Source organism: Stutzerimonas stutzeri, from assembly GCF_000590475.1.
GTDB classification, from domain to species: domain Bacteria; phylum Pseudomonadota; class Gammaproteobacteria; order Pseudomonadales; family Pseudomonadaceae; genus Stutzerimonas; species Stutzerimonas stutzeri_D.
Genome location: NZ_CP007441.1, coordinates 2,063,820 through 2,525,192, shown reverse-complemented (window position 1 = coordinate 2,525,192; position 461,373 = coordinate 2,063,820). Strand labels below are relative to the sequence as shown.

The window sequence follows — 461,373 nt, the reverse complement described above, 5'->3', positions numbered from 1 at the left end:
ATAGCGGCTAGGAAGCCGGCCTTGACATAGGCCGCTTCATCCACACCTGCCGGCACGCGGTTGGTGATCAGATCAAGGAGAAATTGTTCTTCGCCGGCTGGCGGGTTTTTCAGGAGCTCGACCAGGCCTGCGGTCTGCTCGGCGTTCAGCGGTTGGGGCACGACGCCCTGGGCGGCACGCTCTTCTACGTGTTTGCGATAGGCTTCAAGCACAGTTTTATACCCTCATCATTGGTCCCTTGGATGTCTCGGGACGCGCATCCGGAAGCTGTTTTCAAAGTTTTACGGCGGGATTGATGCCGGGTGCGCAGGTGAGAGGGATCTGCGCACCCGGTAGGTAGCCGGTTAACTGTGCTCGTGACGCTTTGAAAACAGCTTCTTACGGATTGTGGCGCCTAAAACGGCGGGCTGATTCTACTGGAACGGGCCCGTAAAGTTAAGTGAAACGCCGTGGCCACTGAATTTAGCGCGTCCTGCCGGGTTGTCGCGAAAGCACGTTGGAGTACCGCGAGGTGCGGGCCGCGCAGACAAGAAGCTGGTGTGTGGCTGGATTGTTCCGTGACCCGGCTTGGACAAAAGTCTAAGATACGGCGCTGTTCTTCGGTCCACCGTCCGTTATGTCCAATCAGCGCATCAAAACCCCTTGCGTGGGCCTCTGTTCCACTGTTTACGGTGATCTCGTCTGCCGTGGCTGCAAACGCTTCCATCATGAAGTGGTCAGCTGGAATGCCTATGACGAGGCAAGCAAACGCTCCGTTTGGCGGCGGTTGGAGCTGCTCCTGGCGCAGGTGATGGCGGCTAAGCTGGAAATTTTCGATGAGGAGCTGTTGCGCCGCCAACTGGAAAGCAGGCAGATCCGTTTCGTTGCGGAACAGTCGCCGTACTGTTGGGCCTATCAGCTTATCGCCCGGGGAGCGCGGGTGATCCAGCAGCTCGAGGCATACGGCGTGGTGTTGCTTCCGGAGTTCCGCGACTGGTCACTGCCCGAACTTCGCGACGCTATCGACCGGGAGTTCTTTCTTCTTTCAGAGGCGCACTATCAGCGCTATATCGCACCAGGGTTGCTGAGCGAGACGAGCGGCTAGGCCTGCGCCGTAGCGGCAGTAACAGGCGGCGAGCTTGGTTATCGACGTGCCAGCTGTTCCAGGTGGCCGATGATGTCGTCCGGTTTGAGTACCAGAACATCGCTCTCCAACGCATCAAGCACTACCTCCGCGGTGTTGCCCATCAGCGCGCCCGAGAATCCGGTGCGGGCTACCGTACCCATAACGGTCACAACGGCCCGCAATTCATGGCACACACGAGGAATCAGGGCATCGGCTGGACCCTCCTCGATATGTAGATGGCTATCTGGAATGTCGAATTCGGCCTGGAACTGTTTACAGGCATCGCGATAGCGCGCCTCGATGGTTTCCTTGAGCTGAAAAGCGGGGTCGGCCGCCGAGAGCATGGCCGACGGATGGGCGCTGATAACGTGCAAGCTGCCTTCAGCAAGCGAGGCAATTTCGAAGCCATGATTGACGATGCTGGCGTGGAGCGTGCGATGTTCGAGATCCGCGTTGCCCACATCGACCGCGGCGAGCACCGTGCCGCCGGTCCAGGGCGCTTCGGTTTTGACCATCAGCACGGGGCAGGGGCAGTAACGCAGCAGTTTCCAGTCGTCCGGCGTCAGCAGTGCCCGCTTCAAGGGTGTGTCGACGATGTGCTGCTTTATCACCAGGCCACAGCCTTCGGCTTGCTGTACCGCGATGATCGTCTGGTGAAGATTGTCATGCCAGGCCTGATGGACGGCTACGGTGTGCCCCTGATTCTCCAGTTCTGCGCGAAGCCTGGCGAGGTATCCGCTGTGCTCATGCTTGCCGTCGCAGACTAGAAGATGCAGTTGTGCCTGACTGACGCTGCCGATCAGGCGCGCTCGTTTCAATGCCAGGTTATAGGGCAGGTTTGGATCAATTACCACGAGGATGCTGCGAATGGCTTGCATGATCGGCTCCATTCCGGTTGCGTATGACTTCACTATAGCCAAGGCAACGCATTTGGTTTTGATGCAGGTCAAACTGCGCTGGCCGCAGAAAAAACGGCTCGTATAATGCACGTCGTCCGCGGCTTCGAATCGCGGTGTTACCGCCGTTCACCTCTTATGCGAATACACCTCACCATGCTCCCCGAATTGAATGAATTTCTCGGCTGTGCAACGCCGGATGCCTGGGTCGACGTTGCGCTACGGAACCAGGACGTGATGCTCATCGATCACGGTAATTGCGAGAAGAAGGCCGCTGGCGCTGCCTTTCAGCTGATGTTCCGATATATCGACAAGCCCGATCTGCAGAACAAGATGTCGCGTCTGGCGAGAGAAGAATTGCGGCACTTCGAGCAGGTGCTGTCGATTATCCGCAAGCGCGATATCGGCCTGCGCAACATCGGCTCGTCACGTTACGCCGCCGGATTGCGGGAATTGGTGCGCAACCATGAGCCTTATCGACTCACCGATACTCTGGTGATAGGGGCCTTTATCGAGGCGCGGTCTTGCGAGCGCTTTGCGATGCTCGTGCCGCACCTGGATGAAGAGCTGGGCAAGTTCTATCACGGTTTGCTGAAGTCCGAGGCGAGGCATTTCCAGGATTACCTGAAGCTGGCGTATCTCTACGGCGATGCGGCAGATATCGACGCGACCATCGTTCGGGTCCGTGAGCGCGAGTGCGAGCTGATCGAAAGCCCGGATAACGAGTTTCGCTTTCACAGCGGTGTACCGAGCGCCGCCTGATTCGTTTCAGTCCAAGTCGAACGGAGCTTGGTGAAAGCCTGACTCATCGATTTGCAGGGCCCAGCCCTGGCGGTCCCAGTCCCCCAGGACGATGCGCCTGGCGGGTTGATCATCGATTTCGAGTGAATGCGTTGCAGGGCGGTGAGTGTGACCGTGGATCAGGGTTCTGACTTTGTGGCGCTGCATGACCCGGATCACTTCGTCGGGCGTCACGTCGACGATATCGCTGGCTTTCATGCGCGTCTCTTCCTTACTGCTCGAGCGCAGCTTTTGCGCCAGTTTCTGACGCTTGGCCAGCGAGAGATGGTGCAAGATGAACAGGCTGACCGGGTTGCGCAGCCAGCGCCGTAGCCGCATGTAACCTTCGTCTCGCGTGCACAGATTGTCGCCGTGCATCAGCAGTATTCGCTCTCCGCCAAACTGCGCAATATGCGGGTCGGCCAGAAGCGTACACCCGGCTTCCCGGCAGAACGCCTTGCCGATCATGAAGTCGCGGTTACCGTGCATCAGGTAAATTCGCGTTCCACGTTGACTCAATGCCTTCAGCGCCTCAGCTATCTCGTGCTGATAGGGCGTCATGCCGTCGTCGCCGACCCACACCTCAAAGAAATCACCCAGTATATAAAGCGCCTCGGCCTGGGGCGCTCGTGTATCAAGGAAACGAAGAAACGCCCGCGTGATGTCCGCGCGTCGTTCTTCCAGGTGCAGGTCGGAAATCAGCAGGATCAATGCGATTACTCGACGATCTCGGCTTTCTCGATGACCACATCTTCCACTGGCACGTCCTGATGACCTGACTTCATTGTGGTCGGAACGCCCTTGATCTTCTCGACCACGTCCATGCCTTCGACCACTTCGCCGAACACGGCGTAGCCCCAACCTTGAACGGTCGGCGCGGTGTGATCCAGGAAGTCGTTATCCTTGACGTTGATGAAGAACTGCGCGGACGCCGAATGAGGCTCCATGGTGCGTGCCATGGCCAGAGTGCCGGTCTTGTTGGAAAGACCATTGTTGGCTTCGTTCTTGATCTGAGCACGGGTGGCTTTTTGCTTCATGCCTGGCTCGAAGCCGCCGCCCTGAATCATGAAATTACTAATCACGCGGTGAAAGACGGTACCGTCGTAGTGACCGCTCTTCACATACTCCTTGAAGTTGGCGGTGGTTTCCGGGGCTTTGTCTTCAAACAGCTTGACGGTGATGACGCCATGATTGGTGTGGAGTTTGATCATTGGAAGCCTTCCTTAATTAGAAGCGGGAGAATTCGTGCCATGACGGCCCAACCGGCGCCTGGCGAGAATGGACGTCGCCATTGCAGGCATCGCGCGCTGGGCGCTTTGCTCTGTCAGGGGGTTGACGGGTCCGCTATGATAGGCGCTTTGATTTGGCCGGCCTACCCTGAGAGAGATTTGCAAATTACTGCGCTCGGCGATGCCGTGTTGAAACCAGTCTCGAAATGCTCATGTGCAAACCGTACATTCCGCTCTTTCGACTGGTTTCGCCTTGCCTGGCCATCCTCGTTAATTTGTAAACCGCTCTCTGAGCCGCACACTCGCAGATCGTTAAGGACATCATGAGCAAGCCTGAGACCACCGCAGCCACCAACTTTCTCCGCCCCATCGTCCAGGCCGATCTGGAATCGGGCAAGCATGCCAAGATCGTCACGCGCTTTCCGCCCGAGCCCAACGGTTATCTGCATATCGGCCATGCCAAGTCGATCTGCCTGAACTTCGGCCTGGCCAAGGAGTTCGGGGGTGAGTGCAACCTGCGTTTTGACGACACCAACCCGGCCAAGGAAGATCAGGAATACATCGACGCCATCAAGAATGATGTGCAGTGGCTTGGCTTCCAGTGGGCGGGTGAAGAGCGCTACGCCTCCAACTATTTCGACCAGTTACACGCCTGGGCCGTTGAGCTGATCATGGCAGGCAAAGCCTACGTCTGCGATCTGACGCCTGATCAGGCTCGGGAATACCGTGGCAGCCTGACCGAACCGGGCAAGAACAGCCCATTCCGTGATCGCTCGGTCGAAGAGAACCTGGATCTGTTCGCACGGATGAAGGCAGGTGAATTTCCAGAGGGCGCCAAGGCGCTGCGCGCGAAAATCGATATGGCCTCGCCGAACATGAATCTGCGCGACCCGATTCTCTATCGTATTCGCCATGCGCATCATCACCAGACCGGCAACGACTGGTGCATCTACCCGAGCTATGACTTCACTCATGGCCAGTCGGATGCCATCGAAGGCATCACCCATTCGATCTGCACCCTGGAGTTCGAAGATCATCGCCCGCTCTACGAGTGGTTTCTCGAGAATCTGCCGGTGCCGGCGCGTCCGCGCCAGTATGAATTTGCCCGTCTCAACCTGAACTTCACCATCACCAGCAAGCGCAAGCTCAAGCAGCTGGTCGATGAAAAGCATGTCAGCGGCTGGGACGACCCGCGCATGTCGACGCTCACCGGCTATCGTCGACGCGGTTATACCCCCGCGTCGATTCGTGCCTTCTGCGACATGATCGGGGTGAACCGCGCGGGTGGCGTGGTCGATATCGGCATGCTCGAGTTTGCGATTCGCGAGGACCTGGACGCCAATGCGCCGCGAGCCATGTGCGTGCTCAAGCCATTGAAGGTTGTGATCACTAACTATCCCGAAGGCCAGACCGAGAATCTGGAGCTGCCTCGTCATCCAAAACAGGACATGGGCATGCGTCAGTTGCCGTTTTCCCGCGAGATCTACATCGACGCCAGCGATTTCGAAGAGGTTCCGCCAGCAGGCTTTAAGCGCCTGGTCCCGGGCGGTGAAGTGCGGCTGCGCGGCAGCTACGTGATCCGTGCCGACGAAACGGTGAAGGACGCACAAGGCAATATCGTTGAGTTGCGCTGTTCCTACGATGAGAACACGCTGGGCAAAAACCCGGAAGGTCGTAAGGTCAAGGGCGTCGTTCATTGGGTGCCGGCCGCCGAGAGTGTGGAGTGCGAAGTGCGTCTGTACGACCGCCTGTTCCGCTCGGCTAATCCCGAGAAAGACGAGGAAGGCGGCAGCTTCCTGGACAACATCAATCCCGAGTCGCTGGTGGTGCTCAAGGGCTGCCGAGCCGAGCCATCGCTGGCTTCGGCCGAAGCCGAAGCCGAAGGCCGTTTTCAATTCGAGCGCGAGGGCTATTTCTGCGTCGACCGCAAAGACAGCCGTCCGGACGCCATGGTGTTCAACCGTACCGTGACGCTGCGTGACTCCTGGGGAGGCCAGTAATGGCGCTGTCGATCTACAACACCCTGACCAAGGCCAAGGAGCCCCTCAAGCCGCTGATTGATAACCAGGTGCGCATGTACGTATGTGGCATGACGGTCTATGACTTCTGCCACATCGGCCATGCGCGGGTCATGGTGGCGTTCGACGTGGTCTCGCGTTGGCTGCGCCAGCGCGGCTATGACCTGACCTACGTGCGCAACATTACCGATATCGACGACAAGATCATCCGCCGCGCCCAGGAAAACGGTGAAAGCTTCGACGCGCTCACCGGGCGTATGATCGCTGCGATGCATGAGGACGAGGCTAGGCTCAGCGTCTTGCGTCCGGATCTCGAGCCGCGTGCGACCGAGCACATCGCCGGCATGCACAGCATGATCCAGACCTTGATCGACAAGGGCTTCGCCTACGCGCCGGGTAATGGCGATGTCTATTACCGAGTCGGCAAGTTCGTCGGCTACGGCAAACTGTCACGGCGCAAGATCGAAGACCTGAAGATCGGAGCTCGCATCGAAGTTGACGAAGCCAAGCAAGACCCGCTGGATTTCGTGCTTTGGAAGGCGGCCAAGCCGGGCGAACCGAGCTGGGATTCGCCGTGGGGAGCGGGGCGTCCGGGTTGGCATATCGAATGCTCGGTCATGTCCACCTGCTGCCTGGGTGAGACCTTCGACATCCATGGTGGGGGCCCCGATCTCGTGTTTCCGCACCACGAAAACGAAATCGCACAGAGCGAAGCGGCGACCGGCAAGCTGTACGCCAACGCCTGGATGCACGCTGGAGCGGTCCGTGTCGATGGGGAGAAGATGTCCAAGTCGCTGGGCAATTTCTTCACCATCCGCGAGGTGCTGGAAAAGTATCAGCCGGAAGTGGTTCGCTATCTGTTGGTTTCCAGCCACTACCGCAGCCCGATCAACTATTCCGAAGACAGCCTGAAAGAAGCCAAAGGCGCGCTTGAGCGCTTCTACCATGCCTTAAAGGGCCTGCCTGACGCGGCGCCCATAGGCGGTGAGGCTTTCATTGAACGTTTCTCGGCGGCGATGGACGACGACTTCAATACCCCGGAAGCCTGCGCTGTGCTCTTTGAATTGGCTCGCGAGGTCAACCGTCTGCGCGTGTCCGATCCGCAGGCCGCTGCTGGCTTGGCGGCGCGCCTAAAGGCGCTGGCCGAACCGCTTGGTGTGCTGCATCTGGAGCCGGACGACTTCCTGCAAGCCGGTGCCGCAGGCAAGGTAGACGCAGCTGAGGTGGAGGCGCTGATCGCCGCTCGCCTGCAGGCTCGCGTCGAGAAAAACTGGGCAGAGTCCGACCGCATCCGCGATCAGCTCACCGCGATGAACGTGGTCTTGGAAGACGGCAAGGGCGGGACGACCTGGCGGCTGGCTGACTGACTGCCGCCGATAAGATATAGGCCGCTGCGTGCGGCCTTTTTCGTTCGTGGGCAACGACTCCTTCTAACGGGCTCGTTGACGCGCAGCATTCAATCCAGACGCTTCTGATACGGGACACCGAAAGGCCAACAGGATGGCGCAAAAAACCAACAGCAGACCGGTGCCCATGAATGGCAGGTTCTTGGCGATCCTCAATCCCCGGGCGGAACCAGTGTGGCAATCAGTAATTAACATTGCCGCGCTCGCCTGCGAGAGCGACCGCGGTGTACAGCACCTTGGTCATGGCAGGTCTTCAAACCTTCAGCCCTTGCTCGCGTAGGCGTTTGTACAGGGTGTTGCGGCTCATCCCCAGGTTGCGGGCCAAGTGCGAAATGTTTCCGCGGCAGGCGTGGTAATGGCTGGCCAGATCGTCGCTCGGGGAGGGATTGGTTTCTAGAACGCGCGACGGCGATGAGATCGGAGCGCGTTCCAGGTCATCGAAGAAGTCGTCCGGCAGGTGCTCGGGGCGGATCGGTTGATCGTCGGCCAGGGCTAACGCGACCTGGATAACGCTGCTCAACTGGCGAATATTCCCTGGCCAAGGGTGGCTATCGAACAGGCGACGCACTTCGGCGCTCAACCCGGTCCATTGCTGGGGTTCTCGATACTGCTCCCAAACTCGTTGGAATAGCGCCTGCTTGTCGCGACGGGCTCGTAACGGCGGCAGCTCAACATTTAGCCCGCTGACGCGATAGAACAGGTCCTGGCGAAAACGACCGCTTTCGACTTCCTGGCGTAGCGAGCGGTTTGTTGCGCAGATCAGGCGAAAGTCGACGGGGAAGGGCTCTCCGCCACCGAGCGGCTGGACGCTGCGGTCCTGCAGTACGCGTAGCAGGCGCGCCTGGAGATTCAGCGGCATATCGCCGATTTCGTCGAGGAACAGCACACCTCGATCCGCCTTGCGGATCAAGCCGAGGCTGCCTTTCTGATGAGCACCAGTGAACGCACCTTTCTCGTAGCCGAATAGTTCGGACTCGATCAGTTCGCCGGGTATGGCCGCGCAGTTCACTGCGATCAGTGGTGCCTTGGCCCGCGAGCTGGCTGCATGCAGCGCCTTGACCAGGACTTCCTTGCCGACACCCGTTTCACCGTGCACCAGAATCGGAACGTCCTTTTCCAGCATGAGCCTGGCCTGGCGAATCACCTTGTGGACTTGCGGGTCGCCCTGATCGATGCCAGCTAGGTCGATGGGTTGTTCCGATCGAGCCGCCGTGCGGAAGTCGCGCGGCTGAATGCGAGGTTTTTGTGGACGTCGCACGATGCCGTGAAAGCGATGGCGGCCCATTGCTCGCAACAGCAAGGGCTGATCTTCCGGTTGATTGAGCAGCTGTAATAACGGGACGTCGAAGAGCATGTCGATGCGGGTCCGCGTCAGCGTCACCCCGAGCAGATTGTCGGCGCGCCGGTTGGCCGAGACGATCAGTCCGGACTCGTCAAATAGCAGTAACCCGGCCCATTGACTGTCGAGATTGTCCTGTCCGGTGTTGAAGGTCAGCTGGAAATAGTCGTCATGGAACAGATTGAGGATCAGCCGGTTCTCCACCGATTGGCTCATCATCTTGACCATGCCGAGCGTGTGCGAAGGAGGGAGATAGCTGTCGCTGGAGACGTCGAGTACCGCGATCAGTTGGCGCTGCGCATCGAAGATGGGGGAAGCCGCGCCGGAAAGATAGCGATTGGCCTTGAGAAAATGCTCGTCGCGCTGAATATGCACGGCCTGCCCGCTGGCCAGTGCAGTGCCGATCGCATTGGTTCCGGTGTCGCGCTCCATCCAGCTCGCGCCGGGCCTGAATCCACGCTGCTGGGAAGGTTCGACAAAGCGTCGATCGCCCCAGGATTCGAGCAGCTGTCCGCCACTGTCCGCCAGGAGTATCAGACAGCTCGAATTCGAAAGGATGTTTTCGTAGTACGGGAGCACCTCGCGCTGGGTGGTTTGCACCAGGCTGCGTTGGCGTTCCAGCAGTGCATTGACGTCCTGCTCTGCGGGTTGGCCAAAACTGGGAATGCTGAGCGGATTCAGCCCGTAGCGCTCGCAGCGGTTCCACGAATCTTCTACCAGGGCCTGATGTGAGATGGACTGGGCTGGGTCGGCCATGTTGCCTCTTTGGATGTGCAGATTATTGTTGTTATCGGCCGTTGACGCGGCGGTCGGCTTTGAACAGTCTTGTTCATTTCTGTTCGCTGTCAATGTTCACAATTGTTCATTTTGAACACTCGAGAACAACGCTTTCTGCGGAAAACAATGAGCTAGAGCCTTTTCCCAACGCTGGCACGGATATCGCTTTTCACCCTTCATAACAATAGAAGGATGAGACATGTCCCTCACGCTGGAACACATCACCAAGTCAGTCGATGGGCAGCTGCATATCGACGACGCCAGCCTTAACTTCGAGCCAGGCTCATTCAACGTTCTGATCGGGCGCACCCTGTCGGGCAAGACCTCGCTGATGCGACTCATGGCGGGGCTCGACAAGCCGAATCAGGGACGAATCCTGATGAACGGCGCCGACGTAACCGGCGTACCGGTGCGCAAGCGCAACGTGTCGATGGTGTATCAACAGTTCATCAATTACCCGACGCTGAGCGTCTTCGAGAACATTGCCTCACCGTTGCGACAGGCTGGCATGAGCAAGGCGGAAATCGAACGTAAGGTGCGCGAAACCGCTGAAATGCTGCACATCGAAGGCTTTCTTCAACGGCACCCGCTGGAGCTCTCGGGCGGGCAGCAGCAACGCACCGCGATGGCCCGGGCGCTGGTAAAAGACGCGGATCTAATCCTGTTCGACGAGCCGCTGGTCAATCTCGACTACAAGCTGCGCGAAGAACTCCGCCAGGAAATGCGCGAGCTGTTCAAGACGCGGCGCAGCATTGCTGTCTATGCCACTACCGAGCCCAACGAGGCGCTGGCGCTGGGTGGAACGGCCACTGTCCTGCATGAAGGTCGCGTGATTCAGAGCGGACCGACGTCCGAGGTATACCACCGGCCTAGCCAGATGCTCAGTGCCGAGCTGTTTTCCGAGCCACCAATAAATCTGTTGCCGGGGCGGATCGGCGCTAACGAGGTGAGCTTTCAGGACTGCATGCACTTTCCCCTCAATGCCGACCTGCGCGCATTGAGCGAGGGGGAATACCGGTTCGGCATCCGACCCAGCCATATCGGGCTCGTGCCGTCCAATGACGACGACCTTGAGGTGGCCGGTATGGTCGAGTTGGCGGAAATCAGCGGTTCGGAAACGTTCCTGCACGTGCGCAACGAACATTTCAGCTTGGTGCTGCATCTGCAAGGCGTGCATGACTACGCCGTTGACTCGCCAATCCGGGTGTACATCCCGACCCACAAGTTGTTTGTGTTCGATGCTGCCGGGCAGTTGGCCCAGGCACCGGCCCGACGCGTCTGAGGAGAGCGCCATGGCGGAGATTCGCTTGCAGAACCTTGCTCACAGTTACAGCCCGCAGCCGAGTGGTGCGGCGGACTATGCCATTCGCGAGATGGACCACGTGTGGGAGCAGGGCGGCGCCTATGCGCTGCTGGGTCCCTCCGGCTGCGGCAAATCGACCTTGCTCAACATCATTTCAGGATTGCTCAGCCCATCCGAGGGGCAGGTGCTGTTCGACGCGCGCGAAGTCAACAGGATGTCGCCAGAGCAACGCAACATCGCCCAGGTTTTCCAGTTCCCGGTCGTCTACGACACCATGACCGTCTTCGATAATCTGGCTTTCCCGTTGCGCAATCAGGGCGTTCCGGAAGCGCGGGTTACCAGTAAGGTGCACGAGATCGCCGAGGTGCTCGATCTCCATCCATTGCTCAAGCGAAAGGCTCGCAACCTGACCGCGGACGAGAAACAGAAGGTGTCCATGGGACGTGGCCTGGTACGCGATGACGTGTCGGCAATTCTCTTCGACGAGCCGCTCACCGTCATCGATCCGCATCTGAAATGGAAACTGCGGCGCAAGCTCAAGCAGATCCACGAACAGTTCAATATCACCATGATTTACGTCACCCACGATCAGCTGGAGGCATCGACCTTCGCTGACAAGATTGCGGTGATGCATGGCGGGCAGATCGTCCAGTTCGGCACGCCAAGGGAGTTGTTCGAGCGACCACAGCACACCTTTGTCGGGTTCTTCGTTGGCAGTCCGGGAATGAACCTGATCGACGTGCGGGCCGAGGAGGGCGGCGTCGGGTTCGGCGATCTGCATCTACCCCTTTCCGATGCCTTGCTTGCGCGATTGCCCGACGTAGCTGGGTGTCGCTTGCAGATCGGCGTTCGTCCGGAGTTCGTTCAGGTTTCCGACGAGGCTGCTGTGGGCGGAATGCAGGCCGACGTGGTGCGCGTGGAGGATCTGGGAACCTACAAAATCCTCACGCTGCGCCTGCAAGGGCATTTGCTCAAGGCGCGACTGCCTGAAGATCATCCCGTCCCGAAAAGCCAGGCCTGGCTAGGCTTCCCTGCCCAGTGGCTGATGCTCTACGCCGATGATCGGCTGGTGGAGGACATGCCATGACCAAGATTCAGGACAATCGCGCGTGGTGGCTGGTGTTACCGGTGTTTCTGCTGGTCGCCTTCAGCGCCATTCTGCCGATGATGACCGTGGTGAACTATTCAGTTCAGGACATCTTCGATTCCTCGACTCGGTTCTTCGTCGGCGCGGATTGGTACCGCCAGATTCTTCACGACCCTCGCCTGCATGACTCACTGCTGCGGCAGTTCATCTATTCCGGTTGCGTGCTGTTGATCGAAATACCCTTGGGCATCGCGGTCGCGCTGACCATGCCAACCCGAGGGCGCTGGGCTTCCCTGTGCCTGATCGTGATGGCGATTCCATTGCTGATTCCATGGAACGTAGTCGGGACAATCTGGCAGATCTTCGGGCGGGCAGACATTGGCCTGCTGGGCTATAGCCTTCGAGAGATGGGTATCCACTACAACTATGCATCCAATACCCGCGATGCCTGGGTAACAGTATTGGTCATGGATGTCTGGCACTGGACCTCCTTGGTCGCGCTGCTGTGCTACTCGGGTTTGCGGGCGATCCCGGATGCCTATTACCAGGCCGCGCGCATCGACAGGGCCTCGAGCTGGGCAGTGTTTCGCTACATCCAGTTGCCCAAGCTCAAGAGCGTGCTGCTGATCGCCGTGATGCTGCGCTTCATGGACAGCTTCATGATCTACACCGAGCCGTTCGTGCTCACTGGTGGCGGTCCGGGCAATGCCACCACCTTCCTCAGTCAGACGCTGACCAAGATGGCGGTAGGGCAGTTCGATCTTGGCCCGGCGGCGGCGTTCTCCCTGATCTATTTCCTGATCATCCTGCTGGTGTCCTGGCTGTTCTATACGGCCATGACCCATGGCGACCAGAACTGAAGAGGACCCACTGATGAACCTGCGCAAGCGAGTGGTACTGATCCTCTATATCGCCTTTCTGATGGTGCCGATCTACTGGCTGGTCAACATGTCGTTCAAGAGCAATACCGAGATTCTCGGTGGCCTTACGCTCTGGCCTCGGGACCTCACGCTGGACAACTACAAGGTGATCTTCACTGATCGCAGCTGGTACAGCGGCTACATCAACTCGTTGTACTACGTGTGCCTGAACACGGTCATTTCGCTGACCGTAGCGCTGCCGGCCGCCTATGCTTTTTCGCGCTTCCGCTTTCTCGGCGACAAGCATCTGTTCTTCTGGCTCTTGACCAACCGCATGGCGCCCCCGGCGGTCTTCCTGCTGCCATTTTTCCAGCTCTATTCGTCGATTGGACTGTTCGACACGCACATCGCGGTGGCCTTGGCGCACTGCCTGTTCAACGTCCCGCTGGCGGTCTGGATTCTCGAAGGCTTCATGTCTGGCGTGCCCAAGGAAATCGATGAAACCGCCTATATCGATGGTTACAGCTTTCCCAAGTTCTTCGTGAAGATTTTCATTCCGTTGATCGGCTCGGGCATTGGCGTGACAGCCTTCTTCTGCTTCATGTTTTCGTGGGTCGAGCTGCTGTTGGCTCGCACGCTGACCTCGGTTGACGCCAAACCCATTGTGTCGGTGATGACTCGGACCGTTTCCGCTTCAGGGATTGACTGGGGTGTGCTGGCAGCCGCCGGGGTGCTGACCATCCTGCCGGGCATGCTGGTGATCTGGTTCGTTCGCAATCACGTGGCCAAGGGCTTCGCCCTGGGTCGGGTATAGGAGATCACGCATGAACTGGATGGCCTGGACCACCCCTACTGCATCCTTCTTCGCGGTAATTGGCGTGATGCTGGCGGTGATGAGCGCGTGGGAGCTGAAGCGGCCTTGTGTGCCGCGCAAGGGCTTTCTGCCCATCGTCACCACGCGCGGCGATCGATTGTTCATTGGACTTCTGGGCAGCGCCTATTGGCACCTTCTGCTGATAGGGCTGACCGACTGGAGCATCTGGATAGCGTCCGCGCTGTCTCTCGTCTGGTTGTTTGCAGTGATGCGCTGGGGTTGAGCCTCGTGGCCCATCCCTCCGAAAAACCCAAAGGAGGTGTTTATGTTCGAGAATAAAAACAACACCCGACATGGCATGGCGATCGCGGCCTTGCTGACGTTGTCCGGCATTGCAGGAACGGCATGGGCCGATGCCTATGAAGATGCGGCCAAGAAATGGGTCGAGTCGGAATTCAATCCCTCGACCCTGTCGCCGGAACAGCAGATGGAGGAGTTGCGCTGGTTCATCAAGGCCGCCGAGCCTTTCCGTGGGATGGAAATCAACGTCGCATCGGAAACCATCACAACCCATGAGTATGAGTCCAAGACCCTGGCGCGGGCTTTCAGCGAAATTACCGGTATCAAGCTGCGCCACGACTTGATGCAGGAGGGTGATGTTGTCGAGAAGCTGCAGACGCAAATGCAATCCGGCAAGAACATTTACGATGGCTATATCAATGACTCCGACCTGATCGGCACCCATTTCCGTTACGGCAAGGCGGTCGCGATCAGCGACATGATCAAGAACGAGGGCAAGGACGTGACCTTGCCGACGCTCGACCTCGATGATTTCATCGGGATTTCCTTTACCACCGGCCCAGACGGCAAGCTCTATCAGCTACCCGACCAGCAATTCGCCAACCTCTACTGGTTTCGCGCCGACTGGTTCGAGCGGCCCGAGCTGAAAAAGCAATTCAAGGAGCGCTATGGCTATGAGCTCGGCGTGCCGGTGAACTGGTCCGCCTACGAAGACATCGCCGAGTTTTTCAGCAAGTACGTCAAGGAAATCGACGGCCAGCGGGTCTACGGCCACATGGATTACGGCAAGAAAGACCCATCGCTCGGCTGGCGCTTCACCGACGCCTGGTTCTCCATGGCAGGAGCCGGCGACAAGGGCCTGCCAAACGGCTTGCCAGTGGACGAGTGGGGCATCCGCGTCGAGGATTGCCATCCAGTCGGCTCGAGTGTCTCTCGCGGCGGCGCCACGAACGGTCCGGCCGCGGTCTACGCGACGCAGAAATACGTCGACTGGATGCGCCAGTACGCACCGCCAGAAGCCCAGGGCATGACATTCTCCGAGTCCGGCCCGGTTCCGGCGCAGGGCAACATCGCGCAGCAGATATTCTGGTACACCGCCTTTACCGCCGACATGACCAAGCCAGGTCTGCCAGTGGTCAACGAGGACGGCACGCCGAAATGGCGAATGGCGCCGTCCCCCAAAGGACCGTATTGGGAAGAGGGCATGAAGCTCGGCTATCAAGACACCGGCTCCTGGACCTTCCTCAACTCGACACCGGAGAAACGCCGTCTGGCTGCATGGCTCTACGCGCAGTTCACCGTGTCGAAAACCGTGTCGCTGAAGAAGACGCTGGTCGGTCTGACGCCGATCCGTGAATCCGACATCAATTCCAATGCCATGACCGAAGCGGCGCCGAAGTTAGGTGGTCTGGTCGAGTTCTACCGCAGCCCGGCGCGGGTACAGTGGACGCCAACCGGAACCAACGTGCCGGATTATCCACGTCTGGCGCAGCTCTGGTGGCAGTACATTGCCGAAGCGGCCAGCGGCGACAAGTCCCCTCAAGAGGCGCTGGATGGTCTTGCCGAAGCGCAGGACACCATGATGGCGCGGCTGGAGCGGGCCAACGTCCAGCCCAAGTGCGGTCCAAAGCTTAACGAGCCGCGTGATCCAGAGTACTGGCTGAAGCAGGCCGGATCGCCGAAACCCAAACTGGAAAATGAAAAGCCTCAGGGTCAAACCATCAGCTATGACGAGCTGATCAAGTCCTGGGAGCAGAAGCGCTAAGCGTCGCTGCATTTGTGAACGCGTCATAGAAAACGGCACCTCAGGGTGCCGTTTTTTTGTATCACGCTGGCTCAGGGCAGCGCCTGACGCTCAGGCTTCGTTCAGATCAGCCGTGCAAATGTTCCGCGGCGTGCAGCGTATTTTCCAGCAGGCAGGCGCGGGTCATCGGGCCGACACCACCCGGCACCGGGGTAATCCAGCTGGCGCGTTGTACCGCCACCTCGAACTCGACGTCCCCGACCAGCTTGCCGTCAGCTTGGCGGTTGATCCCGACATCGATGACGATGGCGCCTTCCTTGATCCAGTCGCCTTTTACCAGGCCAGTAATGCCCGTCGCGACCACGATCAAATCGGCGCGCTTGACGTGGTCGGCCAGATCATGGGTAAAACGGTGGGTGACGGTTGTCGTACAGCCTGCCAGCAGCAATTCCAGCGCCATCGGGCGACCGACAATATTGGACGCACCGACCACCACTGCATTGAGCCCGTGCAGATCCACACCGGTGCTTTCGAGCAGCGCCATGATGCCTTTCGGTGTGCAGGGGCGTAGCAGCGGCATACGCTGCGCGAGTCGGCCGATATTGTATGGGTGGAAACCATCGACGTCCTTGTCCGGACGGATGCGCTCAAGCAACTGCGAAGCATCCAGGTGCTTAGGTAGGGGCAGCTGAACAAGAATGCCATCAATAAGCGGATCTTCATTGAGCTGATCGATAAGCGCCAGCAGGTCCGTCTGGCTGGTCGTTGCCGGTAGGTCATGGGCAGTGGACTTGAACCCAACTTCCTCGCAGTCCTTGCGCTTATGCGCTACATAAACCTGAGAGGCCGGGTCTTTGCCCACCAGGATCACTGCCAGCCCCGGTATCCTGAGGCCCTGCTTAGATCGCTCGGCAACCCTGCCGGCAATCTGTTGGCGAATATTGGCAGCGATCTTTTTACCGTCGATCAGTTTTGCGGTCATGACGCTTAATTAACCATCGAGAAGGATTGAAAAAGGAGGCGCATTCTCGCACGGTGGCACCGTCCGGCAAAGGCAATGCGATGACGGATTCCCGTAACCCCTTTACCAGGCTGAATTTTTTTCGGTTTGGCTGTTGACGACATGCCGGCAGGCCATTAAGATTCGCCCCGCTTGTCGAGCACAGCTTGCTGCTGGGTAAGACGGCTTTTGAAGGTCGAGGCCTTCATTGGCTGAAGCTTGAAGTCTGCGCTCTGATAGGTTGCAGATAAAAGCGCCCGTAGCTCAGCTGGATAGAGCATCCGCCTTCTAAGCGGATGGTCGCAGGTTCGAGTCCTGCCGGGTGCGCCATTTCGGGCTCTGGCACAAGCAAGGCAATATGGTGGGCGTAGCTCAGTTGGTAGAGCACAGGATTGTGGCTCCTGCGGTCGTGGGTTCGAACCCCATCGTCCACCCCATATTCCGAAACGCCAGGCAGTGCCTGGCGTTTTCGTTTAGCAGTTTGCGGACGTGGTGAAATTGGTAGACACACCAGATTTAGGTTCTGGCGCCGCAAGGTGTGAGAGTTCGAGTCTCTCCGTCCGCACCATTACATGATTTCGAGAGCTCTCTGGAGCAATCGAAAATCCCTGAAAGCCCCGTAACAGGGGCTTTTTTGTGCCTTGCGTTTATCTGCTCTGCTCAGGAGCTACCCTACCAGCGCCGATCGAGGTGCATAGATGTGTCTCTAACGCGTATACCTGAGTTTTTTACACCTGGCGCTTCAGGCACTGCTGTACGGCAAGCAAAGCAGCGGAGACGGATTACACGATCGGCGACAGCTACGGCTTGGCGCTCCTCGCGCAACGCAAGCAGCCGGTACTGGATTTCGCTGAAGCTACCAAGGCAAAAAGCGGAAAATGTCTTTAGGCATATACCTATTTCCCATAGGCGTGCTCGCGAAACGCGGAATTGCTGCCGGATCCGGCTCGCCGACGGCTTGGACCACGCCAATCTGGCGCTGGCACTGAGGGGTCCAAAAAGCGTTTCCGTAAGGTCGCTGACGAGTGGGACGCCTTCGAAAATCCAAGGCTTACCCAAGGCTGCAAAAGCTTTGGGGCACAGACACGACGTTGTCTAGCAAAGATATTCTTCCGCTTCTGGCGAAATGCCGACGGCGACAGAGCCTACCGGCACGCCGAAGGCGTTGAACAGCCTCACCGCATCCTCACCCGGGCGCGCAAGAGGAAAGGGGATCGGTACCGAGGGCCTCTTGAAGTGCTTCGGCCAACGTCTGGCTGGTGAAGGGCTTTGGCAGCACGCGAAATCCGTGCTCGGCGGCGATGCGCTCGGTGTAGCCGGTCGCCAGTATGATGCGCAACGTGGGATACAAGTGTCGCACTTGCTCGGCGAGTCCTATGCCATCCATCCGCCCAGGCATCACGATATCCGACAGGAGCAGATGGATTGTTGGCTGATCCGCATCGCTCAGCCTCGCCAGGGCGGCCTCTGCATTGGCGGCCTCGTCGATCTGATATCCCAGCGACTCGATCATCGACACCATGACCTCTCGAACCTCGGCATCGTCGTCGACCAGCAATACGCGCGCCGTTCGAGCCGCGCACGCTGGCGGGAGCTGAACCGTAGGTGGAGCTTCCGCCAGATGCTCGATGCGCGGTACCACGAGGGTGATACGCGTGCCCTTACCGACTTCACTCTCTATCGACACCGCACCGCCGGATTGTCGAGCGAAACCATAGACCTGGGCGAGTCCAAGACCTGTGCCTTCGCCTACCGCCTTGGTGGTGAAGAACGGCTCGAATGCTCGGGCCTGGACCGTCTTGCTCATGCCGCAGCCCGCGTCGGCAACCTCCACACATAGGTAGGGGCCTTCAGGCAGCTCCAGGCGGTTGTCATGTGAGAGCGACAGATCGTACAGGCTAATGACTAGCGGGCCGCCACTGGGCATCGCGTCGCGCGCGTTTATTGCCAGGTTGAGAATGGCCAGTTCACACTGCACGGGGTCCAGCACGGTTGGCCACGCTCCTTCAGGAAGCGTGAGTTTCAGCGCCACGTGATTGGGAAGCGCCCCAGTCAAAAGCTCGTTCATGCCAATGATCAACGCTCGAACGTCCACCTGTTCGGCATCGGCGGTACGGCTGCGGCTGAAGATCATGAGATGTCGCGTAAGCCGGGTGGCGCGTTGTGCTGATCGCTGGCAGGCCTCGATCGCGCGCTTGGCCCTCGGGTGCGTGCTCAGCATGTCCGCTAGCTGCAACCCCGTGGTCATGCTCTGCAGAATATTATTGAATTCATGCGAGATGCCGGCAGTCAGGTTCCCCAGCGCTTCGAGCTTCTGGCCTTGAAGTAAGGCCCGATGGGAGCGTTCGGCCTGGGCCAGGGCACCTTGCACCCGTTCGGCCATCTCCTGATTTGCCCGATGAATGGTGACACTGGCCTGGGCAAGGACCTGTGCGGTCCGGTCGGTCTCGTCCACGCCGGTCCGAGGCGCTTCGATTATCTCGCCACGGGCCATGGCCCCTGCGGCAAGATCAAGTTGCGCGAGCGGACGGGTGATCGTGCGACCCACCGCGATGGCGAGTCCGATCGCCAAGGCCAGCACACCGACAATACCGAATGCGACGGTCACGATGGGCGCCAGTACGCTGGTGAGCAGGTCATGCCTGGGGATCGCGATCAAAATCGTCCAGCCCGAGGCCTCGGCTCGGCTGAAGAAGGTCGCCACGTCCTCACCGTCGCGGGTAATGGACTTCACCTTCCCGTCACGGACGGCGGAGGCGCGTAGCATTTCGACGAAGTCGGCGCTGGCATGCTTGCCAACATGACTATCTGGATCGCGGGTGCGGGCGACGATGGTATGTCGCTGGTCCAGAATCACGCCGAGCCAGCGCTTGGGGAGGTCTTGCGCTTCGAGTAGCGCGCTAAGCGAAGTCACCGGGAACTTCATGGTGAGGAAATAGATGACCCGGCCGTCGCGTAGTACCGGCCGGTGGATCGCGATGCTGTCGGTCTGGGTAATGGGGTCGTGAAACAGTGGGCTGACCTGGAGCCGGAGATCGGATCCAGGCGCCGGATAAACCGGCAGACTTGGTGGCATCGGCAGGGGTTCGCCAAAGGGGTAATCCGAATCAGCCAAGGGAATTCCGTCAGGATCGAAAATTGTCACGCCCGAGCCCGTCGGGTGTCTGGTCTGCCGCAGGCGTTCGTGGAAGATGCGCAGGTCCCCTTTTATGAGGGTTGGCGAGGCCGCTAAGGTGGTTACGATCGCTCCGTACCGGGCCAGTTCACGATCGACCGATAGCGCCACTGCGCGGGTGGCTTCCTGCATGCCCCGATCGACCTGGACGGACTGCGCCTGGTAAACCGAATAGGTGGCGAAGAGCGCAAAGATCAATGCCGGTGCGATAACAGCTATTACAAGCCAGACCAGACGAGCGCGGATAGTCACTTAAGCGGGAGTTCCTGCGTGCGGGTGCTGCGGTATGTGCGCGGCACGTATTGCTTAGAACACGTGGCAGCGCGTGATTGCGTTGCATTGTAGATGGATTCGATCAACGCAAGGTTCACACCGGAACCGCGTATTCGCGCCACCACCAGGCCTGAGAACGCTTCGATTCGAATGCCGACGTACAAGCCGGCAGCTGCCTTAGCTATAGAGCGTAACGACGACGAACTTGGGAAGCCGGACGATAATGCATACCCCTGTCCGCGTTGGTCAAATGATCCGATCTACAAGGCTTGTTTTTATCGTGGACACGATTCACAGCTACGAGATGATCCGCCGCAGCCGCCAGTTAGCGATCAACGTCCCCACCGCCGGTTTGGTCGAAACGATCGTCGCGATTGGCAACAGTTCGGGACGTGCGGCGGACACGTTCGAGGCGTGCGGGTGACCGCCGCGTGTGCCAGCCGGCAGTACGCAGTGCTATCGGATTCGAATGCCGCCAAGCCGACGACCGCCGGATCGACGTCTACGGCCTGTTCATATGGGAAATGGTGAAAAGCCATGCGCCATCGCCGTCTGCGCCCCGGCCGCCTTACATTACTTTTGGAAAAGGCCGCTTCCGCCTGGCAGGCCAAGCACCGATATGGCTGAGCGCTTCACAATGCAGAACCTTTAGTGCAGTCGTCACGCCTGGCGATAAGCGCTGGGCGTAACGCCCACCTCGCGGCGGAACACCTGAGAAAAATGGCTCGGGCTCGAGTAACCAACCTCTAGTCCAATGTCGATGACGCTACGATCCGTCTCGAGCAGCAGATGCCGGGCGCGGCTCGTGCGCAGGCGGATGAAATACCGCGAGGGCGAGAATCCCGTGGCGCGCTTGAACATCCGGCTGAAGTGATACTCGCTAAGCTCCGCGCGCCGGGCCAGATCGGCGAGGCTGAAGTCTTCGGCCAGACCCTCCTTCATCGCCTCGATGACGCGGCGCAGTTTGTAGGCCTGTAGCGCGTTGCTTCGCCGAGCGCCGCTGCGTGGGTCGAGGTAGCGGCGCACCAAGTGCACCGACAGCGCCTGGGCCAAGCTGTGGGTGAACAGCGGGCTGGGCTGGTGTTCATCAATGAGTTCATGGCGAAGTTGTTCCAGCATGAAGCTGACCCGTTCATCCTGCGCGCCGGAAATATCGCGAAATGTAATCGGAGCGGTGCGTTCGCCCAGTACGTCGCGCGCAGCCTGGTCGATTAACGGCAAGCCCAGATACAGATGCATTACCTCAAAGCTGTCGCCACCTTGCGCCTGCCAGCGCATCTCGTAAGGTTCGCTGGTGTTGGTAAGAAAGAAGTCACCGGCCTTCACGTAGGCTGCTTCCCATTCCCCGCCAAGGGCGCGTTCCTCGACCCGAGCCGCGCCCGCCAGCACCCAAACCAGAAGAGGCTCGACCGCGGCGGGCACGAGGATCGGCTCGACGATGCTCTGGTGGCTGAACAACTGCACGACCACGTCCTGCAACGGCGACCGCGAGGGTAGGACCTGCGACGTCCCCGGCAGGTAATGAGGCATCGATTCGCCCGTGATGCGCAGAGCATCGTTTGCAGGGAGGCTTTGGGGCTCAGCTTGGCGCACAGGATGCTCCCTCGACAGAGCCCTCTGGCGAGGGCTGGTGTCGATAGGGTAACGCAGCGGCGTCGGCTTTGAGCGAAGTCGCCGGCAGGCCAGCCGGCAAAACGCCGGGATGGCCGCATCCAGGGGCCAGGCCCCCGACTGGGTCGGATTATTCGTATATGCGCGCTAGCTTGTCGTTCTCGTCGCGCATGAACAGCACGCATCCAGAAGTGGACTGGCGCGCGCTGCTTTCCCGATATGCGGGGCGATGAGAATTTACCCGCTGCCACCAGATTCTCGGGTGTGCTGGCGTTGGTCCGCGCCTGCTGATCAGTGCGTTGGCGCAAAACTCCGACAGCCTCGGCAAATCAGCAAAAGCTCCGCTCAACGCTTTGCGAGAGATTACAGCTGTCGATAACGACAGCGCCTCACGGGCGCCGAGCCGGCGAATGTCTCTTCGGCTCGCAACGCAGGAGAGCACCATGACTGATTTCACGCACAGCATTCCCCACGAAGTCGAAGGCAAAGTTGCACTGGTCACCGGCGCCGCCAGTGGCATAGGCAAGGCGATCGCCCTGTTGCTGCATGCACGAGGCGCCAAGGTCGTTGCCGAAGACCTGAACCCCGCCGTCGAAGATCTCGCCCGTCCCGGGCTGGTCCCGCTGGTGGCCGACATCAGCGAAGACGGCGCCGCCGAGCGCGCGGTGGGGCTGGCCGTCGAGCAGTTCGGCCGGCTGGACATCCTGGTCAACAACGCCGGGATCATCATCAACAAGCTGGTCGTCGACATGACACGCGAGGACTGGGAGCGCATCCAGGCGGTCAATGCCACCGCGGCATTCCTGCATTGCCGCGAGGCGGTCAAGGCAATGATGCCCAACAAATCCGGCGCCATCGTCAACATCGCCTCCTATGCGTCCTACTTCGCCTTTCCGACCATCGCCGCCTACACCGCGTCCAAGGGCGCGCTGGCCCAGCTGACCCGCACGCTGGCGCTCGAAGTCATCGAGCATGGCATTCGCGTCAATGCCATCGGCGTCGGTGACGTGGTTACCAACATCCTCAATGACGTGGTCGAGGACGGTCCGGGCTTTCTCGCCCAACACGGCGAAGCGGCGCCCATCGGTCGTGCTGCGCAGCCAGAAGAAATTGCAGAGATCGTCGCCTTTCTGGCCTCGGACCGCGCAAGCTTCATGGTCGGCTTGGTCGTCATGGCCGATGGCGGCATGACCGTCACCGCCGGGTGAGCGAGCCGTGATTGATACAGGAGAATCCGCAGGGGCATGCTGACCTACCTGGCCTTCTTCATCGCTCGGTCTGGCAAAGCAAAGCGCTCGGCCAGCGCTTGTTTGCGCTGGTCGGGAGGCCAGGCGCTTAGTGCTGTCGCGTCGAAAGCAGTCAGTATTTGCGCTCCAGATACTCCCTCTTCATGCAAAGCGGAACGTATCTGGGAGGGTGCCGTGCTCGTGGAGCACCGCTGCAAAATAATGTTCGGGACAGCCTGATGTCCCCGCTTAAACGTCTGGAAATCCTCCGCGGGCCGCATCGGTGAGCCGCACGATGACGGCCGGGCGCGAGCGTGACTTGGGCTGCCGATAATCATCTGGCGGAATTGACCGTATCAGGCAACAACGCGCAATCATCATCCGCCTAAAAAATGCCGCAACCCCCTGTAACGGTCAGGGTGCGTTGGTTCAGTCACGGCGCGCCGAAGATAGATTTAGGCTCAGCCAGCGAGGCGGTGGTCCCGAATGCGTATCGACGCGCGCAGCCGATAGACCCCATCAACGGCGCCAGCAGGCGGGCGGGATAACGCAAGCGCTAGAGGGTCAGCGGAGCTGACGGAATACGATCGGGACGATGCGAATCGCATCCGTTACGTAGCGCTTCACCAGGCGCCGCGGTTCCGTGCACATGCGATGCAGCCATTCAAGTGACATACGCTGCATCCATTTGGGCGCGCGCTTGACCTTGCCGGACAAAAAGTTGATTGACGCGCCCACGCACAGTCCTACGCCCCGTGACCGTCCATTTGCATGGATCAACTGACCCAGAAGTTCCTGCCGTGGGCACCCGACGGCCAGCACCACGAGTTGGGCGGGGTGACAGGTAACGAAATCCAGACACGCTTGAATTTCCTCTGGACGATCCATGAACCCCATGGGCGGGCTGTGATGGAAGAAAGTCACATTTCGGTAGAGCTGGCGCATCGTTCGTATGTCCGCCACATCACAGCCGATGACCGTCACCCGCCATTTCCTCGCCTGAGCGATGCTCATGAGTTCTTCGGTGAGATTGCTGCCGGGAATGACCTCACGCACATGGATGCGCATGAACTTCATCAGGCCTTTCAAGACTTGGCTGTCGCAAACCCGGTGGCTGGCGTTGGCATAGGCGCGACGCAGCTCGGGATCGTCTTCGAGTCGTACCACATGGTTAACATTTGGCGTGACGATATAGCTGAACTCGCTGTCGCTCGCCTCAATGACGTGCGAGATGAGTTCGGCGTTTGATCCATTGTAGAAATCGATATCGAATACTCTGAGGGTGCTGTGTCTGTCGTAGCAACAGGACGATCCTTCGTCTGCACGAGGCTCATTCCATCGCGGGTGCTTTTGCAAACTGTGCCTCCTCGATCGGCGCATGGGGTGCATCAAGCCAAGACCTGCGGTATCGCTGCAGTTCTTTCGTTGTTCTTAAACTGAACCCAGTCGAACGAAGAGGTTCGAGCGAGGTGCCGAGAGGCTAGACACAGGAGTCGAACCAGATCAGTGGGCAGGCGCGACCGTCGTCCAGAATGCTTAGCAGCAGCCCGCTGCATGTCGCTCCGGCCACATTGCGGACTTCCTGAGCCCGGCGACCAGATTCGCTCGATCTGCTATGGGAACACCGCGCTGGCCATGGCGGAAAATGGACATGGCTCATCAGCATTGCTTTGGGCGGTTCGGATCACGCCTGCAGGTGTGCGCGGACGCGATCTCAGCTTGGCAGCCGGCTCTGGGTTCAGCTCCGTTCGCGATGCATCAACCAAAGAAAATAGGGGCAGCCGATAAATGCGGCCAGCAGCCCGCGGAGACCGGCCAGGGGTAGGCGATGCTGCGCCCCATCCAATCGGCGATGAGCATGATCAAAGTGCCGATTAGCGCGGCGAGGACAAGTTGCGGCACGGCATGACGTACGCCGAGCTGGCGAACGATGTGAGGCGCGATCAGCCCGACGAAGCTGAGCGGGCCGACCGCCAGCGTCCCGGCCGCCGTAAGCAGCGCCGCGAGCATCAGGGTCGTCAGCTGGCTCAGACGCAGGCGCAGCCCCAGTGCCGAGGCGGGTCCCGTCCCTAGCGTGAGCAGCTCGAGCGGGCGCGCTAGCAGTAGGCATAGCGGCAGCAAACCGACACTAGCGATCAATTGCCTAGTGGACGCTACACGGCGACCGATGCCGGCGCGTGCCGGACGAATACCACCGGCACGCTGACGGCTCAGCAGCCAAAGCAACCGCGGCACGCTGAACACCGAAGTGAGAATGCCAGCGGGCACTTCGCCTACGAAGCGCGAGATTTCGCGGGCACTGATCCACCAGACAGAGCAGTACGGCGCCCAGTATCGGCGCCCAGATCAGTCGCTGGCGCAGCGTGCGGGCCCCGGTCAGACGAGCGATGGCCGGTGCGGCGAGCCCGACGAAGCCGATGATGCCAAAGCAACTGGTGACGAAGGCGCTCAACGCCACCGCGCTGAGCAGTGCCAAGCTGCGCGTAGTGCGCAGCGAGACGCCAAGGCTGGAGGCGCTTTCATCGTCCAGGCCGAGCGCCGGTAGTGGGCGCAGCAGGAGCCCAGCGAACAGCGCCGCACCGAGCAGGAGGGGCAGCAGATAGGTGACGCCGTCCCAGCCACTCTGGTTCAGCGAGCCGGCCTGCCAGAGCAGCAAGTCGATCAGATAGTTGTGGTTGAACAGCTCGAGCAAGGCGTTGATCGCGTTGCAGTAGAGGCTGATGACCATGCCGGCAAGTATGAAACGCAATGGCGAAAGCGTCCGTCCCCAGGCAATGGCGAACCGCGCCAGGGTCGCCATCCCTGCACCCAACAGCGTGGCCCACTCAACACCGAAGCGGGCCAGTAATCCAGGCGCGCCGATGGTGAACACCGGCAACGCGAGGTTGGCGCCGCCCGCCACACCCAGCGTCACCGGTTCGGCCAGCGGGTTGCGCAGCACCTGCTGGAACAGCGTGCCGGCCAATCCAAGGGCGGCGCCGGCCAGCAGGCTGACCAGCAGCCAAGGCGCGAAGCTGTAGTGCAGCATGACCTGGCGCGCATCGTCGAGATCCGGGCTCCACAGCGCTTGCCACCAGAATTCGCGAGGGAGCAGCCCTTGCAGGCCATGGACCGCCAGAGACAAAGCTACCAGCCCGAGTGCCAGGGCCCAGGGCCCAGGGCCCAGGGCCACGGGTTGCGGTAAGGCTCGCCGCGTCTGGCGGGCAGGGCAGTAAGGGAATCAGACATGCGGATGGCTCTGCAGAAGATAGCTGGCGATGCGTTGTGCCAGGCTGAGGGCGGAAGCAATGCCACCGTAGGGGTAGAACTTGCCAAGAGGCTGGCTCTGGCCGTTACGCACGGACGGCAGGTTGTCCCACAGCGCGTTGGGCTGGCGCAGGTTCTGCAGGCGCGCCGACGTGGTCGGGATTTCGATATAGAGCAAGTGAGTGTCAGGCGTTTCGGCGAGTCGATCGACGCCGGTCAAGCTGAAACCCATGGCATTGCTCGGACCCTGCCAAGCGTTGATTAGACCGAGCCGATCGAGCACATCCTGAGCCATGCTGTTGCGTCCTTAGACCGTCGCGTGACGGCCGTCCTGGTTGAGCACCACGATACACAACGGCGGCCGGGGGCGGCTTGCCAATCGTTTGGCCAAGGCCTCGAGACGTTCATTGGCTACTTGGAGATCGGCGATGGCTCGTGACTCCAGCTCCAGGCGCGCGGCGAGCCGCAAGGTGAAGGCGCTGGCGCTGTGCCAGACGCCTTGTTCGGTGGGATAGATGTCCACCACCTCGGATGGCGCGATGCTGCGTAGCGCGCGGTCGACGGTGGGATCGCAAAGGATCAGCTCTGGCGCCAATTGCTGAAGCAACTCCAGATTCGGCTGCCAATAGGGCAAGATCCGAGTTAGCGCGCCTTGACGCTATTTGCGTACGTCCGTCCAAACAGCACTACCGAGTCTTCAGTAAACCGCTACGCTGCCGAAAGATTAAAATGGCATATGCGAATGGCCACGGGGATAACGTCAGGTCGCTCTTGAGGACTGGCGAACGGCCGTGCGCGCTGACACTTCGAGTGAGCGTGCCGCCTCGAATGCACACACATGACATCCACACAAAGAAGGGCGGGGAGCATGGTGGATCTTGAGAAAACCGGGTTGCCACAGCAGGGTACGCCGCACGTACTGGTGATCGACGATACGCCGGATGAGATCAGAGGACTGCTTACGCTGCTCAGAGCACAGGCATGGAAGGTCTCGGTGGCAACCGAAGCCTACCAGGGCTATCAGCGGGCGCTGACCACTCGACCGGATCTCATTGTGCTGGACGTCCGGATGCCCCAGATGGACGGCTTTAGCCTGTGCCGTCTATTGCGCGAGGCCTCGGTGACACGCCGCGTTCCGATTCTGTTTCTGACCTCCTCGGGTTCTCTGGACGAGCGCCTGGAGGGTTTGACCTTGGGCGGAGTCGATTACGTACTCAAGAGCTGTGAACCTGAAGAGGTGCTCGCTCGGATCCGCATCCACCTGCAACTGACGTGGCGTGATGAACTGCCTGCCGCACCTTGTCTTGAGACGGCCGACGGTGACCAACCCGATCAGGTGATTCTCCGGGCGGCGATGCGCCTGGTTGACGAGAAACTGGATGATCTGCCGTCGCTGTCCGTCATCTCGCGAATGGTAGGGACACACGAGAAACGCTTATCGATGATCTTTCGTGAGCATTTGGGCACGACCGTTTTCGGTTACATCCGCGAAGCTCGTTTGCGTCGCGGTCAGAAACTGCTCACCGACGGATCCATGAGCATTCAGGATATAGCCGAACTGGTCGGGTTTCGCAGTGCATGCAATTTCACCACAGCGTTTCGCCAGTGGTCGGGGATTACCCCCACACAGTTCCGTCAACAGATCCACGGCGCCTGCGAGGCCGGCTCGGTTCGTTTCGCATGATCGGACGGCGGTTGAGTTGCCTGCTGTTTGGGTTCTGCCTTTCGATCTCGGGCCTCGCACAAGCCGCGGTTCCCGTGGATGTATGTAAAGACGAGCATTTCGAGTTGCCCGTTGCGCAGGTGATCGAAGATCGTAGCGGGGCGTTGAGTCTGGCCCGCGTTCTGGCCCGTTTTGAAAGTGGTTCCGGGGCCCAGGCAGGTCTGCCACCTGCCGGATATACACATTCGGCGTTTTGGCTCCGTCTGGAATTGAACAATGGAGGATCGAGCACTTGCTCGCGCTGGCTGACGGTGGGCGCGCCGCGTCTGGAAGACGTTCGCGTCTATAAAATGGTGCCGGGTGGCTGGAAATCGATGCGGGCGGGAAGCCTTTATCCGCTCCAAGAATGGTCGTATCCGGCGCGGCAGCCGCTCTTCCCTGTGTCGATGCCGGCTGGTGAATCGGTTGTGTTGATTGTGCGGGTCGCCAGCGGCACGCAGATGTTAATTAATCCCGAACTCTGGTCCGATCTGGCGCGCTTCCAACATCGTCAGTCCACGGACCTGTGGGACGGAATCACGCTTGGCATCGTATGCCTGGTTGCCCTGTTCAGCCTGATGATTGGCGCGATCTTCCGCTCCTGTCTGGTCGTGGTGCATGCCTTCGCCGTAAGTTCTTACATCCTGCTGACGTGTGTCCTGAATGGATATCTGGTGCTCTGGCCGGCGGCGCTCAGTTGGACGCGAGAGCTGACCGTGCTGGCCAGTGTGGTCTCGTTTGCATGCTTTCTGGGCTACGCCGCGGTGGTGCTGCGTGTCAGTCAGCTACCCAGAGTCATCGGTGTCTTGTTCGGCCTGCAGTTCGTCGCGCATGCAGGCGCGCGCCTATGGACGCTGATAGACCCGGTCCAGGGAGGTGACGCCGCTCTGATGATGATGAAAGGCATTTACTTGCTTTTTCCGCTGACGCTGTTGGTCGGTTGGCGCAGGGGTGTCCGCTACGACTGGCTGGCCTGGTTGCTGCCGTTGCTTTTCATGTTGCTGCTGGCTGCTCGCTATTTTCTCGAACTGAGTGGCATACCCTGGCAGTCGCCTGAACAGCGCTTCAGCCTGTCTTCAACCTTACCGGGCGTCCTGTTGCTGTTATGTACGCTTGCCGTCGAGGTGAGCCGCGCCAGATCTCGGGAGAAGCGAGCGCTGCTCGACCTCGATCATCTGAAACAGGCCGAGCACGAACGCCTCGAGCAGACGGTGGCCCTGCGTACCGAACAGCTGCGCGAATCGCTACGGGCGCGTAGCGGGCTGATCGCTCGGATCAGTCATGATCTGCGTTCGCCTCTGGTCAGCGTGATTAACTACGCTCGTTTGCTACAGACGGGGCCGGTACATGACTATCCGCAGAAGATCGAGCGCAACACGCGGCGACAGCTTGAGCTGATTGATGATCTGCTGGAGTTTTCTTCTGGCGAGCTGCAGCAAATGGAGTTGTCGCTGGCGCCCGGCTATCTTTACGGCTTCCTGCGTGAAGTGGAGGACGAGGCCGCTTTTCTGGCCACCCGCCAGCACAACGCGTTCGATGCCCGCTTCGCCCAAGACCTCCCGATGCTGGTGCATGCCGATTTTCGGCGGCTGCGTCAGGTGCTTATCAACTTGCTGGCCAATGCAGCCAAGTTCACCACTGAGGGACACATTCGTTTCGAGGTCAGCTGCGTTGACAGCCACCATCCGAAGGTGCAACTGCGCTTCTGCGTGGCCGACAGCGGCATAGGACTCGACCCAAAGGATCGCGAGCAACTGATGCGACCGTTTGGGCGTGGCCGCAATGCCCAGCAGTACGAGGGAAGCGGGCTGGGATTGTCCATCGTCCAGGAATTGCTGCAGCGCATGGATAGCGAACTGAAGATCGAGGCGCCTGCAGAAGGTGGAACTCGAGTGAGCTTTACTGTGCAGCTCGCCTGCGCGACCGAGCAGGACATCGATTTTACCGCTTCGAATGGTCCGTTAACTGCAGTGGACGGAGCTGGGCGGCACGTCCTGCTGGTCGACGATGTGGAGCAGAACGTGGAGTGGCTGGCGGATCTACTGGGCGGCTATGGCTTTGAAATTTCTACTGCGACCAGCGCTGCTCAAGCGATTGCATGCCTTTCGGACGACCCCGTTGATCTGATCGTCACCGACCAGATGATGCCTGACCTGGACGGCTGGGAGTTTCTGCGCCAGGTACGCAGCGCCTGGCCAAAAGTTCCCGTGGTGCTTTATTCGGCGGCACCGGCCCAACGTCCGTCTGGTTATCCAGAGCACCTGGAGTTCGACAACGTGCTGATCAAGCCGGCTTCGAACAGCGACATGCTTTTGTGTATTGATGAGCGAGCGTGCTTTAAGCCGCAAACCACCATTGGCGAGGTCGGAGCTTGACTCTTCTGCGCGCAGTGATGCATCTCGCGATGCTTGCAACGTCATCTACCGCGATAGCGGATGTCGCACTCACAGGTAATGTTGAATATCCCCGACCACCGGAGCTGTTGCTCGACGACATGACGGTCACGGCAAACGCTGACAACCCCCTGCGTAAAGCCGTGCAGCGTGGGGTGGTCTTGGTCGAGGGGGAGGCTGTGGAGCGTCCAGGTGAGCACGCGCCCGGCCTCCTCGAGCAACGCGTCCCCGGACTGGTGCTGTCCGGTCATAACGCGCGCTTCGCCGGCATTGGGCTACGTGGCTATGGCGCTACGGCCTTTAACGATGGGCTGGAAGGCAGCGTCGGGGTATTCGTTGACGGCGTCTATCTCGGCCGTCAGGGCATGGCGCTCGGCGACTGGCTGGATATCGATCGTATCGAGGTGCTGCGCGGCCCGCAGAACACAGCTTTTGGCAAAAACAGCAGTGCGGGCGCGCTGAACATCGTGACGCGGCAACCGAGTTCGGAGTTTGAAGCACGTGGCGAAACGAGTGTCGGCTCACAGGGCTTGCGCCAATATCGGGGCAGCATTTCCGGGCCTTTGCAGAATGGCGTGCTTGCCGGTCGGCTGAGCGCCTTCCAGACCGAGCGTGATGCGCTCGTGGAGAATCACTACAACGGCGCAAGCCTGAACGACAAGAATGAACAAGGATTGCGTGGGCAGCTGCTATGGACGCCCAACGATGTTTTCAGTGCACGCTTAGTAGGCGAGTACGGGAAGCAGGATGAGTCGGGCAACGCACTGATGGCCAGCCATTACAGCGATCAGACGCGTCGCCGGGCGGCTTTCGTCGGCTACGACCTACCGGTGACCGATCCGAAGCAGGGCGAGGTCCAGCATGACGCGCCGACCAGCAGTCGGGTTTCGCAGGATGCCGTCTCATTGGAGCTGAATTGGGCGCTGGCGCCGACGATGAGGCTGACCAGCATCAGTGCGCATCGCGACTGGGCTTATGTCGATAAGCGTGACGGTGACAGCACCCCGCTTAAAGTCGCCGAAAGTAATGTCGATCTGCAGCACCGGCAGTTCAGCCAGGAGCTGCGCCTGAGCGGTTCTGCCGGCAAACGCCTGGATTATTCACTAGGGATTTACTACCTGACCCAGCGCTCCCAGCGTGAGACCGACGTCCGCTTCGGAGACGAGGCCGCAGCCTGGTTCATCGGTGATCGTCTGGACGAAATCGAGCAATTGTTCGGCATTCGTTTTAACGACCCTGCCCAAATCCCGAAATCCTTGCTCGACGGGGCGCAGCAGCAGTTTGCCGGTGCGCAGGAATCCGACAGCCGCGCAATTTTTGGACAGCTCGCATGGCGTCCCCTTGAGCGCATCGAGTTGACAGGGGGTCTTCGCTACGGGCGCGAACGCAAGCAAGGTTGGATGTCGCGAGAAGTGGTGGATCTGGCTTCCCTGGACAGCCTGCCGGCGGTAATCCAAGGCGGCGGTCAGTTACTGCGACAAATTGCGCTCGGCGATGTGTATTACCGACGTGACTCGATCAAAGAGCGACACCTAACCGGTCAGCTCGGGTTCAGCTACCAGTTCTCCGATGCCGTTACGGGCCGGGTTGGTTGGTCGCGCGGCTATCGAACTGGCGGGATTAACTTCGATGTTGTGGGTCCCACAGCCGCGCCAACGTTCGATTCCGAGCGGGCCACCTCGCTCGAAGTGGGGCTTGAAAGTCGCTTCTGGAACGACCGTGCACGGGTCGACCTAACGCTTTACCAGACGGATATCGACAACTATCAGGCGCTGACGTACAGCCCTCCAGCCACGCTTTTCGCGCCTCCGTTACGCGACAACCTGATCAATGTCGGAGAGGTGCGTCTGCGGGGTATCGAGCTGGACTCCGCCTGGCGCCTGCATTCTCGCACCTCCCTGCGACTGGGCGTCGCTTGGAGCGATGCACGTTATGGCGCGTTTCGCAACGCACCATGCCCGCCTGGTGAAGGTCAATGGGTGTGCGACCTGAGTGGCAAACGCCTCTACAACGCACCCGAATGGAATGTGTCGACCGGGCTCGATTACTGGCAACCGCTGGTGCCGGGGCTGGAAGGCTTCGGCGGCATCGATTACAGCTTCCGGAGTGGCTATTACGGCACCCTCGAAGGTGGTAAGGGCAGCTATCAGCCGAGCTACGGACTGACGCATCTGCGCTTCGGAATGCGCCGGTCGGACCATGGCTGGGAGGTAGAAGGCTGCGTGCGCAACCTGTTCGACCGCCACTCTGTCACCGCAGTCTATGCCCTGCTTGGCGCAGGCGATTACGGCGTGCTGACCGGCGAGCCCCGCATGGCGGGAGTTACGGTCAGAGCGCGCTACTGAGATTGGCCACCGCGTTACGCCCGAGTACAGCCGTTCGTCAGGCCACAGCGGATTAATCCATGGGCGTCCGCTATAGCAAAGCCGGCGTCTGCTCTCGCAAACTTTTCGCCTCTGAACTCTACGCATAATTCGGCAACTGACCGGCAGAACACGCGGGCCGGGCATTTACTAGGTTTTTTCGGAGTTTGGCGATGGCAGTCCGTGAACAGGATTTCTTTAATTTGGGCAAGCATCTGCTGCGTTGGGCCGTTGCGCTGGCCGGATCGGCTACTGCTCCCTGGATTTTTGCTCAAAGCCTGCCGGACGCCGGTCAGTTGCTGAACGAGCATCAGCAGAGCCAGCCGTCCGCACCGCAATCCACCGAGCCGCCACCTGCGTTCGAGCTGCCATCCGACGCCGTGCGCGAAGGGCGGTCCGGATTGCGCGTGACCCTGCGCTCGATTCGTTTTTCCGGCGACACGGAGCTGGCCGCGGCTGAAGACCTGCAGCGCTTGGTCAGCCCCATGGTCGGCAAAGCCCTCGATCATGCCGGGCTTCAGCAGCTAACCGACAGTCTGACCCGTTATTTGCGCGGCCGCGGCTATGTGTTGGCTAGAGCGTACCTGCCGCGTCAGGACCTGACCGAAGGAAATCTGGAAATCGCCCTTATCAAAGGAAAGTTGCAATCGGACGCAGCGCGTATCGAGGTTGGCGGAGCGACTCGCAGCTCGACCGGTCGCCTGCGTGACATCGCCGATGCGGCGCTGCCCCAAGGCAAAGCACTGCGTGCCGAAGATCTGGAGCGTGCGCTGCTGCTTATCAACGACCAACCGGGGATAACCGCGCAGTCCGCCCTTGAGCGCGGCACCGAGCCCGGCAGCAGCCGGTTACTGATCAGTGCTAAGCAAGGCCCCGTGCTTAGTGGCGGCCTGTCAGCCGACAACTACGGAAACCGGAGCACGGGCAGCGCCCGCGGCAATGCCCAATTCAATCTCGCTGATCCGCTGGGGATCGGCGACCAGTTTTCCCTCGGCCTCAGCAAGACCACCGGCAGTACCGTGGTGGGTGCAGGCTATAGCCTGCCGCTGACGGCGAGCGGATTGCGCCTGAATGCCGCTGGGTCTTACCTGCGCTATCACGTCGACCAGGAGCAATTCCGCCCGCTGAACCTGCGGGGCACCGCCAAGAGCGGATCGCTGGGCCTGAGCTACCCGCTGATCCGCTCGCGCCTGCAAAACCTCAATGTCTCCGGGACCTACGAATACAAGGCGTTGGAGGACGAGGCGCTGGGTATCAACCTGCGCGACCGGGAGCTGAACAACTTCACAGTCGCGCTTTCTGGCAACCGCTTCGATGGATTGGGCGGTGGCGGCGTTACCGACGCTGGAATCGCTCTGACTGTTGGTCAGCTTGATCTATCTGGCAACCGTGGCGATGAATTCGCCGACCGCATGGGGGCCCAGAGCGATGGCGGTTTCCATAAGCTCAATCTGCGACTGTCGCGCCTGCAGAACCTCGGAACGGCAAGCGACTGGACGCTGTTCGCCGGCGCTTCCGCGCAATGGGCCAGCGACAACCTGGACTCATCGGAAAAATTCCTCCTCGGCGGCCCTGCCGGGGTCCGCGCCTATCCGGTGGGGGAGGCATCCGGTGACCACGGCTGGTTAGCCACTGTCGAGCTACGGCGCAATCTCGATCTTGGACTGCCTGCCGTCAAGCTGCAAACGCTTGGTTTCGTCGATACCGGTCGTATCTGGCTTCACGAGGACGCATGGGCGGGTTCGATCAGCAACACGGGTGATACCAACCGCTACGACCTGCACGCTGTGGGGCTGGGGGCCAATGTGTGGGTGGGCAACTTCAGCGTTCGCACCGCTGTGGCGCGCACCCTGGACAACAACCCAGGCCGTGGTCTCTCCGGACTAGACGCCGACGGGCGCTCTAGCGACTGGCGCGCCTGGCTACAGGCATCGCTGGCCTTCTGATAACCACCGTATCGGTCCTTTTTCGAACAGGAACACCTCATGAAGAGCGCTTCGCTGAACCATGTTTACCGCCTTGTCTGGAGCGATGCCGACCAGGCTTTTGTCGCCGTTGCCGAACATACCGCTGCCCGTGGCAAGCGCGGCGGTGTCGTTGGCGCTCTAGCCGCCCTGGGTTTGCTGACCATGGGCGCCGCACATGCCGCCGATTTGCCTACCGGAGGGACGATAGTTGCCGGTAGCGGTGCTATTTCCCAAAACGGCGATCAGATGGTGATCAACCAGTCCAGCGGTAAGCTGGTAACCAACTGGAATAGTTTCGATGTGGGCGCCAGCTCGGGCGTCACCTTCCACCAGCCGGGCGCCGACAGCATCGCCTTGAACCGGGTGATAGGTGGCGGTAGCGCCAGTCAGATCTTGGGCAAGCTCGATGCCAATGGCCAGGTCTGGTTGCTCAACCCCAACGGGGTTGTGATCGGTAAGGGCGCCGAGGTCAACGTTGGCGGCCTCGTGGCTTCGTCACTTCAGATCAGCGACGAGGATTTCCTCGCCGGTAAGACTGCATTGAGCGCCGGGGCGGGTGCCGGTGCCGTGATCAACCAAGGCTCCATCAAGGCTGCAGAGGGCGGCGTCGTCGCATTGATCGGCCCACAGGTCAGCAACAGCGGCAACATCCATACCCCCGGCGGCAGCACTGTATTGGCCGCCGGCGACAAGGTCGCCCTCGACTTCAATGGCGACGGTTTGGTGAGTGTCAACATCGAGCGTGGCGTGCTCGACGCGCTGGTGCAGAACGAAGGACACATCAGCGCCGACGGCGGCGTGGTTGCGCTGAGTGCCCGATCGGCTGACGCCGCGCTAAGCAGCGTTATCAACAATACCGGCATTATCGAGGCCAAAGGGCTCGTCGAGCGTGGGGGACGCATTCTGCTCGATGGCGACGCCGATGGCGGGCTCACGCAGGTCGCGGGCGTGCTCGATGTGTCTTCCGAGCATGGCCAGGGCGGCGATATCACAGTGACTGGCGAGCGCATCGCGCTTAGCGACGCGACCCTGGACGCCGGCGGCGCAACTGGCGGCGGCACTATCAAGGTCGGCGGCGGCTGGCAGGGTAAAGACGCCAGTGTCGCCAACGCTAGCGAGGTGACTGTCGAAAAGAACGTCACGGTGAAGGCTGACGCCACCGAAAACGGCGATGGTGGCACCGTCGTGTTCTGGTCCGACAAAGACAATCGGTTTGCCGGCAACATCTCTGTCCGCGGTGGTAAGCAGGGCGGCAACGGCGGCAAGGCCGAAGTGTCCGGCAAACAGACGCTACAGTATGCCGGTGTGACCGATGCCCGCGCGGCCAAGGGTCGCACGGGCGATCTGCTGCTCGATCCGACCACCGTCACCGTGTCTGGCGGCAGCGGCACCGGCGGCGATTGGTCCAGCGGCACCGGCGATGTGACGGTCTACGAGAAGACGTTGGAAGAGCAGACCGCCAACGTGCTGATGCAGGCAACCAATAGCATCAGATTTGGGGATCTGACGCAGAACGGTGGTGATGGCGTAATCACCATGCAGGAGGATGTCAGCTTCCGGGCCGAGGTGATTCGGAATAACACGTCGGGTTCCTCCAGCCGAGGCGATATGTTCTTCGACAATGCCCAGAACGAGCTGGTGGTGTCGGGGACCGGTAGCATCTATCTGCAGGCTGGCGGTGGCGGCACGGGCTCGATCAGTAACGTATTCAACCTTACCGCGACGGGACCGGGTGAGAATCCGGCGGTAGCTGACCTGCCGGACCATACTGTATCTATCATTGGCAGCGGCACTCCTGGAGCAGGTAGCGTCACCCTGCTCGGCGCTGACGGGTTGACCATCGGCGGAGCGATCACCACTCACGGAGGATATGTCCGACTTTCCGGTGACTCGGACGTTGGCGGGCAGGGTCACTTCACTCTGAATACACCTGTCACTACCAATGGCGGAAACCTCTACATTTCCTTCGGTAATGGCAATACCGGCAGTGCAACCCTGCTGGGCGATATGGTACTTGGCAACGGCCGGCTGTATTTCGGCGATGCGATAAACGCGGCAGGAGGGCAGGGACTAGGCGCCTCGACTGGAGAGAAGGTCCTGGCTGGCCTGCTCAGCCTGAGTGGAGACGTCAATTTCTCCACGCCGCTGACCATGAAGGGCGGCGCGTCCATATACACCAACGGCGCGATCAACTTCACCAGCACGGTCAATCTGGACACGGGAAATGACCTCCTGACGCTCAGGGCCAACAATGTCGATTTCACCAACGCAACCCTGCAGAACTTGTCCACTGCCAGCATTCGTCTGGAACCCTATGACGAGGCCACCGACATTACGTTGGATAGCAGCAGCGGAAACGCTGGCGGCGGAATTCTTCTCGATGCCTATTCCCCTGCGACGGATATCAGTGATCTGGTCGGTATCAAGAACCTGACCATTGGCCGCGCGGATGGCACCGGCACCACTACTGTTGATGCTTCAGGATTCGGCTTCAGTGCGAACAACAACCTGACCTTGCTCAATGGCGACATCGTGGTCGACGGTACGCTGAGCAATACCCATGCCTCCGGTCATGTCATTGCTCAGGCTGGAGAGGGTGACGTGGTCATCAACAATAACGGTCGCGTGTCCGCTCAGGGCAGTGGCGATGCCGTAGTACTGGTGGCTGCGCGCAATTTCGTCAACAACGCTGGCGCTAATGCGCTGCTTGCTGGCAATGGCCGTTGGCTGACCTACTCCACTAGCCCGCTGGACGATACTCGCGGTGGGTTGGACGTTGACTTCAAACAGTACGCCGCGCAATACGGCGACACGGTGCTAGGGACTGGCAATGGCCATCTCTACACATATGCGCCCAAGGTAAAGGTCGAGCTGACTGGCGAGGTCCGCAAGACCTATGACGGAAACGCTGTTGCTACCGTCGCCAACAGCAACTTCGATATGAGCGGCGCCATCGATGGCGACACCATCGACGTCATATCTTTCGGCGACGCCTATTACGCTGACAAGAACGCGGCTTCGGGCAAGCTGGTTACCGTGGATGACGTCGAGGTCTCGGAAGCCACCAACGGCAGCGTCAAGGTCTACGGCTATCAGGTCGACGCATCGAGCGTCAGCGGTGAGGTTGGAGTCATCGACAAAAAAGCCCTGACTGCCACCGCCAATGTAGTCGACAAGGTTTACGACGGCACTACTGCGGCCGACCTCAGCAACGTGCAGTTGGTGGGCGTGGTGGCCGGCGACGCCGGTAAGGTGAACGCCAGCGGCTCGACCGGCAGCTTCGTCGACAAGAATTCCGGCCAGGATAAATCGGTGAGCGGCTCGGGCATCGCGCTAAGCGGCGACGAGGCGAACAACTACAGCTTCGACACGACCGCGCAGGTCGGGACCGCCGACATCGGCAAGAAAGCGCTGACCGCAACGGCGGACGTGGCCGACAAAACCTATGACGGCACCACCGCAGCAGAACTGAGCAATATTGTCCTGGGCGGCATCGTCAGCGGCGACGCCGGCAAAGTGATCACCAGCGGTAGCACGGGTTCGTTCGTCGACAAAAACGCCGGTAATAACAAGTCGGTGAGCGGTTCGGGCATCGCGCTGACTGGAGACGAAGCCGCTAACTACAGCTTCGACACGAGCGCGCAGATCGGCACCGCTGACATTGAGAAGAAAGCGCTGACCGCAACGGCGGATGTAGCCGACAAGACTTATGATGGCACTACCGGTGCACAGCTGAGCAATATCGTCCTGAGCGGTATTGTCGGCGGCGACGAGGGCAAGGTCGGCACCAGCGGTAGTAGCGGTTCGTTCAGCGACAAGAACGCTGGCCTGGACAAGTCGGTGAGCGGTTCGGGCATTGCCCTGACCGGAGGCGAGGCCGATAATTACAGCTTCGACACCAATGCGCAGGTCGGCACAGCGGACATCGGCAAGAAAACCCTGACCGCTACCGCCGACGTGGCCGACAAGGTTTACGACGGTTCCACTGCGGCCGATCTCAGCAATGTGCAGCTGATCGGCGTGGTGGCCGGTGATACCAGCAAGGTGAACACCAGTGGCTCGACCGGCAGCTTCGTCGACAAGAACGCAGGCCAGGACAAATCGGTGAGTGGCTCCGGCATCGCCCTGACCGGCGACGAGGCGAATAACTACGCCTTCGATACCGGCGCGCAGATCGGCACCGCCGACATCGACAAGAAGACCCTGACCGCCACGGCTGATGTGGCCGACAAAGTCTACGGCGGTACCGCCGCCGCAGACCTCAGCAATGTGCAGCTGATCGGCGTGGTGGCCAGTGATGCTGGCAAGGTCAACACCAGTGGCAGCACGGGCTCGTTCGTCGACAAGAACGCTGGCCAGGACAAGTCGGTAAGCGGCTCGGGCATCGCCCTGACCGGCGACGAGGCGAGTAACTATACCTTCGACACCGGTGCGCAGATCGGCACCGCGGATATCGACAAGAAGACCCTGACCGCCACGGCCGACGTCGCCGACAAGGTCTACGACGGCACCACCGCAGCAGACCTCAGCAACATCCAGTTGGTAGGCGTGGTGGCCGGTGACGCTGGCAAAGTAAATTCCAGCGGGGCCGCCGGTAGCTTTATCGACAAAAACGCCGGTCAGGATAAATCGGTAAGCGGCTCTGGCATTGCGCTGAGCGGCGACGAGGCGGGTAACTACAGCTTCGACACGAGCGCGCAGATCGGCACCGCCGACATCGGCAAGAAAGCGCTGACCGCAACGGCGGACGTGGCCGACAAAACCTATGACGGCACCACCGCAGCAGAACTGAGCAATATTGTCCTGGGCGGCATCGTCAGCGGCGACGCCGGCAAAGTGATCACCAGCGGTAGCACGGGTTCGTTCGTCGACAAAAACGCCGGTAATAACAAGTCGGTGAGCGGTTCGGGCATCGCGCTGACTGGAGACGAAGCCGCTAACTACAGCTTCGACACGAGCGCGCAGATCGGCACCGCTGACATTGAGAAGAAAGCGCTGACCGCAACGGCGGATGTAGCCGACAAGACTTATGATGGCACTACCGGTGCACAGCTGAGCAATATCGTCCTGAGCGGTATTGTCGGCGGCGACGAGGGCAAGGTCGGCACCAGCGGTAGTAGCGGTTCGTTCAGCGACAAGAACGCTGGCCTGGACAAGTCGGTGAGCGGTTCGGGCATCGCCCTGACCGGAGGCGAGGCCGATAATTACAGCTTCGACACCAATGCGCAGGTCGGCACAGCGGACATCGGCAAGAAAACCCTGACCGCTACCGCCGACGTGGCCGACAAGGTTTATGACGCTTCTACTGCGGCAGATCTCAGCAATGTACAGCTGATCGGGGTGGTAGCCGGTGACGCCGGCAAAGTGCACACCAGCGGCAGCACCGGTTCGTTCAGCGACAAGAACGCCGGTCAGGACAAATCTGTGAGCGGCTCGGGCATCGGCCTGACGGGTGACGAAGCGAACAACTATGCCTTCGATACCGATGGGCAGATCGGCACCGCCGACATTAATAAGAAAGCGCTGACCGCAACGGCGGACGTGGCCGACAAGATCTATGACGGCACTACCGGTGCACAGCTGAGCAACATCGTCCTGAGCGGTATTGTCAGCGGCGACGAAGGCCATGTGATCACCAGCGGCAGCACGGGTTCCTTCGTCGACAAAAACGCCGGTCAGGATAAATCGGTGAGCGGCTCTGGCATCGCGCTGAGCGGCGACGAGGCGGACAATTACGCCTTCGATACCGGCGCTCAGATCGGCACTGCCGACATCGACAAAAAGACCCTGACGGCCACCGCTGATGTAGCCGACAAGGTTTACGATGGCACTACCGCGGCCGACCTCAGCAACGTGCAGTTGGTGGGCGTGGTGGCTGGCGACGCCGGCAAGGTGAACACCAGCGGCAACACGGGTTCCTTCTTCGATAAAAACGCTGGTCAGGATAAATCGGTGAGGGGCTCGGGCATCGGCCTGACCGGTGACGAGGCGAATAACTACGCTTTCGATACCGGCGCACAGATCGGCACTGCCGATATCGACCGGAAGACCATCACGGCGGTGGTCAATATTGCCGATAAGGTCTACGACGGGAATGGCACTGCGGTTATCCGCGATACGAAGCTCAATGGTGTGATTACCGGCGACGATATCGGCGCTTCAGGTACAGCGGCGTTCACCGACCCAGCAGCAGGACAGAGCAAAACGGTCGCTGTAGAACTGCAACTGGTTGGCGAGGATGCTGAAAACTATGCATTGGCCGATTCGCCCGTATTTGGCGAGGCAACGATCCAGGCGCCGTACTACGAGCCGGCGGGCCTGATTGCAGAGCCGAGCGGTGCCAACGGCACGGAACTGTCGCGTGATCGTTCCACCAATCGACCGGTACTGGAGACGTCAATCGGTCCTTGGCCGGTGCTTGCGGATGCGTTGTATAGCATCGTCCCGGAACGTTCCGAGCCGCCGCAGGGCTCAGGCGAGGCTGCTACGGTTGTGAGAGGGTCCTCCCTCAGCATGGGGGGAATCATGAGCCTAGCGCTCGAGGATTCCCGACTTGAACCGGCCTCCACGAACACCTTGGCGCTCTATGACCGCGACCCTGGACAACCGCTGAGAGGGCAGGGGCTGTATTCAGCGACGGACCTGGGCAGCAGCATTACGCTGGAGCGGGAAGCGTCGCTTGCCGGTCAGTCTCCCTTGTTGGAGCGATCCAGCATTGTCAGCTCGAAAGGTATTGTCCCGGTCGTCGGCGGCACGTGGCTTAACTTGCAGGTCGCTCTGCTGAAAGGCGGGGCTCTGCTGATCGAGGTGGGTCAGGAGGGCGAGGAACTGTCCAGTGAAGAAATTGCGGCGTATGGGTTGGCCGTGTCGAAAAAACGCTTGGGTGTGAGTGTTCAGGCGCTTAGAACCGTCGTGATTGAAAGGACTCGCCATTTGGCGAGCAGCGAAGGGGGACCGCAGATCGACTTGTGACGTAACGCAGACAAGACGCTATGCAAAACAGCAAAAAGCGCCCAGTGATCTGGGCGCTTTTGATTTCATCAGTTAAGCCGCGTCTGGAAGAAGGTGTGCGCGGCGAGCCTATGACTGCTTGCGCTTGCGTCACCGCACCGAGGTGGCCCGCCACCGTTCTGGTGATCTGCCATCCCGCACGTGCCATCGATAAACAAAGCCGCCCTTTTTGTAACGCATTGGTTGTTATGTTTTCATCAGTTTGTATCGAGGGAAGTCCGCTTCATCTTTCCTCATTCGAGATCGTCGAAACGTCGGTGGACTGTTATCTGGATACGCTTTGCGATCTGGCAAGGCGCCTGCTGTCGGTCGATACGGTATTGCTTTCAATCTTCGGTGACGAGCTGGAGGGGTTGGCGGCAGGGATGACGCTCAAAGGCGTTGGCGACAACGACAGAATCGCCAGATGGCTGCGGAGCGAGCTGAAGGATGGAGCGCTCGTGATCGCTGATGGCGCGGTTGACGATCGTTTAGCCAATAGCCCGTTCACGGCGCCAGGCCACAGCGTTCGCTTTTTTGCGGGGCAGCCGCTCATCGTCGCCGGTCGCCGTATCGGCGCATTCTGCCTGCTCGATTCGAAGGCACGGAGCCCGGACGCCCTGAGCATCGATCATCTGCAGCAGTGGGTGCATCTGGCGGAAGGTTACATTCGGGTGTCCAGCCAAAAAGCACAGATTGCCGAGCTTCGTGAAGCGCTTCGACACGAGCAGCGCCGCGCCATGATCGACCCATTGACGGGCGCCTGGAACCGCCTGGGCTTGACGCGATTGTTCGACGTCATTCGTTCGAACCTGCCGAAAAACCACGAGGTCGCTATTGCGTACTGCGATTTGGACAACTTCAAAAGGATCAACGAACGGTACGGTCATGCCACCGGAGATGAAGCGCTGAAGCTGACAGCGCAAGCGATGACCAGCGTGTTGCGTGAAGGAGACATCCTCTGTCGGTTGGGGGGCGAAGAGTTCGTGGTATTGGCGCCGGTGAGGAGCGAGAGTGAGATTACGTCCATCGCCGAAAGTCTTCGTAGTGCGGTATGCAGCGCATCGGTGAGTTTTCCGTCGCGCTTGTCAATCAGCATCGGAACTTCGGTGCTGAGCGCAGGCGAGATGCTTCGAGAGGGGCTTCATCGAGCAGATGTCGCCTTGTTGCTCGCCAAGGCGGCAGGCAAGAATAGAGTTATCGCCGCTGCTACGTAGCGCTCACGAACTCGCTCTAAGAGTACCGATCGCTGATCCGGTCTGCGCTCTGGTGCGCGGAAAAAATCCGATAAGGGCGGCTAGCGGACAAATAAAAACTGCGTCCGGTATCAGCCATTGAAGGTTGGCCAAGGTAAAGAGTCCATTGGTTTGGCTATATTCGTCGTCGCTGGCCAGCTTCGCTTGGCGCTGTATCGCGGCCAAGGGCAGCACACGGACCAGTGTGACCCCAGCCAGCAGCAGATTCAGCTCAGTGACTTCTTGGCGATGCGCCCGAAGATCGTCGAGGCAATTGTCGCGACGATATAGCAGGTCGAGGCGTTCTTGTAATCCCACCCGCGCATGTAAGCCGCTCGGCGATCACACGCCCAAAAAAAATTGGAAAAAGTACTTGGAATATCGTTCAAGCCCAAGGCCAAAGTTCTTCGCCGGTGGCGGCACGGTACGGTTCCAGGGTCGTTAAACCCGTAATTCGGATAGCCCACAGGCCGCTACCACGCGGTTTGCGGTTCGAGGTAACAAAAATCTGGCTCCAGGCAATGGCCACCAGACGGCCTCCGAGGCCCCGATGAACACCCGCCGCAGAGCACGGCGCGACCTTGACAACAGCGGGACGCTTCTATCAAATGTTATGATATAACATCGATTGGAAGCGTTATGAGCAACAGCAAGGTTTCAACGGGACTTGTCGGCATTGCGGCGATGGCAGGCCTGGCCGCCATGCCGGCGTGGGCGCAAGAGGCGGAAACCGCCGTCCTCGAAGAGGTGGTGGTCACAGCGGATCGAGAAGAGGAAGACGCCCGGGGCTATCGCACTCGGCGTTCGACCAGTGCAACCAAAACGAACAGCCCGCTGGAGGAGGTCCCACAGGCGGTCAGCGTCATTCCCGCCACGGTTCTCGACGACCTCGACAGCCCGCGGATCGAGAAGGCGCTGGATTACGCAGGAGGCGTGGCGCGCCAGAACGACTTCGGCGGCTTGACAATGTACGAGTACAGCATCCGGGGTCTCACCACCTCGGAGTTCTACAAGGACGGCTTCAGCGTCAACCGCGGCTACATGAATCCCCAGGATCCATCTAACGTTGAGCGCATCGACGTACTCAAGGGGCCGGCGTCCAGCCTATACGGCCGTGGCGACCCAGGCGGCACCATCAATATCGTCAGCAAACGCCCGGAATACGATCGGTTCGCCCGTCTGGATCTGAGCGCTGGTCGCTGGGATCGCTACCGCAGCAGCCTGGACGTGAATACGCCACTGGAGGAAGACGGCAAGATGCTCTACCGCATGAACCTCGCGGTGGAAGACAACAAGAGTTTTCGCGATTACCGCTCCAGCGAACGCCAGTTCATCGCGCCTGCATTCAGCTGGGAACTGACGCCGCAGACTCGCCTGTTGATCCAAGCCGAGCTAATCCGCAGCAGCCAGGTGTTTGACCGCGGCGTGGCGGCGCCGGGGGACCGGCTCGGCAGCGTGTCACGCTCGACGTTCCTGGGTGAGCCTGGCGACGGGGATATTCGCAATAACAATGAGAGCTTGCAGGCCGAGCTCGAGCACGACCTGAACACCAGCTGGACGGTTCGGCTTGCCAGTCACTACAAGCAGGGGCGTCTGAGCGGTGGCGCCACCGAGGCGATCAGCTTCGCCGATGCCCGTACGATTAACCGTGAGTACCGCTATCGCGATTTCGATTGGCAGGACAGCATCACCCAGCTCGAATTACGTGGCCTGGTCTATACCGGCAGCGTCGAGCACAACTTGCTGATCGGCACGGAATACGAGCGCTACGCCAAGAGTGAGCAACTGCTGCGTTCCCAGCCGATTTCGCAGATCGACATATACGAGCCGGTCTACGGGCAACCACGACCGTCGTTCAGCGTGGGCCCTGATGGGCGCAGCACCGATCGCCACGAGCTGGTTTATTCCCGCTCGCTGAACCTGCAGGACCAGATGCGCTTCAGCGAAAAGCTCTTTGGTGTTATCGGCGCACGTTACGACCATTACGAGCATCGGCTGGACGATGAAGTAGCCGGCACCCGCGCCGAGCAGACCCATGAAAAGGTCACGCCGCGCATTGGCGCGCTCTACCAGCTCACGCCCGAGATCGGCGTATTCGCTAACGCCTCGCAGTCATTCAAGCCCAACAGTGGCGCGGATGCGTCGGGTGCTGCATTCGACCCGGAAGAAGGCGTCGGCTACGAAGCGGGCTTCAAGCTGGATCTGCTCGACAGCCGCCTAGGCATGACCATCGCTGCCTTCCACCTAACGAAGGAGAACGTACTCACTGCGGACCCTGCCCCCGGTTCGACGACGCAGATCGCCGCCGGCGAGGTCCGTAGCCGCGGGATCGACCTGCAGCTGACCGGTCAGCTGACAGACGAGATTCGGGTAATCGGTGCCTATGCCTACGTGGACGCCGAGATCACCAAGGCCACCGAGGGATCCACCCCTGCGGTTGGTAGCCGTCTGCTCAACGTGCCCGAACACAGCGGCAGCCTGCTTGGCGTGTACGAATTCCTCGACGGCGGCTTGCGAGGTTTGGAGCTCGGTGGTGGCGTGAACTACGTCGGCGAGCGCTCCGGCAATGTGTCGGACAGCGGCTTCGAACTGCCGGGTTACACCACGGTGGACCTACTCGCGCGCTACAAGGCCACGCAGGATCTGACCCTGGGCGTAAACCTCAACAACGCCTTCGATCGTACCTACTACGAGCGCTCCTACAGCAACGTCTGGGTGATGCCGGGCGACCCGCGCAACCTCAGTTTAAGCCTGTCGCTGAATTTGTAACGACCGACCCGGCTCGATCCGCGAGTCGGATATCCACCCGTCCGTAAGGAAACAGAATGAACAAGCAACACGCAAAAATCGCCGCTGCGTTGATGACCATAATGATGGCTGCACAGGCCTCGGCTCATGGGATGTGGACCGAGGAGCGCCGCGGCAATATCGAGGTCATTTACGGCCATGGCGCCGAAGACGACGCCTATGACGCCAAGAAAATCTCCGGCGCCTGGGCAACCGATCTGCACGGTGGGCGCATTCCGGTCACGGTCGAACGCCTCGACGATCATGCACGTCTGCAACCGGTAAAGCCGCCAGCGGTAATCGCCGTCGCGCTGGACAATGGCTACTGGACGCAAGCGCCGGACAAGAAATGGGTCAACGCCGGTGAGACCCAGGTACCTGGCGCGCTGGACTCCGGACGCTATTACAAATACAGCCTGGCGCTGCTCGAAGAGGGCGCGAAGTTGCCGGCGCTGGACAAGCTCAAGCTGGTGATCGTGCCCCAGGTCGATCCGTTAGCCCTGGCCATGGGCGATGCGTTGCCCGTACAAGTGCTCGTCGATGGCGAACCCGCCGAAGGCATCGAGCTGATCGGCGATTACATCAACGATCCGGAACAGGTCGTTGCGACCACCGACGCGCAGGGCAAGGCTGTCGTTCCGGTACGCAACCGGGAGTTCAACGTAATTGGCGCATCGACGAACGTTCCCAGCAAAGACCCGGACGCTCGCGTTCGCGGCATGTTCACCTCGCTGAGCTTCGGCAAAGCGCATCATCACCACTGATCCGGATGCCGTCCCGATGGGGCGGCGTTTCAGGGTGAGAGCCTTACTTGGGTAGATCGGACGGGTAACTGTCCACGACCCGGCGGTATTGGCTCGGCGAGGCACCGATGTGTTGTTGAAAGAATCGCGTGAAATGCCCTTGCTCGGAAAACCCAAGATTCTCGGCGAGTTTACCGAGCGTTCCGCTTCGTTCGCGTTCCAGCCAGGAGAAGGCTTGCCGCATGCGTGCATCGTTGAGCATCAGCATGGGCGTCATACCGGTGTTCTGCCGGAACAAGGTAAAAAAATGTGCACGCGACAAGCCGCCAGCCAACGCGGCGTTGGCGATGCAATCGGGGTCGTCCAGGTGTGTCTGCAGGTATTCGCAGGCTCGGCGGATGCGCGCATCGGCGAACCCTTGTCGAGGCGGCAATCCCAATCGGCGAAGGTGTTGCCATTGAGAAAAGTCCTCAATCAGTTCGATCAGAAAGTCGAACAGTAGAAACTCGATACGCTCCAGTGGAACGAGGCCGGACGAGTAGGCCTCGGCGATCAGCCGGTCGGCCATCGCACGGTTCTTGCCACTGAGCTCGATACACGGCTGGGAGAAGAACTCGGGATGGCCGCTGAGCGCCAATGATTGCTGAGCGTCCGCCAGCCACGCCGGTTCGATGTAGAGGGCCATGATCTGTGTGTGTTCAGCGCCCTGCTGGAAATCGTAATAGTGCGGCTGCCAGGCGTTGACCAACACTGCACTGCGGTCGGTGAGCGGGACCTGGCGGCCGTTCACGTTGAAAAAGGTATCCGCACCGGCTGCCTTCACCAGAACATGGCATTCGTGATGCGAGTGGGTGACCAGTGGTTTATCCATGTCGAGGAGCGCAACCCGGCCGAACTTTCCATGAAATACACGTTGGGCAATGGACATCCTTAGCACCTCGATGTAATGCCGGGACCTGGATCGTCGGCGGGGTTGATTTGATCGGCGATCGTGAAAGTTGTTGCACGCCCGATCTCCTTACTGTCGGCTGGCGATGCGATCACGCGTGCCCGGTACGCTTCAGAGCGCATCACGCGCCTTGCCTCGGTAAACGCGCAGTACATCGGCCATAACCGATAGGGCAATCTCGGCGGGCGTCTTGCTGCCGAGGTCGAGTCCGATGGGCATATGGATGCGCTCGATTTCGTCCTGGGTCAGGCCGCCAACGCGTTGCAGCCGTTCGGCCCGTTTGGCTGAGGTGAGTCGTGAGCCCATGGCACCGATATAAAACGCCGGGGTCCGTACGGCCTCCATCAGGGCGAGATCATCGATGCGGGGGTCATGGGTCAGCGCGACGACTGCTGTGGCTTCGTGGCATCCGCCGGAAGCGATGAACACGGACGGTAACACCGGTTGCACGTCTATGCCTTCGATCAGCGTGCCTTGCATGTCCTCGCGCGGGTCGCAGGCGATCACTTCGCAGCCCATTGCGCGGGCAAATCCTGCGCAGGCTTGCGCCACTGGCGATACGCCGGCCAGTAGCAATCGGAGCGCCGGTCCGACGCGGATCTCCACGTGTTCGCCCTTGATGCAGGTCTGTTCGCCGCCGTGGTCCGGCAGCAGTTCCGCGAGTCCGCTGGTGAGATCCACGCGACGCAGCAAGCGCCGTTGACCCTGCAGCGTTTCCTGGAGGGTTAACAGGTGAGTTCGCCATGCCTCGCTAGGCGCGTGGTGTTCCACCAGCACCTGCAAGATGCCCCCGCAGGGCAAGCGCAGGCGGAGCCGGTCATCATCGGACTCCCCATAGCGCACGATTTGCGCGGGTGCTTGCAACTCGCCCAGCGCCAGGCTGGCAAGAAATTCTTCCTCGACGCAGCCGCCAGACAGCGAGCCCGCATGGGCTCCATCGGCGCGGGCAACGAGGAGGGCGCCCGGTGCTCGGGGTGCCGAGCCATAGGTCGACAGCACCGAGCAGAACCACACATCCTGCCCTTGCGCTACCCATTGCAGGGCCTGTTCGATCACCTGCATATCAAGATGTTGCATGTCTTATCCCCTGGCTGCTGACAACTCACTGGCGGGCCGCGGCAATCGGTTACCCTTCGGGTTCGTTGTGTTAAGGAAGCCTGTGAAATGCCGTCCTGCTCTCTTCTCGATATCGGTACCGCGAAACTCGAGTACCGACTGCTGCCCGCTACGGATCCGACCCGCCCGACGCTCGTTCTGCTGCATGAAGGATTGGGCAGCGTCGCGCTGTGGAAGGATTTCCCCGAGGTGCTGGCTGCAAGAACGGGCTGGCCAGTACTCGTCTACAGCCGCCAGGGGTACGGCGGGTCGAGCCCGGTACAATTGCCGCGTGGGCTGGACTACCTGAGCGTGGCCGGGCCGAACGAGTTGGGACGCGTACTCGATGCTCTTGCGCTGGAGCATGTCGTGCTCGTCGGCCATAGCGATGGCGCCTCGATCGCGCTGGCTTATGCGGCCCGCAATGATTCCCGCGTTCGAGGGGCAGTGGCGCTGGCGCCGCACGTGACCGTCGAACAGGCGAGCCTCGCCGCCATCCGGCGAACCCTCGACGCGTATCGCACTGGCGATCTCCATGAGCGGCTCGCCGTCCATCATGGCGACAACACCGATTGCGCATTCCATGGCTGGAGCGATACCTGGCTGCAACCAGCCTTCAGCGGCTGGAGTCTGCTCGATCAACTGCCGCGCATCGCGCTGCCGGTTCTGGCGTTGCAAGGCCGCGATGACGAATACGCCACCGCCGAGCAACTGGAACTGATCGACCAGCTTGTGCGCAACAGCCGCGTCGAATTTCTCGACAATTGCCGGCACTTTCCGCAGAACCAGGCCCGGGAACGCACCCTCGAGCTGATCGAGGAATTCCTGGGAGGCCTCCAAACCTAGCCTGGCGGTGTCCGCTCGGATGGCTGGTGACAGCGGCATTTCACGCATTCTCGGCGGCATCAGCTGCCTCAATCTCGTCGAGCGTCGGGACGACTTCGGGCTCGTCACGCCAGCGCCGCACGATGCCCAATTCGATATCGAACATATCCAGGACACGTCCGAGCGTGTGATTGACCATGTCGTCGATCGAAGCGGGGCGCGCATAGAACGCCGGAACCGGCGGCGCAATGACGGCACCCAGCTCAGCCAATTCGGTCATGGTGCGCAAGTGATTACGGTGCAACGGCGTTTCGCGCACCATCAGTACCAATCGACGTTGTTCCTTCAGGATCACGTCCGCGGCGCGGGTGAGTAGCGATGAAGTTACGCCGCTGGCGATTTCAGACATCGTGCGCACCGAACACGGCGCGACGATCATGCCCATCGTCTTGAACGAACCGCTGGCGATGGCGGCCCCGATGTCCTGGTTGGAATAAGCGACCGTGGCCATGGCCTTGAGCTGCGTCCAGGAAAGTCCGGTTTCATGGGCAAGGGTGATCAGCGCTGACTTGGTAACCATCAGGTGCGTTTCAATTGGCGTGTCGCGCAGCAGTTCGAGCAGACGCACGCCGTATATCGCGCCGGAGGCCCCGGATATGCCGATAATGAGCCGTTGGGGGCGCGGGTTAGCTGATGTCATGGTCGGTGTCCTGTATCGCGCCTTCCTTGTAAAAATGGATGGCGTTGAGAGCGGTGCCCAGCGTCTTGCTGATGATGTCGATGAACAGCGTGGCGGCAGGCGTCAGGGGGCGGCGGCTGTCATGCACGCAGACCATACGGCGGGTGATGCCAGGGGTGGCGAGCGGATAGGCGCGCAGTGCGCCTTCTTCGAGGCCGCGCTGCAAGACGGTAGCCGGTAGCAGGCTGATCCAGTCGCTGCGGCGCAGGAAGCTCTCGATCACCGTCAGATCGTCGAGTTCGAGGTGCGGGGCCAACTCGATTCCATGCACCGCGAGTGCTTGATCGATGACGATGCGCAGGCCGTGCCGGCGGGAGGGCAGTACCAACTTCAGTTGAGCCAGCTCCGCGAGCGGCACGGGCGTCGGCATGCGCAGCCGGGTCGTTGCGCCGGTGGCGACGAGCAGCTCTTCGTCGAGGATATCGACTCGGTTCAGGTGCTCCTGCTGAAAGCTCTGATTGATCACGGCGAAATCCAGGACGCCGGACAGCACGCGATCGATCAGATCCTGACTATAGCCGTAACTGATCTGCAGCTCGACGTCCGGGTGGTGCTCGACGAAATAGGCAAGGGTGCTGGCCAGCGCCTGGTTGGCGGCCGACGCGATCAGCCCGGCGTTGATGCGTCCACCGATCTTGCCGCTGCGGTCGATCAATGTCTGCCGCGCTTCGAGCAGCTCGCTGAGAATCGGCATGAACAGGCGGTAGGCCTGCACGCCCGCTTCGGTCGGGATCATGCCTTTGGGCGTGCGATCGAACAGCGGTTGTCCGAGCTCCTCTTCGAGTTTGGCAATCTGCATCGAGAGCGCTGGCTGAACGATGTTCAGGCGCTGCGCCGCCTTGGTGACCGAGCCCTCCTCATAGAGGGTGGTGAAATACTTCAGTTGGCGCAGTTCCATGTGAACCTCGGCGAGTGGATTGCCTACAGGGTGCCAACATTCTGGTAGACGTGCTTGAGCTCTGTAAAATCCAGCAAGGCATCGTAGCCGTGCAGTCGTCCCAGTCCGCTTTTGCGATAGCCGCCCGTTTCCGCCTCGGCAAACAATTTGTTGTGATCGTTGATCCACACCGTACCGTTGCGCAACGCACGGGCCAGACGCATCGCTCGGGCGCCGTCTTGGGTCCAGACGCTGGCCGAGAGACCGAATTCGGTGTGGTTGGCGCGGCGCACGGCCTCGGCCTCGTCCTCGAAGGTTTCCAGCACCAGCAGCGGGCCGAAGATTTCCTCCTGGCAGAAGAACGCGCTGCTGTCCTGGTGAGCGATCAGCGTCGGCGAGAGGAATGCGCCGCTGCCCAGCGCATCGCCAGGACGACTGCCCGCTAGCAGCACCTCGTCGCAGCTGTCCATCGACTCGCGGATGCGCTGCTCGACCCGGTCGCGCGAGCCGTGGTCGATCAGCGGGCCCATTTGCGTTGCCGCCTCCAGGCCGTGGCCGAGACGGATCTCTGCCAGTGCGGTGACTAGTGCCTTCTTCATGTCCGCTGCGCGGCTGGCATGCACCAGCACCCGGCGGGCGGCGGTGCACTGCTGGCCGGAGATGATGGTCGCAGCCGCCGCCAGTTTGGGCGCCACCGCCGCCACGTCGGCGTCGTCCAGCACCAGGCAGCAGGACTTGCCGCCGAGCTCCAGCGACAGCTTTTTCATGGTCGGCGCGGCGTCCTGCATGATCCGTGTGCCGGTCGCCGTGGAGCCGGTGAAACTGAGCACGTCGACCTTCGGCGTGGCGACCAGATGGGCCGCGCCGGCATGGCCGGTCTCGGCGAACAGGTTGACCACGCCGGGTGCGAGATCGGGCAGTTCCAGCAGCGGGGCGAGAAAGGCCGCGTTGAACAATGCCGTCTGCGGTGCCGGCTTGATCACGCAGGTGCAGCCTGCCGCCAGTGCCGGCGCCAGCGCACGCACCAGTAGCACCGCCGGTGCGTTCCACGGGATGATAAGCGCGGCCACGCCGGCCGGCTCGCGCAGCATCGTGGAAAACTCGCCCGGTGCGACTTCCAGCACATGGCCGGGATTGTGCCGCGCGAGGCCGGCGTAATAGAGGATTTCCGAGATGGCGCCGCCGATCTCGCCGCGCGACTGCGCCAGCGCCTTGCCGTTTTCCCGGGTGAGCAGTTCGGCGAGCGCTTCCTGGCGGCCTTTCAGCGCGCTCGCCCAGTCGAGCATCAGCTGCTGGCGCAGGCGAGGGTTCTGCGACCATTGCGGGTTGTCGAATGCCTGGGCGGCGGCCTCGACCGCGGCGCGCGCCTGGGCCTGGCCGCCATCGGCGAAGCGTCCGATGAGTTCGCCGTTGGCGGGGTCGAGGCTGTCGGCCCATTGGCCGTCGTCGCACCACTGGCCGTCGATGAAGTGTCGTGCCTGCTGCATCTGTATCTCCTGTCCGACGAAGCGGTTGTCGTGGTCGTGCCGGGCACGGCGCTGCCCGTGATGACTGGATGGGAAGGGGCCGGAAGCGGAGCCTTGTGGGCCGCCGCGGGCGCGTCCTGGAACCTGTAACGAGAGAAGGCGGTTGCCGGCGGACCTGCCGCGGCATCCATGCGCTGGCTCACGGCGCCGAGGTCGACTTCGGTCTCGCCCGGCACGCGGATGCGCTTGAAGCGCATCGGCGGCGCCGACAGCGGCACGGTGGCATCGAAGCCCATCTTCGAGCCGACACCGTCGCGGGTCGACGGATCGAGCTTGGAGCCCTGCGATTCGTGGATCAGCACCAGGTCGCGGTCGGCCTGGAAGCGCGTCGCCACCGCCCACTCGACCTCGGTCGGGTCGTGGATGTCGACATCGGTGTCGACTACCACGACGTGCTTGATGTCGTAGTGGCCGCCGAGCGCGCCGAGGATGACGTTCTTCGCCTCGCCCTCCGAGCGCTTGTCGATCTGCACGTAGAGGTGGTAGCGGCACACACCGCCACGCGCCAGGTGAACGTCGCGCACCGAGGGAAAGCTGCGGCGCAGGTGCGCGAGCATGGTCGCCTCGCGCGGGATGCCGCCGAGCAGCAGATGCTCCAGGCCGCCACCGACAATGGTGTGGAACATCGGCGCCTGGCGATGGGTAATGGCATCTACCTCAATCACATGGCGCTCGGCACGCTCGCCGTAGTACTGCGGAAATTCGCCGAACGGACCTTCTTCCTCACGTGCGTTGGCCAGCAGGCGGCCCTCGATGACGATTTCCGCCTCGGCCGGTACGCGAATGCGGTTGGTCACGCACTTGGCCACCGGCAGCGGGCGGCCGTGCAGCGCGCCGGCAATCTCCAGCTCGTCGTGGTCGATCGGCACGATGGCCTGCGACGCCATCAGTGTCAGCGGGTCGCAACCGACCACGACGGCGACTTCCAGGTCCTCGTTCTCACGTTCGGTCTCCTGAAAGTACGCCAGCGCATGACGCGGCAGTAACAACGCGCCGAGACGATTCGGTCCGCTGACCTGCAGGCGGTGAATGGACACGTTCTGCACGCCGGTACGCGGGTTGCGGGTGATCAGCAGGCCGGCGGTGATGTAGGCGCCGCTGTCGTGCTCGTTGTGCGTGGGGATCGGCAGCTGGCTGAGCAAGTCGACCTCGTGGTGGACCACCTGCTGGCAGGGCGCGTCGGCGGTTTCCTGCCAGGCCAGCGGTTCGAGGCTGGCGTGTTCGAAGCGAGCCAGCACCTGGCTCGGCTCGACGCCCATCGCGTCGGCCATCCACTGGCGATCCGAGAGCAAGCCGGAGATCACCGGAATCTCGTGCCCACCCGGTTGCAGGAACAGCGAGGCACTCTGACCGTCCAGTCGGTTGGCGATCGCCGCAACGCCGAAGCGCAGGTCGGTGCCCGGGCGGATGACGCTCAGTCGCTGGCTTTGCTGCAGATGATCCAGCCAGCCGCGCAGGCTGGCACCGACCGGCAGGGCGGTTGGCGCGGAAGCGGCCGGGGAGGAGGGCATGGACGGCATGGCGCGTTCTCTCGTGGTTATTGTTTTGGCCATGCTAGGAGCGCCATGCCGGCCTGCCTATTAAGGTTTTCTGATGTGCGCCATCAGTACCGGCGATGCCCTGCGCTGTCCGTTGCGCTGGCAAGGCGGGCTCCGTCGTTAGCCATGCGCAGTCACGCTCGTCGGACCATAACGATCCCTGATCCTCGGCATCACTAATCCCTAATGGCTGTACCGAGCGGCCGTGCGCTAGGTTTCTGTTGAATCCGCTGGACCGCCGCTCCAGGGCGGGCCGGTAAACAAAAACAAAAAAGGTGAGCCATGAAGAAAACGACCCGACTGCTGTGTGCGCTGTGTTCCGTCGTTACCCTGTTGGGCAGCGCCGCTGCCATGGCCAAGGACCTGCGTCTGGGGCTGATCGTCCCCGGCACCCATGCCTGGACGCAAGCGGCACAGGCCATGGGCGACGAGCTCAAGGCGCGCTCCGGTGGCAAGTACAACCTCGTGGTGTTTCCCGCCGGCCAGCTCGGCAGCGAGGCGCGCATGCTGCAGCAGTTGCAGACCGGCGCGCTGGACATGGCCTTCATGACCACCGCCGAAGTGGCCAACCGGGTCCCTGATTTCGGCGCGCTGTTCGCCCCTTATCTCGTGCATGACGTGGCCCAGGCCGGCCAGCTGCTCAACGGCAAGACGGCGCAGGGCATGCTCGCCCAGCTGCCGGCCAAGGCTGGGGTGGTCGGGCTCGGTTACGGGGTGGCCGGCATGCGCCTGATGCTCAACGCCTTTCCCACCGAGAACGTCAAGGCGATCGACGGGCGCAAGATCCGCATCACGCCGTTCCCGCCGGTGCAGGACTTCTACCGTATGCTCGGCGCCGCCTCGACGCCGATGCCGGTCACCGATGTGTACGACGCACTGGCCAACGGGCAGGTCGACGGCGTCGATGCCGACCTCGAGCTGATCTGGAAGCTACGCCTCTACGAGCGCGCCAATACGGTGCTGCAGAGCAACCACATGATGTTTCCGGTCATCGGCCTGATGTCCGGCCGCGTCTGGGCGCAAACGAGCGAAGATGACCGTGCGCTGATTCGCGAGCTGACCCGCAAGCACCTCGACAGCCTGACCGCGCATTACCAGAAGTCCGAGGCCGACACCCAGGCGAGCATCGAGCAGGCCGGCGTCAAGGTGACGCCGGTGGGCCCCGAGTTCTTCGGCGACACGCTGCAGCAGTGGGAAGACATCTGGCTGAAGAAGGCCCCGGTGCTGGCCGACCTGCGCCGCGAAGCGGCCGAGCTCAAACCCTGACGCCTCGCCGTTAGCCCTGTCCTGCGAGCGTGGGTCCAGCCGGGCACCGCGCCGCCTTTTCGTCGGAGGAACATCCATGATCCGGATGCTGAGCAACCTCATCGGCCGCGGCGAGCGCGCCGCACTGCGCGCGTTGGTGCTGATTCTGCCGCTGATGATTCTGGTCAACGTCGCCGGTCGCGCGCTCAAGGCACCGATCTTCTGGCTCGACGAGCTGGCGGTACTGACCATGGTCTGGCTGGCCATGCTCGGCCTGGCGGTCACGCTGCAGACGCGCGAGGCGGTGGCCGTGACGCTGCTGACCGACGCCGTTCCGGAGGCTGCGCGCAAGCTGCTGCGCTGCGCCGCCGACCTGGTGGTGCTGGGGTTTGCCGTGGCGCTGCTGGTGCTCTGCTGGTTGTGGTTCGACCCGCTGGCGCTGTGGCGCCACGGCTTCGACATCGAGGCGTTCGCCGGTGACTCCTTCAACTTCGTCTACCAGGAGCCGACCGCGACGCTGGGTGTGCCCAAGTTCTGGTTCTGGCTGATTCTGCCGCTGGTGGCCTTGACCAGCAGCATCCACGCCCTGGCCAACCTGCTCGACAGCCTGCGCGCGCCGCATCCGGCGCCGGGCACCGGGCCGGCGGCCGCGGCCGGCTCGGGGGAATAATCGATGATCATCGGACTCTTCGCGGTGCTGCTGTTCATCGGCGTGCCGATCGCGCTGGTGCTGGCGGTCAGCGCCATGGTGTACATCCAGTCCAGCGGCAACGGCGTGCTGTTCCTGTCCTATCCGCAGCAGTTTTTCGGCGGGCTGGACAACTACGGGCTGCTGGCCATCCCGCTGTTCATGCTGGTCGGTGAGCTGATGAACGAGGGCGGCATCACCCGCCGCCTGGTCGCCTTCGCCTCGGTGTTCCTCGGTTCGGTGAAGGGCGGGCTGGCCTATATCAACATCCTCGCCAACATGATGCTGGCCTCGATCGTCGGCTCGGCCAATGCGCAGGTCGCGGTGATGGCGCAGGTGATGGTGCCGGAGATGCATCAGAAGGGTTACGACCGCAATTTCGCCACCGCCACCACCGCGGCCGGCGCGTTGCTGGCGCCGGTGATTCCACCATCGATGCTGTTCGTGATCTTCGGCGTGCTGGCGCAGATCTCCATCGGCGACCTGTTCATCGCCGGCATCGTCCCCGGCCTGCTGATGGCCGCCGGCTTCATCCTGGTCATCGCGCTGCTCGGCTTCTTCTACCAATACCCGCCGAGCGAGCGCCTGAGCCGCGCGCAGAAGCTGCGCAATGTGGTGCGCAGCCTGCCGTCGCTGAGCGTGCCGGTGGTGATGATCGGCTCGATCATCGGCGGCATCGCCACGCCGACCGAGGCCGCCGCCGTGGGCGCGGCGATGGCGGTCCTGGTCGGCCGCTTCGCGCATGGCGAGATGAAATTCGAGCGCATGGGCGACATGCTGCTGCGCGTCGGTATCAACAGCGGAGTGGTGCTGGCGCTGGTGGCCGCGGCGGCGGTGTTCGGCTGGGTGATCGTTTACGAACAGATCCCGCAGCAGCTCGGCGCCATCATGCAGGGCATGACCGCCGACCCGTTCGTCTACATGCTGTTGCTCATCGCGCTGCTGCTAGTGGTCGGCATGGTGCTCGACGGCATCGCCGCGCTGATCCTGCTGGTGCCGATCGTGCTGCCGGTGGCCGAGTCGGTCTACGGCATCAACGCCTATCACCTGGGCGTGGTGATGTGCATCAACCTCACCCTCGGCCTGCTGACCCCGCCGGTCGGCGCGGCCCTCTACGTCGCCTCGCGTGTCACCGGCTGCCGGCCGGGCGAAATCATGCGACCGCTGCTGCCGTTCCTGCTGGTCACCCTGCTGGTCATGGTGCTGATCTCCTGGCAGCCGGGCCTGGTCACCGCCTTCATTTCCTGAGACCTGCGTAAGGTCGCAACGCCAACCCCCGGCCACCGGGTCGGGTTCGACTGGAGACGTATATGAACCGCATGAAAGACAAGGTCGTAATCATCACCGGCGCCGCCCAGGGGATCGGGGCGACCTACGCCCGCGCGCTGGCCGCCGAGGGTGCCAGCATCGTCGTCGCCGACGTGCTAGACGGCTCGGGCCTGGTGGCCGAACTGGAGGGCATGGGTGGCAAGGCCATCGCGCTGAAGACAGACGTGTCCGACGAGGCGTCGGCAGCGACCATGGCCGCCGCGGCGATGGAGCGCTTCGGGCAGATCGACGTCCTGGTGAACAACGCGGCGATCTACGCCTCGCTGAAAATGAAGGGCTTCGAGGACATCGACCTCGGCGAGTGGGACAAGGTGATGGCGGTCAACGTACGCGGCCCCTTCGTCTGTGCCCGCGCCGTGGTGCCGCACATGAAGTCGCGCGGTTACGGGCGAATCATCAACATCTCGTCCGGCACGCCGTTCAAGGGCACCCCAGGGCTGCTGCACTACGTGACCTCCAAGGGCGCCGTGCTCGCGCTGACCCGGGCGCTGGCGCGCGAGCTCGGCGAGCACGGCATTTCGGTCAATACGCTCGCACCGGGCCTGGTGCTAAGCGAGGGCGTGGTGGCCAACGCCGAGATGCGCGAGCGGCTAACTGCGCCGGTGATCGCCAGCCGGGCGATCAAGCGCGACCAGATGCCGGGCGACCTGATCGGCCCACTACTGTTCCTCGCCTGCGACGACAGCGCCTTCATGACCGGAGAAACGGTGGTGGTCGACGGCGGCTCGGTGATGCACTGAGCCCGGACGGCCGGCGTGCACGGCCAACTAGGCGCACCGAGGCCGTGCATACAGCCTGCAGGCAAAACACGACGGGGTGATGGTTCTGCCAGTAGGCGTGAGCGCTTTCGCGAATGACTCGCCGCCGAAGCAGCCTGTTTGCGGTCAAGACCGCTACCACGGGCGGGGGAGGTTGACGGGCCCGCCCCCGGCTCACCTCCGCACCGGGCGCCGTTTCTGCTCCTGATGGAGTTGCGGTGTTACCCCATCCATGGCTTGTCCGATCGGACGGCGGCTCGGTAACGCGCCGCAAGGCCGGTGCGCGTTATGGCCAGGCGCTGTCCCGCGGGGCGCTCACCGGCCGGTATGGCTCCGGATGTCGGAGCGACCTTGGTCGTGAAGGGAACCCGCTGCCGTGGAAACCTGTTCGCGATCGAGACCGTTCCCACCAGAGCCTCGGCCGAGGCGCGCTCCCACACGGCGGGACACTGCCGATGCTGTGGGAGGCCCGCGCTCGGGCCGATCGGTTCAGGGCCGCAGGATCGCCGGATCCATCACCAGTTCGATCAGGTACGGCCGGTCGGCGGCCAAGGCCTGTTCGAATACTTCGGCGAACTGCTCGGTGCGCTCCACGCGCGCGGCGCCGGCACCGTAGGCGTGGGCGAGGGCAACCATGTCCGGATTGACCAAGTCGGTGCCGTAGCGGCGGCCAGGGTAGTGCTTGTCCTGGTGCATGCGGATTGAGCCGTAGGAGCCATTGTTGACCACGATAACGATCACGTGGGCGTCGTATTGCACGGCGGTCGCCAGCTCCTGACAGGTCATTTGGAAGCAGCCGTCTCCGGCGAAACACACCGCGGGGCGCGACGGGTCGGCGAGCTTGGCGGCGATCGCCGCGGGCAGCCCGTAGCCCATCGAGCCGGAGGTCGGTGCCAGCTGGCTGCCGAACGCACGGAAGGGATAGAAGCGGTGCACCCAGAGTGTGTAATTACCGGCGCCGTTGCTGATCACTGCTTCTGGCGGCAGGCGCTGGCCGAGCCAGGCGACAATCTCGCCGAGCTGCAGCGGCCCGGACAGCTCGGTCGGCCGTTGCCAGGCCTCGCGGCTTTCACGTGCGCGTGCCAGCCAGCTTTGACGCTCAGCGGAGACGTCGGCCGGTTCGAGCGCGGCGGTCGCCTCGGCGAAACCTTGCACCGCGGCGCAGATCGCCAGATCCGGGACCCGTACACGGCCGGGCTCTTGCGGATCGGGATGAATATGGATCAGTTGCTGCCGTGGTTTCGGCACATCCACCAATTCGTAATGACGGGTGGTGATGTCGCCGAGACGGGTGCCGACGGCGATCAGCAGGTCGGCCTCGTCGATCAGTTTGGCGAGTCCGGGGTTCATGCCCAGGCCCGCATCGCCGGCGTAGTTGGAATGACCGTTATCGAAACGATCCTGGCGCCGGAAGGCGGTGGCCACTGGCAGCCCCTGGGCTTCGGCGAACGTTTGTAATTGCTGACGGGTCTCGGCGCTCCAGCCGGAGCCACCGAAGATCGCCAATGGCCGCCGGGCCTCGGCGAGCAGGGTGCGCAGCCGGGCCATGGCTTGCGGGGCCGGGTAGCCCTGGCTGATTGGCGCGGGGCCGACCTCGATCGGCACGGTGCGCTCGAACAGCACATCTTCGGGTAGGCCAAGCACTACCGGGCCCTGACGGCCGGAACGGGCGGTGCTGAAGGCACGGGAGATGTATTCCGGCAGGCGCGCGGCGTCCTGGATATCGGCGGCCCACTTGGCCACTGAGCCGAACAGCGCGCCGACATCGACCTCCTGCCAGGCCTCGCGCTGCTGGAAGCCGCGCGGCACCTGGCCGACGAACACCGCGTCGAATCCTGCGCCGCGACATGCAGCCCGGCCAGCGCGTTGGCGCTGCCGGGGCCGCGGGTGACGAAGCACACGCCGGGGCGACCGGTGGCCTTGGCATAGGCTTCGGCCATCATCGAGGCGCCGCCTTCCTGGCGGCACACCACCAGGGCGATGTCCGGCGCGTCGTGCAGCGCATCGAGCACCGGCAAAAAGCTCTCCCCGGGGACCGTGAACACCCGGTCCACACCGTTGCGTCTGAGCAGTTCGACGATGGCCTGGCCGCCATCGGGCTGGGTATCGGCTGTCATCGGTTCCTCGCTGAATAGAGGCGAAAAAAAGCGCCGCACGGAGGCGGCGCGGCAGGGGCGGGTTACTTGAGCAGGCCGGCTTCGCGGTAGTACTTCTCGGCGCCCGGATGCAGCGGCGCGGCCAGGTTGGCCGGCTCGGCAGATCCTTCGGCGGTCCAGCCCTTCATCGAACCGAACGAGCGCTGCAGTGCTTCGCGGCCTTCCATCACCGCCTTGGTAATGGCGTAGGCGTCTTCATTGGACATGGTCTCGGTGGCATACAGCGAGGTGCTGAAGCCGACGCCTTCGACGGTTTTATCCTGACCTTCGAACATCTTGGCCGGCATGGTGGCGCGGACGAAGCCGAACTTCTCCAGGTAGGCCGTAGCTTCTTCGCTGAGGCTGAGGAAGCGCTGGCCAGGGGTGATCGACAACTGCGCGGTATTCGGGTGGCCCGCGGTGGTGATGCCGATGATCATGTCGAGTTTCTTGTCGCCGAACTGGTCCTGCAGGATGCTCAGGTTCGATTTGCCGATGCTGCCGCCGTAGGACTCGATGTCCTCATAGGACAGGCCGTTGGCTTCCAGGATCAGCTTGGCAATGTACTCGTTCAAGCTGCCCTGCGGGCCGGTACCGATGCGCACCGGCAACTTCTTCTCCTTGATCTCGGCGATCGACTGGATTTCGCTGTCGGTCTGCACGGTGATGCGCTGGTAATACTGGTCGATGCCGCCAACCAACCCGCGCACGTTTTCGATCTTGCGGTCAAATGGCCCGAACGGCTGTTGGGCCCAGGCGGCCACCGGGGGAAAGATCAGGCCAATGTCGGCACGCTTGGCCGCCAGCAACTTTGTGTTGGCGATCGCCATGGGCGTGCCTTGGATATCTACCGTTGAGCCGTCCGGCAGGCGCTGAAGCATTTCGCCGCGCAATGCGCCGGCATAGGCGTACCAGGTGGTGCCAGTCGGGCCGGCGGCGAACTTGACGTTCACCGGTTCAGCGGCCAGTGCGCTGCCGCAGAGTCCGACGCCGCCCAGCAGGGCGATGGCGGCGTATTTGGTGAGAATCTTCTTCATCTTGTTGTTCTCCTTGGTTGAATTCAGTTGATCCGCGCCGCTAGGCCCCGGATCGTTCCAGCACACAATTGCCGTGCGGGTGGCGCGCCTTGCGGCTCTGCCAGGCCCAGACCGCGCAGAGCAGGACCAGCCCGCCCAGCGAGGCCTTGATCACCGGTGCGATCAGCAGGGCGGCGGCGATCAGCAGCAGCGCCGATTCCAGCAGCGAATTGCGTGCGCGCAGGTAGCCGGCCACGCAACCGGCCAGGGCGTAGCAGCCGATCACCGCGGTGGCAACCGCCGGGATGATGGCCTGCCAGTCGCCTTGCAGCAGCAACGCTGGGCTGAAGACGAAGGCGAAGGCCACCAGAAACCCGGCCAGGCTGTAGCGGAACGCCACCCAGCCGGTCTTCCAGACATCCGCCTTGGCGATGCCGCCGGCGACGAAGGCGGCCAGGGCCACCGGTGGCGTGACCATCGACAGCGCGGCGAAATACAGCACGAAGAAGTGCGACGACAGCGCCGGGATGCCGAGCTTGTCGAGCGCCGGAATGGCGAGGATGGCGCCCATGATGTACGCCGCGGTGGTTGGCATGCCCATGCCCATCACGATGACCATGAACATCACCAGCAGCAGTGCCGGGATCAGCATGCCGCCGGACAGCGCGGTAACGAAGCTGCCGAAGGTCAGGCCGAGGTTGGTCATCGAGGCGATGCCGACCACGATGCCGGCACCGGCGCAGGGGATGGCTACGGCGATGGCGCCGCGAGCACCGGAATCCAACGCCTGTATCGAGTCGCTCAATACCGAGCCCGCAGCCTTCAGTACGCCGTTGCCGCCTTCGGTGCGAAAGCCTTCCCAGGCGCGGGTGCAGAGGCCGAACACCAAGGTGATCCAGATCGCCTGCAGGGTCGACGAGCTCAGCGCGCGCCCGGCCATGATCTGATAGACCAGCACGAACACTGGGATCAACAAGTACAGGCGCTTGAGCACGCTGTTCCAGTTGGTGCCCAGCTCGTCGCGCTTGAGGCCGGCCAGGCCCTTGCGCCGTGCCAGCAGGTCAACCACGAAATACAGCGCGACGTAGAACAGCAGCGCCGGAATCAACGCGGCAATCGCCACCTCGGCGTAGGGAATGCCCATGAACTGGGCGATCAGGAAGGCCGCAGCGCCCATCACTGGTGGCATCAGCTGGCCGCCGGTGGAGGAGGCCGCTTCGACCGCTGCGGATTCCTCTGCGCTCATGCCCGACTTCTTCATCGCCGGGATGGTGAACATGCCCATCACCGCGGCATTGGCCGTGGCGCTGCCGCTGACCGAGCCGAACAGCGTCGAGGAGACGATCGAGACCTTTGCCATGCCGCCGCGGAAACGTCCGACCAGCAGTACCGACAGGTCCATGAACAACTGGCCGCCGCCGAACAGCTGCAGGAAGGCGCCGAACAGCAGGAAGTAGAACACCTGGCCGTAGGAGACGATGCTGGGGATGCCGAACACGCCTTCATTCTGCAGCACCTGCACGTCGAGGAAGGTTTCGAGGAACAGGCGGGTCGGCTCGCCATCGTGGCCAATGATGCCGAGCATCGGTATGTCACGCAGCTGCGGGCCGATGAACTGGTAGACCAGAAACACCACTATCACCACGGTCAGGCCCATGCCGAGCGCACGGCGCACCGCCTCGATCACCAGGGCGATGGTCACGATGCCCACCACCAGGTCGATCGGCCGCAGCGGGTCGACCATGGCGATGCGCATCGTCAGCTGTTCAGCGTTGAGCAGGTAGAACAGGCCGATGGCGACCGCCACGGCGGCCAGCAGGTAGTCCGAGGCGCGCACCACGTTGAAATGACCGAGGTCCTGCTTGCGCAGTGGGTGGGTGATGAAGGTCAGCACCAGGCCGAACATGATATGGATCGGCACGGCGACGATCAGGTCGAGCGGCGTGCCGTAGACCATGTAGATCTGGAACGCCGACCAGCAGAGTGCGACGAGAGAGGCCGGGTTGATGAATTTTTTCATGGTTCAGCCCTGCGGGTAGGCGGCCGGAATCCGGCGCGTGACGGTGCACTGCGCCAGGTCAGCGACGGGCGCGGCGAGGATTGCTGATAGGCGCATGGGGAGCATGGACTGCAGAGGGCGCTTGGCAGCGCTGGCCTGCAGGCCACGCGGGCACCACGCGCAGCCGAGAGAGCCGGGGGCGGCAAAGGCGGCGAGACGGGCCGGCGACCCGAAGGTCTGGCTGAGGATCATGGCGGTTCACCGTTGTTGTTTTTATTGGTCGTACGCTCAGCCGACGCAGGCGTCGGCGGCAGCTTCATCTTGGCCGCTGACGGACAGCGTGGCCATTAACGATTTTTGATACAGGCCATCAGGCACAGCTCTAGCTTGCCTGGGTGCTCTGGCCGGCGGCTGTCGTGCGGATTTCACCGAGCAGCGCGGACACCGCGACGCCGAACAGCAGCGCCCAGAACGGCGAGCTGATGCCCAGCAGCGAGAACTGACTCATCGCCACGGCCAGCGCCACGAAGGCGCCGATCTGGCAGGCGCCGCCCTTCTGGAAGGCCTGCTGCAACGCGCCGATCAGCACGCCGATCATCGCCAGCCCGGCCACCACTACGATCAGCGCCTTGGGGAAGGCGAGGATGAAGGGCACCGCGAGCCCGGCGAACAGCCCGAACAGGGCGAATAACACGCCATTGACCAGCGCCGCGCCGTAGCGCAGCCGCGGATCGTCGCCGGCCTGTTCGGACGAGCAGATCGCGGTCATCGGCCCGGCGATATTGGCGTTGTGCCCGCCGAGCAGCCCGGCCAGCACCCCGCCGATGCCGCTGATCACGGTCATCGCGTTGACTGGTGGGCGATACCCCTCGGCCAGCAGGACACCGGTTGCCTGCGCGTTTTCCGCGCCGATCACCAGCGCAGTGAGCGGAATGGTGATGGCCAGAAACGCATCGAGCGAAAAGCTCGGCACGGTAAACGCCGGCATGACCCAGGCGATGTTCACGTCGGCCGGTTGCAACTGGCCAAAGGCGAAGGCCAGCACCAGACCGACCACTCCAGCAACCAGCACCGGCGGCACCGCGCGGGTGAAACGGGTGACCAGGAAGAAGCTCAGCGCGGCGACGCCGGCGATCAGTGGCGCGCTGACGATGGCGTCGATGGCGCCGGTGGCGAAGCGGATCAGCGCCCCGGCAATCATCGCCATGACGATCGGCATCGGCAGCCAGCGCATCAGGCGTCCGATCAGCCCGGTGATGCCGAGCAGCAGGACCAGCACGCCGCTCATGATAAAGGCGCCCACCGCATCACTGAACGGAATGACCGTGAGCGAGGCGGCAAGGATTGCGGCGCCGGGAATGGTGTAAGCGCCGCAGATCGGCTGTCGGTACCGCAGCGCCAGGAACAGGCTGATCAGCCCGCCGAGTACGTAGATCGCGAACAGCCAGGCGACCGTCTGAGCGTTGCTCAGACGGCCGGCTTCGGCGGCGTTGATGACCACCAGCGCCGGGCCGGTGCAGCCGAACAGAGCGGCGACCACGCCGGCGCTGATGGATTTGGAATTGAACGCCCGACGCAGCGTTGGCTCGCCGGTAGCAGCGGGCAGGTCGACCGTCGGTTGTGACAGGTTCTGGGACATGGCTACGCCTTCGCTTTGTTGTTGTGCGTTCGACGAGCGCCGCCCGCAGTGGGCGGCACACGTTCAGGCGACAGAGTTATCCGCCGCGGCGCTATTCCCCACGGAACACTGCAGGGCGTTTGCCGTGAAAGGCTTCGACGCCTTCCTTGAAGTCCGCTGAGCTGCGCAGGCGGCTGTAGCAATGGCCTTCCATCTCGATGGCGACGGTCAGCGGCGCGTCCTCGTTGTCATTGATCAGCTTCTTGGCGGTGCGCTGAGCCAACGGCGAGAAACGGCGCAGTTCGTCGACCAGCGCATCTACGGTGCTTTCCAGTTCGCTGTCCGGTACGCATTCCGTGGCGATGCCCCAGTCGTAAGCCTGCTGACCGGTAATGCGCTTGGCGCGCATCACCATGTGCTTGGTGCGAGTGATGCCAATGATTTTTTGCAGGCGAGCGGAGCCGCCCGAACCTGGGATTTGCCCAAGGTTCTGCTCGGGAAGGGCATAGCGGGTCGTCTCGGAGGCGATGCGGAAATCACAGGCCAGTGACAGTTCGAAACCTACGCCGAAGGTATAGCCACGGTTGGCCACGATGACCGGCTTGGTGCAGCGCGCCGGGGCCGCGACGTTCCAGGCCAGCTTGGAGACATGCTCCGGAGACGCTTCGAGGAAGCCTTTGATATCTCCACCGCTGGAGAAATGTTCGCCCTGCGCACGCAGCACGATGACGCGAATTCCGTCGTGGGCATCCAGGGCCTCGAATACTGCGCGCAACGTGTCACGTTGGCTCATGGCGATCACGTTGAAGGGCGGGCGACCCAGAATCACATCGGCGCGTTCGCGGTCGACGCTGAGTTCAACGGTGAAGCCGTCGAATTCGGTTTCCAGGAATTGTTCGATCTGCTGGTTATTCATCGTGTTTCCTCACTGTAAAAGGTGCGATCAGCTGGCGGTTTCGGAACTGCCGTATTGGGCCACCAGCATGCGGCGCAAAATCTTGCCGACCGGTGACTTGGGGATCTGGTCAATGAATTCGTAACGGCGGGGCCGTTTGAAACGGGCGAGGCCGGAGGACACGCAATGAGCGTCCAGTTCGGCCTCGGTCACCGGATGGCGCAATTTGATGAAGGCCGCGATCAACTTGCCCCACTGCTCATCGGGGAGCCCGACGACCGCGACTTCTTCGACTGCGGGGTGCAGCGACAGCGCGTTTTCTATTTCGGCGGGGCTGACATTCTCGCCGCCGGTGATGATCAAATCATCGACTCGGCCGGTTACGAACAGGTCGCCGTCTTCATCGAAAAAACCGGTGTCGCTGGTGAAGTACCATCCCGCCTGGATCGCCTTGGCATCTGAGTCGGGACGCTTCCAGTAGCCCTCAAACGCCTCATCGCTGGCGAGGTCGGCAATGATCTGACCTTCCTCGTTCGGCTTGCAGAGGTCGTCCGGCGAGGCGCTGCCCAGTGCGACGACACGGATGCGCTGATTGAGCGCGCTGCGCCCGGATGATCCCGGCTTGCTGCTGGCCTTCTGGTCGATGGTGAAGGTGTAGATTTCGGAGCTGCCGTAGTGGTTGACGAACAGCTCCGGCTTGAACGCCTGTTCGACGCGCTGCATCAGTCCATCACTCATCGGCGCGCCGGCAAAGCCGAGCTTGGTCACGCTGGCCACGCGCTCGGGGCTGAAGGCAGGGTGCTCGATGAGCATGTGGTAGAGCGTTGGAACCAGATACAGATTGGTGATTCGCTCGCGCTCGATGGCGTCCAGCGTCGCTTCGACATCGAACTTGGGTACGCAGACGAAGTGACCATCGAGCAGGGCCATCGACAGCAGGGAACGCACACCCATTGTGTGATACAGCGGCATGACGCCGAGGGTGCGCTCCTCATGACCGTAGAGATTCTGCGCCACATGCGCCACGGCGGAAGCACGCTCGGCGCGATGGCGGCGAGGCACGCCCTTGGGCCGGCTGGTCGTGCCTGATGTGTACAGCATGAGCGACCAGTCTTCAGGGGAAGCACGCAGAATCGTTTCGTTCGGTCGCTGGGCGCAGAGCTGCTGGAAACTCATGGCATCGTCGCCCACGGGCCCGCCGACACTGATGCAACGGATATTCTCGACGGCGCACCCTTCCACGGCGCTCCGCCCCGAGTCGTCATACGCCAGCACGCGAGCCTCGGCATCTTCGAGGCACCACATCAGGTCTTCCGTGGTGCAACGCCAGTTCAGGGGCGTCATGATGATGCCGCTGAACTGGCAGGCCCAGTGCAACGTGGCCATTTCCCAGCGGTTCTGCATGACGGTAACCAGATGGTCACCTTTGGTCAGGCCCAACTGCTCGAGACCATGGCTCGCGCGCTGGATGTCTTCGAACCAGGTCTCGTAGGTTTTCCTGAGCGCGCCATCGCTGATTGCTGTCGCGTGTGGTCGGCGCTCGACCGCGGCGAGAAAGCTGCGTCCAAGGTCAAACATGGTTGTTGTTCTCCACGGTGTTTTCTTGTCGTTGTCGTGCCACTTCCAGTACCGCCTGAACCATGCCGGTGTAGCCAGTGCAGCGGCACAGATGCCCGGAAAGCATGTCGCGGACCTGTGTCTCATCTGGGTTCGGCATACGCTCCAGAAATTCGACGCAGGACATGAGGATGCCGGCGGTGCAGAACCCGCATTGCAAGGCGTGATGGCGGCTGAACGCCTGTTGCAGGTCGTTCATGATGTCGTCGCGGGCCAGCGATTCCACGGTGTCCACGCGGCGCTCATGAGCCTGTACCGCCAGCATCAGGCATGAGCGAGAGGCCACGCCGTCTACCAGTACCGTGCAAGCCCCGCACACGCCGTGCTCGCAGCCTACGTGCACCCCGGTAGCGCCCAGTTCGTGGCGTAGAAAGTCGCACAGCTGCATGCGAGGCTCGGCCAGGGCTTTACGCTGGCGGCCGTTGAGTTCCACTTTGACGGGGAAGCGCTGGTCAGCTGGCGCGTGCATGGTCGGTACCTTCGATAAGTTGTTGGCCCAGCTCGCGCACCAGCTGACGCCGGTACGCCGCGCTGGCGTGTACATCGTCCTGCGCGCCAAGCGACCAGGCGAACGAGTTGAGTGCATCCTTGAGCTCTGCACCCAGTGGCAGCCGGCGCAAGACCGAGCGGTCGGCCACACCGCCAATGCCGAGGTCTACCCGGTCCTGACGGATGCAGGCAGCCAGCGCGACCAGTGCGAAGTCGCCATGACGCATCGCGATCTCACGGAAGCGATAGGTCACATCAGGCTCGCGCAGCGGAAAGTGCACTTCGACGACCAGCTCGTCAGGACGCTTATCAGTGGTCAGTACACCTTGAAAAAACTGCTCGGCTGGCAGCTCCCGGCGTTTGCCCTTGAGTGATTCCAGCACTACCGTGCCGCCCAGCGTGACGAGGCACAGCGGGATTTCGGCGCTCGGGTCGGCATGGGCGACCGAACCACAGACGGTTCCGCGGTTGCGGGTCTGGAAATGACCGATCCACGGCATGGCCTGGGCCAGCAGCGGCACTTCATCGATCAGGCTGGAGCGGTCCAGGAGCTCTACCTGGCGCACGGCCGCGCCCACGATCAGGCGGTTTTTTTCCAATCTCTGATAGTGCAGATCGCTGGCGTGGTTGATGTCGATCAGGACTTTGGGTTGTGCCAGGCGCATGTTCAGCACCGCCATGAGCGACTGACCGCCGGCGATGATGCGAGCCTGCTCGCCGTGTTCGGCCAGCAACTGAAGTACTTCGCGCTTGTCAGTGGCGCGGATGTAATCGAATGCAGCGGGTTTCATTTCGCACCTCCGAGTCCCAGCAATGCGCGCAGCCGCTGCCACAGGCTGGTCTCCACTGGCTTGCCGGTCAGGCGAAGCGCCAGCCGTGTGAATATCTGGCCGATGATCACTTTCGAAGCGCTCTGCAACATGCGCCCGCCCACGGCGGCGACCTTGCCACTGACCGCCGCGTCGTAGGCGTAATCCAGGCGCGTATGGCCGTTTTCCAGCTCGACGAAAGTCACTTTTGCACTGCCTGTGGCAGAGCCCATCGGGCTGTTGCCAGAACCGGACAGCCGCAATGAATGCGGTGGCTCCAGGTCCGTGAGCCCGACGCGGGCGGCGAAGCGCGCGCGAATCATGCCAACGCCCACCGTTACGTCGGCGCGGTAGTGGTTCTCGCTTTCCAGCTCGAGGGCGTGGCAACCGGGGATAATCGCCTTGAGTGTCTCGGGATCGAGCAGAGCGTCGAACACCGCCTGTGGCGGAGCCGGAATCTCGACCGAATCCTGGGCCTGCAGGGCAGAGCCACCGGCAACCCGCGGGGCTTCCAGCGTGACGCCCTCAGGTGGGGGCGGCTCGTCGATGCCGATCATGGTGCGCACGCGTGAAGGCGTCAGCGGGAGCTTGATGTCGGAGCGTCCCAGCGCATCGGCCATGGCATTGGCGATGCACACCGGTGTGCTCATGTTGTTGCCTTCTCCCACGCCTTTGGCGCCAAGGGGCGTGAAGGGCGAGGGCGTTTCCATATGCAGGATCAGCGGCTCGACGGCCTCGGGGGCGGTTGGTACGAGGTAGTCGGCAAAGGTGCCCGACAGGAAGCTGCCGTCCTCGCCATACGCGAACTCTTCCATCAGGGCTACACCGAGCGCCTGCGTGAAGCCTCCCCGGATCTGCCCATCGACCAGCATCGGGTTGAGAATGCGCCCGGCGTCGTGGCAGGTGACGTAGCGGTCGATATGTACCTCGCCCGTAACGCGGTCGACCTCAAGGCCGCAATAGTCGAAGATGAAGCCGTAGCACAGCGAGCTATTGACGCAGTCGTTGTCGTCCGGAGCGGTCAGCTGTGGTGGCGTCCAGAATGCGGTTTCGCGCAGCCCACCTTCCTCGCTTTCGGGAAGCAGGCCTGGCGACCAATGGGTGGATCCGGCGATCCGATGGAAGGCCTGATTGGGGCCGTCTTCGACGAACACCTTGCCGTTGGCGAAGCGCACCTGGTCGACTGGCACGTCCCACATCGACGCCGCAATATTGGCCATGCGCTCGCGAATTCTCACGGCGGCCTTGTAGACAGAACCGGCAACTGCACCGGCAAAGCGGCTGGAATAGTTGCCTGATGCGATCGACCAGGCGTCCTTGCCCGTGTCCAGCTCGACATTGACGTTGATGCTGTCGAGCGCCACGCCCAGCACTTGCGAAATGATTTGCGCAACGACGGTCTGATGCCCCTGGCCCTGGGGCGTAGATGAAATATGCACGGTGACGCCACCAAGCGGGTCGACGCTGACCGTGGCGGTGCTGACCGCACCGTTCTTCGGGCCGCTTTTGCGCCGCTCCTCAGGCGTCATCGCCGTGGTGATATAGCCCATGTTGGATATCGAAGGTTCGACCACCGCGGTGTAGCCGATGCCGTAGAGGCGGCCTTCGGCACGGGCCTGTTCGCGGCGTTGCAACAATTCATCGAGCCCTCCCTCACGAACGGCGAGATCGACCGTCGCGGGGTAGTCACCGGAATCGAGCAGGGCACCGGCCGCTGCCCGGTAGGGGAATACGCCTGCCGGCACCAGATTGCGGCGAATGACCTGTAACGGGTCCAGACCCAGCTGGGTGGCGACCTCGTGCATCAGGCGCTCAAGGGCGAAATACACCTGGCCGCCGCCAAATCCGCGGTTGAGTCCGCTTGGGACCTTATTGGTGAGCACGACGCGATTACGCACCGACAGGTTGCGGATGGCATAGGCGCCCGACAGATTGCCGTGCATGCGATAGAAGGTGGCCGGTTCCGGCGCGCGCAGGTAGCCACCACAGTCGTCGATCTGGTCATAGTGCAGGGCGGTCACGCGTCCGTCGCTTTCGACGGCGGCCTGAATCTCGCAGACCCGATTGGTTGCGCTGGACGAGGCCTGCAAGTGTTCCAACCGGTCCTCGACCCACTTCACCGGTGCGCCGACCTTGCGCGCCGCCAGGCCCATCAGCACCACGTACGGGAAAACCCCCTGCTTGATGCCGAAGCTGCCACCCGAGTCTGGCGGCGTACGTAAGCGCAGGCGATTGCCGGGTACGTTCAATGCACGCGCCATCACCGAGTGCAGCGCGTAGGGGCCCTGGAAATTGGAGAGCACGTCGTAAGTGCCGGTGGCGGGCAGGTATTGCCCCAGCACCACGTAACATTCGATGGGTGTGCAGGAGTTGCGCGGGTAATGGACCTTGATCGTTACCCGGTGAGGGGCTGTTTCGAAGGCTTGCTCAGGCTCCCCGTAATGAAAGTGCCGCTCGTTGACCACGTTGCTGCCGACCGCTTCATGAAGCACGGGTGCACCGTCTGCGGCTGCGGCTTCCGGATCGATGATCGGCGGTAGCGGTTCGTATTCGACCCGCACGGCATCCAGCGCATCCTCGGCCAGGTAGCGGTCTTCGGCAATTACTACGCAGACCGGCTCGCCAACATAGCGGGCTTTGTCGACCGCCAGGCACCAATGTTCCATAGGCGCTCGCACGCCCACCGGAAACGGGTTTGCCCAGCGTTTGATGTCTTCACCCGTGAGGACGCCATGCACGCCCTTCATGGCTAGCGCAGCGTCGACATCTACCGAAGTGATGCGGGCATGCGCATGGGGAGAGCGGACAATGGCAGCGTGCAACGTGCCGGGTGGGACAGCGACATCGTCGGCATAGCGGCCCAGCCCGCGCAGTAACGCCGCATCCTCGACACGACTCTGGGATCGTCCTATCTGGCCGACCCCGTTCTTGGCAGTGGGTTGGTAGGTGTTCATACGGGACTCTTGTTCTGATGTGTCCCGAGTATTGAAGAACGCCCACCCAGGCCGCCTTGCCTGTGGCTATGAAGTTTTGCCTATGGATTGTCAGATTTACCTTTGAGTCTGATTCCGACGACAAAGGGGCGCGCCAGAACGGTTTAGGCGATGTGCATGACCCCGATCAGTTGCGGCTTCGGTCGGGGCAATACGGCAGGAAGGCAGGATGAATGTGCGAATTTACTGAATGCTGCGCAGAGGGCAGTGCTCAGATCGCGCTGATTTTGCTGATGCTGGAAATTCGGCCGTTCCAGATCATTTCGTAATGAGCGGTCTGGACCATGGACAGCACCACGCCTGGTGTCATGAGTGCCCAGCAACACTGGTCCGCTTTGCGTACCGAGCGGTACCGCAGGCCGGGCTTACCGGACGACTTCACCATGCGTCCGAGGCGACGGCCATGGGAATAGTCATCGGGATCGTAGATAGGGTCGCTCATCGGGATCGACGTTGCGTCGAGCATCCCGGTTTCGTTGAATCGGCACGACAAACCGCGAAAAACGAACCGATCGTAGTTCAGTTCTTCCACGTGCGACCAATACTGGTCCTGGTGGTGACGGACTTCGGCAAGCGCCGTGTCCATCGTACTGGCGAGGTAAAGCACACCATAGGTGCCGTCGCTGAATCGCGACCCCGCTGGATTCACGTGGGTAAACGGACTGGTGGCGTATGAGCAACCTGGGATGCCGAAGGGGATTTGATCGCGCGGTATCAGCTCGAGCCGTCCGGTCTCGTTGCGCAGCCTTGGATTCGTCAGCGCCTGCAGCTGATACAGCGTGTCGAACTCGGACGCGTCAGCAACATCATCGAACAAGGCAATAGGCGGAAACTTCGAGTTCACCAGGCGATAAGCCTGTAATTGAGCGTCGGCCCGTTCTGGCAGCTCGCCAAGCTCTACCACTGGGCGCCCCGTAAGCTATCGATGCGCCGAAATGATTCGTACAGGGAAATCATGTCGCCCTGGGACATGACCTCGAGCGGAGATCGGCCATTGAAGAATTCGTTGTGGTTGGGCATCGCAGGGAAGCCGTACACGTTGTCCGGGTTGTCGAACAGCAGCCTTAGAGCCGCATGAATATTTAAAACGAAACTGATGCGTTGCATCTGGTCCGGGTCAAGACTTACAGACCAGTTCGCGTCACCCAACTTGGCGCGCGCATGCGTGCTGCGCGATATTCGCAGGATGTTGCAAGCCTGTTCAGTAGTTGCCTGCCACTTATCGAGGATAGTTACCGCTGCCCTCAGGCCCGTTGCGCATTGATCCTTCGAGAATGCCTGTGCTTGGAGAATTGCTGGCATAGCTGATGCGCCTGTTTTGACTCTGTAGACACAAAAGTAGCACTTATCGTGTCCACAGACAAACAGATGTCAGCGAGAAACGCGCTCCGGGTTCGCGGATCGAGCCGTTAGGCCTTCTTCATCGACCAATAGGCCGGCTTGAACAGGTCCCGCTCACCCAGCAGCACTACGCCGACGGCAAAGGCACAAAGTACCAGCGCGATATATAGGCATAGCTGGATCAGGCCGTGCGGTGTGGGCAGCCAGTGCAGGGCAGTGGCGACTGCCGCGGCTGTGGCGATCCAGCGCAGCAGAACACCCGGTGCCAGACCTGTAGGCGACGCACGATAGACGTACAGCCCCATGAACAATGCCTGCACCGCAGCGCCGCAGGAGAAGGCAAACGCCAGGCCTTCGGCACCGTATGGACCATAAAGCAGCGCGTCGAGGCCGATCGTCAGCGCAGAGCTGACCAGCGTGATCACGAGAAACAACCGTGACTGATGCTGGGCCAGGAGTGCGCGTCCCCAGAGCAGAGCCAATCCCATCGCAGGAAGGCCCAGGGCATACAGGACCACCAGCGAAGCCGTGGCATCGGTTTGCGGTGCACCGAATTGGCCTCGTTCAAGCAGGATTGCTACTACGGTTTGTGGGAAGGAGCAGAGCACGACGGCGGCCGGCACCAGGAACAGCAGCGTGGCCAGCAGGCCCTTGCGGATCACTGCGGCGTGACCGCTGAGATCGTCGTCGTTCCAGCTCGAGACGAAGCGTGGGAAGAGCACCGACAACACCGACAGCGCGTAGAGCGTGAGCGGAATGGTGACGATGCGGAACGCAAAGGACAGCATGGTGATGCTGCCCTCATCCAGAAAGGAAGCGAACATGCGCTCGGCAAGAATGCAACCCTGTTGCGCCCCGGCGGCCAGCAGAACCGGCGCGAACGCGAGGCCGAAGCCGCCCGCGTGCCCCTTCGTCTCGACGCTCTTGTCCCCGCGCAGATAGGCGATGCGCCGGTGCTGCACCACAATCAGCATCAGTTGGGGCAGCAGCATGCCGATAAAGATCACCATGCCGGTGGGCTGGAACAACAGAATCCCGACGATCGCGCCGGCGTTGAGCAGCACGGTGCGCGTCATCGGCAGGATGAATACCTCATCCATGTTGAGCAGTGCGCCCTGGCAATACAGGACCGCCTGAACCGCGATGAGCGCGGCGCCGACGCAGAACACGATCTGGCCGGACGCGACCTGAGCGTCGGTCCAGCCGGGCGCAAGCAGGTTGAGAATCCAGTAGCTGCCAACAACGGCCACGGCGCTGACCGCCGCACCCATGAGCATCACCCGCCAGTAAAGCCAGCGGCTGACGGTCTCGAACAGGGCTTCGGACTGGCTGCGCAACTTTTGCAGGTACGGAATCATCGCATCGCGCAGGGCGAGGCCGAGGAAGTTCTCGAAGAACATCGGCAGGATCAATGCGACGAAAATAAGGTCCGCTTCCCAGCTCAGGCCGAAGGCCTTGGCAATGAACAGGTCGCGTAGAAAACCGAGGAGAAAGCTGGCGACAGTCAGCGCCAGGATAACCAGTGATGCGTTCATTCCTTGATCCTGTGCAGGCCATGATCGGGTGGCCTGGTGAATAGCGGCATGTCGAGCGGAAGGATGGATTGCCAGTGGCAGTTCCTGATAGCAGCTTCGCCAGGTGACCGACGAACGATACATAGACTGGAAGGCTCAAGCATGGTTCCTGGGCCGTGATGCCAGGTTTTGCGATCTGTTTTGGTCGAGACAAGCCCGGATACGTAAAAATGCCGTAAATCCCCTTTGCGAGCGGAGCGCGACTGCTTATGGTTCACGCTCATTTTCAGGCGAACCCAGTTCATGTCCGATGCAAACACTTCTTCTGCCGGCTCCGTGCGGCGCTGGCTGATCATTGGTGGAGTGATCGTAGCGATCGCGCTGCTGCTGTGGTGGCTGTGGCCCACTGCAGCCGAAAAACCGCAACAGCAGCGGGGCGGTCGCCCGGCGTTCGGCGCGTTCGGTGGTCCGACGCCGGTGCGGGTGGCCACGGTTGAGCAAGGCGTCTTCGAGGTCTATACCAAAGCGCTGGGCACCGTAACGCCGCTCAATACGGTAAACGTCCGCAGCCGTGTGGCCGGAGAGTTGGTCGAGGTGCGCTTCGAAGAAGGTCAGCGGGTCCAGGCGGGTGATCTGTTGGCCGTGATCGATCCTCGCCCATACGAGGTCGCGCTACAGCAGGCTGAAGGGACGCTCCAGCAGAACCGCGCGCTGCTCCAGAATGCACAGGTGGATCTCAAGCGATATCAGGGCTTGTTCGCCGACGACAGTATCGCCAAGCAGACCCTGGACACCCAGCAGGCGCTGGTCAACCAATACCAGGGAACGCTGGCCGCGAACCAGGCAGCGGTCAACGAGGCCAAGCTGAACCTGAAATTCACTCAGATTCGCGCGCCAATCGATGGGCGTGTCGGCCTTCGTCAGCTGGATCAAGGCAACCTGGTCGCGGCGAACGACACGACACCGCTGGTGGTCATCACCCAGACCCAGCCCATGGCGATCAGTTTCACCCTGCCTGAAAGCGACCTGCCGCCGGTCATCTCACGTTTTCGTCGCGGCGACGAACTGTCGGTGCAGGCTTGGGATCGTGGCGAGCGGGTGCTCTTCGGCGAAGGCGTACTCGAAAGCCTCGACAACCTGATCGACGCGACAACCGGCACGCTGAAAATGAAGGCACGCTTCGATAACGAAGCGGAGCTGCTGATACCCAACCAGTTCGTCAATATCCGTCTACGTGTGGAAACTCTTGAAGACGCCATCCTGATTCCTTCAGCGGCGTTGCAGTTCGGCTCGCGCGGCAATTACGCATATATCGTGGGCGAGGATTCGAAGGTGGAGTTGCGTGTCCTTGAAGTGGGACCGAGCAATGGCGAGAAGACGGTCATCACCAAGGGGCTGAGTGTTGGCGAGCGAATCGTCATGGAGGGCACCGATCGTTTGCGTGATGGCAGCGAAGTCGAGGTGGTGGATCGCCAGAAACTCGCCGAAGAGGCCGCCGAGAATCCGAAGGTCGATACCCCCAGCGCCAAGGGACGCCCAGCGCGATGAACATGTCGCGGTTGTTCATTCTTCGGCCGGTGGCGACCACCCTGACGATGATTGCGATCTTGCTGGCCGGCCTGATTGCCTACCGCATGTTGCCGGTTTCCGCGTTGCCTCAGGTGGATTACCCGACCATTCGGGTCATGACGCTGTACCCCGGCGCCAGCCCGGAAGTCATGACGAGCGCGGTAACCGCTCCGCTTGAGCGGCAGTTCGGGCAGATGCCGGGGCTGACCCAGATGTCCTCGACCAGCTCGGGTGGCGCTTCGGTGATCACCCTGCGTTTCTCGCTTGAAGTCGAATTGGATGTGGCCGAGCAGGAAGTCCAGGCGGCCATCAATGCCGGAAGCAATCTGCTACCGAACGACCTCCCTGCGCCGCCTGTGTACAACAAGGTCAACCCGGCGGACACACCGGTGATGACCCTCGCTATAACCTCTGAAAGTCTCGCGCTGCCGGAGCTTCATGACCTGGTCGATACGCGCATGGCGCAGAAACTGGCGCAGATCAGTGGCGTGGGCATGGTCAGCATCGCCGGGGGTCAGCGGCCTGCGGTACGCATCCGCGTGAACCCGGAGGCACTGGCGTCCTACGGGTTGTCACTCGCAGACGTACGTACGTTGGTGACCAGCTCCAACGTCAACCAGCCCAAAGGCAATTTCGACGGCCCGACACGCGTATCGATGCTCGATGCCAACGATCAGCTGAAAACACCCGAGGAATACGCGAATCTCATTTTGGCCTATGAGGAAGGGGCAACGTTGCGCTTGAAGGATGTCGCCGACATCATCGATGGTGCCGAGAACGAACGCCTCGCCGCCTGGGCCAATCACAGCCAGGCCGTGCTGCTGAATATCCAGCGCCAGCCCGGCGCCAACGTGATCGAGGTGGTGGAGCGCATCAAGGCGCTGCTGCCCGAAGTCACCGCCAGCATGCCCGCCGGCCTCGATGTGGTGGTGCTCACCGACCGCACGCAGACCATTCGGGCCGCCATCACCGATGTGCAGCATGAGCTGCTGCTGGCGACATTTCTCGTGGTGATGGTCACCTTCGTTTTCCTCAAGCGATTGTCAGCAACGATCATTCCCTCCATCGCCGTGCCACTGTCGCTTATCGGCACCTTTGCGGTAATGCATCTGGCCGGGTTTTCCCTGAACAACCTGACATTGATGGCGCTGACTATTGCGACTGGCTTCGTGGTCGACGATGCCATCGTCATGCTTGAGAACATTGCCCGCCATGTGGAGGAGGGTGAGACGCCGCTCCAGGCAGCGCTCAAAGGTGCCAGACAAATCGGTTTCACTTTGATCTCGCTGACGCTGTCGCTGATCGCCGTGCTGATTCCACTGCTGTTCATGCAGGACGTAGTAGGGCGACTGTTCCGCGAATTTGCGATCACCTTGGCGGTCGCCATCCTGATCTCGCTGGTGGTATCCCTGACCCTTACTCCGATGATGTGCGCCAAGTTGCTCAAGCCTGCCGCAGCGGAAAAATCCGAGCCGGACTGGGTTGAGCGGCTCATCGGTGGCTACGCCCGCTGGCTGACCTGGGTGCTGGGGCACCAGGCGCTGACCTTGCTGGTGGCCGTCGTGACTCTGGGATTGACGGTCGTGCTGTACCTGGCCGTGCCGAAAGGCTTCTTCCCGGTGCAGGATACCGGCGTAATCCAAGGCATCAGCGAGGCGCCTCAATCCATTTCGTTCCAGGCGATGAGTGAGCGGCAGCAATCGCTGTCCCGGGTGATACTCGCTGATCCGGCAGTTGCCAGCCTGTCATCCTATATCGGCGTCGATGGCGACAACGTGACGCTCAACAGCGGGCGCGTGCTGATCAACCTGAAGCCTCATGCTGAGCGGGACGTCACGGCGAGTCAGGTCATCGATCGATTACGTCCGGAATTGGCGAAACTGCCCGGGATCGAGTTGTACATGCAGCCGGTTCAGGACCTCTCCATTGAGGACCGGGTCAGTCGGACGCAATTCCAATTCAGCCTCGAGTCACCGGATGGCGAACTGTTGCAAGAGTGGACTCCACGCCTGGTTGCGGCATTGCGCGAGCGTCCGGAACTGACCGACATCGCCAGCGATCTGCAAAGTAATGGACTTCAGATCTATCTGGATATCGACCGTGACGCGGCGGCACGGTTGGGCATTCAGATCTCGGCGATCACCGATGCGCTATACGACGCATTCGGCCAACGGCAAATCTCGACCATTTTCACCCAAGCCAGCCAATACCGCGTCGTGCTGGAAGCCGAAGCGGGGAACCGCCTCGGCGCACAGGCGCTGGAGCAGCTGTTCGTGCAGAGTGAGGGTGGCACACCGGTGCGGTTGTCGAGTCTGGCGACGCTTGAACAGCGAAATGCACCGCTGTTGATCAACCACATTGGTCAGTTTCCGGCGGTGACGCTGTCATTCAACCTGGCCGAAGGGGTGTCGCTCGGCGAAGCGGTGGATGTCATCGAAGGCGTCCAGACAGCGATTGGAATGCCGGCCGGTATCCAGAGCCGGTTCCAGGGCGCCGCCGAGGCGTTCCGCGCATCGCTGTCGAGCACCTTGTTGCTGATCCTGGCGGCAGTCGTGACGATGTACATCGTGCTCGGCGTGCTTTACGAAAGCTATATTCATCCGATCACCATTCTCTCGACGTTGCCGTCGGCGGCGGTCGGCGCCTTGCTCGCGCTGCTGCTGACCGGTAATGACCTGGGATTGATCGCCATCATCGGCATCATTTTGCTGATCGGTATCGTCAAAAAGAACGCGATCATGATGATCGACTTCGCTCTAGAGGCTGAACGCCAGCAAGGCATGAGTCCGCGCGATGCCATTTACCGAGCGGCGTTGCTGCGCTTCCGTCCGATCCTGATGACGACCCTGGCTGCGCTGTTCGGTGCAGTACCGCTGATGCTGGCCTCAGGTTCAGGTGCAGAACTGCGCCAGCCGCTGGGGCTGGTGCTGGTTGGCGGGCTGCTGGTCAGCCAGTTGCTGACCCTGTTCACCACGCCAGTGATCTATCTGTTTTTTGACCGGCTCGGTCAGCGGTTTGCCCGTAAGGATGCTATTCGGCAGGAGGCTCAGGTATGAGAACTGAGTTGGAAGCTCGAAGCTCGAAGCTCGAAGCAGAGCACTCGGCGCATGCTGAAGAGAACCGCATATCGGCTGAATCGGGGAACCATGCTGCTCTGCCGAACGCAGGCATTGCAGCGAATTGCCCCTTTCGCTTCCGGTTTGCGGCTTCCGGCTTCAAGCGCGCTACCGGCTTTCGGCTATGAACCTTTCCGCGCCTTTCATTGCACGCCCGGTTGCAACCATGCTGCTGAGCCTGGCGATCCTGCTATTGGGCGGGGTCAGCTTCGGACTGCTGCCGGTGTCGCCCTTGCCGAACATGGATTTTCCGGTCATTACAGTGCAGGCCAGCCTGCCAGGCGCGAGCCCGGAAATCATGGCATCGAGCGTGGCTACGCCTCTGGAACGCTCGCTGGGCAGCATTGCGGGTGTTAGCCAGATGAGCAGTCGGAGCAGTCAGGGCTCGACGCGGATCATCATCCAGTTCGATCTTGAGCGCGACATCAATGGTGCCGCGAGAGATGTTCAGGCGGCGATCAATGCCTCGCGCAACCTGTTGCCAAGTGGGATGCGCAGCATGCCCAGCTACCGCAAGGTCAACCCGGCGCAAGCACCGATCATGGTGTTGTCGCTGACTTCGGACGTGCTGGACAAGGGCCAACTCTACGACATTGGTTCAACGATCCTGGCGCAGAAGCTGTCGCAGGTCCCCGGCGTGGGTGAGGTACAGGTGGGTGGCAGTTCGCTGCCCGCGGTGCGCGTCGAGTTGCAGCCACAGCAGCTGGAGCAATACGGCGTGTCGCTCGACGAGGTTCGCCAGACCATCGCCTCGGCCAATGTGCGTCGCCCCAAAGGCATGGTCGAAGATGATGATCGGCATTGGCAGGTGCAGGCCAACGATCAGCTGCACGAAGCGGCCGACTACTTGCCTCTGGTCATTCGCTATCAGGACGGTGCGGCACTGCGCCTGAGCGATGTCGCCCATGTTCGGGACGGTGTAGAGGACCGCTACAACGACGGTTTCTTCAACAACGAACGTGCCGTACTGCTGGTCATCAACCGCCAGGCGGGCGCCAATATCATCGAAACCATCGAAGGTATTCGCAACGAGCTGCCTGCCTTGCAGGCCATCGTCCCGGGCAGCGTCAACATGGCAGTGGCGATGGATCGGTCCCCGGTCATTCGCGCAACGCTTCATGAGGCCGAGCGCACCCTGTTGATCGCGGTGGGTCTGGTCATCGTCCTGGTGTTTCTCTTTCTCGGCCGGCTGCGCACTGCGCTGATACCGGCGTTGGCGGTTCCGGTATCGCTGGTCGGCACGTTTGCGGTGATGTACCTGTTTGGCTTTTCCCTCAACGTGCTATCGCTGATGGCGTTGATCCTGGCCGCTGGCCTGGTGGTGGACGATGCCATCGTGGTACTGGAAAACATCGCTCGGCACATCGATGAAGGTGTTCCGCCGATGCGTGCTGCCTATATAGGTACCCGTGAGGTGGGGTTCACCCTGCTCTCGATGAACCTGTCGCTGGTCGTGGTGTTCGTCTCGATTCTATTCATGGGTGGCATCATCGAGCGGCTGTTCCGCGAGTTTTCCATCACCCTGGCGGCTGCAATTCTCGTGTCGCTATTGGTGTCGTTGACGCTGACGCCGATGCTCTGCGCTCGTTGGCTGAAGCCTCATCAGCCCGAGCACGATGGCCGCCTGCATCGTTGGAGTCACGACGCCCATCAATGGATTCTGCATCGTTATGACCGGTCTCTGGGTTGGGCGCTGCGACATCACCGCATTACGCTGTTCACGCTATTGGCGACCATTGGGCTCAATGTCTTTCTCTACATCGAGGTTCCCAAAACTTTTCTTCCCCAACAGGACACTGGGCAACTGACCGGCTTCATACGCGGCGACGACGGGCTGTCGTTTCAGGTCATGCAGCCAAAGATGGAGGTCTTCCGCAAAGCGGTGCTGGCCGATCCAGCCGTGGAAAGCGTGGCGGGCTTCATTGGCGGGCAGGGTGGCATCAACAATGCCTTCATGATCGTTCGACTCAAGCCTCTGGCGGAACGCAAGATATCCGCTCAGAAAGTGATCGAGCGCATTCGCGAGAACCAGCCGAAAGTGCCAGGCGGCCGCATGTTCCTCATGGCTGACCAGGACCTGCAGTTTGGCGGAGGCCGGCAGAGCAGTTCGGCGTACGCCTACAACCTGTTGGCCAGTGATCTGGCCGACCTGCGTACCTGGCTGCCGCAGGTGACCCGAGCGCTGATGGCTTTGCCTGAACTGACCAGCATCGATGCCAACGAAGGCGAGGGTGCGCAGCAGATCAGCCTGAAAATCGATCGCGACGCGGCCAAGCGGCTTGGCATCGACATGAGCACGGTCACCACCTTACTGAACAATGCCTTCAGCCAGCGCCAGATATCCACCATCTACGAGTCGCTTAACCAGTATCAGGTTGTGATGGAAATCGACCCGAGCTATGCCCAGCACCCGGAAGTGCTGGAGCAAATCCAGGTGATCACCAGTGACGGTCGCCGCGTGCCATTGGCGGCTTTCGCGCGATACGAACGTAGCCTCGAAGAGGATAGCGTCAGTCATGACGGGCAGTTCGCTTCCGAGAATATCGATTTCGATCTGGCACCCGACGTCAGTCTCGACCAGGCGACGCGCGCCATTGAACGCGCAGTCGCCGCCATCGGCATGCCGAGCGAGGTCCAAGGGCGTCTGGGCGGTACCGGCGATATATTCAAGTCCACTCAGGAAGGGCAGCCGCTGATGATCCTTGGTGCGCTCCTGCTGGTGTATATCGTGCTTGGCATTCTCTATGAAAGTTACATCCACCCATTGACGATTCTGTCGACGCTGCCGTCGGCCGGGGTCGGTGCACTGCTGGCGATCATCCTCACCCGTGAGCAGTTCAGCTTGATTTCCCTGCTTGGACTGTTCCTGCTGATCGGCGTAGTAAAAAAGAATGCCATTCTGATGATCGATCTGGCGCTGCAGTTCGAGCGTAACGAGGGAATGTCTCCGGCTGAATCGATCCGCCGGGCCTGCCTGTTGCGCTTCCGTCCGATTCTGATGACGACCATGGCTGCCATCCTTGGCGCGCTGCCATTGCTGATGGGCGGCGCCGAGGGTGCCGAAATGCGTCAGCCGCTGGGCCTGACCATCATCGGCGGCTTGATGCTCAGCCAGATTCTCACGCTCTACACGACGCCGGTGGTCTATCTCTACCTGGACCGTGCGCGTCATCGTTTCAACAGCTGGCGCGGTATTCGTACCGACGCCGCACTGGAAAATCCGCTATGAGTTCGTTGCGTTTGAAGTACCCCTTGCGTCCATTGGTTGTATTGATCACGGCGTTTTCCCTGGGCGCCTGCACCCTTGGTCCCGATTACAAGCGTCCGGATCTGCCCGTGGCGTCCGAGTTCAAACAGGCCGAAGGCTGGAAGGCCGCCTCACCCGCTGACGTGTTGCAACTTGGTGATTGGTGGGCACTCTACGGCGATGCCGAGCTGAACGGCCTGGTCGAACGTCTGAACGTTTCCAACCAGAATCTCGCGGCGGCGGAAGCGCAGTACCGTCAGGCCCGTGCCCTGGTGCGCGGTGCGCGTTCTCAACTGTTTCCAGTGGTCGGAGCCAGCGGCGGCGCAACACGAGGCGGACAGGGGAGTTCATCCAGCAGCACGCAAAATGTCACCAGTGGAAGTGGTGTGAGCGAGAGCTATGAAGCAGGACTCGATGCGTCTTGGGAGCTGGATATCTGGGGACGGCTGCGTCGTAATCTGGAAGCCAATCGGGCCAATATGCAGGCGAGTGAAGCGGATCTCGCCGCGGTTCGCCTGAGTCTGCAATCCGAACTGGTTCAGACTTACCTGCAACTGCGTGTGATGGATGAGCAGCAGCGGTTGCTGGATCAGACCGTAGAAGCCTTCGCCCGCTCGCTGCGCTTGACAGAAAACCAGTACCAGGCGGGCATTGTGCCAAAATCGGACGCCAGCCAGGCGCTGACGCAACTGAAAAGCACGCAGGCTCAGGCCATCGACCTGCGCTGGCAACGCGCGCAGCTGGAGCACGCCATTGCAGTGCTGATCGGTGTACCGCCATCGGAGCTGAACATCGCCGAGCGTCTTGATATCCCGCTATTGCCAGACGTGCCCCTGGCATTGCCATCGCAGCTGCTGGAGCGCCGCCCCGACATCGCTTCGGCCGAGCGCCAGGTGATAGCCGCCAACGCGCAGATTGGCGTGGCCGAAGCGGCCTGGTATCCGGACCTGACCCTGAGCGCCAGCGGCGGTTATCGCAACAGCAGTTTCAGCAACCTAATCAGTTTGCCCAATCGCTTCTGGTCGCTGGGCCCGCAACTGGCGGTCACTCTGCTGGATTTCGGTAGCCGCCGGGCCGATCTGGAACAGGCCGAAGCCAGCTACGACCAGACCGTGGCCATCTATCGGCAGACGGTGCTCGACAGTTTCCGCGAGGTCGAGGACAACCTTGTGCAGTTGCGTGTCCTGGCTGAGGAAGCAGTTGTGCAGCGCGAAGCACTGGAAGCGGCGCAGGAGTCGCTACGGCTGATCGAAAACCAGTATCGCGCCGGGACGGTCGATTTCCTCAGCGTGGCAACGGTGCAGACGACCGCGCTGAACAACGAGCGCACCAACCTGACGTTGCTGGGCGATCGCCTGACGGCCAGCGTGCAGCTGATTGCGGCGCTGGGTGGCGGTTGGGACGTCCAGCAGTTGGATACCGAGCCGGATCCGCAATAAATCCCAGGCAAAAAAAACCAGGCAGGGGCCTGGTTTTTTTGCTGAGCTCGATCAGTGGCGCTGCTTGCGATTCACCGTCTGTGCCGCCTTGATGATGTCGGCACCGATTACCGGTTCGAATTCCTTCCATACCGGCCGCATGGCTTCTCGCCAGGCTTCACGCTCTTCGGGCGTAAGCTCGATGATCTCCGAGGTGCCCGCCTTGCGGATGCGCTCGCGGTCAGCCTGGTTGGCTTCCTCGGCGGCGCGGTTCACCTCATAGGTCACCTCATCGATGATGCCTTCCAGCTCGGTACGGATCAGGTGCGGAATGCCGAACCAGAAACGCGCATTGCTCACCAGCATGTAGTCGAGCACGCCGTGATTACTCTCAGTAACGTAAGGCTGCACCGTATGCATCTTCTTGCTGTAGATGTTCGACCAGGGGTTTTCCGCGCCCTGGACCGTGCCGTTCTGCAGCGAGGCGAAGACCTCCGCGAAGGGGAGCTTTTTCGTGGTCGCGCTCACTTGGGAGAATTGTGACTCCAACACCGCCGAAGGCTGGATGCGGAACGCCAGGCCGTTTGCATCGCTCGGCAGACGCAGTGCCTTGGTCGCCGACAGCTGCTTCATGCCGTTGTGCCAATACGCCAGGCCGGTGATGTTCTCCTTCTCCATCGACCGCAGTAGCTGACGGCCCTTGGCGCGTTTCTGGAAGCGGTTGACGGCTTCCAGGTCGTCGAACAGGAACGGCAGGTCGAATACCTGCACCTGCTTGGTGTACTTCTCGAACTTGGCCAACGAGGGGGCCAGCAGTTGAACGTCGTTGTTACTCAGGGCTTCCAGCTCATTGGCGTCGCCATACAGCGTGGAGTTGGGATAGACCTCGACGGTCACCTGGCCTGGCAGGCGCTCCTCGACCAGTCGCTTGAACAACAGCGCGCCTTTGCCCTTGGGGGTGTCTTCAGCGACGACATGGGAAAACTTGATGACTATCGGCTCGGCCTCGACGGCGGTCGCGGTTAGCGCTAGCACCAGACCGGCGAGGGTGATGATCGGCTTGATCATTGAAAGGCTCTTTATTTTGGTTGGTTGGCATTGCGTCCGAGGACGCGATTGAGCTTCAACGGGACGTTATGCCAAATAAGCCGAACCACCTAAAGCGCTTTCTCGCAAAATTCATGTTTGGATGAGCGGGAGCGGGCATGGATCACAGTTTGCCGATTGCCCCGCAGCTCTGCGCCGACGCAACGGCGCAGAGCCATTTCAGGTCAGCTGCTGGCCAGCTGCCAGCCGCCACCCAGCGCTTTGTAAAGCGAGACGATTCCACGGTATAGATCCACTTCGGCCAGCGCTTGGGCGTCCTCGGCGGTGAGGCGCTCACGCTCGGCATCCAGCAGTACCAGGAAATCCACGGTGCCTTCACGGTAGCGAATCTGAGCCTGTTGTGCGGCGGCACGGCTGGCGCTGGACTGGCGTAACAACGACAGCAGTCGCTCCTGGGCACGGGCATAGTCACTGAACGCGTTTTCCGACTCCTCCAGTGCGAGCAAAACCTGCTGCTCGTAGTTCGCCACTGCGCCCTCGGCATCCGCTTCGGCACCGCGCAGTCGAGCTCGAACGCTGCCCATATCGAACGCCGCCCAGCTGATGCTCGGCGCCACGCCCCAAGCCTGTGCAGCGCTCGAACCGATCTGCGAGCCGCGGCCGGCAATGAACCCGAGGAAGCCCGAGAGGCTCACCCGCGGGAACAGGTCGGCCGTTGCCACGCCGACATTGGCGGTGGCAGCCGCCAATTGCCGTTCGGCGGCAAGAATGTCCGGGCGGCGGCGCAACAGTTCACCGGGATCACCGATCGGCAATGCTTTGGCTATTGCCGGCAGCTCGCGAGGCGAAAGATCGACGCTGAGCTGGTCCGGACGCTGGCCGAGGAGGCTAGCGATGCGGTTGCGCGCGCGGGTCTGTGTCGCCTGCAGCTGCGGCAGGCTGGCTTCGGTAGCGGCCAGCCGAGCATCTGCACGCAATACATCCAGCTCACTGCCCATGCCGGCGTCGCGCAGCTGTTCGGTCAGTTGATGCGACTCGCGTTGATTGTCGAGGTTCTCCCGGGCGATACGCTCGCGCAGCTGTGCGCCACGCAGTTGGCCATAGGCATCCACCAGTTCGGCGATCAGGCTGACCTGCAGTTGGTAGAGCTCTGCTTCCGCGGCTTCGCTCTGCGCTTCGCTGGACTCGATTCGGCGTTGGATGCGCCCGAACAGATCAAGCTCCCAGGCCATGTCCAGACCCAGGTCATAACGCTCGATATTGCTGCGCTCCTCGCTGGTGCCGGGCTGCTGAGCCTTGCCGTACTCGGCGGTCGCACCGGCAGTTACGGTCGGAAAACGATCATTGGCCGCGTCGTCACGGATCGACCGCGCCGCACGCAACCTGGCGAAAGCAATACGCAATTCCCGGTTTTCCGCCAGCGCCTCGCTGACCAGCGTATCGAGTGTCGTGTCGTCGAACTGACGCCACCAGGCGGATTCGAAGCGCGAGCGGTCGAAGCCCTCGGCGCTGGCCCGCTCGATCCTTGCAGGCGCCGTTTCCGGCGTTTGGTAGTCCGGGCCTACGGCGCAAGCGCTCAACGTGATGATCGCGGCAAGCAGTAACGGGGTGGTGATTAAAGCCTTCATATATGGACCTCCTTGGACAGACTGTTTGGAAACTACTGCGCTCGGTTATGCCGCGTTAAAAACAGGCTCGGATGCGAGCTCAGTCGGAATGCTCATTTACAATCCGTAAACTCCGCTTCCTCGCCTGTTTTTGCCTTGCTTAACCTTCGCTCGCTACGTTTCCACGCAGTCTGTTAAATACAGCCTTTTTCTCCTCGCGCTTCTCGACGAAGGCGCGAATCACCAGGTAAAACACCGGCGTCAGCAGCAGGCCGAAGAAGGTCACTCCGAGCATTCCGCTGAATACCGCAACACCCATTGCGTGGCGCATTTCCGACCCGGCACCGCTGGACAGCACCAGTGGCACCACGCCCATGATGAACGCGAAGCTGGTCATCAGAATGGGGCGCAGCCGCAGCCGGCAGGCTTCTAGAATCGCCGCCAGCCGATCCATTCCTTCTTCCTGTTTGTCCTTGGCGAACTCGACGATGAGGATGGCGTTCTTGCACGCCAGGCCCACCAGCACGATGAGGCCGATCTGGGTGAACACATTGTTATCGCCACCCGACAGGATCACGCCGGTAATGGCCGCGAGCAGTGTCGTCGGTACGATCAGGATCACCGCCAGCGGCAGGCTCCAGCTCTCGTATTGCGCCGCCAGTACCAGGAAGGCCAGCAGTACGCACAGCGGGAAGACGAACATCGCGGTGTTGCCAGCCAGAATTTGCTGATAGGTAAGTTCGGTCCATTCGTAGCTCATGCCGTTCGGCAGCTCGGCTTTGAGCAGACGCTCCATGGCGTCCTCGGCCTGGCCGGAGCTATAACCGGGAGCCGCCGCGCCGTTGATCTCGGCGGTGAGGAAGCCGTTGTAGTGCATGACGCGATCGGGGCCGGCGCTGTCGCTGACCTTGACGAAGGTCGACAGCGGAACCATCTCACCCCGATCGTTGCGCACCTTCAGCTGGCCGATCTGGTCGGGCGACAGGCGAAACTTCTGTTCGGCCTGGACGTTGACCTGATAGGTGCGGCCGAACCGGTTGAAATCGTTCGCGTACAGCGAGCCAAGGTAGACCTGCATGGTGTCGAAGATCTGATCGATTGCCACGCCGTGGGTCTTGGCCTTTTCCCGATCGATATCGGCGTCCACCTGCGGCACATTGACCTGATAGCTGGTAAACAAACCGGCCAGCTCCGGATAATCGGCGCTCTTGGCAATGACATTCTGTACCTGCTTGTACAGCTCCTCGTAACCGAGGCTGCCGCGATCCTGCACCTGCACACGGAAGCCGCCGATGGTGCCCAGACCTTGTACAGGGGGCGGCGGGAAGATTGCCAGGTAGGCTTCCTGAATGCCCGAGAACTGACCGTTCAGCTCACCGGCAATGGCCCCGGCCGACAAGTTCGGGTCCTTGCGCTCGTCGAAGTCCTTCAGGGTGACGAACACGATGCCGCTGTTCGGGCTGTTGGTGAAGCCGTTGATCGACAGGCCCGGAAAGGCGACCGTATTCGCCACGCCAGGGTGCTTGCCGGCGATTTCCGACATTTGCTTGATCACATCCTCGGTGCGGTCGAGGGTCGCGGCGTCGGGCAATTGCGCGAAGGCCACCAGGTACTGCTTGTCCTGCGGCGGTACGAAGCCGGTCGGGGTGCTGGCGAAGCCCATGTAGCCCAGGCCTACCAGGCCGACATACACCACCAATGCGATGCCACTGCCGCGCAGGATGCGCTTCACCGCACCGACATAGCCATGGCTGGCACGGTCGAACACGCGGTTGAATGGTGCGAACAACCAGCCGCCGAACAGCTTGTCCAGCAACCGCGAGAAGCCATCCTTCGGGGCATCGTGGCTGCGCAACAGGGCGGCGGCCAAAGCAGGCGAGAGGGTCAGCGAGTTGAAAGCCGAAATCACCGTGGAGATCGCGATGGTCAGCGCGAACTGTTGATAGAACTGCCCGGTGAGACCGGAAATGAAGGCGGTGGGGATAAACACTGCGCAGAGCACCAGCGCGGTGGCGACGATCGGACCGGTCACTTCCTTCATCGCCTGCTTGGTGGCTTCCACCGGCGACTTGCCGAGGCCGATATTACGCTCCACGTTTTCCACTACGACGATGGCATCGTCCACAACGATACCGATCGCGAGGACCAGCCCGAACAGCGACAGCGCATTGAGCGAGAAGCCGAGCATGTGCATTACAGCGAAGGTGCCGATCAGCGATACGGGCACGGCGGCCAGCGGGATGATCGATGCACGCCAGGTCTGCAGGAACAGGACCACCACCAGCACGACGAGCACGATGGCTTCGAGCAGGGTATGCACCACCGCCTCGATGGAGCCACGCACGAAGATGGTCGGGTCGTAAACGATCTCGTAGTCCACGCCTTCGGGGAAGTCCTTCTTCAGCTCGGCCATACGGGCACGGACCGAATCGGAAATCTCGATGGCATTGGAGCCCGGACGCTGGAAAACCGGGATGGCGACAGCCGGTTGATTGTTCAGCAACGAGCGCAACGCATATTGGCTGGAGCCCAGCTCGATGCGTGCAATATCTTTCAAACGGGTGATCTCGCCATCGGCACCAGCCCGCACGATAATGTTTTCGAACTCTTCTTCGCTGACCAGGCGACCCTGGGTGTTGATCGACAGTTGGAAGTCAGTCGCGCCCGGTGCTGGCGGAGCGCCGAGCGAGCCGGCAGCAACCTGGCGGTTCTGCTCACGAATCGCATTGACCACGTCGCTCGCGGTGAGATTACGCGAGGCCACCTTGTTCGGGTCGAGCCAGACGCGCAACGAGTAGTCGCCCATGCCGAACAACTGCACATCACCGATGCCGTCCAGCCGCGCCAGCTCATCCTTGACGTTGAGGGCGGCGTAGTTGGACAGATAGAGCATGTCGTAGCGCTCATCCGGCGAGGTCAGGTGCACCACCATGGTGAGGTCCGGCGAAGCCTTGTCCACCGTCACGCCGAGCCGCTGCACCTCGGTGGGCAGAGTCGGCATGGTGCGGGTCACCCGGTTCTGTACCTGGACTTGGGCGTTGTCCAGCTCGGTGCCGAGGGCGAAGGTGATAGTCAGAGTCAGCTTGCCATCGGCGGTCGCCTGGGACGACATATACAGCATCCCCTCGACACCGGTGATGGCCTGCTCCAGTGGGGAAGCCACCGTTTCACCGATTACCTTGGGGTTGGCGCCGGGGAAGTTCGCACGCACCACCACCGTGGGCGGGACGACTTCGGGGTATTCGCTGATCGGCAGTTGAAACAGAGAGATGGCGCCGCCGATCAGGATGATCAGCGACAGCACCGCGGCGAAGATCGGCCGTTGAATGAAGAACTGGGAAAAATTCATGACGCACTCCGGGGGGCAGGGCGCGCGTGACGCGCCCTGACGGAATCGGTTTCTGGCGGTGCGCCGAGGCGCACGATCGACGGGTATCTGCGTAGGGCTCAGCTGTTCGGGCTGCGCGCCACGCTGCGATCAACGACCTGTGGCTTGAAGGCTGCGGTGATGGCGCGATTTTGTTCCTTGAGTGCGGCGAGGGTATCGGCGTCTGCCATCGGCACGCTTTGCGGCGCGACCGCTGCGCCTGGGCGAACACGCTGCAGGCCGTTGACGACGATTGTTTCACCCTGTTCGAGGCCGTTACGCACGATGCGCAAGCCTTCGAGCTTCGGGCCCAGCTCGACGGAGCGATAACTGACCTTGCCGTCACCGCCCAGGACCAGCACGAACTTCTTGCCAAGATCGGTTCCCACCGCGACGTCCTTGATCAGTACCGCCTCGTAGGTGGCGCTGCCGACCAGCTTCAGCCGCGCGTAAAGCCCTGGAGTGAAGCGCCCGTCACGGTTATCGAACACGGCGCGCCCGCGGATGGTGCCTGTACGTGGATCGACCTGATTGTCGATGAAGTCCATGTGGCCCAGGTGCGGATGACCGTCCTCGCTGGACAGCCCGAGGTAGACAGGCGTTGCTTCACCGCGCTCGCCTTCGCGCGCCAGCTCACGGTACTTGAGGTAGGTGCGTTCATCAGCTTCGAAGTAGGCGTAGACCTTGTCGGTGGAGACCAGTGTGGTCAGCAAGGCATCGCCTGCATTGACCAGGTTGCCCGCAGTGATCAGGGCCCGCCCAACTCGGCCATCGATGGGCGCGGTAACGCGGGTGAAGCTGAGGTCCAGCTTGGCTGCATCCAGTTGAGCCTGGATGGCTGCAACGGCGGACTTCGCTTCGCTGGCGGCGCTGACGCGCGCATCGGCGAGTTCGGCGGAAATGGCGTTGTTGGCACGTAGACGCTCACCACGCTGAGCTTCGCTGGCGGTGCGTTGCTGGGTGGCGCGCGCTTGCTGCAGCTCGGCTTGCAGGCGCTTCACCTGCGCCTCGAACGGCCTCGGGTCGATCTGGAACAAGAGATCGCCTTTCTTGACCAATGCGCCTTCCTCAAAGGCGACCTTGTCGATGAAGCCGGACACCCGCGGACGAATCTCCACCGACTCCGGAGCCTCCAGGCGCCCGGTGAGCTCGTCCCATTCGGTGACCTGCTGCTCGATGACTTCAGCGACGCTGACCTGTGGGGCTGGCATTGCCGCTTCGGTGGCCTCTGGCGCTTGTCCGCATGCGCCAACGACGGCAGCGGCAACCGCAACCAGTGGGTAACGCAAGGCTTTGAGTGAACGTTCCATGCTTGACTCCGCAACTCGGGTTTTTATCGATGGCGGGAGTGTGACGGGTGGCCTCAGGATGCAGAAATCGAACAAGGCGAATGTGAATATCATTCGGGATGATGTTGCCGACGGCTCCATCGATGGTGAGCGAGGCGCAAAAAGGTATCTGCGGGGGCGGTCGCACCCCGCCAACGATCAGAGGCTGTCGGGGTCGCCGACGAACATCTGGATACGTGAGCGAAGCCAGCGCTCGGCGGGGTCGTTGTCCTGCGCGCCACGCCAGGCCATGGAAAGCTCGAAGTCCTGGCTGGTCTCGAATGGCAGCGGCTCGGCGCGCACGCCACCATTGGCGGCGAGAGCAGATGCGGCATAGTCCGGCAAGGTTGCGACCAGGTCGGTCCCTGCGAGCAGACTTGCCAGCCCGTTGAACTGCGGTACCGCCAGCACCACCTTGCGCTTGCAGCCATGCAGCGCCAGCTCCTCGTCGATATAACCGTTCAGGTCGCCCGCGAAAGACACCATGGCATGAGGACGCGAGCAGTAGTCTTCCATGCTCATGCGGCCCGGAATGCTGTCGGCACGCAGCAGCATCGGTTTCGGCCGGCGCAAGACCTTGCGCTTGGCGTTCGCAGGCAGCTCCTGGGTGTAGCAGACGCCTACCGATATCTCACCGGACGCCAGCAGTCCCGGCATCAACAAATAATTGGCACGTCTAACCACCAGCACCACGCCTGGCGCCTCGGCGCGTATGCGCCGGAGCAACTGAGGCAGTAAGGCAAATTCGACTTCGTCAGTCAGGCCGACGCGAAACACCAGCTCGCTGGTGGCCGGATCGAAGCTCGAGGCGCGGCTGACCGCGGTGGAAATCGAATCCAGCGCGGGGGAGAGCAGGCTGGCGATTTCCTGCGCTCGGGCGGTCGGTTCCATGCTGCGGCCCGTGCGCACGAACAGCGGATCGTCGAACAAGGTGCGCAGGCGTGCCAGTGCGGCACTGATCGCCGGCTGGCCGAGAAACAGCTTTTCGGCCGCTCGGGTCACACTGCGCTCGTGCATCAGCGTTTCGAAGACAATAAGCAGGTTCAGATCCACACGGCGAAGGTCGTTGCGATTCATGCCTTTCACTTCAAGCGAGGGTCAGACGAAGGGCGCGGCTGACTTCAGGGTGCGACTGCATTCTAGACAGAACGGCGTGACGTCGGCATGTCCATTTCCGCTTTGCAATTACACAAAGCTGCAGGTTGTGATGCGGCTTTACATACAGGGCATCATCATTCCCGCGCATGGCGACTATCGAGCGGAATGCGGGAATCACGGCTGGAGTTGTGTCGAAGGTGCAGATAGAGTCACTAACACAGTAGTAATCGAGGGGTCTTTCTAATGTCCCGTATCATTCGTTTCCATCAGTTCGGCCCTGCCGAAGTCCTGTGCTATGAGCGGCAGGACGTGCCACGGCCAGGCCCCGGCGAGGTCCTGATCGGCGTTCGTGCTATTGGCATCAGCTGGAACGACGTGCTCTGGCGACAAGACCTTGCACCGCGCCATGCAAGAATTCCGTCCGGGCTTGGTAGTGAAATAGCGGGCGAAGTGCTGGCGGTGGGCGACGAGGTGGACGGTTTCGCCGTCGGTGATCAAGTGGCGAGCTTTCCCGCTCATGACCTCAATCAGTACCCCCTTTACGGTGAACATGCGCTGCTGCCGCATACTTCGCTCGTCCACTATCCCGACATGCTCAGTCCGATCGAAGCCTCCACTCACTACACGCCCGCGCTGGTGGCTTACTTTGCGCTGGTCGAGCTGGCGCAGCTCGAACCCGGGCAATATGTGCTTGTGACCCAGGCGCGCCATTGCACCGGCCCGACCGCCGTGCAGGTGGCGAAGGCACTGGGCGCGCGAGTGATCGCCACGTGCGAGACGGCTGAGGATCGCGACTTCCTGCGCGAACTGGGTGCCGAAACGGTGATCGTCACCGAAGAGGAAGACCTGGTCGGGCGCTTGCAGAAAATCACTGGCGGTGCGGGCGTCGAAGTGGTGCTGGACGCTTGCGGCGGCTCGCAGATGAAGCTCCTTGGCGATGTCATCGCGCCGCGCGGCAAACTCATCCTTTACGGACTCAATGGGGGCAACGAAACGGCGTTTCCGGCGTGCGCGGCCTTCAAGAAAAACTTCAAGTTCTTCCTTCATTGCTTATGCGATTTCACCGGCCAGCCGGAGTTGGGCATCAAGCAGAATCGCGAGGCGGTTGAGCGCGCGCTGTTGCATATCAACCAGCTCACGGCCGATCGGTTGATCACGCCTCAGGTCGATAAGGTGTTTGGCTTCGATGACGTAGTCGAAGCGCATCGGTACGTTGAAAGTGGCATACCGCGCGGACGAGTCGTGCTTCGCGTCGACTGAACAGGGCCCGCAGCCCGGGCCCTCTCGTCGCTTCACAGAAACTTTTCCCTAGCGGCTCAAGTCCTCCGAAGACAGGTTATTTACCTTGACGGAGGATTTTTGCATGGCCGACGAAAACCAGACCCTGCCACCTCAAGAACAACCCGAGCCCGGCAAAGAGGGCTTGATGAATCCGCGTCCTGAGTTCCGCGGCGAAGATTACAAGGCTGCCGGGAAGCTACAAGGCAAGGTCGCAATCATCACCGGCGGCGACAGCGGCATAGGTCGCTCAGTCGCGGTGCTTTTTGCCCGAGAGGGCGCAGACGTGGCGATTCTGTATCTCGACCAGCATCAGGACGCTGACGAAACGCGGCGGGTGGTGGAAGAGCAAGGCCGCCAGTGCCTGACATTCGCAGGCGATGTGGCCGATCGCGACGTGTGCCGCAAGGTTATAGACGAAACGCTGGCCAAGTTCGGCAAGCTCGACATTCTGGTCAACAACGCCGCCGAACAGCACCCGCAGAAAGGCTTGGAAGACATCAGCGAAGAGCAATGGGAGCAAACCTTCCGTACCAATATCTTCGGCATGTTCCAGATGACCAAGGCCGCGCTACCGCACCTTAAAGAAGGTGCTTCGATCATCAATACCACTTCAGTGACGGCCTACAAGGGCAGCCCCCAACTGTTGGACTATTCCGCAACAAAGGGTGCGATCACCGCCTTCACCCGTTCGCTGTCGATGAACCTTGCCGAACGCGGCATCAGGGTCAATGGCGTGGCGCCTGGTCCCATATGGACCCCCTTGATTCCGTCGACTTTCGACGAGGAGAAGGTACAGAAATTCGGCGCGAACGTACCGATGGAGCGCCCCGGCCAGCCTGATGAAGTCGCTCCGGCTTACGTTTATCTGGCCAGTAGCGACGCATCCTACGTCAGCGGTCAGGTAATCCACGTGAACGGCGGTACGGTAGTCAACGGCTGATCGTCGGTCGACAGGAGAGAAGGTTATGCCTCGCACGATCTGGAAGGGTGCCGTCAGTTTCGGTCTGGTTCATATCCCAGTCGCCCTGGTCCCGGCGACCACCAGGCAAGGGATCGATTTCGATTGGCTGGACAAACGCAGCATGGACCGGGTCGGCTACAAGCGCATCAACAAGACCACCGGCGAAGACATCGACAGCGAAAACATCGTCAAGGGCGTGGAATACGAGAAGGGTCACTATGTCGTGATCAGCGACGACGAGATCAAGTCAGCGCATCCAAAAGCGACGCAGACCGTGGATATCGTCGCCTTCGTCGACGCCAAGGACATTTCGTTTCTTTATATCGACACGCCTTATTACCTGACGCCCGACCGCCGCGGCGAGAAAGTCTACGCGCTGCTGCGCGAGACGCTGCTCCAGACCGGCAAGGTCGGCATTGCTAACGTGGTGCTGCGCAACAAGCAGCACCTGGCGGTAGTGATGCCTTTGGGCAAGGCTTTGGTGATGAATACGCTGCGCTGGGCCGATGAGGTGCGCGGCGTCGAGTACCTCGAGATGAAGGACGAGGCGCTCAATGCCGACCTCAACCCGCGCGAGCTGGACATGGCCAAGCGACTGGTCGAAGACATGACCGAAGAATGGAATCCCGAACAATACAAAGATACCTTCCAGGACCAGATCATGGATCTGGTCGAGACCAAGGCTCGCGAAGGCAAGCTCGAGGCCGTCGGCGGGCCGGAAGAGGCGGTCGATCGCCGCAGCGCCGATGTCATCGACCTCACCGAACTGCTCAAGCGCAGCCTGGCGGGCAAGACCGCCAAGAAAGCCGCGCCTGCGGCTGAGGTCGATGACGAGGAGGAAGCCGACGAAGAACCGGCCGCACCGGCTAAACGCACAACGAGTAAAAGCACCCCCAGCAAGGCCAAGACCACGAGCAAGTCGACCGCAAGCAAATCCTCCGGCGCCAAGGCCCCGGCTGCACGTAAGAGCACGGCCAGCAAGTCCAACAGCAAGAAGGCCAGCTGACTCTGCGAGGTGACCATGTCTGCAAAGTCCGGCAAGGGCGGCCGCCCCGACGTGGGCGGCATTGGTATCAGCAATCCGCAGCGGGTCATCGATGCGCGAAGCGGCGGCACCAAGCTGCAGTTGGCTGAGTACTACCTGTCGGTGGGCGACTGGCTGACGCCGCATCTGAGCAACCGGCCGCTGTCCATCGTCCGCGCACCGGATGGGGTGGACGGTGAAAGTTTTTTTCAACGCCATTGCGGACGTCTGAAGATGCCGCACATGCGCGTCCTGGACAAATCACTGGACCCTGAACATGCGCGTCTGATCCAGGCGGACAACATCACCGCTGTGGTCGAGGCGGTGCAGATGGGCACCGTCGAATTCCACACCTGGAACGCCCGTAGCGATCGTATTGATCGCCCGGACCGGATCGTTTTCGATCTCGATCCGGACCCCGCACTGCCTTGGTCGAACATGATCGAAGCGACATTGATGACCCTGGAGCTGCTCGCCGGGCTGGGCCTCAAGGCGTTTCTCAAGACCAGCGGTGGGCGTGGTATGCACGTGGTGGTGCCGATCGACCGTCGTCAGGGCTGGGACTGCATCAACGAATTTGCACGCGGCGTGACGGCGCGCCTCGCCTTGCAGGCGCCCGAAAAGATCGCGGCGAAGATGGGGCCGAAGAATCGCGTCGGCAAAATCTTCGTCGATTACCTGCGCAATCAGCGCGGCGCCAGCACCGTGGCGGCGTACTCGGTTCGCGCGCGACCGGGGCTGCCGGTTTCCGTGCCTATCAGGCGCGAAGAGCTGGAGCAGATCACCGGGGCAAACCAATGGACCATTCACAACCTGTATGAGCGCCTGGAGCAGATGCGAGAGGATCCCTGGACCGAATATTCGTCGACGCGCCAGACGATTTCGGCGCGCCTGCTCAAAGCACTCAACGCCGACACCTGAGACGACAGGTGACCTTCCCATTATCCAAACTGCAGCTAGCCTAGAACTGGCGCAGCGAACATGCGCCACGCCCATCGTCGACCTGCAGGAACCATCGTAGAGCGGTTGCAGTCGACTTCTTCGATGAGCAGAACATAACAATGCAGACAGGAGATACCGATGACCGTGCGAGTATCCCGGCGACAGTTCCTGAAGTTCGGTGCGGCAGGTGTAGGCGCATCGAGCATGGCCATGATGGGGTTTGCGCCTGATGAAGCCGTCGCGTCGATTCGTCACTTCAAACTGACCGGCGCAAAAATAGCCCGCAATATCTGCACCTACTGCTCAGTGGGCTGCGGCATGTTGCTCTACTCCCGCGGCGATGGCGCCGCCAACGTCATCGACGATATCTATCATGTCGAAGGCGATCCGGATCACCCCGTCAGCCGCGGCTCGCTCTGTCCGCGTGGAGCGGGTGTGCTGGACTTCATCAAGAGCGAGTCCCGGGTCAAATACCCGGAAGTGCGCGAGCCGTTCACCAACGAATGGAAGCGCATCAGCTGGGACGAGGCCTTCACGCGCATCGCGCGCCACATGAAGGACGATCGCGACAAGAATTTCGAAACGCACGACGAGCAGGGACGGCTGGTCAATCGCTGGTTGACCACCTCGATGGTGGCGGCGTCAGCCTGCACCAACGAGACGGCCTATCTCACGCAGAAGATCACACGAGCACTCGGCATCCTTCAGATCGACAACCAGGCGCGCGTTTGACACGGACCAACGGTGGCAGGTCTTGCCCCAACATTTGGTCGCGGTGCCATGACGAACCACTGGGTCGACATTGCCAACGCTAACGTCATCCTGTCGATGGGCGGCAACTCGGCCGAAGCGCATCCGGTGGGCTTCCGTTGGGTCATGCATGCCAAGGAGCGCAGCAACGCGATCCTGATTTCCATCGACCCTCGCTACAACCGAACCACAGCGGTTGCCGATTATCACGCCTGGCTCCGGACCGGTACGGACATCGTGTTCCTCGGCGGTTTCATCAACTACCTGATCGAATCCGACCGCTACGCTCACGAGTACGTCCGCGAGTACACCGATGCTCGCCTGATCGTCAAAGAAGGCTTCGGTTTCGAGGAAGGACTGTTCACCGGCTACAACCCTGAAGACCGGACCTACAACCGCGAGACCTGGAATTTCGAGCTGGATGAGCGGGGCTTCGCGCGCGCCGACCCGACGCTTGAGCACCCGCGCTGCGTGTTCCAGCTGATGCGCCAGCATTACAGCCGTTACACCGTTGAGCAGGTCGAGAATGTCTGCGGCATGCCGCGGGACAAAGTGATGGAGATCTGGGATTTGATGGCGCAGACCTCGGCGCCGGACAAGACCATGACCATCCTCTATGCGCTGGGATGGACGCAACACACCATCGGCTCGCAGATCATTCGCTGCGGCGCCATGGTGCAGCTGCTGCTTGGCAACATGGGCATGCCCGGCGGCGGCGTGAACGCATTGCGTGGCCATTCGAACATTCAGGGCCTGACGGATATCGGCTTGCTATCCAATCTGCTGCCGGGCTACCTCAACCTGCCGTCGGTGAACCTGCAAAGTTACGCCGACTACATGAAGACGCGGATCAAACAGCCGCTGGTCGAAGGTGAGGTGTCCTACTGGAAATTCTATGAGCGGTTCTTCGTCAGCCTGATGAAGGATTGGTACGGCGATGTCGCTACAGCCGAAAACGACTGGTGCTACGACTGGCTGCCGAAACTCTCCGTGCCAATCTATGACGTGCTCTATGCCATCAACGACATGACACTGGGCAAGATGACCGGGGCCTTCTGCCAGGGTTTCAACATCCTGGCGGCGTTTCCCAACAAGGCCAAGGTCATGGATGGCCTGTCGAAGCTCAAGTACTTCGTGATCATGGATCCTTTGACCGTGGAGACCGGCGAGTTCTGGAAAAACTTCGGCGAATACCATGACGTGGACCCGTCGAAGATCGGCACTGAGGTCTTCCGCTTGCCCACGACTTGCTTCGCCGAGGACGACGGCTCCATCACCAACAGTTCGCGCTGGTTGCAATGGCACGAGAAGGCCGCACCAGGCCCTGGCGAGTCGATGACCGATACCGAGATTCTCGGCGAGGTCATGTTGCGTCTGAAACATCTGTACCAGGAGGAAGGTGGAGCATTCCCGGAGCCCATTTTGAATCTCGCCTGGAACTACAAGGATCCGAAATTCCCCAAGGCGGCGGAACTGGCACAGGAATACAACGGCAGAGCGCTGATCGACCTGACCGACGAGGCGGGTAATGTCGTTCGCCGCAAGGGCGAGCTGCTCAAGGATTTCAGCGAGCTGCGCGCCGACGGTTCGACCGCCTGCGGGTGTTGGATCTATTCAGGCGCCTGGACGGAAGAGGGCAACATGATGGCCCGGCGCGACAACTCTGACCCCTACAACACCGGGAACACGCTGGAGTGGGCCTGGTCCTGGCCGATGAACCGACGGTTGCTCTACAACCGTGCTTCGGCACGGCCCGACGGCACTCCCTGGGCGCCCAACAAGGCGTTCGTCTGGTGGAACGGCGAGCGCTGGACGGGGGCCGACGTGCCGGACTTCCCGCTGACGTCGCCACCATCGCAAGGCGTCCGGCCCTTCATCGTCACGCAGACAGGGGTCGGGCAGCTGTTTGCCTCGGAATGGTTGAACGAGGGACCGTTTCCGGAACATTACGAACCGATGGAGACCCCCATCGATCGCAACCCGATGAGCCCGAACAATCCGTTGGCCCTGAACAATCCCATCGCCCGTGTGTTCGAGCAGGATCGCGATTCGTTCGGCTCCAACAAGGATTTCCCTTACGCAGCGACGACCTATCGCCTCACCGAGCACTTCCATTACTGGACGACACACGCGCGGCTCAACGCGATTGCCCAGCCGGAGAAGTTCATCGAGATCAGCGCCGTGCTTGCCGAGGAGTTGGGTATCGCGGCTGGCGAGCGAGTACGAGTGACCTCCAAACGGGGCTTCATCACGGCAGTTGCGGTGGTGACCAAGCGGCTGGTTCCGCTGCAGATCGATGGTCGGACGGTGCACCAGATCGGCATCCCCATCCATTGGGGCTTCAAGGGTGTGGCCAAGAAGGCACACCTGACCAACACCCTCACGCCATTCGTGGGTGACGGAAACACCCAGACACCGGAGTTCAAGTCGTTTCTGGTGAACGTGGAGAAGATTGGAGGAGCCGCCTGATGCGTGGAGATCAGATCAACCTGCAAAACATCATCGCTCGCTCAGCGACCACCACGCCATCGCCGCAGGTGCGGCATGGGGGCGTGAATGCCGTCACGAAGCTGATCGATGTATCGGTGTGTATCGGCTGCAAGGCGTGCCAGGTCGCCTGTTCCGAATGGAACGACCTGCGAGACGAGGTCGGCGAATGCGACGGCACCTACAACAACCCGCAGGACCTGTCGCCAGAGTCGTTCGAGGTCATGCGCTTCAGCGAGTACGAGGATGAGCAGGGCAATCTCGAGTGGCTGATCCGCAAGGACAACTGCATGCATTGCGCCGAGCCGGGCTGCCTCAAGGCCTGTCCATCGCCCGGTGCGATCGTGCAGTACGCCAATGGCATCGTCGATTTCAATTCCGAGCACTGCATCGGCTGCGGCTACTGCGTGGCTGGGTGTCCTTTCGACATTCCTCGGATCTCGAAAAAGGACAACAAGGCCTACAAATGCACGCTGTGCTCGGATCGGGTGTTCAACGGGCTCGAGCCAGCTTGCGTGAAGAGCTGCCCGACCTCGGCCATCATGTTCGGCACCAAAGAGGACATGCTCGATTACGGCTCGCACCGGGTCGCGCATCTCAAGGGCCGCGGTTACGACAATGCCGGGATCTACGATCCGCCCGGTGTGGGCGGCACCCATGTCGTCTACGTGCTGCAACACGCGGACAGGCCTGAGCTCTACAGCGGCTTGCCGAAGGATCCGCACATCAGCCCGACCGTAGAGCTGTGGAAGGGCGTGACCAAGCCGATCATGTCCGTGGCGCTGGGCGTGTCGGTGCTGGCCGGTTTCTTCCACTACGTGATGAAGGGGCCAAAGGAAGAGCCGGAAGACGATCCGGATCCTGAGTTGGCGGCGGACGATCGAGCGCTCGATCGGCGTGGGGAGGACCGGCTATGAGTCATTCCAACATCAACCACGGCATCCTGCGGTACGGCTGGTGGACGCGGGTCAATCACTGGCTCATCTCGATCAGCTTCGTGCTGCTCACATTGAGCGGGCTGGCGTTGTTCTATCCGGCGTTCTTCGGGCTTACCACGTTGTTCGGTGGGCCGGAGCCGACGCGAATCGTACACCCCTATATCGGTGTGTTCATGTCGCTGTTCTTCGTCATTCAGGCCGTACGTTTTTTCGGCGATAACCTGATTCGGCGACACGACGTGCAATGGGTGCGGCAGATCGGCGATGTGCTCAGCAACCGTGACGAGCGGCTTCCCCCGGTGGGCAAGAACAACGCCGGACAGAAGCTGGTGTACTGGCTCTTTCTGGCCACCGTGCCGGTGCTGCTGATTACCGGCATCGTGCTTTGGCGCCCCTGGATCGCCGACGGCATGCCGGTCTGGGCGTTGCGGTGGGCGGTGATGATCCATGCAATCGCGGCCTTCATCGCGATTATCACGCTGATCATTCATATCTACGCGGCCATCTGGGTCAAAGGGTCGGTGCGGGCCATGACGCAGGGCCGCGTCAGCCATGCCTGGGCAAGACACCATCACGGGCTGTGGTACGAGGACGTCATGCGCAACCGCAAAACCGATTCGCAAAGCGCGTCACCTACCAGCGAAGTACAGGATCGCCGCCGATGAAAGGAGCTGCAGTGAACCACGCCTATGGAAGCGCGCCTTCCGGAATCATGGAGGCACCCCACGTGGTGTTGCCGGATGCCAAGGTTTTCAGCAAGCGGGCGACCCGATTGAGAGAGCTGGTTGTGCAGGTGCCGGCGCTGGACGAGTTTCTCGCCTTCATGGCACGCCTGGTACAGGCCCAGCACCAGGTCCTGTCCGAACGCGAACCTGACTGGCGTCCCGCGCCGGATGCGTTCGACCAGGCGCTAAAGCACGGCATGCCGCCGCTGGGTTTCCAGGCATTGCGCCGAGATGTGATTTGGCAGAAGGACCTGCTTGCCATTCTCGCTGCGGTGGAGCTGCACGTGGGAGAACATCAGCGACCGTTGCTCGCTCAACTGCGCGAAATGCCTACCGACCAGCTCGATGCTTTGGCTGATGATGTGTTGGAGATGCGCGCCGGCAACGAAGCGACCCGTGCTTTGCTGCCCCTAGTGGCCGCGGCGTTGCAGGTCGCCTGGGTGCGTCTGGCCATCGGTCTGTCCGGTGTGCCGGCGCGTCCCACGGGCGAGGCGAAGGCGCTATGCCCATGTTGCGGCGCTGCACCCGTGGCCAGCGTGGTTCACAACGAGCGCCATCGCAGTGGTGTGCGCTATCTGCACTGCGCGCTGTGTGCGACCGAATGGCATCTGGAACGCGTAACCTGCAGCGCATGCGATACGGGCGGCAAGCTGCTCTATCTGACCCTCGACGATGAGCAGGGCAAGCCGTTCCTGCCGGTCCAGGCGGAGGCCTGCAACGAGTGCCATAGCTATCTGAAAATCATGCAGCGCGAGCTACACGGTCGCGCCGACCCGGTTGCTGACGACCTCGCCAGTCTTGCACTGGACATGCTGCTGGCCGAGCAGGATGAGTACGCGCGCAGCGGCTATAACCCGCTGCTGATCATGGGAGCGTGAGCACTCAAGTAGGTTCTGGCTCCTCGTCGGCTACGGCCTGACCACCGAACGGCGTGCCAGGTTTGTAGTTCTCGATATCGTCAGGGCAAGGCACTGCAGTACATCCCCCGGTTTGTCGTGAACGACAGGGTCGGGTTGGGGCACATCGGGGCGGGCATGCGGCGTCATGGCGGCTTTTCCATCAATCGGAATCTTTGATCGGCATTATTCAGGGACGAGCGGGCGTCAGGTTGCCGGCGGTGTTTCCCGCATCGCTCCTCGCTCTGGAGTACAGACCTTTCTTGGATCCCGCGTTGCAGTTTCCGACAGCCGTCGTACCGCGACATTCAGCTGCACCGCAGCGGTCTGTTCTGCTGAACTTTACAGCCTCCGTTGGTTCGGAAGAACAGAGCCCATGAAAGCCTGCAGTGCGGGTTTTCACACGGCAAATTCAACCCGAACGGTCGCCGCCTCCGCCGCGGTTGGTTTGCCGTATCGCAACGACTCAGGCCGCAGGAGCCCGCTCGATGACCGATACACAGCCCCACGCAACGATTCACCCTCGATTGGAACAAGCATTGAAAATGCCGCGCATCGCCATCGAGTCGACCGAGCCGGTGCTCGACGGTGGGCGTTTCGCTGCGAAGGCCATCATCGGCCATCCGGTGAATGTGACCAGCAAGATATTCGCCGACGGCCACGACCAGCTCGCCGCCGCGATCTGCTGGCGGACCAAGGAAGAAGACAGCTGGCGCCGTGCCAGGCTCAAGCTGATCGGCAATGACAGCTGGGAAGGGCATTTCACCCCGACGCAGGTCGCCGGCCATGAATTCATGATCGAAGCCTGGTGGGACATCTACGAGACCTATCGTTACGAGCTGTCCAAGAAGCATGCCGCCGGTGTGCCGGTGCAGTTGGAGTTGGAAGAGGGACGCTTGCTGCTGGAGCGGGCCAGCGGCCGTACTCACGGCGAAATCAAGGCCATCATCGATGATCTGTTGCACCGTCTGAGCACGGCGCACCTGGACGACGAGCGCGTGTCGGTTCTGCTGGCTGAAGAGACCGCCGCCGTCATGGCCGATGCCGATCCACGGGAGCATTGCAGTCAGAGCCAGGTATTCCCCCTCGAAGTCGAACGGCCGCTGGCCCAGTTCGCCAGCTGGTACGAGTTGTTTCCGCGCTCCGAAACCGATGACCCGAATCGCCACGGTACCTTCCGTGATGTGCACAAGCGTCTGCCATCGATCCGCGACATGGGCTTCGATGTGCTCTATTTCACGCCGATTCATCCCATTGGACGGCAGCACCGTAAAGGCCGCAACAACACGCTGAACGCCGGCCCAAACGATCCGGGCAGTCCTTATGCCATTGGCAGCGAGGAGGGCGGCCACGACGCCGTGCATCCACAGCTGGGCACGCTCGAAGACTTCCGCGAGCTGGTGGCCGCTGCGCGCGAGCACGGCCTGGAAATCGCGCTCGATTTCGCCATTCAATGCTCCCAGGACCATCCCTGGCTGAAGGAACATCCGGGCTGGTTCTCATGGCGACCGGACGGGACGATCCGCTACGCGGAAAACCCACCCAAGAAATACCAGGACATCGTCAACGTCGATTTCTACGCCGAAGATGCCATGCCGGACCTGTGGATCGCTTTGCGCGACGTGGTCTGGCACTGGGTGCAGCAAGGCGTGAAGATCTTCCGTGTCGACAATCCGCATACCAAGCCGCTGCCGTTCTGGGAGTGGATGATCGCGGACATCCGTGAGCGCGATCCGGACGTCATGTTCCTCTCCGAGGCGTTCACTCGCCCCGCGATGATGGCGCGTCTGGGCAAGGTTGGCTTCAACCAGAGCTACACCTATTTCACCTGGCGCAACAACAAGGCGGAGCTGAGCGAGTACCTCACCGAACTCAACGAGCCGCCACTGCGCGACTGTTACCGGCCGAACTTCTTCGTCAACACGCCGGATATCAATCCGTTCTTCCTGCACGACTCCGGTCGCCCCGGCTTCCTCATTCGTGCGGCATTGGCGACCATGGGCTCAGGGCTCTGGGGCATGTATTCGGGCTTCGAGCTGTGCGAATCCGCCGCGATTCCCGGCAAGGAGGAATACCTCGACTCGGAGAAGTACGAGATCCGTCCGCGCGACTATCACGCGCCGGGTAACATCGTTGCCGAGATCGCTCAGCTCAACCGCATCCGCCGGCAAAACCCTGCGCTGCAGACTCACCTCGGCTTCAGCGCGTACACCGCTTATAACGACAACATCCTGTTTTTCGGCAAACGTACGCCGGATCGCTCCAATTTCATTTTGATCGCCATCAGCCTCGATCCTCACAACGCTCAGGAAGCCCATTTCGAACTTCCACTGTGGGAATTGGGACTGCCCGACAATGCCGAAACCCGAGGCGAAGACCTTATGAACGGGCATCGCTGGACTTGGTACGGCAAGTCGCAGTGGATGCGTATCGAGCCTTGGCACCTACCGTTCGGCATCTGGCGACTCACTGCTGACGCCCCAGACCCTGACTTAAGGTAAATTCTAGAACATGTTTAATTGCCTTTAAGTATCAGCAGGTTATATGGATTAGCTAATCCATATTCTAGTGCCGGTGCACTTTTTAAGTCTCCACCCGGTGCCTTGATGTAACGGGTTCTGGAGGTCGTGAAAGGAACGAGAACATGGCCAAAGCGCGTAAACCAGCCGCCTTTATCAAGGATCCTCTCTGGTACAAGGACGCGGTGGTCTATCAGGTCCACCTCAAATCGTTCTACGACTCGAACAACGACGGCGTCGGCGATTTTCAGGGCCTGATCGAGAAGCTCGATTACATAGCCGATCTCGGCGTCAACACCATTTGGCTGTTGCCATTCTATCCCTCGCCACGCCGTGATGACGGCTACGACATCGCCGAATACCGCGGTGTGCATCCCGACTACGGGACCATGGCCGACGCCAAGCGATTCATTGCAGAAGCGCACAAACGCGGGCTGCGGGTGATAACCGAATTGGTCATCAACCACACCTCGGACCAGCACCCTTGGTTCCAACGCGCGCGTAAGGCGAAGAAGGGTTCGGCTGCCCGGGACTTCTACGTCTGGTCGGATACGGACGAAAAGTACGACGGCACGCGGATCATCTTCCTCGACACTGAGGTCTCGAACTGGACCTGGGACCCCGTCGCCCAGCAGTACTTCTGGCACCGCTTCTATTCCCATCAGCCGGATCTCAATTTCGATAACCCGCAGGTTATGAAAGCGGTGCTCAGTGTGATGCGTTACTGGCTCGACCTGGGTATCGATGGGTTGCGGCTGGACGCGATCCCGTATCTCGTAGAGCGCGACGGCACTAACAACGAGAACCTGCCGGAAACCCATGTGGTGCTGAAGCAGATTCGCGCCGAGATCGATGCCAATTACCCGGACCGCATGCTCCTGGCAGAAGCCAACCAATGGCCGGAAGACACCCAGCTGTACTTTGGCGGCGAAGATGGCGGACTTGGCGATGAGTGCCACATGGCATTCCACTTTCCGCTGATGCCGCGCATGTACATGGCGCTGGCCCAGGAAGACCGTTTCCCGATTACCGATATTCTGCGCCAGACCCCGGACATTCCAGAGAACTGTCAGTGGGCGATCTTCCTGCGTAACCATGACGAACTGACGCTTGAAATGGTGACCGACAAGGAGCGCGACTACCTCTGGAACTACTACGCCTCGGACAAGCGCGCGCGGATCAATCTTGGCATTCGTCGGCGCCTGGCACCGTTGCTGGAGCGCGATCGCCGGCGCATCGAATTGCTCAACAGCCTGTTGCTGTCGATGCCTGGTACGCCGGTGATCTATTACGGTGACGAGATCGGCATGGGCGACAACATCTTCCTTGGTGATCGCGACGGGGTGCGCACGCCAATGCAGTGGTCGGTGGACCGCAACGGTGGTTTTTCTCGCGCCGACCCGCCAAGCCTGGTGCTGCCGCCGATCATGGACCCCTTGTATGGCTATCAGGCGATCAACGTCGAAGCGCAGCAGCGCGATCCGCATTCCTTGCTCAACTGGACGCGGCGTCTGCTGTCAATTCGTAAGCAATTCAAGGCGTTCGGCCGTGGCACGCTGAAAATGCTCGCACCCAGCAACCGCCGAATTCTCGCCTACGTCCGTGAGTTCACGACAGGTACCGGTGAAACCGAAACGATTTTCTGTGTCGCCAACGTTTCGCGATCTGCCCAAGCGGCAGAACTGGAACTGTCGCACTACGCCGGCATGGTGCCGGTGGAAATGGTCGGCGGCAGTGCGTTCCCGCCTATCGGCCAGTTGCCTTATCTTCTGACGTTGCCACCGTTCGGCTTCTACTGGTTCCAATTGGCGACCAGTCATCAGATGCCCAGCTGGCACCAGGAACCGGTGGAAACCATGCCTGACTTCCAAACTCTTGTGCTCAAGCGTCTGGACACGCTGACAACGGCGAACAAACGTATTCTTGAAACCGAGTCGCTTCCGGCTTACCTGCCGAAGCGGCGTTGGTTCGCCAGCAAGGATGCATCGATCAACTCGATCAAGATTTGCTACAGCGTGCCGTTTGGCGATCCCCAAAAGCCCGTGTTGCTGAGCGAAATCGCGGTCGATGCAGGCGGGCGCACTGACCTCTACCAACTGCCGCTGGGTTTCCTCGGCGAGGCGGATTTCGATATCGCGCTGCCGCAGCAACTGGCAATGGCGCGTGTCCGCCGCGGCCCACAGGTCGGTCTGCTGACCGATGCGTTCGCCCTCAACCAGTTCGTCCTGGGAGTCATCCAGGGGCTGCGCGAAGAGCAAGTGCTGCCATGTGGCGACGGCGAGATCCGCTTCCAGCCTATGGCACAGCTCGCCGAGATGGAATTGCCGGCCGATGCCGAGGTGCGTTACCTCACTGCAGAACAATCGAACAGCTCTGCGATCATCGGTGGCAGCATGATGATCAAAGTGCTTCGCCGAGTATCGGCCGGCATGCACCCTGAACTGGAAATGGGCGGCTTCCTGACCGAGCAGGGCTTCACGCATATCTCTGCGATGCTGGGCCAGGTGAGCCGCTTCGATAAGAGCGGCGAGCAGTACGCATTGATGGTTGTGCAACGCTTCCTCGACAACCAGGGCGATGCCTGGGAGTGGACGCTCAACACGCTGGATCGCGCAGTGCGCGACCAGATTGCCGGTGGCGTTTCGCTGCATGAGAACCAGTTCAGTGCGCTGGAAGAACTCGAGGCCTTCAATAGGTTGCTTGGCCAGCGTCTCGGCGAAATGCACATGACCTTGGCGGTGCAGACCGACAACCAGGCGTTTGCCGCCGAACCCACCAAAGCGGCCGACGCGAAGGAGTGGACTCAGTTGATCTCTGCGCAGGTCGAGCATGCGCTTGATCTGCTGCAGGCTCGTCGGGGCGATCTGGATCGTAAATCCACAGCGCTGGTGGATCAGCTGCTTGGCCAGCGCAAGGGGTTGGTGGCCGAGGTCAAGCGACTCGCTGATCGAACCCTCGGCGGGTTGCGTACACGCGTCCACGGCGACTTGCACCTCGGCCAGATCCTGGTTGCGCAGGGCGACGCGTATTTCATCGACTTCGAAGGCGAACCTGCGCGTTCGCTAGAAGAGCGGCGTAGCAAGCTGAGCCCGTTCAAAGACGTTGCGGGCGTACTGCGCTCTTTCGAGTACGCCACGGCAATGACCCTGCGCAACGCTCAATCCAGCGACAGCTCAGAAGCGGCTGACCTGGCGCGACGCAATATTTCCGACACCTACCAACAGAGCGCACGTAACGTCTTTCTCGAGGCCTATCGCGAGGCAACAGCGCAAATGCCGCACGCCTGGAAAGATGACGCCGGTGCCGATGCTGCGCTGGCACTCTTCAGCCTGGAAAAGACCGCGTATGAAGTGGCCTATGAAGCAGAGAACCGCCCGGCCTGGCTGTCTGTCCCATTGCAAGGGCTCGCAGTTCTGGCACAACAGATTTCCAATGGAGGTTCCTAATGATTGATCGACCGGTCGTAACCATGCCCGGGGAAACCCTGCTGCCCAGCGATGCCGACGTGGATGCGCTGGTTCGCGCCGAACACGGCGATCCGTTTTCCATACTCGGCCCACACCCGGACGGGGATGGGCTGGTGGTGCGGGCCTATCTGCCCAACGCGCTCGGCGTGGAGGTGCTGGAGCGCTCCGGTGGCCGCGTACTGGCCGCAATGGAGCAGGGCCAAGTGCCTGGGTTCTTCTTTACCCGGCTGACCAATCCGCAGCCGTATTTGTTGAAGGTCCGCTGGGCAGGCGGCGAGCAGGTGACCGAAGACCCGTTCAGCTTCGGGCCACAGCTCGGCGAGATGGACATGTACCTGTTCTCCGAAGGCAACCATCGGGAGATCGGTCGCGTGTTCGGTGCACAGCCGATGGACGTCGACGGCGTGCAGGGTGTGCGCTTCGCTGTTTGGGCACCCAACGCCCGACGAGTCTCCGTAGTTGGCAGTTTCAACGACTGGGACGGGCGACGGCATCCGATGCGTCTGCGTTTCCCATCCGGGGTTTGGGAAATTTTCATCCCGCGTCTGCAACCCGGCGACCGCTACAAATTCGAGATTCTCGGACCGGACGGGATCCTACCGCTCAAGGCCGACCCCGTGGCGTTGGCCACCGAGCTGCCGCCGGGAACCGCTTCGGTTATCTCGCATCCGCTGGAATACGAATGGAAAGATGACGCCTGGTTGCAGCAGCGGGTTGCGCGGCAATCGCTGCAGGCACCGATGTCCATCTACGAATTGCATGCGGGCTCCTGGCGCCGGGAAGGCGGTGACGATGGCCGGCTGTACGACTGGCACGAACTGGCCGAACGGCTGATTCCCTATGTCGTGGACCTGGGCTTCACCCATATCGAGCTGATGCCGATCATGGAACACCCGTTCGGTGGCTCCTGGGGGTATCAACTGCTGTCGCAATTCGCGCCCAGCGCTCGTTACGGTACGGCACATGATTTCGCCGCGTTCGTCGATGCCTGCCACAACGCCGGCATCGGCGTGATCCTCGACTGGGTTCCTGCGCATTTCCCGACCGACGCCCACGGCCTGGGCGAGTTCGATGGCACGGCGCTGTACGAATACGAGCACCCCTTCGAAGGCTTCCATCAGGATTGGGACACCTACATCTATAACCTCGGACGGACCGAGGTGCACGGCTTCATGTTGGCCTCGGCGTTGCATTGGCTGCGTGAATTCCACGTCGACGCATTGCGTGTCGACGCAGTGGCTTCGATGCTCTATCGCGACTACTCACGCAAGGAAGGCGAGTGGATTCCCAATCGTCACGGCGGTCGCGAGAATTTGGAAGCGATCGAATTCCTGCGCCACTTGAACGACGTGGTAGCCACCGAGACGCCTGGGGCCCTGGTCATCGCTGAGGAGTCCACGGCGTTTCCGGGCGTTAGCAAGCCGACCGCCGAAGACGGACTGGGCTTTGCCTACAAGTGGAACATGGGCTGGATGCACGACACCCTCAAATACATTCAAGAGGATCCAATCAACCGCCAGTATCACCATGACAAGCTGACGTTCGGCATGGTCTACGCCTACTCGGAGCACTTCGTGCTGCCGATTTCCCACGACGAGGTGGTACATGGCAAGGGCTCGCTGATCGACAAGATGCCTGGGGATCGCTGGCAGAAATTCGCCAATCTGCGCGCGTACCTGTCGTTCATGTGGACGCATCCGGGCAAGAAGCTGCTGTTCATGGGCAGCGAGTTCGGCCAATGGCGCGAATGGAGCCATGACCGCGAGCTGGACTGGCATCTACTCGAGGAGGCCGATCATCGGGGTGCGCAGAACCTGGTGCGTGACCTCAACCGTCTATACAGCCAGGAGCCGGCGTTGCATGAGCTGGACAGCGACCCGCAGGGCTTCCAGTGGCTGATCGGAGATGATCGCGCCAACAGCGTGTTCGCCTGGCTGCGCAAGAGCGCGACGGGGCATCCTCTGCTGGTCGTGGGCAACTTTACCCCGGTGGTGCGCGAGGGCTATCGGGTCGGTGTGCCGGTGAACAGCCGCTGGCTGGAAATCTTCAACAGCGACGCCGAGTGCTACGGCGGCTCGAACGTGGGCAATGGGGGTGGCATGCTGGCCGAGTCGGTGCCGACGCATGGGCAGGACGTATCGCTCTCGCTGACATTGCCACCGCTTGGAGTGATCATCCTGCGGCCGCAGGTGTAACGACCAGGCGTCCAACCGGGCGCCGAAAAGACAAAAGCCGGGACGATGTTATCGTCCCGGCTTTTTTGTCTTCGTCCGTCTAGCGACTGACCGCTTTCTGGGCGCCAGAAGGATGCTCTTCCGACGCCTTTTCTTCGCTGGGTTGAGCCTCGTTGCCGGCGCGCAGCTTCTTCGCCCGGGCTTCGAGCACGACGTAGAGAATAGTGGCCAAGCACAGCGGCACCAGGAAATAGACGACACGGTAGCCGATCAGGCCGGCAACGATCGCGCCTTTGCTGAGTTCGTTGCCCAGGGCGGCCACGAACACCGCTTCGATCACACCCAAGCCCGCCGGAATGTGAGCAATTACACCCGCGATGCTGCTGATCATGAGGATCCCCAGCACCGTGGGGTAGGGGACCTGCTGCGACAACATGAAATAGACCACGAGTGCCATCAGCGCCCAGTTCGCAGCGCCCAGCAGCATTTGCAAGACGGCCAGTCGCAGCGATGGCAGATGAATCTCGTGCTTGCGTATCGTCCAGTGACGTCGCTTGGAGAAGCCGCACGCCCAGAGATATGCCAGCGCGACCACCAGCAAACCGGCACCGAGCGCCCGCAGCGCCGTATGGCCGATCTCCCAGTTGTTCGGTGGGGTGATCCAACCCAACGAAAAGATTAGCCCGGCCAGCCAGATATAGCCGAGCCAATTGGTGAGCACGCTCAGGGTAAACACGCGAGTGATCTGCGAGGCGCGCAAACCAAACCGTGAATACAGCCGGTAGCGCAGAGCTATACCACCCACCCAGGCGCTCAGGTTGAGGTTGAATGCGTAGCAAACGAAGGTCACCGGCACAATCTGTCGAACCGGCAGATCGTGCTGCGCGTACCGCTTGCCGAGCACATCGAAGCAGCAATACACGGCATAGCTGCCAAAGGTAGCGGCACCCGCGAGCCAGAGCGTTCGCGCGTTGTAGTTGCTCAGCGTCCGGTAGACCTCGTTCCAGTCGACATTGCGTGCCAGACCCACCAGCAGCCCGGCGACCAGCACGAAGAAGACGTACGTAAGGACTTTTTTGATCAGCGGCCAGCGCCCTCGCCAACCAGCGCGGGACGCGTCATGGGGCCCGCTCATTGATGGTCTCGTTGCAAGGGAGCCGGAGGATTGGGCTCGAGCGGCTCCGGGTCGATCAGTTGCAGCCTGGGGCGGTGTGCAGGGAACAGGCCGACCAGCTGGGGAAAATGACGCAGGAAGTGGAAGATGAAAAAGGCCAACGGTGCACGCCACCAATAACCGCGAATGATGCGTTCCAGTGGGATGCGCCGGCAATCCTCTTGCAGCAAGCGGTCCAGGTTCTCGTGCAGCTGACGGTTGAACGCATGGTCACGAATAATCAGGTTCGCCTCGAGGTTGAGCGACAAACTGAGCGGATCGAGGTTGCTCGAACCCACCGTCGACCATTCGTAATCGGCCAGCGCGACCTTGCCGTGCAACGGCCGACGGCAGTACTCGTGGATCTCGACGCCGTCGTTCATCAGGTAGTTGTAAAGCATGCGCGCGCCGAACTTGGCGATCGGCATATCCGGTTGGCCCTGAAGGATCAGTCGCACCCGCACGCCGCGCCGGGCGGCGTTGCGGATTTCGCGCAGTACCCGATAGCCGGGAAAGAAATAGGCATTGGCGATCACCAGCCGCGAGCGAGCGTCACGGATCGCCTGTAGATAGTGCTGCTCGATATCGTTGCGGTGGTTATGGTTGTCTCGGGTCACGAATAGCGCACGCGCTTCGCCCCGGCTGACGCCGACGTAACCGTTGCTTTGCGTACGCACCCGTCGATGCCACCAGCGCCGATTCGCCTGGTTCGGCGCGATGGTGCTAAGGGCGAAGCGATGGATGTCGTGAACGATCGGACCCTCGACCTGCAGCGCGTAGTCCTGCTTGGCTGCCGGGCCGAAGTCACCCAGGTGATCGGCAGAGAAATTGATCCCCCCGATGAAGGCGACCTGACCGTCGACCACAACGATCTTGCGGTGCATGCGGCGGAACACGTTGACGCGCTTGCCGAGCAGCCGTTTGCCTGGGTCGAACATGTGGATGCGTACGCCGGCCCGCGCCATTGCCGATGCGAAATCGCCGTTCAGGTCAGCCGAGCCATAACCGTCTACGGTGACATCGACGCTGACACCACGTTCGGCTGCGGCGATCAGGACTTTCTGCAGCTCCTGGCCCACCTTGTCCTTGAAGAAAATGAAGGTTTCCAGCAGGACTTCCTTTTCTGCGGCCGCAATGGCCTCGAACACGGCGGGGAAGAACTCCTCGCCGTTTTCCAGCAACTGAAGGCGATTCCCGTCTCTCCAGTGAAAATTCATAGGTGTATCTCCACCGCCAAGGGCAGATGATCGGACAAGTGCGTCCAAGGTTTGTTACCGAGGATCCGCGCTTTGTGACTCGTGGCATTGCGTACATAGATGCGATCCAGGCGCAGCATCGGCCAGCGCGCCGGAAAGGTCTTGGCCACCTTGCCCTGTGCTACGGCGAAGACCTCGTGCATACCGGCGCAACGGTCAAGGATCTGCGCACCCTTCAGCCGCCAGTCGTTGAAGTCGCCGGCGACCACCACCGGGGCGTCCTGGTGCAGCGAATCGAGGAGCTCGCACAGCAGGCCGAGCTGTTGCTGTCGATGCGATTCGCGCAGGCCCAGGTGCACACAGATGGCATGAAACTCCTCATGTCCCGGTACCTGCAGCACGCTGTGCAACAAGCCCCGGCGCTCGGGCCCGGCGATAGAAATGTCGAGGTTCTCGTAGCGCGTGATCGGAAACTTCGACAGCAAGGCATTGCCGTGATCGCCGTCCGGGTAGACCGCGTTGCGGCCATAGGCGAAGTCGGTCCAGATGCTGTCGGCGAGGAATTCGTACTGCGACATCTTTGGCCAGTCGTGAAAACGCAGGGCATGCTTCTCGTGCGTGCCCAGCACCTCCTGCAGGAACACGACATCGGCCGATACTGCCCGGACCGCCTCGCGCAGCTCCGGCAGGATGAATCGCCGGTTGAGCGCGGTGAATCCCTTGTGCGTGTTGACGGTCAGCAGACGAACCGCGTTGACCGCCGTGGACAGATGCGCGTCCAGATCGCTGCTGTCGAGAGGGTGATTTTTGTCCAGATTCAAGCCAATGCTCCTTCCAGGTGGCCCGGAGTGGTCTCCAGGTTTTCCTCCAGTCCGAGCCGGCGCAACAACTGTCGCGCATCGTAGGGCGCTCGGACCTTCACGTCGTTGTCGAAATAGCAGTACACCTCCCGTGCCTTGCGTGACGCGGGCTTGTCGTCGGTAATGAGGTGGGCGTCGTCGGGTTGCCGGCCTTGGTTCCAGAGCGTGATGCGCTGGCACCAGTTGTCCAGCGCTTCTTCGCTGTAGCCGCTGGTGTATAGCTCCTCGGCGCCGTGCAGGCGGATATAGACGAAATCGCTGGTGAGGTCTTCACGGTAGGGCCATTTGCCGGCAGTGTCGGCCACCACCAGAGCGACCTTGTACTTGCGCAGCAGCGCAACGAACGCGGGGTCGACGAAGCTTTGATTGCGAATCTCCAAGGCGTGGCGCAGCCGGCGCTTGCGGTCGATCTGCAGATAACTGCGGTCGTCCATTCGCGCCTCGCATCCTTTGGCCATTTCCAGCGCGGCCTCGGTGTCGTGTGGCAGTAATCCGAGAAAGGTTTCGAACAGCTCGGCGTCGAACTTGAGCGAAGGGGGAAATTGCCAGAGCATCGGCCCGAGCTTGTCCTTGAGTGCCAGTACGCCGGAGGCGAGGAAGTTGGCGATGGGCTTCTCCACATCGCGCAAGCGCAGGACATGCGTGATGTAGCGCGGCGCCTTGACGCTGAAGACGAAGCCCTGCGGGGTGTCGTCGTACCAGGCGGCGTACAGTTCAGGGCGCTGGAGCGCGTAGAAGGAGCCGTTGATCTCGATGCTGTTGACCGCACGCGAGGCGAATCTGAGTTCGTTCTTCTGGGTAAGGCCCTTGGGATAGAAATCGCCTCGCCAGGGTGCGTAGCGCCAGCCCGAAATTCCGATATGGATGGCCGCCATCGCCTGCTCCTGTTATTACCGCGGGTTCTGCATGCTGGTCGGATCGCTGGCGGGGAAGGTGTCGGCAACCGCCTGGTCGACCACGTTCTCCTCCGATCCGGCCCCTGCCGAGTGGCCGCGCTGTGGCTGCAACTCCACCTTGATCCAGCCGCGTTCGCGCCGATCGAACGCCTCGAAGGCGGCGATAGCGTCAGTCATCGGCTTGATCTGGGTGAGAATCTTTGCCGGGTCGATGCGCCGCGCCTGGATCATTTCGATCAGCCGCGGGATGTACTTGCGGTGGTGACAGTTGCCCATGTTCATGGTGATGTTCTTGTTCATCGCCATGCCGATGGGAAAGGTCATAGCGTCCGGTGGATAGACACCGATGATCGACAGCGTGCCGGCCTTCGCCAGGCTTTGCACCGCCCATTCCAGCGCCTGTGCCGGCCCATCGCCGGGCTGCCATTGCCCACCCTGACCGGACTGCGCTCCATCGGCCGGTTTGCCGCCGCAGCAACCGTGCTCGGCGTCGATGCCAACCGCGTCGATCACGCGGTCGACGCCGATTCCGGAAGTGAGCCGCTTCAACGTTTCGACGGGATCCTCGCGATTGAAATCGATGATTTCCGCGCCTTGATGCTGAGCCATACGCAGTCGATCCTCGAACTGGTCGATAGCGAACACGCGCCCGGCACCCAATAGTTTGGCGCTGGCAATGGCGAACTGGCCGACCGGCCCGCAGCCGAACACCGCCACGGTGTCGCCCGAGCGGATCTCGGCCATTTCCGCGCCGAAATAACCGGTCGGGAAAATGTCGGAAAGCAGAATGGCCTGATCGTCACTGACGTCCGCAGGCAGCTTGACCAGACCGATATTGGCGAAGGGGATACGCGCTTTCTCGGCCTGCAAGCCGTGAAATGGCCCCGTCTGGGATGGGCCGCCATAAAAGGACGTGCCAGCTTCTTTGCCGTTCGGGTTGGCGACGTCGCACTGGGCGAAATAGCCGGAACGGCAATAGGAGCAGTTGCCACAGGCGATGGTCGACGGAATCACCACCCGATCACCGATTTGCAGGTTACGGACGTCTTCGCCCAACTCCTCGACGATACCTACGGCCTCGTGGCCGAGAATGGTGCCAGGCTTCATTCCGCCGACGGTCCCGCGAACGAAATGCAGATCGGTTCCGCAGATGGCTGAGGCGGTGATGCGAACAATGGCGTCGGTAGGCGCTTCGATGCGTGGCTCGGCTACGTCCTCAAGTCGGATATCGCCGACACCGTGGTATACGACAGCTTTCATGGCTACTCCCGCACCGTTCAAGCCTGGAGGCTCGAACGGTGTGAATGGTTGTGACGTCCTGTTAGTGGGTCAGCCGGACGGCGTTCCTGCGGATCGGCCCGGCGGTAGCCGGCGAGTCGTCCAGCGGCACGCTGCGCCGAACAGGTGCACCTTCATTCGGACTGATCGTGGCTTTCGCGGTTCATCTTTTTTTCAATCAGACGCGCATGCGCGCCCGCTGCGCCGGTGTTTGGGGCGATGGGGCTACATGGCAGGTGTGGGTTGCTGCGACCGGAAGGGAAGGGTGAGGCGAGATATCAGGGGCGCGCTGCAGCCCAGGGCACCTCGCCGGAGAAAGCATCGACAAGGTAGTCGATCATCGCGCGCACCTTGGCCGGCGGGCGGCGGTCGGGTGGATACACCACATGGATGCCGCCGAGCCCAAGCGATGGCTGATCCAGCTCTACCGTTACCAGTTCGCCTCGGCTCAACGCGGCGGCGACGATGAACTGCGGTTGGTAGATCAGGCCCTGATCGCCTGCTGCGGCGGCCACCAGCGCCGCCCCGTTGTTCGCGACCAGATTGCCCTGGATGGGCACCCGGAACTCACCGGCGGGGCCAAACGCCCACTCGCGACCACCCGACAGCGTCGACAGGCTGTAGCCGAGGCAATTGTGCCGGGACAGGTCGCTGACCCGCTTCGGTACACCATGCTGCGCCAGATAGCCGGGTGAAGCGCACACCAGCATTGGGCAGTCCGCCAGGCGCCTGGCCTGTAGAGGGCTGTCGGTGAGACGGCCGATGCGTACGGCCATATCCCAGCTGCCTTCGATCAGATCCACCTGGCTATCGGTCAGCCCCAGCTCGACTTTCACCGCAGGGTGGCGCCGGCTGAACCCCGGCATCAGCGGAGCGATGAAGCGAGTGCCGAACGATAGCGGCACGTTCATCCGCAGAAGGCCAGAGGCGTCGACCCGCTGCGAGGCGATGCTCGCTTCGGCCTCGTCTATCTCCGGCAGCAGTCGCAGGCATGCTTCAAGATAGCTGCTGCCAGCTGCCGTGAGGCTCAGGCGCCGCGTGCTGCGATGGAACAGTTTGACGCCGAGCCGGGCTTCCAGGGCATCGACGTGCTTGGTTGCCATCGCAGGTGAAAGCCCGAGATGCCGCGCCGCGGCGGAGAGGCTGCCAGCGCTGGCGGCCCGGGCGAACACGCGCATTCCGGTGATTCGGTCGAGCATCTCGGTTCCTACTCTCAGTTGGAACTGTTGAGGCGTTTTGCCTTGTTAAAGCCAAACGAAGTGTAATCCATACTTGTCACCTCATTCGCGAGGAAGACGATGACATGAGCCGCCAGCACGACAGCACGCCAGCACCGGAGCGCATGCCGACCTTGTTCGTGCCGCACGGCGCCGGCCCCTGTTTCTTCATGCAATGGGACCCGGTCGATGCCTGGGACAGGATGGCGGGGTTCCTCAAGGGCATCGCTGCGACGCTGCCGCAGCGACCGCGTGCCATCGTGCTGGTGTCCGGCCACTGGCTGGAGCGCCAGGTGACGGTGACCGCTAGCGTCAGTCCGGAGCTGATCTACGATTACGGCGGTTTCCCAGCACACACCTACCAATTGCGTTATCCGGCGCCAGGCGATCCTGCGTTGGCGGCACGCCTGGTAGAACTGCTTGGCCAGGCGGGGGTTGCCGCTGGCGAAGACCCGAAGCGCGGTTATGACCACGGTGTATTCATCCCGTTGAAGCTGATGTTTCCGGATGCGGACGTGCAGGTCGTGCAGTTGTCGTTGCGCAGCGACCTGAATGCTCAGGCCCATCTCGATATCGGCCACGCCATCGCGCCATTGCGTGACGAAGGCGTGCTGATCGTTGGCAGCGGTATGAGCTTTCACAACATGCGGGGCTACGGCGACCCGCGTTTCGCGGCGATCTCGGACGTATTCGATCATTGGCTGAGCGAAGCCGTCAGCGCCTCGCCAGCCCGGCGCGACGCGCTGTTGCAGCAGTGGGCCGATGCTCCATCGGCACGTCAGTGCCATCCGCCACGCGGCGAAGAACACCTGTTGCCGCTCATGGTGGCCGCTGGCGCCGGCGCAAACAGTCCGGGACGCAAAATATTCTCCGACCGGGTCATGCAAACGACCTTGTCGGCCTACCAGTTCGGCTGAGTGATCAGCCTTTGAGTCAGGAACTCACATGCTTAATTCCACTGCACAGATCGAAACATCCAACCCCAGCCGCCTGATCCGCCGGCTTTGCAAACACTGGAGCCACAAGTTCGAGGTCAGCTTCGACGATCAACAGGGCCGTATTGCCTTCGGCGAAGCCCAGTGCCTGCTGACTGCTGGCACTGGGAGCCTGACCGCGCAAGTGCAAACCGAAGACGAAGCGCAGCTGACGCGAATGGAAACCGTGGTGGCCGACCACCTCCAGCGCATGTCAGCGGACGAGACCTTCAACTTCGTCTGGCAGCGCTGATCGCGTCGGCGCTTACGGGTCGTTGCGGGCGAAGTTCGGCAGGGCACTGACCGGTTGGGAGAAGCGGAAGGGGATCGATACCATCGAATCGCCATAGGCTCTTTGCACCACGAAGTGCAGATGCGGGCCGGTGCTGCGCCCGGTGCTGCCAGAACGGCCAAGCAGGGCGCCAGCCTTGATTTGCTGTCCCGCTTTCACCTGCACTGAGCCGCGCTTGAGATGCAGATAGGCACTGTGGGTGCCGTCATCATGAAGAATGCGCACATGGTTGCCCGCCGGATCAGGCAGGCGGCCGCCTTGGTTATTGCGCACCTCGAGTACCGTACCTGCGCGCGCGGCAACGATCGGCGTGCCCACCGGCATGGCTATATCGACGGCATAGCGGCCTTTTGGCGAGTTGTGGCTGTAATCCCCGCCGGCACCCTGGGAAATGCGGAACGGCCCACCTTTCCAGGGTAAGGCATAGGCGTAGCCACCCACCGAGCCTTTTTTGCCTGGCTCTGGCGAGTAGATCAGGGAGTAGCTGAACGACTGCTGATACATCAGCGGGTAACCGGGTTGCCGTTTGCGCAAGGTGGCGACACGCATGCGGGTGCGTGCGGGCACGGTCTGGCGAACGACGCCCTTGCCGACGCCCGCGACATTGACCAGACGCGTCAGGCGTAACACCACTTCTACCGGCACGTCCGTATCGTTGTGCACGTCCATCGCCTTGCCGGAGCCGGCTCGATTCACAAGCAATCGCACGCTCCCGGGTTTGGCAGCCGGTAGCGTCGCGTTGGTGATGGTGCCACCAGCCTGGGCGGGCAGGGCAGTGGCGGAACAGAAGGTCAGCAGAGCAACTGAAATGGTCAGCCGAGTCGAAGCCATAAGGTGTGATCCGTCACGGATGGGACAACCTGCCTGCGGCGGGCAGGACAAATCCGTCGGGTTTCATGGATGCCGCGCTGGGGTTGGGACTAAAGGAAGGGAATGGCGTTCACTACCGCACGTCGATATCCAACGAACGATTGAGCGTCGATGACGCGCCCCGCCACGACGGTCGTGCAGAGGCGTCCGGGCCCCGTAAACCAGGGCCCGGACGTCTCGTGAGCGAAGCTTGGCCGCCAGTCGACGCTATTCCTCTTCCTTGATCAGCTCGAATAGCAGTAGCGAACGGCCGGTCAATGCGTACTCATCGCTGAACTCGAACCGCTCGGCCCGTGCGTTGGGGGTATTCGTGTCGATCAGGCGGTTCCAGTAGATGCCCTGGGGCACTTCCGGCAGGGTGAAGTTCACGATGTCGTGATGCGAGTTGACGATGATCAGCAGCGTCGCGTCCGAACCGGCCCGGCGGATGCCCGTCGGCTGCGCACGGCCATCGAGCAGCATGCCCATGCAGCGGTTATTGCCGTCTTGCCAATGCTCGACGGTCATTTCCTCGGCGTGCGGAGCCAGCCAAGTGACGTCTTTTACACCCAGCTCCTCGTGATAAGCACCGACCAGGAAACGCCCGCGACGTAGCATCGGATAACGTTGGCGCAGACGAATCAGCTTGCGCACGAAAGCCTGCAACGAGCGACTGTCTTCGGGTATATCCCAGTTGACCCAGCCGATTTCGCTGTCCTGGCAATAAGCATTGTTGTTGCCGTGCTGAGTCCGGGCGAATTCATCGCCCGCTACGATCATCGGCGTGCCCTGAGAGAACAGCAGCGTGGCGAAGAAGTTGCGCATCTGCCGGAAGCGCAGCTCATTGATCTCTGGATCGTCCGTGGAGCCTTCGACACCATGGTTCCAGGAGATGTTGTTGTCGCTGCCGTCGCGGTTGTCCTCGTCGTTGTCTTCGTTGTGCTTCTCGTTGTACGACACCAGATCCCTGAGGGTGAAGCCGTCATGGGCGGTGATGAAGTTGACCGAGCTGAATGGTCGCCGGCCGCGCTGGTTGAACAGATCGCCGGAACCGGTGAGGCGGCTGGCGAAATCGGGCAATTGGCCTTCGTCACCTTTCCAGAACGCGCGCACTGTGTCGCGGTACTGGTCGTTCCACTCCGCCCAGCCTGGAGGGAAGCCACCAACTTGATAGCCACCCGGACCGCAGTCCCAGGGCTCGGCGATGAGTTTGGTCTTGGCCAGCACAGGATCCTGACGACAGGCCACCAGGAAGCCATGGCGCTCATCGTAGCCGTCGTGCTGACGTCCGAGGATGGTCGCCAGATCGAAACGGAAGCCATCGACGTGCATTTCCTGCGCCCAGTAGCGCAGCGAATCGGTGACCATCTGCACGACGCAGGGATGGCTCATGTCCAGCGTATTGCCGGTCCCGGAGTCGTTGATGTAGTAGCGTTTTTCATCCGGCATCAGGCGGTAATAGGAGGCGTTGTCGATGCCGCGCATGGACAGCGTCGGGCCCAGCTCGTTGCCTTCGGCGGTGTGGTTGTAGACCACATCGAGAATGACCTCCAGATCGGCATTGTGCAGGTGCGCGACCATTTCCTTGAACTCGCTGATCTTGCCGCTGGCCAGATACTTAGGGTGCGGCGCGAAGAAGGCGATGCTGTTGTAGCCCCAGTAGTTGCTCATGCCCTTTTCCAGCAGGTGCTGGTCCTGGACGAAGGCATGGATCGGCAGGAATTCGATCGACGAGACGCCAAGCTTGCGCACGTAATCGATCACTTCCGGCGCTTTGAAACCACCGAAAGTGCCGCGCATGTCGTCGGCCACCGAGGGATGGCGCATGGTGAAGCCGCGCACGTGAATCTCGTAGATGATGGTTTGGTCCCAGGGCACTTGCACGGGACGGTCGTGCCCCCAGGTGAATGCCGGGTCGATGATCTTGGATTTCGGTACGAAGGGCGCGCTGTCGCGCTCGTCGTAGCTGAGGTCGGCGTCAGCGTGTCCGATGGTGTAGCCGAACAGGGCCTCGGACCATTTCAGCTCACCCACCAATTGCTTGGCGTAAGGGTCGATCAGCAGTTTATTGGGGTTGAAACGATGACCGGCGTCGGGCTCGTACGGGCCGTGCACGCGATAGCCGTAGATCTGACCCGGATGCGCGTCGGGCAAGTAACCATGCCAGATCTCGTCGGTGTATTCGGGTAGCTCGATGCGTTCGAGCTCGGTTTCGCCATCGGTATCGAACAGGCACAGCTCAACCTTGGTCGCGTTCGCGGAAAAGATCGCGAAATTGACGCCCAGCCCATCCCAGGTGGCGCCAAGCGGGAAGGGAAGCCCTTCGCGAATGCGTGAAGGGATCAGAATCTGAGGCGCCGCAGGTTTTTTTCTACTCATGAAATCTCCGATGGCAGCTCTTGGTTGGGCTGTTCAAGGCACTAAAACGCCGCGGCCGCGATTGGTGTCATAGCCAAATCGGGGCCGCGGCGTCGGGTTCAGCTATCTTTCTTGGCGCGTGGCGCGCGGGTTTTCTTCACACCCGCGGGGGTGCCTTCAGCCGCTTCAGTGCCAGCTTTGGCTTTGGGGCGCGCGGTGCTCTTGGCCGCAGTGGCTGGCTTGGCCGGCTTGAGGTCCGTGGGTTGCTTGGCATCCTGTGCGGGCTTCGCGACCTTGGCGGCCTTGCCAGGTTTTGCTGCGGGGGTCGCATCGGTCGGTTTGGTGGCCGTCTTGCGCGAGCGGCTTGCAGGCTTTTCCATCGACTTGCCATTCTCCGCTTCGACCAGTTTGCAAGCCATTTGCCAATGACGTTCGTCCTGACCGTCCGGGCGCCCCTCCGATACCCAAATGTCGTAAGCGAATTCGCGGATGCGTTTCTCGTCTTTATTCATCGTTCTGATTCTCCTGTTGAACTGATAGATAACTGTAAAAGCGCCAAGGGCAGTGATTTCAAAATTTCTGTCGCACGTAAGCCCGCTTGTGTGGGTGTGACTGTCATTCCGTCAAAAAGTCGCTCCATTGCGTGACCGCTCAGCGCATCGGGCAATTGCACGACGGTGTCGCCCCAGCGCTCAGGCGGAATCTGCGGCGAAGGGCTGTCGGCAAGCAGGCTGCTGGCAAGCCGTGCGGCGACGACAATGAGCCAGGAACCACCCAGCTCCCGCGCGAAGGCGATCAGTCGATCGGCGTGCTCGCCCTCGACTTTCAACGGCAGGTAACGACCTTCGGTAAAAAGCCGTGGTTGCGCACGGCGCAGCTCGAGAGTTCGCGCGATCAGCCATTGCTTGAGGCGGGCATCCTTCCAGCTGGCCAGCAGCTCGGTGGGTTGCGCCTGCAGGGCGAACGTGGCGCGGCGCTGGTCGAAGTCCACGGGCCGCCGGTTGTCGGGGTCGACCAGGCTGAAGTCCCAGTAATCGGCGCCCTGATAGAGGTCAGGGACACCGGGCGTGGTCATGCGCAGCAAGGTCTGGGTCAGGCTGTTCAGGGCGCCGGCCGGCGCGAGTTCTGCCGCAGCGGCAGCGATCTCGGTGCGCAGCGTCTTGCATTGCTCGTCAAGCAGCAGGGACCTGATGTACTGCTGGCAAGCGCCTTCGTATTCACTGTTGGGATCGGTCCAGGTGCTGCGCAGTTTGGCTTCACGTACGGCCTTTTCGTGCCACTTGACGATCCGCTCGCCGTACGCCTCGACGGATTTGCGATCCTCCGCATCCAGGTCCAGCGGCCAGCTTCCAAGCAGAATCTGGAACAGCAGCATTTCATCCCCTGCAGATGGAGCGGGTCCGTCGGCAAGTTCCTGTCGCTGTCCATAGGCAAGTTGTCGCCAATGACGCACCTTGGCGGCGAACCAATCAGCGCGCTCGCTGATCACCGTCATGCGGGCGCGGGTGTCTTCGCCGCGCTTGTGGTCGTGGGTAGCGGTGGCCAGCAGATTGCGCGGGAAATGCTCTGCACGGGCCAGACACTCGGCGTGAAACGCATCCACCGGCGCGCTGAAGGTCTGCGGATCGAAGCCAACATCGTTGCGCGATAGCAAGGCGCCGGAGCGATAACAGGCCGTGTCTTCCACGGCCTTGGCGGCGGCCGGTGAGGTGAGCTGTTGGAAGCGCGTGCAGGCGTAGCGACGAATTCGCCGTGCTGGCCCCGGCGGCAGGGAGCGCAAGCTCTCGCCACCGAGCCAGCGATCGAGCAAATCCAGCAACGGCCAGTCCGCCTCGCCGAGGGTGGTGCGCGCACCCGCCAGCGCCTGCTGGAAAAACGGCTCGTCGGTCTCTCGTCGTCCATGGGCGCCGATATAGGTTCGGTACACCGGGAAGTGCACGATCAGCTCCAGCAACGCCCGGCGAATGGCGCCCAGGGTGATATCACGGGTCATCACGTCGTAGCGCGCCACCTGCAGCAGCGCCTGCGCCACGGTTTCGAAATCGCCGGCCAGGGGCCCGGTAAGCACCAGTTGCCGTGCCAGGCGGACTTCTTCCATAAAGTCTTCCGGGCGCTCGGCCACTTCGCTCCATAGCGAGCAAAGCACCGACTTGCCGGCCGGATCGTGCTGCAGCAGCGACACCTGATTCATGAATTCATATCCGGTGGTGCCGTCGACACCCCAGTCATCTTGCAGGCGTTCGCCCTCGGCGAGGATCTTCTCGACATAGATGGGTACGTGCGCCTGCGCGGCTTCAGCAGGCCGCGCCGCGTTGAGCCGGTCCACCCGGCGCCGCAGCTGTCGGCAGTAACCCCGCGGGTTGGCCAGGCCATCGACATGGTCGATGCGCAGCCCGTCGACCAGGCCTTCGCTGATCAGCTCGAAGATCTTCGCGTGGGTTTCCTCGAAGACCACCGGGCGCTCGACCCGCAGGCCGCCCAGCTCGTTGATGTCGAAGAATCGGCGCCAGTTGATGTCATCGCCAGCGGTACGCCAGCTGGCGAGACGGTAGTTCTGGCGTTCCAGCAGGCCGTGAAGCCGCTTGAAACCCTCTTCGGTGGTCGAGTCGTAGTGTTTGAGTGCTGCTTCGAGGAGCTGCCGGATTGCGTTGTCTTCGAGCAGCCGGGCCAGGTCGGCGCGCAGCTGGCGGGCCGTCTGATAGGGCGCCGGTTCGGTTTTCAACGCATCGAAATGCTGCGCCAGGGCGCGCAACTCGTGGTTATCCGTGAGCCGCAGGACTTCGCCATAACTGGGCGGTGTAATGGGGAACCGATGTTCGTAGTGCTCGGCGTAGAGCGCACCGGTTTCGGCGTCCAGGCACAGCGGAATCTTGCCCTCCTGCAGCGCCTCGCCGTAATCGCTGCCAAGGAAGGGCACCAGCAGCTGGCCTTCGAGTAGGGGATCGGGCGAATTCCACTGGATATCGAAGAACTGCGCATAAGGGCTGCGACGGCCCCATTCGAGCACGTCCAGCCACCACGGGTTGCCCGAACCGCCGACGGCCATGTGGTTAGAGACGATATCGAGGATCAGGCCCATGCCTTTGGCACGCAGCGCGGCGACAAGACGACGCAGCGCCGGCTCGCCGCCGAGCTCGGGATTGATGTGTGTCGGGTCGATGACGTCGTAACCATGCATCGAGCCGGGGCGTGCCGTCAGCAGGGGCGATGCGTAGATGTGGCTGATCCCGAGGTCGGCGAAGTAATCGACCAGCGCCGTCGCGTCGTCGAGGGTGAAGTCACGATGAAATTGCAATCGCAGCGTGGCGCTAAGGTCTCTCATCGATGGTTATTTCCAATGGTCTGCTTGCGAGCGTTTGCCAGGATTTTCAGGCGACGCGCGCAGGCCGCATCGTCAAGTAGCGTGGCGCTGTCGCCGGGATAACGGCGGCGCCAGTTGGGGTGGGTGTCGGTGGTGCCGGGCAGGTTCGGCTGTTCCAGCAGGCACAGCGCGTCCTCCACCGGAAGCAACACCAGCGGCGCCGGTGTTTGACCAATGAATGCGCTGCAGGCGTCCGCCAAGACCTCCGGGGCGGCGAGGTCGCCATCAACCTCCGGCGTGTATTCATGCAGGAGACGAAGCAACCCAGCGCGTTCTCGCTCGCGCTCCTCTAACTGGCCGGGTCGCTCTTGTTCCTGGTGCTGGCCGACACGGATACGCCAGTCAATGTCGTGGGCTTGCCACCAGCCGCTGATGGTCGGCAGGTCATGGGTCGTGGAGGTGGTAATGGCGCTGCGCGGATAGTGTGAAGGCGGTTTGAAAGTGCCTTGGTGGTCGCGCTCGAAGAACAGCACACGCATGCCCAGCAGACCGCGATCAGCCAGTTTTTCGCGAAGTCCTTCGGGGACGGTGCCCAAATCCTCGCCCAGGATCACCGCATTACGTCGCCAGGCTTCGAGCGACAGCAGTCGCAGCAAGTCATCGAAGGGGTAGTTGAGGTAGGCGCCTTCCATCGGACCGGCGCCGGAGGGCATGACCCACAGACGCATCAGGCCCATGACGTGGTCGATCCGCATACCGCCAGCGTGTGCCAGGTTGGCGCGAACCATCTCGATGAATGCCCGATAGCCGTGAGTTTTTAGCCCCCACGGAGAAAACGCGGAGATGCCCCAGCTTTGCCCCTGGCGATTGATGATGTCCGGTGGGGCGCCGACGCTAAGTGCAGCCAGCACCTCGTCCTGCCGGCTCCAGGCCTGGCTGCCGCCGCCGTCGGCGCCCACCGCCAGGTCACTGATCAGACCGATCTTCATCCCGGCGCTACGCGCCGCCGTCTGGGCGCGCTCCAAACCACGCGCGATCAGCCACTGGCAAAAGGCGTGGTAGCTGATGTCCTCGGCATGTTCCTGGGCGAACTGCTCGACCGCAGGGCTTTGCGGTTTGCGGTATTGCTCCGGCCAGTCGCGCCAGTGTTGCGGATAGCCTTCGGCGCTAAGTAAGGACGCGTGCAGCGCTTCGAAGCGGCAATGGTTTTCCAGCGCTTCGCCGCCGGCTTCGCGGAAACTCTCGAAGTCGGCCCGCTGGGCATTGCCACCGGTGACGAAGTCGTCATAGAGCGCCCGCAGCAAGCACTGACGGGTTCTGGACACCGCGTCCCAGTCGATCAGTTCCAGCTGCTCCAGTCGCTCGAGCTCTTCGGCCAGCCCACAGGACTCGATGGCGATGCGCAGCGGTGTATCGCCGAGTATTGCCTCCGGTGCGCTATGAAGAATGTTGTAGAACAAACGGCTCGAAGGCGAATAGGGGCTGTATTGGCGGCTATTGCCGGTGAACATTGCATGGATAGGACTGATGCCGAGCGCATCGGCACCCTGGGCGGCCGCGCTGCGCACGAGGGTTTCGAGGGCCAGGGTATCGCCCAGCCCGCCGTCACCGGGGCGACGCAGGCCATACAACTGTACGGTCAGGCCCCAGGCGCTGGGGCCGGCGACGTCTTCGACGCTTGGACAGGCGTGCGGTGCCACCGCGAGCGTCAGGTGTTGCCCGCCGATTTCCAAGTGGTGGTAGCCCGGTGTATGGATCGCTGCCAGACGTGCCTGATCATCCAGCGTACCCTGATGATCAGGGCCGTCTTCGAGCGTCAAGCTATAGGCTGTCCCCGGCTCGAAATATTGCTTCAGTTCCAGTGGCGCTCCCTGGTCCAGCGTCAACAAGGGGGGCAGGTGAGAAGTACCGTTGATGGCGTCGAGTTTTTCAAGGCTGGTTTCGACGTCGGTCTCGCTGTCGGCGGCGAGGCCCAGCCCGCCAAGGACCGCCCGCAACACGTCGGGGCTTACCCGCTGATCGCGGCCATCAGCATCGACCCAGTCGATGGACAGACCCGCTGCCTTGGCCAGACGGTTCAGTCGTTCATCGCTCATTAACAGTCTCCAGATACAACTTGGCGGAACGCGCTTGCAGCGTGCTTGAATGGGGTTCGGTTTCAGTGGCACGGCTGGCATGCAGCAGACGCGCCCCGGCATTTGCTGGCTCGACCGCGACGTCGGCATCGCTGAGGTTCAGTTCTAGACGCAGCTCGCTACCGTCACCCAGACGCCAGCGGGCGAGAGCTGCAGCTGTTCCAAGCGCCTGTGCACCCAGGAACCGCGAGCCCTCAAGTCGCGGCACGATTTCGCGGTGACGGATTTCCAGCAATTGGCGATACAACGCCAGCCACTCGGTGTGTTCCGGTCGATCCCGCTTGCCGAAGTCGGGTTTCGATGCCTCGAAGGTTTCCACCGCGTTAGGGTCCGGGATGCGCTCGCGGGTGTGCTCGTCGGCGAACTCGGAAAACTCGGCGAACTCACCACGGCGGCCTTCTCGCACGGCATCGGCCAGCTCACCGTGGTGGCTGGTGAAGAACAGAAAGGGCTCGCGAGCGCCCCATTCTTCGCCCATGAACAACAGCGGGATCATCGGCGAGAGCAACAGAACGGTGGTCGCCGCCTTCAACGCATCGGGATCGGTGAGGTTGATCAGCCGGTCGCCAAATGCTCGATTGCCGGTCTGGTCATGGTTCTGCAGAAACAGCACGAACGATGTCGGCGGCAGATGCCCGCTGGGCTCGCCCCGTGATTCGCCACGACGGTTCTGGTGGCCCTGATAGATGAAGCCTTCCCCGAGGAAACGGACCAGTTTGGTCGTCGAGTCCTGGTGATAATCGGCGTAATAGCCCTGACGCTCGTCGGTCAGCAGCGCGTGCAGGACGTTGTGGCCATCGTCGTTCCACTGGGCAGTGAAACCCTGAGTGAGCAGGCTGGCGCGGTTGTCCTCGTTTTCCAGGACCAGATGCACATGCCGGCCAGGCTCGGCTTCGGCATGCACTCGCTCGGCCAGCTCAGTCAGAAACGAGCGATCCGGAATGGCATGCACGGCATCCATGCGCAAGCCATCGAAGCGGTATTCCATCAGCCACATCAGCGCGTTGTCGATAAAGAAATCGCGCACTTCGCGGCGACGAAAATCGATGGCATCGCCCCAAGGCGTCTGCTGGTCGTGGCGGAAGAAGTGTTTGGCGTAACGGTGCAGGTAATTGCCGTCCGGCCCGAAGTGGTTGTAGACCACGTCGATGAAAACCATCAGGCCGAGGCCATGAGCGGTGTCGATCAGATGCTTGAGCTGTTCGGGCGTGCCGTAGGCAGCCTCGGGTGCATAGAGCTGAACGCCGTCGTAGCCCCAGTTGCGATCGCCGGGAAATTCGGCGAGCGGCATCAGCTCGATCGCGGTGATGCCGAGGTCGGCCAACGCCGGGAGCCGCTGCTCGATATGCGCGTAGCCGCCGTAGGCGCCGACATGCAGCTCGTATAGAACCGTTTCGTGCCATGGGCGACCCTGCCAATCACGGTTGCGCCATGTATAGGCGTCGGGATCGACCACGACGCTCGGGTCGTGGACATCGGCTGACTGCGCGCGAGACGCTGGGTCAGGCACGGTCAGTTCATCATCGATGAGAAAGCTGTAATGCGTTCCGGGTCCGACGTCTGCCTCGATGCTGTACCACCCGTTTTCGCCTTCCTGCATGGGCAGCGTATTGCCGCCGACTAATACTAGGCTGACGCTTTGCGCGTCTGGCGCCCAGAGCCTGAACCGGGTACGCGACGTATCGAGTAATACCGGTCCGTGTTGCCCGTTGCGGGCAGGCCTGTTGTGCATTGATGACCCTCGTTAAAAAACGGCATGAACCTCGCGTCGCCCGCCCAGTAACCGCTGATACAACCGGTCATAGGGTTCGATCGCGTGGCGCCAGAAAAATCCACTGCCCATCGCACGGCAGCGCATCGCATTGAGCAGCTGCGGCCGCTGATACACCGCCAGTGCGCGCTCCACGGCAACGCGGTAACTTTGTGCGGTGGCCTCGTTGAACAGGAAGCCGGTCACGCCGTCGTCGATACTGTCGGCAAGGCCACCTGTGCGGTGCGCGATGGGCAGCGAGGCGAAGCGTTGGGCGTACATCTGGCTCAAGCCACAAGGCTCGTAGCGCGATGGCATGAGCAAGAAGTCGCTGCCGGCGAACAGCCGGCGGGCATCGGTTTCGTTGAAACCGATATGCGCGCCCACTCGCCCGGGGAAGCGTTCGGTGAGCCGACGCACTTCGTCTTCGATATGCGAATCGCCACGACCCAGAATGGCCAACTGGCCACCGTGCTGGACGATCGTCTCGGCGACCTCGATGGTCAGGTCGATGCCTTTCTGGTGCACCAACCGGGACACTACGGCGAACAGTGGGCCGTCACCTTGCTCCAGGCCGAACAGTTCGCGGACGTGAGTGGCATTGGCGTGTTTGCCCACCCAGTCATTCGCGCCGAACTGGCTGATCAGGTGGGAGCAATGCTGCGGCTCCCAGCTTTCGTCGATACCGTTCAGCAACCCGCTGAGCAAACCTTGACGCGCTTTCAAGGCAAGAAAGCCCTCCATCCCGCAACCGAACTCGGGCGTGGTGATTTCTTCGGCATAGGTCGCGCTGACGGTCGTCACGTGATTGGCATAGGCGATACCGGCTTTGAGCAGCGACAGCGCGCCGTAGAACTCCATCCGTTCAGGCCCGCAAGCCTCGAGCGGAATGCTCAGCGCGCGGCGCAGGCTCATGTCGATGTTGCCCTGGTAGGCCAGGTTGTGAATGGTGAAGATGCTGGGCGTATGCAAGCCCCGCCAATGCATGTACGCCGGTGTCAGCCCGGTTGGCCAGTCATGGGCATGGACCAGATCGGGCGTCCAGCGGATGCAGGCCGTGCCGGCGGCGATATCCGCGGCGGCCATGCACAAGCGCGCGAAGCGCACTGGGTTGTCCGGCCAGTCATGGCCCTGCTCGTCGCTGTAGGGCAGACCATCGCGCTCGTAAAGTTCGGGGCAGATCAGCACGTAGATGATCAGCCCGTCGGGCATGTCGAGTCGACCGATCCGGCAAGAGGGCAGATCGCCGTGCGAGAGCACGCTGCCGACGATGCGGATCGGTTCTGCGCATTGCATGACCTGGGTGTAGCCGGGGATCAGCACCCGCACATCGTGCCGATCTCCCAATGCGCGGGGCAGGGCGGCGGACACGTCCGCGAGCCCGCCCGTCTTGACCAGATCGGTCAATTCCGAGGTGACGAAGAGGATCTTCTTCTTCTCGTCTTGCGTGCTGCGAAGTTGCAGCACCGGGCGCTCGACCGGCGCCTCCAGACGTTGGGTTGTGTTGATGTGGACAGGCCGGGCATTCACTGCAGCAATACTCATAAGAATCTTCCCCAAGTGACCGGCGTCTGCGCCAAGGTGGTCACGAGCACGTTTGTTTCCACGCAGCGCCCGTTGAGGAGCTGCAAACCATGAGCACGGCAAGAGTGTTTTTTCTTGTTAGAGCCGCTTGTTCCGCGGCGTAGGGCTCGCATGGCCCTACCTTGAAAAAGACCGGGTCGCTATGAATTAGTTCTCGATTTCCGACGGAAACCATCCGGGGGAACTTTGAGAAGGGACGCCGGTTCCGAAAATTGACTGAACCCAGGTGTATTCCCGCTGCCAGTCGGAGCCAAGACCATGCGAGACCTTGCTGAAATCGTGCAGTTTTTTAGCGACAAACAAATGAAATTGACCACTGCCGAATCCTGTACCTGTGGCCTGATGGCCTCGTTGTTAGGCGACATTCCTGGCTGCGGTAAGGTGCTCGATAGCGGTTTCGTCGTGTATTCACCGAAGGCGAAGAATCGGCTGCTTCACGTCAGTTTCGAAACCATCGAGACCTTTGGCCTGACCAGCGAAGAAGTCGCCACCGAGATGGCGATCGGCGCACTGAATGCCAGCGTCGCGGACCTTGCGATTGCCAACACCGGAGTGGCCGACGACGGAGAAGAAGATCCAGGCGGCACTCAGTGCTACGCCTTTGCGCTGATGCAAGGCGAACGCCAAGTGAGCATCAGCGAGACGGTTCAGTTCGAAGGCGATCGGGTGGCGATTCGCAAACAGGCTGCGCGTTACGGGCTAGAGCAGTTGCCAAGCAAATACGAGCAATTGCTGCGCAAGCTGCGTGAGCATGAATGAGAGCCGCCGCAACCGCTGTTACGCACCGAGAGGCGACAACCCGCTGCGCAATGCCCTGTATGGCGGCGCGGATTCGGTAGTAGACGACGCGGCGCATCACACCGGAGGCTGGCGCTCGGGTTCCACGCGTTCCGGCACCGAATGATCCACGCTGGGCTTGTGCCCAACGCTCAGATCGGCGCGCAGCTGCGGCAGGCTATGAGGGTATTTGCGCTGGATGAAGCCGATGAGGTTCTCGCGCAGATGACAGCGCAAATCCCAGTTGCGCGAGGAGTCCGGCGAACTGACCAGCACCCGCAACTGGATGGATTTCTCACTGGTATCGGTTACCTGCAATACGATGACGCGCCCATCCCAGAGCTCCGGTACCTCTTGGCAGAGCCGCCGTAATTCCTCGCGCAATGGCTCCAGCGGCAGCGAGTAGTCGACCCAGAAAAACACTGATCCGATGATGCTGGAGTTACGCCGCGTCCAGTTCTGGAATGGCTTCTCAATGAAGTACTGCAGCGGTACCACCAGCCGACGATCGTCCCAGATCCGCACGATGACGTAGGTGCCGGTGATCTCCTCGATACGGCCCCATTCGTTCTCGACGATCACCACGTCATCCATGCGAATGGGTTGGGTGATCGCGATCTGAATGCCGGCGATCAGGTTGGCCAGCACCGGTCTCGCGGCGAAACCGACTGCAAGCCCGGCCAGGCCCGCGGAGGCCAGCAAGCTGGCACCAAATTGGCGTGCGGCGGGAAAAGTCATGAGCATGCCTGCGGCGCCAATCAGCAGAATGAAAAAGCCCAGTGTGCGCAGCAGCACCCGTGATTGCGTCTGAATCTGCCGGGCGCGCAGGTTATCGGTGACGTCTACCGGGTTCTTCAATCGCACGGCGTGCTCCACGCCGCGTAGCAGGCGCAAGGCCAGCCAGGTGAAGCAGCCGATGATCAATAGCGTGGTGATTCGCCGCGCCGCGTCCATCAACGCCAGTTCATCACTGGCGGCTGCCAGCACGGCCTGCAGACCCAGCAGCGGTAACAGCAACCGAATGGGCTTTTCCAGCTGCTCGGAGACGGCCTTGGTGAACAGAAAGCTTCGCCCCAGTCGCAACATCACAGCGGTCAGTACACGGCTGAATACGCTCAACAGCACTACGACGGAAGCAGCCGCCAGCACAGTGCGCAGGGCAGGTTCGGTTATATAGGCTTCCCATTGCAGAGGAATGGTGAGGAATTCGATAACGCCAGCTCCGTTTCGTTGGTGCATTAAATGACTGATGTCGTCGTTGCAAAGTTCATGTCCCACGTGCAGCCAGTCGGATGCGTGGAACTCCCATGAAAGGCTCGTTTCACACTTACAAGAGGTGCAAAACCTGATTGGTATTCGAACCACTGGGAGACAGCCATGCAAAGTGCACAAACTGGTAGTGATGTCCGCGTCGAACGTTTGATCGAGTGGTTGCGTGATGCTCACGCGATGGAAGCGCAGGCCGAGTCCATGCTTACCAAGCAGGCCGGCCGTATCGAGCACTATCCCGAGCTGAAGGCGCGTATCGAGCAGCACATCACCGAGACTCAGAATCAGGCCAAGTTGATCGAAGGCTGTCTACAGCGGTACGACAAATCCTACTCGGGCTTCAAGGATCTGGGCGGCAAGATGATGGCGATGGGGCAAGCCATGGGCGGCATGATGGTCAATGACGAAATCGTCAAAGGCGCTCAGATGGGCTACGTCTTCGAGAATCTCGAAATTGCGTCTTACGAAATTCTGATCGCAGCTGCCAAGGCCATCGGCGATACCGAGACTGCAGAAACCTGCACCCGCATCCTGGCTGAAGAGGTCGCCATGGCCGAATGGATGCGCAGCCACCTGGCTGAGCTCACTCAGGCCTATCTGACTCGCTCACAAGCTCCGAACACCGAGGCCAAACGCTGATAGAAAAGATGGATGGATCGTCGAGCGGCGGCTACCGCTCGGCGACTTTTGCCGGAAGCGAAGCGTTCATCAGTCCGCCCCGGGTGGCGTAAAGCTCGAAGCGCAGCTCTTGGGCCAGCCGCACCAGATTCGCCGCGTCGCGGCATTGATCGTCCGTGATGCCGAACACGGTCAGCTCCTCACCGTCCAGATGCTCCTCATAGAGGCGAACGGTGACTCGGCTGTCCTGCTGCGCATGGCAGTCGCAGTGGAAGGGATGAAGGTAGTTGCGAAGGATGTTTTCGATCGTCAACAGGGGCAGACGTGAAGCCATGATCCTTCCTCCTATCGTATGTCCAGTTCCAGCGAGATTGCTCGCAGCCAGCCGTCGCAGCTGTACGCCGACCTTTCTCAACGCTAGCAGGACCTGCTCCGTTGTAAATACCCAGTTGTCACCGCTCGGCAGAAGATCGGTTCGTGGAGCAAATCCTGCCGTTGGGCTTGCAGGCAGCGTTCGCTACGCGATCGGCGGGATAGACAGCATTCACACGTCGCGCCGGTTAGAGCGCGGCGGGAATCACAAAGAGGAAACCTCATGAAATCGATAACGACATTAGTGTTGGCGAGCCTTATGGCCTCTTCACCCGTATTCGCTCAATGGCCGGCCGGCACGCCCGAAGATGAGAAGGGCGCCCGGCCCAGCCCCATGGGCAACCCGACACCGCAGGAGACGCTTGAGACGCACAAGGACAGCAAGGGCCGCACGGTGACGGAGGATGGCGACGTCGTCAGTACTCCGCCCAAAACCGAAGGCGAATCGGATCCAGACGTGAACGACTCTTCGGTGAACCCAGACCGCCATTCCAGCCACGGCGGGCCGACCGACCCTGCGTCAGATCCGGGCACGCTTGAATAACTGCCCGCTTGCGCAACCACGGAGCGTGCCATGGCCCTCGATGAATACAACCGAAAGCGAGATTTCGCCGCGACACCCGAACCTGGTGGAGAGTCGAAGACGAAGGGCAAGCGCGGCGCCAGCCACGCACTGCAATACTGCATCCAGAAGCACGATGCGAGCCGCTTGCATTACGATTTCCGGCTTGAACTCGACGGCACGCTGAAAAGCTGGGCGGTGCCCAAGGGGCCATCACTGGACCCCAAATCGCGCCGACTGGCCGTACACGTCGAAGACCATCCGCTGGATTACGCGACCTTTGAGGGCACCATTCCGGCAGGTCATTACGGTGCGGGTGATGTGATCGTGTGGGACCGAGGGGTCTGGATTCCACAGGGGGATCCAGAGGAGGGCTATCGCAAGGGCAAACTTAAATTCACGCTGGAAGGGGAAAAGCTCAGCGGCACTTGGAATTTGGTGCGCACCCGCATGGACGGCGGCAAGGAACAGTGGTTTCTGATCAAATCAAACGACGACGCGGCGCGGCCCGAGCAGGAATACGACGTCGTCAAGGAGCAGCCCGACAGCGTGCTCAGCGACCGCACACTGATTCCGCGCAAGCGCGGCAAGGCGAAGCTCGAAACCGACGCCAAGCCGGTCAAGGCGCCCGCCGCACGAACGCGCACGAAGACGACGCACACCGCCCTGTCGGGAGCTTGTTCCGCACCCATACCCGACACCATCAAACCGCAGCTGGCCACGCTGGTCGATTCGGTGCCCGACGGTGATTGGCGTTATGAGATCAAGTTCGACGGCTACCGGATCATGGCCAGGATCGAATCCGGCAAGGTGCAGCTGTTCACTCGCAACGGCCACGACTGGACGGCCAAGATGCCGCAGCAAGCCGAAGCCCTGGCCGCGCTCGGGTTGGAATCGGCCTGGCTGGACGGCGAAGTGGTGGTGCCCAACGAGGACGGCACGCCCGATTTCCAGGCGCTGCAGAACGCCTTCGAGGTCGGGCGCAGCGGAACCATCGTCTACTACCTGTTCGATATGCCGTACCTGAACGGCATGGATCTACGCGAAGTTCCTCTGGAACAGCGTCGAGCGGCGCTGGAACAGCTATTCCAGAAGAACGACAGCGAGCTGCTGCGGTTTTCCGCCGATTTCACAGAGGAACCGGAAAGCGTGCTGGAGAGCGCCTGCCAGATGAAGCTCGAAGGCCTGATTGGCAAACGCGCCGGCAGCACTTACGTCTCCAAACGCAGCAACAGCTGGGTGAAGATCAAGTGCAAGAATCGCCAGGAGTTCGTCATTGTCGGTTTCACCGACCCCAAGGGCTCGCGCAGTGGTTTCGGTGCCTTGTTGCTGGGGCTGCATAACGAAGAAGGCGAATTGCACTACGCGGGCAAGGTGGGCACCGGTTTCAACCAGGTCACGCTAAAGAGCCTTCACGCCAAGCTCAAACCACTGGAAATCGACAAGAGCCCCCTGGCCAAGGCACCACCCGCTGCGGATGTGCGGGGCGCGCATTGGCTCGAGCCGAAGCTGATGTGTGAAGTCGCTTACGCGGAAATGACCCGGCAGGGTGTGATTCGCCATTCGGTATTTCACGGGCTGCGTTCCGACAAGCCCGCTGAAGCCATCACTCAAGAACGCCCGGCGAAGGCAGATAAGGCGGCGACGTCACACCAGCCCAAGAGCAGCACGACGAAGAACACCGCCGGCAAGATCAAGATCTCGAATCCAGAGCGCATCATCGATAAATCCATTGGCGCGACCAAGATGGAGCTGGCGCGCTTCTACGCCGAGGTGGCGCCCTGGGCGCTGCCGCAACTGCGCCATAGGCCGCTGGCGCTGGTGAGGGCGCCGGAAGGCATCGATGGCGAGCTGTTCTTCCAGAAACACACCGAGAAACTGAGCATCCCGCACATTACCCAGCTGGACACCGCGCTATTCCCCGATCATGCCGCGCTGATGACCATCGACACGCCGGAGGCGTTGGTCAGCGCCGCCCAGATGGGCACCATCGAACTGCACACCTGGAATGCGGTGGCGCCGGTGCTCGATCATCCGGATCGGTTCGTTCTGGACCTGGACCCCGACCCGGCGCTGCCATGGAAACGCATGATCGAAGCCACCCAGCTGACCCAGACCCTGCTGGACGAAATCGGTCTGCAATCCTTCCTCAAGACCAGCGGCGGCAAGGGCCTGCACATTCTGGTGCCGCTCGAACCGGTGCATGGTTGGAGCGAGGTGAAGGCGTTCAGCCAAGCCATCGCGCAATACATGGCGAAGCTGTTGCCGCAGCATTTCTCTGCGGTGAGCGGGCCAAAGAACCGCGTTGGGCGAATTTTCATCGACTATCTGCGCAACAGTCAGGGCGCCAGTACCGTTGCCGCGTACTCGGTACGAGCACGTGAGGGGCTGGGGGTCTCAGTGCCGATTCACCGTGACGAGCTCGCCGAGCTCAAGGGGGCGAATCTCTGGACCATCCGCAATCTCATGCCACGGCTGGAAGAGCAGGGCGATGACGACCCCTGGACCGGCATCAACGAGACGGGGCAACGAATTACTGCGGACATGCGCGAGCGGCTGGGGATGAAATAGCACTTCGGTTGTTGCGGACGACCCGTCAGTGATCGATGCAGTCGGCGCCTTGGCGCAGGTAGCTCATCACGTGGGTTTCACCCTTGGAATCGAGGTAGGTCATCTTGGCTTCGACCACCGCGCAGCCGCCGTTCGGCACGTCCATCGAAATCACCTTAGCAATGTCGAGATCGTCGCCGTATTGATAATGCGTGGCCTGCGGGGCGGCCGTGGCCAGTTGAGCGAACAGGGACAAGCCGGCAATCCAGAACAGATTTTTCATATACACCTCTTTGCGTTGAAGTCTCGCCAGTGGGCGAAAGCTCGGAATAAAACTGGCTGCACAACGAGGGAAGGCAGCCAAAGGTGGCAGGGCATCGAGGGATTCAAGGAGCAACATCGATCGATACGGGGCGGGAATCGAATCAACCGCCGCGCTACCACGGAACAAAGAGTACCGAGCGCCGGGTAAAGGAAAAATGGCATTTCACGAGAGGGTTCGTTACCACTCGGGTAACAATATTCAGGCCCAGTATTCGGGGTTTTGCAGTACCTGGTGATAGCCAAAGAAGGCGTGTGGCAGCTCCTGTTTCAGGAATTCGACCCAGGTCTTGATTTTGGCATCGAGGAAGCGACGCGAAGGATAAAGCGCGTAAATGGACTTTTCCTGCAAGCGGAACTGCGGCAGCAACCGCACCAGAGAGCCGCGCTGCAGGGCGGGCACTGCCACGTAGTCCGGCAACAGGCAGATGCCCATTCCTGCCTCGGCCGCACTGCTCATGGCTTCGGCCACATTTACCTTGAAGGTTTCGCCTGGCAGGATCGTCTGTTCGGTACCGTTGCCAACGAAGCTCCAGCTGTCGGCGAACACCGGATCAGCGAGGCGCAGACAGCGATGTTGTTTAAGGTCGGCCGGTACCTTCGGCGCACCGTGCTGCCTGAGGTAGATCGGCGAGGCGCAGACGACATGGAACACCGTGCCCAGCTTTTGCGCGATCAGTTCAGAATTCGGCAGCTCGCGCGACAGCGTGATGACCACGTCGAGGTTGTCTTCCAGCAGGTCGGGCTGTCGCTGAGACAGAACCAGGTCCAGGTTCACATCCGGATAGGTGGTGTTGTAGTGGCCGGCCAGCGTCGCCAGCAGCTGGATGCCCAGACCGATGGTCGAGTGCACCCGCAGCCGGCCCCTGGGTACCAGATGCGCGCCACTGGCCTCGACCCGAGCCAGTTCCACTTGCCCGAGGATTTCACGGCTTTGCTCGAGATAACGCTGTCCCGCCTCGGTGAGAGCCAGGCGTCGGGTGGTGCGGTGCAGCAGGCGAGCTTGCAGGTGGTTCTCCAGCTCTGACACCAGCCGGGAAACCTGCGCGGTGGAGGTATCGAATTGCTGCGCCGCCGCCGTGAAGCTGCCGGCGTCGACAACCCGCACAAAGGTCCGCATCGCGTGAAGAATGTCCATCATCACTACCTGGACGCCAACGGCGTCGTCGCAGCCGTAATAACGGCTGATTGAATGTTGAGCGCTGGAGGCCCGCCTCGTGAATGCTGGCTCGCGCTGCAGCCCACATAAAACGCCGGACCACTGTGGTTGGCGGCGTGCGCGCTCCAAGTCGAAACACGGCATGCACCGCCACGCACGCTTTCCCGGTTTCGGGATTGTTCACATCGTCTTAACGGTTTGCTCACGAGCAGCAGGGCTCTGCCAGCCGCCACCCAACGCAAGAAACAGGTCGACCTGATCCTGTGACAAGCGGGCTTCGGAAGCGGCCAGCGTCGACTCCGCGCTGGCCAGGGTGCGCTCGGTATCGAGGCTGTCGAGATAGGCCAACCGGCCTTCCTTATATAGCCGGCGGGTGTGATCCGCAGCGTGGCTCGCGGCGTCGCGGGAATCACGCAGGGCGCGGTTGCGACGCAGATCGTCGGCGTACCGCGCCAACAGCGTCTGGGTTTCACGCAGGGCGTTAAGGACCACGCCGTCGAAGCGGGCAAGGGCGGCGTCGGCCCCGGCTTCCACGGTGCGTACACGGGCGCGGTCGACTTGCGTTGGGATGTGCCAGGCAATGGACGGCCCGAACGCCCAACGGCGAGTGATGGGGTCGGTGATATGTTCAAGCATGCCGGTGTAGCCGGCCGAAGCGCCGAGATCGATCTGTGGGTACATCATCGCCGTGGCGACACCGATGTCTGCGGTGGCCGCAGCGAGCATGCGTTCCGCCGCGCGAATGTCGGGACGGCGTTTGAGCAGCGTGGCGCCATCGCCAACCGGGACCGGATGAGTTAGTTGCGGCGCGTGATCGCAGGCGGCGACCGCTTCTGGCAGATCGCCCGGCGCTCGGCCAAGCAGGGCGGCAATCTGGTACAGCGCTGCGGATTTCTTCGATTCGAACGGCGGCAATTCGGCACGCAACGCTTCGACCTGCGCCCGTGCGCGAGCGACGTCCACTTCATTGCCACGTCCACCGTTCAACAGGCGCATGGCCACATTCAGTTGACGGCGCTGAATGTCCAGCGACCGCTCGGCGATAGCCAGCTCTGCACTCGCATGGCAGGCCGCGACATAGTTGCGCACGACCTGAGCCACTACGGTAATGCGAGCGGAGTCCAGCGCCGCTGCGCTGGCGTCGGCACTGGCGCCGGCTGATTCAGCGGCGCGTTTGAGCTTGCCGAACAGGTCTAGCTGATAGCCGACCGAAAGCCCTGCGTCAGCGAGATTCATCACCGGGATTTTTTCCTGCAGCGCCAGTGATTCGCTGGACAGCTGACCACGGGCGAGCGAGCCGGCGGCACCCGCCTCGACCTCCTGGGCGTGATGAGCCATCTGAAAGCCTTCATAGGCGCGTCGGAGGTTGTGATAGGCAAGTCGAACGTCAGTGTTGCCAGCCAGCGCCTCGCTCACCAGGCGGTTGAGCATGGAGTCTTCATATAGCGTCCACCAATCGTCCGGCAGCTCGGCTTGCTGGACCTGCGCGTTGCCCGCGAGATCGAACGGCGCCTGAACTTCGGCACGCTGAATCACGGCATCCTCAGGCATCCGATAGTCGGGGCCGACGGTGGTACAGGCGTTCAGGGTGCCGGCCAAGACCAGCACGGCGATCAGGCTTTGACGGCTCATAGGGCTGCCGAGCCTGCCGCGTCGGCGGATGACCAGGGCTGCACCGATAATGTCGCGGTGCGGCCGATGACCAGTCGGATATCGGTTTTCTGATTCTCGTCCAGAACCACACGCACTGGAATCCGCTGGGCCAGGCGCACCCAGTTGAAGCTCGGATTGATATTCGGCAGCAGCGAATTACCGCGTGCGCGGTCGCGGTCCTCAATGCCAGCAGCGATGCTCTGGACATGGCCGTGCAGGTGCTGCGATTCGCCCATGATCCGAATGTCGACCGGTTGGCCGATCTCAATGGCGTGCAGTTTGGTTTCTTCGAAGTAGCCTTCGACGCGCAGCGAGCGGGTATCGACGATCGACAACATGGGCGTCCCGGTTCTGACGTAATCCCCAACCCGCATGGTCTGGTCGCTGAGGTAGCCGTCCACCGGGCTGCGCACAGTGGTGCGTTGGAGGTCGAGACGGGCCACGCCGAGGGCGGCTTCGGCGGTTTTCAGTGCTGCTTCGGCACGTTTAACCTGGGTGTCACCGATTTCCACGGTTTCCGCGGCGATCAGGTCCTTCAATACACGGTTGCGCTTGGCCTCCCGACGCGCCTGATCAAGCAGTGCTCGGCGCTCTAGGACCGTCGCTTCGGCTTCGTCGACGGCCAATTCAAAGCGTGCCTGATCGATCACGAACAGGACCTGGCCGCGGCTGACCTGCTGGTTGTCCCGCACGTGCAGTTCGGTGACCAGCCCGGACACATCGGGCGCAACTTGGATGATGTCGGCATGAACATGGCCGTCGCGGGTCCAGGGCGAATTCATGTAGTACTCCCAGAGGTGCAGGCTTACGACGCAGGCGATGGCTACGGCGAGCAAAGTCAGCACCACTGAGCCGGTGGCGGGTATCCATTTCTTCATCGTTCGGCTCATAGCTCGATTCCCGGTGTAAACGTGAACAGGGCGCCCAGCACCATGACGTACAGGGCAAGGTTGAACAGCGGCGGATGCCAGACCCAGCGATACAGACCCAACTTTGTCAGGACCATGCCGAGCAGGTTCTTAAGCAGGTAGGCGATGAGCATCATCACCAGCAGCACGGGAACATAGACGCCATAAACGTTCAGTTGACCGGTCATGCGGAGGCTCCCAAGGTCTCGTGCCCAGTAGCGGCGGGGCCGGGTGGGGTAAAGGTGATATCGAACAGCGCCAAGCGCAGGCCATACAGCGCCTGACAGGCTTCGTCCGTGGCGTAATCCGGCTGGAGCGAAAGGCGCTGTAGGCTGTTGTCCAGTAGTTGACGCAGGCTCTCCGGCGGCGGCTCGGGATGACGGGACCTAGCGCAGCGCTTGAAGAAGTCGTGCGCGGCCAGAAGAGCCGGTTGCAGTTGCTGCTCAGTGCTGGCGGGTAGCCGCGCTTGCTTGAGCTCCAGCAGGCGAAAGCAGATACGCAATTCGCGGGTGGCGTCGTGCAACGCGAGCCCCTTGTCATTCAACTGGCCAAGGCGTGGCAACAGTTGCGCGGTGCGGTCGATGACTTCGGAGGCGACCTCGTCATAGTTCTGTCCAGGCTTGGCCAGGGCCAATCGCGACAGGCTGAGCCAGCCGCTGCGGGCCAGCCGACGCGCAGCCCACTGCGTACCGAATGGCCGGGTCAGACGGGCCCAGATCAGGGCGAGCACCACGCCGAGAGCGGAAGACAGGGCAGCATCGGCAAACAGTGAAAAATCGGCGCTGTAACGAGCCTGAATGGTGAGTGTGGAGAGGGTCTGCACCGCCAGCAAAATTGTCGTGCCGGCATATTGCGGACGACCGGAGAAGGTGCCCAGCAATAACAAAGGCCCTGCGAGAAGGATGGCCAGACTGCCGAAGTCCTGCACGTTGGGCATCAGCGCAAAGAGGTAAATGGCGGCCGCTGCGATGGATGCCAGCGTGGCCACCAGAAATGACTTGATGAACGGTGCCGGGTTGTCCTGGCTGGCGAAAAAACAACTGGCGACCGTGGCGATGAATACGCCGGTATATCCATGCTGCCATCCAGACAGCTGCCACAGCAGGCTGATCAGCAGCACGAGCGTCCCGGTGGAGAGAGCCGTAAACGCCAGTAACGGATAATCGTAATGACGTGGTGCACCGATCAGCTGGCGTACACGATAGCGCAGCACTGGCGGCAGCTCGGGATGCCCTTCGGCGAAGCACTGATGCAGGCTCAAGGCGTCCTGCCAGAGATCAATCAGGCCGCGCAGTTGCCTGAATGCATTGGCTAACGCCAGCCGTTGCGGCGGGTAGCTGACGCTCAGCCAGGTTTGCAATTCCCAACAGCGCGCTACCAGTTGCTCGGCATCGATGGGCGAATCATCGCCTTGCATCCAACGGTCAACGCGCTGCAGATGCGCTTCCAGTTCCGGCACTGGTTCGGGTAGATCCCGTCGCAGCTCGCGCAACGCATCCCCCATGGAAATCAGCTGCGGGGCGAGCATCGCGATGCGCGCACGGAACTCACGGGCATGCCTGGCCGGCAGGTGGCTGCTGCTGTCGTAGTCGAGATGCACGATCATGCCGTCGAGCGCCATCACATCGATCATCAACCGGTGCAACCCGCGCTGATCGAGGGCGGCGGGAGCCGTTGCGTTGAGCATCTGACGCGCCCCTTGGCGGGCGTCCTCAAGCAGTATCGCCATGCGCCCGCTTAGCACCGGTGCAATACGGGCGGGGAACAGCACCGCATTGACCAGGCCGGCGCAGACGATGCCCAGCAGAATCTCCTCGAAGCGGGCCAGCGCCACATCGAAGATGTCTTGCGGATGGCTGACCGTGGCCAGACTGATCAGCGGCACGGTATAGGCCGCCAACATGAAGACGTAACTGCGTGGCGAGCGATCGAGCAAGGAAAGATAGAGGAGGGCGGCAATCCACAGCGAGATGGCCAAACTCAGCATCACCGGCCGCTGGGAAAACAGCGGCAACATCGCGACCGATGCCGCGGCGCCGAGCAGCGTTCCCAGTGCCCGGTAGATCGCCTTTGACCGCGTCGCCCCTGAAAGCGGATGCGAGACGATATAGACCGAGGCCATCGCCCAGTAAGGGTTGTCCAGAGGTATGGCCAAGGCTATATAAAGCGCGAGCAGGGCAGCAATCAGCGCTTTGACTGAGAACAGCCATTCGCGCCAAGTAGGGATATTCATAAAGGGTTCGTTTCTTGGGGTCGAAGCGGCGAAAAAATTACAGAGCGCCAAGGCGAATCGCACAATTGGTTACATTTAACGGCAACCAGGTGTGACAAATCGAACAACCAATAGGACAATTTGAACTTTCCATCTTTGCCGTGCGCGATCGCCAGTCGAAGCGGAGCGTGCGATACAGCTGTCAAAACCGTGCGAGGCGCGATGAAACGAATTCCCAATTACGGCCTTTATGGCGAAACGGCCGAGCCCGCCTGGCGGGACATGCTGCACTGCGAGTGGATCAACGAGCGCAGCGCGCAGTACCAATGGGAAATCAAGCCCCATCAGCACGATGCATTGCTGCAGTTGTTTTACATCCGCAGTGGCGGTGGTGAGGTTTCGCTGGAAAACCAGCGCCTGCCGTTCGCTGGCCCGAGCATCCTGGTCCTGCCGAATCGCACCGTGCATGCGTTCAGTTATCAGCGCGACACCGACGGTCCCGTCTTTACGGCAGCACAACGCCCTCTGGAATCGATGGCCCGGATCGTCGCACCCGGGCTGCTGGGCTTTCTGCAGCGACCCAGCGTCGTGCCGCTGCCCTGGGCCGCCGATGGCAGCGAACCGATCTGGCCATTGATCCAGTTGATCGAGGAAGAAGCGCGGAGCAAGGCCCGTGGCAACATTGCGGCAGGCCATGCACTGTTGCTGACGTTGCTGATTCACGCCGCGCGGCTGGACGCTTCGATCAACACGGCCCCACGCCCTGGCAAAAGCCGCCGTGCCGCGGTGCTGAAGCAGTTTCGTGAATTGGTGAACCAGCATTTTCGCAATCACTGGACCCTTGGGCGCTATAGCGAAGCCCTGGGCATGACCACGGCCACGCTCGGCCGTGTTTGCCGGGAGGAGGCGGGCGTCGCGCCCAGCGCCATCATCAGCGAGCGCATCGTGCGCGAGGCGCAGCGCCAACTTGCCTACACCAGTTTGCACATCCAGCAGATCGCCCATGAACTCGGCTTTGCCGATACCGCTTACTTCAGCCGGTTCTTCCGTAAACATGCCGGTCTCAAGCCCAGTGAGTTCCGGGCTTCGTTCAAACGGTGAGCAAAACGGCTATCGCCGTTTCTCGCCGACTGTTGCGTCACCAGTAACAGTGCATCATGCGCAGTTGTCTGTTTCCGCTCGGGCCCCAGTCCTAAGCTTTGCCTCAGGTTTCAAGTCACCACGCTTCTGAGGTAAATCATATGTATCGCATCATCATCGCCGCAGCGCTTGCTGCCAGCACAACCGCGCTTTCGCCAATGTCGTTCGCCGAGGAGTCACCTGCCTTCGCGGCTCGTTTCGCTGCACTGCAGGACTCCGCCACTAGCAGCGTCTCCGAGCGAGCCGCAACCAGCCAGCATACAGCTGCATCGCAGCCGGCCGAGACTCAGCCAGAAAAGGACAGCTGAACCTGATTCGATCGCTGAGCTCGGTGATCGATGCATGACGCTATGCAGAATTTTTATCGCTGCCAGATCAAAGGCGTTGTTCTGATTTGGGTAAAGCGTCGGTAAGCTCCGAGAACATGAGCAGGCCTTAAAGCACGGTTACTGCGCCGCCGGTACAGCCGAGCGTTGCTAAAGTCGCAACCAAACGGACGATGCCAACGTTCCGGTTATATCGTCGTGGCGGTAACGGTCGGCATATGGACCCAGCCCGCCAGTACTGGATACGCATAATCTATATTATGTTAAATAGAGGATATCTAAGCGGAAGACGTTAAGCCAGCGGATTTCGTTAGCCGAACGTACAAACCTTCAGAGCATGTTCGTACTCCTGTCGATTCATCGGAACATCCCGCTTCAGCCATCCTCCCATGCAATGTCACGCCGTCTTCGGCTTCATCTGCATCAGGAGGCATCATGCGTATCACTCTTCCTCGTCTCGGTTTTGGCGGCGCGCCCTTGGGCAACATGTTCACACCTCTAGACGAAGCAACCGCTGACGCCACACTCAAGGCTGCCTGGGAAGCTGGCATTCGTTATTACGACACTTCACCGCATTACGGGGCTGGTTTGGCTGAACAGCGCTTCGGCCGTTTGCTCAGCAACAAACCACGCAACGACTTCGTGTTGAGTACGAAGGTAGGTCGTTTGTTGCAGCCGGCAAACGCGCCGGAAAACGCAAAGCCCTTTGTCGATGAACTGCCCAACAAACGCATCGTGGACTACTCCGCGGACGGCGCGCGCCGCTCCATTGAGGACAGTCTCGAGCGAATGGGCGTCGACCGTATCGACGTCGCGTTCATTCACGATGTGTCCGAAGATCAATGGGGCCCGCAATGGACCGAGTATTTTCAGCAAGCAATGCAAGGGGCTGCAAAAGCGCTCACGCAAATGCGTGAAGAAGGCATGATCCGTGGCTGGGGCTTGGGTGTGAATCTCGTTGAGCCCTGCCGCATGGCGCTTGAGCAGTCCGATCCAGATGTGTTTTTGCTTGCCGGTCGATATTCCCTTCTCGATCAGCGCGAAGCGCTGGACACACTGTTCCCGCAATGCGTAGAGCGCGGCGTGGGTATCGTTGTCGGCGGCCCGTTCAACTCCGGTGTACTGGCCGGTGGTGAACACTACGATTATGCCCAGGCACCCGACGAGATCCGTCAGAAAACTCAGCAAATCGAGGCTGTGTGCAAGGAGTTCGATGTCGATCTGCGGGCCGCCGCGCTGCAGTTTTGCCTTGCCCATCCTGCGGTGCTATCGGTCATTCCCGGCACCAGCAATCCAAAGCGCCCAGCGCAATATGTGCAGCAATTCGAAGCGCAGATACCAACCGAGTTCTGGCGCGCCTTGAAGGCTAAGCAACTTCTGATGGAGGACGTGCCGGTTCCGGACTAATAATCTCGACGCCTTCACAACGAGGCGCAGGCTGACGTGTTCAGGCCTGCGCGCTACCGTTGCGAAACTACCGTGTTAGTCATCCGTCATGCTAAATCTGCTGGATTGGCACGAGCAATGATCGTCCCTAGCTCGCTTGGCGCGTTATTCAACCTCGGCACCGCTACCTCATTGGTTCTGAATAACGACGCTGCGTATGTCATCTGCCAACTGGCGCACCCGCTCTTCGCTGGTATCCCAGGAGCACATGAAGCGCGCGCCGCCGACGCCGATGAAGGTGTAGAACATCCAACCGCGGCTTCTGAGTGCCTCGAGCGCCAACGGCGGAATACTCACGAAAACGCCGTTGGCTTCAACCGGAAACATAAGCTCCACATCCGGCACATCGCTGATCAGCTCGGCCAGCAAATGGGCACAGCGATTGGCGTGCTCGGCGTATTTCATCCAGGCATTGTTTTCCAGCAAGCCGACCCAAGGCGCCGACAGAAAACGCATCTTGGATGCCAGCTGGCCAGCCTGCTTGCAGCGGTATTCGAAATCTTCAGCCAGGTCCCGGTTGAAAAACAGAATGGCTTCGCCCACCGCCATACCGTTCTTGGTACCACCGAAACACAGCACGTCCACGCCAGCCTTCCAGCTCAGCTCCGCTGGTGACAGGCCAAGGAATGCGCAGGCATTGGCGAAACGTGCGCCGTCCATGTGCAGGTGCAGCCCCAGTTCTTTGCAGGTATCGCTGATGGCTCTGAGTTCGTCGGGCCGGTATACGGTGCCTATTTCAGTGGCCTGGGTGATGCTGACGACGCGCGGTTTGGGGTAATGGATGTCCTTGCGCTTCAGTGCAATTTCGCGGATCGCCGTGGGTGTGAGCTTGCCCTGCTCGGTCCGCGCCACCAGCAGCTTGGAGCCGTTGGAGAAGAACTCCGGGGCGCCGCATTCGTCAGTTTCGATATGTGCGATATCGCCGCAGATTACGCTGTGATAGCTCTGGCAGAGCGAAGACAGCGCCAGGGAGTTGGCTGCGGTGCCATTGAACGCGAAGAACACCTCGCAATCGGTTTCGAACAGCTGGCGGAAATGGTCCGCGGCACGGGTCGTCCATTGGTCGTCGCCGTAAGCCCGATCATGGCCCTGGTTCGCCCGGGCCATGGCTTCCCAAGCTTCTGGACAGATACCCGAATAGTTGTCGCTGGCGAATTGCTGATTGGCGGTGGTCATCTAAGCCTCTTCTAATTGCTGCCTCAGCTACTGATCGGCAAAAAAATAACGGTGTAGAGCCCTAACAAGGCGAGTATGGAAACCGAGGCGCCCAGCCATAGTACCGACACCGCATCGGCTTGAATGCGCCCGCTCTTCAGGCCGCTGGCACTGCGGGTGTAGCGATGCCGCTGGGTGGTCCAGATGCCCAGCGCCGTGATCAACGAAAGCGCAACCAGCATGGCGACAAAAGCCCCGTGATATGGCATCCAGCGCAAGAAAAGTGAGCTGACGGTGAGCATGGTGAGCAGCGTTCGACCCCAGGCCAGCGACGTGCGCTCCGGCTGCAGACCCGGATCTTCGTGCAGCGGCGGTGGCGGCGGTTTGGGCTCCAGGCGACGACGAAAGGATATATGCATGTCAGCCGCGCAGTGCGATGAAGCTGATCAGGACCAATGTAACCAGGGTGCCGCCGATCGACAGAATCGGAATCAGCAGTGGAAACGGCAATGGACCGCTGTGGCGCATGGCTCGTTCGATGCTCAACCAGCGAATACAGGCCGTTGAGCTGATGAACATGGCCAGCAATAACAACGAAACCGCTAGCACCTTGCGCAACTCCAGGCTAAAGATGCCGCCGGCAAAGGCTTCGACGGCCACGCCGCCGGCCAGTAGCGCCAGAGACGTGCGGATCCAGGCGAGAAAGGTTCGTTCGTTGGCTAGAGTGAAACGCGGATCGGGCTCTTTTCCTCCGGGTAATAACCGGTGACTCCAGCGACTTCGTTCCATTGGGTAATGCATCTCCGATCAGATGGGGCCTAGACCTGTCCCCGTTTCGTTGTAAACAGCGTTTGGCATCAGACTGCAGGTTTATTCAAACAGAAACGCAGCAGCTCTGCAGATCCCATTGCGACACCAGCACCGCTAGTGCGATTGCCTGTGCTCACGGTAGATGTTGAAGCGCCCATGTTAATGTTCGGCATCGAAAACAACCTGGAGAAACACATGCTGCTTCGCCTGATCACCGCTCTCGTACTTGGCACGGCTTCTATGACCACCATGGCAGACGACCATGCGCACAGTCATCAGATGAACAATGGAAGGCCGATCATTACCCAGGTATGGTCCCGTGCTATGCCGCCGAGCGCCCCTACCGGCGCGGTGTATTTCACCTTGAGCAATCCCGGCGATACGCCTGATCGACTGATGAATGTACAGACTCCCCGTGCCGAAAAGGCCGAGTTGCATACCCATGTCCATAAGGGCGACGTGATGAGTATGGAGCGTATCGATTCGGTTGAGGTGCCAGCTGGCGGCGAAGTGGAATTCAAACCGGGAAGCAGCCATGTGATGCTTTTCAAACTGAGTGAGCCGCTGGTAGCCGGAGAGCATTTCCCCCTTACGCTGACTTTCGAGAACGCCGGTGAGGTAACCGTTGACGTCGCTATTCAGGAGCAGGCGCCTGAGTCGAACGGCAACGCCCATCAGCATCACTGATCCTCGATGACGCCGGAGCGGTGCAACTGTCGCTCAGCTGCCAGTGGTGCACATCGCCGCCCTCCTCCACGCTACCTCGCCTGGCCGGCTATGAACTCGCAGGCCGACCGGGCGTGCTCAAGGCGGTGCCTCGATCAGATTCCCGTTGGCGTGCGCATGGTGACGAATTCTTCAGCCGCTGTCGGGTGGATGCCCACCGTATCGTCGAAGATGCGTTTGGTGGCGCCGGCCTTCAAGGCCACGGCCATGCCCTGCATGATCTCACCGGCATCCGGCCCGGCCATATGGCACCCCAGCACCTTGTCGGTTTCGGCATCGACCACCAGCTTCATCAGGCTGCGCTCGAGGCTGCCGGTCATGGTCAGTTTCATGGGCCTGAAGCGACTCTCGAACACCACCACCTTGTGCCCCTGCTTACGCGCTTCTTCTTCGGTCAGCCCGACCGTCGCCATGTTCGGCAGGCTGAACACCGCGGTGGCGATGGTGTTGTAATCAACCGGCCGGTACTCCTCCGGTTTGAACAGCTGACGCGCCACCGCCATGCCCTCGGCAAGCGCTACGGGGGTTAGCTGAATGCGGCCGATCACGTCGCCGAGCGCCAGAATGGAAGACGTTGAGGTTCGAAACTGCTCGTCAACCGCGACGAAACCGCGCTTGTCCAGCGCGACGTCGACGTTCTCGAGTCCCAGGCCGTCCAGCATCGGACGCCGGCCCGTGGCGTACAGGATGCAATCTGCTTCCAATACCCGCCCGTCTTTTAAAGTGGCGAGCAAGCTACCGTCCGCCTGCTTGTCGATGCGCGCGATATCGGCATTGAACTGCAGGTCGATGTCCTTCTTGATCAATTCATCTTTGAGGTGATCGCGTAGCGAACCATCGAAGCCGCGCAGGAACAGCTCGCCTCGATACAGCAGCTTGGTGTCGGCACCGCAGCCATGGAAGATGGAGGCGAACTCCACGGCAATGTAGCCGCCCCCGACCACCAGCACGCGGCGCGGCAGCTGGTCGAGATAAAAGGCTTCGTTAGAGGTAATGGCGTGTTCACGGCCCGGGACGTCCGGCACGAAGGGCCAGCCGCCGGTCGCGATCAGAATATGCTCGGCACTGTAGTGGCGGCCTTCGACTTCAACGGTATGGGCATCGACCAGCCGCGCATGCGCTTGCAACAAGGTGACGCCGCTGTCGACCAGGAGATTCTTGTAGATACCGTTGAGGCGTTGAATCTCGCGGTCCTTGTTGGCGATCAGGGCCTTCCAGTCGAAGGTTGCACCGTCGATGGTCCAGCCATAGCCTTGGGCCTGGCCGATGTCCTCGGCATAGTGAGCGCCGTAGACCAGCAGTTTCTTCGGTACGCAGCCGACGTTTACGCAGGTGCCACCCAGATAGCGGCTTTCCGCAACCGCGACGCGGGCACCATAGCCCGCGGCGAATCGAGCGGCACGGACGCCACCGGAGCCAGCACCGATGACGAATAAATCGAAGTCGTAAGCCATGAACTGTTGTCTCCCATGTAGTACGCAAAGCATAACCCATGGCCGTTGGCCCGATCACCGAAGGAATGCCGCATGCGCCCTACCCTGACTCACCTCGCCCTGCATGTTCCCGACCTCGACGCATGCATCGCGTTTTATGCACAGTTCTGCGGGATGCATGTGTTCCACGAGCGCGCCGGAAAAGGTTCGCGAATCGTCTGGATGGCCGAGCCCGGCAAGGAGCGGGAGTTTATCTTCGTGATCATGCCGGGGGGCCAGGATCGTGAACTGGCGGAAAACGACTACAGCCATTTCGGCTTTGCGTTGTCGAGTCGCGGCGAAGTCGATGCGATTGCCGCTCGTGCTCGTCAGGCTGGCTGCCTGATCTGGGAGCCACGCGATGAACCCTACCCGGTCGGCTACTACTGCGGCCTGCGAGATCCCGCGGGTAATTACGTCGAGTTCAGCTATGGGCAGCCATTGGGACCAGGTGCCGAGGACATGCCGTCCCCATGAAACGAACAAAGCCACCCAAGGGTGGCTTTGTGCTCGACGTGACGTGAATCAGAACGCCTTGCCGGTGAGGTAGAAATTCTCGTAGCAGAAGTTGGTCGCCGCGATATAGCCCTCGGCGCTGCCGCAGTCGAAACGCTGCCCCTTGAACTTGTATGCCAGGACGCAGCCGTCCTGAGCCTGACGCATCAGGGCGTCGGTAATCTGGATCTCGCCGCCCTTGCCCGGCTCGGTCTGCTCGATCAGATTGAAGATATCCGGGGTCAGGATGTAGCGGCCGATGATCGCCAGGTTGGACGGCGCGTCCTCCGGCTTGGGCTTCTCGACCATGTGGCTGACGCGGAAAATGTCATCACGGATCATTTCACCGGCGATCACACCGTACTTGCTGGTCTCTTCCGGCGGCACTTCCTGGATGGCCACGATCGAGCAACGGAACTGGTTGTACAGCTTGACCATCTGCGCCAGCACGGGATCGCCATTGAGGTTGATGCACAGGTCGTCGGCCAGAACCACGGCAAAGGGCTCGTCACCGATCAACGGGCGGCCGCTGAGAATGGCGTGGCCAAGACCCTTCATTTCGACTTGGCGGGTGTAGGAAAAGCTGCACTCGTCGATCAATTTGCGGATGCCGACCAGGTACTTTTCCTTGTCGGTGTTGCGGATCTGATGTTCCAGCTCGTAGCTAATGTCGAAGTGGTCTTCCAGGGAACGCTTGCCGCGACCGGTAACAATCGAGATCTGGCTCAGCCCAGCGGCCAGTGCCTCTTCAACCCCGTACTGAATCAGGGGCTTGTTCACTACCGGCAACATCTCCTTGGGCATGGCCTTGGTCGCAGGGAGGAAGCGCGTGCCATATCCGGCCGCAGGAAAAAGGCATTTCTTGATCATGTGAGTCCTTGAAAAGATAGTTCCGGTTGATGCACTGCGCCTGGATCGGTCAACAGCCATACCCTGCATGTCCCGCCGACAGCGGCTGACTAGAGGCTACGACCGCCGAAACGACAAGGGGTTCGCAGCTTCCCACAGCTAAATTCGCGCCGGTAAACGAAGCCGCCAACTGACTGGTGGTCGTTGACTTGTGTGCGAAGCATAGAGTGCTCGGTGGCGAGTAACTTGCCAAGTAGCCGATTGAAGTCGGTGCGACTCAAATTCATGGGCGCCCGTACCCGGAAGAACCGCACTGCCAAACGGTCCGCCGCATATTGAAGTACCGCCGTTTTTCCTCAACGAAACTAAGCGATTGACTGACTCAGATCAGGGACACATCAACCAGCGCCCTATACGGTGCGAGCCGCAAAGCCGCAGCCAGTCGCAGCCTTTCGCATATGCGACCTGATTGCCTGGCTGATCGAACGGAGCGAACGCTTTGGTTGGATCGCCTGTTTGTAGCCCCCACGCCTATAGCGCCTGCTTTCAGGCGGATTCGTTTCCGAGCAGTAGTAATGATCATGAGCAGCGCTCCCGCTAACCGCCAGATGTCCGTCCAGGCGAAGATCAACCTGGCCCTGGTGCTGGTTTTCGCACTGGTGCTTTCCGCCTCGTTGCTCCATGCCGCCAGCACCGAGAAACGACTGGTGTTGCAGGTCGTTGAACAGCAAACCAAGGATGCCGCCGACTCTTACTTCGATAGCATCAACACGATGATGCTGACCGGCACCATGGCCCAGCGCGAAGTGCTGAGAGACAAGATACTGGCAAGGCCCGGCGTCATTGACGCGCGCATCGTTCGTGGCGAGCCGGTGACCAAGGTCTTCGGCCCCGGGTTCGCACACGAGGCGGCGGCCGATCAGATGGACCGCGACGCGCTGGCAGGTAAGGCCACGATGGACGTCAGCGAGGGCAAGAACGGCCGAGTGCTAACCGTCATCAACCCGATCCTTGCTCACCAGGACCACCGCGGCACCAATTGCCTTTCATGCCACCACGTTGCCGAAAATTCGGTGATGGGGGCTGTGCGGATCAGCTACGACCTGTCGGTTCTCGACGGTGAAATAAATCGCAATGTCATGACCTCCGCCGGCATCCAGCTTCTGCTTCTGCTGGCCGGCCTGATCGTGATGAGCTACATCATTCGCCGCGTAATCATCAGTCGCGTCAACGACATGCGCCACACCATGGAGGCGATGACGGATGACGAGGACCTCAGCCGCATCGTATCCGTCCATGCCGAGGATGAAGTCGGCGCCATGGGGCACTCGTTTAACCGCATGATTGGCAAGTTTCGCCATAGTCTGGAAGCGGTTGCGGGTGTCACCCGTCAACTGGGCGAAGTGTCGGACCGTGTCGCCAACCTGGCCGAAAAGACCCACTCGGCGGTAATGGCGCAGCGCAGCGAAACCGACATGGTGGCCTCGGCGATGAACGAGATGAGCGCGACAGTGCAGGAAGTGGCGCGGCATGCCAGCCAGACGGCCACGGCCTCGAACGATGCGGACGAGCAATCCAGAGCTGGCGTCACCCTGGCTACCGAGGCGCTGGACGGCATCGACGGACTGATTCGGGAAATCGAACGGGGCGCACAGGTGATCAAGCAGGTCGAGGCGGACAGCGCCTCCATCGGCATGGTGCTGGGCGTTATCAACGGCATCGCCGAACAGACCAATCTGCTCGCACTTAACGCCGCCATCGAAGCAGCACGCGCAGGCGAACAGGGCCGTGGATTCGCAGTGGTCGCCGACGAGGTGCGCACTCTGGCGTCGCGTACACAACAATCCACCCGTGATATCCAGGCGATCATCGAGCAATTGCAGAGCGGTGTGCACGATGCGGTCACGGTCATGCAGGACGCGCAAATCCGCGCTCACGCTGGTTCCAAATGCGTCGCCAAGGCTGCCCAGAGCCTCAACGTGATTGCCAGTGAAGTGGGCACGATCAGCGACATGAACATGCAGATCGCCACGGCGGCAGAAGAGCAAAGCGCGGTCGCCGAGGAAATCAACCGCAACATCACCACCATCAGCAACATTGCCGACGCGACCTCGACGGATGCCAGCCAGACCTCGCAGATCAGCGATGAGCTGGTGCGCCTGGCGGCCGAGCTGAACCGCCTGGTTGGGCAGTTCCGTCTCTGTTAAAAGCGCGAGGCAAGGCCGAATTAGCATATCCAGGACGTTCTTGATGGCGAGGGCGTACTTCCTGACGGCCCTTGGAGCCGCGCCAGTCGCCGAGTTCTTGATTTAAGACATCCGAACCGTGATTGGAAACGGAGATAATCGCGTCACCAAGTCGCTGGTTGGCGACGGGGCACCGCCTCCCCCTCTCCATTAACTTGTAAGGTGAACTCCACACATGGACCAAACGCCGAGCTTTAACCGCGCCCTGGTCGAAAAATATGACCGTCCGGGTCCTCGCTACACCTCCTACCCCACCGCGCCCCAGTTCCATCAGGCCTTCGCCATCGACGACTATCGCAGCGCCGCGCAAAAGACCAACGAGGCCCCGACACCCAAGCCGCTATCGGTGTATATCCACATCCCCTTCTGCAAGAGCCTTTGCTACTACTGCGCCTGCAACAAGATCATCACCCACAAGACCGAACGTGCCGTCGAGTATCTGGAATACCTCAAGCGTGAGATCCAGATGCAGGCTGCACTGTTCGATGGTTCGCGCAAGCTGACCCAGCTGCATCTGGGCGGCGGCACGCCGACCTATTTCACCAGCGAGCAACTGGCCGATCTGATGGGCGCGTTGCACGACGCTTTCAATATGGATGACAGCGACAACCACGAATTCTCGCTGGAGGTCGATCCGCGAACCGTCACGCCCGGACAAATTCATGGACTGCACAAGCTCGGCTTCAATCGTCTGAGTTTTGGTGTGCAGGACTTCGATGAACAGGTGCAGATTGCGGTCAACCGCATCCAGACCGAAGAGCAGACCCGAGAGTTGGTTCAGGCTGCACGCGAAGCGAACTTCAAGTCGATCAGTGTCGACCTGATCTACGGGTTGCCGCTGCAGACAGTCGAGAGTTTCAACACCACCCTGAACAAGATCATCGAGATCCGCCCGGATCGCATCGCCGCTTACAGTTACGCGCATCTGCCGGATATGGTGCGTGCGCAGAAGCTGATCCGCCCGGACGACATGCCACCACCGGAACGCAAACTGGAACTGCTGGAGCTGACCATCAAGCGCCTGACAGACGCCGGCTACGTCCATATCGGCATGGATCACTTCTCCCTGCCTGATGATGAGCTGACGCTGGCCCGCGCCAACGGCACGCTGCAGCGCAACTTCCAGGGCTATTCGACCCACGCCGATTACGACCTGATCGGGCTCGGCATTTCCTCCATCGGCAAGGTCGGCAACAGCTACAGCCAGAACGTGAAGGAGTTGTCGCAGTACTACGCACGGCTGAACGAAGGCATGCTGCCGGTGCATCGCGGTTACACACTCAGCGAGGACGACCGGTTACGCCGCGACGTGATCATCTCCCTGATGTGCCATGGACGCGTCGATTTCTCCGAGATCGAAGTGCGCTACGGCATCGGCTTCTGCGATTACTTCGCCGATTCGTTGGCCAAGCTCGACGAGCAGGTGGCCGACGGTTTGGTGGAGATCCGCGGCGATGCGGTAGTGCTGATGCCTCAGGGGCACTTGATGATGCGCAACGTCGCCATGGCCTTTGACGCCTACCTCGGCGGCGAGCAGCGCGGCCGGTTCTCGCGCACGGTGTGACGACCTGACGCGCCCAGCTATTGTCCGGCGCATTCCGCGGTGAGTATTCCACGAAGCGTTCGGCACCGCGGCGCATAGGCGGGTGGCGCCGCGCCTGGGACTTGCCAAGTCCAACGAAACGACCACCAGGCGAACCCGCAAACAACCGGTCTCGAAAAGACGGCACTGCCCTTCCGCCTTATCCTGCTCTATAGCCCGCCAAACCACTGATCGTCCCGGCGTTGCGAAATCCTCCGACAACTGTATAAATACACAGCCAAGCGGGCGGGTGCGCCCGTGCATGACCGAACCGGACGTTCGATGCGCCAGGCCCTGGAAAACCCCTTCTATTACCTCGACAACTTTCGCCAGGTGCTTGCCTGGGTCGGCGAACGCCATGGCGATCTGCTGGCCGACCATGAGCGCGCGTTTCTGGACCGCTTCAACGAAGTCCCGCAAGCCTCGCAGGCATTGCTGGTTCGCATGGTGATGCGTAAGGGGACGTTGTTTCGTGCCAGCAAGCTGCGTTATGCCGAGATCGGCTGCCCGCTGGAAGCCTCCGCCGCGCTGATCGATCAGGGCTGGATCGACGCGGATCCGACGCTGGATCTGGTTCAACTATTCGCCCTGCTCAATAAAGACGAGCTGATCCGGGTCTTCGGCCCCATGGCGGGCCGCAGCCAGCGTAAAACTGATCTGCTGCAGACTCTGTTGGCCGAGCATGTTCAGCCACGGCCGTTCCGCAATTGGTGCGAGGCGCTCGGTGAAGTCGCGTTCGGGCTCAACATCAGCGAGTTGTGTGACCGGCTACGGTTGATGTTCTTTGGCAATATTCACCAGGACTGGACCGAATTCGTGCTAGCCGACCTGGGTATCTTCCGCTACGAGCAGGTGAGTTTCTCTCCCGCCTCGCGCGCGTTCCACAGTCGTGACGACGTCGACGCCTATTTGCACCTGCATTGCTGCCGCGAACGTTTCGAGGCGGGCGAGGCGCTGGAGGAGGTGCTCACCGACATTCCTCACCTGCCCTACGCCAACGAATGGCTGGAGCATCGGCGCGGCAAGCTGCTGCTAAGCATTGGCCGCCAATGCGAACGTGTTGGCGACCTGAGCCAGGCCCTGCGCCTGCACGCGGCAAACAATTATCCCGGTGCGCGCGAACGGGCGGTCAGAGTGCTCGAGCGCTGCGACCAGCCCGAGGCCGCGTTGCAGCTGGCAAGCGAAGCCAATGCCGCGCCGGAAAGCGAACACGAAGCGCAGCAGCTGCAGCGAATCCTGCCACGCCTGCGTCGTGCGCTCGGCGAGCCCGTGGCACGCCGCCGCGTTGTGGTCGAAGCGGGACGCATCGATCTTGCCATTGCCAGGCAATCTGGCCTGAGCGTCGAGCACGCCGTGCGGGAGCATCTGTCGCGCAGCGAGGCGCCGGTCTACTACGTCGAGAATGCGCTGATCAACTCGCTGCTCGGTCTGCTGTGCTGGGATGCGATCTTCGCGCCGTTGCCGGGTGCATTTTTCCATCCCTTCCACGCGGCACCGGCGGATCTGGCTCGGCCGGATTTCTATTCCCGCCGCGCCGGAATGTTCGATGAATGCCTGGCCAAGTTGGGCACCGACGAATACCGCGATTGCATTCGTCGAGTGTTTCGGAGCAAGTTCGGCATTCAGTCGCAATTCGTCAGCTGGGGTCTGCTGGATGAGCAACTGCTGGAAGACGCGCTGTCCTGCGTTTCCGCCGAGCATCTTGGCCTATGCTTTCAGCGCATTCTGCGGGACGTGCCGAGCCACCGCAGCGGATTGCCGGACCTGATCCAATTCTGGCCCGGCGAACGGCGCTACCGGCTGATCGAGGTGAAAGGCCCCGGAGACCGCCTGCAGGATAACCAGAAGCGCTGGATCGATTTCGCCCTGCAGCACGACATACCTATCGCCGTCTGCTACGTGCAATGGACCGAGGGCACCCCTTGAGCTACCGGGTTGCAGTCCGTGCATTGTGCGAATTCACCGCCAACGAAGGCGATCTGGATCTTCGCTTCACACCCTCGCCCACGGCGATCGAAGGCATGGCCGGACATGCCACCGTTACGGCACGCCGGGCGGAGGTTTACGAACGCGAAGTCACGCTCGAAGGCCAATACCTTGATTTGCTGGTCCGTGGCCGTGCGGATGGTTACGACCCCGAGCAGAATCGACTGGAAGAGATCAAGACCCACCGCGGCGACCTGTCACGGCAGCCAGCCAATCACCGCCAGTTGCACTGGGCCCAGGCGAAAATGTACGGCGCGCTGCTGTGTACGTCACGCGGACTGGCGTCGCTGAACGTCGCCCTGGTGTATTTCGATGTGGGCAGCCAGAAGGAAACGGTGCTGCTCGAGACGTTCAGCGCTGCTGCACTGCAAGGATTCTTTGAGGACCAATGTCAGCGCTTTATCGCCTGGGCCGAGCAAGAACTGGCCCATCGGCACGCACGCGATCAGGCACTGACGACGCTGAAGTTCCCTTATGGTGAGTTTCGACGGGGGCAGCGTCAGCTGGCCGAAGCCGTGTATAAGGCCGCCTGCACCGGAACGCACCTCATGGCTCAGGCTCCGACAGGCATCGGCAAGACGCTCGCCACGTTGTTTCCTCAACTGAAAGCCTTCCCCGGTCAACAACTGGACAAGCTGTTCTTTCTTGCAGCGAAAACCTCAGGAAGACAACTGGCACTGGATGCGCTGGCGAGTCTGACGACGGAAGCAATACCGCTGCGTGTGCTGGAACTGACCGCGCGGGACAAGGCCTGCGAGCACCCGGACAAGGCTTGTCACGGCGAGTCCTGCCCGCTCGCCCGTGGCTTCTACGACCGCCTCCCGGCTGCGCGCGCAGAAGCAATCACCCGCCCGGTGCTTGACCGTGTGACGTTACGCGAGGTGGCGTTGGCGCACGAGGTTTGCCCTTACTACCTCAGCCAGGAACTGGCGCGTTGGGTTGATGTGGTAGTCGGTGACTACAACTATTACTTCGACCTGAGTGCCCTGCTCTACAGCCTGACGCTCGCCAATCAATGGCGGGTCAGCGTGTTGGTAGACGAAGCGCACAACCTGCTGGAACGCGGTCGAGGTATGTATACCGCCGAGCTTGATATAAGGAATTTCAAAGGGTTAAAGAAGCTATCTCCAAATAGTGTGAAGAGACATGTCGAGCGCATTTTGCGTTGCTGGGGTGAATTGCACAGCGCGCAGATCGCCAGTTACCAGGTCCAGTCGGAACTGCCCCACAAGCTCATCGGCGCGTTGCAGCAAGCCATCAGCGCCATCACCGACTACCTGGCGGAGCATCCTGCAGGCGTCGATCCGGCCCTGCTGAATGTGTACTTCGACGCGATGCATTTCTGTCGTCTGGCGGAACTGTTCGGAGCACATTCGCTATTTGATTGCACGTTGCTGCCGCAGCGAGCATCGCGTGGCCGAAGCTCAGTCATTTGTATCCGCAATGTATTGCCCGCCCCCTTTCTCGGTCCTCGTTTGCTCCAGGCACGGTCCTGTGTCCTGTTCTCTGCCACGCTCAGCCCCAGGCAGTTCTATGCCGACACCCTGGGCCTGCCGTCCAATCAGGTCTGGATCGACGTCGAGTCGCCTTTCCGCGCCGAGCAACTGGAGGTTCGCCTGGCGCGACACATCTCCACTCGCTATCAGGATCGCGCTGCCTCGTTGGAAGCGATCGTCGATCTGCTTGCGCAGCAGTATCACCAGCGCCCTGGCAATTACCTCGCGTTCTTCAGCAGTTTCGATTACCTGCAACAGGTGACTACGCTGCTAGCGGCCAAGTACCCGGCGCTCCCCTTCTGGGAACAGACTCGCGGTATGGACGAAGTGGCTCGTAGGACGTTTCTCGAGCGTTTCACGAGTGAGAGCCGAGGCATCGGCTTTGCCGTATTGGGTGGCGCTTTTTCCGAGGGGATTGACCTACCCGGCAATCGGCTGATTGGCGCGTTCATCGCGACCCTGGGTTTGCCGCAAGTCAACTCGATCAATGAGCAAATGAAGGCCCGGATGAATCAACTGTTTGGAACCGGCTACGACTACACCTACCTCTATCCCGGCTTGCAGAAGGTCGTCCAGGCTGCGGGCCGGGTGATCCGCACCACCGATGACCAGGGCGTAGTCCACCTTATGGACGACCGCTTCGCGCGGCCACAGGTCAGATCTCTGCTGCCCAGCTGGTGGAGCGACGCGCGCTAATTACATAGTCATCAGATCTCCTGTGTATTGGCGTTTGTTGTAGCAACGCCACAGTTCTTTTTACCTCAGCCCCTCTAGGCGCCACATACGAACACTTTAGACATTAGTCTGACGCCTAACAGTTCTTTACAAATTGAATTGACAAGCGCTGTCCTCTGGCCATAATCCCGAATGTCGTATGACAACTGATAACAGATTTCGAGTCGCGACACGTGGTCGCCTGCGAGCGGCCACGCTACACCCCACTTTGTTTTTTTGGCCACTGGCCGCGCGGAGTGGGACTACTTAAAAAAGGGAGCACAACAACAATGACCCCACGCAACCCCCTATCTGCCGCCGTATTCGCGGGCACGCTGTCGCTGGCGCTTGGCATTCCTGCTGTTGCAAACGCGGCGGAAGGCTTTGTCGACGGCACTACGATCACGGTGAACGCGCGTAACTTCTACATTGGCCGTGAATTCCGCGACGACGCGATCACCGATCGCAGCAAGGCCGAGGAATGGACCCAGAGCTTCATCCTCAACATCCAGTCCGGCTACACCCCGGGCCCGGTCGGCTTTGGCGTCGACGTGCTCGCCGGCCTGGCGGTCAAACTCGACGGCGGTGGCGGCACCTACGGCACCGCTTTGCTGCCTGTGCATGACGCCGCCACCGATCCACATCCTGCCGATGACTATGGCCGCCTCGGCGTGGCCGCCAAGGCCAAGATCTCCAACACCGAGCTCAAGATCGGCGAGATGATGCCCGTGCTGCCGATCTTGCGCTCAGACGATGGCCGCTCGCTGCCGCAGACGTTCGAAGGCGGCATGATCACCTCCCGCGAGTTCGACGGGCTGATGCTCACAGCCGGTCAGTTCCGCCAGAACAGCCCGCGCGACGACGCCAGCATGGAAGACATGAGCTTCGGCGGCGGCGCCTCGGATCGCTTCAATTACATCGGCGGCGAGTACGCCTTCAACAAGCAGACAACCGTGGGCCTTTGGACAGCCGAGCTGAAGGACGTTTACGAGCAGCAGTATGTGCAGCTGCTGCACACTCAGCCGCTGGGCGATGACCTGGCCTTGACCGTCAACCTTGGCTACTTCCAGGGTGACGAAGAAGGCAGCGCGCTGGCCGGCAATCTGGACAACAAGACCTACTCCGGTCTGTTCGGCCTGAAAACCGGTGGCAACACCTTCTACGTCGGCCTGCAGAAGGTCAGCGGCGACACTTGGATGCGCGTCAACGGTACCAGCGGCGGCACCCTGGCCAACGACAGCTTCAACAACAGCTACGACAACGCTGAAGAGCGTTCCTGGCAGCTGCGCCACGACTACAACTTCGCCGCTGTTGGCGTGCCCGGCCTGACGTTGATGAACCGCTACATCAGCGGCGACAACATCGAGACAGCCACTGTCGACGACGGTAAAGAGTGGGGTCGCGAAACCGAGGTGGCCTACACCATCCAGAACGGACCGGCGAAGAACCTCAACATCAAATGGCGTAACTCGAGCTTCCGCTCTCAGGTCAACACCCGCGACCTGGACGAGAACCGCATCATCATTCAGTACCCATTGTCGATTCTGTAAGCGGCATCCACCACGCTGGACGCAACGCTCCTCGCTCCTGTTGCGGAAACTTTCGCCCGTCCTCGTGACGGGCTTTTTTTTGCTTGGGGTTCTTAAACAGGGCGAGACAGGCATCAAGTAACGTGAAAATCCGTAAACAACCGCTTTCTATTGACAGGCGCGCCTATACTGTGATTTCCGCTGACGAAATGCTGATCATGGGCTGCTGTGAGGCATGGACTTATCGCCAGACTGGTCGTAGTCCTCACATCCCGCCGAGGGCCGTGTTATCCGTGCCCTCCGGCATACCTAACGGTGATCGTCATGAACCGGCTTTCCCATACCGCGATTGAGGCATTCAAGGCCGAATTCGCAGGCCCAATAATTTTCCCCGAAGATCCGCAATACAACGAAGTTCGCCAGATCTGGAACGCCATGATCGATCGCAGGCCGTCAATGATCGCCCGCTGCATATCGCCCGAGGACGTGGTCCGGTCTGTAGACCTCGTCCGCCAACACGAGGTGCCGTTCTCCGTACGCGGCGGCGGGCACAACATCGCCGGGAATGCCGTCTGCGACGATGGCCTGATGATCGATCTCTCGCTTATGAAGGGGGTCAAAATCGATCAGGAGCAACGCCGAGGTTATGTTGAGCCAGGCTGCACGCTTTCTGATTTCGATGCCGCCGCGCAAGCGCACGGCTTAGCCACGCCCCTTGGCATAAACTCCACTACGGGAGTTGCCGGGCTGACGCTCGGGGGCGGCTTCGGCTGGCTCAGTCGAAAATACGGCATGACCATAGACAACCTGCTAGGCATGGACGTGATCGTAGCCGACGGCCGTCAGTTGCACGCCAGTGAAACGGAAAACGCCGATCTGTTCTGGGGGCTTCGCGGCGGGGGTGGCAACTTCGGCATCGTCACCCGCTTCGAGTTTCAACTGCATCCGGTGGGGCCGGACGTGCTTTGTGGCCTCATCGTCTTCCCTTTCGAGCAAGCGAAATCGGTAATGACGCAGTTCGCCCGTTTCACCGAAACGATGCCGGACGAACTCAACCTTTGGATGATCACTCGCAAGGCGCCGCCTTTGCCGTTCCTGCCCGAGGAGGTCCACGGGAAAGAAATCGTGGCGATGGCTGTTTGTTACGCAGGCGATCCTGGCGAGGGCGAGAAATATATCGAGGCGCTGAGAGAATTTGGTTCTGCCTACGGCGAGCACATCGGTGTGCAGCCGTATGTCGCCTGGCAGCAGGCGTTCGATCCATTGTTGACAGCAGGCGCCCGGAACTACTGGAAATCCCACAATTTCTCGATGCTTGATGAGGGGGCGATTGATGCCATCATCGAATACGCCGGTGCACTACCTTCCTCACAATGCGAGATATTCGTTGCCACGATAGGTGGCCAGACGGGGCGAATCCAACCTGAGGTCATGGCTTACTCGAATCGCGATGCCAACTATGTGCTGAACGTACATGCTCGGTGGGAAACGGCTGCCGAAGATGCACGCTGCATTGCCTGGGCGCGTGAGTTCTTTACACGAACCCAGTCCTTTGCCAGTGGTGGCGCCTACGTAAACTTCCTTACCGGTGATGAAACTGATCGCATCGCCTTCGCCTATGGTGCGAGCTATCAGCGACTGGTAGACCTGAAAAGGAAATTCGACCCGGCGAACCTCTTTCGCATCAACCAGAACATCAATCCGGCGTGACCTGCCCGAGCGCCCTTGGACGGGCGCTCGCCCTCCTCCACGACATATTCAGACATTGCAGCGATTCAACACTCTTTGTTGCGTCAGTGAGACGCTAAGAATCGCTACGAGCCGTTCGCTGAATTTGCATCTGGCAACTGACCTGCATCGTTTCGCCGGGCAACAGCTCCCGCATTCCGTTCGCGACCGGATCGTCCATGCCAAGCGCATTATTGGCATGGGATACCGGCTCCACTGCGAAGAAGCCCATATCGGCAGGTGGCGTGAACACCACCAAATGAGCGAGTGCTTCGCTGGCGTTCATGCTCAGCTCGATGCCCTGCCTTGGCCAGCGGATCAGTACCGGCGCGGTAAGGCCGACAAAGCAATGGTCAAGTCCTGGTTCCTGTAATGACCTGGTTGTCGAAAAATCCCATTTCTCAGGGATTGGCAAAAGTCGTGAAGGCAGGTTTCGCGTGTCGTTCTGCCATACGGCTTGTGCCGCGAATCGCAGCTGGCAAGCCTCATGGCGCAGGAAGTACGGATGCCAACCGAGCCCGGCGGGCATCGAGCGGGTGTCTATGTTGCGCAGTTTCAAAACGAGCGACACGCCCTCCTCGCCGAGCCGCAGCCGATGCTCCAGCTCGAAGGCGAATGGCCAATCCAGCGCCGCGGCGCCTTCCGGACGGTGTGAGATGTTAAGGACCAAGCTGCTCGAATCCTGCTCAGCAACCTCCCATAGGCGTTTCCAGGCGAGGCCATGAATAGGCAGCGGATGATCAGGCGACAATCTGTTCAGCGGATAGCGCTGCCCGTCATGCTCGAAGGCATCGTCGATCCGATTGGAAAATGGCGCCAGGACGAAACAGCCGGTACGGCGGACACTGTCGGAGCCGTCCCAGGGCCGCAACAGATCGACACCGTCGACGCTCAGGCGTGTGATGGCGCCGCCTAGTGCCGGGCATACCGACAGCCGGAGCGGGCCATGCTGTAGCTGGATCTCGTTCAGGTTCGATTGATGCTCAGACATGTCCAGCTGTCCTTATGCGCGCCGGGATGGCTCGCACTGGTGAAATGAAGCGGCGCGCCTTACCGAGGTGCTTGTGGCACGCGGTTCGGCTACGCCACGGGTCAAACGCGAAAAGAGGTCGGCTCTGAGCTTTTGGCTGAGTACCGTCGCGGCTGTGGCAGCCGTCAATCTGCAGCGCACTGGTAAGTGCGCTCAGACCGCTGTCAGTACCTCTCCGCGTTCGAGAAACGCACGCAGATTGGCCAACAGCAATTCTTCCATCGCCAGCCGGGTTTCCTCGGTGGCGCTACCGATATGAGGCAGCAGGACGACATTGGGAAGGTCGAGCAAGGCTTGCGGCACGTTCGGTTCCTGGGCGTAAACGTCCAGACCGGCGCCGCCCAGACGGCCTTCGAGCAACGCTTCGACCAGTGCCGGTTCGTCCACCACTGAGCCGCGCGATACGTTGATCAGCGTACCTTTCGCGCCCAGTGCATCCAGAACCTCGCGATGGATGAGATTGCGGGTGCTTTCTCCGCCTGGGCAGGTCAGCACCAGAAAATCGCTCCAGCGTGCCAATTCGATCAGGTCCGATTCATAGCCGTACTCACAACCTTCCACCGGTCGACGATTGTGGTAGCGCACCTGCATGTCGAAACCGCTGGAGCGCTTAGCGACAGCCTCGCCGATGCGCCCAAGACCGACGATGCCGAGCCGTTTGCCGTAGACCTTGCGCGCCAGAGGCAGGCCACCTGAGAGCCACTCGCCGTTACGAACGAAACGGTCGGCCCGGGAAATCTGGCGAGCGCAGTCGATGACCAAGCCGAAGACGAGGTCCGCAACGCAGTCGTTGAGCACATCTGGCGTATTGCTGACTGGAATGCCCCGTGCCCGCGCCACCGCTACGGCGATGGAGTCATAGCCGACACCGGAGCTGATGATCGCCCTGAGGTTGGGCAGCCGCTCGATCAATTCCGCGCTGCAGCCGAAGCGCGCCGAGGTGACCACGATATCGATGCGCTGGGCGTGCTGATCGAGCAAGGCATTGGCGTCCTGCTCCCAGATACGCAGTACCTCATACTCCGCGGCCAGGTTGCGGTTGAAGCGTTCGGTCAGGGCACCGAGCTGGAGAATACAGGTCACGGGATTACCTCTATGGAGTGAGGGGTTCGGTTAAAGCACCTTGCCGGGATTCATCAACCCCTTGGGGTCGAACGTCGCCTTGATCGCACGCATCAGCTCGAATTCCAGCGGATCTTTGTAGTGCTTGGCCGCAGCGCGCTTGGCTTGGCCAAGCCCATGCTCGGCGCTGATGCTGCCATGCAGTTCCATGGTGACGTCATAGATCACCCGCATGATCGGCTCCTGTTGCGCCTTGAAATCTGCATCTTCGGAGTCGATCGGTTTGCTGATGTTGTAGTGCAGGTTGCCATCGCCGACATGACCATAGGCGACGATGCGTACGCCGGGAAAATGCTCGAGCAGGCGCTGATTGGCAGCGTCGATGAATGCCGGAATCGAGCTCACCGGCACGCTGATGTCGTGCTTGAGGCTTGGACCTTCATGGTTCTGCGCCTCTGAAATACCTTCGCGCATGGCCCACAACGCCGCCACCTGGGCTTCACTCCCGGCCAGCACGGCATCGATCACCAGTTCCCGCTCCAGCGCTTCCCCGATGCCCACTTCCAGCAGTTGGTTGAGCGGCGCATCCGGCTGGGTATCGCTGAGTTCGATCAGTACGTACCAGGGGTGCGGCTCGACGAACGGATCGTTGCATCCAGCGACATGGCTCAGCACGAACTCGACGCTTTGCCGAGACATCAGCTCGAAACCGGTCGACCGATCGCCACAGAGCCCGCGGATGATGCCGATCAGCTCAACCGCGGCCCGGGCGTTGGGCAATGCGACCCAGGCGGTGGTCGTGCTTCGCACGGCTGGATACAGTTTGAGTACCGCCGCGGTGATGATTCCTAGTGTGCCTTCCGAGCCGATGAACAGGTGTTTGAGGTCGTAGCCGGTATTGTCCTTGCGCAACCCGCGCAGACCGTTCCAGATCCGTCCGTCCGGCAGCACCACTTCCAAGCCAAGGGTGAGGTCGCGCATGTTGCCGTAGCGCAACACCGCGGTGCCGCCGGCGTTGGTGGCGAGGTTGCCACCCACGGTGCAGCTGCCTTCTGCGCCCAGGGACAACGGAAACAATCGCCCTGCTTCGGCTGCGGCCTCTTGCAACTTTTGCAGGATGACCCCCGCCTCGACGGTGATGGTCTCGTTGGCCGGATCGACTTCGCGGATACGAGTCATGCGGGTCAAGGACAGGACCACCTGGGTGCCGCTTGCATCCGGGATCGAGCCACCACACAAACCCGTATTGCCGCCCTGCGGAACCAGTGCGACCTCGTATTGGTGGCAGAGCCGTACGACTGATGCGACCTCTTCGGTGCTGGCCGGGCGCACCACCAGGGCGGCTTTGCCACGGTAGGCGTTGCGCCAGTCGCTCAGATAGCTCTGCATGCGCTCGGCATCACGAACGATGCCGGGCGCACCGACGATGCGTTCAATCCCGCGGATGAATTCATCCGGCAGTGTGCTCATCTCGACCTCCCGCAGTTGAATCACTCGATGCCGCGCATCACCGGGATGCGCAGAGTCACTTTCGCGCAGTGGTCAGGTGATGGGCGCCGGATTGAACAGGACGATGTCGTTGTGCAGTCGGTGCTGCTCGGCCCAGGTCTGTTTGCGGCCGCTGGCAACGTCCAGGTAGTAATGGAACAGCTCCCAACCCAGCTGTTCGATGGTCGCACGGCCGCTGGCAATACGCCCGGCATCGATATCGATCAGGTCCGGCCAGCGTTCGGCCAGCTCGGTACGGGTCGCCACCTTGACCACAGGTGCCATCGCCAGGCCGTACGGGGTGCCGCGGCCGGTGGTGAACACGTGCAGGTTCATGCCGGCCGCCAGCTGAAGCGTTCCACAAACGAAATCACTGGCCGGCGTGGCACAAAAGATCAGACCTTTGCGCTCAACCCGTTCGCCCGGCCCAACCACGCCATTGATGGCGCCGCTGCCGGATTTGACGATGGAGCCCAGCGACTTTTCGACGATATTGGATAGCCCGCCTTTCTTGTTGCCGGGCGTGGTGTTGGCGCTGCGATCCGCAGCCCCGCGCTCCAGGTATTGGTCGTACCAGTCCATCTCGGCGATCAGCGCGTCGGCGACTTCGGTCGACTCGGCGCGGGCGGTGAGCATGTACACCGCGTCGCGGACCTCGGTGTTTTCCGAGAACATCACGGTGGCCCCGGCACGCACCAGCAGGTCGGAGGCATAGCCCAGCGCCGGGTTGGCAGTGATGCCCGAGAATGCATCGCTACCGCCGCATTGCATGCCCAGCACCAGTTCGGATGCCGGCACCGTCTCGCGGCGGCGCTGGTCGAGCTTCTTCAGTCGTACTTCGGCCATGTCCATGATCTGTTCGATCATTTCGCCGAACCCGGTATTGGACTCCTGCAGGCGATAGAGCCACGGGTCACGCAGGTCCACCGAAGGATCGCCCTCGTGCATCACCTGCTCGGCCTGGAGTTTCTCGCAGCCGAGGCTGATGACCAGCGCCTCGCCACCCAGGTTCGGGTTGCGCGCCAGGTTGCGCACGGTGCGGATCGGGATGTAGGCGTCGCGCGCATTGATCGCAACGCCGCAGCCGTAGCTGTGGGTCAGCGCGACCACGTCGTCGACGTTGGGGTATTTAGGCAGCAATTCATCGCGGATGCGCTTGACCGCATGCTCCAGCACGCCGGTCACGCATTGCACGGTAGTGCTGATGCCAAGGATATTGCGGGTGCCCACCGTGCCGTCGGCGTTGCGATAACCCTCGAAGGTGTAGCCCTCCAGCGGGGCGAGCTTGTCCGGAACGGCGTTGGCACGCGGCAGGCTGTCAAGTGGCGGCGCGCTGGGCATCTTCAGTTGGGTTTCTTTCACCCATGAGCCGCGACGCAGTGGTTCGAGCGCGTAACCGATGATCTGACCATAGCGTCGCACCGGCTCACCCTCCGGAATATCGACCAGCGCGACCTTGTGACTTTGGGGCACGCTTTCAACCGTGACCAGGCCGTCCTGGAACCGGGCGCCGGTTGGCACACCACCGTCATTGACCACCACGGCCACGTTGTCAGCCTCGTTGAGACGGATGTAGCGCGGCGAATCTTGATGCTGAATCAGTTCCACGGTGTCGTTCATTTGAGTCTCCGGAGCAAGCCGGTTGTTGTTCGTGTCGGGGAGCTGGGCGTTGGGATTTGGTGGGCTGAAGCCCACCCTACAGATGCCATGGGTGAGCGTATCAGACGCAGGGTGGGCTTCAGCCCACCGAACTAGCAGGCCGCCTACCCTACTGGTCAGCGCACCATGCACGGCCGCTTGTTGTTGAAGGTCCATTCCGGAATCAGGTACTGCATGGCGATGGCATCGTCGCGCGCGCCGAGGCCTTTTTCCAGGTAAAGCTCGTGCGCCTTCTGCAGCGCATCTTCATCCAGCTCCACACCCAGGCCCGCCTTGGCCGGTACGGCGACCTTGCCGCCGACGATCTGCAGTGGTTCGCGGGTGAGGTATTGGCCGTCTTGCCAGATCCAATGGGTGTCGATCGCGGTGATCTTGCCCGGCGCAGCTGCGGCCACGTGGGTGAACATGGCCAGCGAGATATCGAAATGGTTGTTGGAATGCGAGCCCCAGGTCAGGCCCCAGTCGTTGCACATCTGCGCGACGCGTACCGAACCGCTCATGGTCCAGAAATGCGGATCCGCCAGCGGAATGTCTACAGATTGCAGCGAAATGGTATGACCCATCTGCCGCCAGTCGGTCGCGATCATGTTGGTCGCGGTTGGCAGGCCAGTAGCACGGCGGAATTCGGCCATGACTTCACGGCCGGAATAGCCGTTTTCGGCGCCACAGGGGTCTTCGGCATATGCGAGCACGCCGTGCAGGTCTTTGCACAGGTCGATGGCTTCAGCCAGAGACCAGGCGCCGTTGGGGTCCAGGGTGATCCGGGCATCGGGGAAACGCTCGGCCAGCGCGCGAATCGCCTTAACCTCTTCGCTGCCCGGCAGTACGCCGCCCTTGAGTTTGAAATCCTTGAAGCCGTAACGCTCATAGGCCGCCTCGGCTTGGCGTACGACTGTCTCGGGGGTCAGTGCTTCTTCGTTGCGCACGCGGAACCAGCTGTCGCTGGCGTTGGACTCATCGCGGTAGCCGAGGTCGGTCTTGTTGCGATCGGCAATGAAGAACAGATAGCCGAGCATTTCGACTTCGTCGCGCTGTTGCCCGTCGCCGAGCAGCGCGGCAACCGGCACGCCGAGATGCTGGCCGAGCAGGTCGAGCAGTGCCGACTCGATTGCGGTAATGGCATGAATGGCGATACGCAGATCGAACGTCTGCAGGCCGCGGCCCGCGACGTCGCGGTCGGCGAAGGCCTTGCGCGCTTGATTGAGCAAGCCGTTGAAATTGCCGACCGATTGGCCGACCAGAATGGCGCGAGCGTCGTCCAGCGTCTTGCGGATCGCCTCGCCACCTGGGACTTCGCCGACACCTGTGTTGCCGGCGCTGTCCTTGAGAATGAGGATGTTGCGGGTGAAGTACGGACCATGGGCGCCACTCAGATTGAGCAGCATGCTGTCCTGACCTGCGACCGGAACCACTCGAAGTTCGGTGATGACCGGAGCACCTTGATTCACAGAATCGTTCATATGCGTCTCTCTTTTGTTCTTATGGTCCGCGTTGCGGTGTAGCAATCTGGTTGCCGGGCGCGAACCGCCGAGCCGCCAAGCGGCTCAGTCGGATCGCGCCCGTGAAGCAGCAGGCTGATCAGCCGATGTAGGTGGTCTTCACCGTGGTGTAGAACTCCTGGGCGTAGCGGCCCTGCTCACGCGGGCCGTATGACGAGCCTTTTCGACCGCCGAACGGTACGTGGTAATCCACGCCGGCGGTCGGCAGGTTGACCATCACCATCCCGGCCTGGGAGTGACGCTTGAAGTGATTGGCGTACTTCAGCGAGGTGGTGCAGATGCCCGCCGACAGCCCGAATTCGGTGTCGTTCGCCATCGCCAGCGCTTCGTCGTAGTCCTTGACCTTCACCACGTTGGCGACCGGCCCAAAGATCTCTTCGCGGCTGATGCGCATATCCGGTGTGCTGTCGACGAACAGCGTCGGCGCGAGATAGAAGCCTTCGGTACCGCAGCTGACACGCTCACCGCCACAGGCCAGACGTGCACCCTCTTCCTTGCCGATTTCGATGTATTTCAGGTCTTGGTCCAGCTGCGCCTGGGATACCACCGGACCGACATCGACGCCCTGTTCCAGTGCCGAACCGACCTTGATCTTCTTGATGCGCTCGACCATCGCTTCGACGAAGCGGTCGTAGATGCCTTCGGTCACGATGATGCGGCTGGAGGCGGTGCAACGCTGGCCGGTCGAATAAAACGCGCTTTGGGCGGCCAGTTCGACGGCAGTGTTGAGATCCGCATCATCCAGGATGATTTGCGGATTCTTGCCGCCCATTTCCAGCTGGACTTTGGCCTGGCGGCCTACGCAGGTCGCCGCGATACCACGGCCGACACCCACCGAACCGGTGAAGCTGACGCCATCGACACGCTTGTCGTTGACGATGGCTTCGCCGACTTCACGGCCCTTGCCCATCACCAGGTTGAAAACACCCGCCGGGAAGCCCGCACGCGAGATGATTTCTGCAATGGCCCAGGCGCAGCCAGGGACGAGGTCAGCCGGCTTGATGACCACGCAGTTGCCGTAGGCCAGCGCCGGGGCGATCTTCCAGGCGGGAATCGCGATCGGGAAGTTCCACGGAGTGATCAGACCGATCACTCCCAAGGGCTCACGGGTGACTTCGACGCTAACGCCCGGGCGGACCGACTGCAGGGTTTCGCCCGCCTGGCGCAGGCATTCACCAGCGAAATACTTGAAGATGTTGCCGGCACGGGACACTTCACCGATGGCTTCTGGCAGGGTCTTGCCTTCTTCACGAGCGAGCAGATTACCCAGCTCTTCGCGGCGCGCGAGGATTTCCAGTCCTACTTTTTCCAGGGCATCGGCACGGGCCTGGATACCGGAAGTCGACCAAGCCGGAAATGCCTTGCGAGCTGCGGCGATGGCCGCCTCGACCTGCGAAGCGTCCGCCTGAGCGTATTCGCCGATAACGTCCGACAGATCGGATGGATTGATGTTGGCCTGGTAATTCTTGCCAGCTACCCATTGGCCATCGATGTAGTTGTCATAACGCTTTGCTTCTGCCACGGAACTCTCCTTCGTGAGGTCCGCCGCCGGTGCTCTGACGATGATGACAGGCACCTGAATCGGCGGGTGGGGCGAGTGATAGGTCGGGCGGGCCTTTATTGAGCGCCCTGCTTCGCGATCAGTGCGGCGAGCGCTTCGTACTCGTCCGGGCGCAGGTCGGTCAACGGTGCGCGGACGGGGCCGGCGTCGTAACCGGCGATCTTTGCGCCCGCCTTAACGATGCTGACTGCATAGCCTTTGCACTTGTTACGGATGTCGAGATACGGCAGGAAGAAATCATCGATCAGCTTGCCAACGGTTTCATGATCGTCACGGGAAATAGCCCCGTAGAAATCCATTGCCAGCTTCGGCACAAAGTTGAATACGGCGGAGGAATAAACCGGTACGCCGAGTGCCTTATAGGCGGCGGCATAGACTTCTGCGGTAGGCAGACCGCCAAGATAAGTCAGGCGATCGCCCAAGCGACGGCGAATGGAGACCATCAGCTCGATGTCGCCGAGGCCATCCTTATAGCCCACAAGGTTCGGACAACGCTCGGCCAGTTGCTGTAGCAGCGGCGCGGTCAGGCGGCATACGTTGCGGTTATAAACCACGACGCCGATGTTGACCGACTTACAGACTTCTTCTACGTGACGTGCCACACCTTCCTGGCTGGCTTCGGTCAGGTAGTGCGGCAACAGCAGCAGCCCCTTTGCGCCAAGGCGCTCGGCTTCCTGCGCATAAGCAATGGCCTGACGGGTCGGGCCGCCAACGCCTGCAAGGATTGGCACCTGGCCGGCACAGGTATCGACGGCGGTCTTGATGACGTCAGGGTATTCCTGCGGGGTCAGGGAGAAGAACTCACCCGTACCGCCCGCAGCGAACAGCGCCGTCGCGCCATAGGGCGCCAGCCATTCCAGGCGCTTGATATAGCCGGCGCGATTGAAGTCGCCTTGCTGGTCAAAATCGGTGACCGGAAAAGACAGCAGACCAGAAGAGAGGATGGCTTTCAGTTCTTGTGGATTCATTGTTTGAGCATCCTGTGAATTTATCGATATGGAGGTAGGGGCCGCAGCCTTGGAGATACGTTATCGTACAACACCAACAGATTCTACTGTTTAGTTTAAAATTCAACTCAACGTTACCACCCAAGGCGTATGAGGAGTACGAAGCTCAGTTGGCTAATGTCTGTCTTCGGCTAATTACGCCTCGTCTGTGGTGTTCCTGCTGTCGAGCAACCAAGTGATGACCGGCGGGTCATAGAGTCGATTACGGGGCTTTCAATCGTTTGACATCCCGCAGTCACACTGCTAAAAAATAGCCAAGTCATATGACAACGTATGACAAAACAAACAGAGCTTTTAAAAGCCATGATTTCAACCATTCCCCGCGCTGTCTCGCATTTGCCCTCCTCCGAGCTGAATCGTTTCTCGCCGCGGGTGTATGGCGATTGGCTGCTGCTTGCCGCGGACAGGCCAGCGCTACATCTAAAGAAATCGGCTCCATCACATTACAGACCACACCGCCTTCATCGCCCGCATTCGGTCAATCCGGCAGCGGGAAAAGCAAAGCTATTGACCAGCCAGGTCATTAGCGTCTGATTGCCCCGGTCATAACAATAAGCAGGAGCTATGCAGCACATGCTAAACGCTAAAACGGCGACCCCGACGGTTACGGAGATGCAGGTCATCCCGGTTGCAGGTTATGACAGCATGCTGTTGAACCTGTGTGGCGCTCATGCTCCGTATTTCACCCGCAACCTGGTGATCCTCAAAGACAGCGCCGGGCGTACCGGTATCGGCGAAGTGCCCGGCGGTGAAGGCATCCGCCACGCGCTGGAGCGCACAAAGGGCTTGGTGATCGGCCAACCGATTGGGCGCTACAACGGAATACTCAACGCATTGCGCCGCGGCATTGCCGGCGGATCAGCGAAGGGCCCGCAGGCTACGCAGCATGAGGTCACGTCCGAAGCGGAAGCCGCCGTGCTGAAGCAGCCACACGAGATCAATCTGCGCCTGGACAATGTCATCACCGCGGTCGAAGCCGCCCTCTTCGATCTACTCGGGCAGCACCTCGACGTGCCAGTAGCGGAATTGCTCGGCAGTGGCCAGCAGCGCGACAGCGTGCCGATGCTGGCCTACCTCTTCTATATAGGTGATCGCACCCGTACCGACCTGCCCTACCTGGCCGGCTCCGGGTCGGCTGATGATTGGTACCACATCCGTCATCAGGAAGCGGTCACTCCGGCTGCCATCGTACGGCTTGCCGAAGCCGCCACGGCGCGCTACGGCTTCAAGGATTTCAAGCTCAAGGGCGGCGTCATGCGTGGCAGCGAGGAGATGCAGGCGATTGCAGGCATCAAGGCGCGTTTCCCCGACGCACGTGTGACGCTGGACCCCAACGGGGCGTGGTCACTGGCCGAGGCCATCGATCTGTGTAAAGGCCAGGGGCATATTCTGTCCTACGCAGAAGATCCCTGCGGCCCTGAGAACGGCTACTCGGGTCGCGAAATCATGGCCGAATTCAAGCGCGCCACGGGTATTCCCACCGCCACCAACATGGTTGCGACCGACTGGCGCCAAATGGGCCACTCGCTGCGCCTCGAGGCAGTCGACATCCCCCTGGCCGACCCGCATTTCTGGACCATGCAGGGTTCGGTGCGCCTCGCTCAGATGTGCGAGCAGTTCGGCCTCACCTGGGGTTCGCATTCGAACAACCACTTTGACGTCTCGCTGGCGATGTTCACCCATGCCGCGGCCGCAGCGCCAGGCAACATCACCGCGATCGATACCCACTGGATCTGGCAAGAAGGCCAGGAGCGGCTGACCCGCGAACCGCTGCAGATCGTCGGTGGCGCCGTTCAGGTTCCGGACAAACCGGGCCTCGGTATCGAGCCGGATCTGGACCGGATCATGTCCGCACATGAGCTTTATAACAAGGTCGCCGCCGGCGCCCGAGACGATGCCATGGCCATGCAGTACCTGGTGCCTGGCTGGAAGTACGACCCCAAGCAACCCAGCCTGGGCCGCTAATAGAAGAAAAGAAAAAGAAGCGCCGCAACCCAACCACCGGAGAGACAAACAATGAAAAAAGCTATCAGCGCCTCCCTCGTTTCCGCCTTGTTGGCAACCGCTGTCAGCGGTGCGTTCGCTGCCGAAACCGACTGGCCCACTCGCCCAGTCCAGGTCGTCGTGATCGCCAACGCCGGCGGCGACACCGATTTCAACGCCCGCACGATGGCCAAGTACTTCACCAAGATCACTGGCGAAGCGATGGTCATCACCAACGTCGCGGGCGGCGGCGGTACCTTGGCCGCCGAGCAGGTCAAACAGGCCGATCCGGACGGCAACACCATTCTCTTCACCCATACCGGGCAAATGATCGTCAACGAGGTGGCCGGCCTGTCCGAAGACAGCCTGGATGCCTTCGATATCTGCTGCATCGCTGGCGTCGACAAGGGCACCGTATTCGTCGCCTCGAAGAGCTCAGGCCTGAAATCGCTGGAAGACCTGATCTCCAAGTCCAAGGCAGAGCCAAGCAGCGTGACCTACGGTACCGAGATGGGCAGCTACTCGCACCTGCAAGGTCTGATGTTCGAAGGCCTGACCGACACCAAGCTGAAGATGGTCGACGCCGGGACGGTATCGGAGAAAGTCGTCGCGCTGCTGGGTGACCGCATCGACCTTGCTGCGATCAGCTACGGTTCGGTGCAGGATTACGTAACCAGCGGCGAAATGGTCGCTCTGGGTCAGCCCAACGACGCGCGCAATCCGTTGCTCGGCGACGTGCCGACGTTCAAGGAGCAAGGTGTCGATTTCGTTATGGAGAAGCCGTACATCGTGGCCTTCCCGGACGGCACTGATCCGGCCATCATCGAAAAGATGGCCGGCATCGTCAAACAGATCACCGAGACGCCTGAATACGAGGAAGAGCTGCGCAAGACCTTCAAGCAACCGGTCAGCTACTTCGGCACCGATGCGTCCATCGACCGCCTGAAGAACACCCGTGAGCAATTCATGGAATACAAGGACGACCTGCGCCAAAGCAAGTAAGCCTGCGACACGATGCCGGGTGCAGTCGCTGCGCCCGGCAGCCTTTCCTCTGAATCGAGAGCCGTCCCATGGATACCTACAAGAGAAAGGAGTTACTGGTCGGAGCCCTGATGCTGGGTGCCGGCCTGTTCTACCTGTTCCTGACCATCAACCTTCCGCGCAAAGGTTTCATCGACGCTTCTACCGTTCCCTATGTGTTGTCCGTCGGGCTCTGCCTGCTGGGCATCCTGCAATTGCTGACGGCCACCAAGGCGACGCAACCACAGGCTGATCCCGATGCGGATGCCGACCCATCTGCAGGAACGCCGCCTGACTATCCCACAGTGTTCAAAACGCTCGGGCTGATCGCTGTATATGTCGCGCTGCTGCAAAAGATCGGCTTTCCGATCATGACCGTCCTTTATCTGTATGCACAGTTCATCGTGATCACACCGCGCGAACAGAAGATCAACCACATCTCCTATATCGTCATCGCAGTCGTGACCTCCGCTGCGATCTTCTTCATCTTCCGGCAGGGCTTCGATCTGATGCTCCCGACCGGCTTTCTGAAATTCTAGGAGGCGGCCATGTTCGAACTTCTGCAGGCCGGTTTCGGTGCGGTTTTCTCTCCGTATATCTTCATCCTGATCACCCTTGGCGTCGCCGTCGGCATCGTCTTTGGCGCTGTCCCCGGGCTCTCGGCGACCATGGCCATCGCTTTGTGTTTACCGCTGACCTACACGATGGGGCCAGCCGCAGGCTTGTCGCTGTTGGTCGCTCTGTTCATCGGCGCGACATCCGGTGGCCTGATCTCGGCCATTCTGCTGAAGATCCCAGGCACTCCAGCATCTATTGCCACGACGTTCGACGGCGGGCCGATGATGGAAAAAGGCGAAGGTCTGAAGGCGCTCGGCATCGGCGTGGTGTTTTCCTTCATCGGTACCGTGTTCAGCATCATCGCACTGATGTCCATCGCGCCCTCGCTGGCCAAGATAGCCTTGCGCTTCGGGCCGCACGAGTATTTCTCCATTGCGATTTTCTCGCTGACGCTGATCGCCACACTGTCCACCGGTTCGCTGCTCAAGGGCATCTATGCAGGGACCCTGGGTTTCGCATTTTCCACCGTCGGCATCGCACCCGTCGACGCCATCCGCCGCTTCACCTTCGACTCGCCCAACCTCAACGGCGGTTTCGCGATGCTGACGGTGATGATCGGCATGTTCGCCGTGGCCGAAGTGATCAAGATTGCTGAGACAGGCAGGGCCGCGCACAAGAGCAAGATCGCGTCGGTAAGCATGAAGGGCGTCAAGGGCTTCGGATTTTCCCTGAAGGAATTCTTCGGACAGATTCCCAATGCCTTTCGCTCTTCGCTGATCGGCATCGGGATCGGCATCTTGCCGGGCATCGGGGCTGGCACCTCGAACATCGTCTCCTACATCATCGCCAAGAAGCGCTCCAAGCATCCCGAGATGTTCGGCAAGGGTGCGGTCGAAGGCGTGGTCGCCAGTGAAACCGCTAACAACGCCGGCATCGGCAGCGCGATGATTCCGCTGATGACCCTCGGTATTCCCGGGGATACCGTGACGGCGATTCTGTTGGGTGGCTTCATGATCCACGGCATCCAGCCCGGCCCGCTGTTGTTCATCAGCCAGGGCGCGTTGGTCTACACCATCTTCGCGGCGCTGATCCTGGCCTCAGTGATGATGCTGGTGCTGGAGTTTTATGGACTGCGGATCTTCATCAAGCTGCTGGCGGTGCCTAAGCACATCCTGCTGCCGATCATCCTTGTACTGTGCGTGGTCGGCGCGTTCGGCCTGAGCAGTCGCGTGTTCGATGTCTGGACCATCCTCTTGTTCGGCCTAATCGGCTATGGCTTCGTCAAAGGCGGTATGCCCGCAGCGCCGTTCATCATCGGTTTCATTCTCGGACCGATGGCCGAGACTAACCTGCGTCGCGGCCTGATGCTGTCTGACGGTCACTTCATGGGCTTTCTCACGAACCCCATCTCGGCTGCTTTCCTGGCGCTGGCCCTGCTGTCGGTGCTCTGGCATCTGTTCAGCGCATTGCGCGGTCGTAAGAGCGCAGTGGAAAAGCTGCAGAGGGCTTGATATCACGACATCCGCGCAGGCGGGTACCGAGAAGCAAAACCGCGCCTTGTCGCGGTTTTGCGTTCAGCCGCGCTTACCTATTTCCATCTTTGCCAGCGTCCAGCCAGCCACCCGCTCGTGCAGGCTCAGGCCCAGGCCTGGCCGATCTGGCACGATCATGTGGCCGTCGCGTATTTCCAACCGTTCGTTGAAGGCCGGCTCCAACCACTCGAAATGTTCTACCCAGGTCGGGTGCTCGTAAGCAGCCGCCAGGTGCAAATGGATTTCCATGACGAAATGCGGCGCCATGATCATGCCTCGTTGTTCGGCTGCTTGGGCGACCTTCAGAAACGGCGTGATGCCGCCCATGCGCGGCGCATCGTGCATGATCACATCGACCGCGCCAGTATCGACATAGCCCAAGGCCTCGGCGGCGCTGGTAAGCATCTCGCCGGTACCGATGGGCGTATCCAGTTGCGCGGCCAAAACGGCGTGCCCCGCAACGTCATGCGCATCGAGCGGCTCTTCGATCCATTCCAACTGGTACTGCTCCAGCACGCGTCCCATGCGTAACGCGGTGGTGCGATCCCACTGCTGGTTGACATCCACCATCAGTGGCACTTCATCGCCCAAATGCTTGCGCACGGCCTCGACGCGCTGGAGATCGAGTCGCCTGTCCGGTTGCCCGACCTTCATCTTCACGCCGCCAATGCCGCGCTCGCGAGACTGCGTCGCCTTGTCGATGAGCTCTTCAGTCGAGGCCTGCAGATAGCCGCCAGAGGTGTTATAGCAGCGCACCGAGCCGCGCTGCGCACCTAACAGTTTGGATAGCGGCAATGCCGCGCGCCGTGCCTTGAGGTCCCATAAGGCGGTGTCGATCGCGGCAATGGCCTGCGCCGCGACGCCGCCCCGCCCTACCGAAGCACTTGCCCAGGCCAGCTTGTTCCATAGTCGGGCAATGTCGTTGGGGTCTTCACCGATCAGCAACGGTGCGAGTTCCTGGGCGTGGGCATATTGTGCCGGCCCTCCGGTGCGCAGGCTGTAGCTGAAGCCTATGCCGGCATGCCCCTGTGCGGTTTGAATTTCGGCAAATAACAGACTGACCGATGTCAATGCGGCTTGCCGGCCGGTTGCCACTTTGGCATCGCTGACGGCATGCGCCAGCGGCAGTTCTACCGCACGCAGGCCGATCCAGGTAATGCGATCGGGACTGTACATTTTCATACCCACCTTCATGGCTCGCAGTGTGAAAGGCATGATGGACGTTGCGATTGATGCAGGTCTAATCTAATCAACCACTTGATTGATACCGGAAATGGATCAATGTTCGACCTGGCGCAACTGCGATGCTTTACCGCTCTCGCGACGGAGTTGAATTTTCGTCGCGCCGCCGAGCGCCTGCACATGACCCAGCCGCCGCTGAGCCGGCAGATCCAGCTGCTAGAGCACCAACTGGGCATCGCCTTGTTCACCCGCAATACCCGGGCAGTGGCCTTGACCGCCGCGGGTCGTGCTTTCTTCGTCGAAGCCCAGGCGCTGCTCGAGCAAGCCCACCGAGCGGCGCAGACCGCACGTCTGATTGCGTTCGGCGAAAGCGGGACCGTAAGCATCGGCTTCGTCGCCAGTGCGGTTTATGACTTCTTGCCTCGGGTGGTGGCACAAGCCAGGCGCGACCGCCCCGGTGTGCAGATTGCGCTCCAGGAGATGACCACGTTCGAGCAGCTTCAGGCCCTGCGTATGCGGCGCATCGACCTGGGCATCGTGCGGGCGCCGCTGAACCAGCCGGGCCTGATCAGCGAGCGCCTCGTATGCGAGCCCTTCATTCTGGCCGTGCACGACGAGCATCCGTTGGCACGACTCGAACCGCTTGAACTGGCCGCATTGCACGGCCAGTCGTTCATCCTTTATTCGCATGCCGCCTGGCAGCCGTTCAATGAGCTGCTCACCGGCATGTTCCGCTCCAGCGGCGTGCAACCAGACTACGTACAGTCGCTTGGCAACACCTTGACCATCCTGTCACTGGTCAACGTCGGCATGGGCCTGGCATTGGTGCCTCGCAGCGCCAGTGCGGTGAGCTTCGAGCGGGTGCGTTGGCGGGCGCTCGAGCTGCCATCAGGTGTACACAGCGAGTTGCATCTGGCCTGGCGCGACGACAATGACAACCCCGCTGTCGCCGCGCTTCGCGAAGCGGTGCGGCACGCAGCCAGCGAGCCCGCTCAGGCGCGCTGACCCACTTCGGCCTGTTGCACCGTCCAACCGGCCACCCGCTCGCTCAGGCTCAAGCCCAGCCCGGGCCTGTTAGGCACCAGCATCCGTCCATCACGAATCTCCAGTCGCTCCTCGAACAAGGGCTCCAGCCATTCGAAATGCTCGACCCAAGGCTCACGAATATGGGTCGCTGCTAGGTGCACATGCAGCTCCATGGCGAAGTGCGGCGCCAATGTCATGCCCGCCTGCTCGGCCAGGGTCTGTATCCGGAGATAGGGCGTGATCCCGCCGACGCGTGGGGCGTCCGGCATCAGAAAGTCGGCAGCACGCTGACGAATGAACTCCCAGTGCTCAGCCGGGCTGGTGAGCATCTCGCCCGTCGCGATTGGCGTGTCGAACTGGCGCACCAGCTCGGCGTGCCCCTCGGCGTCGTAACAGTCCAGTGGTTCCTCGATCCACACCAGATCGAAAGGCTCCAGGCGCCGACACATGCGCCGAGCCATCGGCCGATCCCATTGCTGGTTGGCATCGACCATCAGTGGAAACGCCTCGCCTAAGTGTTGGCGCACCGTGCCGACCCGATGCAGGTCCAGCGCCCAGTCCGGCTGGCCGACTTTGAGCTTGATCCCGCCGATGCCCTTCTCTCGCGACACATCGGTGTTTTTCAGCAATTGATCCAGCGGTGTGTGCAAAAAACCACCAGACGTGTTGTAGCAGCGCACCGAGTCTCGCTGGGCACCGAGCAGGCGCGCCAGCGACAGCCCCGCACGACGTGCTTTGAGATCCCACAGCGCCACGTCGAAGGCGCCGATCGCTTGAGTCGCGACGCCGCTGCGACCTACCGAAGCGCCTGCCCAGCACAGCTTGTCCCATAGCTTGGAGATGTCGCTGGGGTTTTCACCGATCAGGTTGGGCGCCACCTCCAGAGCATGGGCAAACTGCCCCGCGCCCCCGGCGCGCTTGGAGTAACTGAAGCCAAGTCCTTGATGGCCATCGCGGGTCTCGATCTCAGCGATCAGAATGGCGATTTCGGTCATCGGCTTCTGCCGGCCGGTGAGCACCTTCGCATCGCTGATCGGGTTGGCGAGCGGCAGTGCCACCGAGCGCAGGCGCAACCAGGCGATACGGTCTTCGTCGGCACAGATGATTGTGGGCGTGTCGTTCATGGAACCTCCGGGTGATAGACCGACTACCTGCATGGAGCCATGTGCAACTGCACATCACATAGACCCGCGAGAAGGCCGAAAAATGGGCAGCCTGAATCAGCCTATGGTGGGTGACTGCGCAACACTCAAGTCCTGAACCTTTCAGGTGCTGTCTCGTACGATCAGCTCGAATTCGACATTCAGCCGCAGCGGATTGCAAACCGAGCAGGCTCGGCGGCACGCGCCAGTATCGCGAAAAATCGAGTCGACGTCGCTTGGTCATCATACAACCACGCATACTTCGTCCGTCATGCCCGTCCGTTTCCGAGGCAGGAGCCTCACTCGACTTTAGTGGTATGTAATTACCTGGCTGTGACCGCTAGCGTGATGCTCTGCGATCACTTCTGAAACGTACGGAATCCAGAGACTACGCTAGTTACAGGAAGAGCGAGCGGGACTTTCCGAAGCAGGAACCAGCATTTGGACACCGGTAAGAAGATCGCACTTTGCGGTTGACAAAGTTTGAGGGCGACAGAAATAATCAATCCAAGTCATCCGACAACCGATGACATCAAAACAATAAGCGACGGGCAGACCCAAAATGACAAGCACGACGATCACCCCCACACCCTTCAATCGCCTCCTGCTGACCGGAGCGGCGGGAGGTTTGGGCAAGGTGCTACGCGAAACGCTTCGCCCCTATGCCAACATTATTCGTCTCTCCGATATTGCCTCGATGGCGCCCGCCGCCGGCCCGCATGAAGAGGTGATGCCTTGCGATCTCTCCGATAAAGCAGCCGTACACGCACTTTGCGACGGCGTCGATGCGATTGCGCATTTTGGCGGCGTCTCTGTCGAGCGACCCTTCGAGGAAATCCTCGAAGCCAACATCCGCGGCGTATTCCATATCTACGAAGCCGCACGCAAGCACGGCATCAAGCGCGTAGTCTTTGCCAGCTCCAACCATGTCATCGGTTTCCACAAGCAGACCGAAACCATCGATGCCAGCGCACCGCGCCGCCCAGACAGCTATTACGGTCTGTCCAAATCCTACGGCGAGGACATGGCGAGCTTCTATTTCGATCGCTACGGCATCGAGACCGTCAGCATCCGCATCGGCTCCTCCTTCCCCGAGCCGCTCAATCGCCGAATGATGGCCACCTACCTCAGCTACCGCGATCTGACCAACCTGATCGAGCGTTCGCTGTTTACTCCGAATGTGAAGCACACCGTTGTGTACGGTGCCTCGGCGAACCGTGACGCCTGGTGGGACAACCACATGGCAGCGCACCTCGGTTTCGAGCCCAAGGACACCTCCGAAGTTTTCCGCGACAAGATCGAAACACAGCCGCCCTACGCGCCCAATGATCCAGCCTTGATCTATCAGGGCGGCGCCTTCTGCGAAGCGGGCCCGTTCGACGACTGACAAGCTTTCCGCCACGCCGCGAACAACTACAAGAGAATCGCCATGGCAACTAACGCAGAACTGATAGTCGAAGCGCAGAACGCAACGGGAGAAAGTCCGGTCTGGGTCGCCTCAGAGCAGGCACTCTACTGGGTCGACATCCCCAATCGCCAACTGCTGCGCTGGAAGGCCGCGGATGCTTCGATTACCCGCTGGACTGGCGAGCAGATGATTGCCTGTATCGCGCGTTGCGAGGCAGGTCCGAATCGCTGGATCGCCGGCATGGAAGACGGCCTCTTCGAAATAGCTCCGCAAGATGACGGCACGCTTGGCTCCCACCGGCTGGCAGGCGCGCAACATGCTCATGCCGGCATGCGTTTCAACGACGGTCGTTGCGACCGCCAAGGGCGCTTCTGGGCTGGAACCATGGTCCTGGATATGGCTGCCGGCATCCCAGCTGGCGCGCTGTACCGGTTCGACGGTTCGTCGCGCGACGATTCACTCAGTGCGCAGCTAAATGACTTCATCGTGCCCAACGGGCTGGGCTTCAGTCCGGACGGTCGGACGATGTATCTCTCCGACTCGCACCCCAGCGTGCAACGCATCTGGGCTTTCGATTACGACATCGACAGCGGCACCCCGAGCAATCGCCGGCTGTTCGTCGACATGAATCACTATGCTGGGCGTCCCGACGGCGCAGCGGTGGACGTTGACGGCTGCTACTGGATTTGTGGCAACGACGCCGGACTGATCCACCGCTTCACGCCCGATGGCCGTCTTGACCGTTCGCTACAGGTGCCGGTGAAGAAACCCGCGATGTGCGCCTTTGGTGGCGCTGGCCTCGACACCCTGTTCGTCACTTCCATTCGTCCCGGTGGCGATCTGTCCGATCAGCCGTTAGCAGGCGGTGTGTTCGCACTGCAGCCTGGCGTCCGTGGACTGGAGGAAACCCCTTTTCGTCAATGATTCACCCACACTGGGACCGGCTCGTAGTTATCCGGCCTTGACGCTCCAACGCTGCACACCAACAACAACAAGATGGAGATCCACATGAACTTCAAACGAAAGTTGCTCATCGCTGCACTTCCCTTCGCCTTCTGCCTGTCCAGCACGGCCCACGCCGCCATGACTCTGAAGATCGCCGAAATCCATCCAGCCGGTTACCCGACGGTCGTGGCCCAGGAACACATGGGTCAGAAGATTGAAGAAGCCACGAACGGCGAACTCACGTTCCGCATGTTCTCCGGTGGCGTGCTTGGCTCGGAGAAGGAAGTCGTCGAGCAGGTCCAGATCGGTGCGGTGCAGATGACCCGCGTCAGTCTGGGGACCCTCGGTCCGGTAGTTCCGGATGTCAACGCATTCAACATGCCCTTCGTGTTCCGTGACAATGCCCATATGCGCAAGGTCATCGATGGCGAAATCGGCCAGGAGATCCTCGACAAGATCACCAACTCCGAATTCAACATGGTTGGTCTGGCGTGGATGGACGGTGGCGTGCGCAACCTCTATACCAAGAAGCCAGTGCACAACCTTGAAGACCTCAAGGGCATGAAGATTCGTGTAATGGGTAACCCGCTGTTCATCGACACACTGAACGCCATGGGCGCCCAGGGCGTGGCGATGGATACCGGTGAGATCTTCAGCGCCCTGCAGACCGGCGTGGTCGACGGCGCCGAAAACAACCCGCCAACCATGCTTGAGCACAACCACTTCCGCGCTGCGAAGAACTACTCGCTAACGGGCCACCTGATTCTTCCCGAGCCGATCGTGATGTCCAAGACGACCTGGAACAAGCTCACCCCCGAGCAGCAGGAAATCGTCAAGAAATACGCCAAGGAAGCGCAGATGGAAGAGCGCAAGCTGTGGGATGAGAAAACCGCCAGCAGTGAGGCCAAACTCAAGGAAGAAGGCGTCACCTTCATCAAAGTCGACAAGAAGCCCTTCTACGATGCTACCGCTCCGGTACGTGAAAAATACGGCGCGCCTTACGCCGAACTGATCAAGCGTATCGAAGCCGTCCAGTAATTCGTTCTCTCTGAAAAACCTCGCGGTGGCGGGCCTGCGCCCGTCACCGCGCTTGTGGTGAAGTCTGATGAAAAACACGCTGCTGCGCGTCAACGACGCGATCTACATGACCTGTATCTGGGTCGCGGGATTGGCCATCGTGGTCATGTCCATGATCATCCCTTGGGGGATCTTCGCGCGCTACGTGCTGGGCTCCGGTGGCGGCTGGCCTGAACCCGTGGCCATTCTGCTGATGGTGATCTTTACATTTTTCGGCGCTGCGGCGAGTTATCGAGCCGGCGCGCATATGGCGGTGACGATGTTCACCGACCGCCTGCCTGAGTATCTGCACCGCCATGTCGAGCTGCTGGTGCAAATCCTGATGGGGGTCATCTGCCTGTTCATGACTATCTGGGGGATCAAGCTGTGCATGGCCACCTGGAATCAATTCATGAGCACATTGCCGACGCTACGCGTTGGTGTCACCTACTCCCCTATTCCGATTGGCGGCCTTATCACGCTGCTGTTCGTGCTCGAGCGAATCATTTTCGGTGACCAGAGCCATCGGCGAGCGGTCAACTACGAGCTGGTTGAAGACAGCAAGGAGGCAGTGTAATGGATGCGCTGATACTACTCGGCAGCTTCGCTGTGTTGTTCCTTCTGCGGATGCCGGTCGCCTATGCGCTTGGATTGTCAGCCCTGATCGGCGCCTGGTGGATCGATATCCCATTCGACGCGGTGATGATTCAGGTCGCGGGCGGGGTCAACAAGTTCTCGTTGCTGGCGATCCCGTTCTTCGTGTTGGCTGGAGCCATCATGGCCGAAGGCGGGATGTCTCGGCGGCTGGTTGCTTTCGCCGCGGTATTGGTCGGTTTCGTACGCGGTGGCCTGTCCCTGGTCAATATCATGGCCTCCACCTTCTTCGGTGCCATCTCCGGCTCGTCACTGGCCGACACTGCTTCGGTAGGTTCGGTGCTGATCCCGGAAATGGAGAAGAAAGGCTATCCGCGTGAATTTTCCACGGCTGTAACGGTAAGCGGATCGGTTCAGGCACTGCTGACCCCGCCCAGCCATAACTCGGTTCTTTATTCACTGGCTGCCGGCGGTACGGTCTCGATCTCCTCGCTGTTCATCGCCGGTATCGGCCCTGGGCTGCTGCTGAGCGCGGTCATGATGACCATGTGCCTGATCTTCGCTCGGATACGCAATTACCCCAAAGGTGAGGTCGTCCCGCTCAAGCAGGCGCTGAAGATTTGTGTCGAAGCGCTCTGGGGCCTGATGACCATGGTCATCATCCTCGGCGGCATCCTTTCCGGGGTTTTTACCGCAACCGAATCCGCCTCGATTGCCGTCGTCTGGGCATTCTTCGTGACTATGTTCATCTACCGCGACTATAAGTGGCGCGAGCTACCTAAGTTGCTGCACCGGACGGTGCGCACGCTGTCGGTGGTGATGATCCTGATCGCATTCGCCGCCAGCTTCGGCTACATCATGACGCTGATGCAGATTCCGTCGAAGATCACCACGATGTTCCTGACCCTGTCGGACAACCGCTACGTGATCCTCATGTGCATCAATATGATGCTGCTGGTGCTCGGCACGCTGATGGACATGGCACCGCTGATCCTGATCCTGACGCCGATTCTGATGCCGGTGATTACCGGCATTGGTGTGGACCCGGTGCACTTCGGCATGATCATGCTCGTCAACCTCGGGATCGGCCTGATCACCCCACCGGTAGGTGCGGTATTGTTTGTCGGTGCTGCGGTTGGCAAGGTGACCATTGAAAATACCGTCAAGGCGCTGCTGCCCTTCTACGGCGCTCTGTTCCTGGTTCTGATGGCCGTGACCTATATCCCTGCGATCTCGCTCTGGTTGCCAAGCATGGTGCTTTGACAGTCCTCAGCGCACGAACGAGGACGCCGCCCACCCGGGCGGCGTTTTGCTTTGCAAGCCAGCGACATTCGCCAACCATAGACATTAAAAACGGCGCCGGTGCCCACGCAGGCTCGGCCGAACGGAACGGATTCCACCCAGGACAGGACTGACCCCATGCAAGCTGCTGCACCATTTCCACGCCATATCGCCGTACTGATTCTGGCCACCCTGGCCTGCTCGTTCGCAGGCAACCATATCGCTGCGCGGATTGCCTTCGATCACGACACCGGCCTGCTGCTGGCCATGCTCTGTCGCGCCGGCGTTACCCTAATTGCCTTGGGTGCCTTGGTTTTCTGGCGGCGCGAATCCCTGCGCCTGAGCGGTGCCACCTGGCGCTGGCAGATCCTGCTCGGCCTGTTGATCGCGGTACAGAGCTTCTGCATCTATTCAGCCGTCGCGCGCATTCCCGTGGCACTGGCGCTGCTGGTGGTGAATCTGTCGCCCATCATGCTGGCGCTGCTGACCTGGTTGCTAGGCGGTCCAAGACCGACCGGTCAAGCGCTGGCGATCATGGGCATGATCCTGTTCGGTCTGGTGCTGGTACTGGATGTCCCGGCACGCCTGATCAGCAGCGAGGCGCCGGACGGCCAATGGATCGCCGGCATCCTCTTCAGCCTGACCGCAGCCGCGGTATTCGCAATTGCACTGTGGGTCACCGAGCACAAGCTGTCGAAGATGGCCGGTTCTGTGCGCAGTATGCTGACGCTAATCGTCGTGTTCGGCAGCTCCGCCCTGCTTGGTGCTAGCGGCCTGATACCGGGTGGTCTGAGCCTGCCCAGCGCGAGCGCCGGCTGGATTGCCCTGGGCTGCCTGGTATTGCTCTATGGGGCGGCTTTTTCGACATTGTTCATCTGCATGCCGCGCCTGAATATTGCGCGCAATGCGCCGGTCATGAATGTGGAGCCGGTCGCTGGCATGCTCCTGGGCTGGTTGGTGCTCGGCCAGTTGCTCGGGCCCTGGCAGGTGTTGGGCGGCCTGATAGTGGTCAGTGGCATCGCTCTGCTGGCTTACCGCAAGCAGTGAAGAGAGCAACAAGCGGCGTAGTGCTCAGCACTCTGAGGATAGCGATCTTGGCGCAACGCCCACCTTGTCGTTTCAGCCAAGTCGCTCATCACAACGGAACGCTTGAGCTGCCAGATAGGGTTGAAAAAAAGCGTGTGCTTGACGTTAAAGGAACAGCTGATTGCCAGCTGGACATTCTCCATGACCCCGACACAGCGCTACTGCACGCGAGCCGCTCGCCGCGGTATGCGTCACGGCCTTAAGTCGGGGGTAGATGTTCACTCGGCCTTGTCGGTTTCGGCCTCTTCATGCGCCTGGCGCAGCCGCTCGCGACTGTTGGTCAGATGCAACCGCATCGCGGCCCGGGCAGATTCGGCATCCTGGCGGGCGATGGCGTCGTAAATCTGCTCATGCTCACGACCGAGGCGCTGCTGGTAGTGCGGCTGGTCATCGTGGGCCAGGCGTGCCGAGTTGAGCCGACTGCGCGGGATGATGGCGGTGCCCAGATGATTCATGATGTCAGTGAAATAACGATTGCCTGTCGCCTCGGCAATCTGCAAGTGAAACTGAAAATCCGATACCGCAGCTTCGCTGGACAAAGCCGCGCTCTGCTGCAGCGAATCCAGGAACGCTCGCATCGCCGCCAGCTGCTCCGGGGTGCGACGCATCGCCGCCAACCCGGCCGACTCGACCTCAAGACTGATACGCAGCTCCAGAATCGACAACACGTCACGCAGCGTGCCAATGGTTGCCGGGTCGATGCGAAGGCCTGTGGTGCTGGGCGTGTCGAGTACAAATGTGCCGATGCCGTGGCGCGTTTCTACCAGGCCGGACGCCTGTAACCGAGAGATCGCCTCGCGCACCACTGTCCTGCTTACACCCTGGGCCTGCATGATTGCAGACTCGGTAGGCAGCTTGTCACCACGCTTGATGAGGCCGTCGCGGATCTGCTGGGACAGCTCCGTAACCAGCTCCTGCGCAAGACTGCGGTGCTTTCGGCGGACGCGTGGTTGGACGCTCTGGTTTTCCATGGACACATCAATCTCTTTGAAGCGAAGTAACCCGTATCATAGCCCAGTGGTTGTACGATGACTATACGAGCAGCACGATCCAAATCTTTGGCATAGCGGCAGTGTCCGGCGATTGCAAATTGGCCGAACCAGCCTTGTATCCGAAAACCGCACGGTTGCTAGGTGACTTCTATACTGGACTGGCGGGCCACTCACAGGAGATCAAATCATGCGTCGCATATTGCTACTCATCGCAGCCGCTGTCGTCAGCACGCCGCTCTGGGCAATGCATTGTCCAATGGACATGGCAAAGATCGATGACCAACTGGCAACGAATCCACCGAGCGATCCAGCCATTCTGACGCGAGTCAAAGAGCTTCGCGCCGAGGGGGAAGAACTGCACAAGGCTGGCAAGCATGAACAATCGCTTGAAGCCCTTGGAGAAGCACAAGAATTACTTGGCATGAAACAGTAACTATTGTCACCGTGCCCTACCGAGCAGGCGCCACAACAGTTGTCGCTCGGTGGGTTCGATCAGCTGTCTCCGTTGTCTTCCTCAATGCAGCGAACACGTAGCTCCTTACGATCGAAAGTCTCTTCGCTACTCAGGGTTTCGTAGCCTTGCGGGCAAACCGCACGTGCTCGGGCTTCACAGCCCGGTTGTCCGGCGGCCTTGGTGCAAGCGAATACATATTCATCGGTACCGTCTGCAGGAGGCACCGTTTCTATCCCATTGCAGCCAGCTATGAGCGCTGTCAGTCCGGCGATCACGGCGTATTGCTTGGTGAGTTTATTCATCGTCAGTCCGAACATGATGCGATGGAACGAGACGCCTTGGCCAAACACTACACCGATGCGGCTGAACGCCAGAGGCGCAACGTCTGAATGCCGAGGTGCGGCAGCACTGCCTGGTGGGAGCCAATAGACGAGACAGATCTCGAAGAATACCCGCCGGGGCGCAGCCTAACGACGACAACCCAGTCACCGCGACAAGCGCCGTGGCGCTATTCCAGGCGTATAGCGCACAAGCGTTAGCGCGGGTTGGGTGCGTCATCCATTTCGGCGTTATCGACATCAATGTCGGGCGTTTGGCGTTCCATGGGCACGCCGTCGGCGCCATCCCGTGGGCGTTCCAACTCATTACCCGGCAACTCGTCAACGCCCGGTTGGTCATCCGGGTTCACGTCGGTGCGGCCTGGGCTCAACGGCGGTGCCGAGCCGGGAATAACCACCCCGTCGTCTTCGCTCTCAGCGCGAGTGCCCGGAAGGGATTCAGCCTGCGGCTGCCGATCGTCGCGTTCGATAGTCATCTCTACCTCTCCGTTGCCCTGTACAGATAAGAGGTTCGACCAGCGTATGCGTTCAAGTAGACAGGTTGCCATTGGTCCCTGTACGAGCCTGCCGGCCGCGCAGAAACGAAAAAACCGGCTGCAAAGGCCGGCTTTCAATATGTCGCAACTGTCAGATAAGCCACGCCCTTGGTGCCCGGAGCGGGAATCGAACCCGCATACCCTTTCGGATGAGGGATTTTAAGTCCCTTGCGTCTACCAGTTTCGCCATCCGGGCAGGACGGAGCGCGATGCTCGATCGCGGCGCAGGACTATAACCAGCCACCCGCCGAGGTGCAAGCCGAACGGCACGCCAGAGTGCCAGAGGTTTGCTAAACGCGTAGGCACGACGACCGATGATCACTCCAGCGCAGCGCTTGGATGCGGTTGCGTAATGGCTAGACCGGAAATCTCAATGCCGTCGACGTATGCCTGCGAGCAACCAGAACACCAGACCGAGAATGGGAAATAACGCGATGCCAATGGCCCAGAGCGCCTTGGCACCTACCGTTCGGTCGCTTTTGAATACGCTGACGATGGCAAGTAAATCCAGGGCAATCACAATCACCGCTATGGCAATTGCGAAGTAACTCATCGCGTCAGACATGCAGCTCTCCTCGCAGGGTTCATAAGATATGAGTCCTGAGCGCCTAGCTGCAGTTCCGTTGGCGCGGGCGCCCCAAGCAGGCTGTAGTCGATTGGCCGGCTACGGCTGTATCGGAACGCCGGCAGAACACACAGCCACTGAATCGAATGCATAAAAAAACCGCAAGCTTGCGCTTGCGGTTTCTTCACTGATGGAGGCCGATGTCGGAATCGAACCGGCGTACACGGATTTGCAATCCGCTGCATAACCACTCTGCCAACCGGCCTCAGAACGATAACGCCGCGAACTGCGGCGTCATCGTCAACAAACTGGAGCGGGAAACGAGACTCGAACTCGCGACCCCGACCTTGGCAAGGTCGTGCTCTACCAACTGAGCTATTCCCGCATAGTCTTGGTGACGGGCGCCATTTTATAGTTTCAGCGTCACCCGTCAAGCCTTTGATTAAAAAAGTTTTTTATTTCTTTTCTGTAGGGCTGAGGTGGGGCCAGGCAGCCATCAGGTAATTGATCATCGACCACAACGTCAACGCGGCCGCGATGATCAGCAACGCGTAGCCGAGCCCTACCCACACGGTCGCCAGCGGTGGGTTGGCTAACAGAATCACGAGCGCCACCATCTGCGCCGCGGTTTTCCACTTACCCAGGCTGGAGACCGCCACGTGAGCCCGCGCGCCCAGTTCCGCCATCCATTCGCGCAGGGCCGATACCACGATCTCCCGCCCGATGATGATGGCCGCCGGCAAGGTCAGCCAAAGGTTCGAATGTTCTTCGACCAGCAATACCAGTGCCACCGCGACCATCAGTTTGTCCGCGACAGGATCGAGGAAGGCACCGAATGGCGTACTCTGCTGGAGCTTGCGGGCGAGGTAGCCATCCAGCCAATCGGTAAGCGCAGCTACGGTGAATACCGCACTCGAAGCCAGATAGCTCCAATGAAAGGGAAGATAAAACAACAGGACGATGATCGGTATCAGCAGTACACGTAGCACGGTGAGAATGTTTGGAATGTTCATCGATACCACTGATCCGCAGATTTAGGAGGCGATTCTACTCACTGTGCAGAGCGGCATAAATCGATTCGGCGAGCTTTTTACTGATTCCTGGCGCCTTGGCGATTTCATCGAGGCTGGCGCGGCAGAGTTCCTGAAGACCGCCAAAATGCATGAGCAGTTCGCGGCGACGTTTCGGTCCGATACCCGGCACGCCCTCCAATGTCGAGGTCGTCCGCGCTTTTCCGCGGCGCGCACGGTGCCCGGTGATGGCGAAACGGTGAGCCTCGTCGCGCACTTGCTGGATCAGATGCAAGGCTGGGGAGTCGCCCGGCAGCGTGAATTCATGCGCTGCGTCGTTGAGATAGAGCGTCTCCAAACCAGGTTTGCGCGTCACGCCTTTGGCCACGCCCAGCAGGATCAACTCCGGCACGGCAAGTTCCTGTAATACCTCGCGGGCCATGTTCAGCTGCCCCTTGCCGCCATCCACCAGCAATATATCGGGAAGCTTGCCCTCCCCCTCGGCGGCTTTCTTGAAACGGCGCGAGAGTGCCTGGTGCATCGCTGCATAGTCATCACCCGCGGTGACACCTTCGATGTTGTAGCGCCGGTAATCGGACTTTAACGGCCCTTCCGGGCCGAATACTACGCAGGACGCGACCGTTGCCTCGCCGCTGGAATGGCTGATATCAAAACATTCCAGGCGTGTCGGTAGCTCGTCCAGGTTCAGCGCCTCGGCCAGTGCATGGAAGCGTGCGGCCAGGTGCTGACGACTCGCCAGACGCGCACCCAATGCCTGTTCGGCATTGGTCAGCGCCAATTGCTGCCAGCGTGCCCGGGTGCCACGGACGCGGTGAGTGATCGTCAGCTCGACGTCACGCAGTTCGACAACCGCGCTGATCAAGGTATCGAAGTCTTCGTGAACTGTATTGACGATCAGTTCGGACGGCAGGTCGCGCTCCATGGAGCTGAGGTAATACTGTTCCAGGAACGCCTGCAGAACGTCACTCACGCTCTCTTCGATGGCGACCTGTGGGAAGAAATTCTTGCTGCCGAGCACCCGCCCGCCGCGCACGCTGATCAGATGCACACAGGCACCACCCGGGCTCACCACGGCGGCGACGATATCGACGTTGCCGCTGCCGCCTTCCATGCTCTGTTGATCCTGCACACGCCGCAGGATACCGATCTGATCGCGAATCTGCGCGGCGCGCTCGAAATCGAGCGCCATCGCAGCCTTTTCCATGTTTTTCGACAGTTCTTCGGCCAGTGCATTGCTGCGTCCTTCCAGGAACATCACCGAATGCCGGACATCTTCAGCGTATTCGTTGGGGTCGACGAGATTCACACATGGCGCCTTGCAGCGTTTGATCTGATATTGCAAGCAAGGCCGGGTGCGATTGCGGTAATAGCTGTCTTCGCATTGGCGGACGAAGAACGCCTTCTGTAGCAGGCCCAGGCTCTCGCGAATGGCGCCCGCGCTGGGGTACGGGCCGAAGTAGCGCCCCGGCTCCTTTTTTGCGCCTCGGTGAATGCTGAGCCGGGGAAATTCTCCGCTCGAAAGAAACACGTAGGGATACGATTTATCGTCGCGCAGCAGGATATTGTAAGGCGGGCGCCACTGCTTGATCAGCGTCTGCTCAAGCAGCAGGGCTTCAGTTTCGTTCGCCGTGATTGTGGTTTCGACTTGAGCGATCCTGGCGACCAGCGCGGCGGTTTTCGGCGCCTGCCCGGTCTTGCGGAAATAACTCGCCAGACGTTTCTTGAGATTCTTCGCCTTGCCCACGTAGAGCAGCTTGGCGTCGGCATCGAACATCCGGTAGACACCAGGACGTCCGCTGCAGGAAGCCAGGAATGCGGAAGAATCGAAGCCGCTCATCAATTGATGGTGTCGACCATGCCGTGACGGACAGCGAGCAACGCCAGCTCGACGTCGCTGGTGACCGAAAGCTTTTCGTAGATGCGGTAACGGTAGGTATTGACCGTCTTCGGTGACAGGCAAAGCTTGTCGGAAATGGTCTGGACCTTCTGGCAGTTGGCAATCATCAGGGCGATCTGGATTTCCCGTTCGGAGAGCAGATCGAAAGGTGAGCCGTTGACCTTCGGCTGGAAGGATTTCAGCGCTAATTGCTGGGCGATTTGCGGGCTGATGTAACGCTGCCCGGCAAACACCATACGAATCGCCTGGATCATTTCGTCAAGCGCCGCGCCCTTGGTCAGGTAGCCGGCGGCACCGGCTTGTAGCAGTCGCGTTGGGAAGGGATCTTCCTCACAAATGGTGACCGCGATGACCTTGATATCCGGGTGGCTGCGCAGGAGCTTGCGAGTAGCCTCGAGACCGCCGATGCCTGGCATCTTGACATCCATCAGCACTACGTCCGGCTTGAGCTCACGAGACTTCTTCAGAGCGATTTCGCCGGATTCTGCCTGCCCGATTACCTGCAGGCCATCGATATCGGCAAGCATTCGGGAAATGCCTGTGCGCACTAGATCGTGGTCATCGACCACAAGCACCCTAATCAAGCAGACACCTCTTTCTGTGCAAATTCAAAGCTGGCTGACTGCTCGCTTCACAAGCGACGGACTTTAACAAAAACTCATCTGCTTACCCAGACCATACATCGCGAATGGCCATATGGCATCACCTGCTCGCCCTACAGTCTGACCTGTACGGCGGGATGAGAGCCAGACACTAGCCTGACTCATTGATCAACATAGCCTCTAACCGGTGGTCCCGCTTTTTAGTTTGCCAGCCTCATCGCAGCCTTGCGTTTGATGTCCGATTACTTTGTTACCTCGGGCAGCACGCGGGATGCTGACTTTGTGGTGCCCCGAACTCGTCATGGCTGGCTCAGAGCCCGGCTGTACCAAACGCGACTGCAGTTGACTATGCGAACCAGCCAGAGCATGACCGGTACTTCGATCAGCACGCCCACGACCGTGGCGAGCGCCGCCCCCGAATTGAATCCGTACAGCACGATCGCGACCGCCACCGCCAGCTCGAAGAAGTTAGATGCACCGATCATCGCCGAAGGGCCGGCCACTTCATGGCGAACTCGCCATTTACGGTTCAGCCAGTACCCGAGGCCGGCGATAAGCAGCGTTTGCAGGAAGATGGGCACTGCAAGCATGGCGATGATCATCGGCTGCTCGACGATCGCCTCGCCCTGGAACGAGAACAGCAGAAACAGCGTGGCGAGCAGTGCCACGATGGAAAATGGTGCGCTTCTGGCCAATGCCACCTGGAATGCCGCCTCACCTCGTCGAATCAGTCGGGTGCGGATGAACTGAGCGATGGCCAGCGGAATCACGATATACATCAGCACCGAGAGCAGCAGCGTATTCCAGGGCACGGGTATCGACGAGACGCCCAGCAGCAATGCAACGATTGGCGCGAACGCGAACACCATTACCACATCATTCAGCGCGACCTGGGCCAGGGTGAAGTTTGCGTTGCCGTTACACAGGTTGCTCCAGACAAACACCATTGCGGTGCAGGGTGCTGCACCCAACAGGATCAACCCGGCCATATAGCTATCCAGCTCGGCGGCAGGCAGCCAGGCGGAGAATATGTGTTTGATGAACACCCAGCCGAGGAACGCCATGGTGAAAGGCTTCACGGCCCAGTTGACGAACAAGGTGATACCCATGCTTGCTCTCTCGGCATACACCTCACGCAACGATGAAAAATCAATCTTCATCAGCATCGGAATGATCATCACCCAGATCAGCAAACCAACCGGGATGTTCACGTGCGCCAGCTCGAGCGCACCCACCGCCTGGGCGGCGGTTGGCGCGTACAGTCCCAGCAGCGTTCCGGCGATGATGCAGGAAAATACCCAGAGCGTCAGGTAACGCTCGAAGAAGCCGAGCGGTGCTCCCGTAGCGGGCTTGCTGATGACTTCTCTTTGGCAGGACATCTGGATCAATTCCTTCGCAGCTATCAATTGATATACGCTAATTCATATGTTTATGACCGTAAACCGTTGCGATGCTTCACATGCTTATGACAGCTTGTTGACCACCTCAAAGATGATCAATCCGAACCGATTCTTTACCTCATATACATATCTCGATATATTCGCCAAATCGTATTTTCCCGACGGACCTCTCGATGATCGAGCACTTGACACCGACTGTTGTCTTCAAATGCTTGGCAGACGAGACCCGTGCTCGCATAACCCTACTCGTCGCCCGCGAAGGTGAGCTATGCGTCTGCGAGCTGACTTGCGCCTTGGACGAAATCCAGCCAAAAGTGTCGCGGCACCTGGCGCAGCTTCGGAGCTGCGGGCTGCTGGCGGACCGGCGTCAGGGCCAATGGGTGTACTACCGTCTCCACCCGCATCTACCCGACTGGGTCCACCAGGTTTTACAAACGGTCCTGGGCGCCAACAAGAACTGGCTCGCCCCCGATAGCCAGCGACTCGAGGCCATGCGTAACCGGCCCGACCGAACCGCCGTGTGTGGCTGAACGACCAAGGAGTCTCCATGAGCGATCGCGATTCATTTCAGACCGAGCTGCCCAACATCGAGCGCGAGCTGTTCGCCCTGCCCGATCTGGAGCGGCTCGGCAGCCTACATGATATGTCTCATCCCCCGCGAATATTGCTGCTCTACGGTTCTAACCGCGAGCGTTCATTCAGTCGCCTGATGGTGGAGGAAGCCTCGCGGCTGCTGCAGCTACTTGGCGCCGAAACGCGCACTTTCGATCCGTCCGGCTTGCCGCTGCCGGATGATGCGCCCGACACGCACCCTAAGGTGAAGGAGCTGCGCGAGCTGATGACCTGGTCCGAAGGGCAAGTCTGGTGCTCGCCTGAGCGGCACGGTTCGATTAGCGCGGTATTCAAGGCGCAGATTGACTGGGTACCTCTGGCGCTCGGCGCCGTTCGGCCGACGCAAGGCAAGACGCTGGCTGTAATGCAGGTCTGTGGCGGCTCGCAGTCATTCAACGTGGTCAATCAGCTTCGCGTTCTGGGACGTTGGATGCGCATGTTCACCATCCCCAACCAGTCTTCGGTGCCTAAGGCGTTTCTCGAATTCGACGAGGCAGGTCGCATGAAGCCTTCTGCTTTTTACGACCGACTGGTCGACGTCATGGAAGAGCTGATGAAATTCACCCTGTTGTTGCGTGGCCGGCAGGATTATCTGGTCGATCGCTACTCGGAACGCAAGGAAACGGCTGAGGCGCTGTCCCGACGCGTCAACCAGCGCTCAATCTAGTCGCATGCAGACTCAGCGAGATTCGAATGCTTAAGACCTTCGCCCTGTTCGCCGCCACCGCCGTGGCCGAGATCCTCGGCTGCTACCTGCCCTATCTCTGGCTCAAGCAGGGCAAAAGCATCTGGCTGCTGGTGCCGGCGGCTCTTTCTCTGGCGCTGTTCGCCTGGCTGTTAACGCTGCACCCGACCGCCGCAGGCCGCGTGTATGCCGCTTACGGTGGGGTCTACGTGGGCGTGGCGGTGCTCTGGTTGTGGCTGGTCGAGGGCGTTCGGCCGACTCACTGGGACCTACTCGGCTGCGCAGTGGCCTTGCTCGGCATGGCAATCATTATGTTCGCGCCGCGCACCACATGAATTCATCATCTCGGAGTGATCTGCAATGACCGTGAAGGTGGGCATCAATGGCTTTGGCCGCATCGGACGCCTGGCGCTTCGTGCCGCATGGAACTGGCCGGAGCTGGAATTCGTCCACATCAACGATCCGGCCGGCGACGCGGCTACCCATGCTCACCTGCTGAACTTCGATTCGGTCCATGGTCGCTGGCAGCACGAAGCCGGCAGCGAGGGTGATCAGGTGGTGATCGAGGGTAAACGAATCCAAGTCACGGCAAACAAGGTGATCGCTGAAACCGACTGGTCCGACTGCGATCTGGTGATCGAAGCCAGCGGCAAGATGAAGACGGTTGCGGCGCTGCAAGATTATCTGGATCAAGGCATCAAACGTGTCGTCGTCAGCGCGCCAGTCAAAGAAGCCGGCGCGCTCAACATCGTCATGGGCGTCAACGACCAGCGGTTCGATCCGGCACAACACCGCATCGTCACGGCGGCGTCCTGCACCACCAACTGCTTGGCGCCAGTGGTCAAGGTGATCCATGAGCAGCTGGGCATTCGCCATGGCTCGATTACCACTATCCATGACCTGACCAACACCCAGAGCATCCTCGATCAGCCACACAAAGACCTGCGACGTGCTCGCGCCTCGGGCATGAGTCTGATTCCGACCACCACCGGTTCAGCGACTGCCATCGCGGAGATATTTCCCGAGCTGCGCGGCAAGCTCAACGGCCACGCCGTGCGCGTGCCACTGGCCAACGCCTCGCTGACCGACTGCGTTTTCGAGGTCGAGCGCGCAACCAGCGTCGATGAGGTCAACCAACTGCTGAAAGCCGCCGCGAGCGAGGGCCCGCTCAAGGGCATTCTCGGCTACGAAGAACGCCCGCTGGTTTCGATCGACTACCGCACCGATCCGCGCTCCTCGATCATCGACGCGCTGTCGACCATGGTCGTCGATGGGACGCAGGTAAAACTTTACGCCTGGTACGACAACGAGTGGGGTTACGCCAATCGCACCGTGGATCTGGCGCGAAAAGTCGGGCTGGCCGGCTGACGCGGGTCATCATCTCATCGAGAAAGGATCACCCCATGCATGCCCTCTCCCGCCTGGCGCCCGAGGTGCGCCAGTATCTGCTGGTGACCGGCAACTATTGGACGTTCACCCTGACCGATGGTGCGCTGCGGATGCTGGTCGTCCTGCACTTCCATGCGCTGGGCTATACGCCGCTGCAGATTGCCGCGCTGTTTCTCTTCTACGAGATATTCGGTGTGATCACCAATCTGGTTGGCGGCTACCTGGGCGCACGGCTCGGCCTCAACCGCACCATGAACGTCGGCCTTGCAATGCAAGTCGTGGCGCTGCTCATGCTGACGGTGCCTACAACGTGGTTGACGATTCCCTGGGTGATGGGCGCGCAAGCGCTGTCCGGCATCGCCAAAGATCTGAACAAGATGAGCGCCAAGAGCTCGATCAAGCTTCTGGTGTCGGATGCCCAGCAAAGCACGCTGTACCGATGGATAGCTGTTCTCACCGGGTCGAAGAATGCGCTCAAGGGCGTGGGCTTTTTCCTGGGCGGCGCGTTGCTTGCAGGCATCGGTTTCCGCGGCGCGTTGCTGACCATGGCCGCTGTATTGGCATTGATCTGGGTTGCCAGCCTGTGCCTGTTGAAGAAGGATCTGGGCAAGGCCAAGGCGAAGCCGAAGTTCCGTGAACTGCTGTCCAAGAGCCGAGCTATCAATGTTCTGTCGGCCGCGCGACTGTTCCTGTTCGGCGCGCGCGATGTCTGGTTCGTGGTGGCGCTGCCGGTTTATCTGTCGTCCGTGTTTGGATGGGACTTCTGGCAGGTTGGCGGCTTTCTCGCGCTCTGGGTAATCGGTTACGGCATCGCTCAGACCCTCGTCCCGGCCATCACGTGCAAGACGCGTGGCGAGGTGCCGGACGGCCATGCGGCAGTTATCTGGGCACTGCTGTTGGCAGGCCTGCCGGCAGCGATTGCATTGGGGCTGGGCTGGGATGTCGCGCCCGAAGCGGTGTTGCTCGGCGGTCTATTGCTGTTCGGTGCGCTGTTCGCGGTGAACTCATCACTGCACAGCTACCTCATCGTTTCCTACGCCAAGGCCGATGGCGTGTCGTTGGATGTGGGTTTCTATTACATGTCCAACGCGCTCGGTCGATTGCTGGGGACGCTGCTGTCCGGCTGGGTTTACCAGCGCTACGGTTTGGAAGCCTGCCTGTGGATCTCAAGCGGCTTCGTGCTACTGGCGGCGTTGATATCGATGGGCCTGCCTCGACACCCGCCGGCAACTGACGCACGGTGACGCTAACCTAGCGTTGATTCTCGTCCTTACTACTACCGTCCACGCGTTTCAATGAGGAGATGGTTCAGGACCGAGCGCATCCTTTCCGCTTGGTCCCGCTTGGAGACGTTTGCCAAACCTGACGTACGCTCAGCCAAGCATGCCCTGATAAAAACGGCATTCGCGCGCCAACGCATCCGCCAGATTATCCGCCTGTCGAAACCCGTGACGCTCTTGTGGATAAAGGCAGTACTCGACTCGGATGCCGCGCTGGCGAAGCGCTGACACCATCGATTCTGTCTGTGCCGGAAGCACTACGGCATCCAGCCCGCCCTGAAAGAAAATCACCGGGGCCTTGATCTGTCCCGCATGGTGCAGCGGGGTGCGCTGACGATAGCGATCGGCATGGCGCTGCGGATCACCGATCAGCCAGTCCAGATAATCCGCCTCGAACTTGTGGGTGGCATGTCGCAGGGCGAGTGGATCACTGACACCATAAAGACTGGCGCCGCCACTGAAGCCAGCGTCGGCCATCAGGGCGCATAGCGCGGTATAACCGCCGGCGCTCGAGCCGCGGACGAAGGTGCGGGTCGAGTCGATCTGCCCACGCAATGCCAACGCCGTGACGGCGGCGCGGGTATCTTCCACGTCCACTACGCCCCATTGCTCGTGGAGGCGCTGCCGGTAGGCGCGACCGAAACCGCTACTGCCGCGGTAGTTGATGTCGGCTACGGCAAATCCCCGCTGAGTCCAGTATTGAATACGCGGATCGAATACCGGGTAGCAGGCCGAAGTCGGCCCGCCGTGCAGGAAGACCACCAACGGAGGTCTCTCGCCTTCCAGGCTTCGGCAGTTGGCATTACAGGGCGGATAGAAGAACGCATGCGCGGTTTCGTCGTGCCCGGTGGCGAAGCTGAGCGGCTGAGGGCGCGACAGCTGATCAGCCGGTAGCGGCTGCTCGCCGCCTGCAAGGATCGAGGTCCGGCCTGTCCGACGGTTTATCGCCAGCACGGCTGGTACCCGGTCGACGGCGGAGGCGATGCAGTAGTAATGCTGCTCATCGGCAGCCAGTTGCCGACAGCGGGTGAAGGCCGTTGCCAGCTGACGTTCGCGGCCCTTGTCGTTCCGTTCCAGCAACAGACCGTAACCATCGACCATACGCGTCAGCAGCAGACCGCCCTCGCTCAGCGGCAGATAGCTGGTCGTACCCAGTTGCCAGGGCGCCGGCGCATGGTCGAACGACGCCTGCGCAGCTCCTTTTTCGGGCGCGGATACGTCGTTCGCAAGCGCGAGCACCGAAACGAGTCGGCCACCCTCCTCCCGCCAGGGCTGCCACCAGCCGGCCCTGTCACTCAGACAGTAGAGAGTCCCGTCCGCGGCAAAGCGTGGCTGCTGCAGGGACTCGTCGCCTTCCGTGCCGGCCAGGCATCTCGGCGTTTGCCAGGTACCGTCCGCATCGCGCTCGGCCAGCCACAGGCTGGTCGCGGTCCAGGGTTGTTCGGGACGCTGCCATTGGATCCAGGCCATACGCCGAGCTTCGGCATCGAGCGCTGGCGACGAGTAGAAATCCGCGCCCTCAACGAGGACGCTGCGCCTGCCGGACTTCACCGAGAAACTGACCAGTCGGTGCTCCACCCGCTCTTCGATATGTGCTTCTTCGACCGCCACGATAGCCATCTGGCCGGGGTCGAATTGCAGGTCGCCGTAGCGGCAATCGGTCCGCAGAGTCAGTACAGTGGGTTCGGCGGCATGGTCGACGATGGATTGAAGGTGGATCTGCTGATCCTTCTCATTGACGAAGGCCACTGCTCGATCCGTCAGGCAGAAGGCCCCTCCGCCATACTCGTAGACCCGGCTGCGCAGGGATCCGCCAGCTGGCGTGATACAGACGGCCTGACCGGCTCGCCAGTGCCACAGAGTGCATCGAGCATCCTCCGGCTGGTATTCGATCCAGAACACGCCACCATGGCCGGCGCGAGTCTCGGCAAAATCACGGCTCGCCGATGCGGCTTTCTCGGCGCTCCAGTCGCTGGGCCAGAAGCCGTAGGGGATTGCGGTCTTGGTCATCTCGATCTCGCTCAACAGGCATCGCTCGGAGGGCACGACCTTACACCTTGAGGATTAGCTTCGATGCCTTCTCGTTGCGAAACGTCAGTTCATCCAGCTCGCGAGGCGCCTGCTCGGCTTCGGTCCGCGCGGCGAGAATAGTGCCGTGATTGGGCGACTTGCTGCATACCGGGTCGGCATTGGCGGCGTCGCCGGTGAGCATGAACGCTTGACAGCGACAGCCACCGAAATCCTTCTCCTTTTCGTCGCAGGATCGGCACGGCTCGGGCATCCAGTCGAAGCCGCGGAATTTGTTGAAGCCAAACGAGTGTTTCCAGATCTGCTCGATGCTTTGCTCACGCACGTTAGGAAAGCTGATCGGCAATTGCCGCGCGCTGTGACAAGGCAGTGCCGTGCCGTCCGGGGTGATGTCGAGAAACAGGTTGCCCCAGCCGTTCATGCAGCCCTTGGGGCGCTCTTCGTAGTAATCCGGGGTGACGAAGATCAGCTTGCAGGGGTGATTTTGCTCGGCGAGCCTGGCACGCCACTCATTGGTGATGCGCTCGGCACGCACCAGCTGGGCTTTGCTCGGCAGCAATCCCGCGCGGTTGAGTTCGGCCCAGCCGTAGAACTGACAGGTGGCTAATTCGACAAAGTCGGCTTCCAGTTCCAGACATAGCTGAATGATGCGCTCGATGTCGTCGATATTGTGCCGATGGGTCACGAAGTTGAGCACCATCGGGTAGCCGTGCGCTTTCACTGCTCGCGCCATGGCGAGCTTCTGCGCGAAGGCCTTTTTGGAGCCGGCGAGCAAATTGTTCACATCTTCATCGGCGGCCTGGAAGCTGATCTGGATATGGTCGAGCCCAGCGTCGGCGAACGAAGCGATCTTCTCTTCGGTCAGGCCGATGCCCGACGTGATCAGATTGGTGTAGTAGCCGAGCTCCCGCGCGCCTTTTATCAGCTCGGCCAGGTCTTGGCGGACCAGCGGCTCGCCGCCGGAAAAGCCCAGTTGCGCCGCCCCCATCTCCCGCGCCTGGCGGAACACCTCGATCCACTCTGCGGTACTCAGCTCATCCTGGCTGCGGGCGAAATCCAGCGGGTTGGAGCAGTACGGGCATTGCAGCGGGCAACGATAGGTGAGCTCGGCCAGCAACCACAACGGCGGACCGGGCGCGAACCCCGGTTTAGCGAAGCTCGATCCAGAACCGTTCAACGGCCACCTCCAGGAACGCGACGATGTCTTCCTCGATGCCTTCAGCATCGGGGAAGCGCGCCTGCAGATCGGCGACGATAGCGCCCACCGTGCGCGCACCGTCGACCTCGCCGAGCACCGCAGCGGCGCTTTCGTTGAGTTTGATCATGCCCTCCGGGTAAAGCAGTACGTGGCAGTTCTGCGCGGGCTCCCACTGAAAACGGAAGCCGCGGCGGAAGGCCGGGATCTTGGGCAGTAGGTCGGTCATTGTCCTTGTCTCGCCAGTGGCCAGGCGGGTGGCCTCGCCGGGTTTGGGTTGGTTCTGTCGTTTGTAGGGGCTTCATAATGGGCTGAAGCGGAGCGCCGCCCGGCCCACCCTTATGGGATAGCCGGTCACCTGGGTGTCCAAGCGTAGGGTGGATCGGGCGGCGTTCCGCCTGCCATAGGTTCCACCTAGAAGGTTATGCCTTTGTGCCAAACGCGCTCACGGGTCACCGTGTGATACGGCGGGCGGTCCAATTCGTACGCCATGCTTATGGCATCCAGCATGCTCCACAAGACGTCCAGCTTGAACTGAAGAATATTCAGCATGCGCTCCTGGCCTTCGCGCGTGGTGTAGTGCTCAAGCGTAATGCGCAGGCCGTGCTCGACATCCCGGCGCGCTTCCGTCAGACGCTTACGGAAATAGTCGTAGCCGGCCGCATCGATCCAACTGTAGTGCCGTGGCCAGGCATCCAGGCGCGACTGATGGATCGTCGGTGCGAACAGCTCGGTGAGTGAGCTGCTGGTCGCCTCCTGCCAGACAGCGCGGCGGGCAAAATTGACGTAGGCGTCGACTGCGAAGCGTACCCCGGGCAGCACCAGCTCCTGCGACAGGACCTGTTCGCGATCCAACCCCACCGCTTCGGCCAGTCGCAGCCACGCCTCGATACCGCCCTCTTCGCCCGGCGTACCATCGTGATCGATGATGCGCTGGATCCACTCGCGGCGAGTCTCGCGATCCGGGCAGTTGGCCATGATCGCGGCGTCCTTCACCGGTATGCATATTTGATAGTAGAAGCGGTTCGCCACCCAGCCCTGGATCTGTTCGCGGGTCGAGCGGCCTTCGTACATGGCGCGGTGGAAAGGGTGATGGATATGGTAATAGTCGCCCTTGGCGCGCAGCGCCTGTTCGAATTCGGAACGGGTCATGGCCAGCAGGGTCATGGAGCTTCCTTACGATTGGTATGGGTTGTTTGCCCGGGCTGCGCCCGGCGAGTTTTCAAGTACTGGTTATGCAGGGCGTCGACCGCCGCTTGCGTTACAGCTCGATGCTCATTCCATCGAACGAGACCTCGATTCCATGCTCGCCCAGCTCCGCCCGCTCGGGGGAGTCCTCGTCAAGGATCGGGTTGGTATTGTTGATGTGGATGAGAATCTTGCGCGCGGTCGGCATGCCATCGAGCACTTCGATCATCCCGCCCGGGCCGCTCTGCTGGAGATGGCCCATTTCGCTGCCGAGCTTGGTGCCCACTTCACGCACGCGCATTTCGTCATCGCGCCAGAGCGTGCCGTCGACCAACAGGCAATCGGCACCGCGCATGATGTCCAGCAAGTCGTCGCTGACCTTGCCCAGGCCCGGCGCATAAAACAGCGTACCGCCGGTTTTCTGGTCGTCGATCAGCAGACCGATGTTGTCGCCCGGATGCGGATCATTGCGGTGCGGGGAATATGGCGGTGCCGAGCTGCGCAGTGGAATCGGCGTGATTCGAAGATTCGGGCAGGTCGGGATACGGAAGCTGCCGTCCAGGGCAATGGGGTTCCAGCGCAGGCCACCGTTCCAGTGCTCAAGCATTTTGAACAGCGGAAAGCCGGTGCTGAGGTCCTGGTGGACCATCTCGGTACACCAGACTTCGTGCGGGCAGCCTTCACGCAAGGTCAGCAGACCGGTGGTATGGTCGATCTGGCTGTCCAGCAGAATGATCGCGCCGATAGCCGTGTCACGCGGCGCACGGGCCGGCTGCAGTGTCGGAAAGGATTCCAGTTGGGCACGTATATCAGGCGATGCGTTGCAGAGTATCCAGTTTTTACCGTCATCGCTGATGGCGATGGACGATTGGGTACGGGCCCGCGCGCGTATGGTGCCGGCACGCAGCCCTGCGCAATTGACGCAATTGCAGTTCCATTGAGGAAAGCCGCCGCCAGCAGCCGAACCGAGAATCTGGATGAACATGGGCAGCTCCCTGAAAGTGAAGCCCCGGCTTGAGCCGGGGCGGACAAATCAACGATTGGCGAAGTACATCGTGACTTCGAAACCGATACGCAGGTCAGTAAAAGCGGGTTTGGTCCACATGGTTCGATCCTCTTCGTATGGCTGACGGGGTGTCCCGACGACTCGTTAAGCACCCTATTCCGCCAAAAGCAGAATGGTGCTTTGGAAGGAGACAACGCCCTGCCTGGGTAGTGCCTTGGACCTGGACATCCTGCATTCTTCCAACCGTCGGAACGGCTATCGCGGCATGCTGCCGGTCGACATTCAAGTCGAAGCGATTCGTTACTGCGATAATCCGTGTCCGGTACGCCCGGCGCCTGTCGTCTGTACAGGGGCTGACGAACCGAACCGTTTTATATCGTGGGCGCGGCGTCAGGCTTCCCAGTCAATCCAATTGTTTCCATACACGACACGGGACCGGATCAGTTCCCGCTGTGCAGGCATCTTTAAATGAAAGGAAAGTGGTCAGCGTTTCCCTGGGTGTGCTTCGCCATGTGCGTAGGCGTGATGGGCACCGCACTGATTTCGCCGCTGTACCCGTTGTACAAGGCGGCATGGCAACTGCGCACCAGCGACATCTCGCTGATCTATGTGGTGTACATGGTCGGTGCGCTGTTCGGGCTGCTGTTCATGGGCCGGTTGTCGGACACCTTGGGGTTTCGCCGGGTGATGCTGGCGGGCCTGTTGCTGGGCTGGGGCGGGACGCTGCTGACCATGCTCGCCTGGAGCCTGCCGAGCCTGAATGTGGGTCGCTTTGCGGTAGGGCTGTCTTCCAGCCTGATCGTGACCAGCGCTTCGGTGGGCCTGGTACAGATTTCCCGCGACGGAGCGTCCCAGCGGATATCGATGATCACCAGCTTTCTGCTCGCGTTCGGCTTTGGCCTGGGCCCGCTGATCGGAGGCTTCATCGGTCATTGGTTGCCTCATCCGCTGATGATCACGTACGTACCTTCGCTAGTGCTCGGAGTGCTGGCCGTCTATGCCTTGATGCGTGTGCAACTGAAGCATCACGAGGCCAGCATGAGCGCAGCGCTCGGTTGGCGAACCTTTATTCCGCGCATGGCCTGGGCGAGCCGCAGCGATTCGCTGGCCTTCATGCTGACCTGTGCCTGCCCGTTCTTCGCCTTCGGCGTGTTCGGGATCTACGCGTCCATGGCCCCGTTGTTTCTGGAAACAATGATTCCCTGGCACGGACCAGTGGTGAGCGGGACGTCCATTGGGGTCATCCTGCTGGCTTCGGCCATGACGCAGCTGGCGTGCGCGCGAATGAGCCTGCGCTGGTGCGGGCTGCTTGGTCTGCTCGCAGTGGTGCTCAGCAACGCCATGCTCGTGCTCAATTTCAAGCTCGGCTCGCCGGCTGTGTTCATCATCGGTGTCTGCGCCACAGCGTCCGGACATGGTCTGTGTCTGTTGGCGGGGATCAGTATGGTCAACCGAATCGCCTCACCCACCGAACGTTCCGGATTGATTTCAACCTATCTGGTGTGCGGCTATGTCGGCAGTATCGTGCCGTTGATCGGCGTCGGCTGGCTTGCTGATCACCATGGATTACCCGTCGCAATCTCGGCACTGGGCCTAGGCGTCATCGCGGCCGCCACACCGCTGGCGGTGTGGTTTTTTCAGCATCCGCGGATGCGTGAGGCCTGAGCGCTGGGCTATATCCGCCCCCTGTGATGACCTTTTCAGATGAAATTGCCTGGTTGAGATAGTCGGCCAGGCAGGTATGTAGACGGCGCCGTCACGAACCGCACCGTTGATCACGCGCTCGGCGGTATCATGCGGCACTGAAGGCTGGTCTCGCTTAGACCGGCCATCCTCGCGTGCGCAGCGCCCTGTCACTCCCAGACAACAAGAGCCGACGACGAATGACCATCGTGCACATCGCCCCGTGTGTGGATATCGACGCCCTACCCCGATTCGACGGACTCGCCCTCGACCGCATCGTCATCCCCTCGACGCCAGAGCAGTTCCACCAGGCCGCTGACGAAATCAACACCTTCGCCGAGATCGGCTTCGATACGGAATCCAAGCCCACCTTCCGCGTTGGCGAGCTGTCTACCGGGCCGCATCTGATTCAGTTCGCTACTCCGGAAAAGACCTATCTGTTTCAGGTCGAGCGAGAAGGATGCATCGAGGCGGCAAAGGCGGTTCTGGAGTCCGATCGGCTGCTGAAGGTTGGTTTTGGGCTGAGCTCCGACCGCAGCCGTCTGCGCAGCAAGCTGGGCGTCGAGCTACGGCGTTACCTGGACCTGGGGACGGCGCTGCGTTATCCCGGCAAAAAGGGTCAGGTCGGGCTGCGCGGCGCCGTCGCAGCGGTGTTGGGCGCCGGCATTCGCAAATCGCGCCGGGTGTCGACCTCCAATTGGGCGAGCCGATCGCTGAGCGAAGCGCAGCAGCACTATGCGGCCAATGATGCCTATGCGGCACTGAGGGTCTTTCTGGCGCTGGACGGCGAGGCGCGAGCTTCGCTGCAGGAGCGAATCGTCAACTCTCCGCATCGCTAGCCTCGCTCCTGCCCGCCATCTGTTTGGCGGTCGTTCCTGCAACCCGCCTACGTCGATGACGTCTATTCAACAGACGCCATAATCGGAGGTGAATGTGGAAGGCATGTTTTTCAGTGGTTGGTCGACCCTGTTTCGGACATTGGTGGTCGGCGTACTGGCCTATATCAACCTGATCGTCCTGCTGCGCTTTTCCGGGAGGCGCACGCTATCGAAGATGAATGCCTTCGATTTGGTGGTCACGGTGGCACTGGGCTCCACCTTCGCCACCATTCTGCTCAACCGCAATGTCTCTCTGGCAGAGGGCACGCTGGCTCTGGCGCTGCTGATCGGCCTGCAGTACTTGGTGACCTGGTCGAGCGTCCGTGCCGGCTGGGTCCGTAAAGTGGTGACCGGCGAGCCGGCGCTGTTGTTTTACCAGGGACAGATGCTGAGTGGTGCGATGCGCGCCTCACGTGTGACGGAGGATGAGATCCGCTCGGCCATCCGCTCCAGTGGTTTCGCCGCGACGGATGAAGTCGAAGCGGTGGTGCTGGAAACCGACGGCAGCTTCAGCGTGGTCAAGGCTGGCTCCGGCGACAGCCGTTCCAGCCTGTCAGACGTGATGACGCCCAACGCGCAAGAGGTGGAAATCCAGTCGACCTAGATGCCTGGGCGCGGGCCAAGGGGAGCGGAGCATGCAGGTTCTGTTGAACATTGACGTTGCCAATCTGGATCGTGCCATCGCCTTCTATCGTGATGCGGTCGGTCTGCGTCACGCGCGCACGCTGTTCGAGGGATCGGTAGCCGAGATGCTGGGCGGGTGCTGCCGGGTTTATCTGATCGAGCAGCCAGAAGGCGGGCCCGCTACCGCGACCTACCCGGCCTCACGCGACTATGGGCGGCACTGGACGCCGACCCATCCGGACTTCGTCGTGGACGACATCGTTACAGCCTGCGGGAATGCGGTCGCCGCAGGAGCGCGCCAGGAGACACCCATCCGCGACTTCCCGTGGGGCAAGTTGGTGACGCTGAGCGATCCTTTCGGCAACGGCTTGTGCCTGATCCAGTTTCCCGGTGAACCATACGAATGACCGCGTGGTTCGCCCCCACGAGTCCCGCTACACTCCGAGCTCCTCACTGACCGAGAACAACGACCATGACCCAGCGGGGCAGCTGCCTATGCAGACGCGTGACTTACGAAATCAACGGGCCGCTGACCGACGTCCTGAATTGCCATTGCAGCATGTGCCGCAAGTTGCACGCCGCGGCGTTTCGCACCCGCGCACGGATCGCGAGCCGCGACTGGAAAACCCTGAGCGGTGTCGAATCGATCAAGTTCTACGAGTCTTCATCCGGTGAGCACAAAGCCTTCTGCTCGACATGCGGGTCGAGCCTGTTCACCCGTTTCGATGCCTATCCCGAAGTGCTCGGCTTTCCGTTGGGCACGCTCGACACCGACCCTGGCGTCAAGCCCACCCGCAACGTATATGTCGCCAACAAGGCGCCCTGGTTCGATATCACCGACGACCTGCCCTGCCATGACCAGATGTAACTACGGCGCTGTCTACCGGCCCACCTCGGCACGTTGATCGGCACCAAACACGTCATCCCAGCTCCAGCCATCAGCCTCGAGCAATGCGCCAAGGAGTTTGCGCCGTTCATCCAGCCTAGGGGGTTGCTCATCACCTGGTTCGATTAGCGGAATGCCGGCCTGTTCCAGCGGCTCCAGCGTGACTACCGGGGCTGGTACCGTGGGCGAAACACGGCGCAGGTAATTGGATCGGAGCATCTCTAGATGCTGGTCGATTGCCGTCTTCAGCATCTTGCGCTTGAGCCGGTCCTGGGGCACATCCGATGAGATCCGATCCAGCAAGCGCAGTGTTTCATCGAGCGTCACGATCGCCGGAATGATGCTCTTGCTGGCCTCGCTGTTGTGAAAGCAATGCACGACCGGGTGGGAATGGTGATTGAGCGTATGCTGTACCAGCATCTGGCTCAGTTTGCTGGCACCGTCATAGAACCAGGCGAAATCCGTACCGCTCCAGCTGTTGAGCAGAATCTGCTGCGGCGTGCGCCCCATGCTCGTGACGAGAATGCTCAGCTGGTTTTGCAGCCCGACGGCTGATAGCACCGGCACCAAATAAGTAATCGCCACAGTGATGAACGCGAGCCCGCAGAACGCGGCGGCACTGGTTAGCACGCGCCAACCATTGGCAGAAGCCGAGTAATCGCCGACGCCGAGGGTCGAGAGTGTGAAACCGGCGTAGTAAAAGGTTTCCCACAGATTGGCAGCGAGCTTGGTGGTACCGTCGACCACCGAGCCGGGGTGCGACGCGAGCACCAGAAACAGGCTCAGCCACAGGCCGGCGATCCAGCAGAGCAGGATCGACAGCAACACACACTGGCCGGCATATTCGAGCAGCTTCGACTCCCCTCGCCGGCCCGCTGCAAGAAAGAAGGCACGCCATACCCCGCGCGACAGGCCATTGGTGATCTTGCCCCCGCCGCGCATCGACAGCGTGGTCTTGTTATGTCTAGAACCACTGCGAGAAACAGCAGGACACCGAGAACAAGAATAACCATAGAGCGCCGAGCCACTCCCATACCGAGAAAGTCTCAGTGTGAGAAGACGCGGCGATCGGAGGTTCAGACCCAACGCGCCATTCATCGCGCCGAATGGCAAGAACGCAAAACGCCACTACATCCACAGCTGCCAGCTACGGCGCATTCAGGTATCGTCGCCGCTTGAATCTGACCCCTATCTCGGGTATCGATTTGCCAGAGGACGGCCCGATGTTCGCCTGCGTAAGCTCAGGTTGGAGTGTTTCAGCCCCGGTATTAATGACCTTGCTGGTTGGCCTGGGCGTCACGTTGTTGGCGCGTTGGGTCATGCATCAGCAACGATTTGCCGGCAGCGCGGCCTTTGCCTGGCTGCACCTTGCGATCTTCTGGTGGCTAGGCGCAGCAGCGCTGGAGATGAGCGTCCAGCAGCCGGACTGCAAAATGCTCTGGGCGAGCATGGCGTGGCCCGCGATTCTCGGTGTGCCCACCTTCTGGGCGGTGTTTCTCTGGCAGTACGTCAACAGCATCCGCACCCGCCTCAAGCCCGTGTCAATCGCCGCCTGGTCGGTAATGCCGCTGGTGTTCTGGCTGATGGCGTTGAGCAACCCCTGGCACGGGCACTTCTATGGCGCCGGCAGTGCGCCTGTCTCTTCCGAACCCGGTGCGCCGATCGCCTACCAGCACGGCCCGCTGTTCTACCTAGCGGCCGCCTATGGCTACCCGTTCATGCTCTTCTGCATAGGCATCACATTGCGCGCGGCCGCGCAAAGCAAGGGTTTACATTTACGGCACTATTTGACCTTCCTGATTCTGACGACCGTTCCCTGGCTCGCCAATATCAGCTACGTCGCCTTCGACTGGACACTGTTCGGCTTTGACCCGACGCCGTTCAGCTTTGCGATCGCCCTTGCCGGCTTCGGCTGGTTGATCAGCGGCTTGCGGCTGTTCGATCTACTGCCGGTCGCACGTCACCTACTGCTCGATGCCTTGATCGACCCGGTCCTGGTCATCGATCCGCAGCGCAGGGTGATCGAGGTGAATCCTGCCGGGCTCAAGCTGGCGAACCTGGAGCGCGACTGGCAAGGTCTCGCGCTGGTCGACTGGCCACTAATCGGCGCCGAGCTGGACGGCATGCTGCGCCAGGCAGACCCCGGCGACGCGCCGCAACTATTGAGCGTCGCTGCACGCCAGTATTTCGAGGTGCGTGTGCGCGAGATTTCCCGGGTTTCGAGCGAAGGCATAGTGGTGCTCGGGCAGATGCTTTACTTGCGCGACGTCACCGAATTCCAACGCAGCCAGTTGCAACTGGCCGAGGCCCTGGCGCTCAGCAAGCAGCAGTTGGAAACCATCTCCAGTCTGCACGAGACGCTGCAGAACCAGGCGCTGCGCGATCCCTTGACGGGTTTGTACAACCGTCGATACCTGGAAGAGTTCTTCGCTCGCGAATTGGCCCACGCCCAGCGCGATGCAACGCCGATCGCACTCGCGATGATCGATCTCGACCACTTCAAGCAGTTGAACGACACCCACGGCCATGCTGCCGGTGATGATGCCCTTAAAAGCGTCGCCGCATTTCTACTAGGCGAGCTGCGTACGACAGATGTCGCGTTCCGAATTGGTGGAGAAGAGTTTCTGCTCGTGTTGCCCCGCACTCGACCCGAGATGGCTTTGGAAAAGCTCGAACAGCTATGTCGCCAGTTCGCCGTACACCTAATGGTGACGCGCGCCGGCCCCTTGCAGCTAACCATGTCGATTGGCTTGGCACATTACCCAGGGCAAGCCGAAGACCTGGACGGTTTGATGCAGCAAGCCGACGTCCAACTCTATCGTGCCAAGGATTGCGGCCGAAACCGCGTTGCTGCCGCTTCCATGACGCCGAAGCAGGTTATTCGTGACCGACTAGCACCTCGTTAATCTTTTGGGGTCGTCGTTGATAGTCCGGGAGTAGGCGATCCCCTGGGTTTCGTAATCCAGAACGGACGGCTTGAATCGTTCGAGGATGTCGCCCCGTGATGCGGAATCAAGACCAGTGCAGGTCCGGCGCGGACGCGTTGGCGAACGCTACCCAGCCCCCGGTCGCGGCACGCAGGGTATCCAGGGCAGCGGTCAGATCGTCGCGTTGCAGACTGCTCATGGCGGCGGCAACCTGCATGGGGTGCGCGACATCATGCCCCGCCAAGAGGCTCTGCCAGGCCTGTTCGGCACGGGCGTGCAGTTCGCCTGGGCCAGCGACATGCCTGTCGCTCGCTGCGCGGGCGGCATGCTCGACAATCTCCGCGGGCTCGTTCGCCAGCTTCATGGCGAAGTTCAGGAGGAAGGTCTCAATATGGTCAAGAATCGCTTCGGCCGATGCCGAGGGCGACTGCACCGCGAAGAGCATGCCGGCATGGCCACCGAGCTGGCAGAAGCGACTAAAGACCGCATAGCCCAACTGCAACTCGCTGCGCAGACAGCGAAAGAAATCCCCCTCGAGCAGCCGCGCCAGAACCCGCCAGGCCGCTTCGCATGCAGCAGTGCGTTCCGGTAGCGGGCAAAACAGCAGAAAGGCCGTTTCGGCCATAGGCGCCCCGCCGCCAATGGCGTGCCAACGCTTGCCTGTCGACTTGCCGACCACCGCGCCGGGCGATGTCGTGGGGGTCCCCGGCAGTGTCGTGATCGCGCCCGCGAGCGAGCCGCTCAAGGCTGGCGCAAAGCCTATCGCCAGGCCGTGCCATTGCGCTAACTGCCAGTGCCGATGCAAGGCTGACGGCTCAGCCGGCGCAGCGACGTAATCCTTGTTGTGCGTCGCGCTCGCGAGTAGCCGAGGCAACCGTCTGAGCAATTGACGAATCAGCATCTCACCGTCACCGAGCGCCGCCTCACGCTCGGCAAGCTGGTCACCCAAGGGGAAGGATTCGGCTGGCGGCTCGAGCAGCAGCTGCGATATGTCGCCGAGAATCGTTGGAATCGCCTCGGCGAAGCCTACGAGCGACAGGCACCAACCGTCCCCGAGCTCCTCGAAACGCAACGTCACGCCGGCCTGCCGGGCGGCCCAAGTACTGGAACTCAAGGCGTGCGAAAGCGTGTGCCAGAGCCCCGACCAGGGTTGACCGGCAGCGAACCGCCAATGCAGGAACAGCGCCCCTCGGCTACTTGCGTCTTCCAGCCCAAGGCAGCGCAGCGCTGGTATCACCGGGCTCATCGCGCGCAGCGGCGCACAGGGTTGCAGCCACGGATTGGGCACCGGCTGTTGCCAGCCCCACGAGTGCAAGACTGTTGGATGCGGCGACTCAAGCGCCAGGCGCAGCGGAAAGCCGCCGATTTCGATGGGTTCGCAGGCGGCGGTGTCAGCGGTTAACACCAGCGGGCCGTCGTCGATCATCTGCGTCAACAGTGTGCCCAGCGCCTCGCGGATTGCGGCTTCGTCGCTGTCGTTGCCCCAGGCCAGCGGGTCCACCCAATGGCGCAGCCTGGCCAGCGGCTCGGCACTTTGCAGGCTTCGCTGACGGATGCACCGATATTCTTCGCGACAGGGTTGCCAGCGCGCCTCGCCCGAGAAGAAACGCAGCCAGTCGAGCACCGCCCCGACAATCCGGGCTCGCTCGGCCAAGCCACGATCGGTCAGCAACAGCTCGACTACCACCGCGCCTTGCCCTGCATGCCAATAAGGCACGCGCAACTTCAGCGATTGGCACAGGCCTGCTGTGCGCAGCCGCTGGACCAGTCCATCAGGTGCCTCGGACGTTATCCAACTAGCAAGATGGTCCAGTGACGTCACGCCATGCTCCGGCATATCGGCGAAGGCGAACAGAAGGTTCAGCCGTGGCTGAGCGCTGCCGAGCTGTAACCGAAGCCAGACATCACGATTGCACCGCAAAGACGGTACGGCGCGAGTAACGGTGTCGCCAGCTGCGAGCGCGTCGTCCGCCAAGGCAGCGAGCCGCTGCAGCTCGGCAGCGCTCTGCGGCCCAGCCAACAGCAGCTCGATCTGTCCGCTCTGGTAGAAGCGCTGATGAAAATCGCGTAGCGCCTGCTGAAATTGCGCATCTTCCACCGGTAGCGTGTCCCGGTTGCCGGCGTGAAAGCCACTGAACGGGTGAGCAGGTTCGAAAGCCGTGCTCAATGCGGCATCGCAGAGCGTTTCGATGTCCTGCGCGCGGGCGCGGTATTCGGCATGCAACACCTCTCGCTCACCCACCTGTGCGGTGGGATCGAGCAGTGGATGCGCCAGCATGTCCAGAAGACGCCACAAAGCTGCTTCGAGCTGGCTGGCTGGAAGCTGGAAGAAGAAGTCGGTATGTCGTTCGCGAGTCGAGGCGTTCAATTGGCCGCCGCAACCCTGAACGAAAGGCATCAGGCTTTGCGCCGCGTCATAGTCGCGGCTGCCGAGAAAGAGCAGATGTTCGAGGAAATGGGCCAGCCCTGGATAGGCCGCCGGAGCGTCATGAGAACCGGCATGAATCCGCACCAGGGCGGCGGCTTGCGTGCCTTGCGACAGCGCTAACAGCCGTACCCGCAGTCCCTTGTTCAGGGTCACTTGCGGCGGACGCTGGGTCGGATCGGAAGACTGGAGCATGGCGGCATCGTGTTCCGGCTAAAGGTCGCTTAGCATCGCGCCGAGTCGCGGCCGACACAATGATGCTATGCATCGAACCCTATGCGCGGTTCGGCAAGGCCGGATGAATGGCCGTGCAGGCAGGTGTCAGGTGTCCAGATGCTCGTCAAGAAGCTGCAGCAGGCGGCGCTGCATCAGCTTGTCCGAAGTGCCGAGGTAGGCAATCGGTGATCCTCCAAGGCCTTCTTCTGCAAATATCGTCCCCTCACCGACCATCGCCAGCGGACAATCGAGCCCCAGCGAGAGCTTGGCCATTTGGCGCAGTAACACCGCGCTCGGTGGGGCATTGGAATAGAGCACCAACGCACGCGGGCGAGCCTTTTCGCAAACCAGCGGAAGCTCATCGAGGGGCTGGCCGAGCCCCAGCACACTGATCGCCACGGTGTCGCTGGACAGCAACAGGCCGGTGATCAACAGCTCGAGTTCTCGGCACGGCCCCGGCATTGCGGCCAGCAAAACCCGACCCTCCGCCTGACTGCTGGCAAGCTGCAGCCGCTGCAGTACACGGGCGCGGAGGAAGGCGTCGAGAAATAACCATTCGCTGGTCTGGCCATAGTCGCCCTGGCGCAGCAGCAGCTGTTGCCACACAGGCAGCATGATGTCCTGAAAGACCACCGCTTGCGGATAGAGGGAAAAGATTTGTCCGTAAATCTGATCCAGCCGGGCCCCATCGAAGCTACTCACGGCAAGCTGCACCTGCGTCATCCATTCGGTCCATTCACCTATCGGCGCGTGGTGCTGCTCCACGGGTAAGGCGGCTCTGGTCGCCGCACGGCGGGAAAGAATACTGCCCACCTTGCTGACCGCGACGCCACGATCAGTCCAAGACCGAATGCTGCGAATGGATTCGATATCGGCCAGGGAATAAAGCCGATGGCCGCTTTCGGTACGAGTGGGTTGGATCAGGCCATAGCGTCGCTCCCATGCGCGCAGGGTGACCGGATTGACGCCAGTCAGACGCGAAACCTCCCGAATCGGGTACAGCTCCTCCTGCCGAAGCGCTTCAGAGGTGAGCAGCGTGGATACGTGGGCAGGTTCGGTCATGACGCGGGCAGCTCATGCAGATGGTCGGCGCATTGTAGCCCAGGGTTAAGTCGTAAAAACCATGCAGAAATGCGCAGTTCGGCTCGCTCGAGTACCGGCCGGGACCTCTGCAACGCGCCAGGCTATGCCGCCTCGTCCGAAGTTGTTCTAGAATGCCGCGACCATGAACAAGGGCTCCGAGATGATCAATGCCAAGCTGCTGCAACGGGTAATCGACGCCTCCAACGACGGGATCGTGGTTGCCGAGCAGGAAGGCGAAGACACTATCCTCATCTATGCCAACCCTGCCTTCGAACGCCTGACCGGTTACGCCGTGGACAATATTCTTTATCAGGATTGCCGCTTCCTGCAGGCAAACGACCGTGACCAACCCGGCGTCGCAACGATTCGCGAGGCGATCAGGAACAACCTGCCCTGCCGCCAGATCATCCGCAATTACCGCAAGGATGGCAGTGCGTTCTGGAACGAGCTTTCGATCACGCCGGTATTCAACGAGGCTGACCAACTCACCTATTTCATCGGCATTCAAAAGGACGTCAGCCTCGAGGTCGAGGCCAAGCAGCGGGTCCTTGAGCTGGAAACCGAAGTACAGCAACTCAAGAACCAGCTTGCCGCACTGAAACGCTAAACACCTCCGGTCGCCCTTCTATCCTGTTGGCCTTCAGCCTGCCAACCTGTCGCCGATACGCTTTGGTGCGAGGCCGGTGCGTCAGATCGGCTCCTGCGAACAATCGTCATATGCCATTAACCACCGCCAAGCTGAACGGCGGCTGCATTCGGATCCGCATCTTTGACCCTCTACGCTTTAGCCGAAAACGCAACGGTGATTCTCGCGCTCTGCTGGCTGTTGTCCTATACCGCGCGCCGGTGGGGGCAGAGCCATCACCTATGTGCAAAGTACATGGCGGGCCTGTGGTTCGGGGGCGCCTGCATCGTCGGCATGCTGATGCCGCTTTCCACACCGGCGGGAATCATCTTCGATGCGCGCACCGTCGTGCTAAGCATGGGTGCGCTGTTCGGCGGCCCAATCGTCGCTGGGATTGCCGGCGCGTTGGCGGGCGGCTACCGACTGTGGATCGGCGGCTCGGGTGTCTGGGTCGGGTTGCTCAACGTCCTGTTGCCGATCAGTCTCGGGCTCGTCTATCGATATCTCCATCACCGCGGACAATTGGCAATCGATCTCCGGTCACTGCTCCTGTTTGGCCTGTTGCTTCATGCCTGCGTCCTCGCCACCCTGCTGCTGTTGCCAGCACCGTTCGTGACGCCCACCTTGGATCAGGTCGCGTTTCCGATGTTGCTGGTAATGCCGACTGCGGTAGTGCTGCTCGGCCTGTTGCTGGCCGATCTGCTCAATCGCGCCCAGATCGAACACGCGATGCACCTCAGCGAAGCTCGCTTGCGGGCTATTACCCTGGCTATCCCCGACACGCTGATGGTGCTCGATGAGGATGGTCGCTATCTCGAAGTGATCGCCAACGACGCCGTCCCGTTTCATGGCACTGACCCAGCATTGGTCGGCAAGACAATAGACGACGTGCTTCCAGCATCGCAGGCACAGCCTTTTCGCGAATTGATCCTCAGTACCCTCGCCAGCGATTCGCCCGGCCTTCTCGAATATTCCGTCCAGACCGCGAGCGGGCTGAATGTCTTCGAAGTACGGGCGCAACGCCTGGTATTGGCGCAACCGTACAAGCCGGCAGTGGTCTGTCTGAGCCGAGATATCAGCGAGCGTGCCAATGCCGAGCAGGAACGCCGCATCGCCTCAATCGCATTCGAAAGCCAGCAAGGCATGATCATCGCCGACGCGGAAAATCGTATTCTCCGAGTGAACCAGGCATTTAGCGATATCAGTGGTTACAGCGCAGCGGAGGCCATCGGCCAAGACACCCGCCTGCTCGCATCCGGACGCCACACGCCCGACTTCTACCAGGCCATGTGGCGCAGCATCGAGCAGACCGGCGCCTGGCAAGGCGAAATCTGGAACCGGCGCAAGAGCGGTGAGGTATACCCGGAATGGCTGTCGATCACTACGGTGCTCGACGCGCATGGCAAGGTGACGCACTACGTAGCGGCCTTCACCGATATCACCGAGCGCAAGGAAGCGGAAGAGCGCATTCATCATCTCGCCTTTTACGATCCTCTGAGCGGATTGCCCAACCGCCGTCTGTTGCTTGACCGTCTCAAACAGGCGCTAGCGGCGACCGCGCGCAGCCAGCAGTACGGCGCGCTGATGTTCATCGACCTCGACAACTTCAAGAACGTCAATGATCTGCACGGCCATCAGGCCGGCGACCAGCTGCTTTGCCAGGTCGCCGAGCGACTGGGCACCGAGGTCCGCGCCATCGACACCATTGCTCGCCTCGGCGGCGACGAATTCGTGGTCATGCTCGAGGACCTGGACGTGCGGGCGGAATATGCGGCCGCCCAGGCCGAGCAGATCGGCGAGAAACTGCTCTCGGCGCTTAGCGAGCCTTACCGGCTGGAGTCGCTGCTGCTGCACAGCAGCGCCAGTATTGGTGTGGTGCTGCTCAACGCCGACGAAGGTGACGCCGATGAGCTGATGAAGCGCGCCGACATGTCCCTGTACGAAGCCAAACAAGCGGGAAGGAACGCGTTGCGCTTCTTCGACCCGCGCATGCAACAGGCGGTGCAGGAACGCTTACGTCTGGAAGAAGAAATTCGTCGCGGGCTCGAGACCGGCGAGTTCGTGATTCATTTTCAAGCCCAGATCGAGCGGCATCGGGGGATCGTCGGGGCCGAAGTGCTGGTTCGATGGCAGCATCCGCAACGCGGCCTGCTTGCTCCCTGCCATTTCATCGGACCGGCCGAACGCGCCGGGCTGATCGAAATGCTGGATTTCATCGTGTTGACGCAGGCTTGCGAGCAGCTTGCCGCATGGGCCCAACAGCCGCGCCGGGGCGAACTGACGCTGGCGGTCAACCTCAGCGCGAGCCTGCTGTATCAGACCGACTTCGCTCATCGCTTGCTTGAGCTGCTGAAACGCACCGGTGCCGATCCGAAATTACTCAAGCTCGAAATCACCGAATCATTGCTGCTGGACGACATGGAAGAAGCTGTCGTGCGGATGAACATACTGAAACAGCATGGCATCCGTTTCTCCATCGACGATTTCGGCACCGGTTATTCGTCCATGGCCTACCTGCAACGGTTGCCGCTCGATCAGTTGAAGATCGACCAGTCGTTTGTCCGGCAGTTGGCGGAGAACACCAGCAGCCAGACGATCGTGCGTGCCACCTGCGCGCTCGCCGCGGGGCTCAATCTGGAAGTCATCGCTGAAGGCGTCGAGACCGAGGCGCAACGCTCGCTGCTGATTGCCAACGGTTGCGAGCGATTCCAGGGCTACCTGTTCAGCCGCCCGGTCCCGCTGGCCGAATTCGAAGCGCTGGTGCTTGAAGTCGTGGCGTGATTGCAGGCGTTCGTAGCCAGACCGTCACTCGCACGTGCCGGGCCGAGCCAAACAGCGGGCCGTTGCACGCCTACAAGGCCTGCGGAGCCCTCCGGCAGAGCGCGACCAATGCCTGTACCCAGCTTTCGTGCGTATTCAGGCAGGGAACCAGCTGCAGCTCTTCCCCCCCTGCGGCAATGAACTGCTCGCGGCCGCGGTCGCCGATTTCCTCCAGTGTTTCGATGCAGTCCGCAACGAATGCCGGGCACATCACCAGCAGCTTTTTCACGCCCTTGGCCGCGAGTTCCTCCAAGTGTGCTTCGGTATAGGGCTCGATCCATTTGGCTCGGCCTAGCCGTGACTGGAACGACACCGACCACTGTTCCGGGCGCAGCCCGGCGCGCGTGGCGAATGCCGCGCCACTCTGCAGACATTGGGCGCGGTAGCAAGTCGCGAGTACAGCGCCTTCGGCTCGCTGGCAGCAGTCTGCGGTTTTCAGGCAATGCGAGCCCGTCGGATCGGTCTTGTGCAGGTGACGTTCGGGCAAGCCGTGAAAGCTCAACAGTAGGTGATCGAATTCCTGCGCCAAGTGCGGCTTGACGCTGTCGACCAGCGCGTCGAGATATTCGGGCTGGTCGTAGAACGGCTGCAGGATCGACAGCTTGATCTCGAGGCGCTTCTCGCGGATCACCCGCTGCGCCTCGTCAATGGCGGTAGTCGTGGTGCTATCGGCGAACTGCGGATACAGCGGCGCGAACGTCACCTGTTTGATGCCCTGCTTCGCAAGCTTGACCAGCTTGTTCTCGATCGATGGGTCGCCGTAGCGCATTGCCAGTTCCACTGGGCCTTCCGTCCAGTACGGGCGTACCGCATCGGTCAGGCGCTGACTGAGCACGACCAGTGGCGACCCTTCTGGCCACCAGATCGATGCGTAGGCATGAGCGGACTGCGCCGGGCGTTTGACCAGAATCAGCGAGACCAACAAGCGGCGGATGGGCCATGGCAGGTCGACCACGTAAGGATCCATCAGAAATTGATTGAGATAGCGGCGCACATCCGCGACCTCGGTAGAAGCCGGTGAACCCAGGTTGACCAATAACAACGCCTGCTCAGTCATGCATATTCCTGACTACTGATTAAAGAATCACGCCGCCACCCATCCGCGGGCGACGCATTTTCACACAGCTGACTGCGGCTTGCGCAGGTCCGCCAATGCCGCATCCAGCTCGACGAAGCGAAAATGAAACCCTGCCGCCTGCAACCGCGCCGGGATCGCCTTCTGCCCACCAAGGATCAACCCGGACAACTCGCCCAGCATGCTTCGCAAGGCCAGCGCGGGAACCGGTAATACCGCTGGGCGTCCCAGGCTGCGCCCCAGCGCCTTGGCGAATTCGGCGTTGCGCACCTGTTGCGGCGAGCAGGCATTGTAGGGGCCGTGAGCGGCCGGCTGCCGCAACAGAAAATCTATCAAGGCGATTTCATCATCTATGTGAATCCATGACATCCATTGCCGACCGCTGCCCTGACGGCCACCCAGTCCCAAGCGAAACAGCGGCATCAGGCGCTGCAGGAACCCGCCTTCTCGAGCCAGCACCAGACCGGTACGCACCAGGACGACGCGAATGCCGAGGCGCTTCGCACGCATGGCGCTTTCTTCCCAGGCTCCGCACAGCTGGCTAGCGAAATCGTTGCCGGCCGGGCCATCATCTTCGCTAAGCTCGCGTTCGCCGCCGTCGCCGTACCAACCCACTGCCGAACCGGATATCAACACCTGCGGCTGCTTCAATTGCCCGGACAGCCATTCGATCAGCTGCTCGGTGAGGCTGATCCGGCTGTTCCAAAGCAGCAGGCGTCGCGAGCGAGTCCAAGGCCGATCCGCGATCGGTGCACCGGCCAGATTGATGACGGCATCCAGCGGCACCTGATCGATCTCCTGCAGTTGACTGACGCCCGTCACCCCTTCGCCACAGAGATGGGCCACTCGCTCGGGCGTCCGGCTCCAAACCCAAAGGTTATGTCTCTCTGCCAGCCAGTACTGGCAGAGCTTTCGCCCAATCAGGCCGGTCCCGCCGGTCAGCAATATATTCATGATGGCGACCTCCTTGGTTCAGGGAAGGACCGGCCCTGCCACGGAGGCTGGACGGGCATGTGTTGATCATAGCCTTGTACAGGCAGGGTTAAGATGCATAGCTTTCCGCCGCCCCTGGGGTGCGCCGCAGTGATAACGTTCGCCTCGGCGCCACATGAGCCTCGACATGAATCCTGCATGAGTACGCATGATCATTCGTGTGAGGTGATTGAGACGATTGACTTGTACAAAGGCGAACCTAGAATGACGAAAATTGTACATACATATGTGTTTGTACAATAAATGGTTGAGGCCAGTCCGATGCTTACTTCGTCACGCCCTCTCATCAAAATCGGTATCAGTGCCTGCCTGCTTGGCAGCCCGGTGCGTTTCAATGGTGGTCACAAAGAGTCGCGGTTGTGCAGCGAAACGCTGGCTCGTCATTTCGAGTTCGTGCCGATCTGCCCCGAAGTGGCCATCGGTCTAGGTACACCGCGCGAGCCCATTCGGTTGGTCGGCGACCCAGCCAGCCCCCGCGCCGTCGGCACCGTGCACCCTGAGCTGGACGTCAGCGACGCGCTGACCGCTTATGGCAAGCACATCGCGGCCGAACTGGATGATCTCAGCGGCTATATCCTGATGCAGAAATCACCTTCCTGCGGCATGGAACGCGTGAAGGTCTATCAGGCCAATGGCCATCCGATCGATGGCGGCGGTTCCGGTCTGTTTGCCCACGCGCTGATGCAGGCGCTGCCGGATCTGCCTGTGGAGGAAGACGGCAGGCTCAACGATCCGGTGCTGCGAGAAAATTTCCTGACTCGGGTCTTCGCACATGCCGAATGGCAGCGCCTGCTGAGTGCGGGACTGACACGCAAGGCCGTGGTCGATTTTCACTCGCGTTACAAATACCAGCTGATGGCGACCGATCCATTGCAATACAAGGCGCTCGGCCGGATGGTCGCGACCATCGGCAACACGCCGTTGGACGAATTCACTCCGCGCTACTTCCGCCAATTGATGGCGGCGTTGAGAAAAACCGCATCGCGCGGCAACCACAGCAACGTGCTGCAACACCTGAGCGGCTACCTCAAGCACGACATCGGCAGCGAAGACAAACGGGAGCTGCAACACCTGATCGCCCAATATCGCGAGGGCGTCGTGCCGCTGGTGGTGCCGCTGACGCTGCTCAAACATCACTTCCGCCGGCATCCGGATCGCTACGTTGCCAATCAGGCGTATCTGCAGCCGCACCCCGAGAATCTCAGCCTGCGTAACGCAATCTGACGCGACTGGAAACCCAATCTGAAATGACTCAACTGCTTTGGCTGCGCAGCGATCTGCGCGTTGCCGACAATACCGCTCTGGCCGCCGCTATGAACGCCGGCCCGACCATCGCTCTTTACTTGATCACGCCCGCGCAATGGCTCGCCCATGACGACGCCGCGTGCAAGATCGACTTTTGGTTGCGCAACCTGAGCGTGCTCTCGGCGCGCCTCGCCGCGCTGAACGTACCGTTGTTAGTCCGCCGTGTGGAACAGTGGCAGGCGGTGCCTGCGCTGATGGTCGACCTGTGTCATCAGTACAAGATCGACACCGTGCATATCAACGATGAGTGCGGGGTGAATGAGCAACGCCGTGACGATGCCACCTCCGAAGCACTTCGCCATACCCCTACGAGACTTCAGCGGCACCTGGATCAGTTGCTCTTTGCGCCAGGCAGCGTGAAAACCCTGGCGGGTGATTGCTTCAAGGTCTTCAGCCAGTTCCGCAAGGTGTGCTATTCGCGGCTGAGTCATTCGCTGCCGCGCTGCCTGCCAGTACCCGCTTCGCAGTCATGGATGCCCGTTCCAAGCAATCCGGTGCCGACGACCGTGGAGGCTTTCGCCTCGCCTGGCGACGCGCTACGTGGATACTGGCCTGCAGGTGAAGAGGCGGCACACAAGCGCTTAGTTTGGTTTGCCGAGCATGGCCTGGCCGAGTATCAGGAGCGTCGCGACTTTCCCGCCGAACCCGGCACCAGTCAGCTGTCGGCGTATCTGGCCGCAGGAGTCATTTCGCCGCGGCAGTGCCTGCACGCCGCGTTGGCAATGAACCAGGGCGAACTGGACAGCGGTAATCCGGGCGTCGTCACCTGGATCAACGAACTGCTCTGGCGGGAGTTTTACAAACACATCCTCCAGGGCTATCCGCGGGTGTCGATGGGTCGGGCCTTCCGTAGCCAAACCGAGGCCCTGCCCTGGCGCCACGCACCTGACGAGCTGGTGGCCTGGCAACAAGGCCGCACCGGCTTTCCGATCATCGACGCGGCCATGCGTCAGCTGTTGGCGACCGGCTGGATGCACAATCGATTACGCATGGTCGTCGCCATGTTTCTGAGCAAGAATCTGCTGATCGACTGGCGCGAAGGCGAGCGCTGGTTCATGCGGCACCTGATCGACGGCGACCTTGCCGCGAATAATGGCGGCTGGCAGTGGAGCGCCTCGACCGGCACCGATTCTGTGCCCTACTTCCGCCTGTTCAACCCGCTCAGCCAATCGGCCAAATTCGATCCGCAAGGCCACTATCTGCGCCGATGGCTGCCGGAGCTGGCTCACCTGAGCAACCGAGACATTCATGATCCGCGTGCTGTCAGCGGGCTCTTCGGCGCTTCCGGGTATCCGCTGCCGATCGTTGATCTGGCAGCGAGCCGTGAGCGCGCCCTGTCCGCCTTCAGGAATCTGGGCGAGCGACTGTGATTTATCCGTTCTCGCCGAGCTGAAGCGAATGCTGGTTTGTCGCACCGATTGGAATCGCCGCGACGCGGTGCTTTGATAGCGCCTTGAGAAGCGAAGAGCTTCACCATGAATATTCGACAGGAGCCGAGCCCATTATCCCTGCCCCGCTGATCGAGGCACTGCGCCAAGCCCGCCACGTGGTGGTATTTACCGGTGCTGGCGTCTCGGCAGAGAGTGGCATTCCGACCTTCCGCGATTCGCTGACTGGTCTATGGGCGCGTTTCGATGCCGCTTCGCTGGCTACACCCGAAGCTTTCCAAGCGGACCCCATGCTGGTCTGGGGCTGGTACGAATGGCGCCGCATGAAGGTCCTGCAAGCGCAGCCGAATTCGGCCCACCTGGCCGTCGCCGAATTAGCCCGACAGGTACCGCGTCTCACCCTGGTGTCACAGAACGTCGACGATCTGCATGAGCGTGCCGGTAGCGCAGAGGTGGTTCATCTTCACGGCAGTTTGCATCAGCCGCGCTGTTTCAAATGTGGCGAGCCCCCGAAACAGCCGCTGAGCATGCCCGACGAGCCGGAAGGCGGCCGTCGGCTGCAACCGCCAAGCTGCGACAATTGCAATGGGCTGTTGCGTCCCGGCGTCGTCTGGTTTGGCGAATGCCTTCCTGCTGGCGCCTTGAACGCCGCCTTCGAGGCCGCCGAGACGTGCGACCTGCTGATTTCGGTCGGCACCTCCGGCATGGTTTATCCCGCCGCAGAAATCCCTGGGCTTGCCTGGCGTGCCGGGGCGGTCATCGTCCACGTCAATCCCCTGCCCCATACCCAACACCGCGAACGGGAATACACCTTGGCTGGCCCAGCGGGCGAACAGCTGCCAGCACTGGTCGCGCAGGCGTTCGGGAATCGCTGATCGGCGGCGCCGTTAAAGGCTGACCGAGCCGATAAACTGCTGCAGCTCGGCTGTTTGCGGATTGGCGAACAGCTCGCGCGGATCGCCCACCTCATGCACCTTGCCGTGGTGCATGAACACCAGCTTGCTGCCCACCTCACGGGCAAAGCGCATCTCATGAGTCACCATCACCAGCGTCATGCCTTCGCTCGCCAGCCGCTTCACCACTGCCAGCACCTCGTTGACCAATTCCGGGTCTAGCGCCGAGGTGATTTCATCGCAGAGCAGCACCGTTGGTGACATGGCCAGCGCTCGTGCGATCGCTACGCGTTGTTGCTGACCACCGGACAAGCGTTCGGGATAGGCATCGAACTTCTCCGCCAGCCCGACTTTGTCCAGCATTTGCCGCGCCAAACGCTCAGCATCGGCGTGGGGCATCTTCTTCACGACCTTGACGGCCAGCATCACGTTCTCCCCCGCCGTCAGGTGCGGAAAGAGGTTGAACTGCTGGAACACCATGCCGACTTTCTGCCGCAGCCTGCGCAAGTCAGCGCGGGCAGCATCCAGGTATTCGCCGTCAACCTCGATGACACCGTCATTGATCGTCTCCAAGCCGTTCAGCGTACGCAGCAAGGTGCTCTTGCCCGAGCCGCTGCGCCCGATGATGGCGATCACTTCGCCCTCCTCGACCCGCAGATCGACGCCCTTGAGCACATGGTTCTCGCCGTAATACTTGTGCAGCGCCGATACGTTAAGCAGTGACATTCAGCCTCCTTTCCAGGCGATACGCCGCGAGTGACAGCGGATAGCAGAGTGCGAAGTAACCCAGCGCGACCAGGCCGTAAACCATGAACGGCTCGAAGGTGGCGTTGGCGAGCATGCTGCCGGTCTTGGTGAGCTCGGTAAAACCGATGATCGAGGTGACCGCCGTGCCCTTCACCACCTGCACCGAAAACCCCACGGTGGGCGCTACCGCGATCTTCAATGCCTGAGGCAACACGACGTAGCGCAGCGTCTCCAGCCGGGTCATGGCCAGGCATTCGGAGGCTTCCCATTGCCCGCGGGAGACCGACTCGACGCAGCCACGCCAGATTTCCGCGAGAAAGGCACTGGTGAACAACGTCAGCGCCACCGCCGCAGCGAGCCAGGCGGACACCTCCACGCCCAGCAATGCGACGCCAAAGAACACGATGAACAGCTGCATCAACAGGGGTGTGCCCTGAAACAGCTCGATGTAGCCGTAGGCCAGGATGCGCAGCCAGCGGACCGGTGCGATCCGCGCCAGCATCACCAGCAGCCCGACCACGCCGCCACAGACGAACGCGACCAAGGACAGCACCAACGTCCACTGCAGGCCGACCAACAGATTTCTCGCGATATCCCAGAAAGTGAATTCCATCAGCGCGCCCCCACGATGTAACGCCGGCCGATCCACCCAAGCAATTGCCTGATCAGGATCGCCATCGCCAGATACAGCAAGGTGGTCACCAGATAGGTTTCGAAGGCGCGGAAGTTGCGCGACTGGATGAAGTTGGCGGCGAAGGTCAGCTCTTCGGTGGAAATCTGCGAACAAACCGCCGATCCGAGCATGACGATGATGATCTGGCTCGACAGCGCCGGCCAGACCTTGGCCAGTGCTGGGCGCAGCACCACATGGCGGAAGGTCTCCATGCGGGTCAGCGCCAGCGCTGATGCCGCTTCGATTTGCCCGTAGGGAATCGCCTGGATTCCGGCCCGGATAATCTCGGTGGAATACGCGCCCAGATTGATCACCATCGCCAGCACCGCGGCTTCCCATTCATTGAGACGAAACCCCAACGCCGGCAATCCGAAAAAGATGAAGAACAGCTGGACGATGAAGGGAGTGTTGCGGATCAGCTCGACGTAGAGCCCGAACAGATAGTTGAACGGCCGGATCTGCCAGCCGCTCACCAGCGCCCCAACGATCCCCAGTCCCACGCCCAGCAAGGTGCCAATGGCGGTCAGGCCCAGGGTGAACAATGCGCCCTGTAGCAGCACGTCGGCGTTCACCAGGACCGGTCCGAATTCCAGCTGATAAGCCATGGTCGATCTCCCGCTCCGGTAAGTGTCCTTACAGGTCGGACGGAAGGGGTTGCTTCAGCCATTTCTCGCTGATCGCGCTCAGGCTACCGTCCTGTTTGGCGGTCGCGATGATGGCGTTGACCTTCGCCAGCAAGGCCGGCTCGTTCTTGTTCATGCCGACATAGGTGGGCGAGTTCTTGAGGTTGAGCTTCATTACCGGAAGTCGCTTGGGATTGCGCTCGGCGATCGCTGCCATGACCACGTTGCCGCTGGCAATCAGGTCGACCTGCCCGGAGAGGTAGGCTGCGATGGTCGAATTGTTGTCTTCGAAGCGTTTGAGGGTCGCACCCTTCGGTGCAGCGTCGCTCAGCTCGATGTCTTCGACCGAGCCACGGGTGACGCTGATCGTCTTGCCATCCAGGTCGCCGATGCTCGCCACTTCGGTCTCCTCCGGTCCGAACACACCCAGGTAGAACGGCGCATAGGCATTGGAGAAATCGATCACCTGCTCACGCTCGGCATTCTTGCCGAGGCTCGACACCACCAGATCGACTTTGCCGGTCGTGAGAAATGGGATCCGGTTGGTGCTATTGAGCGCGGTCAGCTCGAGCTTGACGTTCAGCTTGTCTGCCAGCAGCTGCGCGGTATCAATATCCAGGCCGCGCGGCTGCAGGTCGGGGCCTACCGAACCGAACGGCGGGAAATCCTGCGGCACTGCCACCTTCAGCACACCGCGCTGGGTGATGTCCTCCAGGCCGTCCGCAGCGGCCGCGGCGCTTGCCAGCGTGATGCCCAGGCACAGGGCGGTGATCAATGAGCGGGTCGCGTTGAGCATGATGGAGCTCCGATGGTATGGAAGACGGCATCGGCTTTGCACGCGTCATGCCAGCGGAGCAGCGACGCCCTTGCCAGCGGGGGGGGCGCGCCCCAGCTGGTACGACTGGTCTGAACAGTTAAGGCCCGACTTACTGGTGTTTCGCCCCGTTGCGGCGCGGTGTCGCCTTATTGCGGTGCGGTATGACGGTACAAACAAGCAGCTGACGCCAACCATTGAATATCCGTCCTTGAATAGAGCCTTGCCCATGCAATCCATCAACCGAGCAGTCCCCGAGTATGCGTTTGCCTCGATCCGCCGGCTGATCGAAGACGATGCCTATCAACCTGGGGATGCCCTGCCGTCGCAGCGTGAGTTGGCCGTGCGCTTCGGCGTCAGTCGCGCCTCGCTGCGTGAAGCGCTTTCTTCGCTCAGTGCGCTTGGGCTGGTGCGCATCCAGCCGGGCAAAGGCGTGTTCATTCAGGAGCAGCCAGGCCGTGAGGCCAATACTGAACCGGCTGTGGGATGGCCGTTTGCAACACAGGTTTCAGCAGCGGATACCTTCCAGCTGCGCTTCGCTCTGGAGGGTTTCGCAGCGAGTCTCGCCGCTCTGGTGCTGAGCAGCGACGAACTGGACGCTTTGAGCGATAACGTCGGAGCAATGCGTCTGGAATTGCTCGCTCAAGCATTCGAACCTGCAGCGGCGCTGGATTTCGATTTTCATCGGCTGATTCTCCGTGCCGCCGGCAACCAGGCAATTCTCGATATCCTGACCAGTCGCTCCGACATCTACCTGGAAAGCCAGAAGCTGCCTTTCATCCGCCCCGAACGGGCCATGGAAACCTGGCAGGAACATCGCAGGATTCTCCGCGCCCTGTCGCGCCACGCACCGGCCACCGCACAGAAAGCGATGCAGGCTCACATACGAGCGGCCGCCTCGCGCACCGGCATCAGCTTTGCCGGACCGGCCGCGTGAATGCAGTCAGCAATCGCTGCCCTACTTGAGTCCGGCGATGCCCGCCACGATCAGCGCGACCGACACGAGCTTCAGCGGTGTCAGCGCCTCGCCCAGTAGCAAGGCGCCCAGCAACACCGTGCCGAGCGTGCCGATACCGGTCCAGATGGGATAGGCGATGCTGACCGGCAGATCGCGCAACGCCAAGGTCAGGAAATAAATCCCCGCGCTAGCGCCGACGACCACCAAGCCACTGGGAAGCAGCCGAGTGAAACCCTCGGCATACTTCATCGACATCGCGAACAGCACCTCGAAGCCCGCTGCCAGCAGGAGGAATGCCCAGCCGCTGGCCATCAGAAGTCCATCGCCAATTGAGCCAGACGTCGCTGCGCAGCCCGGTAGGAATCTTCGAATGCCATCCCACCGAATTCATCATTCTCCACCGCAACCACTTCGACGTCGGTAATGCCGATCAGCCCCAGCACATCGCGCAGATGGGTGTCGGCATGGTTGAGGTGCGCGTTCACACCGTCCGGACCGTAGCCGCGATCACCTCGGGTGGTAATGATCAATCCGCGCTTACCCAGGACCCGCGATTTGTACTGGCTCGCCGGATCCTCCGGGGTGAAGTCGAAGGTCCGGCCGATGCGCACGATCTGGTCGATCCAGGCCTTCACCCCGCTGGGAACACCGAAGTTGTACATGGGTGCGGCGATGACCAGGCGATCCGTGGCGAGCAGCTCATCGACCAGTTCATCGCTGAGAGCGAGGTCCGCCTGCATCGTCGCGGAACGGGTATGCGGATCGTGAAAGGCGGATGCAACCCAGCCCTCGGTTACCGCGGGCAATGTAACGCGGCCCACCTCCCGACGAGTAATTTCGGCGCCATGCTGCTCGGCTGTCAGCGCCTCGATGAAGTGATCGAGCAAGCGCCGTGAATGTGAGCGATCGCCTCGCGGACTACCTTGTACAGCTAGAATTTTTTTCATCAATGACCTCCGTACGCCGCGCCGGTGCGGCTGCAGAAGCCAAGTTATTGGCTGTCGTCGTGAGCGACAAATGAGCAATACTCTTGCGAGATGAATTCAATTCAGCTGAGCATCGATATGTTTGCGAATCTGCCACTTACCGCATTGCGCACCTTCGAATCGGCGGCGCGGCTGAAGAGCTTCAAGGCGGCCGCCGAGGAGCTCGCGGTAACACCCACTGCCGTTTCCCATCAGATCAAGCTGCTCGAAGGCTGGCTGGGCGTGCCGTTGTTTCAGCGAATGGCCCGCGGCGTGCGGTTGACCGATTGCGGTGAGCGGCTGTTTCGCAGTCTGCACGGGGCGCTGCTGGAGGTCGTGCAGACGGTCGACCATCTGCGTCCCCAGCCCAGTACCGGCAGCCTGACGCTGTCCACGACGCCGGCCTTCGCCGCGCTCTGGTTGATCCCGCGGCTCGGCCACTTCTATCAGGCTCATCCCGGCATCAAGGTGCGTGTCGAGACCAGCACCGAATTGCTCGATCTGAATCAGGATGCCAGCATCGATCTGGTGATCCGCTATGGCTATAACGATCGCCCTAGCTTGCACAGCCAATGCCTGCTCGACGAGTGTTTCGGCGTCTATGGCGCACCGGGTTTGCTGGCCTCGCTCGACCCCGAGCGGCTGACCCTGATTACCGTGCGCTGGCGCAATTCACAGCTCTACGATCGCAGCTGGAAAGCCTGGTGCGAGGCTGCGGGCGAGCCATGGATGGACACCGCCGAGCTGCGTGAATATGACGAGGAGCACTACGCCCTGCAAGCTGCCATTGCCGGACAGGGCTTGGTGCTGGCGAGCAACGTGCTGGTATCACAAAGTCTGGCAATGGGGCTGTTACAGCCCTACCGCGGTGACATTACCGTGCCCGGCGCGTCCTACACGGCGCTCTGCGTCCCCGGCCGCGAGCGCCACCCGCCGGTGAAGGCCTTCCTGGATTGGTTGACCAACGAATCCTGCGGTCGTTGAGCCCGATCAGGTCAGCGGCGTCGCCACCGCGGCCTGATACGCCGGACGCTGCTGTAGGCGCTCATACCAGTTGCGCAGGTGCGGCAGGTCCGGTCGCTCGATCGGCATCTCGAACCACGCATAGGTGAAGCATCCCAACGGAATGTCGCCCATGCCGAGTGAGGCACCGGACAGATAGGGTTGCTCGGAGAGCGTCTGATCGGCAATCGCCAGCAGCTTGCCGCATTCCGCCAGCGCCGCCTGTACCGCTGCCATGTCGCGTTGTTCCGGAGCGGTGCGCACGATGTTCCAGAACAGCGGGCGGAAGGCTGCGGCCAAGGATGAGGTCACCCAGTCCATCCATTTATCCGCTTCGGCACGCCGGCGCGGGTCGGCATTCCATAGCGCTTCTTGACCATATTGCGCCGCGAGGTAGCGGACGATGGCGTTGGACTCCCACAGCACCAGTTCGCCATCCTGCAGGCAAGGCACCAGCCGATTCGGGTTCATCGCAGCATAATCGGCCTCACCCACTACACCGAACGCGCCACCGGCGTCGACGCGTGTATAGGGCACACCGAGTTCTTCCAGACACCACAGCGCCTTTTTCACGTTGGTTGAATTGACCCGACCCCAGAGCTTCACCATTCATCTACCCTCTCGTCTGCCAGCGCTGCGCGCCAAAACCTGCACGCTAGCTGTAAACCGGTGACATCAGCTAGCGTTGCGATGCTATTGAACGATCATCGCTACCGGCTCTTTGCTCGGCCGGCCAGCAGCCGGGTTGCGCCCTGGGGTTTGTGCGTGTACCAGAACACCCGGCTAACGCCACGGGTGATCGCCACGTAGGCCAGGCGCAGCCCCTCGTCGGCCATGGCTTGGTCGTAGCTGTTACGAAAGAACCCGCAGTAGGCATACAGCGCATTGCGCAGTGGATGACGCTCTGCCGGCAGGCAATCATCGACGATGATCGCGACCTCGGCTTGCAGGCCCTTGGCGCGATGGATGGTGTATGTCTTGACCGGCAACTTGCGGTCCAGCAGCGCCTCGATGGCCCGCAAGGGCTCGTTACGTCGGCTAAGCACCAATACCGCGTTGCGGTCCGCGTTCGGGCGCTTGGCGACGTGTTCACACTGGGCGTTGATCTCACGGATCAGATCCGGCAGTTGCGCCTTCACGTCGAAGCGGGTCACCAGCTTCACGCCATGGTCCCCTGGCTGTATCGCCTTGGCGGCCTGGCTGGTCTTCGCCTGCTTGGATGCCACGCCGCTCAGCACCGCTTCGCCATCGCGAATGACCGGTTCGATCGAGCGATAGTTGGTCTCGAGCATCATCACCCGGCTCTTCTTCGATGCGCCGCGACCGGGAAAGTACTTGTCGAAATCCATGAACAGTTCCGGCGAACTGCCACGCCAGCCATAGATCGACTGCCAGTCATCGCCGATGGCCATCAGACTCACGGTTTCGCCCTGGCGCGCCAGTGCACGATGCAGCGCCTGCAGCCACTGTACGATCTGCGGCGAGATGTCCTGGAATTCATCGATCAGCAGATGGCTGAACGGTGCCAGCGCGGCGGACGACAGGTTGCGATCGGATGTCGCCAAGCGCTGGGTCAACGTCTGAAAAGCTCCGTTGAAGGTCGTCAACCCTTGACTGTCCAGAAGCGCCTGGAAATGCTTCCAGAACAGCCCTAGCGCTTCGATGAAAACACGTTCAGCCCCAGAGCAATCCATCCGCTCCGGTTGCATCTGTTCGATCCGGATGCCAATGCTCTCGATGAAGCCGGCTTGCACGTAGAAGGCCTCGAACAGCGGCACCGGGGTGAACTCGCCAGCCAGTTTGAAGCTGTCTAGCGGCGCTTTGGGAACGCGCTTGTTCTTCGAGGCGTCCGGCAGCGGCAACTGCAGCAACTCGTGCACGCGCAAGCGGAAATCCTGATCTTCGGCGTAGCAGCTCTGGTAGGCCTGTTTCAGCAGGCGCTGCTGAGCAGGCCGTAAGCGCGAGGAGGTCAATGGATTGTCCAGGTCGATGGGTGACGCGCCCTTCTCGTCCAATTGCTCGAACCAGACCGGCCTGCCCAGCACGTCCTTGGCCAATACCGCCATCGCCGAATGGAAGGTCCGCACGCATTGGCGCGCGCTGGCCGGGTCGAAATCGAAGTTCCAGAACCCCAGCACCCGAATCAGTTGCTCGCGCAGTTGCGCACAGGAGGCGTTGGTAAAGGAAATTACCGTCAGCCGCTCCGGCGCGACGCCCAGATGGCAGAGCATGAAGACCACCCGCAGCACCAGCGTGGTGGACTTGCCTGAGCCGGCACCGGCAAAGATCCGCGTCACAGGGCTGTCGCTGAGTATCATTGCCCATTGTTCGTCTGAAGGGGCACAGATCACACCCGCATCGACTGCACGACCGACTCGCAAGCGCATTGCCTGGACCTGCTGGTCGTCTACCGCCAGCTTCGCCGGTCCATAAATGCCTTCGCTGGGAGCCTTGCGTGGTGTTGTCGACCGGGGTTTGGCAGCCTTCGTCCCGGCTGATTGCTTGGGTGTGCGACTGACCTTGCCCGACGGGATGCCAGCTTGCTTGGCCGTCCGCTTGACGGTGTTGGGCGTAGCGCTGGGCCAGCGCCGCAACACCAACTCATCCTCTGACTGCAAATAGGCTGATGTACGAGGGAAGCAACGCGCCAGGGCTCCAGACAGCAGAAGCTTGTAGCGCTTGACGGCAGACAACATGAAAAACCAACCGGGGCATCAACAGATGGTTGATATGGTAAGGGTTTTTCACCGGCGACTGACCGTAGAACGAAGAACGGTCAGCGCCTGAGAGGCCCACGCGCCTGCAAAGCTCGGCATGCCTTGCTGCAAGCGAACCGTATTTGCGCAGTGGCAATACCACGTGTCTTAGCTGATGCCGATTGAGTGCCACGCGCCTCATGCCGCAGCCGCAAACGTCCAGCACGAGAGCAGCGTCTCGCGCTCGGCGCTGCCGATGGGATCAGTTGTGGTGCCTGCATTACCGTTGACGTTCGTCAGATTCACGGCACGCCGTGCACCGTCTGAGCACTAACCAGAACAGCCATCTGCAACACCCGCTCACGGGGGTGCTGCTCAATAAGGTCGTTATGTTCAGAATCGGTTTTGCTTGCATGTACCGCCATCCCAGCCACAGCGAGTCGTTGAAGGAGCTGGAAACCATCGAGCGTGCGTTCAATCCGCGCTCGACCACGCTGCGTTGGCTCAACAGCGTGTCGAAGGAGGTGGCGCGGGAAAAGCTCAACGGCATCATCGAGCACAACCTGGCGGCACAACTGCGCCTGCTCGACTATGTTGGCACCCTACCGCCGCCCTTGCGCATGCTTCGCCTGAGCAGCGACCTGCTGCCCTTTTACAGCCACCCCGAAGTCGCGGACTTCTACAACCAGCCCGACGTGCGCCAGGTGATCGAAAGTGGGTTTTCCAAGATTGGTGCCCATGCCAGAACACTGGGCATCCGCCTTTCGCTGCACCCGGGCCAGTACTGCGTACTCGGCTCGGACAAGCCGCAGGTAGTGGAAAACAGCCTGGCGGAGTTTGAGTACCACGCCGACATGATCCGCATGATGGGCTTCGGGCGGCAGTTTCAGGACTTCAAATGTAACGTCCATATCGCCGGCCGCCTGGGTGCAGACGGCATACGCGCAATATGGTCGCGCTTGTCTCTGGAGGCCCGCCGCTGCATCACATTCGAAAACGAGGAGAAAACCTACGGCGTCGACGACTGCCTGTCGCTGGCCGATCTCGCGCCAGTGGTGCTGGACATTCACCATTGTTGGATCAACGAGAACGACTACATCGACCCGCACGATGCGCGAGTGGCTCGAATCATCGACAGCTGGCGCGGCGTTCGGCCGACCATGCATTATTCGCAGCCGCCTGAAAGCTTGATGGCGTTGGGTTTTTCCGCCAACGACAAGCTGGAAATGCCCGCCCTGCTGGAAAGGGTCAACAAGCGCGACCTCTACAGTCACAGCAAGCGCATGTGGAACCGCTGGACCAACCTCTACGCCCGCGAGTTTCTCGACCGATTCGACATTATGTTCGAGGCCAAAGACAAGAATCTTGCGACCCTTGATTACTACACTGATTACCTGGCAGACGGGGGCAGCGGCACAAAGCCTTAACGCTGCTGCAACGCTGGGATCGGAGGGAAATTGCGGGTGGGATTTGCGGATTGCACGACTAGCGTTGACCGCCTGGACGGCGCGAAACGTCTTGAGTGAATCCCTGCGCAAACCCCGTGACGGTTTGCGCAGGGTGTCGCAGTCAGGAGTTTCTGACTTGAATGCCCTGCTCCGTGCGCTTGGCCAATACGTCAGCCGCAACAAGCGCCAATAGCGGCAGGACACCGACCTTTAGCGCAAGCTCCCATGATCCAAGGAAACCGATAAGTACCGCTCCTACAACTACGATTATGGCTATGCAATGCGCACAGAAGCGCCACAATTCGAGTGCAACGACCTGAGCATTCTGGTTGTTGATCATACTGAGCCCCTCTTTGTTGTTGTAGTAAGCCTTGTATAAGGTTCAGCGTAGCCACCCTGACCACATGCGCAACCACAATTTTGTTTCAATAATGTGTCTAGGACGCAGGTTCCAGCGATTTTTCCCCACCGCTCGCATAAACCAAACAGCTTGATCAGGGCTTTTCTTGATCATGTCGCTGTTCACCCTTGGCACACGCGGCAGCGCGCCCATGATCAAACGAGTCGTCTTTGGTTATCGAAGAATCTTCTCTAATGCGCGCTGCAGAATCTCGACGGTACGGTCCAGGTTTCTCAGCTTTTCCAGCCCGAACAGGCCGATGCGGAAGGTCTGGAAATCAGCCGGTTCATCGCACTGTAACGGTACGCCCGCGGCGATCTGCAGCCCCTGCTCCGCAAACTTGCTGCCATTCTTGATGCCGCTGTCGGTGGTGTAACACACCACCACGCCAGGCGCCTCGAAGCCATGGGTCGCAACGCTATTGAAACCTTTGTCGGCAAGCAACGCTCGCACTCGCCGGCCCAGTTCCTGCTGTTGCGAACGAAGGAGTTCGAAACCATAGCCACTGGTTTCAAGCATGACGTCACGAAAACGCGCCAAGGCGTCGCTCGGCATGGTTGCGTGATAGGCATGCCCGCCCTGCTCATAGGCCTGCATGATCTGCAGCCATTTCTTCAGATCGCATGCAAAGCTGCTGCTCTGGGTTGCCTCGACGCGCAACTGGGCAGCCTCGCTGAGCATCACCAGGGCGCAGCACGGCGACGCGCTCCACCCTTTTTGCGGCGCACTGATCAGGACATCGACGCCGCTGGCCTGCATGTCCACCCAGAGCGCGCCGGAGGCGATGCAATCCAACACGAACAAACCGCCAACCGCATGCACCGCCTCGCCCACCGCCCGTAGATAGTCGTCCGGCAGAATCATCCCGGACGAGGTTTCCACATGAGGAGCAAATACCAGGTCGGGTTTCTGCGCTGCAATGGCTGCAATCACCTCATCAATCGGAGGAGGTGCGAACCCTGCCTCGGCGCTCTGGTTTTGCGGTCGCGCTTTAAGCACGGTGGAGTGCGCCGGAATCCCACCCATCTCGAAGATCTGAGTCCAGCGGTAACTGAACCAGCCATTGCGAATGACCAGGCACCTGCGGCCATGCGCCAGCTGGCGTGCCACCGCCTCCATGCCGAATGTTCCGCTGCCGGGTACCACGGCCACGGCGTGGGCGTTGTAAACGGATTTAAGGGTGGCGGAAATATCGTTCATCACGGCCTGGAACGACCGGGACATGTGATTAAGCGATCGGTCAGTGAAAACAACCGAGTATTCGATCAGCCCATCGGGATCGACGAGAGGATAAAGGTCCGACATGAGATGACTCCGCAGCAAGAGCGCTGGCTTCGACCCTGCCCGAAGCCCGAGCGCTTTACAAGCGCTACCAATTCTCGCTTCTTCCTCCCTGCCACGCTGCACCGAAACGGCGGAACGCCTCTTGCCGCAGTATCTCGCGCGTTATGTAAAAGCGGCCGGTACGGGATGAATTAATTGAACTCCAATAAGTTCGATTAAGCAGGCTACCGCTTGTCGGATATATATCGGCTGATAAAAAGCAGAGCCCGCCTAACGATCAAAAAACTGGCGCCAGAAAATATATAACCCCTTGCAGTTAGCGGACTTCAGCGTTGCTTTTTTAGTGGCTATTTAATATCAAGTCAGAACACGCAACTAATAAGACGTATTATTGACGGCGGTATTCGGTCATTTTTAGTTTTCAGTATTTGAAAAACAAATTATAAAGCTCCCAGCGAAGCGGGACTCCAGATATCCGCTCTTCCGTTTCGCCCGAGGGTTCGTTCTGCCTGCGGGATTTCAACTGCTGTGACAGCGCCGCGCTTGATGCCCCTTCGCTTCCTCGAAACGCCGCGTTTTTTCGCGTTTGAAAGTTCATTGTCATGGTGAGTCGAATGCCCATCACAGCTTTTCCGAGAGCCCGCAAAGGCTTTATGCCCGTCATCGCCCTAACCGCGCTGTTGGGGTTGTTCCCGGCTGCCAGCGATGCTCACGCAGCCTCTGTTAGTGGCACCAGCGCATCGACGATTTCCTACTCGGCGCTGATCAACAAATTCACCAATTCATACTGGCTGAATGGCTCCTGGCGTGCCTCGGCGGGAGTTTCGGTCGCTGCTACCGCACAGAACATCGCGGCATTTCGTGTCGGAACCTCGGTACGGACAGTCGATGGTCAGATACGTACCGTCACGTCGGTGAAGCCTGCCAGCGGTGCGCTGACGGTCTTCATGGACGGTCCCGTACTCAACGGCGCGGTGATCGGCTATCCCAACAGGCTCAGCGTAAGCAACGTGCCTGCCCCAACGCCGATCACCACCGAGCCGAGCGACACGGTGGTCGCTGCACCCAGCTACTCGGCGCTGATCAACAAATTCACCAATACATACTGGCTGAACGGCTCCTGGCGTGCCTCAGCTGGCGTTTCGGTCGCGGCTACCACGCAGAACAAGGCTGCTTTCGTGGTGGGGGCATCTGTCCGCACGGCTGACGGTCAGGTCCGCACAATTACCTCGGTCGAGCCCGCCAGTAGCGCCCTGAGCGTGTTCATGAGCGGTCCGGTGCTCGACGGCAATGTTATTGGCTACCCGAACAAGCTCAGCCTGGTGGCAGCCCCAACGATTCTGCCTGCCGCCCCTTCCGCTCCGGTAGTAGAGGTGACGCTCCCTGGGTCCAGTCCGGTGCAACTGGTAGGCGTTGCGCTGTCCGGTGCAGCCTTCGGGCCTTCAGTGCTGCCCGGCAAGCACGGCACCAATTACATCTATCCAGCCGAGTCGTATTACAAAAAATACGCCGAGCAAGGCCTGAAGCTGGTTCGCCTGCCGTTCCTCTGGGAGCGTATGCAGCCGCAGTTGGACACAGAACTAGATGCCGCGCAGCTGGCACTGCTGACCCAGTCGCTCGATTTCGCGCAGAAGTACGGGGTCAAGGTCGTGCTGGACATGCATAACTATTACCGTTACTACAAGCAGCCGATTGGCTCCGAAACGGTGCCCATCCCGTCGTTCGCTAACACCTGGAAACGCATCGCGCAGAAAGTCGGCAACCATCCGGCGCTCAGCGGGTACGGCCTGATGAACGAGCCGAACACCAAAGGACTTTGGCCCGAAGCGGCCCTGGCCGCGGCCAAAGAGATTCGCAAAGTCGACCAGACCCACTGGATTTACGTCGCTGGCGACCGATTCTCCAGTGCATGGCACTGGCCGCAGTCCAATACTCAGCTGATTGCCGACCCTTGGATGCGCGACCCCGCGAACAAGCTGATCTTCGAAGCTCACATGTATCTGGACCGCGACACCTCGGGCCTGTACATCGACAAGACCGAAACCTTCGCACCGGACTTGGGGATCAATCGCGCCAAACCGTTCGTGGAGTGGCTGCGAGCGAACAACTTGCGCGGTTTCATCGGCGAGATGGGCGTGCCGAACTACGCGCCCGATGCGATCGTTGCCATGGACAATCTGCTCGGTTATCTTCACGAAAATTGTGTGCCACTCACCTATTGGGCCGGCGGCCCCTGGTGGGGCAATTACATTCTTGCGCTGGACGTATCGGGAGGCGCCGAGCAGCCTCAGCTACCGATTCTGCGCAAGCACGCTGCCACGCCGAATAGTTGCGTTGCGATCGGCGAGCCGTTGTAACCCTTAGCGAGCGCTTCACCGAAGGTCTGGCACGCATTGCGTGCCAGACCTTTTCTGCTTTTGATCCCACCTCGCCTCAAGCCACCCTCGCTCCACCAACGCCAAGCAAACGGAACCATTCGACCGTCAACGGGACGAATTCTTTGGGCCTGGTTTCAGGTGCCCGAAGGGTTGGCATGACGTCGATCTGAAAAAACGCCGAGGATCGGGAATGACGGAAGGCATCTTGTTGGGCGCGACGGCGCTGCTCGTTGTGCTGACTTTTTTGCCACTTTGGAAGAACCCCGTCTGGTGGGTGCGAGCGCTGGATTTTCCCCGCTTGCAGCTGTGCGCACTGGCCCTGGTACTGCTAGTGGCTCAGGCGTTGTTTTTGTCTTACTCCGAGCCGCTGCAGTTTCTGATTTCCTTTATCGCAGCCGTCTGTCTCGCCTATCAGGCTTGGTGGGTCATTCCGTACACGCGGCTATGGCGGCCCGAAGTGAAATCCGCCGACACGAGCCGCGACAGGCCCCGGATTCGCATCATGGCGGCCAATGTCCTGATGCCGAACCGTCAGGCCGACACCTTCAAGACCTTGGTCCGCGAGCATCGACCCGATGTACTGGTCACCCTTGAGACCGATGCTTGGTGGGAGGCGCAGCTCGACGAACTGACGGCGGAGTACCCCCACTGCATACGGTGTCCGCTCGACAATCTGTACGGCATGCACGTCTGGTCGCGGCTGCCGTTGGAAAATGCCGAAACCTGTTTTCTGGTAGAAGAGGACGTCCCCTCGATGCATGCGCGGGTCCGGCTGAATGAGCAACTGACGATTCGCATGCACTTCCTGCATCCAGCGCCACCCAGCCCTACGGAGAATGACGAATCCACCGAGCGCGATATCGAGCTGCTGTTGGTAGCCAAAAGTGTTCAGGACGACGAACCCGACACACCGATCATCGTTACCGGTGACCTCAACGACGTCGCCTGGTCAGCCAACACACGCCTGTTCCGCAAAATCAGCGGGCTGCTCGATCCACGAGTCGGTCGCTGCATGGTCAACAGTTTCCATGCTCAGCACTGGTTTCTGCGATGGCCGCTTGACCACCTGTTTCATAGCCACCATTTCCAGCTGATACGCATCCAGCGGTTGCCAGCGTTCGGCTCCGACCATTTTCCCGTATTGGTCGAATTGCAGTACGACCCCGCCTCCGAGCAGCAGAGCCTGCAGCGTGACGGGGAAGATGAGCACGAGGCAGCGCAAAAGATCGGTGAGAAAGATGTCAGCGAATCGGATGTGCCGGAGCCGGAGAAGCGTTGAAATCGGGTGCTCAGAAATTTGCATCGGCGTTCGGCTCGCCCGAATCGCCTTAAGGCCATGATCGAAGACCAGCCAGGACTGGCTGAACCCGCCGGCAGCGAAGCCATGCCGGCCTGTACCAGGGTTTTACCGCTCGCCGCCACGGACCGATTGCAGTGCCCCCAGGGTCTACGCTCATAGAAGGCAGTGCGACGCTACGACCATCACGATACGGCTGGTGAACGCCACCAGATCGCATGACAGAGGGCAGGCAACATGGTGACCACCACACTCGGCATCAAGCTAGACGAGGCAGCCCGCGATCGGCTCGAGGCAGCCGCCCGGCAAATCGACCGTACGCCACAGTGGGTGATAAAACAGGCGCTGCTGCATTACCTCGAACAGTTGGAAAGCGGCACAGCCCCGCTCGGCGCCGCTACCGTGGAGCACGTCGTCGATCATGTTGACGTCGAAATCACGCCTAACAATCAACCGTTTCTCGAATTTGCCGAAAGCGTGCTGCCGCAGTCAGTGCCACGCGCGGCCATTACTGCCGCCTATCGCCGTCCGGAGCCGGACGCGGTGCCGGTGTTGCTGGAGCAAGCGCGACTGTCGCCGGAAAGGGCCGAAGCCACGCACCGGCTGGCCTTACGTATCGCCGAGAAGCTGCGCAATCAGAAAAGCGCTGGCGGGCGTCAAGGTCTGGTGCAGGGGCTGCTGCAGGAGTTCTCGCTGTCGTCCCAGGAAGGCGTGGCACTGATGTGTCTGGCTGAAGCCCTGCTGCGCGTGCCGGACAAAGGCACGCGCGATGCGCTGATCCGCGACAAGATCAGCACCGGCAACTGGCAGCCGCACCTGGGCAACAGCCAATCGGTGTTCGTCAACGCGGCAACCTGGGGTTTGATGCTCACCGGTCGGCTGGTGGCCACGCACAACGAATCCAACCTCTCCTCCTCGCTCAATCGCCTGATCGGCAAGGGCGGCGAGCCATTGATCCGCAAAGGCGTAGACATGGCGATGCGGCTGATGGGCGAGCAGTTCGTCACCGGCGAAACCATCAATGAAGCCCTGAGCAATGCGCAGACCATGGAAGCCAAAGGCTTCCGCTATTCCTACGACATGCTCGGCGAAGCGGCCCTGACCAGCGCAGATGCGCGGCGCTATCTGGCCTCGTACGAGCAGGCGATCCATTCAATCGGCATGGCCTCGCGCGGGCGCGGCATCTATGAAGGTCCGGGAATCTCGATCAAGTTGTCGGCGCTGCACCCGCGCTACAGCCGTGCGCAATATGACCGCGTGATGGACGAGCTTTACCCGACCTTGCTGTCCTTGACTGAACTGGCGCGGCGCTACGACATCGGCATCAATATTGATGCCGAAGAAGCGGATCGCCTGGAGCTGTCGCTGGATCTGCTGGAGCGGCTTTGCTTCGAGCCCTCGCTGAGCGATTGGAACGGCATCGGTTTCGTCATCCAGGCCTATCAGAAGCGCTGCCCCTATGTGGTGGATTTCCTGATCGATCTGGCCAAGCGCAGCCGTCACCGGCTGATGATCCGCCTGGTCAAGGGCGCCTACTGGGACAGCGAAATCAAGCTGGCCCAGATCAATGGCCTCGAGGGTTATCCGGTTTACACCCGCAAGGCCTATACCGATGTGTCCTTCATTGCTTGCGCGCGCAAGCTGCTCGCCGCGCCGGAAGCGATCTACCCGCAGTTCGCCACCCACAATGCCCACACGTTGGCCGCGGTGTACCACCTTGCCGGACAGAACTATTACCCCGGTCAGTATGAGTTCCAGTGCCTGCACGGCATGGGCGAGCCGCTTTACGAGCAGGTGGTCGGCAAGGGCGAAGGCCGACTCAACCGCCCGTGCCGCATCTACGCGCCAGTGGGTAGCCATGAAACGCTGCTGGCCTATCTGGTGCGGCGCTTGCTGGAAAACGGCGCCAATACCTCTTTCGTCAACCGCATCGCCGACAAGAGCATATCGCTGGAAGAGCTGGTAGCCGATCCGGTGGTAACGGTCGAACAGATGCTCGCGGCGGAAGGCACGCTTGGACTGCCTCACCCGCGAATCCCGCTTCCGCGCAATCTATACGGTGAAGGTCGCCTCAATTCGTGCGGCATCGACCTTTCCAACGAACAGCGCCTGGCCTCGCTCTCCTCCGCCCTACTCGCCAGCGCGCATCAGCGCCATACAGCGGCGCCTCAGCTCGGCTGCGAGACGGTTTCGACGATGCCGGTCGAGCCGCTGCTCAATCCAGCGGATCACCGAGACGTGGTCGGTCAGGTTCAGGAAGCCAGTGAAGAGGATGTCGATAACGCCCTGCGTTGTGCAGTGGAAAATGCCTCTACCTGGCAAACCACCGCGCCGAAAGAACGTGCCGCGGCGCTGTTGAGGGCTGCCGATCTGATGGAACAGCGCATGCAGACACTGATGGGCGTGCTCATTCGTGAAGCGGGGAAGTCCTACGTCAACGCCATCGCCGAGGTCCGCGAGGCAGTGGATTTTCTGCGTTTCTATGGCGCCGAAGTGAGCCGCAATTTCGATAACGACACCCACCGCCCGGTCGGCCCGGTGGTTTGCATCAGCCCCTGGAATTTCCCGTTGGCGATCTTCACCGGGCAAGTCTGCGCCGCACTCGGTGCTGGCAATACGGTGTTGGCCAAGCCCGCTGAGCAGACCCCGCTGATCGCCGCGCTGGGCGTTCAGATACTGCATGATGCGGGCATTCCCAAAGGCGCCTTGCAACTGCTGCCCGGGCGCGGCGAAACCGTCGGTGCCCGCCTGGTCGGTGATGAGCGCGTCCGCGGTGTGATGTTCACCGGCTCCACGGCGGTCGCCTCGATCCTCCAGCGCAGCATTGCCGGACGGCTGGATGAGCGCGGCCGGAGCATTCCTTTGATCGCCGAAACCGGCGGCCAGAACGCGATGATCGTCGACTCATCGGCATTGGCCGAGCAGGTGGTGATGGATGTGATGAACTCCGCCTTCGACAGCGCCGGTCAGCGCTGCTCGGCATTGCGTGTGCTCTGCGTACAGGAGGACGTTGCCGAGCGGGTCATCGGCATGCTCAAAGGTGCGATGGCCGAGGCACGCATGGGCGATCCGCAGCGGCTCGCAGTGGATGTCGGTCCGGTTATCGATGCCGAGGCGCGGAATAATATCGAACGACACCTACAGGCGATGCGTGACAAGGGCCGCCGGGTGCATCAGATGGCGCGCGTCGATGAACAGGGATGTGCCCACGGCACCTACGTGACACCCACGCTGATCGAACTGGAACGCCTGGACGAGCTGCAGCAGGAAATTTTCGGTCCGGTGTTGCATGTGCTGCGCTATCGCCGCGCCGATCTGGACCAGTTGCTGGATCAGATCAACGCCGCCGGGTACGGACTGACCCTGGGCGTGCATACCCGTATCGACGAAACCATCGCCAAAGTTATCGACCGCGCCAAGGTCGGCAATCTATACGTCAACCGCAACATTGTCGGCGCCGTGGTGGGTGTGCAGCCATTCGGCGGCGAGGGGCTTTCCGGTACTGGCCCCAAAGCTGGCGGCCCGCTGTATCTGTATCGCCTGCTGTCGGAGCGGCCCTACGATGTACTGCTGCGCGCGCTGGACTTCGGTGGCGCGCAGACATTGCCGGAGGTGCAGCAGTCTCCTGCGCAAACCGCTGCCGCCAAGCAGTTCAGGCAATGGGCGCAGGATAATGGTCGAGGCGCGCTGGCAGCGCTGTGCGACCGCTACGCCGAGCAATCCCAAAGTGGCACGACACGACTGCTCAACGGGCCTACCGGCGAACGCAACAGCTACAGCCTGCTACCCCGCGAATATGTGCTGTGCCTGGCCGAAGATGAAAAGGACCTGCTCACGCAGTTGGCGGCGGTGCTGACCGTCGGCAGCGAAGCGGTGGTGTTGGATACCCCGCTCGGCAACACCCTGATCGACCAGCTGCCGCAAGCCGTACAAGCTCGAATCATCCGCGTCACGGACTGGACCAGTGACACGGCACGCTTCGATGCGGTACTGCAACATGGCGAGCCCGATCAACTGAGTGACGTCAACCAGCGACTGGCCCAGCGCAGCGGTCCTATCGTCGGCGTGCAAGGTCTGGCGGGAGGCGAAACCGATATTCCATTGGAGCGCCTGTTGATCGAGCGTGCACTGAGCATCAATACCGCAGCGGCCGGCGGCAACGCCAGCCTGATGACCATTGGCTGAGCCTGAACATACCGCGGCCTGTTGAGGGAGGCGCGCCCTTTCGGCAAGCGTGGGCCTTATGTCTCTCGCAAAGCCAAAATTTCGCTCCGACGCAAGTCTCTCATGCAGGCCCAGACATGTAATAAACCGGGTTCGAAGCGTAATGTAAGTGTTTGATTATTGACGTTATATTCAGCGCATCGAAGCGTCGTAAAAGCCTAATACACCATCTATGCCTGGCGCTCTCTTTTCAATAGATCGTCAGCACGCCGTATTGCTGGGGTCGGCCATCTACCAGCAGCTCGCCCTCGTCGCCCTCACGGCAGCCGAGCAAGGCCCGGCCCAGCGGCGAGTGTGGAGAAATGACCAGCACCTCGGCTTGGTCTACCTTTACGCTCATCCCAGCAGCGTCTGGACCAAGAAAAACCCAGCGGAAACCACTCGCCAATTCAAGCGAAACCAGCGCACCCAGCCGAATCGGCTCGCCCGTCAGATCGCGCACAGACAGATTGCGATAGCTCGCCAGCGCCGCTTCGATTTCCGCAACCCTGCGGCGCTGGCCGTCGGCCAGGTACGCCGCTTCCAGCCCGCGGGTGTCGTATTTGTTTTCCGCCTTGCTTTCGGCATGCGTGGCCGCCTCGTGAGACGCCTTCAGCGCGTCCTTGGCGATCCTCAGATCGGTGAGCAGTTTGTCGATGATCAGCGTCTGCAGATGAGTCTTGTCCATGCGGGCTCGGGTGAGAGAGGTGGCCGCCTAGCATGGCATCGCCCGCTGCGGAGAGCCATGGCGTGGTGCTGTCGTAACGCGCCGGGCTGGCCGTTCGGGCGCAACAACGCCACTATGGCACGCCCGATCCGCAGCGCGCCGGAGTCGCCGCGTGCGGATCGCTGGAGCTAGATGATGCCAGTCGAACAACCGGAGCTTATCGATGACATTACGTGCACTATTTCTGCTGCTTGCCGTTTCGGCGAGCGGTGCGGCATTTGCCGACGGCCAGACGCTGACCGTCAGGCTCAACGACGTCAAGCACGACCACGGGTCCGTCCGGATCGCGCTGTTTTCCGACCCGAAGAGCTTTCGCAAGGTCGACGAGGCTTTCGCCACACAGGAGGTCCCGGCGGCAAAGGGCACGGTCACACTGCTGTTCGACGGCGTGCCCGCCGGCCAGTACGCCATCATGGCCTACCACGATGAGAACGCTAACGGAGAGTTGGACCGCCGCTTCGGCATGTTTCCCACGGAGGGCTACGGGCTGTCCAACAACCCCAAGGTGATGGGCCCGCCGGCGTTCGAAGACAGCGAGTTCGTGGTCAGCGGCACAGCACCGACCGAAGTGGATATCAGTATTCGCTACTAGCCCCTGCCGGTCTCGGCGGGCAGATCGGCGTGCCGGTTCGGGCCGGAGCGAGTCACGACGGACTGCCAGCCACACGCATGCATGGCCGCCCAAACCACGGCCGCACCGTCACAAAACGCCTGCAACGAGCGTCGCAGACAGCGATCGGCGGAACAGCCGATGGTCGGGCAGGCAATGAACCGATGCCGAAAAGCAACTGTCCAGACAGAAGCGTCCGGATCAGCTGCAACATGCGATTTTGTCGGCCCGCCAAAATATTTTTTTTACAAAAGAGGAAATTTGCCGCAGGCGGCAGAGCGAGACGCTGCTTATACTGACCACCCAACCCAATCTGGAGCCACACCCGTGAATAAAGCCGAGTTGATTGAAGCTATCGCCGCCTCCGCCGATGTTCCGAAGAGCACTGCCACCCGTGTGCTGGATGCCTTCACTGAAAGCGTGACCAACACCTTGCAGAATGGCGACAGCGTGACGCTGGTTGGCTTCGGCACTTTTGCCGTTAAGGAACGTGCCGCGCGTGATGGTCGCAACCCGCAGACCGGCGCGACGATCAAGATCTCCGCAGCCAAGCTGCCAGGCTTCAAGCCGGGCAAGTCGCTGAAAGATGCAGTGAACTAAAGCATCTCATTCGAATACCGGGCCGCTGACGTCCCTCGTGGACGCAGCGCCTGATCTAAACGCCCGCTCCATCCCTCGTCGTTTACCTTCGCAAAATCGCTCTGCAGTGCATCTCTTGACTTTGCTTTTTACCCTGCCGTCCCCTGAGGCGCAGTCCTTGCGTCTTTATGGGCACCCTGCTGCTGTGCAAAAGACGTAGCGTCTACGGAGGCGGGCTGAAGCCCACTCTACGGAACACAGTTCCAACACAGCGATGTCAGCCAATGCCGAGCGAAGCAGTATGACGCCAGCCTGAAAGACCAGCGCCACCGCCCCTCCTCGTTTGGACTATTTGTCCCGATCGATCGCGAAACCTGACCAAGCCTGGCGCGACGGCATGATTTCCAGCCGATTGATATTGATATGCGCGGGCAGCGTGGCGACGTAGAAAATCTGCTCGGCGATGTCTTCGGCCGTCAACGGCGTAGTGGTGCTGTAAAGGGCATCGGACGCCGCCTGATTGCCCTTGGTGCGGACCAGCGTAAACTCGGTCTCGGCCATCCCTGGTGCGATGTCTGTAACGCGCACGCCGGTGGCGATCAGGTCGCAACGCAGGTTGTAGCTGAATTGCTGGACGAAGGCTTTACTGGCGCCATATACGTGGCTGCCGGGATACGGCCACTGCCCGGCAACCGAACCGATATTGACGATACTGGCGCCCTTGCCCGTGTCGATCAGCGTTGGCAGCAGCGCATGGGTGACATTGACCAAGCCGGTAATATTGGTATCGATCATGGTGTGCCAGTCGTTCAGATCGGTCTTTTGCGCAGGCTGAGGTGCGAGCGCCAAACCTGCGTTGTTAACCAGGCAGGTCACAGCCCTGAAGGCTTCGGGCAGCTGGGTAACAACCTCTTTCACCGCTTCAGCCTTGCGCACATCGAGCGTGGCGATATGCACCGGTACTTTGGCGTCCAACTCGGCTTTTAACGCCTCCAGACGCTCCGTGCGACGCCCGGTCAGTACCAGCGACCATCCCGCTTCGGCAAAACGGCGAGCCGTAGCACGCCCGAACCCGGACGTAGCGCCGGTGATGAAAACGACCTTGCTGTTCATGCTGTTCCTCTTTCGATTGGCGGTGCTCGTAGAAGCGCCGCGGTGGTAATCGGTGATCTATGGTCTGTCGATCGGTGAAAAAATTCGAGTGGTTTCCACGCTGTACGGCAACTCCGATGCGTCACTGTTCAGCCGAAAGTCGCTAATGCCGAGCGCTTGTCATGCAAAACGGGCATCGAGAAAGTGGTGATCGATAGCGAAACTGCCGCAGCGCAACCGTTTTTTTCTGGGCTCAAAGTCTGATGAGTACGCGCCAAACTGTTCAACCCAGGTCGCCAGCGCAACTGAACAGACCTGACACCTTTCCCGTTCCGCACTGGTTCATCCGCCGGTTATCGCGAACTAATACAAAGCAAAACGCTGGCACCATCGCGCCAGAGGCCAGCGTCTTCGGGTGAACTTTATGATCATGGTAAGGATTAATTCTCCACCGACGCAGGATCAGCTTTTCGGCGGATACACAGGGACAAACACGCCAGCTAGAAACTCAGGACTCCTTCATTCAAGGGATTCTGAAATGCAAACAAGAATAACAATCCTGGCAGCGGCCATTTCAGTCTTACTGGCGAACCACGCCTACGCCGTCAGTGAGTCGACGCAGGACCAGACTGGTACCGACAACTACGCCGATGTGATGCAGCAAGGCGACGACAGCAGCATCACGCAAGTACAGAACGGTTCAGGCAATGTCGCGTACACCGACCAGAACGGAGTCGGCATTACGGCCAACAGCGACCAGACCGGCAACGGCAATATCTCCACCATCGAGCAGGCAGGCTTCAATAGCGAAATAACTGTCAGCCAGGCCGGTGACTACAACCTCGCTACCGTGCTTCAGTCTTCGATAGAGGTAGGCCATTCGGCCTCCATCTCGCAGGAGGGTACGAGCAATCTGGCTTATATCGAACAGCTGGACTTCAACGGGAACAGCGCAGCAATCAGCCAGAACGGAGAGAACAACGCCATCGAGGTGTTTCAGGAAGGTTTCCTCGCCAAGAGTTACAGCGGCATGCAGAACGGTACTGGGAACACCGCCTACATCGAACAGCTAGGGGATGCCCATGCGCAGACCGATCAGATCGGCACGGATAACGTCATAACCCTCACTCAGGATGGTTTCCCTTTCGGTGCCAGCGTATCGATCAGTCAGAACGGTACGGCTAACCAAGCAACGCTCGACCAGCGTTCACCCGGTCGCTATTCCTCGGGCGATGTCGAACTGATTCAGATCGGCACAGATAATGTCGCGGATGTCGTGGAGTCTGCCGGCTTCGGCTCGTTCTCCTACACCCAGAACGGCACCGGCAACGAGCTGACCGCACAGCAAAGCGGGCGCTCGACCAGCGTAGAGGGAAGCTCCACTGGCGATTACAACCGGGTGGATATCCGGCAAGACTACGATGGCAGCAGCCTGGTCATCGATCAGAACGGAACCGCCAACGAAATCGATGTGGATCAGTCAGGCTATTACGGTACTGCCAACATCGGGCAGATCGGCACCGAGAATTACGCGTCCGTCGTGCAAACCGGCACCCTGGAGAGCGTGTCGACATACGACGCAGCGATCATGCAGAACGGTACGGGGAACTCCGCGTTCGTCACTCAGGGACCATGAGGCGCTACCGTCTGATCCAACCTCGACAAGCCCGCTGGATGCGGGCTTTTTCTGCACGTGCCTAGCTCGGGCGAACCTCCCGCGATTCAAGCCCCGTCCAACGCCTGGAAGACGACTCGCTCCAGATCGTTAAAGAAGAACGGCTTCTGCAACGTGGGAACGTTGGAGAAGCGCGGATCCATTCCACTGGCTCCATAGCCTGTGGCAAACACCAGCGGGATGTTGCGGGCAATCAGTTGTTCGGCAATCGGAAAACTGGCGACGCCATCGAGGTTCACGTCCAGCACGGCCAGATCGAAAGACCCTGTCTCGGCCGCCAGCAGCCCATCGGCGAAGCGCGACAGAACTTCCACGTGTGCGCAGCCGATGTCGTTCAACATGTCCTCCAGCAACATGCCTACCAGCGCCTCGTCTTCCACGACCAGAACCCGGAGGTGCTCGAGACGTCTATGGCCCCCGGCGTTCGAGTTGTCATCGATCACGGTAGCGGAACCTCGATATCACAGGCCGCGCCGTCGACCGGATAAGCCAGCCGTACGTCGGCATCGAGCTCATCCGCCAAGCCGTATTCAAGCAGGCGAGACCCGAAACCCTTGCGCACCGGCGGCGAAACCGGAGGGCCGCCGGATTCCTTCCAGTGCAAATTCACGCACTCGCCTGTGCTGCAAGGAGGGATTTCCCAATGAATACGAACACAGCCTTTATCATTGCTCAGCGCACCAAACTTTGCGGCGTTGGTGCACAACTCGTGAATGGCCATCGCCAGCGCCAGCGCAGCTTTGGGTCTCAGGCGCTGAGGCGGGCCCTCGATGACGAAGCGCTGCTGACCGGGAGCCTGAAATGCCGCCGCCGCCTGATCAATGATGTCGTTCAGGCTGGCCGCCTGCCAATTCTCCCTTGAGAGCACGTCATGCGCCTTGGACAGCGCGATCAGCCGCCCTTCGAACCAGCGATAGCCTTCGCTGATCTCGTTCCGACGAAAGCTTTGCGCGGCAATCGACTGTACGGTTGCCAGGGTGTTCTTGACCCGATGATTCAATTCGTTGAGCAACAACTGACGATGATTCTCGGCGACCTTGCGCTCCGTGATGTCCACCAGCATGTTCACCGCGCCGATCAGCTCGTCAGCCTCGTTACGTAACGGTGCAGGGTACGCCAGGAACGGAACCCGGGTTCCATCCGGTCGCTCGGCCACCGCCTCGGCACCATGAATGGCTCGGTTCTCGGTGAGCGCAATGGCCATCGGACAGGTCGCGTGGGGCATCGGCGTGCCGTCTGGCCAATACAGCCGCCAGGTAATACACCATTCGTCGGTGCCGATAGCCGGAACGCGTCCCGCCAGCTTTACGCAGGCCTGGTTGAAGTACGTGACCTTGCCGTTCGCGTCTGTGGTATAGACGGCGCTGGGCAGCGCATCGAGAAGATCGGTCAGCCGACGCTCCGCCTCGCGGGTCGCCGCCTCCAGACGCTTGCGATCGGTGATATCGCGCGTCACCGCCAGTTGCACGAAACCGCCCGGAAGGCCAGGCATGGCCATGGGAACGGCATGGGTCTCCATGTGCCGACGGATACCGCTCAGGCTGGTGATATCGAATTCCCAGTTGAGCTTCTCGCCTTCACAAACACGCCGGTGCTGCTCCCGCCAGTATTGACGGTGCTCCGGTACGATCAGATCGAAGACGCTGAGCCCCTCCACATCGGATGAGGTTTTCGCGTCCAGCATGCGCAACCCTGCCGGGTTCATCTGTACCAGCGTCCCGTCCTGATCGACTACCTTCACGCACTCAGGGGTATTTTCGACGATAGCGCTCAGCCATTCGACGCTGCGTCGACGGTCGGCATTGCACTGCCGGGACGGTGTATTGCCCTGGAAACAGATGACCGCCCCGGTGATCTGCCCGGTATCGCTGCGCACTGCCTGAATATTGGCGAGGACCGGTAGCGGCTCTTCATCGAACCGTTCGATCAGCAAAGTAATGTCCCGGCTGGTACGCCCTGTACGGATCGTATCCGCCAGCGGCGTATCGGCGAATGTCAGCGCACCTCCATCCGGACGCAAGTTACGAAGCTGTCCGTACTTCCGTAGGCCGCTACCGCACAGCTGACCGGCGACTCGGTTGTAACGCAGCACCGCACCATCGGCATCAAGCGTGCAGACACCGATCGGCAGCGTGTCCAGTAGCGCTTCATCGAAGGGCAACGGGCAATCGGGTCGGTCGACGACCTGTTTCACGCCGGGACTATCTGTACTCAACATCTATAGTTGTTCCAAGGTCACAGTTGGGCCTCGCTCTGCCAGTGAACCAGTCGCCACGATGGCGCGCTTTAACTTCGGCGTAGTACGCGAGCTCAGCCAACGCTGTGCATTTATGCAGACCTGGTATGCGGCAACCCGCATTGATATGGATAAATTTGCACTCTAGGATCAAGGAAAGCTCAATAGACCCGCCTTTATTCAATAACAACAATCGGTAGGACCCACCATGACCCAGTCAAGTGCCATCCCCACAGTCAAACTCCTGATCGGCGGTGAGCTGGTCGAGTCCTCCACCCGCGAGTGGCGGGACATCATCAACCCGGCGACTCAGGAAGTACTGGCCCGCGTACCGTTCGCCACTGAATCAGAAATGAACGCCGCTGTCGCCAGCGCCAAGGAAGCCTTCAAAACGTGGCGCAAAACGCCCATCGGCACGCGCTCCCGGATCTTCCTCAAATACCAGCAGCTGATTCGGGAAAACATGAAAGAGCTGGCCGCGATCCTCACCGCCGAACAGGGCAAGACCCTGCCTGACGCCGAGGGCGACGTGTTCCGCGGCCTGGAAGTGGTGGAACACGCTGCCGGGATTGGCAATCTGCAGCTGGGCGAACTGGCCAACAACGTCGCCAACGGTGTCGACACCTTTACCCTGCTGCAGCCGCTGGGCGTGTGCGCGGGTATCACGCCGTTCAACTTCCCGGCGATGATTCCGCTGTGGATGTTCCCGATGGCCATCGCCACCGGCAATACCTTCGTTCTCAAGCCGTCCGAACAGGATCCGATGGTGACCATGCGGCTGGCCGAACTGGCGCTGGAAGCCGGCGTACCGCCGGGTGTGCTCAACATCATCCATGGCGGCGCCGATGCAGTGAACATGATCTGCGACCACCCGGATATCAAAGCCGTCTCTTTCGTCGGCTCGACCAAAGTCGGCACTCATGTCTACAACCGCGCCAGCCAGGCCGGCAAGCGCGTGCAGTGCATGATGGGCGCAAAGAACCACGGCATCATCCTGCCCGACGCGCACAAGGAGCAGACGCTCAATAACCTTCTTGGTGCAGCGTTCGGCGCGGCGGGTCAACGTTGCATGGCATTGTCGGTGCTGATCCTGGTCGGCGAGGCGCGGAACTGGTTGCCGGATCTGGTGGCCAAGGCCAAGACGCTGAAAGTCAACGCGGGTGCCGAAAACGATACCGATCTCGGTCCGGTTGTCTCTTGCGCAGCGCTTGATCGCATCAGCTCGCTGATCGAACGCGGCGTTTCGGAAGGTGCCGAGTTGGTACTCGACGGGCGCAATCCACAGATCGCCGGTTACGAAAAAGGCAACTTCGTTGCGCCGACTATCTTCTCCGGCGTGAAGCCTGAGATGAGTATCTACCGCGAAGAAATCTTCGGCCCGGTGCTCTGTGTGATGCAGGTCGATACCCTCGACGAGGCCATCGAGCTGATCAATGCCAACCCCAACGGCAACGGTACCGCCCTCTTCACCCGCTCCGGCGCGGCGGCGCGGCACTTCCAGGAAGAAATCGACGTGGGCCAAGTCGGCATCAACGTGCCGATTCCGGTGCCGGTGCCCATGTTCTCCTTTACCGGCTCGCGTGCCTCGAAGCTTGGCGACCTCGGTCCGTACGGCAAACAGGTGGTTCAGTTCTACACTCAGACCAAGACCGTCATCCAGCGTTGGTTCGACGAGAGCGAAGTAGGCGGGCCGGTTAACACCACTATCAATCTCAAGTAACCCAATCGGCGCCGCGGCATCAGCGGCGCCAGCTTTTAGCCAACAGCAACCAGTCGCCACTAACAAAAAGAAGGAACGGCCATGCATATCGGTTTTCTCGGACTCGGCAACATGGGCGGGCCCATGGCCCATAACCTGCTCAAGGCCGGTCATCAGGTCTGTGTATTCGACCTTTCCGCCGCGGCGGTCTCCAACCTGGTGGAGGGTGGCGCGAAGGAAGCCACCTCTCTCGCCGCCGTCGCTCAGGCCGGCGTAGAGATGATCATCACCATGCTCCCAGCGGCCACCCACGTGAAGCAGGTCTATCTCGGCGAGGACGGCTTGCTCGCTCACGTGCCGGCCGACGTGCTGCTCATCGACTCGTCCACCATCGATCCGATGAGTGCCCGCGAAGTCGCCGCCGCTGCGGCAAAGAAGGGCAACCCGATGCTCGACGCCCCTGTCTCCGGCGGTACCGTCGGCGCGGCAGCCGGCACCTTGACCTTTATGGTCGGCGGCAACGAGGCGGACTTTCAGAAAGCTCAGCCGATTCTCGCGACGATGGGCAAGAACATCGTCCACTGCGGCGGCAGCGGAAATGGGCAGGTGGCCAAGGTCGCCAACAATCTGCTACTCGGCATTTCCATGATAGGCGCTGCCGAGGCCATGTCGCTGGGCGTCGCGCTGGGGATGGACCCCAAGGTTCTGGCCGGCGTGATCAACTCGTCCAGCGGACGCTGCTGGAGTTCCGAAATTTACAATCCGTTCCCCGGGGTGGTGGAAAACAGCCCGGCCTCTCGCGACTACAGCGGCGGCTTCGGCACCGACCTGATGCTCAAGGATCTGGGCCTTGCCAGTGAAGCGGCCAAACAGGTGCGCCAGCCGGTTATCCTCGGTGCTCTCGCGCAGCAGCTGTACCAGGCCTTCAGCATGCAGGGCAACGGTACGCTGGACTTCTCCGCGATCATCAAACTCTACCGTCAGGAGCATTGAGCATGACCCAGGCAGAAGCGCCGGTATTGATCGAGGTTCGTAATCGCGTCGGCTACCTCACCCTCAACCGTCCGGCCGGGCTGAACGCCGTAACCCTGCCGATGGTCCGCAGCCTTCATCGTCAATTGCAGGACTGGTCCGACGATCAAGCCGTGGTCGCCGTAATATTGCGCGCCGCCGGCGAAAAAGCCTTTTGCGCCGGCGGCGACATCCGCTCGCTATACGACAGCTACCAGAACGGCGGTGACCTTCACCGCCTCTTCTTCGAGGAAGAGTACGCGCTGGATCAGTACATCCACGCCTACAGCAAGCCGCTGCTGGCACTGATGAACGGCTTCGTGCTCGGCGGTGGCATGGGGCTGGCGCAGGGCGCGTCGCTGCGGGTGATTTCCGAGCGCACGCGCATGGGCATGCCGGAAGTCGGCATCGGTTATTTTCCGGATGTCGGCGGCAGCTATTTCCTGCCGCGCCTGCCTGGCAACCTCGGCATCTACATGGGGCTGACCGGCAACCATATCGATTCGGCCAATGCGCTCTATGCCGGACTAGCCGATTACTGCGTGCGCCATGAACACTTCGCTGAACTGGAACAGCGACTGGATGAGCAAGACTGGAGCGCCCCCCCGGTGCAGGCGCTAGCCAATCTGCTGGTATCGATGGGTTGCACCGAATTGCCGGATGCCTCGTTCAAAACGCTTTTCCCGGCCATAGAAAAACACTTCGGTCATGACAACGTCGCGGCGATCCGCGAATCGCTGGCGGGTGAAAACCGTCCGGAATATCGCGACTGGGCGGCCGAGACGCTCAAAATCATCGACAGCCGCTCGCCCCTTTCGCTCAGCGTCACGCTGGAAATGCTCCGCCGCGGGCGCACGCTGTCGCTGGCCGAATGCTTTCGCATGGAGCTGCATCTGGACCGTCAATGGTTCGATCGGGGCGACATAATCGAAGGCGTTCGCGCATTGATCGTCGACAAGGACAAGACCCCGCGCTGGAACCCGCCTACGCTGACTGAGGTGGCTCCGCAGCGGGTTGCCGATTTCTTCGCGGGCGTCTGAGAGGAACGATCCATGCAAGACATCGAACTGAGCGAAGAACAACGGATGATCCGCGACATGGCGCGCGACTTCGCCCGCGCCGAGATCGCACCGAAAGCCCAGGCCTGGGAAAAGGCAGGCTGGATCGGCGATGACACCGTGACACAACTGGGCGAGCTCGGCATGCTAGGCATGATCGTGCCCGAGCAATGGGGCGGCACCTATATCGATTACGTCGCCTACGCGCTGGCCGTCGAGGAAATCTCAGCCGGCGACGGCGCCATCGGTGCGCTGATGAGCATTCACAGCTCGGTCGGCTGCGGTCCGATTCTCAAATACGGCACACCGGAACAGCAGGATGAATGGCTGCCCGATCTGGCGGCCGGTCGCGCCATCGGCTGCTTTGCCCTCACCGAACCCCAGGCCGGCTCCGAAGCGCACAACCTGCGCACCCGCGCCGTGCTGGAAAATGGCGAGTGGATGATCAACGGTGCCAAGCAGTTCGTCAGCAACGGCAAGCGCGCCAAGATCGCCATCGTCTTCGCGGTCACCGATCCGGAGCTGGGCAAGAAGGGCCTTTCTGCCTTTCTGGTACCCACCGACAACCCCGGTTTCGTCGTCGACCGCCTGGAAAGCAAGATGGGCATCCGCGCCTCGGATACCTGCGGCGTGACCTTGCGCGACTGCCGTATTCCCGAAGCCAATCTGCTCGGCCCGCGTGGTAAGGGGCTGGCGATAGCACTGTCGAATCTCGAAGGCGGGCGCATCGGCATCGCCGCGCAGGCGCTGGGCATCGCCCGCGCGGCGTTCGAGGCGGCGCTGGGTTACGCCCGCGAGCGCATCCAGTTCGACAAGCCAATCATCGAACACCAGAGCGTGGCCAACATGCTGGCCGACATGCACACCCGCCTCAACGCCGCGCGCCTGCTGATCCTGCATGCGGCGCGCCTGCGCAGCGCCAATCTGCCGTGCCTGTCCGAAGCCTCCCAAGCCAAGCTGTTCGCCTCGGAAGTTGCCGAGTACGTCTGCTCCAAAGCCATGCAGATCCATGGTGGCTACGGTTATCTGGAGGACTATCCCGTCGAGCGCTACTACCGCGACGCGCGCATCACCCAGATCTACGAGGGCTCCAGCGAGATCCAGCGCCTGTTGATCGCACGGGAGCTGAACAACTACGGCCTGTGATCGGGAGACGTTCATTGGCCATATGGAAACGGGAGGGCGAATACTTCAAGCGACATAGGGCGGGTGAAGCTCGCCTGCAACGGGCCGTCGACGTGCGGAGACATTACGAGTAGCGACACGGGCTTCAGGCGCCTTATCGGATACTCATCGAAGCCCGGACGCGCCGCACAGTGATCCAAACTCGCCGTGCGACCGGTCAAAGACAGCAAGCAGTATTCCGAACCAATGGACGCCGAGCCCGCCAGCTGGCGCCAGAGACAACAATAAGAAGGATACGAAGATGCTCAAAGGTACGATGCAGCAGACCCCGCTGATGATCAGCGGCATCCTGACTCACGCCGCCCTCGCCCACGGTGACCGGGAAATCGTGTCGCGGCTGGTAGACGAACCCATCTGGCGTTACGACTATGCGGGCTTGGCTACACGTGCTGGCCAGGCGGCTTCAATGCTGCGCATGCTGGGGGTCAAGCCTGGCGACCTAGTGTCGTCGATGGCCTGGAATACCCATCGGCACTTCGAGCTGTTCTTTGCCGTACCCGGGATTGGCGCTGTGTTGCATACCGCCAATCCACGCCTTTCGGACGAGCAGATCATCTACACGCTGAACCACGCCGGCAGCGGCGTGCTGCTGTTCGATCGCAGCTTTCTCGCGGTTGTCGAGCGGGTTCGCCCCCGACTCGAGCACATCCATACCTTCATCATGCTGTCGGATGCTCAACGCAGCGAGCCTGGCGAAGTGGGTGCGTTGAGCTACGAAACCCTGATTGCCGATGAGCAACCAATCACCGACTGGCCGCAGTTCGACGAACACGCCGGCGCTATGCTCTGCTACACGTCCGGCACTACCGGTAACCCGAAGGGTGTGGTCTACAGCCACCGTTCCGTCGTCCTGCACGCCATGGCGGCAGGCCTCACGGGCGCCTTCGGCTTCTCCGCGTTCGATTGCATCATGCCCTGCTCCTCGCTCTACCATGCCACCGCCTGGGGCGTGCCTTTCACCGCGGCCATTAGTGGCAGCAAGTTCGTCCTGCCGTGCGACAAGATGGACGGCGCCAGTCTGCAGGAACTTATCCAAAGCGAGGGCGTGACCTTCTCTGGAGGCGTCCCGACTATCTGGACCATGTACCTCAACTACCTGGAGCGCACCGGCGAGAGCACCGGTCAGCTCAAGTGTCTGGTGATCGCCGGCTCGGCGGTGCCCCGTGCGCTGGCCGAGAAATTCGAGACCCGCTATAGCGTGAGCGTCCGGCAACTCTGGGGCATGACCGAAACCAGCCCGCTCGGTGTGGTCGCCACCCCGACGCCCAAACTCGCCGCCATGGGCGAAGCGGCCACCAACGAGGCCATCTGGACCCGCCAGGGCCGCCTGCAATTCGGTATCGAGCTGAAGATCATCGACGAAGCGGGCAATGACCTGCCCCATGACGGAACCAGTTCCGGCGCGCTCCTGGTACGTGGCCCCTGGACCGTCGAGCGCTACTTCCGCAGCGAAACCAGCGCATTGGACGAAGACGGCTGGTTCGATACCGGCGACATCGCCACCCTCGACCCCAACGGCTACATGCGCATCACCGACCGCAGCAAAGACGTGATCAAGTCCGGCGGGGAATGGATCAGCTCTATCGATATCGAGAACGTCGCGGTGGGCTGCCCCGGTGTGCGTATCGCCGCGGTGGTCGGTGTAACGCACGAGAAATGGGAAGAACGCCCGGTGCTCATTATCGAACCGCATGACGACACCGAACTGACCGCCGAGGGGGTACTCGCCTATCTCGAACCTCAGATCGTCAAATGGTGGATGCCCGACGCGGTGATTTTCGACAGCGTGCCTCTTACCGCCACCGGCAAAATCGACAAGAAAGTGCTGCGCGACCGCTATCGCAGCTATTTGATGGATATGACCGCAAGCGCGGCGAGCGTATAGCCGATCCGTGCTGACCGAAGAAAGTGCTGAGCCAGCCGGATCGTTGGGCTGCGCTGCGCTCAAACCGGGCTTTGCGCCGCATGCGACCAGCGTCCTGCATTGCGCTAATTCGTAGGCTGGGTGCAAACCATCAGCGAGCCTCCCGCAGTTAGTGCGTCCCATAATCCGGATGGCCTGGTTACCCAACGGGGTTATGACTCGAAGGTTCCGATGGGTCTCAATACGCGCGACGCGCCACGCCCGCTACGCTTCAGGAGCTATTCATGCAAACCGAAAATCCCCAACCCCGCCAAGGCCCCTTGCTAGGCCTGCGTGTCCTGGAATTCACCAGCATCGGCCCCGGCCCGCATTGCGCAATGCTGCTGGCCGATCTGGGCGCCGAGGTGCTGCGAGTTGAACGTGACGGAGGCAACGGCTGGCCAAATCCCGTGGTGGATCGCGGTCGCAAACGGCTGACGCTGAATATCCGCACCGACGCCGGGCGTGAACAGTGCCTTGCGCTGGCAGAAAAGGCAGATGTATTGATCGAAGGATTTCGCCCCGGTGTGATGGAACGGCTAGGCCTCGGTCCGGAACAGGTTCACGCAAGGAATTCTAGGCTGGTCTACGGCCGCATGACCGGCTGGGGCCAGACCGGGCCATTGGCAAAAAGCGCCGGGCACGACATCAACTACCTGGCCCTCACCGGCGCGCTGGCGGCCATTGGTGGCCGCGAAGGCCCGGCAATCCCGCCGCTCAACCTGGTCGGCGACTTCGGCGGCGGCTCGTTGTATCTGGCGTTCGGCATCATGGCCGCGCTGTGGGAGCGAGAACGATCAGGCCAGGGACAAGTAGTCGACGCGGCTATCGTCGATGGCGTGTCCTCAATGATGAGCTTCTTCGCCGGGCTCTTGCCCAGCGGCGCCATCTCCCTCGAACGCGACCGCAATCTGCTCTCCGGTGCCGCCCCGCATTACCGCTGCTACACGTGCGCCGACGGCCGCGACATCGCCATTGGGCCGCTGGAGCCGCAATTCCTTGCCGAACTGATGCAGCGCATCGATGCGCCCGAATCCTTACGCGAAGGCTGCAACGACCCGGCGCTCTGGCCGGCGTTAAGCGAACAGCTCGCCACGATGTTCATCAACCGGACCCAGGCCCAATGGTGCACCCTGCTGGAAGGCACCGATGCCTGCTTCGCCCCAGTGCTCACGCTGGAAGAAGCCTCGCAGCATCCGCATATGCAGCAACGCGGGGTGTACCGCAATATCGACGGAGCCCTGCACGCCGCACCTGCACCGCGCTTTTCACGGACGCCGGGCGCGATCCGGAATTCAACAAACGCCGCCGGCTGGGACTGACCAATAGGATGGGTTAAAGCCACCCTACGAGCTGAAGCAGGTGTGCGACGGGTGAACAAGTTTCGCCCCTACAAAGGCGGCGCTGCGGTTCAGGTGCGGATGCGGCTTGTAGGGGCGAATTTATTCGTCCGCGGTCCGTGCCCCTAACCCGACACGGCCACGCCGGGGTTGGCAAATTCACAGGATTCGCCCCGAAAGAACGCCGCCACATTGGCGAAGGCATCGCCGAAGTACAGCTCATAGCTCTGCCGCTCCACATCGCCCAGATGCGGCGTGCACAACACGTGGGATGGCTGAAGCAGGTGCGCGACGGGCGAACAAGTTCGCCCCTACAAAGGCGGCGCTGCGGTTCGGGTGCGGATGCGGCTTGTAGGGGCGAATTTATTCGCCCGCAGTCCGTGCCCCTAACGCGACACGGTCACGCCGGGGTTGGCAAACTCACAGGGCTCGCCCCGAAAGAACGCCGCCACGTTGGCGAAGGCATCGCCAAAGTAAAGCTCATAGCCCTGGCGCTCGACATAGCCCAAATGTGGCGCGCACAACACGTTGGGATGCTGAAGCAGTGGGTGCTCCGGATCGATCACCGGTTCCTGCTCGAATACATCGAGGGCGGCGAATCCGGGGCGGCCGGCATCGAGCGCTTCGAGCAAGGCGCCGGGTGCGATCAGCTCGGCACGACTGATGTTGACCAGCAGCGCGTTGGGCTTCATCCGCGCCAGGTCATCGGCGGTCACGATGTGCCGGGTCGCCTCGACCAGACGCAGGTTCAGGCTCAGAACATCGGCTTCCTCAAAAAACGCCTCGCGGTTGCCAGCAGCACGGTGCCCATCGCGTTCGGCGGCCTGTCGCGAGCCCTCGCTGCCCCACACCAGCACCGGCATTTCGAACGCCTGAGCGTAGCGCGCCAGTCGTTGCCCGATCTTGCCGTAGCCCCAGATACCCAGTGTCTGCCCGTACAGGCGATCGCCTAGATTGACCTGCCACTGCCCGGCGTACAGCGCCTGCATCGCCGGTAGCAACCGCCGCCGCGCCATCATGATCAGCGCCCAGGCCAGTTCGGCGGGCGCGATGGGTGAGCCGCGGCCCTCCATCACAGCCACGCCATGGCGCGTGCATGCCTCTAGGTCAAGGTGAGCGGCAACTTTGCCGGTCTGACTGATCAGCTTCAAGTTGGGCAAGCGAGCCAACAGCGCTTCGTCAATGATCGTGCGCTCGCGGGTCAGTACCAGGGCGTCAGCGTCGGCGAAGCGCTCGGCCAACTGCTGGGGATCGGTCGTCAGGTCGTGATAAACGCTGACCTGATGGCCATCGAGCAACTCGAAACACGCCAGCGAGCGGACCACGTCCTGATAATCATCGGGAATGACGATGTGCATTGGGGGTTCTCCAGAAGAACGGCGAATCGCCGGCAAGCCAGCTGATGTCTAGGCGAAGAGAGTATCAGTCAAGACACGCACGCCATCCATCTGTAGGAGCGAACTTGCTCGCGAACTGCTCCCGATCTGCCGCTGAATCCTTTGGATAACTCCCCGCACCTCACTCCCCGAGATTGCGCGCAATTACCAACCGCTGGATGTCGCTAGTGCCCTCGTATATCTGACAGACCCGCACATCGCGGTAGATGCGCTCCACCGGAAAATCCTTGAGATAGCCATAACCACCCAGCGTCTGAATCGCCGCCGAGCAGACCTTCTCCGCCATTTCCGAAGCGAACAGTTTGGCCATGGACGCTTCGACCAGGGCTGGCTGGCCGGCCTCTCGCAATGCGGCGGCGTGCAGCACCATCTGCCGGGCGACGGCGATCTGCGTCGCCATGTCGGCCAGCCGAAACGCGACGGCCTGGTGTTCGCTGATCGCCTTTCCGAATGCCTCGCGCTCACGCGCATAGTCGCGTGCCGCCTCGAACGCTGCACGGGCCATGCCGACCGCTTGGGCCGCGATGCCGATGCGCCCGCCTTCCAGGTTTGCCAGGGCGATGCGATATCCCTCGCCCTCCTCACCCAATCGCTGCGACTCATGCACCCGCATGTCTTCGAACGCCAGTTGGCAGGTATCCGAGGCGTGCTGGCCGAGCTTGTCCTCAATCCGCACTACCTGATAGCCCGGTGTATCAGTCGGCACGATGAAGGCACTAATGCCGCGCTTGCCTGCGTCCGGATCAGTCACAGCAAACACGATCACCGTGCCGGCGTGCTGACCCGAAGTGATGAACTGCTTGGCGCCGTTGAGCACGTAACCATCTCCGTCACGCCGGGCGCGGGTACGCAGGCTGCTGGCGTCGGAGCCGGCATGCGGCTCGGTCAGCGCGAAGGCGCCAATCTGCGCGCCGCTGGCCAGTGGCGTCAGGTAGCGTTGCTTCTGTTCTTCAGTGCCAAAACGCAGGATCGGCACGCAGCCGACCGAGTTATGCACGCTCATGATGGTCGAGCAGGCGCCGTCTCCAGCCGCGATCTCTTCGAGGGCCAGCGCATAGGCGATATAGCCGGTGTCGCTGCCGCCCCACTGTTCCGGGCAGAGCATGCCGAAGAAGCCGAGCTCAGCCATCTCAGCAATCGCCTCGGCCGGGTAACGATGCTCGCGGTCCCAGTCGGCGGCGAAGGGTTTCAGCCGCTCCTGGGCGAACTGCCGAGCCATGTCGCGAATACTGGTCTGGTCATCATTGAGCAGCATGGCAATTCCTCAATCGAGCAGTTCGACGGCCATGGCGGTCGCTTCGCCACCGCCGATGCAGATGGCCGCAATGCCCTTGCGCAGCCCACGGTCGCGCAGCGCGGCAATCAGCGTCACGAGAATGCGCGCACCAGACGCACCGATCGGGTGGCCGAGGGCGCAGGCACCACCGTTGACGTTGACCTTGGCGTGATCCAGACCGAGCTCGCGCATGGTGACCATGCTGACTACGGCGAAGGCCTCGTTGATCTCGAACAGATCCACCTCGTCGAGACGCCAGCCGGTGCGCTCCAACAGCTTGTGAATGGCGCCGATAGGCGCAGTCGGGAACAGGTTCGGTGCGTCGGCAAACACCGCGTGGCCATGGATGAGCGCCTGAGGCTTCAAGCCGCGACGCTCGGCCTCGGAACGCCGCGTCAGCACCAGCGCCGCGGCGCCATCGGATATCGAGCTGGAGTTGGCTGCGGTAACAGTGCCGCCGTCGCGGAACGCCGGCTTGAGGGACGGAATCTTCTCCGGCATCGACTTGGGCGGCTGTTCATCGTCGCGAATGGTGCGCTGCTCGCGCCCTTGGGTGACATCCAGCGGGACGATCTCCCTGGCGAAACGGCCCGCGGTAATGGCGTCCCGAGCACGCTGCAGCGACGTCAGTGCGTAGGCGTCCTGCTCTTCGCGGCTGAAGCCGTGGTTCTGCGCGCAGTCCTCGGCAAAGGTGCCCATCAACCGGCCCTTGTCGTAGGCATCTTCGAGGCCGTCGAGGAACATGTGATCGAGCACCTTGCCGTGACCCATGCGATAACCGCCGCGAGCCTTTTCCAGCAGATAAGGCGCGTTGGACATGCTTTCCATGCCACCCGCGACGATCAGGTCGACGCTGCCGGCACGCAACGCGTCGTGGGCGAGAATCGCCGCCTGCATGCCCGAGCCGCACATCTTGTTCAGCGTAGTGGTCGCGGTGGCTTTGCCCAGCCCCGCGCCGAGCGCCGCCTGCCGTGCCGGCGCCTGGCCGAGGCCGGCTGGAAGCACGCAGCCCATCAACACTTCCTGCACCTGTTCGGCTGAGACACCGCTGCGCTCCACTGCAGCGCGAATCGCCGCCGCGCCCAGCTCCGGCGCGCTGAGGCTTTTCAGATCGCCTTGAAAGCCACCCATGGGGGTGCGGGCGCTGCCGAGAATCACGATTGGATCGTTGTTCATTCGCTGTCTCCGATTATTTCGCGGCCATGCGCAGCGCACCGTCTAGGCGGATCACTTCGCCGTTGAGCATGTCGTTCTCGATGATGTGGCGTACCAGCGCCGCATATTCATTGGCGCGACCCAGACGCGGCGGAAACGGCACGCCGGCAGCCAACGAGTCGCGCACTTCCTGGGTCATGCCGGCCATCATCGGCGTCTCGAACACGCCGGGGGCAATGGTCATGACGCGAATGCCGTGGCGTGCCAATTCACGTGCGGCCGGTAGCGTCATCGCGACCACACCGCCCTTGGAAGCCGCATAGGCAGCCTGGCCGATCTGGCCGTCGTAGGCTGCGACCGAGGCCGTATTGATGATCACGCCGCGATTGCCCTGGGCATCCGGCTCATTTCTGGCAATGGCCTCGGCAGCCAGGCGCAGCATGTTGAAAGTACCGATCAGGTTGAGGCCGATGACCTTGCTGAAACTGTCCAGACCATGCGGCCCCTGACGACCGAGAATCCGTTCGCCGCTGGCGACGCCGGCGCAGTTGACCAGCCCGTGCAGCGCACCGAACCGCTCCACCGCCTCATTCACAGCCGCCTGCGCCGCAGCTTCGTCACATACGTTGGTGATCACACCCAGGGCATTGGCACCCAACGTCTCGCAGCGCTCGGTCAGCAGCTCGGCGTTGATGTCCGCCAGCACGACTTTCGCACCGGCCAGCAGCAGTGTTTCGGCAGCCGCGGCGCCCAGCCCGGAGGCACCTCCGGTGATCAGGAAAACCTTGTCTTGAATGTCCACAGCACAACCTCTCGAAAGCGTCCGAGATCGCCGCCGCAGGCATCTATGGTCAAGGCCGGCGTCCAGGCGATCTCCTTGGCAGCATCTTCATCAGCCGGATCGGTGCGGACAATGGTCGTTCTTCTCAATCTGGCTGACCGTTTTGGCCAATCTGATCTGACTGAAGTCTAGACCGTCCCCAGGACCAGCCGCCGGTACTGGCCAGGGTTGGTCCCGGTCCATTTGCGGAACGCCTTGTAGAAGGAGCTGACGTCGGCGAAGCCGAGGCGATCGGCGATTTCGCCATAGGTGATGGCGGCATCGGCCAGCCACAAGGTTGCCATTTCCTGACGCACCAGGTCCTTGATGGCCTGGTACGGCAGCCCGGCTTCGGCCAAACGGCGACGCAAAGTCGACGGCGAAACGCACAGCTCTTGAGCCAGCACATCGCTGGTCGGCCATCGTTCGGCGGGCAATCCGCGCAATTTAGCCTTGATGCGGCTGGCGAGGCTGGTGTCGTCGCGGTACCTGACCAGAATGTTCGCCGGCGCCTGGGCCAGGAAGCCATGCAGTTCGGACTCACTGCGGCGCACCGGGAGATCCAACACTTCGGCGGCGAAAATAAGGCGTGTCGTGGACCGGGAAAACCGCAGGTTGTCCGAGAACATCACGCGATAGTCGTCGGTATAGGCCGGCTCCTCGCAGCGTAGCTCCACCGTCAGCAACGGGATGCGCCGCCCGACCAGCCAGCACGCCAACCCATGCAGCAGCATCCAGAAGGTGAAATAGGTGAATGCCCGGCGTGGCGACGTATCGCTTTCCAGCAGCACGATCTCGGCCAGACTTTCGCTACGGTTCAGTTCGCCGCGAAAGCCCTCGAAGGTCAGGCCGAAGAAATCCAGCGCGACCTGCAGAGCACGGTCCAATGTCGGCTGCGCCATCGTCGCGCGACAGACGAAGGCAAAGCTGCCGACTCGCATTCGCCGCGCATCCATGCCGAAGAATTCATCATCGAAATGCCGCGCCAGTCGCCGCCAGAGCTTGCTGTATTCGGTCACATCGACGCGCGCCTGCGAGTCGTCGAGCTGGATCAGCGACAGGCCGAGATTATCCAGCAGGGCATGAGCCGGCATCGCCGGCGTGGTAAACGCCCGCAGTGCCTCGTGCACCAACTGAGCCGAGATGGTGCCCTTGTCCTCGCGGATCATGCGCGCCCCATCATCTGGTCCTGGCTGCTGGCGGCGACGGCGCGGAGAAAATCCCAGCACACGCGCATCCTCGCCAGATCCTTGTTTTCCACGGGCATCAGCATCCAGAACGTACGGGTGAATTCGATTTCGTCGACCAGTACTTCCTTGAGCAGGGGCTCCTTGCGGGCGGAGAACGCCGGCAGGATCGCCAACCCTGCTCCGGCCGCAACCGCTTCCTGCTGGGCAAGAATGCTGGTGCTGCGCAGCGAGTGCTGACGGGGGCGGACGATCTCGTCGAGGAAGAACAGCTCCTTGCTGTAAAGCAGGTCCTCGATATAGCTGACGAACACGTGGTGGCTCAGATCTTCACGGCTGCGGATGGGTGGGTGCTGAGCGAGATAGGCCTCCGAGGCGTAGAGCCGCAACACGTAGTCGGTCAACTTGGTGATCACGTAAGGGCCGCGTTCCGGCCGTTCCAGCGTGATGACGATGTCCGCTTCATGGCGCGCCAGGCGCACCGAGCGCGGAACGGCCAGCAGATCCACACCGAGGTGCGGGTATTCGCGGGTGAGCGTGGCCAGTTGTCCAGCCAACATCAGCGTGCCATAGCCCTCGGTGGCGCCGATACGGACCTGACCGGAGAGTTTGTCAGCCGTCAGGCTCGGCTGCTCGATGGAGACAATGGCGCTTTCCATCGCCTCGGCCTGGATGAGCAATTCACGACCGGCTTCGGACAACCGATAGCCCGCCTTGGCACGAATGAACAGCTGCCTGTCCAGCGCCTTTTCCAGCGCCTGCACCCGGCGCGCTACCGTGGTGTGATCGACCGCCAAGCGCCGCGCCGCCACCGTCAGCTTGCCCGCGCGCGACAGTTCGAGAAAGAAACGCAGGTTGTCCCAATCCACCCTAAGCTCCAGATCCATGAGGTTCGGCGCGCCGGCCAGCAAGGCTCGCCTGTGCAAAAAAACAGAATACCTCTGCATTTAGTCGCATGTGTTTACTATTTTTACGCTGCTAGGCTCGTTCATCGAACCTGTTCGCTTTACGGCGTACGCATCATTCCAACAAGAAGGAACCGACATGAGCGAGAAGATCCAGCTCGAGATACGCGACCACACCGCCCTGCTGACCATCGCCAACCCGCCGGCCAACACTTGGGACCGCGAGTCGCTGGCTTTGCTGGAACAACTGATCGGTCAGCTCAACGACGATCCGAACGTCTATGCGCTTGTCATCACTGGCCAGGGTGAGAAGTTCTTCTCGGCCGGTGCCGACCTCAAGCAATTCGCCGACGGCGACAAGGCCAGCGCGCGCGAAGTAGCCGAACGCTTCGGCCATGCCTTCGATGCGCTGACGCGTTTTCGCGGCGTTTCCATCGCGGCGATCAACGGGTACGCCATGGGCGGCGGGCTGGAGTGTGCACTGGCTTGCGACATCCGCATCGCCGAAGAACAGGCGCAAATGGCGCTTCCCGAAGCGAGCGTCGGCCTGCTGCCCTGCGCTGGCGGCACCCAGAACCTGCCCTGGCTAGTGGGCGAAGGCTGGGCCAAGCGCATGATTCTCTGTGGCGAGCGCATCGATGCACAGCGGGCTGAAAAGATTGGCCTGGTCGAGGAAGTCGTGCCACGCGGACAATCGCTCGAGGCCTCGCTCAAGCTCGCTGCAGGCGTAAGCGCACAAAGCCCCTCCTCCGTCAGTCGCTGCAAGCGTCTGGTAATGAACGCGCGCAACGACACCCACGCCGATGGCTGGGCCGCCGAGCGTGAGCTGTTCGCGGAACTGTTCGATACCCAGGACCAGAAGGAAGGCGTGAATGCTTTCCTCGAAAAACGCCGTCCCACCTGGCGCAACGCCTGAAATGAACAGGCCCCGTGCAGACGGGGCTTTTTCTAGCCGTGCCAAGGCGAAGCGTGGGAGCTACCAAAGCCGCCCCCGGCGCGCACCGCTACTTGAAATTGCGCTTGATCAGTCGCTCCAGCCAACCCACGATGCCGGAGCGGAACAGCAGCACGCAGAGCACGAAAATCACGCCCAGAATCACATGCACCCACTCGCCCAGCGGCCCGTTGGATAGCGAGCTCTGCAAAGTCACCACCACCGTCGCACCCACGATCGGACCGAGAATGGTGCCGACACCGCCCAGCAAGGTCATCAGGATCACTTCGCCGGACATGTGCCAGTGCGCATCGGTCAACGAGGCGAGCTGGAACACCACGGTCTTGGTCGAGCCGGCCAGGCCGGTCAACGCGGCAGAGATGACGAATGCCAGCAACTTGTGCGCATCGACGTTGTAGCCGAGCGATATCGCCCGGGGTTCGTTTTCGCGAATTGCCTTGAGCACCTGGCCGTATGGCGAGTGAATGGTGCGCTGAATGATGGCGAAACCGAACACGAACACCGTTAGCACGAAGTAGTACAGCGCCATGTTGTTCTGCATGTCGAACAAGCCCAGCAAGAACCCGCGCGGCACGCCCTGCATGCCGTTTTCTCCGCCGGTGAATGGCGCCTGCACAAAAACAAAAAAAGCCATCTGCGCCAACGCCAGGGTGATCATCGCAAAATAGATGCCCTGCCTGCGGATCGCCAGCAGCCCGAAGATCAGTCCCAGTACCGTCGACGCCAGCGTGCCGGCAAGGATGCCCAGCTCGGTGCTCAGACCGTTGAAGCTGCTGAGCATATAGCCGGTGATATACCCGCCGCAGGCGAAGAAAGCCGCATGCCCGAAGGACAGCAACCCCGCATAGCCCAACAGCAGATTGAAAGCGCAAGCGAACAACGCGAAGCACAGCAGCTTCATCAGGAATACGGGGTAAACCATCATCGGCGCCACCAGCGCCACGGCCAGCAAGACGCCGTAGAAGATATACATACGCCGCCGAGCGGCTCGGCGACGCTCGTGCTCGGCATTGGCTTTGACCTCGGTGGGAGTCGCCTGCAACGCGGCTGCTTGAACGCTTTCTTGTGTCGTCATGTTCACGCCTCCTTACCAAACAGGCCGGCGGGGCGAACCAGCAGGACCAGAACCATGATCACGAAAATCACCGTGTTGGCTGCCTCGGGATAGAACACCTTGGTCAGGCCCTCGATCAGCCCCATGGCGAGACCCGTGATGATCGCGCCCATAATCGAACCCATACCGCCGATCACCACCACGGCGAACACCACGATCAACAGATTCGAGCCCATGCCCGGCGTCACCGCATAGATCGGCGCAGCCAGCACACCGGCGAAGGCAGCGAGCGCCACACCGTACCCGTAGGTCAAAGTGATCAGCAGCGGCACGTTAATACCGAACGCCTGCATCAGCTTGGGGTTTTCGGTACCGGCGCGCAGATAGGAACCCAGCCGAGTCCGCTCGATCATGTACCAGGTAGCGAAGCACACCGTCAGCGCCGCAACGATGACCCAGCCACGGTAGGTCGGCAGAAACATGAAGCCCAGGTTGTGCCCACCCTTGAGCATCTCCGGCATTGGATAGGATGAACCCGACACGCCGAACAGCTTGACGAAGCTGCCCTCGACGATCAGCGCCAACCCGAAGGTCAGCAGCAGCCCGTACAGATGATCCTCGCCGGCAATGCGGCGCAGCAGGCCGCGCTCGATCCCGATGCCCAGCAACCCGACCACCAGCGGCGATAGCAGCAGCGCTGCCCAGTAATTGATGCCCAGGTAGTTCAGCCCAAGAAACGCCGCAAAGGCACCGAGCATGTACTGCGCGCCGTGGGCGAAGTTGATGATGCGAAGCAGGCCGAAGATGATTGCCAGACCAAGGCTCAGCAGCGCATAGAACGACCCGTTGATCAGGCCGAGCAATAGCTGCCCGAACAGAACGCTCAGGGGGACGCCGAAAACGAGAGTCATGATTCTCTACCCAAAAAATTTTCGGGGCACCCGGCCGCTCTGGCGAGAGCCGGCCGGGTAAAGGCACGGATCGGGCGAATCAGTTCTTCGCCGCCATCTTCTGGCACTGGCTTTCGCCTATGGGCCGGAACGCCTGATCGCCCGGGATGGTGCTGACCACTTTGTAGAGGTCCCACTCGCCCTTGGATTCGGCTGGGGTTTTCACCTTGACCAGATACATGTCGTGCACCATGCGACCATCCTCTCGGATACTGCCGTTCTTGGCGAACATGTCATTGATAGGTGTTTTGGCCATCTGCGCGCGAACCGCCTGAGCATCATCACTGCCGGTTTCTTTCACGGCGTTGAGATAGTGCATGGTCGCCGAGTAGATGCCCGCCGGCACCATGCCCGGCATGCGCCCGACGCGATCGTAATAACGCTTGGCCCAGGCGCGGGACTCCTCGGTCATATCCCAATACCAGCCGGTGGTCAGCATCAGCCCCTGAGTTACATCCAGCCCCATTGCGTGGATGTCGTTAAGGAACACCACCATGCCGGCAAGTTTCTGACCGGATTGGGTCACACCGAACTCGCTGGCGGTCTTGAGCGAGTTCACCGTGTCGGCGCCGGCGTTTGCCAGGGCGACCACGTCAGCGCCGGACCCTTGCGCCTGCAGGATGTAAGACGAGAAGTCACTGCTCGGGAACGGATGGCGAACGGTGCCGACCACGCTCCCGCCCTCGGCCTCGACCACCTTCTTGATGTCGTTTTCCATGGCGTGACCGAACGCGTAATCGGCAGTGAGGATGAACCAGCTCTTGCCGCCATCCTTGAGCACGGCGTTAGCGGTGCCGTTGGCCAGGGCAAAGGTGTCGTAGGTCCAGTGAATATGGCTGGGTGAACAATACTCGTTGGTAATGCTCGATGCGGCCGCGCCGGATATCAGCGCCAACTTGCCGCCCTGCTCCACCACCTTGGCCGCCGCCAGCACCACGGAGCTGGCAACCATGCCGGTCACCATGTCGACGTTGCGCTCGTCGATCCACTGCCGCACGGTGTTGGCGCCCACGTCGGGCTTGTTCAAGTCGTCGGCATTAAAGGTCACGATCTTCTTGCCGTTGACGGTGCCTCCGAAGTCCTCGATCGCCATCTGCAGCGCTTCGAGCCCGCCGGGACCGGACAGGTCGCGGTAGGTGCCGGACATGTCAGCGAGATAACCGATACGGATCTCGTCATTGCTGATTTCGGCCTGCGCGGCACCGACGATCATGCTGGAAACCAGAACGGCGGCTGCAGTCTTCTTGATGGTTTTCATAGTCACCCACTGTGATTGTTTTTGTTGTTGTGGCCTTTGTTGATGTACGCGCCGGCGCGCGCTGCGAACCGGCAGTTCCTTCTCAGAGGGCGATCAAACCCCCAGACAGCTATTCAAAAATTCCTTTTTCGAATCCAGGTCTGCAGCGCTGATCTCTTCGATGATCTGCCCGTGCTCCATCACGTAATGACGGTCAGCCAGGGGTGCGGCGAAACGGAAATTCTGCTCCACCAGCACGATCGTCAGCCCGCGCTTCTTCAGCTTGATCAGTACTTCGCCGAGTTTCTGCACGATCACCGGGGCCAGGCCTTCGGTAATCTCGTCGAGCAGCAGCAGATTGGCGCCGGTGCGCAGGATGCGCGCCATGGCGAGCATCTGCTGCTCGCCTCCGGACAAGCGTGTGCCCTGGCTGAATCGGCGCTCGTAGAGGTTGGGAAACATCTCGTAGAGTTCGTCCAGCCCCATGCCACCGCTGCGCACGGTAGGTGGCAGCAACAGGTTTTCTTCGACGCTCAGGCTGGAAAAGATGCCGCGCTCTTCAGGGCAGTAGCCGACACCGAGCCGGGGAATCTGGTGGGCCGGCATGCCCATGGTTTCATTGCCGTTGATCACAATGGAGCCGGTGCGTCGCCCGACCATGTTCATGATCGCGCGCAATGTGGTGCTGCGGCCGGAGCCGTTGCGACCGAGCAGTGTGACGAGCTCCCCACGCCCCACGACCAGATCGACACCGTGAAGAATGTGGGACTCGCCATAGAAGGCATGCAGGTCATCCAGTCGCAGTTGGTCGCGGTCGGCCATCGGGGTCATGGATGCGCTTCCTCGACAACTTCGCTGCCCATATAGGCTTCGCGCACCTGCGGGTTGGCCGAGACGGTTTCATAGTCGCCTTCGGCCAATACCGCACCGCGTGCCAACACGGTAATGCGATCGCAAAGCCGACTCACCACGCTGAGGTTGTGTTCGACCATCAGCACCGTACGATTCACTGCCGCGCGTCGTACCAGCGCCACGACCATGTCGACATCTTCACCGCCCATACCCTGGGTGGGCTCGTCGAGCAGCAGTACAACCGGATCCAGCGCCAGCGTGGTTGCCAGTTCGAGTGCACGTTTGCGGCCATAAGGCAATTCGATAGCCAGCGTCTGGGCGAAGGACTCCAGATCCACGTCCGCCAACAACTGCATGGCGCCTTCGTCCAATTTGCGGAGGATCCGTTCGGATTTCCAGAAATGGTAGGAATTTCCCAGCTTTTGCTGCAGGGCGACGCGGACGTTTTCCAGCACGGTCATGTGACCGAACACCGCCGATATCTGAAATGAACGCACAAGACCCAGTCGGGCGATCTCGTTGGCTTTCATCGAGGTGATCGGTTTGCCGCGATAGAGGATGTCGCCGCGAGTGGGCGTGAGGAATTTGGTGAGAAGATTGAACACCGTGGTCTTGCCGGCGCCGTTGGGGCCGATCAATGCATGGATGTGTCCCTTCTGTACACGCAGGTCAACGGAATCCACTGCGGTGAAGCCGCGAAATTCCTTGGTCAGGCCGCGCGTTTCCAGCACGAACTCCGGTTCCATGGGATGCCCTCTAACCTTGATTATTGTTGTTGGTTATGGCGCAGGTCGCTGCATGACCTTTACGTAAACGATAACAACCGCTTCCAGCGTGAGGCAAGCTTCAATTTCAAACGGCCGATTGACTCATAGAGCAGAAGATCCGAGGCCGTCTCAAAGGAATCCTCATTGAAAGTAGCTTAAAAAAACCGGGCCACAACGGCCCGGTAAAGATCAACGAGGAGAGGTGCGGTGTTGCGCCCTGCTGTTACCAGAGCGCCAGGGTGTAGCTGAGGATCAAACGGGTTTCGTTCAGATCGGCGCCGAAGTTGCTGCGCACCGTGGCGTTGCGCACCTTCATGCCGAAGTTCTTCAGCGGACCGTTCTGCACCACATACGCGATGTCGGTGTCACGTTCCCACTCTTCCCCTTCACCGCCGCCCGCCAGATTGACGTCGCCGCCGGAAACATAGCGGGTCATCAGACTCAGACCCGGCACGCCCATAGCGGCGAAGTCGTAGTCATACCGAACTTGCCAAGACTTCTCATCTTCGTTGCCGAAGTCATTGATCTGCAACAGGTTGATTAGCATGTTGTCGCCGCCACTGACGTACGCAAAGCCCGTGTCGCCGCTCATCTTCTGGTAGCCACCAGTGAAGCCATGCCCCCCGATCTTGTAGGTGAAGATGGCACCGAAAGCGTTGTTGTCGACGTTGCTGCCGCCGTCATCGGTGGAGCGAGCGTAGCGCAGGTCGGTCTTGAAGCTCTGGTTCTCGCCAAGCGGCAGGATGTGGACCAGCTGCACGCTGTGCTGGTCGTAGATGCCGTCCAGTCCGCCGTAGTAGTAGCTGCCGGTCAGTTCGGGACTGAACTGATACTTGCCGCCAGCAAACAGGAACTCATCACTGGTCTCGGCATTGCCCAGCACGATATTGCGCGCGCCGCTGTTGAAGACGGCCATCTCTTCGTAATCGGAGGAGTCGCGATAGCGGGTGCGATCGAGCATGCCCACATCGACGGTCAGCCCTTCGATCTCCTTGCTCTGCAGCCAGGCGCCGCGGTACAGATTGGGCAGCAGGCGACTGTCGTTGCGCATCAGCACCGGAAGAATCGGCTGCAGGGTGCCGACGTGCAGCGTCGTGTTGGACAGCTTGGCTTTAGCGGTCAGCCCAGCGGTGCCGTAGTCGTCCGATGGCTGGCCGGATGAATCCCTTTGCAGGATGCCAGTCCCGGAACGATCCGGGCTGGAGTCGAGCTTGACGCCCAGCAGGCCGATGGCGTCGAGACCGAAGCCGACAGGCCCTTCGGTGTAGCCCGACTCCATCTTGAGGATGAAGCCCTGCGCCCACTCGTCGGCCTTGGACTGGGTCGCGCCACTCTGGCGGAAATCACGGTTCATGTAGAAGTTGCGAAGCTCGACGCTGGCCTTGCTGTCGTCGAGAAACGCCGCTGACGCCATCGTTGAGGTGCCGAGGGCGGAAGCAGCCAGGCTGCTGAGGATGAAGAAACGGCTCAGGGGTTTCAGTTGCATAGTCATCTCTCTTGTTATTGTCTTGGTTGGTGCAGCTGAAGACCCGACCTCGCTCCTGCCGGGTCTCGTCTTTACCGCGTCATGCGGCAAACCGGTTGCCCCCGCTCAGCCAGCGGTAGCCCTGGGCACGCGACCCAGCAAATAGAATTCATCGTTGGGAGGAGTTCGTGCCATCGACACCAGACGATTGGACAGCCCGAACAGCGCCGCAATCGACCCGATATCCCAGATGTCGCCCAGCGTGAAACCCAGCTTCTCCAGCCGTGCCTGCCAGGCGTCATCAAGCACGCCGCGTTGCGCAGCCAGATACAGGGCAAAGTCGATCATCGTTCGTTGACGCTCGTTGAGCGGCGCGGTGCGGTAGTTCACCGCCACCTGATCGGCAAGCAGCGGGTCTTTCGCCAGGATGCGCAGGATCGCCCCGTGGGCTACCACGCAATACAAGCAACCGTGATCGGCACTCACTGCCACGACGATCATCTCCTTCTCAGCCTTGGTCAGGCTGTCGGACTCTCGTTCCATCAAAGCATCGTGGTAGTTGAAGAACGCGCGAAATTCATCAGGTCGATGAGCCAACATAAGAAAGACGTTAGGCACGAAACCGGCTTTCTCTTGCACCGCCAGGATTCGTTCGTGCACATCGGCCGGTAGCGACGCGAGGTCTTCGACAAGGGGGAAACGGCTGATGGACTGGGGCATGGTGAGCTCCGTATCGTCAGAGGCATATGGACATACAAGGCCGGTGTGACTGGGTGCCGGCGGTCGTCATTCGACGAGGCCGAGCTCCGCGACGCTGACCTCGCGCATACGGAATTTCTGCACCTTGCCGCTGATGGTCATGGGGAAATCATCAACGAATTTGATATGCCGCGGCGTCTTGAAATGCGCGATGCGTCCCTTACAAAAATCACGCAGCTCATCGGCACTGGTTTCCTGTCCCTGGTGCAATTTGACCCAGGCCACGATCTCTTCGCCATAGGTCTTGTCGGGCACCCCAATCACCTGCACGTCGGCCACCGCCGGATGAGTGAAGAGGAACTCCTCGACCTCGCGCGGATACACGTTCTCGCCGCCGCGAATGATCATGTCCTTGTTGCGCCCGACGATTTTCAGGTAGCCCTCGTCATCCATGATTGCCAGGTCGCCGGTGTGCATCCAGCGCGCGCCATCGATGGCGCCAGCGGTCGCCTCGGGATTGTTCCAATAGCCCAGCATCACGCTGTAACCGCGGGTGCAGAGTTCGCCGATCTGCCCTCGCGCGACGATGCGGTTGTGCTCATCGACCACCTTGCTCTCCAGATGCGGCTGGGTGCGTCCGACGCTGGTGACGCGACGCTCGAGGTCATCATCCGGCCCGGTCTGGGTGGAGACCGGGCTGGTTTCGGTCATGCCGTAGGCGATCTGCATCTCGGCGAGGTGCATGTCGTCGATGACCCGTTTCATCACCTCGATCGGGCAGGTGGAACCGGCCATGATCCCCGTGCGCAGGTGGCTCAGGTCCAGCGACTGGCGCTCGGGATGATCGAGCATGGCAATGAACATGGTGGGCACGCCGTACATGCCGGTGGCTTTCTCCTCGGCGGCAGCCTGCAGAGTCGCGAGCGGTTCGAAGGCGGCGCTCGGGTAGATCATCGTGGTGCCATGGGTCACGCAGCCAAGGTTGCCCATCACCATGCCAAAGCAGTGATACAGCGGTACCGGGATCACGAGCCGGTCATGCTCGGTGAGCTTGAGGCTTTCACCGACCATGTAACCGTTGTTGAGAATGTTGTAGTGACTGAGGGTGGCCCCTTTGGGGAAACCCGTCGTGCCCGAGGTGTATTGAATGTTGATCGGATCGTCGAACTGCAGCTGCTCGCTGCATTGACGCAGCTGTTCAGCGCCTACACTTTCAGACATGTCCAGCAGGCCACGCCACAACAACATGCCATCCACCGGCGTGTCGCACAGGCTGATCACCCCGCGCAGCTCCGGCAGCATGTGGCTCTGCAGAGCACCAATGGCCGAGCGCTCCAGCTCCGGCAGCAGCTCATGGAGCATCGCATGGTAGTCGGACGTCTTGAACGCATCGGCACAGATCAACCAGCGGCAGCCGGACTGCTTGAGCGCGTATTCGAGTTCGTTCAGCCGGTAAGCCGGGTTGATGTTCACCAGCACTACGCCAGCCTTCGCACTAGCCAACTGGGCAATGCACCACTGCGCATTGTTCGGCGACCAAATGCCCAGGCGTTCGCCTGGCTGCAGACCGAGGGCCAGCAAGCCGCGTGCGCAAAGATCCACCTGTTCGGCCAGCTGCGCCCACGTGTAGCGCAGGTTCTGGTGGCGCACGACCAAGGCCTCGCGGTCGGAGAACCGTTCGACTGTCCGGTCGAACGCCGCACCAATGGTCATCGCCAACAGGGGTTTGGTCTGCGGTCCGCAGGTGTAGCTCGGAAGACTCATGTCGAAATTCCTCAGTCTTATGTTTGTTATGAGGCCTTGCGATCCGGGACCTGCCGCCGAGTTGACAGCTGTCCCGAGGTGCGATTACGTTAACGTAAAGGTAACAGCGTGACAACCCACCGCGCCCGACACCTTAAGTCGGTGCTTCAGGGCGGTGAACAATCAGGCTGGAGCGCAGGTGCAATTAACCTTTGCCGGCGTCCAGCGGTCGAACCAGAACAACTACAAAATTGACAGGTGGCACATGAACTACTCCGGCCTCAACTTCGCCCTTGGTGAAACCGTCGACATGCTCCGCGACCAGGTGCGCGGCTTCGTGGCTGACGAAGTGGCGCCCCGCGCCGAAGCCATCGACCGCGACAATCTCTTTCCCAGCGATATGTGGCGCAAGTTCGGCAACATGGGGCTGCTCGGTATCACCATAGACGAGGAATTCGGCGGTGCTGGAATGGGTTACCTGGCGCACGTGATCGCACTCGAGGAAATCAGCCGCGGCTCGGCGTCGGTGGGTCTGTCCTACGGCGCGCATTCCAACCTGTGCGTCAACCAGATCAACCGCAACGGTACGGCGCAACAGAAGGCCCGATATCTACCCAAACTGGTATCAGGCGAACATGTTGGCGCGCTGGCGATGAGCGAACCTAACGCCGGCTCCGACGTGGTTTCGATGAAGTTGCGCGCCGACCGCAAGGGCGATCGCTTCGTGCTCAACGGCAGCAAGACCTGGATCACCAACGGTCCGGATGCCAACACCTACGTGATCTACGCCAAGACTGACCTGGACAAGGGCGCGCATGGCATCACCGCGTTCATCGTTGAGCGTGACTGGAAGGGTTTTTCCCGCGGCAACAAGTTCGACAAGCTCGGCATGCGCGGCTCCAACACTTGCGAGCTGTTCTTCGATGACGTCGAGGTGCCGGAAGAGAACGTACTGGGCGTCGAGAATGGCGGCGCCAAAGTGCTGATGAGCGGGCTGGATTACGAGCGCGTGGTGCTCGCCGGAGGGCCGGTGGGGATCATGCAGGCCTGCCTGGACGTGGTAGTCCCCTACATCCACGACCGCAAGCAATTCGGCCAGAGCATTGGTGAGTTCCAGTTCATCCAGGGCAAGGTGGCCGACATGTACACCCAGCTCAATGCCAGCCGCGCCTATCTGTATACGGTAGCCCAGGCCTGCGACCGCGCCGAAACCACTCGCAAGGATGCCGCTGGCGTAATCCTCTACACCGCCGAAGCGGCAACTCAGATGGCGCTGCAGGCAATCCAGATTCTCGGTGGCAACGGCTACATCAACGAATTCCCGACCGGGCGCCTATTGCGCGACGCTAAGCTCTACGAGATCGGCGCCGGCACCAGCGAGATTCGCCGGATGCTGATCGGCCGCGAGCTGTTCAACGAAACCAAATAGGACAAAGCAGCTGAGGTGGGACGAGATATCGGCAGATGGACTGAGGCGGAACGTCGCCCGGTACGCCGACCGGTCAGATCAGCACCCCGTCGTAGGGTGGAAAACCGCGAAGCGCTTTCCACCACATTCGGCGGATAGATCAAGCGCCAGCTGCGCGCCCCGATCCACCCTACAGAATGAACCGGAGCCCAGCGATGGCGATCCTGAACACACAGATAAATACCCGTTCGCCCGAATTCGCGGCCAACAGCGCCGCCATGCTCGAGCAGGTGAAGAATCTGCGCGGCCTGCTCGACCGTATGAGCCAAGGCGGTGGCGAGAAGGCGCAGCAACGCCATGTCGCCCGCGGCAAGCTGCTGGTACGTGACCGCATCAATGCTCTCCTCGACCCCGGCTCGGCCTTTCTCGAAGTCGCGCCCTTGGCGGCTTACGAGGTCTACGGTGAAGACGTTGCTGCTGCGGGTGTGGTTGCCGGCATCGGCCGGATCGAAGGCGTCGAGTGCATGATCATCGCCAACGATGCCACGGTAAAAGGCGGCAGCTACTACCCGCTTACGGTGAAGAAACATCTGCGCGCACAGGCGATCGCTCAACAGAACCGCCTGCCCTGCATCTACCTAGTGGACTCGGGCGGTGCCAACCTGCCGCGTCAGGACGAAGTTTTCCCGGACCGCGAGCACTTCGGTCGTATCTTCTTCAACCAGGCCAACATGAGCGCCATGGGCATCCCCCAGCTCGCGGTAGTGATGGGGTCCTGCACCGCGGGCGGCGCCTATGTGCCAGCGATGGCCGATGAGACCATCATGGTTCGCAACCAGGCGACCATCTTCCTCGCCGGCCCGCCGCTTGTGAAAGCCGCAACCGGCGAAGTGGTGACCGCCGAAGACCTGGGCGGTGCCGATGTGCATTGCAAGACCTCCGGCGTGGCCGACCACTACGCGGAGAACGACGAGCACGCGCTGGCCATCGCTCGTCGCTGCGTGGCCAACCTGAACTGGCGGAAGCAAGGCCAGCTCCAGACCCGCCAACCGCGGCTGCCGATATACCCGGCGCAAGAGCTGTACGGCGTGGTTCCGGCGCAGTCCAAGCAGCCCTATGACGTGCGGGAAGTCATCGCGCGGGTCGTCGATGGCAGCGAGTTCGACGAATTCAAAGCACTGTTCGGCACTACCCTGGTGTGCGGCTTCGCTCACCTGCACGGCTACCCTGTTGCGATCCTGGCGAACAACGGCATCCTCTTTGCCGAAGCGGCGCAGAAAGGCGCGCATTTCATAGAACTGGCCTGCCAACGCGGCATTCCCCTGCTGTTCCTGCAGAACATCACCGGATTCATGGTCGGGCAGAAATACGAGACTGGCGGCATCGCCAAGCACGGCGCCAAGCTGGTCACGGCGGTCGCTTGCGCCCAGGTGCCGAAGTTCACGGTGGTCATCGGTGGCAGCTTCGGCGCCGGCAACTACGGTATGTGTGGCCGCGCTTACGACCCGCGTTTCCTGTGGATGTGGCCCAACGCACGCATCGGCGTGATGGGCGGCGAGCAGGCCGCGGGCGTGCTGGTGCAGGTCAAGCGTGAGCAGGCCGAGCGTAGCGGGCAGAGCTTTTCCGAACAGGACGAAGCTCAGCTCAAGCAACCGATTCTCGAACAGTACGAGCGTCAGGGGCATCCCTATTACTCAAGCGCACGGCTGTGGGATGACGGGGTGATCGATCCTGCACAGACGCGCGATCTGCTGGGCCTGGCGCTCTCGGCCAGTCTCAACGCGCCGATCGAGCCGACCCGCTTTGGCGTTTTCCGGATGTGAGCGGCGCTCACGCCCCTAGTGATCGAGGATTTGCCGTCATGACCGATTTCACCACCGTACAACTGGAAAAGGACCCGCGCGGCTTCGCCACGCTCTGGCTCGACCGTCCGGAAAAAAACAACGCCTTCAACGCCGAGATGATCCGTGAGCTGGTGCTCGCCATCGATCAGGTGCAGTCGGACAAGAACCTGCGCTTCCTGCTGCTGCGCGGGCGCGGCAAGCATCTCTGCGCGGGGGCGGATCTGGCCTGGATGCAGCAATCGGCGAAGCTGGACTTCGATGCCAACCTCACCGACGCCCGTGAGCTGGCAGAAATGATGTACAGCCTGTACCACTTGAAGCTGCCGACGCTTGCAGTCGTGCAAGGCGCGGCCTTTGGCGGCGCCGTCGGGTTGATCGCCTGCTGCGACATGGCAATCGGCGCCGCTGATGCGCAAATTTCATTGTCCGAAGTGCGCATCGGCCTCGCGCCAGCGGTGATCAGCCCCTTCGTGGTCAAGGCCATCGGCGAGCGGGCCACGCGCCGCTACTCGATGACCGGCGAACGCTTCAGCGGCGAGCGCGCACGCGAGCTTGGCCTGCTGTCGGAAACCTATGCAGCCGAGGCGTTGGACGACAACCTCTGCGGCTGGATCGACACGCTCCTGCTGAACAGCCCGCAGGCCATGCGCGCCAGCAAGGACCTGATGCGCGAAGCCAGCAGCGCGTCGGTAAGCCCTGCCCTGCGGCGTTACACCGAAAACGCCATCGCCCGTATCCGCGTCAGCCCTGAGGGCCAGGAGGGCTTGAATGCCTTCTTGGAGAAGCGCAAACCGAATTGGATGCAGGAGCCACAACAATGATAACCACCCTCCTGGTGGCCAACCGCGGCGAAATTGCCTGCCGCGTGATGCGCACCGCCAAGACCATGGGCCTGACCACCGTCGCCGTGCATAGCGCCATCGACTGTGATGCCCGCCATGCCCGTGAGGCCGATATCCGCGTTGCTCTTGGCGGTGCCAAGCCCGCCGAAAGCTATCTGATGATCGACAAGCTGATCGCCGCCGCTAAAACCAGCGGCGCGCAGGCGATTCACCCGGGCTACGGCTTTCTCTCGGAGAATGCCGATTTCGCCCGCGCCATTGAAGATGCCGGGCTGATTTTCCTCGGCCCGCCCGCCTCGGCCATCGACGCCATGGGCAGCAAGTCCGCCGCCAAGGCCTTGATGGAAAAAGCCGGCGTGCCGCTGGTACCGGGCTATCACGGCGAAGCGCAGGATGTGGAAACCTTCCGCGTCGCGGCGGAAAGGATCGGCTATCCGGTGCTGCTCAAGGCCACCGCCGGCGGTGGCGGCAAAGGCATGAAGGTCGTGGAGCGCGAAGCGGATCTCGCCGAGGCGCTGCAATCGGCCCAGCGCGAAGCGCAGTCCTCGTTCGGTGATTCGCGCATGCTGGTCGAGAAGTACGTGCTAAAGCCGCGCCATGTGGAAATTCAGGTATTCGCCGATCAGCACGGCAACTGCCTGTACCTCAACGAACGCGACTGTTCGATCCAACGCCGTCACCAAAAAGTGGTCGAAGAGGCTCCAGCGCCAGGCCTCTCCCCCGCGCTGCGCCAGGCGATGGGCGAAGCGGCGGTCAAGGCGGCGCAGGCCATCGGCTACGTCGGCGCCGGCACGGTGGAATTTCTGCTGGATGCGCGCGGCGAGTTCTTCTTTATGGAAATGAACACCCGCCTGCAAGTCGAGCATCCGGTTACCGAAGCCATCACTGGCCTTGACCTGGTGGCCTGGCAGATCCGTGTTGCTCGAGGCGAGCCGCTGCCGATCACCCAAGATCGAGTACCGCTGAATGGCCACGCCATCGAAGTCCGGCTGTATGCCGAAGATCCTGACAACGACTTTCTGCCCGCCACCGGCACTCTGGACCTTTACCGCGAATCGGCGTCAGGCCCGGGCCGCCGGATCGACAGCGGCGTGGCCGAAGGCGATACGGTTTCGCCGTTCTACGATCCCATGCTCGGCAAGCTGATCGCTTGGGGCGAAAACCGCGAAGAGGCGCGCCTGCGGCTGTTGGCCATGCTCGGCGAAACCTGCGTCGGCGGCGTGCGCACCAACCTGGCTTTCCTGCGTCGTGTGGTTGGGCGTCCTGCCTTCGCTGCGGCGGAACTGGATACGGGTTTCATTCCCCGCCACGAAACCGAACTGATGCGCAAGCCAGGTGAACTGGCGGATGCATTCTGGCAGCTGGCTGCCAAGCTCTACGTCGAGACCGAGCCGGCCAAGGTGCGCGGCGATGACGCCCATTCGCCCTGGTCGAATCGTAACGGTCTGCGCTTCGGGATGCCGGCACGAATCGGCGTGCACCTGACGTGCAACGGTGAAAACCGCCTGGTACGGGTGGATGAGCCGATCAGCCAGCGTGAGCCCGCCGCTGGTGGGGTACGCACGCCGAAGGCGATTCGCCAAGGCCGCACGCTCTACCTCGAATGGGACGGCGAGCTTCACGCGGTAACCGCCTTTGACCCCATCGCCGAAGCAGAAGCCAGCCACCATCACCACGGCGGCCTGACGGCACCCATGAATGGCAGCATCGTTCGCGTACTGGTCGAGGCCGGGCAAAGCGTCGAAGCTGGGGCAACGCTGATCGTGCTGGAAGCAATGAAGATGGAGCACAGCATCCGCGCTGCAGAAGCGGGCGTGGTGAAAGCCGTTTATTGCGCCGAAGGCGAGATGATCAGCGAAGGCGCTACATTGGTAGAGCTTGAGTGATGCTGGCCGCTGGCGGCTGGCATTTCACGCACGGCCTGCCTGTCTCGTCCAAACGTCGATATGACCGCCGGACGCACTTCGAGACTGTTCCTAGTAGGCGAGAGCTTGGTCAGGGATGCGTCTCCCGGAGCGGCCTGGTTCGCGAGCGAGGGCTGACTCGCCCTCGCTTCTACGAAGTGATAAGTACTGGGCTGCGGCTACATGCGGAAGCGGCGTACCAGCGCGTTCAAATTCACCGCCAGCCCCGTAAGCTCCTGGGTCGCGATACTCGTCTGCTGCGCACCTGCGGAGGTCTGGACCGACAGATCGCGGATACTCACCAGATTCCGATCGATTTCACGGGCAACCTGAGCCTGTTCTTCGGACGCGCTGGCGATCACCAGATTGCGCTCATTGATACCGGCCACTGTCTCGGCGATGCGAACCAGCGCGACGCCGGCTGCTTCTGCCTTTTCAAGCGTGCTTTGAGCGCGCGATGCGCTCTGTTGCAGCGCATCGACTGTCAGACCAGTCCCTTGCTTGATGTTGCCGATCATCGACTCGATTTCCTGAGTCGATTCACCGGTACGTTTCGCCAGTGCGCGGACTTCATCCGCCACCACCGCAAATCCTCTTCCGGCATCGCCAGCGCGCGCAGCTTCGATGGCAGCGTTCAGGGCCAGCAGGTTGGTCTGCTCGGCCACGGCACGGATCACATCGAGTACGCGAGTAATGTTATGGGTCTGGTCAGCCAGGTCTCCGGCGCGCCCCGAGGCGCTGAGCACGTCGGCGGCCAGGGCCTGAATCGAGGCAATCGCGTCATCCAGTTGAATGCGACCTTGCTGCGCCGACTCGCTGGACGCACGCGACGCCTCGGAGGTCGAAACGGCATTGCTGGCCACCTCTTCCACCGCACAGGTCATTTCGTTCACTGCAGTGGCCGCCTGTTCGATCTGATCATTCTGCCGGTGCAAGCCCTCGGTACTGTCCAGCATGACGGCCGTCATTTCCTCCGCCGAGGTGGTCAACACGTGGGCCGAATCGTTGATCTGACCGATGATGGTGCGCAGGTTGTTCTGCATTTCGCTCAGCGAGGTCAGCAGCTCGGTGGCCTCATCGTTGCCGTCTATCACGACCTCGTGGGTCAGGTCGCCCTTGGCGATCTTGTTGGAAACAACCACGGCACGGCGCATCGGCCTGACGATACTGGCGGTCAGGATCAGCGCCAGCACTACAGTAGATACCAAGGCGGCAAGGATTACCGCGGCAATCACCAGACGCGCTTTCTGGTACACGGCAGTGGCCACTTGCACCGCATGATGGGCACCTTCTTCATTGAACGTCCTGAGTTTTCCCAGCGTCTCGTTGAGCTGCGGACCGAGGGTGCCAAGCTTGGCATTGATCGTTGCCAACTGCGCTTCGTTCGGGGTTCCGGCAATCAAGCGCTGCCGTTCGTCCAACGCTTGAGCGTATTGCTCGAACACATCTTTGACGGCGGCGAAAACCCGGCCTTCTTCGTCGGCGGTAACGTGCGCTTGGTACGTGTCCATCAGCTTGCCGATGTTATTCATTGCCCCCGCGATCAGTTCATTGCTCTTGCGGTGAGTCTCTGGGTCCTTGAAGGCGAGCTGGCGCAGCGACTCCACGCGCACCTGGGCGAAATTCAGCGCCATGTCATCGGCTGCCGCCTGGCCGGGCATCCAGTCGGAATCGATTTCGCTCCCTGCCTCGCGGATTGCGGCCATTTGTATGAGGCTGAACAGTCCAACTGCTATGAGCAATACCGCCACGAGCGCAAAGAACAACAGCGTGCGATGGGAGATCTTCAGTTTGCGGAGCATGGCTATCCTTTGGAGAGCAAACGGCGTACGCCGGGGATGCCTATTTATCTGCTACACGGTCATGAACTTGAGCCCCGAGGCCCAGATATGACTACAACGTCTAATTGGAAAGATTCTTCTATATGCCCGGCGCCAGAGTCTGTGCATGGCTCGTTTGTTTGCATGAGGACAGATAAATGAACACAACTGCTGAAATGCCACGCCGGGTGCGCCTGGTAGAGGTCGGCCCGCGCGATGGCCTGCAGAACGAAAAGCAGCCCATCAGCGTCGCCGACAAGGTACGCCTGGTCGACGACCTCACCGCGGCCGGTCTGCGCTACATCGAGGTCGGCAGCTTCGTGTCGCCCAAGTGGGTACCGCAAATGGCCGGTTCGGCCGATGTCTTTGCGCAGATCAAGCAGAAATCCGGAGTGACCTACGCAGCGCTGACGCCGAACCTTAAAGGCCTGGAAGCGGCCATCGAAGCAGGCGTCAGCGAAGTGGCTGTGTTCGGCGCCGCGTCCGAAGCTTTTTCGCAGAGAAACATCAATTGCTCCATCGATGAGAGTCTGGTGCGCTTCGCCCCGCTCATGCACGCCGCGCGTGAAAACGGCATTCAGGTGCGGGGCTACGTCTCCTGCGTGCTGGGCTGTCCCTACGAAGGTGAGATCGACCCCAAACGCGTCGCGTACGTTGCCCATGAACTGTTTGGCATGGGCTGCTACGAGGTCTCCCTCGGCGACACCATTGGCACCGGCACGCCGGGCAAGACCCGGCAGCTATTCGAGACGGTCAGCCGTGAGGTGCCGCGAGACAAGCTCGCCGGACACTTTCACGACACCTATGGCCAAGCCCTGGCGAACATCTATGCCAGCCTGCAGGAAGGCATCTGCACCTTCGACAGCTCCGTCGCCGGACTGGGTGGCTGCCCCTACGCCAAGGGCGCCAGCGGCAACGTGGCCAGCGAGGACGTGCTCTACATGCTGAACGGCCTGGGCATCGACACCGGCATCGGCCTCGACGCCCTGATCGCTGCCGGGCAACGGATCAGCGATGCGCTGGGCCGGCCCAACGGATCACGCGTCGCGCGGGCGCGGCTGAGCGCGCAGTGACACCGCTGACCAGCCCATCAATGAGAACAAGAGGCCTCACATGAACAAGATCTATCCCAACGCTAGAGAGGCACTCGAAGGCCTGATCGAGGACGGCATGACCCTCGCCGTCGGCGGCTTCGGTCTGTGCGGTATTCCTGAAGCGCTGATCGAAGCACTGCGCGACACCGGCAAGAAAGACCTTACGGTGATCAGCAACAACGCGGGTGTCGACGGCTTCGGCCTCGGCCTGCTGCTGGAGTCACGTCAGGTGCGCAAGATGATTTCCTCCTACGTGGGTGAGAACAAGGAGTTCGAGCGGCAGTATCTGTCCGGCGAACTGGAACTCGAATTCACTCCACAGGGCACCCTGGCCGAGAAGCTCCGCGCCGGCGGCTCGGGCATTCCCGCCTTTTACACCCGCACCGGTTACGGCACGTTGATCGCCGAAGGCAAGGAAACGCGCCAGTTCAATGGCGAGTGGTACGTCATGGAAGAATCGCTGACCGCCGACATCGCTCTGGTCAAGGCCTACAAAGCCGACAAGGCGGGCAATCTGGTTTTCAACAAAACCGCGCGCAACTTCAACCCGCTCGCCGCAATGGCCGGCAAGGTGTGCGTGGTAGAGGTCGATGAACTGGTCGCAACCGGTGAGCTGGACCCCGACCAGATCCATCTGCCCGGCATCTATGTGCAGCGCATCATCCACAACCCGAACGCCGAGAAGCGCATCGAAAAACGCACGGTGAGGAGCTGATCATGGCCTGGACACGTGAACAGATGGCGCAACGCGCCGCGCAGGAATTGCAGGACGGTTTCTACGTCAACCTCGGTATTGGCCTGCCGACCCTGGTCGCCAACTATATCCCCGAAGGAATGGACGTCTGGTTGCAGAGCGAGAACGGTCTACTCGGCATCGGTCCCTTCCCCACCGAGGATGAGATCGATCCGGACCTGATCAATGCGGGCAAGCAGACCGTCACCGCCCTTCCCGGCAGCGCCTTTTTCGACAATGCCATGAGCTTCGGCATGATCCGCGGCGGGCATATCAACCTGGCGATTCTTGGCGCTATGCAGGTGTCGGAGAAAGGCGACCTCGCCAATTGGATGATCCCCGGCAAGATGGTCAAGGGTATGGGCGGCGCGATGGACCTGGTGGCTGGGGTCAAGCGTGTCGTGGTGTTGATGGAGCACACCGCGAAGGGCGCGCACAAGATCATCAAGCAGTGCGACCTGCCACTGACGGGCGTCGCTGTGGTGGACCGGATTATTACCGACCTGGGCGTGCTGGATGTCACCGAGCAGGGTTTGAAACTGGTCGAGCTGGCTGATGGCGTCAGCTTTGAGCAGATTCAGAACGCCACTGGCTGCCCGATTCAGCACTGAGCGATGCTGTATGGCCCCGCGCCACTGTGCATCGGGCCAGCGTAGCGTGTAGCCTTGCCTCGCGATCGACTCGTATTAAACGCGCCCGGCGCATCAAGCCGTGGTGGACAAGCTAGACTGGATAAATACATGGCAAAGCAGACCTACAGCATTTCCGATTTGGCCAACGAGCTCGACATCACCACTCGCGCCATACGCTTCTACGAAGAACAGGGCATGCTTTCGCCGAAACGGCGCGGTCAGGAGCGTATCTACACGCCCAAGGATCGCGTCGCGCTCAAGCTGATCCTGCGCGGCAAGCGCATCGGTTTTTCGTTGGCCGAATGCAAGACCTTGATTGAACTCTACGATCCCAAGGCCGGCAACCAGAAGCAGCTCAACATCATGCTCGGGATGATTACCGAACGCCGTCAGCAGCTCGAACAGCAGCAATTGGATATCCAGCAGATGCAGCTGGAGCTGGACACCGCCGAGGAACGCTGCCTGACCGCATTGAAAACCACCATCAGCAAGGAAGCGGGCTGAGCCCCACCGAGCCCTTGGGGCCGGGCAGCTACACCCTACGCCAACCCTGATCATCTGTAGTCGGCCTGCCAGCCGTTCGAATCGAGCGAGCTGCAGCCAATCTGGGCTGGCGCCAACTAGCACCGCGTCCAGCCATACGCTCAGTCGCCACCGTTACTCAGCAGGTACGCCACCAGCGTGCGCGTACAGGCCTGAATTGCGTCGTTGGTAATCAACTCGTAGCCGTGTGTATTTTCGGTCGGAATGGCCAGGCATCCCGCACGCGGCGAGGAGCCGGAGCCGAGCACCGCACTTGCATCGGAGGCGAATCCTGGCATGAGCGCGGGTTGCGGTGTATAGCCACAACGGACGGCGGCCGCCAGCAAATCGTTCGAAATCGACCTGGTGTACAGCCCCTTCTCATCGCCGGTCAGGATGATCGGATCGGCGCAGAGCCGGGTCCCGTACTCATCGGCTATGGGGCCAACTTCCAACGCGATGCAGACAGCACCCGGCAGCGTTCTTGCGGCGTATTGGGCGCCCGAGTTGGTCTCTTCTTCGTTTGTGGTCAGGACGAAATACACATCCTGCCTGAGTTCGCTTTTGCGTTGAGCGAGCTGTTCGGCCGCGCGCAATGCAGCGACCACCGGCGCGCGGTCATCCAGAAAATGCGCAGCGATGGCATCGTTCACCCGAAACGGCCGCCGCCAGTGCTGGCTCACCACGACACGCGAGCCAGGCCGAACGCCCATCTGCGCCAGCTCCTCCCGAGTCCTCCGGGTAATCACATGTACATCCGACCACTGCACATCGCCGCTGAGAATATGCTTCGACTGTGTCGATTCAGCAGTACCGTGCATGGTCCCAAACGACAGAACACCCGGCAAAACATCCGTTTCACTCATCACATCGACCGGACACATGCCGAAATTGACTGGAAACGCCCCACCCAGGGCGACGACCTGTAGGCGGCCATCCTCAGCGATGCGCTTGACTACCATGGCGATTTCATCCTGATGCGCCATCACCCGGATCGCGCAAGATTGGGCGGTTTCGCGTGCAACGCCTGCGGCCCGAATCAACCCCACCAGGTTATCGGCGGCATCCATCCACACCTCGTCGCAACTCGCTTCCAGTTCACCGCGACATACTGCACGGACCTCTTCTTCCTGGCCGCCGGGCCCACGGGCAAGTAGCAAGGATTCGAGCAACGAAAAATCCGCATCGATCGACATGCATCCTCCTGTTCCGATTCGTACCTAGATGGGACCGCGGCCTGGACGGTGCGTGCTGAGCTTGTCTCGCCCGCGACTCCCATACCCAATCGACGTGCCGAAGCACGGCTGCGAGCACGCGGCCATCAAGTCTTGTGTCTTGTTAACAAGACACAGTTCCAGAATTCTGGACAACCAGCTTTAGGCCTCGCACAAGTGTCCAGTCAACTGGACCACAATTTTTCGCATCTTGGCCTTCAAACGCTCTAAAACAGGGGCTTCAGCGACACAGGCACAGAACCTGCTAAGCAATACCTGCAACGCGCCAGAGCACCTGGCGGGACGAGCTCGCTGCGGCTGCTCATTCCGCTTCCCGGGCGCACGACCGGGCTGCATACCAAAACAACAAAAAAGGAACTGTAATGTCGATCACCAAAAAACTTTCCCGTCTCACCTGCGCGATCGGCGCCACCACGCTGCTCAGCGCGACGTTGGTCAGTGGCACCGCCACCGCGGCGGAAAAGATCCGCTGGCAGGTGCCGTTGGCCTTTCCATCCCATCTCATCGGCCTGACCACGCCGGTCAAGCACCTCTCCGAGTCGCTCAAGGCGATTTCCGGCGGCGACATCCAACTGCGTTATTACGAGCCCGGCGAACTGGTACCGCCATTCGAGATCATGGATGCGGTGAGCAACGGCAAGTATCCGGCCGGCTACACATGGATCGGTTACGACCAGGGCACTATCCCCGCATTGCCGCTCTACTCCGGCGCGCCTTTCAATATGGAGCCGCCAGCCTACCTCGCGTGGTACTACGAGGGCGACGGCAAGAAGCTGCTCGAAGAGATCTACGCCAAGCGCAACATCCACCCCATGCTGTGCAGCATCATCGGCCCGGAAGGCGCCGGCTGGTTCGCCAAGCCGATCGAGAAGCTGGAAGACATCGATGGTCTGCGCATCCGCTTTGCCGGTATCGGAGGCAAAGTGCTGGAGAAGCTCGGCGCCTCGGTCACCATGATCCCAGGTGGCGAGATCTATCAGGCGCTGGAACGCAAGACCATCGACGCCACCGAGTTCTCGCAGCCGGCGATCGACAAGATGCTGGGCCTGGATCAGATCATCAAGAACTACATCATGCCGGGCTGGCACCAGACGCTGACCACCTCCCACCTGCTGGTGAACAAGGGCGTGTGGGACAAGCTTGAGCCACAGAGCCGGGCGCTGATCGAGATGGGCTGCGAGTCCGCCACGCTCAAGGGTTTCGCCGAAAGCGAGTGGGCTCAACCGACCGCACTGCGCGACTACGAGAAGCAGGGCGTAAAGGCTCAGGTGCTGCCGGAAGAAGTGTTGCGCGAGCTTGAACGCGTGACCAACGAGGTGCTCGACGAACTCGCCGCCAGTGACGAGACATTCAACCGAGTCCTGACCAGCCAGCGCGATTTCATGAAGCATCACTCGATCTGGCACAGCAAGGGCTATCTGCCACGCGATTACTACCACTACGACTAATAGCTGCGTGCTGAGTCTGGTGCCCTGGGCAGCAGGTGCGTCAATCACGTTCGAATGCTGGAGCCCTAACTGGGCGCGCTGCGATTACTCATCATCGGTGGTCGCAGCGCGGATCAGGCGCCAGGTACGAGCGTGTTGATTAGCTAACCAGGGAGCCGACGGCAGGTGCATGGTCGTGCCTTTTCTTCACGAGTGCCGGATTAACGAGGTGGCCGTGTCCGTTCTTCCCGTTTCCCCTGACGATGCAGTGCCCGCCGCCCAGGCGGATGCATTGCCGCACAACAAATTCTCCCATTGGCTGGACAAGGTGCTGGTCGCTATCGGCGAAGCCAGCGCCTGGATCTGGCTGCTGGTGCTGGCGGTGGTGCTGACCAACGTCTTCAGCCGCTTTGTGCTGTCGCGCGGCTCGATCGCGCTGGAGGAGCTTTCCTGGCATCTGTTCGGTGCGGCATTGATGCTCGCCCTCGCCTACGCCGTGGTGCGTGACGACCATGTGCGCGTCGATGTGCTGCGCGAAAAATTCACCTTGCGCAGCCAAGCCATCATCGAGCTGCTGGCCATCCTGTTCCTGGCACTGCCGATCGTGCTGCTGATGGTGGATGCACTGGTTCCCTTCGCCTACCAGGCTTTCATTCATCACGAGCGATCGCAGGCGCCGAGCGGCCTGCCGCACCGTTTCATCTTCAAGAGCGTGTTGCCGCTGGGGATGACATTGGTCGCGCTGGCGTTGCTGTCACGGGCCACGCGTTGCAGCACGTTGCTGTTCAATTTCCCCCGGGCGTTTTCAGCCCCGACGAATGGCCGCGACCGCAGCCGTTCGCAGCCCTGATGGAGTAGCCGTAGTCATGGGTCTGGAACAAATTCTCGTCATCAGCATGTTCGCCTCCTTCATGGGGCTTCTGCTGCTTGGTTTTCCGGTGGCCTGGTCGCTGGCCGGCATCGGGCTGCTGTTCGCCGTATTCGGCCATGTGATGGTCGAACACTTCGATGCCGATCTCTGGTTCACCTGGGACGGCACCATCGGCGTGCTGGATGCGCGCATCTACGGCATCGTCGCCAATGAGCTGATGGTCGCCCTGCCGCTGTTCATTTTCATGGGCATCATGCTCGACCGCTCCGGCATCGCCGAACGGCTGATGCATAGCCTGGTAAGGGTGCTCGGCCCGTTGCGTGGCGGCTACGCGGTGACCGTGGTGCTGGTGGGCATTCTGCTAGCCGCTTCTACCGGCATCGTCGGCGCCTCGGTGGCGCTGCTGGGCATGTTGTCCATCGGTCCGATGCTGCAGGCCAAGTACAACAAGAGTCTGGCGGTCGGCACCGCCTGCTCGGTGGGCACGCTGGGCATCCTTATTCCGCCGAGCATCATGCTGGTGTTGATGGCCGACCGCCTCGGCACCTCCGAGGCCTCGGTGGGCAAACTGTTCATGGGTGCGCTGATCCCCGGCATGATGCTGGCGCTGATGTACATCCTCTACATCGTCGTCGTTTCATGGCTGAAGAAGGATTTCGCGCCGGCACCGGCCAACCGCTCGAAGCTCGACGCCGGGGCGCTGATCGATGTGTTCTGGGCCGTGGTGCCACCCTTCGTGCTGATCCTCGCCGTGCTCGGGTCGATTTTCTTCGGCATCGCCACCACCACCGAAGCCTCCGCCGTTGGCGCGTTCGGGGCAGTGCTGATGGCCGCCTGCAGCCGTCGCTTGAACATGGCCGTGTTCAAGGAGGCGCTCTATCAGACCAGCCGCACCTCGGCCTTCATCTTCGGCATCTTCATTGGCGCCACGGTGTTTGCAGCCGTACTGCGCGGGCTGGGTGGAGACGATGTGATTCGCTCGGCACTCACGGGTCTGCCCTTCGGTCAGACTGGCGTGCTGTTGACGGTGCTGTTCATCACCTTCCTGCTGGGATTCTTCCTGGACTGGGTGGAGATCACTCTGATCATCCTGCCTCTGGTGGCGCCGGTGCTGTTTTCCATGGGCGTCGATCCGCTGTGGTTCGCGATTCTTTTCGCGCTGTGCTTGCAGACCTCGTTCCTGACACCACCGGTGGGCTTTGCGCTGTTCTACATCAAGGGCGTCTGCCCGCCGGAAGTGACCACGCGGGACGTGTATCTCGGCGTCCTGCCATACATCCTGATTCAGTTGATCGGTCTGGCGCTGGTGTTCTTTTTCGCGCCGTTGGCCACATGGCTGCCCAACGAAGTGTACGCCCAGTAAAAAACTACCTGCGTTGGCAATATTGCATTGAAATCGGCCTGAGAATGGCGCTTGCGGCTAACGCGCTTTAGCGCGGCCCGGAGGGCAAACGAAGTGAGTCATGCTCCATGTAAATAAAAATAAACTCGTACGCGAGCCCGGTCCGCTACTCCGACCGTTTGACTCGCTGTCCTGCCTGCCTCGCTAACGTTTTTCCAGCCTAGTTGCTCCGAACCGGCTGCCTTGTCCAAGGTCGCCGGGCCCTTCCATAATCGGCCGAACCCAAACGGATCCTTCTACCCATGGCGATTGCGCGCAACGACCTCGACCACAACGGCCTGATTATCGGCGTTTCGCCGGAGCGTTTTCGCGCGGTGGCAATGCCGCTGCTGTTCGATCATCTCAACGCGCAATGCGAAGGCACCATCGCGGTCAACCGCCAGGCACGCATTGTCTGGATCAATGATAAATATGCCGAGAAGGTCGGCATCAGCGATCCGCGCCGCGTGCTCGGCAAAGAGATCGAGGAAGTTCTGCCAGCCAGTCGTCTGCGCGAGGTGGTGGAAAGCGGCCTGCCGAGCATGCTCGACCTGATGGCCTTCGGCGACGAGCATTTCGTGGTGACCCGCATTCCGCTGCGTGACGAGGACGGCACCCTTGTCGGGGCGCTGGGGTTCGTCCTGTTCGACCGGGCGCAGCATCTCAAGCCGCTGATGTCCAAATTCAATATCCTGCAGACGCAACTGGTCGCGACCCAGAACGAGCTGGCCAAGGCCCGCCGTGCGCGCTACACCATCGCCGGTTTCATCGGCACCAGCGCCGCCGCCGGAGAGGTCAAGCGACAGGCGCGCCGTGCTGCCCAGCTCGACGCTACAGTATTGATCCGCGGCGAGACCGGGACCGGCAAGGAACTGCTGGCCCAGGGCATCCACAACCTGTCACCGCGTGCCAATGGCCCTTTTGTCGCGGTCAACGTCGCGGCCATTCCCGAAACCCTGGTGGAGGCAGAACTCTTCGGTACAGCCCCTGGCGCCTTTACCGGCGCCGATCGCAAAGCACGAATCGGCAAGTTCGAAGTCGCCAATGGCGGGACCCTGTTCCTCGATGAAATTGGCGATCTGCCATTGGCCCTGCAGGCAAAGCTACTGAGGGTGCTGCAAGAGCAGGAAATCGAGCCGCTCGGCTCCAACCAAGTCAAACCGCTCAACGTGCGGGTGATCGCGGCGACCCATATTGATCTGGAAGCCAAGGTCGCGGCCGGGCAATTTCGCGACGATCTCTACTACCGGCTCAATGTGCTCGCACTCAAGGTGCCGTCACTGCGTGAACGCGGCAGCGACATCCCGGCCCTCGTCGAACATCTGCTCGACGACATTGCCAACCGATCCGGCCAGGCGCCGATGGAGCTCACCGCTGAAGCCGTGGCGCTGCTCTGCGGCCAACCCTGGCGCGGTAACGTACGTGAGCTGAGCAACCTGCTGGAACGCGCGCAGCTGAACGCTGACGGTCAGCCTCTGGAGCCGAGGCATCTATTGCCCTTGCTTGGCGAACAGTCCCACCGGGCCGCACCGCTGACAGAGCCGGTAATGCCCGCCGTCGAACTGCCGATGCTGGAAGACTCGCCGCTGCAGCTACTGGCTGAAAGCGTTGCTCAGGCCGAACGCCGAGCGCTGCAACACGCGCTGCGCGCCTGCAAAGGCAATCGCCGCCGCGCCGCTGTGGAGCTGGGTATTTCACGCGCCAGCCTGTATTCCAAGCTTCAATTGCATGGATTGAGCGAGCGGTAGGTCGTTGCGATAGCCACTCGGACGGCGCGGCGCATCACAGCTGTGAGTTCGAGCCTCACCGCGCCATCACTTGTATGTTGCCGGCCCACCGCTACTTTCGGTTGTTTTAGCCCTGCAGAGCCTCATACGCATTGCTCACCGGACCTTCGTCCAGCGCAATGCACTCCAGGGGCGTGCCCATGCAGGAGCGCAGGCACGATCCGGCCATATGGATTCGCCTGAATCCGCGAAGTTTGTGGCGACGGCAGCCATGGGTTTCGCCGGTGTATTCGATCATTGCGCCAACCACCCGCCATCGACATTCCAGGCCGCTCCGCGCACCTGCCGGGCTGCGTCGCTGCAAAGAAACAGCGCCAGATCACCCAGCTCCTCCGGTGTGACGAAATCCAGCGAGGGCTGTTTCTCCATCAGCAACTCACGGGTGGCTCGGCTCGGGTCGCCATGAACTTGGGCCTTGCTATCGATCTGCTGCTGCACCAGTGGCGTCAGCACCCAGCCGGGGCAAAGCGCGTTGCAGGTGATACCAGTGGTTGCGGTTTCCAACGCGACCGTTTTGGTCAGCCCGATCACACCATGCTTGGCGGCCACGTACGCGGCCTTCTGTGCCGAGGCCACCAGACCGTGCACCGAGGATATGTTGATGATCCGCCCCCAATTGCGCTCACGCATGCCCGGCAACGCCAGGCGCATGGTGTGGAATACCGAGGATAGATTGATGGCAATGATGCTATTCCAGCGCTCGACCGGGAAATGCTCGACCGGCGCAACATGCTGAATTCCGGCGTTGTTGACCAACACGTCAAGGGTGCCAAAGTCACGTTCGGTCTGGCTGATCATGTCGCCGATCTGTTCGGCATCGGATACATCGGCTGGGTGATGCAAGACGCGCGTGCCGTACATTGACACCCGAGCGATAGCGGCCTCCACATCGCCGAAACCGTTGAGCATCACGCTGGCGCCCGCCTCCGCCAGCTTGCATGCGATGCCCAAGCCAATGCCACTGGTCGAACCGGTGACCAGGGCGGTTTTGCCGTTCAAAATCATGTCTGTCTCCGATAGCGACGAGTGACGGTCAGAGCGTCGGCGCAGAAGGCACCTTGCTGACGATCAGAATAGCGGCTGCGGCGAAGGGCGCTGTTCGGGGCGATGACAAAGCGGGACGGCACAAGGCCGGCGATCGCTCCTGCGGGAAGTTCCAGTAAGGCATTCATGCGGTTTTCCTTATTGTTCTAGTCGTCCCGCGCGCCAGTCGGCCCCGCATTCGCGGTGCGATTGGGATAACAAGCGAGACCGTGGAAAACCAAGAGCGAAAGCCGTGCCAGACCCGGGCAAAGGTGGTGAAAAGGCTGGGATGCCGTGAAAAGAGCGCTCTGCGACCAAGGTGCCGTGCGGCTCGCTACTCGCTACGTCCATTCAATATGCCCGGAAACCTGGACATGCTCACCCATCGATACACACCGACGTCCGCCATGTCCTGCCGGCTGGACGGTGCGGCCCGACAATGCCCGTATCGCTGTTGGGGTGAGTGTCTGTCGAGCTGTTCAGAAGCTAATTGGCGGGTCTCGCTTCGCTCAATTTCCTATAGATAAACCCCGCTTGGTTAGTTGGCACACCAATGAAACGCCGCTCATCGACGGACCTCCCACACGCCGCTGCTCTGAGGGTTACGTGGCGTCAACCCTAGCGTGGCGGGCGAACAGCTTGTCGTGAGCTTCAAGCAGATTCTCGAACGCACTGCCAGTGAAGCGGAGCGGGTAAGGTGACATCACGTTTCAGTAGTGGGCTGTGCTAAAACGCCACGCGAACAAGTCTTTTATGCAACTCTTCAAATAAGCATTGAAGCTGGACGGTGAGCGTGGACAGGTTTCAGGAAATGACAGTACTGCTGGCTGTTGCCGAGGCGGAAAGCTTTACCGGTGGGGCCAAGCTGGTGGGCATGTCGCCGCCCAGCGTAACCCGCGTGATAGCGGGCCTGGAGAAACGGTTAGGCACGCTGCTGCTGGCACGTAGCACGCGTAGCCTGCGCCTGACCGAAGCGGGCCGGCGCTACGTGGAGGACTGCAAGCGCATCCTGCTGGATCTGGACGAAGCCGAGGAAATGGCCGCCGGTAGTAGCATTCGTGTGCGGGGTAACCTAACCGTGACAGCCCCCGTAATGTTCGGCGAGCTGTATCTGATTCCACTGATCACGGAGTATTTGTCGACGCACCCGCAGGTGACGATCAACGCCCTGTTGGTGGATCGCCTGGTGAACATGGTGGACGAAGGCGTCGACGTTGCCATACGCATCGGCCGGCTGCCGGAGACTGGCTTGCAGGCCATCAAGGTCGGCCACATTCGCCCGGTCATCTGCGCCGCCCCGGCATTTCTCGAACGCTTTGGTCGGCCGCAAGAGCCCAAGGACGTAATGTCGGCTCCCATCGTGATGTCTTCAGCCAGCAGCTTGCTCACTGATTGGCAATTCAACCTGGGGGCAAGCACCCTCACTCTGCACCCTGAACCGCGTCTAATGGTGAGTTCCAATCAAGCGGCGATCAACGCCGCGCGGCAGGGCTGGGGGCTCACACGGGTGCTGTCTTATCAGGTGGCTGAGCAAGTCGCCAAGGGGGAGCTGGAGATCATCCTCGACACCTACGAAGCAGAAGCATTGCCGGTGCACCTGCTCTATCAGGGCAGTGGGCGGGTGCCGGCCAAGGTCCTTACCTTTGTCGATTTCTGTGCCAGCCGTTTCCTTCAAGACCCGGCGCTGCAAAGGGGCGGAGCGCTTAGCGAATGAGCCGTTATCGCCAGATGCAGGTGTTCGAAGCCGTGGCACAACTCGGCAGCCTGGCGGCAGCAGCGCGGCAGCTGAATCTCTCGCCAGCGACCGTCATGCGCAGCATTGCCTCCCTGGAGGCACGTCTGAACAACACCTTGCTGCTGCGCGGACCCCGCGGTGTCAGCCTGACCCCGGAGGGGGAGCGGTTCGCCGCCAACTGTCGGCAGATCATCGAACAAACCGCCGTTGCCGAGCGCTCCGCCGCCGGCATACACGCGCGCCCTGCCGGACGATTGATCGTGTCGTTGCCACCGCTGATGGATCAGCAAGTATTCATGCCAATTGCCCTCGAATACCTGGCGGCGTTCCCCGAGGTATACCTGGTCACCCGGGCATACGAAGGCATACCCAAACTGCTTGAAGAAAACATTGATGTCGCTCTGGTGATGGGCCACCTGCCGGATTCCTCCGGATTCGCCATGCCGGTGGGTATGGTGCAGCCGATCGTCTGCGGCTCTCCCGCTTACCTGGCGAAGTGGGGGCGGCCGCAGACGCCCGAGGACCTCAAAGCGCACCGCAGCGTGTTGACGCCGGGCCAACAAAGTGGATGGCGTTTTCGCTGCGAGCGTTCTACCCGCCTGGTAAGACCGGCGTCAGTGCTGACGTGCACGACCCCGAGTGCGGCCATTCATGCCGCGATCTTGGGCCTGGGCCTGATCCGCTGCATGAGCTACGAGGCGCACCTCGAATTGAAACGTGGCTCGCTCGAACCGGTATTGAGCGGTTTTGCCAGCCAGAACCTGCCCGCACAGCTGATCTACCGCGATGGTCGCCAGGCCGAAGCCCGCGTGCGCACCTTCATCGACTTCGCCACACCAAAGCTGCGCGTCCATCCCGCATTCCTTGGCTAGCGCCGGCCTGCCACGCCAGTGCGCAGCGCCACTCTTTTAGAAAACGAAATTATGCATTGCTCTGCATGGTGATTCTGCTGAGCCGCAAGCAGGCGCAGCATGGACCCACCAGCGCAAGAGCCGCTGCGCTGAATTCCCCCGACCCCACACGGAGCCACACCATGTCTCAGCCAGCCATCAAACTCTATCGCCACCCCCTTTCCGGCCACGCCCATCGTGTCGAGCTGCTGCTCTCACTGCTGAAGCTGCCGACCGAACTGGTGTTCGTCGACCTGGCCAACGGAGCGCACAAGAAGCCTGAATTCCTGGCGATAAACGCCTTTGGCCAAGTTCCGGTCATCGATGACAACGGCACCATTCTCAGCGACTCCAACGCCATCCTGGTGTACCTAGCCAAGAAATATGGTGACGGAAACTGGCTGGCTGACGACCCGCTTGCTGCTGCGCGCGTTCAGCGCTGGCTTTCGGTGGCGGCAGGCCAACTTGCCTTCGGCGCGGCCTCGGCGCGCCTGATAACCGTGTTCGGCGCGGCCCTGAATGCCGAGGATGTCATCGCTCGCGCCCACGCCTTGCTCAAGGTTATGGACAGCGAACTGGCGACCAGCCCGTTCTTGGCCGGCGATACCGCCACCATTGCCGATGTCGCCAACTACACCTACATCGCCCACGCCCCGGAAGGCAATGTCTCGCTCGAAGCCTACCCAAATGTGCGCGCCTGGCTGGAGCGGGTAGAAGCCCTGCCCGGTTTCGTGCCGATGCAGCGCACCGCAGCGGGCCTGCACGCCAACTGAGCCGGCAACAGGCTGCCGGGTTGTCCGGTAGCCCTCTCGAGGAGCGCGTTCCATGGATCACCTTCCCAAGCACCGTCGCTCGCCCTGGCATCCCGGAGAAAAAGCGCTCCAGGAAATGACCAGCGTCTCTGAACGGATGGAGGTTATCGGGCAAAAGGTCATTCGCCACTACATGCCGGACCAGCACCGAGATTTCTATCGGCAACTGCCCTTTATGGTGGTCGGCGCAGTGGACGCGCAGCAGCGTCCCTGGGCGACCCTGCTTGAAGGGCCAGAGGGTTTCGTCACCTCAGCGGACCCGAAGCAACTGCTCCTGGCTGCACGGCCCGACGAGCAGGACCCGGCCGCTGCTGGCCTGCAAGCCGGCCTCGCCATCGGGTTGCTCGGCATCGAGTTGCACACGCGTCGGCGCAATCGCATCAACGGGGTGATCCAGCAGGTTTCTGCCGATGGCCTTGCAGTGGCGGTCGAGCATTCCTACGGCAACTGCCCCAAATACATCCAGGCAAGGAGCTTTGAGCATTCTCCACGGCAGGCGGCTGGCCGTGCAGTGCGCCAGGACTTCACCGCCCTGAATGCCCGAACAACCGAGATGATCCGCGCGGCTGACACCCTCTTCGTCGCCAGCTACTTCGACCATGACCCGCACAACCGCTCGGTGGACGTCTCACACCGCGGTGGGCGCGCCGGCTTCGTCAAAATCGAAGGTAACCGGCTGGCCATACCCGACTATGCGGGCAACCTGTTCTTCAACACGTTGGGCAACCTGCAGGCCAATCCCGTCGCCGGGCTGCTGTTTGTCGATTTCGCCAGCGGCGACATGCTGCAGCTCACCGGCCGCACCGAGTTGATTCTGGACAGCCCGATGATCCACGCGTTTGAAGGCGCCGAACGCCTCTGGACCTTCGATGTTGATCAGGTGGTGCTGCGGCCGGCCGCCACATCGCTGCGCTGGGCGTTCCACGACTACGCTCCGACCAGCCTGGCCACCGGTACCTGGGCGGAAGCGGAAGAGAAGCTGCGCCAGAACGAACAACGCCGGCAGTGGCATCCATGGCGAGTGACACAGATCCAGCAGGAGAGCACGGACATTCGCTCGTTCTTTATCCAGCCATTGGACGATGCTGCGGTTGCTTTCACACCAGGGCAGCACATGCCGGTTCGCCTCCAGGTACCCGGTACCGAGACGCCGCTGATCCGCACCTACAGCGTCTCCAGCGCTCCCTCCGACGGGCACATCCGAGTCAGCGTCAAAGCACAGGGGCTGATCTCCCATCACCTGCACAGCCAGGTTCAAGTGGGCGATTTGCTGGAGGTTCGCCCGCCAATGGGCAACTTCACCCTGATGGCAGAAACCGAACGGCCGGTGGTATTGATGGGTGCGGGGGTTGGCATCACTCCCCTGCTCTCCATGTTCAGGGAGCTGGCCGCTCACAATCACCAGCACCAGCGGCAACGCCATGTACATCTGTTCCAAAGCGCCAGAACGCTGGAGGACCTTCCCTTCCAGGCAGAACTCAAGGCACTGCAACAGCACGATGCCGAGCGGTTGCACCTCCACCGCGCATTAAGCAGCCCCGGTGCCGACGCTGTGGCTGGCCGCGACTACGAAATAACCGGGCGCCTTGACTTTGCCCAGGTGAAGGCTCGGCTGCCGCTGGATGACTATGACTTTTACCTGTGCGGGCCGGCGACCTTTCTTCAGGACATGTACGACGGGCTGCGTGCCCTGAACATCCTTGATGAGCGCATTCATGCCGAGGCATTCGGCCCCTCGGCGTTGAGGCGTTTAGCGGTCGAGCAGCATGCCGCACCGGCACAGCTACCTGTGGCTAGCGGTCCTGTGCCGGTCTATTTCTCGACATCGGCGAAGGAGGCTCGCTGGACGCCAGGCAGTGGCAGCCTGCTGGATCTGGCGGAAAGCCGTGGCCTAAGCCCCGACTACAGTTGCCGTGGTGGCTCTTGTGGAACCTGCAAGACGCGGCTTGTCAGCGGCAACGTGCATTACCCAAATCCACCGGCAGAAATGCCGGCAAACGACACCGTGCTGATCTGCTGCGCGGTCCCTGCGGAACATGCAGACGGTATCCAACCCTTGGTTCTTGACCTTTAGTGAGGGGCTGCGACATGAACGGAGAAAAACTCATCACCGCAGAACATGGCGCCTGTGCAATGTGGGACAGCGGTGCCGCGAGTGCCGGCTGCAACTCGTCCACACACTCACGTCTGCGCGACTCGGATCAGGAATGGGAGGCGAACTATCTGCTGCCGCAGTTGGTGATCGGCGCGGAGTACCCGACACATGCGACGAAAACAACTGCATCGATTTGGTTCAAGCGCCATTTCAGTTGGTAAGAAAATAGATCACAGCCGCTCGGTCGACGGGAACGCGGACACTGTGCAGCACGCCATTCCCCCTTTTTGGAAAAACAGGAGAACCGCCATGTCTACCGCTGAAATTCGTCAGCCTATCCCTCCTTTCACCGAGGAGTCTGCCACGCTCAAGGTTCGCCTTGCCGAAGACGGTTGGAACAGCCGCGATGCGGCCAGAGTCGCCTTGGCTTATACCCTCGATACCCGATGGCGCAACCGCGCGGAGTTCATGACAACCCGTGCCGAGGCGCAGGCGTTTCTGCAGCGTAAATGGAGCAAAGAACTTGAGTACCGCTTGATCAAGGAGCTTTGGGCGTTTATCGACAACAGGATCGCTGTGCGTTATGCCTACGAATGGCACGACGACTCTGGCAACTGGTTCCGCTCCTACGGCAACGAGAACTGGGAGTTTGATGAAAACGGTCTGATGGCCCATCGATTTGCCTGTATCAACGACCTGCCCATTCAAGAGTCTGAGCGCAAATTTCGTTGGCCATTGGGTCGTCGCCCCGATGACCATCCAGGCCTTTCGCAGCTAGGGCTGTAACCTCAACCCACGCCCTTGGATGGAGTTGCGGCTCGCCCTTTAGGGCCGCCGCACAGGCACCCGCTTTGGGCCGATTTCCGGGACCTCTCCGGCCGCCATTATCGATCCAGAGCGCACAGACGCTTGTGGGTCTTGGATCTGCGCCATTGGTCTGAGCCGTCTCCTAGGCATCCGCTGCCCTTGGCCCTTACGCGCCGCGCTGATCCACCACTGGACCGGTTTGCGGATCGACTGATTCAAGCGGCACGCAACTAATCCTCACATCCGTTCCAAAACAGCACGTGCCTGCAAGCTCGGCCATGGCCTGCGGCACACACTCCTCCTCGCCCACTCCACGAATCACGAGGAACACGTCATGGCCTTCGCCAAAGCTGAACCCGGCAAAACCCTGCTGGATGTCACCAACCACACCCTGATCATGATCGACCATCAATCGCAGATGGCCTTCGCCACCAAGTCGATCGACGCCGTGTCGCTGCGCAACAACGCCGCGTTGGTCGCCAAGGCCGCTCGGGAGTTCAAGGTATCGACCATCCTCACCACGGTCGCCGAGAAGAGCTTTTCCGGTCCGATCTTCGACGAGATCAAATCGGTCTTTCCGGAAAAGCACGTGATCGACCGCACCACCATGAACACGTGGGAAGACGGACGGATTTCCGAGGAAGTGAATGCCTTCGGCAAGCCCAAGATCGTTCTTGCCGGTCTCTGGACCTCGGTATGCATCGTCGGCCCAGCACTCTCGGCACTGGACCAGGGCTTCGAGGTGTACGTGATCGCCGACGCCTGCGGCGACGTGTCCACCGAAGCCCACGACATGGCCATGCAGCGCATGATCCAGCTCGGCGCACGGCCGATGACTTCACTCCAGTACCTGCTCGAACTGCAACGTGACTGGGCCCGCGGCGAGACCTACGACGAGACAGTCAAGACCGCCATCTCGAACGGCGGCGCCTACGGCCTCGGCCTGATCTACGCCAAGAGCATGTTCAACGCCTCCGAAGGCCATTGAGCGGCAGCCCGACCCGCCAGACGGGTTGGGCTACTTCCCGTACAACCGACGAACCTTCGGAGCACGGCATGAACCTTCGTTCGACCGACGCGGCATTGCTGTTTCTGCGCCTGACCGGCTCGGCCCTGCTGCTCGTTGTGCACGGCCTGCCCAAGCTACTCGACTACACCCATGAATTGACGCTCATCGAGGACCCGCTCGGGCTCGGTGCGCCGCTGACGCTGTCTCTGGCGATCTTCGCCGAGGTGGTCTGCCCGCTGCTGATCATGCTTGGCCTTTTTACCCGCGCGGCATGTGTACCGATTCTTGTGCTGTTGCTGGTTTCGCTGCTGTTGGTTCATCCGCAGTGGACCCTGGCCGAGGGTCAGTTCGGCTGGCTGCTGATGATTCTGTTCACCACCGTGCTACTCGCCGGCCCCGGACGCTATGCCGTACGCCTGCGCTTGGCGGCGCGTCACCCCTTGTTTGCTTGACCGAAATGGAGCTTCACCGATGAAACCGACCACATAGCTGCTTGGCGCCCTCGTCATGAGCAGCTCGCTCGCCACGTTCGCCGCCGGCAGCCCTGGCGTAGAACACCAAACCCAAGCCTTTCTCGACGCCCTCGCCAGCGGCGGGGGTCAGCCGCTGGAAACCCTCTCGCCGAAGGATGCCCGAGCGGTACTGACCGGCGCGCAGGCAGGCAGTCAGGTCGACACTTCCGGCGTCGCCGTTGAAGGCAAAACCATCAAGGTCGACGGCCAATCGATCAAGCTCACCATTGTCCGGCCCGAAGGCGCGTCGGGCACGCTGCCCGCCTTCATGTTCTTCCACGGCGGCGGCTGGGTGCTCGGCGATTACCCGACCCACGCACGACTGATTCGCGACCTGGTTGTCAATTCAGGTGCCGCGGCCGTCTATGTCGATTACACCCCGTCGCCCGAGGCGCGCTACCCCACCGCGATCAACCAGGCTTACGCCGCGACCCGCTGGGTGGCTGAGCACGGCAAGGAAATCAACGTCGATGGCAAGCGGTTGGCCGTCGCCGGCAACAGCGTCGGCGGCAACATGACCGCGGTGGTGGCGTTGATGGCCAAGGAAAAAGGTACGCCTGCGCTGAAATTCCAGCTTCTGCTGTGGCCTGTCACCGACGCCAACTTCAACAACGCTTCCTACAACCAGTTCCCCCAAGGCCACTTCCTCACCAAGCCGATGATGGAGTGGTTCTGGAACAGCTACACCACCGACGCGACCGAGCGCGCGCAGATCCACGCCTCGCCGCTGCGGGCCACTCCCGAACAACTGAGCGGACTGCCACCGGCACTGGTGCAGACCGCCGAGTTCGATGTGCTACGCGATGAAGGCGAAGCCTATGCACGCAAGCTGGACGCCGCCAGCGTGCCGGTTACCTCGGTGCGCTACAACGGGATGATTCACGACTTCGGCCTGCTCAACGTCTTGGCCACAGCGCCCGAAGTGCAGCTGGCCATGCGTCAGGCCGGTGATGCCCTGCGCCAACATCTGAAGTAAACCTGATCCGGGCGGACCGCTTGCCGCGGCTCGCCTGGCCTTTCGAACTGGCAGGAGTATCTCGGCATGAGTGATTCCACTGTGGAAGCTTGCGACTTGAGTGCTTCAGAGGCGCAAGACCTGGTCACGCTACTGGTGCGCCATCGCGTCCAGCCCGGCCGGCATAGCGACTACGAACGCTGGCTGCGCCGTACCGTCAGCACCGCCGCCGGCTATCCCGGCCACCTCGGGGTAGACGTGATTCGCAGCGAAGCCGACGGCAGCCACCTGTTCACTTCGGTGCTGCGCTTCGCCAGCCCCGCGCAATTGCAGACCTGGCTCGAATCCGATGACCGCCGACAGCTCATCACCGAGGTCGGCCCGTTGCTGGCCGATGGCGACGTCACGGAGATCAACCGGGCCCGTGAATTCTGGTTCAACCCGACAGACAGCGACTTCGTGCCGCCACGCTGGAAGCAAGCCTGTATCACCTTCATGGTCATCCTTCCGCTGAGCCTGCTGGTTCCGTCCCTATGGCAACCGGCGTTCGCCGCCCTGCCTTGGCTAGGCGGCTACGTTGCCAGCAACGTCGTGATTACGCTGAGCATCGTGCTGCTCGTCGTCTACCTGTTCATGCCTCGCGTCACCCGCTGGTTCGCCGGTTGGCTGAACGCGCATTGAGGAGTTCCATCAGGATGCCGCAGCCACCCTTCGACCCAGACCGCCGCCGCTTTATTGCCACCGGCTCGCTGCTTGGCGCGGCCGGCGCGCTCTGGTCTTCCTTGCCATTTGCTGGCACTGCCGCCGGCACAACTCACTTCGCTGCTGGAGCGCATATGAACGCAGATCTGATTCTTTACAACGGCCGCATCCACACCGTCGACCCTGAAAAACCTCGGGTCAGCGCCGTGGCGGTCGAAAGCGGCAAGTTCGTCGCCGTCGGCAGCGACACCGAGGTCATGGCGCTACGTCGGGCCGGTACTCGGATGGTCGACTTGCAAAAACGCACCGTCGTTCCAGGGCTGATCGACTCGCACCTGCATCTGATTCGCGGCGGGCTGAACTACAACCTCGAACTGCGTTGGGAAGGCGTACCGTCGCTGGCTGACGCGCTGCGCATGCTGAAAGCGCAGGCCGAGCGCACGCCGTCGCCGCAGTGGGTGCGCGTGGTTGGCGGCTGGAACGAATTCCAGTTCGCCGAGCGGCGCATGCCTACGCTCGAGGAGATCAACCAGGCGGCGCCGGACACCCCGGTGTTCATCTTGCACCTCTATGATCGCGCCCTGCTCAACCGCGCCGCGCTGCGGGTGGTGGGCTACGACCGCAACACGCCGAACCCGCCCGGCGGCGAGATCGTCCGCGACGGCTCCGGCAACCCCACCGGTATGCTGATCGCCCGACCGAACGCGATGCTGCTCTACTCCACCCTGGCCAAGGGGCCGAAGCTGCCGCTGGAATACCAGGTCAACTCGACCCGGCAGTTCATGCGCGAGCTCAACCGCCTCGGTGTGACCAGCGCCATCGATGCCGGCGGCGGCTTCCAGAACTACCCGGACGACTACGAGGTGATCGAGCAGCTCGCCAGCGAAGGACAACTGAGCGTGCGCATCGCCTACAACCTGTTCACCCAGAAGCCCAAGGAAGAGATCGAGGATTTCAAGCGCTGGACCGGGTCGGTCACCTATGGCCAGGGCAGCGACTTCTTCCGTCACAACGGTGCGGGCGAGATGCTGGTGTTCTCAGCCGCCGATTTCGAGGACTTCCTCGAGCCGCGCCCGGACCTGGCGCCGAGCATGGAGGACGAACTGGAGCCGGTGGTGCGCCTGCTGGTAGAAAATCGCTGGCCGTTCCGCCTGCACGCCACCTACGACGAATCCATCAGCCGCATGCTCGATGTCTTCGAAAAGGTCGACCGCGACATGCCGTTCAATGGCCTGCCCTGGTTCTTCGACCACGCCGAGACCATCAGCCCGCGCAACATCGAGCGCGTGCGTGCACTTGGCGGTGGCATCGCCATCCAGGACCGCATGGCCTTCCAGGGCGAGTATTTCGTCGATCGCTACGGCGCCAAAGCCGCCGAGCAGACCCCACCGATCCAGCGCATGCTCGCCGAAGGTGTGCCGGTCGGCGCTGGCACCGATGCCACCCGAGTCTCCAGCTACAACCCTTGGACCTCCTTGTACTGGCTCGTCAGCGGCAAGACGGTCGGCGGCATGGAGCTGTATCCGCAAGGCCTCTCGCGAGACATCGCACTGCAGCTGTTCACCCACGGCAGCGCCTGGTTCTCCAACGAACAAGGCAAGAAGGGTCAGATCAAGGTGGGTCAGCTGGCCGACCTGGTCGCGCTCTCGGCGGATTTTTTCAGCGTCGAGGAAGAGCAAATCAAATGGCTCGAATCAGTGCTGACTGTGGTCGACGGCAAGATCGTCTATGGCGCGGGCGAGTTCGATCAACTGGCGCCGCCGTCCCTGCCGGTGCTGCCGGACTGGTCACCGGTAGCCCTGGTGCCGGGCCACTGGAAGCCCACCGCGCCGCTCGCGGCTCAGGTGCATCAATGCAGCGGCCCTTGTGCGGTACATAGCCACAGTCATGAACGGGCACGTCTGTCCAAGGTCCCTGTCAGTGACTTCCAAGAGTTCTGGGGCTCCTTCGGCTGTTCCTGCTTCGCCTTCTAACGTTGGTTTAGTGCCCACTGCGCGCTGGAGCCATCCCGCGCGCAGCGTTTCGTCGTCCTCCAGGCCGGCCCGCTTGCTATGCTTGCGCATTCCGGGCGATGCCAGCCGACGAACGCAGCCACATGAAGCGTATAGCGATCCTTCTTTTTGACGACGTCTTGTCGCTGGATATCTTCGGCCCTGCCGATGTGTTTTCGATCGCCAACCGATACCTCGCCCCCACCGATCACTACCAGTTGTGCACCATCGGCGTGGTTACGGCCGAAGTTCGGGCCTCCAACGGCATCCGCCTGCTTGCTGATCACACCCTCGAGAACCTCCCCGACCCCATCGACCTTTTGCTTGTGCCAGGTGGGCCAGGCGCTTACAACGGTGACCATTCGGCGTGGCAACCCTGGCTGCAGCAGGCCTGTACGGCCGTCAGCAGCTTCGGTTCGGTATGTACCGGCGCGTTCATTCTTGGCGCGGCGGGCCTGCTGGATGGCTGCCAGGTCGCTACGCACTGGAATTACAACGAGCGACTCGCGCAGCGCTTCCCGCGCGCACGAGTGGAAACCGACCGGATCTATGTGCGTGACGGCAAGCTGATTACCTCTGGCGGCGTCACGGCAGGCATCGACATGGCGCTGGCCATCATCGAGGAGGATCACGGCAAGCCCGTTGCGGTCAACGTGGCCAAGGTGTTGTTGGTGGCGATGAAGCGTCAGGGTGGTCAGGCCCAGTTCAGCCCGCTGCTAGCCGAAGTCGCCAGGGAGGGTTCACCGGTCGCGCGCGCACATCAACATGCGCTGGACAATCTCGAGCAGGAACTCAGCGTCGACAGCCTGGCCTTGGTCGCCGGCCTCAGCCCTCGCCATTTCGCCCGCACCTTTTCCGGTGAGACCGGGATGACGCCGATGGATTTCGTCCATAGCGCACGTGTCGACCGTGCCCGGCAGTTGCTAGAAAGCAGCGATCTGCCGCTCAAGACGATCGCCTATCGTTGCGGGTTTCGCAGCGTGCGCTGCATGCGCATCCAGTTTTGCGAACGTCTCGGCTTGACCCCGGCGCAGTATCGCCACCAGTTCGGCTGAGCTGTCCGTATCCGGCCCCACCATGTCCGTGTACGTCCCTACCCTGCCGTTTGCCGAGTCGTACGATGACGCCATCATTGACCCTGCTTCGGAATGCCGAGTCAGTCGTTCGGCCGGGTTTATAACGCCTCGTTCAGGGCGTGCCCCGCCAGATGTAAGGCCCGTAGCGCCATCTCAGACACAGGGAGACGCATCGGATGAGCAGCCATTCACCCGCACGAGTTTCAGCATCAGGTTCAGGTCGCAATGATCGCTTATCGGTCTGGCAGGAAGAACGCGCCAAAGCATTGATCGAGGCCAGCCTCGGCAGCAGCCTGTCGATTGCGCAATTGGCTCGCGAATGCGCCCAATCGCGCTGTCACTTCTCACGCGCTTTTCAGGGCACCACCGGCCTGTCGCCGCAGCAATGGCTGACCCGCAGACGTATCGAGCGAGCACAACAGCTGTTACTTGGCGACAGCCTGCTCACGCGGATCGCCCAGGATTGCGGGTTCGCCGATCAAGCGCACTTCTCACGTGTATTTCGCCGCCTGGTTGGTAGCGCGCCAAGCCAATGGCGGCTCTCCGTGCTGCAAGACAACCGGATCGCGAACAAGCGGCCCGGCCAGCGCGCCGTCAACGTGCCGGCCGAAGACCGCTACCGCGCTACTTGCCGATAAGGGTGAAGTAGCTGGTCATCAGGTTGCGGTAGTTGGGGATGTGGTTGGACAGCAGGCTGCCCAGCCCCTCGATGTCGTTGCGCCAGTCGCGGTGCAGCTCGCAGGCAACCGAGAACCAGTTCATCAACTGCGCACCCGAAGCGCTCATGCGCGCCCAGGCCGCCTGCTGCACGGTCTTGTCGAAGGTGCCGGAGGCATCGGTGACAACGAACACTTCGAAGCCTTCGGCGATTGCCGACAGGGTCGGGAACGCGACGCACACATCGGTGACCACGCCGGCGATGATCAGCTGCTTGCGGCCGGTACGCTTGATCGCTGCGACGAAGTCCTCGTTGTCCCAGGCGTTGATCTGGCCGGGCCGGGCTACATAGGGCGCATCCGGGAACATCTCTTTAAGCTCGGGCACGAGCGGGCCGTTGGGGCCTTGCTCGAAGCTGGTGGTGAGGATGGTTGGCAGTTCGAAGAACTTGGCGCAAGCGGCCAGGGCCAGCACGTTGTTCTTGAAGTCGCTCGGGGTGAAGTCCTGAACGAGGGAGATCAAGCCGGCCTGATGGTCGACCAGCAGTACGACGGCATCGTCCTTGTTCAAGCGATTGTAGGGTTTGCTCATGGGTATCTCCTTACTTGGGATGGGTCAGCCGCGCGGCGCGGCCAACATGTGGCGAATCTGAATGGATGTGTTCGGGTTCTGAAAACGACGTGCTTCAGCCTCGATACGTTGTTCAGCGCGGGTTACCCGACCGTGGTGACGCAGGTGCTCGAGCCAGGACTCGTCGAAGAAGAACTCCTGCCAGCGCCGCGGGTCTTCGCTGTCTTGCACCAGGCCCCAGGAAAACGCGCCGTTTCGTGTTCGCATACGCCGCACGTCCTGCATGGCGTGGCGGAAGGCACCGGCATCGGCGGGCGCGATGCAGTAATCGAGGGTGATCATCACCGGGCCGCGTTCCTGGTCGAGCGCGTCGTCGAGTAGCGGCGTTGGCCAGTGCAACGAGGGCGCCAGGTCATCGGCCTCAGTGGCAGGTAGCGGGAAGTGCCAGCGTGCCAACACGCCGAGGATCAGCAGCCCTCCACCACCGGCAAAGGCGGCGGTCAGTGAAAAATGGCTGGCCACGGCGCCCCAGGCGAGGCCGCCCAGCGCTGAACTGCCGAAGAACACCAGGATGTACACCGACAGTGCACGGGCGCGAACCCATGCCGGCACGGAGGTCTGCGCGGCCAATTGCAGGCTCGACAGCACGGCGATCCAGGCCATGCCGCTGATCAGCATCAGCGGCGCAAGACCCACCAGCGAGCGGATCCAGGCCAGGCCCAGCAAGACGCAGGCATAAGCCAGGCTGGCGAACAGCACGATCTGGTCGCCGCTGTAGCGCGCCCGCAGCTTGGAAAGAAACACCGCACCGATCACCGCGCCGAGCCCTACACAGCCGAGCAGTGCGCCGTAATCCAGCGCCGTGCCGCCGAGCGCCTGGCGAACCAGCACCGGCAGCAGCGCCATGCCCGCGGAGGCGCCGATGAAAAATGCGGCGGTCCGCACCAACACCGCCTGTAACGCGTTGGAGCTGCGCGCATAGCGCATACCGGCCCGCATCGCACCGAACAACCGCTCGGCGGGCAGCACCGACTCGCGCGGCGCACGGCGCCAGGCCAGCAGCGCGCCGATTACCGCAAAAAACGATACCGCGTTGAGCGCAAAGGTCAGCCAAGGGCCGCTCAGGCTGACCAGCACACCGGCAATCGCCGGGCCGATCGCCCTCGCCACGTTGACACCGAGGCTCGACAGCGCGACCGCCGCCGGCAGCGACTGGCGATCAACGAGCTCCGGCGCCAGCGCGGACCATGCCGGCATCATCAGCGCAGTGCCGATTCCCATCGAGAAGGTCAGCACCAGCAGCAGCGTCACGCTCATCAACCCGCCCAGCGTCAGCATGGCCAGCAGCAATGCGGTGGTCGCCATCCACAGCTGGACCGCGAGTAGATAGCGACGTTTGTCGACGATGTCGGCCAGGGCGCCGGCTGGCAGCGCCAGCATGAAAACCGGCAGCGCACCGGCGACCTGCACCAGCGCAACAGCCAGCGGGCTAGCGGACAGCGAGGTCATCAGCCAGCCGGCACCGACCTCGTGCATCCAGGTGCCGATGTTGGAGGCGATGCTCGCCAGCCACAGCCAGCGAAACACCTTGACCCGCAACGGCTGCCATGGCGAAGCCGTCGTACTGCGCACCTGGTCCATGGCCGGTCAGCTCGCGACGAACGCGAGCAGGTCTTCGTTGAGTTGCTGCGCATGAGTCACGGCAAAGCCATGCGGGGCGCCTTCATACACTTTCAGTTGCGCGCCCTCGACCATGTCCGCGGCGAGCTTGCCGGTGGTTTCGAACGGGACGATCTGGTCGGCATCGCCGTGAATGACCAGCAGCGGTACGTCGACCTTGGCCATGTCCTGGCGGAAATCGGTCTCGGAGAATGCCGTCACGCAGTCCAACGTGCCTTTGAGGGAGGCCATCAGCGCGATGTTCAGGGTCTGTGTCAGTACGCCGTCGGACACCTGCTGGCCCTGGTTGATGCCATAGAAGGCCGGCGCGAAATCGGTGATGAACTGCGCCCGATCCTTAAGCAGCCCGTCCTTGATGCCCGCGAACACTGACGCATCAACGCCCTGTGGGAAGTCGGCGCTTTGGCCGAAGATCGGGGTCACCGCGCCGAGCAGCGCCAGCTTGGCGACACGCGCCGTACCGTGACGACCGATGTAACGAGTGACATCGCCGCCGCCCATGGAGAAGCCCACCAGCGTCACGTCGCGCAGGTCGAGGTGCTCGATCAGCTGGGCGATGTCATCGGCGAAGGTGTCGTAGTCGTAGCCGTTCCACGGCTGGCTGGAGCGGCCGAACCCGCGGCGGTCGAAGGCGATGGTGCGATAGCCACGGCTGCTCAGGTACTCCATCTGGTATTCCCACATGTCGGCATCTAGCGGCCAACCGTGGCTGAACAGCACCGGCTTGCCGGTACCCCAGTCTTTGAAATAGATCTCGGTGCCATCACGGGTTACGAACGTGCTCATGAGGAATCTCTGGGTCGGTGGAATAGGTCCTCACTATCGGCGTAACGACGTATGCGGGATTGCACGCATGTGCTGCTTTGCATCCGGTACTTGCCGCAGCGCTCCGGAGCCAGGCAGGCCGCTGACTCCGAGCAGGCGCTTGCCGGCTCGGCGGGATCTTGTCACGAGCACACCGCGTCAAAGCGGCGGGAAAAGACGCGGCTAGGCGGCGAGCCCAGCCACAAAAGTGCGGTTTCAGATGGTGTGCTGACTGAACCGTCAGGCCGGTGCAGCCATGGATTGGCGAATGTGTTCACGCAACCAGGTTTCGGCCGGGTCGCTGTCGTAGGCACCGCCCCAGGCCATAGACAGCTCGGCCCTGTTGACCTCGAAGGGTGTGTCGTCTGCACGCAAGCTGCCATCCTCGGCAAGGATGCACGCCGCGTAGTCGGGCACGGTAGCGATCATTTCAGTGTTACGCAGCAGTGCGCGCAGGCTGCCGAATTGCGGAACGGCGAGCACCACCCGTCGACTGCGACCGAGGCATGCCAGGTCCAGGTCGATGTTGCCCGACAGATCGCCCGAGAAAGACACCAGCGCGTGCGGCCGTGCGCAGTATTCGTCGAGGGTCAGCGGGCCCGGACGTAGATCGCCACGCAGCACCTTGACGCCGATGTCGCGCAGCTTCCTGCGCTTGGCGTTGGCAGGCAGATCGGTCGTGTAGCTGACGCCGACCGATATCTCGCCGGTTGAAAGCAATGCAGGCATCAGCAGGTAGTTGGCGCGCCGCACCACCACCACGATATTTGGCGCCTCCTGCTGCAGCGTCGCCAGCAGCTGCGGAAACAGACCGAACTCGGCATCGTCGGACAGCCCCAGGCGAAACACATTGGTGCTGGTCGCCGGCTCGAACGCCTTGGCCCGACTGACCGCCGAGGAAATGGTATCCAGCGCCGGGCGCAGCTCTTCGTAGATGTGCAGCGCCCGCGCGGTTGGCTCCATCTGCCGGCCGCTGCGAATCAACAATGGATCATCGAACAGGTCACGCAAGCGACTCAATGCGGCGCTCACGGTCGACTGCGTGATGAACAGCTTTTCACCCACCCGGGTCAGGTTTCGCTCGTTCATCAGGGCTTCGAAAATTACCAGCAGGCTCATGTCCAGGTGGCGCAGTTCGCTTCTGTTCATCGGTCGTCCAGGTATGCGGCTGGTCCTGTCATTCGAGCACACCGATAAGGGCATCCCTTGAATATTTGTGCTCATTTGCACCCCGGCCATGGTCGCGGTTGAGACGGTCAGATTTCTCAACTAGGGTGCCTGTTGGTAGCGATCAGAAAGCACGTACATGAGTGAAAGAAAGCGGGTAACGGCATGATTCGGCTAGGTGAAGCATGGGTATCCGTAGAGCGGCGCGAGGTGTTTCGCGAGGGCGCATCGGTGCGCCTCGGTAGCCGCGCGTTCGACATTCTCGAATCATTGCTGGCGGCCCCTAATCGGCTGGTGACCAAGGAGGAGCTGATCGACGCCGCCTGGCCCAACACCGTGGTCGAAGAAAACAATCTGCAGGTGCAGATCTCAACGCTGCGAAAGGCGCTCGGTCTCGATCGCAATCTGCTGGAAACCGTACCGCGCCGTGGCTATCGATTGAATTTGCTGCACTCGGTGCAATGCGGCCCGGCGGCAACGGTCAACGCTTCGAGCAACACAGCCACAACCCCACCAGTCACTGCAGACGTGCATGTGATCGATGACGAGCCAGCGGTCCGTGCCGCCCTGGTGCGCCAGTTGCGTGCCGCCGGCATTTCCGCCACCAGCCATGCCTCGGCCGAGGCCTTCATGCGGGTCTGTAACTTCGATGCGCCAGGCTGTTTGCTACTCGATGTGCGGTTAAGCGAAGGCAGCGGGTTTGATTTGCAGCAAGAGCTCGTCCGGCGCGACGCGCCCTTCCCGATCCTGTTCATGACCGGCTACGGCACCATCGAATTGTCGGTTCGCGCGATGAAGGCAGGTGCCGAAGGGTTTCTCACCAAGCCGATCGGCGAAGCGCAGCTGCTCGATGCAGTACGCGAAGCAATGTCACGGGCACGTCTGCGCCACGCTCAGAGCCTGCAACTGACATCGCTACGCGCCTGCTTCGCGACCCTGAGTGAACGGGAGAAACAGGTATTTCTGGGCCTCATTGCGGGCCAACTGAACAAGGAGATCGCCGCCCGACTCAGCCTGCAGGAAGTGACGGTCAAGGTGCATAAAAAGCACGTCATGACAAAACTCGGGGCGCGCACTCTGGTAGACCTGGTTCGGGTGGGTCGCGTGCTGCAGTTGCTCTCGGACACCGTCCCCTACGTCCAGACGGCCTGATCGCACAATGCGGATCTTTGCCCCCTGTCCGCTCCCTGTCGAAGGCCGAACATGCCAGCCGTTTGTGTCGTGGATGATGCGCGCTCCATCCGCAAGAGTGTCGCCAATTTGCTGAAATCGGCCGGTTACGAGCCGGTCTGCTTCGAGTCTGGCGATCTGTTCCTGGCTTCGCCCTGGAGGCAACGAGCCGCCTGTGTGCTTCTTGATCTGTGGATGCCCGGTATGCACGGCCAAGATGTGCTGGCTGTGCTGCGTGCCTCCGGCGACAGCGTGCCGGTGATCTGCATGTCGGCGCACGCCAGCGAAACGATGATTGGCCAAGCGCTGGCCGGTGGCGCCGTGCAATTGCTGAAAAAGCCGTTCACCGCCGACGCGCTGATCGAGGCACTGGCGAACATCTTGAAGGAGCGCCCATGAACGCACCGACGCAACCGTCTTCCGCCGCGCCACTCGCAGCGCCGACGCGTATGCCGACGCGTATGCCGAGCTTTGACGACGCCTGGCTGGCCCGTCTGCAGTGGCAGGCAATCGATGGTTGTTGTGAGCTGACCCGTTGGCGTGCCCATGATGCGTCTGTCGGACGTGGCTGGTTGATGCTACGTGCCAATCAGCAGGCGTCCCTTTGGGGGTTGGCCCGACTCGACCGGGAGTACGCAATCGGCCCACGACTGCAGCCCAGCTGGGCCGTGATACCACTGGCGCGCCTGAGCATGCCGGACGGACCCGTACTGGTCTTGGATGATGACGACGGCGTACCGCTGTCGGCCCTCACGAGCACAACGCTTTCAGTCGACCGCTTCCTCCAGCTGGCCATCGCGGCGTGCGTCGCACTGGCCCAGGCGCATCGCCAAGGATTGGTTCATCGGGATATCCGCCCGCATAATCTGATACTCGGAAACGACAACACGGTGAAGCTGACCGGTTTCGCGTTCGCCGCGCTGAGCGACGAGTCGCCGGACGAAGGCTTGCCACGCTCCGAGAACAGCCTTCCGTACCTCGCGCCGGAACAGGCCGGCCGCTCAGCGCAGGCATCCTCGCCGCTCGGCGACCTGTATGCATTGGGCATCAGTCTTTTCGAATTGCTTGCCGGGCAAAAACCGTTCAGCGCGCAAAATCCGATGCAATGGCTGCACCAGCACCGTGCGGTCCAGGCGCCGTCCGTTTCAGCATCGCGGCCGGGAATACCCGCAGCAATTGATGACCTGCTGCTGGCCCTGTTGGACAAGCAGCCCAGCAGGCGGCCGGCTAGTGCGGACAGCGTGGCGTCCGAGCTTCAGCGCTGCCTGAGCGAATGGCAGGAAACCGGCAGTGTGCATCGAGCACTACCCCGTTCGCGCGATGCTGACGCTGCGCTGGTCGGACGCAGCGTCGAGCTGACCAGCCTACAGGCGGCACAGGCCCGCTTGAGTCGCGGGCAAGGCGGCGTCGTGCTCCTCCATGGCGAGGCAGGCATCGGCAAGACTTCGCTGGTGCGTCAGTGGCGCGCCAGTCTGGACAGCGAAACCATCGCGTTCGCCGGAGGCAAATGCGAGCAGTCTCGCCATCGTTTGCCCTACGCGGCCCTCTCCACCGCGCTCGGTTCTCTGTTCGCGCATTTGGCAGGCGGTACGCCGGAAGCCGTACGCCACTGGGGCGAGCAGCTGCGCGCAGCCGTCGGCGAGCACGGCGACATGCTTGCGCGGGTCATACCCGAGCTCGAGTGGTTGACCGGTAACCTGCCGCCCGGGAGCAACTGCCCGCCGGTCAGTGAAGCCCGCCGACACTTGCACGGGATGATCCAGCGGGTGTTAGCCGTGCTAGCCACCGATCGCCGACCGCTGGTGCTGTTTCTCGATGACGTTCAATGGATAGACGGCGAATCTCAGGGCTTTCTCAGCGAATTGTCACCGCACAACTTCGACCATCTGCTGCTGATCCTGGCCTACCGCGACAGCGGCGAACCGAGCGGCTTCGACACGACCGCACCCCATAGCCGTTGGTACACGCTGGCGCCGAGAACGCTGGATATCGCCCTGCAACCGTTGACGCCGCGCGACGTCAACCAACTGCTGCAACGCACGCTCGCACTGCAGCCGCAGGAGCATCAGCTCCTGGCCGGCCGTTTGTGCCGGCGGGGCAATGGCAACCCACTCTATGTCACCCAGTTCGTAGCCATGTTGCGTGACTCTGCGAGGCCGTGCGTGGCGGCCAACCAGGTCCCGCTACTAAGCGATGTGGCAGCGCTGATGGAATCACGACTGGAACAGCTTCCATCGACCACGCGCGAGGCTCTTGGCGCGCTTGCGATTCTCAATAACCCCACCCCGCTAGACAGCCTTGCGACCGTCTGCCGAGTCGATGTACCGCAGCTGCTCAACCGGCTGCGCCCGGCGTTTAAAGCCGGCCTGATCAACGAGCACCGCGAGGGGCTGTCATTCAGCCATGACGTCGTTTGGGAGTCGATACTGGCGCGCATCCCCTGCGTCAGCGAAACGCGAATGCGGGTGGAATTCGCTCATGCGCTGCTGAACCGAATGTCTGCTGACTCCGACGCGGAGGCGGTGTTCTGGGTCGCCGCGCATGTCCTGCGCGCGGCGGATCTGCCGATGGACGACACACAGAAAACGGCCTTTCGCGAACTGCTGATTCGCGCGGCGCGTCTGGCACTGGCCTCTGCAGCTGCCCAGACCGCGCTCGAATACCTGACCGAGGCCGAACGGATGGTGGAACCGGGTAGCGCAGAGGGCCGCCAAGTGGCATTGCTGCTCGCGCAGTGCCTGATTCTGAGTGCGGACTTGGCCGCCGCCGACCAGCAAATCGCTCGCCTTCTGGTCAGTACCGACGATCCACTGGAGCGCGCTGAGTTCTACCGCCTGCGGTGTGAAATTCATTCGCTGCGAGGCGATTATCGCAGCGCCGTCGGCACGGTAATCGAAGGCCTGGCCCTGTTCGACGCCGCCGTGCCGCACGCGCCCACCGCGCAACAGGCCGAAGACGCATGGCAGGCCTTGCAGAAAGCGTTGGGCGGGCGCCCTGCCGCCCTGTTCACCGAATTGCTCCCTATTACTGACGCCCACTCCCACGCAGCACTCGAATTGCTCGCAGCACTGATGATTCCCGGCTCGTTCGTGCAGCCGAACCTGTTGCTGCTGGCCAGCAGCCGTATCGCCCTGCTCACCCTGCATCACGGCATGAGTTCGGCAGGCGTGCTTGGCCTTGCCTGGCTCGGGGTCATCAGTGCCGACCGGTTCGAGCGCTATTCCGAAGGTCTGGAATACACCAGCGCGGCGCATGCCATCGCGAACAAGCCGGGCTATTCCGGCAACCGTACGGCGGTTCTGGTAGCGCTGGACCAGGTCAGTGTCTGGACCAAGCCACTGCCGTTCGCTCTCGAATGTGCCGAGGCGGCATACCGCACCAGCATCGACCAGGGTTCGCCAACCTTCGCCTGCTATGCGAACAACCACATCGTCTCCGACCTGCTGGTAATGGGGGCGCCCATCGAGCGCATGCTCCGGCACATCGACGCGGGGCTGGCGCTGGCCGGCGACCTGGAATTTCAGGACGCGCAAACCATCCTGCATACCCAGGCACGCTATATCCGCCGTCTGGCCGGTGACGGCGCAGGTAGCGTGCCGATACCGACCGATGAGGAACTGGCGCAGCGGGTGGCTGACAGCCAGATGGGCCCGCTGCGCTTCTGGTGGTCACTGTTCGAGGGGCTGATCCGCCTGCTCGAAGGCGACGCCGAAGCGGCTGCGGTGCAGCTCGACAAGGCATGGACATTGGTCTGGTCCGCACCAGCGCATATTCACCTTATCGATCTGGCGCTGTTCACCGTTCTCAACCGCGCCGCGCTGCAGACCTCGACCGGACAGCCGCAGTCGTTCGACCAGCCGATGCATATGCTGCGTCTGTGGGCCGCGCTTAACCCACGCTATTTTGGTGACCGCCTGGCGCTTGCGGAGGCAGAGCTCTTACGCCTGCAAGGTCGGCCGCTGGACGCTCTGCAGCGTTACGACGAGGCGATCAGCAAGGCCGAGCAATGCGCTGCGGTCCATCTTCAGGGGCTCTGTCACGAATTCGCGGCGCGCTGCAATGCCGACCTCGGTTTGACGACCAGCGCCCGGAACCATTTACATCAGGCCCGTGATGCCTGGCGTCGCTGGGGCGCTCATACGCTGGCCAAACAGCTCGAGGCCGAGCACTCGTTCCTTTCTCAACCAGTCCTCGGGCCGATCACGGGCCGCACGTTGCCGGGCGGAGCACAGCTGGACATGCTGTCCATCACTCGCGCGTGCCAGGCGCTGTCCCGCGAAATAGAACCCGATACGCTGGTCTGCACCCTGCTTGAAAATGCGGCCGTCCATGCCGGCGCCACCTACGCTGCGCTGCTGCTGCAGGAAGGTGGCGTCCTGCGTGTCGAGGCGGTGGGCCAGACCAGGGACAACGGCGTCGGCATCGCCCTTCGCCCGAACACTCTTGCGGCCGAAGCCGCGCCACTGAGCCTCGCGCTACGGGTCATGGGCTGTGGCGAGCCGATGGTCATCAACGGTGCCGAGGCGCTACGTCGCTTCGGCGAGGACCGCTACCTGTCCGATGTCGAGAATGGCTCGTTGCTGTGCCTGCCGCTGCTCCAGCGCAACGCCGTAGTCGGCGTGCTGTACCTCGAGAATCGCCTGGCATCGGGGGCCTTCGATCCCACACGTGTCGATGTGCTGCAGCTGCTCGCGGCACAGGCGGCGATATCGCTGAGCACCGCACGGCTGTATACGGACCTACTCGCGGAAAACCAGCGACGCCGCGAAAGCGAGGGCACCCTTCGGCGCACCCAAGCGCTCCTGGCTATTGGTCAGGAAGTCAGTCGCTACGGCACTTTTGTCTGGAAATACCAGAGTGATCGCTCGTTCTGGACTCAGCGGCTGCTTAACGAACTCGGGCTTGCCGTGCCGAAAGACGACAACTACCGGCACGATCCTGCGGTCCTCGTGCATGCCGAAGACCGTCCCCTGTTCCTCCACGCCCTGGAAGCGGCGACGATCCGCCTAGATGCCTTTCGACTCGAGTTCCGGACGGTCTCGCTCGACGGCTTACCGCGGCATCTCGAGCTGGCCGCCGAGCCGGACGGCACCGACGCGTTCATCGGCGTGATACTGGACACCACCGAACGGCGCCAGACCGAAACCGCATTGCGGGCGGCACGGGCCGAAATGGACCGCACTTCGCAGGCGACCATGCTCGGCGAACTGGCCGCGTCGATCGCCCACGAGATCAACCAGCCGCTGGCCTCGATTCTCTCCAATGCCGGTGCCAGCATCCGCTGGCTAGAGCGGCCGCAGCCGGAGCTCGGCGAAGCGCTGGAGGGTTTGCATGACATTCACACCGAAGGCCAGCGCGCCGCGGATATCGTCCGTGCCATGCGAGCCCTGGCCCGACAGGCCCCAACGTTGCGCAAGCCGATCGCCCTTGATCGAGTCATTCGCCAGGTGCTGGCGGTAACACGCCCCGACCTGGACGACCGGCGCATCAGCGTCATGTTGCAGATTGGGTCTGGAAGCTCGAGAAGCCTCGTTGAAGGCGACACGGTTCAGTTGCAGCAAGTCATCCGCAATCTGATAACCAATGCCGCCGAAGCCATGCAGGCGCTGCCTCCGCGCACCCGCTGCCTGGGCATCCAGATGCAAGTTGCAGCCGAGGAGATGCTGGTGATGGTCGAGGACTCCGGCCCTGGAGTACCTCTCGACAAACAGGGCCGGATCTTCGAGACATTCTTCAGCACCAAGGCGACCGGTATGGGCATGGGCCTGTCGATTTGCTCGTCGATCATTGCCGCTCACGGCGGCAGGCTTGGTTTCACACAGGGACGTAACGACAGGAGCCTGTTCTATTTCACCCTACCCCTCTATCGACCCGCCTGACCTCTTAAGTTCTTTTAAGGAAAAGCAAAGGACTCGCCTGTAGTGCCAGCCGCAAGCTGTCTCCACTTCTCACGGAGACACGTCATGAATACCGCCACGCTGGATACCGAGACCTACCACCTCGCGCTTAGCCTGCACGCCGTACTCGAGTCGGACGAGCGCTCCGACCCCGACACGCTCTGCCAGGTCGGCCGACGTCTATGCCAACACCTGCTGGAGCGCTACCAAACCCAAGCATCGGTTAGCCAGGAGCGCATCGCTCTTGCGCCTTGGCAAGAGCGTAAGGCCAAGGAAATCCTGGCCGGCAGTGTGCACGCCAAGCTGTTCATAGCTGATGTTGCTGAGCAGTGCGCGATGTCCCGAAGCCATTTCTCCCGAGCGTTCAAGAAAGCCACCGGAATGTCGCCGCAAGATTGGTCTTTGCAATGGCGGGTTCGCCGCGCTCAGGAACTGCTGGCCGATGGCTCACTTTCGCTCTGCCGGATAAGCCTGGAGTGTGGCTTCGCTGACCAGTCTCACTTCAGCCGGATGTTCAGCAAGCTTGTCGGCACCACGCCTAAACGCTGGCAACGAGAGCAACTGCAGCTCAACAACGACTGAGTGGCCACTGCCTCGTGGGATATGCCCGTTGGGGTAACTATTCCTGAATGAATACGGCGTGCCAACGTCCATTGCTGCTCCCGTGCGCCCAAAGGCTGAAGAGCTTCCACAGATCACAGATACACCGGAGTTCGGTGCACCTAGCGATGACGGGCTGACCCGCGACTCACAGCTGAGAGACCCATGGGTTACGCGATTGAAACTGCGCCTGACGAACCTATACGAGCATGGCCACTTCATATGCCGATCATGGAGCGGAATCGTCAAACATCGCTCCTGTAAAGCGACGCTTGCGGCCGGTCAAAAGCAGACGATGCACACCTGCAGCAGCAAAGTTATTGAGCGATTTCTGTGCGAACAAATAATTGCCATGGATACAAGTCTCCTCGCCTGCCGAGCCCCAGGGCTACCCGGCATCATGCCCGCTGGCTGGCGCGGGCTCACGGCGGGTCGTCCCGATCCCAATACGGCGGATCACCGAAACTCTGGCGCAAGCTGTCGGCGAGGGCCCTTATTTTTGCGGAACTCCTGTGACCGGGCGGATACGTCAGGAATAGCTCGGCTCCTTCTGCCCGGACGCCGATGTCCATCGACGTCAGCGCCCCGCTCTCGAGGCTTTCGTGGACGAAAAAGGTCGGCAACAACGCGATCCCCAGCCCGGCGATTGCAGCATCCCGCATGACGATGCCGTTGTTGACCCGCAGCCCGGCCGCCGGCCGTACCACTGACCACCCCTTCCCGGTCGCAAAGCGCCAATCGCTGTCCCGGTTCGAATACAGGATGCCGCGGTGCGAAGCGAGCTCGTCGAGCGAACCAGGGCAACCGTGTTCTGCGAGATAAGCCGGTGAGGCGACGAGTTCGCGGCGGCTGACGGTCAGCCGTTTGGCGATCAGCCGCGTATCGCCCACTACGCCATGCCTCAATACCGCATCAAAGCCCTCGGCGGCGACGTCGACGAACCGGTCGTCTAGCTCCAGTGACACGTCGATTTCCGGGTACTGGGCGAGAAACCGGTACAGCGCCGGGCCGAAATGGAGGATGCCGAAGCTGACGGGCGCCGCAAGACGCAGCGGGCCGCTGAGCGTTCCGCTACGCACGGCCAGCTCGGCGGCAGCCTCTTCGGCTTCGCGAAGGATGCGCTGTGCGCGCGGCAGAAAGCATCGGCCGCTCTCGGTCAGCGACAATTTCCGGGTGGTGCGCTGGATCAGCTGCACGCCTAGGTCACGCTCCAGCGCCGCCAACCGCTCGCTGACCACCGATTTGGCAAGCCCCAGCCGCCGCGCGGCCGACGTGATCGAGCCGACCTCGGCCGTGGCGACGAATACCGACACATCGGATAGCTTCATCATTGTTCGGAAATCCCGACAGCCTGTTTCGAATTTGTCCGTCTAGTCGGTGCGGTGTAACAGGCGCATCTTGATGCCCACGAGACGAGCCAACCGGCAACCGTCATCAGCGGAGAAACACCATGGTTCGCTTCTTGGCAACGGCCGGCGCGGCACTGCTGTTTTGCGCGGCATCCGTTCAGGCGCAGGTCGCGCCTTATCCGAGCGACTTTCGCACGATAGACGTGCAACGAGACGACGTCACTATTCACGTTCGGGTCGGGGGCAGCGGTCCTGCCGTCGTTCTGCTGCACGGCTATGGCGAAACAGGCGACATGTGGTCGCCGATGGCTGCCGAGCTGATGCGAGACCATACGGTGATCGTTCCGGATCTGCGTGGGCTTGGGCTCTCGTCCAAGCCGGCTGGCGGCTTCGACAAGAAAACGCAGGCTGGCGACCTACAGGCGGTGCTCGTCCGGCTGGAGGTGGATCAGATCGATCTGGTGACCCACGACATTGGCAACATGGTCGGCTATGCCTTCGCAGCGCAACATCCCGAGCGGGTCCGCCGCTTCGTATTGATTGACGCGCCGCTTCCAGGCGTGGGCCCGTGGGAAGACATTCTGCAAAGCCCGTTGCTCTGGCATTTCCGCTTCGGTGGGCCGGACATGGAGCGACTCGTCGCTGGGCGGGAGCGTATCTACCTCGACCGTTTCTGGAATGAATTCTCGGCCACGCCGGCACGCTTCAGCGAGGCCTCACGCGAGCACTATGCGCGCCTTTATGCGCTACCCGGCGCCATGCATTCAGGCTTTGCCCAGTTCGCGGCATTCGACCAGGACGCCGCCGACAACCGAGCGTTCATTGCCCAGGGCGGAAAGCTGAAGATGCCTGTACTGGCGCTGGGTGGCGAGAAATCCTTCGGCCCGATGATGGCAACCGTCATGCGGTTTGCCGCTGAAGACGTCGAAGAGGGAGTCATTCCCGATTCCGGTCACTGGATCATGGAAGAAAACCCTGCAGCGACCATCGAACGGGTTCGCGGCTTCGTCGATGCCGGGAACTGAGCGCTCGCCTGGCCGCGGTCTTGACGCGTGAGCCAGCGCCTCCGCTGCGCGCGGCCAAGCGTCCATCAGCATTCCCGAGCCTACAACTAACCTGAACCGGCCTGAAGTCCGTAAGCCGACCGCGCTGCGCCGAGGCACAGCACTATCCTACCCAAGAGACCCGTTATGACTTATTTCACAGCAAAGAACGTCCTCGTCCTCGGCGGAAGCCGCGGGATCGGCGCGGCAATCGTGCGTCGTTTCGCAACCGATGGCGCCAAGGTCGCCTTCACCTACGCCGGGTCGAAGGACGCCGCGGACACGCTCGCCGCGCAAACCGACGCCGAGCCCATTCAGACCGACAGCGCCGACCGCGCCAAGCTGATCAGTACCGTGGCCAGCCGCGGCTCGCTCGACATCCTGGTCATCAACGCCGGCTCCCTGATCATGGGCGATCCGTTGACGCTGAATGCCGACGACATCGATCGGCTGATCGACGTGAATGTCCGCGCGCCTTATCACGCGGCGGTCGAGGCGGCGCGGAGCATGAACGACCAAGGCCGGATCATCGTCATCGGCTCGGTCAATGGCGACCGCATGCCCTTCGCGGGCGGTGCGGCGTATGCCATGACCAAATCGGCTATACAGGGCATGGTCCGGGGCCTGGCGCGCGATTTCGGCGACCGCGGCATCACTGTTAACAGCGTCCAGCCTGGCCCGACGGACAGCGACATGAACCCATCGGACGGCCCGATGGCAGCGACAATGCACAGTTTCATGGCGATAAAGCGCCATGCGAGTGCCGAGGAAATCGCGGAACTCGTTGCCTTCATCGCCGGGCCTCATGGGGCGATGATTACCGGCTCGATGCAAACCATAGACGGAGGCTTTGGCGCCTAGCGGGGAATGGTCAGCCTAGAAAGAGGACGAATTTATTTCCTCCCTGAGTGATTCTTTCACTTTTGGCCGATTGCTGCCCTTAGCAGCTATCGGCTTTCGGCCAAAGCAGACATTCGAATTCAAGTGGAGCCGATTTGTTTGAGTACCGCTGCTACGATCGCTTCTGGGCGATCCTCTTGCATGAGATGCCCGGAATTTTGTACCAAAGAACAGGGCTGATCCGAGATCAGCTCCGCGAGGGCCCTTCCCTTCTCGAATGGAATCCAAGCATCTTGCTGTCCCCATAAGACCGCAACAGGACAATCCATTGCGCCATACCGCCCTTGAACTTGGTCAGTAAACCTTTCATCCATTTGCGCTATCTGCCGATAGAAGGCTGCTTGCCCGACGGCTCCCAGCCATGGTGTGAGGTAGACATGCATTGTCTCCTCGGAAAGCGGATTACACGCAGCTGTTTGCAGATATGCCCTTAGCAAGGCCTGGTGCATATAGTCAGGCATACCAGCGAATGCCGCCTCGTACTGGCGAACATGCTGGACGAAAGGTGAGCCCCATGGTGTTAAAGCCACAGCGTCGAAGATCGTCAGAGACGAATAGCGCAGCCCGTTCAGATAGTAAGCACGAAGAGCTGTTGCCCCGCCAAAATCGTGCGCCAGAACGTCAGGTCGGCTGATATCCCACTCATCGAAGAGCGCAGCGAGAACCCTGTTCTGGACTGCCAGGGAGACATCTTGGCCCTCCCTCATTTCGGACTGCCCGTATCCCACCATGTCGAAGTAGTACACGGTCCTTTTGTCGATCAGGTGGGGGACGATTCTGCGCCAAACCTGGGAGGAGAAAGGTGTGCCGTGGAGAGCGACCAAAGGCGCGCCGCTACCACATCGCCCCCATCGGACAGCAGCCCCTTCGATAACCGACGTAAACGGCAAATCCAACATCGCTTCGCCTCATATTGTGTTTTAGCTAAAAAACTATCACGGCCGTCCTCTGAAAATAGACCAGGAAACGGGACAACCGCCAAGGCGTCGCGATGCCCTGCTTAGGAACCTCCAATCTGCTGAAGTGATAAGTCCGCTCCGCTCCCTCGCGGCCGGATGACGATCGCTAGACACGCCACCACCGCCGATGCGATTAACGCATTAAGGGAACTCGTAGCAGCCAACGTGGCGCCGAATAGCGGCGTGCCAATAGCCTGGCCAATCGCAAGGACAAGAAAAGGAATGCCCAGGCCCAGGTCGGGACGGTCCGGAAGCAGGTTGATACCTTGGATCAGATAGGCTCCCGTCGAGACGATATAGGCAGCGCCAAATACGCCCATGGCTGCAGCGCCGTAAACAGGCGAAATGGAAGCTGTCGCCAATCCTACGGTACCAAGCGCCATTCCCAGCAGTGCAAACCCATGGACTCGCCCCGTACCGAAGCGGTTGACCAGAATACCGGTCAGCGATCCGCTGATGCCGGCCACGCCCAGCGCTACCCAGGCCCATGCAATGCGGGCGTCGGTAAAGCCAAATTCATTGCGCAAGATATCCGCGCCGAACGTCCAGATTGCAGTGCTGGACAAGCCCATCAAAAAAGCGCTTACACAAAGCGCAGGAAGGCCGGGCCGACCGAGAATGTTGAGGGAAAACCGCTGTGGACCTTTGCCATTGGCGCGCGGCGGGACGGCGAACCAGAGCCACACCGTTACACCTGCACCAGACAGCGCGAACATGGCGTAAAGCTCACGCCACGCACCAGCGGCCATCAAGGCTGCCGCGCCTGAAAATACGATGCCTGCAGCCGTTCCGGCGTTGATCGCTCCATTGGCTTTGGGCCGGTCTTCGTCACCGAACCGGGCTGCAACCGCGGACGCTAGCGGAGGCGACGTCAGGCCAGTGCTTACGCCGCCAAGCGTAATACCTAGGCCCAGCGCCCAACCCGACCATGCAAAAAAAACGAGCCCCATGCCAACGGTAGCAGCCAGGCCGGCCGAGCAAGCGATCGTGCGTGGACCGAGTTTGGCAGCGCTTAGAAAGGCGAAGACGATACCCACGCAATAAGCGGCAAAGGCACTGCCACCAATCCATCCGGCCACGGCTACATCGAGGGTTAGGTCCTCGCGAATTTGCGGCAGAAGGAGCCCGTAGGCAAAACGTGCGAGACCATAGGATAGTGCTGTCAGGGCGAAGGCCGCGGCGACGAGGTTCAGACCGCGGCTCATGGGTGCGCTGCTCGGCAGTGTTCGAGAAGCAACAATGCGGCAGCCTTGGCGTCGTCGATCACCGAAACGCTTGTCACACTGGCCGCGGCAGTGGCGCCTTCGAACAGTAGCCATACTTGGGTGGAAAGCGCCGGGCTCTCCTGCCCAAGGGCGCTTTTAACGCGTCTTTCAACTTCGTTACGGAACTCATTCTTCTGATGAAGAACCAGTGACACGATTGCGCCGTTGGCTTCGGCGTATTCGCTGCGAGCGCGCAGCAGCATGCATCCTCGCGCACCGTGCTCATCTATCCACTGCCGCAGCGTATCGAAAAGCGACGCAACCGGATTGACGTCCGCTGACTGCGCTTCGAGTTGCATCATGAATGCATGATGCCTCGCTTCGAGCACCGCGATGACCAGCCCGTCTCGTGAGCCGAAGTGCTTGTAGAGCGTGCGGGTGGAGGCACCGGAAGGCGCGAGCGCACGGTCGATCCCGATTCCTCGGAACCCCTCTGAGTCGAACATGCGGGCCGCGCCCACGATCATTTCTTCGCGCTTATCCATGGGCTCAGTGTAAAACGATCACTTTACCCGTCAAGCCGCTATGGCACTCCAAAGCCCTGTGTCTTAACGCTCAAAAACCTGATGAACGAAGCTGACCACGGCGCCGCGGACTTAAGTCGGCTCTGTTTTGGCACTCTGAGCAAAACTTCGTCCGCATATGACTCAACCCAGCCCGAATGCTAGTTCCGGCTGAAAGATGCTCTACCCGACGCTTTTAGCCTTGGTAGTCATGCCTAGTTCATCAGGTCGCAAAGTCAGCACCGAAACGCCGGAAGCGGTGACGGCAACGGTGTGCTCGAACTGTGCAGAAAGCGATCCGTCCTTAGTGACAACGGTCCATCCGTCTGCCTTGGTTCTGACATTCCGCGCGCCTCGATTGAGCATCGGCTCGATGGTAAAAACCATGCCCTCTCGCAGGACGAGCCCGGTGCCTGGCTTACCGAAGTGCAGCACCTGAGGCTCCTCGTGCATCTCGCGGCCGATGCCATGGCCGCAATATTCACGCACCACCGAATAACTGTTGCGCTTGGCATGACGCTCGATTGCCGACCCAATATCACCAAGCCGGGCACCTGGACGAACCGCCCGAATACCCTTCCACATGGCTTCGTAGGTGACTTGGACCAAGCGTTTGGCGGCTGGACTGACTTCCCCCACAAGATAGGTCTTGCTCGAATCGGCGATATAGCCATTCTTTTCCAGGGTGATATCGAGATTAACGATGTCGCCATCTCGAAGCACTTCCGATTGAGACGGAACGCCATGGCAAACCACGTCGTTGATTGAGCAATTCAGCACAAAGCCATAGCCATATTGACCTTTGCTGGCCGGTCGGGCTTGCAGGTCCCGGACGATGAAGTTCTCAACCATTTCATCGATCTGAAGCGTCGACATACCAATCAGCGGGGTTCGATCCAACAGTTCGAATACGGACGCAAGCAGCCGGCCGGCTTCAGCGAGCAGCGCCAATTCCTGGGGTTGCTTGATCATAGGTAGTTCATGGTCAATGGCTGAGCCGAAACACCAGCGCCACTGAGTTCGCGTTGGATAATCTCGTTGAAACTGAGCGTAGGGTTGGTCTCAGATAGCATGCCCACCTTGATCCAGAAGGCCGCCTGCGCGTTGATCGAACGGCAGGATACTTTGGCTGCCCTGCGCAATTGATCGTGTAGGTCATCCTCGATGTTCACAATGCCCATTGGTCATCCCGCATATGATTCATAAGCGCAAATGATACGTTTCATATATTCGGAAGCCAAGTGCATTTTCACGTCTTAAGCCAGGACTGCTTGAGGCGACAGGTTTGATACCTTGTCGAAAATACACTTCAGCAAGGACATGGCTAGCGCGACGGCACTCGCCAGCGACCATAGTGCGGAACATCTCACGAAGCATGCCGTGTAGTCCGCTATGGATGTTCTCACTCGATTGAGTGACGGCGTGAAATGGGCAAGGCACTCGGTAAAGACCGTAAAAACGACATCGGGATAATCCCGGTCATTGGCCAAGTCATTTAGTGAGCGAAGGTGGCAATGGAGCGGCTATCGCCAGTGCTAGGGAGGGTCGGCTCCGTTATCGCAGGAGCCCGACCGTAGCGAACTGCCAGGTGCCGATTACCCGGCCAACACGCCGTCGACCAATGCTTTGGCTTCTTCCTGGATGCGCTTGAGGTGCGCCTCGCCTTCGAAGCTTTCCGCATAAATCTTGTAGACGTCTTCAGTGCCGGATGGCCGTGCAGCGAACCAGCCGTTATCGGTGACCACTTTGAGCCCGCCGATTGCCGCGCCGTTGCCCGGCGCCTCGGTGAGAATCTGTTTGATCGGTTGACCAGCCAGCTCAGCCGCAGTGACCTGTGATGCGTTGAGCTTGCTCAGCTTGGCCTTCTGCTCGCGATCAGCCGGCGCATCGATACGCTGGTAGACCGGTGCGCCGAAACGCTCGGTGAGCGCTTGGTATCGCTCGCCCGGATCCTTGCCGGTCACTGCGGTGATCTCGGCAGCCAACAGGCCGAGGATCAGACCGTCCTTGTCTGTCGACCATGCTTTACCGGCCTTGCGCAGGAACGACGCGCCCGCAGACTCTTCGCCACCGAAGCCGAGGCTTCCGTCCATCAAGCCATCGACGAACCATTTAAAGCCCACTGGCACTTCCACCACTTTGCGCTCGATGCCTTGCGCGACCCGATCGATCATCGACGAGGACACCAGCGTCTTGCCAATGCCGGCTTGCGCGCTCCACTCGGGGCGATGGGTGAATAGATATTCGATGGCCACGGCCAGGTAATGGTTGGGGTTCAGCAGCCCTACGGAACGCGCGACGATGCCATGGCGGTCGTGGTCGGTATCGCAGGCAAAAGACACATCGAAGCGGTCCTTGTTCTCGATCAGCCCGGCCATGGCGTGCGGTGAACTGCAATCCATGCGGATCTTGCCGTCCCAGTCCAGACGCATGAAGCGGAAGGTTGGATCGACACGTGTCGAAAGCACCTCGAGCGGCAGTCCGTAGCGTTCAGCAATGCGCGTCCAGTAGTGCACGCCGGCACCGCCGAGCGGATCGACGCCAAACTTCAGACCCGAGCCGCGAATCGCTTCGAGATCGATCACCTGATCCAGGCCGCCCACGTAGCTTTCGATGAAATCGAAGCGCTGGGTGGTGGGTGCCTTCAGCGCTTGGGCGTAATCCATCCGCTGAACGCCCTTGAGCCCGGCGACCAACAGCGCATTGGCGCGATCCTGAATCCACTTGGTCACGCCCGTATCAGCCGGACCGCCATTGGTGGGGTTGTATTTGAAGCCGCCGTCAGCGGGTGGGTTGTGCGACGGGGTGATGACGATGCCATCGGCCAGACCACTGCTACGGCCGGCGTTGTATTCGAGAATGGCGTTGGAGATGGCCGGAGTCGGCGTGTAGCCGGGCTCGCCACTGGTTTCGCTGCAGCCAGCATCGATGCGTGTCTCGACACCGTTGGCCGCCAGCACTTCCAAAGCGGAAACGAAGGCCGGCTCGGACAACGCATGGGTGTCCATGCCGACGAAGATTGGGCCATCGATGCCCTGCTCGCGCCGGTAGTCACAGATCGCCTGGGTCACGGCCAGAATATGCCACTCATTGAAGCTGTTCTTCAGCGAGGAACCACGATGGCCAGAAGTGCCAAACGCGACCTGCTGCGCCGGATCGGAGGGGTCGGGCCGCTCGCTGTAATAGCGCGAGATCAGGCGAGGGATGTTGGTCAGTGTTTGTTCGTCAGGCAGGCGTCCTGCGTTGAGGTCGAGACTCATCTGTCGTTCCTTTGGATAAAGTGGAAAGTATCGCCTCAGGCAAAACTGCGTGCCGCACGGGAGGCAATCAAACGCAAAAGGGCATCGTTCAACGCCGTTCACTAGGCGCTAAGACCATTACCTCTTGGGCTTTGGTTCCCCTGTGATCGAACGAATGTTCAAGCTGACCCGCGGCGCATGATATTGGCTGATCCGTCTTCAGCCAAACGCCGCTATTTCTGAGTCTGCGGGGGTGGCTCGCCTTCCGAACCAAGGAGCCAGAGGGTGAACCGTGCCCCTGGGCCCACCTCGCTTTCGACGATCAGCGCGAATTCCCTGCACGCTCTCGCATGGCCGCGTATCGAGCTGATCAACCCTGCCGTTCTCCAGCGAGGCGCGTAGTACCGGGCGGGTGCGACACTCGATCAGGCGTCAGCACACAAGCTGACGCCTGATTCGGCGACTTCAAGCAGTCTTGGCAGCTGTCGATAGGCCCGCTGGGCGCTGTTCGCGAAACGCGAGCAGGAATGTCAGGAACACGCCAAGCGCGAACACCGCGGGGAACAGCCAGATGTTCTGCCAGTCGTGCCCCTCGACCGTGGCAAAATGATCGGTCACTTTCCCGGCGACCCAGAATCCAATCAGCATGCCGACGCCGTAAGTCGCCAATGTGATCAACCCTTGCGCTGAACCTTTGAAGGTTTCGCCGGCCTTGGCGTCGGTATAGATCTGCCCGGACACGAAGAAAAAGTCGTAGCAGATCCCGTGCAAGGCGATCCCGGCAACCAGCATGAAGAGCAGGTCCCCGTTGTTACCGTAAGCGAACAATGCGTAGCGCAACGTCCAGGCGAGCATGCCCAGCAGCAACGTTTTCTTGATGCCGAAACGCTGGATGAACAGCGGCAGCAATAGCATGAACAGCACTTCGGAAATCTGCCCCAGGGTCATCTTGCCGGTCGGGTTGTCGACGCCGATCTCGGCGAGAAACGGGTTGGCGTTCTGGTAATAGAAGGCCAGCGGGATGCAGATCAACACCGAGGCGAGGAAGAAGATCGCGAAGCTGCGGTCCTTCAGCAGCTTGAGCGCATCCAGCCCGAGCATTTCCTTCAGGCCGCCCTGCTCTCGCCGAGCCAGCGGCGGCGTGCTTGGCAGGCTGAAGCTGTACAGCCCGAGCAGTGCCGACGCGATGGCGCACATCAGGAAGGTGTTGCGCAAAGCACCGCCTGCGATGGCTTGCTGGGAATCCCAACCGAACAGGAAGCTGATGACCAATCCGGCAATGATCCAGCCCACCGTGCCCCATACGCGGATCTTCGAAAACTCCTGCGCCGGGTCGCGCATCTGCCGGAAGGCCACGGCATTCACCAGTGCCAGGGTCGGCATGTAGACGATCATGTAGCCCAGTACGTAGGGGTAGAACACCCCGAAATCAGTCGCCCGATAAAGCTGAAACAACAGCACGGCGCCAACCAGGTGAAGAATGGCCAGCAGTCGCTCGGCGTTGAAGTAGCGATCGGCGATCAGCCCGATCACGAACGGCGCCAGAATCGCGCCCCACGACTGAGTCGAGAACGCCATGCCGATCTGGCTGCCGTTTGCGCCCAGGTTGTTAGCCAGAAAGGTGCCGAGAGTGACGAACCATCCGCCCCAGATGAAGAACTGCAGGAACATCATCAGGCTCAGCCGTACATTGAGTGTGCTCATGGTCTTGTCCTTGTTGTTGTGCACGTTTGTTAGCGAAGCGCCTTAATCGAGTCCCAGCAGCCGGCGATTTCTCGAGGCGCTGCTTGCAACCCCGGCGAAATCGTCGAATGCCCGCGTGGCGCGGTTGATCAACTGCTGTTGGATAAAATGGGCGCCTTCCTCTGCCCCCTGCGCAGCGTCCTTGAGGCAGCACTCCCACTCGAGTACCGCCCAGCCGTCGTAGCCGTACTGCGTCAACTTGCTGAAGATCTGTTTGAAATCGACCTGACCGTCCCCCAGCGAACGAAACCGGCCGGGGCGCTCGACCCAGTCCTGATAGCCGCCGTAAACGCCAGAGCGTGCATCCGGACGGAACTCGGCGTCCTTGACGTGAAACATGCCGATGCGTTCGTGGTAGCGGTCGATAAAGCCGAGGTAGTCCAGTTGCTGTAAAAGCAGGTGGCTGGGGTCGTAGAGAATCTTTGCGCGAGGGTGATGGCCGACCGCCTCGAGAAAGCGCTCGAACGAGGCGCCGTCGTGCAGGTCCTCGCCGGGATGGATCTCGAAGCACAGGTCCACACCGGCTTCATCGAACGCGTCGAGGATGGGACGCCAGCGACGGGCCAATTCGGCGAAGCCCTCCTCGATCAGGCCACTTGGTCGCTGCGGCCAGGGATACATGTAGGGCCACAATAGCGCGCCAGAGAAGGTTGCATGAGCGGTAAGCCCCAAACGCTGACTGGCTTTCGCGGCGAGGTGCAATTGCTCAATGGCCCAATCGGTGCGGGCCTTCGGTTTGCCACGTAATTCGACCGGTGCGAAGTCATCGAACAGATCGTCGAATGCCGGATGCACCGCAACCAGTTGGCCTTGCAGATGGGTCGACAGTTCGCTGATTTCGACCCCGGCTTCAGCGCAAATCCCCTTTAGCTCGTCACAGTAGGTCTGGCTCTCGGCGGCTCGTTTCAGGTCCAGGCACTGCGTGCCGAGCGTTGGCAGCTGAACCCCCCAATAGCCGAGCGATGCCGCCCAGCCGACCAGATTTGAAAGATTGTCGAACGGCGCTTCCGGCCCAAGAAACTGCGCCAAGAAGATGGCTGGGCCGCGAATACTACTGTGTGTCATAGCGTGCTCCATGTGCGTACCTATCATTCAATGGCTGCGAATGTCGTCCACTTGCTATCGCTGCGATGACTGGCAATCACCGTCTCGATGAAGGCCATACCGCGCAGACCCGCCTCAATACCGGGCACATCGGGTGGCACTCCAGTGCGGATGCCAGCGGCGAAGTCGTTATAAAGATTGGCCATGGCCTCGAGATAGCCCTCCGGGTGCCCGGCAGGCAGGCGCAACCGTCGAAGGGCTTCATCGCATAGCCAGTGCTGGTCAACACCGGCACGCAGCACTCGCAGCGACTCTCCAAGTGGTCGATGGACCAGGCTGTTCGGCTCCTCTTGCCGCCATTCGATACCGCCTCGGTCGCCATACAGGCGCAACCTCAAGGCGTTTTCCTCCCCGGCGCAGACCTGGCTGGCGATAAGCACGCCACCGACGCCCTTATCGGTCTGGAACAGCACGGCGCCATCGTCGTCGAGTTGCCGACCTTCTACGTGAACACCCAAATCGGCACATAGGCGCTCGATACGCTGGCCGCTGACGAACTCGGCAAGGTTGAACGCATGGATTCCAATGTCTCCCATGCAGCCGCTCGGTCCGGCCTGCTCCGGCTCACCTCGCCAGGCCGCCTGCTTGTTCCCACGTCCGGCCTGGTCCTCGCTCAGCCAGCCCTGCGGGTACTCGACATAGAGCTTTCGCAGGTTTCCAAGCACACCGGTTTGCACCATATGCCGCGCCTGCCAGACCATCGGATAGCCTTGGTAGGTATGGGCCAAACCATAGAAATAGCCGCTGCTAGCCAGCGTGGCGGCCAAGTTCTGCACGTCGGCCAACGACAATGCAGCCGGCTTCTCGGAAAACACATGGAAGCCCGCACGCAGCGCAGCCTCGGCAATGGATGCATGGAGATGATTGGGTGTGACAATGGCCAGCAGCTCCATACGCTGATCGGCTGGTCGCGCCTGCTCGCCAGTCAGTAGTGCCTCCCAGGAGGAGTAGCATCGCTCGGGATCGAGGTGCAGCGACTCACCACTTCGTCTGTTGTTCTCCATATCCCGGCTGAACGCGCCGCAGACCAGTTCGATCTGCCCGTCGAGACGCATCGCCTGGCGGTGCACCCGACCAATGAACGCCCCTTCGCCACCGCCCACCATGCCCATTCGAACCTTGGTCCGACCGGCTGTAGCCATCTTTTGCACCCCAACTGAAATTGATTGATAACCCTAATGTAACCGGTTACATCGATCAGAAACTAGCATTAAAGTTGGGACTGTCAAGCGGGTGAGGCGAAATTCGAAGCGATTCCCGCCCCGGCGCTGCAGCGCGAGCGATGGACGGGATTGCGAGACGTACGGATACCGAAAGGGTCCATTGGTCGAAGCCAACGTCGGTAAGGGGCATGGCGCACGGTTACGCATGAGTCAAACCGCTGTTCGCAAACAACGGGTGCGTTACGCTATTCACTCGCTGGTCTTGACCATGACCGGCACCAACCGCCGAGGAGTTATGCCAAACATTCGCAAGGTGGCCGAGCTGGCCGGGGTTTCTGTTGCCACCGTATCGCGCACGTTGAAAACGCCCGAAAGGGTTTCCCCACAGACGCGTGACCGTGTGCATGCTGCAGTCGAGCAGGCTGGCTACCGCCCCAATCTGATGGCCGTACAATTCCGTTCGCGCAAGACGCGTAACCTCGTCGTGCTGGTTCCGGCTATTGCCAACGTATTCTTCGCCCGCGTTATCAGTGGCATCCAGGAAGCCGCGCAGGCGTTCGACTACCGCGTGCTGCTGTGCGATACCCGGGGTCGGGAGGACGTCGAGACGGCGTACGCCGAACTGGTCCACGCCCATCAGGCCGACGGCGTTATTCAGTTGCGAGCTTTCAACCCGTTCGGCGAGATCTGTCGTCACGGCGACGATCCGCCGCCTATGGTCAACGCTTGCGAAGTGCTCGATACGCCGCCCTGTCCTACTGTGCGCCTGGACAACCGCGCCGCCGCCCGCACGATGACCGAACACCTGCTCGCACTGGGCCATCGTCGCATCGGCCTAATCAAGGGGCCGCAAGGCAGTCCGCTGACGCGTGACCGGATCGCCGGCTACGAGGATGCACTCAGCGCGGCCGGCATTGCAGCCGACCCCGAACTGCTCTGCCGCGGCAACTTCACCTTACAGGCCGGCTACGAAGCGGCCGACCGGCTATTGCGTTACCCGAACCGGCCCACAGCGATCTTCTGCGAGAACGATGAGATGGCGATTGGCGCCATCCAGCGCATCCGCCAATCCGGCTTACGGGTCCCGCAGGATATGTCGGTCGCCGGATTCGATGACATCCCCTTCGCTGCCTTCTGCGACCCGCCGTTGACGACCATCGCCCAACCCGCCGAGGCGTTCGGCCGGCAGGCAGTCGAGATGCTGGTGGCGCAGTTCGAGAAGCGTCCTCTCGAAACACCGCATCTCGTACTGCCCTACGAACTGATCGTGCGCGGCAGCACAGCGGCCGCGCCACGGTGACTGACTCGATCGAATCGGGTCAGTAATCAGTGGTCTCTGGCAGTTTCGCGATCACCTTTATTTCGAACTGGAAGCCGTAGAGCCAGGTCACCCCGACTGCGGTCAGCGTCGGGTGCGGTGCGCTTCCCCAGAACTCCGGGACGACTTTCCAGATGGTTTCGAATTTCGACTCCGGATCCACCATGAACACGGTGACGTCGACCACATCATCGAAGGTGCAGTCCGCAGCCTTCAGAATCGCGTTCAAGTTCTCGAACGCGAGCCGGACCTGCGCCTCAAGGTCCGGCTCGGGCGAGCCATCCTCACGGCTGCCGACTTGCCCCGACACGAACAGGAAGCCATTGGCACGGATCGCCGGCGAGTAGCGGTTGCGTTCGTAGAGCGCCTGGCGCCCGGGCGGGAATACAACGTCACGTTGAGTCATGAGATACCTCCATCAGCAGGCCAAGCCGACCTGTCGTTTACGATGGAATCAATCTAAGCGGCCCCATTTCCCGGATAAACTGGCGCGTCTACCCACCACTGTTTGTAGAATCCAAACAATCCTTGAGATTGGAGCAGAGATGGACCGTTTTGATGCGATGAAGGCATTCATCCGCGTGGTTGAGACCGGCAGCTTCACCAAGGCAGCCGAAACCCTGCACATGAGCAAGACCACAGTGTCGCAGCTGGTGCAGCAGTTGGAGGCCAGGTTGCGCGTCAGGCTGCTCAACCGGACCACCCGCAAGGTCAACGTCACCGCCGACGGCGCTGCCTACTATGAACGCGTAGTCCGCCTGCTTGCTGACATGGATGATGCCGAAACCAGCCTGTCCAGTGCCTCGGCACTCCCTCGGGGTCGGTTGCGCGTGGACGTGCCCAGCCCCTTCGCCCGGATGATTCTGGTACCGGCGCTGCCCGAGTTCCACGCGCGGTACCCTGATATTCAGCTGGACATGGGCGTGAGCGATCGGACGGTCGATTTGATCGGCGAGAACGTGGACTGTGTCGTACGCGGCGGCGAGCTCACCGACCAGTCGCTGATGGCGCGGCACGTCGGCGACCTGCGGCTCGGGGTCTATGCGGCGCCGAGTTACCTGGAGCGCGCCGGCACACCCACTCACCCGCGGGAACTGCAGGACACGCACCACCGTATCGTAGGCTTCCTCTGGGCGCGCACCGGTAAGGTTTTTCCGTATGCCATGCACGGCAACGGAGAGAGCATCAAGGTACTCGGTCGCTATGTACTCTCGGTCGACGACGGCAACGCTTACCTCGCGGCCGGCCTGGCCGGGCTGGGTGTTTTATGGCTGCCCGACTACATGGCCAAGGATCACCTCACACGCGGCGAGTTGATTCCCCTGTTCGAAAGCTGGCAACTCGATTCGATGCCGATGTATATCGCGTTTCCCCCGAACCGGCATGTCAGCGCCAAACTGCGCGTGTTCATCGACTGGATCGCTGAGCTGATGGCGCAGCATGCACCCGTAGCCGGCCGGCACGCTCGATAACCAAGGCGCTCGCGCACGACCACGACTACAGGCAATCACGGCAATAACGTCGCCAAGGCAGACAGCAGCAACAGTACCGCCAGGCTCCGATTAAATACTACCCGCCGTGCCCTGGATCCCAGGAGCGCTGCCGCACCTCGTCCGAGGAGCGCCCAAGCGCCCAGGCAAGGCAGGGAAATGCAGAAGAACACCAGTGATAGCTGCGCAACGTCATGCCAGCGCTCCGCGCCGGGGCGGGCAAATACACTAATGACCGCAATAGCCATCATCCAGGCCTTGGGATTGACCAGCTGCAAGCCTGCCGAGGCCAGGAAGCCGATACGCGACCCCGCCGCCTGGTCCTCTACGCGTTCGGGTTCCGGACTCGTATAGATCTGCCAGGCGAGATAGCTCAGCCAGAGGATACCGAGCCCCTTCATCAGGCTCTGCAGCAGAGTATGCGTCGCCACCGCATCGCCAACGCCGAGGCCAACCGCCAGCACCACCAGGGTGGCACCTGCGCAGCCACCCAGAACGATTGGCAAAGCGCCAAGCACACCGAAGCGCACGCTGTGGCTGAGCACCAGCACATTGGTCGGCCCTGGCGTGATGGATGCCACGAACGCAAACAAGACAAACGGCAGCAGCTCGATCATGGCCGACGCTCCCGACCGCAGCGGCTTCGCAGGGCACAACTGGAAATATCGCTCATCGTGCTGGCTCCTGAGTGGGTACAGGCCACCATTCTGAGAGCCGAGTAATCAGTCGTCTGGAAGATTCGAGCAGCGCGTGCGGTAGTGCGCCGGGGTCAGGCCGTAAGCGCGTCGAAACCATCGGCCAAGGTGGCTCTGGTCGGCAAAGCCGAGGATGGAGGCGACCTCGGCAGGCGCTTGTCCTCGGGCCAGCAGATGTCGCGCCCGTGCCAGGCGCAACTGGATGAGGTAAGCATGCGGTGCGAGCCCGAACGCCGCTTTGAACGCCCGGGACAAGCGAAATCGACTGACGTCCGTCACTGCAGCCAACTCGTCCAGACCGATATCCTGGTCAAAATGCGCATGAAGGTATTCGCGCGCACGAATGGCGACACGCGGCAGGCGTGGATCGTTTTGCCGTGATTGTCGCCAGCGTAAGTGGTCGTCCAGGTTTAGCAGCAGCTCATCAAGTGCCGTCTCGCGCACGATGCGCAGGTCGCGTTGCTCCAGCGCGTGGAACGCGTTCGCGATGGCACTTAGCAGCTGGGGGCGCTCCGTCAGGGTTCTATCGAATCCAGGTACACCACAGGCTAGCGGCGTATCGTCAAGCGTACGCAACTCCCGCGCAAGCCAGGTCGGCTCCAGGTAAAGCATTGAATAGGTGAACCCGCCGTCGACAGGTGCGTCACCGTCGTGGATCTCACCGGGCTCGACAAGAAAGATCTGGCCGGGCGTGCTCTTGTGCAACGCACCCCGGCAACTGAATTGCTGAACACCTTGTTCGGTGAAGCCAATCAAATAGCTGTCATGCCAGTGAGGGTCGAATGCATGGCCCTCGAAGTGCGCACGAATGGTCTCGATACCGGTATCGGCATCCTGGCGAAGGGTGATCCAGCTACGATCATCGGTATGCATCGAGCGCTCGGGGCAGAAGTATTCAGCGTGCGAAGGGTGATCCTAATACGGAGCCAAACGTATGTCTGGAACATTCGTGCAGGCGCTCAGGCAGGGTGCCCTTCACCGTCACTCAGCGCGCTTCGCAGGCATCGTCGAAGCAACTGATGCAGCGGCAACTGCTGCGCGCTGTGGCGGCTGACCAGCACCAGTTCGCGATAGAAGGTGGCACTGCCGAGCGGCAGTATGCGAACCGTCGGTTCACGCTCCAACCAGAGTCCGGCTTTGGGCACTAGCGCCACGCCCAGTCCGCTTTCTACCATCTTGACGATCGCGTCGAGCTCGTCGAGCTCGAGCCCTGGGCGCACCTCCAATCGGTGTTTGCGCAAGAAGTAACTGACCTGGCGACCACCAAACGAACTCCGGTCGTAACGCACCAAGGGGTAATCGGCGAGCAGCTGGAACGGGTCCTCACCTTCGGTTTCCAAAGGCGCGATCAAAACGAACGGCTCCTGCTGGATCAGCTCGGCATGCAGCTCCTTGGGCAACGCAAACGGCGGGCGGATCATCACCGCCAGGTCGATATCGCCCGCATCGACCTGTGACAGCAGGTTCAGCGAAACACCCGGGACGAGTTTGGGCGCTACGCCTGGCGCCTCACGCCGCAAGCGCAACAGAACCGGCGGCAGCAGCCCGGTCTGAACCGTGGCGATCGCGCCGATACGCAGCTCGCCACGATATTCAGTCAGCGACTCGGGCTGGCCCATCTGTGCGAACGTCTCAAGAATCTGCTCGGCCAGCGGCAACGCGCGCAACCCGGCGGCATTGAGGTGCGCTGAACGCCCGGTTCGATCGAACAAACGCAGGCCTAAGCTCTCTTCGAGATTTTTTATCTGGGCGCTCACAGCAGATTGTGTCAAGCCGATCTGGTTGCCTGCCGCCGCGAAGCTGCCGCACCGAGCAATGGCCAGGAAGGTTTTTATCTCTCGAATCATGGGCGTCTTTCTGATCGATTTTTTTGAGGCTCGAATCAAAACATATCCGTTGTTGGCGAGCGCGACAAATCGGCCAGAATGACCATTGTCGTTCTAATCAGAAAAAGGAAGCCCCGATGAGCCTCTCCCCGTTTCACCTTGCGATTCCCGTTTACGACTTGCCAGCGGCCCGCCATTTCTACGGAGAAGTATTCGGCCTTGCCGAAGGACGTTCGTCCGAGCATTGGGTCGACTTCGACTTCTATGGGCATCAACTGGTGATCCATGAACACCCCAAGACCCAGACGCAGGACGCCGCGCACACCAACGCGGTGGACGGTCATGACGTGCCGGTGCCGCACTTCGGCATCGTACTGAGCTGGCCGGAGTGGGAAGCATTGGCCGAGCGCTTGCGCGCTTTGGGCACCCAGTTCGTCATCGAGCCTTATGTGCGCTTCCAGGGCCAGGTCGGCGAGCAGGCCACCATGTTCCTCTTCGATCCCTGCGGCAATGCGCTGGAATTCAAGGCATTCAAGGATATGAGCCAGCTGTTCGCCAAATGACCGCGTTCGCAGTCCGATGCCAGGCCGGGGCGGCGCGCAGTGATAGTCAGGTGACAGCGCCGCGTAGTCCGGTCTATGACATCTGAGCAAGGGTCGATTCGAGTCAGACGACGGATAGCGGCTCGCCTGACAATGATCACCCAGCCTTACGCCCTGCCGAGACGCATCGATGGACTCCCGTAAACCTCTGGATGCGATGGCCGTTGGTCTGATGCTACTGCTCTGCCTGATCTGGAGTGCGCAACAGATCGCATTGAAGGCGACCGCAGCGGATTTCTCTCCTGTGTTGCAGATCGCCCTGCGGTCGGGCATCGGAGCACTGCTGGTCGCGACATTGATGCTCTGGCGTCGCGAACGACTGACCGTCGCGCAGGGCATGTGGAAGCCAGGATGTCTGGCCGGTATCTGCTTTGCTCTGGAGTTCCTGCTGGTAGGCGAAGCCGTTCGGCACACCTCCGCCGGACATGTCGTGGTATTCGTCTACACCGCGCCGGTGTTCGCGGCCCTCGGTCTGCACTGGAAACTGCCAAACGAGCGCCTCGCCCTGCTGCAGTGGGTTGGCGTGGGTCTGGCCTTCGCCGGAATTGCTGTGGCCTTCCTGCGCGGCGCCGGTGCTGACGCCGGGTTAACCAGCGTGCTGTGGGGCGACTTTCTTGCCCTGCTGGCCGGCGCTGCCTGGGGCGCAACCACAGTGCTGATCCGCGCCTCTCGGCTCTCTTCACTGCCGGCAACCCAGACGCTCCTGTATCAGCTGCTGATGGGTTTCGTACTGCTGCTTCCTATCGCCGCTCTGATCGGTCACACCACTTTCAATCCGACTCCACTGGTCTGGCTGAGCCTGGGCTTCCAGTCGCTGATCGTCTCCTTTGCCAGCTTTCTACTTTGGTTTGCCTTGCTGCGCCGCTATCTCGCGTCGCGGCTTGGTGTGTTGTCCTTTCTCACGCCATTGCTAGGCGTTGCGCTCGGTGCATGGCTGCTGGCCGAGCCGGTCGAGCCCAGCTTCATTGCCGGGGCGATTCTGGCGCTGAGCGGCATCGTACTGGTCAGTGGCTATGGCTGGATCGCGTCGGTATGGAGACGGTAGCCCGCGCATGCGGCTAGCCTCGGGCACTCACTTCCGTAGCGCGTAGACATATGCCTCGACTGTCTGGCCGCTGGCGAGCTGCACGGCGGCCGGTGTGCGCATATAGGCGTCACCCTCGAATGCGTCGAGCCTTTCCCAGTGATCAGCTAGCTGATCGGAGCTGAAAACCAGGCCCTCGATGGTGTCGCCCTGCTCCCCCAGGTCGAGCCCGGGGAACCCCATTGCGGCGCCCCAGCCCTCTGCACGCAGCGTGCCCGTCACGCTCGCCGCTTCCCAGGAGCCGGGCACGCCGGCCAGGATGTGTTCGTTCGGCCGTCCGGGTGCCAGCGAGCCGTATACGAAAAGCCGTTCCATCTTCAATCCCCCACACGGTGGCGGGCGCGGCCCAGCCAAGATCATCGTCAACATTGTCTAATCGCCGAGCGATAGGACGCGCTATCACGCACTCGCTGCGGCCTGCCATTCCCGAGGACTGGCACCCGTCTTCCGGCGGAAGGCAAGGGCCAGCGCCGATGGACCTTCGTAGCCGACCTCATCAGGGCCACGTCGTTTTTGTGGTGGGGACCGACTCGGACGGGCTAAACAAAAGCGACGATCTACCGATAACCCGGCATGCCAGGCGAAACGTATCTTTCGGTACGTCTCGCGGCATCAGTCAGCCGGCTCTTCACCCTGCCCCGTTCATCGCGGCGGGTGCCAAGGTCGGTATCGCCCATCTGCAAGCGGAGCCACACCGTGCAACTCATCGATAATCGAGCGCTGATCAACGATGCCCTGAGCCAGTCTGCGGAGCTGACTGGAGGTCGCTTCGATCATCGCTACTGGTTGAGCAAGGTGGCGGACGTAAAGTTGCTGATCATTTCCAAGCCGGAAGTGCTGTTCGACCTGTCGGTCAAGGTCTACATTCCGCTGCCCCCCGGACAGAAAACGCCACTCACATATGGCGACGGTTGGTTCAACTGGCATTTTCTCGGCAGCAAGGGCGCAATGGTAACCATCGCTCGCGAGATCCTGACCGTCGCGATGCGCAGTCGGATGTCCAACTCGTCCGTGCTGCAGGTCTGGCTGGCCCAACTGGTGTCGTTCAAGCACAGCGACCATACCATCGCTGTGCTCGAACCCGAGCCGCACCAGGATCTGGCGGGGCGCTAGACGGGTTCCCCCGAACCGAGCGCTGCTTCCTCGTAGTCCAGTTCACGTAGCAGTGTTTGCAGCATCTGCTCGTCAATGACGTAGCGTTTGCGCATCCGGTAGAGCTCCTTGCGCTGCACCCCGATGGCCTGCATGCGGATATCGCGCTCCAGGGCCATCGTCTCGCGGGCCTGGTTGGTTCGCTCGTGGTGATCCATCAAGGCTTCGATGTCCTTGCGGTAGGACTCGGTCACCCGTGCCGTCACTTCGCTACGAAGCAGCACCTGGTCAGGATCATCGACGGGGTTGGCCTGCTTCCAGTTTTCCAGCCAGCTGACTGCTGCCTGGGCGGCTGTCCGGCGAGCCTTCTTCAGCTCCTCCCGGTGCTCTTCGACGTCGTTGCTAGGCAGCTTCTTTAGAAAAAACGGAATCCCCAGAGCACCCACCAGCAACGACAGGATGATCACCGCCGCGGCGAGGAAGATCATCAGATCGCGGCCCGGGAACGGGGTGTCGCCGATCATCAGCGGAATCGACAGCACGCCGGCAAGGGTGATCGCCCCACGCACACCCGCCACTGCGCTCAGCGCGGAAAACAAGGGAAGCGGCTTGGGCTGCACCGTCTTGCCGAGCAGACGAAGCACACGCGCTTCCCCCCAGTGGTAGGCGAAGACGAACATGAACCGGATCACCAGCAACAGCGCCATGATGGCCAGCGCGCTGAATATCAGCATCGGCATGCGGTAGGTTTCATGTCCAGCGGCCTCCCAAACGCGCTCGACGATGCGTGGGAATTGCAGCCCCAACAGCAGGAAGACCAAGCCGTTAAAGCTGAAATCGAGCATCTCCCAGATGCTGCGGTTGAGAATGCGCGTGCTGGTCTTCACCGGCAGCATGTCGATGCGGCTCTGTATCATCCCCGCCGCCACCGCCGAGAGAATGCCGGACATCCCCGCATGCTCAGCGAGGAAAAACGCGGCAAAGGGCAGCAGCAGGATCATCACCACGTAGGTCGAGGGATCGAACAGGTCACGCGCCGTCATCCACTGCTTGGCCTTACCGACCGCCCAACTCAGGCCGGCACCGATGGCCAGCCCGCCGAGGGCGATGACGAAAAACTCGCCCGTCACACTGACCATCGAGAACGAGCCGGTGATCGCCGCAGCCAGCGCGAACTTGAAGGACACCAGGCCGGTGGCGTCATTCATCATCGCCTCGCCTTCGAGCTGGTGCGCCATATGCCGTGGGAGTCTGCCCTGGGCAATGGCGATCACCGCCAGCGCATCGGTTGGCGACAGAATGGCCGCCAGCGCGAAGCTTGCACCGAGCGGAATAGCGGGCAACAGCCAGTGGATGAAGTAACCGACCACGACCAGGATGATCAGCACGAGCAACAGCGACATGGCAGTCATTTCCGCGCTGTGCTCGGTGAATTCGCGCTTGGGAATTTTCCAGCCGTCGTAGAACAGCAACGGCGGAATGAACAGCAGCATGAAAATTTCAGGTTGTAGCTCGACCCCCATGCCGAACGGCGGAAGCGCCAGCACACTGCCCATGATGATCTGGAGGATCGGCAGTGGTAGAGGTACGACATTGGCCAGAACGCGGCTTGCACCTACCGCAAGCAACAGCAAGAAAATCAGGTAAAGCGTTTCCATGGGGCCGGTGGGCTCTTTGTTAAGGGTAATCGGCGGGGCGCTAGCGGCTGATAACGCATGCGAAAAAGTATAGCCATGTGTTTGGGCATAGCCGCCTCGTTCGTCAGATCCGTTCGAACTAAAGCCAACGAAGCGGCGTTCCAGCGCTTGTAGCATCAGACGTCGCGCCCTAGAGCAACCGTCACTCGCCAATGAGGGATTATTTGCACCGGACCTCACCGTCTGTCGGTGTCCGAGTCGCTGGACATCATGTCCAGCCGGCCCGGCATTTTTCCCATTTATATCGCCTCCGCTGGACGGCCGTCGCGCCGACGTAAACCCATCTACCCTTAGGTTGTGGCGCTAGAGCGGCGCGCCAGGGTGCAGCGACCGATTATCGGGAGTCGAGCCGCGACAGTTGCGCCTGGCACGGCTTTGGCTCTATCCGATACGCCTGGCCGCTGCCGTATCCGTCGCCCGGGCGCACTCGCCTCGTGGCGTCTGCCGCGGGGCACGACAACAACAAGAAGAAGGAAGCCCTCATGAAAGCACCCCGTGCAACCCGCGCACGCCGCGCCGGGTCGTCGCGTCTACTGCTGGCGATACCGGCCTTGCTGGCGCTGGCAATTGCAAAATCTACATTTGCCGCCGGCTGCAGCGAGTTGTCCGCAGCTAGGGTTCCCGCCGCAGTGATTGCTCTGCCTACATCGGGCGCCAGGGTGATATCCGCAACCTCGGTACCAGGCGGCGGTACCGCACCGCAGACATTCGGCCCGTATTGCGACCTGAACGTGGAAATCGCCCCGGTCGACCCGAGCGCGCCAACCATCAAGATGCGCATCGCACTACCCGAACAGTGGAACAGCAAAGCGATGATGTATGGCGGTGGCGGCTACAACGGCACCGTTCCCAACGTTGTCGGCAACGTTCCGGCCGGGCCTGCAAACCAACCGACGCCGCTGGGCCGCGGCTATGCCGTATTCGGCAGCGACTCGGGCCATGTGGCCAACCCGATCAGTCCCGGTGATTTCGCCTGGAACGAAGAAGCGCTGGCCAACTACGCCCATGACGCGCTGAAGAAAACGCGTGATACCGCGATCTACCTGATCGAACAGCGTTACGGCCAGCACCCGGTGCGCAGCTATTTCGCCGGCGGCTCCACTGGCGGTCGGGAGGCTCTCGCGGTGGTGCAGCAATGGCCGAAGGATTTCAACGGGGCAATCGTCCTCTACCCCGCCTACAACGCGGCGGCGCTGGACCTGCAGTTCGGTCGCGTTACCCGCGCGCTGGCTGCCCCCGGCGCGTTTCCCAGCCTGGCAAAGCGCTCCGCATTGCTGGAGTCAGCCATGCAGGCCTGCGACAAACTGGATGGCGCCCTGGACCGGGTGATCAGCAATCAAGCGGCATGCAACGCTCGGTTCGATCCGGCGAAAGCCAAACTGAACGGCCGTCCATTACGCTGCCCTGCTGGCGTCGATACTGGCGATAGCTGCCTGTCCGATGCTCAGATCAACGCCTTGAAAGTCTTCGATACGCCGATCCGCTTCAGCCAACCGTTGGCCAGCGGCGAGCGCGGCTACCCAGGCTTCAATACCTGGGGCACGGATCTGGGCCGCCCCGGTGAGGGCCTGCAACTGGTGGTCAATCGGCTGGGGTTGAATACCTTGCAACCTGATTATCCGATGCCGGTGCACGGCACGGGTTTCGCCGAAGGCGCGCCCTACCATTCAGGCTTCTGGGATGAGTGGGTGCGTTACTTCGTGACCCGCAATCCGGCGTTCAATTCGCTGACGTTGGATCCAGCCAACCTCGGTCCATGGCGGGCGCGGGTCGACGCCCTGTCGCTTCGCCAGGACGTCAACCAGACGGACCTGTCGGACTTCGTCGCCCATGGCGGAAAGATTCTAATGGCTCACGGCACCTCGGATCAGTTGGTCAGCACCCGCGCCACCGCCGAGTACTACCGGCGCGTTCAACGTGACATGGGCGTCGGACAGACCCGACGATTCATGCGCTATTACGAGATCCCCGGCTACGCCCACGCCGCCAGCACGGTATTCAACGCTGCCTGGGATTCGTTGACGGCACTGGAGAACTGGGTCGAACGGGGCATCGCGCCCAAGCGGCAGATCGTCACCGATACCGTCGCCGTGCCTGGCCGTACCCGGCCACTCTGCGAGTATCCCGCCTGGCCGAAGTACAAGAGCCGCGGCGATGTAAACGACGCCTCGAGCTTTGTCTGCGTGAAAAGTCAGAAAGGCCGGCACTGAACCGTCGGATGGGAGTGATCCATCAGCTGCGAGCGTGCCATCCGTGCAGCTTTAGGGATTGTGTCCCATTAAACCTACGCCGTAGTCGAGCCGATGTCGGCGCGACCACGGAAACTCCCGCCCGGCTGACGGCAGCGTCGTCTGGACATCGATGATTCCGCCGTTCTGAACATGCCCAACCCGGCGGACAATCTTAGCTAATAAGAAAAAACATGTGACTGCTGAGTGGGAGCGCGACACCCTTATTGCGTATGTGGTGCAGAACGGTACGCTGAAGAACTTCGGCATGAAGGTGCGCAACGCTACGGTGCGCAGCAACTTTGGCGCCGATCTGAACGAAACCCGCCTGATCCTCAGCTACACCTTGGCGCGCTGGTAACAACAGGGCTGTAGACACCGCACCTCTCCTCATTGATCTTTACCGGGCCGTTGTGGCCCGGTTTTTCATTGGATCAGCCGCGGAGAAAAGCCAGTACGCGCTGGGTGAAATCGTCGTCAGCCTCGACGTTGGACAGGTGCGCCGCCTCGAGCTCCACCAACTCGGCGTCGGCGATACGGTCCTGGATGAAGCGTCCGTGCTCGGGTGTGGTGACAGGATCCTGGCCGCCACAGACGATCAGCGTGGGAAGCTTGATCGCGCCGAGCTGGTCACTATAGTCGGCGTCCCGCACCGCCGCGCAATTGGCCGCGTAGCCGGCCGGCGAGGTGCTGGCGATCATCTGAGTGAGACGATGGGTCTGGACCGGCTCACGCCCGGCGAAGGCCGGCGTGAACCAGCGTGCGATGGAGGCATCACGCATGTCGCGCATGGCCTGCTCACCACCTTTCAGCACGGTGTCGATACGTTCGTTCCATACCTCGTCGGTGCCGATCTTCGCGCCGGTATTGCAGACCACCAGCCGTATCAGCCGCTCGCCCGCGTTGATCCCAAGCCACTGACCGATCAGCCCGCCCATGGACAGACCGCAAAAGGCGAAGCGGTCGATTCCCAGCGCATCTACCAACCCCAGCACGTCACGACCGAGCTGCTCGATGCTGTATGGCCCCGGCGTAACGGTTGAGCCGCCGTGCCCGCGTGTGTCATAGCGCAATACCCGAAAGTGTTCGCTGAAAGCCGGCACCTGCGAGTCCCACATTTCGAGCGTGGTCCCGAGCGAATTAGACAGCACCAGCACCGGCGCGTCGGCTGGGCCATCGAAACGGTAATTCAGTTCGCCATCGGCGAGTTTTACGCTGGGCATAGGAAGCTCTCTTGAATGTTGATCTAACAGTAGCCGCAAACGAGCTAAAGACGATGGGCTGACGACTGCCGTGACAAGTTCACGGTGGGCTGAAGCCCACCCTGCTAGAGCGGCAGTGAGCCGCCACAATGCGTGGAAGCTGCCTAGTTTGACTGGCGGCGTGCCGCTACAGCTCAACTTGGCCAAGCAAAGGGTCAGTGAGTGGGCGCTGGCGTAGGGTGGGCTTCAGCCCACCATCTACGCGCAGCGGGTCAGACGCGCTCGACCGCCAGTGCCAGGCCCTGACCAACACCGACACACATGGTTGCCAGGCCCAGCTTGCCGCCGGTCTTCTCCAACGCATGCACGGTGGTCAGCACCAGGCGCGCACCGCTCATGCCCAGCGGGTGGCCGAGGGCGATCGCACCGCCTTGAGGGTTGACCTTGGGGCTATCGTCTTCCAGACCCAGATCGCGGGTGACGGCCAGCGCCTGGGCGGCGAACGCCTCGTTGAGCTCGATCACATCGAAGTCGCCAACGGCCACATTCAGCCGCTCGCACAACTTTCGTACAGCCGGCACCGGGCCGTAGCCCATGACGCGCGGCGCAACACCAGCGCTGGCCATGCCAAGCACCTTGGCACGTGGCGTGAGGCCGTACTTCTGTACGGCTTCGGCGCTGGCAAGAATCAGCGCAGCCGCGCCGTCGTTGACACCCGAGGCATTGCCCGCGGTGACGGTCCTGTCCGGCCCGTTGACCGGCTTGAGCTTGGCCAGCGCCTCGGCGGTGGTATCGGGACGTGGATGCTCGTCGGTATCGACCACGGTGTCGCCCTTGCGGCCCTTGATCACCACCGGAACGATCTCTTCGGCAAAGAAACCGGCGGCCTGCGCCTTGCCGGTGCGCTGCTGGCTGCGCAAAGCGAAAGCGTCCTGGTCCTCGCGGCTGATCTTATGCTCTTCGGCCACATTGTCGGCGGTCTGCGGCATGGCATCGACGCCGTACATCTCCTTCATCTTCGGATTGATGAAGCGCCAGCCAATGGTGGTGTCCTCGATCTTTTGCGTGCGACCGAATGCCGAATCGGCCTTGCCCATCACGTACGGCGCGCGGGTCATGGATTCGACGCCACCGGCAATCGCCAACTCCATTTCGCCGCAGGCGATGGCACGGAAAGCGCTGCCCACGGCATCCATGCCTGATGCACATAGGCGGTTCAAGGTCACGCCCGGCACGGTTTCCGGCAACCCGGCCAGCAGCGCGGCCATGCGCGCTACGTTGCGGTTGTCCTCGCCGGCCTGGTTGGCGCTGCCCATGAAGACTTCTTCAATGGCCGCCGGATCGAGCCCGGGATTGCGCTCCAGCAGGGCTTTGATCGGCGTGGCGGCCAGGTCGTCGGCACGCACCGCGGCCAGGGAGCCGCCGAAGCGGCCGATGGGCGTACGTACGGCATCACAGATAAAGACGTCGCGTGTCACTCGTCACCTCCAGATTGTCCGTGGGCGGCGGCCGTGCGGGCTTCCAGCGCGCGCAGAGCCTCCAGTTCAGTCTCGGTGGGCGCTGCTGTTTCGCTCAAGGTGTCGGCGAAACGGATGGCCCAGCCAGTGTTCTCGGTCACCTGCGCGCGGGTCACGCCCGGGTGCAGCGAGGTCACCACGAATTCGTTGGACCCGGTTTCCGGCTCCATGATGCACAGGTCGGTAATGATGCCCACCGGCCCATTGCCTGGCAGGCCGAGCTGCTTGCGGTGGTCACCGCCCTCACCAAAGCCGACCGAGGTGATGAACGCCAGCTTGTCGACGAAGGTGCGGTGCGACTGCTTGAGAATAATCAGCACCTGCTTGGCCGACCCGGCAATTTCCGGCGCCCCGCCCGCCCCTGGCAAGCGAACTTTCGGTTGGTGATAGTCGCCGATCACCGTGGTGTTGATGTTGCCGTACTTATCGACTTGCGCAGCACCGAGGAAACCCACGTCGATGCGACCGCCCTGCAGCCAGTAGCGGAAGATCTCGCCAGTCGGCACTACCGTGTCGGCGGTTTCGGCGAGCTCGCCATCGCCAATGGATAAAGGCAGCACTGACGGTTTGGCGCCAATGGGTCCGGATTCGTAAATCAGCACCACATCCGGTGCATGGGTCAGGCGCGCCAGGTTGGCCGCCTTGGACGGCAGGCCGATGCCGACGAAGCAGACGCTGCCATCGCCCAGGCGGCGGGAGGCGGCCACGGTCATCATTTCGTTGGTCGAATAGTCCATCACTTGGCCCCCTGCTGCGCGGCCAGCTTGGCCTGGAATGCTTCAAAGTTCTCGGTGCCGCGAATGAATTCGTCGACCCAGGCGGTGAAGGTGTCGCGGTCCCGGGCGATCGGATCCCACAGCTGATAGAAGCGGTTGTCGCGCTCGTAATAACCATGCGAATAGGACGGATGTGCGCCGCCCGGCACCAGGCAAACGGCGCTCAGGGCCCAGGTCGGCAGCACGCAGGCATTCATCGGTGCCTGCAAATCGTCGACGATTTCTTCGACGGTGACGATGCAACGTTTGGCCGCCAGAGCCGCCTCCTTCTGCACGCCGAGGATCCCTGCAATCAGCACGTTGCCCTTGCGATCGGCCTTCTGTGCGTGAATCACCGTGACATCCGGACGCACGCTGGGCACCGCCGCGAGCTTTTCCCCGGTAAAGGGGCACTCGATGAACTTGATCATCGGGTTGACCTTCGGCAGGTCGGATCCGAGGTAAGCACGCAGCACCGCGAACGGCAGGCCGGAGGCACCGGCAACGTAGGCGTTGGCCAAGTCGGCATGGCTGTGTTCTTCGATCTCCAATGGCTGTGGCCATTGCTTCTCCACCGCGTCGCGCAGACGATGCAGCGAGCCGACACCGGGATTACCGCCCCAGGAGAACACCAGCTTTGTCGCGCATCCGGCGCCGATCAGCAGGTCATAGACGAGGTCGGGCGTCATCCGGACCAGGGTCAGGTCCTTTTTGTTCTGACGGATGATTTCGTGCGCGGCAGCAGTGGGAATCAGATGGGTGAAGCCTTCAAGAGCGACGGTATCACCGTTGCTGACGAAGCGATCGATCGCCTCGTTTAGAGGGAGGAGCTCGGCCATGGTCATGTCTCGTATTGATGTCAATAGCGAACGAATCCGCGTATGAGGCAAACACTAAACATCGAACGGCCATAGAACAATCCGATAATCGAATCATCGTGCGATTATCGAACACAACATCCGAGCTATCCGAACATGCCCTCTCACTACTTGCGACCCGTAGTCAGGGGCTCGCTCAATGAAACAGTCGGGTACTCAATTCCTTGCTCGCTTCCAGCAAGACCGGTAGGAAGCGCGTTTCCAGTTCCTGCTTGGTTACCCGGCTGGCATGAGTGCCGACATTCAGCGCAGCCAGCACCTGGCCGGCGGAATCCTTCAGCGGCACGGCCAGCGAACGCAGACCTACTTCCAGTTCTTGATCGATGATCACCCAACCCTGCTGCCGAATGTCCTCGATGGACGCTCGGATGGCCTCCGGCGTGTGCAGCGTGCGGCTTGTCTTGATCTGCAGATTGGCATGTTCCAGATAATCGTCCAGCGCCGCATCGTCCAGCGCGGCCAGCAATATGCGCCCCATGGAAGTGCAATAAGCCGGCAGCCGGCTGCCCACGCTGAGATCGACAGAGATCAAGCGCTGCGGTGTGGCTGAGCGCGCCACATAAAGCACCTCGTCGCCCTCCAGGGTCGCCATCGAACAGGCTTCGTGGAGTTGATCGCTGAGGCGATCGAGGATCGGCTGTGCCGTGACCGCCAGCGGCGTCGAGGACAGATAAGCATGGCCGAGCGTCAGCACCTTGGGCAATAGCGAATAGGTACGGCCATCTGTGGTGGCGTAGCCGAGCTTGATCAGCGTGTGCAGGCAGCGCCGCACCGCCGCGCGGGGGATCTCGGTGCGATGGCTGATCTGAGCAATGGTCAGATGGCGCTTGCGCTCCTGGAATGCGTGAATCACCGCCAGCCCGCGTGCCAACGAGGTCATGAAGTTCGGGTCGCCGGTCAGCGCTTCGATTCGCTTGGCCGGCGACGCGATGATCGCCGGTGCCATCGGGACGCTACGAGCGCAGGATTCATCATTCATGGGCGGGCAACCTTGTCGGAAAGCAGCGTTCGATTATCGTCCAAGTGATCGATAATCGCAAAACCGCTCTAGATCGGCGCTCCGCCGCAACGAGCCGGCTTACAGCAATTGCCATGTGTGGCTGAAGATCAGACTGCTTTGACGCGCCGCAGGACGAGCCCTGATCGGGGCCTGGCTCGACAGGTGACTATCAAGACCGGCTCATAGCCGAAGCAATGCTTTTCGCCAGCATGTCCTGGTTGAAAGGTTTATCGAGTCTGGGGAGCGCGCCGGCCAGCCCACTCAGGTTGTCGGCATAACCAGTGGCGAGGATTATCGGCAGCGCTGGATACCGCTGCCTGATGACGTCGGCCAATTGTGATCCGGTCATCCGAGGCATGGCCTGATCGGTCAGCACCAGATCGACTTCATGCTGCGTCAACACTTCCAGCGCAAGCTCCGCTGAACTCGCCTCGTAAATATGGCAATCGAGCTCCTCGAGCATCGCGGCGGTAGTCATAAGGACCAGGGGATCGTCATCTACCACCAGAACATTGAGCGCCACAGGGCGCTGCGGCTCAGGCACTTCTAACGATGTTGCTGCAATCGGCACGTTGGCATCTGACGCGAGCGGTAGCCACAACTCAGCGGTGGTGCCGCGGCCCTTTTCGCTCTTGAGCAACAGCCGGCCACCCGATTGTTCGGCCAGGCCATGGACCATCGAGAGGCCCAATCCCGTCCCCTTGCCGACATCCTTGGTGGTGAAAAATGGCTCCATCGCCTGCTCCAGCGTCGCCTCGTCCATGCCTTCGCCTTCGTCCGTCACGGCCAAGCGAAGGTAGTTTCCGGGCGCTAGCGAACCCTCTGCCGAATCGAGTCTATGCTCACGAGCGGAAATGGTGACGGTACCGCCGTCCGGCATCGCATCCCGGGCGTTGACCGCCAGATTGAGCAGCGCCATTTCGAATTGATTGACGTCCGCCAGAACCGGATTGAGCGAGAGAGGGAAACGGGTTTCGATTTGGATACCAGGGCCGAGCGACTGTCGAAGCAAGTCGGCCATGCCCTGCACCAGAGCTGGCACCTCGACCACTTCAAGATGGAGTTCCTGGCGACGCGCGAACGCCAGCATGCGCTGAGACAAAGAGATGCCTCGTTGGGCTCCATGGATAGCGTTTTCGAGCAACGGGACAATTGTCGGATCATCCGGAACCCGCCGACGCACGATTTCCAGTCCGCCAAGGACCGCCATCAGAAGGTTATTGAAGTCGTGGGCGATACCGCCAGTCAGCCGACCGAGCGACTCCATTTTCTGTGCCTGGAACAGCGCCTCGCGCGCCCTCTCCAGCTCGCGCTGGGCTTCGACGCTCTCGGTGATATCGCGGGTAACCTTGGCGAAACCTATCAGGGCGCCGGTGTCGCTGCGGATCGGATCGACCACCACGTTGGCAAAAAAACGTGAGCCGTCCTTGCGCACACGCCAGCCCTTGCTCTCGAACCGCCCCTCCTGCAACGCGGTTGCGAGACCGCGCTGGGGCGCGCCGTTATGTCGGTCCTCCTCGGTGAAGAATACCGAGTAGTGCCGACCGATAATCTCTTCTGGCAGGTAGCCCTTGATACGTTGAGCACCCTGGTTCCAGTTGGTCACCACCCCGCTCGGGTCCAGCATGTAAATGGCGTAATCGGTGACGCTTTGAACCAACAAGCGGAACTGCTGTTCGCTCTGTTTAAGCGACTCTTCCGCCATCTTTCGCTCGGTCAAATCACGGGTGATCTTGGCAAAACCGAGCAAAGTGCCTGTGGACGACAAAATCGGATCGACCACCACATGACACCAGAAACGTGTACCGTCCTTTCGCACACGCCAGCCTTCCCCTTCAAAGCGACCTTCGTCTGTAGCGGTATCCAGCGTGCGCTGGGGCAAACCCGCAGCGCGATCAGTATCGGTATAGAAGCGGGAGAAATGCTGGCCGAGGATTTCAGCTTCTTCATACCCCTTGAAGCGCTTCGCGCCCGCGTTCCAACTGGCAACTTTGCCGTTGGGGTCGAGCATATAGATGGCGTAATCGGTCACTGCGTCGATCAGCAGGCGGTATCGATCTTGCACCTCCATTGGCGCATTCGAAGATGCAACCTTTTGCATGAAAATATCCACAGCCGAGTAATTCAGTCGGGATTATGACCAGCCCGACGGAGAAAAGAAAATTGGAGGTCTGCTACGTCTCAGGCTGGGGTTCGATCAAACGGGCAGCCTGTACCGTTTCGCCTGAATCGATCCGTTGAACGCCAGATCGTTCGTGCTGGCAAGAGTATGGGCGATACGGTCTTCCCCCCACGGCACTAATCCGCTCGAAGCCAGGCAGAAGCGGTACGCGTTGTTCAAGAAACTCCAGCAACAAACGCGCCCGCAACGGCTGATAGCGTCGGAGGGGATAGACCAGAAATGCCTCATGAACTTGCCCCCGCCGCTGGGGGAGCACCCTTCCAGCGCGCCCGACTCGATCAGACCATCCACCAACCACGCCAGTGCAACGCTGCCCCCGGCGTTGAGCAACAGGCTCCACGAATCGCCAACGAGCTATTCACAGTGTAGCGGCCCTGCGGGGTGATGCGCGACGTAGCTCCATTTTCGTGGGTCAGTTCAAGCGTGGGGCCGGCGGCCAGCCAGGCGAACCTGAGATAAGGTAGCCCGTGAAGTTCTTCAGGGCGCTGCACTCTGGGTGCCGCCGGCAGTTCAGGCGCAGCGACCAGGTACCGTGGCGAGGCTGCCGCCCGACGCGCCACCGCATCGAGCGGAGGCGTTCCCGCCCAGTCGCAACACAACGTCAATCGATTCCTCAGTGAGATCGACAAAGCGGTCATTGAAGCTCAACTCGACATCGATTGCCGGATAGCGCCGCATAAACTCCATCATCAGCGCGTTCAATCGCAGTACACCCAGGCTGACCGGCACGTTGACTCGCAGATGGCCTTCCGGCCGTTCGGCCTGCCCGCGCGCCTTTACTACCGCCTCGTTGTACTCGTCGAGTACGCGCCGGGCTCGTTGGTAGAAGCGCTTGCCCGCCTCGGTGGGCAACAGGTGGGCGGTAGTGCGGGTTAGCAAGCGAGCGCCAAGCTGCCGCTCGAGCGCAGCCATCGTCTTGCTGACGGTCGGCCGAGTCGTCCCGAGTTCGCGCGCTGCCGCTGAAAGACACGCAGCCTCAGTGATGCTCGCGCAGAGTGTCGGACGGCGGCTCGCCGGAGGTGAACTTGTACCTTTCGAAGAAGCGCCTCGGATACAGCAAGTCATCCATGGAGATGTCGGTGTTGCGGTCCATTGCCGATGATTGAAGTCGTAGCGATTGTTGGTGAAACCGAATGCCGGCTTCAGCCTATTCAGCGCAGGAGACCTGGATAACCCTGTTCGGCGCGCAAGGCGTCGGCAATGGCCTGAGCCGCAACCGACAGTTCATGGCCAGGCTTGGTCAGAATACCGACCGGCTTTTCGATCACCGGATCGTCCAGGGCCACGCACCGCGCGCCGAGTTCCAGCATCTGCGCGCGACACAGTGCCGGTACGGCGCTGACACCCAGGCCGCTGGCGACCATACGCCCGACCGTAGCCAATTGATGACTCTCGAATTGCACCGGCAGCTGGAGGCCGCGTGGTCGCAAGTGATCTTCGAGCATGACGCGCACGGTGGACGGGCGCTGCAAGGTAATGAAGGGCTGTTCGAGCAAGGCGTCCCAGCTCACTTCGGCCTGGCTCGCCAACGTCGAATCGGCCGGCACCACCGCCACGAAACGGTCTGTATAGAGCGGTGTGAAGGTCAGCGGCGTGCTCGGCTCAGGCTCGAATGCGATGCCCAGCTCCACCTGACGATCACGGACCATTTCCATCACCTGCTCGTTGATCACGTCATGCACGGTAACGCTGATCGAGGGGTATTGGTCGCTGAAGGTGCGCAGCACGGCCGGCAGCAGGTTGCCGGCGAAGGATGGCATCGAGGCCAGCGCCACCCTGCCCTGCTTCAACGTGAAGCGCTGGCGCAACTCGTCCTCGGCGTTATCCCAGTCGGCCAGCAACCGCCGCGCCAGGGGCAACAGCGCCTCGCCTTCGGGCGTAAGGCTGACGGCTCGCGTGGTGCGGCTGAACAGGCGTCCACCCAAACCATCCTCCAGCGCCTTGATGGTAAGGCTCAGGGCCGATTGCGAAAGATGCAGACGCTCGCAGGCCTGGGCGAAGCTAAGGGCGTGGGCCACGGACAGAAACGCTCGGAGTTGCTTAACAGTCATCGAAGTGTCCAGGTCAATTAGGCGTACCAACGGCAAACATTATTCTGTTTTACCAATTAATAACGCTTAAAAATCAACTTAACAAATCACATCTCCGCAGGAACACTCGACGGCAACGACTCTCACGTCCTCCAACAACAAGAAGGAATGGTTTATGGCTGGTTTCGACAAGCGCGTGAATTCCTACGCCGAAGCCCTCGGCGGGCTCCAGGACGGCATGACCGTACTGGCCGGCGGCTTCGGTCTGTGCGGGATTCCTGAAAACCTGATCGCCGAGATCAAGCGCAAGGGCACGCGCGATTTGACCGTGGTATCCAACAACTGTGGCGTCGATGGTTTCGGCCTAGGCGTGCTGCTGGAGGACCGGCAGATCCGCAAGATGATCGCCTCTTATGTCGGCGAGAACGCCTTGTTCGAAAAGCAGCTGCTCAATGGCGAGCTGGAAGTCGAGCTGACGCCTCAGGGCACGCTGGCTGAGAAGATGCGCGCGGGCGGTGCTGGCATTCCGGCCTTCTACACCGCGACCGGTTACGGCACCCCTATCGCCGAAGGCAAAGACGTACGTGAATTCAACGGTCGTCCACACATCCTCGAACACGCCATCACCGGAGACTTCGCCATCGTCAAGGGCTGGAAGGCCGACCGCTATGGCAACGTCATCTACCGCCACACGGCGCAAAACTTCAATCCACTGGCCGCTGCCGCCGCGAAGATCACCGTGGTCGAAGTCGAAGAAATCGTCGAGCCCGGCGAGATCGATCCCACCCAGATCCACACGCCCGGCATCTACGTCGACCGCATCATCTGCGGCACCTTCGAGAAGCGCATCGAAAAGCGCACCGTCCGCGCCTGATCAAAAAAATAAGAGGAACAGACTATGGCACTTTCCCGGGAACAAATGGCCCAGCGCGTCGCCCGCGAATTGCAGGACGGCTACTATGTGAACCTCGGCATCGGTATCCCGACCCTGGTCGCCAACTACGTGCCCGAGGGCATGGAAGTGATGCTGCAGTCAGAAAACGGCCTGCTCGGCATGGGAACCTTCCCAACTGAAGAAGAGCTCGACGCCGACATGATCAACGCCGGCAAGCAGACCGTTACCGCGCGCATCGGCGCCTCCATCTTCAACTCCGCCGAGTCCTTCGCGATGATCCGCGGCGGGCATATCGATCTCACCGTGCTCGGTGCGTTCGAGGTCGACGTACAAGGCAACATCGCCTCCTGGATGATCCCTGGCAAACTGGTCAAGGGCATGGGCGGCGCGATGGATCTTGTCGCTGGCGCCGAGAACATCATCGTGCTGATGACGCACGCTTCGAAGGACGGCGAATCCAAGTTGCTGCCCAAGTGCACCCTGCCGCTGACCGGTGCCGGCTGCATAAAGCGCGTACTGACCGATCTGGCTTACCTGGAGATCGAGAACGGCGCCTTCGTCCTCAAGGAACGCGCGCCGGGCGTAAGCGTCGAGGAAATCATCGCGAAAACCGCCGGTGAACTTGTGGTGCCGGACCATGTACCGGAAATGACCTTCGGCTGATCCAGTGCCGATAAAAGCCTCGCGATGCGCAAATGCACGCGAGGCTCTACAGACCGTGTGAAAACGTAGCGAGCGAAGGTTAGGCAGGCAAAAACAGGCGAGAAAGCGGACTGGGCTCGCACTCGAGTTTACGAGCTGTAAATGAGCATTGCGACTGAGCTCGCATCCGAGCCTGTTTTTAACGCTGCATTACCGAGCGAAGTTGTTTTCACACAGTCTGTTTTCCTGTTTCAGATTGAGGAAACCGCCATGCAAGACGTTGTTATCGTTGCCGCCACCCGTACCGCCATCGGCTCGTTCCAGGGCGCATTGGCCAACATCGCCGCGCCGGATCTGGGCGCAGCCGTGATCAAGCGTCTGCTCGAACAGACCGGACTAAACCCCGCCGACGTCGATGAAGTCATCCTCGGCCAGGTATTGACCGCCGGTGCCGGTCAGAACCCCGCTCGCCAGGCTTCGATCAAAGCCGGCCTGCCTCACGCCGTGCCGTCCTTCACGCTGAACAAGGTGTGCGGTTCCGGCCTCAAGGCGCTGCATCTGGCCACCCAGGCCATCCGTTGCGGCGACGCGGAGGTGATCATCGCCGGTGGCCAGGAAAACATGAGCCTGGCGCCCTACGTCCTGCCTAAAGCTCGGACCGGCTTGCGCATGGGCCATGCCGAGTTGGTCGACTCGATGATCAGCGACGGCCTATGGGATGCCTTCAACGACTTCCACATGGGCATCACCGCGGAAAATCTGGTCGACAAGTACCAGATCAGCCGCGAAGCCCAGGATGCCTTTGCCGCGTCCTCGCAGCAGAAGGCCGTCGCCGCCATCGAGGGTGGTCGCTTCAAGGATGAGATCACCCCGATCAAGATTCCGCAGCGCAAAGGCGAGCCCCTGCGCTTCGACACCGACGAGCAGCCTCGTGCCGGGACCACCGCCGAGTCCCTGGCGAAGCTCAAGCCGGCATTCAAGAAGGATGGCTCGGTCACCGCTGGCAACGCCTCCAGTCTCAACGACGGCGCCGCCGCGGTGCTGCTGATGAGCGCCGACAAGGCCAAGGCGCTCGGCCTGCCGGTGCTGGCACGGATCAAGGCCTACGCCAACGCCGGCGTGGACCCGGCCATCATGGGCATCGCACCGGTATCAGCGACCCGTCGCTGTCTGGACAAGGCCGGCTGGTCGTTGGACGAGCTGGATCTGATCGAAGCAAACGAAGCCTTCGCCGCCCAGGCGCTGTCCGTGGGCCAGGAGCTCGGCTGGGATGCGAGCAAGGTCAACGTCAACGGCGGCGCCATCGCCCTGGGCCACCCGATCGGTGCGTCGGGCTGCCGCGTGCTGGTCACCCTGCTGCACGAAATGATCCGTCGCGATGCGAAAAAAGGTCTCGCCACACTGTGCATCGGTGGTGGTCAAGGCGTTGCGTTGGCACTGGAACGTAACTGAAGCGACGCGGTTTACGTTTAAGCAGGCTTCACCCCGCTGCCCGGTCGTGTAAGCGCCCAGGCAGCGGCAGTTGCAGCGATATTTTTCAAATATTCCCGTCGCGCTGCCGCGTTATTGCTGCAGCCGGCGTACCCAAAAGAAAAACAAACAGGACCCAACAATGCTTCAGAACATCACAGCAATGAGTGTGAAACTGGTTCAGCGCTACCTTCCCTCACCCTTCGTATTCGCCATTCTGCTCAGCCTCATCGTGCTCGCCGCCAGCATGCTGATCACTGGCCAGGGTCTGCCTGCCATGGCGAAGCACTGGGGTACGGGCTTCTGGAACCTGCTGACCTTCGCCATGCAGATGGCATTGATTCTGGTGACCGGCCATGCCCTGGCCAGCGCACCCTTGATTCATCGATTGCTCGCTGGCCTGGCACGAACCGCCAAAACGCCTGGACGCGCCGTGGTGCTGGTGACCCTGGTGGCCCTGGCCGGCTCCTGGATTAACTGGGGCTTCGGCCTGGTGATCGGCGCCGTGTTCGCCCGCGCACTGGCCCGTGAAGTAAAAGGCGTCGACTACCCGTTGCTGGTCGCCGCGGCCTATTCAGGCTTCCTGATCTGGCACGGCGGGTTGTCCGGCTCGATCCCGCTGTCGCTGGCCACTGGCGGCGCGGACCTGGAGCGCATGACCGGCGGCGTGGTCACCGCGGCCATTGGCGTTGGTGACACACTGTTCACCACCATGAACCTGACCATCATCGCGTTGCTAGTGATCGGCCTGCCGATCCTCAACTGGGCGATGCATCCGAAGGATCCCAAGGTCGCCGACCCGGCGCTGCTGACCGACCCGGCACACGAACCGCTGCCACGCGATACCCTGGCGCAGCGCCTGGACGACAGCCGTATCCTCAACCTGATCATCGTCGCCTTGGGCGTGGTGTATTTCGGCTACTACTTCGCCGAGAACGGCTTCGCGCTGACCCTAAACATCGTCATCGGTCTGTTCCTGTTCATCGGGCTAGCACTGCATGGCTCGCCGGAGCGTTACATGCGCGCGGTGCAGGACGGCATCGGCGGCATCAGCGGCATTGTCATCCAGTTTCCCTTCTATGCCGGGATCATGGGCATGATGGTCGGCGCCAACGCTGACGGCCTGTCGCTGGGCAAGCAGATCACCGACACCTTCGTCGCCTGGTCCTCGGCCGACACCTTCCCCGTGCTGGCCTTCCTTAGCGCCGGTTTGGTCAATGTCTTCGTGCCGTCGGGGGGCGGTCAGTGGGCCGTGCAGGGACCGATCATGCTTCCGGCAGGTCAGGCACTCGGTGTGGCACCCGCCGTCACGGCCATGGCAATCGCCTGGGGCGACGCCTGGACCAACATGATTCAGCCGTTCTGGGCACTGCCGATCCTCGGCATCGTTGGCCTGGGTGCACGCGACATCATGGGCTATTGCCTGCTGATGCTGGTGTACTCGGGGCTGGTGATCGGTGGGTGTCTGTATATCTTCGGCTGACGCGAATTAAACGCATAGCGCCGCCAAGGGTGGGCTTTCAGGCCACCAAAGCGATACAGCAACAGCACGCCTGCCGTGTCACTCTCCACTCCACGTAGGGTGGATCACGCTTCACCGATCCACCGAGCGGAGTTACGGTGGATGTAAAGAGCGACATCCACCCTACCGGGGTTTGAAAACAGGCCTGCTCTAATAAAAAAACCCCGCAAATGCGGGGTTTTCTTTGAGGCCAATTCGGCTGATCTGGCGAAGCAGCGCGTCAGGTCAGGCCGCGATCAAATACGGAACTGGCGGACCAGCCCACCCAGTCGCTCACCCACATCGGCCAGGTTGCTCGCGGTGCGTGCGCCCTGCTGGGTCTCCTCGGCGACGTTTTCCACGGCCGTGGCGATTTGATGCACGCTGCGGTTGATCTCTTCCGCGACCGCGGTCTGCTCTTCGGCGGCACTGGCAATCTGTGCGTTCATGCCGTTGATGGTGGCGATCAGTTGCGCAATGGCATCCAGCGATGCGCCAGCCTGGTTGGCCTGCGCGCTGCTGGCGTCGCCCGCCTCGCTGGACCGGCTCATGGCGGCCACAGCCTGCTTGGTACCCGTTTGCAAACGGTCGATCATGCCCTGGATTTCCTGGGTGCTCTGCTGGGTCCGGCTGGCCAGCGCGCGGACTTCATCGGCGACCACGGCAAAGCCGCGCCCCGCTTCACCTGCCCGAGCGGCCTCGATGGCGGCGTTCAGCGCCAACAGGTTGGTCTGCTCGGCAATCGAGCGAATCACGTCGAGCACACCGACGATGGCATGCACGTCCTGTTGCAGCGCATCCAGCGACGTACCGCTGGTGCGAATTTCTTCCACCAGAGAGTGAATCTGACGAATGCTGGAATCGACCACGGATTTGGCCTGCTGGCCTTCTTGATCGGTTTGCTGTGCGGCTTCGGCAGCACCCTGGGCGCTATGCGCAACTTCCTGAGCGGCAGCGGACATTTCGTTGATCGCCGTGGCGACCTGATCGGTTTCCTGACGCTGAGTCTCCATGGCTTTCTCGGAACGCTGCGCCTGTGCAGCTACCTCGGCGACCATACCCGTCAGTTGGCCCGTCATCTCCGCAACCTGGCTGACCATGGTGTGGATCTTGCCCACGAAGCGGTTGAAGGAACTGCCCAGTTGGCCCAGCTCGTCGTTGCGGTTTTCCGGCAGGCGGTGCGTCAGGTCGCCTTCACCGGCAGCGATGTCGTCCAGCTGCGCACGAATCACCTGGATCGGCTTGACGATGGAATTGCCGATTACCACGCCGGCGACGCCCAGTGCCAGGAGCATCACGCCAGCGATTCCGAGAATGCTGGTCAGGATCGAATTGACCCGACTGTCGATTTCCTCGCGGACTTTGTCGAGTGCCAGTTCAATGCCGTCCAGATTGACCGCCGTGCCCAGCGCCATGTCCCACTTGGGCAGGTAATAGCTGTATGCGAGCTTGGGAACCGATACTTTTTCATTGTCAGGAAGTGGCGATGAATAGTTCACGAAATAGGTGTTGTTCTTGGCTACCGCCACCAGTTCACGGTTGATGTAGACGCCGTTGGCATCATGACGATCACTCAGGTTTTCACCAACACCTACCGGGCTGGTGCCACGGAACAGGCGGACCACGTTGGAATCGTGACCGAAGAAGTAACCGTCCTTGCCGTACTTGATCTTCGAAAGGATGGCGATGGCCTGGGCACGGCTGGCCATATCGCCCGGCTCCGCGGACTCATAGAGGTGAGCGACACTGCTCACACCGATACTCATGTAATCCTCGAGCCGGGCACGACTCTCGTCGAGCATTCGTTCGCGAGTGGTTTCCAACTGCTCGTCGGCAAGCGAATGCAGGATTTTCGCTGCCGCGCCACTGAGTACCAGGGCAAACAAGGCAACGGGTATCAATGCCAGCAATATCACCTTCAGCTTTAGGGTCATGCGCATTGTGAAATTCTCGATAAGTGATCGGTACCCATCAGTCATCGGCTGACCGGTCGAATACTTCAAGACCCGCTTACTAAAAGGCCGACTGTGCCGCATTCCGCTAGCAAACCAGACTGTCGACCGGCACGAACGCTTGAAAATGACCGCTCCGGCTATGCGTTCGCCACAGAAATATCCAGACGACGCGACCCGGGTTGACCAAACTCCCAGCCCACGTAAGGAACGCGACGGCGTGGTCACGGCAGTTTTTGTGAACGTAGTCCAGCTGTTCGGCGAGCCATACGTTGGCAGCGAGTTCCTCAGGTTCACGCGTTTCTTTTTTTAGTGGCAACACGCCCCACCGTCGCCATGGGAACGTCTCCAAAGGCTCTGGAACCCCCGTTTCGCTTGATGTTGCGGCGATATCCACTCGTCTGAACGACGACCAGCCAGGACGTACGGTGCAACTTTTCCTTACAAGTCTGAGTCGCAGTTAACGGACAGACCAACGCATTCGTGTTTAGGCAAATAAAGGTCTGCAGGCATGTCAATTTCGATTGGCATGCGAGACGGAAATGTCAGCAAGCGCGCCGATAGCAGTAAATCAGTGGTCGACCGCGTAGACGCCGTCCTGAGTCTTAAGGACGGCAATGGATGTCAGGGATGGGGAAAGGACTATGCTCTTCAACTCCGCGGTGTTCATAGCCGGGTTTCTTCCGGTTGTTTTCCTAGGCTTCTTTCTTCTCGCGGGTACAGGTAGGCAACGGTACGCCGCCATCTGGCTGACGCTGGCGTCGCTGGTATTCTACGGCTGGTGGAATCCCGCTTACGTGCCGCTGCTGGTTGGCAGCATGGTCGTCAACTACCTGCTCGGCGGATATTTGATGCGCCGGCCGTCGCGGCTACTGCTTGTGCTCGGCGTCGCCGCCAACGTCGCGTTGTTGGGTTACTACAAGTACACAGGCTTTCTCTTCGGCACGCTGGACAGCGCCTTTGGCCTCGGGTGGTCGGTGGGCGACATCATCCTGCCGCTGGCGATCTCATTCTTTACCTTCCAGCAAATCGCCTACCTGGTCGACGCGCACGATGGCGAGGTCGCTGAGCATGACTTCGTCAATTACTGCCTGTTCATCAGCTTCTTCCCCCAGCTGATCGCCGGTCCCATCACCCACCACGGCGAGATGCTCAAGCAGTTCAACGACAGCAGCACCTTTCGCCCACGGATCGACAATATTTCGCTGGGGCTGACAGTCTTCGTGCTCGGCCTGTTCAAAAAGGTGATCCTTGCGGACCCGCTGGGAGAAAACGCCTCGCCGATTTTCGCGATCGCCGCGGATGGCACGGTGCCTTCGCTATACGACGCCTGGTACGGAGCGCTCAGTTATACGCTGCAGATTTACTTCGACTTTTCCGGCTACAGCGACATGGCCATCGGCCTGGGATTGCTGTTCGGCTTGCGCTTGCCGGTGAATTTCAACAGCCCGTTCAAGGCGCACAACGTGATTGACTATTGGTCGCGCTGGCACATGACGCTGACCCGCTTTCTCACCGCCTATATCTACAACCCCATCGTCATACGCATCACCCGCTCGCGAATGGCCGCCGGCAAGCCGTTACCCCGGCGGGGCAAGATGAGCCTGGGCACCTTTGTTGTGCTGATCGCCTACCCCACCGTGTTGACCATGTTCATTTCTGGCGTCTGGCACGGCGCCGGCTGGCAGTTCGTGGTGTTCGGCCTGCTGCATGGGTTCTACCTGGTCGTCGTCCACGGCTTCCGTGCCTACAAGGCCCGCCACGGCCTGCCGCTCGACAGCAACAAGCTCTGGCACCACGCCAGCGCCGTCCTCTTGACCTTCCTCTGTGTGGTCGTGGCGATGGTGTTCTTCCGCGCCAGCAGCGTGACCGCGGCCATGGCAATGCTGTCGGGCATGGTTGGCTTGAGTGAATACAGCACGGAGTTCGACAAGTCCGATTACTTCACCGTGGCCGTGCTGCTTGCCTTTGTATGGATCATGCCCAACGTGCAGCAGTGGATGGCGGGCTTTCGCACCGCGCTGGACGCCCAGCCGCGTGAGAGCTGGCTGCTGCGCTGGTTGCCGATTGGCATGTGGAGCCCGACGCCGGTGATCGGCTTAGCCGTTGGCGTGCTTGGTTTCTTTGCATTGGCCGTCGCGTTCTCTGTGGCGCCGACCGAGTTCCTCTACTTCCAGTTCTAACTTTCTAGGGGTGAACGGCTAATGGATCAGCTGCTCTGGCTACCTCAACATTCCGACCTTGGCACCGCCATCAGCGACGCCAAGCGCGAACCCGACCCCTTTGCGCGGCTCAACGAAGCGAGACGACTGGCCGGCTATCGCCGGGACTTCACCCAGACGACACGCCTGGACCGGCTGGCAAGCGAAGGTCTTCGCGCCGTCATCAGTGATGAGACGCCCACATCAGGGCTGCGGCCATTGCGCATCGCCCTGCTCTCATCACATACGGTGGATCACTTGGCGCCAGCGATTCGTGTCGCTGGCTTGGAGCGCCGGCTGGCAATCTCCATGTATATCGCGCCGTATGGCATGTACCGCCAGGCCCTGCTGATGGACGATGCGGAGCTCGCCGCCTTTGCGCCGCAGATCGTGGTGCTGGCGCTCGACGCCCGAGACGCGCCGCTGCAGCTGCCGCTGGAAGCCTCGCAGGCGGAAGTCGATACAGCAGTTGCCGAGCGAGTCGACGAGCTGCGTCTGCTCTGGCGTCGAGCACGCGAGCGCTACGCGGCGCAAGTCGTGCAGCAGACCATCGTGCCGGCCGATCCGTCGGTCTTCGGGTCATTCGAGGCGCTGGTGCCGGCCTCGCCCTATGCGCTGATCGATCGGCTCAATGCGGCCATCCGCAGTGCCGCGCGCGAAGACGGCGTGCTGCTGATGGACCTCGCCTGGGAAGCGGCACGTGGCAGCTACGGCGACGGCCTCGCCGAGCCCGTGCGCTGGCATCAGGCCAAGCAGCTGGTCAGCCCCAACCTGGCTCCGCTGTATGGCGATCAGCTGGCGCGGATTGCGGCGGCGAGCGTTGGCCTGTCGCGTAAGTGCCTGGTACTGGACTTGGATAACACCCTGTGGGGCGGCGTGGTCGGTGACGATGGCGTAGATGGCATCCACCTCGGCCAAGGCTCGCCTTCCGGCGAAGCCTTTCTGGCCTTTCAGCGCTACGCGGCGCTGCTGGCTCGCCGCGGCATCATTCTTGCCGTGTGCAGCAAGAACGATCTGAGCGTCGCCGAAGCGGCGTTCAATCACCCGGAAATGGCGATAAAGCGCAGCGATATCGCAGCCTTTATGGCGAATTGGGAAGACAAGGCCGGCAATCTGCGGCGTATCGCCTCGATGCTGGATATCGGCCTGGACAGCTTGGTCTTCGTCGATGACAACCCAGCCGAGCGCGACATCGTGCGGCGCGAGCTGCCGGAGGTCGCGGTGCCGGAACTACCGGAAGACGTGGCCGATTACCCCGCGCGTGTCGCAGCCGCCGGTTACTTCGAAGCCGTGTCTTTCACCTCGGACGACGCCACACGCGGGCGCAACTATGCGTTGAACGCTGAGCGCAAGGCCGCCATGAGCCAGGCCACCGATATGGATGGTTACCTGCGCGGCCTGGAGATGGTGCTGACCGCAACGCCCATCGGCGCCGCCGAGCTGGCCCGCAGCACCCAACTGATCAACAAGACCAACCAGTTCAACCTCACCACGCGCCGTTACAGCGAGGCCGAAGTCGAGCGCATCGCCAGTGATCCATGCTCGGTGGCGTTGGCCATCCGGCTGGCCGACAAGTTCGGCGACAACGGCCTGATCAGCGTGGTACTGGCGCGCCCCGATGAGGCTATCGCCGCCGATGAGTTGCTGATCGACAGCTGGCTGATGAGCTGCCGCGTACTCGGGAGGCAAGTCGAGACAGCGGTGCTCGAGGTGCTCGCCAAAACAGCTGTCGCGGCAGGTTACAGCGCCCTGATCGGCGAGTACCGCCCCACCGAACGCAACGGCATGGTCGCCGAGCATTTTCCGCGACTGGGCTTCGATCAGTATCGCGCACCCGATGGTGCCTCATCGGAGGCGACCTTCTGGCGCTACAACCTTCGCTCCACCCGCAGTCCTCATCATTTCATCGAGATCACAGCATGACCGAAGCAGACGTACTCAAGGCACTCACCCCGGTTTTTCACGACGTATTCGATGACGACAGCATCGTCCTCTCACCGGCGATGACCGCCAATGACATAGACGGCTGGGACAGCCAGACCCACGTGATGCTCACCGTGGCCGCGGAACAACGCTTCGGTATCAAGTTTCGGACGGCGGAGTTGGAGTCGCTGCGCAACGTCGGCCATTTCGCCCAAGTCATTAGCGCCAAACTCAAAGGAAAATAGCCATGGTCCATACCGCTGAATTCCCCAGGGACGGGAGCACTGCCGAAAACGGAAAAGCACGCACGGCCAGCGCGCCGGGCCAAGTGCGTTCGCGGTATTTGTTGTCCTTGTTCGTTGGCATGTTCGGTGCCTTGGCGCTGTTCTGCCTGACGCTGTTCGCGCTGGAGCGCACCGGCAACCTGCCCCCGCCCGCGTTCTCGAATATCTCGTGCGCCGACGAGAAACTCAGCTTCCTGCGCGAGAATCCGATCCAATCGCCAAACCTGCTAATCATTGGCTCATCCGTGGCCTGGCGCCACGTGGACGGCAATGTACTGACCCAGGCTCTGCCAGAGGTTCAACCTATGAACGGCGCGTTTTGCGGGCTTTTCGCCAATCAGTCCACCTATGTAGGCCATTGGCTGCTCGACCGCGAGCCCAACATTCGCAGTGTGGTGATGATTGCCGACCCGCAGGATTTCGCCGGCTGCTGGCGCGTCCCCACAGCCGTATTCAACCGTGAATACGTCGACCCGTACGTCTACGAACAAGCCTCACCCTGGGTCCATTACCTGCGTTATTTCTCACCAAAGTCACTGGTGCGCAACGCGCTGACGGTGAAGGCCCAACGCGCCGGACAGATCGAATGGGACCCCCTGGTCTTCAACCGCTTTGGTGATGGCCCTCTGGAAACCAGTAATACCCGTGACCTGGTGTATGGCGCCCCGGAAGCCTTGGACCCCAGCTGCTTCCAGGCTTTGCACGACATGGGCGCGCGCCTGGCGAAAGAAGGCCGTCAGTTGATGGTTGTCTCCACCCCCCTGAACCCGCAATGGAAGGAAAAATACGACCCGGACGGTAAATTTCTAGCCGACTTTGACAAGCGCATTCTGGACACCCTGAGCGTCACCGGCGGCACCTTCTGGAACGCCGACAAGGACTGGAATACGCCAGCCACTTCGTTTGTCGATGCGGTTCACATGCGCTGGTCGGCCGTGCAGCAATTCTCCGGTGCGCTTGCCGAGCAGATGCGCAACGCAGCAATCGAGCCGGTGCCGCCACTGTCTCTGAAAACCGTCAAGGTGCCTTGATTCGCTGTTTCGGAATGAAAAAGCCCGGGTTGTCTGTACGAGCCCGGGCTTTTTTTTAATCACCAGACTTAGCGCGAAGCCGGCAACACCCGACCACGACATTCGCCAAAGCCGATCGAGGCATGCCCCTCATGTCGGCAACGGGCCTTGAGAATGATCTCATCGCCATCCTCAAGGAAGGTGCGCGTTTCGCCGCTGGGCAATTCCAGCGGCTGTTTGCCGCCCTGGGTGATCTCCAGCAGGCTGCCGAGGCTATCGGCGCTGGGACCGGACAAGGTGCCGGAGCCGAACAGGTCGCCCGGCTGCAGGCTGCAGCCATTGACGCTGTGGTGGGCGACCATCTGCGCCACGGTCCAGTACATGTTTCGGGTGCTGCTCAGGGCGATGCGCTGCGGTGGCAGGCCCTTGGCGCGCATGGTCTCGGTCAGCAGTAGCACTTCCAGTTCGATGTCCAGTGCGCCCTGCTCTTGGTCGCGCTGGTCGTGGAGATACGGCAATGGCTGCGGATCCCCTTCAGGCCGCGCCGGCTGCGCACAGCGGAACGGCTCCAGTGCTTCGGGCGTCACTACCCAGGGCGACACGGTCGTGGCAAAACTCTTCGACAGGAACGGGCCCAGCGGCTGATATTCCCAGGCTTGCAGATCGCGCGCGGACCAATCGTTGAGCAGGCAGAAACCGGCTACGTGGCTGCTCGCCTCACCGATCGAAATCGACTCACCGCGCGCATTGCCCTGACCGATCCAAATGCCCAGTTCCAGCTCATAATCGAGCCGTTTACTCGGCCCGAAGCTCGGCTCGGTAGCGCCCGGCGGCAAGGTCTGGCCGTTGGGGCGCTTGACCGTCACGCCCGACACATCGATGGTCGAGGCACGCCCGTGGTAGGCGATGGGTACGTACTTGTAGTTCGGCAGCAAGGGGTTATCCGGGCGGAACAATTTGCCGACGTTGTTGGCGTGGTGGATGCCGACATAGAAGTCTGTGTAATCGCCCACCTTGGCCGGCAGATGCATCTGGCATTGGCTCATGGGTAGCAGCAGCGACTCGCCCATTCCTTCCAAACGCTCACGCTGCGCGCTGCCCTCGCCGAGCAGTTCCAGCAGCGCACGGCGCAATGCCTTGCGGGCCGAGGCACCGAGCGCGAAGAAAGCATTGAGGCTGCCGCCGCTGGCCGCTTTCGCGGCGTCCAGTGCCTGGCCATCGAACAAACCAGCGTCGCAGGCAGCCCTCACGTCGAAGATGAAATCGCCGATGGCGACGCCACCGTGCGGCTCGCCGCCATCAGGGCTGAACACGCCCAGCGGCAGGTTGGCGAGGGGAAAATCCGAATGGCCATTGGCCGACTCGACCCAGCTGAGAAGTTCTGTCTGTGCGGTCATGTCATTTCTCATTCTTGAAGGTCTTGCCCAGGCCGGCCCAGCAGCTGTCGTAGTCGCTTTGCAGCTGCGGGCTTTCCAGCGCCTGGCGTGTGGGGCGAAGCACCTGGCCGGTCTCAAACATGAAGGCCATGGTGTTATCGATCTTGTGCGGTTTGAGCTCGGCGTAGATCGCCTGTTCAGTCGACACGTGATCCGGGCCGTGGGCGCTCATGCAGTTGTGCAGCGAGGCGCCACCGGGCGAGAAACCGTCGGCCTTGGCGTCGTAGGCGCCATCGATCAGGCCCATGAATTCGTTCATCAGGTTGCGGTGGAACCACGGCGGCCGGAAGGTGTTTTCCGCGACCATCCAGCGTGGCGGGAAGATCACAAAGTCGATGTTGGCCATACCGTGGATGGCGCTGGGCGAGGTCAGCACGGTGAAGATCGACGGATCCGGGTGGTCGAAGCTGACAGTGCCGATTGTGTTGAACCGGCGCAGATCGTACTTGTAGGGCACGTTGTTGCCATGCCAGGCGACCACGTCCAGCGGAGAGTGATCGAGCTCGGTGGCCCAGAGTTCGCCGAGGAATTTCTGCACCAGCTGGACGGGCTCGTCGCGCTCTTCGAAGTGCGCGACCGGCGAGAGAAAATCACGTGGATTGGCCAGACCATTGCTACCGATCGGCCCGAGGTCCGGTAGACGTAACGCGCAGCCATGGTTCTCGCACAAATAGCCGCGGGCAGTCGCCTCCAGCAACTCGACACGAAAGCGCATACCGCGCGGGATGACCGCAATCTCCAGCGGCGCCACCTCGAGTACGCCCAGCTCAGTGACCAGATTCAGCGCGCCCTGCTGCGGCACGATCAGCAGCTCGCCATCGGCATTGAAGAACACCCGCTCCATCGACACATTCGCTGCGTAACGGTAGATGCTCGCCCCTGTCGGCTGGGCGGGCTCGGCATTGGCCGCCACGCACGTCAGCCCATCGAGGAAATCCGTCGCGGTCTCCGGGAATGGCTCCGGGTTCCAGCGCAGCCGGTTAGGCGTGACCGGTCCCAGCTCGCTGCTGAATTGACGATCCAGACGCTGATATTGCCCGTGGTTAGCTGACGGACGGATGCGATACAGCCAGGACCGACGCGCTTCGCTGCGCGGGACGGTGAAGGCCGTACCGGAGAGCAATTCGGTGTAGAGGCCGTACGGCACTTTTTGCGGAGAGTTCTGGCCGACCGGCAGCGCGCCCGGCAAGGCCTCGCTACTGAATTCGTTGCCGAAGCCGGACAGGTATCGAGAGGTTTCGCCAGATTGCGGTAGAGGTTGCATAGCCATCTCTCATTTAGCGTAATGCGTTTACGCAAAAAGTAATTTGAACTCATCTGGGCGTCAAGCTATAAACAGCGCCTTCGCAAATGTGGCCGTAAACACAGGGCAGCTGAATTCATGGCAGACAGCAACGCAGATACGGCGCCTCGCCGACAGAAAGTCCAAGCCGCTGAGGTAGGCACAGACATCCTCACGGCACTGGCCGAACTAGCCCCCGCCACGTCCCTGTCGCGCCTGGCCGAACATGTCGGCATGCCCGCCAGCAAGGTTCATCGTTATCTGCAAGCGTTGATGGCCAGCGGCTTCGCCGAACAGGATCCACTGACCAATCATTACGGGCTGGGCCGTGCGGCCTTGTTCGTCGGGCTGGCTGCCCTGGGCCGGCTGGACGTGGTCAAACTGGCCACGCCGCATCTGGCGCAACTGCGCGACGCGCTCAACGAAACTTGCTTTCTCGCCGTATGGGGCAACCGCGGCCCCGCCGTCGTACACGTGGAGCAGGCGGTCCGGGCCGTCACGCTGGTGACCCAGGTGGGCTCGGTGCTGCCGCTGCTGGGCTCGTCCACCGGTTTGGTGTTCAACGCCTTCATGCCGAATGCGGAAACGGCCGAGCTGCGCGAAGAGGAAATGAAGCTGCCGTCCGCCCCCTCCCCCAACGCCCTGCTCACCGCGATGAATGAGCTGCAGCGCACCCACATTCAACCTGTGCACGGCTTGCTGATGGCAGGTGTCAACGCGCTCTCCGCGCCATTGTTCAGCGGCAATCAGCGATTGGCGGGCGTCATCACGATAGTCGGCGCCGAGCCCGGCTTCATGGCCGAAGTGGATGGCGAAGCGGCGCAGCGCTTGCAGCAAGTGGCAAGAAAGATCAGTGCCCGGATGGGCGCGGGTTCACTCACGCTATCCAGTGATGAGTAGATCGCCGGGCCGAGTGACTGGAGCAAGTCGCAGAGCCACAGCCACAGCCAGCGGAGCCTGGGTGCAGCTTTTCTCGGCCAGCAGATGATGAGCGATCACGAGCGATGAGGCGAAATCCGCACGGCGCATTGCCGCCATCTCGGCCCATCGCTCGCACCGCACGGGCATCTAGATGCGTAACCACAAGCTTGCCGAACTGCTCGTTCGCTCGACGAAGCGATGCGCGTCCGCTATTTGCTCGAAGGCTGCCCCGCCGCGTTTAGCGCCGCGAAACAGCCGCGCTCAGTTTGCTTGAGAGGACGGGATGCCAAATCCGGCAGGAAAAAGCGCCGATTCGCCATAAGCAGGCCAACGGACCATGGACTGTGGCGGCACCACACTTACGGGACCGCCAAGCTCCAGCTCGTTCACCCCTTCACCCACTCTCGACAATGCCCCGCCTCCAGCCCCAACCCGAAGGAAAAGTGGCTTTTCGATATAGCGCCAGCACGTAACAGCGTTTCTGCCCGATTGATTCCCAACGGCTTCACGCGTATCCGAACTGCCCGCATGCTGGTCCCGGTATAGCCACCTGATCGATGCGCAGGACTTCGGGACCGCCATGTTCGTGAAATTGCACTGCTCGTGTCATTTCTCGTCTCTCCATGGCGATTGAATCTTCAGGCGTATCGGCCCGTCCGTCATTCCCCATGCAGGAACAGGCGGAGCAAGGTCGTTATGAGCACCTGCTAATCTTCCAGTCATTTCACCGGGCGCACGGCCCCGATGGGTTCTGCTGTGAAAGATCGTATCGAGATGACACGTCAGGGAGGTTAAGGCATGAATGCAGAGCAGCGAGAGGCGCTAATTGGCACGCTGAAGGTTCGTTTCGAGGCGAACCTGCGCCGGCATGAAGGTGTTGAATGGCCTCAGGTGTATACAAGGTTGGAGGCCTCGCCGGAGAAGCTGCGAGCGCTGCAGAACATGGAGAGCACCGGCGGCGAGCCCGACGTGGTGGCTCGCGATAAGGACACGGGCGAGATTATCTTCGTCGACTGTTCTGCCGAAAGTCCCGCTGGCCGTAGAAGCCTCTGTTATGACCGGGAGGCCATGGACGCAAGAAAGGAGAACAAGCCGGCCAACTGTGCCACCGAGATAGCCGCCGACATGGGCATCGAAATCCTGACGGAAGCGCAATACCGGGACCTGCAGAAGCTAGGGTGCTTTGACACCAAGACGTCCAGCTGGGTAAAGACACCCTCCGCCATCAGAAAGCTCGGGGGCGCGCTCTTTTGTGACCGTCGCTATGACTGTGTTTTCGTTTATCACAACGGCGCGCAGTCCTATTACGCCGCCAGAGGGTTCCGCGGCGCATTGGCGGTCTGAGCAGAGGCGCAGTCCGGGCACGCTTTGATCTGTGTCGAGGTACATTCTCTTGAGAACATTCTCGCCGCCGATTAGCACGGCCAAGTCGGTTACGGAACGTAAGCATGCGGGCCCGTTCGTCCAGAGCTCGTCCCCGTCGAAATAACAAGCCCAGCGCAAAGACTGGGCTTGTTTTACGACTCTGGTCAGATCAAGGCAGCGGGTTGCCCAGACCTGGCTCGTTCGGGTCGAATTCTGGTACTTTTCCCGGCTGATCGGTGGGATTTGCGCCATCGCCTGGACTTGGCTGGACGTCTGGATTGTCGGTAATGAAATCAGGCTCAGGGGATTGGCTGGGGTTCTGGTCCTGCCCCGGTACGGGCTGTTGGTCATGGGGTCTGTCGAGCGGATCGATACTCATGAATTACCTCCGGTCGAGCCGTGGATGGCTCACAGATTTGAGGCTGTCCCAGTCGATAAGTGCGGGCCGCGTGTCGCGCGGCAGCCGATGTGCCACATCATCCATTCCCAACGACGATCGCCCCGGTGGCGCCGAGCGCTTGACTGAAGCCTCCCGGCGCCATTCTGACGACGTCTTGCCCTTGCAACCGCGCTTCGCTCTACGGATGCGATGCCCGCCGAACTTGCCAAGCGTCATCCGACGTAGCCGGTGACACTGTACAAGGCCAACGCAGCCTCGGTGCTCGCTAGGCGTCCTTTCGTCTATGGGCCTCGGTGACATCCACGCCGCTTATTGAATCGGCTCCGGCTATTTACCACCGACTGTAGCCGACCCAATGTTGACCTCGACGACAGCCCCGATGCTGGGGGCAGTATCGGCAGCCAGCGGGCTGTCATGCTACGGCGCTCGGTTCTAATGCCGGTTAACCCTTCAACGCCGCTTCGATCTCCGCAATATCAATCTTTTGCATGCCCATCATCGCTTCGAACGCGCGCTTGGCCGCTGCTTGATCAGGACTGGTATACGCTGCCGTCAGTACGCGCGGCGTGATTTGCCACGACAGACCCCACTTGTCCTTGCACCAGCCGCAGGCGCTTTCCTGGCCGCCGTTATCGACAATTGCATTCCATAAACGGTCCGTCTCGGCTTGGTCGTCGGTCGCAACCTGGAACGAAAACGCCTCGTTATGTTTGAACGTCGAGCCTCCGTTAAGTCCGAGGCAAGGGATGCCCATCACTGTGAATTCGACGGTCAGGACATCGCCCTGCTTTCCCGACGGATAGTCGCCCGGCGCGCGATGGATAGCACCCACCGCGCTGTCGGGGAAGGTCTTGGCATAGAAAGTCGCGGCCTCCAGTGCGGTGCCGTCATACCAGAGGCATATGGTGTTTTTGCTGGTCATGTTGGGTCTCCTTGATGGGCCGATATATGAATTTAGATACGCACGTAGAGTTAAGCGGCGGCAGGCATTGCTTGTTCGTCCCCGCGCTCGCCTCGAAGCGGTCGACCACTAACACCAATCGACCGGAATAGACGGGTGCGAGCCCGCGTTGGCGTCAATCGCCGATCTACCCGGCCGCCACCGCATCGCCAGCAGCGGCCTGGCTTTTAAGCGCCGCAAACGCCTCTGCAATGGTGGGCGGAGCCTTGGGCCGGGCGTACATCGACTGCAGGTACGCCTTCAACCGCGGTGCTCCTTCAAGCATTTTCTCTTCGTTCGCCCAGTCCAACGTATAAGCGGCGTTGAAGTCAGCCACGCTGAGCCGGTCGGCAACCATGAACTCGCGGTCATGCATATGGCGCTCGAGCACTGCCACCATCTCTAAGCAATCCTGCCGCGCCAGCTCGATTTCCTGAGGCAACCGCTTCTCTTCCGGGTACAGGAAGGTGTGACGCACGATGCGCCACAGGGGCTGTTCGATCTCGGTCATCAGAAAGAAAATCCAGCGATACATCTGAGCCCGGTCTTCCACCGATGCTGGGATGAAACCCGCCTGGGGATTTTTCTCGGCCAGGTAGAGCTGAATCGCAGCCGATTCGGTTATTACGAGGCTTCCATCGACCAGCACCGGCACCTTGGCGGCGGGGTTGAGCGCTAGAAATTCTGGTTGTCGGTTTTCACCTTGGAGGATGCTCACCGGGAGCATCTCGTACTCCAGGCCTAGTTCGTTGAGTAACCAGATAACGCGCAAAGCGCGGGTCGGGGGTGTTCCGTACAGTTTCATCATGGTCAGCTCCGTCGGCTTGTATGTACCGCAATTTCGGCAATTTGCTGATCTAGTCGTACGGGACCCTGTGAAATCGACAATCCCCAAACTTTCGTCGTGTTGGGTTTAGCCGATACTGCATGACGGTTAATTTGTTGTACGCCAGTACGTGCAGCTTTCCGAAGGTCTGCCGGGCTGCAGGAATGCCGCGTATCAGGTTGCCGTAACCGACCCTGGAAAAACCCGCCACTCTGCTCAGAGCCGGACAACTGCAGCGGAACACCGCCTGTTCGCACGCTGCCTCAGCACGAGGAGTGCGACCGCCTATGTCTAACGAATGGCCTAGCCGAGAACGCGTTTCTTGGCTCTGTGGGCTGGGGCGTGGCAGCTATAGAGTTTGCTTACCGCTTGCGCAATGGCACCGGTGCAACCTCACTCCCATAGGAAGAAACGCTATGTCCCAACGTCTCGACTACTTCAAGCTTTCCCCCGACGCCGCCGGCAAGTACGCCGAACTTTCGCAGCTGCTGAAAAAGAAGCCGTTTCTCTCGGAGGTGGGGCATCTGGTGACGCTACGGGCCTCGCAGATCAATGGCTGTGCGTTCTGCGTGGACATGCATGTCAAAGAGGCCAAGATTCACGGGGAGCGTGAACTGCGTTTGCATCACGTGACGGTCTGGCGTGAGTCGACACTGTTTTCGGCCCGCGAGCGCGCTGCGCTGGAATGGACTGAAGCATTGACCCGGCTTGAGGCGCACGGTGTAGCGGACGAGATCTTCAACAGCGTGCGCGAACAACTGTCTGACGCAGAGCTTGCCGATCTTTCCTTCCTGGTAATTTCCATCAACGGCTGGAACCGCCTGAGCGTGGCGTTCCAGGCGGTACCAGGGTCGGCAGATAAGCTTTACGGACTGGAGAAAGCCGACCTTCATTGACGATCGACCCGGACGAACGTCACGGACCGAACATTCGTTAATCTGGCAGCCGACTTTCCATACGAAACATAGGATCAGTCAAGAAGTCCGGCGACGCGCGCGGCGATGTCCGCCGCCGCGTCCGCATCCTTTACATTGGTGAACCCCATCAGCAAACCCTGGCGCGCAGGCGCCTCACGGTACCACTCAGACAACGCCTGCAATGCCAGCCCGGCGCGCGGTCCGCGTGCGGCGATGACACTGTCCTCCAGCCCGCCAGCCAGGCTGGCCAGCACGTGCATACCGCCGGCTCGCAACTCCAGATGCATGCGCCCGCCGAGCTTTGCAGTCAAGGCATCGCTCAACAACGTTCTTCGGTGTGCGTACAGGCTGCGCATCTTTTTCAGATGACGAGCGAAGTGGCCTTCTTCGATGAATGTCGCGGTGGTGCGTTGCAGCAATTGCGGGCAATGGTTGTGCAAAACGTCGGCCATCCGCGCGAAGTGCGCAACCTGCTCATTCGGCACTACGAGATAGGCCAGGCGCAGGCCGGGTATCAGCACTTTGCTGAACGTCCCTGTGTAGAGCACGCGCCCTTGCGTGTCGAGGCTCTTCAGGGCAGGTAATGGTCGCCCGACGTAGCGGTACTCGCTGTCATAGTCGTCTTCGATGATCCAGCTGCGCTGGTCGCTTGCCCAGGCCAACAGCGCCTGCCGCCGGGGCAAGGACAAGGAGACACCCAAAGGACTCTGGTGCGACGGGGTTACCACCGCAAAGCGCGCATCGGGCGCGCGCTCGATACCGACATCTACGCAAAGTCCATGTTCGTCCACGGGAACAGGCACCAGCGGCATGTTCGTTTCTTCGAAGAATCGGCGCGCGAGAAAATAGCCAGGATCCTCGAACCAGCCGCGGTCACCTGCTTTCAGCACGCTGCGTGAGATCAGCTCCAGACAGGCCCGATACCCCGCACAAATGAACACTTGGTCAGGCGTGCAGGCGATACCGCGGGAAATGGCGAGATAGCGGGCGAGTGCCACGCGCAACGCCGCATCACCTTGCGGGTTGGGGTAGATCAGGCTGTCCAGTCCGCTTTGTTGAATGGTGCGGCTGGCGATCCGCGTCCAGGTCTTGCGCGGGAAGGCATCAAGCGCCGGGAGGCCCATCTGCAGCGGCAGCGGCGCGCGGCCCGTGTGGACGCCGGTATAGACAGTAGGCGCAGGCGGGGCCGGCGGCACGCTGGATGCCGAGGGCGACAGTTGCGGGCACACGATCGTACCCGCCGGCCCCCGCGTCTCAAGATATCCCTCGCCAATCAGCAACTGATACGCCGCTTCCACCGTGCCCCGTGCCAGATTCAACTCGGACGCCAGCGCCCGCACCGAAGGCACCCGATCACCTGGTTTCAACTGACCCGAGCTGATGGCGTCGCGGTAGCGCACGTACAGTTGGCGGAAAACGGGGACGGTGTTCGCGCGATCCGGCATTTCGACACCTGGCATCCTGACCTCCTGTAGATGGCTGCCCGATAGTAGCGCAAGCGGGGGTATCGGTCGCTGGGGCGTTGACCGTCGCGCACAGCGATGGCCCATGCATCCCCGTCGTTCTTGCCCCTGTGGCCAGAGCGGCGGTGAACCTATGGTGAAGGCCCATCTCGTTGAGGACTCGACCATGAAAACTGAGCCAACCTTCCGTTATTTGCGCGAGGAAACCGAACTGCGCGAAGCACGCGAACTGATGCGCGAGCTACGGCCGCATCTGGCGGAAGAGACGGCATTCCTTGCCCAGATTGCGCGCCAGTTCGAGCAGCACTATCGCCTGCTAGGGGCATGGTTTGGCGCTGAATTGGTCGGCCTGGCGGGCTTTCGTTTGCAGGAAAATCTGCTCTATGGCCGGTTCGTCTATGTAGACGATCTGGTGGTCGCGCAATCACAGCGTCAGCACGGCATAGGTGCGAAGCTATTGGACGCGGTGCGCCGCGAAGCTATAGACAGTGAATACACGCATCTCGTGCTCGATACCGGTCTGCACATGCCGCTCGCGCAGCGGTTCTATTTCCGCGAAGGTCTGCTTGCCAAAGGCATGCACTTCGTTCAGCCATTGCGAAAGGAGGAGCAGCGCCATGCGTGAGCTTTTGTTGATCAATGCAAGTCCGCGCCCGGCAGCGTCCGTTGGTTCCCAGCTGGCGAACGAACTGATAGATACCCTGCGCAATCGCCGCCCCGATTTGAGGGTCACACGGCGGGACCTTGGAGTCGTCGCGCTCCCCCCTCTGAGCGATGCCTACGCCAATGCGCTTACCCGTCGGACACCGGACACCGATCCGGTCTTCACCGTGTCAGAAGGCCTGATTGGCGAACTCGAGCGCAGCGACGCATTGCTGATCGCCACGCCCATGCACAATTTCACGCTACCGGCGGCGCTCAAGCTATGGATCGACCACGTCGTCCGCATCGGTCGCACCTTCGCGGCAACGCCCGACGGCAAGGTCGGGCTACTGGCAGACCGTCCCGTTTATGTGATCGTCAGTTCCGGTGGCTTCCATCGCGGTGCTCGTGCCCGTCAGCCCGATTTCCTGACGGCGTATCTGCGCCATGTGCTGAGCACCATCGGGCTGTTCGACGTGCATTTCGTGTATCTGGAAGGGCTGGTCGCAGGTGAGGAAACGGTTAAGGCCGAATGCGAGGCAGCGCGCCAGCGTTTGTTCATGGAACCACTGTTCGCAAGTCTTGTGTCGACCTGACTGCGGAGCGTCTTAGAGGGGCGTCTACAGGGTGCACCGGGGAAATTCCGGACATACCGGCTTTCCGTTTTCTCCGTACGGGTCAATCGCCAGCTTCTGACTACGAGGGTTCTATTCTGGCCTGCCGCAACCTAGCGCGACGTCCATTTGGGGTCGAATGCTGCCGGCCGTGACAGGCCAGCGTCGACCCAAAGCGAAGGTGGCAAGCGGCAGGGATCGGCCGGAAGCAGCCGGCCACGAACTTCGCACGTCGCTGTGTCGCGTCTTGGAAGGCGCGAGTTTTGGACTTCGCTATCGCACGGTTGAGCGGCGCCTGACACGACCTTAGACCGGCCGTCGGAGTGCCGCAGGGATGCGGAAAGCCATCTAGACTGACCTGCGCGTTTATCTGCGGTCGTCCAGCACCGGCGCAGGACGCTTTCCTAGGAAGGGTCAGACATGAGCCGGCTGATTTGCGCTGATTTCGACGAGTTCGAAGAGGCCTTATACGGTGTGCAAGGACGCTATTTGCTGCGCACGCGGCAGCAACGTGACTGGCGATTGCGTATTGTCGACCTCAACGGAGTGGCCCTCATGTTCGGCCGCGAGGGCGCCGGCACCGTCTACAGCGGCATCGGTCTGCAAGGCTTCTACAATATCTTTCTTCCCTTGAGCCGACACGAGTGCACCGTGCTGAGCGGGCGGCGTCTTGATCGCCAGCTCCTTGGCTGGATGGTGCCGGAGGCGATGTTCCATATCGATGTCAGCCAGCCCGGTAGCTGGATGACTGTGGCGATCTCATGTGAACTCGTGCAGCTCTGGGCGCAACAACACGAAGACGAGTTCGACCTGTCGTTGATGAGCCGCAACCTGATCTGTGTGGCCCAGCAGGACCTTGGATTGTTGATCTGGCTGGCTTTGCGCCTGCTTCGCATCGATCACCGCGCTCCGCGAGAGCTGCATGCACCCGCTGCCGAGGCTGCCGCTTGTAGCGAACTGTTGGACCGAATCTTCTACACGCTACTGCCAGTCACCGCTGCCAAAAACGGATTTGCGTACCACCGGACCCATCAGCAAATACTCGGACATGCCTTGGGATTACTCGACGCCATGCCGAACACCCCATTGCGAATAGCAGACATTTGCAAGGCCACCCACACTACAGAGCGAACACTGCGCAACATTTTCACCAAATACCTGGGAATGAGTCCGCACCGCTATCTGATGCAGCACCGCCTGCGAATGATCAGGAGCGCCATTCTTTGCGCGGCGCCAACGGAAACCATCACCGACATCTGCTCACGTTTCGGCGTCTGGGATTTTGGCCGCTTCGCAGGCGTCTATCACAGCTATTTCGGCGAGTTACCTTCGCAATCGTTACTCCAACGACGTGCGCTTTCACGCCGTCAGGAACCGACGATGCCACGCTCGAAGGTCACACTCGGATACTCCCCGAACAGCGCGTAGTACTGCGCAGCCATGCGCCCCTGGTCGGTATACCCAAAGCGTGCAGCAATATCCGCGACGCTGGCGTGGTGATGATCAGCCACTGCCAGCGCGGCGCGCAATAAATGCAGACGACGCAGCCTTAAATACCGAGCAGGTGCCATGCCCAGCGTGGCAATAAAGGCCGTACGCAAGGTCCGCTCGCTTACTTCCAATGCATGACACAGCTCAAGCAGGTGCGGCGTGCGTGCGCATCCAACCGGGAGCAGCTCCAACGCTCGGCTGACCAATGCCTCATAGCTGGCTTGGCGGGCACGGCGTCGGGGCGTCATCCGCAATGGCTTGGTGCGTTCGATCATTGGAATCGGACTGGCAATGGATATAGACCAAGGCTGAACCGAGCCTCCAGGTTGCGCTACGTAAAACAGGCAAAGATATCTGGCGGGAAAATTGCCGATTTTACGTAGCGCTACCGCGTCAGGGATCGCCAATATCCAACCAGCGCTCGCCACCCGCTGCTTCAGCATTCGGCGTCTTGACGAGCCCCCTTGAGCATCCTGTCAGTGATTGGCGGTGCGAGCGGAGGCTATATGAATCGGTCAAGCCGTTATGGAGGCGCTCTGTGCCTGGCCATCGTCGGCGCGTTCGGATGCCTGCATGCCGAACCGCAAGGTCCCCTGCGGATGAACGTCGAAGCGTTCGCCGAACTCCCGGCCGGCGTACGCTATCCGGAAGGGCTCGCTGTAGATCCCGAGAACGGAGAAATTTACGTAGGCACCTTCGATGCGCGTGAGCCCTCCAGCGAGCGTAATAATCAGCTGCTGCGCTATTCGGCAGATGGCCGACTCATCAGCCAAAAGCCGTTCGGCACCACGCCGCTGACCGGTTTGGCCTACGCCGAAGGCCATGTCTATATCCTCAATTTCGGCGCCGCCAAGCTGCAACGCATTTCGGCAGCGTTCGAAACAGACTCCCCTGTTGAGGATCTGCTCAGCTTTCCGACGCTCAGTCCACCAACACCTGCGCCGCGCCCGGTGGCCAATCCGGATGGAAGCCAGGATCAGATTCAATTCGGCTCCAGCGGCGCGCCTGCTCCCAACGGGTTGGTATTTGCCAACAACGGCGATCTGTATGTTTCCGACTCCTTCCAAGGCGCGGTCTACCGCATCGCCAACGCTTTGCGATGTTCGCCGTGCTCGCTAGAAGTGCTGTCTCGCAGCCCGTTGTTGGCAACCGCGGGTGCCCTTCCCTTCGGTGCCAATGGCCTCGCGTTCAACGCAGACGAAAGCCAGCTGTACATCAATAACGCAGGTGATGGCCGCCTGCTCCGCATGACCATGCCGGACGGCGAAGTACAGATACTTGCTGAGAGCCTATACGGCGCGGACGGGCTGCTGTTTCACCAAGGATTGTTGTGGCTGCTGGCCAATCAGATCGATCAGTTGCTTGGGCTCGACGAAAACGGCCTGGTCCGCGCGCGGGCGGGCGGCTTTGACGGCATCGCCGGCAGCGGCGCACCGCTCGGTTTGCTGTTCCCTGCCAGCAGCGTGGTCCACGGAGATTGGATGGTCATCAGCAATCTGGCATTACCGCTAACGACAGCCGAGGGCGATGAATGGGAGGAGCAGGTGACCACCTGGAACCTCATGCGCGTGCGCTTGCCGCAGCGGCCTTAGCGTCAATCAAGGAGAGCACGTCATGCCTTCCAGTTTCGAACATCCAATAAACCAACGTCGTCGCGACCTGCTGCTCGGCTCCGCCGCTCTGGTCACGGCGATGTTATTGCCCTTGGGCGGTTGTTCGCGGGCAAGCGGGCCCGCGGCGACCCGCCCCATCCTCAAGAACGGAGTGCAAAGAACCATGGGTACCATCACTACACGCGACGGCACGCAGATTTACTACAAAGACTGGGGGAGCGGCCCTGTCGTGGTGCTTAGCCACGGTTGGCCCCTTAACGCAGATAGCTGGGAATCACAGATGTTCTTCCTGGCATCCAACGGCTATCGGGTAATTGCCCATGACCGTCGTGGGCACGGCCGTTCGAGCCAGCCCTGGCACGGCAACGAGATGGACACCTATGCCGACGACCTCGCCCAATTGCTGGATCATCTGGATGTACGCGATGCCTCGGTGTTCGGGTTCTCGACCGGGGGTGGCGAGGTGGCTCGCTACATCGGCCGGCATGGCACCTCGCGCATTGCCCGAGCAGGGCTGATATCCGCGGTACCGCCACTCATGGTCAAGACCGAGAACAACCCTGGTGGCCTGCCAATTTCGGTTTTCGATGGCATCCGTGCCGCCTCGATCGCTGATCGGTCACAGCTCTATAAGGATGTCGCGAGCGGTCCGTTCTTCGGCTACAACCGAGCCGGTGCAAAGCCCTCGCAAGGGGTTATCGACGCCTTCTGGATGCAGGGAATGATGGCCGGGCACAAGAACGCATACGACTGTATCAAGGCGTTCTCTGAAACCGATTTCACCGAGGATCTGAAGAAGTTCGATGTCCCGACATTGATTCTTCACGGTGACGACGACCAGATAGTCCCTGTGGATGCCGCAGCACGCGCCTCGGCCGAGCTGGTTCCAAATGCCAAGCTGGTCATCTACCCGGGCGCTCCCCACGGCATCACCGATACCCACAAAGATAAGCTCAACGAGGACATGCTTGCGTTCCTGCGCAGCTGACCAAGCCTCGCTGGCGACCCCGTCGGCGAGCAACATTGCTAGGAGAACAAAAATGAGCAGCAAGAAAGCACTGATCGTCGTGGACATACAAAATGACTACTTTCCCGACGGCCTCTGGACGTTAAGCAAGGTTGAGGCGGCTGCAGCGAAGGCTTCCCAGGTGATTGCGGCGTTTCGGGAAAGTGGTGATCTGGTGGTGCACATCCGTCATGAATTCCCCAGTCAGGATGCGCCCTTTTTTCGGCCAAATAGCGAAGGCGCTCAAATTCATCCCAGTGTCATCAATAAGCAAGACGAGCCGGTGGTGCTCAAGCACTACATCAACTCGTTCCGCGAAACCGAACTCAAGGCGATACTCGATCAGCACGGCATCGAGGCGGTGATCATCGTTGGAAACATGAGCCACATGTGCGTCGACGGCATAACACGCGCCGCTGTCGACTTCGGTTACGACACCACAGTGCTACACGATGCCTGCGCAACACGTGATCTGGAGTTCGATGGGGTCAAAGTGCCGGCTGAACACGTACATGCGGCATTCATGGCGGCGCTCCGCTTTGGCTATGCGCCGGTTGTTTCCACCGCTGAGTATTTGCAAGGGCGTTAGTGGGTAACCGACGCACTGTATTCATGCAGCTCTGCACGATCCTTTGCCGTGCGTTACCAGGGATCCGCGCATCATGAACTCAATTTGGAGAGCCAAGGATCATGTCCGCTTATCAATCCGCCTCGGAAGTTGCAAATCAGTTCATAGATGTCGAAGGGCGTCGCCTGGCTTATCGCGTCATTGGCGATGGAAAGCCAATGGTCTTGGCCTTGCGATTCAGAGGGACCATGGATGATTGGGATCCCGCCTTCCTCGATGCGCTCGCCATGCAAGGCTTCAAGGTTCACATTTTCGACTATAGCGGGCTCGGCCTTTCTACTGGCCAGCCTTCCTATGATCCGGCTTCTCTAGCCAAAGACATCATTGATTTCATCGGCGCAATGGAGCTAGCCAAAGTCGTTCTCGGTGGCTGGTCGATCGGAGGCGTCGCGGCTCAAATTGCGCACCTGCTTGCGCCGGGCCTGCTCAGCCATCTGGTGCTCATCGGAACCACTCCCCCCGGAAACCTGGTCATGACAAGCGAGCCGCTGTTTTACCAATTGGCCGCCCGCGACAACGATTTTGAAGATTTTGTCGCACTGTTCTTCGAACCGACTTCAGCAAGCAGCCGTGAGGCCGCTGCTCGTTCAGCTGCACGAGTGGACGCCCGCATCGATGGACGCTGCGAGCCTGTGCCTTACGAATGGGCGGCACAACAACTGGGCGACGGACCCAAAAATCCTATGTTTCCCCTGCCGGCAGCGCTAGAGGCTCTCGAGAACTCGACGATTCCTGTACTTCATGTTGGCGGCGATCATGACATCGTATGTCCTGTGGAAAATTGGTATGTGCTCAATCGCATCCTGCCCACACTGCACCTTGTGACGTATCCCAGCTCAGGGCATGCCCCGCAAAATCAGTATCCCGAAGCAAGTGCGACCCATATCGCTGCGTTTATCGCAGGTTGAATCCGCAGCAAGCGCCTGTCTTCCGGGTTGACTATCGATTAAGCCTAAGGCTCTTGGCAAAGCACCCGCGGCACCCGCCAGACTCCCTTGGCGCGATACCCCCACTGCAGGTGGCGGTACTCGATGCGGTTGTTCATGGTGTCATCCTCGTCAGGATGCATCCGTGAGGTTGGCCCTGACACGCTCCAGCAGCTCGACCAACTGGCGGCATTCCGTATCGTCGATACCGTCGATGGCCAAGTTATTGAGGTAGCGCGTCTGCTGCTGCAGCGACTCGTGCACGACACGCGCCGCCTCCGTGAGGCGCAGGCGGACACTGCGCCGATCGGCGCTGTCGGCCTCGCCTTCGAGCAAGCCTTTGTCGCGTAACCCTTTGATCAGCCGTGCAACCTGGGCCTTGTCCCGGCCGGCGTGCTGCACCAGATCACTGGACGTTGCCCCCGGATGCCGTGCGAAGAAGGCCAGCACCTTGTTCTCCATGTGCGTCAGATCGTGCGGGCCGTCACGCAACGCTCGGTACTGCTGCGAGCGGTAGAGATGCATCAGCGAATGGATCGACTCAAATACCTCTTCCGCCAGGCGCGAATCGTTGGTTGACTTAGTCAACTTTTAACTCCTAATATGGTTGCTGTTATCAACCAATTCGATAATGGGTACAGCATATGTCTTCCTTGGAAACTCGCCATCATATACAGCGCGTGCGCTACGAGCTGCGCCGCCGAGAAGTGGAAGTAATCCGGGTCGAACCCCTGGGTCGTTCTTTCGCACGCATCACCTTTCGCGGCGAGGAGCTAGCCGACTTCGAGTCGGCCGGTTTCGACGACCACATCAAATTCATCTTCGAGGATGGCGACGGCGAGTCAGTGCGCCGGGACTATACCCCGCGGGCATTCGACCGTGACAAGCGTGAGCTGATGCTTGAGTTCGCCCTGCATGGCAGCGGCAAGGCCTGCGCCTGGGCTCGGGCGGCAAAGCCAGGTCAAAAGGCAGTAATTGGCGGACCGCGCGGTTCGCGTATCGTGCCAATGGATTACGACTGGCACCTGCTGGTCGGCGATGACAGCGCCATGCCGGCCATCGCGCGGCGCCTCGAAGAACTCCCGGCTGACGCCCATGTGCTAGTGATCGCCGTGGCCAAGGCCAATGACCGGCCTCCTCTCTCCAGTGCCGCCCAGGTGCAGGTACAGTGGGTCGAGCATGCCGATGCGCTAGCCCCGGCGGTCAGCGCGCTGGTCCTACCTGCCGGTGATGGCTTTGCCTGGGGCGCGGGCGAGGCGAGCGCGATGAAAGCGGTGCGCCAAGTGCTGGTCCATGAAAAACAGCACCCGACCAGCGCCATGCGCGTAGCGGCGTATTGGCGGCAAGGGTCCTCTGATTTTCACGAAGAGCTGACCGAATAACAGCGCTTCCCTTCTATTCGATCGCCTCGTAAAACAGCCCGACGTAGTAACCCGCAATCTTGATCAGGTCTGCCGAGATACCGGTGAGGTAGTCCTGCCCTCTCTGCTGTCAACAGCAGTAATCTGAGCGACGGGTTGCTCTTTGGGATAGCCGCTAGCGTTACCCGAGGCGACGAAGCGCTGGCGACCACGCGCCCTGGGCCAGCAGCAGCCGAGACTCGACGAGCAGATCCGGACCACTGTTCCGTCACTGACCCACAACGCCAATAAATCCACGCGATATGAAGGGCGACCCGCAGATTGCGCTATCTGATTGAGCACCAATCGCTGTTCACAACGCTATCGAGACTGCAACGACTCGATGGCGCTGCCACGCTCGCGCTCACTGTGCTTAACGGACCACTAAGTCAGTGGACAAGGCCGTGTACTAAAGGTCACAACATGGCTCAAAAGTAGACGCTTAAGCAGTGGTGCACTACTCAGAATGCCTCGCATTCGGTCAATGCGTGCGTTGCGCCATCCATCGGCGGTATTGGCGAGTAGGCGAGGCGTTGGCGATCTGCTGCACGATCAGCGCTCGCCAGGGAGATACCTTTGGATTAGGCGTCTTGTTCAGGCTGAGCTTGCCCAACTGAAACTTGACCACCGCCATGTTGGCTAGCGATGCCAGGGCCTTGTTCTTCCAGGTTATGGGAGGCAGCTGCGGGGCGCTGTCTTTGCCGAGACGCCAATCCCGCGGCAAGGCCGGATCGATGGCTAAAGCCGTTCCGATCCCGACCATGTCGACACCACTCTCGATCACCTGCTCGGCTACGGGTCGACGGCGGATGCCTCCTGTGACCATTACCGGCATCTTCGCAACCTTTTGGATATCGCGTGCGAATTCCAGGAAATAGGCTTCTCGCGCAAGCGTGCGACCGTCGCGGGCTTCGCCCTGCATGGCGGGGACTTCATAGCTTCCGCCCGAAAGTTCGACCAAATCGACGTCCTGGCCGTTGAGCAGGCTCACCACCTGTTCAGCATCCTCAGCACTGAAACCACCGCGCTGAAAGTCCGCAGAGTTCAGTTTGACGGCGACCGAGAAATTCGGGGAGACCTCGGCCCGCACGGCTTTGACGATCTGCAGCAGAAGGCGGGCCCGGTTCTCCAGAGAGCCACCCCACTCATCCGTTCGCTGATTGGCAAGCGGTGACAGAAACTGGCTCAGGAGATAGCCATGGGCCGCGTGGATTTCCACGCCAGTAAATCCGGCCAGCTCGCCGAGCCGGGCGGTGCGGGCGAAACGCTGGATCACTTCGTCGATGACTTCCGGCGTCATTTCATAGGGCGTATCGAAGTGCTTAGACATCTTGCCCAGATCCAGCGGTACCGCAGACGGTGCCCAAGTCTTCTGGCCCAGATTGGCCTGCATCTGGCGGCCAGGATGATTGATCTGCAGCCAGAACTGCGCCCCGTTGGAGCGACCGATCCGGGCCCAGCGCTTGAACCGCTCAAGCTGCCGGTCATCTTCGAGCACCACGCCACCCGGTCCCGTCATAGCGCGGCGGTCGACCATTACGTTGCCTGTAATAATCAGGCCAGCCCCTCCATCCGCCCAAGTCAGGTACAGACGCATCAGCTCCTCGGACGGCGCTTGATCGTAGTCGGCCATGCTCTCTTCCATAGCAGCCTTGGCGATGCGGTTCGGAATTCTGGAACCGTTGGGGAGGGTCAGCTCGTTGAAAATGCCCATGCAGAACTACCTCTTGTAATGATGAGCCGACCTTAAGATTAAAGCTAACTTTAATGTCAAGACCCCGTTAATTACGACGTTACCTGGGCCAAGCGGAAACCCTTTGGTCATCCAAAGTGATGTGAGCCGCCGGTTCCTCAACGAGACTGTCAGGCCCGACTCGCGGTCAGGCCGTTGCGCCGGGGCCGCGACCTCGGGTGATCGGCTGAATACGTCATGGGCACCTCCGGATAGCTATCGCAGCAACGCATCACCTGCTTTGAGCACTGCCTTTCTCGGGCGCTTATGGCTGGCATGAATCGCAATGATCAGAACCCTGGAAAAGTTATGCAGGCCAGCTTGACCTTGAAGTTTAGTTAAACGTTAGGGTGCGCGCTTCTGGCCTCTCGAGATGTGCCAGAGCGATGCAGAAACCTGGGTTTCTGGTCGCATGTATCAGCCATAGCGCAAGCGGAGACAGAAGAGCATGAAAGTCGGAACTAGTGCGGTAATCACGGGCGTGCTCTTGAGTGCGATTGCAGCATCCTCATGGGCGGCGGGCTCCCTTGAGGCCGCGCAGCTCGACGGCAAGACCAAACTTGCCGGTCGTGAAGTGAGCGTGGCGGCAGGAGGACTATATGACCGCTATGAGTCGAATCCACCGCTGTCGGTGATTGCCGCCGAAGATCCGACCATCGACCTGAGCTGGTTTAGCGACTTGCCGAAGTGGCTGACCGGCATCAATTTCAGGGAAACGGACAAGGCGGTCGTCTTTGAACTCATCGACAAGGGGACAGGAAAAGTTGACGTCACATTCGAAGGCGAAAAACTCAGCGACCTCTCGAATGACATCGAGATGGTCACCAACAGCTTCACCAATATGGGTCGCGATGGGGAGTTAGCCTATGGGTACGCGGTTTCGCGTCAACAAAGCCATGCATCCAGCTCGAATGAAGACTCGGTGAAGCTCAAGCTAAGCGATGGAAGTCTGTCCGCCTACCTCGAGTCGCTGGATCTCGGAAAAATGATGAAGTACGAATACGTACCGGAATTCCAGAGCGCCCTATATGCACCCGAGCCCTTGAAGGCCATGCTGAAGCGCGACTAAATCCATACGGATTCTAAAAAATTCAGGCCGTCACGGCCTGACTTCTTACCAGAGATGTTTTGTCAGAGAGCTTTGCCAGAAATGCTTGCCTGCGCCTATAGGGCATGGCAGACGCATTTCACGTCTGGGTCGGGCTCTAGACCGTCGCCTTTTCCTCTTTGCCGTCCTCGCGAAAGCGGTGCAGCAGCCGCTGCGTATTCTCCGCGCAGTGCATGCCTTCGGGTTTGGTTTCGATGCCTTCGATGACGACCAGCAGTTGCGCCTTGTTCTGCTCCAGACGCTTCTGCAGGACTTCGATTTCGGACACCTTGCGCTTGAGGCTCTCCAGGAGCTCGTCATGCCGCCAGGCATCGGCGCTTACCGGCAGCAGGTTGCGAATTTCCTCCAGCGAAAAGCCGGCATTCTGGGCGCCGGTGATGATCTCCAGGATCCACACCGCCTCGGGGCCATAATCACGGTAGCCGTTTGCCTTGCGCTCCACCGACTTGATCAAGCCGCTCGACTCATAAAAGCGGATGCGCGAAGCCGCCAGACCGCTGAGCTTCGCCAGTTCACCGATTTTCATATCCCACACTCTCGAAAGGCATTGACATTAAAGTTTACTTTAACTCTACAGTCGGAGCCTTTCCAATCCGCTTGACCGCCATTGGCAGGGTTCACTCTGAGGTCATATCAGGAGAAACACAGCGATGAACGTAGCAGCTCATTTAAATCCTGCCGTAGATAGCGAAGCCGAGGCGTTGCGCATCTTTGGGCTGCAACGCGCGGCTCATCGTCAGAACCCTGTCCCTACCCTGGTAGACCGCCGCGCAAACCTCAAGCGTCTGGAGCGGCTGCTGCTAGACAACCAGGACGCCATCTGCGAGGCGATTAGCCAAGACTTCGGCAACCGCTCTCATCAGGAAACCAAGTTGCTGGAACTGTTCCTCTCGGTCGACGGCATTCGAGACGGCCGCAAGCGCCTGGCGAAGTGGATGAAGCCGCAAAACAGGTCGGGTTCTATCTGGTTTTTCGGCGCCCGCAACTCGGTAATACCACAGCCAAAGGGCGTCGTAGGGGTAGTTGCACCATGGAACTATCCGCTATTTCTAGTAATGGGGCCGGTCACCAGCGCATTGGCAGCAGGTAATCGCTGCATGGTGAAAATGGCGGCGAACTCCCGCAATCTCTGCGCGCTGTTACAACGCCTTGTCGCGCAAAGCTTTGACGAGCGAACGCTGGCTGTTATCCCTGACGTCAGTGGCTCGGTCTTTTCCAGCATGCCATTCGATCACCTGATCTTTACCGGGTCGGCCGACACCGGTCGCCGGGTAATGAGGGCCGCGGCGGACAACCTGACTCCAGTGACACTGGAACTGGGCGGCAAATCTCCAGTGATTGTCGCCGAGGACTACGACCTCAAAACGGCAGCCGCGCGGATTCTGCAGATGAAAACCGTGAACGCCGGGCAGACATGTGTCGCACCGGATTACCTGTTCATCCATGAATCCCAGCTGGATGCCTTCGTGCAGCATTGCCGGGCAATCGTGCCGGCGCGTTACCCTTCCCTGCTCGTCAATGACTACACCTCGATGATCGACCAGCCTTCCTACGAACGGCTGATGGGTTATCTCGATAATGCCGCAGACAAGGGCGCTCAGATCATCAACCTCTTGCCCGGCAGCATCAACGATGACACGGCCCGCAAGATTGCCCCTGTGCTGGTGCTGAATGCCACCGATGGAATGCGCCTGATGCAAGAGGAGATCTTCGGCCCGATTCTCCCAATCAGGACCTATCGCACGCTGGACGAGGTACTGGGCTACATCAATGACCGGGACCACCCTCTGGCCCTTTACCTGTTCACAAACCAACACCACGTCCAGGACCGGGTCGTTTCCCTCACGCAATCCGGTGGAGTGGGCATCAACGATTGTGGGCTGCATGTCGCCCAGCATGACTTACCGTTCGGCGGCGTCGGTGCAAGTGGCATGGGGCACTATCACGGTTATGAAGGCTTCGTTGAATTCTCCAAACTACGCCCGATCTTCAAGCAGTTTTCTGTCCCAGCGTTCCCGCTTCTTTATCCGCCCTATGGGCCACTCTTTGAGAGGCTGATCAGAATGATGCTCCGGCGCTGACAGCCTATGCCTGGGTAAAAGAATGGCTAGCAGCGCTACGATTCTTCCTGTACCAGCTCGCAGCAACGTCAGCAAAAAGCCTCATCGGGCCGGCATCATGAACGGATGCGAGGCGTTGGATCCGGGGGCTTATTCTAGTGGCGCACTATTAGGCGAAACGGCAGGCCGGGGCTGCTACAAGCTCTTAGAGAGGACGCGCCACGTCCCGCAACATGGTCAGAAATGATTCCAGCATTCGGCTGTCCTCATCCTTGCGGGTCACCGCGACCACCAAGGTACCGATGGCTTGGTCACCGATGGGTAAGCATGCTACGTCGCTCCGGCTGTTTTCAGCGATCGAGCGGCCGACGATGGTTCCGCCCAGCCCCGCGCCTACAAGGGCAAGAGCGGTATGGATCTCGACGGCCTCGTAGGCCACAACAGGGGAACCCCCGACGTCTTGCAGCAGCGAAAACATCTGCCGTCCGAAGGGACTACGTGAATCTTTGGGATAGAGGATGAAGGGCAGCGACGTGAACTCTTCGATTGACACTGATGCCTGCTTCGCCAGCCGATGTCCTACTGGCAGCGCAGCCACGAACGGCTCCTCGAGAATGACTTCGTAGTGCATATCGGGGGCTCGCTCGAATGGGCCGATAAAGCGCGATATACCCAGGTCGATTCGATGCTGACGGAGTTGTTCTGCCTGGTATTCAGAGAGCGTCTCGACCAGGTCTACATGAACGTCAGGCGACTGCTCGCGAAAATTTCTTATGGCCGTTGGCAGCAAGGAAAAGATCGCTGAGCGAGTGAAGCCAATCGCCAGCCAACCCCAACTGCCCGTCGCAACCCCCCTCACCTCATCGTCCAGGCGCTCGGCATGCGTCAGCAATTCTTTCGCCCGGGGATAGAAGAATTTGCCCAACGCAGTGAGCTCCATGGGACGCCGCGATCGATCGAACAACTCACCACCCAGGTGTTGCTCAAGCTGGGTCAACTGCATGCTGATGGCGGTAGGCGCGACAAATAACCTCTCGGCAGCACGCGCTGCAGTTCCGGCGGTGACAACCTCACAAAAATAGCGGATCTGACGCAAGTTCATTTTTTTTGAACCTAGGCTCAATAATCGAAAGTTGTAGTCAGGTAAACATTATAAGAATCTGGGTCCTCTCTCAACGGGAGCTCAAAAGTGGACTATCCGCCAATTTCAAAAACAACGAGCGCCACATTGCGTCAGCTAGGTAGCGCGACGATCTACGAAGCCCAGGGCGCCAAGGGCGCGCTGGACAGTGGTATCAAACCGCTTGATATGAATATGAGGGTTGCCGGACCGGCTTTCACTGTGGACATCCGGCCCGGAGATAACCTCATGCTTCATTACGCCTTGCTCCATATCAAAGCGGGCGATGTGCTGGTAGTCGATGCAAAGGGCTTCGTCGAGGCCGGGCCGTGGGGCGACGTGTTGACTGAGCAGGCACTCAAACAAGGCGTTGCCGGCCTGATCATCAACGGCGCGGTACGAGATGCCGAAGCCATCGTGAATGCCGTATTCCCCGTGTTTTGTCGTGGCCTGAGTATCAAGGGCACGGGCAAGAATCAGCCCGGCCTCCTTAACGTACCGGTGTGCTTTGGTGACGTCCTGATCAACCCGGGCGACATTGTGGTCGGCGATCGTGATGGTGTCGTTGTCGTGGCTCGGAACGAAATCGACGACGTGCTCCTTAAAAGCCAGCAGCGGGAAGACAAGGAAGCTTACTTCAGAGAGCAGATTCGGGAAGGCGCTACCACCAGTGACCTGCTTGATCTCCGAGAAACCCTTGAACGACTCAATCTGCGATAGCAAAAAAGAAGTCAACCAACCGCGTACCCCGGTCGTCACGCTTCGCACCTTCTAACTCGACGCACAAAAATAACTACGCTAGAGGAAGCCAAACATGAAAAAGCTGATCAGCCACCTCGCTGCCGCCACTGCCTTTTGCGCATTGCCCGCGCTGGCCGAAACCAAACTCAGTGTCGTAGATGCATTCCCGGTAGGCCACTACGTCGCCGTGCATGCCGGTGACTTCTGGATGGAAAAAGTCACGGAGTTATCGAGTGGAGAAATCCAGTTCGACCATTTCACTTCCGGCCAGCTAGGTAAGCTCACGGAGCTACTCGACGCCACCCGCGATGGTGTCGCCTCGGTTGCTTATATCCCGATGTCGTCTTACTCGTCCCGGTTGCCGCTTGCGGGCGTCGCGGAGTTGCCCGGCCTGTTCGAAACGTCCGTCCGTGGCACTCGGGCTTTCAACACACTGCTTGAAGACGACGGCATCCGCGCCGAATTTGCCGAAGAGAATGTGGTACCACTTTTTGGTGCGGTGTTGCCGCCCTATCAGGTAGCTTCTGCAAAGGGGCCAATCAAGTCCGACGGCGATTTCAAGGCAATACGGCTGAGAACGCCCGGCGGTATTCTGGAACTGGCTGCTTCCCAACTTGGGGCGGTCGCTATCCCCATGGGTGGGCCCGACATGTATTCAGCATTCCAGCGAGGTACTGTCGACGCGACCCTCAATTCCTACAGTTCTCTGAACTCCTACAAACTGCTCGAAGTGATCGATGCGGCGAGTACCAACGGCTCATTTGGGTCGTTCGCGTTCGTCTACGCCATGAACAAAGATCAGTTCGACGAGCTCTCAGCGGAGCAACAGCAGAGCCTCCTGGAAGCCGGGCAACTCGCAGCGGATAACTTCGCCACGTGGATGGACGCCAACGAAGGCGAAATCGCCAAGGCTTTCGCCGCAAAAGGCGTTAACACCTACGCCATTGACCAAAAACAGCTAGACGTGTGGAACGAGCGGATGTCGGTCGTCGCGGAGGACTGGGCGAGCCGCCTCGAAAATCGCAGGTTGGCCGGTAGCGAGACGCTGAAGGCCTGGAAGCAAGCGCTGTCCGAGACGAAGTAGAGTCATGGCCATTCTTTCTGCCCTAGATCGGTTATTGACCCGCCTTGAAAAAGTGACGGTCGCGCTGTCATCGCTTGCGCTGTTTGTGATGATGGCGCTGGTCACGATCGACGCGTTGACCCGTTACGTCATCAAGGTCACGCTGCCGGACGTTTATCACTTCTCCGAACTCTACCTGATGCCGACGATTTTCTTCCTCGCCCTGGCCAACACCCAGAAGCTGGGCGGAAACGTAGCCGTGGAGTTGCTGGAAAATCGACTGCCCGTCGGTTTGTCCACCGTAATTAAGCGTGTTTCGCTCCTGCTGACTGCCGTTATTGCCGGATTGGCCGCCTATGCGGCGTTCCCCATGGCTTGGCAGCACATCATGGACTGGCGCGTTACCGGCGGAGAAGTCCCCTGGCCAACCGGCCTATCGCGAATGATCGTACCCATCGGGTTTGGTTTGCTCGCGCTGCGTCTGGTTCTTCAAGTCGTCAATTCAAAGGGGCGCTGAGCATGCTGGCTGCACTTATCACACTGTTATTGGTGGGTTTGATCCTGTTCGGCGTACCCATTGCCTTCTCGCTGCTGATTGCCGGCGCGGTCGGGTTGTTCTTTTCGCTGGGTTTCGCCCCACTCCTAGGCATCCTTAAATCGGCACCCTATGCCACCGGCTCTGACTTCGTCTTGTCGACCATACCGATGTTTATCCTCATGGCGGAGCTATTGGCCGCCGGCACCATCGTCAGGGACATCTTCCAGGCCGGCGACCGGTTCTTCTCTCACCTCAAGGGCGGCCTGGCATTTGCCACGACCATTGCCAGCGCCCTGATCGCAGCGCTCATGGGATCAAGCCCGGCGGCGGCTGCCACCATGAGCGCCATTGCCGTGCCGGAGATGCGGCAGTACGGCTACAAGGACAAGCTGAGCCTGGGCGTCGTGTCGGCGGCCGGCACGCTCGCGGTCATGATTCCGCCCAGCATCATCCTGATCCTGTACGGCATCCTGACCGAGACCTCGATCGGTAAGCTGTTCCTCGCCGGGGTCGTTCCGGGGCTGCTGACCGCGGGTTGCTTCATCGCAGTCATTGCGATCTGGGTACGAACCGACAAGACCATCGCGCCCAAGTCCCCACCCAAGCACGACTTGAAAGAGCGTCTTCGCTCGCTGAGGCGCGTCTATCCAGCCTTGCTGCTGATCATGCTGGTACTCGGCGGAATCTACGGCGGTGTCGTCACCGCATCGGAGGCAGGTGCCTTGGGAGCAGCGGGCGCACTCGTGATCGGTTTCCTCGTCGGTGGCCTGAATAGGACTTCTGCCAAGGAGGCCTTCATTCGGGCAATCAAAACCAGCAGCATGATCTTTGCCATCGTAGTGGCGGCCGCGATCTACGGCTACTTCCTGTCCTCGACGCAGGTCATCCAGGACCTGATCGGCTGGATCGAAGCGCTCGGGTTAAACAGGCATGTGCTGCTGGTCGTCGTGCTTCTGGTCTATCTGGTGCTGGGCGCATTTCTCGATCCGGTGTCGATTCTCGTCATTACGCTGCCTCTTGGCTTTCCGCTAATGATGAACAACGGCTTTGATCCCGTCTGGTTCGGCATCGTCGTAACGAAGATGGTCGAGATAGGCCTGATCACCCCGCCGGTTGGCATGAATGTTTTCGTGGCCTCTGCTGCGGTGGACGGGAAGATATCCGAAGGCTTTGCAGGCGTTCTTCCCTTCGTTCTGTGCGAGCTCTGCCTGATTCTATTGTTTGTCCTGTTTCCAGAAGTCATCACCTATCTGCCCAACCTGTTTTACGGCGCGTAATGCAATGGACCGTCTTGTATCCAAGCTTCCGGAATTAACGTCAGGCAGCCCCTAATGCGCCTGCCCTAACCAGAAGCCGAGTAAAACAACCTTGATTAACTTGATACTGCCGCCGTCGCCGTTGTGCCACAGCGTTAGAGAGGAAGTGCGCCATGAATGCAGAAGATAAAGAACTGGTTGCGCTGTTCGACGGGCTCGATACCCCTTCGGTATCCGATGCCATGGACAAACTGGGACTGTCGGGCCAATGCATGAACATTGCGCCCCTGGCTAACTACGACAAGTTGCTTGTCGGACCGGCTTTCACTGTGAAATACGTTTCCGCCAGTACGCCCCCTGGCACTGTTGGAGATTTTATTGATGATGTGGCCGCTGGCGATGTCGTGGTAATCGACAACGATGGGCGTACGGACTGTACGGTGTGGGGCGACATCATGACTGAATATGCCGTAGCCCGGCGGATCGCTGGCACGCTCATCGACGGTGTTTGCCGGGACGTAAACCGTGCGCTGGGCGAAGATTATCCGCTGTTTACGCGCGGCCGTTTCATGCGTACTGGGAAGGACCGGGTACAAGTTGAAGCAGTTAATGTACCTGTTTCAATCGGCTCAGCACGTGTTGTGCCTCGCGATATCGTCGTGGCGGACGCAAACGGAGCGCTAGTAGTCCCTCGTGAATATGCTCGAAAAGTCGCTGAACTCGCCCGTAAAATTGAGGCAGTTGAGACAGAAATTCGCATGCATCTAAGTCAGGGTCAAACTCTATCGCAGGCACGCAAGCTTATGGGTTATCACGAACTGCAGCGAAAGGAATAACTCGGAAGTAGGCGCTGGAGCAAAGGGATGAGCATCTCCACCCCTCATACATCCCATGGGCGTTGGGGCAAAGAATCTATTTAATAGCCGACCTTATCCGGCTAAGCGAACTTAACTCCATGGTAATCACCTCGATTCTGACGCCTCGGAACGGCGGCGAACGACCGCTCTTGGCCGAGGCTGTGTGAAAACGTTTCTGCCTGGATGCGACCAGCTGAATCGTCCCCAAAATCGCATCGCTACGAAAGACTTAGATCTGCTGAACAGCAAAGCTCTGTCAGATTTCACGTAGAAGCGCAGACTTCAAAAGGGGACCGTGTTTTACACAGCCTGGGCCGTAAGCCGCCCTTCAATCCTACAGCGGTAGCTACTCCCGACCACGCCACAGTCTCTTTGCCCTCCCCGCCTGCAAGACAGATAGGGAATCTGCGACGAGTTCGCCCCGCACCTGACCGCTCGGGCCCTTCAGCTGTCGGCAACGGCTTCGAGGGCGGCGTGGACTAAGGCCCACTGCCGCTCGCGCGCTCATCGTGAGTGCCGGTCAATACAGGACGGAGGACATGCGCGCCAGTGTTGGCGGCCATGCGTGCATCTAAAAATCCCGATGCGCTTCTAAGTTTTTAAGCTTTCCCGAAATGCTGGATCGTCCAGGTAGGCTACATTCAGACGCGTCCAGGGAACCGGGACGTTGCGATTCACGGCGAAGATCGAGCCTGGCGCAAGCATTACGCCTTTGGTTAGGCAGTGCCGGGTCAATTCGTTCGTGTCCTCGATACCGGGAAAGCGGGCCCAGAGGTAAAGGCTTTGCTCCGGCCGGCAGAAGACCTCGGCGCCCAGCCCGTCGAGAATTTCCAGGCCGCGCTGCGTGGCCTCACGCAGTCGATTCTGCAGGCGAGCCAGGTGTCTGAGGAAATGCCCTTCCCCCAGGATCACCTCGATGGTGCGCTCACTGTATTCCGCGCCGCTGTTGTGTAGAAGCATCTTGAGGTCGGCCAGCTCCTCGATGCGCTGCTTGCTGCCGGCGATGAAGCCGACGCGCAACGCCGCCGAGATCGATTTGGAAAAGCTGCCCAGGTAAAGCGTGCAATTCAGTTGATCCAGGGCCGATAGCTTGACCGCCGAGCTGGGTTTGAAGTCGGCCATGGCGTCGTTTTCGACGATGAGCAGGTCATGCGCCTCCGCGATTTTCAGCAGTCGGTGGGCCTTGGCAGGCGACAGGTCCGAACCGGTGGGGTTCTGGCCGATGGACTGCATGAAGAACAGCTTGGGCTTGTGCCGCTTGAGGATACGCTCCAGGGCGTCGAGGTCCGGCCCGTCGGCTTGGCGCGGCACGCCGAGCATGCGCGCACCTTGCAGTTGCAGCTTGCCGAACAGGGGGTAGTATCCCGGGTCTTCAACCAGCACCACATCTCGTGGCGCAACGTAACGACGGATGATCAGGTCCATGCCGTGGTTGGCGCCCAGCGTCGTCACGACCTGTCTGGGCGAGACGGCTATGGCGTAATCGGCCAACTTCTGAATCAGCCGGTGGCGAAGCGCCGGGTTGCCTAGACGAGTGCCGTAGCGAAACAGGGTGGTGACCCCGCCTCTAACGACCTGGCGGTGAAACTTGTCCAGGCGCATGTCCATCAGCCACTCCACGGGCGGAAAGCCTTCGCCCAGATGCGAATGACCCGGCTCGCGAACAAACTGTTGGCGCATCATCCAAATGGTGTCCAGCGCGCGGGTATAGGGCTCTGAATCCTCGTCCTCCAAGCCGATCGATGGGACAACGTCGCAGACGAAGAATCCGCTGCCGTGACGGCCCTCGACCAGACCCTGCGCGGCCAGGTGTTCATACGCGGTGATCACGGTGTTTTTCGACAGCCGATGCAGGCGCATGTACTCGCGTAGCGAAGGCAGCTTGTCGCCGGCTTTGAAGACGCTGTCCGCGATTTGCCGAGCGATGGCATTGGCAACCTTTTGGGCAAGCGTCTGACGGGCCATGGCGAACTCTGGGGAATGGAGGTCAACTGTCTCTCGAAACTGTACCTTCTTTCGAGGTTACAGATGGGGATAACGTTGGTTCATCCAATAACAACCGACTCCCCAGGAGCGCCCCGATGTCCATCGATTCCCGCTTGCCTAATTTTCGAAACCTCACGCCCGCCGACCGTCTCACGCATATTCAGCAATTGCTTTCGTTGTCCGACGCGGACGCCGCTCTGCTGCGTGGTTCCGGGGCGCTGCCCCTGGAGATTGCCGAGGGAATGATCGAGAACGTGGTGGGTACGTTTGAGTTGCCCTACGCGATTGCCGGCAACTTTCAAATCAACGGGCGTGACGTCTTGATTCCTCTAGTGGTCGAGGAGCCGTCCATCGTTGCCGCTGCGTCGTTCATGGCCAAGCTGGCCCGGCCGACTGGAGGTTTTGTTACGTCCAGCAGCGCGCCATTAATGCGTGCCCAGGTTCAGATCGTAGGAGTTGACGACCCCTACAACGCCCGCCTCAGCCTGCTGCGCAACAAGGACGAGATCATTGCCTTGGCCAACAGCAAGGACCAACTGCTGAACAAGCTGGGCGGCGGATGTCGCGATATAGAAGTGCATACCTTCATTGACAGCCCGCGCGGGCCAATGCTGGTCGCTCACCTGATCGTCGACGTACGCGATGCGATGGGCGCCAATACGGTCAACACCATGGCCGAAGCCGTCGCCCCGCTGATCGAGCAGCTCACCGGCGGCAAGGTTCGGTTGCGCATCCTGTCGAACCTGGCCGATTTGCGCCTCGCCCGCGCCCAGGTGCGGATCGCCCCCGAACAGCTGGATACGGCGGATTACAAAGGCGTGGATGTCATAGAAGGCATTATCGACGCCTACACCTTTGCTGCCATTGACCCCTATAGGGCCGCAACGCACAACAAGGGCATCATGAACGGCATCGATCCGTTGGTGGTGGCCACCGGTAACGACTGGCGCGCGGTCGAAGCCGGCGCACACGCCTATGCCTGTCGCAACGGACACTACGGTTCGCTGACCACTTGGGAGAAGAACGGTAGCGGCGATCTCGTGGGCACCATCGAAATGCCCATGCCGCTGGGCCTGGTAGGAGGGGCGACCAAAACCCATCCACTGGCGCAGCTTTCGCTGCGCATCCTGGGCGTAAAAACGGCTCAGGACCTGGCGGAGATCGCGGTCGCCGTAGGCCTGGCGCAGAACCTGGGCGCATTGCGCGCGCTGTCCACCGAAGGGATTCAGCGGGGCCACATGGCGCTGCACGCGCGCAATATTGCGCTGTCAGCTGGTGCGCGTGGTGAAGAGGTCGACTGGGTCATCATGCGCATGGTCGAGACCCGCGACGTACGTGCCGATCGCGCCGAAGCGCTGCTGGTCGAGAAGCGCGGCCAATGACTGCCAACGCGGTCAGGCTGGTCGAGGTTGGCCCACGCGACGGCTTACAGAACGAGCCGCGCGTACTGCCTACCGAGACGCGCATCAGCCTTATCGAGCGTCTGGTCGCCGCTGGCCTGCGCCATCTTGAAGTCGGTGCATTCGTCTCGCCTCGGTGGGTCCCGCAGATGGCAGGCTCGGACGAGGTGATGCGCTGCCTCGCGCCTTTGCCCGGCGTGACCTACAGCGCGCTGGTTCCCAATGAACGAGGCCTGGACGCGGCATTGGCGAACGGCTGCCGTGAGGTCGCCGTATTTGCGGCCGCCTCGGACGCTTTCTCGCAACGAAACATAAACTGCTCCATTGCCGAGAGCCTGGAACGGTTTGAACCGGTGCTCAGCAAAGCCCGGGAAGCCGGCATCGCTGTTCGCGGTTATGTTTCCTGCGCGCTGGGTTGCCCCTTCGCCGGCGACGTTGCGCTCGCCGACGTAGTTCGGGTCAGCACCGAGCTCTATAGGATGGGCTGTTATGAGATCAGCCTCGGCGACACGGTCGGTAGGGGCACACCTGGAAAGACTAAGGCACTGATCGAAGCCTGCGCCAGCGAGATGCCGGTAACGGCACTCGCCGGCCATTTTCACGACACCTACGGCATGGCAATCGCCAACCTGTACGCCGCGCTCGAAGCTGGGGTTCGGGTGTTCGACAGCTCCGTTTCCGGCCTTGGCGGCTGCCCCTATTCGCCAGGCGCAACCGGTAATGTCGCAACGGAAGACGTTGTCTACCTGCTCGGTGAACAGGGTCTGCAAACTGGCATAAAGCTCGAGGCGTTGGTGGACACGGGGCACTTCATCGACCAGAAGTTGGGTCGGGTCACCGCTTCGCGTACGGCTCGTGCAGTCATTGCCAGACGGGGGCGAACGGGCGAGCGCATACCGAACTGACGCTTTTTCTCGATAACAACAAGAGCCCATCAGGGCAGGAGAAACATCATGGACTACCAACCGAGCAATCCCGCGTTCCAGCGCCGCCAGGCAGGAGGCATCTGCCATGAAGAAGCCTGAGCTCTACGAGGTATGGGGAGATACCGTCGATAGCGGTCACCTGATCATTGCCATCATTATCGGGGCATGTATCAGTCTTGGAACCTTCTACCTCGCGCAGCACCTGCTACTCGGCATTGTCGAATCAGCGCAGATGGCCCGGGCCTATGCAATGCTGACCGGTATTTTGGGATGCCTTGCCGGAGGCGTTATCAGCGCCATTCTGTTCAAGCCCAAGCGCGACGTTGTCGAAAACATGGCCGATCCCACGTTCCGCCAGCAGGTCCTCGCCGAACTGACCGCCGAGCACGGAACCCTGGGACGGCTCGATGAGCTGCCAGCAGAGGTTGTTGCTGAGCTCAGGGAGCTGGCGCTATACGATTTATTTCGTGACGCCGAGGCGGCTGAAGCCCGGACCGCTCCGGGAGCAACCTCCTCTGTCGAAATGCTTCCCGCGCAAGCCAGCCTGAATGGAGGGCGAGCATGATGGAAGGCTTACTCGACCAGATCCTAGTTGCCCTTGGCATGGGCATCATCGGTGCAGTTGTGTTCGCCGCCATTGGCCTGATCTCCGGTAGCGACGAAACCACGACCCTGGCGCCACTGACCCTCCTGGTGGTGCTGCTCGGCGTTCCGCCGGAAGGCGTCTTTACCTTTTTCCTGGCAGGCGCCGTTGCTAAACACATGACCCACGCGGTGCCGACCGCCTTGCTGGGCATTCCAGGCGACACCATGGCCGCGCCACTGATGGCCGAAGCCAATTACCTGCGCAAACTCGGCGTTCCGCACATTGCGCTTCGCAAGATGATCTCCGGCGGTGCCATTGCAGCGCTCGTCGCCGTGCCGCTGTCGGTGCTTTTCGCGGTGCTGCTGGCCCCGTTCGGCGATGTAATCAAGGAGTTCGCGCCTTGGGTGTTTCTCTGCGCCGCGCTCCTGATTGCCTACTTCTCAGCCGGTCGATGGGCCTCGGTATTGACCCTGGTACCCTTCGTGCTGGTCATCGTCGCGTTGCAGACCCTGACTGCACAGCATGGCGTGAAGCTGGGCGTAAGCTATTTCCTAGGCATTGCCATTGGCCCCCTTATCGCCTCGCTGTTCGCGCTCCTATCTCCAGGCGAGCGAGTTCGCATGCAGCGCGACGGTGTACGGGTGTTCTCGTTGTCACCGGATGTGAAAAGCTGGGGTGGCTACTTTCCAAACCCTCTGAAGGTGCTCGACACTCGCCAGACGCGCATGACGCTGGCGACTGCCGCCGTATCGAGTGCGACCTTTGTATTCAGCCCGGTCGCGATGACCGTAATCATGGGCGAAGTGATAGGTGCGCGAATCAGGCATGCCTACCACCGTCTCACTACCGTGATAACGGCGCGCAATGGTGTCACCGAGGCGACCTACATCGCCGAAGCGCTGATTCCGCTGATCGCCTTCGGTCTACCCTTGAGCCCGGTTGCCGCAGGGCCAGCAGCCCCATTATTCAATGCACCGCCACGCTTTTTCGTCGACAGCGCCACCGGCGAAATCAACAACCTGCATACCTTGATGAGCACGTGGGAGTTTTTCGGGTACGGGATGCTGGCAGTGATCATCGCCATCCTAATCGCCTACCCGTTTTCGATGAATTTCGCGCACCGCGCGGCATCGTTCGTGTCGCGAAAGGTCAGCCACGAAGCGGTTATCGCGACTTTTGTCGGGCTTATTCTGGTGATCGGCATTTGGGAAGGCGGTCTGCTGGGTCTGATGGTAATTCTCACCGTGGGGCTGCTCGGCGGCTTCCTCTCCCGCTTTCTGGGTTTCAACATTGGCGTGCAGTTCATGGGGTTCTACACCGCCGTCCTGACGGTACCTGCGTTGCTCGCGCTGGGCGGTTGAGCGCCAAAACGCCCGACATGTACCGCGGCCGCTGGCTGATCACGACAGTCAGCGGCGCTGGTTCGAAGTTCGTACGCTCAGCTCACATACCCCGCACCTGAGAGGTCGTGATGCTCATTCGAGGTGCCGGCATGATCTATATCGTATCCACGTGATGGAAAGCCAGCGCCACATTCCACCGGATATCGGCTTGCGGCAGCCATGGATCGCCTTCTACAGTGATCACTCACCTCTGCGCAGAAGCCCGCTCCCATGCTCACCGACGCCCTCGCCCGCTTCCCCCGCCTTGAGCTGATTGCCGCCGCCACACCGCTGGAACACCTACCGCGTCTATCACGTCACTTGGGTCGGGATATCTGGATCAAGCGCGACGACCTCACCCCGCTAGCCCTCGGTGGCAACAAGGCGCGCAAGCTCGAATACCTTGGCGCCGATGCCCTCGCACAGGGCGCCGAGGTGTTGGTCACCGCCGGCGCCATCCAGTCCAACCATGTACGCCAGACGGCGGCCCTGGCGGCCAGGCTCGGCCTGGGCTGCCTGGCATTGCTGGAGAATCCGCTGGGCACTGGCGAGGGTAATTACCTAAGCAACGGCAACCGCCTGCTGCTCGACCTGTTCGGCTGCGAGATCGAAACGGTCGCAAACCTGGATAGCGCCGACGAGCTGCTACAGGCCGCCGCCGAGCGCCTGCGCAGCGCCGGACGCAAGCCCTACGTGGTACCGATCGGCGGCTCCAATGCGCTCGGCGCCTTGGGTTACGTGCGCGCCGGCCTGGAGCTGGCAGAGCAGATGCACGGCACTGGCGAGGACTTCGCCGCGGTGCTCCTCGCCTCCGGAAGCGCCGGTACCCACAGTGGCTTGGCTCTGGCGCTTGAATATGCACGACCAGGCAGCCGGGTGGTCGGGGTCACCGTCTCGCGCCCAGATACGACCCAGCGGCCCAAGGTTGAAGGCCTGCTGCAACGCACCGCCGAACTGCTCGGCGTCGATGTGCCGACGGGGATGCAAATTGAATTGTGGGACCAGTATTTCGCCCCGCGCTATGGCGAGCCGAATGCCGGCACCCTGGCCGCGATCCGTCTACTTGCCGAGCAGGAAGGCGTGCTGCTCGACCCGGTGTACACCGGCAAGGCCTTCGCCGGGCTGCTCGACGGTATTGCCCGCGACGTCTTCCCTGGCCATGGTCCACTGCTGTTTTTGCATACCGGCGGTGCCCCGGCGCTATTCGCCTATCATCCATGGGCGCTGTGACGTGAATGACATATTCCACAAAAAAGCGCTTGGTAATTCCTAATGATTTATCGATTAAAACTACACCCCTAGAGTTGACCGACATTCACCGCCCACCCAGAGGCCTGCCATGAAATTCACAACGCTGCGTCGTCGTTTCCTGCTCGGCACCCTGAGCCTTCTACTCGGTTCAGGCCTGTTCGCCCCGGTGTTCGCCGCCGATCTGCTCGATGAGGTCAAGGCCAACGGCACGCTCAAGGTCGGCCTGGAAGGCACCTACCCGCCCTTTAACTATCAGGACGAAAGCGGTCAATTGACCGGCTTCGAGGTCGACTTTGCCAACGCCCTGGCCAAGCAGCTGGGGGTCAAGGCTGAGTTCCAGCCGACCAAGTGGGACGGCATTCTCGCCGCCTTGGAATCCAAGCGCCTGGACGTGGTGATCAACCAGGTGACCATCTCCGAGGAGCGCAAACAGAAATACGACTTCTCCACGCCCTACACCGTCTCCGGTATCCAGGCACTCACCCGCAAGGGCGATGCCGACAGCATCAAGAATTCGGCTGACCTGGCCGGCAAGAAGGTTGGAGTCGGCCTCGGCACCAACTACGAGCAGTGGCTCAAAGAGAACGTGCCACAAGCCGACATCCGCACCTACGACGATGACCCGACGAAATTCCAGGACCTCGCCGTCGGCCGCATCGACGTGATCCTGGTCGACCGGCTGGCGGCCTTCGAGATGGTCGAGAAGACCGGCGATCGCCTGGCCGTGGCCGGTGACGCCTTCTCCCGGCAGGAGTCCGGCGTTGCCCTGCGCAAGGGCAACCCGCAACTGCTCGCCGCCATCGACGCGGCCATCGCCAAGCTGCGCGCCGACGGCACCCTGAAACAGCTCTCTGAAAAGTGGTTCAAGGCTGACGTCACGCAATGATCGACAGCAGCCTGCAGCTGGCGCTGGACTCGCTGCCCTTCCTGCTCAAAGGCGCGTGGTGGACCGTGGTGCTGAGCCTGGGCGGGATGGTCTTTGGCCTGCTGCTGGGCTTCGGCTTGGCGCTGCTACGGCTGTACGGCTACTGGCCGCTGCAGTGGCTGGCGCGGATCTACGTGTCGTTCTTCCGCGGCACGCCGCTGCTGGTGCAGTTGTTCATGATCTATTACGGCCTGCCGCAACTGGGCCTTCAGCTTGATCCGCTCCCAGCCGCGCTGATCGGCTTCTCGCTGAACATGGCGGCCTATACCGCCGAGATCCTGCGTGCCGCCATCGCTTCCATCGACCGTGGCCAGTGGGAAGCGGCTGCCAGTATCGGCATGAGTCGCGCGCAGACCCTGTACCGGGCCGTTCTGCCGCAGGCCGCACGCACTGCCCTGCCGCCACTGGGCAACAGCTTCATCTCGCTGGTCAAGGACACTGCACTGGCCGCTACCATCCAGGTGCCGGAGCTGTTCCGCCAAGCGCAGCTGATCACTGCGCGTACGTTCGAGATCTTCACCATGTATCTGGCCGCCGCGCTGATTTACTGGTTACTGGCCAGTGTGCTGGCGTACTTCCAGGGTCGCCTAGAAGACCGGGTCAACCGCCACGAGCAGGATGCCTGATGATTTCCGTGCGCAACCTGAAAAAATCATTCAACGGCCAGGACGTGCTCAAGGGCATCGACCTCGACATAGCCTTCGGCGAAGTGCTGGCGATCATCGGCCCCAGCGGTTCGGGCAAGACCACGCTGCTGCGCTGCCTCAATCTGCTGGAGCAACCCAGCGGTGGGCAGATCAGCGTCGGTGAGATCCACATCGACGCCGATAAACCGCTCAAGGCGCAGCAAGGGCTGATCCGCCAGCTGCGCCAGCACGTCGGTTTCGTGTTCCAGAACTTCAACCTGTTCCCCCATCGCACCGCCCTTGAGAATGTCATCGAAGGCCCGGTACAGGTGAAGAAGGAGCCGCGCGCCCAGGCCCTCGCACGTGGCCGCGCATTACTGGCCAAGGTCGGCCTGGGCGGCAAGGAAGATGCCTATCCCAAACGCCTCTCCGGCGGCCAGCAACAGCGAGTGGCGATTGCCCGCGCGCTGGCCATGCAGCCGGACGTGATCCTGTTCGACGAACCGACCTCGGCGCTCGACCCGGAACTGGTCGGAGAAGTGCTCGCCACCATCCGTGGCCTTGCCGAGGAAAAGCGCACCATGGTCATCGTCACCCACGAGATGAGCTTCGCCCGCGACGTGGCCGACAGAGCGATCTTCATCGATGAAGGAGTGATCGTCGAACAGGGCGACGCCAAGCAGTTGTTGAGTGCGCCGCAGCACGAGCGCACGCGGCAATTCCTCAGCAAGTTCATTGGAGATCGTCAAGCGGACTGAGCCGACCAGCCGCCGCCCGGCTCTACTCCAATCAAGAACATGAGCACCACGTGCCCCGAATTTCTGTCGACGCGAACTATCGCTTTAGCGTCGCTTATCAGATAGCGAACGCAGGGATTGCCTAGCATCAGGAGGCACTCGACATAATTCCCCAGGTCCTGCGGCTGAAAATGACGCTGTATGCCGCCAAGGCGCAGCTCGACGAGTTGGTCTGCTGTATCGCGAGCAGTAACCGGCGCGGCTGCAGGCTGAGCTGTTTGGGGCGGGTCGGTTTGAAACGGTTCTCTCTTTAATATTCAGCGGGTCATAGTCCAGCGTGCGCTCGCAGTTTCCACTGCCGATCGATGTACAACTCGATCACTTCGATTGCGGCCTGATGCGCTTCGGCGTCGGTGCAGTAGAACCCAGGGGAAACAAAGGTATCGCCAGCAACCCAGGGAGCAAGCGGGTGGATGTTCGCGCGAAACGTCCATCGCTCTTGACCTAGGGTTGATCCGATCAAGGTCACCGTGTAGTCGACCCTGCGGTAGCTGCTCGCCACGCTCAGTTCTATGTCTGCCATGACCCCGTCACTCCATTGCCTACGAGCCGGACTAGGCTTCCGCCCTGTCTAGATGGGATGGCTAGATGCTATCAATCAGCCGCACTCAACGGCATCAACCCACCGATTGATTAGGGCAAGAATCTGCAAGTGCTTCGGTCAGCAGAGCGCTGAGCGAAGTCTTACGTACCCGCCGATCGGAATACAGCCTTCTTCGGCCTGCGCGACGAGGCAACGAAGTCGATTATTGACGTATGCAAGGAGCCGCAAGGGCGCCATCTTCCTGTTTCCGGATGGGCCAAGAGCGCAGATGCGTCTACCGCCATTTGGGAGGATGAAGCGCACGCTAGGGAATCGTTACCTGCCCCTTCTGTCCCGCTTCCCGATAGCGTGCTTCGAGAACCTCCGCCAAGCGCTGCTTGGCCTGATCTTCTCCGTGAATTAATCGGATTTCGTTCGGCCACTGCTTCATTCGCGTAACGAACCCGACCAGATCGGCTTGGTCGGCGTGGGCGGAGTAGCCGCCGACGCTATCGATGCCCGCACGGATATCGATGCGCTGCCCGTCCAGGTCGACGAACCCACCATCGGGCCCATGCGTTTGGATCGCTCGCCCTGGCGTGCCCTTACCCTGATAGCCGACAAACACCACATTATGCCGAGGATCGCCCAGCATCGCTTTCAGGTAGTTGACGATTCGCCCGCCTGAGCACATGCCATTGCCCGCGATGACGATAGCTGGCCGCGCAGTTTCGGCGAGGTGTTCAACGATGCGCAAATGTTCGTCGTGGTGGTCGACTGTGATGAGCTGCTTGAAGGACAAAGGCTTGCGACCGTCCTCCTGGCGATGCCGCGCATCTTCGTCCCAATAGCCCTGCAGTTCTTTGTAGGTCTTGGTGAATCGACCCGCGAGGGGCGAGTCGAGGATGATGGGGAGTTGCGGCCAGTCAATATCCACTGCCCCATCGTTGTCCACCTTGCGAGCTTCGCTGGTGTTGGTGGGCGTCTGCGCCGATCCGTTGTGCTCATGGAGAATTTCCTCCAGCTCATACAGCAGCTCCTGAGTTCGGCCGATGCTGAATGAAGGTATGAGTACCGTACCCTCGTCCGCCAGCGCACGCTCGATGGCTACCTGCAGGCGTTCGCGGCGGTGCGCGCGGTCTTGGTGACGACGGTCGCCGTAGGTGCTTTCAAGGATCAGCAGGTCCGCACGCTCAGGCGGAACGAGATCAGGCAGTATCGGCGAATGCGGCGCACCCAAGTCGCCACTGAACACCACGCGCTCGCTACCGGCCCCGGCAGCGCTGAGATCCAGTTCGACATAGGCCGAACCCAGCACGTGGCCGGCCGGCTGCAGGCGCACCTTCCAGTGCACCGAGTCGGTATCGTGAAGGGTGAACCAATTGCCATAGGGCAACGCGATGATGCGTTGCTCCACGACCTTGAGATAACGCTCCAGCTGTTCCTGGTCTCGGCTGATCGAAAGCCGGAACGCATCTTCGAGCACGATGGGCAATAGTCGGGCTGAGGGTTCGCTGCACAGGATTGGCCCTTCGAAGCCAGCTGCCAACAGGCTCGGGATACGTCCGACATGGTCAATATGCACGTGGGTCACGATCAGCGCCTTGATGACTTCGATGGAGAAATCGAGTGCTAGCTCGTCCCCCTGCCCTTCGTCTTCGCCCTGGAACTGGCCGCAATCAATCAGGAGACTGCTGGTGTCATCCATCCACAGTTGATGGCACGACCCGGTGACGCCTTCACGAGCGCCGTGGTGGATGAGTTTCGGATGCTTCATCGAATTTCCTTGGATCGCAACGCTACGCAGTGCCGGCAGTGGGACGCGATAACCACGCGGCCGCCATGAGTAACGTTTTGGCAACGTCCCGAACGGCTTAGTTTCCAGCGGTGGGTGGATTCCAACCAGGGAGCTTCACCTACCCTAAAGAATATCGGTCGGTTCCTGATGCGGCGGTGCAACTGGCAACGATCGCATCAGTTCAACGCAGACATAGCGCCGGCGCTGGTCCAAGAAAAATATTATGCGGTGTCCGGGATTATTGATCACTACAGTTATCGGCCATCAACGCCAGTGCTGGCCAAAAGGGGGGCGATCCATTGCTCGAAGCACCATAGCACCTACCGAGTGCTTAAATATCGGCGTTAGCGAACCTGCGCATTTGCCCCCTGGCTTCCCTTCAGCCGTTTATTAGACGGACGGTAACCCGTGTCGCCCAAAAGACCATAAAGAGAACAATGGATCAGCCGCTAACTCCTTTATTCAAGCTACAGCGAACACTGCTTTGCTGCGCATTATGAGGGAACAGGAAGGACATATGAGAAACTTAAAGATAGCTGCTCGGTCTGCAGCTTGTTTCGCGGTAGTTGCATTGCTGGTCATTGGGCTTGGAATTTTTGGTCTGGTTCAAATGAAAAGCATCAGGGCAGCCACGATAGATATTCGCTCCAAAGGTCTCCCAAGTTATGAGGCGCTGGGCGACATGAAAGAGGTAATGCTGCGTATGCGCATCGTTTCGTTCAGGCTTCTGGTCGATCGTGAGCCTGCAGATTTGAAGGAAAGCGTCAGACGCTCCAATGAACTCGCCGAGCAGCTGAAACAAACCAGGGCGACGTACAAAACTTTGATCGATGACGATATAGAGCGTACGCAATTCGAGCTTTTCAACGCCGTTCTCGAACGTTACTTCAGTATTAACGAGAAGTTATTGGGCCTTTCTGATGAAGGACGAATTGGCGAGATACAGCAACTGCTAGGGTCTGATTACAAGGCCTTATCTGATCGTTTGGGCGTTGAGCTCAACAAACTTATCGATATAAACAAGGCGGGAGCCGCAGAGTCCGGGGCAAAGGCTACCGAAGACTATGAGATTTCGATTGCCGTTGTGATCATCGTGATGATCGCCACCGTGTTGCTGACGATTCTGCTGGCATTTGTCCTGACTAAGAGCATCGTGAACCCACTTCGCTTGGCCGTGTCAGTCGCAGAGACTGTCGCCTCCGGAGATTTGAGCAAAAGTTTTGAAGCGAATGGGCGGGATGAGCCGGCAATTCTACTGACGGCCCTTAAAACAATGCAGGCCAAGCTGCGGGAAACGATTGAGCGGATCGCGCAATCTTCTGACCAGCTCGCCTCGGCCGCAGAAGAGCTGAATGTCGTAACTGAGGATTCGGCGCGCGGGCTTGCCCAGCAAAACAACGAGCTGGAACAGGCGGCGACTGCAGTCAACGAGATGACCGCAGCGGTAGACGAAGTCGCGAGAAACGCTGTAAGTACATCCGAAGCATCCAAGGCGTCCGATCTTAATGCTCAAAAAGGCCAGGAGCAGGTCAACAGCACGGTGATGTCGATTTCCCGGCTGGCAGGCGACGTAGGCGACACCTCCGTTCAAGTTAAGAGCCTAGCCGATGAAGTCCACGACATCAGCAAGGTACTTGATGTAATCCGTTCTATCGCCGAGCAAACGAACCTGCTCGCGCTGAACGCAGCTATCGAAGCCGCTCGTGCCGGAGACGCGGGCCGAGGCTTCGCCGTTGTCGCTGATGAAGTGCGAGCCCTGGCCCATCGCACCCAGCAGTCGACTACCGAGATTGAGCAGATGATCAACGGTGTCCGTCAGGGTGCCGACAAGGCCGTTGCTTCGATGGACGAGAGTACCGAGCGCGCTACCGCAACGCTCCAACTTGCCGAAGCTGCCGGCCAAGCGCTGAAAGAAATTACTGAAGCGATTAGCCAGATCAGTGAGCGCAATCTCGTGATCGCAAGTGCATCCGAGGAGCAGGCTCAGGTGGCTCGCGAGGTCGACCGCAACCTAGTGAATATTCGGGATCTTGCGGTCCAGACTTCAGCCGGCGCGACGCAGACCACTGCGGCAAGTCAAGATCTATCGCGGCTGGCGCTCGACCTCAACGGTTTGGTTGGCCGGTTTACCCTTTGACCACCTGACTGGATAAGCGCAGCCCTTGGCCAGACGTTGCAGCCGGCCAGTCACGCCCATAGCAGACTGCCACGCCGCTCCTCGGTGTTTTTCTGGCGAGCAGCGCGGCACCGTTGCGTACATCCGATCTGGTCATCGCGTTCGTACGTAAATTCTTGGCCCTGTTGAGCAGCGCTGCTTTTTGAGAACTGACGTAGAAGCGCCCACTTCAGTTTTCGACGGAGTTTTTACACAGCTTGGGCCATTAGCTGTCTGTCTGCTTCGTCAGCTATCGGCCCAGGAGCCACCTTAAATGCAGACGCATTCGGCACCTGTTGCGGGACCCCGGACATTTAAGATGTTAGCTGGCAGACAGCCTCCAGATTCACTCCGTCAGGGCCCAACACATAGGCCGCGTAATAATCGGAGTGGTAATGGGGCCTGATCCCGGGCGCCCCGTTGTCCTTTCCGCCAGCGACCATCGCAGCCGCATGGAACGCATCGACTGCCTCATGGCTCTGCGCGATCAGCGCTATGTGCACCCCGTGGCTGGGGACGGGAGCGTCGTGTAGCCAGATGAATGGCTTTCCTGCTGAACCGAACCCCAGTCGCCGAGGCGTCGATTGCGGAGGGTCGGCCTCGATGCTCATCATCAATGTGATCCCTAGCGGCTCGAGCGCCCGCTCATAAAAGGCGCGCGCCTGCAAAATGTCCGAAACACCGATGCCCATATGATCGATCGTCGATCCAGCGAATTCACTCATCAGGTCACTCCTCAAGACGCCGATTGCTCGGCAGGTTCGTAGGGATCTTCATCAACAGCGGGAGGCGTTGCCAAGCGCATGGCGGCGTCGTGTAAACAGCCAGCTCGATAGGCCGACCAGTAGCGAAAACAATGCGGCTACGCCAAAGGCCATAGGCAATCCGGATACGAAGTTTCCCGGCACCGACGTGGCGGCGTACATCGAAGTGATCACTGCGATACCCAACGCACCACCGATCTGCTGGACCATCTGCAAGAGCCCCGAGGCACTGCCGGATTGTTCGGCAGGTACGTCCTGCATGATCAGTACCGTGCCTGGGGTAAACACCAGGGCAATGCCAAGGCTATGGACGAACATCGGCGCCAGGACTACGGACATGTAGCTGCCCTGGGCGTCCATCAGCACGAAGCCGATGAAGCTGCAGGAGACCAGCGCGCAGCCGCCTATAAGTAACCGTTCGGCGCCAAAGCGCTCGATCAGGCCCGGCATGAAGTGGGTCACCGCGAACACCGTGCAGGTCACGGGAAGATAGGCCAGGCCTGCATAAAGCGGGGTAAAGCCGAGCACCTTCTGAAAATACTGCACGACCAGAAAAAGCATCGAAAAATGCATTCCGACGATCACCGCCATGGTCACCAGGGCAACGACGCGCGTTTTGTTGCGCAGCAAGTTGAGGTCCAATAGCGGTTGTCTTACATGGCCCTCAATGACGCGGAACGTCGCCAAAAGCACGATGGCAATTACGAACGACGGTAGTGTTGCCGCATCGGTCCAGCCGTGCTCGGCAGCGCGGATGAAGCCGAACACCAGCGCGATGGAACCCAGGGTGGCGGTCAGCGCGCCAGAGATATCGAAGGTCGACGGCGTTCGGGGGGTTTCCACTACCAGGCGGCCGATCATCAGCAACACCAGTGCGCCGATCGGCACGTTGATAAGCAGTGACCAGCGCCAGGATAAGTATTCGGTGAGCGCGCCACCTAAAATCAGGCCGGCCGAAGCACCAATCGACGACACGGTGATGAATAGCGCCATTCCGCGATTGCGCTCACGCTCGTTGCGCGCCAGGTTGGTTACCAATGCCAGAACACTGGGCGCGGCAACAGCGGCACCGACCCCCTGAAATACCCGGGCGACGATCAGCATGAGCGGACCCTGCGCCAACCCGCCCAACAGAGAAGCCAACACGAATACCGCCAGCCCCAGTTGGAAAGCCCGCACACGGCCGAACGCATCACCCAGCCGCCCGCCAAGTAGCAGCAGTCCGCCAAACGCCAGCGCAAACGCGTTGGGCACCCAGGAAAGCGTTGCTGCTGAAAAGCCCAGATCCATCTGAATCTGCGGCAAGGCCACCATGACGATAAGAAAATCCATCTGCAGCATGAGCTGCGCGGCGAGGATGACGACCAGCGCCAGCACGCGGTGTTCGAAGGGGAGAGGCGAAAGCACCTGAGGCGCAGTCGGCGAAGCGGTCATGATCATTCCTTGGCATTCAGAGAGCGGCGGGCGTGGGGCGGTAGCTCAGCGTTGCCCGTTCAGACCTGGGAAGCCCCACCATCGGCGAACAGCTCGGCGCCGTTGACATAGCTCGACGCATCGCTCGCCAGGAAGAGCGCGGCCTGGCCGATCTCATGTGCCTGGCCGATCCTTCCGAGCGTGCTCTTCTCGTTGAATACATCGATCACCTGCTGCGCGTTTTCGCCAAGCACGTCGCGTAGGGACGGGGTGTCCACTGGCCCCGGGCTGAGCAGGTTAATGCGTACACCCGAGCCTTTGATGTCGAGAATCCAGCTCCTCACGATCGCGCGTAAGGCTGCCTTTGTGGCTCCGTAGACGCTCATGCCAGGCCCCGGATTGATCGAAGAAGTCGAGCCGATGATGACGACGCTGCTCCCCTCGCCCATCAACGGCAACGCCCACTGCACGGTAAACGTGGTGCCTTTGACATTGGTTGCGAACACCCGATCGAAACCCGCTTCAGTGATTGCCCCCAGAGGCTCGACTTCACCCATCCCGGCGTTGGCGATTAGCACATCGATACGGCCGTGGACCGCTCTGATATGCGTAAACAGTTCGGCGAGGTCGGCAGGATTCGAGATATCGGTCCGCACGGCAGACGCATTCCCACCGAGGCGGCTCACGGCTTCGTCGAGCTGAGGCTGGCGGCGCCCGGTGATAATCAGGGCGGCGCCCTGGCTGGCGAACGCTTCGGCGATCGCAAAGCCGAGGCCCGAAGAACCGCCAGTGACCAGCACAACCTTGTCTTTGAATTGCATGAGAGATACCTCAATGAATGAATATGTAGCGAACACTACATATGGCCATGGTTATCCGCAAGCTATTTAGCGATCACTAAATTAAATCGGTCCGGCAAGAACGTATTTGAACTTGCATGTAGCGATCGCTACAGTTGTCGTATCAACCTCGAGAGACAGCCATGAACGAAAAACCCAGGCAGCGCCGCCCCGCCTTCGACCGGGAGCGAGGTATAGCCATCGCACAGGCAATGTTTCATCAGCGTGGTTTCGACGCGGTCAGCCTGGCCGACCTGACCGAGGCCATGAACATCAAGCCGCCAAGCTTTTACGCCGCCTATGGCAGCAAGGCCGAGCTGTTCCAGCGCGCAATGCATCGCTACGCCAGCGAAAATGCACTGCCGATGGACACGCTGCTGACGCTGGCCCGACCACCGGCTGAAGCGCTGACGGCGCTGCTGGTTGCCGCTGCAAAGCAGTACGGACGAGACAGCGCTTTGCGCGGCTGCTTGATCACCGAAGGCTTGCGCGCGGACGATCCAATCGCTCGAAACATGGCCGAGAAATTCGGCGACGCCGGAATCCAGGCGATCCGCCGTTACCTGGACCAAGTTCGCCCGGACGCCGCGCAGACCCTGGCTGATTACATGCTGATCACCCTGCGGGGGCTGTCTGCGGCGGCATGCAGTGGCATGTCCAGTGAGCGCCTGGTGGAAGTGGCGCGGATTGCCGGCAAGTTTATGTCTCAGGAGTTCGAGGCAAGCGGCAGCGCTGCGCACGCCTGAGCAAACTGCATTGCCGCTATCGCCCGATCGACTCAGCGATCAGTGATGGTCGTACCGGGGATGCTCTCGGCGAATCCGACTCCCAGCAACTTTGCTGGCGTTTCGAAACCCGGCCGCCGCTCACCACTCATTACCCGGCGTGCTGCCTCTACGGCAGCGATTGGCGTGTAGGTGTAGCCATTGACGGTCTCGATCACTGAACGCGCAACCGTGCCGTCCGCTCCGGTCACCTCGGCCACTGCTCGGGCGCGATGAGCTTCACGCTGTTGCGCGTCCGGGCCCTCGGGAAGCTGCGATAGATCCCCTTCGGCGAGGGCATCGCCGGCGAAATGCACAAACATGGAAATATTGGGGATGCCAGTGGAATGCCCGCCGGTGACCAGATCTCCGAAAGACAGCGGCGCGCACAGTTCCAGGCCGTCGCCGAAATCAAAGTGTCGTGCTTGCGCATCGGGCGTTGCTACCAGCTGCCCGTCAATCCGTGCCAGGAGCCCCGCTCCAATGATCTCGCTGACGCTCATGGCGGAGCCACGCGACATGGAACCCGCGACCTGAAGTGCGATGCTAAGTGACTGCGGATCCTGCACGCGGTGAGCAACATGCACTGCGAGGCAGTCCGTCGGCACCACGTCCCAGCCCACACCAGGCAGCAGCATGACGCCGGACTCGGCCGCTTCTGCGCCCAATCGCTCAGCCAACCGGTACACATTAATCTCGGCCGTGATATCCAGATAGTCGACGCCAGCCTTGATGCAGGCCCGCATCAAGGCGTCGGCCGTTTGCGCGAAGGGCCCGGCGAAGTTCACCAGTACGCCAACGCCTTCGAGGGATTCGGCTGTTCGGGCATCGGGCGTGAATACGCGATAAGGAACGTCCAGCTGGGCAGCCAGCACGCGCAGCTTGTCGTGACTGCGCCCGGCAATAACGATTTCCAGTCCCTGCGCTACGGCATACTCGGCCGCCATGCGCCCCATGTAGCCGGTTGCGCCATAGATCATTAATGTCTTCATTGGACGTGCTGCCAGTTCTTGTAGACGAATTCCAGGCTGTACCCATCAGGGTCCAGAACATTGGCCGCGTAGTAGTTCGGGTCGTAATGCAGCCGTGCGCCCGGTGCGCCGTTATCGACCGCGCCGTGGGCCAAAGCGGCCGCATAAGCCGCTTCAACCTGGGCTTTGCTGTCTGCGACAAAGCCGACATGCACAGCGCGGCCTTCAACGTCACCCTTGCGCAACCAGAAAAACATGCGGCCATTGGCACCGAAGCCTTTCAGGTCCGGGTGCCCAGGTGGGCCGTCCTTGCCGTCGTAGTCCAGGCGCGCAGTGATACCAAGCGGCATCAAGGCCGCTTCGTAGAAACGGATAGAGCGCTCGATGTCGCTCACAGAAAGAAAAATATGATCCAGCATGGCAATTCCTCGATTAATCAGATGATGTAGCCGCCCGCGACTTCAATGGACTGGGCATTGATCCAAGCGCCCTCTTCCGACAACAGCATGACGATGATCCGAGCCACATCTTCGGGCTCACCGACCCTGCCCAGCGCCGTTTGCGCGGCCAGCATCGCTTCGAACTCATCATTGAGCCCGCCGCCCAACTCGGTTCGAATCGCCCCTGGGGAAACCGCATTGGCCCGGATACGCCGATCACCGAACTCCTTGGCCATATAGCGCGTGAGCACTTCCAGCCCACCCTTGAACGCCGCATAAGGCGCCACCCCGGCCGTGGCCACGCGTGTGGTGGCGCTGGTCAGGTTGACGATGCTGGCGTTTTCTTCCAGTAGCGGCAGCAATGTCTGCGTCAGGAAGAAAGGACCTTTGAGATGAACATTGAACAGTCCATCGAACTGCGCCTCGCTGACCGAGGCCAACGGGTTGAACAGGCCGTAACCGGCGTTATTCACCAAACCTGCAAGCGTGCTCGTACCCCAGGTTTCCTGGAGCGCAGCGAGGACAGTTTCACGGAACGCGTCGAAGCTTCCGACATCTGCCACGTCGAGCTTCAGCGCAACGGCCTTGCCGCCCGCTTGTTCGATGCGTCGCACCACCTCCTCTGCGGCGTCTGGATGCTGGTTGTAGGTGAGGATGACGCCCATGCCGCGCCGGGCGGCGTGTTCCGCTGCACTGGCCCCAATCCCTCGACTGCCTCCGGTAATGACGATAACGCCCATGACGTGCTCCCTGACTTTTGAATGAGCCTCCACACTAAGGGGGATGGTCATCGCGAACGCAGCCGTTCCTACTCGAAACCTGCCTGTTTCTGCTTTTTGCTTGCGCTGCGCCTGTTACACCATTCAGCATGGCCAGCATGAACGATCAGCTGAATGAACTCCGCGCCCTGGCCGCCAAGGCTGAAAACCGCCGCACAGAGACGGGCATTCCGCGCGTTGCCATGGTTCAGGGAAAGATTCCCGAACACATGCTGGCGGCGGTCTATGATCCGATGATCAACCTGATCCTGCAGGGCAGCAAAACCATGACCGTGGGCGACAGCACGCTGCGGTACGACCCGGCGACCTATTTCGTCATGTCCATCGAGCTGCCCGCAGTGGGCACGGTGCACCCTGCGGCAACAGGCGAACCCTACTTGGCGGTCAGCCTGACGCTTGATCCCACCGTGTTATCCACGCTGCTGGCTGACCTGCCTAAACCTGCTGATCGCCATGAGGGCGACCCTGGTTTCTCGGTGGCCGCCGTCACTCCCGAGCTAATGGATGCCTGGGTGCGCATGTTGCGATTGATGGGCAACCCCGACGCCATCGCGGCCCTGGCGCCTGCGTACGAACGCGAGATTCTGTTTCGCGTGCTGCAAGGCCCCCATGGCTGGATGCTGCGGGAAATCGCAGCACCGGATACGGCCATGGCGCGCGTGAATCAGGCCATCCAGTGGATCCGTCGAGATTTTGCCGAGCCCATCAGGGTTGACAGTCTGGCGCAGAAGGCGGCGATGAGCGTCTCGGCCTTTCACCGCCACTTCAAAGCGGTGACGACCTTAAGCCCATTGCAGTATCAGAAACGCGTGCGTCTGCTCCAAGCGCGGATGCTCATGGTGGTCAGCGGCAAGACCGTCACGGCGGCAGCTTTCGAAGTGGGCTATGAAAGCCCAACGCAATTCAGCCGGGACTATGCGCGCGTATTCGGCCTTCCGCCGGCCGGCGACACACGGAGAATCCTCGGGGAAACGAAGGCTTTCAGAAACTAACGTCGGGAAGACAGGCGAAAATTCCTTGAACGTTTAGCTTGCCAAGCTGACCAGCGAGGGCCTGTAACCTGCCAAAAGCCGATCCGCCATCTGCGAACGATCCGGTGCAACCAGTGAAGATCGGCGGAACCAGCCAGAAGCGGGTATTTAGTTTGATGTTTTAAGCCAAATCAGAACTCATCAAGTAGCGTTCCATCACGATGGTTCGTTCTTCACCGTGGAACGTCTCGCGTACAGCCGAGTAACCAAGTCTCTTGTAGAAAAGCTCCGCTGTAACCGAAGAAGGAACTGACAAGGTTTCGATCCCTAGTCGCCTCGCTGTTTGCTCCACCGTGTTCATGAGTAGGCTGCCGATGCCCTGTCCATGCGACTGTGGCCGGACAAATACAGTCCTGACGACCTGACCATCGAGACTAGCGGTTCCAATAACCGTGTTGCCCTCTAACGCGACAAAAACCATTCGTTTACCGATCAAAACTGCGACAGCGCTCGGCGAAAAGCTTGTTTCGACCTGTTCGATTACAGCCTGAGAATAATCCTTGGCGTTAGTGGTTCTTAACGCTGCGACAATGACTTCGCTTATGCCACCGGCATCCTCTTCGTCAGCCGCTCTAATCTCGATTGCCATCCATTCCTCCGCGGGCATGTTCAGGAAGTTCATATCGTGGCGCTCCAGCAAGCCGCTGTCTGCTTCTGGCCGATAGCGCGGGACAACTGGAGAGCCCAATCACCGTCATCTCGAGAGTTACTGCGCGGCTTACAGCCAAGCCGTTATCGTGATGTGGAAATTCCGGGGGATCCATTCACCTGTAGCTCATTTGAAGAAGCTACTTGGCGTCGTGCCGAACTGTTTTTTGAACATGGTGGCGAACGCACTGGGACTGTCGTAACCCAAGGCGCCTGCCACGTCGATGATCTTCTCGCCTATGGCAATGCGCTCAAGCGCCAACAGCAGCCGCGCTTGCTGGCGCCACCGCCCGAACGTCATGCCGGTTTCCTTGCGAAAGAGCCGCTGGATCGTCTTTTCGTCGAGGTTCAGCCGATCGCTCCAAGCCGACAGCGTTGAACCGTCACCCGGGTCGGATTGCAGGGCCGAGCAGATCGTTTTGATTCGCGAGTCCACTGGCTGAGGAAGTTGCAGAGGCAAGGTCGGCAGCACGGTGAGTTCATCGAGGATCAATCGCATGAGCCTCGCCTCGCGCGAGTCATCCTCATAGGGTGCTGTAATTGCGATAGAGCGCTTGATCAGCTCGCTCAGCAGGGCAGAGATGCTCACCGCTCTGGTTTCATTCGGCAGTCCCCGAAAAAGATCAGGCCGCACAAAAACGCTGCGCATCTTTACCGGGCCAACGCAGCGAATCGAATGTATCTCCCCGCTCGGCATCCATATGCCCCGGCTGGGCGGGACGGTCCATTGACTTACTGCGGAGTGCACAACCATCACACCTTCGATGGCGTAGATCAGTTGATGCTTGGCGTGTGAGTGGGGCTCGATAAACCAGCCTTCCGGATAATCGGTGGCGCTGCTAATGACCGGCCACGGCACTTCGTCTACCGCGGCCAACAATTCTTTCAACGGCTTGGGCATGATTCCCTTTTTGCGAGAGCTCTCGCCCATATCAAGCGAGACAGACAATTTGTTGGAAACCTAGGATAGCGCCACGTCTTGAGACCAGACAGCAAACCTGAAGGCTGAAAGCAATCCGCGCTCCCTACGGCGCCTGATTTCAATGGCCGCCGAGCCGCGAATGCCAACGTCTTGCTGTGTGGCCTGGACGGATACTCACCTTATATTCCCTTCCCTGTCCGGATGATTGCGATGTCCAGCAGCATTACCCCCTCGGCCTCCGCTTCGGTAGCCGTAGCCAGCCAAGCCAGTCCCTTGGTCATGCGCGTGATCGGTGCTTGCGCCTTGGCGCATCTGATCAACGACCTGATTCAGGCCGTGCTTCCCTCGATCTATCCCATTCTCAAAGCCAACTACGGGCTTACCTTTACCCAGGTAGGGCTGATCACTCTGACCTTTCAGCTCACCGCGTCCTTGTTGCAGCCTTGGGTCGGCTACCACACCGACCGTCATCCCAAACCCTGGCTGCTGCCAGCCGGCATGGTCTGTACGCTGCTCGGCATCCTCATGCTCGCCGTTGTCGGCACTTTCCCCGCAATTCTCGTGGCTTCGGCGCTGATAGGCATCGGCTCCTCGACCTTCCATCCGGAAACCTCGCGCGTGGCACGTCTGGCCTCGGGTGGTCGCTATGGCCTCGCACAGTCGACCTTCCAGGTCGGCGGCAATGCCGGCAGTGCCTTCGGCCCGCTGCTCGCCGCGGCCATTGTCATTCCGTACGGACAAGGTAGTGTCGCCTGGTTCGGCCTGTTCGCGGTGTTCGCCATCCTGGTGCTCTATGGTCTCAGCCGCTGGTATCGCAATCACTTGAATCTGTTCAGGCTCAAGCAAGGCGGTAAAGCGACCCACGGACTTTCCCGCAGGCGGGTGACCTTCGCGCTGGTGGTGCTGGCTCTGTTGGTGTTCTCCAAGTATTTCTACATGGCCAGCTTTACCAGCTATTTCACCTTTTACTTGATCGAGAAGTTCGACCTGTCCATCGCCAGCTCCCAGCTTTACCTGTTCCTGTTCCTCGGCGCCGTCGCCGCCGGCACCTTCTTCGGCGGCCCCATCGGGGACAGGATCGGCCGCAAGAAGGTAATCTGGTTTTCCATCCTCGGCGTCGCCCCTTTCACCTTGGCGCTTCCCTACGTCGACCTGTTCTGGACGGGCGTGCTGAGCATGATCATCGGCTTCGTACTGGCCTCTGCGTTCTCCGCCATCGTGGTCTTCGCCCAGGAGCTGGTGCCGGGCAATGTCGGCATGATCGCTGGCGTCTTCTTCGGCCTGATGTTCGGCTTCGGCGGGATCGGCGCCGCACTGCTCGGGCACCTGGCAGATGTTCGCGGCATCGAATACGTGTACCAGCTGTGTTCCTACCTGCCGCTGCTTGGGATTCTGACGATTCTGCTGCCGTCGACCAAAGGGGTGTGAGTCCTGAGTTCCAGTCCGCCAGCCAACCGGGCCTGTTGCGAACCACCGGCAGCGGGCATTGCCCGTGCCAAGGACTTCATCTGGACGGATCCCAACGACGGAACACAGCGCTGGCATTGACGCCGCCGAATCCGAACCCGTTCGACAAGGCGTACTCGATCGGCATGCTTCGCGCGGTCAGGCCCACCAGATCCAGGCCGTCGGCGGCCTCGTCGGGATTGATGAGGTTCAGCGTGGGCGGGACGATCTGATCGCGTAGCGCCAGGACCGTGAAAATGGCTTCGATTCCGCCAGCGGCGCCCAGCAAATGGCCGGTACTGGACTTGGTCGAGGTAATCGCGACGCCCGACCCTGTCCCGAACACGGATCGGATGGCGCCTAGCTCGCCCCGATCGCCCACTTGGGTGGACGTCGCATGGGCATTGATGTGCTGCACATCGCCGGGAGCAATTCCGGCCTGTCGCAACGCCTGCTCCATGGCGCGTCGAGCGCCGCTGCCATCCTCAGGGCCGGCCGTCAGGTGGTAGGCATCGGCGCTGGTACCGTAGCCGACCAGTTCCGCCAGAGGCTTCGCGCCGCGTGCCAGCGCATGTTCCAGTGACTCGATCACCAGCAGGCCGGCGCCCTCGGCCATCACGAAGCCCTCGCGATCACGATCGAACGGGCGCGACGCTTGCTGCGGGCGATCATTGAATCCGGTGGACAGCGCGCGCGCCGCCGCAAAGCTGCCGAGCGTGACGCGGTGGATGGCCGCCTCGGTCCCATGTCCGCTTCGCCGCTGCGGATCATCCGGGCGGCGTCGCCGATGGCCTGCACCCCTGCGGCGCAGGCGGTAACCGGCGCGCCGAGCGGCCCCTTGAAACCATGCTGGATGGACACGTGCCCGGCCGCCATGTTGGCGAGAAACGAAGGTGCTGTGAATGGCGAGAGCCGACGTGGCCCGCGACTGTCGGTGGTGCGCACGGCCTCGGCGATTGCATCGAAACCACCGACGCCGGATGCAATGATGGTGGCGGTTCGTTCGCGCCTTGCCTCGTCGGCGGGGTGCCAACCTGCCTGGTCAAGCGCTTCGTGTGCGGCCACGAGCGCAAACTCGATGAAACGATCCATCTTCTTGCGGTCTTTGGCAGAGATGTGTCGATCCGGATCGTAGCCCGCCTCCTTATCCTCGGCCAAGGTCGGTACCTGCCCTGCGATGGCGCACCCGGTACCGTCCGATACATCACTGGGCAGTGCACGGATGCCCGACTGCCCAGCCAACAGACGGCCCCACACCGCCTCCGTTCCACATCCCAGGGGCCCGACGACACCTGTTCCCGTCACTACGATACGGACTGAACTTGAACCACTCATTACATACCTCGCTTTCAAATGGTCGACACACCATCAGGCTGTGCAGATGGCGGGTTGCGTACTGCCCCGCAGAGTCGCCCGCAGGAATGGCGCCTTCGACGGCTTAGCCGCGGGCGCTCAGATCAAGAATCAAGCAGCTGGTCGAGCCGATGGCATAGAGGCGGTCGTCCACGTCGTACAGACGGCCCTCGGCGACGGCGGTCGACCGGCCGACATGCACCACCCTGCCCTCGGCACGCACCGGCCCGACACCGGCGCGCAGCGCGCGGATGTAAGTGATCCGTAGGTCGGTCGTCGTGTAGCCCTGCCCCGCCTGAAGCCGGGTATGTACCGCGCAACCCATGCAGGAGTCCAAAAGCGTCGCTGCGTAGCCGCCATGCACGCTTCCCAACGGGTTGTAATGGCGCTCGTCCGGGGTGCCCTGGAACAGGAAATAGCCTGACGCCCAGTCCACCGGTACGAAGCCCATCAGCTCGCCCATCGGTGGACGTGGCAGTTCGCCCCGGCCGATAGCATCGAAGAATGCCTGAGGCGTCATCACGGCAGCCTCGGCGAGCGGCACGGTACCGAGCGTTCCCAATTGGGCGCGCACAGCCTTCTCTGCATCCAGCCAGGCGGCCAGACGTTCTTCACGTTCTGCATAGTTCATGGCGAGTCCTCGACGGATGGGCGGTTGCAAGCCCCATTGAATTATGGTCAACATATAAAACACATGATGACCATCATGTAAAGCATGCAGCACCATCTATCGAGGGAAAGCACCATGCCCCAGCCACCATCACCTCCACGCACCTTGCTGCCCATGCTCGTGTTGCTGACAGCCTTGGGCGAGGTCTCCACGCAACTGATAATCCCGAGCCTCGGCGAGCTGGAAGAGGTTCTTGAGGCGGTGCCAGGCAGCGGCGTGCATGCGCTGTCCGCGTTCGTCGCCGCCTTCGGGCTCGGGCAATTGGTGCTCGGCCCGTTATCCGACCGCGTCGGCCGGCGACCGGTGATGATCGCTGGCCTGATCGTCTACATCCTGGCGACGCTGTGGATGCTCGCCGCGACGAGCATGACTGAGTTCACCTTGGCCCGCCTGCTACAAGGGTTCGGCGCCTGCGCCTGTCTCGTGCTGGCGCGCGCGATGGTGCGAGACATCTGGCAGGCGCAGGCCGGCCCGGCGCTGGCGAAGACGGTAATTGGCATGCTCGCCACCATCATGCTTTCTCTGATGGCGGGCGGTGTACTTAATGCCTATGGCGGCTGGAAGGCCCCGCTGTTCGCTTCGCTGATGCTTGGCCTCTCTACGCTGACAGCGGTGGTGCTGGCGACCAGCGAAACCAACGAGACACCCGATCCCACGGCGGGTCGCCTGCGCACCCTGGCGCGGCAGTACGCCGATTTGCTCGGCAGCCGCGCCTTCTCCGCGTTGGCGTTGGCCATTGCCGGTACCTATGGTGCGATGTTCGCCATGATTGCTGGATCTTCGGCGGTATACGTCGGCCTGCTGCATCTGACGCCGGCCGAATACGGGTTTACCTTCGGCGCCATCGTTTCGGGATTGATCGCCGGCGCCTTCATTACCCAACGCTACATCACCCGGCTCGGGCCACAGCGGTTGGTAGGCATCGGAATGGGCCTGGTCGCCGGAGGGGCGCTGATTACGGCGTTAGTCGAGCGGCTGCTCGGGCTGAGTGTTATCGGCTTCTCGGCGCCGCAGCTGCTGGTGACCCTGGGAGGCGGCATGGTGCTGCCCGCGGCGGTGGCCGGCGCGGTGATTCCCAACGCGTACCGGGCGGGCTTGGCTGCCGGCTTCATGGGCTTCGCTCAGATGGCCGGAGCGACCTGCAGCGGGTTGCTGCTCGGGGCCTTGAGCGATGGCAGCGCCTGGCCGTTGCTATTCGTTCATCTGCTGTTCGCGGTGGCCGGCTTCGCAGCATTCCATCTTCTCAACGCAAGGCCCGTCGCTCGGCTGGCCGATGCCCGCGTCGACTGATTGCAAAATCCCAGCAGTCCATGCACGTCGCCAACACCCAAGAAACGGCACTGGTCACCAGTGCTATCAGCGGGGCCAGGCGATATATGCCGACCGCCTGACCGCCCTGCGGCTAGGCTGAATCCGCGCCAGTCAGCTTCAGCAGGCTGGTGCGGGTGTCCTCGAGCAAGCGGTCGGACAATTCCGGATCAACCACGCTGCGCGACAACATCAGCGCACCGACCAGGGCACTGAGCACCAGCGCCGCATGTTGGTCATCTTCAAGGTGGGTGCCAATCTGCGCCAACCGATTGCTCACCGACTCGTCGGTGACCGGGCTGGGCTGGCCACGCTGGCCGAGTTCGGCCGACAGCGTGGGGAACGGGCAGCCCTGCGCCGGCGCGGCGCGGTGGCCCTTCGACAAGTAATGACGAATGAACGTGGCCAGCGGTTGGTCGCCCGACAGGCTGCTGGTGGTGACTTCGTCGAGCTCACTCGCGCAATAGCGCAGTGCCTCCTCGACCAGCTCATCTTTGGACTTGAAATGGGCGTAAAACCCACCGTGCGTCAGGTCCAGCGCTTTCATCAGCGCCTGCAGGCCAGTCGCGTGTACACCATCGCGACGAAAACGCCGCGCGGCCTCTTCGACGATGCGCTGACGGGTCTGAGCTTTGTGATCTTCGGAATACCGCATGGGCGCCTCGGCGATTCATATGCTGCCCGTCATGCTACGCCTTTGGGCCAGTTGGGCAAGCCCGCTTGGCCGAGGGCAGTTCTACAACCGTCCATGACCGCAAGGTCGCGAGGAACAGGCCAAAGGATTCGAACACCTGGTTGCCCGGCCAGCGGACGGGGCCAGCCCCTCTACGTTTACCCGAAGCGGTGACAAGCGAATGACTGCGGCGGCCTGGGTCGGCTTGCGTCTTGACTTCTCAAGCGGCGATCACATCAGCCCTTCCTCGGCCTGCGCCCATGGCGCGGCGGCGAAGCGTTCGGCCAGGTATTCGATCAGCGCTTGCACGCGAGCCGGACGGCTGCGCCCTGGCGGGGTCACGATATGCAGCGCGATCGACTCGACTTGCCAATCGTCCATCGCCGTCTCCAGCGCCCCCGACTGCATGTCCTTCCAGGCCAGGAATTCTGGCTGCAAGGCCAGCCCCAGGCCTGCTTGCAATGCGGGTGCCAGCGCCTCGGCATTGTTCGCTAGCAGCGACGCAGACAGCGCCTGAGCGAATTCGCCATGCCGTTTGTGGCGAAAACGCCAGTTGCTGCCACCGCGTGAATAGCTGTACTGCAAGATGCGATGCCCGGTCAGATCGCGCGGGTGGCCGGGACGCCCATGACGCTCGAAATAGGCTGGTGAGCCGACCAACAGAATGCGCACGGTGCATAACCGCCGGGCCAACAGACTGGAATCGGCCAGGGTCGAGATTCGCAGAGCCAAATCGACCCCCTGGGCAACCAGATCGACCATCTCGTCGCTGAAATTGACATCAAGCACCACGTCGGGATGCCGCGCCATGAATTCGGGCAAGACCGGCGCGAGATGCGAAACACCGAACGACATCGGTGCGGCAATCCGGATGGGCCCGCGCAGGCTGGTCGACTGCTCGGTTACTTCGGCCTCCACGGCCTCGCCCTCAGCCAGGATGCGAGCGGCGCGCTCCAGCGCGGCATGCCCGCTTTCGGTCAGCGACATCCGCCGTGAGGTCCGGTGGAAGAGCATGGTTTTCATGCGCGCCTCCAGTCGCGTGATGGCCTTGGAAATGGTGGCTTGCGACAGGCCCAGCTCGGCTGCGGTCCGGGCGAAGGAACCCGTTTCGGCCACCTTGGCGAAGATCGCCCAGGCTTCGAGATCCGGTAACCTTTTCATAACACGCCTCGAACTAATCCAATCATGGCAATCCTTACATCCCCGGGTTACTTAGCAGGTGGCTGATAATAGCTTAAGAAATGGAAAGTATCTTATTCCATCAATTCCATTCTAAAGATTGTTCCTGCTGCCTATAGTGGCTCCATCGAAAACGAATCGACCTGGAGAAACAGCATGATCGAACATCGCCCTTTTAATACCCTTGGTGGCGCCCATCACGGTTGGCTCGATGCCAAGCATCATTTTTCGTTCGCCGAGTACCGTGATCCGGAGCGTGTGCACTGGGGCGCGCTGCGGGTCTGGAACGACGACACCATCGCCGCCAACACCGGCTTCCCGCCACATCCCCACGCCGACATGGAGATCATTACCTATGTGCGTGAAGGGGCAATCACCCATGAGGACAACCTGGGCAACAAAGGGCGTACCGTGGCAGGTGACGTGCAGGTGATGAGCGCTGGAACCGGTATCCGCCATTCCGAGTACAACCTCGAATCGGATGTCACACAGATCTTCCAGATCTGGATCATCCCCGACCGTCGTGGCGAGCCGCCGGCCTGGGGTGCCAAGCCGTTTCCCAAGGATGACCGTTCCGGCCAGTTCGTGGCCTTGGCCAGCGGGCTGAAAGAAGACGAGGACGCGCTGCCGATCCGCAGTGACGCGCGTGTGCTGGGCGCAACCCTGAAGGCCGGCGAGACGATCGAATACCGCTTTGCCGACGCCAGCCGCTACGGTTATCTGGTGCCGGCCAAGGGAAAGGTGGATATCAACGGCGTGGCGCTGGAAACGCGCGATGGTGCCGCTATCCACGACGAGACGCTCATAAGGATCACCGCCCACGAAGATGCCGAACTGGTGTTGGTGGACACTGCCGGCTAAGCGGCAATGCGCCAGGTGCGGGAGTTACGGTATCTCCTGCGCAGGGCCTGGATCGGTGGCTTTCGCGGCCACCGAGATGGGCTCAATTGCTGCGCAGCCCGCGAACATCCGGGCGAAGGAAGGACATAGGCGAAGGCATGGGCCGAATGTCCTGAACGATGAAGATTTATCTCCCCACATGCATGCACGGCTGGGATTGTCCAAACCGCTCAGCCAGGTTGATGAGTTTGACCATTGTCTCGCACGCTTCACGCAGGCAAAACATAAGCCATGCGCGCTATCCGGCATCGCAGTCAATGGACTCCCCGGAACTCATCGATGAACGTTTCAATTGAAGACCGCTACCTGCCAACCGAACACGGCGAGGTCTTCACGCGTCGCTGGCGTACGCGCCACACGCGCAAGACGCCAATCGTCCTGCTGCATGACTCCCTCGGCTGCGTCGAGCTGTGGCGCGACTTTCCTGAGCGGCTCGCAGCGGCCACCGCGCGCGACGTCATCGCCTACGACCGCCTCGGATTCGGACGGTCCATGCCGCATCCCGGTGGCTGGTCGAATCATTACATTCGCGACGAAGCCGAGCGTCTCTTTCCCCAGGTGTGGCAAGCCCTGGATATCGAGTACTTCATTGCATTCGGCCACAGCGCGGGCGGCATCATGGCGACCAGCCTGGCGTCGCGCTATCCGCGTCATTGCCGCGCGCTGATCGCTGAGTCCGCCTTGGCCTTCGTCGAAGACAGGACTCTTCAGGGCATTCGCCAAGCCCGAGCAGCGTTCGCCGAACCTGGTCAACTGGAACGGCTGCGCAAATATCATGGTGACAAGGCCCAATGGATCCTCTCGGCGTGGATCGATACCTGGCTGTCTGACAGCTATGCCGGCTGGACGATTGCAGACAGCGCACGCGACTTCGCCTGCCCTTTACTGGCGATCCACGGTCTGGAAGACGAATACGGCTCCATCGCTCACCCTCAGCGCATCGCCGCGCTGGGTAAAGGCCCGACACACCAGTTACTGCTCGAAAACTGCCAGCATGTCCCACACAGGGAGCATCCGAAGGCCGTCCTCGAAGCGGTTGAGCGTTTTTTGAAATCGGTGGATGCGTGACGGGTCGCAATCTGTCGCAACGGACGACTATTGCCCGAGTGTCATATTTCGGTAGCGCTCGAGTATCGACAACTCGTGGGTCGAGCGCTGCGCAAAGAACCGGGTGTCTCATTGAAGCGACACTTGTAAGCCCGCGAGAAGCTGGAGGCGTCGGCGAAGCCAATTTCGGCCGCAATGGCCGAAAGCGACATGGCGCTGTTGAGTAGCAAAAACTGTGCGCGGCGCATGCGAAGGCGCATCACATGTTGTTGCGGCGTAATGCCGTATTGGCTCTGAAATACGCAACTGAAATGGCTTTCACTAAGGTTCGCCTGAGCGGCCAGCTCGCCGTTGGTAGGCGGCTGATATAGCCGTCCATTGATCATACGGTTCAGTTCGGCGAGATCGAGACGCGCATGCATGGGCACTTGGGCGATACCGGACGAACACAGCTGCGACAGTTGAGTCATGAGCATGGTGATCAACTGGCACGTCACCATGGCGCGGCCCTGCCCTTCCGCTCGCTTCAGCTGCGTAACGGCAAATTCGATCAGGGGAACCGTTTCACCATCCAGACAAACGAAATCGGCACTGCTGAACAACGTATCCGCAAATGACATACCACATGCCTGCTCCAGCGCCTGGATGAAGGGATCGCCCCATGCCACGTCAAGCACCAGCAGCTCACTTTCCTCACTCAATCCGGCATACACGTGGGCGGCGGAAGCCGGCACCAAGGCTGCCTTGCCAATAGCCAACCGGCCGGCGGCATGTTCGAACTCACAATCCATCCGCCCGCGCCAGCCGAACAGAACCTGAGCGTACTCATGAAGATGCTCGCCGCTCTGACAGGCAATCACGTTACGACGCGCCTGACTTCTCGACACATCGGTGTGAGGGGGCGTTTCCCCGAATCGATTCATAGCTTGAGTATAGGACTCCGGCGATAGGGTCAATGACGCGGTGCGTGATGTGAATACGATGAGGGTGCCAGAAGGTAAACGCCTGCTCCCCCGGGCACCCGCACACACTAAACAACGGAAACCGCCGCCATGCAACTGAACGCCGAGCAAGTCCGAGATGCCCTGCCATGGCCAAGCTTGATCGAAGCGCTGACCGATGTATTCGCCCGGGAGGATGTCTGTTCTCCCGTTCGGCACCATCACTTCATGAACGTACCCGGTGAGCCAGAGGCCACGCTTTTGCTGATGCCAGCATGGATCGAAGGCGAGTATCTGGGCGTCAAGCAGGTCAACGTCTTCCCGGGGAACAACAGCCGCCACCTGCCCGGCTTGAGCAGCCATTACCTGCTCAGTTGTGGGAAAACCGGCCAGCCGCTCGGACTTTTCGAAGGTAACGAGCTGACCGCTCGGCGGACCGCGGCCGCGTCTGCCCTGGCGTCGCGCCTGCTCTCCCGCGAAAACGCCAACAGCTTGTTGATGGTCGGGGCCGGCCGTATGGGTCGCCGTCTGATTCCCGCTCACATGAGCGTACGCCCAATCAACCGAATCCATGTCTGGGACCGCAACGAAGCCGCTTCCCGCGAGTTGGTCGCTGAACTCAAAGCGGCAGACATCGATGCCAAGGTTTGTCGGGACGACCGGCTCCAGCACGTTGCGGGTGAGGTTGACATCATCAGCTGCGCAACCCTGGCGACCGAGCCGGTGATTCTGGGCGACTGGTTGAATCCTGGCGTGCATCTGGACCTGATCGGAAGTTTTACCCCGAGCATGCGAGAAACGGACAACCGCGCCCTGCAGCGCTGCGACGTATTCGTTGACACCCGCGCGGGTGCACTGTCCGAAACCGGTGATTTGATCATTCCAATCAACCAGGGCGCATTCCGTCCCGAGGCAATCGTCGCGGAACTGAGCGAGCTCTGTCGAGGGCAGCATGCTGGACGCGCTGCATTGGCGAACCCTGCCGAAGCGATGACGATTTTCAAATCCGTCGGCGATTCGCGAGAAGATTTAGCGGCGGCGATCCTCGTCCATCGAAATCAGCGCTGAGCTAGCACCGCTTCAGATACGCCCTGCTTGGCACCATCCACAGAACAATAACGAACGGATGGCGGCCCAAGGCCGCTCATCGACGGAGTGCAGATATGACGGACACCACCTTCCCCACTATCGCCCCACCCAACATTTGGCTGGCCCTGCTTCCCATCGTGCTCACCATCGGGCTGCTCAGCCTGCAGATCATCTACTACGGTGACTTCACGCCTCACATTCCGTTGGCCATTGGCTTTGCAATTACCGGAGTCGTGGGCTGGATCCAGGGCTATCGCTGGAAGGACATCGAAGCCGGCGCCTTCCATGTGCTGCACGTCGCCATGCCTGCGATTGCCACACTTATCCTGGTCGGCATGCTCGTCAGTGTATGGATCGCAAGCGGCACCGTACCGATGCTGATCTATTACGGGCTGGAATTGATAAACCCGGCCTGGTTCCTCGCGGCATGCATGCTGCTCTGCTCACTCGTCTCGCTGGCGATCGGCTCGAGCTGGACCACGGTTGGCACCATCGGCCTTGCTCTTGTGGGCATCGGTACGGCGTTCGGCATTCCGCTCTATTGGGTCGCAGGCGCGGTGGTATCCGGTGCATTTTTCGGCGACAAGGTATCGCCCTTGTCGGACACCACCAATCTTGCTGCAGCCGTGACCGAAACTAATGTGTTTGACCACATCCGCAACATGATGCCGACCACGATTCCGGCGATGTTGATCGCCTTTGTGATCTATCTGTTCGTAGGTGGGCAGTCGATGATTGACGAAAGCCAACTGGAGCAGATTCGTCTACTCAAGGAGGGTCTTCAAGCGCAGTTCGACTTGGGTTTCCTGGCGCTGGTCCCGCTCATCGTGGTCATGACGCTGGCGTTTTTCAAGGTTGCTCCGATTCCCGCTCTGTTCACCGGTTTTGCGTTGGGCAGCGTGGTTGCCTTCATCAATTACGACTACAGCTTCAACGAACTGCTGACCTTCGCCCACAGCGGTTTCAAGACCGAAATTGGCAGCGAGGCACTGACCAGCCTGCTCAATCGAGGGGGTGTGACTTCGATGACCTGGGTGGTTACGCTGATGATGTTCGCGCTGGCCTTCGGCGGCGCCCTGGAACGAACTCGGTGCCTGGAAACAGTGGTATCGGCGGTAATGCGGATGAGCCACGGCATCAAGGGCCTGCAACGCAACGCGATCCTGACTTCGATCGCAACCAACGCCGTCGCAGGTGACGTCTACCTGTCGATCGCCTTACCGGGGCGGATGTACGGTCCCGAATACGACCGTCTAGGCTATAGCCGTCTCAATCTGTCCCGCGCCATCGAAGAAGGCGGCACCCTGATGTCTCCGCTGATTCCGTGGAACGCCGGTGGGGCCTTCGTGATCGGCACGCTTGGATTGGCCGTGGCGGCGGGCGACTACAGCAATCTCCTCTACGCCCCATTGGCATTCGCCTGCTGGCTGTCCCCGCTGATCGGCATCGTTTATGCCCAGTTGGGATGGTTCTGCAAACGTGCGGAGAACGAGGTGTCGGCCGACAGCGGCACGACGAGACTAGAGCCGGTGACCGAGCAGTGATCAGGAATGACGCCATGCAAACCCAAGCCAACACGGATACCCGCTCAAGTGTTGCCGTTATCGGTGCAGGTGTCGTCGGGCTGTGCACGGCACTCCAGGCACAGCGAAAAGGCTACCGGGTGACACTGGTCGACCGAGGTGAACCAGGCAAAGGCGCATCGTTCGGCAACGCGGGGTATCTGGCGACAGAACTGATCGACCCGCTCTCCAAACCCGAGACGATCCAGCGAGCGCCGCGCATGCTGCTCGATCCGAACGGCCCACTGGCCCTGCCGATTCGCTATCTGCACCGCAGCCTGCCCTGGCTGTTGCGCTTTCTCGCAGCGGCCAAGCCTGAGCAGGTCGAACAGTCCAGGCGAGGCTTACGGCAACTCAACGGCGAGGCGATTGATGCCTGGAAGCGCACCTTGCAAGACGTTGACGGTAGCGATCACCTGCAGAAGTCCGGTTATCTGCTGGTTTGGGAATCAGCCTCACGTCGGCGCGAAGCCGCGGAGCACAGCCGCTACCTGCAAAGTTGGGGCATCGAGAGCGTCCTGGTCGAGGCCGATCGCATCGCTGAGTTAGAGCCGGCGCTGAGCACGACGGTGTCTCACGCGCTGTTCTTTCCCAACGCGTATCAGGTACGCGATCCGTATTTGCTCTGCCAGCATCTGTTCAGGGTGTTCGAGGCGCGCGGTGGGCGCTTCGTTCAGCAGTCCATCGACAGCCTCAACGCAGACGCGCGGCAGGTCACGCTGACAGGCCCCAAGGAAACCCTTGTGTGCGACAAAGCAATTGTTTGTACAGGCGCATGGAGCAAGTCGCTGATCAATATGGCCGGTCTGGATGTGCCGCTGGAAGCTGAGCGGGGATATCACCTGACCCTGCACGGCAGGACCGCAATGCTCAATCGTCCCGTGGGGTCGGCGGAGCGCCACTTCGTCATGAGCCCCGTGGCGTCAGGTTTGCGTTCGGTGGGGTTCACCGAAATTGGAGGATTGCGGGCCGCTCCCTTCGAGCGCCGTTTCAAGACATTGCTGCGCCACAGCCAGGCCCTGATACCCGAACTTAAACGGCTGTCGATGAAGAAAAGCGAGTGGATGGGTCACCGCCCAACACTGCCCGACTCGCTGCCGGTCATCAGCCGCCATCCAGCCTATTCCAACCTGCTATTTGCCTTCGGCAACCAGCACCTCGGGTTGACCCAGGCGGCAATCACGGCGGAAGTCGTAGTCAGTCTGCTCTGCGGCGAGACGCCTGCGATAGACCCGCAGCCTTATCGGGTCGACCGGTTCACCAAGGCATAGCCAAAGATAACGGCAGCCGTACCCGGCTGCCGCCCGTTCGATCACTCAGTGGTGCTTAGCACGCCACGCTGGATCTGATCACGCTCAATGGATTCGAACAACGCCTTGAAGTTGCCTTCGCCGAAGCCGCTGTCGCCCTTGCGCTGGATAAACTCGAAGAACACGGGACCCAGCACGGTGCCGGAGAATATCTGCAGCAACAGTCGCTGCTCGCCATTCTCTTCTGCGCCGTCGAGCAGGATGCCGCGCGACTTCAACTCCTCCACCGGCTCGCCGTGGTTGGGAAGGCGCCCTTCGAGCATCTCGTAGTAGGTTTCCGGCGGTGCGGTCATGAACACCGTGCCGCTGGCCTTCAGCTTGTCCCAGGTCTGGATCAGGTCATCGGTGAGGAAGGCCACGTGCTGAATGCCCTCGCCGTTGAACTGCATCAGAAACTCCTCGATCTGCCCCGCGCCCTTCGACGATTCCTCGTTGAGCGGGATGCGGATCATGCCGTCCGGCGCGGTCATGGCCTTGGAAGTCAGGCCGGTGTACTCGCCTTTGATATCGAAGTAGCGGATCTCGCGGAAGTTGAACAACTTCTCGTAAAAGTCCGCCCAGTAGACCATGCGGCCCCGGTACACATTGTGGGTCAGGTGATCGATGATCTTTAGGCCAGCACCCACTGGATGACGATCAACGCCTTCGAGAAAAACAAAGTCGATGTCGTAGATGGAGCTGCCTTCGCCGAAACGGTCGACCAGATACAGCGGCGCACCGCCGATACCCTTGATCGCTGGCAGACGCAGCTCCATCGGCCCGGTGGGCAGTTCAATGGCTTGCGCCCCCAACTCCAGCGCACGGGTATAGGCCTTCTGCGCATCCTTCACGCGGAAGGCCATGCCACACACCGACGGGCCGTGCTCGGCGGCAAAATACGCCGCGATGCCCTTGGACTCGCGGTTGACGATGGCGTTGATTTCACCCTGACGGTACAGCGCCACGTCTTTCGAGCGGTGGTTGGCGACATGGGAGAAACCCATGCTTTCCAGCACTGGCTCGATGACGTTCGGGTTGGGCGAGGCGAATTCGATGAACTCGAAGCCCATGAGGCCCATTGGGTTTTCAAACAGATCGGCCATGATTGGCTCCTTGATTAACTGTGCATGAGAGGGTCGACGCGAAAGCGTCAGCCCGGCGGTGCACAGGAAATACCCCGAACGCTGCGACCGAGGTGATCGCCGAGGGTGAGACGGAAGCCAAGGATTTTCATTCGGCGGTCACTGAGGCTTCGCCGAATGACCGCCGCAAATCAGCGGATCGCGACACCACCGCCCCGCGCTGCTGGGTCAGCGTGAGGCGAAGCAATTGCTCATGTTCACCAGCGTGGCGGAACCGGACCACCGGAGCGGCCACGTCGCCCACCGCTCCGGCTGCCAAAGCGTTCCGGAGCCGGCCAGACCAAGCAGTACGGTAAGCGGTATACGGATCCATATTCTTTGCCACGACTGGGTGCAAGAGCGCGTCTGATTTATCGAACGCCATTTTGTTTGCGTAATTGAATTACGTTTAGCGAAATCTGCGGCAGCCATGCCCGGCTGTCAAGCCTTTATCGGTGGCTCACAACAGTGACTCCAAATGATCGAACACACCATTCATCCCCTTCCCAGAACGAGTTACCGCACGACGATGCCGAACCTGTGACACACACAACCTATATAAGGAGCGACCGTGAATCGATATCTCGACAAAACCGCATCACAGAACGTGCATGGCTGGGAGCGTGCGGCTTCGATCCGCGCTGGACTGATGCTGCTGGGCAGAGGCGTGCGGCACGGCGGTTTGAGTGGGCTGCTGCAACTGGCCATGGGCGGCATGGCACTGACCCGCGGCATCAGCGGGCGCTGTGAGGCCAAGCGCATCCTGACCGAGGCCGACCAGCAAGAGCGACATCAGAACGTGGCAAACAAGCAGCGCTATAGCCATATGCCCCTCGACTCTGAAGTGCACAGCCCTGACTTCTTAGAGCCCGAAGTGACGCTTCCCAATACCACGCCGATGGGGCATGAAACGCACCCAGGCGAGCGGCACAACGTCAGCCGATAGAGGGCGCTGGTGAGTTGGGCAACGCTCTGCTCACCACTGATGAAAGCCATATTGACGGAAGGTGCCAGGCTGCGACCGACGCGCAGCAGCTTGGCTTTTGTCGGTGTCGAAGCTGGCGTTTGGACCTGCCGCCGAACGGTGATTGTCGATGTTTTGACGGCATGATATCTATGCGACGTGATTCCGTCACATTGGTAAAACCCTAGGAAGACATCATGGACATAACGAAGATGGATACCGACGACGCTGGCAGCTGGGGAGTCGTTTACTCATACGGCAGCGTATTGGCGGTGTTTCAAAATGAGCAGGATGCCCAGAACGAAGCCGCCAGTTTCGGAGGTGCGGTCGTTCGCATAGCGCGAGACTTCCTCACCGCTGTCAGTGAAATGGGTGCAACCGCGACGCTGGGTAATCAGTCCCGACCCGTGTGACTCCACGGTTGGCATGAGCCGCACCACCACTCTTCACGCAAGAAAAACCCAGGGTGTCCAACCACTCTCTGATTCGCCCTGTGCCAAACGCAACGGCGATGCGACTGGCGGCGCTGGGGTTGAGGAGCGGAACTCGTGGTGATAAGGAATCAGACCGGTCCCGGTTCGCTGGAACTCGACGAAGCTGTAGCCGTCAGCCCATATTTCCGCCTCGTCTTGAATCTTCTTCATTATTTCTGGGCCTGCTGAACAATCCCATCCGGGCGAATGCGCGACTCGTCCCGCTCCATCACTTTATGACGCTGTTGAAAAACGAGGTCTAAAGCGCGGCTAGGCTGAATATCGACGTCGTCGAAGGTGATCAATTGGCCTGGCTCGACGGCTCGCTTGAGCACGGTATTGCGCAGCAGACCGATGGGCACATGATCGAGCTCATCGATTAGCCGCACCGCTTCGCCACGCACATCGAAGCCGCCGATACCCCGGCTGATCACTTCGCCGGCTTTCATGTCGCGCTTGGCTACCGCCGCGACACCCAAGGTGGGCTGAACAGAGTTATTCAGCAGCACGCCACCACCGGCCAGAACGCGGCGCACCGTCTTTCCGACCTCAAGCGAGCACAGGTGAAACGGACGCGTCAGCACATAGTACGGACCAGGGCCCAACTTGAAGTATTCGATCGCCGGGGCTTGCTCTTGGTCGTGCCGGCAGACCAGAAAAACCCCACCAGCCGGATAGCCGCTGGGCAGAACATAATCGACGATGGGCTGGCCGAGGCCATCGGCGATCAGTCCAAGGACGTTACCGCTACGGTTCAGGTCGGTGGAGGCCAAGCCTTCCAGGCCGCGTCGGGTAATGGTCGCGCCGAAACCATTACCGACCACCACCTGTTCGATCTGCACTTTGGTGCCATCGGTGAAAGAGGTGGTCTGCTCGATGCTGATGCCCTGCCGCTTGGCCCAGTAGGCCATGTCCTCGCGGCTCGGATTGTGGTTCAGGTAGCCCTTCATATTGCCGTATACGAGCGGCTGAAAGCCCATTTGCAAGGCCTCCTCGCGCAACGCGGCCAATGAGCCGGGCTGATCGCCCTCGGCTTCAGTCAGCAATCCTTTACCAGACAGATAGGAACCGGTGGTGACCTGAAGCTCCGCATTGACGGTGACGACCGGCAGTCCGGCTTCGAATGCGCGCTCGATCACTTCCGTTCCGAAGAACACGTCGCCTGTACACTCGACGATGATGTCCGAGTGCTCGATGAGTTCGTCGATGGAGTTCGTCAAAACCTCCTGGAGAGGAAAATCGCCCAAGGTCCCGATACTTCTACGGGTCAGGACCCGGCTGATCTGCAGATCCTTGTAGTGCTGCATGATCAGTCGAACGAAACAGTGCGAGATCATCCCTGTGCCTGAAACACCCACGCGTCTAACAGCTGAATCGCTCATCCACGGAATTCCATTTGCTTAAACGTGAAGCTCAGACCGTTACATTCGGAAAAAGTTTTTCCACCCTGCACGGCTCAGCGTTGGCCTGCTCCTTGCGCGACCGCAAACTGGGCCAGGCTAGGCCCTTCACCGCCAATTTGCGGATAGGTCCTGAATGGCACACGGCTTGGCACCGGTCCGAACGGAGTCGATGGCACGTCGCTCATTTGCCTGATCACATGGCGCAGTTCGTCGCGCCATGGCTTGGGCTTGATACCAAAGGTGCTTTCAATCCGGCTGCAATCGAGCACCGACCAGGCGGGCCTGGCCGCAGCGCGGGGCAGGCTCCCACTGGTTACCGGCAACACGTGAGGCGCCTTGTCGATCAGGCCGGCCCGCTCGGCTTCGCGGAAAACCTCGACGGCGAACTCAGCCCACGAACAGGGCGAAGTGCCGCTGTAATGATAAAGCCCCCATTCGAGATCGCCGTCGCGGCAGTAGCGCAGCGCCAATTCGATCAGCACCCGCGCGACACTGCGTGAGCGGGTCGGGCAGCCGATCTGATCACTGACGACTGAAATTTCGTCGGTCTTGCGACCGAGATTCAGCATGGTCTTGACGAAGTTGTTGCCGTGCTCGCCATAGATCCAGCTGGTGCGCAGAATCAGGTATCGATCCAGTGTCTCGCTGATGGCGATCTCCCCTGCCCGTCGCGTTTCGCCGTACACACAGATCGGCACTGCCGGGTCGGATTCCCGATAAGGCACCGAGGCGTCTCCCTTGAAGACGTATTCGCTGGACAGGTGAAACAATGGAATTCCGAAGTGCCTGGCGGCCTGAGCCAGATTAGCGGCACCGTCGCGGTTCACCGCTTCGGCATGGACGACCTCGGCTTCGGCATGATCGAGGTTGGTATACGCCGCTGCGTTGATGATCAGCGCCGGCTGGTAGCGTTCGATCGCCTGATTGATCTGCGCAGGCACGGTGATATCGAGATCCTGACGCGTCAGCCCGATGGCCTCCAGCCCAAAGCTGGCGGCTTGATTGACCAGACAACGGCCCACTTGGCCACCCGCGCCGCATACCAGGACGCGCATGTTCGGCCTGGGTTGTGGGGGATGTGTTGCTTCCAGCTTTTCCGGCTCCGCGGAAGGTTCGCTCGCCAAGGCTGATGGCGTCTCGGAGGGAGTCCGCGGATCAACCGTCGTCGAGGCAGCGCTCAACGACTTTGGGATCAGTTCGCGTACGCTTACACCCAGCGCCTCCACCGGTGCGTCGGCCCCTTCTGGTTCCGGCGAGAAGCGTACGCTTTCAAGCAGACCACTCATCACGATCCTGGCTTTGCCGAATTGACCACGCTGCAGCATTTGCGCAGCTTGCCCTAGGCGTGAAGCCAGCAACCCCAGCATTCGGCGCTTACGAAAGTATTTGCGCGCCACGAATAGTTCATTGCGCACCAGATGTCGATGCAACGCCACCCGGTCCGGGTCCGTCTCTCGGAGAATATCGATGGCACCGCTGACCCGTCGCATATGCAGCACCCTGCTCGCCGCCACCAGATAACCCGGTACCTCCTGGGTGATGCGCAAGGTGAATTCGGTATCGTCGCCCCACATGAACATGGGTGCGATAGGCAGGCCATGCTGCCGTAACGACGTCCGAGGGACGAGGATCGAGACGAAGGTAGCCGGACGCACGGGAATCACCCCGATGTCGAGCAGTGCTGGCCAATTCTCATAATCAATGGCATTGGTACGTTCATCGATGCGAGGAACATTGGTCAGTAGCCCGTCTTCGGTATGAGCCGTCGAAACGAGGAATGAGTGTGGTTTGTCACGCGCACGAAGCCGCTTATCAGCCTCGACCAACTGTTCCAAGGCATCCGGCTCGGGAATGACATCGTCATCCATCATCCAGACAAAATCGGCACCCTGTTGGTAGGCGATGCGAAACCCGGCACTGAAACCTCCCGAGGCACCGGTATTGCGCGACAGTACGTATACCTTGAGGTTTGCAATTCCTGACTCGAGCAGCATCTCCTCGGTCCCGTCATGACTGGCGTTATCGACGACGATAATGGCGTCGCATGGCCGGGTTTGAGCGCTGATGCCGTCCAGGCAACGCTTAAGCAAGCCTTTACGTTTGTACGACAGTACAACGGCGTATATCTGATCCATAGGTCGCTTGGTCCGTGATCGAGAGGCAGGTGTCATTTCGGTCTGGTCGTTTTGTCACCCGGCCGCGATAACAGGGGTCGCGCCAGATGCCGCTGCGGCGCTTTCTCTGGGTTTGAGCACAGCGCTCAGGTCGGACCGAGGAAGACGAATGAGGTTCAGTGCCTCGCAACGAAATGACGCCTAAACCGACCGTTAGCTATTGACATGTGTAAAGAAAGACCATTGCAGCCTATTCGGAAGTCGCCCAAGCGCGGTTCTTTTCCGGGGTGCGCCTCGCTGGCAGCGGTAGCTGGGCGCCCATCGCAAAACGCATCCCGAACTTGGCAGATCCGCCCCGTTCAGATGCTGGGCAGCTTGGCAACGAATGATTTCGTATTGAACAGAGCGTGCGTGGCCGCCCCGTTGCACATCGACACGGCTGCTCAAGACCATTAACCCTATCGGCTAAACGTTGCCCTGACAGTGGAGACATGCTCGATGATCCAGAATCCGCAACACAACCGTCGCGTTCACCTCGCCTCTCGCCCTCATGGCGCACCGACGACCGATAATTTCCGCCTGGAAACCGGGCCAGTCCCCAAACCCGAGGACGGCCAGTTGCTGCTGCGCACCGTTTATCTGTCTCTAGACCCTTACATGCGTGGTCGGATGAGCGCCGGGCCTTCCTATGCCCCGCCCCTGGAAGTAGGTGATGTCATGGTCGGCGGCACGGTCAGTCGGGTCGTCGAGTCCCGCCACGCGGATTACCGGGAAGGCGACTGGGTGCTCAGTGGCAACGGCTGGCAGGACTATGCCGTGTCCAATGGTGAAGGTTTGCTCAAGCTCGACCGGGAAATGGCCCATCCGTCCCATGCCCTGGGCGTGCTGGGCATGCCGGGCTTCACCGCTTACATGGGGCTTCTCGATATCGGTCAGCCGAAGGCCGGGGAAACGCTGGTGGTCGCTGCCGCCACCGGACCGGTGGGTGCCACGGTAGGGCAGATCGGCAAGCTGAAAGGCTGTCATGTGGTGGGCATCGCTGGCGGGCCCGAGAAGTGCCGGCATGCGGTCGAGACGCTTGGTTTCGATGCGTGTATCGATCATCGCGCGGACGAATTCGCGCAGCACTTGGCCAAGCACTGCCCGGACGGCATCGATGTGTATTTCGAGAACGTCGGCGGCAAGGTATTCGATGCCGTGTTGCCCTTGCTCAATACCAGTGCTCGAGTGCCGATCTGCGGCGTGGTTGCCCAGTACAACAGCACCGATTTGCCGGACGGGCCGGACCGCCTGCCCCTGCTGCTCGACACCATTCTGAAAAAGCGCATGCGCATGCAGGGCTTCATCATCTTCAACGACTACGGCCACCGCTACGACGAGTTCGCCCGCGACATGAGCGCATGGTATGCCGAGGGCAAGATCAAGTACCGCGAGCAGATAGTGCAAGGCCTGGAAAACGCCTCCGAGGCGTTTATCGGCCTGCTCGAAGGTAAAAACTTCGGCAAGCTGGTGGTCCAGGTGGGCGAAGCTTGATCGGCCTGTCGCTGCGCTTTATTCGGGTGGGCTAACGCCCACCCAAACGCGGTGAGCGCCGGACAGCTGAAGTGCAGCGTCGCTTGGTCCTCAGAACGGCCCTCACCTGCGCCTCAAGCGAATCAGCCATGGCTCGGGCCAGCCGACACATCGCAACGGCGTGTATCTCTGGCCTGTCGCTGGTGCGGCGGGCGGACCCCAGCAATCGGTTTGGCCAGGCGGATCTTCAGAAATTCGGTTACATCTGCATTCAGGGTCCGCCCTCCTCCATAAGGGAAATTATTGTCGTTGGTGACCAACAAGGTGCGCGAATCCAGCGGCAACACGCTTTCAATGGTCACGTAGGGAAATGTAAAGGTGCGCTGACCGTCGCCGTTCAAGTCGTCGGGATCGGCCAGCTGCATGAGGTCGACCACTTCGGTCTTGCGCACTTCCGCGCCACTGGCGACACCGCGGATGTCGATCAGGTAGATCTTCTTGAACGGAATGCCGTTAGTGGCGGTTGCGCCGTTGCGCTCGATGACCAGGAAGCGCGTCTCGTCGATCGCAGTCATGTCGCCAATGGCGTGTTCGGGTTCCTGCAGACGGTAGAAAAACACATTGTCGGTGTAGCGCTCCTGATCGATGTCGAACTCGTTGATACGCAAGGTACCGCCCGCATCACCGTTGATCGTTTTCTCCAGCAGCGCGTACAGGCGGTCACCGCGCGGATTGATCGCCATGCCTTCGAAACCGCCGGACCCGCCCAGGTTGGCGGTTGCTCGCCCCGCCACTACATCGGCGTGCTGCGGCGCGTAGACACCCGGCAGTGAGACGGCGCTGCGGGTGACGGTGCCGGAGGCGTCGGTCTTGATCAAATAAGGGCCGAACTCATCGCCAAACCACATCGCGCAGTTCTTGTCCCGACGCACCGACTCGATATCCAGATCGGCGCCCGTGAGCAAGCGGCCAAACTCAATTGAGCTGTCGACGCCTGGCTTGGAGCCGTCGTTGTAATAGAAGCGGTAATCTGCCTGGATCGGCAGCTCAAGCTTCTGATTGACGTCGTTCAGGGTGAGGCGCGACGTGTGGGTGAAGCGAGCCAGTGGCGCACCGCTGAAATAGTCGCTCGCACTGACTTTCCCGCTCCCGCCGCTGGCCGTACGGAAATCAGGCCGCACGCTGTAAAGCCGCAAAAGCGCGTCCGCAGAGTTCGTCTGACCACCGAAGCCGTTGTCGGTCATGAAGATGAAGCTGTGTTCATCCGCGCCTGGCAACACGGCGGAAAAGCCCTGCACCGGCTGACGATTTTCATACGGTGGCACGAAGGTGCCGTAGGGGTTGGCGTTGGCCATCTGAGCCGATGTCGGACCGTCGGAGAAGGTGTCGGCGGGCATCATGGCCCACCCTACCAAGGTGTTGCTGGCGGCCATCGCAGGGGCGGAGATCGCAGCGGCAAGCGCCACGACCAGCAGCTTCGGGATACGCATGTAGGGAGTCTCCATCCGGTCGGAGCCGGCGCCGCGCGACATGCACGGCGGCCTGGCATCAGAGAACAACCTTAGGAAATGACTGTGTCAGCAATATGGCTAAACCTGACGCAGCGTCGGCTAGCTGACGCTAGACCACTCGATTAGGCGATGCAACTAACCTCAAGCTGTCGCCTCAGGCCACCTCATGTCCACGTGCCGCCTGAGCGAGATAGAACCAGGCCTGGGTATCCAGCCGCAGCTCGGCGCCCTGCAGCGCTTCCTCGATCCGCTCCCAACGGAGGCTGCCGAGTATAGGCACCGGCTTGCCGGGTAGCTTGCGCAGCCAGGCCAGGGCGACCTGATTGGCAGTAGCGCCCAGTGCCGCGCCGACTTCTTCGAGTGCCTGCTGCAAATTGGCGCCGAAACGTCCACCGCCCATGGGCGACCAAGCCAGCACGTGCAGACCCTCACTCTCCATCGCATGCAAGCGTCCGTCCCATACGGTTTCCTGAGCCTGCAACGACAGCTCGATCTGATTGCAGCGCAGGGGCAACTCGCGCGCCAGCGTCTGGCAATGCAGCAGCTCGGCGTTGGATACGCCAAGCCAGCCGACCTTGCCGCTGCCGACCAGATCGTTCAGCGCCCGGGCAACTTCATCGATCTGCAGCAAAGGGTCCGGTCGATGCAGCAGGAAGCCGTCCAAGCGCTCCACGCCGAGCCGCTTCAGGGAGCCGTTGACTGCCTCGGTTAGGTACGCCGCCTGGGTGTTGTAATGCTTGACCTGCCAGCGGGATCGATCCTGCGTGGCTGGCACGATGTCGGCCTTGCCGATCAACTGGATCTGCTGGCGCAACGCCGGTTGCAGCTTCAGCGCGGCGCCAAAATGCGCCTCGCATTCACCGGAACCATAAATGTCAGCGTGATCGAAAGCGCTCACGCCACGCTCGACGCAGCGCTCGAGAAAGCTCAGCAATGCTCGCGGCTGCGCCAGCTCGGGGTATTGCATCAGGCGCATCATGCCCAACAGCAAGGGTTGTTCAACGACCTTGTTCAAGTGATCTCCACGATTCGTCTGGATTGAGGTCAGCGGCAATCATAGCCATGCCGCGACCGGAAGGTCGTGTACTGACCGAGCTCAACGCGCAAGGTTCGGCTCCGTATAGCTGCGCCAGGCGATTACCGATGAAGTCACTCGGCATATCGCCCCAAAAAAGGGAGCTTTTCACGATTCCGCACCTTTGTGGTTCAGCTTTGACGGTGGGCTGAAGCCCACCCTACAACAGCCTTGTCCCGCAGGGTGGGCTTCAGCCCACCAACCCCGCGCAGCCCCGCCCTCACGCCCTCCTTCAAGGTCGCTGGCACGCAACCTGCTATGGCCTAAGCAACGCCTGCCGAGCGATTCGGCAGAGCCTCCCGCGGTCAACGAAGACCATAAGCCTCAAACGGCACGGGACGGGTGCAACGGGCAACGTCGCTCGCATATCACCCCACAAATTCCAAATACCAGGCAAAGGCGCCTGGAGCTGCCCGACAGCTCCAGGCGCCTTTTTTGTTTTTGTACGACGACGCCGAACACGGCTTCGACGGAGGAACCGGTCATGAACGCAATCGTCACCCCGATCAAGAGTGAAACGCTGGTCGTCATCGGCAACGGGATGGTGGGTCACCACTGCGTTGAGCAGTTGGTCGAGCGCGGCGCCCTTGGCCAGTATCACATCCATGTCTATGGCGAAGAACGCCAGCGCGCGTATGACCGGGTTCATCTCTCCGAATATTTCGGTGGCCGCGACGCCGAATCGCTGGCCATGTGCGAAGCCGACTACTACGCCACCCACGGCGTGCATATGCACCTCGGTGTGCAGGTGCTGGAAATCGACCGTGAGCGCAAGGAAGTGGTCACCGGCGACGGCCGCCAGCCCTACGACAAACTGATCCTGGCCACCGGTTCCTACCCGTTCGTGCCGCCGATTCCAGGCGCCGAGGGTAACTCTCGCCTGGTCTACCGTACCCTGGACGATCTGGACGCGATTCGCGCCGCGGCCAGCAACGCCAAGCGCGGCGTGGTCGTCGGTGGCGGCCTGCTTGGCCTGGAAGCGGCCAATGCGCTCAAATCCCTCGGCCTCGAAGCCCATGTCGTCGAGTTCGCCCCGCGCCTGATGCCGGTGCAGCTCGATGATGAAGGCGGCAAGGCGCTCAAGGCCCGTATCGAAGCGCTGGGTGTGGGCGTTCACCTGTCCCGTGCCACCCAGGAAATCGTCATCGGTGAGGAATACGCCTACCGAATGAACTTCAACGATGGCGCTGATGGTAGATGTGAGTATCTGGAAACCGACCTCATCGTCTTTTCCGCTGGCATTCGCCCGCAGGATGCACTCGGCCGCAGCGCCGAGCTGGAGATCGCACCGCGCGGCGGCATCGTGATCGACGCCGATTACCGCACCAGCGACCCGTCGATCTTCGCCATCGGCGAATGCGCCTCTTGGAACGGCATGGTTTTCGGCCTGGTCGCCCCCGGCTACACCATGGCGCGTAACCTCGCCGCGCTGCTCTGTGGGGAGTCGCACCAGCCATTCTGCGGCGCCGATATGTCGACCAAACTCAAGCTGCTCGGCGTCGACGTCGGCTCCATCGGCGATGCACACGCCGCTACGCCCGGCGCAAAGAGCTACCGCTTTATCGACGAAGCCAACGCCAGCTACCGCCGGCTGGTGCTCTCCGAGGACGGCAAGCGCGTCATCGGTGCCGTGCTGATCGGCGACAACAGCTACTACGACACCCTGCTGCAGTACGCACAGAACGGCATCAGGCTGCCGGCCGATCCGTCCAGCCTGATCCTGCCGCTGTCGGATGGCGCACCAACGCTGGGCGCCGATGCCCTGCCCGACACCGCGACCATTTGCTCCTGCCACAACGTCACCAAGGGCGCCGTCTGCTGTCAGGTCGACGCCGGCATCACCGACCTCGGCGAACTCAAAGCCGCAACCAAGGCCGGCACCGGCTGCGGCGGTTGCAGTGCGCTGCTCAAACAGGTCTTCGAGCATGAACTGACCGCCCGTGGCGTCGAAGTCGACAAGAGCCTGTGCGAGCACTTCGCTCACACCCGCCAGGCGCTGTACGGCATCGTCCGCGTCGAGGGCATCATCAGTTTCAACGAGCTGCTGGCCAAGCACGGTCGTGGCCACACCGGTTGCGATATCTGTAAGCCGGCGGTGGGCTCGATTCTCGCCTCCTGCTGGAACCAGCCAATCACCGACCCCGGCCTGATCCCGCTGCAGGACACCAACGACACCTTCATGGCGAACATGCAGAAGAACGGCACCTACTCGGTGGTGCCACGCATCGCCGGCGGTGAAATCACCCCGGACAAGCTGATCGCCCTCGGCGCCGTCGCCAAGAAATACGACCTCTACACCAAGATCACCGGCGGCCAGCGCATCGACCTGTTCGGCGCTCAGCTGCATGAATTGCCAGATATCTGGGGCGAGCTGATCGAGGCTGGCTTCGAGACCGGTCACGCCTACGGCAAATCCCTGCGCACGGTTAAATCCTGTGTCGGCAGCACCTGGTGCCGCTACGGCGTGCAGGACAGCGTCGGCATGGCGCTGCGCCTGGAGGATCGCTACAAGGGCCTGCGCTCGCCACACAAGATCAAGTTCGGCGTGTCGGGCTGCACCCGCGAATGTGCCGAGGCACAGAGCAAAGACATCGGCGTCATCGCCACCGAGCACGGCTGGAACCTGTACGTCGCGGGTAACGGTGGCATGCGTCCGCGGCACGCCGAGCTGTTCGCCACTGACCTCGATGACGAGACCTTGATCCGTTACATCGACCGCTTCCTGATGTTCTACATCCGCACCGCGGACAAGCTGCAGCGCACCTCGGTGTGGCGTGAATCCCTGGAGGGTGGCCTCGACTACCTCAAGGAAGTCGTCATCGACGACAGCCTGAACCTCGCCGCCGAACTGGAAGCGCAGATGCAGCTGGTGGTCGACCGCTACGAATGCGAGTGGGCCAACGCCATCAAGGATCCGGAAAAGTTCAAGCGCTTCCGCACCTTCGTCAACGACCAGCGCGGCGACCCGGACATCCACTTCGTCAAGGAACGCGGCCAGCGCCGGCCGGTGCACGCACATGAACTTCACCTGATTCCCGTAACCGAGGAGGTGCTCTGATGAGCCAGTCCAACGCTGTACGCATGCAACCGAGTGAAAACGTCAGCTGGCGGGCGTTATGCAGCCGTCGCGATCTGGTGGCCAATTCAGGCGTGGTCGCCTGGCTCGATGACAAGCAGGTGGCGCTGTTTCACCTGCCCGAGACCGAGACCGGCGAGCAGGTGTTCGCCATTGCCAACAAGGACCCCAAGTCCGGCGCCAACGTCATCGGCCGCGGCATTCTGGGGCAGCTCAAGGGCGATCTGGTAATCGCCTCGCCGCTGTACAAGCAGCACTTCCGCCTGGCCGATGGCAGCTGCCTGGAATACCCGGAACAGCAATTGCAAGTCTGGCCCGTGCGCCTGAACGGTGAGGCCGTGGAAATCGCCGCAGGCTGAGCCTTATCCCGCTGGCCCTCTGTTGCGGTACGCCAGTGCCGCACAAGGGCTCGATGAAAAGAGAAACCCGACTCCAGTCGGGACCGGATCGCCAATACAGAGAATCGACTATGTCCTACATTATCCCTTCGGAATTCGTCACCAAAATGGTCGACGCCGGTGAGTCCAAGATCTACATGTCTACCCGGGACACCTTGATTCGGGCCTTCATGGCCGGCGCGATCCTCGCCCTCGCGGCGGTCTTCGCTATCACCATCACGGTGCAGACGGGCGCGCCGCTGGTAGGCGCCATGCTCTTCCCGGTCGGTTTCGTCATGCTGTACCTGATGGGCTTCGATCTGCTGACCGGCGTGTTCGTGTTGACTCCGTTGGCGCTGCTCGACAGGCGTCCGGGCGTGACGGTGAATGGCGTGCTGCGCAACTGGGGGCTGGTATTCCTCGGCAACTTCGCCGGCGCGCTGACCGTGGCCGTGATGATGGCCTTCGTCTTCACCATGGGCTTTTCCACCGACCCCGGCGCTGTAGGCGAAAAGATTTCCCATATCGGCGAAGCACGCACCCTGGGCTACGCCGAATTCGGCGCGGCGGGCTGGGCGACCATTTTTCTGCGCGGCATGCTGTGCAACTGGATGGTTTCGATGGGCGTGGTTGGCGCAATGATCTCCACGACGGTCAGCGGCAAAGCGATCGCCATGTGGATGCCGATCATGCTGTTCTTCTATATGGGATTCGAGCATTCGGTGGTGAACATGTTCCTGTTTCCTTCGGCGATGATCATGGGCGGCGAATTTTCGGTCATGGATTACATGATCTGGAACGAGATCCCCACCGCGTTGGGTAACCTGGTAGGCGGTCTGGCATTCACCGGCCTGACGCTCTATACCACCCACATTAAAACTGCACCCAAGCGCGCCCTGCGCTGAGTAGCCCAACGAGCCCCGGCCTGTCCGGGGTTCGCTGCATTTCATGACCGCACAACTCAGGGTTTCGGTGGGCCAACACACCGACAAGGGTCCCAAGGAAAGCAATCAGGATTTCCACGGCATCTACATTCCCAAAGAGCCGCAACTGAGCAGCAAGGGCATCGCCCTCGCCATCGCCGATGGCATCAGCAGCAGCGCCGTCAGCCATATCGCCAGCGAGTCGGCCATTACCGGCTTCTTCGCCGACTACTACTGCACATCCGACGCCTGGTCGGTCAAAACCTCGGCGCAGCGGGTGTTGATGGCGACCAACTCCTGGCTGCATGCGCAAAGTCAGCAGAGCCAGTATCGCTACGACAAGGACCGCGGCTACGTCTGCACCTTCAGCGCACTGGTGATCAAATCGACCACCGCGCACCTCTTCCACGCCGGCGACTCGCGCATCTATCGCGTTCAGGGCAAGACGCTGGAACAGCTCACCAATGACCATCGTCTCCGGTTATCCGAAGGCAAAAGCTACCTGAGCCGGGCGCTGGGCATTCATCCGCAGCTGGAAATCGACTATCGCGCCGAGCGGGTGGAAATCGGCGATACCTTCATCCTGGTCACCGATGGGGTATACGAGTTTGCCAGCGCACAGTTCATGAGCGAAGCCATCGCCCGGCATGCGACCGATCTGGACGCGGCCGCGAGGGAGATCGTCAACGAAGCGCTGCAACGCGGCAGCGACGACAACCTCACGGTGCAGATCCTGCGCATCGAGCAGCTGCCGATTCAGGCCCCGGACGAGCTCTACCAGCAACTCACCGAACTGCCCTTCCCGCCCATGCTCGAGGCACGGGCGCGGTTCGATGGCTACACCATCGTCCGCGAGCTGCACGCCAGCAGCCGCAGCCACGTCTATCTGGCGACCGACGATGACAGCGACACGCCGGTAATCATCAAGACGCCGTCGATGGACCTTCAACAAGATGTGGCTTATCTCGAACGCTTCCTCACCGAGGAGTGGGTCGCGCGGCGCATCAACAGCGCACACGTGGCCCAGCCGTGCCGGCAGACACGCAAGCGAAACTTTCTCTACAGCGTCAGCGAATTCATCGACGGCCAGACGCTGACGCAGTGGATGATCGACCATCCGCAGCCGGATCTGGAGACGGTGCGCGGCATCGTCGAGCAGATCGCGAAGGGCCTGCGCGCCTTTCACCGGCTGGAAATGCTGCATCAGGACCTGCGCCCCGAGAACATCATGATCGACGCCACCGGCACGGTGAAAATCATCGATTTCGGGTCCACCCAAGTGGCCGGCATCATGGAAATCGCCTCGCCGACCGAACGCAGCGAGTTGCTCGGCACCGTTCAGTACACGGCGCCGGAATATTTCCTTGGCGAGAGCGGCACGCCGCGCTCGGACATGTTTTCGCTGGCGGTCATCACCTATCAGATGCTGACCGGCAAGCTGCCGTATGGCCTTCAGGTCGCCCAGTGCCGCACCCGCGCCGCGCAGAACAAGCTCAGCTACAGCTCGATCCGCGAGCACGACCGCGAGGTGCCGGCCTGGATCGATGATGTGCTGCGCAAGGCGCTGCATCCGGACCCGTACAAACGCTACGAGGACCTCTCGGAATTCGTCTTCGAGTTACGCAAGCCCAACCAGGCCTTCCTCAATAAGGCCCGGCCGCCGCTGATGGAGCGCAATCCGGTGCTGTTCTGGAAAGGGGTATCGCTGGCGCTGGCCATTGCCCTGGTCGTACTGCTGGGGCGCTGAGAGGCTGCCGCTCCGCCCGCGGGCGATTTCACTCGGGGCGCTGCGGCGCGTATACGTTGAGCTCGGGATCGGTGATGCCATCTTTCGACGGGTCGAGAATCCAGCGCAGCTGGGCGACCAGCTCTTCACAGTTCTCCCCACGCTGCAGCCAATCCTGGAAAGCGATTCGCGATGCCGTCAGCGCCGCTTCGGCAACCTGCTCGGCCTCGGACGCTCGATCGCCGGGCTGCCATTGGTCGAACACGGATTTGAGCGCCTGCTGCGCTTCCTCGGCGCCCAGCTCCCCGTCCGACCAACGTGAGGTGATGTCCTGCGCCTTTTGCAAGGCCGCTACCGAGGGGGTCGGCGAATCCATCTTGAGCTACCTCCCGTAATCTGATGTATAGCGTTGGAGTCTGCATACGCCGCTGAATTCGTCTCCGCCCATCAGCGCGGCCTCAGATCGCACCGTTGATCCGCGCATGGCCCATGCAATAGTGCCGAGCGCGCCTGCCCGCGGTCGGATCAACTAAGCCAACCACGCACTGGGCCTGCAACATGTACCTGACCCAATTGCTGCTTCCGCTTTATGACAATGACGGACAAGCGCTGCCCAAGACCCTTTACGCCGAGGTGAGGAACGAGCTAGTGGAGCAGTTCGGCGGGCTCACCGCCTATGCCCGTGCACCCGCAAACGGTCTTTGGCGTGAAGATGACAGCCGAGCCGTGCGCGACGATCTGGTCGTCTACGAAGTCATGGCCGACGAACTCGACCGCACTTGGTGGGCCAACTACCGAGCCTCGCTGGAGGCCCGGTTCCGCCAGGAACAGGTGCTGATCCGTGCTCACCCGGTGGAACTCCTGTAACGATGCGCCGCCCTCGAGCCCGTGCACACCGCTAACCGGAACGAACCCGGCCTAGCATGAAAAGGTGAACATTCAGTGAACCTACAGCGCCTCGTGCTGTCAGTCCTGTCTGCAGGACCATGTGGGGCCTAGGCTCAACCACGGGAGAACGCATCCTCCCGCTCACCCATCAGCACATCCGACCTGCCAGCTGCCCCGTCGCGGCAAGCTGACTGCACAGTGCCGGCTCCGGATCCGCTTATGTTTCGGCCCGTTCATCGAGGCCATCATCCTTTTGTTAACGCGAAGACCACCATGTCCATATCCCGCCATCTCCTTGCTCTCCCTACTCGTGTTGCCGGATCTGCCACGCAACGCCGCGCATTGCGTGCCGGCCTGTTCGGCGCCCTGCTGGCCGTTGTCGTTCCAGCACAGGCGCAGCAAGCGACCAACGAGCGCTGGGTCAGCGACAGCCTGACCACTTACGTACGCAGCGGCCCAACCGACGGTTATCGCATCGTTGGTTCGCTCAAATCCGGAGAGAAGGTCGAGCTGCTCGACACTCAGGGCGATTACAGTCAGGTTCGTGGCGCAAATGGCGACCGAGTGTGGATCCGCACTGCCGACCTGCAAGAAATGCCCGGCCAGGCGGAGCGCTTGCCGGAGCTGGAACAGAAGGTTGCCGAGCTCAGCGAAGAGTTGCGTACCATCGACGACAGCTGGAAGACCCGGGTACAGGGCATGCAGGAGACACTCGACTCACGCAAGGCGCTGATTGACGAACTGGAAGCGCGCCGCCAGGCGCTGGATACCGCGCTTACCGCAACCGAATCGGATCTGCGCGACGCTCAGGCACGTCTCGGCGACGAGAACAATCAGGTACTGATGCGTTACATGGTCTACGGCGGCAGCATCGCCGGCGCAGGCCTGCTGGCTGGCCTGATCATTCCGGCCATGACCCGCGGCCGCAAGCGCAACGACCGCTGGTTTTGATCGCTGCCGTCCGCCCGACTCAGGCCGGCTCGCTCAGCCCTAGCCGATCCGTGGTGAAGGCGGTTTCTCCCGGTTGCGTCTGTTCGACCCGCGCGCGAATCTGCGCTGGTGTCATCGGCCGGTCCAGGAGAAAGCCCTGGAGCGTCTCGCAGCCAAGCCCGGTCAAAAACTGCTGCTGCTCGGCGGTTTCCACGCCTTCGGCGACTACCTGCAGCCCCAGCGCTTTGGCCAGTGCGATGATGGCCGAGACGATGACCGAATCTTCGTTGCCTACGCTCATTTCCCTGACGAAAGCGCGGTCGATTTTCAGCTCGCTGGCCGGTAGCCGCTTGAGATAGAGCAGACTGGAATAGCCGGTACCGAAGTCATCGATGGAGGCCTTCACGCCCATCGCGGTCAGTTTCTCCAGCGTTTCGATGGTGGTTTCCGGGCTGCGCATGGCCACGGTTTCGGTGACCTCGATGGTCAGCATTTCCGGCGCAATGCAATGGCGCTCGATGGCTTCGACCACTACATCCAGCAGATCCGGCTGTTCGAACTGCACGGCCGACAGATTGACCGCCACGGTCCAGTGGTCGAGGCCCTGCTCATGCCATTCACGCAGCTGCCGACAGGCCTCGTTCAGTACCCATTTGCCCATCGGCACGATCAACCCGGTCTTTTCCGCCATCGGCAGAAAGGCGTCGGGCGACAGCATGCCGCGCTGGGGATGCTGCCAGCGCAGCAGTGCCTCGAAGCCGCGCACCGGGCCGGCAGGTGCCTCGAACTTGGGTTGATAGTGCAGGCGCAGCTCGCCGTTGGCCTCAGCCAGCCGCATGTCGTGTAGCAGCTGCAGTTGCTCTACGGCGTTAGCGTTCATCGATGCTTCAAAGAAGCTGTAGCCATTCCGGCCCGCGCTCTTGGTGTGGTACATCGCGGCGTCGGCATGCAGCAGCAGGTCCCGCTCGACCTCGCCGTCGCCGGGGTATACGGCGATACCGATGCTCAGCGAGACGCTCAGCGTGTAGCGAGACAGTACGAACGGTTCGGCAATGCATTGCACCAGCTTTTCCGCGAGGGTGGCGGCATCATCTGGGCTTTCGATGGTCGCGAGCAGCACGAATTCATCACCGCCGAGGCGCGCCAGAGTGTCCTGCGCCCTCACGCAGTCGCGTAAGCGCTCGGTCACGCTGATCAGCAACTGGTCGCCGAGGTGGTGCCCATAGGCGTCGTTTACCGCCTTGAAGCCGTCCAGGTCCATGAACATCACAGCGAAGCAGGATTGCTCCCGCTGCGCCACCTTCAGCGCCTGGCTCAGCCGGTCTTCGAGCAACAAACGGTTCGGCAAACGGGTCAAGTTGTCGTGCAGAGCCAACTGCATTAATTCGGAGTTGGCCTTTTCCAGTGAACTGGCCAGCACCGATGTGCGTGTCTGCAGCCGTGCATCGAGCACCGAGACGGTCAGGGTTATCCCCAACACGGCCAACGTCAGCACGATGACCAGCAGTGCGAGCCAGTTGGTGTCGACGCCATTGGCTGCGCCACAGAAGCTGCCCTCGGGAAAACTCGCCGCCGCCATGCCGGTGTAGTGCATGCCGATGATCGCCAGCCCCATCACCAGCGCGGCCGCCCCACGCCAGACCTGCACACGTTGCAGGTTGGCACGCAAGCGGAAGGCTAGCCACAGCGCGGCGCCCGATGCCAGTACGGCGATCAGCACCGAAGCGATCAACCAGCCTTGGTCATACACAATTCCTGGCTGGATGCGCAGCGCAGCCATACCGCTGTAATGCATCACCGCAATGCCCGCACCGATCAGCAGCGCCCCTTGCACCAGCCGGCTCCAGCGCAACTCGTGTTGGCACACCAGCCATAGCGCCAGTGCCGATGCAACGATGGACACCACCAGCGAGCCGGCCGTTATCAACGGGTCGTAACCCAGCGGAATCGGCAGGCTGAACGCGAGCATACCGATGAAGTGCATGGACCAGATGCCCAGGCCCATGGCAAACGCGCCACCAATCCACCACATGCGGGCGGCACGACCCGACGAGGTCGCTACCCTGCCCGCCATGTCCAGCGCGGTGTAGGACGCCAGCACGGCAACAACAAACGAGAAGAACACGAGAATTTCGTTATAGCTACCGACCAGCATTGGCCTGTCTTCCTAGGTATAAGGCACGAATCTTGACCGAAAACGCAGAAAAGGCGAAGTGCCATCATCTGCAATTCAGACAATCGGTTCGGCGCATCGAGTCGGATCGACCCAACCTTGGTTTCGGCTTGGCAGAAGGCAACTTAAGGTTCGCTCGCCTCAATCTGCCGAATGGTCGTTGCAGCTCACGGCAGGAAGGCACTTGCCCCGGTCCGCCTGGAAGGTAAAGTTGTGACCCAACCTCAAATCGTCGAAAACCTTGACCATGCCGCCAACTTGGGGCGAAATGCCATCACTGCGCTTAGGCGCATATCGTGACACCATCTATCACCGTTTCGCCTGCTCTGGCTTAGCTAGCAGTCATCCACCGAACCACTATGCTCTGAACGCTTGAATCGTTAAGTCATGCTTACGAACATCGAGACAAGCGACTTTTGCCTTCTGCGGGCTTTTCAGACGCTCTGGAACGCCCGCAAATAATTCGAATCAAACCCGACTATCGCTTTGCCATCCGAGGATCCGCGCCAATGGCCACACTGCAACAGCGTACTTTCAACGTCATCGCCAGAAACGAGCAGGAGCTGGTCGAAAGCTGGACTCGCAACCTCGAGGCCAGCGGCACTTATCGCAACGTAAAAATCGATGAGTTCCGTCAGCAGACCAGAGATTTCATAGGCTTGCTAATTGCGGGAGCTGGCCAAGGCGACTCTACCGATTTGAGGGCCTCAAGCTGGGATCCGATGCGCCAGTTTCTCGACAAGCTCTCTCAAAGCCGCGTGTTGCTCGGTTTCGATTCCCAACAGACGGCCGGATTCATCTTCTCGTTGAAGCAGCCGTTGATGCCATTGTTACAGGCCGAATACGCCGATGAACCGGCAGCGCTCGCCGAGCAGCTTTGGGCCCTGTCCGAGTTGATCGATCAACTCGGGCTGCATACCGTGAACACCTTTCAGAAATCGCGCGAGTCTGTAATCAAGCGTCAGCAGGAAGAATTGCTGGAGCTTTCCACACCCGTGGTAAAACTGTGGGACGGCGTACTCGCCCTGCCAATGATCGGCACATTGGACTCACAACGCACTCAGGTGGTGATGGAGTCGCTGTTGCAACGCATCGTCGATACCGGTTCTGAGATCGCCATCATTGATATCACTGGCGTGCCAACAGTCGATACGCTCGTGGCGCAGCATCTGCTCAAGACCGTGACGGCGATCCGCCTGATGGGCGCCGATTGCATCATCAGCGGTGTGCGCCCGCAGATCGCCCAGACCATCGTGCACCTGGGGCTCGATCTGCAGGGCATTGTGACCAAAGCATCGCTCGCGGACGCGCTCGCACTCGCCCTGCGCCGCTCGGGTCTGACCGTCAGCAAGGCCGTCTAAATGGAGCGCATCCCTATATTACGGATGGGCGAGTTTTTGCTCGTGACCATTCAAGTCGACATGCACGACCAACTGGCGCTGACGCTGCAGGATGATCTGGCCGAGCGCATCAGCTCGACCTCCGCTCGCGCGGTGCTGATCGATATCTCTGCGCTGGACATGGTCGATTCTTTCATTGGACGCATGATCAGTTCGATATCCGGTCTCTCCAGCATCATGGACGCCGAGACCGTGGTCGTCGGCATGCAGCCAGCCGTGGCGATCACCTTGGTCGAGCTGGGCTTGACGCTGCAGGGCGTCAGCACGGCCCTGAACGTCGAAAGAGGCATGCAGCTGCTGCACAAGCGGATGGCCGACAAATGACCCCCCGTGCCAGCGGCAGCATTGCGGTACGTATCGAGCAGGACGTCGTGATAGCACGGCAGGCAGTCCGCAAGCTGGCACAAGATTGTGGTATGCGCCTGATCGACCAGACCAAGCTCGTCACTGCGGTCAGCGAACTGGCTCGCAATACCGTCGTGTATGGCGGCGGTGGCGATATGGACTGGGAGGTTCACGACGAAGGCCCACGCACCGGTATTCGCCTGACCTTTCGAGACGAGGGCCCCGGCATCACCGACGTCAAGTTGGCGCTGACCGATGGCTGGACGTCCGGCGGCGGTCTCGGTCTCGGCCTGACCGGCGCAAAGCGTCTGGTGGATGACTTCGAGCTCGAGAGTACTCCTGGCGTGGGCACTCGCATCAGTATCTTCAAATGGTCGTGAACCTTAGCGGCTCGACGACGACGGTATTGGCGGTCGAGGATGCCAGTCAGGTAGGCCATGCGCGCCGGGTTGCACAAGCGTTGGCCGTCCAGCTTGCATTCAATGAAGCCGATGCCGGTCGCGTGGCGCTCGCCGCCACCGAACTGGCGACCAACTTGCTCAAGCATGCCCACCATGGTGCCTTGCACCTGCGCCCTATACCGGCGCTGACCGGAAGCGGTATCGAACTGGTCGCGGTTGACCGCGGGCCGGGGTTCGACCCCAGCAAGTGCATGACCGATGGCTTTTCCACCGGCGGCACCCAGGGAACCGGGCTCGGCGCGCTGATGCGGCAAGGGCAGCTTTTCGACGTCTATTCCGATAGCCGGGGTTCGGTCGTGCTGGTTCAGCTGTATCCCCGGCAGGTTTCACCCATCCCGCTTCGCTTCGGTGTCAGCCAGCATTCGTTGCTCAACGATCCCGCCTGCGGCGATGTCTGGCACCTGGCTGTCGACGGGCCACGGCTCAGTGCGCTGATCATCGATGGCATCGGGCATGGGGAGGATGCTGAACGAGCGGGGCTCGCTGGGGCCGGAGTTTTCGCCGCGGCGCCGTTTGCCGATCCCGCGACCAGCATGTTCGACATGCATCAGGCAATGAACGGCACGCGTGGCGGTGCCGCGGCCATTGCCATGTTCGACGGCCACACGGTGCGTTTTACCGGGATTGGCAACATCGGTGGCTGCCTGTTGAGCTCCGAGAAGACGCGCGGCCTGGCTTCGCATCCAGGCATCGTCGGTTCGCGGTTTCGCAAGGCCGTGACGTTCGATTATCCGGTCGACGCCCCGCAGATCCTGGTCATGTACAGCGATGGCCTGCAGTCGCGCTGGGATCTGCGTGACTACCCCGGCCTGTCGCATCGCCACCCAGCCATCATTGCCGCGTTGCTGCATCGCGATTTCTGTCGAGGCCGAGATGACGTAACCGTGATGGTGATTGCCCTGGAGACAGTCAATGACTGAACCGACTCACGATGAGCTCAGCAAACGGCTGCAGCAGGAAAACGAGCTGCTGCGCGCGGAGCTCGAAGAAACCAACCAGGGGGTCCTGGCGCTGTATGCGGAACTCGATACGCAAGCAGAGCAGCTGCGCCAGGCTTCTGACCTGAAAAGCCGCTTCCTTTCCTACATGAGCCATGAGTTCCGTACCCCGCTGGGTTCGATTCGCAGCATCACCCGTCTGCTCAGCGATGAGCTGGATGGCCCGCTCAGTCCGGAACAGCACAAGCAGGTCCTGTTCATCAGTGGGGCTGCAGGCGAGCTCAGCGACATGGTCGATGACCTGCTTGATCTGGCCAAGATCGAAGCCGGACGGATCACCATTTCGCCGGCCTGGTTCGACATGTTTGACCTGTTCGCTGCATTGCGCGGAATGTTTCGCCCGATTGTCGATACCAACGCAGTGGACCTGATTTTCGAAGAACCGCAGGACATGCCGCGCCTTTATACCGACGACAAGAAGCTTGCGCAGATTTTGCGAAATTTTATTTCCAATGCGCTCAAGTTCACCCAGAACGGTGAAGTGCGCATCTCCGTGCGCCCCGAGGGCGACTCGGAGGTCCGTTTCGCCGTAACAGACACCGGCATTGGAATTCCAGAGGACATGCACGGCAACCTCTTCGAGGATTTCGTTCAGATCGACACACCGCTGCAGAAGCGTCTGCGCGGCACTGGGCTGGGTTTGTCGCTGTGCAAGCGCTTCGCCGAATTACTGGGCGGTCGAGTGGGTGTGCACAGTACGCCTGGGATCGGCTCGACATTCTTCGTCGTCATCCCCGTCGCGATTTCCTCGGAGCCCGGCAATGGCGGATAACAACAGCGTTCTCATTGTCGACGACAACGTGGCAACGCGTTACGCAATCCACCGGGTCCTACAGCGCCACGGGTATTCAGTGCTCGAGGCCGGGACAGGCAGCGAAGGACTGGCCCTGATTGCCAGCGAAGCAGTCGACGCTTTGATTCTCGATGTAAATCTGCCCGACATGAGTGGCTTCGACATCGTCCGACAGCTGCGCACCGATGACCGGACCCGCCTGTTGCCGGTCATTCATGTGTCGGCGGCATCGATCCAGACCGGCGATATCATCACAGGCCTGGACGCGGGCGCCGATGCCTATCTGATCCATCCGGTCGACCCGGACGTCCTCCTCGCCACGCTGCGTACGCTGTTGCGCGTTCGAGACACCGAGCATGCACTGCGTGAGAGCGAAGCGCGTTTTCGGGATATTTTCTCGCAAGTCTCGGCGCCCATTGCGGTCATCGATCCGCAGTTGCACATCCATGAGAGTAACCGTGCGCTTTCCCAGCTGCTTGGCGGGCAGCCAGATCCGGCCGCGCTAACCGCCAGTCTGGCCGAGGGGCAGGAAAGCAAACTGCAGGCCCTGCGTGACTGCCTGACCAACGAAACCCGCTGGCAGGACACGCTCGTCATGCGAGTGGCCGGCGAGCGACGCGAGACCCAGTGGCAGGTATCACCCTACCGAGCGGCCGAACTCGGCCTGGTCGTCATCGAAGACATCACTGAGCAGCGCCAACGCGAGCGTTCGCAACGACAGCAACTGGAGAACGTGAATACCGAGCTCGCCCGTGAGGTGGCCGAACGCGTGCGCACCGAAGCGCAGCTGATGCAGGCGCAGAAGATGGATGCGCTAGGCAAGCTCACCGGCGGCATCGCGCACGATTTCAACAATCTGCTGACGGGCATCATCACCGGTATCGAGTTGCTGAAGAAACGGATGAGTGAAGGCCGTACCGACGCCGTCCTGCGCTTTGCCGATACGGCGCTCAATTCGGCGCGCAGCGCTGCTTCGATGACCAACCGCCTGCTGGCCTTCGCCCGCCAGCAGCCCTTGGACGCACGTCCAGCGGACCTGAACGAGCAGATCCGCTCCTTGGAAGAATTGTTGCAGCGAACCATTGGCGAGCATATCTCGCTCAATCTCGAGCTATGCGACCACGGTGCCGTGGCCCAGGTCGATGCCAACCAGCTAGAAAGTGCCGTGCTCAATCTGGTGATCAATGCGCGAGACGCCCTGCCTCACGGCGGCACCATCACCATTCGCACGGCGAAATTGGAGGCGCAGGCCGACGCAGACCTGGCCGATGGCAGCTATGTCGTGCTTACCGTAAAGGACAACGGCACCGGCATTGTGCCGGAGCTTCTGGACAAGGTATTCGACCCGTTCTTCACCACCAAACCGCTTGGTCAAGGTACCGGCCTGGGGCTCTCCTCGATCTATGGCTTCGCACGCCAATCGGGTGGCGAGGCCAGGCTCAGCAGTGTGCTCGGCGAAGGCACCGAGGTGTCGCTGGTCCTGCCGGCGGCCGTCGCGACCAGCGCTGCCACGACAGTTGTCGATGACATGCCGCAGGGCAACGGGGAGCACGTACTCATCGTCGAGGACATGCCGGCAGTGCGCATGCTGGTGGCCGAAATGCTGACTGAAGCAGGTTACCGTTGCAGCGAGGCTGGAGATGTCACAACCGCCCTGTCAGTGCTGCAGGATGATCCCAGCGTCGATCTGCTTCTGACAGACGTCGGGCTGCCGCAACTGTCCGGACGCGAATTGGCTGACGCAGCGCGTATCCACCGCCCGGCTCTGCCGGTCCTGTTCATGACGGGCTATGCCGAAAACGCGGTGCGTCGTGACCGCTTCCTCGTGGCCGGGATGGACATGGTGATCAAACCGTTTCAGATCGGTGACCTGCTGAGCAAGGTACGGCAGATGCTCAATCTCACGCCCCGCGCCCCGACCGAGTGAGCATGAGCGATGTGGCCAGTTTCAGGATTTGCTTTCAGCCTTGCTGCGGCTGTGGATAGCGATCAGATCGCCCCCAATCACCGTACAGGTACCAATCGTCGCCCATCATTTCAGCCGGATGCTGGGTTGCCCGCACGGTGATTTCGACATTGGCCTCACAGGTCGCCGCCTGGAAGCGTTCCTGATGAAACCTGGTCTCGGCGATGGCGGCGTCGATCGAATTGGCGCAGTAGTGGACACCACAAGAGACGTGTCAATCCTTCAAAGCACCACCGCAGCTCGATCCCTGCCCAGCGGTACAGGCATAGCAATGATCGCGAGTGACGATGGGATTGCCGTTCAGACTCGATAACTGAAGCAAATCACGCAGATGCGCGCGGTCCCGGCCGATCAGCCCGGTAAGTGTCATCGACAGGTTGAGCATCTGATTGAAGTCACAGTCATACAGGTAGCCCTGCCAGTCGACGCTCACCAGATTGCGGCACATCACGGCATTTAGATTTTCCGGCCGATAGCTGTCGCGCAGCAGCTGCATGTAGTCATTGAACTGTCCTCTGCTCACCAAGCTACTGCCGAAGCGCGCGATCGGCTGATTGGTGATAGTCAGCAAGTGATTGAAGCGAATGTCGAAATCCTCGGCCAGATGCCCCTTGTAGTCCGCCTCCAGTTGCGCCTGTGGAGGGGGCAACGACGGGCCCTGCGGGTTATAGACGAGGTTGAGCACCATCCCACCGTCGTCGTCTCCGTAGCCCAACGCGTTGAGCTGACGCAGCCCGGCGATGCTCGCTTCGAACACGCCATCGCCGCGCTGCCGATCGACGTTTTCCCGCGAATAGCATGGCAGGGACGCCGTTACTTCAACATCCTGCTCGGCAAGAAACTCGGCCAGATCCTCATGCCCCGGCTCACTCAGAATGGTCAGGTTGCAGCGATCGATCACGCGCAGCCCTTCGCGGCGGGCGTGCCGGACGATCTCGCGAAAGCGCGGGTGCATCTCCGGTGCACCGCCGGTCAGGTCGAGCGTCTGCACCGGGTGCGCATCGATCACCTGATGCAGCACGCTCAGGCTGTCGTCGGTCATCGCTTCCTGACGCGTCGGTCCGGCATTGACGTGACAATGCAGGCACCGCTGATTGCAGCGATAGGTCAGGTTGACCTGCAAGGCCTCCAGCCGGCCGCGACGGATCGGTGGGAAGTTCAGCGCATCGAGCAGGGGCAAGGTGTCACGCATGGCGATCGCTCACTCCACATTCAGTTGTTTCGAACCTCAGGCATTCCAGACTACAGTCGGCGAGCATCGCCAGATAACGGACAGCCTTCAACCAAGAATAGCCAAGGCTGCCCGACCGTAGCGTCGACAGGAGAACCGATCGTCCATGGATTCAGCCACGCCCTGCCTGGTACTGCTCTGCAAACGACCCGCCCCGGGCCACGCCAAGCAGCGACTGGCAGCCACGCTGGGACAGGATGCGGCGCTCTCGGTGGCGCAGGCTCTGCTGGCCTGCGCGCTGGAGGACCTGCGGCAATGGCCCGGACAACAGGTGATCGCACCGGATCACCGGCAGCATCTGAGCTGGGCACAATCGCTGAATGGCGAGGCCCTGTGCAGGGCACAACGCGACGGCAATCTCGGCGAGCGGCTCAACGGACTGGACCAACAATTGCGCGGCGAAGGCCTGCACCAACTGATGTTCATCGGCAGCGACTGTCCGGCCCTGCGCCCCGCAGACTACCTGCACGTCACCCAATTGCTGCAACGTTTCGACACGATACTGATCAACGCCCGCGACGGGGGCGTCGTGTTGATGGCGTCCAACCGCCCCTGGCCGGACCTGCGATCTTTGCCCTGGAGCACCCACCGGCTCGGCAGTGCCCTGGCTCAGCGATGCCGGCAGGCCGGACACAGCGTCGCCATCGCCGGCGAGTCCTTCGACATCGACCACGCTGAAGACCTGTCGCACCTCGCCGCTGTGCTGCGCGACGACAGGCGACCGGCGCGCCAGGCGTTGCACGCTGCCCTTGAACGACTCGGAATCGGCAGCGATGCCTGAACGTGCCTCCATCAGCGTGATCATCCCGTGCTGGCAGGATGAGCGGCCCTTGGCACGGCTGCTGGAAAGCCTTGTCGCGCTTTTGCAGCGTGCAGGCATAGAGGGTGAAATCATCGTCGTCGATGGCGCCAGCAGCGAGCAGTGCCGACTGCTCTGCGCACGCCATGGCGCATTCTGGTTGCCTACCGCGCCCTGCCGCGGCAAGCAGCTTCGCCTGGGCGCCAGCCATGCGCGGCATCCGCTGCTGTGGTTCCTGCACGCCGACGCCTATCTGCACGGCAACCCGTTACCCCCGATACTGGCGGCGGTCACCGGGGATGCGGTAGGCGGCTATTTCAAATTTCGCTTCGCCGGCCGAACCGGCTGGCAGGGCACGCTGCTTGAACGCTTGGTCGCGTTGCGCACTCATTTCGGCGTGCCCTACGGCGACCAGGGGCTGTTCGTAACGGCAGAGGTCTATCGATGCTGCGGTCAGCACAATCCCTGGCCGCTGTTCGAAGAAGTCGAACTGGTCAGACGCCTGCGCAAACAAGGCCGCTTCGTCAGGCTGGATGATGGTGTACGGGTCGATCCACGACGCTGGCAACGCGACGGCTGGTGGCGACGTTCGCTGCGCAATCGCCTGCTGGCGCTGCAGTTCGCCTGCGGCGTGCCCGTCGAACGCCTTGCCGAGCGCTACACGGCGCGACCCTCCGAGCGTTCGGATGGCTAGCATCCGCTAATGTCCCTTCAGAACAACCCGAGTTGCTCGTCGATCAGGTCACTAAAGCGGTCGTTCACGAACGGCAGGATGGCATCGGCGATCGGCTGCAGCTGGCGCGTGACGTAGTGGTCGTAGTCGATTGCAGCACGGCGGACCTCGAGCGGCTCAGGCCCTGCCACCGTGATCAGGTAGCTGATCCAGCCACCGTTCTGGTATTGCCGCTGACGGCCCTGCTGCAGGTTGTATTCATCGGCGATCCGCGCGGCGCGCACATGCGGCGGGACGTTGCGCTCGTAGTCATCCAGACGACGGCGAAGCCGTTTTCGAAAGATCAGCAACTCGTCCTGTTCACCGTCCAGGGTGCGGCGTACATAGTCGCGCACGTAGTCCTGATAGGGTTCACGGCTGAAGATGCGGCGGTACAACTCCTGCTGAAATTGTTGGGCCAGCGGCGACCAGTCGGTGCGCACCGTTTCCAGCCCCTTGAACACCAGCCCGTCGCTGCCGTCCGGGCGCGTGACCAGCCCGGCATAGCGTTTCTTGCTGCCCTCTTCGGCGCCGCGAATGGTCGGCATCAGGAAGCGTTTGAAGTGGCTCTCGTACTGTAGTTCCAGCGCGCTTTGCAGACTGAACTCGCGCTGCAGATGCTCGCGCCACCACGCGTTGATCTGAACGACCAACGCTCTGCCAATGCGCGCCGCATCCTCGTCGTTGTGTGCCTCCTTGAACCAGACGAAGGTGGAGTCGGTATCGCCGTAGATCACGCTGTAGCCTTCGGCTTCAATCAGCTCGCGGGTGCGGCGCATGATCTCGTGGCCACGCAAGGTGATCGACGAGGCCAAGCGTGGGTCGAAAAAGCGGCAACCGCTGGATCCGAGCACGCCGTAGAAGGCATTCATGATGATCTTCAGCGCCTGGGACAGCGGCTTGTTGCCCTCTCGCTTGGCGGCCTCGCGCCCGTCCCAGACACGCTCGACGATGGCCGGCAGGCAATGCCGGTCGCGTGAAAAACGGGCGCCGCGAAAACCCGGCACCGAGTCGCTGTCATCAGGATTGCGCATGCCTTCGACGAGCCCCACCGGATCGATGAGAAAGGTACGAATGATCGACGGATACAGGCTCTTGTAATCCAGCACCAGCACCGATTCGTACAGGCCCGGCTGCGAGTTCATCACGAAGCCACCGGGGCTGGCTTCCGGCGGCCGCTCGCCGAGGTTGGGCGCAACGAAGCCCTGGCGGTGCATCAGCGGGATGTAAAGGTGCTCGAAAGCGGCCACCGAGCCCCCCATGCGATCGGCCGGCAGACCAGTGACCGTGGCGCGCTCGAGTAGAAAGGTCAGCAGCTCGGTCTTGTCGAAAATCCGCGTGACCAGCTCGCAGTCCTTGAGGTTGTAACGCGCCAGCGCCGGCTTGTCTTCGGCGAACATGCGGTTGATCTCATCCATGCGCTGATAGGGCGTGTCGATCGCCTTGCCTTCACCGAGCAGGGTCTGCGCGACGTTCTCCAGACTGAACGAGGGGAAACTCCAGGTTGCCGAACGCAGCGCCTCGATGCCATCGATGATCAGCCGCCCCGCCGCTGCGGCGAAGAAATGATTGCCGCGGCTGCCGTGCTCGCGCCAGGCCATCTCTTCGCCGTCGCGCCCCAACCGCAGCGGCACCTGATAGCGCTGGGCCTGTTCACGCAGCACGCGCAGGTCGAACTGCACCAGATTCCAGCCGATGATCGCATCCGGATCGTGCAGCGCCAGCCAATCGTTCAAGCACTCGATCAACTGCTTGCGGCTGTCGCAATACGCCAGCTGGAAATCCACCGTACTGGCATCGCCGTTGGCCGGGCCGAGCATGTAGACCTGGCGCTGGCCGCAGCCCTCCAGCGCAATGGAATACAGCTCGCCGCGCATGGTGGTTTCGATATCCAGCGAGACCAACCTGAGTGGCGGTCGATAATCCGGTGCGGGCTTGAGCTGCGCTTCGACGAGCACGCCTTGGTCGTCCAGCTGGCCAGCAAAGCTGACCGGTGCGGTGATGAAACGCTCCATCAGATAGCGCTCCGGTGGGCGAATGTCGCCTTCGTAGACGTCCAGCCCCGCCCCGCGCAGGCGCTTGTCGAGATTCATCAACTGGCGATGCTGCTTGCAATAGAGCCCGACCACCGGGCGATGGCGGAAATCACACAGGTTCAGCGGACGCAGCTCGACGTCGCGTTCGCCCTTGAGTAGCAATTCGACCTTGCGTTGCTGCGCCGCCGGGATGAACGCCACCGAAGGTTGGCAAGGCACGCGAACCCGACGCGGACCGGCATCGGTCGCCAGCCAGAACTCCACCTCGGTGCCGGCCGCCGTATCGCGCCAGTGTCGGGTCAGGACAAAGCCCTGTTGCAGATTCACCGTCCGCCTTCCTTATTCTTTCGAGGCGGCCATTCTACGTGGCAATGCCCCGGCGGATGCGACAAGCGATACAGCCACTCGTACGATCTCGAAGAAGAATATACACACGCAAATATCTTTTCCCGCCAGCAAGAATCGGCTTTGACAGGCAGCGATACGCTAACAATACTCACCGAGGTTGTACGACAACCTCTACCTACAATAACAATGGATAGTCCCATGTCCCCTTCGCCACGCCCGGCCGCCGAGCGCGTTCTGCCCTTGTTGCGCCACGCGCACAGCCCGCCTCGACTGAATAACTGATCCCTTGCGTATCTCCTGTCCGCTAATTCCGGCGGAACGGATTCGCTTGCCTATAAAACCTTACGTAGGACGCACGCCATGACCGCAATGAACGACGATTCCGCCAACAACGAGCCGTGCGACGCCCGCCGAGCCTTTCTAA

At 61.0% G+C, this 461,373-nt stretch carries 388 protein-coding genes, 6 tRNA genes and 7 pseudogenes (2 of these 401 running past the window's edge); 205 read left to right on the top strand and 196 right to left on the bottom strand.

What is annotated here, in order from left to right:
* Positions 1–212, bottom strand: the beginning of a protein-coding gene (acnB, locus tag CH92_RS11615) for a bifunctional aconitate hydratase 2/2-methylisocitrate dehydratase (protein ID WP_025241946.1). The gene continues 2,398 nt to the left of window position 1, outside the view; the window shows 212 of its 2,610 coding nt (coding positions 1–212); it begins with the start codon at positions 210–212; its stop codon lies beyond the left edge, outside the window.
* Positions 213–616: 404 nt separating this feature from the next.
* Between acnB and CH92_RS11610 the strand changes: the two genes are divergently transcribed.
* Complete coding sequence (locus CH92_RS11610; RefSeq protein ID WP_025241945.1) at positions 617–1,084, top strand: DUF1289 domain-containing protein; 468 nt, start codon at positions 617–619, stop codon at positions 1,082–1,084.
* Positions 1,085–1,122: 38 nt separating this feature from the next.
* Here the strand turns inward: CH92_RS11610 and CH92_RS11605 are convergent, their stop codons facing one another.
* Positions 1,123–1,983 (bottom strand): universal stress protein, encoded by an 861-nt coding sequence (locus CH92_RS11605; protein WP_025241944.1) that lies wholly within the window; start codon positions 1,981–1,983, stop codon positions 1,123–1,125.
* Between the two features lie 174 nt (positions 1,984–2,157).
* Here CH92_RS11605 and CH92_RS11600 point away from each other — a divergent pair, with 174 nt between their 5' ends.
* On the top strand, positions 2,158–2,763 hold the full coding sequence (locus CH92_RS11600; RefSeq protein ID WP_025241943.1) for a tRNA-(ms[2]io[6]A)-hydroxylase: 606 nt from the start codon (positions 2,158–2,160) through the stop codon (positions 2,761–2,763).
* 6 nt (positions 2,764–2,769) lie between these two features.
* Here the strand turns inward: CH92_RS11600 and lpxH are convergent, their stop codons facing one another.
* Positions 2,770–3,492, bottom strand: a complete 723-nt coding sequence (lpxH, locus tag CH92_RS11595) for a UDP-2,3-diacylglucosamine diphosphatase (RefSeq protein WP_025241942.1) — start codon at positions 3,490–3,492, stop codon at positions 2,770–2,772.
* A 5-nt stretch (positions 3,493–3,497) separates the two neighbouring features.
* Positions 3,498–3,992, bottom strand: a complete 495-nt coding sequence (locus CH92_RS11590) for a peptidylprolyl isomerase (protein WP_025241941.1) — start codon at positions 3,990–3,992, stop codon at positions 3,498–3,500.
* 341 nt (positions 3,993–4,333) lie between these two features.
* Between CH92_RS11590 and CH92_RS11585 the strand changes: the two genes are divergently transcribed.
* Both CH92_RS11585 and cysS read left to right on the top strand, forming a co-directional pair.
* Complete coding sequence (locus CH92_RS11585; RefSeq protein WP_025241940.1) at positions 4,334–6,010, top strand: glutamine--tRNA ligase/YqeY domain fusion protein; 1,677 nt, start codon at positions 4,334–4,336, stop codon at positions 6,008–6,010.
* Positions 6,010–7,395 carry a cysteine--tRNA ligase gene (gene cysS / locus CH92_RS11580; RefSeq protein ID WP_025241939.1) on the top strand — a complete coding sequence of 462 codons (1,386 nt, stop codon included), beginning with the start codon at positions 6,010–6,012 and terminating at the stop codon, positions 7,393–7,395. The genes CH92_RS11585 and cysS overlap by 1 nt, the downstream gene beginning before the upstream one ends.
* Positions 7,396–7,687: 292 nt before the next feature.
* On the opposite strand, the gene CH92_RS11575 is transcribed toward cysS, so the two are convergent.
* Entirely contained in the window at positions 7,688–9,529 is a 1,842-nt protein-coding gene (locus tag CH92_RS11575; protein ID WP_025241938.1) for a sigma-54-dependent Fis family transcriptional regulator, read from the bottom strand.
* Between the two features lie 220 nt (positions 9,530–9,749).
* Between CH92_RS11575 and CH92_RS11570 the strand changes: the two genes are divergently transcribed.
* The 6 genes from CH92_RS11570 to CH92_RS11545 are packed head-to-tail and all read left to right on the top strand — an operon-like array spanning position 9,750 to position 15,679.
* On the top strand, positions 9,750–10,832 hold the full coding sequence (locus CH92_RS11570) for an ABC transporter ATP-binding protein (RefSeq protein WP_025241937.1): 1,083 nt from the start codon (positions 9,750–9,752) through the stop codon (positions 10,830–10,832).
* A gap of 10 nt (positions 10,833–10,842) precedes the next feature.
* Entirely contained in the window at positions 10,843–11,940 is a 1,098-nt protein-coding gene (locus tag CH92_RS11565) for an ABC transporter ATP-binding protein (RefSeq protein ID WP_025241936.1), read from the top strand.
* Positions 11,937–12,800: a carbohydrate ABC transporter permease gene (locus CH92_RS11560; RefSeq protein WP_025241935.1), complete on the top strand. Its 864-nt coding sequence runs from the start codon at positions 11,937–11,939 to the stop codon at positions 12,798–12,800. The genes CH92_RS11565 and CH92_RS11560 overlap by 4 nt, the downstream gene beginning before the upstream one ends.
* A 13-nt stretch (positions 12,801–12,813) precedes the next feature.
* The gene (locus CH92_RS11555) at positions 12,814–13,614 is read left to right on the top strand and encodes a carbohydrate ABC transporter permease (RefSeq protein WP_025241934.1); all 801 of its coding nucleotides are present in this window, start codon (positions 12,814–12,816) and stop codon (positions 13,612–13,614) included.
* A 10-nt stretch (positions 13,615–13,624) separates the two neighbouring features.
* Entirely contained in the window at positions 13,625–13,897 is a 273-nt protein-coding gene (locus CH92_RS11550; RefSeq protein WP_025241933.1) for a DUF2160 domain-containing protein, read from the top strand.
* A gap of 42 nt (positions 13,898–13,939) precedes the next feature.
* Positions 13,940–15,679: an ABC transporter substrate-binding protein gene (locus CH92_RS11545; RefSeq protein WP_025241932.1), complete on the top strand. Its 1,740-nt coding sequence runs from the start codon at positions 13,940–13,942 to the stop codon at positions 15,677–15,679.
* 106 nt (positions 15,680–15,785) lie between these two features.
* Here the strand turns inward: CH92_RS11545 and folD are convergent, their stop codons facing one another.
* Positions 15,786–16,640 (bottom strand): bifunctional methylenetetrahydrofolate dehydrogenase/methenyltetrahydrofolate cyclohydrolase FolD, encoded by an 855-nt coding sequence (folD, locus tag CH92_RS11540; protein ID WP_025241931.1) that lies wholly within the window; start codon positions 16,638–16,640, stop codon positions 15,786–15,788.
* A 271-nt stretch (positions 16,641–16,911) separates the two neighbouring features.
* Here folD and CH92_RS11535 point away from each other — a divergent pair.
* The 3 genes from CH92_RS11535 to CH92_RS11525 all read left to right on the top strand — a co-directional run bounded on the left by CH92_RS11535 (position 16,912) and on the right by CH92_RS11525 (position 17,226).
* A tRNA-Arg gene (locus CH92_RS11535) sits at positions 16,912–16,988 on the top strand.
* Between the two features lie 31 nt (positions 16,989–17,019).
* A tRNA-His gene (locus tag CH92_RS11530) sits at positions 17,020–17,095 on the top strand.
* A gap of 46 nt (positions 17,096–17,141) precedes the next feature.
* Positions 17,142–17,226: transfer RNA gene (locus CH92_RS11525), tRNA-Leu, on the top strand.
* 618 nt (positions 17,227–17,844) lie between these two features.
* Here the strand turns inward: CH92_RS11525 and CH92_RS11520 are convergent.
* On the bottom strand, positions 17,845–20,085 hold the full coding sequence (locus CH92_RS11520) for a hybrid sensor histidine kinase/response regulator (RefSeq protein ID WP_025241930.1): 2,241 nt from the start codon (positions 20,083–20,085) through the stop codon (positions 17,845–17,847).
* 301 nt (positions 20,086–20,386) lie between these two features.
* On the opposite strand from CH92_RS11520, the gene CH92_RS22040 reads away from it, so the two are divergent.
* A complete protein-coding gene (locus tag CH92_RS22040; RefSeq protein WP_158491123.1) occupies positions 20,387–20,530 on the top strand; it encodes a hypothetical protein in 144 nt (47 codons plus the stop codon).
* Between the two features lie 236 nt (positions 20,531–20,766).
* Here CH92_RS22040 and CH92_RS11510 read toward each other — a convergent pair whose 3' ends face one another.
* Entirely contained in the window at positions 20,767–21,636 is an 870-nt protein-coding gene (locus tag CH92_RS11510; protein WP_080690035.1) for a helix-turn-helix domain-containing protein, read from the bottom strand.
* 524 nt (positions 21,637–22,160) lie between these two features.
* Between CH92_RS11510 and CH92_RS11505 the strand changes: the two genes are divergently transcribed.
* Entirely contained in the window at positions 22,161–22,925 is a 765-nt protein-coding gene (locus CH92_RS11505) for an SDR family NAD(P)-dependent oxidoreductase (RefSeq protein ID WP_025241927.1), read from the top strand.
* Between the two features lie 582 nt (positions 22,926–23,507).
* Here CH92_RS11505 and CH92_RS11500 read toward each other — a convergent pair.
* From CH92_RS11500 to CH92_RS22190, 5 genes are all read right to left on the bottom strand, one after another.
* On the bottom strand, positions 23,508–24,299 hold the full coding sequence (locus tag CH92_RS11500; protein WP_235206153.1) for a WecB/TagA/CpsF family glycosyltransferase: 792 nt from the start codon (positions 24,297–24,299) through the stop codon (positions 23,508–23,510).
* Between the two features lie 402 nt (positions 24,300–24,701).
* The gene (locus tag CH92_RS22290) at positions 24,702–25,064 is read right to left on the bottom strand and encodes an iron chelate uptake ABC transporter family permease subunit (protein WP_235206152.1); all 363 of its coding nucleotides are present in this window, start codon (positions 25,062–25,064) and stop codon (positions 24,702–24,704) included.
* 22 nt (positions 25,065–25,086) lie between these two features.
* Entirely contained in the window at positions 25,087–26,067 is a 981-nt protein-coding gene (locus CH92_RS11495) for an iron chelate uptake ABC transporter family permease subunit (RefSeq protein WP_235206151.1), read from the bottom strand.
* Positions 26,068–26,163: 96 nt separating this feature from the next.
* Positions 26,164–26,484, bottom strand: coding sequence for a hypothetical protein (locus CH92_RS22195; RefSeq protein WP_200869621.1), 321 nt, complete (start codon positions 26,482–26,484; stop codon positions 26,164–26,166).
* 12 nt (positions 26,485–26,496) lie between these two features.
* Positions 26,497–26,823, bottom strand: a complete 327-nt coding sequence (locus tag CH92_RS22190; RefSeq protein WP_200869620.1) for a hypothetical protein — start codon at positions 26,821–26,823, stop codon at positions 26,497–26,499.
* A gap of 234 nt (positions 26,824–27,057) precedes the next feature.
* On the opposite strand from CH92_RS22190, the gene CH92_RS11485 reads away from it, so the two are divergent.
* The 9 genes from CH92_RS11485 to CH92_RS11450 all read left to right on the top strand — a co-directional run bounded on the left by CH92_RS11485 (position 27,058) and on the right by CH92_RS11450 (position 46,390).
* Positions 27,058–27,873 carry a response regulator transcription factor gene (locus CH92_RS11485; protein ID WP_025241925.1) on the top strand — a complete coding sequence of 272 codons (816 nt, stop codon included), beginning with the start codon at positions 27,058–27,060 and terminating at the stop codon, positions 27,871–27,873.
* A gap of 74 nt (positions 27,874–27,947) precedes the next feature.
* A complete protein-coding gene (locus CH92_RS11480; RefSeq protein WP_235206150.1) occupies positions 27,948–30,266 on the top strand; it encodes a hybrid sensor histidine kinase/response regulator in 2,319 nt (772 codons plus the stop codon).
* Positions 30,263–32,629 (top strand): TonB-dependent receptor, encoded by a 2,367-nt coding sequence (locus CH92_RS11475; protein ID WP_235206149.1) that lies wholly within the window; start codon positions 30,263–30,265, stop codon positions 32,627–32,629. The genes CH92_RS11480 and CH92_RS11475 overlap by 4 nt, the downstream gene beginning before the upstream one ends.
* Before the next feature lie 191 nt (positions 32,630–32,820).
* Complete coding sequence (locus CH92_RS11470) at positions 32,821–34,593, top strand: ShlB/FhaC/HecB family hemolysin secretion/activation protein (protein ID WP_025241922.1); 1,773 nt, start codon at positions 32,821–32,823, stop codon at positions 34,591–34,593.
* Positions 34,594–34,632: 39 nt separating this feature from the next.
* Positions 34,633–41,586 carry a YDG domain-containing protein gene (locus CH92_RS11465; protein ID WP_025241921.1) on the top strand — a complete coding sequence of 2,318 codons (6,954 nt, stop codon included), beginning with the start codon at positions 34,633–34,635 and terminating at the stop codon, positions 41,584–41,586.
* A 20-nt stretch (positions 41,587–41,606) separates the two neighbouring features.
* On the top strand, positions 41,607–42,821 hold the full coding sequence (locus tag CH92_RS11460) for a GGDEF domain-containing protein (protein WP_080689994.1): 1,215 nt from the start codon (positions 41,607–41,609) through the stop codon (positions 42,819–42,821).
* A 150-nt stretch (positions 42,822–42,971) separates the two neighbouring features.
* The gene (locus CH92_RS22035) at positions 42,972–43,130 is read left to right on the top strand and encodes a hypothetical protein (RefSeq protein ID WP_158491122.1); all 159 of its coding nucleotides are present in this window, start codon (positions 42,972–42,974) and stop codon (positions 43,128–43,130) included.
* Positions 43,131–43,478: 348 nt separating this feature from the next.
* A complete protein-coding gene (locus CH92_RS11455) occupies positions 43,479–45,608 on the top strand; it encodes a TonB-dependent siderophore receptor (RefSeq protein WP_025241919.1) in 2,130 nt (709 codons plus the stop codon).
* Positions 45,609–45,664: 56 nt separating this feature from the next.
* Positions 45,665–46,390, top strand: coding sequence for a DUF4198 domain-containing protein (locus CH92_RS11450; RefSeq protein WP_025241918.1), 726 nt, complete (start codon positions 45,665–45,667; stop codon positions 46,388–46,390).
* Between the two features lie 43 nt (positions 46,391–46,433).
* Here the strand turns inward: CH92_RS11450 and CH92_RS11445 are convergent, their stop codons facing one another.
* Positions 46,434–47,297, bottom strand: a complete 864-nt coding sequence (locus CH92_RS11445) for a helix-turn-helix domain-containing protein (protein WP_025241917.1) — start codon at positions 47,295–47,297, stop codon at positions 46,434–46,436.
* A 132-nt stretch (positions 47,298–47,429) separates the two neighbouring features.
* Positions 47,430–48,395: an XdhC family protein gene (locus CH92_RS11440; RefSeq protein ID WP_025241916.1), complete on the bottom strand. Its 966-nt coding sequence runs from the start codon at positions 48,393–48,395 to the stop codon at positions 47,430–47,432.
* An 87-nt stretch (positions 48,396–48,482) separates the two neighbouring features.
* Here CH92_RS11440 and CH92_RS11435 point away from each other — a divergent pair, with 87 nt between their 5' ends.
* Positions 48,483–49,259, top strand: a complete 777-nt coding sequence (locus CH92_RS11435) for an alpha/beta fold hydrolase (RefSeq protein WP_025241915.1) — start codon at positions 48,483–48,485, stop codon at positions 49,257–49,259.
* Between the two features lie 40 nt (positions 49,260–49,299).
* Here the strand turns inward: CH92_RS11435 and CH92_RS11430 are convergent, their stop codons facing one another.
* From CH92_RS11430 to CH92_RS11415, 4 genes and pseudogenes are all read right to left on the bottom strand, one after another.
* Positions 49,300–49,938: a UbiX family flavin prenyltransferase gene (locus CH92_RS11430; RefSeq protein WP_025241914.1), complete on the bottom strand. Its 639-nt coding sequence runs from the start codon at positions 49,936–49,938 to the stop codon at positions 49,300–49,302.
* Positions 49,925–50,875 (bottom strand): LysR family transcriptional regulator, encoded by a 951-nt coding sequence (locus CH92_RS11425; protein WP_025241913.1) that lies wholly within the window; start codon positions 50,873–50,875, stop codon positions 49,925–49,927. Before CH92_RS11425 ends, CH92_RS11430 begins: the two co-directional genes overlap by 14 nt.
* A 23-nt stretch (positions 50,876–50,898) precedes the next feature.
* Positions 50,899–52,341 (bottom strand): aldehyde dehydrogenase family protein, encoded by a 1,443-nt coding sequence (locus CH92_RS11420; RefSeq protein WP_025241912.1) that lies wholly within the window; start codon positions 52,339–52,341, stop codon positions 50,899–50,901.
* A gap of 314 nt (positions 52,342–52,655) precedes the next feature.
* Positions 52,656–53,891, bottom strand: a pseudogene (locus tag CH92_RS11415) (UbiD family decarboxylase); the annotation flags it as partial.
* 309 nt (positions 53,892–54,200) lie between these two features.
* Between CH92_RS11415 and CH92_RS11410 the strand changes: the two are divergent.
* The 4 genes from CH92_RS11410 (at position 54,201) to CH92_RS11395 (ending at position 57,920) form a co-directional block, all read left to right on the top strand.
* Positions 54,201–55,184, top strand: coding sequence for a TRAP transporter substrate-binding protein (locus CH92_RS11410; RefSeq protein WP_025241910.1), 984 nt, complete (start codon positions 54,201–54,203; stop codon positions 55,182–55,184).
* Between the two features lie 76 nt (positions 55,185–55,260).
* Complete coding sequence (locus tag CH92_RS11405) at positions 55,261–55,833, top strand: TRAP transporter small permease (protein ID WP_025241909.1); 573 nt, start codon at positions 55,261–55,263, stop codon at positions 55,831–55,833.
* 3 nt (positions 55,834–55,836) lie between these two features.
* The gene (locus CH92_RS11400; RefSeq protein WP_025241908.1) at positions 55,837–57,099 is read left to right on the top strand and encodes a TRAP transporter large permease; all 1,263 of its coding nucleotides are present in this window, start codon (positions 55,837–55,839) and stop codon (positions 57,097–57,099) included.
* A gap of 62 nt (positions 57,100–57,161) precedes the next feature.
* Positions 57,162–57,920 (top strand): SDR family NAD(P)-dependent oxidoreductase, encoded by a 759-nt coding sequence (locus CH92_RS11395; RefSeq protein ID WP_025241907.1) that lies wholly within the window; start codon positions 57,162–57,164, stop codon positions 57,918–57,920.
* A gap of 507 nt (positions 57,921–58,427) precedes the next feature.
* Here the strand turns inward: CH92_RS11395 and CH92_RS11390 are convergent.
* The 12 genes and pseudogenes from CH92_RS11390 to CH92_RS11330 all read right to left on the bottom strand — a co-directional run bounded on the left by CH92_RS11390 (position 58,428) and on the right by CH92_RS11330 (position 74,385).
* Positions 58,428–60,055, bottom strand: a pseudogene (locus CH92_RS11390) (thiamine pyrophosphate-binding protein).
* A 62-nt stretch (positions 60,056–60,117) separates the two neighbouring features.
* Positions 60,118–61,110: a TAXI family TRAP transporter solute-binding subunit gene (locus tag CH92_RS11385; RefSeq protein ID WP_025241906.1), complete on the bottom strand. Its 993-nt coding sequence runs from the start codon at positions 61,108–61,110 to the stop codon at positions 60,118–60,120.
* A 40-nt stretch (positions 61,111–61,150) separates the two neighbouring features.
* Positions 61,151–63,109, bottom strand: a complete 1,959-nt coding sequence (locus tag CH92_RS11380) for a TRAP transporter permease (RefSeq protein WP_025241905.1) — start codon at positions 63,107–63,109, stop codon at positions 61,151–61,153.
* Positions 63,110–63,470: 361 nt separating this feature from the next.
* A complete protein-coding gene (locus CH92_RS11370) occupies positions 63,471–64,727 on the bottom strand; it encodes a benzoate/H(+) symporter BenE family transporter (RefSeq protein WP_025241903.1) in 1,257 nt (418 codons plus the stop codon).
* 91 nt (positions 64,728–64,818) lie between these two features.
* On the bottom strand, positions 64,819–65,622 hold the full coding sequence (locus tag CH92_RS11365) for an enoyl-CoA hydratase/isomerase family protein (RefSeq protein ID WP_025241902.1): 804 nt from the start codon (positions 65,620–65,622) through the stop codon (positions 64,819–64,821).
* Between the two features lie 27 nt (positions 65,623–65,649).
* The gene (locus tag CH92_RS11360; protein ID WP_025241901.1) at positions 65,650–67,179 is read right to left on the bottom strand and encodes an AMP-binding protein; all 1,530 of its coding nucleotides are present in this window, start codon (positions 67,177–67,179) and stop codon (positions 65,650–65,652) included.
* Positions 67,172–67,687 carry a (2Fe-2S)-binding protein gene (locus CH92_RS11355; protein ID WP_025241900.1) on the bottom strand — a complete coding sequence of 172 codons (516 nt, stop codon included), beginning with the start codon at positions 67,685–67,687 and terminating at the stop codon, positions 67,172–67,174. The genes CH92_RS11360 and CH92_RS11355 overlap by 8 nt, the downstream gene beginning before the upstream one ends.
* Positions 67,671–68,498 (bottom strand): FAD binding domain-containing protein, encoded by an 828-nt coding sequence (locus CH92_RS11350; protein WP_025241899.1) that lies wholly within the window; start codon positions 68,496–68,498, stop codon positions 67,671–67,673. The genes CH92_RS11355 and CH92_RS11350 overlap by 17 nt, the downstream gene beginning before the upstream one ends.
* Positions 68,495–71,470, bottom strand: a complete 2,976-nt coding sequence (locus CH92_RS11345; protein ID WP_025241898.1) for a xanthine dehydrogenase family protein molybdopterin-binding subunit — start codon at positions 71,468–71,470, stop codon at positions 68,495–68,497. Before CH92_RS11345 ends, CH92_RS11350 begins: the two co-directional genes overlap by 4 nt.
* Before the next feature lie 250 nt (positions 71,471–71,720).
* Positions 71,721–72,413: an RES family NAD+ phosphorylase gene (locus tag CH92_RS11340; protein WP_025241897.1), complete on the bottom strand. Its 693-nt coding sequence runs from the start codon at positions 72,411–72,413 to the stop codon at positions 71,721–71,723.
* Positions 72,407–72,811, bottom strand: a complete 405-nt coding sequence (locus CH92_RS11335) for a hypothetical protein (RefSeq protein ID WP_025241896.1) — start codon at positions 72,809–72,811, stop codon at positions 72,407–72,409. The genes CH92_RS11340 and CH92_RS11335 overlap by 7 nt, the downstream gene beginning before the upstream one ends.
* 107 nt (positions 72,812–72,918) lie before the next feature.
* On the bottom strand, positions 72,919–74,385 hold the full coding sequence (locus CH92_RS11330; protein WP_025241895.1) for a lipid II flippase MurJ: 1,467 nt from the start codon (positions 74,383–74,385) through the stop codon (positions 72,919–72,921).
* 282 nt (positions 74,386–74,667) lie between these two features.
* Here CH92_RS11330 and CH92_RS11325 point away from each other — a divergent pair, with 282 nt between their 5' ends.
* The 4 genes from CH92_RS11325 to CH92_RS11305 all read left to right on the top strand — a co-directional run bounded on the left by CH92_RS11325 (position 74,668) and on the right by CH92_RS11305 (position 83,735).
* Positions 74,668–75,912 (top strand): MdtA/MuxA family multidrug efflux RND transporter periplasmic adaptor subunit, encoded by a 1,245-nt coding sequence (locus CH92_RS11325; RefSeq protein WP_025241894.1) that lies wholly within the window; start codon positions 74,668–74,670, stop codon positions 75,910–75,912.
* Positions 75,909–78,989, top strand: coding sequence for an MdtB/MuxB family multidrug efflux RND transporter permease subunit (locus CH92_RS11320; protein WP_025241893.1), 3,081 nt, complete (start codon positions 75,909–75,911; stop codon positions 78,987–78,989). Before CH92_RS11325 ends, CH92_RS11320 begins: the two co-directional genes overlap by 4 nt.
* A 184-nt stretch (positions 78,990–79,173) precedes the next feature.
* The gene (locus CH92_RS11310) at positions 79,174–82,278 is read left to right on the top strand and encodes an efflux RND transporter permease subunit (RefSeq protein WP_025241891.1); all 3,105 of its coding nucleotides are present in this window, start codon (positions 79,174–79,176) and stop codon (positions 82,276–82,278) included.
* Positions 82,275–83,735: an efflux transporter outer membrane subunit gene (locus CH92_RS11305; RefSeq protein WP_025241890.1), complete on the top strand. Its 1,461-nt coding sequence runs from the start codon at positions 82,275–82,277 to the stop codon at positions 83,733–83,735. Before CH92_RS11310 ends, CH92_RS11305 begins: the two co-directional genes overlap by 4 nt.
* A gap of 51 nt (positions 83,736–83,786) precedes the next feature.
* On the opposite strand, the gene CH92_RS11300 is transcribed toward CH92_RS11305, so the two are convergent.
* The 5 genes from CH92_RS11300 to CH92_RS11280 all read right to left on the bottom strand — a co-directional run bounded on the left by CH92_RS11300 (position 83,787) and on the right by CH92_RS11280 (position 92,140).
* Positions 83,787–84,779 (bottom strand): TRAP transporter substrate-binding protein, encoded by a 993-nt coding sequence (locus CH92_RS11300; RefSeq protein ID WP_025241889.1) that lies wholly within the window; start codon positions 84,777–84,779, stop codon positions 83,787–83,789.
* A 206-nt stretch (positions 84,780–84,985) separates the two neighbouring features.
* Positions 84,986–86,389, bottom strand: coding sequence for an efflux transporter outer membrane subunit (locus CH92_RS11295; RefSeq protein WP_025241888.1), 1,404 nt, complete (start codon positions 86,387–86,389; stop codon positions 84,986–84,988).
* Between the two features lie 139 nt (positions 86,390–86,528).
* A complete protein-coding gene (locus tag CH92_RS11290; RefSeq protein WP_025241887.1) occupies positions 86,529–89,717 on the bottom strand; it encodes an efflux RND transporter permease subunit in 3,189 nt (1,062 codons plus the stop codon).
* A 98-nt stretch (positions 89,718–89,815) separates the two neighbouring features.
* Entirely contained in the window at positions 89,816–91,045 is a 1,230-nt protein-coding gene (gene mexE / locus CH92_RS11285) for a multidrug efflux RND transporter periplasmic adaptor subunit MexE (RefSeq protein ID WP_025241886.1), read from the bottom strand.
* Between the two features lie 177 nt (positions 91,046–91,222).
* Positions 91,223–92,140: a LysR family transcriptional regulator gene (locus CH92_RS11280; protein ID WP_025241885.1), complete on the bottom strand. Its 918-nt coding sequence runs from the start codon at positions 92,138–92,140 to the stop codon at positions 91,223–91,225.
* Between the two features lie 264 nt (positions 92,141–92,404).
* Here CH92_RS11280 and CH92_RS11275 point away from each other — a divergent pair, with 264 nt between their 5' ends.
* The 11 genes from CH92_RS11275 to glgB all read left to right on the top strand — a co-directional run bounded on the left by CH92_RS11275 (position 92,405) and on the right by glgB (position 110,346).
* Positions 92,405–93,421: a zinc-dependent alcohol dehydrogenase family protein gene (locus CH92_RS11275; protein ID WP_025241884.1), complete on the top strand. Its 1,017-nt coding sequence runs from the start codon at positions 92,405–92,407 to the stop codon at positions 93,419–93,421.
* 103 nt (positions 93,422–93,524) lie between these two features.
* Positions 93,525–94,382: an SDR family oxidoreductase gene (locus tag CH92_RS11270; RefSeq protein ID WP_025241883.1), complete on the top strand. Its 858-nt coding sequence runs from the start codon at positions 93,525–93,527 to the stop codon at positions 94,380–94,382.
* Positions 94,383–94,407: 25 nt separating this feature from the next.
* Entirely contained in the window at positions 94,408–95,409 is a 1,002-nt protein-coding gene (locus CH92_RS11265; protein ID WP_025241882.1) for a Ku protein, read from the top strand.
* 15 nt (positions 95,410–95,424) lie between these two features.
* Entirely contained in the window at positions 95,425–96,348 is a 924-nt protein-coding gene (ligD, locus tag CH92_RS11260) for a non-homologous end-joining DNA ligase (protein ID WP_025241881.1), read from the top strand.
* Between the two features lie 159 nt (positions 96,349–96,507).
* A complete protein-coding gene (fdnG, locus tag CH92_RS11250; protein WP_144380985.1) occupies positions 96,508–99,588 on the top strand; it encodes a formate dehydrogenase-N subunit alpha in 3,081 nt (1,026 codons plus the stop codon).
* Positions 99,588–100,523 carry a formate dehydrogenase subunit beta gene (gene fdxH, locus CH92_RS11245; RefSeq protein ID WP_025241878.1) on the top strand — a complete coding sequence of 312 codons (936 nt, stop codon included), beginning with the start codon at positions 99,588–99,590 and terminating at the stop codon, positions 100,521–100,523. The genes fdnG and fdxH overlap by 1 nt, the downstream gene beginning before the upstream one ends.
* Positions 100,520–101,209, top strand: coding sequence for a formate dehydrogenase subunit gamma (locus tag CH92_RS11240; protein ID WP_025241877.1), 690 nt, complete (start codon positions 100,520–100,522; stop codon positions 101,207–101,209). Before fdxH ends, CH92_RS11240 begins: the two co-directional genes overlap by 4 nt.
* Positions 101,206–102,147: a formate dehydrogenase accessory protein FdhE gene (fdhE, locus tag CH92_RS11235; protein ID WP_025241876.1), complete on the top strand. Its 942-nt coding sequence runs from the start codon at positions 101,206–101,208 to the stop codon at positions 102,145–102,147. The genes CH92_RS11240 and fdhE overlap by 4 nt, the downstream gene beginning before the upstream one ends.
* A gap of 506 nt (positions 102,148–102,653) precedes the next feature.
* Positions 102,654–104,666 carry an alpha-1,4-glucan--maltose-1-phosphate maltosyltransferase gene (locus CH92_RS11230; protein WP_025241875.1) on the top strand — a complete coding sequence of 671 codons (2,013 nt, stop codon included), beginning with the start codon at positions 102,654–102,656 and terminating at the stop codon, positions 104,664–104,666.
* 143 nt (positions 104,667–104,809) lie between these two features.
* Positions 104,810–108,130, top strand: a complete 3,321-nt coding sequence (gene treS, locus CH92_RS11225) for a maltose alpha-D-glucosyltransferase (protein WP_025241874.1) — start codon at positions 104,810–104,812, stop codon at positions 108,128–108,130.
* Complete coding sequence (gene glgB / locus CH92_RS11220; protein WP_025241873.1) at positions 108,130–110,346, top strand: 1,4-alpha-glucan branching protein GlgB; 2,217 nt, start codon at positions 108,130–108,132, stop codon at positions 110,344–110,346. Before treS ends, glgB begins: the two co-directional genes overlap by 1 nt.
* 79 nt (positions 110,347–110,425) lie before the next feature.
* Here the strand turns inward: glgB and CH92_RS11215 are convergent, their stop codons facing one another.
* From CH92_RS11215 to CH92_RS11190, 6 genes are all read right to left on the bottom strand, one after another.
* Positions 110,426–111,460 (bottom strand): lysylphosphatidylglycerol synthase domain-containing protein, encoded by a 1,035-nt coding sequence (locus CH92_RS11215; protein WP_025241872.1) that lies wholly within the window; start codon positions 111,458–111,460, stop codon positions 110,426–110,428.
* On the bottom strand, positions 111,457–112,695 hold the full coding sequence (gene clsB, locus CH92_RS11210) for a cardiolipin synthase ClsB (protein ID WP_025241871.1): 1,239 nt from the start codon (positions 112,693–112,695) through the stop codon (positions 111,457–111,459). Before clsB ends, CH92_RS11215 begins: the two co-directional genes overlap by 4 nt.
* Complete coding sequence (locus CH92_RS11205) at positions 112,692–113,495, bottom strand: endonuclease/exonuclease/phosphatase family protein (protein WP_025241870.1); 804 nt, start codon at positions 113,493–113,495, stop codon at positions 112,692–112,694. The genes clsB and CH92_RS11205 overlap by 4 nt, the downstream gene beginning before the upstream one ends.
* Positions 113,492–114,409, bottom strand: a complete 918-nt coding sequence (locus CH92_RS11200; RefSeq protein ID WP_025241869.1) for a DUF72 domain-containing protein — start codon at positions 114,407–114,409, stop codon at positions 113,492–113,494. The genes CH92_RS11205 and CH92_RS11200 overlap by 4 nt, the downstream gene beginning before the upstream one ends.
* 15 nt (positions 114,410–114,424) lie before the next feature.
* On the bottom strand, positions 114,425–115,690 hold the full coding sequence (locus tag CH92_RS11195) for a zinc-dependent alcohol dehydrogenase (RefSeq protein ID WP_025241868.1): 1,266 nt from the start codon (positions 115,688–115,690) through the stop codon (positions 114,425–114,427).
* Positions 115,691–115,986: 296 nt separating this feature from the next.
* On the bottom strand, positions 115,987–116,907 hold the full coding sequence (locus CH92_RS11190; protein WP_025241867.1) for a LysR family transcriptional regulator: 921 nt from the start codon (positions 116,905–116,907) through the stop codon (positions 115,987–115,989).
* Between the two features lie 104 nt (positions 116,908–117,011).
* On the opposite strand from CH92_RS11190, the gene CH92_RS11185 reads away from it, so the two are divergent.
* On the top strand, positions 117,012–117,842 hold the full coding sequence (locus CH92_RS11185; RefSeq protein WP_025241866.1) for a DODA-type extradiol aromatic ring-opening family dioxygenase: 831 nt from the start codon (positions 117,012–117,014) through the stop codon (positions 117,840–117,842).
* Positions 117,843–117,870: 28 nt separating this feature from the next.
* Positions 117,871–118,152: a DUF2218 domain-containing protein gene (locus tag CH92_RS11180; RefSeq protein WP_025241865.1), complete on the top strand. Its 282-nt coding sequence runs from the start codon at positions 117,871–117,873 to the stop codon at positions 118,150–118,152.
* A gap of 12 nt (positions 118,153–118,164) precedes the next feature.
* Here CH92_RS11180 and CH92_RS11175 read toward each other — a convergent pair whose 3' ends face one another.
* The 7 genes from CH92_RS11175 to glgA all read right to left on the bottom strand — a co-directional run bounded on the left by CH92_RS11175 (position 118,165) and on the right by glgA (position 130,129).
* On the bottom strand, positions 118,165–119,022 hold the full coding sequence (locus CH92_RS11175; RefSeq protein ID WP_038622966.1) for a M23 family metallopeptidase: 858 nt from the start codon (positions 119,020–119,022) through the stop codon (positions 118,165–118,167).
* Positions 119,023–119,268: 246 nt separating this feature from the next.
* Positions 119,269–121,419, bottom strand: a complete 2,151-nt coding sequence (glgX, locus tag CH92_RS11170; protein ID WP_025241863.1) for a glycogen debranching protein GlgX — start codon at positions 121,417–121,419, stop codon at positions 119,269–119,271.
* 98 nt (positions 121,420–121,517) lie between these two features.
* The gene (locus CH92_RS11165) at positions 121,518–121,910 is read right to left on the bottom strand and encodes a DUF2934 domain-containing protein (protein WP_025241862.1); all 393 of its coding nucleotides are present in this window, start codon (positions 121,908–121,910) and stop codon (positions 121,518–121,520) included.
* Positions 121,907–124,720 (bottom strand): malto-oligosyltrehalose synthase, encoded by a 2,814-nt coding sequence (locus CH92_RS11160; RefSeq protein WP_025241861.1) that lies wholly within the window; start codon positions 124,718–124,720, stop codon positions 121,907–121,909. Before CH92_RS11160 ends, CH92_RS11165 begins: the two co-directional genes overlap by 4 nt.
* A complete protein-coding gene (gene malQ / locus CH92_RS11155; RefSeq protein ID WP_025241860.1) occupies positions 124,717–126,795 on the bottom strand; it encodes a 4-alpha-glucanotransferase in 2,079 nt (692 codons plus the stop codon). Before malQ ends, CH92_RS11160 begins: the two co-directional genes overlap by 4 nt.
* Positions 126,785–128,566: a malto-oligosyltrehalose trehalohydrolase gene (gene treZ / locus CH92_RS11150; RefSeq protein ID WP_025241859.1), complete on the bottom strand. Its 1,782-nt coding sequence runs from the start codon at positions 128,564–128,566 to the stop codon at positions 126,785–126,787. The genes malQ and treZ overlap by 11 nt, the downstream gene beginning before the upstream one ends.
* Positions 128,567–128,578: 12 nt before the next feature.
* Positions 128,579–130,129, bottom strand: a complete 1,551-nt coding sequence (glgA, locus tag CH92_RS11145) for a glycogen synthase GlgA (protein ID WP_025241858.1) — start codon at positions 130,127–130,129, stop codon at positions 128,579–128,581.
* 297 nt (positions 130,130–130,426) lie between these two features.
* On the opposite strand from glgA, the gene CH92_RS11140 reads away from it, so the two are divergent.
* A complete protein-coding gene (locus CH92_RS11140) occupies positions 130,427–130,927 on the top strand; it encodes a CinA family protein (protein ID WP_025241857.1) in 501 nt (166 codons plus the stop codon).
* A gap of 96 nt (positions 130,928–131,023) precedes the next feature.
* On the opposite strand, the gene CH92_RS11135 is transcribed toward CH92_RS11140, so the two are convergent.
* The gene (locus CH92_RS11135) at positions 131,024–132,136 is read right to left on the bottom strand and encodes a mechanosensitive ion channel family protein (protein WP_025241856.1); all 1,113 of its coding nucleotides are present in this window, start codon (positions 132,134–132,136) and stop codon (positions 131,024–131,026) included.
* Positions 132,137–132,322: 186 nt separating this feature from the next.
* On the opposite strand from CH92_RS11135, the gene CH92_RS11130 reads away from it, so the two are divergent.
* The gene (locus tag CH92_RS11130; RefSeq protein ID WP_025241855.1) at positions 132,323–132,853 is read left to right on the top strand and encodes a ferritin-like domain-containing protein; all 531 of its coding nucleotides are present in this window, start codon (positions 132,323–132,325) and stop codon (positions 132,851–132,853) included.
* A 31-nt stretch (positions 132,854–132,884) separates the two neighbouring features.
* Here the strand turns inward: CH92_RS11130 and CH92_RS11125 are convergent, their stop codons facing one another.
* Positions 132,885–133,166 carry a DUF1652 domain-containing protein gene (locus CH92_RS11125; RefSeq protein WP_025241854.1) on the bottom strand — a complete coding sequence of 94 codons (282 nt, stop codon included), beginning with the start codon at positions 133,164–133,166 and terminating at the stop codon, positions 132,885–132,887.
* A gap of 261 nt (positions 133,167–133,427) precedes the next feature.
* Here CH92_RS11125 and CH92_RS11120 point away from each other — a divergent pair, with 261 nt between their 5' ends.
* The gene (locus CH92_RS11120) at positions 133,428–133,748 is read left to right on the top strand and encodes a hypothetical protein (protein WP_025241853.1); all 321 of its coding nucleotides are present in this window, start codon (positions 133,428–133,430) and stop codon (positions 133,746–133,748) included.
* 30 nt (positions 133,749–133,778) lie between these two features.
* Entirely contained in the window at positions 133,779–136,337 is a 2,559-nt protein-coding gene (ligD, locus tag CH92_RS11115; protein ID WP_025241852.1) for a DNA ligase D, read from the top strand.
* 25 nt (positions 136,338–136,362) lie between these two features.
* On the opposite strand, the gene CH92_RS11110 is transcribed toward ligD (CH92_RS11115), so the two are convergent.
* From CH92_RS11110 to CH92_RS11085, 6 genes are all read right to left on the bottom strand, one after another.
* On the bottom strand, positions 136,363–136,599 hold the full coding sequence (locus CH92_RS11110; RefSeq protein WP_025241851.1) for a DUF2790 domain-containing protein: 237 nt from the start codon (positions 136,597–136,599) through the stop codon (positions 136,363–136,365).
* A 240-nt stretch (positions 136,600–136,839) separates the two neighbouring features.
* Positions 136,840–137,775, bottom strand: a complete 936-nt coding sequence (locus tag CH92_RS11105) for a LysR family transcriptional regulator (protein WP_025241850.1) — start codon at positions 137,773–137,775, stop codon at positions 136,840–136,842.
* 201 nt (positions 137,776–137,976) lie between these two features.
* Positions 137,977–139,428, bottom strand: coding sequence for an efflux transporter outer membrane subunit (locus CH92_RS11100; RefSeq protein WP_025241849.1), 1,452 nt, complete (start codon positions 139,426–139,428; stop codon positions 137,977–137,979).
* Complete coding sequence (locus CH92_RS11095; RefSeq protein ID WP_025241848.1) at positions 139,425–140,327, bottom strand: efflux RND transporter periplasmic adaptor subunit; 903 nt, start codon at positions 140,325–140,327, stop codon at positions 139,425–139,427. The genes CH92_RS11100 and CH92_RS11095 overlap by 4 nt, the downstream gene beginning before the upstream one ends.
* An 8-nt stretch (positions 140,328–140,335) precedes the next feature.
* A complete protein-coding gene (locus tag CH92_RS11090; protein WP_025241847.1) occupies positions 140,336–140,545 on the bottom strand; it encodes a DUF1656 domain-containing protein in 210 nt (69 codons plus the stop codon).
* On the bottom strand, positions 140,542–142,590 hold the full coding sequence (locus CH92_RS11085; RefSeq protein ID WP_025241846.1) for an FUSC family protein: 2,049 nt from the start codon (positions 142,588–142,590) through the stop codon (positions 140,542–140,544). Before CH92_RS11085 ends, CH92_RS11090 begins: the two co-directional genes overlap by 4 nt.
* A 201-nt stretch (positions 142,591–142,791) precedes the next feature.
* Between CH92_RS11085 and CH92_RS11080 the strand changes: the two genes are divergently transcribed.
* The 3 genes from CH92_RS11080 to CH92_RS11070 all read left to right on the top strand — a co-directional run bounded on the left by CH92_RS11080 (position 142,792) and on the right by CH92_RS11070 (position 145,442).
* Positions 142,792–143,670, top strand: coding sequence for a helix-turn-helix domain-containing protein (locus CH92_RS11080; RefSeq protein ID WP_025241845.1), 879 nt, complete (start codon positions 142,792–142,794; stop codon positions 143,668–143,670).
* Positions 143,671–143,810: 140 nt separating this feature from the next.
* Positions 143,811–144,017, top strand: coding sequence for a hypothetical protein (locus CH92_RS11075; RefSeq protein WP_025241844.1), 207 nt, complete (start codon positions 143,811–143,813; stop codon positions 144,015–144,017).
* Positions 144,018–144,470: 453 nt separating this feature from the next.
* Positions 144,471–145,442: an aldo/keto reductase gene (locus tag CH92_RS11070; RefSeq protein ID WP_025241843.1), complete on the top strand. Its 972-nt coding sequence runs from the start codon at positions 144,471–144,473 to the stop codon at positions 145,440–145,442.
* Positions 145,443–145,610: 168 nt separating this feature from the next.
* Here CH92_RS11070 and CH92_RS11065 read toward each other — a convergent pair whose 3' ends face one another.
* From CH92_RS11065 to CH92_RS11055, 3 genes are read right to left on the bottom strand one after another with little or no spacing between them, the layout of a single operon-like run.
* A complete protein-coding gene (locus CH92_RS11065; RefSeq protein ID WP_025241842.1) occupies positions 145,611–146,657 on the bottom strand; it encodes a threonine aldolase family protein in 1,047 nt (348 codons plus the stop codon).
* A gap of 23 nt (positions 146,658–146,680) precedes the next feature.
* Positions 146,681–147,055: a DUF202 domain-containing protein gene (locus CH92_RS11060; protein ID WP_025241841.1), complete on the bottom strand. Its 375-nt coding sequence runs from the start codon at positions 147,053–147,055 to the stop codon at positions 146,681–146,683.
* A 1-nt stretch (position 147,056) separates the two neighbouring features.
* Positions 147,057–147,425 (bottom strand): YidH family protein, encoded by a 369-nt coding sequence (locus tag CH92_RS11055; RefSeq protein ID WP_080689992.1) that lies wholly within the window; start codon positions 147,423–147,425, stop codon positions 147,057–147,059.
* Between the two features lie 216 nt (positions 147,426–147,641).
* On the opposite strand from CH92_RS11055, the gene CH92_RS11050 reads away from it, so the two are divergent.
* On the top strand, positions 147,642–148,133 hold the full coding sequence (locus tag CH92_RS11050) for a copper chaperone PCu(A)C (protein WP_025241839.1): 492 nt from the start codon (positions 147,642–147,644) through the stop codon (positions 148,131–148,133).
* 134 nt (positions 148,134–148,267) lie between these two features.
* Here the strand turns inward: CH92_RS11050 and gorA are convergent, their stop codons facing one another.
* On the bottom strand, positions 148,268–149,626 hold the full coding sequence (gene gorA / locus CH92_RS11045; protein ID WP_025241838.1) for a glutathione-disulfide reductase: 1,359 nt from the start codon (positions 149,624–149,626) through the stop codon (positions 148,268–148,270).
* Between the two features lie 72 nt (positions 149,627–149,698).
* Between gorA and CH92_RS11040 the strand changes: the two genes are divergently transcribed.
* Positions 149,699–150,121, top strand: coding sequence for a VOC family protein (locus CH92_RS11040; protein ID WP_025241837.1), 423 nt, complete (start codon positions 149,699–149,701; stop codon positions 150,119–150,121).
* A gap of 48 nt (positions 150,122–150,169) precedes the next feature.
* Here CH92_RS11040 and galU read toward each other — a convergent pair whose 3' ends face one another.
* Complete coding sequence (gene galU, locus CH92_RS11035; protein WP_025241836.1) at positions 150,170–151,009, bottom strand: UTP--glucose-1-phosphate uridylyltransferase GalU; 840 nt, start codon at positions 151,007–151,009, stop codon at positions 150,170–150,172.
* A gap of 560 nt (positions 151,010–151,569) precedes the next feature.
* Between galU and CH92_RS11030 the strand changes: the two genes are divergently transcribed.
* From CH92_RS11030 to CH92_RS11005, 6 genes are all read left to right on the top strand, one after another.
* The gene (locus tag CH92_RS11030) at positions 151,570–153,195 is read left to right on the top strand and encodes a methyl-accepting chemotaxis protein (RefSeq protein ID WP_038623431.1); all 1,626 of its coding nucleotides are present in this window, start codon (positions 151,570–151,572) and stop codon (positions 153,193–153,195) included.
* A 214-nt stretch (positions 153,196–153,409) separates the two neighbouring features.
* Positions 153,410–154,798, top strand: a complete 1,389-nt coding sequence (gene hemN, locus CH92_RS11025; RefSeq protein ID WP_025241834.1) for an oxygen-independent coproporphyrinogen III oxidase — start codon at positions 153,410–153,412, stop codon at positions 154,796–154,798.
* Positions 154,799–155,098: 300 nt separating this feature from the next.
* Entirely contained in the window at positions 155,099–156,742 is a 1,644-nt protein-coding gene (locus CH92_RS11020) for a VRR-NUC domain-containing protein (protein ID WP_025241833.1), read from the top strand.
* On the top strand, positions 156,739–158,994 hold the full coding sequence (locus CH92_RS11015; protein WP_025241832.1) for an ATP-dependent DNA helicase: 2,256 nt from the start codon (positions 156,739–156,741) through the stop codon (positions 158,992–158,994). Before CH92_RS11020 ends, CH92_RS11015 begins: the two co-directional genes overlap by 4 nt.
* Before the next feature lie 308 nt (positions 158,995–159,302).
* Entirely contained in the window at positions 159,303–160,562 is a 1,260-nt protein-coding gene (locus CH92_RS11010) for an OprD family porin (RefSeq protein WP_025241831.1), read from the top strand.
* 303 nt (positions 160,563–160,865) lie between these two features.
* Positions 160,866–162,251: an FAD-binding oxidoreductase gene (locus CH92_RS11005; RefSeq protein ID WP_025241830.1), complete on the top strand. Its 1,386-nt coding sequence runs from the start codon at positions 160,866–160,868 to the stop codon at positions 162,249–162,251.
* A gap of 94 nt (positions 162,252–162,345) precedes the next feature.
* Here CH92_RS11005 and CH92_RS11000 read toward each other — a convergent pair whose 3' ends face one another.
* The 7 genes from CH92_RS11000 to kdgD form a co-directional block, all read right to left on the bottom strand.
* Positions 162,346–163,260 (bottom strand): aldose 1-epimerase, encoded by a 915-nt coding sequence (locus CH92_RS11000; protein ID WP_025241829.1) that lies wholly within the window; start codon positions 163,258–163,260, stop codon positions 162,346–162,348.
* 192 nt (positions 163,261–163,452) lie between these two features.
* Entirely contained in the window at positions 163,453–164,382 is a 930-nt protein-coding gene (locus tag CH92_RS10995; RefSeq protein ID WP_025241828.1) for a 2-hydroxyacid dehydrogenase, read from the bottom strand.
* 30 nt (positions 164,383–164,412) lie between these two features.
* Positions 164,413–165,831: an FAD-binding oxidoreductase gene (locus CH92_RS10990; RefSeq protein WP_051517559.1), complete on the bottom strand. Its 1,419-nt coding sequence runs from the start codon at positions 165,829–165,831 to the stop codon at positions 164,413–164,415.
* Between the two features lie 72 nt (positions 165,832–165,903).
* Positions 165,904–167,457, bottom strand: a complete 1,554-nt coding sequence (gene garD / locus CH92_RS10985; protein WP_025241826.1) for a galactarate dehydratase — start codon at positions 167,455–167,457, stop codon at positions 165,904–165,906.
* Between the two features lie 167 nt (positions 167,458–167,624).
* On the bottom strand, positions 167,625–168,968 hold the full coding sequence (gene gudD / locus CH92_RS10980; protein WP_025241825.1) for a glucarate dehydratase: 1,344 nt from the start codon (positions 168,966–168,968) through the stop codon (positions 167,625–167,627).
* A 118-nt stretch (positions 168,969–169,086) separates the two neighbouring features.
* Entirely contained in the window at positions 169,087–170,529 is a 1,443-nt protein-coding gene (locus CH92_RS10975) for an aldehyde dehydrogenase family protein (protein WP_025241824.1), read from the bottom strand.
* Between the two features lie 95 nt (positions 170,530–170,624).
* Positions 170,625–171,536, bottom strand: a complete 912-nt coding sequence (kdgD, locus tag CH92_RS10970) for a 5-dehydro-4-deoxyglucarate dehydratase (RefSeq protein ID WP_025241823.1) — start codon at positions 171,534–171,536, stop codon at positions 170,625–170,627.
* Between the two features lie 612 nt (positions 171,537–172,148).
* On the opposite strand from kdgD, the gene CH92_RS10965 reads away from it, so the two are divergent.
* The 4 genes from CH92_RS10965 (at position 172,149) to CH92_RS10950 (ending at position 176,647) form a co-directional block, all read left to right on the top strand.
* Complete coding sequence (locus CH92_RS10965; RefSeq protein ID WP_025241822.1) at positions 172,149–173,540, top strand: enolase C-terminal domain-like protein; 1,392 nt, start codon at positions 172,149–172,151, stop codon at positions 173,538–173,540.
* Positions 173,541–173,591: 51 nt separating this feature from the next.
* Entirely contained in the window at positions 173,592–174,560 is a 969-nt protein-coding gene (locus CH92_RS10960) for a Bug family tripartite tricarboxylate transporter substrate binding protein (RefSeq protein WP_025241821.1), read from the top strand.
* Between the two features lie 68 nt (positions 174,561–174,628).
* The gene (locus tag CH92_RS10955) at positions 174,629–175,117 is read left to right on the top strand and encodes a tripartite tricarboxylate transporter TctB family protein (RefSeq protein ID WP_025241820.1); all 489 of its coding nucleotides are present in this window, start codon (positions 174,629–174,631) and stop codon (positions 175,115–175,117) included.
* A gap of 9 nt (positions 175,118–175,126) precedes the next feature.
* Complete coding sequence (locus CH92_RS10950; protein WP_025241819.1) at positions 175,127–176,647, top strand: tripartite tricarboxylate transporter permease; 1,521 nt, start codon at positions 175,127–175,129, stop codon at positions 176,645–176,647.
* Positions 176,648–176,710: 63 nt separating this feature from the next.
* Here CH92_RS10950 and CH92_RS10945 read toward each other — a convergent pair whose 3' ends face one another.
* Positions 176,711–177,844 (bottom strand): L-talarate/galactarate dehydratase, encoded by a 1,134-nt coding sequence (locus CH92_RS10945; protein ID WP_235206213.1) that lies wholly within the window; start codon positions 177,842–177,844, stop codon positions 176,711–176,713.
* A gap of 105 nt (positions 177,845–177,949) precedes the next feature.
* Here CH92_RS10945 and CH92_RS10940 point away from each other — a divergent pair, with 105 nt between their 5' ends.
* Positions 177,950–178,855 carry a LysR family transcriptional regulator gene (locus tag CH92_RS10940; protein WP_025241817.1) on the top strand — a complete coding sequence of 302 codons (906 nt, stop codon included), beginning with the start codon at positions 177,950–177,952 and terminating at the stop codon, positions 178,853–178,855.
* On the opposite strand, the gene CH92_RS10935 is transcribed toward CH92_RS10940, so the two are convergent.
* Positions 178,843–180,000: an L-talarate/galactarate dehydratase gene (locus tag CH92_RS10935; RefSeq protein WP_025241816.1), complete on the bottom strand. Its 1,158-nt coding sequence runs from the start codon at positions 179,998–180,000 to the stop codon at positions 178,843–178,845. The two genes, CH92_RS10940 and CH92_RS10935, sit on opposite strands and share 13 nt — an antisense overlap.
* 580 nt (positions 180,001–180,580) lie before the next feature.
* Here CH92_RS10935 and CH92_RS10930 point away from each other — a divergent pair.
* The 6 genes from CH92_RS10930 (at position 180,581) to CH92_RS10905 (ending at position 186,349) form a co-directional block, all read left to right on the top strand.
* Entirely contained in the window at positions 180,581–181,405 is an 825-nt protein-coding gene (locus CH92_RS10930) for an NAD-dependent epimerase/dehydratase family protein (protein WP_025241815.1), read from the top strand.
* 42 nt (positions 181,406–181,447) lie between these two features.
* Positions 181,448–182,350, top strand: a complete 903-nt coding sequence (locus CH92_RS10925) for an SMP-30/gluconolactonase/LRE family protein (RefSeq protein ID WP_025241814.1) — start codon at positions 181,448–181,450, stop codon at positions 182,348–182,350.
* A gap of 84 nt (positions 182,351–182,434) precedes the next feature.
* Entirely contained in the window at positions 182,435–183,409 is a 975-nt protein-coding gene (locus tag CH92_RS10920; protein ID WP_025241813.1) for a TRAP transporter substrate-binding protein, read from the top strand.
* A gap of 67 nt (positions 183,410–183,476) precedes the next feature.
* The gene (locus tag CH92_RS10915; protein WP_025241812.1) at positions 183,477–184,004 is read left to right on the top strand and encodes a TRAP transporter small permease; all 528 of its coding nucleotides are present in this window, start codon (positions 183,477–183,479) and stop codon (positions 184,002–184,004) included.
* Positions 184,004–185,284: a TRAP transporter large permease gene (locus tag CH92_RS10910; RefSeq protein ID WP_025241811.1), complete on the top strand. Its 1,281-nt coding sequence runs from the start codon at positions 184,004–184,006 to the stop codon at positions 185,282–185,284. The genes CH92_RS10915 and CH92_RS10910 overlap by 1 nt, the downstream gene beginning before the upstream one ends.
* Before the next feature lie 156 nt (positions 185,285–185,440).
* Entirely contained in the window at positions 185,441–186,349 is a 909-nt protein-coding gene (locus CH92_RS10905) for an EamA family transporter (protein ID WP_025241810.1), read from the top strand.
* A gap of 257 nt (positions 186,350–186,606) precedes the next feature.
* Here CH92_RS10905 and CH92_RS10900 read toward each other — a convergent pair whose 3' ends face one another.
* A complete protein-coding gene (locus tag CH92_RS10900; protein ID WP_025241809.1) occupies positions 186,607–187,359 on the bottom strand; it encodes a FadR/GntR family transcriptional regulator in 753 nt (250 codons plus the stop codon).
* Positions 187,360–187,567: 208 nt separating this feature from the next.
* Here CH92_RS10900 and CH92_RS10895 point away from each other — a divergent pair, with 208 nt between their 5' ends.
* Positions 187,568–187,813, top strand: a complete 246-nt coding sequence (locus tag CH92_RS10895; RefSeq protein WP_025241808.1) for a hypothetical protein — start codon at positions 187,568–187,570, stop codon at positions 187,811–187,813.
* Between the two features lie 59 nt (positions 187,814–187,872).
* Here the strand turns inward: CH92_RS10895 and CH92_RS10890 are convergent, their stop codons facing one another.
* The 10 genes from CH92_RS10890 to arsB all read right to left on the bottom strand — a co-directional run bounded on the left by CH92_RS10890 (position 187,873) and on the right by arsB (position 194,182).
* Positions 187,873–188,136: a hypothetical protein gene (locus CH92_RS10890; protein WP_144380983.1), complete on the bottom strand. Its 264-nt coding sequence runs from the start codon at positions 188,134–188,136 to the stop codon at positions 187,873–187,875.
* A gap of 233 nt (positions 188,137–188,369) precedes the next feature.
* Positions 188,370–188,648: a hypothetical protein gene (locus CH92_RS10885; protein ID WP_025241806.1), complete on the bottom strand. Its 279-nt coding sequence runs from the start codon at positions 188,646–188,648 to the stop codon at positions 188,370–188,372.
* Between the two features lie 169 nt (positions 188,649–188,817).
* Positions 188,818–188,904: transfer RNA gene (locus tag CH92_RS10880), tRNA-Leu, on the bottom strand.
* Positions 188,905–189,078: 174 nt separating this feature from the next.
* A complete protein-coding gene (locus tag CH92_RS10875; protein ID WP_025241805.1) occupies positions 189,079–189,273 on the bottom strand; it encodes a PLD nuclease N-terminal domain-containing protein in 195 nt (64 codons plus the stop codon).
* 191 nt (positions 189,274–189,464) lie between these two features.
* Positions 189,465–189,538, bottom strand: a tRNA-Cys gene (locus CH92_RS10870).
* 44 nt (positions 189,539–189,582) lie between these two features.
* Positions 189,583–189,658: transfer RNA gene (locus CH92_RS10865), tRNA-Gly, on the bottom strand.
* Positions 189,659–189,728: 70 nt separating this feature from the next.
* A complete protein-coding gene (gene pgsA / locus CH92_RS10860; protein WP_025241804.1) occupies positions 189,729–190,286 on the bottom strand; it encodes a CDP-diacylglycerol--glycerol-3-phosphate 3-phosphatidyltransferase in 558 nt (185 codons plus the stop codon).
* Between the two features lie 34 nt (positions 190,287–190,320).
* Entirely contained in the window at positions 190,321–192,141 is a 1,821-nt protein-coding gene (gene uvrC, locus CH92_RS10855) for an excinuclease ABC subunit UvrC (RefSeq protein ID WP_423833148.1), read from the bottom strand.
* Positions 192,141–192,785: a response regulator transcription factor GacA gene (gacA, locus tag CH92_RS10850; RefSeq protein ID WP_025241802.1), complete on the bottom strand. Its 645-nt coding sequence runs from the start codon at positions 192,783–192,785 to the stop codon at positions 192,141–192,143. Before gacA ends, uvrC begins: the two co-directional genes overlap by 1 nt.
* A gap of 317 nt (positions 192,786–193,102) precedes the next feature.
* Positions 193,103–194,182, bottom strand: coding sequence for an ACR3 family arsenite efflux transporter (gene arsB / locus CH92_RS10845; protein WP_025241801.1), 1,080 nt, complete (start codon positions 194,180–194,182; stop codon positions 193,103–193,105).
* A 194-nt stretch (positions 194,183–194,376) separates the two neighbouring features.
* On the opposite strand from arsB, the gene CH92_RS10840 reads away from it, so the two are divergent.
* From CH92_RS10840 to arsJ, 5 genes are read left to right on the top strand one after another with little or no spacing between them, the layout of a single operon-like run.
* Positions 194,377–194,733: a metalloregulator ArsR/SmtB family transcription factor gene (locus CH92_RS10840; protein ID WP_025241800.1), complete on the top strand. Its 357-nt coding sequence runs from the start codon at positions 194,377–194,379 to the stop codon at positions 194,731–194,733.
* A 17-nt stretch (positions 194,734–194,750) separates the two neighbouring features.
* Positions 194,751–195,482, top strand: coding sequence for an arsenical resistance protein ArsH (arsH, locus tag CH92_RS10835; protein ID WP_025241799.1), 732 nt, complete (start codon positions 194,751–194,753; stop codon positions 195,480–195,482).
* A gap of 20 nt (positions 195,483–195,502) precedes the next feature.
* Complete coding sequence (locus CH92_RS10830; RefSeq protein ID WP_200869670.1) at positions 195,503–195,835, top strand: YnfA family protein; 333 nt, start codon at positions 195,503–195,505, stop codon at positions 195,833–195,835.
* 25 nt (positions 195,836–195,860) lie between these two features.
* Positions 195,861–196,868 carry an ArsJ-associated glyceraldehyde-3-phosphate dehydrogenase gene (locus tag CH92_RS10825; RefSeq protein WP_025241797.1) on the top strand — a complete coding sequence of 336 codons (1,008 nt, stop codon included), beginning with the start codon at positions 195,861–195,863 and terminating at the stop codon, positions 196,866–196,868.
* A 35-nt stretch (positions 196,869–196,903) separates the two neighbouring features.
* Complete coding sequence (gene arsJ, locus CH92_RS10820; protein ID WP_025241796.1) at positions 196,904–198,133, top strand: organoarsenical effux MFS transporter ArsJ; 1,230 nt, start codon at positions 196,904–196,906, stop codon at positions 198,131–198,133.
* A 129-nt stretch (positions 198,134–198,262) separates the two neighbouring features.
* On the opposite strand, the gene CH92_RS10815 is transcribed toward arsJ, so the two are convergent.
* The 6 genes from CH92_RS10815 to pqqA form a co-directional block, all read right to left on the bottom strand.
* Positions 198,263–200,179: an alpha/beta hydrolase family protein gene (locus tag CH92_RS10815; RefSeq protein WP_144380981.1), complete on the bottom strand. Its 1,917-nt coding sequence runs from the start codon at positions 200,177–200,179 to the stop codon at positions 198,263–198,265.
* 40 nt (positions 200,180–200,219) lie between these two features.
* Positions 200,220–201,374: a pyrroloquinoline quinone biosynthesis protein PqqE gene (gene pqqE, locus CH92_RS10810; RefSeq protein ID WP_025241794.1), complete on the bottom strand. Its 1,155-nt coding sequence runs from the start codon at positions 201,372–201,374 to the stop codon at positions 200,220–200,222.
* Positions 201,346–201,621, bottom strand: a complete 276-nt coding sequence (gene pqqD, locus CH92_RS10805) for a pyrroloquinoline quinone biosynthesis peptide chaperone PqqD (protein ID WP_025241793.1) — start codon at positions 201,619–201,621, stop codon at positions 201,346–201,348. The genes pqqE and pqqD overlap by 29 nt, the downstream gene beginning before the upstream one ends.
* Before the next feature lie 185 nt (positions 201,622–201,806).
* Positions 201,807–202,559 (bottom strand): pyrroloquinoline-quinone synthase PqqC, encoded by a 753-nt coding sequence (pqqC, locus tag CH92_RS10800; RefSeq protein WP_025241792.1) that lies wholly within the window; start codon positions 202,557–202,559, stop codon positions 201,807–201,809.
* Positions 202,560–202,653: 94 nt separating this feature from the next.
* Positions 202,654–203,565: a pyrroloquinoline quinone biosynthesis protein PqqB gene (gene pqqB, locus CH92_RS10795; protein WP_025241791.1), complete on the bottom strand. Its 912-nt coding sequence runs from the start codon at positions 203,563–203,565 to the stop codon at positions 202,654–202,656.
* A 48-nt stretch (positions 203,566–203,613) separates the two neighbouring features.
* On the bottom strand, positions 203,614–203,685 hold the full coding sequence (gene pqqA, locus CH92_RS21630) for a pyrroloquinoline quinone precursor peptide PqqA (RefSeq protein ID WP_003253598.1): 72 nt from the start codon (positions 203,683–203,685) through the stop codon (positions 203,614–203,616).
* Between the two features lie 369 nt (positions 203,686–204,054).
* On the opposite strand from pqqA, the gene CH92_RS10790 reads away from it, so the two are divergent.
* The 5 genes from CH92_RS10790 to CH92_RS10770 all read left to right on the top strand — a co-directional run bounded on the left by CH92_RS10790 (position 204,055) and on the right by CH92_RS10770 (position 207,639).
* Positions 204,055–205,251 (top strand): MFS transporter, encoded by a 1,197-nt coding sequence (locus tag CH92_RS10790; RefSeq protein ID WP_051517558.1) that lies wholly within the window; start codon positions 204,055–204,057, stop codon positions 205,249–205,251.
* Positions 205,252–205,469: 218 nt separating this feature from the next.
* A complete protein-coding gene (locus CH92_RS10785) occupies positions 205,470–206,108 on the top strand; it encodes a 3'-5' exonuclease (RefSeq protein ID WP_025241789.1) in 639 nt (212 codons plus the stop codon).
* Positions 206,109–206,202: 94 nt separating this feature from the next.
* Positions 206,203–206,751, top strand: a complete 549-nt coding sequence (locus tag CH92_RS10780) for a DUF421 domain-containing protein (protein ID WP_025241788.1) — start codon at positions 206,203–206,205, stop codon at positions 206,749–206,751.
* Positions 206,752–206,782: 31 nt separating this feature from the next.
* On the top strand, positions 206,783–207,178 hold the full coding sequence (locus tag CH92_RS10775; protein ID WP_025241787.1) for a VOC family protein: 396 nt from the start codon (positions 206,783–206,785) through the stop codon (positions 207,176–207,178).
* Positions 207,179–207,276: 98 nt separating this feature from the next.
* A complete protein-coding gene (locus tag CH92_RS10770) occupies positions 207,277–207,639 on the top strand; it encodes a GFA family protein (RefSeq protein WP_200869653.1) in 363 nt (120 codons plus the stop codon).
* Between the two features lie 12 nt (positions 207,640–207,651).
* On the opposite strand, the gene CH92_RS10765 is transcribed toward CH92_RS10770, so the two are convergent.
* Positions 207,652–208,599 (bottom strand): potassium channel family protein, encoded by a 948-nt coding sequence (locus tag CH92_RS10765; protein WP_200869652.1) that lies wholly within the window; start codon positions 208,597–208,599, stop codon positions 207,652–207,654.
* 281 nt (positions 208,600–208,880) lie between these two features.
* Here CH92_RS10765 and CH92_RS10760 point away from each other — a divergent pair, with 281 nt between their 5' ends.
* Entirely contained in the window at positions 208,881–210,563 is a 1,683-nt protein-coding gene (locus CH92_RS10760) for a histidine kinase N-terminal 7TM domain-containing diguanylate cyclase (protein ID WP_025241785.1), read from the top strand.
* A gap of 106 nt (positions 210,564–210,669) precedes the next feature.
* Here CH92_RS10760 and pqqF read toward each other — a convergent pair whose 3' ends face one another.
* On the bottom strand, positions 210,670–213,204 hold the full coding sequence (gene pqqF, locus CH92_RS10755) for a pyrroloquinoline quinone biosynthesis protein PqqF (RefSeq protein WP_025241784.1): 2,535 nt from the start codon (positions 213,202–213,204) through the stop codon (positions 210,670–210,672).
* 126 nt (positions 213,205–213,330) lie between these two features.
* On the bottom strand, positions 213,331–214,287 hold the full coding sequence (locus CH92_RS10750; protein ID WP_025241783.1) for a MerR family transcriptional regulator: 957 nt from the start codon (positions 214,285–214,287) through the stop codon (positions 213,331–213,333).
* Positions 214,288–214,468: 181 nt separating this feature from the next.
* Between CH92_RS10750 and CH92_RS10745 the strand changes: the two genes are divergently transcribed.
* Both CH92_RS10745 and CH92_RS10740 read left to right on the top strand, forming a co-directional pair.
* Complete coding sequence (locus CH92_RS10745) at positions 214,469–214,915, top strand: PAS sensor domain-containing protein (RefSeq protein ID WP_025241782.1); 447 nt, start codon at positions 214,469–214,471, stop codon at positions 214,913–214,915.
* A 162-nt stretch (positions 214,916–215,077) separates the two neighbouring features.
* Complete coding sequence (locus CH92_RS10740) at positions 215,078–217,714, top strand: EAL domain-containing protein (RefSeq protein ID WP_025241781.1); 2,637 nt, start codon at positions 215,078–215,080, stop codon at positions 217,712–217,714.
* A 70-nt stretch (positions 217,715–217,784) separates the two neighbouring features.
* Here CH92_RS10740 and hemH read toward each other — a convergent pair whose 3' ends face one another.
* Both hemH and CH92_RS10730 read right to left on the bottom strand, forming a co-directional pair.
* Positions 217,785–218,810, bottom strand: a complete 1,026-nt coding sequence (gene hemH, locus CH92_RS10735; RefSeq protein ID WP_025241780.1) for a ferrochelatase — start codon at positions 218,808–218,810, stop codon at positions 217,785–217,787.
* A 60-nt stretch (positions 218,811–218,870) separates the two neighbouring features.
* Positions 218,871–219,782, bottom strand: a complete 912-nt coding sequence (locus tag CH92_RS10730; protein WP_025241779.1) for a TIGR01777 family oxidoreductase — start codon at positions 219,780–219,782, stop codon at positions 218,871–218,873.
* A 300-nt stretch (positions 219,783–220,082) separates the two neighbouring features.
* Here CH92_RS10730 and CH92_RS10725 point away from each other — a divergent pair, with 300 nt between their 5' ends.
* The 3 genes from CH92_RS10725 to CH92_RS10715 all read left to right on the top strand — a co-directional run bounded on the left by CH92_RS10725 (position 220,083) and on the right by CH92_RS10715 (position 223,389).
* Positions 220,083–221,045 carry a YbgA family protein gene (locus CH92_RS10725; RefSeq protein ID WP_025241778.1) on the top strand — a complete coding sequence of 321 codons (963 nt, stop codon included), beginning with the start codon at positions 220,083–220,085 and terminating at the stop codon, positions 221,043–221,045.
* Positions 221,046–221,068: 23 nt separating this feature from the next.
* A complete protein-coding gene (gene phrB / locus CH92_RS10720; protein ID WP_025241777.1) occupies positions 221,069–222,496 on the top strand; it encodes a deoxyribodipyrimidine photo-lyase in 1,428 nt (475 codons plus the stop codon).
* A gap of 131 nt (positions 222,497–222,627) precedes the next feature.
* The gene (locus CH92_RS10715; protein ID WP_025241776.1) at positions 222,628–223,389 is read left to right on the top strand and encodes an SIR2 family NAD-dependent protein deacylase; all 762 of its coding nucleotides are present in this window, start codon (positions 222,628–222,630) and stop codon (positions 223,387–223,389) included.
* 12 nt (positions 223,390–223,401) lie between these two features.
* On the opposite strand, the gene CH92_RS10710 is transcribed toward CH92_RS10715, so the two are convergent.
* From CH92_RS10710 to CH92_RS10695, 4 genes are read right to left on the bottom strand one after another with little or no spacing between them, the layout of a single operon-like run.
* Positions 223,402–224,133: an amino acid ABC transporter ATP-binding protein gene (locus tag CH92_RS10710; protein WP_025241775.1), complete on the bottom strand. Its 732-nt coding sequence runs from the start codon at positions 224,131–224,133 to the stop codon at positions 223,402–223,404.
* Positions 224,120–224,770 carry an amino acid ABC transporter permease gene (locus CH92_RS10705; protein WP_025241774.1) on the bottom strand — a complete coding sequence of 217 codons (651 nt, stop codon included), beginning with the start codon at positions 224,768–224,770 and terminating at the stop codon, positions 224,120–224,122. The genes CH92_RS10710 and CH92_RS10705 overlap by 14 nt, the downstream gene beginning before the upstream one ends.
* Positions 224,767–225,432, bottom strand: coding sequence for an amino acid ABC transporter permease (locus CH92_RS10700; RefSeq protein ID WP_025241773.1), 666 nt, complete (start codon positions 225,430–225,432; stop codon positions 224,767–224,769). The genes CH92_RS10705 and CH92_RS10700 overlap by 4 nt, the downstream gene beginning before the upstream one ends.
* Positions 225,433–225,460: 28 nt before the next feature.
* On the bottom strand, positions 225,461–226,246 hold the full coding sequence (locus tag CH92_RS10695) for a transporter substrate-binding domain-containing protein (protein WP_025241772.1): 786 nt from the start codon (positions 226,244–226,246) through the stop codon (positions 225,461–225,463).
* Between the two features lie 247 nt (positions 226,247–226,493).
* Between CH92_RS10695 and CH92_RS10690 the strand changes: the two genes are divergently transcribed.
* Positions 226,494–227,201 (top strand): FadR/GntR family transcriptional regulator, encoded by a 708-nt coding sequence (locus CH92_RS10690; RefSeq protein WP_025241771.1) that lies wholly within the window; start codon positions 226,494–226,496, stop codon positions 227,199–227,201.
* A 21-nt stretch (positions 227,202–227,222) separates the two neighbouring features.
* Here CH92_RS10690 and CH92_RS10685 read toward each other — a convergent pair whose 3' ends face one another.
* Both CH92_RS10685 and CH92_RS10680 read right to left on the bottom strand, forming a co-directional pair.
* On the bottom strand, positions 227,223–227,534 hold the full coding sequence (locus CH92_RS10685; RefSeq protein ID WP_025241770.1) for a DMT family transporter: 312 nt from the start codon (positions 227,532–227,534) through the stop codon (positions 227,223–227,225).
* A complete protein-coding gene (locus CH92_RS10680; protein ID WP_025241769.1) occupies positions 227,534–228,169 on the bottom strand; it encodes an FMN-dependent NADH-azoreductase in 636 nt (211 codons plus the stop codon). Before CH92_RS10680 ends, CH92_RS10685 begins: the two co-directional genes overlap by 1 nt.
* A 117-nt stretch (positions 228,170–228,286) precedes the next feature.
* Here CH92_RS10680 and CH92_RS10675 point away from each other — a divergent pair, with 117 nt between their 5' ends.
* Entirely contained in the window at positions 228,287–229,171 is an 885-nt protein-coding gene (locus CH92_RS10675; RefSeq protein ID WP_025241768.1) for a LysR substrate-binding domain-containing protein, read from the top strand.
* 6 nt (positions 229,172–229,177) lie between these two features.
* On the opposite strand, the gene CH92_RS10670 is transcribed toward CH92_RS10675, so the two are convergent.
* Both CH92_RS10670 and CH92_RS10665 read right to left on the bottom strand, forming a co-directional pair.
* On the bottom strand, positions 229,178–229,798 hold the full coding sequence (locus tag CH92_RS10670; protein WP_025241767.1) for a glutathione S-transferase family protein: 621 nt from the start codon (positions 229,796–229,798) through the stop codon (positions 229,178–229,180).
* Positions 229,799–229,899: 101 nt separating this feature from the next.
* Positions 229,900–231,885, bottom strand: coding sequence for a DEAD/DEAH box helicase (locus CH92_RS10665; RefSeq protein WP_025241766.1), 1,986 nt, complete (start codon positions 231,883–231,885; stop codon positions 229,900–229,902).
* A gap of 389 nt (positions 231,886–232,274) precedes the next feature.
* Between CH92_RS10665 and CH92_RS10660 the strand changes: the two genes are divergently transcribed.
* Positions 232,275–233,312, top strand: coding sequence for a UV damage endonuclease UvsE (locus tag CH92_RS10660; RefSeq protein ID WP_025241765.1), 1,038 nt, complete (start codon positions 232,275–232,277; stop codon positions 233,310–233,312).
* A 142-nt stretch (positions 233,313–233,454) separates the two neighbouring features.
* Here CH92_RS10660 and CH92_RS10655 read toward each other — a convergent pair whose 3' ends face one another.
* Complete coding sequence (locus CH92_RS10655) at positions 233,455–233,673, bottom strand: hypothetical protein (protein WP_025241764.1); 219 nt, start codon at positions 233,671–233,673, stop codon at positions 233,455–233,457.
* Between the two features lie 234 nt (positions 233,674–233,907).
* Positions 233,908–235,038, bottom strand: coding sequence for an aminotransferase class V-fold PLP-dependent enzyme (locus CH92_RS10650; RefSeq protein WP_025241763.1), 1,131 nt, complete (start codon positions 235,036–235,038; stop codon positions 233,908–233,910).
* A 593-nt stretch (positions 235,039–235,631) separates the two neighbouring features.
* Between CH92_RS10650 and CH92_RS10645 the strand changes: the two genes are divergently transcribed.
* The 3 genes from CH92_RS10645 to putA all read left to right on the top strand — a co-directional run bounded on the left by CH92_RS10645 (position 235,632) and on the right by putA (position 242,877).
* The gene (locus CH92_RS10645; protein WP_235206212.1) at positions 235,632–237,374 is read left to right on the top strand and encodes a glycoside hydrolase family 5 protein; all 1,743 of its coding nucleotides are present in this window, start codon (positions 235,632–235,634) and stop codon (positions 237,372–237,374) included.
* A gap of 211 nt (positions 237,375–237,585) precedes the next feature.
* Positions 237,586–238,674: an endonuclease/exonuclease/phosphatase family protein gene (locus tag CH92_RS10640; RefSeq protein WP_025241761.1), complete on the top strand. Its 1,089-nt coding sequence runs from the start codon at positions 237,586–237,588 to the stop codon at positions 238,672–238,674.
* 255 nt (positions 238,675–238,929) lie between these two features.
* On the top strand, positions 238,930–242,877 hold the full coding sequence (putA, locus tag CH92_RS10635; RefSeq protein ID WP_025241760.1) for a trifunctional transcriptional regulator/proline dehydrogenase/L-glutamate gamma-semialdehyde dehydrogenase: 3,948 nt from the start codon (positions 238,930–238,932) through the stop codon (positions 242,875–242,877).
* A 229-nt stretch (positions 242,878–243,106) separates the two neighbouring features.
* Here the strand turns inward: putA and CH92_RS10630 are convergent, their stop codons facing one another.
* Positions 243,107–243,583: a GreA/GreB family elongation factor gene (locus tag CH92_RS10630; protein ID WP_025241759.1), complete on the bottom strand. Its 477-nt coding sequence runs from the start codon at positions 243,581–243,583 to the stop codon at positions 243,107–243,109.
* A gap of 202 nt (positions 243,584–243,785) precedes the next feature.
* On the opposite strand from CH92_RS10630, the gene CH92_RS10625 reads away from it, so the two are divergent.
* Positions 243,786–244,214 carry a DUF2141 domain-containing protein gene (locus CH92_RS10625; protein ID WP_025241758.1) on the top strand — a complete coding sequence of 143 codons (429 nt, stop codon included), beginning with the start codon at positions 243,786–243,788 and terminating at the stop codon, positions 244,212–244,214.
* 81 nt (positions 244,215–244,295) lie between these two features.
* A complete protein-coding gene (locus CH92_RS10620) occupies positions 244,296–244,832 on the top strand; it encodes an HU family DNA-binding protein (RefSeq protein ID WP_336434114.1) in 537 nt (178 codons plus the stop codon).
* A 327-nt stretch (positions 244,833–245,159) separates the two neighbouring features.
* On the opposite strand, the gene CH92_RS10615 is transcribed toward CH92_RS10620, so the two are convergent.
* The gene (locus tag CH92_RS10615; RefSeq protein ID WP_025241757.1) at positions 245,160–245,924 is read right to left on the bottom strand and encodes an SDR family NAD(P)-dependent oxidoreductase; all 765 of its coding nucleotides are present in this window, start codon (positions 245,922–245,924) and stop codon (positions 245,160–245,162) included.
* Between the two features lie 517 nt (positions 245,925–246,441).
* Here CH92_RS10615 and CH92_RS10610 point away from each other — a divergent pair.
* Positions 246,442–247,539, top strand: a complete 1,098-nt coding sequence (locus CH92_RS10610) for a hypothetical protein (protein ID WP_025241756.1) — start codon at positions 246,442–246,444, stop codon at positions 247,537–247,539.
* Positions 247,540–247,625: 86 nt separating this feature from the next.
* Here the strand turns inward: CH92_RS10610 and CH92_RS10605 are convergent, their stop codons facing one another.
* Together CH92_RS10605 and CH92_RS10600 are read right to left on the bottom strand one after the other, a co-directional pair.
* Positions 247,626–248,021 (bottom strand): response regulator, encoded by a 396-nt coding sequence (locus CH92_RS10605; protein WP_025241755.1) that lies wholly within the window; start codon positions 248,019–248,021, stop codon positions 247,626–247,628.
* Positions 248,018–249,796 carry an HWE histidine kinase domain-containing protein gene (locus CH92_RS10600; protein WP_025241754.1) on the bottom strand — a complete coding sequence of 593 codons (1,779 nt, stop codon included), beginning with the start codon at positions 249,794–249,796 and terminating at the stop codon, positions 248,018–248,020. Before CH92_RS10600 ends, CH92_RS10605 begins: the two co-directional genes overlap by 4 nt.
* 226 nt (positions 249,797–250,022) lie before the next feature.
* Here CH92_RS10600 and CH92_RS10595 point away from each other — a divergent pair, with 226 nt between their 5' ends.
* The 6 genes from CH92_RS10595 to CH92_RS10570 all read left to right on the top strand — a co-directional run bounded on the left by CH92_RS10595 (position 250,023) and on the right by CH92_RS10570 (position 257,992).
* Complete coding sequence (locus CH92_RS10595; protein ID WP_025241753.1) at positions 250,023–251,534, top strand: CoA-acylating methylmalonate-semialdehyde dehydrogenase; 1,512 nt, start codon at positions 250,023–250,025, stop codon at positions 251,532–251,534.
* Between the two features lie 81 nt (positions 251,535–251,615).
* Positions 251,616–252,506 (top strand): 3-hydroxyisobutyrate dehydrogenase, encoded by an 891-nt coding sequence (gene mmsB, locus CH92_RS10590; RefSeq protein WP_025241752.1) that lies wholly within the window; start codon positions 251,616–251,618, stop codon positions 252,504–252,506.
* 2 nt (positions 252,507–252,508) lie between these two features.
* Positions 252,509–253,564 carry an enoyl-CoA hydratase/isomerase family protein gene (locus CH92_RS10585; protein WP_025241751.1) on the top strand — a complete coding sequence of 352 codons (1,056 nt, stop codon included), beginning with the start codon at positions 252,509–252,511 and terminating at the stop codon, positions 253,562–253,564.
* Between the two features lie 12 nt (positions 253,565–253,576).
* Positions 253,577–254,728, top strand: a complete 1,152-nt coding sequence (locus CH92_RS10580) for an acyl-CoA dehydrogenase family protein (protein WP_025241750.1) — start codon at positions 253,577–253,579, stop codon at positions 254,726–254,728.
* Between the two features lie 280 nt (positions 254,729–255,008).
* Positions 255,009–256,652, top strand: a complete 1,644-nt coding sequence (locus tag CH92_RS10575) for a long-chain fatty acid--CoA ligase (RefSeq protein ID WP_423833133.1) — start codon at positions 255,009–255,011, stop codon at positions 256,650–256,652.
* 263 nt (positions 256,653–256,915) lie between these two features.
* Positions 256,916–257,992 carry a CaiB/BaiF CoA transferase family protein gene (locus CH92_RS10570; RefSeq protein ID WP_025241748.1) on the top strand — a complete coding sequence of 359 codons (1,077 nt, stop codon included), beginning with the start codon at positions 256,916–256,918 and terminating at the stop codon, positions 257,990–257,992.
* Between the two features lie 143 nt (positions 257,993–258,135).
* On the opposite strand, the pseudogene CH92_RS21850 reads toward CH92_RS10570, so the two are convergent.
* From CH92_RS21850 to CH92_RS10540, 7 genes and pseudogenes are all read right to left on the bottom strand, one after another.
* Positions 258,136–258,306, bottom strand: a pseudogene (locus CH92_RS21850) (D-2-hydroxyacid dehydrogenase family protein); the annotation flags it as partial.
* Between the two features lie 90 nt (positions 258,307–258,396).
* Positions 258,397–259,368, bottom strand: a complete 972-nt coding sequence (locus CH92_RS10565; RefSeq protein WP_025241747.1) for a D-2-hydroxyacid dehydrogenase family protein — start codon at positions 259,366–259,368, stop codon at positions 258,397–258,399.
* 160 nt (positions 259,369–259,528) lie between these two features.
* Positions 259,529–260,662, bottom strand: coding sequence for an acyl-CoA dehydrogenase (locus CH92_RS10560; protein WP_025241746.1), 1,134 nt, complete (start codon positions 260,660–260,662; stop codon positions 259,529–259,531).
* Between the two features lie 9 nt (positions 260,663–260,671).
* Positions 260,672–261,859 carry an acetyl-CoA C-acyltransferase gene (locus tag CH92_RS10555; protein WP_025241745.1) on the bottom strand — a complete coding sequence of 396 codons (1,188 nt, stop codon included), beginning with the start codon at positions 261,857–261,859 and terminating at the stop codon, positions 260,672–260,674.
* Between the two features lie 13 nt (positions 261,860–261,872).
* Positions 261,873–262,640 (bottom strand): SDR family NAD(P)-dependent oxidoreductase, encoded by a 768-nt coding sequence (locus CH92_RS10550; RefSeq protein WP_025241744.1) that lies wholly within the window; start codon positions 262,638–262,640, stop codon positions 261,873–261,875.
* A 167-nt stretch (positions 262,641–262,807) separates the two neighbouring features.
* Positions 262,808–263,827 (bottom strand): AraC family transcriptional regulator, encoded by a 1,020-nt coding sequence (locus CH92_RS10545; RefSeq protein WP_025241743.1) that lies wholly within the window; start codon positions 263,825–263,827, stop codon positions 262,808–262,810.
* Positions 263,824–264,714: a LysR family transcriptional regulator gene (locus CH92_RS10540; RefSeq protein ID WP_025241742.1), complete on the bottom strand. Its 891-nt coding sequence runs from the start codon at positions 264,712–264,714 to the stop codon at positions 263,824–263,826. The genes CH92_RS10545 and CH92_RS10540 overlap by 4 nt, the downstream gene beginning before the upstream one ends.
* Before the next feature lie 175 nt (positions 264,715–264,889).
* On the opposite strand from CH92_RS10540, the gene CH92_RS10535 reads away from it, so the two are divergent.
* The gene (locus tag CH92_RS10535; protein WP_025241741.1) at positions 264,890–265,666 is read left to right on the top strand and encodes an enoyl-CoA hydratase; all 777 of its coding nucleotides are present in this window, start codon (positions 264,890–264,892) and stop codon (positions 265,664–265,666) included.
* Positions 265,667–265,754: 88 nt separating this feature from the next.
* Here CH92_RS10535 and CH92_RS10530 read toward each other — a convergent pair whose 3' ends face one another.
* The 8 genes from CH92_RS10530 to CH92_RS10495 form a co-directional block, all read right to left on the bottom strand.
* Positions 265,755–266,780 carry a branched-chain amino acid ABC transporter permease gene (locus CH92_RS10530; RefSeq protein WP_025241740.1) on the bottom strand — a complete coding sequence of 342 codons (1,026 nt, stop codon included), beginning with the start codon at positions 266,778–266,780 and terminating at the stop codon, positions 265,755–265,757.
* Positions 266,781–266,782: 2 nt separating this feature from the next.
* Positions 266,783–267,670, bottom strand: a complete 888-nt coding sequence (locus CH92_RS10525) for a branched-chain amino acid ABC transporter permease (RefSeq protein WP_025241739.1) — start codon at positions 267,668–267,670, stop codon at positions 266,783–266,785.
* A 79-nt stretch (positions 267,671–267,749) separates the two neighbouring features.
* The gene (locus CH92_RS10520; RefSeq protein WP_025241738.1) at positions 267,750–268,967 is read right to left on the bottom strand and encodes an ABC transporter substrate-binding protein; all 1,218 of its coding nucleotides are present in this window, start codon (positions 268,965–268,967) and stop codon (positions 267,750–267,752) included.
* A 93-nt stretch (positions 268,968–269,060) separates the two neighbouring features.
* Positions 269,061–269,777, bottom strand: coding sequence for an ABC transporter ATP-binding protein (locus CH92_RS10515; protein ID WP_025241737.1), 717 nt, complete (start codon positions 269,775–269,777; stop codon positions 269,061–269,063).
* Entirely contained in the window at positions 269,774–270,544 is a 771-nt protein-coding gene (locus CH92_RS10510) for an ABC transporter ATP-binding protein (protein WP_025241736.1), read from the bottom strand. Before CH92_RS10510 ends, CH92_RS10515 begins: the two co-directional genes overlap by 4 nt.
* Before the next feature lie 244 nt (positions 270,545–270,788).
* Positions 270,789–272,051 (bottom strand): OprD family porin, encoded by a 1,263-nt coding sequence (locus CH92_RS10505; protein ID WP_025241735.1) that lies wholly within the window; start codon positions 272,049–272,051, stop codon positions 270,789–270,791.
* A 105-nt stretch (positions 272,052–272,156) separates the two neighbouring features.
* Positions 272,157–272,750 carry a peroxidase-related enzyme gene (locus CH92_RS10500; RefSeq protein ID WP_025241734.1) on the bottom strand — a complete coding sequence of 198 codons (594 nt, stop codon included), beginning with the start codon at positions 272,748–272,750 and terminating at the stop codon, positions 272,157–272,159.
* A 66-nt stretch (positions 272,751–272,816) separates the two neighbouring features.
* Positions 272,817–274,493 (bottom strand): AMP-binding protein, encoded by a 1,677-nt coding sequence (locus tag CH92_RS10495; protein WP_025241733.1) that lies wholly within the window; start codon positions 274,491–274,493, stop codon positions 272,817–272,819.
* 244 nt (positions 274,494–274,737) lie between these two features.
* On the opposite strand from CH92_RS10495, the gene CH92_RS10490 reads away from it, so the two are divergent.
* The 4 genes from CH92_RS10490 to CH92_RS10475 all read left to right on the top strand — a co-directional run bounded on the left by CH92_RS10490 (position 274,738) and on the right by CH92_RS10475 (position 280,452).
* A complete protein-coding gene (locus tag CH92_RS10490; RefSeq protein WP_025241732.1) occupies positions 274,738–275,901 on the top strand; it encodes an isovaleryl-CoA dehydrogenase in 1,164 nt (387 codons plus the stop codon).
* 194 nt (positions 275,902–276,095) lie between these two features.
* The gene (locus tag CH92_RS10485) at positions 276,096–277,703 is read left to right on the top strand and encodes a carboxyl transferase domain-containing protein (protein ID WP_025241731.1); all 1,608 of its coding nucleotides are present in this window, start codon (positions 276,096–276,098) and stop codon (positions 277,701–277,703) included.
* A 38-nt stretch (positions 277,704–277,741) separates the two neighbouring features.
* Entirely contained in the window at positions 277,742–278,545 is an 804-nt protein-coding gene (locus CH92_RS10480) for a gamma-carboxygeranoyl-CoA hydratase (protein ID WP_025241730.1), read from the top strand.
* Positions 278,542–280,452: an acetyl/propionyl/methylcrotonyl-CoA carboxylase subunit alpha gene (locus tag CH92_RS10475; RefSeq protein WP_025241729.1), complete on the top strand. Its 1,911-nt coding sequence runs from the start codon at positions 278,542–278,544 to the stop codon at positions 280,450–280,452. The genes CH92_RS10480 and CH92_RS10475 overlap by 4 nt, the downstream gene beginning before the upstream one ends.
* 197 nt (positions 280,453–280,649) lie before the next feature.
* Here the strand turns inward: CH92_RS10475 and CH92_RS10470 are convergent, their stop codons facing one another.
* Complete coding sequence (locus CH92_RS10470) at positions 280,650–282,272, bottom strand: methyl-accepting chemotaxis protein (protein WP_025241728.1); 1,623 nt, start codon at positions 282,270–282,272, stop codon at positions 280,650–280,652.
* A 176-nt stretch (positions 282,273–282,448) separates the two neighbouring features.
* Between CH92_RS10470 and CH92_RS10465 the strand changes: the two genes are divergently transcribed.
* The 4 genes from CH92_RS10465 (at position 282,449) to CH92_RS10450 (ending at position 285,253) form a co-directional block, all read left to right on the top strand.
* Positions 282,449–283,363, top strand: coding sequence for a hydroxymethylglutaryl-CoA lyase (locus tag CH92_RS10465; protein ID WP_272868125.1), 915 nt, complete (start codon positions 282,449–282,451; stop codon positions 283,361–283,363).
* Between the two features lie 40 nt (positions 283,364–283,403).
* Entirely contained in the window at positions 283,404–284,099 is a 696-nt protein-coding gene (locus CH92_RS10460) for a CoA transferase subunit A (RefSeq protein WP_025241726.1), read from the top strand.
* 2 nt (positions 284,100–284,101) lie between these two features.
* A complete protein-coding gene (locus CH92_RS10455; protein WP_025241725.1) occupies positions 284,102–284,728 on the top strand; it encodes a CoA transferase subunit B in 627 nt (208 codons plus the stop codon).
* Between the two features lie 129 nt (positions 284,729–284,857).
* Positions 284,858–285,253, top strand: a complete 396-nt coding sequence (locus CH92_RS10450; protein ID WP_025241724.1) for a MerR family transcriptional regulator — start codon at positions 284,858–284,860, stop codon at positions 285,251–285,253.
* Positions 285,254–285,393: 140 nt separating this feature from the next.
* Here the strand turns inward: CH92_RS10450 and CH92_RS10445 are convergent, their stop codons facing one another.
* Positions 285,394–286,467, bottom strand: a complete 1,074-nt coding sequence (locus CH92_RS10445) for a M28 family peptidase (RefSeq protein ID WP_025241723.1) — start codon at positions 286,465–286,467, stop codon at positions 285,394–285,396.
* Positions 286,468–286,868: 401 nt separating this feature from the next.
* On the opposite strand from CH92_RS10445, the gene CH92_RS10440 reads away from it, so the two are divergent.
* From CH92_RS10440 to CH92_RS10425, 4 genes are all read left to right on the top strand, one after another.
* Entirely contained in the window at positions 286,869–287,954 is a 1,086-nt protein-coding gene (locus CH92_RS10440) for a TRAP transporter substrate-binding protein (protein ID WP_025241722.1), read from the top strand.
* A gap of 214 nt (positions 287,955–288,168) precedes the next feature.
* The gene (locus tag CH92_RS10435; protein WP_025241721.1) at positions 288,169–288,783 is read left to right on the top strand and encodes a TRAP transporter small permease subunit; all 615 of its coding nucleotides are present in this window, start codon (positions 288,169–288,171) and stop codon (positions 288,781–288,783) included.
* 16 nt (positions 288,784–288,799) lie between these two features.
* Positions 288,800–290,167: a TRAP transporter large permease gene (locus CH92_RS10430; protein WP_025241720.1), complete on the top strand. Its 1,368-nt coding sequence runs from the start codon at positions 288,800–288,802 to the stop codon at positions 290,165–290,167.
* A 281-nt stretch (positions 290,168–290,448) separates the two neighbouring features.
* Positions 290,449–291,933 (top strand): sigma-54 interaction domain-containing protein, encoded by a 1,485-nt coding sequence (locus CH92_RS10425; RefSeq protein ID WP_025241719.1) that lies wholly within the window; start codon positions 290,449–290,451, stop codon positions 291,931–291,933.
* A 106-nt stretch (positions 291,934–292,039) separates the two neighbouring features.
* Here the strand turns inward: CH92_RS10425 and CH92_RS22030 are convergent, their stop codons facing one another.
* From CH92_RS22030 to CH92_RS22025, 3 genes are read right to left on the bottom strand one after another with little or no spacing between them, the layout of a single operon-like run.
* Complete coding sequence (locus tag CH92_RS22030) at positions 292,040–292,210, bottom strand: hypothetical protein (RefSeq protein WP_158491121.1); 171 nt, start codon at positions 292,208–292,210, stop codon at positions 292,040–292,042.
* On the bottom strand, positions 292,207–292,977 hold the full coding sequence (locus tag CH92_RS10420; protein ID WP_025241718.1) for a 3-hydroxybutyrate dehydrogenase: 771 nt from the start codon (positions 292,975–292,977) through the stop codon (positions 292,207–292,209). The genes CH92_RS22030 and CH92_RS10420 overlap by 4 nt, the downstream gene beginning before the upstream one ends.
* A complete protein-coding gene (locus CH92_RS22025; RefSeq protein WP_158491120.1) occupies positions 292,974–293,144 on the bottom strand; it encodes a hypothetical protein in 171 nt (56 codons plus the stop codon). The genes CH92_RS10420 and CH92_RS22025 overlap by 4 nt, the downstream gene beginning before the upstream one ends.
* A 662-nt stretch (positions 293,145–293,806) precedes the next feature.
* Here CH92_RS22025 and CH92_RS10415 point away from each other — a divergent pair.
* The 13 genes from CH92_RS10415 (at position 293,807) to CH92_RS10355 (ending at position 306,217) form a co-directional block, all read left to right on the top strand.
* Positions 293,807–294,709 carry a LysR family transcriptional regulator gene (locus tag CH92_RS10415; protein ID WP_200869651.1) on the top strand — a complete coding sequence of 301 codons (903 nt, stop codon included), beginning with the start codon at positions 293,807–293,809 and terminating at the stop codon, positions 294,707–294,709.
* Positions 294,706–295,602 (top strand): LysR family transcriptional regulator, encoded by an 897-nt coding sequence (locus tag CH92_RS10410; RefSeq protein ID WP_025241716.1) that lies wholly within the window; start codon positions 294,706–294,708, stop codon positions 295,600–295,602. Before CH92_RS10415 ends, CH92_RS10410 begins: the two co-directional genes overlap by 4 nt.
* Positions 295,603–295,763: 161 nt before the next feature.
* Positions 295,764–296,393, top strand: coding sequence for a glutathione S-transferase family protein (locus tag CH92_RS10405; RefSeq protein WP_025241715.1), 630 nt, complete (start codon positions 295,764–295,766; stop codon positions 296,391–296,393).
* Positions 296,394–296,445: 52 nt separating this feature from the next.
* Positions 296,446–298,506, top strand: coding sequence for a pyridoxamine 5'-phosphate oxidase family protein (locus CH92_RS10400; RefSeq protein WP_025241714.1), 2,061 nt, complete (start codon positions 296,446–296,448; stop codon positions 298,504–298,506).
* A 14-nt stretch (positions 298,507–298,520) separates the two neighbouring features.
* Positions 298,521–298,748, top strand: coding sequence for a hypothetical protein (locus CH92_RS10395; protein ID WP_025241713.1), 228 nt, complete (start codon positions 298,521–298,523; stop codon positions 298,746–298,748).
* An 88-nt stretch (positions 298,749–298,836) separates the two neighbouring features.
* A complete protein-coding gene (locus tag CH92_RS10390; protein ID WP_025241712.1) occupies positions 298,837–299,313 on the top strand; it encodes a DUF1348 family protein in 477 nt (158 codons plus the stop codon).
* Positions 299,314–299,668: 355 nt separating this feature from the next.
* A complete protein-coding gene (locus tag CH92_RS10385) occupies positions 299,669–300,322 on the top strand; it encodes a hydrolase (RefSeq protein WP_025241711.1) in 654 nt (217 codons plus the stop codon).
* A gap of 68 nt (positions 300,323–300,390) precedes the next feature.
* The gene (locus tag CH92_RS10380; RefSeq protein WP_025241710.1) at positions 300,391–300,795 is read left to right on the top strand and encodes a DoxX family protein; all 405 of its coding nucleotides are present in this window, start codon (positions 300,391–300,393) and stop codon (positions 300,793–300,795) included.
* A gap of 55 nt (positions 300,796–300,850) precedes the next feature.
* Positions 300,851–301,831: an alpha/beta hydrolase gene (locus tag CH92_RS10375; RefSeq protein WP_051517557.1), complete on the top strand. Its 981-nt coding sequence runs from the start codon at positions 300,851–300,853 to the stop codon at positions 301,829–301,831.
* A 66-nt stretch (positions 301,832–301,897) separates the two neighbouring features.
* Positions 301,898–302,491, top strand: a complete 594-nt coding sequence (locus CH92_RS10370) for an antibiotic biosynthesis monooxygenase (protein WP_051517556.1) — start codon at positions 301,898–301,900, stop codon at positions 302,489–302,491.
* A gap of 14 nt (positions 302,492–302,505) precedes the next feature.
* Entirely contained in the window at positions 302,506–304,485 is a 1,980-nt protein-coding gene (locus CH92_RS10365) for an amidohydrolase (RefSeq protein ID WP_025241708.1), read from the top strand.
* A 122-nt stretch (positions 304,486–304,607) separates the two neighbouring features.
* Positions 304,608–305,558 carry a GlxA family transcriptional regulator gene (locus CH92_RS10360; protein ID WP_025241707.1) on the top strand — a complete coding sequence of 317 codons (951 nt, stop codon included), beginning with the start codon at positions 304,608–304,610 and terminating at the stop codon, positions 305,556–305,558.
* Between the two features lie 197 nt (positions 305,559–305,755).
* Entirely contained in the window at positions 305,756–306,217 is a 462-nt protein-coding gene (locus CH92_RS10355) for a helix-turn-helix domain-containing protein (protein ID WP_025241706.1), read from the top strand.
* Here the strand turns inward: CH92_RS10355 and ycaC are convergent.
* The 4 genes from ycaC to CH92_RS10335 all read right to left on the bottom strand — a co-directional run bounded on the left by ycaC (position 306,204) and on the right by CH92_RS10335 (position 310,439).
* Positions 306,204–306,827 (bottom strand): isochorismate family cysteine hydrolase YcaC, encoded by a 624-nt coding sequence (ycaC, locus tag CH92_RS10350; RefSeq protein ID WP_025241705.1) that lies wholly within the window; start codon positions 306,825–306,827, stop codon positions 306,204–306,206. The genes CH92_RS10355 and ycaC overlap by 14 nt on opposite strands.
* Before the next feature lie 24 nt (positions 306,828–306,851).
* The gene (locus CH92_RS10345; protein WP_038622960.1) at positions 306,852–308,447 is read right to left on the bottom strand and encodes an MFS transporter; all 1,596 of its coding nucleotides are present in this window, start codon (positions 308,445–308,447) and stop codon (positions 306,852–306,854) included.
* A 6-nt stretch (positions 308,448–308,453) separates the two neighbouring features.
* On the bottom strand, positions 308,454–309,272 hold the full coding sequence (locus CH92_RS10340; protein ID WP_025241703.1) for an alpha/beta fold hydrolase: 819 nt from the start codon (positions 309,270–309,272) through the stop codon (positions 308,454–308,456).
* 258 nt (positions 309,273–309,530) lie between these two features.
* On the bottom strand, positions 309,531–310,439 hold the full coding sequence (locus tag CH92_RS10335; protein ID WP_025241702.1) for a LysR family transcriptional regulator: 909 nt from the start codon (positions 310,437–310,439) through the stop codon (positions 309,531–309,533).
* 183 nt (positions 310,440–310,622) lie between these two features.
* Between CH92_RS10335 and CH92_RS10330 the strand changes: the two genes are divergently transcribed.
* The 4 genes from CH92_RS10330 to CH92_RS10315 all read left to right on the top strand — a co-directional run bounded on the left by CH92_RS10330 (position 310,623) and on the right by CH92_RS10315 (position 318,106).
* Positions 310,623–311,609 (top strand): response regulator, encoded by a 987-nt coding sequence (locus CH92_RS10330; RefSeq protein WP_025241701.1) that lies wholly within the window; start codon positions 310,623–310,625, stop codon positions 311,607–311,609.
* A 51-nt stretch (positions 311,610–311,660) separates the two neighbouring features.
* A complete protein-coding gene (locus CH92_RS10325) occupies positions 311,661–312,026 on the top strand; it encodes a response regulator transcription factor (RefSeq protein WP_025241700.1) in 366 nt (121 codons plus the stop codon).
* Positions 312,023–317,506 carry an ATP-binding sensor histidine kinase gene (locus CH92_RS10320; RefSeq protein WP_025241699.1) on the top strand — a complete coding sequence of 1,828 codons (5,484 nt, stop codon included), beginning with the start codon at positions 312,023–312,025 and terminating at the stop codon, positions 317,504–317,506. Before CH92_RS10325 ends, CH92_RS10320 begins: the two co-directional genes overlap by 4 nt.
* A gap of 84 nt (positions 317,507–317,590) precedes the next feature.
* A complete protein-coding gene (locus tag CH92_RS10315; protein ID WP_025241698.1) occupies positions 317,591–318,106 on the top strand; it encodes a helix-turn-helix domain-containing protein in 516 nt (171 codons plus the stop codon).
* Positions 318,107–318,546: 440 nt separating this feature from the next.
* On the opposite strand, the gene CH92_RS10310 is transcribed toward CH92_RS10315, so the two are convergent.
* Positions 318,547–319,455 carry a LysR family transcriptional regulator gene (locus tag CH92_RS10310; protein WP_025241697.1) on the bottom strand — a complete coding sequence of 303 codons (909 nt, stop codon included), beginning with the start codon at positions 319,453–319,455 and terminating at the stop codon, positions 318,547–318,549.
* A 119-nt stretch (positions 319,456–319,574) separates the two neighbouring features.
* Here CH92_RS10310 and CH92_RS10305 point away from each other — a divergent pair, with 119 nt between their 5' ends.
* The gene (locus CH92_RS10305) at positions 319,575–320,498 is read left to right on the top strand and encodes an alpha/beta fold hydrolase (RefSeq protein ID WP_025241696.1); all 924 of its coding nucleotides are present in this window, start codon (positions 319,575–319,577) and stop codon (positions 320,496–320,498) included.
* Positions 320,499–320,663: 165 nt separating this feature from the next.
* On the top strand, positions 320,664–321,377 hold the full coding sequence (gene bdcA, locus CH92_RS10300) for an SDR family oxidoreductase (RefSeq protein WP_025241695.1): 714 nt from the start codon (positions 320,664–320,666) through the stop codon (positions 321,375–321,377).
* Between the two features lie 119 nt (positions 321,378–321,496).
* Here bdcA and CH92_RS10295 read toward each other — a convergent pair whose 3' ends face one another.
* The 9 genes from CH92_RS10295 to CH92_RS10255 all read right to left on the bottom strand — a co-directional run bounded on the left by CH92_RS10295 (position 321,497) and on the right by CH92_RS10255 (position 331,371).
* Positions 321,497–322,315 carry an alpha/beta fold hydrolase gene (locus CH92_RS10295; RefSeq protein WP_025241694.1) on the bottom strand — a complete coding sequence of 273 codons (819 nt, stop codon included), beginning with the start codon at positions 322,313–322,315 and terminating at the stop codon, positions 321,497–321,499.
* 101 nt (positions 322,316–322,416) lie between these two features.
* Positions 322,417–323,580 (bottom strand): MFS transporter, encoded by a 1,164-nt coding sequence (locus CH92_RS10290; RefSeq protein ID WP_025241693.1) that lies wholly within the window; start codon positions 323,578–323,580, stop codon positions 322,417–322,419.
* On the bottom strand, positions 323,577–324,125 hold the full coding sequence (locus CH92_RS10285) for a TetR/AcrR family transcriptional regulator (protein WP_025241692.1): 549 nt from the start codon (positions 324,123–324,125) through the stop codon (positions 323,577–323,579). Before CH92_RS10285 ends, CH92_RS10290 begins: the two co-directional genes overlap by 4 nt.
* A gap of 201 nt (positions 324,126–324,326) precedes the next feature.
* Positions 324,327–325,115 carry a type I methionyl aminopeptidase gene (gene map, locus CH92_RS10280; protein ID WP_025241691.1) on the bottom strand — a complete coding sequence of 263 codons (789 nt, stop codon included), beginning with the start codon at positions 325,113–325,115 and terminating at the stop codon, positions 324,327–324,329.
* The gene (locus tag CH92_RS10275) at positions 325,112–325,324 is read right to left on the bottom strand and encodes a ParD-like family protein (protein ID WP_025241690.1); all 213 of its coding nucleotides are present in this window, start codon (positions 325,322–325,324) and stop codon (positions 325,112–325,114) included. The genes map and CH92_RS10275 overlap by 4 nt, the downstream gene beginning before the upstream one ends.
* A 414-nt stretch (positions 325,325–325,738) precedes the next feature.
* Entirely contained in the window at positions 325,739–327,403 is a 1,665-nt protein-coding gene (pgm, locus tag CH92_RS10270; RefSeq protein ID WP_025241689.1) for a phosphoglucomutase (alpha-D-glucose-1,6-bisphosphate-dependent), read from the bottom strand.
* A gap of 444 nt (positions 327,404–327,847) precedes the next feature.
* Positions 327,848–329,086, bottom strand: coding sequence for a nucleoside permease (locus tag CH92_RS10265; protein WP_025241688.1), 1,239 nt, complete (start codon positions 329,084–329,086; stop codon positions 327,848–327,850).
* 42 nt (positions 329,087–329,128) lie between these two features.
* Complete coding sequence (locus CH92_RS10260; protein ID WP_235206211.1) at positions 329,129–330,190, bottom strand: sugar phosphate isomerase/epimerase family protein; 1,062 nt, start codon at positions 330,188–330,190, stop codon at positions 329,129–329,131.
* Positions 330,191–330,213: 23 nt separating this feature from the next.
* A complete protein-coding gene (locus tag CH92_RS10255; RefSeq protein WP_038622959.1) occupies positions 330,214–331,371 on the bottom strand; it encodes a Gfo/Idh/MocA family protein in 1,158 nt (385 codons plus the stop codon).
* 316 nt (positions 331,372–331,687) lie between these two features.
* On the opposite strand from CH92_RS10255, the gene CH92_RS10250 reads away from it, so the two are divergent.
* Positions 331,688–332,692, top strand: coding sequence for a LacI family DNA-binding transcriptional regulator (locus CH92_RS10250; protein WP_025241685.1), 1,005 nt, complete (start codon positions 331,688–331,690; stop codon positions 332,690–332,692).
* A 19-nt stretch (positions 332,693–332,711) separates the two neighbouring features.
* Here the strand turns inward: CH92_RS10250 and CH92_RS10245 are convergent, their stop codons facing one another.
* Positions 332,712–333,116, bottom strand: coding sequence for a RidA family protein (locus tag CH92_RS10245; protein ID WP_025241684.1), 405 nt, complete (start codon positions 333,114–333,116; stop codon positions 332,712–332,714).
* A 139-nt stretch (positions 333,117–333,255) separates the two neighbouring features.
* Here CH92_RS10245 and CH92_RS10240 point away from each other — a divergent pair, with 139 nt between their 5' ends.
* Positions 333,256–334,182 (top strand): LysR family transcriptional regulator, encoded by a 927-nt coding sequence (locus CH92_RS10240; RefSeq protein WP_025241683.1) that lies wholly within the window; start codon positions 333,256–333,258, stop codon positions 334,180–334,182.
* A gap of 35 nt (positions 334,183–334,217) precedes the next feature.
* Here the strand turns inward: CH92_RS10240 and CH92_RS10235 are convergent, their stop codons facing one another.
* The 3 genes from CH92_RS10235 to CH92_RS10225 form a co-directional block, all read right to left on the bottom strand.
* Positions 334,218–334,817 carry a LysE family translocator gene (locus tag CH92_RS10235; RefSeq protein ID WP_025241682.1) on the bottom strand — a complete coding sequence of 200 codons (600 nt, stop codon included), beginning with the start codon at positions 334,815–334,817 and terminating at the stop codon, positions 334,218–334,220.
* A 105-nt stretch (positions 334,818–334,922) separates the two neighbouring features.
* Positions 334,923–335,768: an AraC family transcriptional regulator gene (locus CH92_RS10230; RefSeq protein ID WP_025241681.1), complete on the bottom strand. Its 846-nt coding sequence runs from the start codon at positions 335,766–335,768 to the stop codon at positions 334,923–334,925.
* A gap of 86 nt (positions 335,769–335,854) precedes the next feature.
* Complete coding sequence (locus tag CH92_RS10225; protein WP_025241680.1) at positions 335,855–336,742, bottom strand: LysR family transcriptional regulator; 888 nt, start codon at positions 336,740–336,742, stop codon at positions 335,855–335,857.
* 116 nt (positions 336,743–336,858) lie between these two features.
* Here CH92_RS10225 and CH92_RS10220 point away from each other — a divergent pair, with 116 nt between their 5' ends.
* Both CH92_RS10220 and CH92_RS10215 read left to right on the top strand, forming a co-directional pair.
* Positions 336,859–337,284 (top strand): VOC family protein, encoded by a 426-nt coding sequence (locus CH92_RS10220; protein ID WP_025241679.1) that lies wholly within the window; start codon positions 336,859–336,861, stop codon positions 337,282–337,284.
* Positions 337,285–337,453: 169 nt separating this feature from the next.
* Positions 337,454–338,368, top strand: a complete 915-nt coding sequence (locus tag CH92_RS10215) for a DMT family transporter (RefSeq protein WP_025241678.1) — start codon at positions 337,454–337,456, stop codon at positions 338,366–338,368.
* 27 nt (positions 338,369–338,395) lie between these two features.
* Here CH92_RS10215 and CH92_RS10210 read toward each other — a convergent pair whose 3' ends face one another.
* Both CH92_RS10210 and CH92_RS22285 read right to left on the bottom strand, forming a co-directional pair.
* On the bottom strand, positions 338,396–338,722 hold the full coding sequence (locus CH92_RS10210; protein WP_025241677.1) for a gamma-glutamylcyclotransferase family protein: 327 nt from the start codon (positions 338,720–338,722) through the stop codon (positions 338,396–338,398).
* Between the two features lie 84 nt (positions 338,723–338,806).
* Positions 338,807–338,905, bottom strand: a pseudogene (locus CH92_RS22285) (AraC family transcriptional regulator); the annotation flags it as partial.
* Between the two features lie 198 nt (positions 338,906–339,103).
* Here CH92_RS22285 and CH92_RS10200 point away from each other — a divergent pair.
* Complete coding sequence (locus CH92_RS10200; RefSeq protein ID WP_025241676.1) at positions 339,104–339,520, top strand: hypothetical protein; 417 nt, start codon at positions 339,104–339,106, stop codon at positions 339,518–339,520.
* Here the strand turns inward: CH92_RS10200 and CH92_RS10195 are convergent.
* Positions 339,517–341,157 (bottom strand): Na+/H+ antiporter, encoded by a 1,641-nt coding sequence (locus CH92_RS10195; protein WP_025241675.1) that lies wholly within the window; start codon positions 341,155–341,157, stop codon positions 339,517–339,519. The genes CH92_RS10200 and CH92_RS10195 overlap by 4 nt on opposite strands.
* A 521-nt stretch (positions 341,158–341,678) precedes the next feature.
* On the opposite strand from CH92_RS10195, the gene CH92_RS10190 reads away from it, so the two are divergent.
* Together CH92_RS10190 and CH92_RS21625 are read left to right on the top strand one after the other, a co-directional pair.
* Positions 341,679–343,406, top strand: coding sequence for a tannase/feruloyl esterase family alpha/beta hydrolase (locus tag CH92_RS10190; protein ID WP_025241674.1), 1,728 nt, complete (start codon positions 341,679–341,681; stop codon positions 343,404–343,406).
* A 223-nt stretch (positions 343,407–343,629) separates the two neighbouring features.
* Positions 343,630–343,785, top strand: a pseudogene (locus tag CH92_RS21625) (OprD family outer membrane porin); the annotation flags it as partial.
* Between the two features lie 73 nt (positions 343,786–343,858).
* Here CH92_RS21625 and pcaD read toward each other — a convergent pair.
* From pcaD to CH92_RS10150, 9 genes are all read right to left on the bottom strand, one after another.
* Positions 343,859–344,647 (bottom strand): 3-oxoadipate enol-lactonase, encoded by a 789-nt coding sequence (gene pcaD, locus CH92_RS10185; protein ID WP_025241673.1) that lies wholly within the window; start codon positions 344,645–344,647, stop codon positions 343,859–343,861.
* A gap of 251 nt (positions 344,648–344,898) precedes the next feature.
* Complete coding sequence (pcaF, locus tag CH92_RS10180; RefSeq protein WP_025241672.1) at positions 344,899–346,104, bottom strand: 3-oxoadipyl-CoA thiolase; 1,206 nt, start codon at positions 346,102–346,104, stop codon at positions 344,899–344,901.
* Positions 346,101–346,883, bottom strand: a complete 783-nt coding sequence (locus CH92_RS10175) for a CoA-transferase subunit beta (protein ID WP_025241671.1) — start codon at positions 346,881–346,883, stop codon at positions 346,101–346,103. The genes pcaF and CH92_RS10175 overlap by 4 nt, the downstream gene beginning before the upstream one ends.
* The gene (locus tag CH92_RS10170) at positions 346,880–347,737 is read right to left on the bottom strand and encodes a CoA transferase subunit A (protein ID WP_025241670.1); all 858 of its coding nucleotides are present in this window, start codon (positions 347,735–347,737) and stop codon (positions 346,880–346,882) included. Before CH92_RS10170 ends, CH92_RS10175 begins: the two co-directional genes overlap by 4 nt.
* Positions 347,738–347,912: 175 nt before the next feature.
* Positions 347,913–348,755, bottom strand: coding sequence for an IclR family transcriptional regulator domain-containing protein (locus CH92_RS10165; protein WP_025241669.1), 843 nt, complete (start codon positions 348,753–348,755; stop codon positions 347,913–347,915).
* A gap of 190 nt (positions 348,756–348,945) precedes the next feature.
* Positions 348,946–350,877, bottom strand: coding sequence for a hybrid sensor histidine kinase/response regulator (locus tag CH92_RS10160; protein ID WP_025241668.1), 1,932 nt, complete (start codon positions 350,875–350,877; stop codon positions 348,946–348,948).
* A gap of 359 nt (positions 350,878–351,236) precedes the next feature.
* On the bottom strand, positions 351,237–351,518 hold the full coding sequence (locus CH92_RS22435) for a hypothetical protein (protein ID WP_336434113.1): 282 nt from the start codon (positions 351,516–351,518) through the stop codon (positions 351,237–351,239).
* Positions 351,469–351,942, bottom strand: coding sequence for a LysR family transcriptional regulator (locus CH92_RS22430; RefSeq protein WP_336434124.1), 474 nt, complete (start codon positions 351,940–351,942; stop codon positions 351,469–351,471). The genes CH92_RS22435 and CH92_RS22430 overlap by 50 nt, the downstream gene beginning before the upstream one ends.
* Before the next feature lie 167 nt (positions 351,943–352,109).
* Positions 352,110–353,009, bottom strand: a complete 900-nt coding sequence (locus CH92_RS10150) for a LysR family transcriptional regulator (protein WP_025241667.1) — start codon at positions 353,007–353,009, stop codon at positions 352,110–352,112.
* A 154-nt stretch (positions 353,010–353,163) separates the two neighbouring features.
* On the opposite strand from CH92_RS10150, the gene CH92_RS10145 reads away from it, so the two are divergent.
* The 4 genes from CH92_RS10145 to CH92_RS10130 all read left to right on the top strand — a co-directional run bounded on the left by CH92_RS10145 (position 353,164) and on the right by CH92_RS10130 (position 357,478).
* Entirely contained in the window at positions 353,164–353,862 is a 699-nt protein-coding gene (locus CH92_RS10145) for a CoA transferase subunit A (RefSeq protein ID WP_025241666.1), read from the top strand.
* A gap of 24 nt (positions 353,863–353,886) precedes the next feature.
* Positions 353,887–354,546 (top strand): CoA transferase subunit B, encoded by a 660-nt coding sequence (locus tag CH92_RS10140; protein WP_025241665.1) that lies wholly within the window; start codon positions 353,887–353,889, stop codon positions 354,544–354,546.
* A 249-nt stretch (positions 354,547–354,795) separates the two neighbouring features.
* A complete protein-coding gene (locus CH92_RS10135; RefSeq protein WP_025241664.1) occupies positions 354,796–355,977 on the top strand; it encodes an acetyl-CoA C-acetyltransferase in 1,182 nt (393 codons plus the stop codon).
* A gap of 160 nt (positions 355,978–356,137) precedes the next feature.
* The gene (locus CH92_RS10130; protein WP_025241663.1) at positions 356,138–357,478 is read left to right on the top strand and encodes a short-chain fatty acid transporter; all 1,341 of its coding nucleotides are present in this window, start codon (positions 356,138–356,140) and stop codon (positions 357,476–357,478) included.
* A gap of 275 nt (positions 357,479–357,753) precedes the next feature.
* On the opposite strand, the gene CH92_RS10125 is transcribed toward CH92_RS10130, so the two are convergent.
* Entirely contained in the window at positions 357,754–359,436 is a 1,683-nt protein-coding gene (locus tag CH92_RS10125; RefSeq protein ID WP_025241662.1) for a methyl-accepting chemotaxis protein, read from the bottom strand.
* 656 nt (positions 359,437–360,092) lie between these two features.
* Between CH92_RS10125 and CH92_RS10115 the strand changes: the two genes are divergently transcribed.
* From CH92_RS10115 to CH92_RS10100, 4 genes are read left to right on the top strand one after another with little or no spacing between them, the layout of a single operon-like run.
* Complete coding sequence (locus tag CH92_RS10115; RefSeq protein WP_025241660.1) at positions 360,093–361,631, top strand: MBOAT family O-acyltransferase; 1,539 nt, start codon at positions 360,093–360,095, stop codon at positions 361,629–361,631.
* Between the two features lie 21 nt (positions 361,632–361,652).
* Complete coding sequence (locus tag CH92_RS10110; RefSeq protein WP_025241659.1) at positions 361,653–363,572, top strand: HAD-IIIC family phosphatase; 1,920 nt, start codon at positions 361,653–361,655, stop codon at positions 363,570–363,572.
* Positions 363,569–363,817, top strand: a complete 249-nt coding sequence (locus CH92_RS10105) for an acyl carrier protein (protein WP_025241658.1) — start codon at positions 363,569–363,571, stop codon at positions 363,815–363,817. Before CH92_RS10110 ends, CH92_RS10105 begins: the two co-directional genes overlap by 4 nt.
* Positions 363,818–363,819: 2 nt before the next feature.
* Entirely contained in the window at positions 363,820–364,887 is a 1,068-nt protein-coding gene (locus tag CH92_RS10100; protein ID WP_235206210.1) for a hypothetical protein, read from the top strand.
* A gap of 68 nt (positions 364,888–364,955) precedes the next feature.
* Here the strand turns inward: CH92_RS10100 and fahA are convergent, their stop codons facing one another.
* Positions 364,956–366,263: a fumarylacetoacetase gene (gene fahA, locus CH92_RS10095; protein ID WP_025241656.1), complete on the bottom strand. Its 1,308-nt coding sequence runs from the start codon at positions 366,261–366,263 to the stop codon at positions 364,956–364,958.
* A gap of 1 nt (position 366,264) precedes the next feature.
* Complete coding sequence (gene hmgA, locus CH92_RS10090) at positions 366,265–367,566, bottom strand: homogentisate 1,2-dioxygenase (RefSeq protein WP_025241655.1); 1,302 nt, start codon at positions 367,564–367,566, stop codon at positions 366,265–366,267.
* Positions 367,567–367,683: 117 nt separating this feature from the next.
* Here hmgA and CH92_RS10085 point away from each other — a divergent pair, with 117 nt between their 5' ends.
* Positions 367,684–368,484: an IclR family transcriptional regulator gene (locus tag CH92_RS10085; protein ID WP_025241654.1), complete on the top strand. Its 801-nt coding sequence runs from the start codon at positions 367,684–367,686 to the stop codon at positions 368,482–368,484.
* 819 nt (positions 368,485–369,303) lie between these two features.
* Entirely contained in the window at positions 369,304–369,849 is a 546-nt protein-coding gene (locus tag CH92_RS10080; protein WP_025241653.1) for a DUF4256 domain-containing protein, read from the top strand.
* Between the two features lie 190 nt (positions 369,850–370,039).
* On the opposite strand, the gene CH92_RS10075 is transcribed toward CH92_RS10080, so the two are convergent.
* The 3 genes from CH92_RS10075 to CH92_RS10065 form a co-directional block, all read right to left on the bottom strand.
* On the bottom strand, positions 370,040–370,249 hold the full coding sequence (locus CH92_RS10075; protein WP_025241652.1) for a hypothetical protein: 210 nt from the start codon (positions 370,247–370,249) through the stop codon (positions 370,040–370,042).
* A gap of 463 nt (positions 370,250–370,712) precedes the next feature.
* The gene (locus CH92_RS10070) at positions 370,713–371,192 is read right to left on the bottom strand and encodes a VOC family protein (RefSeq protein ID WP_025241651.1); all 480 of its coding nucleotides are present in this window, start codon (positions 371,190–371,192) and stop codon (positions 370,713–370,715) included.
* Between the two features lie 166 nt (positions 371,193–371,358).
* Positions 371,359–372,018, bottom strand: a complete 660-nt coding sequence (locus CH92_RS10065; RefSeq protein WP_025241650.1) for a glutathione S-transferase family protein — start codon at positions 372,016–372,018, stop codon at positions 371,359–371,361.
* A gap of 434 nt (positions 372,019–372,452) precedes the next feature.
* Between CH92_RS10065 and CH92_RS10060 the strand changes: the two genes are divergently transcribed.
* Positions 372,453–372,932: a carboxymuconolactone decarboxylase family protein gene (locus CH92_RS10060; protein ID WP_025241649.1), complete on the top strand. Its 480-nt coding sequence runs from the start codon at positions 372,453–372,455 to the stop codon at positions 372,930–372,932.
* Between the two features lie 74 nt (positions 372,933–373,006).
* Here CH92_RS10060 and CH92_RS10055 read toward each other — a convergent pair whose 3' ends face one another.
* Entirely contained in the window at positions 373,007–374,413 is a 1,407-nt protein-coding gene (locus CH92_RS10055) for a PLP-dependent aminotransferase family protein (protein ID WP_025241648.1), read from the bottom strand.
* A gap of 169 nt (positions 374,414–374,582) precedes the next feature.
* On the opposite strand from CH92_RS10055, the gene CH92_RS10050 reads away from it, so the two are divergent.
* The 3 genes from CH92_RS10050 (at position 374,583) to CH92_RS10040 (ending at position 377,100) form a co-directional block, all read left to right on the top strand.
* Positions 374,583–375,041: a GNAT family N-acetyltransferase gene (locus CH92_RS10050; protein WP_025241647.1), complete on the top strand. Its 459-nt coding sequence runs from the start codon at positions 374,583–374,585 to the stop codon at positions 375,039–375,041.
* Complete coding sequence (locus tag CH92_RS10045; RefSeq protein WP_025241646.1) at positions 375,034–375,654, top strand: FMN-dependent NADH-azoreductase; 621 nt, start codon at positions 375,034–375,036, stop codon at positions 375,652–375,654. Before CH92_RS10050 ends, CH92_RS10045 begins: the two co-directional genes overlap by 8 nt.
* Before the next feature lie 438 nt (positions 375,655–376,092).
* Positions 376,093–377,100, top strand: a complete 1,008-nt coding sequence (locus CH92_RS10040) for a helix-turn-helix transcriptional regulator (protein WP_025241645.1) — start codon at positions 376,093–376,095, stop codon at positions 377,098–377,100.
* Here the strand turns inward: CH92_RS10040 and CH92_RS10035 are convergent.
* Positions 377,040–377,438: a helix-turn-helix domain-containing protein gene (locus CH92_RS10035; RefSeq protein ID WP_025241644.1), complete on the bottom strand. Its 399-nt coding sequence runs from the start codon at positions 377,436–377,438 to the stop codon at positions 377,040–377,042. The two genes, CH92_RS10040 and CH92_RS10035, sit on opposite strands and share 61 nt — an antisense overlap.
* A gap of 231 nt (positions 377,439–377,669) precedes the next feature.
* Between CH92_RS10035 and CH92_RS10030 the strand changes: the two genes are divergently transcribed.
* The 4 genes from CH92_RS10030 (at position 377,670) to CH92_RS10015 (ending at position 381,318) form a co-directional block, all read left to right on the top strand.
* Complete coding sequence (locus tag CH92_RS10030) at positions 377,670–378,755, top strand: SMP-30/gluconolactonase/LRE family protein (RefSeq protein WP_025241643.1); 1,086 nt, start codon at positions 377,670–377,672, stop codon at positions 378,753–378,755.
* Positions 378,756–378,939: 184 nt separating this feature from the next.
* Complete coding sequence (locus tag CH92_RS10025) at positions 378,940–379,764, top strand: alpha/beta fold hydrolase (RefSeq protein WP_025241642.1); 825 nt, start codon at positions 378,940–378,942, stop codon at positions 379,762–379,764.
* Between the two features lie 52 nt (positions 379,765–379,816).
* Positions 379,817–380,371 carry a cysteine hydrolase family protein gene (locus tag CH92_RS10020; RefSeq protein WP_025241641.1) on the top strand — a complete coding sequence of 185 codons (555 nt, stop codon included), beginning with the start codon at positions 379,817–379,819 and terminating at the stop codon, positions 380,369–380,371.
* A gap of 101 nt (positions 380,372–380,472) precedes the next feature.
* Positions 380,473–381,318 (top strand): alpha/beta fold hydrolase, encoded by an 846-nt coding sequence (locus tag CH92_RS10015; RefSeq protein ID WP_025241640.1) that lies wholly within the window; start codon positions 380,473–380,475, stop codon positions 381,316–381,318.
* Positions 381,319–381,468: 150 nt separating this feature from the next.
* Here the strand turns inward: CH92_RS10015 and CH92_RS10010 are convergent, their stop codons facing one another.
* Positions 381,469–381,924, bottom strand: coding sequence for a MarR family winged helix-turn-helix transcriptional regulator (locus tag CH92_RS10010; protein ID WP_025241639.1), 456 nt, complete (start codon positions 381,922–381,924; stop codon positions 381,469–381,471).
* Between the two features lie 56 nt (positions 381,925–381,980).
* Here CH92_RS10010 and CH92_RS10005 point away from each other — a divergent pair, with 56 nt between their 5' ends.
* Positions 381,981–382,718: a siderophore-interacting protein gene (locus CH92_RS10005; RefSeq protein ID WP_025241638.1), complete on the top strand. Its 738-nt coding sequence runs from the start codon at positions 381,981–381,983 to the stop codon at positions 382,716–382,718.
* A 499-nt stretch (positions 382,719–383,217) separates the two neighbouring features.
* On the opposite strand, the gene CH92_RS10000 is transcribed toward CH92_RS10005, so the two are convergent.
* Complete coding sequence (locus tag CH92_RS10000; RefSeq protein WP_025241637.1) at positions 383,218–384,450, bottom strand: NADH:flavin oxidoreductase/NADH oxidase family protein; 1,233 nt, start codon at positions 384,448–384,450, stop codon at positions 383,218–383,220.
* Between the two features lie 466 nt (positions 384,451–384,916).
* Between CH92_RS10000 and CH92_RS09995 the strand changes: the two genes are divergently transcribed.
* A complete protein-coding gene (locus CH92_RS09995; protein WP_025241636.1) occupies positions 384,917–385,537 on the top strand; it encodes a hypothetical protein in 621 nt (206 codons plus the stop codon).
* Positions 385,538–385,673: 136 nt separating this feature from the next.
* Here the strand turns inward: CH92_RS09995 and CH92_RS09990 are convergent, their stop codons facing one another.
* A complete protein-coding gene (locus CH92_RS09990) occupies positions 385,674–386,102 on the bottom strand; it encodes a MerR family transcriptional regulator (RefSeq protein ID WP_038622952.1) in 429 nt (142 codons plus the stop codon).
* 124 nt (positions 386,103–386,226) lie between these two features.
* On the opposite strand from CH92_RS09990, the gene CH92_RS09985 reads away from it, so the two are divergent.
* Positions 386,227–387,657 (top strand): coniferyl aldehyde dehydrogenase, encoded by a 1,431-nt coding sequence (locus CH92_RS09985; RefSeq protein ID WP_025241635.1) that lies wholly within the window; start codon positions 386,227–386,229, stop codon positions 387,655–387,657.
* Between the two features lie 184 nt (positions 387,658–387,841).
* Here CH92_RS09985 and CH92_RS09980 read toward each other — a convergent pair whose 3' ends face one another.
* Entirely contained in the window at positions 387,842–388,738 is an 897-nt protein-coding gene (locus tag CH92_RS09980) for a LysR family transcriptional regulator (RefSeq protein ID WP_025241634.1), read from the bottom strand.
* 87 nt (positions 388,739–388,825) lie between these two features.
* Here CH92_RS09980 and CH92_RS09975 point away from each other — a divergent pair, with 87 nt between their 5' ends.
* From CH92_RS09975 to CH92_RS09955, 5 genes are all read left to right on the top strand, one after another.
* Complete coding sequence (locus tag CH92_RS09975; RefSeq protein ID WP_200869650.1) at positions 388,826–389,476, top strand: 4-carboxy-4-hydroxy-2-oxoadipate aldolase/oxaloacetate decarboxylase; 651 nt, start codon at positions 388,826–388,828, stop codon at positions 389,474–389,476.
* Between the two features lie 94 nt (positions 389,477–389,570).
* Positions 389,571–390,581, top strand: coding sequence for a TRAP transporter substrate-binding protein DctP (gene dctP, locus CH92_RS09970; RefSeq protein ID WP_025241632.1), 1,011 nt, complete (start codon positions 389,571–389,573; stop codon positions 390,579–390,581).
* A 4-nt stretch (positions 390,582–390,585) separates the two neighbouring features.
* The gene (locus tag CH92_RS09965; protein ID WP_025241631.1) at positions 390,586–391,077 is read left to right on the top strand and encodes a TRAP transporter small permease; all 492 of its coding nucleotides are present in this window, start codon (positions 390,586–390,588) and stop codon (positions 391,075–391,077) included.
* Positions 391,078–391,079: 2 nt separating this feature from the next.
* Positions 391,080–392,375 (top strand): TRAP transporter large permease, encoded by a 1,296-nt coding sequence (locus CH92_RS09960; protein ID WP_025241630.1) that lies wholly within the window; start codon positions 391,080–391,082, stop codon positions 392,373–392,375.
* A gap of 152 nt (positions 392,376–392,527) precedes the next feature.
* Positions 392,528–393,190 (top strand): RraA family protein, encoded by a 663-nt coding sequence (locus CH92_RS09955; protein WP_025241629.1) that lies wholly within the window; start codon positions 392,528–392,530, stop codon positions 393,188–393,190.
* Positions 393,191–393,802: 612 nt separating this feature from the next.
* Here the strand turns inward: CH92_RS09955 and CH92_RS09950 are convergent.
* Positions 393,803–395,176, bottom strand: a complete 1,374-nt coding sequence (locus tag CH92_RS09950) for a PLP-dependent aminotransferase family protein (protein WP_025241628.1) — start codon at positions 395,174–395,176, stop codon at positions 393,803–393,805.
* A gap of 116 nt (positions 395,177–395,292) precedes the next feature.
* On the opposite strand from CH92_RS09950, the gene CH92_RS09945 reads away from it, so the two are divergent.
* The 8 genes from CH92_RS09945 (at position 395,293) to tcyN (ending at position 403,051) form a co-directional block, all read left to right on the top strand.
* Positions 395,293–396,579 carry a hydroxymethylglutaryl-CoA reductase, degradative gene (locus tag CH92_RS09945; RefSeq protein ID WP_025241627.1) on the top strand — a complete coding sequence of 429 codons (1,287 nt, stop codon included), beginning with the start codon at positions 395,293–395,295 and terminating at the stop codon, positions 396,577–396,579.
* The gene (locus CH92_RS09940) at positions 396,576–397,502 is read left to right on the top strand and encodes a hydroxymethylglutaryl-CoA lyase (RefSeq protein ID WP_025241626.1); all 927 of its coding nucleotides are present in this window, start codon (positions 396,576–396,578) and stop codon (positions 397,500–397,502) included. The genes CH92_RS09945 and CH92_RS09940 overlap by 4 nt, the downstream gene beginning before the upstream one ends.
* A 106-nt stretch (positions 397,503–397,608) precedes the next feature.
* Positions 397,609–398,088, top strand: coding sequence for a hypothetical protein (locus CH92_RS09935; RefSeq protein WP_025241625.1), 480 nt, complete (start codon positions 397,609–397,611; stop codon positions 398,086–398,088).
* Complete coding sequence (locus tag CH92_RS09930) at positions 398,085–399,470, top strand: tripartite tricarboxylate transporter permease (protein ID WP_038622950.1); 1,386 nt, start codon at positions 398,085–398,087, stop codon at positions 399,468–399,470. Before CH92_RS09935 ends, CH92_RS09930 begins: the two co-directional genes overlap by 4 nt.
* 252 nt (positions 399,471–399,722) lie before the next feature.
* Positions 399,723–400,721: a D-cysteine desulfhydrase gene (locus tag CH92_RS09925; RefSeq protein WP_025241623.1), complete on the top strand. Its 999-nt coding sequence runs from the start codon at positions 399,723–399,725 to the stop codon at positions 400,719–400,721.
* 109 nt (positions 400,722–400,830) lie between these two features.
* Entirely contained in the window at positions 400,831–401,628 is a 798-nt protein-coding gene (gene tcyJ, locus CH92_RS09920) for a cystine ABC transporter substrate-binding protein (protein ID WP_025241622.1), read from the top strand.
* Positions 401,625–402,293, top strand: coding sequence for a cystine ABC transporter permease (gene tcyL / locus CH92_RS09915; RefSeq protein ID WP_025241621.1), 669 nt, complete (start codon positions 401,625–401,627; stop codon positions 402,291–402,293). Before tcyJ ends, tcyL begins: the two co-directional genes overlap by 4 nt.
* Complete coding sequence (gene tcyN, locus CH92_RS09910) at positions 402,293–403,051, top strand: L-cystine ABC transporter ATP-binding protein TcyN (protein ID WP_025241620.1); 759 nt, start codon at positions 402,293–402,295, stop codon at positions 403,049–403,051. The genes tcyL and tcyN overlap by 1 nt, the downstream gene beginning before the upstream one ends.
* A 304-nt stretch (positions 403,052–403,355) precedes the next feature.
* Here the strand turns inward: tcyN and CH92_RS09905 are convergent, their stop codons facing one another.
* Entirely contained in the window at positions 403,356–403,613 is a 258-nt protein-coding gene (locus CH92_RS09905; RefSeq protein WP_025241619.1) for a hypothetical protein, read from the bottom strand.
* A gap of 325 nt (positions 403,614–403,938) precedes the next feature.
* Positions 403,939–405,390 (bottom strand): MBL fold metallo-hydrolase RNA specificity domain-containing protein, encoded by a 1,452-nt coding sequence (locus tag CH92_RS09900; RefSeq protein ID WP_025241618.1) that lies wholly within the window; start codon positions 405,388–405,390, stop codon positions 403,939–403,941.
* A 538-nt stretch (positions 405,391–405,928) separates the two neighbouring features.
* Between CH92_RS09900 and CH92_RS09895 the strand changes: the two genes are divergently transcribed.
* Complete coding sequence (locus CH92_RS09895) at positions 405,929–407,548, top strand: methyl-accepting chemotaxis protein (protein WP_025241617.1); 1,620 nt, start codon at positions 405,929–405,931, stop codon at positions 407,546–407,548.
* 332 nt (positions 407,549–407,880) lie between these two features.
* On the opposite strand, the gene CH92_RS09890 is transcribed toward CH92_RS09895, so the two are convergent.
* Genes CH92_RS09890 through CH92_RS09880 form a run of 3 tightly spaced genes read right to left on the bottom strand, consistent with a single transcriptional unit; the run spans position 407,881 to position 410,564 of the window.
* On the bottom strand, positions 407,881–408,291 hold the full coding sequence (locus tag CH92_RS09890; protein WP_038622948.1) for a VOC family protein: 411 nt from the start codon (positions 408,289–408,291) through the stop codon (positions 407,881–407,883).
* A 51-nt stretch (positions 408,292–408,342) separates the two neighbouring features.
* On the bottom strand, positions 408,343–409,764 hold the full coding sequence (locus CH92_RS09885) for an MFS transporter (protein ID WP_025241615.1): 1,422 nt from the start codon (positions 409,762–409,764) through the stop codon (positions 408,343–408,345).
* A 59-nt stretch (positions 409,765–409,823) separates the two neighbouring features.
* Positions 409,824–410,564, bottom strand: coding sequence for an SDR family NAD(P)-dependent oxidoreductase (locus CH92_RS09880; protein WP_025241614.1), 741 nt, complete (start codon positions 410,562–410,564; stop codon positions 409,824–409,826).
* A 161-nt stretch (positions 410,565–410,725) separates the two neighbouring features.
* Between CH92_RS09880 and CH92_RS09875 the strand changes: the two genes are divergently transcribed.
* On the top strand, positions 410,726–411,328 hold the full coding sequence (locus tag CH92_RS09875; protein WP_025241613.1) for a TetR/AcrR family transcriptional regulator: 603 nt from the start codon (positions 410,726–410,728) through the stop codon (positions 411,326–411,328).
* 32 nt (positions 411,329–411,360) lie between these two features.
* Here CH92_RS09875 and CH92_RS09870 read toward each other — a convergent pair whose 3' ends face one another.
* From CH92_RS09870 to CH92_RS09860, 3 genes are read right to left on the bottom strand one after another with little or no spacing between them, the layout of a single operon-like run.
* Positions 411,361–412,338 (bottom strand): saccharopine dehydrogenase family protein, encoded by a 978-nt coding sequence (locus CH92_RS09870; protein WP_025241612.1) that lies wholly within the window; start codon positions 412,336–412,338, stop codon positions 411,361–411,363.
* On the bottom strand, positions 412,335–412,736 hold the full coding sequence (locus tag CH92_RS09865; RefSeq protein WP_025241611.1) for a VOC family protein: 402 nt from the start codon (positions 412,734–412,736) through the stop codon (positions 412,335–412,337). The genes CH92_RS09870 and CH92_RS09865 overlap by 4 nt, the downstream gene beginning before the upstream one ends.
* Before the next feature lie 17 nt (positions 412,737–412,753).
* Complete coding sequence (locus CH92_RS09860) at positions 412,754–413,497, bottom strand: SDR family NAD(P)-dependent oxidoreductase (RefSeq protein ID WP_025241610.1); 744 nt, start codon at positions 413,495–413,497, stop codon at positions 412,754–412,756.
* Positions 413,498–413,634: 137 nt separating this feature from the next.
* Between CH92_RS09860 and CH92_RS09855 the strand changes: the two genes are divergently transcribed.
* A complete protein-coding gene (locus tag CH92_RS09855) occupies positions 413,635–414,528 on the top strand; it encodes an AraC family transcriptional regulator (RefSeq protein WP_025241609.1) in 894 nt (297 codons plus the stop codon).
* 160 nt (positions 414,529–414,688) lie between these two features.
* On the opposite strand, the gene CH92_RS09850 is transcribed toward CH92_RS09855, so the two are convergent.
* Together CH92_RS09850 and CH92_RS09845 are read right to left on the bottom strand one after the other, a co-directional pair.
* Positions 414,689–415,189, bottom strand: coding sequence for a GNAT family N-acetyltransferase (locus CH92_RS09850; RefSeq protein ID WP_336434112.1), 501 nt, complete (start codon positions 415,187–415,189; stop codon positions 414,689–414,691).
* A gap of 153 nt (positions 415,190–415,342) precedes the next feature.
* Entirely contained in the window at positions 415,343–416,116 is a 774-nt protein-coding gene (locus tag CH92_RS09845) for an AraC family transcriptional regulator (protein WP_025241607.1), read from the bottom strand.
* 231 nt (positions 416,117–416,347) lie between these two features.
* On the opposite strand from CH92_RS09845, the gene CH92_RS09840 reads away from it, so the two are divergent.
* Positions 416,348–417,565 (top strand): MFS transporter, encoded by a 1,218-nt coding sequence (locus tag CH92_RS09840; protein WP_025241606.1) that lies wholly within the window; start codon positions 416,348–416,350, stop codon positions 417,563–417,565.
* Positions 417,566–417,641: 76 nt separating this feature from the next.
* Here CH92_RS09840 and fabF read toward each other — a convergent pair.
* Positions 417,642–418,918: pseudogene (gene fabF, locus CH92_RS09835) on the bottom strand (beta-ketoacyl-ACP synthase II).
* A 103-nt stretch (positions 418,919–419,021) separates the two neighbouring features.
* Positions 419,022–419,567 carry a PaaI family thioesterase gene (locus CH92_RS09830; protein ID WP_025241605.1) on the bottom strand — a complete coding sequence of 182 codons (546 nt, stop codon included), beginning with the start codon at positions 419,565–419,567 and terminating at the stop codon, positions 419,022–419,024.
* 114 nt (positions 419,568–419,681) lie between these two features.
* Between CH92_RS09830 and CH92_RS09825 the strand changes: the two genes are divergently transcribed.
* Complete coding sequence (locus CH92_RS09825) at positions 419,682–420,896, top strand: MFS transporter (protein ID WP_025241604.1); 1,215 nt, start codon at positions 419,682–419,684, stop codon at positions 420,894–420,896.
* Positions 420,897–421,008: 112 nt separating this feature from the next.
* On the opposite strand, the gene CH92_RS09820 is transcribed toward CH92_RS09825, so the two are convergent.
* Positions 421,009–421,569 carry a TetR/AcrR family transcriptional regulator gene (locus tag CH92_RS09820; RefSeq protein WP_025241603.1) on the bottom strand — a complete coding sequence of 187 codons (561 nt, stop codon included), beginning with the start codon at positions 421,567–421,569 and terminating at the stop codon, positions 421,009–421,011.
* Between the two features lie 249 nt (positions 421,570–421,818).
* Positions 421,819–422,748 (bottom strand): LysR family transcriptional regulator, encoded by a 930-nt coding sequence (locus tag CH92_RS09815; RefSeq protein WP_025241602.1) that lies wholly within the window; start codon positions 422,746–422,748, stop codon positions 421,819–421,821.
* Positions 422,749–422,922: 174 nt separating this feature from the next.
* Between CH92_RS09815 and CH92_RS09810 the strand changes: the two genes are divergently transcribed.
* Positions 422,923–423,627 (top strand): pirin family protein, encoded by a 705-nt coding sequence (locus CH92_RS09810; RefSeq protein ID WP_025241601.1) that lies wholly within the window; start codon positions 422,923–422,925, stop codon positions 423,625–423,627.
* Between the two features lie 318 nt (positions 423,628–423,945).
* Positions 423,946–424,734, top strand: coding sequence for an alpha/beta fold hydrolase (locus tag CH92_RS09805; RefSeq protein ID WP_025241600.1), 789 nt, complete (start codon positions 423,946–423,948; stop codon positions 424,732–424,734).
* A 41-nt stretch (positions 424,735–424,775) separates the two neighbouring features.
* On the opposite strand, the gene CH92_RS09800 is transcribed toward CH92_RS09805, so the two are convergent.
* On the bottom strand, positions 424,776–425,669 hold the full coding sequence (locus CH92_RS09800; RefSeq protein WP_200869649.1) for a helix-turn-helix transcriptional regulator: 894 nt from the start codon (positions 425,667–425,669) through the stop codon (positions 424,776–424,778).
* 96 nt (positions 425,670–425,765) lie between these two features.
* Here CH92_RS09800 and CH92_RS09795 point away from each other — a divergent pair, with 96 nt between their 5' ends.
* From CH92_RS09795 to CH92_RS09785, 3 genes are all read left to right on the top strand, one after another.
* A complete protein-coding gene (locus tag CH92_RS09795; RefSeq protein WP_025241598.1) occupies positions 425,766–426,722 on the top strand; it encodes an ornithine cyclodeaminase family protein in 957 nt (318 codons plus the stop codon).
* Positions 426,723–426,817: 95 nt separating this feature from the next.
* Positions 426,818–428,287: a Na+/H+ antiporter NhaC gene (nhaC, locus tag CH92_RS09790; RefSeq protein ID WP_025241597.1), complete on the top strand. Its 1,470-nt coding sequence runs from the start codon at positions 426,818–426,820 to the stop codon at positions 428,285–428,287.
* A 14-nt stretch (positions 428,288–428,301) separates the two neighbouring features.
* The gene (locus CH92_RS09785; protein WP_025241596.1) at positions 428,302–429,576 is read left to right on the top strand and encodes an NAD(P)/FAD-dependent oxidoreductase; all 1,275 of its coding nucleotides are present in this window, start codon (positions 428,302–428,304) and stop codon (positions 429,574–429,576) included.
* A gap of 41 nt (positions 429,577–429,617) precedes the next feature.
* Here CH92_RS09785 and hppD read toward each other — a convergent pair whose 3' ends face one another.
* Positions 429,618–430,697, bottom strand: a complete 1,080-nt coding sequence (hppD, locus tag CH92_RS09780; RefSeq protein ID WP_025241595.1) for a 4-hydroxyphenylpyruvate dioxygenase — start codon at positions 430,695–430,697, stop codon at positions 429,618–429,620.
* 589 nt (positions 430,698–431,286) lie between these two features.
* On the opposite strand from hppD, the gene CH92_RS09770 reads away from it, so the two are divergent.
* Positions 431,287–431,661, top strand: coding sequence for a YgaP family membrane protein (locus tag CH92_RS09770; RefSeq protein WP_025241593.1), 375 nt, complete (start codon positions 431,287–431,289; stop codon positions 431,659–431,661).
* 215 nt (positions 431,662–431,876) lie between these two features.
* Complete coding sequence (locus CH92_RS09765; protein ID WP_025241592.1) at positions 431,877–432,092, top strand: hypothetical protein; 216 nt, start codon at positions 431,877–431,879, stop codon at positions 432,090–432,092.
* A 33-nt stretch (positions 432,093–432,125) separates the two neighbouring features.
* Here the strand turns inward: CH92_RS09765 and CH92_RS09760 are convergent, their stop codons facing one another.
* The 3 genes from CH92_RS09760 to rfbD form a co-directional block, all read right to left on the bottom strand.
* Positions 432,126–432,323 (bottom strand): hypothetical protein, encoded by a 198-nt coding sequence (locus CH92_RS09760; RefSeq protein WP_025241591.1) that lies wholly within the window; start codon positions 432,321–432,323, stop codon positions 432,126–432,128.
* Positions 432,323–433,489 carry an SAF domain-containing protein gene (locus CH92_RS09755; RefSeq protein WP_025241590.1) on the bottom strand — a complete coding sequence of 389 codons (1,167 nt, stop codon included), beginning with the start codon at positions 433,487–433,489 and terminating at the stop codon, positions 432,323–432,325. The genes CH92_RS09760 and CH92_RS09755 overlap by 1 nt, the downstream gene beginning before the upstream one ends.
* 119 nt (positions 433,490–433,608) lie before the next feature.
* Positions 433,609–435,690: a dTDP-4-dehydrorhamnose reductase gene (rfbD, locus tag CH92_RS21465; protein WP_051517555.1), complete on the bottom strand. Its 2,082-nt coding sequence runs from the start codon at positions 435,688–435,690 to the stop codon at positions 433,609–433,611.
* A 477-nt stretch (positions 435,691–436,167) separates the two neighbouring features.
* Here rfbD and CH92_RS09740 point away from each other — a divergent pair, with 477 nt between their 5' ends.
* Positions 436,168–437,202 (top strand): NADP-dependent oxidoreductase, encoded by a 1,035-nt coding sequence (locus CH92_RS09740; RefSeq protein WP_025241589.1) that lies wholly within the window; start codon positions 436,168–436,170, stop codon positions 437,200–437,202.
* A 122-nt stretch (positions 437,203–437,324) separates the two neighbouring features.
* Here the strand turns inward: CH92_RS09740 and CH92_RS09735 are convergent, their stop codons facing one another.
* Both CH92_RS09735 and CH92_RS09730 read right to left on the bottom strand, forming a co-directional pair.
* Positions 437,325–438,671 (bottom strand): esterase-like activity of phytase family protein, encoded by a 1,347-nt coding sequence (locus CH92_RS09735; RefSeq protein WP_025241588.1) that lies wholly within the window; start codon positions 438,669–438,671, stop codon positions 437,325–437,327.
* Between the two features lie 175 nt (positions 438,672–438,846).
* Positions 438,847–439,671 (bottom strand): aldo/keto reductase, encoded by an 825-nt coding sequence (locus CH92_RS09730; RefSeq protein WP_051517601.1) that lies wholly within the window; start codon positions 439,669–439,671, stop codon positions 438,847–438,849.
* A gap of 580 nt (positions 439,672–440,251) precedes the next feature.
* Here CH92_RS09730 and nirB point away from each other — a divergent pair.
* The 4 genes from nirB to CH92_RS09710 all read left to right on the top strand — a co-directional run bounded on the left by nirB (position 440,252) and on the right by CH92_RS09710 (position 445,890).
* A complete protein-coding gene (nirB, locus tag CH92_RS09725) occupies positions 440,252–442,825 on the top strand; it encodes a nitrite reductase large subunit NirB (RefSeq protein WP_025241586.1) in 2,574 nt (857 codons plus the stop codon).
* A complete protein-coding gene (nirD, locus tag CH92_RS09720; RefSeq protein ID WP_025241585.1) occupies positions 442,825–443,202 on the top strand; it encodes a nitrite reductase small subunit NirD in 378 nt (125 codons plus the stop codon). The genes nirB and nirD overlap by 1 nt, the downstream gene beginning before the upstream one ends.
* 110 nt (positions 443,203–443,312) lie before the next feature.
* Positions 443,313–444,125, top strand: coding sequence for a formate/nitrite transporter family protein (locus tag CH92_RS09715; protein ID WP_025241584.1), 813 nt, complete (start codon positions 443,313–443,315; stop codon positions 444,123–444,125).
* 43 nt (positions 444,126–444,168) lie between these two features.
* Positions 444,169–445,890, top strand: coding sequence for a bifunctional protein-serine/threonine kinase/phosphatase (locus tag CH92_RS09710; protein ID WP_025241583.1), 1,722 nt, complete (start codon positions 444,169–444,171; stop codon positions 445,888–445,890).
* A gap of 28 nt (positions 445,891–445,918) precedes the next feature.
* On the opposite strand, the gene CH92_RS09705 is transcribed toward CH92_RS09710, so the two are convergent.
* Complete coding sequence (locus CH92_RS09705; RefSeq protein ID WP_025241582.1) at positions 445,919–446,245, bottom strand: hypothetical protein; 327 nt, start codon at positions 446,243–446,245, stop codon at positions 445,919–445,921.
* Positions 446,246–446,427: 182 nt separating this feature from the next.
* Between CH92_RS09705 and CH92_RS09700 the strand changes: the two genes are divergently transcribed.
* Positions 446,428–446,736: a hypothetical protein gene (locus tag CH92_RS09700; RefSeq protein ID WP_025241581.1), complete on the top strand. Its 309-nt coding sequence runs from the start codon at positions 446,428–446,430 to the stop codon at positions 446,734–446,736.
* Between the two features lie 294 nt (positions 446,737–447,030).
* Entirely contained in the window at positions 447,031–447,708 is a 678-nt protein-coding gene (locus tag CH92_RS09695; protein ID WP_025241580.1) for a TIGR04211 family SH3 domain-containing protein, read from the top strand.
* A gap of 19 nt (positions 447,709–447,727) precedes the next feature.
* Here CH92_RS09695 and CH92_RS09690 read toward each other — a convergent pair whose 3' ends face one another.
* Positions 447,728–449,842: a putative bifunctional diguanylate cyclase/phosphodiesterase gene (locus CH92_RS09690; RefSeq protein WP_025241579.1), complete on the bottom strand. Its 2,115-nt coding sequence runs from the start codon at positions 449,840–449,842 to the stop codon at positions 447,728–447,730.
* 527 nt (positions 449,843–450,369) lie between these two features.
* Here CH92_RS09690 and CH92_RS09685 point away from each other — a divergent pair.
* The 6 genes from CH92_RS09685 to CH92_RS09660 are packed head-to-tail and all read left to right on the top strand — an operon-like array spanning position 450,370 to position 455,784.
* Entirely contained in the window at positions 450,370–451,221 is an 852-nt protein-coding gene (locus CH92_RS09685; RefSeq protein WP_025241578.1) for an STAS domain-containing protein, read from the top strand.
* Complete coding sequence (locus CH92_RS09680) at positions 451,222–451,584, top strand: STAS domain-containing protein (RefSeq protein ID WP_025241577.1); 363 nt, start codon at positions 451,222–451,224, stop codon at positions 451,582–451,584.
* Positions 451,581–451,985 (top strand): anti-sigma regulatory factor, encoded by a 405-nt coding sequence (locus tag CH92_RS09675; RefSeq protein ID WP_025241576.1) that lies wholly within the window; start codon positions 451,581–451,583, stop codon positions 451,983–451,985. Before CH92_RS09680 ends, CH92_RS09675 begins: the two co-directional genes overlap by 4 nt.
* The gene (locus CH92_RS09670) at positions 451,976–452,986 is read left to right on the top strand and encodes an ATP-binding protein (RefSeq protein ID WP_200869648.1); all 1,011 of its coding nucleotides are present in this window, start codon (positions 451,976–451,978) and stop codon (positions 452,984–452,986) included. The genes CH92_RS09675 and CH92_RS09670 overlap by 10 nt, the downstream gene beginning before the upstream one ends.
* Positions 452,979–453,836, top strand: coding sequence for a sensor histidine kinase (locus CH92_RS09665; RefSeq protein ID WP_025241574.1), 858 nt, complete (start codon positions 452,979–452,981; stop codon positions 453,834–453,836). The genes CH92_RS09670 and CH92_RS09665 overlap by 8 nt, the downstream gene beginning before the upstream one ends.
* Positions 453,826–455,784, top strand: coding sequence for a response regulator (locus tag CH92_RS09660; protein WP_025241573.1), 1,959 nt, complete (start codon positions 453,826–453,828; stop codon positions 455,782–455,784). Before CH92_RS09665 ends, CH92_RS09660 begins: the two co-directional genes overlap by 11 nt.
* Positions 455,785–455,914: 130 nt before the next feature.
* Here the strand turns inward: CH92_RS09660 and CH92_RS22280 are convergent.
* Together CH92_RS22280 and arsS are read right to left on the bottom strand one after the other, a co-directional pair.
* Positions 455,915–456,025: pseudogene (locus CH92_RS22280) on the bottom strand (RES domain-containing protein); the annotation flags it as partial.
* Positions 456,026–456,037: 12 nt separating this feature from the next.
* The gene (gene arsS, locus CH92_RS09655; RefSeq protein ID WP_025241572.1) at positions 456,038–457,015 is read right to left on the bottom strand and encodes an arsenosugar biosynthesis radical SAM (seleno)protein ArsS; all 978 of its coding nucleotides are present in this window, start codon (positions 457,013–457,015) and stop codon (positions 456,038–456,040) included.
* Positions 457,016–457,160: 145 nt separating this feature from the next.
* Between arsS and CH92_RS09650 the strand changes: the two genes are divergently transcribed.
* Positions 457,161–457,835: a TIGR04282 family arsenosugar biosynthesis glycosyltransferase gene (locus CH92_RS09650; protein ID WP_025241571.1), complete on the top strand. Its 675-nt coding sequence runs from the start codon at positions 457,161–457,163 to the stop codon at positions 457,833–457,835.
* Positions 457,828–458,547, top strand: coding sequence for a TIGR04283 family arsenosugar biosynthesis glycosyltransferase (locus tag CH92_RS09645; RefSeq protein WP_025241570.1), 720 nt, complete (start codon positions 457,828–457,830; stop codon positions 458,545–458,547). The genes CH92_RS09650 and CH92_RS09645 overlap by 8 nt, the downstream gene beginning before the upstream one ends.
* Positions 458,548–458,564: 17 nt before the next feature.
* On the opposite strand, the gene CH92_RS09640 is transcribed toward CH92_RS09645, so the two are convergent.
* Complete coding sequence (locus CH92_RS09640) at positions 458,565–460,928, bottom strand: DNA polymerase II (protein WP_025241569.1); 2,364 nt, start codon at positions 460,926–460,928, stop codon at positions 458,565–458,567.
* A gap of 390 nt (positions 460,929–461,318) precedes the next feature.
* On the opposite strand from CH92_RS09640, the gene CH92_RS09635 reads away from it, so the two are divergent.
* Positions 461,319–461,373: the start of an SMP-30/gluconolactonase/LRE family protein gene (locus CH92_RS09635; RefSeq protein ID WP_025241568.1), read on the top strand. The gene runs 1,055 nt beyond the window's last position; 55 of the gene's 1,110 nt are visible here — the first part of the coding sequence; it begins with the start codon at positions 461,319–461,321; its stop codon lies off the right edge, out of view.

Excerpts from the sequence above, each read along its gene's own strand:
- CH92_RS10700 (WP_025241773.1), bottom strand. The coding sequence starts at position 225,432 with ATGGCTTATCAGCTGGAATTCGGACCGGTCCTGGTGAACGCCGACGTG.
- CH92_RS10940 (WP_025241817.1), top strand. The coding sequence starts at position 177,950 with ATGTTCGACCTGGCGCAACTGCGATGCTTTACCGCTCTCGCGACGGAG.
- CH92_RS10225 (WP_025241680.1), bottom strand. The coding sequence starts at position 336,742 with ATGATTCGAGAGATAAAAACCTTCCTGGCCATTGCTCGGTGCGGCAGC.
- nirD (WP_025241585.1), top strand. The coding sequence starts at position 442,825 with ATGAGCCAGTCCAACGCTGTACGCATGCAACCGAGTGAAAACGTCAGC.
- CH92_RS09995 (WP_025241636.1), top strand. The coding sequence starts at position 384,917 with ATGAAAGTCGGAACTAGTGCGGTAATCACGGGCGTGCTCTTGAGTGCG.
- fdxH (WP_025241878.1), top strand. The coding sequence starts at position 99,588 with ATGCGTGGAGATCAGATCAACCTGCAAAACATCATCGCTCGCTCAGCG.
- CH92_RS09810 (WP_025241601.1), top strand. The coding sequence starts at position 422,923 with ATGATCGAACATCGCCCTTTTAATACCCTTGGTGGCGCCCATCACGGT.
- CH92_RS10450 (WP_025241724.1), top strand. The coding sequence starts at position 284,858 with ATGGCAAAGCAGACCTACAGCATTTCCGATTTGGCCAACGAGCTCGAC.
- CH92_RS11070 (WP_025241843.1), top strand. The coding sequence starts at position 144,471 with ATGCGTATCACTCTTCCTCGTCTCGGTTTTGGCGGCGCGCCCTTGGGC.
- CH92_RS10370 (WP_051517556.1), top strand. The coding sequence starts at position 301,898 with ATGAGTGATTCCACTGTGGAAGCTTGCGACTTGAGTGCTTCAGAGGCG.
- CH92_RS10630 (WP_025241759.1), bottom strand. The coding sequence starts at position 243,583 with ATGGACAAGACTCATCTGCAGACGCTGATCATCGACAAACTGCTCACC.
- CH92_RS10105 (WP_025241658.1), top strand. The coding sequence starts at position 363,569 with ATGACCGAAGCAGACGTACTCAAGGCACTCACCCCGGTTTTTCACGAC.
- CH92_RS10675 (WP_025241768.1), top strand. The coding sequence starts at position 228,287 with ATGTTTGCGAATCTGCCACTTACCGCATTGCGCACCTTCGAATCGGCG.
- CH92_RS09675 (WP_025241576.1), top strand. The coding sequence starts at position 451,581 with ATGACCCCCCGTGCCAGCGGCAGCATTGCGGTACGTATCGAGCAGGAC.
- CH92_RS10825 (WP_025241797.1), top strand. The coding sequence starts at position 195,861 with ATGACCGTGAAGGTGGGCATCAATGGCTTTGGCCGCATCGGACGCCTG.
- CH92_RS09930 (WP_038622950.1), top strand. The coding sequence starts at position 398,085 with ATGATGGAAGGCTTACTCGACCAGATCCTAGTTGCCCTTGGCATGGGC.
- CH92_RS11310 (WP_025241891.1), top strand. The coding sequence starts at position 79,174 with ATGAACCTTTCCGCGCCTTTCATTGCACGCCCGGTTGCAACCATGCTG.
- CH92_RS10470 (WP_025241728.1), bottom strand. The coding sequence starts at position 282,272 with ATGCTCCGCAAACTGAAGATCTCCCATCGCACGCTGTTGTTCTTTGCG.
- CH92_RS11190 (WP_025241867.1), bottom strand. The coding sequence starts at position 116,907 with ATGCTCGACCGAATCACCGGAATGCGCGTGTTCGCCCGGGCCGCCAGC.
- CH92_RS11365 (WP_025241902.1), bottom strand. The coding sequence starts at position 65,622 with ATGAATAACCAGCAGATCGAACAATTCCTGGAAACCGAATTCGACGGC.
- CH92_RS10640 (WP_025241761.1), top strand. The coding sequence starts at position 237,586 with ATGACGGAAGGCATCTTGTTGGGCGCGACGGCGCTGCTCGTTGTGCTG.
- CH92_RS11460 (WP_080689994.1), top strand. The coding sequence starts at position 41,607 with ATGCAAAACAGCAAAAAGCGCCCAGTGATCTGGGCGCTTTTGATTTCA.
- CH92_RS10570 (WP_025241748.1), top strand. The coding sequence starts at position 256,916 with ATGCAAACCGAAAATCCCCAACCCCGCCAAGGCCCCTTGCTAGGCCTG.
- CH92_RS10210 (WP_025241677.1), bottom strand. The coding sequence starts at position 338,722 with ATGGAACGGCTTTTCGTATACGGCTCGCTGGCACCCGGACGGCCGAAC.
- CH92_RS10320 (WP_025241699.1), top strand. The coding sequence starts at position 312,023 with ATGAACGCACCGACGCAACCGTCTTCCGCCGCGCCACTCGCAGCGCCG.
- CH92_RS10360 (WP_025241707.1), top strand. The coding sequence starts at position 304,608 with ATGAAGCGTATAGCGATCCTTCTTTTTGACGACGTCTTGTCGCTGGAT.
- CH92_RS10250 (WP_025241685.1), top strand. The coding sequence starts at position 331,688 with ATGCCAAACATTCGCAAGGTGGCCGAGCTGGCCGGGGTTTCTGTTGCC.
- CH92_RS11125 (WP_025241854.1), bottom strand. The coding sequence starts at position 133,166 with ATGGCTTCACGTCTGCCCCTGTTGACGATCGAAAACATCCTTCGCAAC.
- CH92_RS11345 (WP_025241898.1), bottom strand. The coding sequence starts at position 71,470 with ATGAACACCTACCAACCCACTGCCAAGAACGGGGTCGGCCAGATAGGA.
- CH92_RS11140 (WP_025241857.1), top strand. The coding sequence starts at position 130,427 with ATGCGAGACCTTGCTGAAATCGTGCAGTTTTTTAGCGACAAACAAATG.
- CH92_RS09845 (WP_025241607.1), bottom strand. The coding sequence starts at position 416,116 with ATGCCCAAGCCGTTGAAAGAATTGTTGGCCGCGGTAGACGAAGTGCCG.
- pgm (WP_025241689.1), bottom strand. The coding sequence starts at position 327,403 with ATGAGTCTCGACCTCAACGCAGGACGCCTGCCTGACGAACAAACACTG.
- CH92_RS10670 (WP_025241767.1), bottom strand. The coding sequence starts at position 229,798 with ATGGTGAAGCTCTGGGGTCGGGTCAATTCAACCAACGTGAAAAAGGCG.
- CH92_RS09685 (WP_025241578.1), top strand. The coding sequence starts at position 450,370 with ATGGCCACACTGCAACAGCGTACTTTCAACGTCATCGCCAGAAACGAG.
- CH92_RS11290 (WP_025241887.1), bottom strand. The coding sequence starts at position 89,717 with ATGAATTTTTCCCAGTTCTTCATTCAACGGCCGATCTTCGCCGCGGTG.
- CH92_RS10455 (WP_025241725.1), top strand. The coding sequence starts at position 284,102 with ATGGCCTGGACACGTGAACAGATGGCGCAACGCGCCGCGCAGGAATTG.
- CH92_RS11380 (WP_025241905.1), bottom strand. The coding sequence starts at position 63,109 with ATGAAAAAATTCATCAACCCGGCCTCTCTCGTCGCACTCTGCTGGTCG.
- CH92_RS10815 (WP_144380981.1), bottom strand. The coding sequence starts at position 200,179 with ATGACCAAGACCGCAATCCCCTACGGCTTCTGGCCCAGCGACTGGAGC.
- CH92_RS10215 (WP_025241678.1), top strand. The coding sequence starts at position 337,454 with ATGGACTCCCGTAAACCTCTGGATGCGATGGCCGTTGGTCTGATGCTA.
- CH92_RS10335 (WP_025241702.1), bottom strand. The coding sequence starts at position 310,439 with ATGAACAGAAGCGAACTGCGCCACCTGGACATGAGCCTGCTGGTAATT.
- pgsA (WP_025241804.1), bottom strand. The coding sequence starts at position 190,286 with ATGAACATTCCAAACATTCTCACCGTGCTACGTGTACTGCTGATACCG.
- CH92_RS10045 (WP_025241646.1), top strand. The coding sequence starts at position 375,034 with ATGCGTGAGCTTTTGTTGATCAATGCAAGTCCGCGCCCGGCAGCGTCC.
- CH92_RS11325 (WP_025241894.1), top strand. The coding sequence starts at position 74,668 with ATGTCCGATGCAAACACTTCTTCTGCCGGCTCCGTGCGGCGCTGGCTG.
- CH92_RS09645 (WP_025241570.1), top strand. The coding sequence starts at position 457,828 with ATGCCTGAACGTGCCTCCATCAGCGTGATCATCCCGTGCTGGCAGGAT.
- CH92_RS10955 (WP_025241820.1), top strand. The coding sequence starts at position 174,629 with ATGGATACCTACAAGAGAAAGGAGTTACTGGTCGGAGCCCTGATGCTG.
- CH92_RS10890 (WP_144380983.1), bottom strand. The coding sequence starts at position 188,136 with ATGAATAAACTCACCAAGCAATACGCCGTGATCGCCGGACTGACAGCG.
- CH92_RS10025 (WP_025241642.1), top strand. The coding sequence starts at position 378,940 with ATGGGTACCATCACTACACGCGACGGCACGCAGATTTACTACAAAGAC.
- CH92_RS09980 (WP_025241634.1), bottom strand. The coding sequence starts at position 388,738 with ATGAACTTGCGTCAGATCCGCTATTTTTGTGAGGTTGTCACCGCCGGA.
- CH92_RS11005 (WP_025241830.1), top strand. The coding sequence starts at position 160,866 with ATGAACCGGCTTTCCCATACCGCGATTGAGGCATTCAAGGCCGAATTC.
- pqqF (WP_025241784.1), bottom strand. The coding sequence starts at position 213,204 with ATGCTCCAGTCTTCCGATCCGACCCAGCGTCCGCCGCAAGTGACCCTG.
- CH92_RS11435 (WP_025241915.1), top strand. The coding sequence starts at position 48,483 with ATGCCGTCCTGCTCTCTTCTCGATATCGGTACCGCGAAACTCGAGTAC.
- ycaC (WP_025241705.1), bottom strand. The coding sequence starts at position 306,827 with ATGAGCAAACCCTACAATCGCTTGAACAAGGACGATGCCGTCGTACTG.
- CH92_RS11010 (WP_025241831.1), top strand. The coding sequence starts at position 159,303 with ATGACCCCACGCAACCCCCTATCTGCCGCCGTATTCGCGGGCACGCTG.
- CH92_RS11585 (WP_025241940.1), top strand. The coding sequence starts at position 4,334 with ATGAGCAAGCCTGAGACCACCGCAGCCACCAACTTTCTCCGCCCCATC.
- hmgA (WP_025241655.1), bottom strand. The coding sequence starts at position 367,566 with ATGCAACCTCTACCGCAATCTGGCGAAACCTCTCGATACCTGTCCGGC.
- CH92_RS10655 (WP_025241764.1), bottom strand. The coding sequence starts at position 233,673 with ATGATCAACAACCAGAATGCTCAGGTCGTTGCACTCGAATTGTGGCGC.
- CH92_RS10900 (WP_025241809.1), bottom strand. The coding sequence starts at position 187,359 with ATGGAAAACCAGAGCGTCCAACCACGCGTCCGCCGAAAGCACCGCAGT.
- CH92_RS10680 (WP_025241769.1), bottom strand. The coding sequence starts at position 228,169 with ATGAAAAAAATTCTAGCTGTACAAGGTAGTCCGCGAGGCGATCGCTCA.
- CH92_RS09730 (WP_051517601.1), bottom strand. The coding sequence starts at position 439,671 with ATGATGCGCCTGATGCAATACCCCGAGCTGGCGCAGCCGCGAGCATTG.
- CH92_RS10415 (WP_200869651.1), top strand. The coding sequence starts at position 293,807 with ATGACAGTACTGCTGGCTGTTGCCGAGGCGGAAAGCTTTACCGGTGGG.
- CH92_RS10070 (WP_025241651.1), bottom strand. The coding sequence starts at position 371,192 with ATGACCAGCAAAAACACCATATGCCTCTGGTATGACGGCACCGCACTG.
- CH92_RS22195 (WP_200869621.1), bottom strand. The coding sequence starts at position 26,484 with ATGGCTCAGGATGTGCTCGATCGGCTCGGTCTAATCAACGCTTGGCAG.
- gorA (WP_025241838.1), bottom strand. The coding sequence starts at position 149,626 with ATGGCTTACGACTTCGATTTATTCGTCATCGGTGCTGGCTCCGGTGGC.
- fdhE (WP_025241876.1), top strand. The coding sequence starts at position 101,206 with ATGAAAGGAGCTGCAGTGAACCACGCCTATGGAAGCGCGCCTTCCGGA.
- CH92_RS09935 (WP_025241625.1), top strand. The coding sequence starts at position 397,609 with ATGAAGAAGCCTGAGCTCTACGAGGTATGGGGAGATACCGTCGATAGC.
- CH92_RS11455 (WP_025241919.1), top strand. The coding sequence starts at position 43,479 with ATGAGCAACAGCAAGGTTTCAACGGGACTTGTCGGCATTGCGGCGATG.
- CH92_RS10050 (WP_025241647.1), top strand. The coding sequence starts at position 374,583 with ATGAAAACTGAGCCAACCTTCCGTTATTTGCGCGAGGAAACCGAACTG.
- CH92_RS09885 (WP_025241615.1), bottom strand. The coding sequence starts at position 409,764 with ATGACCGCTTCGCCGACTGCGCCTCAGGTGCTTTCGCCTCTCCCCTTC.
- CH92_RS10310 (WP_025241697.1), bottom strand. The coding sequence starts at position 319,455 with ATGATGAAGCTATCCGATGTGTCGGTATTCGTCGCCACGGCCGAGGTC.
- CH92_RS10760 (WP_025241785.1), top strand. The coding sequence starts at position 208,881 with ATGTTCGCCTGCGTAAGCTCAGGTTGGAGTGTTTCAGCCCCGGTATTA.
- CH92_RS10950 (WP_025241819.1), top strand. The coding sequence starts at position 175,127 with ATGTTCGAACTTCTGCAGGCCGGTTTCGGTGCGGTTTTCTCTCCGTAT.
- CH92_RS09855 (WP_025241609.1), top strand. The coding sequence starts at position 413,635 with ATGAACGATCAGCTGAATGAACTCCGCGCCCTGGCCGCCAAGGCTGAA.
- CH92_RS09670 (WP_200869648.1), top strand. The coding sequence starts at position 451,976 with ATGGTCGTGAACCTTAGCGGCTCGACGACGACGGTATTGGCGGTCGAG.
- CH92_RS10420 (WP_025241718.1), bottom strand. The coding sequence starts at position 292,977 with ATGATTTTGAACGGCAAAACCGCCCTGGTCACCGGTTCGACCAGTGGC.
- treS (WP_025241874.1), top strand. The coding sequence starts at position 104,810 with ATGGCCAAAGCGCGTAAACCAGCCGCCTTTATCAAGGATCCTCTCTGG.
- CH92_RS10030 (WP_025241643.1), top strand. The coding sequence starts at position 377,670 with ATGAATCGGTCAAGCCGTTATGGAGGCGCTCTGTGCCTGGCCATCGTC.
- CH92_RS10465 (WP_272868125.1), top strand. The coding sequence starts at position 282,449 with ATGAACACAACTGCTGAAATGCCACGCCGGGTGCGCCTGGTAGAGGTC.
- CH92_RS11440 (WP_025241916.1), bottom strand. The coding sequence starts at position 48,395 with ATGCAACATCTTGATATGCAGGTGATCGAACAGGCCCTGCAATGGGTA.
- CH92_RS09805 (WP_025241600.1), top strand. The coding sequence starts at position 423,946 with ATGAACGTTTCAATTGAAGACCGCTACCTGCCAACCGAACACGGCGAG.
- CH92_RS11275 (WP_025241884.1), top strand. The coding sequence starts at position 92,405 with ATGTCCCGTATCATTCGTTTCCATCAGTTCGGCCCTGCCGAAGTCCTG.
- CH92_RS11215 (WP_025241872.1), bottom strand. The coding sequence starts at position 111,460 with ATGAGCGGGCCCCATGACGCGTCCCGCGCTGGTTGGCGAGGGCGCTGG.
- arsH (WP_025241799.1), top strand. The coding sequence starts at position 194,751 with ATGAGCGATCGCGATTCATTTCAGACCGAGCTGCCCAACATCGAGCGC.
- CH92_RS09900 (WP_025241618.1), bottom strand. The coding sequence starts at position 405,390 with ATGAAGCATCCGAAACTCATCCACCACGGCGCTCGTGAAGGCGTCACC.
- CH92_RS09955 (WP_025241629.1), top strand. The coding sequence starts at position 392,528 with ATGAATGCAGAAGATAAAGAACTGGTTGCGCTGTTCGACGGGCTCGAT.
- uvrC (WP_423833148.1), bottom strand. The coding sequence starts at position 192,141 with ATGAGCGGCTTCGATTCTTCCGCATTCCTGGCTTCCTGCAGCGGACGT.
- CH92_RS09990 (WP_038622952.1), bottom strand. The coding sequence starts at position 386,102 with ATGAAAATCGGTGAACTGGCGAAGCTCAGCGGTCTGGCGGCTTCGCGC.
- galU (WP_025241836.1), bottom strand. The coding sequence starts at position 151,009 with ATGATCAAGAAATGCCTTTTTCCTGCGGCCGGATATGGCACGCGCTTC.
- CH92_RS11565 (WP_025241936.1), top strand. The coding sequence starts at position 10,843 with ATGGCGGAGATTCGCTTGCAGAACCTTGCTCACAGTTACAGCCCGCAG.
- CH92_RS11100 (WP_025241849.1), bottom strand. The coding sequence starts at position 139,428 with ATGAGCCGTCAAAGCCTGATCGCCGTGCTGGTCTTGGCCGGCACCCTG.
- CH92_RS11395 (WP_025241907.1), top strand. The coding sequence starts at position 57,162 with ATGAACCGCATGAAAGACAAGGTCGTAATCATCACCGGCGCCGCCCAG.
- CH92_RS10055 (WP_025241648.1), bottom strand. The coding sequence starts at position 374,413 with ATGCCAGGTGTCGAAATGCCGGATCGCGCGAACACCGTCCCCGTTTTC.
- CH92_RS10305 (WP_025241696.1), top strand. The coding sequence starts at position 319,575 with ATGGTTCGCTTCTTGGCAACGGCCGGCGCGGCACTGCTGTTTTGCGCG.
- CH92_RS11320 (WP_025241893.1), top strand. The coding sequence starts at position 75,909 with ATGAACATGTCGCGGTTGTTCATTCTTCGGCCGGTGGCGACCACCCTG.
- CH92_RS10490 (WP_025241732.1), top strand. The coding sequence starts at position 274,738 with ATGAACTACTCCGGCCTCAACTTCGCCCTTGGTGAAACCGTCGACATG.
- CH92_RS10290 (WP_025241693.1), bottom strand. The coding sequence starts at position 323,580 with ATGAGCCGCGGTCTGAACCTCGTCGCCGCGGCCTTCGCCCTGACAGCA.
- CH92_RS09880 (WP_025241614.1), bottom strand. The coding sequence starts at position 410,564 with ATGCAATTCAAAGACAAGGTTGTGCTGGTCACTGGCGGTTCTTCGGGC.
- CH92_RS10315 (WP_025241698.1), top strand. The coding sequence starts at position 317,591 with ATGAATACCGCCACGCTGGATACCGAGACCTACCACCTCGCGCTTAGC.
- CH92_RS10790 (WP_051517558.1), top strand. The coding sequence starts at position 204,055 with ATGAAAGGAAAGTGGTCAGCGTTTCCCTGGGTGTGCTTCGCCATGTGC.
- CH92_RS09875 (WP_025241613.1), top strand. The coding sequence starts at position 410,726 with ATGAACGAAAAACCCAGGCAGCGCCGCCCCGCCTTCGACCGGGAGCGA.
- CH92_RS10750 (WP_025241783.1), bottom strand. The coding sequence starts at position 214,287 with ATGACCGAACCTGCCCACGTATCCACGCTGCTCACCTCTGAAGCGCTT.
- CH92_RS10925 (WP_025241814.1), top strand. The coding sequence starts at position 181,448 with ATGGCAACTAACGCAGAACTGATAGTCGAAGCGCAGAACGCAACGGGA.
- CH92_RS22030 (WP_158491121.1), bottom strand. The coding sequence starts at position 292,210 with ATGATCGAATACACCGGCGAAACCCATGGCTGCCGTCGCCACAAACTT.
- CH92_RS10745 (WP_025241782.1), top strand. The coding sequence starts at position 214,469 with ATGATCAATGCCAAGCTGCTGCAACGGGTAATCGACGCCTCCAACGAC.
- CH92_RS10130 (WP_025241663.1), top strand. The coding sequence starts at position 356,138 with ATGCTTCAGAACATCACAGCAATGAGTGTGAAACTGGTTCAGCGCTAC.
- CH92_RS11355 (WP_025241900.1), bottom strand. The coding sequence starts at position 67,687 with ATGCACGCGCCAGCTGACCAGCGCTTCCCCGTCAAAGTGGAACTCAAC.
- CH92_RS10560 (WP_025241746.1), bottom strand. The coding sequence starts at position 260,662 with ATGCTGCTCAATGATGACCAGACCAGTATTCGCGACATGGCTCGGCAG.
- CH92_RS11370 (WP_025241903.1), bottom strand. The coding sequence starts at position 64,727 with ATGTCCCAGAACCTGTCACAACCGACGGTCGACCTGCCCGCTGCTACC.
- CH92_RS11065 (WP_025241842.1), bottom strand. The coding sequence starts at position 146,657 with ATGACCACCGCCAATCAGCAATTCGCCAGCGACAACTATTCGGGTATC.
- CH92_RS10885 (WP_025241806.1), bottom strand. The coding sequence starts at position 188,648 with ATGACTATCGAACGCGACGATCGGCAGCCGCAGGCTGAATCCCTTCCG.
- CH92_RS09940 (WP_025241626.1), top strand. The coding sequence starts at position 396,576 with ATGACTGCCAACGCGGTCAGGCTGGTCGAGGTTGGCCCACGCGACGGC.
- CH92_RS10725 (WP_025241778.1), top strand. The coding sequence starts at position 220,083 with ATGCTTACTTCGTCACGCCCTCTCATCAAAATCGGTATCAGTGCCTGC.
- clsB (WP_025241871.1), bottom strand. The coding sequence starts at position 112,695 with ATGAATTTTCACTGGAGAGACGGGAATCGCCTTCAGTTGCTGGAAAAC.
- mexE (WP_025241886.1), bottom strand. The coding sequence starts at position 91,045 with ATGGAACGTTCACTCAAAGCCTTGCGTTACCCACTGGTTGCGGTTGCC.
- CH92_RS11090 (WP_025241847.1), bottom strand. The coding sequence starts at position 140,545 with ATGACCGGTCAACTGAACGTTTATGGCGTCTATGTTCCCGTGCTGCTG.
- CH92_RS11165 (WP_025241862.1), bottom strand. The coding sequence starts at position 121,910 with ATGAATAAAGACGAGAAACGCATCCGCGAATTCGCTTACGACATTTGG.
- CH92_RS11040 (WP_025241837.1), top strand. The coding sequence starts at position 149,699 with ATGCGCCCTACCCTGACTCACCTCGCCCTGCATGTTCCCGACCTCGAC.
- kdgD (WP_025241823.1), bottom strand. The coding sequence starts at position 171,536 with ATGAATCCACAAGAACTGAAAGCCATCCTCTCTTCTGGTCTGCTGTCT.
- CH92_RS10905 (WP_025241810.1), top strand. The coding sequence starts at position 185,441 with ATGCAAGCTGCTGCACCATTTCCACGCCATATCGCCGTACTGATTCTG.
- tcyN (WP_025241620.1), top strand. The coding sequence starts at position 402,293 with ATGATTTCCGTGCGCAACCTGAAAAAATCATTCAACGGCCAGGACGTG.
- CH92_RS11600 (WP_025241943.1), top strand. The coding sequence starts at position 2,158 with ATGCTCCCCGAATTGAATGAATTTCTCGGCTGTGCAACGCCGGATGCC.
- CH92_RS10610 (WP_025241756.1), top strand. The coding sequence starts at position 246,442 with ATGCAAACAAGAATAACAATCCTGGCAGCGGCCATTTCAGTCTTACTG.
- CH92_RS10195 (WP_025241675.1), bottom strand. The coding sequence starts at position 341,157 with ATGGAAACGCTTTACCTGATTTTCTTGCTGTTGCTTGCGGTAGGTGCA.
- CH92_RS10035 (WP_025241644.1), bottom strand. The coding sequence starts at position 377,438 with ATGATCGAACGCACCAAGCCATTGCGGATGACGCCCCGACGCCGTGCC.
- CH92_RS10960 (WP_025241821.1), top strand. The coding sequence starts at position 173,592 with ATGAAAAAAGCTATCAGCGCCTCCCTCGTTTCCGCCTTGTTGGCAACC.
- CH92_RS09895 (WP_025241617.1), top strand. The coding sequence starts at position 405,929 with ATGAGAAACTTAAAGATAGCTGCTCGGTCTGCAGCTTGTTTCGCGGTA.
- CH92_RS11550 (WP_025241933.1), top strand. The coding sequence starts at position 13,625 with ATGAACTGGATGGCCTGGACCACCCCTACTGCATCCTTCTTCGCGGTA.
- hemH (WP_025241780.1), bottom strand. The coding sequence starts at position 218,810 with ATGACTGAGCAGGCGTTGTTATTGGTCAACCTGGGTTCACCGGCTTCT.
- CH92_RS10475 (WP_025241729.1), top strand. The coding sequence starts at position 278,542 with ATGATAACCACCCTCCTGGTGGCCAACCGCGGCGAAATTGCCTGCCGC.
- CH92_RS11350 (WP_025241899.1), bottom strand. The coding sequence starts at position 68,498 with ATGAAACCCGCTGCATTCGATTACATCCGCGCCACTGACAAGCGCGAA.
- CH92_RS10170 (WP_025241670.1), bottom strand. The coding sequence starts at position 347,737 with ATGGCCGAGCTCCTCCCTCTAAACGAGGCGATCGATCGCTTCGTCAGC.
- CH92_RS10895 (WP_025241808.1), top strand. The coding sequence starts at position 187,568 with ATGCGTCGCATATTGCTACTCATCGCAGCCGCTGTCGTCAGCACGCCG.
- CH92_RS11605 (WP_025241944.1), bottom strand. The coding sequence starts at position 1,983 with ATGCAAGCCATTCGCAGCATCCTCGTGGTAATTGATCCAAACCTGCCC.
- CH92_RS10380 (WP_025241710.1), top strand. The coding sequence starts at position 300,391 with ATGAACCTTCGTTCGACCGACGCGGCATTGCTGTTTCTGCGCCTGACC.
- CH92_RS11055 (WP_080689992.1), bottom strand. The coding sequence starts at position 147,425 with ATGGAACGAAGTCGCTGGAGTCACCGGTTATTACCCGGAGGAAAAGAG.
- CH92_RS11175 (WP_038622966.1), bottom strand. The coding sequence starts at position 119,022 with ATGGCTTCGACTCGGCTGACCATTTCAGTTGCTCTGCTGACCTTCTGT.
- CH92_RS09755 (WP_025241590.1), bottom strand. The coding sequence starts at position 433,489 with ATGATCTCGCACTGTTTCGTTCGACTGATCATGCAGCACTACAAGGAT.
- CH92_RS10565 (WP_025241747.1), bottom strand. The coding sequence starts at position 259,368 with ATGCACATCGTCATTCCCGATGATTATCAGGACGTGGTCCGCTCGCTG.
- CH92_RS09865 (WP_025241611.1), bottom strand. The coding sequence starts at position 412,736 with ATGCTGGATCATATTTTTCTTTCTGTGAGCGACATCGAGCGCTCTATC.
- CH92_RS10240 (WP_025241683.1), top strand. The coding sequence starts at position 333,256 with ATGGACCGTTTTGATGCGATGAAGGCATTCATCCGCGTGGTTGAGACC.
- CH92_RS10515 (WP_025241737.1), bottom strand. The coding sequence starts at position 269,777 with ATGACCCCGATGGCCGACCGCGACCAACTGCGACTGGATGACCTGCAT.
- CH92_RS10775 (WP_025241787.1), top strand. The coding sequence starts at position 206,783 with ATGCAGGTTCTGTTGAACATTGACGTTGCCAATCTGGATCGTGCCATC.
- CH92_RS11200 (WP_025241869.1), bottom strand. The coding sequence starts at position 114,409 with ATGGCGGCCATCCATATCGGAATTTCGGGCTGGCGCTACGCACCCTGG.
- CH92_RS10135 (WP_025241664.1), top strand. The coding sequence starts at position 354,796 with ATGCAAGACGTTGTTATCGTTGCCGCCACCCGTACCGCCATCGGCTCG.
- CH92_RS10115 (WP_025241660.1), top strand. The coding sequence starts at position 360,093 with ATGCTCTTCAACTCCGCGGTGTTCATAGCCGGGTTTCTTCCGGTTGTT.
- CH92_RS11450 (WP_025241918.1), top strand. The coding sequence starts at position 45,665 with ATGAACAAGCAACACGCAAAAATCGCCGCTGCGTTGATGACCATAATG.
- CH92_RS09650 (WP_025241571.1), top strand. The coding sequence starts at position 457,161 with ATGGATTCAGCCACGCCCTGCCTGGTACTGCTCTGCAAACGACCCGCC.
- CH92_RS11230 (WP_025241875.1), top strand. The coding sequence starts at position 102,654 with ATGACCGATACACAGCCCCACGCAACGATTCACCCTCGATTGGAACAA.
- CH92_RS11085 (WP_025241846.1), bottom strand. The coding sequence starts at position 142,590 with ATGAATATCCCTACTTGGCGCGAATGGCTGTTCTCAGTCAAAGCGCTG.
- CH92_RS11305 (WP_025241890.1), top strand. The coding sequence starts at position 82,275 with ATGAGTTCGTTGCGTTTGAAGTACCCCTTGCGTCCATTGGTTGTATTG.
- CH92_RS10595 (WP_025241753.1), top strand. The coding sequence starts at position 250,023 with ATGACCCAGTCAAGTGCCATCCCCACAGTCAAACTCCTGATCGGCGGT.
- CH92_RS10395 (WP_025241713.1), top strand. The coding sequence starts at position 298,521 with ATGAACGGAGAAAAACTCATCACCGCAGAACATGGCGCCTGTGCAATG.
- CH92_RS10840 (WP_025241800.1), top strand. The coding sequence starts at position 194,377 with ATGATCGAGCACTTGACACCGACTGTTGTCTTCAAATGCTTGGCAGAC.
- CH92_RS11160 (WP_025241861.1), bottom strand. The coding sequence starts at position 124,720 with ATGAGAGACCTTAGCGCCACGCTGCGATTGCAATTTCATCGTGACTTC.
- CH92_RS10580 (WP_025241750.1), top strand. The coding sequence starts at position 253,577 with ATGCAAGACATCGAACTGAGCGAAGAACAACGGATGATCCGCGACATG.
- CH92_RS10190 (WP_025241674.1), top strand. The coding sequence starts at position 341,679 with ATGAAAGCACCCCGTGCAACCCGCGCACGCCGCGCCGGGTCGTCGCGT.
- CH92_RS10535 (WP_025241741.1), top strand. The coding sequence starts at position 264,890 with ATGAGCGAGAAGATCCAGCTCGAGATACGCGACCACACCGCCCTGCTG.
- CH92_RS10230 (WP_025241681.1), bottom strand. The coding sequence starts at position 335,768 with ATGCATACCGATGATCGTAGCTGGATCACCCTTCGCCAGGATGCCGAT.
- CH92_RS10145 (WP_025241666.1), top strand. The coding sequence starts at position 353,164 with ATGGCTGGTTTCGACAAGCGCGTGAATTCCTACGCCGAAGCCCTCGGC.
- CH92_RS10235 (WP_025241682.1), bottom strand. The coding sequence starts at position 334,817 with ATGATCGAGCTGCTGCCGTTTGTCTTGTTTGCGTTCGTGGCATCCATC.
- CH92_RS10765 (WP_200869652.1), bottom strand. The coding sequence starts at position 208,599 with ATGCGCGGCGGGGGCAAGATCACCAATGGCCTGTCGCGCGGGGTATGG.
- CH92_RS11575 (WP_025241938.1), bottom strand. The coding sequence starts at position 9,529 with ATGGCCGACCCAGCCCAGTCCATCTCACATCAGGCCCTGGTAGAAGAT.
- CH92_RS10100 (WP_235206210.1), top strand. The coding sequence starts at position 363,820 with ATGGTCCATACCGCTGAATTCCCCAGGGACGGGAGCACTGCCGAAAAC.
- CH92_RS09680 (WP_025241577.1), top strand. The coding sequence starts at position 451,222 with ATGGAGCGCATCCCTATATTACGGATGGGCGAGTTTTTGCTCGTGACC.
- CH92_RS10260 (WP_235206211.1), bottom strand. The coding sequence starts at position 330,190 with ATGACACACAGTAGTATTCGCGGCCCAGCCATCTTCTTGGCGCAGTTT.
- CH92_RS10245 (WP_025241684.1), bottom strand. The coding sequence starts at position 333,116 with ATGACTCAACGTGACGTTGTATTCCCGCCCGGGCGCCAGGCGCTCTAC.
- CH92_RS10325 (WP_025241700.1), top strand. The coding sequence starts at position 311,661 with ATGCCAGCCGTTTGTGTCGTGGATGATGCGCGCTCCATCCGCAAGAGT.
- CH92_RS10505 (WP_025241735.1), bottom strand. The coding sequence starts at position 272,051 with ATGCAACTGAAACCCCTGAGCCGTTTCTTCATCCTCAGCAGCCTGGCT.
- CH92_RS10405 (WP_025241715.1), top strand. The coding sequence starts at position 295,764 with ATGTCTCAGCCAGCCATCAAACTCTATCGCCACCCCCTTTCCGGCCAC.
- CH92_RS10375 (WP_051517557.1), top strand. The coding sequence starts at position 300,851 with ATGAGCAGCTCGCTCGCCACGTTCGCCGCCGGCAGCCCTGGCGTAGAA.
- CH92_RS10920 (WP_025241813.1), top strand. The coding sequence starts at position 182,435 with ATGAACTTCAAACGAAAGTTGCTCATCGCTGCACTTCCCTTCGCCTTC.
- CH92_RS11430 (WP_025241914.1), bottom strand. The coding sequence starts at position 49,938 with ATGACATCAGCTAACCCGCGCCCCCAACGGCTCATTATCGGCATATCC.
- hppD (WP_025241595.1), bottom strand. The coding sequence starts at position 430,697 with ATGGCCGATCTGTTTGAAAACCCAATGGGCCTCATGGGCTTCGAGTTC.
- CH92_RS09840 (WP_025241606.1), top strand. The coding sequence starts at position 416,348 with ATGTCCAGCAGCATTACCCCCTCGGCCTCCGCTTCGGTAGCCGTAGCC.
- CH92_RS11610 (WP_025241945.1), top strand. The coding sequence starts at position 617 with ATGTCCAATCAGCGCATCAAAACCCCTTGCGTGGGCCTCTGTTCCACT.
- CH92_RS11485 (WP_025241925.1), top strand. The coding sequence starts at position 27,058 with ATGGTGGATCTTGAGAAAACCGGGTTGCCACAGCAGGGTACGCCGCAC.
- CH92_RS11020 (WP_025241833.1), top strand. The coding sequence starts at position 155,099 with ATGCGCCAGGCCCTGGAAAACCCCTTCTATTACCTCGACAACTTTCGC.
- hemN (WP_025241834.1), top strand. The coding sequence starts at position 153,410 with ATGGACCAAACGCCGAGCTTTAACCGCGCCCTGGTCGAAAAATATGAC.
- CH92_RS09740 (WP_025241589.1), top strand. The coding sequence starts at position 436,168 with ATGATCCAGAATCCGCAACACAACCGTCGCGTTCACCTCGCCTCTCGC.
- CH92_RS11420 (WP_025241912.1), bottom strand. The coding sequence starts at position 52,341 with ATGCAGCAGGCACGACACTTCATCGACGGCCAGTGGTGCGACGACGGC.
- CH92_RS10345 (WP_038622960.1), bottom strand. The coding sequence starts at position 308,447 with ATGGACCAGGTGCGCAGTACGACGGCTTCGCCATGGCAGCCGTTGCGG.
- bdcA (WP_025241695.1), top strand. The coding sequence starts at position 320,664 with ATGACTTATTTCACAGCAAAGAACGTCCTCGTCCTCGGCGGAAGCCGC.
- fahA (WP_025241656.1), bottom strand. The coding sequence starts at position 366,263 with ATGACCGCACAGACAGAACTTCTCAGCTGGGTCGAGTCGGCCAATGGC.
- CH92_RS11280 (WP_025241885.1), bottom strand. The coding sequence starts at position 92,140 with ATGAATCGCAACGACCTTCGCCGTGTGGATCTGAACCTGCTTATTGTC.
- CH92_RS11360 (WP_025241901.1), bottom strand. The coding sequence starts at position 67,179 with ATGTTTGACCTTGGACGCAGCTTTCTCGCCGCGGTCGAGCGCCGACCA.
- CH92_RS11410 (WP_025241910.1), top strand. The coding sequence starts at position 54,201 with ATGAAGAAAACGACCCGACTGCTGTGTGCGCTGTGTTCCGTCGTTACC.
- CH92_RS10430 (WP_025241720.1), top strand. The coding sequence starts at position 288,800 with ATGGGTCTGGAACAAATTCTCGTCATCAGCATGTTCGCCTCCTTCATG.
- gudD (WP_025241825.1), bottom strand. The coding sequence starts at position 168,968 with ATGAACGATTCTGTGAATCAAGGTGCTCCGGTCATCACCGAACTTCGA.
- arsB (WP_025241801.1), bottom strand. The coding sequence starts at position 194,182 with ATGTCCTGCCAAAGAGAAGTCATCAGCAAGCCCGCTACGGGAGCACCG.
- CH92_RS09765 (WP_025241592.1), top strand. The coding sequence starts at position 431,877 with ATGGACATAACGAAGATGGATACCGACGACGCTGGCAGCTGGGGAGTC.
- CH92_RS10385 (WP_025241711.1), top strand. The coding sequence starts at position 299,669 with ATGGCCTTCGCCAAAGCTGAACCCGGCAAAACCCTGCTGGATGTCACC.
- folD (WP_025241931.1), bottom strand. The coding sequence starts at position 16,640 with ATGACCGCAAAACTGATCGACGGTAAAAAGATCGCTGCCAATATTCGC.
- CH92_RS09795 (WP_025241598.1), top strand. The coding sequence starts at position 425,766 with ATGCAACTGAACGCCGAGCAAGTCCGAGATGCCCTGCCATGGCCAAGC.
- CH92_RS09850 (WP_336434112.1), bottom strand. The coding sequence starts at position 415,189 with ATGAACTTCCTGAACATGCCCGCGGAGGAATGGATGGCAATCGAGATT.
- CH92_RS10965 (WP_025241822.1), top strand. The coding sequence starts at position 172,149 with ATGCTAAACGCTAAAACGGCGACCCCGACGGTTACGGAGATGCAGGTC.
- CH92_RS10575 (WP_423833133.1), top strand. The coding sequence starts at position 255,009 with ATGCTCAAAGGTACGATGCAGCAGACCCCGCTGATGATCAGCGGCATC.
- CH92_RS10140 (WP_025241665.1), top strand. The coding sequence starts at position 353,887 with ATGGCACTTTCCCGGGAACAAATGGCCCAGCGCGTCGCCCGCGAATTG.
- CH92_RS11425 (WP_025241913.1), bottom strand. The coding sequence starts at position 50,875 with ATGGAACTGCGCCAACTGAAGTATTTCACCACCCTCTATGAGGAGGGC.
- CH92_RS10020 (WP_025241641.1), top strand. The coding sequence starts at position 379,817 with ATGAGCAGCAAGAAAGCACTGATCGTCGTGGACATACAAAATGACTAC.
- CH92_RS10080 (WP_025241653.1), top strand. The coding sequence starts at position 369,304 with ATGAATGCAGAGCAGCGAGAGGCGCTAATTGGCACGCTGAAGGTTCGT.
- CH92_RS11445 (WP_025241917.1), bottom strand. The coding sequence starts at position 47,297 with ATGTCCATTGCCCAACGTGTATTTCATGGAAAGTTCGGCCGGGTTGCG.
- CH92_RS10685 (WP_025241770.1), bottom strand. The coding sequence starts at position 227,534 with ATGGCCAGCGGCTGGGCATTCCTCCTGCTGGCAGCGGGCTTCGAGGTG.
- CH92_RS09860 (WP_025241610.1), bottom strand. The coding sequence starts at position 413,497 with ATGGGCGTTATCGTCATTACCGGAGGCAGTCGAGGGATTGGGGCCAGT.
- CH92_RS10650 (WP_025241763.1), bottom strand. The coding sequence starts at position 235,038 with ATGTCGGACCTTTATCCTCTCGTCGATCCCGATGGGCTGATCGAATAC.
- CH92_RS10460 (WP_025241726.1), top strand. The coding sequence starts at position 283,404 with ATGAACAAGATCTATCCCAACGCTAGAGAGGCACTCGAAGGCCTGATC.
- CH92_RS10255 (WP_038622959.1), bottom strand. The coding sequence starts at position 331,371 with ATGGCTACAGCCGGTCGGACCAAGGTTCGAATGGGCATGGTGGGCGGT.
- CH92_RS11295 (WP_025241888.1), bottom strand. The coding sequence starts at position 86,389 with ATGAAGGCTTTAATCACCACCCCGTTACTGCTTGCCGCGATCATCACG.
- CH92_RS09950 (WP_025241628.1), bottom strand. The coding sequence starts at position 395,176 with ATGGCCCGTCAGACGCTTGCCCAAAAGGTTGCCAATGCCATCGCTCGG.
- CH92_RS10355 (WP_025241706.1), top strand. The coding sequence starts at position 305,756 with ATGAGCAGCCATTCACCCGCACGAGTTTCAGCATCAGGTTCAGGTCGC.
- CH92_RS10620 (WP_336434114.1), top strand. The coding sequence starts at position 244,296 with ATGGCCGCCCAAACCACGGCCGCACCGTCACAAAACGCCTGCAACGAG.
- CH92_RS11570 (WP_025241937.1), top strand. The coding sequence starts at position 9,750 with ATGTCCCTCACGCTGGAACACATCACCAAGTCAGTCGATGGGCAGCTG.
- CH92_RS11465 (WP_025241921.1), top strand. The coding sequence starts at position 34,633 with ATGAAGAGCGCTTCGCTGAACCATGTTTACCGCCTTGTCTGGAGCGAT.
- CH92_RS10545 (WP_025241743.1), bottom strand. The coding sequence starts at position 263,827 with ATGATCCGCGAGGACAAGGGCACCATCTCGGCTCAGTTGGTGCACGAG.
- glgA (WP_025241858.1), bottom strand. The coding sequence starts at position 130,129 with ATGAGTATTGCTGCAGTGAATGCCCGGCCTGTCCACATCAACACAACC.
- malQ (WP_025241860.1), bottom strand. The coding sequence starts at position 126,795 with ATGAGCGATGAACGACTGAACCGTCTGGCCAAGGCAGCGGGTCTGTCC.
- CH92_RS10220 (WP_025241679.1), top strand. The coding sequence starts at position 336,859 with ATGAGCCTCTCCCCGTTTCACCTTGCGATTCCCGTTTACGACTTGCCA.
- CH92_RS11075 (WP_025241844.1), top strand. The coding sequence starts at position 143,811 with ATGTATCGCATCATCATCGCCGCAGCGCTTGCTGCCAGCACAACCGCG.
- CH92_RS11510 (WP_080690035.1), bottom strand. The coding sequence starts at position 21,636 with ATGCCTCATTACCTGCCGGGGACGTCGCAGGTCCTACCCTCGCGGTCG.
- dctP (WP_025241632.1), top strand. The coding sequence starts at position 389,571 with ATGAAAAAGCTGATCAGCCACCTCGCTGCCGCCACTGCCTTTTGCGCA.
- CH92_RS10165 (WP_025241669.1), bottom strand. The coding sequence starts at position 348,755 with ATGAATGATGAATCCTGCGCTCGTAGCGTCCCGATGGCACCGGCGATC.
- CH92_RS11185 (WP_025241866.1), top strand. The coding sequence starts at position 117,012 with ATGAGCCGCCAGCACGACAGCACGCCAGCACCGGAGCGCATGCCGACC.
- CH92_RS10600 (WP_025241754.1), bottom strand. The coding sequence starts at position 249,796 with ATGTTGAGTACAGATAGTCCCGGCGTGAAACAGGTCGTCGACCGACCC.
- CH92_RS10265 (WP_025241688.1), bottom strand. The coding sequence starts at position 329,086 with ATGAGCACACTCAATGTACGGCTGAGCCTGATGATGTTCCTGCAGTTC.
- CH92_RS10295 (WP_025241694.1), bottom strand. The coding sequence starts at position 322,315 with ATGTTGGATTTGCCGTTTACGTCGGTTATCGAAGGGGCTGCTGTCCGA.
- CH92_RS09785 (WP_025241596.1), top strand. The coding sequence starts at position 428,302 with ATGCAAACCCAAGCCAACACGGATACCCGCTCAAGTGTTGCCGTTATC.
- CH92_RS09905 (WP_025241619.1), bottom strand. The coding sequence starts at position 403,613 with ATGGCAGACATAGAACTGAGCGTGGCGAGCAGCTACCGCAGGGTCGAC.
- CH92_RS10000 (WP_025241637.1), bottom strand. The coding sequence starts at position 384,450 with ATGGGCATTTTCAACGAGCTGACCCTCCCCAACGGTTCCAGAATTCCG.
- CH92_RS11120 (WP_025241853.1), top strand. The coding sequence starts at position 133,428 with ATGAAATCGATAACGACATTAGTGTTGGCGAGCCTTATGGCCTCTTCA.
- CH92_RS10330 (WP_025241701.1), top strand. The coding sequence starts at position 310,623 with ATGATTCGGCTAGGTGAAGCATGGGTATCCGTAGAGCGGCGCGAGGTG.
- CH92_RS09760 (WP_025241591.1), bottom strand. The coding sequence starts at position 432,323 with ATGAAGAAGATTCAAGACGAGGCGGAAATATGGGCTGACGGCTACAGC.
- CH92_RS11545 (WP_025241932.1), top strand. The coding sequence starts at position 13,940 with ATGTTCGAGAATAAAAACAACACCCGACATGGCATGGCGATCGCGGCC.
- CH92_RS09965 (WP_025241631.1), top strand. The coding sequence starts at position 390,586 with ATGGCCATTCTTTCTGCCCTAGATCGGTTATTGACCCGCCTTGAAAAA.
- CH92_RS09820 (WP_025241603.1), bottom strand. The coding sequence starts at position 421,569 with ATGCGGTATTCCGAAGATCACAAAGCTCAGACCCGTCAGCGCATCGTC.
- cysS (WP_025241939.1), top strand. The coding sequence starts at position 6,010 with ATGGCGCTGTCGATCTACAACACCCTGACCAAGGCCAAGGAGCCCCTC.
- CH92_RS09890 (WP_038622948.1), bottom strand. The coding sequence starts at position 408,291 with ATGAGTGAATTCGCTGGATCGACGATCGATCATATGGGCATCGGTGTT.
- CH92_RS10730 (WP_025241779.1), bottom strand. The coding sequence starts at position 219,782 with ATGAATATATTGCTGACCGGCGGGACCGGCCTGATTGGGCGAAAGCTC.
- pcaD (WP_025241673.1), bottom strand. The coding sequence starts at position 344,647 with ATGCCCAGCGTAAAACTCGCCGATGGCGAACTGAATTACCGTTTCGAT.
- CH92_RS11335 (WP_025241896.1), bottom strand. The coding sequence starts at position 72,811 with ATGCCAGCAATTCTCCAAGCACAGGCATTCTCGAAGGATCAATGCGCA.
- CH92_RS11590 (WP_025241941.1), bottom strand. The coding sequence starts at position 3,992 with ATGATCAAACTCCACACCAATCATGGCGTCATCACCGTCAAGCTGTTT.
- CH92_RS10065 (WP_025241650.1), bottom strand. The coding sequence starts at position 372,018 with ATGATGAAACTGTACGGAACACCCCCGACCCGCGCTTTGCGCGTTATC.
- putA (WP_025241760.1), top strand. The coding sequence starts at position 238,930 with ATGGTGACCACCACACTCGGCATCAAGCTAGACGAGGCAGCCCGCGAT.
- CH92_RS10910 (WP_025241811.1), top strand. The coding sequence starts at position 184,004 with ATGGATGCGCTGATACTACTCGGCAGCTTCGCTGTGTTGTTCCTTCTG.
- CH92_RS09870 (WP_025241612.1), bottom strand. The coding sequence starts at position 412,338 with ATGAAGACATTAATGATCTATGGCGCAACCGGCTACATGGGGCGCATG.
- CH92_RS11095 (WP_025241848.1), bottom strand. The coding sequence starts at position 140,327 with ATGAAGAAATGGATACCCGCCACCGGCTCAGTGGTGCTGACTTTGCTC.
- CH92_RS10015 (WP_025241640.1), top strand. The coding sequence starts at position 380,473 with ATGTCCGCTTATCAATCCGCCTCGGAAGTTGCAAATCAGTTCATAGAT.
- glgX (WP_025241863.1), bottom strand. The coding sequence starts at position 121,419 with ATGAGTAGAAAAAAACCTGCGGCGCCTCAGATTCTGATCCCTTCACGC.
- CH92_RS10990 (WP_051517559.1), bottom strand. The coding sequence starts at position 165,831 with ATGAGCACACTGCCGGATGAATTCATCCGCGGGATTGAACGCATCGTC.
- CH92_RS10530 (WP_025241740.1), bottom strand. The coding sequence starts at position 266,780 with ATGACGACACAAGAAAGCGTTCAAGCAGCCGCGTTGCAGGCGACTCCC.
- CH92_RS09660 (WP_025241573.1), top strand. The coding sequence starts at position 453,826 with ATGGCGGATAACAACAGCGTTCTCATTGTCGACGACAACGTGGCAACG.
- CH92_RS11385 (WP_025241906.1), bottom strand. The coding sequence starts at position 61,110 with ATGAAGAAGATTCTCACCAAATACGCCGCCATCGCCCTGCTGGGCGGC.
- CH92_RS11195 (WP_025241868.1), bottom strand. The coding sequence starts at position 115,690 with ATGAAAGCTGTCGTATACCACGGTGTCGGCGATATCCGACTTGAGGAC.
- CH92_RS09960 (WP_025241630.1), top strand. The coding sequence starts at position 391,080 with ATGCTGGCTGCACTTATCACACTGTTATTGGTGGGTTTGATCCTGTTC.
- CH92_RS11180 (WP_025241865.1), top strand. The coding sequence starts at position 117,871 with ATGCTTAATTCCACTGCACAGATCGAAACATCCAACCCCAGCCGCCTG.
- CH92_RS11330 (WP_025241895.1), bottom strand. The coding sequence starts at position 74,385 with ATGAACGCATCACTGGTTATCCTGGCGCTGACTGTCGCCAGCTTTCTC.
- arsJ (WP_025241796.1), top strand. The coding sequence starts at position 196,904 with ATGCATGCCCTCTCCCGCCTGGCGCCCGAGGTGCGCCAGTATCTGCTG.
- treZ (WP_025241859.1), bottom strand. The coding sequence starts at position 128,566 with ATGCACAACAGGCCTGCCCGCAACGGGCAACACGGACCGGTATTACTC.
- CH92_RS10005 (WP_025241638.1), top strand. The coding sequence starts at position 381,981 with ATGTCTTCCTTGGAAACTCGCCATCATATACAGCGCGTGCGCTACGAG.
- nhaC (WP_025241597.1), top strand. The coding sequence starts at position 426,818 with ATGACGGACACCACCTTCCCCACTATCGCCCCACCCAACATTTGGCTG.
- CH92_RS22025 (WP_158491120.1), bottom strand. The coding sequence starts at position 293,144 with ATGAATGCCTTACTGGAACTTCCCGCAGGAGCGATCGCCGGCCTTGTG.
- CH92_RS10695 (WP_025241772.1), bottom strand. The coding sequence starts at position 226,246 with ATGCTCAACGCGACCCGCTCATTGATCACCGCCCTGTGCCTGGGCATC.
- tcyJ (WP_025241622.1), top strand. The coding sequence starts at position 400,831 with ATGAAATTCACAACGCTGCGTCGTCGTTTCCTGCTCGGCACCCTGAGC.
- CH92_RS10500 (WP_025241734.1), bottom strand. The coding sequence starts at position 272,750 with ATGCCCCAGTCCATCAGCCGTTTCCCCCTTGTCGAAGACCTCGCGTCG.
- CH92_RS09985 (WP_025241635.1), top strand. The coding sequence starts at position 386,227 with ATGAACGTAGCAGCTCATTTAAATCCTGCCGTAGATAGCGAAGCCGAG.
- CH92_RS09815 (WP_025241602.1), bottom strand. The coding sequence starts at position 422,748 with ATGAAAAGGTTACCGGATCTCGAAGCCTGGGCGATCTTCGCCAAGGTG.
- CH92_RS10040 (WP_025241645.1), top strand. The coding sequence starts at position 376,093 with ATGAGCCGGCTGATTTGCGCTGATTTCGACGAGTTCGAAGAGGCCTTA.
- ligD (WP_025241881.1), top strand. The coding sequence starts at position 95,425 with ATGTCTGCAAAGTCCGGCAAGGGCGGCCGCCCCGACGTGGGCGGCATT.
- CH92_RS09735 (WP_025241588.1), bottom strand. The coding sequence starts at position 438,671 with ATGCGTATCCCGAAGCTGCTGGTCGTGGCGCTTGCCGCTGCGATCTCC.
- CH92_RS10485 (WP_025241731.1), top strand. The coding sequence starts at position 276,096 with ATGGCGATCCTGAACACACAGATAAATACCCGTTCGCCCGAATTCGCG.
- CH92_RS09700 (WP_025241581.1), top strand. The coding sequence starts at position 446,428 with ATGTACCTGACCCAATTGCTGCTTCCGCTTTATGACAATGACGGACAA.
- CH92_RS10495 (WP_025241733.1), bottom strand. The coding sequence starts at position 274,493 with ATGAGTCTTCCGAGCTACACCTGCGGACCGCAGACCAAACCCCTGTTG.
- CH92_RS10480 (WP_025241730.1), top strand. The coding sequence starts at position 277,742 with ATGACCGATTTCACCACCGTACAACTGGAAAAGGACCCGCGCGGCTTC.
- CH92_RS10410 (WP_025241716.1), top strand. The coding sequence starts at position 294,706 with ATGAGCCGTTATCGCCAGATGCAGGTGTTCGAAGCCGTGGCACAACTC.
- CH92_RS09705 (WP_025241582.1), bottom strand. The coding sequence starts at position 446,245 with ATGGATTCGCCGACCCCCTCGGTAGCGGCCTTGCAAAAGGCGCAGGAC.
- CH92_RS09925 (WP_025241623.1), top strand. The coding sequence starts at position 399,723 with ATGCTCACCGACGCCCTCGCCCGCTTCCCCCGCCTTGAGCTGATTGCC.
- CH92_RS09665 (WP_025241574.1), top strand. The coding sequence starts at position 452,979 with ATGACTGAACCGACTCACGATGAGCTCAGCAAACGGCTGCAGCAGGAA.
- CH92_RS10615 (WP_025241757.1), bottom strand. The coding sequence starts at position 245,924 with ATGAACAGCAAGGTCGTTTTCATCACCGGCGCTACGTCCGGGTTCGGG.
- CH92_RS11000 (WP_025241829.1), bottom strand. The coding sequence starts at position 163,260 with ATGTCTGAGCATCAATCGAACCTGAACGAGATCCAGCTACAGCATGGC.
- CH92_RS10520 (WP_025241738.1), bottom strand. The coding sequence starts at position 268,967 with ATGAAAACCATCAAGAAGACTGCAGCCGCCGTTCTGGTTTCCAGCATG.
- CH92_RS10445 (WP_025241723.1), bottom strand. The coding sequence starts at position 286,467 with ATGTCGATCGATGCGGATTTTTCGTTGCTCGAATCCTTGCTACTTGCC.
- map (WP_025241691.1), bottom strand. The coding sequence starts at position 325,115 with ATGATCAAGCAACCCCAGGAATTGGCGCTGCTCGCTGAAGCCGGCCGG.
- CH92_RS11560 (WP_025241935.1), top strand. The coding sequence starts at position 11,937 with ATGACCAAGATTCAGGACAATCGCGCGTGGTGGCTGGTGTTACCGGTG.
- CH92_RS11400 (WP_025241908.1), top strand. The coding sequence starts at position 55,837 with ATGATCATCGGACTCTTCGCGGTGCTGCTGTTCATCGGCGTGCCGATC.
- CH92_RS10915 (WP_025241812.1), top strand. The coding sequence starts at position 183,477 with ATGAAAAACACGCTGCTGCGCGTCAACGACGCGATCTACATGACCTGT.
- CH92_RS10660 (WP_025241765.1), top strand. The coding sequence starts at position 232,275 with ATGTTCAGAATCGGTTTTGCTTGCATGTACCGCCATCCCAGCCACAGC.
- CH92_RS10510 (WP_025241736.1), bottom strand. The coding sequence starts at position 270,544 with ATGGAACCGGAGTTCGTGCTGGAAACGCGCGGCCTGACCAAGGAATTT.
- CH92_RS10710 (WP_025241775.1), bottom strand. The coding sequence starts at position 224,133 with ATGTCACTGCTTAACGTATCGGCGCTGCACAAGTATTACGGCGAGAAC.
- CH92_RS09690 (WP_025241579.1), bottom strand. The coding sequence starts at position 449,842 with ATGCTGGTCGGTAGCTATAACGAAATTCTCGTGTTCTTCTCGTTTGTT.
- CH92_RS10150 (WP_025241667.1), bottom strand. The coding sequence starts at position 353,009 with ATGACTGTTAAGCAACTCCGAGCGTTTCTGTCCGTGGCCCACGCCCTT.
- pqqD (WP_025241793.1), bottom strand. The coding sequence starts at position 201,621 with ATGACCGACCTACTGCCCAAGATCCCGGCCTTCCGCCGCGGCTTCCGT.
- CH92_RS10945 (WP_235206213.1), bottom strand. The coding sequence starts at position 177,844 with ATGTACAGTCCCGATCGCATTACCTGGATCGGCCTGCGTGCGGTAGAA.
- pqqC (WP_025241792.1), bottom strand. The coding sequence starts at position 202,559 with ATGACCCTGCTGGCCATGACCCGTTCCGAATTCGAACAGGCGCTGCGC.
- CH92_RS10340 (WP_025241703.1), bottom strand. The coding sequence starts at position 309,272 with ATGAGCACGTTCGTAACCCGTGATGGCACCGAGATCTATTTCAAAGAC.
- CH92_RS10275 (WP_025241690.1), bottom strand. The coding sequence starts at position 325,324 with ATGGGCATTGTGAACATCGAGGATGACCTACACGATCAATTGCGCAGG.
- arsS (WP_025241572.1), bottom strand. The coding sequence starts at position 457,015 with ATGCGTGACACCTTGCCCCTGCTCGATGCGCTGAACTTCCCACCGATC.
- CH92_RS11050 (WP_025241839.1), top strand. The coding sequence starts at position 147,642 with ATGCTGCTTCGCCTGATCACCGCTCTCGTACTTGGCACGGCTTCTATG.
- CH92_RS10555 (WP_025241745.1), bottom strand. The coding sequence starts at position 261,859 with ATGAACAACGATCCAATCGTGATTCTCGGCAGCGCCCGCACCCCCATG.
- CH92_RS09825 (WP_025241604.1), top strand. The coding sequence starts at position 419,682 with ATGCCCCAGCCACCATCACCTCCACGCACCTTGCTGCCCATGCTCGTG.
- CH92_RS10160 (WP_025241668.1), bottom strand. The coding sequence starts at position 350,877 with ATGCAAAAGGTTGCATCTTCGAATGCGCCAATGGAGGTGCAAGATCGA.
- CH92_RS11105 (WP_025241850.1), bottom strand. The coding sequence starts at position 137,775 with ATGGACATTCTTCACGCGATGCGGACCTTTGTGCGGGTTGTCGACGCC.
- CH92_RS11470 (WP_025241922.1), top strand. The coding sequence starts at position 32,821 with ATGGCAGTCCGTGAACAGGATTTCTTTAATTTGGGCAAGCATCTGCTG.
- CH92_RS10365 (WP_025241708.1), top strand. The coding sequence starts at position 302,506 with ATGCCGCAGCCACCCTTCGACCCAGACCGCCGCCGCTTTATTGCCACC.
- CH92_RS10665 (WP_025241766.1), bottom strand. The coding sequence starts at position 231,885 with ATGTTGTCTGCCGTCAAGCGCTACAAGCTTCTGCTGTCTGGAGCCCTG.
- CH92_RS09710 (WP_025241583.1), top strand. The coding sequence starts at position 444,169 with ATGACCGCACAACTCAGGGTTTCGGTGGGCCAACACACCGACAAGGGT.
- CH92_RS10625 (WP_025241758.1), top strand. The coding sequence starts at position 243,786 with ATGACATTACGTGCACTATTTCTGCTGCTTGCCGTTTCGGCGAGCGGT.
- CH92_RS10440 (WP_025241722.1), top strand. The coding sequence starts at position 286,869 with ATGTCGATCACCAAAAAACTTTCCCGTCTCACCTGCGCGATCGGCGCC.
- mmsB (WP_025241752.1), top strand. The coding sequence starts at position 251,616 with ATGCATATCGGTTTTCTCGGACTCGGCAACATGGGCGGGCCCATGGCC.
- tcyL (WP_025241621.1), top strand. The coding sequence starts at position 401,625 with ATGATCGACAGCAGCCTGCAGCTGGCGCTGGACTCGCTGCCCTTCCTG.
- nirB (WP_025241586.1), top strand. The coding sequence starts at position 440,252 with ATGAACGCAATCGTCACCCCGATCAAGAGTGAAACGCTGGTCGTCATC.
- CH92_RS10645 (WP_235206212.1), top strand. The coding sequence starts at position 235,632 with ATGCCCATCACAGCTTTTCCGAGAGCCCGCAAAGGCTTTATGCCCGTC.
- CH92_RS10125 (WP_025241662.1), bottom strand. The coding sequence starts at position 359,436 with ATGCGCATGACCCTAAAGCTGAAGGTGATATTGCTGGCATTGATACCC.
- rfbD (WP_051517555.1), bottom strand. The coding sequence starts at position 435,690 with ATGGATCAGATATACGCCGTTGTACTGTCGTACAAACGTAAAGGCTTG.
- CH92_RS10690 (WP_025241771.1), top strand. The coding sequence starts at position 226,494 with ATGCAATCCATCAACCGAGCAGTCCCCGAGTATGCGTTTGCCTCGATC.
- CH92_RS11030 (WP_038623431.1), top strand. The coding sequence starts at position 151,570 with ATGAGCAGCGCTCCCGCTAACCGCCAGATGTCCGTCCAGGCGAAGATC.
- CH92_RS10390 (WP_025241712.1), top strand. The coding sequence starts at position 298,837 with ATGTCTACCGCTGAAATTCGTCAGCCTATCCCTCCTTTCACCGAGGAG.
- CH92_RS11110 (WP_025241851.1), bottom strand. The coding sequence starts at position 136,599 with ATGAAAAATCTGTTCTGGATTGCCGGCTTGTCCCTGTTCGCTCAACTG.
- CH92_RS10585 (WP_025241751.1), top strand. The coding sequence starts at position 252,509 with ATGACCCAGGCAGAAGCGCCGGTATTGATCGAGGTTCGTAATCGCGTC.
- CH92_RS10400 (WP_025241714.1), top strand. The coding sequence starts at position 296,446 with ATGGATCACCTTCCCAAGCACCGTCGCTCGCCCTGGCATCCCGGAGAA.
- CH92_RS11060 (WP_025241841.1), bottom strand. The coding sequence starts at position 147,055 with ATGCATATATCCTTTCGTCGTCGCCTGGAGCCCAAACCGCCGCCACCG.
- CH92_RS10060 (WP_025241649.1), top strand. The coding sequence starts at position 372,453 with ATGTCCCAACGTCTCGACTACTTCAAGCTTTCCCCCGACGCCGCCGGC.
- CH92_RS09945 (WP_025241627.1), top strand. The coding sequence starts at position 395,293 with ATGTCCATCGATTCCCGCTTGCCTAATTTTCGAAACCTCACGCCCGCC.
- CH92_RS11130 (WP_025241855.1), top strand. The coding sequence starts at position 132,323 with ATGCAAAGTGCACAAACTGGTAGTGATGTCCGCGTCGAACGTTTGATC.
- CH92_RS10085 (WP_025241654.1), top strand. The coding sequence starts at position 367,684 with ATGGCAGACAGCAACGCAGATACGGCGCCTCGCCGACAGAAAGTCCAA.
- CH92_RS09830 (WP_025241605.1), bottom strand. The coding sequence starts at position 419,567 with ATGAACTATGCAGAACGTGAAGAACGTCTGGCCGCCTGGCTGGATGCA.
- CH92_RS10875 (WP_025241805.1), bottom strand. The coding sequence starts at position 189,273 with ATGTCTGACGCGATGAGTTACTTCGCAATTGCCATAGCGGTGATTGTG.
- CH92_RS11080 (WP_025241845.1), top strand. The coding sequence starts at position 142,792 with ATGAAACGAATTCCCAATTACGGCCTTTATGGCGAAACGGCCGAGCCC.
- CH92_RS10930 (WP_025241815.1), top strand. The coding sequence starts at position 180,581 with ATGACAAGCACGACGATCACCCCCACACCCTTCAATCGCCTCCTGCTG.
- CH92_RS09695 (WP_025241580.1), top strand. The coding sequence starts at position 447,031 with ATGTCCATATCCCGCCATCTCCTTGCTCTCCCTACTCGTGTTGCCGGA.
- glgB (WP_025241873.1), top strand. The coding sequence starts at position 108,130 with ATGATTGATCGACCGGTCGTAACCATGCCCGGGGAAACCCTGCTGCCC.
- CH92_RS11505 (WP_025241927.1), top strand. The coding sequence starts at position 22,161 with ATGACTGATTTCACGCACAGCATTCCCCACGAAGTCGAAGGCAAAGTT.
- CH92_RS10935 (WP_025241816.1), bottom strand. The coding sequence starts at position 180,000 with ATGAACGACACGCCCACAATCATCTGTGCCGACGAAGACCGTATCGCC.
- CH92_RS10285 (WP_025241692.1), bottom strand. The coding sequence starts at position 324,125 with ATGGATAAGCGCGAAGAAATGATCGTGGGCGCGGCCCGCATGTTCGAC.
- pqqB (WP_025241791.1), bottom strand. The coding sequence starts at position 203,565 with ATGTTCATCCAGATTCTCGGTTCGGCTGCTGGCGGCGGCTTTCCTCAA.
- phrB (WP_025241777.1), top strand. The coding sequence starts at position 221,069 with ATGACTCAACTGCTTTGGCTGCGCAGCGATCTGCGCGTTGCCGACAAT.
- CH92_RS11270 (WP_025241883.1), top strand. The coding sequence starts at position 93,525 with ATGGCCGACGAAAACCAGACCCTGCCACCTCAAGAACAACCCGAGCCC.
- CH92_RS11405 (WP_025241909.1), top strand. The coding sequence starts at position 55,261 with ATGATCCGGATGCTGAGCAACCTCATCGGCCGCGGCGAGCGCGCCGCA.
- CH92_RS09715 (WP_025241584.1), top strand. The coding sequence starts at position 443,313 with ATGTCCTACATTATCCCTTCGGAATTCGTCACCAAAATGGTCGACGCC.
- ligD (WP_025241852.1), top strand. The coding sequence starts at position 133,779 with ATGGCCCTCGATGAATACAACCGAAAGCGAGATTTCGCCGCGACACCC.
- CH92_RS11265 (WP_025241882.1), top strand. The coding sequence starts at position 94,408 with ATGCCTCGCACGATCTGGAAGGGTGCCGTCAGTTTCGGTCTGGTTCAT.
- CH92_RS11240 (WP_025241877.1), top strand. The coding sequence starts at position 100,520 with ATGAGTCATTCCAACATCAACCACGGCATCCTGCGGTACGGCTGGTGG.
- CH92_RS10525 (WP_025241739.1), bottom strand. The coding sequence starts at position 267,670 with ATGACTCTCGTTTTCGGCGTCCCCCTGAGCGTTCTGTTCGGGCAGCTA.
- CH92_RS10110 (WP_025241659.1), top strand. The coding sequence starts at position 361,653 with ATGGATCAGCTGCTCTGGCTACCTCAACATTCCGACCTTGGCACCGCC.
- CH92_RS10425 (WP_025241719.1), top strand. The coding sequence starts at position 290,449 with ATGGCGATTGCGCGCAACGACCTCGACCACAACGGCCTGATTATCGGC.
- CH92_RS10785 (WP_025241789.1), top strand. The coding sequence starts at position 205,470 with ATGACCATCGTGCACATCGCCCCGTGTGTGGATATCGACGCCCTACCC.
- CH92_RS11555 (WP_025241934.1), top strand. The coding sequence starts at position 12,814 with ATGAACCTGCGCAAGCGAGTGGTACTGATCCTCTATATCGCCTTTCTG.
- CH92_RS10075 (WP_025241652.1), bottom strand. The coding sequence starts at position 370,249 with ATGAGTATCGATCCGCTCGACAGACCCCATGACCAACAGCCCGTACCG.